General features: G+C 58.8%; 376 protein-coding genes, 6 tRNA genes, 3 rRNA genes and 10 pseudogenes (2 of these 395 only partly in view). 191 read left to right on the forward strand and 204 right to left on the reverse strand.

The features are described from left to right. From nuoH to ACA074_RS17185, 10 genes are all read left to right on the forward strand, one after another. Positions 1-754: the 3' portion of an NADH-quinone oxidoreductase subunit NuoH gene (nuoH, locus tag ACA074_RS17140; protein WP_187678480.1), read on the forward strand. Its footprint begins 254 nt before the window's first position; only the last 754 of its 1,008 coding nucleotides appear in the window; its start codon lies beyond the left edge, outside the window; its stop codon occupies positions 752-754. 11 nt (positions 755-765) lie between these two features. Continuing rightward, entirely contained in the window at positions 766-1,314 is a 549-nt protein-coding gene (nuoI, locus tag ACA074_RS17145; RefSeq protein WP_016987418.1) for an NADH-quinone oxidoreductase subunit NuoI, read from the forward strand. A gap of 9 nt (positions 1,315-1,323) precedes the next feature. Next, entirely contained in the window at positions 1,324-1,824 is a 501-nt protein-coding gene (gene nuoJ / locus ACA074_RS17150; protein WP_187678482.1) for an NADH-quinone oxidoreductase subunit J, read from the forward strand. 3 nt (positions 1,825-1,827) lie between these two features. Beyond that, positions 1,828-2,136, forward strand: coding sequence for an NADH-quinone oxidoreductase subunit NuoK (gene nuoK, locus ACA074_RS17155; RefSeq protein WP_187678483.1), 309 nt, complete (start codon positions 1,828-1,830; stop codon positions 2,134-2,136). Continuing rightward, on the forward strand, positions 2,133-3,986 hold the full coding sequence (gene nuoL / locus ACA074_RS17160; RefSeq protein WP_187678484.1) for an NADH-quinone oxidoreductase subunit L: 1,854 nt from the start codon (positions 2,133-2,135) through the stop codon (positions 3,984-3,986). The genes nuoK and nuoL overlap by 4 nt, the downstream gene beginning before the upstream one ends. A 39-nt stretch (positions 3,987-4,025) precedes the next feature. Beyond that, on the forward strand, positions 4,026-5,558 hold the full coding sequence (nuoM, locus tag ACA074_RS17165) for an NADH-quinone oxidoreductase subunit M (protein ID WP_187678485.1): 1,533 nt from the start codon (positions 4,026-4,028) through the stop codon (positions 5,556-5,558). Between the two features lie 7 nt (positions 5,559-5,565). Continuing rightward, the gene (gene nuoN, locus ACA074_RS17170; RefSeq protein ID WP_123529219.1) at positions 5,566-7,029 is read left to right on the forward strand and encodes an NADH-quinone oxidoreductase subunit NuoN; all 1,464 of its coding nucleotides are present in this window, start codon (positions 5,566-5,568) and stop codon (positions 7,027-7,029) included. Positions 7,030-7,475: 446 nt separating this feature from the next. Beyond that, positions 7,476-7,826 carry a toxin gene (locus ACA074_RS17175; protein ID WP_497677451.1) on the forward strand — a complete coding sequence of 117 codons (351 nt, stop codon included), beginning with the start codon at positions 7,476-7,478 and terminating at the stop codon, positions 7,824-7,826. Continuing rightward, a complete protein-coding gene (locus tag ACA074_RS17180) occupies positions 7,816-8,130 on the forward strand; it encodes a helix-turn-helix domain-containing protein (protein ID WP_339432013.1) in 315 nt (104 codons plus the stop codon). Before ACA074_RS17175 ends, ACA074_RS17180 begins: the two co-directional genes overlap by 11 nt. 175 nt (positions 8,131-8,305) lie before the next feature. After that, positions 8,306-9,637, forward strand: a complete 1,332-nt coding sequence (locus ACA074_RS17185; RefSeq protein WP_497677452.1) for an OprD family porin — start codon at positions 8,306-8,308, stop codon at positions 9,635-9,637. Between the two features lie 210 nt (positions 9,638-9,847). On the opposite strand, the gene ACA074_RS17190 is transcribed toward ACA074_RS17185, so the two are convergent. Next, positions 9,848-14,083, reverse strand: coding sequence for a hypothetical protein (locus tag ACA074_RS17190; protein WP_497677453.1), 4,236 nt, complete (start codon positions 14,081-14,083; stop codon positions 9,848-9,850). 289 nt (positions 14,084-14,372) lie between these two features. Between ACA074_RS17190 and ACA074_RS17195 the strand changes: the two genes are divergently transcribed. From ACA074_RS17195 to ACA074_RS17210, 4 genes are read left to right on the forward strand one after another with little or no spacing between them, the layout of a single operon-like run. Beyond that, positions 14,373-17,984, forward strand: a complete 3,612-nt coding sequence (locus ACA074_RS17195; RefSeq protein WP_497677454.1) for a Tc toxin subunit A — start codon at positions 14,373-14,375, stop codon at positions 17,982-17,984. Between the two features lie 57 nt (positions 17,985-18,041). Next, positions 18,042-22,829 carry a Tc toxin subunit A-related protein gene (locus tag ACA074_RS17200; RefSeq protein ID WP_497618262.1) on the forward strand — a complete coding sequence of 1,596 codons (4,788 nt, stop codon included), beginning with the start codon at positions 18,042-18,044 and terminating at the stop codon, positions 22,827-22,829. Then, a complete protein-coding gene (locus ACA074_RS17205) occupies positions 22,826-27,454 on the forward strand; it encodes a SpvB/TcaC N-terminal domain-containing protein (RefSeq protein WP_497677455.1) in 4,629 nt (1,542 codons plus the stop codon). The genes ACA074_RS17200 and ACA074_RS17205 overlap by 4 nt, the downstream gene beginning before the upstream one ends. Then, positions 27,451-30,174, forward strand: coding sequence for an RHS repeat domain-containing protein (locus ACA074_RS17210; RefSeq protein WP_497677456.1), 2,724 nt, complete (start codon positions 27,451-27,453; stop codon positions 30,172-30,174). The genes ACA074_RS17205 and ACA074_RS17210 overlap by 4 nt, the downstream gene beginning before the upstream one ends. A 151-nt stretch (positions 30,175-30,325) precedes the next feature. Here the strand turns inward: ACA074_RS17210 and ACA074_RS17215 are convergent, their stop codons facing one another. The 6 genes from ACA074_RS17215 to ACA074_RS17240 form a co-directional block, all read right to left on the reverse strand. After that, positions 30,326-30,706: a DUF6124 family protein gene (locus tag ACA074_RS17215; protein WP_497677457.1), complete on the reverse strand. Its 381-nt coding sequence runs from the start codon at positions 30,704-30,706 to the stop codon at positions 30,326-30,328. Between the two features lie 349 nt (positions 30,707-31,055). Continuing rightward, the gene (locus ACA074_RS17220; protein WP_497677458.1) at positions 31,056-31,388 is read right to left on the reverse strand and encodes a DUF2790 domain-containing protein; all 333 of its coding nucleotides are present in this window, start codon (positions 31,386-31,388) and stop codon (positions 31,056-31,058) included. Positions 31,389-31,455: 67 nt separating this feature from the next. After that, the gene (locus ACA074_RS17225; protein ID WP_187678490.1) at positions 31,456-31,656 is read right to left on the reverse strand and encodes a co-regulatory protein PtrA N-terminal domain-containing protein; all 201 of its coding nucleotides are present in this window, start codon (positions 31,654-31,656) and stop codon (positions 31,456-31,458) included. Positions 31,657-31,852: 196 nt separating this feature from the next. Beyond that, positions 31,853-34,999 carry a CusA/CzcA family heavy metal efflux RND transporter gene (locus ACA074_RS17230; protein WP_497677459.1) on the reverse strand — a complete coding sequence of 1,049 codons (3,147 nt, stop codon included), beginning with the start codon at positions 34,997-34,999 and terminating at the stop codon, positions 31,853-31,855. Between the two features lie 15 nt (positions 35,000-35,014). Continuing rightward, complete coding sequence (locus ACA074_RS17235) at positions 35,015-36,208, reverse strand: efflux RND transporter periplasmic adaptor subunit (protein WP_497677460.1); 1,194 nt, start codon at positions 36,206-36,208, stop codon at positions 35,015-35,017. Positions 36,209-36,257: 49 nt separating this feature from the next. Next, complete coding sequence (locus ACA074_RS17240) at positions 36,258-37,514, reverse strand: TolC family protein (RefSeq protein WP_497677461.1); 1,257 nt, start codon at positions 37,512-37,514, stop codon at positions 36,258-36,260. 455 nt (positions 37,515-37,969) lie between these two features. Between ACA074_RS17240 and ACA074_RS17245 the strand changes: the two genes are divergently transcribed. The 4 genes from ACA074_RS17245 to ACA074_RS17260 all read left to right on the forward strand — a co-directional run bounded on the left by ACA074_RS17245 (position 37,970) and on the right by ACA074_RS17260 (position 41,143). Then, the gene (locus tag ACA074_RS17245) at positions 37,970-38,644 is read left to right on the forward strand and encodes a heavy metal response regulator transcription factor (RefSeq protein ID WP_187681019.1); all 675 of its coding nucleotides are present in this window, start codon (positions 37,970-37,972) and stop codon (positions 38,642-38,644) included. Further along, positions 38,641-40,038, forward strand: coding sequence for a heavy metal sensor histidine kinase (locus tag ACA074_RS17250; RefSeq protein ID WP_497677462.1), 1,398 nt, complete (start codon positions 38,641-38,643; stop codon positions 40,036-40,038). Before ACA074_RS17245 ends, ACA074_RS17250 begins: the two co-directional genes overlap by 4 nt. Positions 40,039-40,337: 299 nt before the next feature. Then, positions 40,338-40,769, forward strand: a complete 432-nt coding sequence (locus tag ACA074_RS17255) for a type II toxin-antitoxin system Phd/YefM family antitoxin (protein WP_489880272.1) — start codon at positions 40,338-40,340, stop codon at positions 40,767-40,769. Then, the gene (locus ACA074_RS17260) at positions 40,766-41,143 is read left to right on the forward strand and encodes a type II toxin-antitoxin system VapC family toxin (RefSeq protein WP_401271835.1); all 378 of its coding nucleotides are present in this window, start codon (positions 40,766-40,768) and stop codon (positions 41,141-41,143) included. The genes ACA074_RS17255 and ACA074_RS17260 overlap by 4 nt, the downstream gene beginning before the upstream one ends. A gap of 147 nt (positions 41,144-41,290) precedes the next feature. Here ACA074_RS17260 and ACA074_RS17265 read toward each other — a convergent pair whose 3' ends face one another. The 6 genes from ACA074_RS17265 to ACA074_RS17290 all read right to left on the reverse strand — a co-directional run bounded on the left by ACA074_RS17265 (position 41,291) and on the right by ACA074_RS17290 (position 47,268). After that, complete coding sequence (locus tag ACA074_RS17265) at positions 41,291-43,033, reverse strand: ABC transporter substrate-binding protein (protein WP_187681021.1); 1,743 nt, start codon at positions 43,031-43,033, stop codon at positions 41,291-41,293. A gap of 69 nt (positions 43,034-43,102) precedes the next feature. Continuing rightward, positions 43,103-43,375, reverse strand: a complete 273-nt coding sequence (locus tag ACA074_RS17270; protein ID WP_095189651.1) for a DUF2160 domain-containing protein — start codon at positions 43,373-43,375, stop codon at positions 43,103-43,105. Between the two features lie 10 nt (positions 43,376-43,385). Continuing rightward, on the reverse strand, positions 43,386-44,186 hold the full coding sequence (locus tag ACA074_RS17275; protein ID WP_003192012.1) for a carbohydrate ABC transporter permease: 801 nt from the start codon (positions 44,184-44,186) through the stop codon (positions 43,386-43,388). A 9-nt stretch (positions 44,187-44,195) separates the two neighbouring features. Then, positions 44,196-45,062, reverse strand: coding sequence for a carbohydrate ABC transporter permease (locus tag ACA074_RS17280; protein WP_095189650.1), 867 nt, complete (start codon positions 45,060-45,062; stop codon positions 44,196-44,198). After that, positions 45,059-46,174 carry an ABC transporter ATP-binding protein gene (locus ACA074_RS17285; protein WP_103305292.1) on the reverse strand — a complete coding sequence of 372 codons (1,116 nt, stop codon included), beginning with the start codon at positions 46,172-46,174 and terminating at the stop codon, positions 45,059-45,061. The genes ACA074_RS17280 and ACA074_RS17285 overlap by 4 nt, the downstream gene beginning before the upstream one ends. Next, a complete protein-coding gene (locus ACA074_RS17290) occupies positions 46,174-47,268 on the reverse strand; it encodes an ABC transporter ATP-binding protein (RefSeq protein WP_187681023.1) in 1,095 nt (364 codons plus the stop codon). The genes ACA074_RS17285 and ACA074_RS17290 overlap by 1 nt, the downstream gene beginning before the upstream one ends. A 338-nt stretch (positions 47,269-47,606) precedes the next feature. On the opposite strand from ACA074_RS17290, the gene ACA074_RS17295 reads away from it, so the two are divergent. Then, positions 47,607-49,445: a sigma-54-dependent Fis family transcriptional regulator gene (locus ACA074_RS17295; protein WP_497677463.1), complete on the forward strand. Its 1,839-nt coding sequence runs from the start codon at positions 47,607-47,609 to the stop codon at positions 49,443-49,445. A 107-nt stretch (positions 49,446-49,552) separates the two neighbouring features. On the opposite strand, the gene ACA074_RS17300 is transcribed toward ACA074_RS17295, so the two are convergent. The 3 genes from ACA074_RS17300 to ACA074_RS17310 all read right to left on the reverse strand — a co-directional run bounded on the left by ACA074_RS17300 (position 49,553) and on the right by ACA074_RS17310 (position 54,197). Continuing rightward, positions 49,553-50,761: an MFS transporter gene (locus ACA074_RS17300; protein ID WP_497677464.1), complete on the reverse strand. Its 1,209-nt coding sequence runs from the start codon at positions 50,759-50,761 to the stop codon at positions 49,553-49,555. A 334-nt stretch (positions 50,762-51,095) separates the two neighbouring features. Next, complete coding sequence (gene cysS, locus ACA074_RS17305) at positions 51,096-52,478, reverse strand: cysteine--tRNA ligase (protein WP_497614661.1); 1,383 nt, start codon at positions 52,476-52,478, stop codon at positions 51,096-51,098. Between the two features lie 21 nt (positions 52,479-52,499). After that, the gene (locus tag ACA074_RS17310; protein WP_497677465.1) at positions 52,500-54,197 is read right to left on the reverse strand and encodes a glutamine--tRNA ligase/YqeY domain fusion protein; all 1,698 of its coding nucleotides are present in this window, start codon (positions 54,195-54,197) and stop codon (positions 52,500-52,502) included. A 251-nt stretch (positions 54,198-54,448) separates the two neighbouring features. Between ACA074_RS17310 and ACA074_RS17315 the strand changes: the two genes are divergently transcribed. Beyond that, positions 54,449-54,955, forward strand: a complete 507-nt coding sequence (locus tag ACA074_RS17315) for a peptidylprolyl isomerase (protein ID WP_187681028.1) — start codon at positions 54,449-54,451, stop codon at positions 54,953-54,955. Beyond that, a complete protein-coding gene (gene lpxH, locus ACA074_RS17320; RefSeq protein WP_401268606.1) occupies positions 54,952-55,698 on the forward strand; it encodes a UDP-2,3-diacylglucosamine diphosphatase in 747 nt (248 codons plus the stop codon). The genes ACA074_RS17315 and lpxH overlap by 4 nt, the downstream gene beginning before the upstream one ends. Positions 55,699-55,880: 182 nt before the next feature. Here lpxH and ACA074_RS17325 read toward each other — a convergent pair whose 3' ends face one another. The 7 genes from ACA074_RS17325 to ACA074_RS17355 form a co-directional block, all read right to left on the reverse strand. Further along, complete coding sequence (locus tag ACA074_RS17325; RefSeq protein ID WP_497677466.1) at positions 55,881-57,410, reverse strand: DHA2 family efflux MFS transporter permease subunit; 1,530 nt, start codon at positions 57,408-57,410, stop codon at positions 55,881-55,883. Between the two features lie 280 nt (positions 57,411-57,690). Beyond that, positions 57,691-58,893 carry an HlyD family secretion protein gene (locus ACA074_RS17330; protein WP_187681031.1) on the reverse strand — a complete coding sequence of 401 codons (1,203 nt, stop codon included), beginning with the start codon at positions 58,891-58,893 and terminating at the stop codon, positions 57,691-57,693. Positions 58,894-58,908: 15 nt separating this feature from the next. Further along, complete coding sequence (locus tag ACA074_RS17335) at positions 58,909-60,378, reverse strand: efflux transporter outer membrane subunit (protein WP_497677467.1); 1,470 nt, start codon at positions 60,376-60,378, stop codon at positions 58,909-58,911. Then, positions 60,368-60,850 (reverse strand): MarR family winged helix-turn-helix transcriptional regulator, encoded by a 483-nt coding sequence (locus tag ACA074_RS17340; protein WP_150592326.1) that lies wholly within the window; start codon positions 60,848-60,850, stop codon positions 60,368-60,370. The genes ACA074_RS17335 and ACA074_RS17340 overlap by 11 nt, the downstream gene beginning before the upstream one ends. 225 nt (positions 60,851-61,075) lie before the next feature. Further along, positions 61,076-64,750, reverse strand: a complete 3,675-nt coding sequence (locus ACA074_RS17345) for a translocation/assembly module TamB domain-containing protein (protein ID WP_497677468.1) — start codon at positions 64,748-64,750, stop codon at positions 61,076-61,078. Next, positions 64,747-66,474: an autotransporter assembly complex protein TamA gene (locus ACA074_RS17350; protein ID WP_497677469.1), complete on the reverse strand. Its 1,728-nt coding sequence runs from the start codon at positions 66,472-66,474 to the stop codon at positions 64,747-64,749. Before ACA074_RS17350 ends, ACA074_RS17345 begins: the two co-directional genes overlap by 4 nt. Positions 66,475-66,539: 65 nt before the next feature. Beyond that, a complete protein-coding gene (locus tag ACA074_RS17355; protein ID WP_187681035.1) occupies positions 66,540-67,190 on the reverse strand; it encodes a GNAT family N-acetyltransferase in 651 nt (216 codons plus the stop codon). Positions 67,191-67,492: 302 nt separating this feature from the next. Between ACA074_RS17355 and xthA the strand changes: the two genes are divergently transcribed. Next, positions 67,493-68,305, forward strand: a complete 813-nt coding sequence (xthA, locus tag ACA074_RS17360; protein WP_103305276.1) for an exodeoxyribonuclease III — start codon at positions 67,493-67,495, stop codon at positions 68,303-68,305. Between the two features lie 103 nt (positions 68,306-68,408). Further along, positions 68,409-69,743: a phosphate ABC transporter substrate-binding/OmpA family protein gene (locus tag ACA074_RS17365; protein WP_187680442.1), complete on the forward strand. Its 1,335-nt coding sequence runs from the start codon at positions 68,409-68,411 to the stop codon at positions 69,741-69,743. Between the two features lie 56 nt (positions 69,744-69,799). Here the strand turns inward: ACA074_RS17365 and ACA074_RS17370 are convergent, their stop codons facing one another. Then, positions 69,800-71,029: an acyl-CoA dehydrogenase gene (locus ACA074_RS17370; RefSeq protein WP_187680443.1), complete on the reverse strand. Its 1,230-nt coding sequence runs from the start codon at positions 71,027-71,029 to the stop codon at positions 69,800-69,802. A 171-nt stretch (positions 71,030-71,200) separates the two neighbouring features. Between ACA074_RS17370 and ACA074_RS17375 the strand changes: the two genes are divergently transcribed. From ACA074_RS17375 to ACA074_RS17385, 3 genes are all read left to right on the forward strand, one after another. Then, the gene (locus ACA074_RS17375) at positions 71,201-72,130 is read left to right on the forward strand and encodes a LysR family transcriptional regulator (RefSeq protein ID WP_187680444.1); all 930 of its coding nucleotides are present in this window, start codon (positions 71,201-71,203) and stop codon (positions 72,128-72,130) included. Between the two features lie 70 nt (positions 72,131-72,200). Continuing rightward, positions 72,201-72,602 carry a MerR family transcriptional regulator gene (locus tag ACA074_RS17380; protein ID WP_064117756.1) on the forward strand — a complete coding sequence of 134 codons (402 nt, stop codon included), beginning with the start codon at positions 72,201-72,203 and terminating at the stop codon, positions 72,600-72,602. Between the two features lie 46 nt (positions 72,603-72,648). Further along, positions 72,649-73,548 carry a hydroxymethylglutaryl-CoA lyase gene (locus ACA074_RS17385; RefSeq protein ID WP_401268588.1) on the forward strand — a complete coding sequence of 300 codons (900 nt, stop codon included), beginning with the start codon at positions 72,649-72,651 and terminating at the stop codon, positions 73,546-73,548. Between the two features lie 563 nt (positions 73,549-74,111). Here the strand turns inward: ACA074_RS17385 and ACA074_RS17390 are convergent. Continuing rightward, positions 74,112-75,806 (reverse strand): AMP-binding protein, encoded by a 1,695-nt coding sequence (locus tag ACA074_RS17390; protein WP_497677470.1) that lies wholly within the window; start codon positions 75,804-75,806, stop codon positions 74,112-74,114. A 178-nt stretch (positions 75,807-75,984) separates the two neighbouring features. On the opposite strand from ACA074_RS17390, the gene ACA074_RS17395 reads away from it, so the two are divergent. The 4 genes from ACA074_RS17395 to ACA074_RS17410 are packed head-to-tail and all read left to right on the forward strand — an operon-like array spanning position 75,985 to position 81,546. Further along, on the forward strand, positions 75,985-77,148 hold the full coding sequence (locus tag ACA074_RS17395) for an isovaleryl-CoA dehydrogenase (protein ID WP_497677471.1): 1,164 nt from the start codon (positions 75,985-75,987) through the stop codon (positions 77,146-77,148). A gap of 12 nt (positions 77,149-77,160) precedes the next feature. Then, entirely contained in the window at positions 77,161-78,768 is a 1,608-nt protein-coding gene (locus ACA074_RS17400) for a carboxyl transferase domain-containing protein (protein ID WP_187680448.1), read from the forward strand. A 13-nt stretch (positions 78,769-78,781) separates the two neighbouring features. Next, a complete protein-coding gene (locus ACA074_RS17405) occupies positions 78,782-79,597 on the forward strand; it encodes a gamma-carboxygeranoyl-CoA hydratase (RefSeq protein WP_187680449.1) in 816 nt (271 codons plus the stop codon). Continuing rightward, entirely contained in the window at positions 79,597-81,546 is a 1,950-nt protein-coding gene (locus tag ACA074_RS17410) for an acetyl/propionyl/methylcrotonyl-CoA carboxylase subunit alpha (RefSeq protein ID WP_497677472.1), read from the forward strand. Before ACA074_RS17405 ends, ACA074_RS17410 begins: the two co-directional genes overlap by 1 nt. A 39-nt stretch (positions 81,547-81,585) precedes the next feature. Here ACA074_RS17410 and ACA074_RS17415 read toward each other — a convergent pair whose 3' ends face one another. Then, positions 81,586-82,245 carry a LexA family protein gene (locus ACA074_RS17415; RefSeq protein WP_497677473.1) on the reverse strand — a complete coding sequence of 220 codons (660 nt, stop codon included), beginning with the start codon at positions 82,243-82,245 and terminating at the stop codon, positions 81,586-81,588. A gap of 130 nt (positions 82,246-82,375) precedes the next feature. Between ACA074_RS17415 and ACA074_RS17420 the strand changes: the two genes are divergently transcribed. From ACA074_RS17420 to ACA074_RS17430, 3 genes are all read left to right on the forward strand, one after another. Then, positions 82,376-82,714 (forward strand): DUF6124 family protein, encoded by a 339-nt coding sequence (locus ACA074_RS17420; protein WP_187680452.1) that lies wholly within the window; start codon positions 82,376-82,378, stop codon positions 82,712-82,714. 480 nt (positions 82,715-83,194) lie between these two features. Further along, positions 83,195-84,346 (forward strand): M14 family metallopeptidase, encoded by a 1,152-nt coding sequence (locus ACA074_RS17425; RefSeq protein ID WP_497657636.1) that lies wholly within the window; start codon positions 83,195-83,197, stop codon positions 84,344-84,346. Positions 84,347-84,496: 150 nt separating this feature from the next. Further along, a complete protein-coding gene (locus tag ACA074_RS17430) occupies positions 84,497-85,696 on the forward strand; it encodes an MFS transporter (RefSeq protein WP_401268573.1) in 1,200 nt (399 codons plus the stop codon). Here ACA074_RS17430 and ACA074_RS17435 read toward each other — a convergent pair. Next, complete coding sequence (locus ACA074_RS17435) at positions 85,693-86,238, reverse strand: cytochrome b (RefSeq protein WP_497677474.1); 546 nt, start codon at positions 86,236-86,238, stop codon at positions 85,693-85,695. The two genes, ACA074_RS17430 and ACA074_RS17435, sit on opposite strands and share 4 nt — an antisense overlap. Next, positions 86,235-87,329, reverse strand: a complete 1,095-nt coding sequence (locus tag ACA074_RS17440) for a catalase family peroxidase (protein WP_497677475.1) — start codon at positions 87,327-87,329, stop codon at positions 86,235-86,237. Before ACA074_RS17440 ends, ACA074_RS17435 begins: the two co-directional genes overlap by 4 nt. Positions 87,330-87,486: 157 nt before the next feature. Here ACA074_RS17440 and ACA074_RS17445 point away from each other — a divergent pair, with 157 nt between their 5' ends. Both ACA074_RS17445 and ACA074_RS17450 read left to right on the forward strand, forming a co-directional pair. Next, positions 87,487-87,993 carry a sigma-70 family RNA polymerase sigma factor gene (locus tag ACA074_RS17445; protein ID WP_497677476.1) on the forward strand — a complete coding sequence of 169 codons (507 nt, stop codon included), beginning with the start codon at positions 87,487-87,489 and terminating at the stop codon, positions 87,991-87,993. Continuing rightward, a complete protein-coding gene (locus tag ACA074_RS17450; protein WP_497677477.1) occupies positions 87,990-88,745 on the forward strand; it encodes an anti-sigma factor family protein in 756 nt (251 codons plus the stop codon). The genes ACA074_RS17445 and ACA074_RS17450 overlap by 4 nt, the downstream gene beginning before the upstream one ends. Positions 88,746-88,756: 11 nt before the next feature. Here ACA074_RS17450 and ACA074_RS17455 read toward each other — a convergent pair whose 3' ends face one another. The 7 genes from ACA074_RS17455 to ACA074_RS17485 form a co-directional block, all read right to left on the reverse strand. Next, positions 88,757-89,728, reverse strand: a complete 972-nt coding sequence (locus tag ACA074_RS17455) for a Csu type fimbrial protein (RefSeq protein WP_497677478.1) — start codon at positions 89,726-89,728, stop codon at positions 88,757-88,759. Beyond that, entirely contained in the window at positions 89,725-92,082 is a 2,358-nt protein-coding gene (locus tag ACA074_RS17460) for a fimbria/pilus outer membrane usher protein (RefSeq protein ID WP_497677479.1), read from the reverse strand. The genes ACA074_RS17455 and ACA074_RS17460 overlap by 4 nt, the downstream gene beginning before the upstream one ends. A gap of 77 nt (positions 92,083-92,159) precedes the next feature. Then, positions 92,160-92,948 carry a fimbrial biogenesis chaperone gene (locus tag ACA074_RS17465; RefSeq protein ID WP_497677480.1) on the reverse strand — a complete coding sequence of 263 codons (789 nt, stop codon included), beginning with the start codon at positions 92,946-92,948 and terminating at the stop codon, positions 92,160-92,162. Positions 92,949-92,978: 30 nt separating this feature from the next. Further along, positions 92,979-93,479 (reverse strand): Csu type fimbrial protein, encoded by a 501-nt coding sequence (locus ACA074_RS17470; protein WP_187680462.1) that lies wholly within the window; start codon positions 93,477-93,479, stop codon positions 92,979-92,981. A 4-nt stretch (positions 93,480-93,483) separates the two neighbouring features. Beyond that, a complete protein-coding gene (locus ACA074_RS17475; RefSeq protein WP_305438669.1) occupies positions 93,484-94,020 on the reverse strand; it encodes a Csu type fimbrial protein in 537 nt (178 codons plus the stop codon). A 20-nt stretch (positions 94,021-94,040) separates the two neighbouring features. Continuing rightward, on the reverse strand, positions 94,041-94,574 hold the full coding sequence (locus tag ACA074_RS17480; protein ID WP_489880292.1) for a Csu type fimbrial protein: 534 nt from the start codon (positions 94,572-94,574) through the stop codon (positions 94,041-94,043). A 105-nt stretch (positions 94,575-94,679) separates the two neighbouring features. Beyond that, the gene (locus tag ACA074_RS17485) at positions 94,680-95,201 is read right to left on the reverse strand and encodes a Csu type fimbrial protein (protein WP_497677481.1); all 522 of its coding nucleotides are present in this window, start codon (positions 95,199-95,201) and stop codon (positions 94,680-94,682) included. Positions 95,202-95,487: 286 nt separating this feature from the next. Here ACA074_RS17485 and zapE point away from each other — a divergent pair, with 286 nt between their 5' ends. Together zapE and ACA074_RS17495 are read left to right on the forward strand one after the other, a co-directional pair. After that, a complete protein-coding gene (gene zapE, locus ACA074_RS17490; RefSeq protein ID WP_497677482.1) occupies positions 95,488-96,612 on the forward strand; it encodes a cell division protein ZapE in 1,125 nt (374 codons plus the stop codon). A 92-nt stretch (positions 96,613-96,704) separates the two neighbouring features. Continuing rightward, positions 96,705-98,018, forward strand: a complete 1,314-nt coding sequence (locus ACA074_RS17495; RefSeq protein WP_497677483.1) for a leucine-rich repeat-containing protein kinase family protein — start codon at positions 96,705-96,707, stop codon at positions 98,016-98,018. 102 nt (positions 98,019-98,120) lie between these two features. Here the strand turns inward: ACA074_RS17495 and ACA074_RS17500 are convergent, their stop codons facing one another. Next, positions 98,121-98,825, reverse strand: coding sequence for a YebC/PmpR family DNA-binding transcriptional regulator (locus ACA074_RS17500; protein ID WP_187680468.1), 705 nt, complete (start codon positions 98,823-98,825; stop codon positions 98,121-98,123). Between the two features lie 221 nt (positions 98,826-99,046). Here ACA074_RS17500 and ACA074_RS17505 point away from each other — a divergent pair, with 221 nt between their 5' ends. Beyond that, positions 99,047-100,441 (forward strand): type VI secretion system Vgr family protein, encoded by a 1,395-nt coding sequence (locus tag ACA074_RS17505; protein ID WP_497677484.1) that lies wholly within the window; start codon positions 99,047-99,049, stop codon positions 100,439-100,441. 108 nt (positions 100,442-100,549) lie between these two features. Here the strand turns inward: ACA074_RS17505 and ACA074_RS17510 are convergent, their stop codons facing one another. Beyond that, entirely contained in the window at positions 100,550-101,941 is a 1,392-nt protein-coding gene (locus ACA074_RS17510; RefSeq protein WP_497677485.1) for an FAD-dependent oxidoreductase, read from the reverse strand. Positions 101,942-102,012: 71 nt separating this feature from the next. Then, positions 102,013-103,338 (reverse strand): MFS transporter, encoded by a 1,326-nt coding sequence (locus tag ACA074_RS17515; protein ID WP_497677486.1) that lies wholly within the window; start codon positions 103,336-103,338, stop codon positions 102,013-102,015. 269 nt (positions 103,339-103,607) lie between these two features. Between ACA074_RS17515 and ACA074_RS17520 the strand changes: the two genes are divergently transcribed. Further along, positions 103,608-104,480, forward strand: coding sequence for a LysR family transcriptional regulator (locus ACA074_RS17520; protein WP_489880298.1), 873 nt, complete (start codon positions 103,608-103,610; stop codon positions 104,478-104,480). 51 nt (positions 104,481-104,531) lie between these two features. On the opposite strand, the gene ACA074_RS17525 is transcribed toward ACA074_RS17520, so the two are convergent. After that, positions 104,532-105,392, reverse strand: coding sequence for a LysR substrate-binding domain-containing protein (locus tag ACA074_RS17525; RefSeq protein WP_187680473.1), 861 nt, complete (start codon positions 105,390-105,392; stop codon positions 104,532-104,534). 112 nt (positions 105,393-105,504) lie between these two features. Here ACA074_RS17525 and ACA074_RS17530 point away from each other — a divergent pair, with 112 nt between their 5' ends. The 3 genes from ACA074_RS17530 to ACA074_RS17540 all read left to right on the forward strand — a co-directional run bounded on the left by ACA074_RS17530 (position 105,505) and on the right by ACA074_RS17540 (position 108,236). Next, positions 105,505-106,614: a 2-aminoethylphosphonate--pyruvate transaminase gene (locus tag ACA074_RS17530; RefSeq protein ID WP_497614710.1), complete on the forward strand. Its 1,110-nt coding sequence runs from the start codon at positions 105,505-105,507 to the stop codon at positions 106,612-106,614. A 53-nt stretch (positions 106,615-106,667) separates the two neighbouring features. After that, on the forward strand, positions 106,668-107,495 hold the full coding sequence (phnX, locus tag ACA074_RS17535; RefSeq protein WP_497677487.1) for a phosphonoacetaldehyde hydrolase: 828 nt from the start codon (positions 106,668-106,670) through the stop codon (positions 107,493-107,495). A 186-nt stretch (positions 107,496-107,681) separates the two neighbouring features. Further along, complete coding sequence (locus tag ACA074_RS17540) at positions 107,682-108,236, forward strand: cytochrome b (protein WP_497614712.1); 555 nt, start codon at positions 107,682-107,684, stop codon at positions 108,234-108,236. 134 nt (positions 108,237-108,370) lie between these two features. Here the strand turns inward: ACA074_RS17540 and ACA074_RS17545 are convergent, their stop codons facing one another. Both ACA074_RS17545 and ACA074_RS17550 read right to left on the reverse strand, forming a co-directional pair. Next, positions 108,371-109,276, reverse strand: a complete 906-nt coding sequence (locus tag ACA074_RS17545; protein WP_497677488.1) for a 1-aminocyclopropane-1-carboxylate deaminase/D-cysteine desulfhydrase — start codon at positions 109,274-109,276, stop codon at positions 108,371-108,373. A 131-nt stretch (positions 109,277-109,407) separates the two neighbouring features. Then, positions 109,408-111,447 (reverse strand): 2,4-dienoyl-CoA reductase FMN-binding domain-containing protein, encoded by a 2,040-nt coding sequence (locus tag ACA074_RS17550; protein WP_497614716.1) that lies wholly within the window; start codon positions 111,445-111,447, stop codon positions 109,408-109,410. 207 nt (positions 111,448-111,654) lie between these two features. On the opposite strand from ACA074_RS17550, the gene ACA074_RS17555 reads away from it, so the two are divergent. Further along, positions 111,655-112,782: a carbon-nitrogen hydrolase family protein gene (locus ACA074_RS17555; RefSeq protein ID WP_497677489.1), complete on the forward strand. Its 1,128-nt coding sequence runs from the start codon at positions 111,655-111,657 to the stop codon at positions 112,780-112,782. Positions 112,783-112,785: 3 nt separating this feature from the next. Further along, positions 112,786-113,826: an AraC family transcriptional regulator gene (locus ACA074_RS17560; protein ID WP_187680479.1), complete on the forward strand. Its 1,041-nt coding sequence runs from the start codon at positions 112,786-112,788 to the stop codon at positions 113,824-113,826. A 338-nt stretch (positions 113,827-114,164) separates the two neighbouring features. Here the strand turns inward: ACA074_RS17560 and ACA074_RS17565 are convergent, their stop codons facing one another. Next, positions 114,165-115,007 (reverse strand): DUF2242 domain-containing protein, encoded by an 843-nt coding sequence (locus ACA074_RS17565; protein WP_187680480.1) that lies wholly within the window; start codon positions 115,005-115,007, stop codon positions 114,165-114,167. Between the two features lie 92 nt (positions 115,008-115,099). Further along, a pseudogene (locus ACA074_RS17570) lies at positions 115,100-115,462 on the reverse strand (LysR substrate-binding domain-containing protein); the annotation flags it as partial. Here ACA074_RS17570 and ACA074_RS17575 point away from each other — a divergent pair. Then, positions 115,463-115,901 (forward strand): annotated as a pseudogene (locus tag ACA074_RS17575) (MFS transporter); the annotation flags it as partial. A gap of 166 nt (positions 115,902-116,067) precedes the next feature. Here ACA074_RS17575 and ACA074_RS17580 read toward each other — a convergent pair. The 10 genes from ACA074_RS17580 to ACA074_RS17625 all read right to left on the reverse strand — a co-directional run bounded on the left by ACA074_RS17580 (position 116,068) and on the right by ACA074_RS17625 (position 125,383). Further along, positions 116,068-117,939 carry a SurA N-terminal domain-containing protein gene (locus ACA074_RS17580; RefSeq protein WP_401268517.1) on the reverse strand — a complete coding sequence of 624 codons (1,872 nt, stop codon included), beginning with the start codon at positions 117,937-117,939 and terminating at the stop codon, positions 116,068-116,070. 226 nt (positions 117,940-118,165) lie between these two features. Next, positions 118,166-118,438, reverse strand: coding sequence for an HU family DNA-binding protein (locus ACA074_RS17585; protein ID WP_003183171.1), 273 nt, complete (start codon positions 118,436-118,438; stop codon positions 118,166-118,168). A 148-nt stretch (positions 118,439-118,586) separates the two neighbouring features. After that, positions 118,587-120,983 carry an endopeptidase La gene (lon, locus tag ACA074_RS17590; RefSeq protein WP_187680484.1) on the reverse strand — a complete coding sequence of 799 codons (2,397 nt, stop codon included), beginning with the start codon at positions 120,981-120,983 and terminating at the stop codon, positions 118,587-118,589. 163 nt (positions 120,984-121,146) lie between these two features. Continuing rightward, complete coding sequence (gene clpX, locus ACA074_RS17595) at positions 121,147-122,430, reverse strand: ATP-dependent Clp protease ATP-binding subunit ClpX (RefSeq protein ID WP_016775335.1); 1,284 nt, start codon at positions 122,428-122,430, stop codon at positions 121,147-121,149. Between the two features lie 112 nt (positions 122,431-122,542). Further along, positions 122,543-123,178, reverse strand: coding sequence for an ATP-dependent Clp endopeptidase proteolytic subunit ClpP (gene clpP, locus ACA074_RS17600; RefSeq protein WP_007951559.1), 636 nt, complete (start codon positions 123,176-123,178; stop codon positions 122,543-122,545). Positions 123,179-123,270: 92 nt separating this feature from the next. Further along, on the reverse strand, positions 123,271-124,581 hold the full coding sequence (tig, locus tag ACA074_RS17605; protein WP_497677490.1) for a trigger factor: 1,311 nt from the start codon (positions 124,579-124,581) through the stop codon (positions 123,271-123,273). Positions 124,582-124,904: 323 nt separating this feature from the next. After that, positions 124,905-124,980, reverse strand: a tRNA-His gene (locus ACA074_RS17610). Positions 124,981-125,056: 76 nt separating this feature from the next. After that, a tRNA-Leu gene (locus ACA074_RS17615) sits at positions 125,057-125,141 on the reverse strand. Between the two features lie 57 nt (positions 125,142-125,198). Next, positions 125,199-125,274: transfer RNA gene (locus ACA074_RS17620), tRNA-His, on the reverse strand. A gap of 32 nt (positions 125,275-125,306) precedes the next feature. After that, positions 125,307-125,383: transfer RNA gene (locus tag ACA074_RS17625), tRNA-Arg, on the reverse strand. 275 nt (positions 125,384-125,658) lie between these two features. Between ACA074_RS17625 and folD the strand changes: the two genes are divergently transcribed. Together folD and pbpG are read left to right on the forward strand one after the other, a co-directional pair. Continuing rightward, a complete protein-coding gene (gene folD, locus ACA074_RS17630; protein WP_401272093.1) occupies positions 125,659-126,513 on the forward strand; it encodes a bifunctional methylenetetrahydrofolate dehydrogenase/methenyltetrahydrofolate cyclohydrolase FolD in 855 nt (284 codons plus the stop codon). Positions 126,514-126,743: 230 nt separating this feature from the next. Then, a complete protein-coding gene (gene pbpG, locus ACA074_RS17635) occupies positions 126,744-127,682 on the forward strand; it encodes a D-alanyl-D-alanine endopeptidase (RefSeq protein WP_187680487.1) in 939 nt (312 codons plus the stop codon). A 52-nt stretch (positions 127,683-127,734) separates the two neighbouring features. Here the strand turns inward: pbpG and ACA074_RS17640 are convergent, their stop codons facing one another. From ACA074_RS17640 to ACA074_RS17650, 3 genes are all read right to left on the reverse strand, one after another. Beyond that, entirely contained in the window at positions 127,735-127,938 is a 204-nt protein-coding gene (locus ACA074_RS17640; RefSeq protein ID WP_305438702.1) for a hypothetical protein, read from the reverse strand. Between the two features lie 12 nt (positions 127,939-127,950). Continuing rightward, complete coding sequence (locus ACA074_RS17645) at positions 127,951-128,157, reverse strand: DUF6021 family protein (RefSeq protein ID WP_489880308.1); 207 nt, start codon at positions 128,155-128,157, stop codon at positions 127,951-127,953. A gap of 88 nt (positions 128,158-128,245) precedes the next feature. Next, a complete protein-coding gene (locus ACA074_RS17650; protein WP_497677491.1) occupies positions 128,246-128,917 on the reverse strand; it encodes a C39 family peptidase in 672 nt (223 codons plus the stop codon). Between the two features lie 210 nt (positions 128,918-129,127). Here ACA074_RS17650 and ACA074_RS17655 point away from each other — a divergent pair, with 210 nt between their 5' ends. Then, positions 129,128-129,319, forward strand: a complete 192-nt coding sequence (locus ACA074_RS17655) for a hypothetical protein (RefSeq protein ID WP_489880310.1) — start codon at positions 129,128-129,130, stop codon at positions 129,317-129,319. Between the two features lie 74 nt (positions 129,320-129,393). Here the strand turns inward: ACA074_RS17655 and ACA074_RS17660 are convergent, their stop codons facing one another. Beyond that, the gene (locus tag ACA074_RS17660; RefSeq protein ID WP_187677661.1) at positions 129,394-130,143 is read right to left on the reverse strand and encodes a TerC family protein; all 750 of its coding nucleotides are present in this window, start codon (positions 130,141-130,143) and stop codon (positions 129,394-129,396) included. Positions 130,144-130,172: 29 nt separating this feature from the next. Beyond that, positions 130,173-130,415, reverse strand: coding sequence for a hypothetical protein (locus tag ACA074_RS17665; protein ID WP_187677660.1), 243 nt, complete (start codon positions 130,413-130,415; stop codon positions 130,173-130,175). 133 nt (positions 130,416-130,548) lie between these two features. Here ACA074_RS17665 and nhaR point away from each other — a divergent pair, with 133 nt between their 5' ends. After that, complete coding sequence (gene nhaR / locus ACA074_RS17670) at positions 130,549-131,448, forward strand: transcriptional activator NhaR (protein WP_401272096.1); 900 nt, start codon at positions 130,549-130,551, stop codon at positions 131,446-131,448. Here nhaR and ACA074_RS17675 read toward each other — a convergent pair. Next, positions 131,443-132,606, reverse strand: coding sequence for an MFS transporter (locus tag ACA074_RS17675; RefSeq protein ID WP_187677658.1), 1,164 nt, complete (start codon positions 132,604-132,606; stop codon positions 131,443-131,445). The genes nhaR and ACA074_RS17675 overlap by 6 nt on opposite strands. Before the next feature lie 337 nt (positions 132,607-132,943). Between ACA074_RS17675 and sstT the strand changes: the two genes are divergently transcribed. Next, complete coding sequence (sstT, locus tag ACA074_RS17680) at positions 132,944-134,176, forward strand: serine/threonine transporter SstT (RefSeq protein ID WP_497677492.1); 1,233 nt, start codon at positions 132,944-132,946, stop codon at positions 134,174-134,176. Between the two features lie 241 nt (positions 134,177-134,417). Here sstT and ACA074_RS17685 read toward each other — a convergent pair whose 3' ends face one another. Next, positions 134,418-134,927, reverse strand: a complete 510-nt coding sequence (locus ACA074_RS17685) for a DUF1993 domain-containing protein (RefSeq protein ID WP_123529389.1) — start codon at positions 134,925-134,927, stop codon at positions 134,418-134,420. A 125-nt stretch (positions 134,928-135,052) separates the two neighbouring features. Here ACA074_RS17685 and ACA074_RS17690 point away from each other — a divergent pair, with 125 nt between their 5' ends. Further along, on the forward strand, positions 135,053-135,697 hold the full coding sequence (locus tag ACA074_RS17690; RefSeq protein ID WP_187677655.1) for a YceH family protein: 645 nt from the start codon (positions 135,053-135,055) through the stop codon (positions 135,695-135,697). A gap of 72 nt (positions 135,698-135,769) precedes the next feature. Here the strand turns inward: ACA074_RS17690 and ACA074_RS17695 are convergent, their stop codons facing one another. Both ACA074_RS17695 and ACA074_RS17700 read right to left on the reverse strand, forming a co-directional pair. Further along, positions 135,770-136,288: a cupin domain-containing protein gene (locus ACA074_RS17695; protein WP_497657651.1), complete on the reverse strand. Its 519-nt coding sequence runs from the start codon at positions 136,286-136,288 to the stop codon at positions 135,770-135,772. A 111-nt stretch (positions 136,289-136,399) separates the two neighbouring features. Next, a complete protein-coding gene (locus tag ACA074_RS17700) occupies positions 136,400-137,218 on the reverse strand; it encodes a shikimate 5-dehydrogenase (protein WP_497677493.1) in 819 nt (272 codons plus the stop codon). Positions 137,219-137,463: 245 nt separating this feature from the next. Here ACA074_RS17700 and ACA074_RS17705 point away from each other — a divergent pair, with 245 nt between their 5' ends. The 3 genes from ACA074_RS17705 (at position 137,464) to ACA074_RS17715 (ending at position 138,533) form a co-directional block, all read left to right on the forward strand. Then, the gene (locus ACA074_RS17705) at positions 137,464-137,823 is read left to right on the forward strand and encodes a hypothetical protein (protein WP_187677652.1); all 360 of its coding nucleotides are present in this window, start codon (positions 137,464-137,466) and stop codon (positions 137,821-137,823) included. 230 nt (positions 137,824-138,053) lie between these two features. Further along, positions 138,054-138,248: a hypothetical protein gene (locus tag ACA074_RS17710; RefSeq protein WP_016984641.1), complete on the forward strand. Its 195-nt coding sequence runs from the start codon at positions 138,054-138,056 to the stop codon at positions 138,246-138,248. Between the two features lie 102 nt (positions 138,249-138,350). Next, positions 138,351-138,533 (forward strand): hypothetical protein, encoded by a 183-nt coding sequence (locus ACA074_RS17715; protein ID WP_095190737.1) that lies wholly within the window; start codon positions 138,351-138,353, stop codon positions 138,531-138,533. Here the strand turns inward: ACA074_RS17715 and ACA074_RS17720 are convergent. After that, positions 138,530-139,591, reverse strand: a complete 1,062-nt coding sequence (locus tag ACA074_RS17720) for an AI-2E family transporter (RefSeq protein WP_401268327.1) — start codon at positions 139,589-139,591, stop codon at positions 138,530-138,532. The genes ACA074_RS17715 and ACA074_RS17720 overlap by 4 nt on opposite strands. A 261-nt stretch (positions 139,592-139,852) precedes the next feature. On the opposite strand from ACA074_RS17720, the gene trhP reads away from it, so the two are divergent. After that, positions 139,853-141,190, forward strand: coding sequence for a prephenate-dependent tRNA uridine(34) hydroxylase TrhP (trhP, locus tag ACA074_RS17725; RefSeq protein ID WP_497677494.1), 1,338 nt, complete (start codon positions 139,853-139,855; stop codon positions 141,188-141,190). Between the two features lie 135 nt (positions 141,191-141,325). Here the strand turns inward: trhP and ACA074_RS17730 are convergent, their stop codons facing one another. After that, on the reverse strand, positions 141,326-142,039 hold the full coding sequence (locus ACA074_RS17730) for a FadR/GntR family transcriptional regulator (RefSeq protein ID WP_497677495.1): 714 nt from the start codon (positions 142,037-142,039) through the stop codon (positions 141,326-141,328). 367 nt (positions 142,040-142,406) lie between these two features. Here ACA074_RS17730 and ACA074_RS17735 point away from each other — a divergent pair, with 367 nt between their 5' ends. Together ACA074_RS17735 and gudD are read left to right on the forward strand one after the other, a co-directional pair. Continuing rightward, positions 142,407-143,753, forward strand: coding sequence for an MFS transporter (locus tag ACA074_RS17735; protein ID WP_497657750.1), 1,347 nt, complete (start codon positions 142,407-142,409; stop codon positions 143,751-143,753). Positions 143,754-143,778: 25 nt separating this feature from the next. After that, positions 143,779-145,122 carry a glucarate dehydratase gene (gene gudD, locus ACA074_RS17740; protein ID WP_497677496.1) on the forward strand — a complete coding sequence of 448 codons (1,344 nt, stop codon included), beginning with the start codon at positions 143,779-143,781 and terminating at the stop codon, positions 145,120-145,122. A gap of 128 nt (positions 145,123-145,250) precedes the next feature. Here gudD and ACA074_RS17745 read toward each other — a convergent pair whose 3' ends face one another. After that, the gene (locus tag ACA074_RS17745) at positions 145,251-146,123 is read right to left on the reverse strand and encodes a LysR family transcriptional regulator (protein WP_497677497.1); all 873 of its coding nucleotides are present in this window, start codon (positions 146,121-146,123) and stop codon (positions 145,251-145,253) included. A gap of 160 nt (positions 146,124-146,283) precedes the next feature. Here ACA074_RS17745 and ampC point away from each other — a divergent pair, with 160 nt between their 5' ends. Continuing rightward, a complete protein-coding gene (gene ampC, locus ACA074_RS17750; protein ID WP_497677498.1) occupies positions 146,284-147,450 on the forward strand; it encodes a class C beta-lactamase in 1,167 nt (388 codons plus the stop codon). A gap of 64 nt (positions 147,451-147,514) precedes the next feature. Here ampC and ACA074_RS17755 read toward each other — a convergent pair whose 3' ends face one another. The 3 genes from ACA074_RS17755 to ACA074_RS17765 form a co-directional block, all read right to left on the reverse strand. Continuing rightward, positions 147,515-147,841 carry a DUF6124 family protein gene (locus ACA074_RS17755; protein WP_497677499.1) on the reverse strand — a complete coding sequence of 109 codons (327 nt, stop codon included), beginning with the start codon at positions 147,839-147,841 and terminating at the stop codon, positions 147,515-147,517. A gap of 196 nt (positions 147,842-148,037) precedes the next feature. Then, entirely contained in the window at positions 148,038-148,265 is a 228-nt protein-coding gene (locus tag ACA074_RS17760) for a hypothetical protein (protein WP_497657753.1), read from the reverse strand. Positions 148,266-148,287: 22 nt separating this feature from the next. Beyond that, the gene (locus ACA074_RS17765) at positions 148,288-148,857 is read right to left on the reverse strand and encodes a DUF4174 domain-containing protein (protein ID WP_489880322.1); all 570 of its coding nucleotides are present in this window, start codon (positions 148,855-148,857) and stop codon (positions 148,288-148,290) included. A 207-nt stretch (positions 148,858-149,064) separates the two neighbouring features. On the opposite strand from ACA074_RS17765, the gene ACA074_RS17770 reads away from it, so the two are divergent. Next, a complete protein-coding gene (locus ACA074_RS17770) occupies positions 149,065-149,529 on the forward strand; it encodes a GNAT family N-acetyltransferase (protein WP_497677500.1) in 465 nt (154 codons plus the stop codon). Positions 149,530-149,574: 45 nt separating this feature from the next. Here the strand turns inward: ACA074_RS17770 and ACA074_RS17775 are convergent, their stop codons facing one another. The 3 genes from ACA074_RS17775 to ACA074_RS17785 form a co-directional block, all read right to left on the reverse strand. Beyond that, complete coding sequence (locus ACA074_RS17775) at positions 149,575-150,360, reverse strand: sulfite exporter TauE/SafE family protein (RefSeq protein ID WP_034154648.1); 786 nt, start codon at positions 150,358-150,360, stop codon at positions 149,575-149,577. 167 nt (positions 150,361-150,527) lie between these two features. After that, the gene (locus tag ACA074_RS17780; RefSeq protein ID WP_497677501.1) at positions 150,528-151,742 is read right to left on the reverse strand and encodes an MFS transporter; all 1,215 of its coding nucleotides are present in this window, start codon (positions 151,740-151,742) and stop codon (positions 150,528-150,530) included. A gap of 183 nt (positions 151,743-151,925) precedes the next feature. Continuing rightward, positions 151,926-152,675 (reverse strand): hypothetical protein, encoded by a 750-nt coding sequence (locus ACA074_RS17785; RefSeq protein ID WP_187677637.1) that lies wholly within the window; start codon positions 152,673-152,675, stop codon positions 151,926-151,928. 234 nt (positions 152,676-152,909) lie between these two features. Here ACA074_RS17785 and ACA074_RS17790 point away from each other — a divergent pair, with 234 nt between their 5' ends. From ACA074_RS17790 to ACA074_RS17800, 3 genes are all read left to right on the forward strand, one after another. Continuing rightward, complete coding sequence (locus tag ACA074_RS17790; RefSeq protein ID WP_401268370.1) at positions 152,910-154,058, forward strand: aldose epimerase family protein; 1,149 nt, start codon at positions 152,910-152,912, stop codon at positions 154,056-154,058. Between the two features lie 159 nt (positions 154,059-154,217). Beyond that, on the forward strand, positions 154,218-155,039 hold the full coding sequence (locus tag ACA074_RS17795; RefSeq protein ID WP_187677635.1) for an aldo/keto reductase: 822 nt from the start codon (positions 154,218-154,220) through the stop codon (positions 155,037-155,039). A gap of 29 nt (positions 155,040-155,068) precedes the next feature. Then, positions 155,069-155,539 carry a DUF1810 domain-containing protein gene (locus ACA074_RS17800; protein WP_489880327.1) on the forward strand — a complete coding sequence of 157 codons (471 nt, stop codon included), beginning with the start codon at positions 155,069-155,071 and terminating at the stop codon, positions 155,537-155,539. Here the strand turns inward: ACA074_RS17800 and ACA074_RS17805 are convergent. Beyond that, positions 155,504-157,864: a DNA polymerase II gene (locus ACA074_RS17805; protein WP_497677502.1), complete on the reverse strand. Its 2,361-nt coding sequence runs from the start codon at positions 157,862-157,864 to the stop codon at positions 155,504-155,506. The genes ACA074_RS17800 and ACA074_RS17805 overlap by 36 nt on opposite strands. 363 nt (positions 157,865-158,227) lie before the next feature. Between ACA074_RS17805 and ACA074_RS17810 the strand changes: the two genes are divergently transcribed. Continuing rightward, a complete protein-coding gene (locus ACA074_RS17810) occupies positions 158,228-158,668 on the forward strand; it encodes a CBS domain-containing protein (protein WP_187677632.1) in 441 nt (146 codons plus the stop codon). 51 nt (positions 158,669-158,719) lie between these two features. Here the strand turns inward: ACA074_RS17810 and ACA074_RS17815 are convergent, their stop codons facing one another. After that, entirely contained in the window at positions 158,720-159,343 is a 624-nt protein-coding gene (locus ACA074_RS17815; protein WP_497677503.1) for a glutathione S-transferase N-terminal domain-containing protein, read from the reverse strand. A 1,152-nt stretch (positions 159,344-160,495) separates the two neighbouring features. Here ACA074_RS17815 and ACA074_RS17820 point away from each other — a divergent pair. The 12 genes from ACA074_RS17820 to ACA074_RS17875 all read left to right on the forward strand — a co-directional run bounded on the left by ACA074_RS17820 (position 160,496) and on the right by ACA074_RS17875 (position 173,955). Then, complete coding sequence (locus ACA074_RS17820) at positions 160,496-161,320, forward strand: energy transducer TonB (RefSeq protein ID WP_497614798.1); 825 nt, start codon at positions 160,496-160,498, stop codon at positions 161,318-161,320. A gap of 50 nt (positions 161,321-161,370) precedes the next feature. Continuing rightward, positions 161,371-162,078 carry a MotA/TolQ/ExbB proton channel family protein gene (locus ACA074_RS17825; RefSeq protein ID WP_401268383.1) on the forward strand — a complete coding sequence of 236 codons (708 nt, stop codon included), beginning with the start codon at positions 161,371-161,373 and terminating at the stop codon, positions 162,076-162,078. Continuing rightward, positions 162,078-162,479 carry an ExbD/TolR family protein gene (locus tag ACA074_RS17830; RefSeq protein ID WP_007918272.1) on the forward strand — a complete coding sequence of 134 codons (402 nt, stop codon included), beginning with the start codon at positions 162,078-162,080 and terminating at the stop codon, positions 162,477-162,479. Before ACA074_RS17825 ends, ACA074_RS17830 begins: the two co-directional genes overlap by 1 nt. Before the next feature lie 207 nt (positions 162,480-162,686). Beyond that, a complete protein-coding gene (locus tag ACA074_RS17835) occupies positions 162,687-165,398 on the forward strand; it encodes a TonB-dependent receptor (RefSeq protein ID WP_497677504.1) in 2,712 nt (903 codons plus the stop codon). A gap of 227 nt (positions 165,399-165,625) precedes the next feature. After that, positions 165,626-167,491, forward strand: coding sequence for an extracellular solute-binding protein (locus ACA074_RS17840; RefSeq protein WP_497677505.1), 1,866 nt, complete (start codon positions 165,626-165,628; stop codon positions 167,489-167,491). A gap of 1 nt (position 167,492) precedes the next feature. Further along, the gene (locus tag ACA074_RS17845; protein WP_497657763.1) at positions 167,493-168,557 is read left to right on the forward strand and encodes a microcin C ABC transporter permease YejB; all 1,065 of its coding nucleotides are present in this window, start codon (positions 167,493-167,495) and stop codon (positions 168,555-168,557) included. Next, positions 168,557-169,579 carry an ABC transporter permease gene (locus ACA074_RS17850; RefSeq protein WP_187677626.1) on the forward strand — a complete coding sequence of 341 codons (1,023 nt, stop codon included), beginning with the start codon at positions 168,557-168,559 and terminating at the stop codon, positions 169,577-169,579. The genes ACA074_RS17845 and ACA074_RS17850 overlap by 1 nt, the downstream gene beginning before the upstream one ends. A 1-nt stretch (position 169,580) precedes the next feature. Then, a complete protein-coding gene (locus ACA074_RS17855) occupies positions 169,581-171,185 on the forward strand; it encodes an ABC transporter ATP-binding protein (protein WP_497677506.1) in 1,605 nt (534 codons plus the stop codon). A gap of 204 nt (positions 171,186-171,389) precedes the next feature. Beyond that, positions 171,390-171,911, forward strand: a complete 522-nt coding sequence (locus ACA074_RS17860) for a DUF3455 domain-containing protein (protein WP_489880335.1) — start codon at positions 171,390-171,392, stop codon at positions 171,909-171,911. 164 nt (positions 171,912-172,075) lie between these two features. Then, the gene (locus tag ACA074_RS17865; RefSeq protein ID WP_489880336.1) at positions 172,076-172,612 is read left to right on the forward strand and encodes a sigma-70 family RNA polymerase sigma factor; all 537 of its coding nucleotides are present in this window, start codon (positions 172,076-172,078) and stop codon (positions 172,610-172,612) included. Further along, positions 172,609-173,304 carry an anti-sigma factor gene (locus ACA074_RS17870; protein ID WP_187677622.1) on the forward strand — a complete coding sequence of 232 codons (696 nt, stop codon included), beginning with the start codon at positions 172,609-172,611 and terminating at the stop codon, positions 173,302-173,304. Before ACA074_RS17865 ends, ACA074_RS17870 begins: the two co-directional genes overlap by 4 nt. A gap of 132 nt (positions 173,305-173,436) precedes the next feature. After that, on the forward strand, positions 173,437-173,955 hold the full coding sequence (locus ACA074_RS17875) for a hypothetical protein (protein WP_150694894.1): 519 nt from the start codon (positions 173,437-173,439) through the stop codon (positions 173,953-173,955). Positions 173,956-174,026: 71 nt separating this feature from the next. On the opposite strand, the gene ACA074_RS17880 is transcribed toward ACA074_RS17875, so the two are convergent. Continuing rightward, positions 174,027-175,118 carry a DUF1615 domain-containing protein gene (locus ACA074_RS17880; protein ID WP_497677507.1) on the reverse strand — a complete coding sequence of 364 codons (1,092 nt, stop codon included), beginning with the start codon at positions 175,116-175,118 and terminating at the stop codon, positions 174,027-174,029. Positions 175,119-175,462: 344 nt separating this feature from the next. Between ACA074_RS17880 and ACA074_RS17885 the strand changes: the two genes are divergently transcribed. The 3 genes from ACA074_RS17885 (at position 175,463) to ACA074_RS17895 (ending at position 179,968) form a co-directional block, all read left to right on the forward strand. Further along, positions 175,463-177,667, forward strand: a complete 2,205-nt coding sequence (locus tag ACA074_RS17885; protein WP_497677508.1) for a TonB-dependent receptor — start codon at positions 175,463-175,465, stop codon at positions 177,665-177,667. 309 nt (positions 177,668-177,976) lie between these two features. Beyond that, a complete protein-coding gene (locus ACA074_RS17890) occupies positions 177,977-179,158 on the forward strand; it encodes a Gfo/Idh/MocA family protein (RefSeq protein ID WP_497677509.1) in 1,182 nt (393 codons plus the stop codon). A 42-nt stretch (positions 179,159-179,200) separates the two neighbouring features. Further along, positions 179,201-179,968, forward strand: coding sequence for an iron-containing alcohol dehydrogenase (locus ACA074_RS17895; protein WP_497614815.1), 768 nt, complete (start codon positions 179,201-179,203; stop codon positions 179,966-179,968). 49 nt (positions 179,969-180,017) lie between these two features. On the opposite strand, the gene ACA074_RS17900 is transcribed toward ACA074_RS17895, so the two are convergent. The 3 genes from ACA074_RS17900 to ACA074_RS17910 form a co-directional block, all read right to left on the reverse strand. Beyond that, on the reverse strand, positions 180,018-180,641 hold the full coding sequence (locus tag ACA074_RS17900; protein ID WP_497614817.1) for an NUDIX hydrolase: 624 nt from the start codon (positions 180,639-180,641) through the stop codon (positions 180,018-180,020). 163 nt (positions 180,642-180,804) lie between these two features. Then, positions 180,805-182,013 carry an MFS transporter gene (locus ACA074_RS17905; protein ID WP_497677510.1) on the reverse strand — a complete coding sequence of 403 codons (1,209 nt, stop codon included), beginning with the start codon at positions 182,011-182,013 and terminating at the stop codon, positions 180,805-180,807. 8 nt (positions 182,014-182,021) lie between these two features. Then, complete coding sequence (locus ACA074_RS17910; RefSeq protein WP_497614821.1) at positions 182,022-182,939, reverse strand: NAD-dependent epimerase/dehydratase family protein; 918 nt, start codon at positions 182,937-182,939, stop codon at positions 182,022-182,024. 198 nt (positions 182,940-183,137) lie between these two features. Here ACA074_RS17910 and ACA074_RS17915 point away from each other — a divergent pair, with 198 nt between their 5' ends. Then, a complete protein-coding gene (locus ACA074_RS17915; RefSeq protein WP_497614823.1) occupies positions 183,138-184,013 on the forward strand; it encodes a LysR family transcriptional regulator in 876 nt (291 codons plus the stop codon). Between the two features lie 86 nt (positions 184,014-184,099). Beyond that, positions 184,100-185,629: an FAD-dependent oxidoreductase gene (locus ACA074_RS17920; RefSeq protein ID WP_497677511.1), complete on the forward strand. Its 1,530-nt coding sequence runs from the start codon at positions 184,100-184,102 to the stop codon at positions 185,627-185,629. Positions 185,630-185,663: 34 nt separating this feature from the next. Here ACA074_RS17920 and hemB read toward each other — a convergent pair whose 3' ends face one another. From hemB to ACA074_RS17935, 3 genes are all read right to left on the reverse strand, one after another. After that, positions 185,664-186,638 (reverse strand): porphobilinogen synthase, encoded by a 975-nt coding sequence (hemB, locus tag ACA074_RS17925; protein ID WP_187677617.1) that lies wholly within the window; start codon positions 186,636-186,638, stop codon positions 185,664-185,666. 147 nt (positions 186,639-186,785) lie between these two features. Beyond that, positions 186,786-187,628 carry a PhzF family phenazine biosynthesis protein gene (locus tag ACA074_RS17930; protein WP_497677512.1) on the reverse strand — a complete coding sequence of 281 codons (843 nt, stop codon included), beginning with the start codon at positions 187,626-187,628 and terminating at the stop codon, positions 186,786-186,788. A gap of 10 nt (positions 187,629-187,638) precedes the next feature. Beyond that, positions 187,639-188,337, reverse strand: a complete 699-nt coding sequence (locus ACA074_RS17935; protein WP_187677615.1) for a glutathione binding-like protein — start codon at positions 188,335-188,337, stop codon at positions 187,639-187,641. 313 nt (positions 188,338-188,650) lie between these two features. Between ACA074_RS17935 and ACA074_RS17940 the strand changes: the two genes are divergently transcribed. Continuing rightward, on the forward strand, positions 188,651-189,325 hold the full coding sequence (locus ACA074_RS17940) for a histidine phosphatase family protein (RefSeq protein WP_187677614.1): 675 nt from the start codon (positions 188,651-188,653) through the stop codon (positions 189,323-189,325). A gap of 135 nt (positions 189,326-189,460) precedes the next feature. Here ACA074_RS17940 and mnmH read toward each other — a convergent pair whose 3' ends face one another. Beyond that, positions 189,461-190,564, reverse strand: coding sequence for a tRNA 2-selenouridine(34) synthase MnmH (mnmH, locus tag ACA074_RS17945; RefSeq protein ID WP_497677513.1), 1,104 nt, complete (start codon positions 190,562-190,564; stop codon positions 189,461-189,463). After that, positions 190,564-191,598 (reverse strand): selenide, water dikinase SelD, encoded by a 1,035-nt coding sequence (gene selD, locus ACA074_RS17950; protein WP_497614832.1) that lies wholly within the window; start codon positions 191,596-191,598, stop codon positions 190,564-190,566. Before selD ends, mnmH begins: the two co-directional genes overlap by 1 nt. 507 nt (positions 191,599-192,105) lie before the next feature. Here selD and ACA074_RS17955 point away from each other — a divergent pair. Further along, positions 192,106-192,345, forward strand: coding sequence for a DUF6124 family protein (locus ACA074_RS17955; protein WP_401268411.1), 240 nt, complete (start codon positions 192,106-192,108; stop codon positions 192,343-192,345). Between the two features lie 73 nt (positions 192,346-192,418). Here ACA074_RS17955 and ACA074_RS17960 read toward each other — a convergent pair whose 3' ends face one another. After that, positions 192,419-193,390 (reverse strand): IS110 family RNA-guided transposase, encoded by a 972-nt coding sequence (locus tag ACA074_RS17960; RefSeq protein WP_497657519.1) that lies wholly within the window; start codon positions 193,388-193,390, stop codon positions 192,419-192,421. Positions 193,391-193,709: 319 nt separating this feature from the next. Beyond that, on the reverse strand, positions 193,710-204,233 hold the full coding sequence (locus tag ACA074_RS17965; RefSeq protein ID WP_497677514.1) for an autotransporter-associated beta strand repeat-containing protein: 10,524 nt from the start codon (positions 204,231-204,233) through the stop codon (positions 193,710-193,712). 383 nt (positions 204,234-204,616) lie between these two features. Here ACA074_RS17965 and ACA074_RS17970 point away from each other — a divergent pair, with 383 nt between their 5' ends. Further along, on the forward strand, positions 204,617-205,576 hold the full coding sequence (locus tag ACA074_RS17970; RefSeq protein WP_497677515.1) for a nucleoside-specific channel-forming protein Tsx: 960 nt from the start codon (positions 204,617-204,619) through the stop codon (positions 205,574-205,576). Between the two features lie 15 nt (positions 205,577-205,591). After that, positions 205,592-206,614, forward strand: a complete 1,023-nt coding sequence (locus ACA074_RS17975; protein ID WP_497657770.1) for a purine-nucleoside phosphorylase — start codon at positions 205,592-205,594, stop codon at positions 206,612-206,614. An 80-nt stretch (positions 206,615-206,694) separates the two neighbouring features. Here the strand turns inward: ACA074_RS17975 and ACA074_RS17980 are convergent. Both ACA074_RS17980 and ACA074_RS17985 read right to left on the reverse strand, forming a co-directional pair. Beyond that, a pseudogene (locus ACA074_RS17980) lies at positions 206,695-206,940 on the reverse strand (quinone oxidoreductase family protein); the annotation flags it as partial. 13 nt (positions 206,941-206,953) lie between these two features. Further along, positions 206,954-207,049, reverse strand: a pseudogene (locus tag ACA074_RS17985) (AraC family transcriptional regulator); the annotation flags it as partial. 145 nt (positions 207,050-207,194) lie between these two features. Here ACA074_RS17985 and ACA074_RS17990 point away from each other — a divergent pair. Together ACA074_RS17990 and ACA074_RS17995 are read left to right on the forward strand one after the other, a co-directional pair. Continuing rightward, positions 207,195-207,422 carry a DUF6555 family protein gene (locus ACA074_RS17990; RefSeq protein WP_008081484.1) on the forward strand — a complete coding sequence of 76 codons (228 nt, stop codon included), beginning with the start codon at positions 207,195-207,197 and terminating at the stop codon, positions 207,420-207,422. 39 nt (positions 207,423-207,461) lie between these two features. Next, entirely contained in the window at positions 207,462-207,734 is a 273-nt protein-coding gene (locus ACA074_RS17995; protein ID WP_401268419.1) for a hypothetical protein, read from the forward strand. A 24-nt stretch (positions 207,735-207,758) separates the two neighbouring features. On the opposite strand, the gene ACA074_RS18000 is transcribed toward ACA074_RS17995, so the two are convergent. The 3 genes from ACA074_RS18000 to ACA074_RS18010 form a co-directional block, all read right to left on the reverse strand. Then, positions 207,759-207,926: a metallothionein gene (locus tag ACA074_RS18000; protein WP_187677605.1), complete on the reverse strand. Its 168-nt coding sequence runs from the start codon at positions 207,924-207,926 to the stop codon at positions 207,759-207,761. A gap of 930 nt (positions 207,927-208,856) precedes the next feature. After that, positions 208,857-209,315, reverse strand: coding sequence for a DMT family transporter (locus ACA074_RS18005; protein WP_095191284.1), 459 nt, complete (start codon positions 209,313-209,315; stop codon positions 208,857-208,859). Beyond that, positions 209,315-209,800, reverse strand: a complete 486-nt coding sequence (locus ACA074_RS18010; protein WP_187677604.1) for a DMT family transporter — start codon at positions 209,798-209,800, stop codon at positions 209,315-209,317. Before ACA074_RS18010 ends, ACA074_RS18005 begins: the two co-directional genes overlap by 1 nt. 112 nt (positions 209,801-209,912) lie before the next feature. Between ACA074_RS18010 and ACA074_RS18015 the strand changes: the two genes are divergently transcribed. Beyond that, positions 209,913-210,848, forward strand: a complete 936-nt coding sequence (locus ACA074_RS18015) for a LysR family transcriptional regulator (protein WP_497677516.1) — start codon at positions 209,913-209,915, stop codon at positions 210,846-210,848. A 209-nt stretch (positions 210,849-211,057) separates the two neighbouring features. Here the strand turns inward: ACA074_RS18015 and ctpM are convergent, their stop codons facing one another. Both ctpM and ACA074_RS18025 read right to left on the reverse strand, forming a co-directional pair. Further along, on the reverse strand, positions 211,058-212,740 hold the full coding sequence (ctpM, locus tag ACA074_RS18020; RefSeq protein ID WP_497677517.1) for a methyl-accepting chemotaxis protein CtpM: 1,683 nt from the start codon (positions 212,738-212,740) through the stop codon (positions 211,058-211,060). Positions 212,741-212,841: 101 nt separating this feature from the next. After that, on the reverse strand, positions 212,842-214,158 hold the full coding sequence (locus ACA074_RS18025) for a Na+/H+ antiporter family protein (RefSeq protein WP_401266340.1): 1,317 nt from the start codon (positions 214,156-214,158) through the stop codon (positions 212,842-212,844). A 754-nt stretch (positions 214,159-214,912) separates the two neighbouring features. On the opposite strand from ACA074_RS18025, the pseudogene ACA074_RS18030 reads away from it, so the two are divergent. Next, positions 214,913-215,881, forward strand: a pseudogene (locus ACA074_RS18030) (methyl-accepting chemotaxis protein); the annotation flags it as partial. Between the two features lie 264 nt (positions 215,882-216,145). Next, positions 216,146-216,739, forward strand: a pseudogene (locus ACA074_RS18035) (methyl-accepting chemotaxis protein); the annotation flags it as partial. A 132-nt stretch (positions 216,740-216,871) separates the two neighbouring features. On the opposite strand, the gene ACA074_RS18040 reads toward ACA074_RS18035, so the two are convergent. From ACA074_RS18040 to ACA074_RS18055, 4 genes are read right to left on the reverse strand one after another with little or no spacing between them, the layout of a single operon-like run. Further along, on the reverse strand, positions 216,872-218,185 hold the full coding sequence (locus tag ACA074_RS18040) for a sensor histidine kinase (protein WP_187677599.1): 1,314 nt from the start codon (positions 218,183-218,185) through the stop codon (positions 216,872-216,874). Beyond that, complete coding sequence (locus ACA074_RS18045) at positions 218,182-218,850, reverse strand: response regulator transcription factor (protein WP_187677598.1); 669 nt, start codon at positions 218,848-218,850, stop codon at positions 218,182-218,184. The genes ACA074_RS18040 and ACA074_RS18045 overlap by 4 nt, the downstream gene beginning before the upstream one ends. Before the next feature lie 3 nt (positions 218,851-218,853). Beyond that, positions 218,854-219,165 (reverse strand): PepSY domain-containing protein, encoded by a 312-nt coding sequence (locus ACA074_RS18050; RefSeq protein ID WP_187677597.1) that lies wholly within the window; start codon positions 219,163-219,165, stop codon positions 218,854-218,856. Further along, on the reverse strand, positions 219,165-219,473 hold the full coding sequence (locus tag ACA074_RS18055) for a PepSY domain-containing protein (RefSeq protein WP_187677596.1): 309 nt from the start codon (positions 219,471-219,473) through the stop codon (positions 219,165-219,167). The genes ACA074_RS18050 and ACA074_RS18055 overlap by 1 nt, the downstream gene beginning before the upstream one ends. Before the next feature lie 158 nt (positions 219,474-219,631). Between ACA074_RS18055 and ACA074_RS18060 the strand changes: the two genes are divergently transcribed. The 3 genes from ACA074_RS18060 to ACA074_RS18070 all read left to right on the forward strand — a co-directional run bounded on the left by ACA074_RS18060 (position 219,632) and on the right by ACA074_RS18070 (position 222,124). After that, positions 219,632-220,711 (forward strand): patatin-like phospholipase domain-containing protein, encoded by a 1,080-nt coding sequence (locus ACA074_RS18060; protein WP_497677518.1) that lies wholly within the window; start codon positions 219,632-219,634, stop codon positions 220,709-220,711. An 85-nt stretch (positions 220,712-220,796) separates the two neighbouring features. Further along, positions 220,797-221,153 (forward strand): 6-carboxytetrahydropterin synthase QueD, encoded by a 357-nt coding sequence (gene queD / locus ACA074_RS18065; RefSeq protein WP_003223505.1) that lies wholly within the window; start codon positions 220,797-220,799, stop codon positions 221,151-221,153. 158 nt (positions 221,154-221,311) lie between these two features. Then, positions 221,312-222,124: an alpha/beta fold hydrolase gene (locus tag ACA074_RS18070; protein ID WP_497677519.1), complete on the forward strand. Its 813-nt coding sequence runs from the start codon at positions 221,312-221,314 to the stop codon at positions 222,122-222,124. A gap of 164 nt (positions 222,125-222,288) precedes the next feature. Here ACA074_RS18070 and ACA074_RS18075 read toward each other — a convergent pair whose 3' ends face one another. The 3 genes from ACA074_RS18075 to ACA074_RS18085 are packed head-to-tail and all read right to left on the reverse strand — an operon-like array spanning position 222,289 to position 227,854. Continuing rightward, positions 222,289-223,449, reverse strand: a complete 1,161-nt coding sequence (locus ACA074_RS18075; RefSeq protein WP_497614856.1) for an AAA family ATPase — start codon at positions 223,447-223,449, stop codon at positions 222,289-222,291. 2 nt (positions 223,450-223,451) lie between these two features. After that, entirely contained in the window at positions 223,452-225,125 is a 1,674-nt protein-coding gene (locus tag ACA074_RS18080) for an ABC transporter ATP-binding protein (RefSeq protein WP_497677520.1), read from the reverse strand. Further along, positions 225,122-227,854 (reverse strand): DUF4135 domain-containing protein, encoded by a 2,733-nt coding sequence (locus ACA074_RS18085; protein ID WP_497677521.1) that lies wholly within the window; start codon positions 227,852-227,854, stop codon positions 225,122-225,124. Before ACA074_RS18085 ends, ACA074_RS18080 begins: the two co-directional genes overlap by 4 nt. 688 nt (positions 227,855-228,542) lie before the next feature. Between ACA074_RS18085 and codB the strand changes: the two genes are divergently transcribed. The 3 genes from codB to ACA074_RS18100 all read left to right on the forward strand — a co-directional run bounded on the left by codB (position 228,543) and on the right by ACA074_RS18100 (position 231,381). After that, positions 228,543-229,814, forward strand: a complete 1,272-nt coding sequence (codB, locus tag ACA074_RS18090) for a cytosine permease (protein ID WP_497677522.1) — start codon at positions 228,543-228,545, stop codon at positions 229,812-229,814. A 15-nt stretch (positions 229,815-229,829) separates the two neighbouring features. Further along, positions 229,830-231,065, forward strand: coding sequence for a cytosine deaminase (codA, locus tag ACA074_RS18095; protein WP_401266319.1), 1,236 nt, complete (start codon positions 229,830-229,832; stop codon positions 231,063-231,065). Between the two features lie 151 nt (positions 231,066-231,216). Beyond that, on the forward strand, positions 231,217-231,381 hold the full coding sequence (locus tag ACA074_RS18100) for a hypothetical protein (RefSeq protein WP_401266316.1): 165 nt from the start codon (positions 231,217-231,219) through the stop codon (positions 231,379-231,381). Positions 231,382-231,405: 24 nt separating this feature from the next. Here the strand turns inward: ACA074_RS18100 and ACA074_RS18105 are convergent, their stop codons facing one another. Next, on the reverse strand, positions 231,406-232,386 hold the full coding sequence (locus ACA074_RS18105) for a diaminopimelate epimerase (protein ID WP_497677523.1): 981 nt from the start codon (positions 232,384-232,386) through the stop codon (positions 231,406-231,408). 239 nt (positions 232,387-232,625) lie between these two features. On the opposite strand from ACA074_RS18105, the gene ACA074_RS18110 reads away from it, so the two are divergent. After that, entirely contained in the window at positions 232,626-233,777 is a 1,152-nt protein-coding gene (locus ACA074_RS18110; protein ID WP_497614866.1) for an MFS transporter, read from the forward strand. 849 nt (positions 233,778-234,626) lie between these two features. Here ACA074_RS18110 and ACA074_RS18115 read toward each other — a convergent pair. The 5 genes from ACA074_RS18115 to ACA074_RS18135 all read right to left on the reverse strand — a co-directional run bounded on the left by ACA074_RS18115 (position 234,627) and on the right by ACA074_RS18135 (position 245,163). Further along, entirely contained in the window at positions 234,627-237,053 is a 2,427-nt protein-coding gene (locus ACA074_RS18115) for a TonB-dependent siderophore receptor (protein WP_489881074.1), read from the reverse strand. A 98-nt stretch (positions 237,054-237,151) separates the two neighbouring features. Further along, entirely contained in the window at positions 237,152-238,135 is a 984-nt protein-coding gene (locus ACA074_RS18120; protein ID WP_497677524.1) for a FecR family protein, read from the reverse strand. Positions 238,136-238,175: 40 nt separating this feature from the next. Beyond that, positions 238,176-238,667 carry a sigma-70 family RNA polymerase sigma factor gene (locus ACA074_RS18125; RefSeq protein WP_497677525.1) on the reverse strand — a complete coding sequence of 164 codons (492 nt, stop codon included), beginning with the start codon at positions 238,665-238,667 and terminating at the stop codon, positions 238,176-238,178. A gap of 189 nt (positions 238,668-238,856) precedes the next feature. Continuing rightward, a complete protein-coding gene (locus tag ACA074_RS18130) occupies positions 238,857-243,323 on the reverse strand; it encodes a hemagglutinin repeat-containing protein (RefSeq protein WP_497677526.1) in 4,467 nt (1,488 codons plus the stop codon). Between the two features lie 112 nt (positions 243,324-243,435). Further along, the gene (locus tag ACA074_RS18135; RefSeq protein ID WP_497677527.1) at positions 243,436-245,163 is read right to left on the reverse strand and encodes a ShlB/FhaC/HecB family hemolysin secretion/activation protein; all 1,728 of its coding nucleotides are present in this window, start codon (positions 245,161-245,163) and stop codon (positions 243,436-243,438) included. A gap of 278 nt (positions 245,164-245,441) precedes the next feature. Here ACA074_RS18135 and ACA074_RS18140 point away from each other — a divergent pair, with 278 nt between their 5' ends. After that, a complete protein-coding gene (locus ACA074_RS18140; protein WP_497677528.1) occupies positions 245,442-246,560 on the forward strand; it encodes an HlyD family secretion protein in 1,119 nt (372 codons plus the stop codon). Continuing rightward, positions 246,557-248,149 carry a DHA2 family efflux MFS transporter permease subunit gene (locus ACA074_RS18145; protein ID WP_497677529.1) on the forward strand — a complete coding sequence of 531 codons (1,593 nt, stop codon included), beginning with the start codon at positions 246,557-246,559 and terminating at the stop codon, positions 248,147-248,149. Before ACA074_RS18140 ends, ACA074_RS18145 begins: the two co-directional genes overlap by 4 nt. 14 nt (positions 248,150-248,163) lie before the next feature. Here the strand turns inward: ACA074_RS18145 and ACA074_RS18150 are convergent, their stop codons facing one another. Continuing rightward, entirely contained in the window at positions 248,164-248,604 is a 441-nt protein-coding gene (locus ACA074_RS18150; protein ID WP_497677530.1) for a carboxymuconolactone decarboxylase family protein, read from the reverse strand. Positions 248,605-248,781: 177 nt separating this feature from the next. On the opposite strand from ACA074_RS18150, the gene ACA074_RS18155 reads away from it, so the two are divergent. Beyond that, on the forward strand, positions 248,782-249,081 hold the full coding sequence (locus ACA074_RS18155) for a hypothetical protein (protein WP_497677531.1): 300 nt from the start codon (positions 248,782-248,784) through the stop codon (positions 249,079-249,081). Positions 249,082-249,194: 113 nt separating this feature from the next. Here ACA074_RS18155 and ACA074_RS18160 read toward each other — a convergent pair whose 3' ends face one another. Together ACA074_RS18160 and ACA074_RS18165 are read right to left on the reverse strand one after the other, a co-directional pair. Continuing rightward, positions 249,195-250,763 carry a sensor domain-containing diguanylate cyclase gene (locus tag ACA074_RS18160; RefSeq protein WP_497614885.1) on the reverse strand — a complete coding sequence of 523 codons (1,569 nt, stop codon included), beginning with the start codon at positions 250,761-250,763 and terminating at the stop codon, positions 249,195-249,197. Between the two features lie 377 nt (positions 250,764-251,140). Continuing rightward, positions 251,141-251,806: a ribonuclease T2 gene (locus ACA074_RS18165; RefSeq protein WP_497677532.1), complete on the reverse strand. Its 666-nt coding sequence runs from the start codon at positions 251,804-251,806 to the stop codon at positions 251,141-251,143. A gap of 165 nt (positions 251,807-251,971) precedes the next feature. Between ACA074_RS18165 and ACA074_RS18170 the strand changes: the two genes are divergently transcribed. Both ACA074_RS18170 and ACA074_RS18175 read left to right on the forward strand, forming a co-directional pair. Continuing rightward, a complete protein-coding gene (locus ACA074_RS18170; RefSeq protein ID WP_401266273.1) occupies positions 251,972-252,454 on the forward strand; it encodes a hypothetical protein in 483 nt (160 codons plus the stop codon). Between the two features lie 76 nt (positions 252,455-252,530). Next, positions 252,531-253,316 carry a transporter substrate-binding domain-containing protein gene (locus ACA074_RS18175; protein WP_497677533.1) on the forward strand — a complete coding sequence of 262 codons (786 nt, stop codon included), beginning with the start codon at positions 252,531-252,533 and terminating at the stop codon, positions 253,314-253,316. 132 nt (positions 253,317-253,448) lie between these two features. On the opposite strand, the gene ACA074_RS18180 is transcribed toward ACA074_RS18175, so the two are convergent. Continuing rightward, positions 253,449-253,664, reverse strand: a complete 216-nt coding sequence (locus ACA074_RS18180) for a hypothetical protein (RefSeq protein ID WP_489881084.1) — start codon at positions 253,662-253,664, stop codon at positions 253,449-253,451. Positions 253,665-253,800: 136 nt separating this feature from the next. Here ACA074_RS18180 and pseH point away from each other — a divergent pair, with 136 nt between their 5' ends. Further along, entirely contained in the window at positions 253,801-254,352 is a 552-nt protein-coding gene (pseH, locus tag ACA074_RS18185) for a UDP-4-amino-4,6-dideoxy-N-acetyl-beta-L-altrosamine N-acetyltransferase (RefSeq protein WP_497677534.1), read from the forward strand. A 6-nt stretch (positions 254,353-254,358) separates the two neighbouring features. Here pseH and rimA read toward each other — a convergent pair whose 3' ends face one another. The 4 genes and pseudogenes from rimA to ACA074_RS18205 all read right to left on the reverse strand — a co-directional run bounded on the left by rimA (position 254,359) and on the right by ACA074_RS18205 (position 258,026). Then, positions 254,359-255,138: a S6 modification regulatory phosphodiesterase RimA gene (gene rimA / locus ACA074_RS18190; protein ID WP_497657788.1), complete on the reverse strand. Its 780-nt coding sequence runs from the start codon at positions 255,136-255,138 to the stop codon at positions 254,359-254,361. Positions 255,139-255,273: 135 nt separating this feature from the next. Next, positions 255,274-256,146: a methyl-accepting chemotaxis protein gene (locus ACA074_RS18195; protein ID WP_370872673.1), complete on the reverse strand. Its 873-nt coding sequence runs from the start codon at positions 256,144-256,146 to the stop codon at positions 255,274-255,276. Continuing rightward, positions 256,132-257,301 (reverse strand): annotated as a pseudogene (locus tag ACA074_RS18200) (methyl-accepting chemotaxis protein); the annotation flags it as partial. The gene ACA074_RS18195 and the pseudogene ACA074_RS18200, both read right to left, overlap by 15 nt. Before the next feature lie 362 nt (positions 257,302-257,663). Then, positions 257,664-258,026, reverse strand: coding sequence for a DUF6124 family protein (locus ACA074_RS18205; RefSeq protein ID WP_123532299.1), 363 nt, complete (start codon positions 258,024-258,026; stop codon positions 257,664-257,666). Positions 258,027-258,606: 580 nt separating this feature from the next. Here ACA074_RS18205 and ACA074_RS18210 point away from each other — a divergent pair. From ACA074_RS18210 to ACA074_RS18220, 3 genes and pseudogenes are all read left to right on the forward strand, one after another. Next, positions 258,607-258,957: a DUF7079 family protein gene (locus tag ACA074_RS18210; RefSeq protein ID WP_497679337.1), complete on the forward strand. Its 351-nt coding sequence runs from the start codon at positions 258,607-258,609 to the stop codon at positions 258,955-258,957. Positions 258,958-259,489: 532 nt separating this feature from the next. Beyond that, the gene (locus ACA074_RS18215) at positions 259,490-261,325 is read left to right on the forward strand and encodes an AAA family ATPase (protein ID WP_497677535.1); all 1,836 of its coding nucleotides are present in this window, start codon (positions 259,490-259,492) and stop codon (positions 261,323-261,325) included. Positions 261,326-261,766: 441 nt separating this feature from the next. After that, positions 261,767-262,037: pseudogene (locus ACA074_RS18220) on the forward strand (pyocin activator PrtN family protein). Between the two features lie 55 nt (positions 262,038-262,092). Here ACA074_RS18220 and ACA074_RS18225 read toward each other — a convergent pair. Together ACA074_RS18225 and ACA074_RS18230 are read right to left on the reverse strand one after the other, a co-directional pair. Continuing rightward, positions 262,093-263,376, reverse strand: coding sequence for a hypothetical protein (locus ACA074_RS18225; RefSeq protein ID WP_497677536.1), 1,284 nt, complete (start codon positions 263,374-263,376; stop codon positions 262,093-262,095). Between the two features lie 53 nt (positions 263,377-263,429). Further along, positions 263,430-263,693, reverse strand: a pseudogene (locus ACA074_RS18230) (tyrosine-type recombinase/integrase); the annotation flags it as partial. Positions 263,694-263,840: 147 nt separating this feature from the next. Here ACA074_RS18230 and dusA point away from each other — a divergent pair. Then, a complete protein-coding gene (gene dusA, locus ACA074_RS18235; protein ID WP_497677537.1) occupies positions 263,841-264,836 on the forward strand; it encodes a tRNA dihydrouridine(20/20a) synthase DusA in 996 nt (331 codons plus the stop codon). 75 nt (positions 264,837-264,911) lie between these two features. Continuing rightward, the gene (locus ACA074_RS18240) at positions 264,912-265,292 is read left to right on the forward strand and encodes a DUF2388 domain-containing protein (RefSeq protein WP_401266248.1); all 381 of its coding nucleotides are present in this window, start codon (positions 264,912-264,914) and stop codon (positions 265,290-265,292) included. Here the strand turns inward: ACA074_RS18240 and ACA074_RS18245 are convergent, their stop codons facing one another. Further along, positions 265,293-266,126, reverse strand: a complete 834-nt coding sequence (locus tag ACA074_RS18245; RefSeq protein ID WP_187677564.1) for an undecaprenyl-diphosphate phosphatase — start codon at positions 266,124-266,126, stop codon at positions 265,293-265,295. It abuts the gene before it with no gap. A gap of 506 nt (positions 266,127-266,632) precedes the next feature. Between ACA074_RS18245 and ACA074_RS18250 the strand changes: the two genes are divergently transcribed. The 3 genes from ACA074_RS18250 (at position 266,633) to ACA074_RS18260 (ending at position 270,087) form a co-directional block, all read left to right on the forward strand. Further along, positions 266,633-267,373: a winged helix-turn-helix domain-containing protein gene (locus ACA074_RS18250; protein ID WP_497677538.1), complete on the forward strand. Its 741-nt coding sequence runs from the start codon at positions 266,633-266,635 to the stop codon at positions 267,371-267,373. A 271-nt stretch (positions 267,374-267,644) separates the two neighbouring features. Beyond that, a complete protein-coding gene (locus ACA074_RS18255; RefSeq protein ID WP_187677562.1) occupies positions 267,645-268,304 on the forward strand; it encodes a winged helix-turn-helix domain-containing protein in 660 nt (219 codons plus the stop codon). 388 nt (positions 268,305-268,692) lie between these two features. Further along, the gene (locus tag ACA074_RS18260) at positions 268,693-270,087 is read left to right on the forward strand and encodes an undecaprenyl-phosphate glucose phosphotransferase (RefSeq protein WP_187677561.1); all 1,395 of its coding nucleotides are present in this window, start codon (positions 268,693-268,695) and stop codon (positions 270,085-270,087) included. A 334-nt stretch (positions 270,088-270,421) separates the two neighbouring features. Here ACA074_RS18260 and ACA074_RS18265 read toward each other — a convergent pair whose 3' ends face one another. The 6 genes from ACA074_RS18265 to galE all read right to left on the reverse strand — a co-directional run bounded on the left by ACA074_RS18265 (position 270,422) and on the right by galE (position 276,620). Further along, the gene (locus ACA074_RS18265; protein ID WP_187677560.1) at positions 270,422-272,500 is read right to left on the reverse strand and encodes a YjbH domain-containing protein; all 2,079 of its coding nucleotides are present in this window, start codon (positions 272,498-272,500) and stop codon (positions 270,422-270,424) included. After that, the gene (locus ACA074_RS18270; RefSeq protein ID WP_401266238.1) at positions 272,497-273,258 is read right to left on the reverse strand and encodes a capsule biosynthesis GfcC family protein; all 762 of its coding nucleotides are present in this window, start codon (positions 273,256-273,258) and stop codon (positions 272,497-272,499) included. Before ACA074_RS18270 ends, ACA074_RS18265 begins: the two co-directional genes overlap by 4 nt. Continuing rightward, positions 273,255-273,920, reverse strand: coding sequence for a YjbF family lipoprotein (locus ACA074_RS18275; RefSeq protein WP_497677539.1), 666 nt, complete (start codon positions 273,918-273,920; stop codon positions 273,255-273,257). Before ACA074_RS18275 ends, ACA074_RS18270 begins: the two co-directional genes overlap by 4 nt. 11 nt (positions 273,921-273,931) lie before the next feature. Next, positions 273,932-275,047 (reverse strand): polysaccharide biosynthesis/export family protein, encoded by a 1,116-nt coding sequence (locus ACA074_RS18280; RefSeq protein WP_187677557.1) that lies wholly within the window; start codon positions 275,045-275,047, stop codon positions 273,932-273,934. 88 nt (positions 275,048-275,135) lie between these two features. Next, complete coding sequence (locus tag ACA074_RS18285) at positions 275,136-275,372, reverse strand: hypothetical protein (protein WP_016775457.1); 237 nt, start codon at positions 275,370-275,372, stop codon at positions 275,136-275,138. 231 nt (positions 275,373-275,603) lie between these two features. After that, a complete protein-coding gene (gene galE, locus ACA074_RS18290; RefSeq protein WP_497677540.1) occupies positions 275,604-276,620 on the reverse strand; it encodes a UDP-glucose 4-epimerase GalE in 1,017 nt (338 codons plus the stop codon). A gap of 391 nt (positions 276,621-277,011) precedes the next feature. Here galE and galU point away from each other — a divergent pair, with 391 nt between their 5' ends. Both galU and ACA074_RS18300 read left to right on the forward strand, forming a co-directional pair. After that, a complete protein-coding gene (gene galU, locus ACA074_RS18295; RefSeq protein ID WP_187677555.1) occupies positions 277,012-277,845 on the forward strand; it encodes a UTP--glucose-1-phosphate uridylyltransferase GalU in 834 nt (277 codons plus the stop codon). A 47-nt stretch (positions 277,846-277,892) separates the two neighbouring features. Next, positions 277,893-278,297, forward strand: a complete 405-nt coding sequence (locus tag ACA074_RS18300) for a phosphohexomutase domain-containing protein (RefSeq protein ID WP_187677554.1) — start codon at positions 277,893-277,895, stop codon at positions 278,295-278,297. Between the two features lie 41 nt (positions 278,298-278,338). Here the strand turns inward: ACA074_RS18300 and ACA074_RS18305 are convergent, their stop codons facing one another. From ACA074_RS18305 to ACA074_RS18340, 8 genes are all read right to left on the reverse strand, one after another. Continuing rightward, positions 278,339-279,475: an SGNH/GDSL hydrolase family protein gene (locus tag ACA074_RS18305; RefSeq protein ID WP_497677541.1), complete on the reverse strand. Its 1,137-nt coding sequence runs from the start codon at positions 279,473-279,475 to the stop codon at positions 278,339-278,341. Positions 279,476-279,592: 117 nt separating this feature from the next. Next, on the reverse strand, positions 279,593-280,630 hold the full coding sequence (locus ACA074_RS18310; protein ID WP_497677542.1) for an acyltransferase family protein: 1,038 nt from the start codon (positions 280,628-280,630) through the stop codon (positions 279,593-279,595). A 12-nt stretch (positions 280,631-280,642) separates the two neighbouring features. Beyond that, on the reverse strand, positions 280,643-281,746 hold the full coding sequence (locus ACA074_RS18315) for a hypothetical protein (protein WP_497677543.1): 1,104 nt from the start codon (positions 281,744-281,746) through the stop codon (positions 280,643-280,645). Further along, positions 281,737-282,969, reverse strand: a complete 1,233-nt coding sequence (locus ACA074_RS18320; RefSeq protein ID WP_401266221.1) for an MATE family efflux transporter — start codon at positions 282,967-282,969, stop codon at positions 281,737-281,739. Before ACA074_RS18320 ends, ACA074_RS18315 begins: the two co-directional genes overlap by 10 nt. Beyond that, positions 282,966-284,078, reverse strand: coding sequence for a polysaccharide pyruvyl transferase family protein (locus ACA074_RS18325; RefSeq protein ID WP_497677544.1), 1,113 nt, complete (start codon positions 284,076-284,078; stop codon positions 282,966-282,968). Before ACA074_RS18325 ends, ACA074_RS18320 begins: the two co-directional genes overlap by 4 nt. Positions 284,079-284,093: 15 nt before the next feature. After that, entirely contained in the window at positions 284,094-285,176 is a 1,083-nt protein-coding gene (locus tag ACA074_RS18330) for a glycosyltransferase (RefSeq protein ID WP_489880948.1), read from the reverse strand. Positions 285,177-285,214: 38 nt separating this feature from the next. Next, positions 285,215-287,443: a polysaccharide biosynthesis tyrosine autokinase gene (locus ACA074_RS18335; protein ID WP_497677545.1), complete on the reverse strand. Its 2,229-nt coding sequence runs from the start codon at positions 287,441-287,443 to the stop codon at positions 285,215-285,217. Between the two features lie 39 nt (positions 287,444-287,482). Then, complete coding sequence (locus ACA074_RS18340; RefSeq protein WP_187677546.1) at positions 287,483-287,923, reverse strand: low molecular weight protein-tyrosine-phosphatase; 441 nt, start codon at positions 287,921-287,923, stop codon at positions 287,483-287,485. Between the two features lie 289 nt (positions 287,924-288,212). Here ACA074_RS18340 and ACA074_RS18345 point away from each other — a divergent pair, with 289 nt between their 5' ends. Further along, positions 288,213-289,175, forward strand: a complete 963-nt coding sequence (locus ACA074_RS18345; RefSeq protein WP_497677546.1) for a glycoside hydrolase family 5 protein — start codon at positions 288,213-288,215, stop codon at positions 289,173-289,175. Between the two features lie 202 nt (positions 289,176-289,377). Next, positions 289,378-290,304 carry a transaldolase gene (gene tal / locus ACA074_RS18350; RefSeq protein ID WP_201237474.1) on the forward strand — a complete coding sequence of 309 codons (927 nt, stop codon included), beginning with the start codon at positions 289,378-289,380 and terminating at the stop codon, positions 290,302-290,304. 131 nt (positions 290,305-290,435) lie between these two features. Here tal and rssC read toward each other — a convergent pair whose 3' ends face one another. Next, a complete protein-coding gene (gene rssC, locus ACA074_RS18355; protein ID WP_042560140.1) occupies positions 290,436-290,918 on the reverse strand; it encodes an anti-sigma factor antagonist RssC in 483 nt (160 codons plus the stop codon). Next, on the reverse strand, positions 290,918-292,099 hold the full coding sequence (gene rssB / locus ACA074_RS18360; protein WP_497677547.1) for a two-component system response regulator RssB: 1,182 nt from the start codon (positions 292,097-292,099) through the stop codon (positions 290,918-290,920). The genes rssC and rssB overlap by 1 nt, the downstream gene beginning before the upstream one ends. Positions 292,100-292,374: 275 nt before the next feature. Here rssB and ACA074_RS18365 point away from each other — a divergent pair, with 275 nt between their 5' ends. Further along, complete coding sequence (locus ACA074_RS18365; RefSeq protein ID WP_187677543.1) at positions 292,375-292,674, forward strand: PilZ domain-containing protein; 300 nt, start codon at positions 292,375-292,377, stop codon at positions 292,672-292,674. Positions 292,675-292,727: 53 nt separating this feature from the next. On the opposite strand, the gene ACA074_RS18370 is transcribed toward ACA074_RS18365, so the two are convergent. After that, positions 292,728-293,417, reverse strand: coding sequence for an MlaA family lipoprotein (locus tag ACA074_RS18370; protein ID WP_187677542.1), 690 nt, complete (start codon positions 293,415-293,417; stop codon positions 292,728-292,730). A gap of 198 nt (positions 293,418-293,615) precedes the next feature. Between ACA074_RS18370 and pcrP the strand changes: the two genes are divergently transcribed. Next, complete coding sequence (pcrP, locus tag ACA074_RS18375; RefSeq protein WP_401266206.1) at positions 293,616-294,236, forward strand: HAD superfamily inactivated hydrolase PcrP; 621 nt, start codon at positions 293,616-293,618, stop codon at positions 294,234-294,236. 108 nt (positions 294,237-294,344) lie between these two features. Next, positions 294,345-294,608, forward strand: a complete 264-nt coding sequence (locus ACA074_RS18380; protein WP_187677540.1) for a DUF4404 family protein — start codon at positions 294,345-294,347, stop codon at positions 294,606-294,608. A 65-nt stretch (positions 294,609-294,673) separates the two neighbouring features. On the opposite strand, the gene queF is transcribed toward ACA074_RS18380, so the two are convergent. Together queF and copI are read right to left on the reverse strand one after the other, a co-directional pair. Continuing rightward, on the reverse strand, positions 294,674-295,504 hold the full coding sequence (gene queF, locus ACA074_RS18385; RefSeq protein ID WP_497677548.1) for an NADPH-dependent 7-cyano-7-deazaguanine reductase QueF: 831 nt from the start codon (positions 295,502-295,504) through the stop codon (positions 294,674-294,676). Between the two features lie 61 nt (positions 295,505-295,565). After that, positions 295,566-296,099 carry a copper-resistant cuproprotein CopI gene (copI, locus tag ACA074_RS18390; RefSeq protein WP_489880943.1) on the reverse strand — a complete coding sequence of 178 codons (534 nt, stop codon included), beginning with the start codon at positions 296,097-296,099 and terminating at the stop codon, positions 295,566-295,568. 169 nt (positions 296,100-296,268) lie between these two features. Between copI and ACA074_RS18395 the strand changes: the two genes are divergently transcribed. Further along, a complete protein-coding gene (locus tag ACA074_RS18395) occupies positions 296,269-296,949 on the forward strand; it encodes a heavy metal response regulator transcription factor (protein ID WP_187677537.1) in 681 nt (226 codons plus the stop codon). Continuing rightward, on the forward strand, positions 296,949-298,298 hold the full coding sequence (locus tag ACA074_RS18400; RefSeq protein ID WP_497614977.1) for a heavy metal sensor histidine kinase: 1,350 nt from the start codon (positions 296,949-296,951) through the stop codon (positions 298,296-298,298). Before ACA074_RS18395 ends, ACA074_RS18400 begins: the two co-directional genes overlap by 1 nt. A 53-nt stretch (positions 298,299-298,351) precedes the next feature. Here the strand turns inward: ACA074_RS18400 and ACA074_RS18405 are convergent, their stop codons facing one another. From ACA074_RS18405 to ACA074_RS18415, 3 genes are all read right to left on the reverse strand, one after another. Continuing rightward, positions 298,352-299,596, reverse strand: a complete 1,245-nt coding sequence (locus ACA074_RS18405) for a lipoprotein-releasing ABC transporter permease subunit (protein WP_497677549.1) — start codon at positions 299,594-299,596, stop codon at positions 298,352-298,354. Positions 299,597-299,659: 63 nt separating this feature from the next. Then, complete coding sequence (gene lolD / locus ACA074_RS18410; protein ID WP_187677534.1) at positions 299,660-300,343, reverse strand: lipoprotein-releasing ABC transporter ATP-binding protein LolD; 684 nt, start codon at positions 300,341-300,343, stop codon at positions 299,660-299,662. A 7-nt stretch (positions 300,344-300,350) separates the two neighbouring features. After that, positions 300,351-301,601, reverse strand: a complete 1,251-nt coding sequence (locus ACA074_RS18415) for a lipoprotein-releasing ABC transporter permease subunit (RefSeq protein WP_497677550.1) — start codon at positions 301,599-301,601, stop codon at positions 300,351-300,353. A 94-nt stretch (positions 301,602-301,695) separates the two neighbouring features. Between ACA074_RS18415 and ACA074_RS18420 the strand changes: the two genes are divergently transcribed. Next, positions 301,696-302,277, forward strand: a complete 582-nt coding sequence (locus ACA074_RS18420) for a PilZ domain-containing protein (RefSeq protein ID WP_489880940.1) — start codon at positions 301,696-301,698, stop codon at positions 302,275-302,277. A gap of 14 nt (positions 302,278-302,291) precedes the next feature. Continuing rightward, positions 302,292-303,014: a glycerophosphodiester phosphodiesterase gene (locus ACA074_RS18425; RefSeq protein WP_305438872.1), complete on the forward strand. Its 723-nt coding sequence runs from the start codon at positions 302,292-302,294 to the stop codon at positions 303,012-303,014. Between the two features lie 42 nt (positions 303,015-303,056). Here ACA074_RS18425 and sthA read toward each other — a convergent pair whose 3' ends face one another. Further along, positions 303,057-304,451, reverse strand: coding sequence for a Si-specific NAD(P)(+) transhydrogenase (gene sthA / locus ACA074_RS18430; protein ID WP_007984277.1), 1,395 nt, complete (start codon positions 304,449-304,451; stop codon positions 303,057-303,059). Positions 304,452-304,648: 197 nt separating this feature from the next. Then, a complete protein-coding gene (locus ACA074_RS18435; protein ID WP_497677551.1) occupies positions 304,649-305,698 on the reverse strand; it encodes an FAD:protein FMN transferase in 1,050 nt (349 codons plus the stop codon). A 53-nt stretch (positions 305,699-305,751) separates the two neighbouring features. On the opposite strand from ACA074_RS18435, the gene ACA074_RS18440 reads away from it, so the two are divergent. Then, positions 305,752-307,053: an MFS transporter gene (locus ACA074_RS18440; protein WP_401272247.1), complete on the forward strand. Its 1,302-nt coding sequence runs from the start codon at positions 305,752-305,754 to the stop codon at positions 307,051-307,053. A 165-nt stretch (positions 307,054-307,218) separates the two neighbouring features. Here the strand turns inward: ACA074_RS18440 and ACA074_RS18445 are convergent, their stop codons facing one another. Continuing rightward, a complete protein-coding gene (locus ACA074_RS18445; protein WP_187677529.1) occupies positions 307,219-308,682 on the reverse strand; it encodes a glyceraldehyde-3-phosphate dehydrogenase in 1,464 nt (487 codons plus the stop codon). Between the two features lie 354 nt (positions 308,683-309,036). Between ACA074_RS18445 and mfd the strand changes: the two genes are divergently transcribed. From mfd to ACA074_RS18460, 3 genes are read left to right on the forward strand one after another with little or no spacing between them, the layout of a single operon-like run. Continuing rightward, a complete protein-coding gene (gene mfd / locus ACA074_RS18450) occupies positions 309,037-312,486 on the forward strand; it encodes a transcription-repair coupling factor (protein ID WP_187677528.1) in 3,450 nt (1,149 codons plus the stop codon). A gap of 11 nt (positions 312,487-312,497) precedes the next feature. Next, complete coding sequence (locus ACA074_RS18455; protein ID WP_187677527.1) at positions 312,498-313,064, forward strand: CsiV family protein; 567 nt, start codon at positions 312,498-312,500, stop codon at positions 313,062-313,064. Between the two features lie 11 nt (positions 313,065-313,075). Next, positions 313,076-315,766, forward strand: coding sequence for a DEAD/DEAH box helicase (locus ACA074_RS18460; RefSeq protein ID WP_497677552.1), 2,691 nt, complete (start codon positions 313,076-313,078; stop codon positions 315,764-315,766). A gap of 79 nt (positions 315,767-315,845) precedes the next feature. On the opposite strand, the pseudogene ACA074_RS18465 reads toward ACA074_RS18460, so the two are convergent. The 4 genes and pseudogenes from ACA074_RS18465 to ACA074_RS18480 all read right to left on the reverse strand — a co-directional run bounded on the left by ACA074_RS18465 (position 315,846) and on the right by ACA074_RS18480 (position 321,780). Then, positions 315,846-319,137 (reverse strand): annotated as a pseudogene (locus ACA074_RS18465) (DEAD/DEAH box helicase). Positions 319,138-319,153: 16 nt separating this feature from the next. Beyond that, positions 319,154-319,891, reverse strand: a complete 738-nt coding sequence (locus ACA074_RS18470) for an S-methyl-5'-thioinosine phosphorylase (protein ID WP_401271867.1) — start codon at positions 319,889-319,891, stop codon at positions 319,154-319,156. A gap of 12 nt (positions 319,892-319,903) precedes the next feature. Continuing rightward, on the reverse strand, positions 319,904-320,914 hold the full coding sequence (nagZ, locus tag ACA074_RS18475; protein WP_401271868.1) for a beta-N-acetylhexosaminidase: 1,011 nt from the start codon (positions 320,912-320,914) through the stop codon (positions 319,904-319,906). Between the two features lie 158 nt (positions 320,915-321,072). Then, positions 321,073-321,780 (reverse strand): TetR/AcrR family transcriptional regulator, encoded by a 708-nt coding sequence (locus ACA074_RS18480; protein WP_007910473.1) that lies wholly within the window; start codon positions 321,778-321,780, stop codon positions 321,073-321,075. A gap of 229 nt (positions 321,781-322,009) precedes the next feature. Between ACA074_RS18480 and lexA the strand changes: the two genes are divergently transcribed. Together lexA and sulA are read left to right on the forward strand one after the other, a co-directional pair. Then, on the forward strand, positions 322,010-322,618 hold the full coding sequence (gene lexA, locus ACA074_RS18485) for a transcriptional repressor LexA (RefSeq protein WP_003226590.1): 609 nt from the start codon (positions 322,010-322,012) through the stop codon (positions 322,616-322,618). Positions 322,619-322,628: 10 nt separating this feature from the next. Further along, entirely contained in the window at positions 322,629-323,102 is a 474-nt protein-coding gene (gene sulA / locus ACA074_RS18490) for an SOS-induced cell division inhibitor SulA (protein ID WP_489880936.1), read from the forward strand. Between the two features lie 97 nt (positions 323,103-323,199). Here the strand turns inward: sulA and ACA074_RS18495 are convergent, their stop codons facing one another. The 7 genes from ACA074_RS18495 to ACA074_RS18525 all read right to left on the reverse strand — a co-directional run bounded on the left by ACA074_RS18495 (position 323,200) and on the right by ACA074_RS18525 (position 331,609). Continuing rightward, positions 323,200-323,433, reverse strand: a complete 234-nt coding sequence (locus ACA074_RS18495) for a hypothetical protein (protein WP_008082203.1) — start codon at positions 323,431-323,433, stop codon at positions 323,200-323,202. Positions 323,434-323,539: 106 nt separating this feature from the next. Further along, the gene (locus ACA074_RS18500; protein ID WP_401271871.1) at positions 323,540-324,064 is read right to left on the reverse strand and encodes a DUF6586 family protein; all 525 of its coding nucleotides are present in this window, start codon (positions 324,062-324,064) and stop codon (positions 323,540-323,542) included. Positions 324,065-324,208: 144 nt separating this feature from the next. Then, the gene (gene topA / locus ACA074_RS18505; protein WP_489880934.1) at positions 324,209-326,842 is read right to left on the reverse strand and encodes a type I DNA topoisomerase; all 2,634 of its coding nucleotides are present in this window, start codon (positions 326,840-326,842) and stop codon (positions 324,209-324,211) included. Positions 326,843-326,956: 114 nt separating this feature from the next. Then, positions 326,957-327,193, reverse strand: coding sequence for a DUF1653 domain-containing protein (locus tag ACA074_RS18510; RefSeq protein WP_007910467.1), 237 nt, complete (start codon positions 327,191-327,193; stop codon positions 326,957-326,959). 98 nt (positions 327,194-327,291) lie between these two features. Then, entirely contained in the window at positions 327,292-328,467 is a 1,176-nt protein-coding gene (gene fadA, locus ACA074_RS18515) for an acetyl-CoA C-acyltransferase FadA (RefSeq protein WP_007910465.1), read from the reverse strand. A gap of 29 nt (positions 328,468-328,496) precedes the next feature. After that, positions 328,497-330,644 (reverse strand): fatty acid oxidation complex subunit alpha FadB, encoded by a 2,148-nt coding sequence (gene fadB, locus ACA074_RS18520; protein WP_305438885.1) that lies wholly within the window; start codon positions 330,642-330,644, stop codon positions 328,497-328,499. Between the two features lie 527 nt (positions 330,645-331,171). Beyond that, entirely contained in the window at positions 331,172-331,609 is a 438-nt protein-coding gene (locus ACA074_RS18525) for a hypothetical protein (RefSeq protein WP_305438886.1), read from the reverse strand. Positions 331,610-331,712: 103 nt separating this feature from the next. On the opposite strand from ACA074_RS18525, the gene ACA074_RS18530 reads away from it, so the two are divergent. Then, on the forward strand, positions 331,713-332,150 hold the full coding sequence (locus ACA074_RS18530; protein WP_497677553.1) for a universal stress protein: 438 nt from the start codon (positions 331,713-331,715) through the stop codon (positions 332,148-332,150). 71 nt (positions 332,151-332,221) lie between these two features. Here the strand turns inward: ACA074_RS18530 and ACA074_RS18535 are convergent, their stop codons facing one another. Next, on the reverse strand, positions 332,222-334,132 hold the full coding sequence (locus ACA074_RS18535) for an ATP-binding cassette domain-containing protein (protein WP_497677554.1): 1,911 nt from the start codon (positions 334,130-334,132) through the stop codon (positions 332,222-332,224). Between the two features lie 214 nt (positions 334,133-334,346). Here ACA074_RS18535 and ACA074_RS18540 point away from each other — a divergent pair, with 214 nt between their 5' ends. Continuing rightward, the gene (locus tag ACA074_RS18540) at positions 334,347-336,275 is read left to right on the forward strand and encodes a transglycosylase SLT domain-containing protein (RefSeq protein ID WP_401271928.1); all 1,929 of its coding nucleotides are present in this window, start codon (positions 334,347-334,349) and stop codon (positions 336,273-336,275) included. Between the two features lie 68 nt (positions 336,276-336,343). Here ACA074_RS18540 and ACA074_RS18545 read toward each other — a convergent pair whose 3' ends face one another. Continuing rightward, positions 336,344-338,125, reverse strand: coding sequence for an ABC transporter transmembrane domain-containing protein (locus ACA074_RS18545; RefSeq protein WP_497614992.1), 1,782 nt, complete (start codon positions 338,123-338,125; stop codon positions 336,344-336,346). 254 nt (positions 338,126-338,379) lie between these two features. Here ACA074_RS18545 and ACA074_RS18550 point away from each other — a divergent pair, with 254 nt between their 5' ends. Beyond that, on the forward strand, positions 338,380-338,559 hold the full coding sequence (locus ACA074_RS18550; protein WP_401271930.1) for a PA1571 family protein: 180 nt from the start codon (positions 338,380-338,382) through the stop codon (positions 338,557-338,559). A gap of 65 nt (positions 338,560-338,624) precedes the next feature. On the opposite strand, the gene pdxB is transcribed toward ACA074_RS18550, so the two are convergent. Then, the gene (pdxB, locus tag ACA074_RS18555) at positions 338,625-339,767 is read right to left on the reverse strand and encodes a 4-phosphoerythronate dehydrogenase PdxB (protein WP_497677555.1); all 1,143 of its coding nucleotides are present in this window, start codon (positions 339,765-339,767) and stop codon (positions 338,625-338,627) included. Positions 339,768-339,926: 159 nt separating this feature from the next. Between pdxB and ACA074_RS18560 the strand changes: the two genes are divergently transcribed. After that, positions 339,927-341,336, forward strand: coding sequence for an MATE family efflux transporter (locus tag ACA074_RS18560; RefSeq protein ID WP_489880928.1), 1,410 nt, complete (start codon positions 339,927-339,929; stop codon positions 341,334-341,336). 45 nt (positions 341,337-341,381) lie between these two features. On the opposite strand, the gene tusA is transcribed toward ACA074_RS18560, so the two are convergent. Together tusA and rlmM are read right to left on the reverse strand one after the other, a co-directional pair. After that, positions 341,382-341,633 (reverse strand): sulfurtransferase TusA, encoded by a 252-nt coding sequence (gene tusA / locus ACA074_RS18565; RefSeq protein WP_007953079.1) that lies wholly within the window; start codon positions 341,631-341,633, stop codon positions 341,382-341,384. Between the two features lie 50 nt (positions 341,634-341,683). Next, a complete protein-coding gene (gene rlmM / locus ACA074_RS18570) occupies positions 341,684-342,754 on the reverse strand; it encodes a 23S rRNA (cytidine(2498)-2'-O)-methyltransferase RlmM (RefSeq protein ID WP_187677510.1) in 1,071 nt (356 codons plus the stop codon). A gap of 222 nt (positions 342,755-342,976) precedes the next feature. Here rlmM and acnA point away from each other — a divergent pair, with 222 nt between their 5' ends. Beyond that, positions 342,977-345,718, forward strand: a complete 2,742-nt coding sequence (gene acnA, locus ACA074_RS18575) for an aconitate hydratase AcnA (RefSeq protein WP_497677556.1) — start codon at positions 342,977-342,979, stop codon at positions 345,716-345,718. A gap of 288 nt (positions 345,719-346,006) precedes the next feature. Here acnA and ACA074_RS18580 read toward each other — a convergent pair whose 3' ends face one another. Next, on the reverse strand, positions 346,007-346,516 hold the full coding sequence (locus tag ACA074_RS18580) for an SRPBCC family protein (protein ID WP_497677557.1): 510 nt from the start codon (positions 346,514-346,516) through the stop codon (positions 346,007-346,009). 132 nt (positions 346,517-346,648) lie between these two features. Between ACA074_RS18580 and ACA074_RS18585 the strand changes: the two genes are divergently transcribed. Then, positions 346,649-347,053 carry a lysozyme inhibitor LprI family protein gene (locus ACA074_RS18585; RefSeq protein ID WP_497614998.1) on the forward strand — a complete coding sequence of 135 codons (405 nt, stop codon included), beginning with the start codon at positions 346,649-346,651 and terminating at the stop codon, positions 347,051-347,053. A gap of 111 nt (positions 347,054-347,164) precedes the next feature. Then, positions 347,165-347,905: a hypothetical protein gene (locus ACA074_RS18590; RefSeq protein ID WP_497677558.1), complete on the forward strand. Its 741-nt coding sequence runs from the start codon at positions 347,165-347,167 to the stop codon at positions 347,903-347,905. 7 nt (positions 347,906-347,912) lie between these two features. On the opposite strand, the gene mrdA is transcribed toward ACA074_RS18590, so the two are convergent. The 6 genes from mrdA to ACA074_RS18620 all read right to left on the reverse strand — a co-directional run bounded on the left by mrdA (position 347,913) and on the right by ACA074_RS18620 (position 355,240). Then, entirely contained in the window at positions 347,913-349,805 is a 1,893-nt protein-coding gene (mrdA, locus tag ACA074_RS18595; protein ID WP_497615002.1) for a penicillin-binding protein 2, read from the reverse strand. Positions 349,806-350,026: 221 nt separating this feature from the next. Beyond that, a 5S ribosomal RNA gene (rrf, locus tag ACA074_RS18600) occupies positions 350,027-350,142 on the reverse strand. A 151-nt stretch (positions 350,143-350,293) separates the two neighbouring features. Continuing rightward, positions 350,294-353,187, reverse strand: a 23S ribosomal RNA gene (locus tag ACA074_RS18605). A gap of 250 nt (positions 353,188-353,437) precedes the next feature. Then, positions 353,438-353,513, reverse strand: a tRNA-Ala gene (locus tag ACA074_RS18610). A gap of 31 nt (positions 353,514-353,544) precedes the next feature. Next, positions 353,545-353,621, reverse strand: a tRNA-Ile gene (locus ACA074_RS18615). An 82-nt stretch (positions 353,622-353,703) separates the two neighbouring features. Then, positions 353,704-355,240, reverse strand: a 16S ribosomal RNA gene (locus ACA074_RS18620). Together the 16S, 23S and 5S rRNA genes with 2 tRNA genes alongside form the textbook arrangement of a ribosomal RNA operon. 668 nt (positions 355,241-355,908) lie before the next feature. Here ACA074_RS18620 and rhtA point away from each other — a divergent pair. Continuing rightward, on the forward strand, positions 355,909-356,796 hold the full coding sequence (rhtA, locus tag ACA074_RS18625) for a threonine/homoserine exporter RhtA (protein WP_187679503.1): 888 nt from the start codon (positions 355,909-355,911) through the stop codon (positions 356,794-356,796). A 168-nt stretch (positions 356,797-356,964) separates the two neighbouring features. Continuing rightward, the gene (locus tag ACA074_RS18630; RefSeq protein WP_187679504.1) at positions 356,965-357,246 is read left to right on the forward strand and encodes a hypothetical protein; all 282 of its coding nucleotides are present in this window, start codon (positions 356,965-356,967) and stop codon (positions 357,244-357,246) included. A gap of 1 nt (position 357,247) precedes the next feature. Here ACA074_RS18630 and ACA074_RS18635 read toward each other — a convergent pair whose 3' ends face one another. Further along, the gene (locus tag ACA074_RS18635; RefSeq protein ID WP_497677559.1) at positions 357,248-357,811 is read right to left on the reverse strand and encodes a TetR/AcrR family transcriptional regulator; all 564 of its coding nucleotides are present in this window, start codon (positions 357,809-357,811) and stop codon (positions 357,248-357,250) included. 91 nt (positions 357,812-357,902) lie between these two features. Here ACA074_RS18635 and ACA074_RS18640 point away from each other — a divergent pair, with 91 nt between their 5' ends. Next, positions 357,903-358,631, forward strand: a complete 729-nt coding sequence (locus ACA074_RS18640; protein WP_497677560.1) for an SDR family oxidoreductase — start codon at positions 357,903-357,905, stop codon at positions 358,629-358,631. Between the two features lie 37 nt (positions 358,632-358,668). Beyond that, complete coding sequence (locus ACA074_RS18645; protein ID WP_187679507.1) at positions 358,669-359,259, forward strand: 2-hydroxychromene-2-carboxylate isomerase; 591 nt, start codon at positions 358,669-358,671, stop codon at positions 359,257-359,259. A gap of 49 nt (positions 359,260-359,308) precedes the next feature. Here ACA074_RS18645 and ACA074_RS18650 read toward each other — a convergent pair whose 3' ends face one another. The 5 genes from ACA074_RS18650 to ACA074_RS18670 form a co-directional block, all read right to left on the reverse strand. Next, positions 359,309-361,117 carry an aminopeptidase P family protein gene (locus tag ACA074_RS18650; RefSeq protein WP_497677561.1) on the reverse strand — a complete coding sequence of 603 codons (1,809 nt, stop codon included), beginning with the start codon at positions 361,115-361,117 and terminating at the stop codon, positions 359,309-359,311. Between the two features lie 56 nt (positions 361,118-361,173). Next, positions 361,174-362,340: an aminotransferase class V-fold PLP-dependent enzyme gene (locus ACA074_RS18655; RefSeq protein WP_497677562.1), complete on the reverse strand. Its 1,167-nt coding sequence runs from the start codon at positions 362,338-362,340 to the stop codon at positions 361,174-361,176. A gap of 205 nt (positions 362,341-362,545) precedes the next feature. Beyond that, positions 362,546-363,160: a LysE family translocator gene (locus tag ACA074_RS18660; protein ID WP_187679510.1), complete on the reverse strand. Its 615-nt coding sequence runs from the start codon at positions 363,158-363,160 to the stop codon at positions 362,546-362,548. 102 nt (positions 363,161-363,262) lie between these two features. Next, positions 363,263-363,520, reverse strand: coding sequence for an outer membrane protein assembly factor BamD (locus tag ACA074_RS18665; protein WP_187679511.1), 258 nt, complete (start codon positions 363,518-363,520; stop codon positions 363,263-363,265). A gap of 174 nt (positions 363,521-363,694) precedes the next feature. Further along, positions 363,695-364,060, reverse strand: a complete 366-nt coding sequence (locus ACA074_RS18670; RefSeq protein ID WP_497677563.1) for an antibiotic biosynthesis monooxygenase — start codon at positions 364,058-364,060, stop codon at positions 363,695-363,697. A 94-nt stretch (positions 364,061-364,154) separates the two neighbouring features. Between ACA074_RS18670 and soxR the strand changes: the two genes are divergently transcribed. The 4 genes from soxR to ttdR all read left to right on the forward strand — a co-directional run bounded on the left by soxR (position 364,155) and on the right by ttdR (position 367,261). Beyond that, positions 364,155-364,607 (forward strand): redox-sensitive transcriptional activator SoxR, encoded by a 453-nt coding sequence (gene soxR / locus ACA074_RS18675; RefSeq protein ID WP_489879125.1) that lies wholly within the window; start codon positions 364,155-364,157, stop codon positions 364,605-364,607. Between the two features lie 113 nt (positions 364,608-364,720). Continuing rightward, a complete protein-coding gene (locus ACA074_RS18680) occupies positions 364,721-365,179 on the forward strand; it encodes a VOC family protein (RefSeq protein ID WP_187679514.1) in 459 nt (152 codons plus the stop codon). 231 nt (positions 365,180-365,410) lie between these two features. Continuing rightward, positions 365,411-366,286, forward strand: coding sequence for an alpha/beta fold hydrolase (locus ACA074_RS18685; RefSeq protein ID WP_497677564.1), 876 nt, complete (start codon positions 365,411-365,413; stop codon positions 366,284-366,286). Between the two features lie 24 nt (positions 366,287-366,310). After that, complete coding sequence (gene ttdR / locus ACA074_RS18690; RefSeq protein ID WP_497677565.1) at positions 366,311-367,261, forward strand: L-tartrate utilization transcriptional activator TtdR; 951 nt, start codon at positions 366,311-366,313, stop codon at positions 367,259-367,261. A 124-nt stretch (positions 367,262-367,385) separates the two neighbouring features. On the opposite strand, the gene leuD is transcribed toward ttdR, so the two are convergent. Continuing rightward, on the reverse strand, positions 367,386-368,000 hold the full coding sequence (gene leuD, locus ACA074_RS18695) for a 3-isopropylmalate dehydratase small subunit (protein ID WP_497677566.1): 615 nt from the start codon (positions 367,998-368,000) through the stop codon (positions 367,386-367,388). Then, the gene (gene leuC, locus ACA074_RS18700) at positions 367,997-369,415 is read right to left on the reverse strand and encodes a 3-isopropylmalate dehydratase large subunit (RefSeq protein ID WP_497677567.1); all 1,419 of its coding nucleotides are present in this window, start codon (positions 369,413-369,415) and stop codon (positions 367,997-367,999) included. The genes leuD and leuC overlap by 4 nt, the downstream gene beginning before the upstream one ends. Before the next feature lie 303 nt (positions 369,416-369,718). On the opposite strand from leuC, the gene ACA074_RS18705 reads away from it, so the two are divergent. The 8 genes from ACA074_RS18705 to ACA074_RS18740 are packed head-to-tail and all read left to right on the forward strand — an operon-like array spanning position 369,719 to position 375,973. Beyond that, positions 369,719-370,918 carry a PepSY-associated TM helix domain-containing protein gene (locus ACA074_RS18705; RefSeq protein WP_401267208.1) on the forward strand — a complete coding sequence of 400 codons (1,200 nt, stop codon included), beginning with the start codon at positions 369,719-369,721 and terminating at the stop codon, positions 370,916-370,918. Then, positions 370,915-371,454 (forward strand): PA2404 family protein, encoded by a 540-nt coding sequence (locus ACA074_RS18710; RefSeq protein ID WP_489879120.1) that lies wholly within the window; start codon positions 370,915-370,917, stop codon positions 371,452-371,454. Before ACA074_RS18705 ends, ACA074_RS18710 begins: the two co-directional genes overlap by 4 nt. Further along, positions 371,451-371,789 (forward strand): hypothetical protein, encoded by a 339-nt coding sequence (locus ACA074_RS18715; RefSeq protein WP_187679521.1) that lies wholly within the window; start codon positions 371,451-371,453, stop codon positions 371,787-371,789. Before ACA074_RS18710 ends, ACA074_RS18715 begins: the two co-directional genes overlap by 4 nt. After that, positions 371,786-372,361 carry a DUF6162 family protein gene (locus ACA074_RS18720; protein ID WP_497615021.1) on the forward strand — a complete coding sequence of 192 codons (576 nt, stop codon included), beginning with the start codon at positions 371,786-371,788 and terminating at the stop codon, positions 372,359-372,361. The genes ACA074_RS18715 and ACA074_RS18720 overlap by 4 nt, the downstream gene beginning before the upstream one ends. A gap of 35 nt (positions 372,362-372,396) precedes the next feature. Continuing rightward, positions 372,397-373,326, forward strand: a complete 930-nt coding sequence (locus ACA074_RS18725; protein WP_497657818.1) for a metal ABC transporter substrate-binding protein — start codon at positions 372,397-372,399, stop codon at positions 373,324-373,326. After that, positions 373,323-374,168, forward strand: coding sequence for a metal ABC transporter ATP-binding protein (locus tag ACA074_RS18730; RefSeq protein ID WP_497677568.1), 846 nt, complete (start codon positions 373,323-373,325; stop codon positions 374,166-374,168). Before ACA074_RS18725 ends, ACA074_RS18730 begins: the two co-directional genes overlap by 4 nt. Next, positions 374,168-375,067, forward strand: a complete 900-nt coding sequence (locus ACA074_RS18735) for a metal ABC transporter permease (RefSeq protein ID WP_007917717.1) — start codon at positions 374,168-374,170, stop codon at positions 375,065-375,067. The genes ACA074_RS18730 and ACA074_RS18735 overlap by 1 nt, the downstream gene beginning before the upstream one ends. Next, entirely contained in the window at positions 375,068-375,973 is a 906-nt protein-coding gene (locus ACA074_RS18740) for a metal ABC transporter substrate-binding protein (RefSeq protein WP_497677569.1), read from the forward strand. Between the two features lie 175 nt (positions 375,974-376,148). Here the strand turns inward: ACA074_RS18740 and ACA074_RS18745 are convergent, their stop codons facing one another. The 5 genes from ACA074_RS18745 to ACA074_RS18765 all read right to left on the reverse strand — a co-directional run bounded on the left by ACA074_RS18745 (position 376,149) and on the right by ACA074_RS18765 (position 380,620). After that, complete coding sequence (locus ACA074_RS18745) at positions 376,149-376,373, reverse strand: MbtH family protein (protein ID WP_187679525.1); 225 nt, start codon at positions 376,371-376,373, stop codon at positions 376,149-376,151. A gap of 82 nt (positions 376,374-376,455) precedes the next feature. Next, positions 376,456-377,868 carry an aspartate aminotransferase family protein gene (locus tag ACA074_RS18750; RefSeq protein ID WP_497615029.1) on the reverse strand — a complete coding sequence of 471 codons (1,413 nt, stop codon included), beginning with the start codon at positions 377,866-377,868 and terminating at the stop codon, positions 376,456-376,458. A 143-nt stretch (positions 377,869-378,011) separates the two neighbouring features. Next, positions 378,012-378,497, reverse strand: a complete 486-nt coding sequence (locus tag ACA074_RS18755; protein WP_489879115.1) for a GNAT family N-acetyltransferase — start codon at positions 378,495-378,497, stop codon at positions 378,012-378,014. Positions 378,498-378,617: 120 nt separating this feature from the next. Further along, the gene (locus ACA074_RS18760) at positions 378,618-379,940 is read right to left on the reverse strand and encodes an ATP-binding protein (protein ID WP_401267188.1); all 1,323 of its coding nucleotides are present in this window, start codon (positions 379,938-379,940) and stop codon (positions 378,618-378,620) included. Then, the gene (locus ACA074_RS18765; protein WP_187679529.1) at positions 379,940-380,620 is read right to left on the reverse strand and encodes a response regulator; all 681 of its coding nucleotides are present in this window, start codon (positions 380,618-380,620) and stop codon (positions 379,940-379,942) included. Before ACA074_RS18765 ends, ACA074_RS18760 begins: the two co-directional genes overlap by 1 nt. A gap of 256 nt (positions 380,621-380,876) precedes the next feature. Between ACA074_RS18765 and ACA074_RS18770 the strand changes: the two genes are divergently transcribed. From ACA074_RS18770 to ACA074_RS18790, 5 genes are all read left to right on the forward strand, one after another. Further along, complete coding sequence (locus tag ACA074_RS18770) at positions 380,877-381,569, forward strand: hypothetical protein (RefSeq protein ID WP_489879114.1); 693 nt, start codon at positions 380,877-380,879, stop codon at positions 381,567-381,569. 97 nt (positions 381,570-381,666) lie between these two features. Continuing rightward, on the forward strand, positions 381,667-383,400 hold the full coding sequence (gene dsbD, locus ACA074_RS18775) for a protein-disulfide reductase DsbD (protein WP_497677570.1): 1,734 nt from the start codon (positions 381,667-381,669) through the stop codon (positions 383,398-383,400). Beyond that, positions 383,400-384,269, forward strand: coding sequence for a TlpA disulfide reductase family protein (locus tag ACA074_RS18780; RefSeq protein ID WP_187679532.1), 870 nt, complete (start codon positions 383,400-383,402; stop codon positions 384,267-384,269). Before dsbD ends, ACA074_RS18780 begins: the two co-directional genes overlap by 1 nt. Continuing rightward, positions 384,245-385,015, forward strand: coding sequence for a thiol:disulfide interchange protein DsbG (gene dsbG / locus ACA074_RS18785; RefSeq protein ID WP_489879111.1), 771 nt, complete (start codon positions 384,245-384,247; stop codon positions 385,013-385,015). Before ACA074_RS18780 ends, dsbG begins: the two co-directional genes overlap by 25 nt. Before the next feature lie 272 nt (positions 385,016-385,287). Next, the gene (locus ACA074_RS18790; protein WP_497657519.1) at positions 385,288-386,259 is read left to right on the forward strand and encodes an IS110 family RNA-guided transposase; all 972 of its coding nucleotides are present in this window, start codon (positions 385,288-385,290) and stop codon (positions 386,257-386,259) included. Between the two features lie 67 nt (positions 386,260-386,326). Here ACA074_RS18790 and ACA074_RS18795 read toward each other — a convergent pair whose 3' ends face one another. Further along, complete coding sequence (locus ACA074_RS18795; protein WP_497677571.1) at positions 386,327-387,139, reverse strand: alpha/beta fold hydrolase; 813 nt, start codon at positions 387,137-387,139, stop codon at positions 386,327-386,329. A 140-nt stretch (positions 387,140-387,279) separates the two neighbouring features. Further along, a complete protein-coding gene (locus ACA074_RS18800) occupies positions 387,280-400,278 on the reverse strand; it encodes a non-ribosomal peptide synthetase (protein ID WP_497677572.1) in 12,999 nt (4,332 codons plus the stop codon). Positions 400,279-400,647: 369 nt separating this feature from the next. Here ACA074_RS18800 and ACA074_RS18805 point away from each other — a divergent pair, with 369 nt between their 5' ends. Beyond that, the gene (locus tag ACA074_RS18805) at positions 400,648-401,202 is read left to right on the forward strand and encodes an RNA polymerase factor sigma-70 (RefSeq protein ID WP_064120208.1); all 555 of its coding nucleotides are present in this window, start codon (positions 400,648-400,650) and stop codon (positions 401,200-401,202) included. A 100-nt stretch (positions 401,203-401,302) separates the two neighbouring features. Here ACA074_RS18805 and ACA074_RS18810 read toward each other — a convergent pair whose 3' ends face one another. The 3 genes from ACA074_RS18810 to ACA074_RS18820 form a co-directional block, all read right to left on the reverse strand. After that, a complete protein-coding gene (locus tag ACA074_RS18810; protein WP_497677573.1) occupies positions 401,303-402,316 on the reverse strand; it encodes a GNAT family N-acetyltransferase in 1,014 nt (337 codons plus the stop codon). 86 nt (positions 402,317-402,402) lie between these two features. Then, positions 402,403-403,200, reverse strand: a complete 798-nt coding sequence (locus ACA074_RS18815) for a substrate-binding periplasmic protein (RefSeq protein WP_187679537.1) — start codon at positions 403,198-403,200, stop codon at positions 402,403-402,405. 92 nt (positions 403,201-403,292) lie between these two features. Next, complete coding sequence (locus ACA074_RS18820) at positions 403,293-403,916, reverse strand: TetR/AcrR family transcriptional regulator (protein ID WP_187679538.1); 624 nt, start codon at positions 403,914-403,916, stop codon at positions 403,293-403,295. Between the two features lie 184 nt (positions 403,917-404,100). On the opposite strand from ACA074_RS18820, the gene ACA074_RS18825 reads away from it, so the two are divergent. From ACA074_RS18825 to ppnP, 8 genes are all read left to right on the forward strand, one after another. Continuing rightward, positions 404,101-405,885, forward strand: a complete 1,785-nt coding sequence (locus ACA074_RS18825) for an acyclic terpene utilization AtuA family protein (protein WP_489879107.1) — start codon at positions 404,101-404,103, stop codon at positions 405,883-405,885. Between the two features lie 12 nt (positions 405,886-405,897). Continuing rightward, positions 405,898-406,767 carry an SDR family oxidoreductase gene (locus tag ACA074_RS18830; protein ID WP_187679540.1) on the forward strand — a complete coding sequence of 290 codons (870 nt, stop codon included), beginning with the start codon at positions 405,898-405,900 and terminating at the stop codon, positions 406,765-406,767. A 3-nt stretch (positions 406,768-406,770) separates the two neighbouring features. Then, positions 406,771-408,387 carry a geranyl-CoA carboxylase subunit beta gene (atuC, locus tag ACA074_RS18835; RefSeq protein WP_497677574.1) on the forward strand — a complete coding sequence of 539 codons (1,617 nt, stop codon included), beginning with the start codon at positions 406,771-406,773 and terminating at the stop codon, positions 408,385-408,387. Between the two features lie 30 nt (positions 408,388-408,417). Then, on the forward strand, positions 408,418-409,575 hold the full coding sequence (gene atuD, locus ACA074_RS18840; protein WP_497677575.1) for a citronellyl-CoA dehydrogenase: 1,158 nt from the start codon (positions 408,418-408,420) through the stop codon (positions 409,573-409,575). After that, positions 409,572-410,369 carry an enoyl-CoA hydratase/isomerase family protein gene (locus ACA074_RS18845; RefSeq protein ID WP_497677576.1) on the forward strand — a complete coding sequence of 266 codons (798 nt, stop codon included), beginning with the start codon at positions 409,572-409,574 and terminating at the stop codon, positions 410,367-410,369. Before atuD ends, ACA074_RS18845 begins: the two co-directional genes overlap by 4 nt. Positions 410,370-410,436: 67 nt before the next feature. Next, positions 410,437-412,398 (forward strand): acetyl/propionyl/methylcrotonyl-CoA carboxylase subunit alpha, encoded by a 1,962-nt coding sequence (locus ACA074_RS18850; protein ID WP_497677577.1) that lies wholly within the window; start codon positions 410,437-410,439, stop codon positions 412,396-412,398. Between the two features lie 70 nt (positions 412,399-412,468). Next, a complete protein-coding gene (locus tag ACA074_RS18855) occupies positions 412,469-413,011 on the forward strand; it encodes a 3'-5' exonuclease (RefSeq protein WP_497677578.1) in 543 nt (180 codons plus the stop codon). Between the two features lie 71 nt (positions 413,012-413,082). Continuing rightward, on the forward strand, positions 413,083-413,367 hold the full coding sequence (gene ppnP / locus ACA074_RS18860) for a pyrimidine/purine nucleoside phosphorylase (RefSeq protein ID WP_169914502.1): 285 nt from the start codon (positions 413,083-413,085) through the stop codon (positions 413,365-413,367). A gap of 75 nt (positions 413,368-413,442) precedes the next feature. On the opposite strand, the gene ACA074_RS18865 is transcribed toward ppnP, so the two are convergent. Together ACA074_RS18865 and ACA074_RS18870 are read right to left on the reverse strand one after the other, a co-directional pair. After that, the gene (locus tag ACA074_RS18865) at positions 413,443-414,249 is read right to left on the reverse strand and encodes an MOSC domain-containing protein (protein WP_497677579.1); all 807 of its coding nucleotides are present in this window, start codon (positions 414,247-414,249) and stop codon (positions 413,443-413,445) included. A gap of 92 nt (positions 414,250-414,341) precedes the next feature. Further along, positions 414,342-415,277 (reverse strand): chemotaxis protein CheV, encoded by a 936-nt coding sequence (locus tag ACA074_RS18870; RefSeq protein WP_003226705.1) that lies wholly within the window; start codon positions 415,275-415,277, stop codon positions 414,342-414,344. A 453-nt stretch (positions 415,278-415,730) separates the two neighbouring features. Here ACA074_RS18870 and ACA074_RS18875 point away from each other — a divergent pair, with 453 nt between their 5' ends. The 3 genes from ACA074_RS18875 to ACA074_RS18885 all read left to right on the forward strand — a co-directional run bounded on the left by ACA074_RS18875 (position 415,731) and on the right by ACA074_RS18885 (position 418,239). After that, entirely contained in the window at positions 415,731-416,201 is a 471-nt protein-coding gene (locus ACA074_RS18875; RefSeq protein WP_187679547.1) for a hypothetical protein, read from the forward strand. Between the two features lie 488 nt (positions 416,202-416,689). After that, the gene (locus tag ACA074_RS18880; protein WP_401267229.1) at positions 416,690-417,583 is read left to right on the forward strand and encodes a sensor histidine kinase; all 894 of its coding nucleotides are present in this window, start codon (positions 416,690-416,692) and stop codon (positions 417,581-417,583) included. Further along, positions 417,580-418,239, forward strand: a complete 660-nt coding sequence (locus tag ACA074_RS18885) for a response regulator (RefSeq protein WP_187679548.1) — start codon at positions 417,580-417,582, stop codon at positions 418,237-418,239. The genes ACA074_RS18880 and ACA074_RS18885 overlap by 4 nt, the downstream gene beginning before the upstream one ends. Here ACA074_RS18885 and yegS read toward each other — a convergent pair. After that, positions 418,223-419,140 (reverse strand): lipid kinase YegS, encoded by a 918-nt coding sequence (gene yegS, locus ACA074_RS18890; protein ID WP_497677580.1) that lies wholly within the window; start codon positions 419,138-419,140, stop codon positions 418,223-418,225. The two genes, ACA074_RS18885 and yegS, sit on opposite strands and share 17 nt — an antisense overlap. 314 nt (positions 419,141-419,454) lie before the next feature. Here yegS and ACA074_RS18895 point away from each other — a divergent pair, with 314 nt between their 5' ends. Further along, entirely contained in the window at positions 419,455-419,763 is a 309-nt protein-coding gene (locus tag ACA074_RS18895) for a hypothetical protein (protein ID WP_187679575.1), read from the forward strand. Between the two features lie 57 nt (positions 419,764-419,820). Here the strand turns inward: ACA074_RS18895 and ACA074_RS18900 are convergent, their stop codons facing one another. Next, on the reverse strand, positions 419,821-421,047 hold the full coding sequence (locus ACA074_RS18900) for a molybdopterin molybdotransferase MoeA (protein WP_401267150.1): 1,227 nt from the start codon (positions 421,045-421,047) through the stop codon (positions 419,821-419,823). Further along, the gene (gene moaB, locus ACA074_RS18905; protein ID WP_187679551.1) at positions 421,031-421,570 is read right to left on the reverse strand and encodes a molybdenum cofactor biosynthesis protein B; all 540 of its coding nucleotides are present in this window, start codon (positions 421,568-421,570) and stop codon (positions 421,031-421,033) included. The genes ACA074_RS18900 and moaB overlap by 17 nt, the downstream gene beginning before the upstream one ends. 81 nt (positions 421,571-421,651) lie before the next feature. Here moaB and mobA point away from each other — a divergent pair, with 81 nt between their 5' ends. Both mobA and ACA074_RS18915 read left to right on the forward strand, forming a co-directional pair. Next, entirely contained in the window at positions 421,652-422,254 is a 603-nt protein-coding gene (gene mobA, locus ACA074_RS18910; protein ID WP_187679552.1) for a molybdenum cofactor guanylyltransferase MobA, read from the forward strand. 78 nt (positions 422,255-422,332) lie between these two features. After that, positions 422,333-422,554 carry a YgdI/YgdR family lipoprotein gene (locus ACA074_RS18915; protein ID WP_187679553.1) on the forward strand — a complete coding sequence of 74 codons (222 nt, stop codon included), beginning with the start codon at positions 422,333-422,335 and terminating at the stop codon, positions 422,552-422,554. A gap of 81 nt (positions 422,555-422,635) precedes the next feature. On the opposite strand, the gene ACA074_RS18920 is transcribed toward ACA074_RS18915, so the two are convergent. The 3 genes from ACA074_RS18920 to ACA074_RS18930 all read right to left on the reverse strand — a co-directional run bounded on the left by ACA074_RS18920 (position 422,636) and on the right by ACA074_RS18930 (position 424,264). After that, positions 422,636-423,526, reverse strand: coding sequence for a pseudouridine synthase (locus tag ACA074_RS18920; RefSeq protein WP_497677581.1), 891 nt, complete (start codon positions 423,524-423,526; stop codon positions 422,636-422,638). A gap of 71 nt (positions 423,527-423,597) precedes the next feature. Next, positions 423,598-423,915, reverse strand: coding sequence for a transcriptional regulator (locus tag ACA074_RS18925; protein ID WP_003226726.1), 318 nt, complete (start codon positions 423,913-423,915; stop codon positions 423,598-423,600). 112 nt (positions 423,916-424,027) lie between these two features. Beyond that, positions 424,028-424,264 (reverse strand): glutaredoxin family protein, encoded by a 237-nt coding sequence (locus ACA074_RS18930; RefSeq protein WP_187679555.1) that lies wholly within the window; start codon positions 424,262-424,264, stop codon positions 424,028-424,030. Positions 424,265-424,473: 209 nt separating this feature from the next. On the opposite strand from ACA074_RS18930, the gene ACA074_RS18935 reads away from it, so the two are divergent. Then, positions 424,474-426,186 carry a cation:proton antiporter gene (locus ACA074_RS18935; RefSeq protein WP_497677582.1) on the forward strand — a complete coding sequence of 571 codons (1,713 nt, stop codon included), beginning with the start codon at positions 424,474-424,476 and terminating at the stop codon, positions 426,184-426,186. Here ACA074_RS18935 and ACA074_RS18940 read toward each other — a convergent pair. Then, positions 426,183-427,391, reverse strand: coding sequence for an ammonium transporter (locus ACA074_RS18940; RefSeq protein ID WP_497677583.1), 1,209 nt, complete (start codon positions 427,389-427,391; stop codon positions 426,183-426,185). The two genes, ACA074_RS18935 and ACA074_RS18940, sit on opposite strands and share 4 nt — an antisense overlap. 306 nt (positions 427,392-427,697) lie before the next feature. Here ACA074_RS18940 and ACA074_RS18945 point away from each other — a divergent pair, with 306 nt between their 5' ends. The 6 genes from ACA074_RS18945 to ACA074_RS18970 all read left to right on the forward strand — a co-directional run bounded on the left by ACA074_RS18945 (position 427,698) and on the right by ACA074_RS18970 (position 433,294). Next, on the forward strand, positions 427,698-428,012 hold the full coding sequence (locus tag ACA074_RS18945; RefSeq protein WP_122591936.1) for an ElaB/YgaM/YqjD family protein: 315 nt from the start codon (positions 427,698-427,700) through the stop codon (positions 428,010-428,012). Positions 428,013-428,014: 2 nt separating this feature from the next. Continuing rightward, a complete protein-coding gene (locus ACA074_RS18950) occupies positions 428,015-428,401 on the forward strand; it encodes a phage holin family protein (RefSeq protein WP_497615058.1) in 387 nt (128 codons plus the stop codon). Beyond that, complete coding sequence (locus tag ACA074_RS18955) at positions 428,398-428,736, forward strand: hypothetical protein (protein WP_187679559.1); 339 nt, start codon at positions 428,398-428,400, stop codon at positions 428,734-428,736. Before ACA074_RS18950 ends, ACA074_RS18955 begins: the two co-directional genes overlap by 4 nt. A 125-nt stretch (positions 428,737-428,861) precedes the next feature. Then, positions 428,862-430,025, forward strand: a complete 1,164-nt coding sequence (locus ACA074_RS18960; protein WP_401267136.1) for an EAL domain-containing protein — start codon at positions 428,862-428,864, stop codon at positions 430,023-430,025. Positions 430,026-430,095: 70 nt separating this feature from the next. Continuing rightward, positions 430,096-431,424, forward strand: coding sequence for a deoxyguanosinetriphosphate triphosphohydrolase (locus tag ACA074_RS18965; protein ID WP_187679561.1), 1,329 nt, complete (start codon positions 430,096-430,098; stop codon positions 431,422-431,424). A gap of 559 nt (positions 431,425-431,983) precedes the next feature. Then, positions 431,984-433,294 (forward strand): tyrosine-type recombinase/integrase, encoded by a 1,311-nt coding sequence (locus ACA074_RS18970; RefSeq protein ID WP_497677584.1) that lies wholly within the window; start codon positions 431,984-431,986, stop codon positions 433,292-433,294. Positions 433,295-433,739: 445 nt separating this feature from the next. Here ACA074_RS18970 and ACA074_RS18975 read toward each other — a convergent pair whose 3' ends face one another. Then, positions 433,740-434,393 (reverse strand): recombinase family protein, encoded by a 654-nt coding sequence (locus ACA074_RS18975; protein WP_497677585.1) that lies wholly within the window; start codon positions 434,391-434,393, stop codon positions 433,740-433,742. Positions 434,394-435,003: 610 nt separating this feature from the next. Here ACA074_RS18975 and ACA074_RS18980 point away from each other — a divergent pair. Genes ACA074_RS18980 through ACA074_RS19015 form a run of 8 tightly spaced genes read left to right on the forward strand, consistent with a single transcriptional unit; the run spans position 435,004 to position 442,067 of the window. Beyond that, positions 435,004-435,459: a hypothetical protein gene (locus ACA074_RS18980; protein ID WP_497677586.1), complete on the forward strand. Its 456-nt coding sequence runs from the start codon at positions 435,004-435,006 to the stop codon at positions 435,457-435,459. Beyond that, entirely contained in the window at positions 435,456-435,704 is a 249-nt protein-coding gene (locus ACA074_RS18985; protein ID WP_497677587.1) for a hypothetical protein, read from the forward strand. Before ACA074_RS18980 ends, ACA074_RS18985 begins: the two co-directional genes overlap by 4 nt. 33 nt (positions 435,705-435,737) lie before the next feature. Next, a complete protein-coding gene (locus ACA074_RS18990; RefSeq protein WP_497677588.1) occupies positions 435,738-436,661 on the forward strand; it encodes a hypothetical protein in 924 nt (307 codons plus the stop codon). 1 nt (position 436,662) lies between these two features. Next, positions 436,663-440,061: a hypothetical protein gene (locus tag ACA074_RS18995; protein WP_497677589.1), complete on the forward strand. Its 3,399-nt coding sequence runs from the start codon at positions 436,663-436,665 to the stop codon at positions 440,059-440,061. Then, positions 440,048-440,305: a hypothetical protein gene (locus ACA074_RS19000; protein WP_497677590.1), complete on the forward strand. Its 258-nt coding sequence runs from the start codon at positions 440,048-440,050 to the stop codon at positions 440,303-440,305. The genes ACA074_RS18995 and ACA074_RS19000 overlap by 14 nt, the downstream gene beginning before the upstream one ends. After that, positions 440,298-440,858 (forward strand): hypothetical protein, encoded by a 561-nt coding sequence (locus ACA074_RS19005; protein ID WP_497677591.1) that lies wholly within the window; start codon positions 440,298-440,300, stop codon positions 440,856-440,858. Before ACA074_RS19000 ends, ACA074_RS19005 begins: the two co-directional genes overlap by 8 nt. Continuing rightward, positions 440,855-441,793: a hypothetical protein gene (locus ACA074_RS19010; protein ID WP_497677592.1), complete on the forward strand. Its 939-nt coding sequence runs from the start codon at positions 440,855-440,857 to the stop codon at positions 441,791-441,793. The genes ACA074_RS19005 and ACA074_RS19010 overlap by 4 nt, the downstream gene beginning before the upstream one ends. Positions 441,794-441,803: 10 nt before the next feature. Next, the gene (locus ACA074_RS19015) at positions 441,804-442,067 is read left to right on the forward strand and encodes a hypothetical protein (protein WP_497677593.1); all 264 of its coding nucleotides are present in this window, start codon (positions 441,804-441,806) and stop codon (positions 442,065-442,067) included. A gap of 57 nt (positions 442,068-442,124) precedes the next feature. Here the strand turns inward: ACA074_RS19015 and ACA074_RS19020 are convergent, their stop codons facing one another. The 8 genes from ACA074_RS19020 to ACA074_RS19055 all read right to left on the reverse strand — a co-directional run bounded on the left by ACA074_RS19020 (position 442,125) and on the right by ACA074_RS19055 (position 446,087). Further along, positions 442,125-442,391 (reverse strand): DUF6953 family protein, encoded by a 267-nt coding sequence (locus ACA074_RS19020; RefSeq protein ID WP_497677594.1) that lies wholly within the window; start codon positions 442,389-442,391, stop codon positions 442,125-442,127. 2 nt (positions 442,392-442,393) lie between these two features. Further along, on the reverse strand, positions 442,394-442,681 hold the full coding sequence (locus ACA074_RS19025) for a YodC family protein (protein ID WP_497677595.1): 288 nt from the start codon (positions 442,679-442,681) through the stop codon (positions 442,394-442,396). Then, positions 442,674-442,898: a hypothetical protein gene (locus ACA074_RS19030; protein ID WP_497677596.1), complete on the reverse strand. Its 225-nt coding sequence runs from the start codon at positions 442,896-442,898 to the stop codon at positions 442,674-442,676. The genes ACA074_RS19025 and ACA074_RS19030 overlap by 8 nt, the downstream gene beginning before the upstream one ends. A gap of 49 nt (positions 442,899-442,947) precedes the next feature. Beyond that, the gene (locus ACA074_RS19035; RefSeq protein ID WP_497677597.1) at positions 442,948-443,190 is read right to left on the reverse strand and encodes a hypothetical protein; all 243 of its coding nucleotides are present in this window, start codon (positions 443,188-443,190) and stop codon (positions 442,948-442,950) included. Beyond that, a complete protein-coding gene (locus tag ACA074_RS19040; protein WP_497677598.1) occupies positions 443,180-443,479 on the reverse strand; it encodes a hypothetical protein in 300 nt (99 codons plus the stop codon). Before ACA074_RS19040 ends, ACA074_RS19035 begins: the two co-directional genes overlap by 11 nt. After that, on the reverse strand, positions 443,472-443,996 hold the full coding sequence (locus tag ACA074_RS19045) for a hypothetical protein (RefSeq protein ID WP_497677599.1): 525 nt from the start codon (positions 443,994-443,996) through the stop codon (positions 443,472-443,474). Before ACA074_RS19045 ends, ACA074_RS19040 begins: the two co-directional genes overlap by 8 nt. Beyond that, the gene (locus tag ACA074_RS19050; protein ID WP_497677600.1) at positions 443,989-445,734 is read right to left on the reverse strand and encodes a primase-helicase family protein; all 1,746 of its coding nucleotides are present in this window, start codon (positions 445,732-445,734) and stop codon (positions 443,989-443,991) included. The genes ACA074_RS19045 and ACA074_RS19050 overlap by 8 nt, the downstream gene beginning before the upstream one ends. Positions 445,735-445,799: 65 nt before the next feature. Further along, the gene (locus ACA074_RS19055) at positions 445,800-446,087 is read right to left on the reverse strand and encodes a helix-turn-helix transcriptional regulator (protein ID WP_461975421.1); all 288 of its coding nucleotides are present in this window, start codon (positions 446,085-446,087) and stop codon (positions 445,800-445,802) included. Positions 446,088-446,191: 104 nt separating this feature from the next. Between ACA074_RS19055 and ACA074_RS19060 the strand changes: the two genes are divergently transcribed. The 3 genes from ACA074_RS19060 to ACA074_RS19070 are packed head-to-tail and all read left to right on the forward strand — an operon-like array spanning position 446,192 to position 453,464. Beyond that, entirely contained in the window at positions 446,192-446,818 is a 627-nt protein-coding gene (locus ACA074_RS19060) for a response regulator transcription factor (RefSeq protein ID WP_016985478.1), read from the forward strand. An 8-nt stretch (positions 446,819-446,826) separates the two neighbouring features. After that, on the forward strand, positions 446,827-450,471 hold the full coding sequence (locus tag ACA074_RS19065; RefSeq protein ID WP_497615059.1) for a transporter substrate-binding domain-containing protein: 3,645 nt from the start codon (positions 446,827-446,829) through the stop codon (positions 450,469-450,471). 47 nt (positions 450,472-450,518) lie between these two features. Further along, positions 450,519-453,464 carry an HD domain-containing phosphohydrolase gene (locus ACA074_RS19070; RefSeq protein ID WP_497677601.1) on the forward strand — a complete coding sequence of 982 codons (2,946 nt, stop codon included), beginning with the start codon at positions 450,519-450,521 and terminating at the stop codon, positions 453,462-453,464. Here ACA074_RS19070 and ACA074_RS19075 read toward each other — a convergent pair whose 3' ends face one another. Together ACA074_RS19075 and ACA074_RS19080 are read right to left on the reverse strand one after the other, a co-directional pair. Next, positions 453,465-453,947, reverse strand: a complete 483-nt coding sequence (locus ACA074_RS19075) for a GAF domain-containing protein (RefSeq protein ID WP_187679564.1) — start codon at positions 453,945-453,947, stop codon at positions 453,465-453,467. Further along, positions 453,944-454,834 carry an ATP-binding protein gene (locus ACA074_RS19080; RefSeq protein WP_489879092.1) on the reverse strand — a complete coding sequence of 297 codons (891 nt, stop codon included), beginning with the start codon at positions 454,832-454,834 and terminating at the stop codon, positions 453,944-453,946. Before ACA074_RS19080 ends, ACA074_RS19075 begins: the two co-directional genes overlap by 4 nt. 166 nt (positions 454,835-455,000) lie before the next feature. Here ACA074_RS19080 and ACA074_RS19085 point away from each other — a divergent pair, with 166 nt between their 5' ends. Beyond that, positions 455,001-457,322, forward strand: a complete 2,322-nt coding sequence (locus ACA074_RS19085; protein WP_497677602.1) for a hybrid sensor histidine kinase/response regulator — start codon at positions 455,001-455,003, stop codon at positions 457,320-457,322. On the opposite strand, the gene ACA074_RS19090 is transcribed toward ACA074_RS19085, so the two are convergent. The 3 genes from ACA074_RS19090 to msrB form a co-directional block, all read right to left on the reverse strand. Next, positions 457,306-457,767, reverse strand: a complete 462-nt coding sequence (locus ACA074_RS19090) for a MarR family winged helix-turn-helix transcriptional regulator (RefSeq protein WP_401267122.1) — start codon at positions 457,765-457,767, stop codon at positions 457,306-457,308. The two genes, ACA074_RS19085 and ACA074_RS19090, sit on opposite strands and share 17 nt — an antisense overlap. Next, positions 457,764-458,249 carry a glutathione peroxidase gene (locus tag ACA074_RS19095; protein ID WP_187679568.1) on the reverse strand — a complete coding sequence of 162 codons (486 nt, stop codon included), beginning with the start codon at positions 458,247-458,249 and terminating at the stop codon, positions 457,764-457,766. Before ACA074_RS19095 ends, ACA074_RS19090 begins: the two co-directional genes overlap by 4 nt. A gap of 102 nt (positions 458,250-458,351) precedes the next feature. Continuing rightward, positions 458,352-458,747 carry a peptide-methionine (R)-S-oxide reductase MsrB gene (gene msrB / locus ACA074_RS19100; RefSeq protein WP_187679569.1) on the reverse strand — a complete coding sequence of 132 codons (396 nt, stop codon included), beginning with the start codon at positions 458,745-458,747 and terminating at the stop codon, positions 458,352-458,354. A 223-nt stretch (positions 458,748-458,970) separates the two neighbouring features. Here msrB and ACA074_RS19105 point away from each other — a divergent pair, with 223 nt between their 5' ends. Both ACA074_RS19105 and htpX read left to right on the forward strand, forming a co-directional pair. Then, positions 458,971-460,182, forward strand: a complete 1,212-nt coding sequence (locus tag ACA074_RS19105) for a pyridoxal phosphate-dependent aminotransferase (RefSeq protein ID WP_187679570.1) — start codon at positions 458,971-458,973, stop codon at positions 460,180-460,182. Between the two features lie 304 nt (positions 460,183-460,486). After that, positions 460,487-461,373, forward strand: the 5' portion of a protein-coding gene (htpX, locus tag ACA074_RS19110) for a protease HtpX (protein WP_007908619.1). 1 nt of this gene lie beyond the right edge of the window; the window shows 887 of its 888 coding nt (coding positions 1-887); it begins with the start codon at positions 460,487-460,489; its stop codon straddles the right edge of the window (only 2 of its three bases are visible, at positions 461,372-461,373).

Genomic DNA, 461,373 nt, shown 5'->3' on the forward strand with positions numbered 1-461,373 from the left:
GGCACCGGTTGTGGCCATGTCCGCCTTGCTGATTGCGTTCGCAATCATCCCGATCACCCCGACCTGGGGTGTGGCGGATCTGAACATCGGCCTGCTGTTCTTCTTCGCCATGGCCGGTCTGTCGGTCTACGCGGTGCTGTTCGCCGGCTGGTCGAGTAACAACAAGTTCGCCCTGCTGGGTGCCTTGCGTGCCTCGGCGCAGACCGTGTCCTACGAAGTGTTCATGGGCCTGGCCCTGATGGGCATCGTTGTGCAGGTCGGTTCGTTCAACATGCGCGACATCGTCGAGTACCAGGCGCAGAACCTGTGGTTCATCATTCCGCAGTTCTTCGGCTTCTGTACCTTCTTCATCGCTGGCGTCGCCGTGACTCACCGTCACCCGTTCGACCAGCCGGAAGCGGAACAGGAACTGGCAGACGGTTACCACATTGAATACGCCGGTATGAAATGGGGCATGTTTTTCGTCGGTGAATACATCGGCATCATCTTGATTTCGGCGCTGCTGGTCACCCTGTTCTTCGGTGGCTGGCACGGTCCGTTCGGCATCCTGCCGCAACTGTCGTTCCTGTGGTTCGCACTGAAGACCGCGTTCTTCATCATGCTGTTCATTCTGCTGCGCGCTTCCATCCCGCGTCCGCGTTATGACCAGGTGATGGACTTCAGCTGGAAATTCTGCCTGCCACTGACCCTGATCAATTTGCTGATAACCGCTGCGGTTGTGTTGTGGAACACGCCCGCGGTTGCGGTTCAGTGAGGATTTGACCCATGTTCAAATATATTGGCGACATCGTTAAGGGTACTGGTACCCAGTTGCGCAGCCTGGTCATGGTCTTTGGCCATGGCTTCCGCAAGCGCGACACCCTGCAGTACCCGGAAGAAGCGGTCTACCTGCCACCACGCTACCGTGGTCGTATCGTCCTGACCCGCGACCCCGATGGCGAAGAGCGTTGCGTAGCCTGCAACCTGTGCGCCGTGGCTTGCCCGGTGGGTTGCATCTCGCTGCAGAAAGCTGAAACCGAAGACGGTCGCTGGTACCCGGACTTCTTCCGTATCAACTTCTCGCGCTGCATTTTCTGTGGTCTCTGCGAGGAAGCCTGTCCGACCACCGCAATCCAGCTGACCCCGGATTTCGAGATGGCCGAGTTCAAACGTCAGGACCTGGTGTACGAGAAAGAAGATCTTTTGATCTCCGGCCCCGGCAAAAACCCTGATTACAACTTCTATCGTGTTGCAGGTATGGCAATCGCTGGCAAGCCGAAAGGCGCTGCGCAGAACGAAGCCGAACCGATCAACGTGAAGAGCTTGCTGCCTTAAGGAAGAACGATGGAATTCGCTTTCTATTTCGCATCGGGTATCGCTGTTGTGTCCACGCTTCGCGTGGTCACCAACACCAACCCTGTGCACGCCCTGCTCTACCTGATCATCTCGTTGATCGCCGTGGCCATGACCTTCTTCGCACTCGGCGCACCGTTCGCCGGCGTGCTGGAAGTGATCGCCTACGCCGGCGCCATCATGGTGCTGTTCGTGTTCGTGGTGATGATGCTCAACCTGGGCCCCGCCGCCGTTCAGCAGGAACGCGTCTGGCTCAAGCCCGGTATCTGGGCGGGGCCGGTGATTCTCGCCGCCCTGCTGCTGGCCGAACTGCTGTATGTGCTGTTCGCTCACCAGAGCGGTCAGGCCATCGGCCACACCACCGTAGACGCGAAAGCCGTGGGCATCAGCCTGTTCGGCCCGTACCTGCTGGTGGTCGAACTCGCCTCGATGCTGCTGCTCGCCGCAGCCGTCACGGCGTTCCATTTGGGCCGTAACGAGGCGAAGGAGTAAGACATGCCTGCTATCCCTCTCGAGCATGGACTGGCAGTTGCCGGCATCCTGTTCTGCCTTGGTCTGGTCGGCCTGATGGTCCGCCGCAACATTTTGTTCGTGTTGATGAGTCTGGAAGTGATGATGAACGCCGCGGCACTGGCCTTCATCGTTGCAGGCGCCCGTTGGGGCCAGCCGGATGGACAGATCATGTTCATCCTGGTGATCAGCCTGGCAGCCGCCGAGGCCAGTATTGGCCTGGCGATCCTGCTGCAACTGTATCGCCGCTTCCACACGCTCGATATCGACGCTGCCAGTGAGATGCGCGGATGAACTTAATCTTTCTGACTTTCGTATTCCCTCTGATCGGTTTCCTGCTGCTGTCGTTCTCCCGTGGACGCTGGTCGGAAAACCTTTCGGCGCTGGTCGGCGTGGGTTCCATTGGCTTGTCGGCGATTGTCACCGCCTACGTCATCTGGCAATTCAACGTCGCGCCTCCCGAAGGCGGTCACTACACCCTGGTGCTTTGGCAGTGGATGGCGGTGGAAGGCTTCAAGCCTGACTTCGCCCTCTACATCGACGGCCTGTCGATCACCATGCTCGGCGTGGTGGTTGGCGTAGGTTTCCTGATCCACCTGTTCGCCTCCTGGTACATGCGCGGCGAAGCGGGTTACTCGCGCTTCTTCTCGTACACCAACCTGTTTATCGCCAGCATGCTGTTCCTGGTCCTGGGCGATAACCTGTTGTTCCTGTACTTCGGTTGGGAAGGCGTAGGCCTGTGCTCGTACCTGTTGATCGGTTTCTACTACAGCAACCGCAACAACGGTAACGCCGCACTCAAGGCCTTCATCGTGACCCGGATCGGCGACGTGTTCATGGCCATCGGCCTGTTCATCCTGTTCCAGCAAGTGGGCACGCTGAACATCCAGGAACTGCTGGTGCTGGCACCGCAGAAATTCCAGGTCGGCGATTTCTGGATCACGCTGGCGACCCTGATGCTGCTGGGCGGCGCTGTCGGTAAATCGGCGCAACTGCCGCTGCAAACCTGGCTGGCAGACGCGATGGCCGGTCCTACCCCGGTTTCGGCACTGATCCACGCTGCAACCATGGTGACCGCAGGCGTTTACCTCATCGCCCGTACTCACGGCCTGTTCACCCTGGCGCCGGACATCCTGCACCTGGTCGGCATCGTCGGTGGTGTGACCCTGGTTCTGGCTGGTTTCGCTGCTCTGGTACAGACCGACATCAAACGTATCCTCGCCTACTCGACCATGAGCCAGATCGGCTACATGTTCCTGGCGCTGGGCGTTGGTGCCTGGGATGGCGCGATTTTCCACCTGATGACCCACGCCTTCTTCAAAGCCCTGCTGTTCCTTGCTTCCGGTGCGGTGATCGTTGCCTGCCACCACGAGCAGAACATCTTCAAGATGGGTGGCCTGTGGAAGAAACTGCCACTGGCTTATGCCAGCTTCATCGTCGGCGGCGCGGCCCTGTCTGCCCTGCCACTGGTCACCGCAGGTTTCTACTCCAAGGACGAAATCCTTTGGGAAGCGTTCGCCAGCGGCAACCACGGTCTGCTCTATGCAGGTCTGGTGGGTGCGTTCATGACGTCGCTGTACACCTTCCGCCTGATCTTCATCGCGTTCCACGGTGAAGCCAAGACCGAAGCCCACGCCGGTCACGGCATCGCTCACTGGCTGCCGCTGTCGGTGCTGATCGTGCTGTCGACTTTCGTCGGCGCCATGATCGTTCCACCGCTGCACGGCGTACTGCCTGAGAGCGTTGGCCATGCCGGTGGCGAAGCCAAGCACAGTCTGGAAATCGCGTCGGGCGCCATCGCCCTGGCCGGTATCCTGCTGGCGGCCCTGCTGTTCCTCGGCAAGCGTCGCTTCGTGACGGCAATTGCCAACAGCGGCATCGGCCGTTTCCTTTCGGCCTGGTGGTTCGCTGCCTGGGGCTTCGACTGGATCTACGACAAACTGTTCGTCAAGCCGTACCTTGCGATCAGCCACATCCTGCGCAAAGACCCGCTCGACCAGACCATCGGTCTGATCCCGCGTATGGCCAAGGGTGGTCACACTGCCCTGAGCCGCACCGAGACCGGTCAACTGCGTTGGTACGCTGCTTCGATGGCTGCTGGTGCCGTGCTGGTTATTGGCGCCATCGTGCTGGTAGCGGTCTGATATGAACCTTGCGAATTTGCGAAAGGAAACGAGCCCGTCATGATTCTGCCTTGGCTAATCCTGATCCCCTTCATCGGCGGCCTGCTGTGCTGGATGGGTGAGCGCTTCGGCGCTACCCTCCCCCGCTGGATTGCGCTGATCACCATGTCCCTGTTGCTCGCGATCGGCCTCTGGCTGTGGGCGACCGGCAACTATTCATTTGCCCCGGCGCCTGGCGCCGATCCGACCTGGGCGCTTGAGTTCAAGCACATCTGGATCGAACGATTCGGCATCAGCGTGCACCTGGCCCTCGACGGCCTGTCGCTGTTGATGATTCTGCTGACCGGTCTGCTGGGTATCTTGTCGGTACTGTGCTCGTGGAAAGAGATTCAACGTCACGTTGGCTTCTTCCACCTGAACCTGATGTGGATCCTGGGCGGCGTTGTCGGCGTGTTCCTCGCCCTCGACCTGTTCATGTTCTTCTTCTTCTGGGAAATGATGCTGGTGCCGATGTACTTCCTCATCGCGCTCTGGGGTCACAGTTCTTCGGACGGCAAGAAAACCCGGATCTACGCAGCGACCAAGTTCTTCATCTTCACTCAGGCTTCCGGCCTGATCATGCTGGTGGCGATCCTCGGTCTGGTGCTGGTCAACTTCAACAACACTGGCGTGATTACCTTCAACTACGCCGACCTGTTGAAAACCAAGATGTCGATGACTACCGAGTACATTCTGATGCTCGGCTTCTTCATCGCCTTCGCGGTCAAGCTGCCCGTCGTACCGTTCCACTCCTGGTTGCCTGACGCTCACGCCCAGGCGCCGACCGCTGGCTCCGTCGACCTCGCCGGTATCTTGCTGAAAACCGCTGCCTACGGCCTGCTGCGTTTCGCCCTGCCGCTGTTCCCGAACGCTTCGGCCGAGTTCGCGCCGATCGCCATGACCCTCGGTCTGATCGGGATCTTCTACGGTGCGTTCCTGGCGTTCGCCCAAACCGATATCAAGCGTCTGATCGCCTTCTCGTCCGTTTCCCACATGGGCTTCGTACTGATCGGCATCTACTCCGGTAGCCAACTGGCGCTGCAAGGTGCCGTGATCCAGATGCTCGCGCACGGTGTGTCGGCAGCAGCACTGTTTATCCTCAGCGGTCAGTTGTACGAGCGTCTGCACACTCGTGACATGCGTGAGATGGGCGGTCTGTGGTCGCGTATCGCTTACCTGCCGGCGATCAGCCTGTTCTTCGCAGCCGCTTCGCTGGGCTTGCCAGGCACTGGTAACTTCGTCGGCGAGTTCCTGATCCTGATCGGTTCTTTCGCCAGCTGGCCTTGGATCACCGCGATTGCCACCTCCGGTCTGGTGTTCGGTTCGGTCTACTCGCTGATCATGATCCACCGTGCGTATTTCGGTCCGTCCAAATCGGATTCGATCCTGCACGGCATGGACGCTCGCGAACTGATCATGGTGCTAGGCCTTGCGGTGCTGCTGATTTACCTCGGCGTCTACCCGCAACCGTTCCTCGACACTTCTGCCGCCACGATGCATGGCGTACAGCAGTGGCTCGGCACCGCCTTCACTCAACTCGCTTCGGCCCGGTAAGAGCGCTATGGAATTCACGATTCAACACTTTATTGCGCTTGCGCCACTGTTGATCACCAGCCTCACCATTATCGTGGTGATGCTGGCAATCGCCTGGCGCCGCAACCACTCGCAGACGTTCCTGATCTCGGTGGCCGGTCTGAACCTGGCCTTGCTGTCGATCCTGCCAGCCCTGAAAGTCGCGCCTCTGGCCGTGACCCCATTGCTGCAGATCGACACCTTTGCCTGCCTGTACATGGCGCTGATCCTGGTCGCCACCCTCGCTTGCGTCACCCTCGCCCACGCCTATCTGGGCGATGGCGGTTCAGGTTACCCGGGCAACCGTGAAGAACTGTATCTGCTGATCCTGATGGCCGCTGCCGGTGGTCTGGTTCTGGTCAGCGCGCAGCACCTGGCCGGCTTGTTCATCGGTCTGGAACTGCTGTCGGTGCCGGTCTACGGTCTGGTGGCTTACGCCTTCTTCAACAAGCGTTCGCTGGAAGCCGGTATCAAGTACATGGTGCTGTCGGCCGCCGGTTCCGCGTTCCTGCTGTTCGGTATGGCGCTGCTGTACGCAGACGCCGGTTCGCTGAGCTTCGTCGGTATTGGTCAGGCACTGGCTGCCACTGGTCTGCCTAGCCCGCTGGCACAATTGGGCCTGGGCATGATGCTGATCGGTCTGGCGTTCAAGCTGTCGCTGGTACCGTTCCACCTGTGGACGCCGGACGTGTACGAAGGTGCTCCGGCACCGGTCGCAGCGTTCCTCGCGACCGCGTCGAAAGTGGCAGTGTTTGCGGTGATGGTGCGTCTGTTCCAGATCTCCCCTGCTGCAAGCAGTGGCGTACTGAGCGACGTGCTGAGCGTGATCGCCGTCGCCTCGATCCTGTTCGGTAACCTGCTGGCCCTGACCCAGAGCAACCTCAAGCGTCTGCTCGGTTACTCGTCCATCGCGCACTTCGGCTACCTGCTGATCGCACTGGTGGCGAGCAAGGGTCTGGCGGTAGAAGCCATCGGCGTCTACCTGGTCACCTACGTGATCACCAGCCTTGGCGCGTTCGGTGTGATCACTCTGATGTCCTCGCCGTACAACGGCCGTGACGCAGACGCCCTGTACGAGTACCGCGGCCTGTTCTGGCGCCGTCCGTACCTGACCGCCGTACTGACCGTGATGATGCTGTCCCTGGCCGGTATCCCGCTGACCGCAGGCTTCATCGGCAAGTTCTACATCATCGCCACCGGTGTCGAGTCGCACCAATGGTGGCTGGTCGGGTCCTTGGTACTGGGCAGCGCCATCGGCGTCTTCTACTACCTGCGCGTGATGGTCACCCTGTACCTGATCGAGCCAAACCTGCGTCGCCACGATGCGCAACTGCACTGGGAACAGAAGGCAGGCGGCGTGATGCTGCTGGCCATCGCCCTGGTTGCGTTCTTCCTCGGCGTTTACCCGCAGCCATTGCTGACTCTGGTTCAGCAGGCGGGTCTGGCGGGCTGATAGCTCGGCTGGCTACACATGAAAACGGCACCTTCGGGTGCCGTTTTTGTTTTTGTGGGATTTAGCATCTCGAGCGCTTGCGCTGGCCTCATCGCGGGCAAGCCCGGCTCCCACAGGTTTCGATGGTTTCACAAAGTCTGTAACCACTCTGGACCATTGTGGGAGCGAGCCTGCTCGCGAAGGCGTCGGCACATTCAGCCTCTTCATACCCTGCCCCCCGCCGCTATCGCGATTCGGCGTTGGACACTGCTGCGGGATTGTTCCGACACGGCAATTGCGAAGTCTCTTCATAGATCAATCGAACGTTCTCACCACACGCGGCGATTCGTCCTACAGGTGTTTTTACGACCGGCGTCTACCGTTGAAAAAGGGACGAAAAGCAAGGCCAGGAAGCCTTGACCGATTCGATTTTCGAGACAACACTATACGTAGGTAACGTACAGAACATGGATGCTCTATTTATCGAATTACCTGTGTTTCAGAAGCACCGAGACGACTATCTGGATGACGATCTGTTTCGCAGCTTTCGACTGGAGTTGCTGAAAAATCCGGAAGCAGGCGATCTCATCGAGGACACAGGCGGGCTTCGTAAAATTCGCTTTGGCGACCAACGAAGAGGGAAAGGTAAACGCAGCGGATTACGAGTGATTTATTACTGGTGGTCAGGCTTCGATCAGTTCTGGCTCTTTACCGTCTACAACAAAAACGAGCAGGACGATCTGACGCCTGCCCAGAAAAAACTTTTCAGAAAAACACTGGATAGAGAACTCAACGCGAGAAGCCACTATGAAACGTGACATTTTTTCCGAACTGATGGATGGACTCGAAGCACTGGCTGATGAACGCCAAGGCAAAATCACCTTGCGTACCCACAAGGTTCAGTTGCCAAAACTGATGCCAATCACTGCGGAGGAAGTGGTAGCCATCCGTCAGCAACTTAATCTTTCTCGGTCAGTATTCGCGATGTATCTACGCACCAACACGCGAACGCTCGAAAACTGGGAGCAAGGACGAGCAACACCCAATGCTCAGGCCACGACCCTGATCCGTCTGGTCCAGCGTTTTCCGCAGACAATCGAACAACTCGCAGCCCTGACCTGATATCCAAGGCCTTCGCTCCACCCATATGACGAAATTGTAATTCCCTCATCACCTTGGCGTTATCCGCAGCTTGCAACGATGTCACCCGGCGACCATGCCGGCGGGCGCTTGCCCGTCGAACAATAAAACCCACGCCGAAGCACGTTCCCGTTCTGCCGAACCCAAGGAGTGTTTGATGGTTAACAATACAAAAATGTCGATGGCCGCTTTAGCGGTGGTGGTCGGCTCCGGGCCGTCCATGGTGTTTGCAGAAGAAAAAGCCGAAGGCTTTATCGAAGGCAGCAGCCTGACAGTGCTCAACCGCAACTTCTACTTCAATCGTGATCACCGCAACGGCGAGTCCAGCCCGACCGGCAACGGTTATTCCGAAACCTGGTCGCATGCGGTGATCAGCAAGTTCGAATCCGGCTTTACCCAAGGCACCGTCGGGGTCGGGGTCGGTGTTGATGCGTTTGCGATGATCGGTTTGAAACTCGACACCGGTGACGGGCGCAACGGTGGCCGTAGTTCGTTTGATGTGCTGCCGGTCAACAGTGACGGCGAGGCGCGGGATGAATACACCAAGGTCGGGGGCGCCGCGAAAGTGCGGGCATTCGATACGGTGGTCAGGGTCGGCGATGTATTCCCGGCCAATCCGGTCGTGGCGGCCGGCGACTCGCGTTTGCTGCCGGAAAGCTTTCGCGGCGTGACAGCGACCAACACCAGTATTGAAGGTCTATCGGTTCAGGGCGGTCGACTGCATGCGATGAGCCAACCGGTGTCCAGCGACATGCGCGAGAACTTCGCGACCTTCTATGCCGGCCCCGTCAATTCGCCGTGGATCGCTTACGGTGGCGGCGACTATGTGCTGAACAAAAACCTCAGTTTCAGCCTGTATTCCAGCCGCCTCAAGGATGCCTGGAACCAGTACTACGCTGGCACCGCGTGGACATATCCGCTATCGGATGACGTGTCGCTGTTCGGTGGTCTGAACTATTACAAGGCTGTCGACGAAGGCAAACAACTGCTTGGGGAGTTCGACAACAACATCTGGAGCGGCCGTGCCGGCGTGAAATTCGGCGCGCATTCCTTCGCCCTCTCGCATCAGCGCAACAACGGTAACGACGACTTCGATTACCTGCGCCAGTCCGATTCGATCTTCCTCGACAACTCCATCCAGTACAGCGACTTCAACTCACCGAAAGAACGTTCATGGATGGTTCGCTACGACCTCGACATGACCACTTACGGCATGCCCGGTTTGTCGTTCATGACCCGTTACGCGCGCGGTACCGACGCTGATTATTCCAACGCCAACGCCGTGTACATGCGCCGCGATGGCGACGGCAATCCATTGACCGACCAGAAGCGTTGGGAGCGAAACATCGAAGTGAAATACGTGGTGCAGAGTGGTTCGTTGAAGGACATGTCGTTGCGCTTGCGCCAAGCCACCACTCGCGCCACGGCATTCGAGTCGGACCTGGATGAAGTGCGGGTGTTTGTCGAGTATCCGTTGGCGATTCTCTGAGTTTACGAGCAATGCACATTCACCTTTAGAAGCTCCTTGCTCCTTTGGAAAGAGGTGAATTTTTTGGCGTCCTTTGGGGCGCCTTTTTTATGTCCGCTTGAAACGCAGTCCCCTGCAAATGCCGAAGGCTGCGAACCTTTAATCATGCCTTTAGAGATCAAGATCAAAGGCTCGCAGCCTTCGGCAACGCCTGCTGAGTGGGTATCCGGGTCAGGCACTGCTTCCGTCGTAACGATTGCGAATGGTCAAACTTGCAGATTGATCATCATTGTAATTGACGTATATCCAGCCATCTGGCCCTGTATTACGTTGCGAAGGAGTCCCGGAAATAGTGACCGTCACCGGGACGCCCCCCGCAGGCTGGCCCGTGAATGTTGACGTCGCTCGCTTGCCATACCTCCAATAACTGGCCGACCCTCCCATTTCCTGAGGGCCAAACGTTTCCGTTATCTCGACCTTGTTATGCCCCAGAGACATCGGCATTTCCGGGGACGTGAACTCCCACCCCACTAAATTCAACCGCACTGCAAAGTTGCCGCTTTTACTACTGTTGACGCAATCCAGCGACCAACTCACTCCATTCTCGTTCATTCTTTGAGGGGAACTCGGACTCACGGTCACCCCAAGGTCTGCTGCTTCCTGGGTCAACTGCAGCGTTACGGGCAGGCCAAGCAAAAGACTATTGAGTTTGGGTCGCACATTTACCGTATGCGTCGCACCCAGGCAGGGATATGCCGGTTCGCCTCCGAAAACCTGTGGGAACGTATCGAGATCGACGTCCACGAATTCAGCAAAATCTCCCGTTACCACATGCCCAGGCAATTGCCAGTCAGGCATTACCGGACTGGTCAGGTTCAAACCAAAAATTCCGCTTTGACCCTCCTCCAAAGAAATGGACCAAACCAAGGCCTGTACTTTCTCTACCACCTGCGCCGTTCCCAGCTCTGGAACAAAGGTCAGGCCATGTTCCGTAGCCCCCCATAGGTCTTGCAAGGTGACGGAAGAGCCAATCAACTTACTGCCTGCTTTGACTTCGATTTGCAGCCTTGAGGGTTTGCCTTTCACCAGAACGAGGTCACTCTTAGCCAAGTCAACGTGACGACCGTCCAGATAAAGCGTGACCTCCCGCGCCCAGTCATCGTGCAACAAGGCGTTGACCTCGTAGAGTTCGGTCATGACGACGCCGGCATTATCGTTGGTGATATCCGCCACGATTTCACTTTTGCCGGCAGTTTCAGGGGTGTAGGCATAATGCGCCCAACCGTCACGGCCGGTCTCAGTCGTCGCCAGGACATCCTGCTCACCTTTGATACGCCATTCCACCTTCACCCCTTCGGCCGCCTCCCCGCTGTCACCGGACAAAACCTGAACCCGCAACATGACACTCTGCCCGGTGCCCACCACCGGATTGCCGAGCACCGGCGTGGCATCGCCAATGCCGTAGCGGGCATCAACCACCGTGAAGGAGCGGGTTTCTGTCCAATCTGAACTGTCCCCGTCTTCTGTCTGCTGTGCCTGAATGGCGTAGTCGCCGAGGGGCCACATCTCCTTGGCGGTCCAGCGCCAGGACGTTAACCCACTGATCGTGGCAATCAGGTTCTCGGGGTCATCCTCATGACGCAAAAGTATCTGTCCTCGGGTTTCGCCTTTACCTCTGATCACGGGTGTACGCGGGACAAGTGCGGCATCCAGCGGCACCTGAATGATGGGGGTTTTCGGCAGTTCTTTTACCGTAAACAGATGCGGCTCACTCCAGTCGGACGCGGGCCCATTAGCTTTCTGTTTCACTTGGAGGCGGTTCGTCCCGGGAGTCAAAGGTGTCTGGATCGTGAACTCCAAAACGCCATCGGCGTCCGCGTTGTTCTCATGCAACGTTCCCCCGTCCTCAAGCCGCACGGTATGCAGGGCACCGGCCAGGCCGCTGACCTTGATGACCGGCCGTGTCGAGGTTTTGGCACCCGCCATCGGTAGCAGAAATTGTGGAGCTTCAGGCTTTTCCCCAACCTCCACGGTGAACGTGCACCCATCACTTGGATCGGAGTCCACAGCGTTGACGGTCTGCACGACCGTGACGGTGTTATCGCCCGGGGTCCAATCTTCCGTCGGTGTGAAGGTGCGGGTGGTTCCGCTGGCGCTGAAGCTGCCAGCAACCGTAGTGCCTGCCTCGTTCAGCATTTGCAGGGTGACTGCACCGGACCAAACGTCGGTAATGTTCAGCACCTCTCTCGCCGCCGCCGGCCTGGGTGGCGGGCTGATCGTCGGCTTCGGTGGTTTTATTTTGAAGTTGATGACCGCACTGTCATCAGAGGTCTGCCCTGCTACCGTTTGCCTCGCGTGAACAACCTTCGGACCTGGCGTCCAGGGCCAGCGGTTTATCCAACTCGTGCCCGTTACCTCGGTAGCACCAAGGTCAGTTCCGCCACTCCATACCTTCACCGTAGCGCCGGGCTCACAGGTGCCCGTCACCTCTACGGCAACATGGCTTTCACCCTCTTTAGGGGTCGTGATGTGCGGCGCCAAAGGTTTAACCACGACGGACACCAGATTGCTGGGATCCGAAGCCACGGCGTTCACCGTCTGTACGACCTTGACCGTGGTGGTGCCGAATGCCCAATTCGCCGTCGGAGTGAAGGTACGGGTGGTTCCGCTGGCGCTGAAGGTGCCCGCAACCGGTGTGCCTGCCTCAGTCAGCATTTGCAGGGTGACAGCACCGGACCAAACGTCGGTAATGCTCAGCTCCTGTTTCGCGGCCGCCGGATTGGGTGTCGGACTGATCGTCGGCTTCGGTGGCTTTATTTTGAAGTTGATGACCGCACTGTCATCAGAGGTCTGCCCTGCTACCGTTTGCCTCGCGTGAACAACCTTAGGACCTGGTGTCCAGGGCCAGCGGTTTATCCAACTCGTGCCCGTTACCTCGGTAGCGCCAAGGTCAGTTCCGCCACTCCATACCTTCACCGTAGCGCCGGGCTCACAGGTGCCCGTCACCTCTACGGCAACATGGCTTTCACCCTCTTTAGGGGTCGTGATGTGCGGCGCCAAAGGTTTAACCACGACGGACACCAGATTGCTGGGATCCGAAGCCACGGCGTTCACCGTCTGTACGACCTTGACCGTGGTGGTGCCGAATGCCCAATTCGCCGTCGGTGTGAAGGTGCGGGTGGTTCCGCTGGCGCTGAAGGTGCCCGCAACCGGTGTGCCTGCCTCAGTCAGCATCTGCAGGGTGACAGCACCGGACCAAACGTCGGTAATGCTCAGCTCCTGTTTCGCGGCCGCCGGGTTGGGTGTCGGACTGATCGTCGGCTTCGGTGGCTTTATTTTGAAGTTGATGACCGTACTGTCATCAGAGGTCTGCCCTGCTACCGTTTGCCTCGCGTGAACAACCTTCGGACCTGGCGTCCAGGGCCAGCGGTTTTTCCAACTCGTGCCCGTTACCTCGGTAGCACCAAGGTCAGTACCGACACTCCATACCTTCACCGTAGCGCCGGGCTCACAGGTGCCCGTCACCTCTACGGCAACATGGCTTTCACCCTCTTTAGGGGTCGTGATGTGCGGCGCCAAGGGTTTAACCACGACGGACACCAGATTGCTGGGATCCGAAGCCACAGCGTTCACCGTCTGTACGACTTTGACCGTGGTGGTGCCGAATGCCCAATTCGCCGTCGGTGTGAAGGTGCGGGTGGTTCCGCTGGCGCTGAAGGTGCCCGCAACCGGTGTGTTCGCACCGGTCAACATTTGCAGGGTAGGAGCATCAGGCCAAACGCCGGCAATAGTCAGCACCTGTTTCGCCCCCGCCGGGGTGGGTGGCGGATTGATCGTCGGCTGAGGGGCCTTGGTGTAGAACGTTCGTATACCGGTCAGGCCGGATTCCTCTCCGTTCAACGTCTGCTTCATCCGGAACTGATGTTTGCCCGGCGCCCATGAGTAGTTGTATGCCCATTCAGTCACGTTCACATAGACATCTGCCTCCGGTGGGTTGCCGTTGATGAATATCGCCGTTACTTTCGCCCCTGCCACGCAGGTTCCGTTGAGCTGACCGGCTCCGATGTGCGAGAAGCCTTCTGCCGGAGCGCGAATCTCCGGCAGGGGCGGGGGTGCTTGAATTATTCTAAAAACACGACTGGTAGCCCACGGACTGTATATCGTAGTGAGTAAGTCCCGGTATTCAATCTTGAAGTAAAGATTCTCTCCAACGGGTAATTCATCGGGCACTACGAATTCAATAAAAGCGATACCACGTCCACCGTCGTATCTTTTCAATCGGCCACTTTGGCCGACCTTGAAGAAATCCAGATTCCACTTGGAGTGAGGCCGCGGCGATGTGATTGCATGAACATTAAATCGACGACTGACAACACTTGCGGTAGGCGCAGTAATAATGGGTGTTGGAACTAAGAATTTCCCCGACAGTTCGTCTTTATTGTCTTCAACTTCATTTTCGTCAGACATGATTTATCTCCTGGAATGCGCAGCCTCATCGCGCGATATCCTCCCGTTCTACCTCCAAAAAAGAACGGCGACACCTGTCAAACCTGACAGTCCCGACGAACGAACGCGGATTATTTGCCCTTTCGATAAAGAAATAAAAAACATAAAAAACATATTAATTTGTTCTAAAGATACGCTATTCACCTGTCAGGTCTGACAGGTTACGTCGCCCCTGTTTATCGTTAGCGTGATCCTGCCGGGCATTGCATTCGTCGATGCCTTCCCTTTTTCTGGCAGGAGAATCACCGTCATGGCCGATGACAACAATTCACTGATGACCTCACTCGTCAAGACTGAAGGTTCGTTGAAAAAGGGACGGAGGGATTTTGCATCGGCCATGCAAAAAATGGCGTTCACCTCAGTCTTCGACATCATTCGCCTGCCCAAAACCGCGTTCGCTCGCCAACTCGCCAAACACAGTGACGCCGACGCCGACCTCGCCTACGACAACGCTATGGGCTACGCCACGCTGATTGCGCGCCTGTACCGTGAATACCAAACTTCTTCCGGCACGTTCCAGCAACTCGCCCAACGCAGTGGCGTTCGCGCGCTCATTCCGTTGGGGCCGACTTTTCCCAATCTGTTCAAGGAAAACTGGGATAAGTTCTGCAAGGTCGGCGCCCTTGCCGCCATCGATTCGCCAGTGGCCTACCTGAGCACGCTACGGGCGTTCATTCAGGAGCTGGAAGGCACCAGCACCGACTCAAAACGCATCTTGCTGGATCACCGCCGCCCGGACCTGAAGGATCTGTTGATCACCCACGAAAGCACCTTTACCCCAAAACCGATGCTGGAAATTGTCAATGAGGTGCTGGGGAGTAACTTGCGCATTTACCTGGATGGCAATCCCACTGACCGCACCAAGTCCACCCATCAGGTATTGGCCGAGCGGCGCTATCCCTTCGAGCTGCCCTACAACTTCTATCACCATCAATGCCAATTGGGTTTGGCTGACAAGAAACCCCAACTGGGGGAGTTGAATTACCGAGCCAGCCTGGTGCTGCCGATTGGGCAGAAGGCAACCAACCAATTTGGCCAAGTGTTCGAGCAGCCGGTGCTGCAAGCGCAACGGTTATTGTCCGGGTTGAGTCCACAGCAACAGGCATTGCTGATCGAACCCTCGGTATTCAGCAATTTTTATCTGACGCGTAATGAGTTGATTAATGGCTGGAGGAGCGCCGGGAGCACCTACCTGGGTTCCCACACGCCAATGCGAGAGTGTTTTTCATTGCCCCCGGGGCAGGACGACGTCGGTGCCGCAGATCCCCAGGCGAATATTCCTGTCGATGTTACGGCCGGCACCAACACGGTGCCCGTGACCTTTAAAAAGGACGGCGCAACAGTAATTCCCGAGGTGAAACTGTCACTGGGTTCTGCCACACCTGCAGACGCTAACGGAGTATGGCTGCTGAACGCTATGCACCTCCCCGGCGAGCGCACCATCACTTCATTCATCCAAGCCAAGGACCCCCTTCCAGAGCCAGAGGAGAGCGGCTACACCGCCCACTTCAATCTGATCACCACCACGGGCACCGACGTCGCGCCGATAAGTCTGGCTAGCCAGCGCGTCACCCTCACCCTCGATGAGCAGTACATCCTGACGGCGCCAGAACAGGCGTTTTTCAAACAGTCCTACGGTGTCGACGTCACACACGACTCGCCACTTTGGACCTTGGCCATGCTGACCGACTTTATGGCGCACACCGGCCTGAACGCCGAACAGGTGGAAATGCTCCTGGCTCGACGCACATACGCGGTGCGCCTGTCCCCCAACTGCCCAAGCCTGAACCCGCAACATGCCGGTGTGGTGATCGGTGGCATTGTCGGCAAGGTTTTGCCCTTTCCCCACCCGAACCACTATGGCGCCTGCTACGTCAATGGCACCGGCACGGGCGCGGACCTATATGACAGTGAACAAGGCCCGACGCCCGAATCCATCATGCGCGATCAATTCGACAATGCCATGGGGCTGGAGCAAGTCGGGCTGGGCGAGTCCAGGCAGTGGCGCCTGACCAAGACCTCACTCAATCGACTGGATCGCCTGCAACGCATGGTCCGCCTGCAACGCTGGAGCCAGACCCCCTTCGCACAACTGGACACGTTGATCATCAGCGCTATGCGGGCCGAGGGCGATGCCAATCTTGCAATGGAGCTCAATGAAAACACCTTGCGCGCAATCGGCATCTACCGCCATCTGAACCAGCGTCACGGTATTGATCCCCAGGAATTCGCGGCGCTGATGCACGATCTCTCGCCCTATGCCAACAGCCAGGATGAGGTGCCGTTGTTTGACCAAGTGTTCAACATGGTAAAACTGTTCGACACCCCGCTGATCCTTGATCAAACGGAAATCGATCTTTCCACCACTCATGCGGCTACGCAGAAAACCCTGCTGCAATTGTGTGCCGGCCTCGGCCTGCAACCGACCGCAGATTCTCTGCTGCTGATTGTCAAACAGACCCAAAAACACCTGGGCGGGCTCAAACGCGATTTGCCCACCGTCTCGTCACTTTACCGTCAGGCGCGGATCGCCCGGCTCTTCGGTTACTCGGTCGCCGACCTGTTGACGCTGACGGGGTTGCTCGGTGGTCAACGCTACAAGACTGCGCTGGCCAGCGGCCACTTGAGTCCTCGGACGACACCTGCGGAGCCGGACATTCTTGATGTGCTGATGCAACTGGACTGGGCTGTTGACTGGCTCAAGGACAGCCAACAGACGGTTGCGCAATTGCAGCAGCGTTTAGGTCCGGATGTCCCCTTGGCGGCTGAAGGTCTGGATGACAACCCGCCAGCACGAGTGGCTGAACCCGCAGCCCTGCCCGACGATCTGCTCAGCCGATTGACCCGGTTGTGTGAGGACACAGACCGAAGCGTTGTGACCAAGGAGCAAGTAAATTCGCTGGGCCTGCCTCTTGTCGACGATGGCACAACCAACCCGGCACAACTCGAATGGTTCGAGTTACTGATCAGCCACAAACTGCTTGATGATGGGGGACTGTTACCAGGCCTTGAGCGTTCACTGAGCCTGGTGGACGCGCCGATCACCTGGCTTCAGGCAGGGGTTGATGACCTGCTCAAACTGCTCAAGCTGACAGAGCCGGTCAAAGAAATGTGCGCAGCGAAACTCGTCGAGCTTTTACTCGGCGCGCACGACCGGCAAACACAGTTGCTTGAAGGGCTGTTTCAGGAAACCACCAAGCTGCCGCCGGAGCGCTGCGTTGCCGTCATCCACTGGGCGCATTCCTCGGTTTACAGCATTTTGCTGGAAGCCCTTGAGCGAGAAGTCAACCCGGCACTGATCGAGCATTTCCAGCGTGTGTCGCGCCATGCCGAGATCGCCGTGCAATTGCGGTTGAGCAACAGCGCATTGCGCCTGTTCCTGATCAATCCGGCCTGGCTGAGCGCAGACCTGTACCCGGCGAGTAGCAGCGAACCCTCGCTCAGCGACCTCTATCTGTTCGAACGTTTCAGTCATTGGTTCCACGGCCAAAGCCAATCGGAAGACAGCCTGTTGAGCTATTTCAGTTGCGCCAATCCGGCCAAGGCCAAGCTGAAAAACAAAGCCCTGCGCCAGGTCGCCAGCGAAACAGCCAACGCTGCCTTGGCCCGGTTGCTGGAATGGTCGGAGGTGGAAATCGCTGCGCTGACCGGCACCCTCAGCGAAAAACGTGCCTGCTCGATGGCAGAAGTGGACTGGGTACGTCGCTGCCACGCGACCTGCCTGTCCAGCGGACTGTCCGCCACGGCGCTGCTGCAAGCCACCGGGCTGAATGATCAAAGCACGCTGGATGCCTGGAAAACCGTAGGTGACGCGGTCATGGCCGCCCGCCCTGCCTCAGCCTCATCACCTGCCAATGGTTAAGGAACGATCATGACGACTGCTTTCGATGCCCCACTGAATGAAGCAATGCGTGACGCGATGCTCGCCCTGTACTTGCACGAAGCTGTGCCTAACGATCAGTACCTGATCGAGCAGGGGCTGGTGGAGCTGATCAAGACCGCCAACGACCTTTTTCAGTTCTGGTTGCTGGATGTCCTGGTTAGCCAGAATGTACCGACCAGTCGGGTGGCCTGCGCCATTGCCAGTCTGCAACAACTGATCAACTCCATGATGCTGAACATGGAACCCGGCTACAGCAATGACAGCCTCAACCCCAGCCAGATCAAGCGCTGGCGCGACAGTCTGAACCGCTATCCGGTCTGGGCCGCTACCCAGCAACTGCATTACTTTCCAGACATCTATCTGGACCCGACCCTGCGGCTGACCAAGACCGACAGTTTCAAGCAGTTGGAGAACGACCTCAATCAAGCACAGATTCAGCCCGACACAGTGCAGTCGGCAGTATTGGCTTACCTGGGGCGTTTCGAAGAAGTGGCCAACGTCAAGGTCTGCAATGGCTACATCGACGGCGAAGATTTCGCCAACAGCACTTACTACTTCATTGGCAAATCCCCGGCCGAAAACGCCTATTACTGGCGCTCACTGGACATGCGCCAGCGTCCGTTGCGGGAGCAGGCAGAGACGCTTGGCGACACTCCCCCCAAATACGACAAGCCTATGCCCAACGCCTGGACGGATTGGCAAAAAGCCAATGTGCCGATCTCGGAGGCGGCCCTCGAGCACACGATACGGCCGTGCTGGTTCAATAATCGCTTGTTTGTGATCTGGGCCGAGGTGGAAATCCAGAACAAGAATGCCATCGAAAACGAGAGCGCAGATGACGCAAACCTCAAGGTACATCCACGGTTCCGTTTATATGCCAGCTACAAGAAATACGATGACAGTTGGAGCACGCCACGGGTCTACATTGACAGTTATTGTAAAACGCTGGGTACCGATATAACGCCGGAAGAAGTCATGCGGGAAACGCACACTATCGTGGTGTATGACCACTCGACGTCACCGGAGTCGATGTTTATCGCCCTGTACTGCCATTACACTCAAGGCGATGGTGCATCTGGCGAGAAGGATGGATACAAGTTCCTGAGAACCCTGCGAATCGACAAAAACGCCAAGGCCAGTTCGCTGTTCCCTGTGGAAGGTTTTGTCATCGGGACGCCCCCCGGCGACACGAGGAAGGTTGTGCCCGAAGCTGACGACCGTGGGCATGTGCTGTTGATCGGCTACATATTCGCCAGTTCCAACCGCAATGCCGGCCGCCTTCAGTACTGGCTTCCCAGCGGTATGCCTGAATTCGGCGGTGTCACGCACTTCACCCCGGATAAAGATCCCCTCACCTGGAACTTCGGAGGTTGGCAGCGGCGAATCAGACAGAGCCAGAAAGATATCGACCTGATTTACGATCAAAGCAAAGCCAACATTGAGCTGACCGTAAGACTGGATGAGGATTTTAACGAGGATCGAACTATTGAGGTTTCTATCTTTGGTAGAAATGATCCAACAGAAGAACTTTTCAAGTTGGTTTTAGTTGTCAATGAATCCAGCTTCTACAGCCAGCGATATACATTACTCGAGGGATCGACCATTACGGCCACGACGGACTGGCTGGACCGACAGAATGCTACACATATGTTCACCAATAACTTGGGCATGAAAAATCTGATCATAGACGGTTCGGGAGGCGACACATTCTCGTTGCCCGCTACAAAGCCGGGGCAAGCAGCGTCGCTCAGAGGCAAGCGTCTCTATAAAGCGATGCTGGAAATGATATTGGATCCGTCAGGAATGAGCTTTATTACAGAATGTAGAACTTATTCTGGAGGATGGCATAAGTTACTCCTCAATAAAACCGTGAAGAGCACACAGTCCGGGCCATACACTTACCAGTTTTTCATCGCTCATCCTTACGATGTCATTTCCAATGCACAACCCGAAACATTTGTTCAAATGCGTAAGCTTAACGCGTCGAATTTCGTCAGTCGTCTGAGCAAAGACACCAGGCTAAGTTATACGTTCTCGATCGACCAGACGACTAACCATCCCGAGGGTTGGCCCGTAACCTGGCCCGAGGCAAAAGACCTCAAAATCCCGCTGATTTATGGCGTCTTGGTTTACGAGGGGAACGCCTTTACCGGCTGGAATATCAAGGGCGGCGCCTTGAAGGCCCTGAGCGTCGGCTGGAGCGAGGTGCTCCCGGCTTCTCCGCAAACGGCTCCCAGCATCGACAATGTGACAGATTCAGCCGTGGGGGACAGTCCGTCCCTGGGCAAGGCGCAATTCATTGACTTCACGGGATCAAGCATCGCGAAAAATGACGATGAAACGATAGCGCGGGCGCCGATCCGCATGAATACCGTTTTCGCCAGACAATTGATCAATCGTGCTGAATCCGGCATGGAGTCACTGCTGAGCTGGGACACCCAGCAGATGAAGGAACCGCCGATCCCCAACGGTCTCGGCGCGCAATCGATGGACTTCTCTGGCGCCTACTACCTGTATTTCCTCGAACTGTTCCTCTACCTGCCGTGGCTGGTGGCTTACCGTTTGAACGAAGAACAGCAGTACGAAGAAGCCAAACACTGGCTGTCGTTTGTCTTCGATCCTGCACGCCAAAGCAGCGACTCGGGACACCCCGGCTACTGGCAGACAGTGCCGCTGGAAGAGCCGGTTTGGCCCGCCCCGGCGGACCCCAGCCAGGCTATTTTGTACCCGGATGACCCGCATCAGATCGCCCTCAGTTTTCCAGTGCACTTTCGCAAGGCCTTGTATGGGCTGTATATCGATATAGAAAGCAATCAGGCTGACCAGGCCTATCGGGAACTGACCCCGGACGGGTTGGCCGAAGCCAAGTTACGCTACGTACGCATTCTGGATTTGCTCGGGCCGCGTCCGGACGTTCGGCAGGCTGACGATTGGGCACCGATCAAGCTGGATGAACTGAGTTTTGCGAAGAATGAGGAGCTGCGTGAATTTGAACGGCAACTGATCGCCGCGCAACGCCAGTATCAACAACAGCCACCGTTGCGCATCGGCAAAGCCCCGGACTCGGAGGCCGCCCCGTTGCTGTGCCTGCGGCCATACCGCGACGACCCGTCGTTGCCCGGCGTCGATAATCCTTACTTGCGCCGACCCTTTAACCCTGAGCTGATCCAGCGCTGGGAACGGGCCGAGAGTCGGTTGCACAACCTGCGGCATCACCTCGACATGGCCGGTAATGCCTTGAACCTGCCGTTGTTCGCCACGCCACTGGATCCGCGCGCCCTGCTCGCCGCCTGGGGCCAGGGCTTGTCTGGCGCCGCGCTTAGCCGCTTGTTGAGTCCGCAAATTCCGCATTACCGCTTTACGTTCATGTTTGCCCTGGCCCAGAACGCGGTGGACAGCGTGATTCAGTTTGGCTCGACCTTGTTGTCACTGATCGAGCGCAAGGAGTCGGCGCAATACCTTGAGCTGCAACAGCAACAGGCCTGGAATATGGCGAAAGTGGCTGTGGATATACAACTGCAGGCCGGGAAGATCGATGAGGCTAACAAGAACGCGCTGCAAGCCAGTCAGGCATTGATCGCGGGAAGGGTCAGTTATTACGAAAAACTGGTGAACGATGGCGTCAGCGAACTCGAGATCGCCGCGGGGGCCACTCACTTTCTGGGCGGCGCGGCCCAAGTCGGGGCTTGCGTCGCTCAAGCCTTCGGCGAAAGCTCAAAGGCCCCACCTAATATCATCGGCTTTTCAATAGGTGGACATCGCCTTGAAGCGCCGGCTTACAGCGTGATGGCCACACTTCATGCAGAGTCAGCATGGCTAAACAGCGCTGGTCAACTCATGGATCGCATCGAGAGTTATCGCCGCCGCGCCCAGGAATGGACCCAGGCCCATGACCAGGCAAAACTCGAAGCCGAACAAATCAAGGCGCAACTCGCCGTCTGTGACGAACAACACAAAGCCACTCAACTGCAACTGCGCCAGGCGCAAACCGCGTTGGACCACGTCAGGGCGACCCATGATTTTCTGCTGAGCAGCAACCGCTTCAGCCGATCCCAGACCTATGACTGGCTCAACAGCAAGTTCGCCAGTTTCTACAGCACCGCTTACACCACCGCTCAATCCCTGTGTCAGGCAGCCGAGGCCTGCTGGCAATACGAAATGGGCGACTTCAGCCAGACCTTCATCCGTCCCGGTGCCTGGAACGCCACCTACCGCGGCCTCGGTGCCGGAGAAGAGCTGAAAATGAGCCTGCAACGGATGCATGCCGATTACCTGAAAAACAGTAAGCGCGACCTGGAAATCCGTAAAACCGTCTCGCTAAAAGAGCTGAAGGACAAGGATCCTGCCTCAACCGTCAACAAGACCTGGGACGCTATCAAGAACGACCTGGAGACCAACGGCACCTGTGAATTCGAACTGACGCAACCAATGTTCGACGATGACTTCAAAAATCAAAACCACTACCTGCGACGAATCAAGACCCTCAGCGTGACCCTCCCGGTCAGCATTGGCCCCTATAAAGATATCTGCGCGGTGCTGAGTCAGACCTATAGCAAAGTTGAAATGGCCGCCACCCCCGGCACCACCAAGGAAAACCTGCGAGTCAGCCAACAGATCGCCCTCTCCCACGGCACCGATGACAACGGCATGTTCCAGCTCAACTTCCAGGACGAACGCTACCTGCCGTTCGAATACACCGGGGGCATTTCCCGCTGGACCCTGACCTTCACCAACCTCGCGGATCGGGAGGCCCAGATCAAATCCCTCACCGACATCATCGTGCACGTGAGCTACACGGCCAGACGCGAGGGTGGTTCGCTATGAACGAACAACAGCCACAGCAACAGTCGACGATGCAAATCAACACCCCTTCCCTGCCAAAAATGGGCGGTGCCATTCAAAGCATCGGCAAGGGTTGGGGGGGCGTTGGCACCACCGGGGCGGCGTCGCTTGAGTTACCCCTGCCGATTTCTCCCGGACGCGGTTTTGCCCCTGCGCTGGGTTTGGGCTACAGCAGCGACGTGGGCAACAGCCCGTTCGGCATCGGCTGGCGGATGACAGTCAATGCCATCACCCTGCGCACGACTCAGGGCGCGCCGACGTACGACGGCACCGACCAAGTGGTGGGGCCTGGCGGCGATGTGTGGATGCCCGAGCGCAACGAAAGCAACGGTGAGCTGATCTCTCGTACCGAGAAAACCTACAACAACGAACCCCTGACAAGCGAATACAAGGTGGTGCGCCACTGGCCGCGGGTCGAGGGTGAGTTCGCCCTGATCGAACATTGGTCCACCGTGGCCGACACCGTGGGTTTCTGGCTCATCCACGGTGCCGATGGCAGTCTGCATGCCTATGGCACCACCGATAGCTCGCGCCGCAGCGACCCGAACAACCCGCAGCATGTCGGCGTGTGGATGATCGACGAAAGCCTCAACACCCGGGGTGAGCACATTGTTTACGAGTACAAGGCCGAAACAGATCCGCCTGCCGCACCACAGTGGCGTGACTACCGTGCCCAGCGCTATCTGACCCGCGTGTGCTACGGCAACGCCAAGGCCCATCCGCACCTGTACGCGTGGGCCACCGACAGCTGGAAACAGGAACAATGGCACTTTCATCTGGTGTTCGATTACGGCGAGCGCTGGACCGAACTTGAAAAGATGCCAACCTTCGCTGAACAACAACCATGGCCCGCGCGCGACGACCCATTCTGGAACTACAGCTATGGTTTCGAACTGGGCACCCGTCGCCTGTGCCGGCAGGTGTTGATGTTCCATCATTTCCCTGAGGAGCTGGGTCAAATACCCGTCCTGGTACAGCGCCTGCTGCTGGAGCACCGGACCAGTCCGTTGGGTTACAGCCAACTGACCGCAGCGCACATCCAGGCCTGTGACGGGCTGGGTCAGACCGAAAGTCGGCCGCCGATGGAGTTCAGCTATAACGCTTTCGCACCCGATCCGCAGCCTCAGGGCTGGACTCGATTCCCCGACATGCCCGGCCTCAACGACGGCCAGCGTTATCAATTGGTCGACTTGTACGGCGAAGGCATGCCCGGAATCCTGTGTCGTTACGACCAGGCCTGGTATTACCGCGAGCCGTTGCGCGGCGAAACAGGTGGCGACGAGGTGTGCTACAGCGACTGGAAACGCCTGGACCATATTCCGGTGGCCGACAGCCGCAAGCCGATTCACCAGTCGCTGACTGACCTGACCGGAGATGGCAAGCTCGACTGGGTACTCGCCATGCCCGGAATGTGCGGTTTTTTCACCCTTGATCCGGATCGAAACTGGTCGACTTTCGTACCTTTCGATGCCTTCCCCAGCGAATTTTTCCAGCCGATGTCGCGCCTGACCAATCTGGTCGGTGACGGTCTCAGCGACCTGGCGCTGATCGGCACCCGCAGCGTGCGCCTGTATGCCAACCGGCGCGAGCAAGGGTTCGCCGACGGCATCGACGTGCCCCATCTGGATAAAACCCCTGAGGGTGATGACGATGACCTGCCGCCGCTGAGGGATACGCCCACCGAACTGGTGGCGTTTGCTGATGTGCTCGGCAGCGGGCAGCAACATCTGGTGCGCATCCGTCACAACGAAGTCAAATGCTGGCCGAATCTTGGACGTGGGCGGTTCGGCAAAGGCTTTGTGCTGTGTGCCTTGCCGTTTGCGTACAGCGAGTTCAACGCCGCCCAAGTGTTGCTGGCCGACCTGGACGGCTCGGGGGCCGCCGATCTGATCTATCTGGAACCCGACGGCCTGCGGGTATTCATGAACCATGCCGGTAACGGCTACGAGCAAACCAGGCGCGAACTGCGCTGGCCCGATGGCGTACGCTACGACCGGCTCTGCCAGGTGAGTACCGCCGACCTGCAAGGGTTGGGTTGCTCGAGCCTCATCCTGACCGTGCCGCACATGGCGCCGCAACACTGGCGCTACGATTTCGTCAAAGCCAAACCCTATCTGGTCAACGGCACCTGCAACAACATGGGCGCCAGCACCGGCGTGACCTATCGAAGCTCGGCACAGGAATGGCTGGACGAAAAACACCAACAGCACACCGCTGGGGTCGAGAACCCTGTATCCAACCTGCCGTTTGCGATGCACCTGGTCAGCCGGCAAACGCAGCTCGATGAGATCACCGGTAACCGCCTGACACAGTGTTTCAGCTACCGTGGCGGTTATTACGACCGCCGTGAACGCGAGTTCAGGGGCTTTCGTCTGCTGCTGCAAAGCGATACCGAAGCCTCGGCGACTGAACGCGCGACTGTCGGGTTCACCGCCCCGATCCTGAACAAGACCTGGTTCCACACGGGTGATGCCATCGACCCCTCACGGGACGGTTATTACGCACTCGATCCGTTGGCGGTTGCCCTCAAACCCACGCTTTTGCACAACTACCATTTCAACGACAGGGCAACGCAACCTTTCACCGCGGCCGATGAAGACACCGTCCATGAAATCGCCCGCGCCCTGAGCGGCAAAGTGCTGCGTTCGGAAACCTACGCGGCAGACGATGAGCCGGCCACTGCCGTGCCCTACGTGGTTCAGGAAAATAGCTATCTGGTGCGGGTGCTGCGGCCCAAAGGCGAGCATCAGCCCTACGCCGTGGTGCAGCCCATGGATCTGGAGTCCATCCGTTACCAGTATGAGCCGAACATCCCGGACGACCCGTTGTGCCAGCATCACATCAACCTGGAATGGGACGAATATGGCGTCTGCCTCCATGGTTTCGACGTGCACTACGCACGCCGTAAAACCGTCGACGATACGCCGCCCTTCAGTGACGAGTATCAGCAGACCTGGTGGAAGGACGCCCATGACGATGCGCAGCAACACTGGTATCTGACGCAAACCCGGTCGCAGCCCATTCACATGCCGGCTCCACAGGCGTGGCGCCTGGGCCTGCCTTGGCGAAATCGCAGCAATGCCCTGGTTCTGGACAAACAGGCTCTGACTCCCGCCACGATCCACCATGAGCATTTTCTTGCAATGAGCAAGGACGACGGCGAGTGGGCCAGACAAGCGGTGCTGAGCGGTTTGAGCATGCAGCACTACATCAACCCCGAGAACGGTCAGACCCTTGCGCCCGGCGCAGCGACCTTCGAAGGCTTGCCTGCCCATGTCGAAATGGCCGAACTGGACGCGATTGCCCTGAGCGCCTACGACAAACTCAAGGACGAGCAAGGCAACATGCCCTTCAACCTCAAAGAAAAACTCGAATCGCCTGAGGTGGGCTACCACATCATGGATCTGTTTCTGCCCGAGCTGGCCCGGCAAACGGTTGCAGACCCCACAGACGCGAAAAACTATTTGTGGTCAGTGCACCGTGGCTTTCCCACTTACCACAAGCTGGACGGTTTTTTTAACATCCAGAAGTACCGGGAAACCCGCAGCCATGGCGAAACGCAGATTACCTACGACGACTACGGATGTTTGACCATCGCAGTCACCTTGCCGGACCTGTGTACCACACGCAGCCTTGACGTTGATTACCGGACTTTCCTGCCGGCAACCATCGAGGATGCCAACCGCAACATTCAGGAAGCCCGTTACAACGCCTTCGGCGAACCGCTGATCACCAGTTTCTGCGGTACGGAACTGGGAGAACCGGTGGGCTTCCATCGTCTGGAAACCTACGTCCCCCCAGCAGACCGTGACCCTGCCATCGCCATCGCCGACCCGAAAACAGCCATCGGCAACTTCGCCAGCGCCGGTTTTTCCGATCCATTCAGTTGGATGGGGCGTATCTCACGCACCACGCCACCCTCCCCGACATGGTTTGCGTGGGCCAGGCGTGAAGGTTCTATTCTGCCCAGCGGGCACCTTTGCGACAGGGCGCGGCAGCACGTGGCCGGTCTGGAAAATCCCGACCCGGACGAGACCATCCTCAAGCAGCAGATCGACGCGGCACAGCGTGAGCCGGTGTACGCCGTCGCCTTGTTGGCCGACCGCTACCCCGGTGATGAAGCGATGCAAGTGCGGTTAAGCATCATCTGCTGGGACGGCTTCGGCCGAGTGCTGCAAACCAGACAGGAAGTCGAACCGGGCCTGTCATGGCGGGTCGATGCAAACGACGAACTGATTCTCAAGCCCGACGGCACGCCCGAGGAGTTTGAAGTGCCGAGACGCTGTCGCGTCAGCCAACCCGTGGAGTACAACAACAAGGGCCAGATCGTGCGGACTTATCGCCCCTACTTTCTCGAACCGTTGCGTTACATCACTGCTCGGTCAATGCGTCAGCACACCTATTTCGATCAACAGTTCTACGACGCGGCAGGCCGACCGACCGAAACGGTGCTGGCGAAAAAAATGTTGCAAGGCAATCCGCCGCAACTGCAACCGTTACGCCGGGAGCAGCAATACTGCATCTGGTACACCGTGACCTTTGATGAAAACGACCTGTTTGATCCGCCTCCCGAACAACGGCGAACCAACTGGTGGAAAAACACGTGAGTATCGACTCACAGACTCCTCACCTGACAGTCATCGACGGCCGTGGCTTGCCGGTCCGACAGGTCGCGTACTGGCGCCAGGCGGTCGATACCGAGGCCCGGATCACCATTCAGCAGCATGACGCCGCTGCACGTCTGGTGGCACAGCGCGATCCACGACTGATGACCGACGCTTCGGCGCCCGCCAACCTCGCCACGATCTACTCACTGTCCGGCCAGGTTCTGAGCACGCTCAGCGTCGATGCCGGGTGGCGCGCCGCCCTCTTGGGCGAAGCGAGTCAGACGGTGTTTGGCTGGGATGATCGGGGCAGTCAGCGGCGGATTGAATACGACAAGTTGATGAGACCGCTGACGCTATTCGAGCAGGCAGTGGACGGCGCGCCATTGTGCACGGAGCGTTATGCCTACGGCGGCAGCGATCCGGCATTCGCCGCGCACAACCAGTGCGGACAACTGATTCGGCACGATGACCCGGCAGGCACCCAGTTGTTTGCCCGGTTCGGTTTGACGGGAGGGGTTTTAGAGCAGACCCGGCATTTTTTAAGCGCACTGGACTGCCCCGACTGGCCCGCACTTGAGACCGAGCGCGACACGTTGCTTGAAACCGGCACCGGAGCCACCAGCCGTTCGATTTTCAATCCGCCGGGCGAAGCCATCGAGCACACCGACGCCAAAGGCAACCGCCAGTTTTTCAGTCAGACCTGCGACGGACAACTGCGCGAGGTGCGCCTGCAACTGAAGACGGATACCACGCCTAAGACCCTGGTCAGTACCATCGAGTACAACGCCCAAGGCCAGACTGAGCGGGAAACCGCCGGCAACGGCGTCGTCACCACGCTGCAATATGCCGCCGAAGACGGCCGCCTGACCCGGCTGCAAGCCAAACGCAATAACGACGTCCTGCAAGACTTGCGCTATGCCTACGATCCGGTGGGCAACGTGCTCAGCATCGAAGACGCCGCCCTGCCGATTCGCTACTTCGCCAACCAGCGGATCGAACCGATCAACCGTTACGCGTATGACAGCCTGAATCAGTTGATCAGAGCGGCCGGATGGGAGGCCGGTGGTCCCACACTGTTTTCGGCGTTCGACGATCCCGTCGCATGCGCCAACTACACCCAGACCTACCGCTATGACCGCGGCGGCAACCTGCTGCAATTGACCCACGAAGGTCCGCAAAATCACGGCCATCGCTTGATCGCCGCCGCACAGAGCAACCGCTGTTTGCCAGTGATTGATGGCGTGGAACCTGATGAAAAGGACTTTCGCAACAGCTTCGATGCCAACGGCAATTTGCTCCACCTGCAACCGCGACAATCGCTGCACTGGGACCTGCGCAACCAGTTACGCGAAGTCCGACCGGTTGAGCGTGACACGGCGGCTGACGACAGCGAGCGCTACGTCTACGGTGCTGACGGCATGCGCCTGCGCAAAGTGCGCTCGACCCAGAGCAATGCCCGCACGCTGGTCGCTGAAGTTCGTTACCTGCCGAACCTGGAAATCCGCACGCGCAATACGGGTGAAGTGTTGCAGGTCATCAGTGTTCAGGCCGGGCGCAGCAGCGTGCAGGTTTTGCACTGGGAATCCGAACCGACCAAGGACATCGCCAACGATCAACAGCGTTACAGCCTGAGCGATCATTTGGGCTCCTGCACTCTGGAACTCGACGGCACAGGCCAGGTAATCAGCCATGAGCGTTATCACCCGTTCGGCACCACTGCGTGGTTTGCCGGTCGCGCAGACATTGAGGCGAGTTATAAAACGCTGCGATATTCGGGGAAAGAGCGCGATGTGACAGGGCTTTATTACTATGGCTTCCGGTATTACGTGGCGTGGTTGCAGCGGTGGTTGAATCCAGATCCGGCTGGCGCTAGCGATGGCCTGAATTTCTATGGATTCTGTGGCAACAACCCGATCGACAGGGTTGATCCCGACGGGCGCATGTGGCACGGCACTGATGAGAACTCGATGGACGGAATACTGGAGCAGTTTTTGGATAACGAGCCTGGTTTGAGGGTCGACTTCGGCCTGCCGGCGTTCAGCTATCCCACCGCTGAAGACAGCGATGATGACTCAATGGACGATCAACAGTCACCAGACTCAATTCAGAGCCAGGTGTCACCAGGCGAATCCGACCCAGGTAGTCCCGGTAGTCCCGGCAGCCCCGGCAGCCCCGGCAGCCCAACTCCCCCTGTAAATGATCAAAACACTATTCTGGATATCTTGAATCAGGGCGCCCCTCAGATGCGATTCGCCTGGAATGGTAGAGGTTTACTTTTAAGGGACAACTTTGGCGGGAAAGTCTACCGCGCAGACCAGCGTGAACCTGTTGAAATATTAAAGGACGGATTTAGTCCCTCGAACGAGTTCACTGGCACTGAAAAGATGATCAGCGGAGATGCCTTGATTGTCTCTGAAAACCTTGAAGGGGCGTTGTTTTATGCGGCCACAGCCAGTCGTGAATATTACTTCTATGAAATCGATGCCACTGATGTGAGAGGCGTCTCTTTGATAGAGAACCTGGTAACGAATAATTCGGCAATGTTGGCGCATCTCAACACCACCCCGGGAGGTAGCCCCTCCGACCAGACCGGAATGGCCAACAGCATGTACGAGGCGCATTTGAATCATGGAGATCTGATACATCACGCACGCCCTGTTGTTTCATTGGGGCTGTTGACGGATGAAGTGGAGCGCGTCAGACGTGCAATGCTCCTCTGATAAGGCATAACGGCGGAAATTTTGTGGCGTACGCAAGTGCCGTTAGCATCACAAAAACGGTAGGAGCGGGCTTGCCCGCGAAGGCGTCGGCACGGCCAGCCTCTTTATTGGCTGACCCGGCGCTTTCGCGAGCAGGCTCGCTCCTACAGGGTTATGCGGCAGGCTCGACGTTATCCAGTGCCTTGTTCACCGCCAGTTCACCAAGCATCACCACTTGCGCGATCCCCAGCAACGTCTTGCGATGCGTGCCTTGCAGCAGCGCGGCGAAGTCGCCGAGCATGACACTGGCCGAGCCCAGGGACTCGCTGGCGTTGGCCAGCAGGGATTCGGTGTCGGCCTTCGGATTGACCTGGAACATCTGGTTCTGAACGTAGGGCGTGGCCATGATGGCCGCCGTGGGTTTGAGGTAGAAGTCGAGGGCGCGGTCGGCGGCTTCGTGGAGTTTGCGGGTGTCTTCGCAAACGTAGGGAGACGTTGTAGTGGCGTCCGCAGGAATGGTTTTTTCGGGCGGATTGGGTGTTGGCTTCTTCATGTTGTTTCTCCTTCTGAACATTGGAGCTGACCCATTCGGTTCCACGCGAAGGGGTGGCAGCTGTACGCAGGTTGGAACCCGGGGAACGGAGAAACCCGGCAGACTCGAAGTCTCCCGCGCACAGCCGCCATAACAGCGTGCACACCATGAAGGTGCGCAAAGCATACGTCATGAAAGACGCTTTGGCGCTGACACGTTCTCCGGGGTTCCAATCCCGATCGCTGATTGGGCAGCGACGTTCACACACTAGAGAGCCGACGTCCGACGGACAACCTGAAAACATTGTGGGAAGGTTCTGCAATTTACCTACACACTTAAACATCACGAATTGAAATACCAACTGTAGCCCTCACCCACCGCGCTTACGGCAATCCCCCGCCACGGTGTATTTAATGGTGTTGAGCTGGCCTTTGGAGTCCTCATAAGTCATCGCCGCAGGCACTACCGCGCAAGCCACGGGCGAACGCACAACACTCACCACGCTCACCACATCCAGCTTCATCCCGTACGCGTACTCCTTGACCACCGGCGCTGCTTTACCCTGGTTGGCGGCGTACTTTTCCATGGCTTTGCCGTTGGCACTCAACGCCCTGTCAAACGTGCGATCACCGCCGCCTTCAGCCAACACATTCAGCGACATCGCCATCACCCCGGCAAACGCCATCCACTGGATCAACTTCATGTTTATTACCTCCATAAAAAAGCCCGGCATCGATGCGCGATGACGGGCTTGATCAAGTGCGACACGCTTACAGGTCTTGGGTTTTTTCGTCTTTCTTATCGTTGACGACGACCGGGTCGCGGGCCTGTTCCCGGGCGACGAACAGCTCTACAGAGCGGTCGTTGGCGGTCATCATTTTTTCGAAAGTGCGGTCACCGCCACCTTCGGCCATGGCCAGAGAAGACATCACCAGAGCGGCTGCAAAGGCACTGATTTTTACCAATTTCATGTTTGATTCCTCGTTTAAGTAGCTGACGGGATCAAGGTAACAATCCGAACCTATCGTGACGGTGGCGAGGGGATTACATATTCGTAATGTCAGCGCACCAGAGAAGCTGCCGGCCTGAAAAGTAATTTGTGGTGAGGGGATTTATCCCCTCACCACAGGGTTGTGTTCACACATCAGGTGGGGGTTGTAGCCACCATTAAGTGGGGACTGCGTCCTCATCCCGGCGATGGGCAATCTGGTACAGCGCCGGCAAGATCAGCAGCGTGAGGATGGTCGAGGACAGAATCCCGCCGATCACCACCGTTGCCAATGGCCGCTGCACTTCCGCGCCAGTACCAGTCGCCAGTGCCATCGGAATAAAACCGAGGGACGCCACCAGCGCCGTCATCAACACCGGCCGCAGGCGAGTCAGCGCTCCAACATTGATCGCATCAGTGAGCGAACGCCCCTCCTCCCGCAGATTGCGAATGAACGCGATCATCACCAAGCCGTTGAGCACCGCCACCCCGGACAGCGCGATAAACCCGACACCCGCCGAAATCGACAGCGGAATATCCCGCAGCCACAGCGCCATCACGCCCCCGGTCAGCGCGAACGGAATCCCGGTAAACACCAGCAAGCCGTCCTTCAGATTGTTGAACATCATGAACAACAACCCGAACACCAGCAGCAACGCCACCGGCACCACAATCTGCAAGCGCTTGGCCGCTGACTGCAGCTGCTCGAACTGCCCGCCCCAACTGGTCCAGTAACCGGCCGGCACCTGCACATCACGTTCGAGCACTTCGCCCGCCTCTTCAACGAATGAACCGATGTCACGCCCACGCACGTTGGCGCTGACGATCACCAGGCGCTTGCCGTTTTCGCGGCTGATCTGATTCGGCCCCAGCACCAGATCAAGGCTGGCGACGTCTTGCAGTGCGATGAAGCCAATTTGATTGGCCGAGCCGTTCACGGCAGGCACCGGAATCAGCAGCGCCGCCAAGCCGTCGATGTCCTTGCGCATGGCATCGGACAAACGCACGACCATGTCGAAACGCCGATCCCCTTCATACAACGTTCCGGCCTTACGCCCACCGACCGCAACGGCAATGGTGTCCTGCACATCCCCTACGTTCAGCCCGTAACGCGCCGCCTTGTCGCGATCAATGTTGATGGTCAGCACCGGCAACCCGGTGGTCTGCTCGACTTTGACCTCGGACGCGCCGTTGACCTTCTGCAAGGCCGCCGCGATTTTCGCAGCGGTGGCGTTGAGCACGTCCATGTCATCGCCAAACACCTTCACTGCCACGTCACTGCGCACGCCGGAGATCAGTTCGTTGAAGCGCAGTTGAATCGGCTGCGACAGCTCGTAGTTACTGCCCGGCAATGTCGCGGCCGCCGCCTGCAGTTCGGCCATCAGGGTGTCGCGGGATTTGCCCGGATCCGGCCATTGCTCTTTCGGCTTGAGCATCACGTAGCTGTCGGAGATGTTCGGCGGCATAGGGTCAGAGGCGATTTCCGCAGTGCCGGTGCGGGCGAACACGCGCTCGACTTCCGGCATTTTGGCCAGAATCAGCGTTTCCAGGCGCTGCTGCATGTCCACCGATTGCGTCAGGCTGGTGCCCGGTACGCGCAAGGCTTGCAGGGCGAAATCACCTTCGCTGAGGCTCGGCACAAACTCGCTGCCCATGCGGCTGGTGAGCACACCACTGAGCACGATCACGCCCAACGCAGCGCCCACGGCCACCGCGCGATGAGACATGACCCAGGCCAGCGCCGGTGCATAAAGATTACGCGCGCCGCGCATGACTGCGCCCTCTTCTTCCTTGACCTTGCCAGTCACGAACAGCGCAATCGCCGCCGGGACAAAAGTCACCGACAACAGCATGGCACCGAGCAACGCGATGACCACGGTGAACGCCATCGGGTGGAACATTTTCCCTTCAACGCCGCTCAGGGCGAAGATCGGCAAGTACACGACCATGATGATCAACTGGCCGAAAATCAGCGGTCGCCGCGCCTCTTTGGCCGCCGCAAACACTTCTCTGAAACGCTCGGCCCGGGTCAACAAGCGCCCGTGATGTTGCTGGGCGTGAGCCAGTCGACGCAGGGTGTTTTCGACGATCACCACCGCGCCGTCGACGATGATGCCGAAGTCCAGCGCGCCGAGGCTCATCAGGTTGGCGCTGACCTTGTTGCTGAACATGCCGGTGAAGGTGAACAGCATCGACAGCGGAATCACCATCGCGGTAATCAGCGCGGCGCGGATGTTGCCGAGGAACAGGAACAGAATCGCGATCACCAGAATCGCGCCTTCGATGAGGTTCTTTTTCACCGTGGCGATGGCTTTGTCGACCAAGTGCGTGCGGTCATAAACCGGCACCGCAATCACACCTTGGGGCAAGGATTTGTTGATCTGTTCAAGCTTGCTGGCGACGGCTTGCGAGACGGTGCGGCTGTTCTCGCCGATCAGCATGAACACCGTGCCGAGCACCACTTCGCGACCGTTTTCCGTGGCCGCACCGCTGCGCAGTTCACGACCGATTTCCACGGTGGCGACGTTCTTGATGCGGATCGGCGTGCCGTCGACATTGGCCATGACGATGTTGGCGATGTCCTCGGTACTCGCTACTTGCCCCGGCGCACGAATCAGCAACTGTTCGCCGCTGCGCTCGATGTAACCGGCGCCGACGTTGGCGTTGTTGCGCTCCAGCGCCGTGACCAGATCGGTGAGGGTCAGCTTGTACGCGGCCAGGCGTTTCGGGTCCGGCGCAATCTGGTATTCCTTGGCGAAGCCGCCGATGGTGTTGATCTCCGCCACGCCCGGCACGTTGCGCAATTGCGGCTTGATGATCCAGTCCTGAATCACCCGCAGATCGGTCGGTGAGTAGGCCGTGCCGTCCTCCTTCAACGCACCTTCCTGCGCCTCGACCGTCCACAGGAAAATCTCGCCGAGACCGGTGGAAATCGGCCCCATGACCGCTTCCGCGCCTTCGGGCAATTGCTCCTTGGCGATCTGCAAGCGCTCGTTGACCAATTGGCGGGCGAAGAACAGGTCGGTGCCGTCCTTGAAGATCACCGTGACCTGCGACAGCCCCGAGCGCGACAGCGAACGGGTCTGCTCCAGTGCCGGCAAACCGGCCATGGCGGTTTCAATCGGGAAGGTGATGCGCTGCTCGGTTTCCAGCGGCGAGAACCCGGCGGCGCCGGTGTTGATTTGCACCTGGACGTTGGTGATGTCGGGCACGGCGTCGATCGGCAGTTTTTGATAACTGGCGATGCCGAGGCCGGCCATGAGCAGAACGGCGAGCAGCACGATGATGCGCTGCTCGATGGCAAACTGGATCAGGCGTTCGAACATGGGGACCTTCCAGAATTAATGACTGTGCTCGGCTGAGGCTTTGCCCAGTTCCGACTTGAGGACGAAGCTGCCGGCGCTGGCGACTTGCGCGCCCGCCTCCAGCCCTTGAGTGATTTCCACCTGCCCCGCCGCGCGACTGCCCAACTCCACCGCTTGCGCCTTGAAGCCGTCGTCGGTGCGCACGAACACCGTGGGTTTGTCCTCGACGGTCTGGATCGCGGTTTCCGGCACCGCGACTTGCGCCTGACGGCTGTCGGTGGCCACCAGCGCTGTGACGAACAGCCCCGGACGCCACGAACCCTGCGGGTTTTCCAGAGTGACGCGCACGGTTGCGGTGCGAGTCTGCTCGCCCAGCAGGCTGCCGACATAAGCCACGCTGCCGGTGACTTGGGCGTTCAGTTCCGGGGCGCTGACGGTGACTGCTTTGCCCACTTGCACCTTGTTCAAATCCTTGGGTGACACGCCGAACGTCACCCACACCCGCGACAAGTCCGAGAGCGTGAAAGCCGCCGTGGTTTCATCGACCACCTCCCCCGGCGTCAGGTGTTTTTCCACCACGACACCGTCGAACGGTGCACGCAGTTCATAGCGATTGCCGCCGGTAGCGACCACGCTGCCGCTGAGTACGCTGATTTTTTGCCGGGCGTTGCTGACGGCGATCTCGGCTTCTTCCAACGCTTGGCGCGCCTGAAGAAAATCCTGCTCGGCGGAGATCTTGTCTTGCCACAGCTTTTTCTCGCGCTCGTAGGTCGTGCGCGCCAAGGCCAAACGACGTTGCGCGGCGGCTTGTTCGCTGCGCTGATCGGAGATCTGCTGGCTGGCGATCACTGCCAGCAACTGGCCCTTTTTCACCGGTTGCCCGAGGTTGACCGCTACCGACTCGACCACGCCCGGCACGCGCGGCACCACGTGGGCGGTGCGGTCTTCGTCAAAGCGCACTTCGCCCGGGAACGGCAGGCCGAGGCTGATGTTCTGCGCCTGTGCCTGGGCCAGTTGAATGCCCGCAGCGGTGATCTGCTCGGCGCTCAACTCGATATGCCCTTCTTCAGCGTGGTCGCCGTCAGCGGCTGCGCCTTCTTCAGCGTGATCGGCATGTTCCGCTGCTTCATCGGCGTGGGCGTCGATGGACGCATTGCCCGGCCACATCGAGCCGATGCCGATGCCTAATGCCAAGGTCGCCGCAGCGACCACAATCAGTTTTTTATCCATGGAAACTCCTCTGCGCCAAACCATCGCGCAGTGATCAAAAAGATGAAATTCAAGGGCTGACGGCGAGGTCGCCGAAGATCCGTTCGATGCGTACCCGGGCGTCGGTGGCTTCGCTGACGGCCTGGATGTATTGGCTGCGCGCACTGATCAGCGTGCGCTGGGCGTCGAGCACATCGAGGAAACCGAACTTGCCCATTTCAAAGCCGCGCGTGGCGCTGTCCACCGCACTTTGCGCGGCGGGCAGGATGGTCTGGTTGAACGCGGTGACTTCACCGTTGGCGGTCTGCCATTGCGCCAGTGAAGTCTGGATTTCCGTGCGCAAACGCAGCTCGGTGGCATTGCGCAGGTCGCGCGCCTGATCGCTGCGCCGTGCGGCCGCGAGCACGTTGCCCTGATTGCGGTTGAACAGAGGAATCGGCATCGACAGCCCGACCACGTTGACCCGCTCGCGCTCGGTTTCGCTGTATTGGCTGCCGATGCTCACCGTCAGGTCGGGGATGCGCTGGGACTTTTCCAGGCCCAACGAGGCTTCGCGCTGATCGATCTGTAATTTGGCCAGACGCAGCTCGGCGGTTTCGTTAAGACGATCAAGCAAACGTGTGGGTGGCGGTACGGCGGCGAGGCTTTGCGTGGCGGCTTGCACGTTGATCGAAGTGGGCAACGGTGCGCCCATGACCTGTGCCAATTGTTGATAGGCGTTGGCCTGATCGCGTTCGGCGCGGCTCAGTTCCAGGCGCACTTCGGAGAGTTGCACTTGCGCGCGCGTGCCTTCAACGGGCGATGATTTGCCGGCCTCGATCCGCCCTTGCGCCACACGCAAACCGTGCTCGGCCAGTTGCAGCGACTGACGGGACAACTGCAAGCGCTGCTGCGCAGTCTGGGCGCTGTTGAACGCTTGAATCACATCGGCGCGCAATGTGTTGCGCTTGCGTTCAAGCTCGATGCCGGCGGCGTCCTGCGCGCGGCTGGCGACGTCAATGCGCGCGCCACGTTTGCCACCCAGTTCGATCGGCTGGCTGAGCATCACCGTGGTGGTGCGGGATTCGCGGCGGGTGTCCTCGGCCTCCCATGACACTTCGGGGTTGGGGATCAGGCCAGCCTGTTTGCGGTCACCCTCGGCGATGCCGATTTCCCATTGCGCGGCCGCCAGATCCGGGTTGCCGGCGAATGCCGATTGCAGGGCTTGTTCGAGGGTCAGCGTCGAGGCTTGCGCAAGCCCCGCTGTGGTCAGCCATAAAACGCTGCTGGCCAGTACCCACCTTTTTTTCAGGCGTGATCGCGCCGTCAGTTCTATTAAACCGGGCAATGGAATGCTTCCTTTAATCAAGAATCTTCGATGGCGCCACGGTAGAGTTTTGAACTTATCGACAAGGTGACTGGAAGATTACAAATCCGTTATCCAGGGTTGCAGGAAGTTGTTTTGCACTAGCATGCGAAGTGCGACATTCAATTATGTAATACACGGAAACAAATACACCGAAGTTATCTGCCGAACAGCACTTGCCTGAAACGAGTTCTCATGAAGGATGCCTTATCGCCCTGCGACAGGCTGTCGCAGTGGCTCTATTCAGGGCTTCATCGAGAGGTTTTTCGTTGACTCTGTAGCTACTACAGCCTTTACCTTGCACACCTGCACACAGAGAAATCTCTGTAGGAATATTTTTAGTCGTTAATAAAACCCGTCCGGAAGCCCTTACAAAAACAACAACTTTCCCGGCCACCCTTAATTAAATATCCATTAAATAAAAGTGGTGATAGATCATGCGAATCCTTGTCATCGAGGACGAGCTTAAAGCTGCCGAATACTTGCATCAGGGTTTGACCGAAAGTGGTTATATCGTCGACCACGCGGCCACCGGCGCCGATGGACTGCATCTGGCACAACAGCAGGCCTACGACCTGATTATTCTCGATGTGAATCTGCCGGAACTCGACGGCTGGGGCGTGCTGGAACAACTGCGCCGTACCCACGCCACGCGGGTAATGATGCTCACCGCGCGCGGGCGCCTGGCCGACAAGATTCGCGGTCTCGATCTGGGCGCCGACGATTATCTGGTCAAGCCATTCGAGTTCCCCGAGTTGCTGGCACGGGTCCGTACACTGATGCGCCGCAGCGAAAACATCCCGGTGCCGCAGGTGTTGAAAGTCTCTGATCTGGAACTTGATCCCGGGCGCCATCGTGCGTTTCGTGGCGAGCAGCGCATTGACCTGACCACCAAGGAGTTCGCCCTGTTGCATCTGTTGATGCGCCAGTCCGGCGAGGTGCTGACGCGCACGCAGATCATCTCGCTGGTGTGGGATATGAATTTCGACTGCGACACCAATGTCGTCGAGGTTTCGATCCGGCGGTTGCGCGCGAAGATCGACGACCCGTTCGACCACAAGTTGATCCACACCCTGCGCGGTGTCGGTTATGTGCTGGAGGCGCGCGAATGAAACCGGCCAGTCTGTCGATGCGCCTGGGTTTGACGGTGAGTATTCTCGGCGCGCTGCTGGTGGTGTTTCTGGCGATCCTGGCGTATTTCGCCCTGACCCATGAGCTCAATGCGCTTTCCAGAGACAGCTTGGAAAAGAAGGTGGAGCAAGTCGAACACAGCCTGTCGCTGTACGCCGATGCCGGTGAGATTCGCTCCAAACCGCATATCTTGCTCGATCAGGTGATGGGCCATGACAACCTCACGTTGACCATTTACGACCGCGCAAATCTGCGTACGCCGCTGCTGAAATCCGGCTCGGGACTGGCCGATCCACGGGTTGAATTGAAAGCCGTTCGGGCGACCACCGAGCATTTGAGCTACAGCGATAGCACTGATGCTGAAGGCGCAAAGTTTCTGACGGTGTCAAAGCTGATCCGCCTCAAGGATGGCAGCAGCGTACCGGTGTTGCTGTCGATGGATAACGCTCACGATCAGGCCTTGCTCAGTGCCTATCTGCGCTCGACGCTGATTGCCTTGCCGTTGTTGCTGATCTTCATTGGCCTGACTGCCTGGGGCGCGGTGCAGCGCGGGCTGGCGCCGATGCGCGAGTTTCGCAAAGTGGCGGCGATGGTCTCGACTCAGGATCTGGATCATCGGCTTTCAGTGGTGAACATGCCGCAGGAACTCAGCGAACTGGCGCAAGGCATCAACTTCATGCTGCATCGGCTGGATGCCGGGGTGCAGCAGTTGTCGCAGTTCTCGGATGATCTGGCCCATGAGCTGCGCACGCCGATCAACAATCTGATGGGCAAGGCGCAAGTCACACTGTCACGCGAACGCAGCGTGGATGAGTACAAGGATGTGCTGGTCTCCTGCACTGAAGAACTGGAGCGCGTGGCGCGGATTGTCTCGGACATGCTGTTTTTGGCGCAGGTCAGTCATCCATCGGCACTGGCACCGTTTGAGTCGGTGGCGCTGGAGGTGGAAGCATTGAAGGTGGCGGAGATGTTTTCGCTGTCGGCGCAGGACAAGCAGATTCATTTGAACGTGCTTGGCAGTGCGTCGGTGATGGGCGATCGGTTGATGATTCAGCGGGCGATTTCCAATCTGCTGTCCAACGCGCTTCGGCATTGCCCGGCCGGGAAAACCGTGACGCTGCTGATCGAGCAAGGCGCGGCGCAGACGTCACTGCTGGTCAGTAATCCTGGCGCGGGGATCGAGGCGCAGCATTTGCCGCATCTGTTTGATCGCTTCTACCGGGTCGACAGCAGCCGCTCGCGCTCGCAGGGCAGTACCGGGTTGGGGCTGGCGATTGTGCGTTCGATCATGAGCCTGCATCAGGGCGTGGCCGACGTGAAAAGCCTGCCCGGTGCGATGACCGTGTTCCGATTGGGTTTTCCTGCGGAGGCGTGAATGGCCCCATCGCTGGCAAGCCAGCTCCCACAGTGATCTACGGTGACTCCGGATTTTGTGAACACCACCGAAACCTGTGGGAGCTGGCTTGCCAGCGATAGCGGTGGGTCAGTCGATAGCAATGTTGAATGCCTGAGCGGAAATCGAGCGTTTTGTGCGATTTTTTACCGAAACGCTCGCGTCCCCGCACAAACTCCGAAAGCTCTCGCTTTAACCTCCGTTTCGTCCTACAGCCAGCCTTGAGTGGATAGCTCTAAGGTGAGTGCCCAGGCAGGTCGAATATCGAAACGAGGCAAATAATGAAACGAGATGTCTTTTGTGAGTTGGTTGGGGGCGTCGATGCTTTGGCAGCCCGGCATCAAACTCATGTCACGCAACTCCCCTATCGGCGAAGCCCCAATGATCAACCCGTCATTTGCACGGAGCATGGGCGTGATTTTGCAGCTCTAAAATATTCTGGCTATATTTGTCCAGAATACAGGAGTGAACTGATGATCATCGTTCCGCTGGCTGAAGCCAAAAACAATTTATCCAAACTCGTTGATGACGCCGCTGCCGGGCAAGTCATCACCATTGCCAAGCATGGTCGGGCGATGGCTCGCCTTGTTCCGGTAGGAAAACCCAGCACGCAGCGCATCGGTGCGATGAAGGGCAAACTGGTGCTGCCCCAGGATTTCGATTCACCAATACCCGATGACATGCTGGATGCCTTTGAAGGCACTCAAGCATGAGGCTGCTGCTCGACACGCACATTCTGCTCTGGACACTCACTGATGACGCCAGACTGTCCGGCAAAGCCAGAAAGCTGATTGAAAACGCTGCCGATATCTACATCAGTGCCGCCACCTTCTGGGAGATGGCTATCAAGGTTGGACTCGGAAAACTGAACGTTGATCTGGAAGAAATCCGCCAATATTGCCTCGATAGCGGATTTATCGAACTGCCGGTGACTTCCGAACATGCCATTGCTGTTAAGGATCTTGAGCACCACCACCGAGATCCTTTTGATCGCCTCATCGTGGCAACCGCAATGACCGAACCGATGAAACTGCTTACGGCTGATCCATTGGTTGCTCAGTACACAGATTTGGCTGTCCTAGTTTAACCCAATGCTCCCACAATGATCTGCGGTGACTTCGGATTTTGTGAACGACACAACACCTGTCGGAGTGAGCCTGCTCGCGATGACGGTAAATCAGCCACAAAAGAAAACGGCACCTTGCGGTGCCGTTCTCTTTTCACAGTTCAGCCTTTACTTGCGAGCATCCGCCCACGATTTCAGCAGTTCGTTGTAGCTCACGGTCTCGCCCTTCGGCTTCTCGTTAGCCAGTTTCGGTTTCGGCGCGCCTGGCTGATCAAACCAGTATTGCGCGTCGCGTTCCGGGTTCATTTTCGGTGCGCAAGTGGCTTGGGCCTTGGAGCGTTCCAGTCGGGTCATGATCGCGTCCTGATCTTTCGCCAACCCATCCAGCGCCTGCTGCGGAGTTTTCTCGCCGCTGGCCGCTTCGGCGATGTGGCTCCACCACAATTGCGCCAGACGCGGATAGTCCGGCACGTTGGTCCCGGTCGGGGTCCATTGCACGCGGGCCGGGCTGCGATAGAACTCGACCAGACCGCCAAGTTTCGGCGCCAGGTCAGTCATCGCTTGCGAGTTGATGTCCGACTCACGAATCGGCGTCAGGCCGACGATGGTTTTCTTCAGCGATACGGTTTTGGAAGTCACGAACTGCGCGTACAGCCACGCCGCGAGTTTCTGTTTCTCAGGCGTGGATTTCATGAACGTCCACGAACCCACGTCCTGATAACCGAGCTTCATGCCCTCTTCCCAATACGGCCCACGCGGTGACGGTGCCATGCGCCATTTCGGCGTGCCGTCGGCGTTGACCACCGGCAGGCCCGGTTTGGTCATGTCGGCGGTGAACGCGGTGTACCAGAAAATCTGCTGGGCGATGTTGCCCTGCGACGGCACCGGCCCCGATTCGGAGAAGGTCATGCCCGCCGCTTCAGGTGGCGCGTAGGCCTTGAGCCAGTCGACGTATTTGGTCGTGGCAAACACTGCCGCCGGGCCGTTGGTGTCGCCGCCACGGGTCACGCTGGAGCCGACAGGGTGGCAATCCTCGACACGAATCCCCCACTCGTCCACCGGCAGACCGTTAGGCAGGCCCTTGTCGCCGCCACCGGCCATGGAGAACCAGGCATCGGTGAAACGCCAGCCCAGCGACGGGTCTTTCTTGCCGTAGTCCATGTGCCCGTAAACACGTTTGCCGTCGATTTCCTTGACGTCTTCACTGAAGAATTTGGCGATGTCTTCATAGGCTGACCAGTTCACCGGTACGCCCAATTCGTAGCCGTACTTTTCCTTGAACTTGGCTTTCAGATCCGCCCGTTCGAACCAGTCGGCGCGGAACCAGTACAGGTTGGCGAACTGCTGGTCGGGCAGTTGATAGATCTTGCCGTCCGGCGCAGTGGTGAACGAGATGCCGATGAAGTCCTTGAGGTCGAGGGTCGGCGAGGTGAAGTTCTTGCCTTCGTTGGCCATCAGATCAGTGATCGATTCGGTCTTGCCGTAGCGGAAGTGCGTACCGATCAGGTCCGAGTCGTTGACCCAGCCGTCATAGATATTCTTGTCGGACTGCATCACCGTCTGCATTTTTTCCACCACGTCGCCTTCTTGCAGCAAGTCGTGGGTGAGCTTGATCCCGGTGATTTCGCTGAAGGCCTTGGCCAGCACCTTGGACTCGTATTCGTGAGTGGTCAGGGTTTCCGAAACCACCTTGATGTTCATCCCGCGAAACGGCTCGGCGGCCTTGATGAACCACTTCAATTCTTCCAACTGCTGTTCAGCCGTCAGGGTCGACGGTTTGAATTCGCTGCCGATCCACTTTTTCGCGGCGTCTTCGTAGGCATCGGCCCAGGCAGACGCGCTCAAACCGCTGAGTGCCAGCATGGCTGCCAATGAAATGCTATGTCGCAGCTTATTGTTTTTGTCGAACATAGAGACCTCCTGTTTAAGTTGTGGAGCTGACTTTTTACACAAGCCCGCCGAGCGGACTTTGTAAAGAACCTAGCCCCAACGCATCACAGCCAACAGCCACACCAGGGACAACGCGGACGCGACCCAGATGCTCCAGTCGGTGGCGCCGATTACCAGCAGATGCAGGTAGGCGCTGCCGAGAAGACCGATAAACAAGCGATCGCCACGGGTGGTGGCAATCGGCAGAAAACCTCGCCGCAGGATGCTCGGCGAGCGCAGCTCCCACGTCGTCATCCCCGCCAGGATCAGGCCAATGACGATAAAGAATGCGGCTGTGGGTGTCGTCCAACTCATCCATTCCATCATCAGCTCCTCAGACCCGGCCGAGGGCAAAGCCCTTGGCCACGTGGTTGCGAACAAACCAGATCACCAGCATGCCCGGCAGGATGGTCAACACCCCCGCCGCTGCCAGCACGCCCCAATCGATACCCGAAGCCGAGACGGTGCGGGTCATCACGGCGGCAATCGGCTTGGCGTTTACCGAGGTCAACGTGCGCGCCAGCAGCAATTCGACCCAGGAAAACATGAAGCAGAAAAACGCCGTGACGCCGATGCCGGAGCCGATCAACGGGATGAAAATCTTCACGAAAAACTTGGGGAAACTGTAGCCATCAATGTAGGCGGTTTCGTCGATTTCCTTCGGCACACCCGACATGAAGCCTTCCAGAATCCACACCGCCAACGGCACGTTGAACAGGCAGTGCGCCAGCGCCACGGCGATGTGCGTGTCAAACAAGCCAATCGACGAATACAACTGAAAGAACGGCAACAGGAACACCGCCGGCGGCGCCATGCGGTTGGTCAGTAGCCAGAAGAACAGATGCTTGTCGCCGAGAAAACGATAGCGCGAAAACGCATACGCCGCCGGCAACGCCACACTCAGGGAAATCACCGTGTTCAGGCTCACGTAATACAGCGAGTTCAGATAACCGGTGTACCAGCTCGGATCAGTGAAGATCACCTTGTAGTTCGCCAGCGTGAAGTCCTGTGGGAAAAGCGTCAGGCCGCCGAGGATTTCAGTGTTGCTCTTGAAGGACATGTTCAGCAGCCAGTAGATCGGCACCAGCAGGAACAGGATGTAGACCAGCAACGGGATCAGCTTTCTTTTGCTCATGGCCGGGCCTCAGCGGTTGGCGTCGGAGTGCGTCATGGCGGTGTAGAACAGCCAGGACACCAACAGGATGATCAGGAAGTACACCAGCGAAAACGCCGCTGCCGGACCCAGGTCGAATTGCCCTACGGCCATTTGCGTCAACGTCTGACTCAAGAAGGTCGTGGCATTACCCGGCCCGCCGCCGGTGAGCACGAACGGCTCGGTGTAAATCATGAAACTGTCCATAAACCGCAGCATCACCGCGATCAGCAGCACGCTTTTCAACTTGGGCAACTGGATGTGGCGGAACACAGCCCAGGCCGAGGCCCGGTCGATCCGCGCGGCCTGGTAATACACGTCGGGAATCGCCCGCAACCCGGAGAAACACAACAGCGCCACCAGCGAAGTCCAGTGCCAGACGTCCATCACCAGCACCGTGACCCAGGCGTCCATGGTGTTGGCCGCATAGTTGTAGCTGATGCCCATGGCATTGAGGCTGGAACCGAGCAAGCCGATATCGGCGCGGCCAAAGATCTGCCAGATGGTGCCTACCACGTTCCATGGAATCAGCAGCGGAATCGCCAGAATGATCAGCACCAGTGACGACCAGCGGCCCTTGGTCGGCATGGTCAGGGCAACGGCAATGCCCAGCGGGATTTCGATCAACAAGACGCAGGCCGAGTAGATGAACTGGCGCAGCAGCGAGTCGTGCAAACGCGGATCGAGCAGCACTTGCTTGTACCAGTCGGCACCGACGAAGTAGCGGCTGGACTGGTCGAAGATGTCCTGCACCGAATAGTTGACCACGGTCATCATCGGGATTACCGCACTGAACGCCACCAGCAGAAACACCGGCAACACCAGCCACCAGGCCTTGTTGTTCTGCACCTTGTTCATGGCTGCACCTCGTTTTCTTCTGGGGCTTCAAGCAGAAACTCGTCGGCATAGACCATCAGCCATTGCGCCGGAAAACTGATGTACGCGGTGCCCTGCGGCACTGGTTTGTCTTCGGCCAGGCGCACTTTCAGCGGCGCACCGTCGAGGTCCAGGGTCATGATCTTGTAGGTACCGAGGTCTTCGACGTGTACGACCCTGGCCTGCATCGCGTCGTCAAACGGCTCGTCCCACACATGAATGAATTCCGGGCGAATGCCGACCTTCAGATTTTTCCACTGGCCGTGTTCGATATGGCGTTGCAAGGCGTCGGACAACGGCAGGTGGGTCGAGGCGAAACCGACGCCGCCGGGTTGCGGCTGCACCTCGATCAGGTTCATGCCGGGGCTGCCGATGAAGTAGCCGACAAAGGTGTGGCTCGGCCGTTCGAACAACTCCCGTGGCGTACCGAACTGGACGATCTGGCCGCCGTACATCACCGCGATTTTGTCGGCGAAAGTCGAGGCTTCCAGTTGATCGTGGGTCACGTAGACCATGGTGATGTTGAACTGCTCGTGGATCTGCTTGAGCTTGCGCCGCAGTTTCCACTTCAGGTGCGGGTCGATCACTGTCAGCGGTTCATCGAAGAGGATCGCCGAAACGTCGTCACGCACCAGCCCACGGCCCATGGAGACTTTCTGTTTTTCGTCGGCGGTGAGGTTGCGGGCCTTTTTGCTCAGCAGGCTTTGCAGATCGAGAACCTCGGCGATTTCCTGCACCTTGCTGTGTACTTTCGCCTCGGCCATGCCCTGATTGCGCAGGGGAAACGCGAGGTTATCGAACACGGTCATGGTGTCGTAAACCACCGGAAACTGGAAAACCTGAGCAATGTTGCGCTTCTCCGGTGTCAGGTCGTTGACTGCTTTGCCGTCGAACAACACATGACCCTGCGAGGGGCTGAGCAGGCCGGAAATGATGTTGAGCAAGGTCGACTTGCCGCAACCCGACGGCCCGAGCAACGCATAGGCACCGCCCTGCTCCCAGACGTGATCCATCTCGCGAATCGCATAATCCTCCGCGCCGCTGGGGGTTTTACTGTAGCTGTGGGCGAGGTGTTGCAAACGGATTTCGGCCATCAGGCAACCCTCGCGACACGCAGGCTAGGTGCTTGCACCAGACGGCCCTGCGCATCGAAAACGAACAGTTTGTGGGTCGGGATATAGATGCGGATCGGCGCATCGACGTCGTATTCGTGAACGCCGGGCAGGTGCAGCACCAGCAGAAAATGCTCGTTGCGCACGTGCAGGAAAGTTTCCGAACCGCTGATCTCGGCGACTTCGACGGTCACTGCCAATTCCAGATCGTCGTCGTTGCTTGGCACCAGCGAGATATGGCTGGGGCGCACGCCGAAGCGGAACTCGCCCTCGCCCACCGGGCGCAGATCGACGTTCAACGGGAAGTGTACGAAGTTGGCGAAGCTGACTTCGTTGCCGGCAATTCGCCCCGGCATCAGGTTGATCGGCGGCTCGGAGAACAACTCCGCCGCCAGCACGGTTTGCGGCTGGTGGTAAACCGAGGTCGAAGGGCCGCTCTGAATCACCCGACCTTCATGAAGAATCGTGGTAGTGCCGCCCAGCGCCAACGCTTCGTTGGGCTCGGTGGTGGCGTAGATCGCAATGGTGTGGCGCAGCTTGAACAGCTCGCGCATTTCCTGACGCAGTTCTTCGCGCAGTTTGTAGTCGAGGTTGACCAGCGGCTCATCGAACAGAATCAGCTCGGCATCCTTGACCAGCGCCCGGGCCATGGCCGTGCGTTGCTGCTGTCCGCCGGAGAGTTCCAGCGGATAGCGCTGCAGAAACTTCTCGATGCGCAGCATCTTCGCCGTTTCCTGCACCTTGCTGTGGATGATCTCTTTCGACACACCAGCCTGCCGTAGCGGCGAGGCGATGTTCTCGAACACGGTCATGGTCGGGTAGTTGATGAACTGCTGATAGACCATCGACACGTTGCGCAAACGCACCGGTCGTTGGGTGACGTCGACGCCGTTCATCAGGATGCGGCCGCTGTCGGGCTTGTCCAGCCCTGCCATCAGGCGCATCAGGCTGGTCTTGCCGGACAGGGTGCGCCCGAGCAAAACGTTGAAGGAACCGGGTTCGAATTTCAGGCACGCATCGTCGATCCAGGTCTGGCCCTCGACGGTACGGCAGACGTGCTCCAGGGTGAGTGACATGGCTCGGCCTTTTTATTATTGGAGTCAAGCGACCTGTGCACTGGAGCGACTTTCGTGCCAAAAATGGCAAGTGATTGATTTGTCGTGAAAATCGTTGAAAACGCGGCTAAACGGCGTTCAGAGCTGAACACATTTGAACAGTTGGGCGATTGACAATGAACAATAGTGAACAACACTCTATGAACGCTTTCGCGACCCGATTCCCTGTAGGAGCTGCCGAAGGCTGCGATCTCTTGATGTTGTTTTTTAACGATCAAAATCAAAAGATCGCAGCCTTCGGCAGCTCCTACAGGGGGCCTTATAACAATAATAAGAATGCCCTTCAGAGGCTGACCGCCATGGCCGCACCTGCCCCGCCGCTGTCCCACGACGCGATCATCCAGAGTTCCTGGCAACGTTGCCGTGCGTTCGGTCTCGATCACCAAAGCACCCCGGCCTTCGACCAATTGCCCGCCGCCGGCATTGCGCAATTGCTCGACAGCCAGCACTCGCTGGTGCAGACCACCCATCAGGAGGTGCTGCCCTACTACGAGAACATCCTCAGTAATTCCAATTGCCTGATCATGCTCGCCGACCATCAGGGCCAGGTGCTGACGTCGTGGGGCACGCAACGGTTTATCGAGCCGAATCTGGCGCGGGGCTTTCAACCCGGCGCGAGCTGGATGGAGCGCTGCAGCGGCACCAATGCGATCGGCACTGCACTGGCCTGCGAGCAGGCGGTACACATTGAACACGACGAGCATTTCCTCAAGGCCAACCGCTTCATGACCGGCTCCGCCGCACCGATTTTCGACGCCGAGCGCAAAGTCATCGCGGTGCTCGATGTGTCCAGTGACAGCTACCTGCCGCCCTCCCACACCTTGGGCATGGTCAAGATGATGAGCCAGACCGTGGAGAACCGACTGATCCTCAACCTGTTCCACGGCCAGCACTTTCAACTGACCTTCAACACCGGTTTGAACAACCTCGACAGCCAATGGGCCGGCTTGCTGATTTTTGATGAGAGCGGTCAGGTGCTGTCGGCCAATCGCCGGGCGGACAATCTGTTGGGCGTGCGCTTGTCGCGGGTCAGCGTTGAAAGCCTGTTCAAGGTGTCGCTGCTGGAGTTGATCAATCAGCCGGACGGTTTGCCGTTCGCCTTGCAGACCTCCGGACGTAACCGCTTTCAGTGCTTGTTGAAGCGGCCGAAACAGGCACCGATTCAGGCTCGGGTGTTTGCGACTGAACCTAAACCCGTCGCTGCAACCGCGATCAGCCTCAACACCCTGCACTTTGGCGACAGTCGGGTGGAAAAAGCCGTGCGCCAGGCTGAGCGTCTGCTGGAAAAAGACATTCCGTTGCTGATCCACGGCGAAACCGGGGTCGGCAAAGAGGTGTTCGTCAAAGCCTTGCATCAGGCCAGTTCGCGCAGCAAACAGGCATTCATTGCCGTCAACTGTGCGGCGATCCCCGCCGAACTGGTGGAGTCAGAGCTATTTGGTTACGAGAAAGGCGCGTTCACTGGCGCCAACCAGAAAGGCAGCATCGGCCTGATTCGCAAGGCCGACAAAGGCACGCTGTTCCTCGATGAAATCGGCGACATGCCGTTGCCGACCCAGGCGCGGTTGTTGCGGGTTTTGCAGGAGCGCTGTGTGCAACCGGTGGGCAGCAGCGAGTTGTTCCCGGTGGATCTGCGGATCATCTCGGCGACCAACCGCTCGCTGCGGGAACAGGTGCAATTGGGGCGGTTTCGTGAGGATTTGTATTACCGCATCGGTGGGCTGACATTGGAGCTGCCACCGTTACGCGAGCGCAGTGACAAAGAGGCGTTGTTCAAACGGCTGTGGGAACAGCATCGCGAGCCGACGCAATGGGCGGGTTTGAGCCGCGAAGTGTTGGAACTGTTCGACAAGCATCCGTGGCCGGGGAATTTGCGTCAGGTCAGCAGCGTGATGCAGGTGGCACTGGCCATGGCTGAGGAGCAACCGGTGCGGCCGGAGCATTTGCCGGATGATTTCTTTGTCGATCTGGAGATGGAGCCGGTTGAGAGCGCGCAGCCACTGGGGTTGGATTTGAATGACGTTGAAGCGCTGAACCGGGAGTTGAAGGCTGCGGGGGGGAATATTTCGCACTTGGCGCGGCGGTTGGGGGTTAGTCGCAATACGCTTTACAAGCGGTTGCGGCAGATGGGCGGATAACAGCGAAGATCAAAAGATCGCAGCCTGCGGCAGCTCCTACAGGGTCTACACCATTTCCGTGTAGGAGCTGCCGCAGGCTGCGATCTTTTGACTCTAAATCCACGCAATCACTGGCACGTCGACTCTACCTGTGTCGCTGACGCTAAACCGAGCGTGCGCAATCCAATCAACACAACCACCATCATCATCACCCCGGCACCAATCGCCACCCCGAACCCGGCTCGCGCGCCGAACGCATCAATCACCAACCCCGCCAGCATGCCTCCCAGCGCTACGCCGATGCTGATGCCAGTGGTCATCCACGTCAGCCCTTCTGTCATCCTGGACGCAGGGATGATGATCGTCCCCAGCTTCATGACCACGACCATCGTTGGCGCAAACGATATGCCAGCGATAAACAGCATCCCTGACAGGACATAAACATCTGTTGAGAAAACCGGCAGTACGCCGGTAACGGCCGTGACCAATATGCCGATGAAGAACTGTTTTTCGATCGGCAGGGAAACCCGCATTGCACCGAAGGTCAGGCCCGCCACCAGTGAGCCGAGCGCATAGGCGGCGAGGATGAACGTGGCGGACGCTGGCCAGCCTTGTGCATTGGCGAACGCCACAACGGCGACATCGATTGCTCCGCCAATGACCCCCATCGCCAACAGCGCCAGCACGATGGTGCGAACGCCGGGAATCAGCAAGGTAGAACCGGTGTGGCTCTTGTGGCCCAAGACCACTTTCGGTTCGGTCTGGCGCTGCAACAGAAACGCCGTCACCCCGATGGCCAGCAGCGCCACAGCGACAAGCGGTCCGGCTTCGGCGAAAAAGCTCACGCTCAAACCGATCGCCAGTGGCGGACCGATGATGTAAGCCAGTTCGGTCAGCACCGTATCCAGGGAGAACGCCGTATGCAGCTGAGGCTTGCCACGGAACAACTGCGTCCAGCGTGCCCTGATCATGGACGGCATGCTCGGCATCGTCCCCGCCAGTGCAGCGAGCACAAAAAACAATGCGGCGGGAGCCCTCATGTAGACGGCGAAGATCAGCGCCAGCAACATCACAACGCTGAAAGCCGTGACGATGGGCAGCACTCGACTCTGACCATGCCGATCAACGAGTTTCGAGATGCGCGGGCCGAGCAGTGCATTGGCCAGGGTAAACGTTCCGGCGACTGCGCCGGCCAGCCAGTACACACCGGTTTGCTGCACCAGCATGGTGATGATGCCGATGCCGATCATTGCCTGCGGTAATCGGGCAATAGAGCTCGCGAGCACTAACCCGGTGGCACCTGGGGTTGTCAGCAGTTCGCGATAGTGATTAGCCATGATTCCTCCCTCTATTCGTCGCTGAGCAGCATCCCGCTGCCGCGTCAGACATCAAGACCTAGGCGGACACCAAAAGCAACAGCAAAAAGATCCCCTCACCCCAGCCCTCTCCCGGAGGGAGAGGGAGCCGACCGAGGTGTCTGGCGTTGTACATCGACCTGAGAGATTGCGTGGATTATGGATTCGGAGAAAACCTTTCAGGTCGGCGTATTTCTTGAATATCCCCCATTCAGTCCCCCTCTCCCTCCGGGAGAGGGTTAGGGTGAGGGGCTCTTCTTCGCAGCCAAACAAAAACCCGCACCAGGCGGGTTTTGTTTTAAAGCAGATCAGACGATCAGTCAGCCAGACGCCAAGTCGTGCCGCCCTTGCCATCTTCCAGCACCACGCCCATGGCGGTGAGCTGGTCGCGGATGCGGTCGGACTCAGCCCAGTCCTTGCCGGCCCGTGCCGCCAGGCGCGCCGCAATCAGCGCATCGACTTCAGCCGCATCGACACGCCCTTCGGCGCCCGCCTGCAAGAAATCATCGGCTTCCAATTGCAACACGCCCAGCACACTGGCCAGTTCTTTCAGACGCGCCGCCAGACCGGCCGCTGCATTGAGATCGCTCTCACGCAGACGGTTGATCTCACGCACCATCTCGAACAGCACCGCGCAGGCTTCCGGCGTACCGAAGTCGTCGTTCATCACCGAGGTGAAACGCTCGACGAACGCTTCGCCGCCGGCCGGCGCCACAGTCGGCAGGCCTTTCAACGCGTGGTAGAAACGCTCGAGGGCGCCTTTGGCGTCCTTGAGGTTGTCTTCCGAGTAGTTGATCGCGCTGCGGTAGTGGCTCGACACCAGCAGGTAACGCACGACTTCCGGGTGGTACTTGTCGAGCACGTCGCGAATGGTGAAGAAGTTGTTCAAGGACTTGGACATCTTCTCGCCATTGATGCGAATCATGCCGCAATGCATCCACGCGTTGGCGTAGGTCTTGCCGGTGGCTGCTTCGCTCTGGGCGATTTCGTTTTCGTGGTGCGGGAATTCCAGATCGCTGCCGCCGCCATGAATGTCGAACGTCTCACCCAGGCAGCAGGTGGACATCACCGAGCACTCGATGTGCCAGCCCGGACGCCCGGCGCCCCACGGCGATTCCCAGCTCGGCTCGCCCGGCTTGACGCCTTTCCACAGCACGAAGTCCAGCGGATCTTCCTTGGCTTCGTCGACCTCGATCCGCGCACCGATGCGCAGGTCTTCGATCTTCTTGCGCGACAGCTTGCCGTAACCCATGAACTTGCCGACGCGGTAGTACACGTCGCCATTGCCCGGGGCGTAGGCGTAGCCCTTGTCGATCAGGGTCTGGATCATCGCGTGCATGCCCGGAATGTGATCCGTGGCGCGCGGCTCCATGTCCGGCTTCTTGATGTTCAGGCGCGCTTCGTCTTCGTGCATCGCCGCGATCATGCGCTCGGTCAACGCTTCGAACGATTCGCCGTTCTCGTTGGCCCGGTTGATGATCTTGTCGTCGATGTCGGTGATGTTACGCACGTAGGTCAGGTTGTAACCGCTGAACCGCAACCAGCGGGTCACCAGGTCGAACGCGACCATGCTGCGGCCGTGGCCCAGGTGGCAGTAGTCGTACACGGTCATCCCGCAGACGTACATGCGCACGTTGTTGCCATCGAGCGGCTTGAAGACTTCTTTGCTCTTGGTGAGCGTGTTGTAGATCGTCAGCACTTTAATTTCCTTGACGCTGAATCACTGGCCCCACGAATCACGCAGGGTCACGGTACGGTTGAATACCGGCTGACCTAGTTTCGAGTCCTTGATGTCCGCGACAAAGTAGCCTTCGCGCTCGAACTGGAAACGGTCTTCCGGCTGTGCATTGCCAAGCGATGGCTCAGCACGACAACCGGTCAGCACTTGCAGTGAGTCAGGGTTGATGTTGTCGAGGAAACTGGCGCTGTCTTCGGCCTTCTCAGGGTTGGCCGAACGGAACAGGCGATCGTACAGACGCACTTCGCACTCGACGCTGGCAGCGGCCGGCACCCAGTGAACCACGCCTTTGACCTTACGGCCTTCAGGGTTCTTGCCGAGGGTTTCCGGGTCGTACGAGCAACGCAGTTCGACGATGTTGCCGTCGGCGTCCTTGATCGCTTCGTCGGCACGGATCACGTAGCTGCCGCGCAGACGCACTTCGCCACCCGATTCCAGGCGCTTGTAGCCCTTCGGCGGCTCTTCCATGAAGTCTTCACGGTCGATGTAGATTTCCCGGGCGAACGGCAGAGCGCGCACGCCCATGTCTTCTTTCGGGTGGCGCGGCAGTTCGAGGTTCTCGACCTGGCCTTCCGGGTAGTTGGTGATCACGACTTTCAGCGGACGCAGCACGCACATGGCGCGCGGGGCGCTGTGGTCGAGGTCGTCACGGATGCTGAATTCGAGCATGCCGAAGTCGACCACGCCGTCGGAACGGTTGGTGCCGATCATGTCGCAGAAGTTGCGGATCGATTTCGGCGTGTAGCCACGGCGGCGGAAGCCCGACAGCGTGGACATGCGCGGATCGTCCCAGCCATTGACGTGCTTTTCATCGACCAGTTGTTTCAGCTTGCGCTTGCTGGTGATGGTGTAGTTCAGGTTCAGGCGGCTGAACTCGTACTGACGCGGGTGCGCCGGCACTGGCAAGGCGTCGAGGAACCACTCGTACAGTGGACGATGGCTTTCGAACTCCAGGGTGCAGATCGAGTGAGTGATGCCTTCGATGGCGTCCGACTGACCGTGGGTGAAGTCGTAGTTCGGGTAGATGCACCACTTGTCACCGGTCTGATGGTGATGAGCGTGGCGGATGCGGTACATGATCGGGTCGCGCAGGTTCATGTTCGGCGAGGCCATGTCGATCTTGGCACGCAGCACACGGGCGCCGTCCGGGAACTCACCGGCGCGCATGCGGGCGAACCAGTCGAGGTTCTCTTCAACCGAACGGTCGCGGAACGGGCTGTTCTTGCCCGGCTCGGTCAGGCTGCCACGGTATTCCTTGGCTTGCTCAGGGGTCAGGTCGTCAACGTAGGCCTTGCCAGCCTTGATCAACTCGACCGCCCAGTCGTGCAACTGGTCGAAATACTGCGAGGCGTAGCGCACTTCGCCGGACCATTCGAAGCCCAGCCATTTGACGTCGCTTTCGATCGCGTCGATGTATTCCTGGTCTTCCTTGGCCGGGTTGGTGTCGTCAAAACGCAGGTGCGTAACGCCGCCGAACTCCTGGGCCAGGCCGAAGTTCACGCAGATCGACTTGGCGTGGCCGATGTGCAGGTAGCCGTTGGGCTCAGGCGGGAAACGGGTGACGATCTGAGTGTGCTTGCCCGAGTCCAGGTCTGCCTGGATGATCGGCCGCAGGAAGTTGACCGGCACGGCGGGGCCGGACTTGGCATTCGAGGTAGGGTCGACAGTGGGCTTGCTCATAGGATCCTTGACTTACATGTGCGCGGCCGCAGAGAGGGGCCAGACAAAACAAAGCCGCTATCATAGCCGATGCTGTCAAGGGGCTGACAGAGCAGGCCCTATAAAGGAACGCATTTAATCGCCGGGAATTGAAAAACAGCCTCGAAATTCGCGCCTGTCACGCTAAACTGCGCACCTTGGCCAAAGCAGGCTGAACCGGTTTTGGGGCTCAATGTCCGATAACCACGAATTCCTTATGAAGAGTAATGACCATGACTCAAGTCAAACTGACCACCAACCATGGCGACATCGTCATCGAACTGAATGCTGAAAAGGCGCCGACCACCGTCGCCAACTTCATCGAGTACGTTAACGCCGGTCACTACGAAAACACTGTTTTCCACCGTGTAATCGGTAACTTCATGATCCAGGGCGGCGGTTTTGAGCCAGGCATGAAGGAAAAGAAAGACAAGCGTCCAAGCATCCAGAACGAAGCTGACAACGGTCTTTCCAACGACAAGTACACCGTTGCCATGGCGCGCACCATGGAGCCGCATTCGGCTTCCGCGCAGTTCTTCATCAACGTGGCTGACAACAGCTTCCTGAACCACAGCGCCAAGACCACCCAAGGCTGGGGTTACGCCGTGTTCGGTAAAGTGACCGCCGGTACCGACGTTGTCGACAAGATCAAAGGTGTTTCGACCACTTCCAAGGCCGGCCACCAGGACGTACCAGCAGACGACGTGATCATCGAGAAAGCCGAGATCATCGAAGCGTGATATTGCTGATTTCAGACTTGCATCTGGAAGAGGAGCGCCCGGACATAACCCGGGCGTTTCTGGATTTGCTCGCCGGACGCGCCCGCTCGGCGAGTGCGTTGTACATTCTGGGCGACTTCTTCGAGGCGTGGATTGGCGACGATGCCATGACGCCCTTCCAGCGTTCCATCTGCCAGGCCCTGCGCGAATTGAGCGACAGCGGCACGGCCATTTTTCTGATGCACGGCAATCGCGACTTCATGCTCGGCAAGGCCTTCTGCAAACAGGCCGGCTGCACGCTGTTGAAGGACCCGAGTGTCGTGCAGTTTTACGGCGAACCGGTGCTGTTGATGCACGGCGACAGCCTCTGCACCCGCGACGTCGGCTATATGAAGCTGCGTCGTTACCTGCGCAACCCGATCACCCTGTTTATCCTGCGGAACCTGCCTTTAAGCACCCGCCACAAACTGGCGCGCAAGTTGCGCAGCGAAAGCCGGGCGCAGGTGCGGATGAAGGCCAATGACATTGTCGATGTCACGCCGCAAGAGATTCCGCGGATCATGCAGGCATTTGGCGTGAAAACCCTGATTCACGGGCACACCCATCGCCCGGCGATCCATAAGCTGCAGCTCGGTGAGCAAGCGGCGAAGCGGATTGTGCTGGGGGATTGGGATCGTCAGGGTTGGGCGTTGCAGGTGGATGAGAACGGCTATGCGTTAGCGCCATTCGACTTCGCCCCGCCGCTGGCTTTGCCGCACGGCTGAAGATCGCTACCCCCTCACCCCAGCCCTCTCCCCCAGGGGGCGCGAGGGGGAAAGGGAGCCGATCTCTGTGCTTTTCAAAACCTGAGTTCGACTGAAGTCTGTCAGGTCGATGTATCCCGAACATCCACCACGGTCAGTCCCCTCTCCCTCCGGGAGAGGGTTAGGGTGAGGGGCTTTTGACCTTAATGCCCGGAAGCAGCCGGCCCTGCCTTGGCAGCAAACGGCGGCTTCGCCAGCCACACAATCAGAATCAACCCCATGAAGCCCCAACCCAGCAGCGTGAAGTAATCCACGGTGGAGAGCATGTACGCCTGGCTGGTGAGGATCTGATCCATCTCCGCATAAGCCGATTGGCTCGCGCCGCCTAGATGATTCAAGGTCTCGCGCGTCGCCGGCTCATACGTACTGATGCTTTCACTCATATACGCATGATGCTGATCAGCACGGCGAATCCAGATCCACGTGGTCAGCGACGCGGCAAAGCTGCCGCCCAGTGTCCGCAGGAAGGTCGCCAGGCCCGCACCGTCGGCAATCTGGCTCGGCGGCAAGTCCGACATCAGAATGCTCAAGGTCGGCATGAAGAACAGCGCCACACCAATGCCCATGAACAGTTGCACCAGAGCGATGTGCTGGAAGTCCACTTCATTGGTGAACCCGGCGCGCATGAAGCAGCTCAGGCCAATCGCCAGAAACGCCAGCCCGGCCAGCAAGCGCAGATCGAACTTGTTCGCGTACTTGCCGACAAACGGCGACAGCAGCACCGGCAGAATGCCGATCGGCGCCACGGCCAGACCCGCCCAGGTCGCGGTGTAACCCATCTGCGTTTGCAGCCACTGCGGCAGGATCAGGTTGATGCCGAAGAACCCGGCGTAACCCAACACCAGCACAATCGTGCCGATACGGAAGTTACGGTGCGCGAACAGCCGCAGATTCACCACCGGATGCTGGTCAGTCATTTCCCAGATGACGAACACCGCCAGGGCAATCACCGAAATCGCTGCACCGATGATGATGAAGTTCGATTCGAACCAGTCCAGGTCATTGCCTTTGTCGAGGATCACCTGCAAGGCACCGACGCCGATGATCAGCGAGATCAGCCCAACGTAATCCATCGGCTGACGACTGGTCACCACCGGCCGCTTGGCCAGTTGCGAGCGCACCACCATCACCGCAAAGATCCCGATCGGCACGTTGATGAAAAAGATCCACGGCCAGCTGTAGCTGTCGGTGATCCAGCCACCGAGAATCGGCCCGGCAATTGGTGCGACCACCGTGACCATCGCCAGCAACGCCAAAGCCATCCCCCGTTTCGCGGGGGGATAAACGGCGATCAACAGGGTTTGTGTCATCGGATAAAGCGGCCCGGCCACCAGGCCTTGCAGCACGCGGAAGCCGATCAACTCGGGCATCGACGTCGAGATACCGCAGAGAAACGAGGCCAGCACAAACAGAATGGTGGCCCAGAGAAACAGCTTCACCTCACCGAAACGCCGACTGAGCCAACCGGTCAGCGGCAGCGCAATGGCGTTGCTCACGGCAAACGAGGTGATCACCCAGGTGCCCTGCTCCGAACTCACCCCCAGGTTGCCGGAAATCGTCGGCAGCGCCACGTTGGCGATGGTGGTGTCGAGCACTTGCATGAAGGTCGCCAGCGACAGGCCAATGGTGCTGAGCAACAGGCTGGGCGGCGTGAAAGAGGCGTTATTGCTCATTGTGAATCCTTTGGAACCAAGTTGACGCTGCGTCTGTTACAGACACAGCAGCCCTTGTGGGAACACGCTTTTGTGATGAGGGAGCTTTTGTGGCGAGGGGATTTATCCCCGATGGGTCGCGAAGCGGCCCCTCTTTTGGTCCTAAAAAGACGGGCCTGCTTCGCAGTCCATCGGGGATAAATCCCCTCGCCACAGATGCATCTTTTCTCTACAGAAGAATCCCTTCTTCCCAGATGAATCTCTTCACCACAAAGACTGCTCCCACAGGGTTAGCGGTGAATCAGCGTTGCGCGGTTTTGCTGGCCGCAGCGCTGTTGTCGTGGATCAGCTGAGCGATCATCGCGTCGGCTTCGGCCAGTTGACGGTCGTAGACGTTGGTGCTGAACGAGGCTTTCTGCGGTGGTTGCTGAGCCAGTACCGGGCCGCTCTGGTCGTGCAGATTGACTTCGACGTTGGTCGACAGGCCCACCCGCAGCGGGTGCTTGGCCAGTTCTTCGGCGTTGATGTGAATCCGCACCGGCACACGCTGAACGATCTTGATCCAGTTACCGGTGGCGTTCTGCGCAGGCAACAAGGCAAACGCGCTGCCGGTGCCGGCGCCGAGGCTGTCGACGGTGCCGCTGTATTTCACGTCGCTGCCGTAGATGTCGGACTCGATGTCGACTGGCTGACCGATGCGCATGTCACGCAGTTGGGTTTCCTTGAAGTTGGCATCGATCCACAGTTGATCCAGTGGAATCACCGCCATCAGCGCGGTGCCCGGTTGTACGCGCTGACCGAGTTGCACGGTGCGTTTGGCGACGTAACCGGTGACTGGCGCGATCAAGGTGCTGCGCGCATTGGTCAGGTAGGCCTGACGCAGATCCGCAGCAGCCGACATCACGTCCGGGTGCGACGACACCACGGTGTCATCGACCAGCGCGCTGCTGGTTTTCAGTTGTTGTTTGGCGTTGGCCAGGGCGTTTTGCGCCGAGGTCAGGTCGTCGCGAGCGTGGGACAGTTCTTCCTGGGAAATCGCCCCGCCAGCGGCGAGATTCTTCCGGCGATTGAAGTTGTCCTGCGCCTTCTGCACTTCAGCCTGTTGCGCGTTGACCTGGGCTTTCATGCCATCGACGTTGCTGTACAAGCCGCGCACCTGACGCACAGTGCGCGCCAGTTTCGCCTGAGCACTTTGCAGGCCGACTTCAGCGTCGTTGGGATCGAAGTTGATCAGCACCTGACCTTCGTGGACCAGGTCGCCATCATCAGCGCCGATACTGACCACGGTGCCGGTCACCAGCGGAGTGATTTCCACGACGTTGCCGTTGACGTAGGCGTCGTCGGTGCTTTCGTTAAAGCGCCCGATGAATTCGTGATACGCCCAGACGCCGCCAACAGCGAGGAGGACGATAACCGCCAGCACCAGCAGCATCACTTTGCGTTTGCGCGGATTGCCGGTGTCTGGGGTGTTGTCTGGAGCTTGAGTGTTTTCGGCAGTGGCCATGACAAATACCTTGAATTAGTTGTGCGACGTGGCTGGGGTGGCGTTGGCTGCGGTCAGGGTCTGCCCCTGGAAGCCGCCGCCCAGCGCTTGCATCAGTTGAATCGACAGGTCGATCTGCTCGGCATTGAGGTTGGCCAATTGACGCTGGGCCTGGAGCAATTGCTGCTCGATGCTGAGCACGTCCAGGTAGTTGCCGATGCCGGAACCGTAACGCTGGACGACGGTGTTGTAAGAGTCCTGAGCAATGTCGGTGGCGTGTTGCTGCGCGCCGATCTGCCGGCCGATGTCACGCAACTGATTGATCGTGTCGCTGACATCGCCCAGTGCTTTCACCAGACTTTTGTTGTACTGCGCCACCGCCAGGTCGTAATCGGCGTCGCGCGCATCGAGGTTGGCACGCAGGCGTCCGCCATCGAAGATCGGCACCGAAATGGTCGGGGCAATATTGAAGAAGCGACTGGCCGAACCGAACATTGCGTCACCCAACAAGGACTCGGCACCGGCCGAGGCCGTCAGGTTCAGGTTCGGATAGAACTGGGTCTTCGCCGAGTCGATGTCCTTGCTAGCCGCTTCTACCCGCCAGCGGGCGGCAACCAGATCCGGGCGACGACCGAGCAGTTCGGCCGGTAACACCGACGGCACCGCCACGGCGCTGGCCTGCAACACTTTTGGCCGGGCGATTTCGTTGCCGCGATCCGGGCCTTTGCCGAGCAACACGGCCAAGGCGATTTTCGCGCTGTTCAGGCGTTTTTCCGCTTCGATCAGGCTGGCTTCGGAACTCGCTTCCAGGCTCTGGGTTTGCTGGAACTGATACTGGCTGTCGATCCCGGAACTCAGGCGACGCTGGCTCAGATCGAGCATCTGTTTGGTGCGCTTGAGGTCTTCGTTGGCCAGGTCATAGACGATGTGCGCCTGACCGAGATCGCTGTAAGCGCGGGCCACTTCGGCAGCGAGGGTCAACTGCGCAGCCTGACGGTCGACTTCGGCGGCACGGGCCTGACCGAGTGCGGCTTCCCAGGCGTCACGCTGACCGCCCCACAAATCGAAGTTGTAATTGAAGCCGGCGCTGACATTACGCACCGTGGCGTAGGCATCGCCCTGCCCTCGCGGGTCCTGATCCTTGGCCAGGCGCGAACGGCTGATGCCGGCGCTGGCGTCGAGGGTCGGATAACGCGCGGCATCGGCGGCATACGCAGCGGCGCTGGCTTGATGGGCGCGGGCTTCGGCGATCTGCATGTCCGGGCTGTCGTGCAGCGCTTCGCGGATCAAACCGTCGAGTTGCGGATCGCCGAGGCTGGTCCACCAGTCGCTTTTCGGCCACGCGGCCGGCGACAGGGTTACGCCGTTGAGGGATTGGCCGACTTTCAGGCTTTGCGCATCAAGATTTTTGCCTTGGGTGTCGAGGCCGCTGTAGTTGGCGCAACCGGCGAGGATCATCGCCGACAGCACGAGGGTCAGGCTGCTGCGCAAGGTTTTACCGCTCATTGTGTTCACCTAACCGCTGGATGGTGATCGGGTCACCGGCTGCCAGCAGAATTTTCTTGAGGATGTATTCCAGGGTCTTCAACTCGTCCGGAGTGACGGCGCCGGCCAGTTCATTCATCGCATCGGCGCCGATGTGCGGCAGGCGATCGGCCAGTTGCTGGCCTTGTTCGGTCAGTTTCAGTTGCACCTGACGGCGATCGCCTTCGCTGCGTTGGCGAACCAGGAAACCTTTCTGCTCCAGACGATCGAGCATCCGCGTCATCGAACCGCTGTCCAGCGACAGATGCCGGCACAGCTCGGCCGGAGTGTCGACGCCGAACTGGGCCATGATGATCAACACCTTGAACTGCGCGGCGGTGATGCCGTGGGGTTCCATGTGGGTGTCGATGATCCGGTCCTTGAGCAGCGCAGCACGGCCAAGCAACAGGCCGAGATGGCAATGTTTGAATTCGTCCGGGGTGAAATGCTTCATTTGCTCACCTAATAACTGCCTAGGCAGTGAATGTATGTCGAGATGTTACTGCCTAGGCAGCGAATGTCAAACAAATAGTTAGGAGGCTTTGTAATTGGCGGATAGGTGGTGGTGCTTCAGAAGCCAAAAGCAAAAGATCGCAGCCATCGGCAGCGCCTACAGGGATTGAGTAAACCCTTGTTGGAGCTGCCGATGGCTGCGATCTTTTGATCTTTCAGAGATGAATCAGAAATCGCGCTTGTAGAAGATATCCAGCGAACTCGCGACGCCACTGGCCGCTTCGAGGTAAACCTTCTTGCTCAGCTTGTACCGCAGGGCAATGGTGCTGGCCGGTTCAAACACGCCGACGCCATAACGCAAACTGAGTTTTTCGGAAATGTTGCCGCTGGCCACCACGCTGGTGGTGTTGCCACTGCCCTGGGTGTCGAGCTGGAAATCCTGAATGCCCAAGTCCTTGGCCAGACTGCTCGTCACCCCGGAGCTGCCCATCAAGCCGAGACCCAACGCCGCTTGCGCGAGCATGTTGTTGTCTTCTCCGCTGGTACTCAGCGGACGCCCCAGCACCAGATAGGACAACGCCTGCTCCTGGCTCATCGCCGGTTCCGAGAAGATCTGCGTAGTCGGCTGCTCGGCACTGCCGCTCAGGCGAATACCGGCGATCACGTCGTCAGTCTGGCGGATCGCCTCGATGTCCAGATACGGCTGATCGAGGGGGCCGGCAAACAGCAGACGCGCACGCCGCACCGTCAAGCGCTGACCGTAGGCGCGGTAACGACCGTCGTTGAGCCACAGTTCGCCACGGGTGTCCATGTTGTCGCCGATGTGCACCTGACCTTGCAGGTTGGCGGTCAGGCCGAAGCCGGCGAAGCTGAGTTTGTCTTCGCCGACGACTACATCGATGTCCATTTTCATGGCCATCGGTGGTTTGCCCTCTTCGGTCTGCGCGCCGACGATGATCGTGTCATCGGAGACTTTCACCGTCGATGGCGGCAATTCGCGCACGGTGATTTCGCCTTTGGGCACCAGCACTTTGCCGGCAATCTTCAGCTCATCACCGGCCATGGAAATCTTCAGGTCGGGCGCCACTTCAAGCTTGGCGTATGGCTCGACGGTGACCGGCAGTTGCGTACCTTTCAAAGCGAGATCAACCACCAGCGCCTGACCCCAGGCGACGTTGCCGTTCAGACTGCCCTGCCCGGTCTTGCCGCTTTTCCAGCCGCCGTCCAGACGCACCGACTCACCGGCAATCACGGCTTGCAGTTGCAGATTGTTGAGTTCCATCGGCAACTCGGCACCCGACACTTCGCCGTCGCTGAGTTGCACCGTACCGTTGACCAGCGGTGCCAGTAGCCCGCCGGAAATCGTGCCGCTACCGTTCAAGCGCCCGGTGAGTTTCTCGACCATCGGCACAAACGGCCGCGCCACCGACAGATCCAGCCCACTCAAGCGGAACGAGCCGCTCAGCGGTTTGTTCTTCGGCAACGGATTGAGCTGCGCCTGCACCATCAATTCGCCGAGTTTGCCGCCGACGAAGTTGAGGTCGGTGTCGATACGCTTCGGCGTGAGTTTGCTGGTGAGCTTGAGCGTCTGGTACGGGAAATCCAGCCACTGATCTTTCTCACGCATGCGCAGCGTGCCACCACTGGCATCAACGCTGATCACACCGTTCGGGCCGCTGGCCGGCACGTCCAGTTGCAGATCGGCGTTGAGCTTGCCCTTCCAGGCAAAATCCTTGGGCAGCCACTGCGCCAGACTCTCAATCGGGAATTGCTTGAGGTGGTAGCGCAGTTTCGGATCGGGCATCAGCCGTTGATCTTCACCGCACAGGCTGGCGCTGCCGGACATCCAGCAGTGGGCGCCAAAGTTGATCTTGCCGTCGGCCAGACGTTCGAGTTTCGCTGGGTTTTGCAGCTTCCAGTCCTGGCCACCGGCCTGAATGTCACCGCTGGCCAAGCGTCCACGCCAGTTGCCCTTGTCGAGATTGCCGTCCAGGCCCAACGCCAGTTTCAGTTTCGGCCCGAGCAGATCGAGGCTGAGTTTCTGGCTCTTGATGTCGCCTTGGGCACTGGCGGTCAGTGTACCCAGCGACGTATCGCCAGCCTGAATCCCTGAGCCTTTCAGATCAATTTTCGCCCGTTGCGCACTGTCGAGGGTGGCGTCGAGGTTGAGGCTTTGCAGGCGATTGTCCTGGAAGGCCAGTTGCGAACCTTGCAGGCCTAGCTTGCCTTGCGGCGCTTTCAGCGTACCGGCTACGTTGACCTGACCGTTGATCTGCCCGCGCAATTGCGGCCACAGCTGGGCCAGACGCGACAGTTTGATGTCGATCTGCCCGGTGAGTTTCTGTTGCAGGCTGCCCTTGCCGATGATGCTGTTGTCGCCGAGGCGGATTTGCAGGGCGTTGAGATTCCACTGCTCGCCCGCACCGTCAGCCTTGGCTTGCAGGATCGCCGGTTGGCCGCGCAGTTTGCCTTTCAGATCGAGGTCAGCTGTCAGGCTCAAGCGCTCGTTCTTCATTTCGCCTTTGCTTTTCAGTGGCCCGGCCAAAGTGCCCGGCAGCTCCGCGACCCAGTACGCCGGGTTGAGCGCTGACAGATCCAGCGCCGTGTCCCAGGCGATGCCGTCGGCGAACTGCACGTTCACATGCCCTTCGGCCTTGCCCTGGCCGGCTTCCATTTTCAGTTGCGGCAGTGCGATCTGTTTAAGGCTGCCACTGAACGGACTGCTCAGGCTGAACGCCCCCGCCGGGCCATCCAGCGCGGCGGCGAAGTTACCGATGTACTGACCGTCGGTGTAGGAGACTTCGCCGTTGAAGGTACGCAAGGCGACTTGCGGCTCGTCGATTTCGTTGTAGAGCCGATGCCACGGGAAGTCCTGCCAATTGATGTTGGCTTGAGCCGTGATGCCTTTGCTCCAGTCGACGCTGCCGGTGAGCTTGAGGCTTTGCTTGTCGTTGGCGCTCAGGTCGAGCCCGGCGATTTGCGCGCCGCTGGCGTCGACTTTGCCCTTGAGCAACAGCGCGACCGGGCCTTTATCAGCGGGCAGTGTGGCGTTGCCGTTTAGCTGATAACCGTTTTTCAGGTCGCCTTCGCCGGTCAGCACCAGTTGATTGAGTTGCAGGGTGTCCGGCAGGTCGGCGCTCGGCTTGAACGCCTCGGAAGTGATGCGCACCTTGGCCGGCAGGTTCTCCGCCAGCGGTTGCAGTTCGCCGCTCAACTGGCCATCGAGGTAGCCACGGCTGTCGGCGTGCAGGTTGAGGGTTTTCAACAGGTCGCCGTCGATCTTTAACGCCAACGTCCATGGGCCGGTGCCCGGCGACGGCAGGGTCAGATCACCGGCGATGTTCAGTGGCCAGTTACCGGAGGGTTGCAGCAGACCGGACAGATTCAGGCTGAGCTCGTCGCGCTGCAATTGCACGCTGTCGATCTGCATGCCCTTGGCGGTCCAGTGCGCCGCCAGTTTCAGGCCTTTGAGTTGTTCGCTGCCGTTAAACAACAGGCTGCCGACCTGCACGTCGCCCAGCTCGAGGGCCACCGGCAATTGCAGATCCGGCAGTTTGATCGGACCGCTTTGCGTAGTTTCTTCGCTCGGCGGGAATTGCAGAATGACCTGATCAGCCTTGAGCTGGTCGATGCACAAGGTCATGCGCGTCAGGCACAGCGGCGACCAGGCGAAGATCGGCTTCTGCAACTCGACGCGGCTGCTGTCTTGCTGCCACAACAGGTGATCGGCGCTCCATTGTCCGCCGAGGCGGCCCTGGAAATTTTCTACGCTCAAACCCGGCACCAGACCCAGCGCCCAACGGCTGCCAGCCTGCGTACCCAGCACCGCAGCGATGCTCAAGACAATCAACAACACCAGCGCCAGAAGCGTCAGTGCCGTTATTTTCAAACCACGTTTCACAGCTCAGGCCCCATGGAAAAGTGCAGCCGGATGCCGCCATCGTCGTCCAGCGCGTGGGCCAGGTCGAGGCGGATCGGCCCCACCGGCGAGACCCAGCGCACACCAATACCGACCCCGGTCTTGAGGTTCGGCAGTTCGAGTTTGTTGAAAGAGTTGCCCTGGTCGACGAAGGTCGCGACCCGCCACTTCTCGGCGACCGAGTATTGATACTCGACGCTGCCGGCAACCATGTAACGGCCACCGATACGTTTGCCGTCGGAGTTCTCCGGAGACAGGCTCTGGTAGTCGTAACCACGCACGCTCTGATCGCCACCGGCGAAGAAACGCAGCGACGGCGGCACCGACGCGTAACCGTTGGTGGCGCTGCCGCCGACCTGCACGCGGCCGAGCAAACGGTGTTTGTCGAACACCGTGGTCAGGCCTTTGACCAGCGCGGTGCCATATAGAAGGTTGTTGTCCGAGCCGAGGCCTTCCTTCGCGACTTTGCTTTCAAAGGTCAGGCGATAGCCATTGTGCGGGTCGATGCGGTTGTCGCTTTTCAAGTACGAATAACTGATGCCGGGCATCAGCAAGGTACTCAAACCCGAGTCATCACCGAGCTCGTATTCCTCGCGCTGCCATTTCAGCGAGATCACCCGTTGCCAGCCACTGGGCAACTTGCTGTGCCATTCCGGGCCGAAGGTCAGCAGCTTGCTCAGGGTGTCAGAACCCTCGATGTCTTCGAATTGATAACCACCGGCCCAACGCAATTTGTCGGTCAGCGGCGGGTCGAGCGGAATGTCGTAAAAGAGGCCGACGTTCTGCCGTGGCGCCGAGAGTTCGGCTTCCCAGCCATAACTGTCGCCCTGCGGATTGACCCAATGGCGCGTCCAGTTGGCCTTGATCCGTGGCCCGACGTCGGTCGAATAACCGAGGCCCAGGCCCATGGTGCGCGGCTTGCGCGTGTCGAGTTTGACGTCCACCGGGATCACCTCGTTTTTCGCGGTGGTCGGTGCGGCATCGACGCGCACCCCTTCGAAATAGCCGCTCGATTGCAGGTCGCGGTTGAGTTCGGCGATCAGCTCGGAGTCATACGGCTCGCCTTCCTTGAACGGCACCATGCGTTGCAGCAGGTCTTCGTCGAACGGCGTATTACCCTCGAAACTGACTTTGCCCAGCGCATAACGCGGGCCGCTTTCGTAGATCAATTCAACATCGGCGACACCGGCACGCGGGTCGACCATGAGTTTCTGACTGGTGAAATGGCCGCTGAAATAACCGAAGCGCGAGGCCTGATTCTGGATCAGCCGTTTGGCGTCTTCGTAGCGACCATGGTTGAGCACCGCGCCGGGCTTGAGCACGTCGGCTTTCGGCACGCGAAAGGATTTAAAGGAGGCAGCCGGGCCGTCGACACGGATTGTGACGTTGCGCAGACGAATCGGTTCGCCGGGATCGATGTTCAGCACCAGACGCGGTTTTTCGCCGCCCTTCACGTCGCTGTCGATCTGCGGCTGATAGTAGCCCAACGCCTGGGCCGCCTTGCGCGCCTGCTCTTCGGCACCGCGACTGAAGCGCAGCAAGGCTTCTTCGTCACGGTCACCGAGGCTGCCGATATAGCCTTCTATATTGGCCTTGAGTTCATCGTTGGACGGTTTGATCCGCACATCCAATTCACTTTGCGCCAGCGCCGCGCAGCTGGATAACAGCATGAGCACGCCACTGGTAAATCTTCCTGGAAACTTCATGGCGCGAATGCTATCACGGGCTTGGGAGCGTAATAGAAGAGGAAATTTCCCAAGAAGTTCGATTGCTATGCTGTTGCAGTTTGTAACACCTGAGGGTTGGCGTGGAAAAATACGTGTTCGCGCACCGGGCCGACGGCAACTTCGCCAATCTCCTGATAACCCTGACGTTTATAGAATTCCAGGTAACGCGGGTTGCCGGTATCGAGCACCACACCTTGCGAGGTTTCGTCCACCGCGCACCAGTTGTGCACGGCAGTCAGCAGTTGCTCACCGAAGTGTTTGCCCTGGAACTGCGGGTGAACACCCAGCAGCGGTAACATGTGCACCGAATCGCTCGGCACGCAGGCGGCCACGGCATCGTGATATTCCAGATAGCGGCGAGTACAGCGGAAACCGGTGCTGAGCACCATGCGCAGGCGCCACGCCCAGCTCTCGGTGATGCCCAAACGGCGTTGCGGCGGTGCAATCAGGGCGATGCCGATCAGGCGATCGTTGACCAGCAGGCCGATGGCCGGCAGATCCTGCAGGAAATGTTGTTTTACCAATTCGCGCACCGTAGCCCGCACCCGCTGCTCATAGCCGGGACGCTCGGCTTCGAACAGGTAGCCGAAAGTCGGCTCGTGGCGGTAGGCCTGATACAGCAGGGATCGTGCTTCGCGGGAATAGCCGCGGTCGAGCATATGAATGTCGGCGATGGCGGTCTGGGTTTCAGGCATGACGGTGATTCTCCCCGGGGCGCGGCTAAAATGACTGCGCTCTTGTTGGTACGAACCTATTGCCGTTGGCACAGTTCCCCACAGGTATAGACCAACCTTGGATCTTCATCGAACGGGCGACCGCCAATCGCGAGCAGGCTCACTCCTACAGGGGTACGCATTTCAATTGTAGGAGTGAGCCTGCTCGCGATGACGCCGGTTCAGACAACATTTATCTGGCAGGCAAAAGCGATTTCCCCTACCCCACACTGGCCCCCATCCCACATGTCAGCTAGCATCGCCCTTTTGCCAGGACTGCCGACATGAAGATTGTTTCCTTCAACATCAACGGACTGCGCGCGCGTCCGCATCAGCTGGCAGCGCTGATCGAAAAACACCAGCCGGACGTCATCGGCCTGCAGGAAACCAAAGTCCACGACGACCAGTTCCCGCTGGAAGAAGTACGTGCGCTGGGCTATCACGTGTATTTCCACGGCCAGAAAGGTCACTACGGCGTCGCCCTGCTCTCGCGTCAGGAGCCGATCGCGATTCACAAAGGTTTCGCCACTGATGAAGAAGACGCCCAGCGCCGCTTCATCTGGGGCACTTTCGCCGACGCCAACGGCGTGCCGGTGACGATCATGAACGGCTATTTCCCCCAGGGCGAAAGCCGCGACCATCCAACCAAATTTCCCGCCAAGCAGCGCTTTTACAGCGATCTGCAAGCCTTGCTGGAAAGCCAGTTCCACAATGAGCAGCCGCTGGTGGTGATGGGCGATGTGAACATTTCCCCGGAAGACTGCGACATCGGCATCGGCCCGGACAACATGAAGCGCTGGCTGAAAACCGGTAAATGCAGCTTCCTGCCGGAAGAGCGCGAGTGGATGGCCCGCCTGAAAAACTGGGGCCTGACCGACAGCTACCGCCACCTGAACCCGGACGTGACCGACATGTTCAGTTGGTTCGATTACCGCAGCCGTGGGTTTGAAGACGAGCCGAAGCGTGGCCTGCGCATCGACGTGATCCTCGCTTCCCACGGTTTGTTGCCTCGGGTGAAAGCGGCGGGTGTCGACTATGAACTGCGCGGGATGGAAAAGCCTTCGGACCATGCGCCGATCTGGCTTGAACTGGCCTGATCTTCAAATCGCCTGAAATTCTCCTGTGGGATCACTGTCATGTTTTGGTCATGCGCCTGACTTAATCTCCCCGGCAATCCCCTTGGCTTGATTCGGTGCCGGCATGACCCTGCGTGTTCTGTGCGTTTTTCTCTTGAGTGGATGGCTGACGGTCTCCGCCGCTGCACTGCCCATCCCTGAAAACGGCCCGGCATTGCGCATCCAAGGCTCGAACACCATCGGCGCCGAACTCGGCCCGGCGTTGGTCGAAGGCCTGTTACGGGAACAAGGGCTGCTGAAGATCCACCGCGAAACCCCGGACAGCGCCAACGAACTGCGGATCGTCGGCCAGTCTGCCCAAGGTAAAAGCGTCGTGGTGGAAATCGCAGCCCACGGTTCCAGCACCGGCTTCACTGCGCTCAAAGCCGCCGCTGCCGACCTCGCCGCCTCCTCCCGCCCGATCAAGGACAGCGAACTGCTCAGCCTGCAATCGCTCGGCGACTTGAAAAGCCCCGCAGCCGAGCAAGTCATTGCCATTGATGGCCTGGCAATCATCCTTCACCCCGACAACCCGTTGCAGCAACTGGACACCGAACAACTGGCGCGGATCTTTGCCGGCGAGGTGAAAACCTGGGAAGACCTCGGCGGCCATGGCGGGGCGATTCATTTATATGCACGCGATGATCAGTCCGGCACCTACGACACGTTTAAGGAATTGGTCCTCAGTCGTCGTGGGAAAAATCTGAGTAGCGTTGCGAAAAGGTTTGAATCCAGCGAGCAATTGTCCGATGCCGTCAGCGCCGATCCGCAAGGCATCGGTTTTATCGGTTTACCTTACGTGCGCCAGGCCAAAGCGGTGGCGATTGCCGATGGTGCGTCGCAGTCGATGCTGCCGCTGAGCAGCTTGATCGCCACCGAGGACTATCCCTTGTCCCGCCGGTTGTTCTTCTATATGCCGCCGAATAGCAAGAATCCTTGGGCGAAAGCATTGGCGGCGTTCGCGCAAAGTCGTCAGGGCCAGGCGATCGTGGCGGCCAACGGGTTTATCAGCCAGACCGTTCAGGCCATGACGGTCGCACCGAATGCGCTGATGCCCGAGGGTTACCAATCACTCAGCCGTCACGCCCAGCGTCTGACAGTGAACTTCCGTTTCGAGGAAGGCAGCGCGAGCCTGGATAACAAGGCGCGACAGGATCTGGCCCGGGTGCTCGACTATATAAAGCGTCAAAACAAGACTGATCGCACGGTGACGCTGATTGGGTTTGGTGATGTAAAGGACGACCCGGCGCGCGCGGACTTGCTATCGAAACTGCGAGCGATGGCGGTGCGGCGGGAGCTGGTGAAGAACGGCGTGGTGTTGCGTGAGGTTCGCGGGTTTGGAGCGCAGATGCCGGTGGCGGCGAATAGTGCGGATGAGGGGCGGATCAAGAATCGACGGGTTGAGGTTTGGGTGTATTGAATTTGATGATTGATCGTTCCCACGCTCCGCGTGGGAACGATCACCGCTGTGCTGGATCAGCGCTCGCTACGCAGCATCTCCTTCGGCACATATTTGCCGATCTCGAACTTGCCGATTGCCGCGCGGTGTACTTCGTCCGGGCCGTCGGCCAGGCGCAGGGTGCGTTGCATGGCGTACATGTAGGCCAACGGGAAATCGTTGGAAACCCCTGCCCCGCCATGGATCTGGATCGCCCGGTCGATCACCCGCAGTGCCACGTTGGGTGCAACGACCTTGATCTGCGCAATCTCACTCTTGGCCACTTTGTTGCCGACGGTGTCCATCATGTACGCCGCTTTCAGCGTCAGCAGGCGCGCCATGTCGATTTCCATCCGCGAGTCGGCGATCTTGTCGATGTTCCCGCCCAAACGTGCCAGCGGTTTGCCGAACGCGGTGCGGCTCACTGAACGTTTGCACATCAATTCCAGCGCACGCTCGGCCATGCCGATCGAACGCATGCAGTGGTGTATCCGGCCCGGGCCAAGACGACCCTGAGCGATTTCGAAGCCGCGTCCTTCACCGAGCAGAACGTTTTCGTACGGCACGCGCACATTGTCGAACAGCACTTCGGCGTGACCGTGCGGCGCATCGTCATAGCCGAACACCGGTAGCGGCCGAACGATTTTCACGCCCGGGGTGTCGACCGGTACGAGGATCATCGAGTGCTGGGCGTGACGAGGTGCATCAGGGTCGCTCAGGCCCATGAAGATCAGGATCTTGCAGCGCGGGTCGCAAGCGCCGGAGGTCCACCACTTTTTACCGTTGATCACCCACTCGTCACCATCGCGAACGGCGCGGGCGGCCATGTTAGTGGCGTCGGAGGAGGCAACGTCCGGTTCGGTCATGGCAAACGCCGAGCGGATCTCGCCGCGCAGCAGCGGTTCGAGCCAGCGTTGTTTCTGTTCTTCGTTGGCGTAACGCACCAAGACTTCCATGTTGCCGGTGTCCGGCGCCGAGCAGTTGAACGGCTCTGGGCCCAGCAAGGAACGGCCCATGATTTCCGCCAGCGGTGCGTATTCAAGGTTGGTCAGGCCGGCGCCGAGTTCCGACTCAGGCAGAAACAGGTTCCACAGGCCTTCGGCTTTGGCCTTGGCTTTGAGCTCTTCCATGATCGCCGTCGGCTGCCAGCGATCGCCTTCGGCAACCTGGCGCTCGAACACGGCTTCGGCCGGGTAAACATAAGTGTCCATGAACGCGGTCACGCGCTCACGCAGTTCTTGCACCTTGGGCGAATAAGCGAAATCCATGAGCAGCTCCCGATGGTTAAGGCAGTTCTTGAGCAGAGGTTGTTTAAGTCATGCAATCGATGCTAGAACAGCGCTGATAATTTACCTAGCCTATTCTCGGCGTGTATAAACATTCATCACCGATATATGATCCAGTGATCGTCAGCCCTTAAAAACAAGAGAAGCCGCGTTATGAATCTGAGCAAGGTCGACCTCAACCTTTTCATCGTCTTTGACGCGATCTACACCGAAGCCAACCTGACCCGCGCCGGGCAGATTGTCGGCATCACTCAGCCAGCGGTGTCCAACGCATTGGCGCGGTTGCGCGAAACCTTCAACGATCCGCTTTTTGTGCGTACCGCCCAGGGCATGGTGCCGACGCCGATGGCGCAGAACATCATTGGCCCGGTACGCAACGCACTGTCGCTGTTGCGCGTGTCGGTGCAGGAAAGTCGCATTTTCAACCCGGCGCAAGCGGTCAAGACCTACCGCATCAGCATGACCGACCTGACCGAAGCAGTGATTTTGCCGCCGCTGTTCCAACGCCTGCGCCGTCTGGCGCCAACAGTGATCATCGAAAGTTTCCTTTCCAAACGCCGGGAAACCACCAAGGAACTGGCGGCCGGGCGTCTGGATTTTGCCGTGGACGCGCCGCTCAACACCGACCCGCAGGTGCGCCACGTCAAGTTGATGGAAGACCGTTACGTGTGTGCGATGCGCAAGGGCCATCCGATGGCGGGCAAGGAAAAGCTTTCCCTCGATGACTATCTGTCGCTGACCCACATCCATATTTCCAGCCGCCGCAGCGGTCTGGGTTATGTCGATCTGGCGTTGGGAAAAATGGGCATTCAACGCAAGATCGCCCTGCGCTCGCAGCATTACCTGATGGCGTCCCAGGTGATGCAGCAGACCGACATGGTCATGACTGTGCCGGAGCGTTTCGCCCGGCGGCATGAACTGCATGCGTTTAATCTGCCGGTCAATGATGTGCCGCCGGTGGAGACTCACCTGTACTGGCATGAGAGTACCGACCAGGACCCGGCGAATCGCTGGATGCGCGAGCAGATGATCGAGTTGTGCCAACAGGTAACGGCGCATGAGAAGAAGCTGGATAAGGCGTAAGCAGTCCACGCTTGACGTAAACGTCAACCTGCCATTAGCTTAGCGCCAAGACCTTTTTTCGAGCGCTTTCATGAGCAGCCAGACTTACAGCATTTCCGACCTCGCCCGCGAGCTGGACATCACCACCCGGGCGATCCGCTTTTATGAAGAGCAAGGCCTGCTCAGCCCCGAGCGCCGAGGCCAGGAACGCATCTATTCGCCCCGCGACAAAGTCAGCCTGAAGCTGATCCTGCGGGGCAAGCGCATCGGTTTCTCACTGGCCGAGTGCCGCGAACTGATCGAACTCTACGACCCGTCCAGCGGTAACACCAAACAGCTCAACAGCATGCTGGCGAAAATCAGCGAGCGCCGCGAGCAGTTGGAGCAGCAGTTGCTCGACATCGAACAGATGAAGCTGGAACTCGACACCGCCGAAGAGCGCTGCGTGCAGGCGCTGGAGCAGACGCTCAAGAGCCAGCAAGCGGTTCAGTAAACCCACAAAAATCCCCTTGCATTCAGATAATCAGCAGGCTCAGCCCATGTCCCTCCCTTCCCAAGTACGCCTGATCGAAGTCGGCCCGCGCGATGGCCTGCAGAACGAAGCGCAACCCATCAGCGTCGCCGACAAGGTGCAATTGGTCGACGCATTGAGCGCCGCCGGTCTTGGCTATATAGAAGTCGGCAGTTTCGTCTCGCCGAAGTGGGTGCCGCAGATGGCCGGTTCCGCCGACGTGTTCGCGCAGATCCAGCGCAAACCCGGCGTGACCTACGGCGCATTGGCACCGAATCTGCGCGGGTTTGAAGACGCCATTGCCGCCGGGGTCAAGGAAGTCGCAGTGTTCGCCGCTGCCTCCGAGGCGTTCTCACAGCGCAACATCAATTGCTCGATCAGCGAGAGCCTGGCGCGGTTTGCGCCGATCATGGAAGCGGCGAAACAGCATGGCGTTACCGTGCGCGGTTACGTTTCCTGCGTGCTCGGCTGCCCGTATGAAGGCACGGTCGCGCCGGAGCAAGTCGCCATGGTCGCCCGCGAGTTGTACGCGATGGGCTGCTACGAAGTTTCGCTTGGCGACACCATCGGCACCGGCACTGCGGGCGCGACTCGCCGTCTGTTCGAGGTGGTGTCGGCACAAGTGCCGCGCGACAAACTCGCCGGGCATTTCCACGACACTTACGGCCAGGCCATGGCCAACATCTACGCCAGCCTGCTCGAAGGGATTGCGGTGTTCGACAGCTCTATCGCCGGCCTCGGCGGCTGCCCATACGCCAAAGGCGCGAGCGGTAACGTCGCCACCGAAGACGTGGTGTACCTGCTCAATGGCCTCGGCATCGAGACCGGTATCGATCTGGACGCCTTGATTGCTGCGGGTCAGCAGATCAGCGCAGTGCTCGGTCGCCCAAGCGGTTCGCGCGTGGCCAAGGCCCGTAGCGCGCAGTGAGGGAGATGGTGTTACCGCTGCGTCCGGAGTGTGGTCGCAAGCGAGTAACACGGAAACAAATTGTCTGGTTTCGGCTGAGCGAAAAACTCACCAAAAATATCAAACCATTGATTTATAAGGATTTTTAAAAGTTGGCACGCGTTCTGCTATCTCTATGGCATAACAAGAATAAAAAGCAGCAAACCAATAAAAATAAGACGTACCGACTCTGACATAACAAAAACAACACGACAGAGACGCAGCTAACAGATTTTTTTGGAGAAGGTGTGCTTTTCAGGGTGCTCTCAGGAGTGACCCGCAACCGGGCAGAGAACAATAAAACTACCTTCAGGTAGCTCCCGAATCAGTTGGATCGTTTAACGAGAAAGCAGATCAGCGCTCAAAAAAATACGTTTGCTCTTGACCCCGGATGGGGGTCGCCAAAAACAGCGGTAAAGGGCCACGGTTACCAAAAACAACAACAGACCGACCCTCAATAATAAAAAAGAGCACGCGACGACAAAATTAAAGGGGAGCCTCGGCTCCCCTTTGTGCTTTCTGTGTTTTGTGTTTTTAAAAGATCTTCAATGCAGCGCCTTCAACTCCTCAATACTGATCTCACGCATCCTGAATTTCTGGATCTTGCCCGTCACCGTCATCGGAAACTCTTCGACGAACTTGAAGTGTCGCGGCGTCTTGAAGTGTGCGATGCGCTCCTTGCACCAGGTTTGCAGCTCCAGCTCGGAAGCACTGTGGCCGGGGTGAAACTTGATCCAGGCAACAATCTCCTCACCGTAACGCGAACACGGAATGCCGATCACCTGCACGTCCGCCACCGCCGGATGGGTGAAGAAAAACTCTTCCAGCTCACGCGGATAAATGTTCTCGCCACCACGGATGATCATGTCCTTGTTACGCCCGGCGATGTTCACGTAACCCTCGTCATTCATGCTCGCCAAGTCGCCGGTGTGCATCCATCCGGCCTCGTCGATGGCCTCGGCGGTGGCCTGCGGGTTGCTCCAGTAGCCGAGCATCACGCTGTAACCGCGGGTGCAGAGTTCGCCGATAGTGCCGCGTGGAACCAGGTTGCCAGCCTCGTCGATGATCTTGCTTTCGAGTTGCGGCTGGGTGCGGCCGACGGTGGTCACGCGCAGCTCCAGTTCGTCGTTCGGCCCGGTCTGGAGCGAAACCGGACTGGTTTCGGTCATGCCATAGGCGATCTGCACTTCGCTCATGTGCATCTCGCTGATGACCCGGCGCATGACTTCGATCGGGCAGGTAGCACCGGCCATGATCCCGGTGCGCAGGCTCGACAAGTCGAATTCGGCACGCTGCGGCTGATCGAGCATGGCAATGAACATGGTCGGCACGCCGTAGAGCCCGGTGGCTTTTTCCTCGGCGACGGTTTGCAGGGTCAGCAACGGATCGAAGGCATCGTTGGGATAAATCATCGTGCTGCCGTGGGTGATGCACCCGAGGTTGCCCATGACCATGCCGAAGCAGTGATACAGCGGCACCGGAATCACCAGTCGATCAAGCGGCGTCAGGCCGATGCTTTCGCCGACCATGTAACCGTTGTTGAGAATGTTGTAATGACTGAGGGTCGCGCCCTTGGGGAAACCGGTGGTGCCGGAGGTGTATTGAATGTTCACTGGTTGATCGAAGTGCAGGCTGTCGCTGCGTTCGCGCAATTGTTGCGGGGAGATGCTGACGGCCAGATCGGCCAGTTGCGACCACGGCAGAAAACCTGGCGGCGACTGGGTGTCGAGACTTATCACCCCGCGCAGATCCGGCAGGCGTTCGCTGCGCATCTGGCCGATGGACTGCTCGGCCAGTTCCGGTACCAGCCCTTGCAACATGCCGTGATAGCTGGAGGACTTGAACGCGCCGGCGCAGACCAGCCATTGGCAACCGGATTGCTTGAGCACGTATTCCAGTTCGGAGCTGCGGTAGGCCGGGTTGATGTTGACCAGAATCACGCCGATCTTCGCGGTGGCCACTTGCGTGATACACCACTGCGCGCAATTCGGTGCCCAGATACCGAGCCGGTCACCGGCCTGTAAACCCAATGCGAGCAGGGCTCTGGCATGCAGATCCACCGCGTCGGCCAACTGTCGCCAGGAATAGCGCAACTGCTGATGCCGCACCACTAGCGCCTCGCCATCCGGGTATTGCGCAACGGTCTGGTCGAACTTCTGCCCGATGGTCATCGCCAGCAAGGTTTTGTCCTGGGAGCCACGGGTATAGCTGCGCTGCGGGTGTGCACTGGGTTGATCCATGACGACCCCTATTGTCTTTATTAGTGGGTTTAGCAATCTTGAACTGCCCCTACTCTCGCTCAAGTTGACGTTAACGTAAAGGGTGATTGACAGCCATTCCTCACAGGCTTACGTTAACGTAAAGGTGAGAGCAGCACGACCGCCCTCCCTACCCTACAAAAAAGCCAAAAGGTGACCCATGAGCTACCCATCCCTGAACTTCGCCCTCGGTGAAACCATCGACATGCTGCGCGATCAGGTTCAGTCCTTTGTCGCTAAAGAGATCGCCCCACGTGCGGCGCAGATCGACAGCGACAACCTGTTCCCGGCCGACATGTGGCGCAAGTTCGGTGACATGGGCCTGCTCGGCATCACCGTGCCGGAAGAGTACGGCGGCGCGGGTTTGGGTTATCTGGCGCACGTCGTGGCGATGGAAGAAATCAGCCGTGGCTCGGCCTCGGTGGCGTTGTCCTACGGCGCGCATTCCAACCTCTGCGTCAACCAGATCAACCGCAACGGCAACCACGAACAGAAAATCAAATACCTGCCGAAGCTGATCAGCGGCGAGCACGTCGGCGCGCTGGCCATGAGCGAGCCGAACGCCGGTTCTGACGTGGTTTCAATGAAACTGCGCGCCGACAAACGTGGCGACCGCTACGTCCTCAACGGCAGCAAAACCTGGATCACCAACGGCCCCGACGCCAACACCTATGTGATCTACGCCAAGACCGATCTGGAAAAAGGCGCCCACGGCATCACTGCATTTATTGTCGAGCGCGACTGGAAAGGCTTCAGCCGCAGCAACAAGTTCGACAAGCTCGGCATGCGCGGCTCCAACACCTGCGAGCTGTTTTTCGATGACGTCGAAGTGCCGGAAGAGAACATCCTCGGCGTGCTCAACGGAGGCGTGAAAGTGCTGATGAGCGGCCTCGACTACGAACGCGTCGTGTTGTCCGGCGGCCCGACCGGGATCATGCAGTCGTGCATGGACCTGATCGTGCCGTACATCCACGACCGCAAGCAGTTCGGCCAGAGCATCGGCGAATTCCAGCTGATCCAGGGCAAAGTCGCCGACATGTACACCCAACTCAACGCCAGCCGCGCTTACCTCTACGCAGTGGCCCAGGCTTGCGAACGTGGCGAAACCACCCGCAAAGACGCCGCCGGCGTGATCCTCTATACCGCCGAACGCGCCACGCAAATGGCCCTCGACGCAATCCAGATTCTGGGCGGTAACGGTTACATCAACGAATTCCCTGCGGGTCGCTTGCTGCGTGACGCCAAGCTGTACGAAATCGGCGCCGGCACCAGTGAGATCCGTCGCATGCTGATCGGTCGCGAACTGTTCAACGAAACCCGCTAAACGGAGCTGGCCATGGCAACCTTGCACACTCAGCTCAACCCGCGTTCAGCGGAGTTCGCCGCCAACAGCGCGGCAATGCTCAAACAGGTCGACGCCTTGCACACCCTGCTCGCCCAAGTGGCCCAGGGCGGTGGCGCGAAAGCTCAGGAACGGCACACCTCGCGGGGCAAACTGCTGCCGCGTGAGCGCATCAACCGCTTGCTCGATCCGGGCTCGCCATTTCTGGAAATCAGCCAATTGGCCGCCCACGCCGTTTATGGCGAAGACGTGCCGGCTGCCGGGGTGATTGCGGGGATTGGCCGGGTCGAAGGCGTCGAATGCATGATCGTCGCCAACGACGCGACCGTGAAAGGTGGCTCGTACTATCCGCTGACCGTGAAAAAGCACCTGCGCGCGCAGACCATCGCCCAACAAAACCGTTTGCCATGCATTTATCTGGTCGACTCGGGCGGCGCCAACCTGCCACGCCAGGACGAGGTGTTCCCGGATCGCGAGCACTTCGGGCGGATCTTCTTCAATCAGGCCAACATGAGCGCGATGGGCATTCCGCAGATTGCCGTGGTCATGGGCTCGTGCACCGCCGGCGGCGCTTATGTGCCGGCGATGGCCGACGAAGCGATCATGGTGCGCAATCAGGCAACGATTTTCCTCGCCGGCCCACCGCTGGTGAAAGCCGCGACCGGTGAAGTCGTCAGCGCCGAGGATCTGGGCGGCGCCGACGTGCACTGCAAGATTTCCGGAGTCGCTGACCATTACGCCGAGAGCGACGAACACGCCCTCGCCCTCGCCCGCCGCAGTGTCGCCAACCTCAACTGGCGCAAACTCGGTGAAGTGCAACAGCGCGCACCGATTGCTCCGCTCTACAGCAGCGATGAGTTGTACGGCGTGGTGTCGGCCGACGCCAAGCAACCGTTCGATGTGCGCGAAGTGATCGCGCGACTGGTCGACGGCTCGGTGTTCGATGAATTCAAAGCGCTGTTCGGCACCACGCTGGTCTGCGGGTTCGCTCACCTGCACGGCTACCCGATCGCGATTCTGGCAAACAACGGCATCCTCTTCGCCGAAGCCGCGCAAAAAGGCGCGCACTTCATCGAACTGGCCTGCCAGCGCGGCATCCCGCTGCTGTTCTTGCAGAACATCACCGGCTTCATGGTCGGTCAGAAATACGAGGCCGGCGGCATCGCCAAGCACGGCGCGAAACTGGTGACCGCCGTGGCTTGCGCCAAGGTGCCGAAATTCACCGTGATCATCGGCGGCAGCTTCGGCGCCGGTAACTATGGCATGTGCGGTCGCGCCTACGATCCGCGTTTTCTGTGGATGTGGCCGAACGCGCGGATTGGCGTGATGGGCGCTGAACAGGCCGCCGGCGTGCTGGTGCAGGTCAAGCGCGAGCAGGCTGAGCGTAGCGGCCAGGCGTTCAGCGCCGAGCAGGAAGCCGAGATCAAGCAACCGATCCTCGACCAGTACGAAGAGCAGGGTCACCCCTACTATTCCAGCGCACGGCTGTGGGACGACGGCGTCATCGACCCGGCGCAGACCCGCGATGTGCTGGCCCTGGCCTTGTCCGCGTCGCTGAACGCGCCTATCGAACCGAGCCGCTTCGGCGTGTTCCGGATGTGATCGGGAGAATCTCATGAGCGATTTCAACACCCTCGAATTGCAAAGCGACCCACGAGGTTTCGCCACCCTGTGGCTCAACCGCGCAGAAAAGAACAACGCCTTCAACGCCGAAATGATCCGCGAACTGATCCTCGCCCTCGACAAGGTTGCCAGCGATGCCAGCCTGCGTTTCCTGCTGGTGCGCGGGCGTGGCAAACACTTCAGCGCCGGCGCCGACCTCGCCTGGATGCAGCAATCGGCTGAACTCGATTACCACACCAACCTCGACGACGCCCGCGAGCTGGCGGAGCTGATGTACAACCTCGCCAAGCTGAAAATACCGACCTTGGCCGTGGTGCAAGGCGCGGCGTTCGGCGGCGCGCTGGGATTGATCAGTTGCTGCGACATGGCCATTGGCGCCGATGACGCGCAGTTCTGCCTGTCGGAAGTGCGTATCGGCCTGGCACCCGCAGTGATCAGCCCGTTCGTGGTGCAGGCCATTGGCGAGCGCGCGGCACGTCGTTACGCACTGACGGCCGAACGTTTTGGCGGTCAACGGGCGCGGGAAATCGGCTTGTTGTCCGAGAGCTATCCGGCAGTTGAAATTGATCAACGCGTCGAGCAATGGATCGACAATCTGCTGCTCAACAGCCCTGCCGCCATGCGCGCGAGCAAAGACTTGCTGCGTGAAGTAGGGAACGGAGCGCTGACCCCGGCGCTGCGCCGCTACACCGAAAACGCCATCGCCCGTATCCGCGTCAGCCCCGAAGGCCAGGAAGGTTTGCGCGCGTTTCTGCAAAAACGCCCGCCGAACTGGCTAGCCGCAACTACTACCAAGGAGCCGCGTTGATGAGCGCACCTGTTCTCACCACCGTGCTGGTGGCCAACCGTGGCGAAATTGCCTGCCGGGTCATGCGTACCGCCAAAGCCCTTGGCCTGACCACTGTCGCCGTACACAGCGCCACCGACCGCGAAGCGCGGCACAGCCGTGAAGCGGATATTCGGGTTGATCTCGGAGACAGCAAAGCCGCCGACAGTTATCTGCAAATCGACAAGCTGATCGCGGCGGCCAAGGCCAGCGGCGCACAGGCGATTCACCCAGGTTACGGCTTTCTTTCGGAGAACGCCGGTTTCGCCCGCGCCATCGAAGCGGCCGGCCTGATTTTCCTCGGCCCACCCGCCTCGGCCATCGACGCGATGGGCAGCAAATCCGCAGCCAAAGCGCTGATGGAAACCGCCGGCGTGCCGTTGGTGCCGGGTTACCACGGTGAAGCGCAGGATCTCGAGACCTTCCGCGCTGCCTGCGAACGCATCGGCTATCCAGTCCTGCTCAAGGCCACAGCGGGCGGTGGCGGCAAGGGCATGAAAGTCGTCGAGGACGTCAGCCAACTCGCTGAGGCACTGGCCTCCGCTCAACGTGAAGCACAGTCGTCGTTCGGCGATTCGCGGATGCTGGTGGAGAAATACCTGCTCAAGCCACGCCACGTGGAAATCCAGGTGTTCGCCGATCAGCATGGCAATTGCCTCTACCTCAACGAGCGCGATTGCTCGATCCAGCGCCGTCACCAGAAAGTCGTCGAAGAAGCACCGGCACCGGGCCTGACGGTGGAACTGCGCCGTGCGATGGGCGAGGCGGCCGTGCGTTCGGCGCAAGCAATCGGCTACGTCGGCGCTGGCACCGTGGAATTTTTGCTCGATGCGCGTGGCGAATTCTTCTTTATGGAGATGAACACGCGACTGCAGGTTGAGCACCCGGTGACCGAAGCCATTACTGGCCTGGATCTGGTGGCCTGGCAGATTCGCGTTGCCCGTGGCGAAGTATTGCCGATCACTCAGCAGCAAGTCCCGCTCAACGGCCACGCGATTGAAGTGCGGCTGTATGCCGAGGATCCTGCGAATGACTTCCTGCCCGCGACCGGGCGCCTGGCGTTGTACCGTGAATCGGCTGAAGGGCCGGGACGCCGAGTCGACAGTGGAGTGGAAGAAGGTGATGAGATTTCGCCGTTCTACGACCCGATGCTTGGCAAGCTGATTGCCTGGGGCGAGGATCGAGAACAAGCGCGATTGCGTTTGCTGAGCATGCTCGATGAGTTTGCGATTGGCGGATTGAAGACCAATATCAATTTCCTGCGGCGGATCATCGCTCATCCGGCGTTTGCCGCGGCGGAACTGGATACCGGGTTTATTCCGCGTTATCAGGAGCAACTGTTGCCGGCTCCGGGTGAGTTGAGTGATGCGTTCTGGAACGTCGCGGCGCAGGCGTTTGCACAGAGCCTGCCGAGTATTGCTCGGGCGGATGATCCGAGTTCGCCGTGGACTGCAAACAACGGTTTGCGTGCAGGTCTGCCGCAGCAGATCACCCTGCATTTAAGTTGCGAAGGCCAGGATCGGGCGCTGACACTGGATGCAGGTGGCAACGCCAAACTGAGTGGTGAAGCACTGGTTATCGAGCACGACGGTGTACGTCGTAACTTGCGCGCGATCCGCCAGGGCGATTCGCTGTATCTGCAATGGGAAGGCGAGTTGCGCCGTATCCAAACGTACGACCCGATCAGCGCCGTCGAGGCCAGCCATAGTCATCAAGGGGGGCTGACTGCGCCAATGAACGGCAGCATCGTGCGAGTTCTGGTGGAAGCAGGGCAATCGGTCGAAGCAGGTGCGCAACTGGTGGTGCTGGAGGCGATGAAGATGGAGCACAGCATCCGTGCGCCACATGCAGGAGTGATCAAGGCGCTGTATTGCCAGGAAGGTGAAATGGTCGGCGAAGGCAGTGCTTTGGTCGAACTGGAAGAGGTGTGAATGGAGGATCGATCCTACGCCGGGCGAGGATCGATCTGACTAGAATCGCGCCGTTGCCTGAACCACGACCCCGATGATTCGACACTCATCGGTGAACAGGGCCTTCGGCCAGGTCGGATTGAGCGGCACCAGGTAACGCTGGCCGCCCTCTTCGTCGAGCTTGCGAAATATCGCTTCTTCGCTGCCCTGCCACTGGGCAATCACCAGCTTGCCGGGCACAGCTTCCACCTCCGGATCCACCAGGATCAGCGTGCCTTCGGCAATACTCGGGCCACTGGGTGCGGTCATCGAATCCCCCGCCACCGCCAGCCAGAACGCAGCACCTCGGGCGTGGTAGTCCGTCAGTTCGAAGCGCTGTCTATCCGTTGTCGGCACATAGACTGCCGAACCGCTCTCACGCACCTCGCACGGTGCGCGCCAATCGCTGACCGGGTATCGGAAGTAAGGGTTGTACTTCTGCGCCAGCGGCATGTCATCGTCAGGCGCTTCCTGTGGCTCGCGGATCACCAGCACCACTTCAAGGAAGTCCATACCCAGCGCCTGCAGCACGCGGTTCATTTCAGTGATGCCCGGTTCCCGGCGTTTGTTCAGCCAATGGCCAATCCCGCCCTGGGACATACCGACGCGCTCTCCGAGCTCTGTTTGAGTGATTTTGAGTTCACTCATCTTGGCCTTGACCAACTCAATCCATTTATCCATGTGCGGCACCTTACGCGGACGCCTTCGGCCGGCAAAACACATATTGTAGTATTTAAATTCTAGTCACAACTACACATCGTATTATCCTGAAGGCACGGATTTCCAATCGAACAAGGAGTGGCTCTTCATCATGAATATCAGCAGCAAAGACTTGCCCGATCTGCAAATGGACACCACCTTCACCTCGCCACAAGGCAACGCGGCGGCGCAGCGAGCCCTGGATTATTACTTGAAACCAGCTGTGTCAGAACCTGAGGTGGATGAACGCTTTTTCAATGTCAGACGCCACCTCAGCGGCGAAGAAGCTCTGGTGCACGCTTCCGATCTGTTGCGCTGCGCGGCCGCCACTGCCTTCAAGGCAGCAGAAAACCTGCAAGGCGCGAGTCGCGATCTGGCCTTTTCGGTGGTGCACATGGTGGATATGGCGCGGGCGATGGTCGACCATTCGATCGATGGCGATGACGTCTGAGGGACAGGAATTCGGACGGACAGGAAAGAGTTTTCCAATCGCGCAGATAAAAACATTTGACTTGCAAATGATAATGATTATTATTGCAAGCAGCTGGTCGCGAGATCAGTCGATGGGCCAGAGACCTTAGGTCGGTCTTCTGGACTATCTCCTCATCAGGCTAATCACGGTTTTTGACCCGGCTTTTTGCTGGGTCTTTTTTTGCCCGTTTTTCGGGCTTATGGCTTCAGGCTAATGAAGTCTTTAGGTACTGCAAATTCGATGGCGCGGATAATATCAAAAGAATATCGGTTGGCAAGCGAAGCCCGGCCACATTGGGGCAAACTAATGACAATTAGCACTTGAGAATCAATCGCATAGCTTCTAAGCTGCGTCCGCGTCATGGAGGACGCCCCCCGCCAACATCCGTAATTCCCCTCGGTTTCACCGCTGTCTTGCGTGTAAAGTAACGGCCATAAAAATCATATTCAGGAATCGACTATGACCGTGGCCAAATCTTCGTTCGACATCAGCGCCAACTTCGATAGCGGCAATATCCAAGTCATCGACATCAGCAATCCGCTCAACCCGGTTCTGGCCATCCGCCCAGACACCCGCAGCGCGCATTTCCAGTGGTTCCATTTCAAGGCCAGCGGCCTGCACGTCGGCCAGGAACACTGGTTTCGCCTGAACAACGCCAGCCAGTCCACCTACGCCAAGGGCTGGCCCGGCTATCAAGCCGTAGCGTCCTATGACCACGTCAACTGGTTCCGCGTACCAACGATTTTCGAAGGCGACTGCCTGCGTTTCTCCCTTGAAGCCACCCAGACCCACGCCTGGTTCGCGTATTTCGAACCCTACAGCCGTGGCCGTCACGACTGGCTGATCGAACAAGCCCTGACCAAGGCCGGCACCGAGTTGCTGGCGACCGGCAAGAGCGTCGAAGGTCGCGACATTCAACTGTTGCGCAAAGGCAGCGGTGCCGAAGGCCAGCGCAAAGTCTGGATCATCGCCCAACAGCATCCTGGCGAACACATGGCCGAATGGTTCATGGAAGGCATCATCGAGCGTCTGGAAAGACACGATGACCCGGTGCTGAACAAATTACTCGCCAGCGCCGATCTTTACCTGGTGCCGAACATGAACCCGGACGGCGCCTTCCATGGCCACCTGCGCACCAACGCAATGGGCCAGGACTTGAACCGTGCCTGGCAGAATGCCAGTCAGGAGATCAGTCCTGAAGTCCTGTTCGTACAGCAGCAAATGGAAAAGTACGGTGTCGATCTGTTTCTGGACGCCCATGGTGACGAAACCATTCCCCACGTGTTCACCGCCGGTTGTGAAGGCAATCCGGGATACACACCGCGGATCGAGAAGCTCGAAGAGCATTTCCGCAGCCACCTGAAACACACCACCAAAGAGTTCCAGACCAAGTACGGCTACACCCGTGACGAACCGGGCCAAGCCAACATGACCCTGGCGTGCAACAGCGTCGGCCAGAAGTACGATTGTCTGTCACTGACCCTCGAAATGCCGTTCAAGGATCACGACGACGCACCGAATACGGAAACCGGCTGGTCGGGCAAACGCTCGAAACAGTTGGGCAAAGACGTGCTGACCACCATCGCCGACATGGTCGATACCCTGCGCTGATACCCTTCCCCGCGTTACCAAAAGATCGCAGCTTGTCTGCGATCTTTTGCTTTGTGCTGTCCATGGATTCGACATAGGTGGTTGCAAATCAAAACCAGAGTGCATACCTTGATTCTGGTTTTAATTTGAAACCCAAAAGGGAATCCGGGTATGAAATCTCAATCACTTAACAGCAGTGTCGTGCTGCTTTTCGCCGTCGCCTGCGGCCTGGCCGTGGGCAACGTGTATTACGCACAGCCGCTGCTGGATGCCATGGCCGAGGCGTTTGCCATGTCGCCGGCCTCCATCGGCATCGTCATTACGCTGACTCAAATCGGTTACGGCGTTGGGCTGGTATTGCTCGTGCCGCTCGGTGATTTGCTGAATCGACGACGGTTGATCGTCACGCAAACGCTGTTGTCAGCGGCGGCGTTATTGATTATTGCGCTGGCCCCCACGAGTCTTTGGTTATTGCTTGGCATGACGCTGACCGGTTTGCTCGCGGTGGTCACTCAAGTCTTGGTGGCTTACGCGGCGACACTGACAGATCCGGCACAACGCGGTCGCGTAGTCGGCGTCGTTACCAGTGGCATCGTTGTCGGCATCCTGCTGGCGCGCACGGTCGCCGGAGCCATGGCCGATCTGGCCGGATGGCGAGCCATCTATTGGTTGTCGGCGGGACTGACATTGGTGATGGCTTTGCTGCTGTTTCGCGTGCTGCCCAAAGCAGAAGCGCCGCAACCGGCGACACGTTACAGCGCACTGATCGCCTCGGTATTCAGCCTGTTCAAGGAAGAGCCGGTTCTGCGCCAACGCGCACTGCTCGCTCTGCTGACCTTCGCCAGCGCCATGGTGTTGTGGACGCCGATGGTGCTGCCACTGGCCGCCCCACCGCTGTCGCTTTCCCACAGCGAAATCGGATTATTCGGACTCGCCGGTGCAGCAGGCGCACTGGCCGCCGCGCGCGCCGGACACCTGGCCGACCGAGGCTTGGGCCAATGGGTCAGCGGGCTTTCGCTGCTGTTGATGCTCGGCTCGTGGCTGCCGATCGCCCTCACCCAATCCTCGCTGTGGGCGTTGCTGCTTGGAGTGATTACTTTGGATCTAGGCCTGCAAGCCGTGCACGTCACCAGCCAGAGCATGATCTACAGCGTGCGCCCTGAAGCGCAAAGCCGCCTTACCGCCGGTTACATGCTGTTTTATTCGATCGGCAGCGCGTTGGGCTCAATCGGATCAACCGCCATGTATGCGTGGGCCGGTTGGACTGGCGTGTGCCTGCTGGGTGCAGGCATCAACGCGGTCGCGCTGGGCTACTGGTGGCTGACCCTGAAAAGCGGCGCACCTGAACGATGCGCTACCCAAACGGGCTAACTGCGGTCCCGCCCACGCAACATACTTTCGAGTACCTCGTCGCGGCGCACCCAGCCATGGAACAACGCCGCCGCCAGGTGCAGCAGCACGGTCAGAAACAACAGATACGCCAGATACCCATGGGCTTTGCGCAGAAACGCAAACACCTGCGCATCGGCCGGCACAATCGACGGCAACTGCAACGAACTGCTGAGCATCACCGGCTCCCCCGAGGCGCTGATCATCGCCCAACCGAGCAGCGGCAACACCAGCATCAACGCATACAACAAGACGTGCGAAGCCTTGGCGGCCAGCACTTGCCAGTCCGGCAGATCCGCCGGCAATGGTGGCTGGCGCGTCGAGAAACGCACCAACAAACGTACGATCACCAGCGCCAGAATCGCAATACCCAACGGCTTGTGCAGATTGATCAGCCATTCATGCCGTTCTGAGACCGAGGTGACCATACCGGCACCAATAAACAGCATCGCGATGATCATCACCGCCATCAGCCAGTGCAGCAGCCGCGCCAACAGCGCGAAATGAGTCGGTTGCGTGCTCATGGGCGAGCCTCCTGTTTGGCGGCGGGCAATTGGCTGACTTCGCTGGTGCGACGCAGGTAGGAATCGGCGTAACCGGCGGAGCGAGCGGCCAGCAATGGATCGTCGGAACCTTGAATCCCGGCCGGTAAAACCAGTGGGTCGTAGTTGATGTCACGGCACTCGCCGCTCAATTGCGGCTGTGTTTTCTCCAGCACCAACGTGCCGGCGTTCAACACCTTGCGACCCTCGGGCCAGGTTTTGCTGGCGTCGTTCACCGGATCATCGGCGTTAGCCAGGGTGATATTCAACTGAAAACGCAGTGGTGCAGCAGCCATGCGCTGCACCAGGTCTTTCTCCAGAAAGTCGCCGCCCTCGGGGGCGGTGGCGCCTGCAGCGTCCTGAGCCAAAGGCTTCATGCTCCAGCGCACGGCCTGTTTTTTCCCGCTGGCATCCACCAGATAGAAGGCATTGATGCTGTTATAGGTTTCAGTGGCGTAGCTCGCCGATGGTTTGGCGGTCTTCACCCAAGTGAGAAACGGCACGGCTTCCGGGTGCGATGCGAAGAATGCCGGCACCTTGGCCGGGTCCGGTTTGCCGGTGGCCGGATCCGGCGACTGCGCCTGTTGCAGTTGATAGAACGCCTCGGGCGTACCCACCGGAAACACCGGCATGCTGTTCATCCCGGTGCGCCACTGCTGGCCGTTGGCCTGGGTGAAACGCAGCGCCAGACTGCGAATCGGTACGCTGCTGTCCGGCGCATAAGGATTGCCCGCTGGCAACGCAAAACGCCCCACCACCGGGGTGCGTGGCTCGTTGAATACCTGCGCGGTCGAGAACGCTCGCGCCTCGCCGCTGCTCTCGAAATGGCCGATGACGCAAACGCCCTTGCCGTGATTGCGGCGGAACCCGGGATGCACACCGTTGTTCTTTTCAAATACATCGACCAGCGCCTTGGGCGTCAGACGTTGTGGGTCAAAGTTGCCATGCACGTAGGCAAACGCCCCGGCCACTGCTGCGACCACCACGGCTATGCCGCCAAGACGCAAAATCAGGCTCGCGGCACTCAGTGGCGGGCGCTGCGGCCCGCCTGTGGGTGAAGTGCGATCAACCATGAATAACTCCAGGGCCATCGGCCACAAATAGGAAGAATCAGCAAGACGCACCCCGTCAGGGTTTATTCCACGGCCCGGTATTTATTTTTCCGAACGTGGAATAACCTCCAACGACGGACGTCTCCCTAGTCCACAGCGTAGTGACTAGCAGAAATTCATGAGCGAATTCGACGAACAGTTGAGAGAAATCATTCCCAGATTGCGCCGCTTTGCCGTGTCGTTGACGCGCAACAGCAGCAGCGCCGACGATCTGGTACAGGCGAGCCTGGAGCGGGCACTGTCGAGTTGGGGCGATAAACGCGCCGAGGGCGACCTGCGTGCCTGGCTGTTTGCGATCCTGTATCGACAGTTTCTCGATGCTCATCGCCGTTCTCGCCGCTATGCACGGATGCTTGAGTTTTTTACCGGTCGCGACGAGGTCGAGCCTTCGGTGGAGCGCACGGTGATTGCCCAATCAACCCTGCAAGCCTTCGACCGATTGCCCACCGAGCAACGCGCCCTGCTAATGATGGTCTCGGTTGAAGGCCTTTCCTATAAAGAGGTCGCCGAGATCCTTGGCGCCCCGATCGGCACCGTGATGTCGCGCCTGTCCCGCGCCCGCCAGGCCTTGCGCCAACTCAGCGACGGCGAAATCAGCAGCCCTTCTTTGCGGATACTCAAATGATCAGCCTGCCTCCCAGCGAGCGTGACCTGCACGCTTACGTCGACCACCAGCTCAGCGACGCCGACCGGCGTGTGCTGGAAACCTGGCTGGTCAGCCACCCGGATGAAGCCGCGCAAGTGCGCGGCTGGCAACAGGACGCCCAGCAACTGCGTGCGGCGCTAAGTGGCGCGCTACAGCAACCGGCCAATCCGGCGCTTGATCCGTCGATGATTCGTCAGCGCCGCAAACTTCAGTCGCGCCGCCATCTGGCCAGCGCTGCAGTGTTGCTGATCGCGGTCAGCGTCGGCGGTTTCAGTGGCTGGCAGGCGCGGGAAATGACCCTCGTGCGCGCCTCCATATTGCCGATGACCGATGCGTTGCAGGCCTATCGACTGATTGCCCAGCAAGGCATATTGCCGGCCGATTACAAGGTCGATGGCGACGGCGATATGCAGCGCTGGCTCGACCGCTATTTCAATCAGGCGGGGCGCTTGCCAGACCTGAAGTCGGCCGGATTTGAACCGGTCAGTGGTCGCCTGCTCAGCACCGATGAAGGTCCGGCAGCGATGGTGATGTATGAGGATCGCGGTGGGCACAAGGTGAGTTTTTATGTGCGACCGCCGGGGCCGAAAAACACCTTTTTGCCCCGTGGCAGCCGCAGTGATGGGGATTTGCAGGCCGAGTATTGGTCGGGTGGCGGGTACAACTATGCGATGGTCAGCCCGGTTGATACGCCAGCGGCGCAACAGCTCAAGCAATCGCTGCAATTCTGAAACACGCGTGCTCAGAAACCGACATCCAGCACCACATTGTCCAGATATGTCCCCGCCGGCGGTGTGGTCTGGTCGGTGTAGATCTTTGCGTTGTAATTGAAAATCTGGCTGCCGGTACCCAAGCCGTTACCCGGATTGACCTCGGCATCGGTACTCGCCCGACGTGCAGTGCCGACACTGCCCCAACGCGTCGTGCCGGCGCTTTTGAAAATGTCATAGGCCAGGTAGTTGCCGCCGGAGATCATCCGCCGTCGCCCACCCACGCTTACCGGGTTCTGACCGTCGCTCAAGCCCACGGTGTAGGCGCTGCCCTTGGTGCAAGCCAGATTGATGGTCTGCCCGGTTACCGGCGTAAAGGCACTGACCACCGGCGCACTGCCAAACGCGATGTTCGGCGCGGTAATCGTGCAATCGTTGGACACGGTCAGGTTGACGGTCAACGTGGTGGTTCCATTGTTGATATCGCGCCCGAGGCAGATGGCACCGATGCCAATCCCCGAGCAGTAATTCCAGTTCCAGAAAATACTCAGGGTCTCGGTGTACACCCCGGCAGCAACGTTGCTGCCGATGGTCGTTCTCAGATAGAGCGGCACGGTTTTCGGCGTCGTCCCGTTAAGCAGCCCCAAGGCATCAATGATGCCATTGCGGGCGAAGTCATAGGCCGTGCCCCGCGTCAGCGGGTAACTGGTGCTGTTGTTGGCGTAGATCGTGTAACCGATGACATCACCTGTCGGCCCGACCAGGCCACTTTGGGTCGAGGAGACGGTGGCCCAGAAGTTGTCGCTGCTGCTCAACAACGTCAACAGGGAACCCGTACAGCTCAAACCACCATTGAGGGTAGAACTGGGTTGCGATGTGGTGCGTACGGCAATCGAACTGAGCGTACCGAAGGCCGCCGGCGTGGTGGTGACAACTGAACACAAGGCTTGCGCCGCCCCCGGCAGCATCAGCGCCAGCCACAGACACAAACGGACGCCTATCATTGGCACACCAACGGACCAATCAGCGGCACCTGGCTCTGATTCATGTCCACGCTGAACTGCGCCTTGCAGGTTTTGCCATCGGCCAGCGTGACCTTTAAAGAGTTCTGCGCCTGAAGATTTTCCAGATAGACCAGCCCGTCCCACCCGACCACCGTGTTTGTGCCGCTCTGTTCATGCAACACGCCTGCGCCCAGCGGCAATTCACGCTGTTGTGCATCGACTAACACAATGCTCGCCGCGATCACCCGGGCCAGCGGGAATTCCAGCAAGTACCCGCTGCCACGCCGAACCGCGATACGCTGCTCGACATTCGGACTACGCACGTTGGCCGGCAGATTCAGCGGATCGATTTCGTATTTGCCACGGTAATAAGCACTGCTCCACGGTACTAACAGATGTCCGTTCTTGTCGGTCTGACCCACTTGCTGGTTTTCATAGCGCACCGGAATGTCGGCAAAACCATCGGTACTGACCACGACAAACGCATCGTCGATGCGGTTGGCGGCGAACACCTGCTGATCCATCCACACCAGCGAGCCACTGGCATCGGCCCAACGGGTTTCGGCGTCCGAGGTACCATAAACCCCGGCCTGCAACTGCACCGATTGCAGACGCCAGGTCACGTCAGCCTGACGGTAATCGGCGCCGTCCCCCTTGGCGTAACCCAGATTGAAGCCCACCCCGCCCTCGGATGGCACCGCGCGGCTGTAGTTGATCCGCTGCTGGGTCTGCCCGGTCTTGCTGCGTTCACTGCTGATCGCCAGGCTGCCACGCAAGTCAAACGGAATCACCAGTTGCGCCTGCACCGCCCAGTTGCTGTCGCCGATCTCGCGGTTGGCAGACAGGTAGAAACTGCTGTTGCGCCACAGCGGTTTGCTCCAGCTCAGATTGAGCAGGCGCGTGCGCGAATCGTCAGCCGCGCGCACATCGAAATACCCGGCACCGAGGCTGCCCCAGCGCTCGAGATTGAGGCTCAGGGTGGCCTGTTCGCTGCGGCGGCTGAGGCTGATGTAGGGGCTGTCGACCACGGTCAGGTCGGCGTATTGATCGTGCCGTTGCAGGCGTTGATAAGAAAAACTGAAGCGCTGGTTGCTGTACTGGTAACCCAGGCTCAACTGCTGGCCACCGTCGCCCTCGAAACGGCTCTGGCTGATCGCACTGTTGAGCACGCCGAAATTGCCGAGCCGCAGGTTCCCCCCGAGCCCTGCGAGGGTCAGGCTATCAGCGGCTTCGGCGTGGCTCTCGAGGGTGAAAGTGTCGCTGACGCCATAACGCAGGCTGCCAGAGGTCACGCCCGGCCCGTAACTGAAATCCTTCAGGGCGTAATCGCGACGCAACGTACCGGCGGCCACGGAAAAATCACTCAAACCCTTTTGCAGCAAACTGCTGGTGACATAGAACGGCACTGTGGTCGAAACCTGCCGACCCAGCGCATCCGTAGTCACAACCACCGCTTCGCCAGCGCCATTGATGAACGGAATGTTGGTCAGCGTATACGGCCCAGGTTGCAGGTCGGCGCTGCTGGATTTGTAGCCATTGATAAACAGATCCACCGAGGACGGCACCGCCGCTTCGCCGGCAAACTGCGGCAGTGGATAGGTGACCAGATCCGGGCGCACCGCGAAGTCCCGGGAGAACTGCACGCCGCCCAGCCGAACCGAACTGCTCCATGGCAACGCGCCGCTGATCACGTCGCCGGCTTCGTAGGTGAGCATTCGCTCATCATCGGAGTAACGCCACGTGGTGTCATAACGCAGGTAGCCGTTGTTCAGCGTACTGAGCGAATCACCGGACAAGGTGCGCCGATACTGCCCGGTATTGGACAAGGTGCCCCAACTGTCGAACAGCCGCACTTCATTCCAGGCCGCCAGATACGTGCCGGCATCGTCGGTGTCGTTGAGGTACAGGTCATAGTTGAATAGCGCGCCGAAACTGCTCAATGCCGGGGTTCGTGGATAAGCCTGGCGATTGCCGATCAATTGCTCCGGCAGCCAGTCCGGCGGTACGTCGAGAAGCAAGCGCTGACCGACGCTGTCGTAATCGCTGTGCAGCCCCGGCAGACCGTCGAGGTCGACTTCTACGCCGAGGTTATCGGGCAGTTTCATACCGGTTTCGCGCAACGCCGTGGCCGGCAGATACAGTCGCCCACCGCGCTGCTCCACCGCCACCACGCGGCCGGTATTCATCTGGTTGACCACCAGTTCCAGAAACAACTGTGCATCACTTACGGCCTCCATGCCGCTGGGCGGTGGCGGCAGCTCGCCGGCCCCGGTTGGTTGAACGAACACCAGGCAACAAGCGCCGGTCATGAGCCACAACGGACGCTGAATACGGCGAGCCCATCCTGAGCTCATACGCGCTTTACGTCCGTCAATGGACTCAATCCTCCTGATACTGCTTTAACCGACGCCAGCTATTGGGACTCGAATCCTCAGCGTGCCGGGGTGATGCTCTGCACTTGGGGCGCGCCATTGACCCGCACCTGCAACGCCGAATCACCGGCCAGCGAACCCGGTGCCGGCCAGCGCATCACCGCCCCCGGCAGCACATAACCCAGCAGGCCTTCAGCCACAGGTTTGCTCTGTCCACCCTGTTTGATAGCCACGTCGGTCAGCCGCGCATGGACCGCACCCTGATTGCGCACTTCCACATAAGGCCGGCCGTCGACCGCCACTGTGCGCCAGCTCAATTGCGGCAGGCCGATGCCTTTGGGATCACGTGGGCGCGTGCTGTCCTCTTTGCTCCACAGCCCCGCACCGTAGGCAAACAGCGGGACCGAGTAACGCATCTGGAAACGAATGGCCGCCGCCGTTTTGCCACCGTCAGCGGAGGCCGGTTGTGCAGAAGGGATTTCGTCGATGATGATGCGGTAGGCCAGTTCCTGCCCCGGGGGTACGTCTTTGGTTCGGGTCAGGCGCACCAATTGCTTTTGCCCCGGTTCGATCTTCGCCACCGGCGGACTGCCAATCACGTCGCGCTGATTCTGGTACTGCTCTGCAAAACCGTTCTGGCTCCAGGCGAAGACGCGAATCTGCAGATTCGCGGTTTCATTGCCACGGTTTTCCAGCCACAACGCGCTGGCCTGTTGGTCGGCCTCAAGCACCGGATCAATCGGCCAGATCAATACCGAACTGGCCGCCTGCGTATGGCCTGCTGCGAACATGGCCAGCGCCAACATTGCGTTCTGAATGAACAAGTGCCGAGATGTAACTGACCCCATAAAACCGCTCCCTGTCGAACAACCTTCGCCTCACCACGACAGCTGCACCTGCAGCACGTCGCTGTACGTCCCCCCAGGCTGATTGCCCGGCAATTGCACCTGACCGTAAATCGGCAGGCTGATGTTGTTCGCATCGCTGTAGGCCACCGCTACGCTCTGGCCGATGCCCAGGCTCTGGCTGTACGCGGCATCGCGAAACAGCGAATACGCCACCCGCGCACTTCCACTGTTGACCTGCATGTGCCGGCCACTGCTGTTGTACTGGCCGCCATCGACGCTCATGTTCAATGTCACCCCCGGCGTGCATTGCAATTGCACGCCACCGGTCAACGCGACCTGCACCGTGCCGGTGGCCAGGGCTGAACGCGAGCCGAAATTCAGCCCTCCATAGTTCGACACCCCACCCACCACCAGACACCCCGCCGTGACCGTGGCGCTGACCTGGAAGCTCTGACTCGTCGCCGCCGTCAGCGGCAGCGGCGCACTGCCCGCACAAAGCAGGAGCAGCGCGATGCAGCCATGCCGGCGCATGGCATCAGAACGTCAGTTCAACAGCGACAGTGTCGGTGTAGGTCCCTGCCGGTAAACCGGCCTTGCCCACTGCCTGACCATAGATGTTCACCGTTTGTGCTACGCCAGTGCTGGCGGCCAGATTGATCGTGCCGTCAATCGCCAACAGCTGCGAATGCCCGGCATCGGTGTACAAGTCGTACGGCACGTAGTTAGCGACACCGTCGTACAGCGCGCGCGTGCCGCCCGGGGACATGCCGTCATGGGAGCCGGCACGAACCTTCACCGTCGGCGTGGTGCCGCTGGAACAGAGAATCGACAGCGCCCCGCCGCCACCACCCAGCACTTGCCCGGTGGCAGTGGTGAACAGGCTGTTGGCAGTGCCGAAGTTCAAGGCACCGAAGTTCAGACCGGTGGAGCCGCCAGCGCCGTTGACCTGACAGCTGCTGATCAGGATCAGGCTGGAGGTGATCTGGCCGGTGACAGTGGTGGCGGCATGGGCACTGGAAACCAGCGTCAGGCCGAGCAGCGACAAACCTATCCTTGATGCAAACGTACGCATGGTGTCCGTCCTCTACGGGGTTACCAGTCGAGCGTCACCGTCAGGGTGTCGGTATAGACCCCTGCCGGAACCGCGCGGGTATTCGCCACCACCGAGCCAAATACCGGAATGGGTATCTGTGCACCGCTGGTGACAGCGAAATTGTGTTGTTGGCCGATGCTGTAGCTTTGGTTGCCGGAGGCATCGAGAAACAGCTGATAAGGGATGGTCTGGCGGCCGTTGCTCAGGCGCCGGGTATTGCCGTCACCATGGGCGCCACCGTCGATGGTGACGGTGAAACCGGTGACCGAAGGGTTGCACGCGACGTTGAGTTTGCCGCTGCTGTCGCTGTCGAGGCTAGCGTTGATCGGCGCGTTCCAGGTCGGGCCCTGAAGGCCGAAATCAAGCTTGCCAAAATCGCTGACCGGGCTGGAGGGATTGCTGGTGTTGGTCACTTCACAGCCGGCAATCAGGATCAGCCGCGCATGAATCTGCCCGCTCACCGCCGCTTGCGCGTCGTCAGCGAGTAATGCGAGCGTACCTGCCGCCACGACCACCCAGTGCTTGCCTGCCATTTCGCCCTTCCCTGCTCCCTGAGGATGACTCAACCACCGCGCTCATCATTGAACGCCTTCCCTGCGCAACCCGAATCCGGTGGATTGCCGACTAAAACCCTGCGATCACCAGGTGACCGTCACCTTGACCAGATCCGAGTAACGGCTGACCCGCGGCACTTGCGCCAAACGCTCGATCCGCGCGTACAAGGGCAATTCCACTGTGCCGCTGTCCGGCACTCGACCGCTGACCGGTACATCCACCACCAACGGCACGCGCCGCGCGGCGTCCTGATACAACCGGTAAGGAATCGGCTTGCTGCCCGCATCGCCAACCATGTAACGCACTTCGCCGACACCGCCGTGCAAACCGCCATCGACGCGCATCTGATACGGCGTGTCCGGATTGCACTCCAGACGCGGCAGCCGCTGATTGGTCAGCGCCGCCGCCAGTGGCCCTGCCGGATCGTCGAGACGCGCTGTGCTGCCGAAGTCGAGCACACCCAGTTGCTCGATACCGGCCTCGCGCTGCTGGCCGATCAACTGGCAGCCGCGCTGCACATCGACCCGTACTTCGACCTGAAGATCCGTCGCGTATGCGGGTGCAACAAGCGCACCCAGCAGTCCCATGACCACACGTGCATTCACTGTCCCATTCCTTGTCAGGGATCGCCCGAAGGTCGTTAATGTGTTTCAGATTAGCAACGGACGACGATTGCGCCAGTCGATTGGATCCACGGATAGTCGGGGATATGTTTCGAAAGGTTGGCAGCACGTCGGATCCTGTCGCTGAAAATAGCTGTACGAACCGCACAATATTGTTCAATGACCGCCCACTCTCGACCGGCTGCGGTGGAAGGCTGACTCCGCGTCTGGTTACACTACGCCGCCGCGCTCCCGGGAGCCGGTTTGACGAACACGGAGTGACCGCAGAGTGCCCGCCCAGCCGCCGAAACGATCGCCACTGACCCAGCGCTGGCTGGCGTTGCGCCGTTTGTTCGGCAAAGGTCTGCCTGCCAGCGCAGGCCATGACGCCAGTGCCCGGTCGATCCGCGATTACTTCCGCCACAAGGCTCACGGCCAGGGTTACACCCTCAGCCAGAGCCAGCAGCGCGTGATCGACTGCATGGCGCAGCAGGCCAGTCTGCTGTTCGGTGCATCACGGCAGACGCCGCCGAGTCTGTACCTGTACGGCGCCGTCGGGCGCGGCAAGAGTTGGTTGCTCGATGGTTTCTTCCAGGCGCTGCCGATCACGCAGAAACGCCGCCTGCATTTCCATGAGTTCTTCGCGCAACTGCACCAGGGCATGTTCCGTCATCGCCAGCAGGACGATGCCCTCACCCTCACGCTCGATGAACTGCTGCACGACTGTCGGGTGCTGTGTTTCGACGAGTTTCATGTGCATGACATTGGCGATGCGATGCTCATCACACGGCTGTTCAAGGCGTTGTTCCAACGCGGGATTTTGTTGTTGGTGACATCCAACTATCAGCCGGAAGGCTTGCTGCCCAACCCGCTCTATCACGCTCGTTTCAAACCGGTGATCGAGCTGATCAACTCACGCATGCAGGTTATGGAAGTGGGTGGGGCTCACGACTATCGAAGTCTGGCGCGCAACCATTTGCATCAGGTATTCACCCAAGGCCATTACGTGTGGCCAGCCACGCCAGCCCAGCGCCAGGCCCTCAACCTGCCGCCCGAAGATGCGCCGCCCCTGTCGTTAGCGGTTGGCACCCGACACTTTCAGGCACGCCTGTGCGAGGAGCGGCGTGTTGGCTTTACCTTCAATGACCTATGCGAACAGCCAACGGCGGTGATGGATTTTCTGGAAATGTGTCGGCGATTCGATCAATGGGTCATCGATGACTTGCCCGAACTCGCCGAATGCTCGATCGCCGCGCAACAGCGCTTCATCAACCTGATCGACGTGCTGTACGACCAGGACAAACACCTGACGCTGCTCGGTAGGCTGCCGCTGGGCGAAAGCCTGGCGGGCAACGCTATCGACCTGGCCCGCACGCGGAGTCGGTTGGGACAGTTGCAAGAAGTGCACGCCTGATAACGTTCCAAAGATCTGGAGCAGCCTGCAACTACAGCTTTGCCGCTATCATGTCGCCCATTCCCAGCGACCCCTCTATTGCGAAGACTTTCATGCACACCCTTGCTCAATTGCGCGCCGGCGAACTGTCGGGCATCACGCGGCTGGATCTGTCCTGCGGCCTGACCGAATTCCCGCCGGAGATCTTCGATCTGGCCGAAACGCTGGAGGTGCTCAACCTCAGCGGCAACGCCTTGAGCAGCCTGCCGGATGATTTGCATCGGCTGACCCGCCTGCGCGTGCTTTTCTGCTCCGACAACCAGTTCAGTGAACTGCCCGCTTGCCTCGGCCAATGCACCGCGCTGACGATGATCGGCTTCAAGGCCAACCACATTGTCGATGTGCCCGGTGCCGCCCTGCCACCGCAGCTGCGCTGGCTGATCCTGACCGACAACTGCATCGAAACCCTGCCAAATGAACTGGGCGAACGTCCTTACTTGCAGAAACTCATGCTGGCGGGCAATCAGTTGCAATCGCTGCCGCAATCCCTGGGCAACTGCCATCGACTGGAACTGATCCGCATCGCCGCCAACCGCCTGACCGAGTTACCGCAGTTTCTGCTGACGCTGCCGAGCCTGACGTGGCTGGCCTACGCCGGTAATCCGCTGGAAACCGAAGCCGACGCCGCCGCCCTTGAAGCCACGCCGCAGATCGACTGGTCGGCGTTGCGTCTGGAGCAACAACTCGGTGAAGGCGCCTCCGGGGTGATTTTCCGGGCGATCTGGCAGCGCGCCGATGGCTCGGCGCAACCGGTCGCGGTCAAGCTGTACAAAGGCGAGATGACCAGCGACGGTTCGCCGCTGCACGAAATGAACGCCTGCATCACCGCCGGATTGCACTCGAATCTGATCCGGGTGGAAGGCCGTATCACTGGCCACCCCGACGGACAGCAGGGGCTGGTGATGCAGTTGATTGACCCGAGTTTCCTCAATCTGGCGGCTTTGCCGAGCCTGGCCTCCTGCTCACGGGACGTGTATGCCGATAATTGCCGGTTCAGCGCCGATGTGGCGCTGCGCATTGCCAAGGGCATCGCTTCGGCAGCCGAGCATCTGCATCAGCAAGGCATCACCCACGGCGATCTCTACGGGCACAACATTCTGTTGAACGATCAGGGCGACTGTTTATTGGGGGACTTCGGTGCGGCGTCTTTCCATGCCACAACGGACAACTTCGAAACCCGCGCGCTGCAACGCATTGAAGTGCGGGCGTTCGGGATTTTGCTTGGAGAATTGCTGGCGCGCATCGACTCGGGGTTAAGTGATGATCGCCGTGGGGTACTGGAAGAACTGCAGCGGCGCTGCTGTCAGGCGGATGTGCTGGGGCGGCCGGGGTTCAGTGAAGTGATTGAGGTACTGGAAAAGCAGTGACCGCTACGCGGTCAATCGCCAGCAGGCTGGCTCCCACATTGGAATGCATTTCAACTGTGGGAGTGAGCCTGCTCGCGATGAGGGCATCACTGACGAAGCAAATCAGCCAGCCAGACCGACAAACATATCCTGCACGTCATCATGGTTGTCGAGGCCTTCCAGGAACGCTTCAACCTCAGCCATCTGCTCATCGCTCAAACCGCTGACCGGATTTTTCGGCTGGTAGCCAAGCTTGGCCGACAGCACGGTGAAACCTTGTTCCGGCAGGGCTTTCTGCACCGAATCCAGATCGGTCGGATCAGTCAGGAACAGGGTTGCGCCCTCTTCACCTTCTTCAAAATCCTGAGCACCGGCTTCGATCGCGGCCATTTCCGGATCGGCGTCCGGGGTGTCCGGCGAGGCTTCGATCATGCCCACATGGTTGAAGTCCCACGCCACGGAACCGGAAGCGCCCAGTTGGCCCTTGCGGAATGCCACGCGGATTTCCGCGACGGTGCGGTTGATGTTGTCGGTGACGCACTCGACGATCAGCGGCACCTGGTGCGGGGCGAAACCTTCGTAGGTCACGCGATGGTATTGCACGGTTTCGCCCAGCAGACCGGCGCCTTTCTTGATGGCGCGATCCAGGGTCTCCTTCGGCATCGAGGCTTTCTTGGCCTGTTCGACCACCAGACGCAGGTGTGCGTTGGTGGTGGTATCGGCACCGTTGCGAGCAGCAATGGTGATTTCTTTCACCAGTTTGCCGAAGATTTTGCCCTTGGCGTTGGCTGCCGCTTCTTTGTGTTTAACCTTCCACTGTGCGCCCATTACTCACTCTCTTGATCTGTGGCGCCGAGACATCTATTGGCCGACGCGTGGCGGCAAGTTTATACGGCCTAAAGTCGGCAATCGACCAAAAAAATCCAATGCGGAATCGACTTCTTCACCAGTGCTTGTAGGGCAATTCTGAAAAACGCCTTTGACATGACCATTCAGCGCTGGGGTTTCGTACCCTCTGAGGCCCGTATTGCCTGACAGAGCCTGTTCGAATGCTCAATGACAAGGAAAGTCCGTTCACCCTTACCCTGACCGCCAGCGGGTTATGCCTGCCGGTGCTGCGTTTCAAAGGCGAGGAAGCGCTTAACCAGCCCTACCGTTTCGACATTGAGCTGATCGGTCTGGCACCCGCCGTGGCGCCAGGCACGCTGTTGCAGCAACCGGCATTTCTGCGCCTGGACGATCATCACGGGGTTCACGGCATCATCCACAGCGCCAGTTGCGAACATCGCGGAACGCACCGGATCGGCTATCGCCTGATAGTGGTGCCCCACCTGCAAAGCCTGGCCCGGCGGAGTAATCGGCGCGTGTTCGTGCAACTGAGCGTGCCGCAGATTCTCCAGCAGTTGCTCACTGAAAATGCGCTGCCCGGCGATAGCTACCGGATTGAAATGACCGTGGGGCAATACCCGGTGCGGCCGTTCTGCATCCAGTTCGAGGAAAGCGATCTGGCGCTGCTGCACAGACTTTGCGAAGAGGAAGGCATCCACTATCACTTCGAACACCGGCCCGACGGTCACGTTGTGGTGTTTGCCGATGACAGCCTCAGCCTGCCGCAAGAACCGGCGCTGCTGCCGTTCAAGGCTGATGAGCAAGCGCCCTCGCCCACTATCAGTGAGCTGTTCCAGCATCACCACGCCGCGCCGATTCCGACGCTCCACGCCGTACGCAATCGAGGGCAGCAAACTCTCGGCGAAGATGCCGCCAATCAGACCCCGTCAAATCCACCCACACCGCTACCCTCGCTGGAGCAGCGCTACAGTGAACAGCGCAGTCGTCGGCATCTGGAGCGACAACGTTGCCAGCATCGCTCGATCAATGGACGCAGCGACTGTATCGGCTTGCTCAGTGGGCATTTGTTGCAGGTGACGGAGCATCCGATCAGCCACTTCAACGAGCAATGGCGAATCACCTCCATCCGCCATCATGGACAACATCCATCGATCCTTGACCCTACCCCGTCGGTGCACCGTTATTACAACGATTTCAGCGCCCAGCCCTGGTCCACCGACTTTCGCCCACCGCTCAAACAACGGCGCCCGAGTGTCGCCGGCTATCATCTGGCGGAGGTCATTGGCACGCTGGGGCAAACTGCGCGGTTCGACGAACTCGGCCGGATCGCCGTCAGACTGTGGCCCTCGGAACCATCACAAACCACCGACACCGAAGCGATCTGGCTGCCGATCGCCATGACCCGAGCCAATGGCCGAATAAGGCCTGATGAGTTGCCCGGCGCCGGCAGCGAAGTATGGGTGAGCTTCCTCGACAGCGATCCCGACCGACCGATTCTGTGCCTGGGCTACACCCGCAATCCCAAACCCCGGGCAACACAACCCGCGTCCGACAGCGGTTTGTTGCTCGACTGGTTGCTCAATCGCGCGACATAACCTGTAGGAGCTGTCGAGTGAAACGAGGCTGCGATTTTTTGGTTTTGCTTTTAACCATCAAGATCAAAAGACCGCAGCCTTCGGCAGCTCCAGAGGTAAGTGGTGTGCTCAGCCTTTGTCCGCCTTGCCCGCCGCCGCAGCAAATTTTGCCAGGCGCACGTCCAGATGCCGGGGCCGGCGCCCGTGGTCTTCGGCGCGCTCCTTGCGGCGGATGGCGTTGCGCACCATCAACGATCCGAGATAGCGGATCGGCTCCGGCGGGAAGTAACCCAGCGGCCCATTGACCAGTGGCGAGCGCGTCCAAGGGTTATCCAGCCCTTGCACCAAGGAGGCGAGAATCTGCCCGCCCATGTGACACGGCCCCACGCCGCTGCCGGAATACCCAAAACCGTAAAACACATTACCGCTGTTGCTCATCTGGCCGAAAAACGGCAGACCAGTCACCGAGCGATCGGACGGCCCGTTCCAGGTTGCATCGACTTTGACATCAGCGAACACCGGAAAGAAATCGCCAAGACTGCGCTTGAGCAATCCGGCATACGGCGATGGCTGATCGAATACCGGCAGCATCCGCCCGCCAAAGGCAAATGTATTGCCGCCCTTGCCGAGCATGATCCGGCCGTCGGGAGTGTTGTGGTAGTAGTGCACGAAAATCCGCGAATCGAGCACGGTGACGCCACTGGTCAAACCGATTTCCTGCAGCAGATCCGGGCGCGGCTCGGTGATCAGCATGTCGCTGGAAACGATCGCCACGCTGCGCTCGAACTGTGGAAACGCGCGGGCCATCCACGCGTTCATTGCCAGCACCACGCGGTCGGCGATCACGCTACCGTTCGCGGTGTGAATACGCGCTGGGCGGCCCTCCTCCAAACCGGTCATTGCGGTGTTTTCGTGGATCTTCACCCCAAGTTGCAACGCCACCCGCCGTAACCCGCGCACCAGTTTGCCCGGTTGCACACTGGCGGCAGCCGGGGAAAACCAGCCTTCCAGATGCTTGCTCGACCCGGCCATGCGTTGTACATCCGCCACCGGGCGCTGGCTGAACGAGTTGATGCCGTTGCGCTCCAGCGCCGCGATCACGGCGTCGGTCGAGCCGACCTGCGCGCGGTTGGTGGCGGTGTAAAGCGTGCCGTCGAGGCGGTAATCGGCATCGACGCCAAATTGCTCGCAGAACTCGCCGATGGCGTGGATGCTGCGCTCCGATTCCTTGACCAGCCGCACCGCTTCTTCGACGCCGAACAAGCGCTCGAGGGTGAAGTACTTGGCCGACCACGACAGCGCGCAACCGCCGTTTCGCCCACTGGCGCCAGCGCCACAGATGTCGGCTTCGATCAACAACACATCGAGTTCGGGGTTCTGTTGCTTGAGCATGATCGCCGTCCACAACCCGGTGTAACCGCCGCCGACAATGCACACGTCACTGCGCACTTCGCCTTGCAGCGGCGGGCAAGTTGCGGACGCATCGGCCTGCAAGGCCTGCTCCAGCCAAAACGGTCTCATGGGATTCTCCAGTCAGTTGGCCACGACACAGCCTGCCGCGAACGCCGCAGCAGGCCGCGAGGCAAAGGGTTTCAGGAACGCAGAGGTTTGATCGTCAACGGGCAATTGGGGATGGACGCGCGCGGCTCCATCACGCCGACCGGACGGCTGTTCCAATGCGGGATCAGCACCAGCGCCGAGAACAGCGCGCAACCGGCGAAGACGATGAACACCGTCACCGTATCGAAATAACCCGGCAGCAAACCGCCGAGCACCGCGCCGACCGAGCCGCAGCCGTTGACGAATCCGGCAGCGGTAGCGCCAGCCTTGGCTTTACCGAAGTCGATGGCGGCCGCGCCGCTGATCATCGAGTCCGGGCCATACAGGGTCAGGCCCATGACAAACAGCAGCGCCACCACCAGCAATACACTGCCGGTTTGCAAGGCGCCCATGAACAGCGCCAGGGTTACGGTCAGTGCCAGCAGACTGAGCACACAGGCCGGCATGCGCCGGGCGCCGAACAGTTTGTCCGAGGCCAAGCCGATCATGATCGGCCCGAGCAACCCGGCCAGTTCGAACGAGGTCGGAATGATCGCTGCCCCCACCTTGCCGACGCTGGGCATCTGCTCAAAGACAATCACCGGCCCCCACAGCAAAATCGCGTAACGCGCCGGTTTCAACATGAAGTAAGCCAGCCCCAGCACCAACACCGTGCGGTTGCGCAGGATCTCCTTCAGCGGCTCCCAAACGCTGAGTTTGCTGTTGGCTTCGATCTCTTCAGCACTCAGTTCAGGCTCCGGTTCCACCGCCGGCAGACCGACGTCTTCCGGTTTGTTGCGCTGGAAGATAAAGAACAACACCGCCACGACCGCAACCACCACCGCACTGGAAATAAACGCCGCGTGCCAGGTGCCCACCAGCGTGTACGCCCACCAACCGGCGAACGGCGACGCCACCAGACCGCCAAACGCATAGCAGGAACTCCACAACCCAAGCACTCGCCCACGTTGTGCGGAAGGGAAAAAACTGCCGAGGTTCTTGCACAACCCCGACCAACCGGTGGACTGCGCCAACCCCTGGATCAACATGCAGGTGGCGAAGATCGGCAACGTTGCAAAACTGCCCATCACCAGCGCCGCCGCAGCGGAAATCAGCAATCCGCCGAGCACCACGACCCTTGGGCCAAAGCTGTCGGCGAGCATGCCCCAAGTGAATTGGCCGATCGCGTAAGCCGCCAGATAGATGGCATCGAGATTGGCCATGGTCATTTTGTCGAGCATGAAGTTCGGGTCTTCACCGATGCCGAGTTTGGCCACCGAAAACGCTTTGCGGGTGAAGTAGAAAGCGGCGTACGCGAGCCAGGTAATAGCGAAAATCTGCATGCGCCAACGCGCAATGGTGCCGATGTGCTTGTTCATTGTGGTTCTGACCTCAGGGTGTGAGTGTGCCGGCAGAATCGTTAAGTAAACGCCTGTGTTTTTTATTGTTGAGCACTGCGATATCACCCCATCCCTAAAGCGATACCGGTCAGATGAGTCCTGCTGTTGCACGCACAGGCTCATCGCCAACGCTGCTGTCCGATCGGGCAGTCATCGATGGCGTGAGCGGATCAAAGCAATTACTGTTTAATAAATAAAATCGATTTATCGTATTTCACACATAAGCTCAGCTTGTTACTGGAGGCTACATGTCGGTGTCCCACGCCCAGCTCAAAGCCTTCCATGCCGTGGCCGTACATGGAAGCTTCACCAAAGCCGCCGAGCGGCTTTTCCTCACGCAACCGGCGATTTCCGACCAGGTGCGCAAACTCGAAGAACGCTTCGGCGTTTTATTGTTTCATCGCAATAAACGTTCCGTGCGTTTGACTGACCTCGGCGAACGCTTGCTGACGATTACTCAGCGCCTGTTTGTGATTGAAGCCGAAGCGCAGGAGCTGCTTCAGGAATCCCAGGCCTTGCAGACCGGCAGCCTGATTCTGGCGGTGGATGCGCCGGTGCATGTGCTGCCGCAGATTGCGCGGTTCTGCGAGCGATATCCGGGGATCAGCGTGAAGATCGAGACGGGCAACACCGATGAATCGCTGTTTCGGCTGTTCAACTATCAGGCCGATCTAGCGCTGCTGGGTCGGGATGTCAGTGATGAACGTTTGCTCAGCGTGCCGTTGCGCAACGATCCGATGGTGGCATTCGTTTCGCGCAATCATCCGTGGGCGGAGCGTGAATCGATTTGCCTGGCGGACCTCGACGACACGCCGCTGGTGTTGCGTGAACACGGTTCAGTGACGCGGCAGACACTGGAAGAGGAAATGGCCCGGGCCGGGTTTCGCATTCGCCCGGCGATTCAGGTTGAGGGGCGGGAAGCGGCGCGGGAAGCAGTGGTGGTGGGGATTGGTGTGGGGGTTGTTTCGGCGGCGGAGTTTGGCGCGGATTCGCGGGTATGCGCGTTGCCGATTACCGATTGCACCCGGCGGCTCACTGAAACACTGGTGTGTTTGCGTGAGCAGAGTTCGCGGCGGGTGGTCGCGACGTTTCTCGATATGGTTCGCGAAAGTCTTGTGTAGCCAGTGATGGCCCTATCGCTGGCAAGCCAGCGATGAGTGCGTCGCGGTGTATCAGACTGGCGCCAAGCCAAAGAACGCCTGAATCAACCGCAACTCCCGCCGCCGCTCCATGCAGCCAATCATGTGCCGGTTCACGAGCCCCTCGCCGACAATCGGAATCGCCACCACTCGCGGGTCATGGCTGACCTCCACCGACGACACCACGCCAACCCCCAACTGCGCCGCTACGGCCTCCGTCACCGCTTCGCGGCTGTCCAGTTCGAGCAGCACACGCGGATGGATCGACGCCTGCGCACACGCCTGATCAAACGTGCGCCGGGTAATCGAACTCGGCTCGCGCAGCACCATGATCACCTGATCAAGTTCCTTGAGCTTCACCTCTGCGACGCGCTCTGCCCAAGGGTGTCCGGCCGGCACCAGCGCGCAAATCCGAGATTCATTCAGTGCTTGCAGATGCAGTCCCTTGCGCGGCTCGACTTCAGTCAGCACCGCGACATCGGCGTGCTCCGATAACAGTGCGGCGAGGGTTTCCTGCGCATTGCCCAGACGCAGATTCACGGTAATCCCCGGATACCGCGCGCGCAGGCTGGCGAGCATCGGCATGACCATGTGCGGCCCATCAGCCGCCACTTCCAGGCGCCCAGTGAGCAGCTGACGGTTGGCTTCGAGCATCGTCTGCGCTTCTTCCGCCAGACCGAACATGGCCCGGGTGATCGCTGCGAGTTTGGTGCCCTCCTCGGTCAGTTCCACCCGTCGCGCGGTGCGCCGCAACAGGGTGATCTGGTAGTGCTCCTCCAGCGCCTTGATGTGCCCGGTGACCGCCGGCTGGCTGATGAACAACCGCGCGGCGGCGCGGGTGAAGCTGCCTTCACGGGCGACGGCGTCGAAGGCGCGCAGTTGGAACAAGTTCATGAATAAGCCTCACTGATGGCTGGCATAACAACAAACAATTTGATTGATGCAACGGCGAATTGCAACGTATGCCCCGTAGCTTCATCCCACAGCGCTTTCCGAGGACACACGAATGAGTATTGCCGAACCCATCCTGCTCACTCCCGGCCCGTTGACCACTTCGGCCCGCACCCGCCAGGCGATGATGGTCGACTGGGGGTCATGGGATGACCGCTTCAACCAACTGACCGCCAGCCTCTGCGAGCAATTGCTGGCGATTCTCAACGGCGCCGCCACTCACCATTGCGTGCCGTTGCAGGGCAGTGGAACCTTTGCGGTCGAAGCGGCCATCGGCACTCTCGTACCCCGCGACGGCAAGGTGCTGGTGCTGATCAACGGTGCCTACGGCAAGCGTCTGGCGAAAATCTGCGAAGTGCTCGGCCGTTCGTTCAGCACTTTCGAAACCGCTGAAGATGAACCGACTACTGCTGCCGACGTTGATCGTCTGCTGCGCGCCGACAGTGATATCACCCACGTCGCGCTGATCCACTGCGAAACCAGCACCGGCATCCTCAATCCGTTGCCGGAAATTGCCCAGGTTATCGAGCAACACGGCAAACGCCTGATCATCGATGCCATGAGTTCCTTCGGTGCCTTGCCGGTGGATGCGCAGCAAGTGCCTTTCGACGCACTGATCGCAGCGTCTGGCAAATGCCTGGAAGGTGTGCCGGGGATGGGTTTTGTCTTCGCTCGTAAAGAGTCGTTGGCCGCTGCCGCCGGTAATTCGCAGTCGCTGGCGATGGATCTGTTCGACCAGCACACCTACATGCAGAAGACCGGCCAGTGGCGCTTCACCCCGCCGACCCACGTGGTCGCGGCGCTGCACGAAGCCTTGCTGCAATACAACGAAGAAGGTGGCCTGCCGGCGCGGCATGCGCGCTACGCCGCCAACTGTCAGGCGCTGATGGAAGAGATGGCCAAACTCGGTTTGCGCAGCTTCCTACCGGCAGCGATTCAGGCGCCGATCATCGCCACGTTCCACGCGCCGACCGATCCTCGTTATCAGTTCAAGGACTTCTACGAACGGGTCAAGGCCAAGGGTTACATCCTCTACCCCGGCAAACTGACCCAGGTCGAAACTTTCCGCGTCGGCTGCATCGGCCACGTCAGCCCGGCGCAGATGCGCGAAGCGGTCGCGGCGGTAGGTGAAGTGCTGCGCGAGATGGAAGTCCTCGAAATCTGATTCACCACAAATCCCACATTTTGAATTGCATTGCCAACTCAGGAATTTTCGCCATGAACTACACCAATCCAACCAAACTGCAAGCCGCCATCCTCGACTGGGCCGGCACCGTGGTCGACTTCGGTTCTTTCGCCCCGACACAGATCTTCGTCGAAGCGTTCGCCGAGTTCGACGTCCAGGTCTCCATCGAAGAAGCCCGTGGGCCGATGGGCATGGGCAAGTGGGATCACATCCGCACCCTGTGCGATCAGCCGCAGGTCGCCGAGCGGTATCGCAAGGTGTTCGGCCGCACCCCGACCGACGATGACGTCACCGCGATCTACAACCGTTTCATGCCGTTGCAGATCGAGAAGATCGCCGAACACTCGGCGCTGATTCCCGGCGCCCTGGAAACCATCGCCAACCTGCGCCAGCAAGGGATCAAGATCGGCTCCTGCTCCGGCTACCCGAAACCGGTGATGGATAAAGTCGTGGAACTGGCCGCCACCAATGGCTACGTCGCCGACCACGTGGTCGCCACCGACGAAGTGCCAAATGGCCGCCCATGGCCAGCCCAGGCACTGGCCAACGTGATCGCGCTGGGCATCGATGATGTCGGCGCTTGCGTGAAGATCGACGACACCGTGCCGGGCATTCTTGAGGGCCGTCGCGCCGGGATGTGGACGGTTGCGCTGATCTGCTCGGGCAACGCGCTGGGTCTGGATTACGAAGGGTTCCGTGCATTGGGCAGCGATGAGCTGGCCAGCGAACGCATGCGCATCCACGCGCTGTTCGAAAGTTCGCGCCCGCACTACATGATCGACACCATCACTGATCTGCCGGAAGTGATTGCCGACATCAACAAGCGTCTGGCCAATGGTGAGATGCCGCAGTCGAGCTGATCTGCCCCGCGCCGTATGAAAAAACGCCCCTGTCTTAGCGACAGGGGCGTTTTTTTGGCTGCACCTTGATTCAGCGCATTGAAAGACCGATCAGCCTCAGGCAAATCCGTCAAAGCGGATTACAGTTAAAACATGCCGTCGCCCAAGAACGGCCCGTTTCGACCCTGATCTGTGAGGAAACACCGTATGCCGTGGACAAGTTCCGAATCTCGCTACAGCACCGTATCGGTCCTGCTGCACTGGTTGATGCTGGTGTTGTTGGTGCTGGTCTACGCCAGCATGGAATTTCGTGGTCTGTTCCCCAAGGGCAGTGGCGGACGCACGCTGATCAAAGAAGCCCACTACATGCTGGGCCTGACTGTGTTCGTGCTGGTGTGGTTTCGCCTGCTGGCCCGCAGCGTCGGCGCGGCGCCAAAAATCTTCCCGGCTTCGCCGCAATGGCAAACCCTGCTGGCGCGTTTGATGCACTGGGCGTTGTACTTGTTCATGATCGGCATGCCGATTCTCGGCTGGTTGATCACCAGCGCCGAGGGGCATCAGGTGATGTTCTATGGTTTCGATCTGCCACTGCTGGTAAGCGAGGACAAGGCGTTCGCCAAACAGGTTGAAGGCTGGCATGTGTTGATCGCCACGGCAGGTTACTGGCTGATCGGGCTGCATGCGCTGGCGGGGATTTATCACCATTACGTGGTGAGGGATAACACGTTGCTACGGATGATGCCAAAACGGGCGGATCGCTGATTGTCCGGAATGGAAACACCATCGTGGTGAGGGGATTTATCCCCGACGGGTTGCGAAGCAACCCCATCAAGCCGCGGGACTGCCAAGCAGTCCATCGGGGATAAATCCCCTCGCCACAGGGTGCTCGCTTCTACTCAGGAATTACGGTTGAAGCCTCGGCGTCCTTGGAGTCCGCCGGTATGCACGAAGATCAGTCGCGTGCCGCTGGCAAACCGGCCCGCTTCGACCTGCTGCTTGAGCGCCAGTAACGCCTTGCCGGTGTACAACGGCTCCAGCGGCACACCACTGAGCTGTTCGGTCTGTTCGATGAAGCCAAGCAATTGCGCATCGACCTTGGCGAAACCGCCTCGGCTGGCGTCGAGCAACTGGTAATCCGCTGTGGCCAAGCCTGCCTCGCGAACGATCGCCTCGACGTGTGGCGCGACCCCGTGATCGTCAGGCACGGCCAACGCGCCGTACACCGGACGCTCGCCGGCCTCGACCAGCGCCAGCCCAGCCAACGTCGTCCCCGTGCCGCAAGCCAGCCACCAACCGTGGTAATCGATCCAGCCCAGATCGCTCAACTGCGCATCGACCTGAACCTTCAGTGCTGCGCAGCCCAGTGCTCCAGGCAATCCCCCACCGCCCTCCGGCACCGCATGCAGCGTCGGATATTGCGCCTGCCACGGCAGCCAGAAACCCGGTTCATGCCGCGCCCGATAGCCGCCATAACCCAGCCAATGCAGTTGCATGCCGAATGCTTGCAGATCCTTCACCGTCGGCGTTTCCTGCGGATGGCCACGCAACAGCCCCACGGTTTTGAACCCCAGACGCTTGCCCGCTGCGGCCAAGGCATGCAGATGATTGGAATGCGCCCCGCCGAGGCTGATGATGCCGTCGGCGCCTGCGTGGTCGGCGGCTTTGAGGTGTTCGACGAGTTTGAACCACTTGTTGCCGCTGATCAGTGGGTCGATCTGATCGAGGCGCAGGATCGCGACTTCGATGCCGGCGGTGGTGAGCCAGTCGAGTTGAAGAAGGTTGAGAGGGGCTTGGGGAAACATAAGCACGGCATGATCTGAAAAAGACCACAGTCTACCAGCCAACAATAAATCCTTTAACAGTTGCCACAGGCTGCGAGCTTGATCATTCCCACGCAGAGCGTGGGAATGATCAACAGTGGAGATGTGTGGTTTTAGAGTTCGGCGGCCAGACGCGAACCCTGATTGATTGCGCGCTTGGCATCCAGCTCCGCCGCCACGTCGGCACCGCCGATCAGGTGCACGTTCTGCCCGGCGGCCACCAGCCCGTCATGCAGTTCACGCAGCGGATCCTGCCCCGCGCAGATGACGATGTTGTCCACCGCCAGCAGCTGTGGCTCGCCGCTTTCGCCGATGCGGATATGCAGGCCTTCATCGTCGATGCTCAGGTATTCGACGCTGTTGAGCATCTGCACCTGCTTGTTCTTCAGCCCCGTGCGGTGAATCCAGCCGGTGGTCTTGCCCAGACCGTCGCCCACTTTGGTTTTCTTGCGCTGCAACAGGAACACTTCACGGGCCGGCGCATGCGGCGCTGGCTTGATCCCGGCCACACCACCACGGGCCTCAAGGTGGGTATCAATGCCCCACTCTTTCCAGAACGCGGCACGATCCAGACTGGTGGCCACCCCTTCATGCACAAGGAATTCCGACACGTCGAAACCGATACCGCCGGCACCGATCACCGCCACACGCTTGCCCACCGGTTTGCGCTCGAGGATCACATCCAGGTAGCTCAACACCTTGGCATTCTCGACGCCCGGAATCGCCGGCACACGCGGCGCAATGCCAGTAGCGAGGATGATCTCGTCGTAACCACCCTCAACCAGTTTGGCCACATCGACGCGGGTGTTCAGGCACACCTCGACGTGGGTGGTCTGCAACTTGCGCTTGAAGTAACGCAGGGTCTCGAAAAACTCTTCCTTGCCCGGCACGCGCTTGGCGATGTTGAACTGGCCACCGATTTCGCTGGCCGAATCGAACAGTGTCACTTGATGCCCGCGCTCGGCGGCCACGGTGGCAGCGGACAACCCGGCAGGCCCGGCGCCGACCACGGCGATCTTCTTGATTTGCTGCACCGGCAGATAATTGAGCTCGGTTTCGTGGCAGGCACGCGGGTTGACCAGGCAACTGGTGAGCTTGCCGCCGAAGGTGTGATCGAGACATGCCTGATTGCAGCCGATGCAGGTGTTGATTTCGTCGGCACGCCCTTCGGCAGCCTTGTTGACGAAGTCCGGGTCGGCAAGGAACGGCCGCGCCATCGAGACCATGTCGGCATCGCCTTCAGCGAGAATCTGCTCGGCGATTTCCGGCGTGTTGATACGGTTGGTGGTGATCAGCGGAATGCTCACCGAGCCGCGCAGCTTGGCCGTAACCTTGCTGAATGCCGCACGCGGCACCTTGGTGGCGATGGTCGGGATCCGCGCTTCATGCCAGCCGATGCCGGTGTTGATGATGGTCGCACCGGCCTGCTCGATGGCTTTGGCCAGGATGACGATTTCTTCCCATGTGCTGCCACCCTCGACCAGATCGAGCATCGACAGACGGAAAATGATGATGAAATTCGGCCCGACCGCTTCCCGGACGCGACGCACGATTTCTACCGGCAGGCGCATACGGTTTTCGTAGCTGCCACCCCAACGGTCTGTACGGTGGTTGGTGTGCGCGGCGAGGAACTGGTTAATGAAATACCCTTCCGAGCCCATGATCTCGACGCCGTCGTACTCGGCGGTTTGTGCCAGTACCGAGCAAGTGACGAAATCGCTGATCTGCTTCTCGATGCCTTCCTCGTCCAGCTCTTTGGGCTTGAACGGGTTGATCGGCGCCTGAATCGCGCTCGGCGCTACCTGTTTCGGACTGTAGGCATAACGGCCGGCGTGAAGGATCTGCATGCAGATCTTGCCGCCCGCCTCGTGCACCGCGCGGGTGACGATGCGGTGTTTGAGCGCTTCTTCCTCGGTGGTCAGCTTGGCCGCGCCGGAATACACACCGCCCTCGTCGTTCGGGCCGATCCCGCCGGTAACCATCAGGCCGACGCCGCCTCGGGCACGTTCGGCGAAGTACGCCGCCATGCGCTCGAAACCGCCCGGTTTCTCTTCCAGGCCAGTGTGCATCGAACCCATCAGGGTACGGTTGCGCAGCGTGGTGAATCCCAGGTCCAGCGGGGCCAGCAGGTGCGGGTAATGAGCGGCGGTCATCGGTAACTCCACAACGAGCAATCACGGAAAATTGCGGGAGCTCTGTGTCCCCCGTCAGTCATGTTCGACAGACTAAGAGTCGCAACGCTGTCACTCAATGACCGTAACTGACAAGTTAATGACCAAAATGCGCAGCGCCCCTTGGCAAGCGCGGACAGGCGCCCTACCCTAGTCGCCACACCCTGTACCCGGTTGTTGTTGGTTTTCATGCGCAAACTTCTGTACCTGTTTTTCTCCATGGCCATCGTGGCCGCCCTGACCACCTACGCCATGTGGGCGGCGGATCGGCCCGCCGGGCATTATCTGTCGGACCTGCGCATCAAACTCACGGTCGATGAGGGTACGCCCGGCGACCGTGGCAATCTGCTCGGCATCCAGCCCGAACTGTTTCCCACCGACTATCAAAGCTCAGAGCGCCTGCACCGCAAACTCGCCGCGTATTTGCAGCAAGCCCAGGATCAGGGCTTGTTGAATGACAAGACCGTGGTGGTGTTGCCGGAACATGTCGGCACCTGGCTGATGATCAGCGGCGAAAAAGACGAGCTATACCAGGCCCCGACCCTCGCCGAGGCGATGAACTGGATGGCCGCCAGCAATCCATTATTGTTCGCTCGCGCCTGGCTTGGCGCCAAAGGTAGCGATCGGCTGAACGACGCCCATCTGCGCATGAAATCGCGCGCCATGGCCAAGGATTACCAGGCGCTGTTCGGCGGTCTGGCCAAGGAATTCCATGTGACGCTGGTGGCCGGCTCCATCGTGTTGCCCGAGCCGAGCATCCGCGACGGCCAGCTCAAACCCGGCAGCGGTGCGCTCTACAACAGCAGCGTGGTCTTCGGTCGCGACGGTGCGCCGCTCGGCCAGCCGCAGCGGCAAATGCACCCGATCTTCGATCAACGTGAGGTCATTCAGGCCAGTGAACAGACAATCAACGTCGTCGACACCCCGGCCGGACGCCTCGGCGTGCTGATCGGCAGTGACAGCTGGTATCCGGACAACTACCGCAAACTCGACGAGCAAGGCGCGCAATTGATCGCGGTACCGGCGCAAGTGTTCGGACATGGCGCGTGGGATAAGCCGTGGCGTGGCTACAAGGGTTCGAGTACACCGAGCTCAGTCAGCCTCAAACCCGGTGAAGTCAGCGAAGGCCAAGCCTGGCATCGCCTGACCTTGACCGCGCAACCACCCAGCAGCCGCGCAATTGCCGGTATGAGCGTGTTCCTGCGCGGCCAGTTCTGGGACAAATCCAGTTCCGGGCAGAGCTTTCTCAGCAGCAACGGCCAGCAGTTCGCCGACGGCGACGCCCGTGGCGCACGCTTGCTGAATATCTGGTTGTAAGTGATGAAGCCGCTGCCGATGCGCCTCGGGGATCTGTCGGTGGGTTTCGTCCATAGCCTCGCCGATGCCGTCCGCAGCCATGGCGCCGATCCCCAGCCGTTACTGGAGCAGTACGGTCTGGATGCCGCTCGCTTGGCCGAGGCCGGGGCCCGGTTGTCGATTCCGCGTTATATGCGTTTGGGGCACAGTGCGATTCAACTCACGGAAGATCCGGCACTGGGCCTGCGCATGGGCCAGCTCAGCCGTTTGAGCCAAGCCGGATTGGCTGGCGTCACCGCATCGCAGGCGCCCACCGTGCGTGAGGCGGCACGTTGTTTGATTCGCTTCGAGCCGCTGTACGGCTCCAACTATCGCGGCCAGTCGAGCTTTCACGAAGACGCCAATGGCGCCTGGCTGCGCTTCTATTCGATCAGCCCGTACAACGCCTATAACCGCTTTGTGGTGGATTCGATCATCGCTGGATGGCTGCAGCAATTATCCAGCGTCAACCGCGAACCGCTGCGCGCCGAACGCATCGAAATCGAGTTCGAAGAGCCGGATTATCGTGAAGCCTACAACGCATTGGGAGATGGCCCGATCCAGTTCGGTGCCGAGCGCAACCAGTTGCGCTTGAGCCTGAATAGCCTCGCCCAGCGCAATCCGGAGCATTGCCCAAGCACGTGGAAGCATTTGATCGGGTTGTGTGAGCGGGAACTGGAACAACTGACCCGTACCCGCAGCCTGCGCGAACGCATCACGCAATTGCTTGGGCCGTTGCTTAATGGCGGCCGGGAACCCGACCTGGAAGAAGTGGCGGCGCGCCTGAAGCTGCCGACGTGGACCTTGCGGCGCAAACTGGCCGAGGAAGGCACACAGTTTCGCGCGATCCTCAATGACACTCGGCGTGATCTGGCGATGACCTACATTCGCGACACCGAACTGGCGTTCGGCGAAATCGCCTACCTGCTGGGCTTTGCCTCAGCCGAAGCATTCCAGCGCGCATTCAAACGCTGGAGCGGTCAGACACCCGGCGAGTTCCGCCGTAGTCATCGCAAAACTGCTTGAGGTTTTAAAGCTCGGTGGCGTCTTCTGCCGGCTCAGGCGAGTCGAGTTCATAAGCCTGGAATTCGAGCAGTTCTTCTTGATAGTCATCCATTGTGTAATCCCCCTACTGCTCTCTTCGATAATGTCCCGAGCATAACGTGCCCGTGTGAAGGAAAAATGAAACACGGCCTTCATGAATAAAACGTAGCAGGCGGTCAGGAATTTATCGCGGGGTTTTTGTCAGGGGAATGTAACGACATTTCACCTGTAGGAGCTGCCGAAGGCTGCGATCTTTTGATTTTTTTAAGATCAAGATCAAAAGATCGCAGCCTTCGGCAGCTCCTACAGGGAGCAGCGGTTTACTGGCCGGAGGCTGGCATCGCTGGAATCGGCTCGGACGGCGGCGGGATGTCCGTCGGATTGGCCGGTGGCGTGATGGTTTCTGTGGCCGGCGCAGGCTCTGCACTCGGCGCCGGTGTGATCGGCGTGGAATCCGCTGGCGGCGCAACCGGCTCTGAACTGACCGGTGCGGTCTCAACAGGTGCAGGTGCGGTCACCGCTGGTGCGGGTGCAGGAGCGGGCTCCGCCGCTGGAACCAAAGGCGCTGGAGCCGCTTTCGGCTCAGGCACGCCGAGATCGGTCTTCGGCTTCTCTTCGATATGCGCCGCTTTCTTCGTTTCTGCCGGCAGGAACTGCTCGACCAGCGTAAAGAAGCGCTCATAGAACTTTTGTGCCGTCACCGTCTCGCTGGCGACCTTGACCATCGAATCGTCCGAGGAACCGATCGGCATCGACACCGAACCCAGCACACCGACACCCAGGCTGGCCGAGTTGTTGGTCTTCTTCAGAGCGTAACGATCCTGCAGGGCGTTGGCGAACATCGTGGCATGGTGCCCGGCAGTGCCGTCATCTGCGCAGACCACGTTGAAGCTGATCTCCATGTGGGTATCGCCGGTTTGCTGGAAGCTCTTGTGGCCGCTGACCAGTTTCGGATCGCTGCTGGTGATGATGTAACCCTGGCTCAGCAAAGCACGACGGGCCGCTTCACAGCTGACCGAGTCAGTCACTGGATAATTGCGCGAAAACGTACCGGAGTCATCGAAGTTCTCATGCTCATACATCGGCTTGTCTTTCGAACAGCCGGCAACAGCAGTCAACAACAGCGCCAACCCGACAACACGCAGGGGAGTGAAAATCAACATTGAACATCCTGAGAGAAAACAGTCCGGGGCGTATTGTGCAACAGATCGCGGCCCCGCGGCGTATGGATTAGTGTCTTAAAACGGTTACAACTCTAACGACTCTCGATTGCGGGAAAAAGTCGCGCCGATAAATGATCAATGAACACCCGCAATTTCGCAGTCGCGTGGCGGCTCGACGGCCACAGAATCCAGAACTGCCCGGTGTGTTCCAGATACCGATCCAGCACCCTTTGCAGGTGCCCTGCGGCGAATGCCTCATGGGTCATGAAGTCCGGCAGGCAAGCGATTCCCATCCCGGCCAACGCCGCGTGGTTAACGGCCTCAATGGATGTGCTGACCAGTCGCACCGGCAATATTGGCTCAGCCGCAGACACCTCTCGACGCAGGGGCCACGGCTCCATTTTGCCGGTGGCATGGAAGGTGTGGCGCAGACACGCGTGAGCCGCTAGATCCGTATCGATCAAGTACTGCTGGTATACGGCGTGGCCTCGGTGCTGAGCCTGTGGAGTCGGCAGCTTGATTGATCGCTGGCTGCGCGAACTGGTGCTGATCAGCGCACTGCTGTTCATGCTCTCGGCCATTGCACTCGGCCTGTGGCGCGAATTGCCGAGCGTGGTCTACCTCGCCACCGCCGTGTGGGGGTTGGCATTTGGTGCCATGCCATCGTTGCTGCAAACAGCCTCGGCGAAAACGGCAAAAAACGCCGCCGATACCGCGCAGTCGATGTTGGTTACTTTGTGGAATGTCGGCATTGCTGGGGGTGGGTTGGCAGGAGGTCTGATGTTGGGCAGCGTGGGCGTTGAGCACTTTCCGTGGATCGTCGCGGCGTTGCTGGTTTCGACCTTGTATGCGGCCATCAATGCGAGAGCACATGGATTTCCGCGCGCGGGATAATACCGATTGATGAGCGACGCTGTAACGACTGGCGCCTTCCCGATGTGATTCAAGTGCTTCTGATAGAGATTGGTCGGCAGACAGGCCGCCATCGCTGGCAAGTAAGCTCCCACAAAAAAGCCCCGGCTGATCGGCCGGGGCTCTGGTTTCGCAACTCAATCAAACATCAAAAACGCTTGATCTCTGCCTGAGCTTCCAACTGCTTGCGATACGCCGCAAAGTCCTGCTGACCTTCACGCGACGCGAGGAAGCGACGGTACTGCGCCTTCTCTTCATCAGTCGGCGCAGCCGCTTCGTTGACGCCGTTCAGACGCACGATCATCAGACTGCCATCGGGCAGAGTAACGCTGCTGAACGTTGGCTTGTCCTTGGCAGCCGGCTTCGGCATGCGGAACAACGCTTGCAGCACCGCAGGATCAACACCTTCCTGACCACGGGTGGCCGCTTCGGTGGTTTTCCAGTTCTGACCGTCAACCGCCTTGTCCAATGGAGCCTTGCCATCGCGCAGATCAGCGATCAGCTTATCGGCCTTGGTCTTGGCAGCAGCGCTCGCGTGCTCTTTGGTCAGTTGGGTGCGGATAGCCGCACTCACACTTTCCAGAGGCAATTGCGCAGGCTTCAAGTGTTCCTTGGCGCGCAGGACGATCACCGTTTCCGGATCCAGTTCGATGGCGGTGCTGTTGGCGCCCTCATCGATCACTTCAGTGCTGAACGCAGCAGTAACCACGGCACGGTTGGCCGCAACACCTTCGCCACCTTCACGGCCAAACGGCTTGGAAGTGTGCACTGTCAGTTTCAGATCCGCCGCTGGCTGTGCCAGGTCGGACGCCTCGAACGCAGAGTCTTCCAGTTGCTTGGTCGCCTCGACGAAACGCTGCTCGACCTGCGCGGCTTTCAGCTCGCGGGTCAGCTTGTCTTTCAGGCTGGCCAGGGTCGGTACTTCAGGTGCTTCAACACCCAGCAGTTTGATCAAGTGGTAACCGAAATCGGTGCGAACCGGCTCGGAAACCTGATCTTTAGCCAACGAGTACAGGGCTTTTTCGAAGGCCGGATCGTAGACGCCAGGACCCGCATAACCAAGGTCACCGCCAGTGTTGGCCGAACCCGGATCCTGCGAGAACTCTTTGGCCAGCGCTTCGAATTTCTCGCCCTTGGCCAGACGCGCCTGGACTTCTTCGATCTTCGCCTTGGCCTGAGCCTCGGTGGTCTTGTCGTTCACTTCGATCAGAATGTGCGCCGCGCGACGCTGTTCCGACAGGTTGGCGATCTCTTTCTGATACGCCGCTTGCAGGTCTTCGTCCTTGACGGCGACCTGATCAAAGAACGAAGCCTTCTTCAGCTCGATGTAATCGATGACCACTTGATCCGGGGTCATGAATTCCTTGGCGTGCTCGTCGTAGTAAGCCTTGACCTCATCGTCGGTCAGCTTGACCGCGGCCGGATCAGCCTTGACGTTAAGGGTCGCGAAATCGCGGGTCTGTTTTTCCAGACGGGCGAATGCCAGCACTTCGGCGTCGGTGACGAAACCGCTGCCCGCCACACCGGCACGGACTTGGCCGATCAGCATTTCCTGAGCCAGCATCTGGCGGAATTGCATACGGCTGTAACCCAGTTGACGGATCACCTGGTCGAAACGCTCGGAGCTGAACTTGCCATCAACCTGGAATTCAGGCGTCTGCAGGATCACTTGATCCAGTGCACCTTCGGAGAAAGCGAATTTCGCTTGTTCGGCACCTTGCAGCAACAACTTGCGATCGATCAGACCCTTGAGGGCAGATTCGCGGAGCATTTTTTCATCGAGCAACGAAGCGTCGAAATCCTTGCCCAGCTGTTGCATCAGCTGACGTCGTTGCATATCAACGGCCTGGCTGAGCTCGTTCTGACTGATGTCTTCACCGTTGACCGTGGCCGCATTCTGGCTGTTGGTCGTAGCCTGGAAAATGGCTTCGATACCCGTGAACGCCATCAATACAACGATGATCCCGATAATGGTCTTGGCAATCCAGCCTTGTGAATTGTCCCTGATATTCTGCAGCATGCGTCCCCCAGAAACGGTTGAACTTCAAAATTAGGCAACCGTGGAGCGTGGGTAGAATCCGGATAGAAGAAAGGCGCATCCGAGGATGCGCCTTCTCGTAACTGGCGGAGCGGACAGGGCTCGAACCCTCGATCCCGGCGTTACAGATGTCTATTCAAGCCACCTGCTCTACCGCTCCGCTGCCAAGTCAGGCATTACCCCGACCCGGATGGGTAAAAACTGAAACTTAGTTAACCGCTTCTTTCAGTGCTTTACCGGCTTTGAAACCTGGCTTTTTGGCAGCCGGGATTTCCAGAGTCTTGCCGGTCTGAGGGTTACGACCGGTACGAGCCGGACGATCAGTCACGGAGAAAGTACCGAAACCAACCAGAACAACGGAGTCGCCAGCCTTGAGAGCGCCAGTGACGGATTCGATTACAGCGTCCAGCGCACGGCCAGCAGCAGCTTTCGGGATATCAGCGGATGCAGCGATAGCATCAATCAGTTCCGACTTGTTCACTCTAAGTCCCCTTATATCTATTTTGAGATGATTCTAAGTTTTTTGGTGAAAGCAAAAACGAGTGCTGAATGGCCTACAGACACTTAAGAGCCGCTTTATAACAAGGGCTCTAAAAAGCTGTCAAGGAAGCCACCCAGTCAAAAACGTATTAATGCGTGCTAATTCTTTCCTTAGAGTCAGACTCACGTTTTTCGTCCTTGGCAACTATCTCCGGAGCCACATCCGGCAAGGGCTCCGGCGCGTATTGCAGCGCAATTTGCAGGACCTCGTCAATCCATTTAACCGGTTTAATCTGCAGATCCTGCTTGATATTGTCAGGAATCTCCTTCAGATCGCGCACGTTCTCTTCCGGAATAATCACAATCTTGATTCCGCCGCGGTGTGCCGCCAACAGTTTTTCCTTCAGACCGCCAATAGCCAGCACCTGACCACGCAGGGTGATTTCGCCAGTCATGGCGACATCGGCGCGCACCGGGATCCCGGTCAAAGCCGACACCAACGCAGTGCACATGCCTACACCGGCGCTAGGACCGTCTTTCGGGGTAGCCCCTTCCGGCATGTGGATGTGCGTGTCGCGCTTCTCGTGGAAGTCCAGAGGAATGCCCAAACTCTTCGCGCGGCTGCGCACCACGGTCAGAGCAGCAGTAATCGATTCGACCATGACGTCGCCCAGCGAACCCGTCTTGATCAACTGACCTTTACCCGGAACAACTGCCGCTTCAATGGTCAGCAATTCGCCGCCAACCTGAGTCCAGGCAAGGCCGGTGACCTGACCGATCTGATCCTGTTGCTCAGCCAGGCCGTAGCGAAACTTCCGCACGCCGAGGAAGTGCTCCAGCAATTCAGCTGTCACTTTCACCGAGAAACGTTTTTCCAGCGCGTGCTCTTTCACCGCCTTGCGGCAGACCTTGGCAATCTGACGTTCAAGGCCACGCACGCCGGCTTCACGGGTGTAGTAACGAATGATGTCGCGGATCGCTTCCGCGTCGAATTCCAGCTCGCCTTTCTTCAGACCATTGGCTGCGATCTGTTTTGGCGACAGGTATTTGACCGCGATGTTGATCTTCTCGTCTTCGGTGTAGCCCGGCAGACGGATCACTTCCATCCGGTCGAGCAGCGCCGGCGGGATATTCATCGAGTTCGAAGTGCACAGGAACATCACATCCGACAGGTCGTAATCGACTTCCAGATAGTGATCGTTGAAGTTGTGGTTCTGCTCGGGATCGAGCACTTCCAGCAATGCCGACGCCGGATCGCCACGCATATCGCTGCCCATTTTGTCGATTTCATCGAGCAGGAACAGCGGGTTGCGTACCCCCACTTTTGTCATCTTTTGAATCAATCTTCCCGGCATCGAACCGATGTAAGTCCGGCGGTGACCGCGAATTTCCGCTTCATCACGCACACCACCAAGGGCCATACGCACGAATTTGCGGTTGGTGGCGTGGGCAATCGACTCCGCCAGCGAGGTTTTACCTACACCAGGAGGACCGACCAGGCACAACACCGGGCCACGGATTTTCTTCACGCGTTTTTGCACGGCGAGGTATTCAAGGATGCGCTCCTTGACCTCTTCGAGACCGTAGTGATCGGCATCGAGAATGTCTTCTGCGCGCGCCAGATCCAGACGCACCTTGCTCTGGGCCTTCCACGGCACCTGCACCAGCCAGTCGATGTACGAGCGCACCACGGTGGCCTCGGCGGACATCGGCGACATTTGCTTGAGCTTGTTCAACTCGGCAGTGGCCTTGGCCAGCGCATCTTTCGGCAGACCGGCAGCGTCGATACGCTTTTTCAGATCTTCGATTTCATTGTGGCCTTCGTCGCTATCGCCGAGCTCTTTCTGAATGGCCTTCATCTGCTCGTTCAGGTAGTACTCGCGCTGACTGCGCTCCATCTGCTTTTTGACGCGACCACGAATACGCTTTTCGACTTGCAGCAGATCGATTTCGGCGTCGAGCAACGCCAAAACGTGCTCGACCCGGGCCGACAAATCGATAATTTCGAGGATTTCCTGCTTCTGCTCGATCTTTAGCGCCATGTGTGCGGCCATGGTATCGACCAGGCGACCCGGCTCATCGATGCTGTTGAGCGACGACAGGACTTCAGCCGGGACTTTCTTGCCCAACTGCACATATTGTTCGAATTGCGACAGCAGCGTGCGCACGAACACTTCGGATTCGCGCTCGGCAGCGTCGACTTCTTCGATCAGCGACACTTCGGCGCGGCAGTGGCCGTCGACTTCGCTGAAGCGCTCAACGGTACCGCGCTGCTCACCCTCGACCAGCACCTTGACGGTGCCGTCAGGCAGCTTGAGCAGCTGTAGAACAGTGGCGATGGTACCTACGCGATAGAGAGCGTCTTCACCGGGATCATCATCAGCCGGGTTTCTCTGGGCCAACAGCAGGATCTGCTTGTCGCCCGTCATCGCTGCCTCGAGGGCTTCGATGGATTTCTCGCGCCCCACGAACAGCGGGATAACCATGTGCGGATAAACCACGACATCACGCAATGGCAGGAGAGGCAATTCGATGGTTGTCTTCATGATTTCGCCTCTACGGCGGCCATATGGCCGTAATCAGATGGAATTAAGCTTGAAACCAAGATGGGGGCTGCCTTGAAAAAAAACAAGCGCAAAGCAGATGTAAAAAACGACATAAAAAAAAAGAGGCCCGAAGGCCCCTTCTTTATTCCGGCAGAGTGGACGCTTAAGCGTCCGGCGCTGCCTTGGCTGTCGGCTCACTGTTCTCGTAGATATACAGTGGCTTGGACTTGCCTTCGATCACGCTTTCATCGATCACGACTTTGCTCACCTCGGACTGCGAGGGGATCTCATACATCGTGTCGAGCAGTACACCTTCGAGAATCGAGCGCAGACCACGTGCACCGGTTTTACGTTCCAGGGCACGCTTGGCGACCGATTTCAGCGCGTCGGAACGGAATTCCAGATCCACGCCTTCCATCTCGAACAGCTTTGCATACTGTTTGGTCAGAGCATTTTTCGGCTCGGTGAGAATCTGCATCAGCGCAGCCTCATCCAGCTCGTCCAGCGTCGCGAGGACCGGCAGACGACCGACGAACTCCGGGATCAGACCGAACTTGACCAGATCGTCAGGCTCGACTTCACGCAGGGATTCACCGACTTTCTTGCCCTCTTCCTTGCTACGTACTTCTGCGTTGAAACCGATGCCACCCTTGGTGGAACGGTTCTGGATGACCTTCTCGAGACCCGAGAACGCACCACCGCAGATGAACAGGATGTTACGGGTGTCGACCTGCAGGAATTCCTGCTGCGGATGCTTACGGCCACCTTGCGGCGGTACGGAAGCGACCGTGCCTTCGATCAACTTGAGCAAGGCCTGCTGCACGCCTTCACCGGATACATCGCGGGTGATCGACGGGTTGTCGGACTTGCGGGAAATCTTGTCGATTTCGTCGATGTAGACAATACCCATCTGGGCTTTCTCTACGTCGTAATCGCACTTCTGCAGCAGTTTCTGAATGATGTTCTCGACATCTTCACCCACGTAACCGGCCTCGGTGAGGGTGGTTGCGTCAGCGATGGTGAACGGAACGTTCAGCAGGCGGGCCAGTGTTTCGGCCAGCAGGGTTTTACCGGAGCCTGTCGGGCCGATCAGCAGGATGTTGCTCTTGCCGAGTTCGACGTCGTCAGCCTTTTTGTCACGCTGGTTCAGGCGCTTGTAGTGGTTGTACACCGCTACGGCCAAAACCTTTTTCGCACGCTCCTGACCAATCACATATTGGTCAAGGATGCCGCTGATTTCTTTAGGCGAAGGCAATTTATGCGCGCTGCTTTCGGCCTGGGCTTCCTGCACCTCCTCGCGGATGATGTCATTGCACAGGTCGACGCACTCGTCGCAGATAAAGACCGAGGGGCCGGCAATCAATTTGCGCACTTCATGCTGGCTTTTGCCACAGAAGGAGCAATAGAGCAGCTTGCCGTTGTCCTCGCCGTTGCGGGTGTCAGTCATTCGTTCGATCCAAATCCGATAGGCTTGCAACACAAGATGAAGGCTATTGCGGGCTTTTTCAAGCCCGCCGCTGATCAGACGCGCCGACCAAGCCTATTTTGAGCTGCTTATTTTAAGCTGGGCGCTGGTTGATGACTTCGTCGATCAAGCCATATTCCTTCGCAGCTTCTGCACTCATGAAGTTATCGCGGTTGGTATCGCGCTCGATTTCTTCCAGAGTGCGACCGCTGTGCTTGGCCATCAGCGTGTTCAGGCGCTCGCGAATGAAGAGGATTTCCTTGGCATGGATTTCGATATCCGACGCCTGGCCCTGGAACCCGCCCAGTGGCTGGTGAATCATCACACGCGAGTTCGGCAGGCAGAAACGCTTGCCTGGAGCACCTGCGGTCAGCAGGAAAGCGCCCATGCTGCAGGCCTGGCCGATGCAGGTGGTCGATACGTTGGGTTTGATGAACTGCATGGTGTCGTAGATCGACATGCCCGCTGTCACCGAACCGCCCGGGGAGTTGATATAGAGATGGATGTCCTTGTCCGGGTTTTCCGCTTCAAGGAACAGCAGTTGCGCGCAGATCAGGTTGGCCATGTAGTCCTCTACCGGACCAACCAGAAAGATCACTCGCTCCTTGAGCAGGCGCGAGTAGATGTCATAGGCGCGTTCGCCACGAGCAGATTGCTCGACAACCATCGGAACCAGGCCGCCTGCGGCCTGGATATCAGAGTTCTGCTGAATATACGAATTACGGAACATGCTCTGCAGTCACTCCCAAATAGTTATGTCTTGAATACGCATAAGCCAGCTCGAGAGCTGGCTTATGTGAGCACTTCTTAACGCAAAAACAATCAGTCGGCTTGTGGAGCTTCTACCGGCTTGACCGCTTCTTCGTAAGAGACCGATTTGTCGGTCACGCTAGCTTTCTGCAGAACAGTATCCACAACTTGTTCTTCCAGCACAACCGAACGAACTTCGTTCAGTTGCTGGTCGTTCTTGTAGTACCAGGACACAACCTGCTCAGGCTCTTGGTAAGCGGAAGCCATTTCCTGAATCATTTCACGAACGCGGGCTTCGTCCGGCTTGAGGTCGAACTGCTTGACCACTTCAGCCACGATCAGACCCAGCACTACGCGGCGCTTGGCTTGCTCTTCGAACAGCTCGGCCGGCAGTTGGTCAGGCTTGATGTTGCCACCGAACTGCTGAACAGCCTGCACGCGCAGACGGTCAACTTCGTTGGACAGCAGAGCCTTAGGCACTTCGATCGGGTTGGTGGCCAGCAGACCGTCCATTACCTGATTCTTGACCTTGGATTTGATCGCCTGACGCAGTTCACGCTCCATGTTCTTGCGAACTTCGGTGCGGAAACCGTCGATGCCGCTTTCCTTGATGCCGAATTGAGCGAAGAACTCTTCGTTCAGCTCTGGCAGTTTTGGTTCGGAAACGGTGTTTACAGTCACGGTGAACTCGGCGGTTTTGCCAGCCAGGTCCAGGTTCTGATAGTCCTCAGGGAAGGTCAGGTTCAGAACGCGCTCTTCGCCAGCTTTAGCGCCAACCAGGCCTTCTTCGAAGCCTGGGATCATGCGGCCGGAACCCAGAACCAGCTGAGTACCCTTGGCGGAACCGCCAGCGAATACTTCGCCGTCAACCTTGCCAACGAAATCGATGTTCAGCTGGTCTTCGTTCTGGGCAGCGCGATCGGCCACTTCGAAACGGGTGTTCTGCTTGCGCAGGATGTCCAGCATTTTGTCCAGGTCAGCGTCAGCCACTTCAGCGTTCAGGCGCTCAACGGTGATGCCGTCGAAGCCGGCAACGGTGAACTCAGGGAACACTTCGAATACGGCAACGTATTCCAGATCCTTGCCAGCTTCCAGCGACTTGGGCTCGATCGAAGGCGAACCCGCCGGGTTCAGCTTCTGCTCAACCACAGCTTCGTAGAAGGAGGACTGGATGACATCACCAACAGCTTCCTGACGAGCATCAGCACCGAAACGGCGCTTGATTTCGCTCATTGGCACTTTGCCTGGACGGAAGCCAGCAATCTTGGCCTTTTGGGCAGTCTGCTGCAGACGCTTGTTGACCTGAGTCTCGATGCGCTCTGCCGGCACGGTGACGCTCATGCGGCGCTCGAGAGCAGTAGTATTTTCAACAGAAACTTGCATGGATATTCCTCGTTGCACAGACGTTAGCCGGCCGTTTCCGACCCCAGAATCAAGGGCATGCATTCTAGTGGGTCAAACTCAAGAAGTCACCCTACTGAAAACGGGTAAAAAAACAGCAGGCAATTTGAAGGCGGGGACAAACGGTTATAACCCGCCCTGTTCGCAAATACAGCTAATCTCGCCAAGGCTCTGCGCCGACCTCTTCTATATATAGAAGCGCCGCTGCATCACCTTTCCTGCGACCCGAGCCGGCGGTCGCCGAAAATTCGAATCCGTAAAACAAAAAAGGCGCCAGACTGTTAAATCTGGCGCCTTTCGAAATATGGGGTGGACGATGGGGATCGAACCCACGACAACGGGAGTCACAATCCCGTGCTCTACCAACTGAGCTACGCCCACCATATTGCGTAACAAAAAAGCCAAACAACTTCTTTGTTGAACCTCACCAGCCCGAAGACATGAATGAAGCTTTAATTGGTGCGGATGAAGAGACTCGAACTCTTACGCCTCGCGGCGCTGGAACCTAAATCCAGTGTGTCTACCAATTCCACCACATCCGCGGATGAAGCTTTTAAAGCAAAGGCGCCAGACCGTTAAATCTGGCGCCTTTCGAAATATGGGGTGGACGATGGGGATCGAACCCACGACAACGGGAGTCACAATCCCGTGCTCTACCAACTGAGCTACGCCCACCATATCGCGCTACTTGTGCCAAAGCTGCCTAATGGCGCACCCGGCAGGACTCGAACCTGCGACCATCCGCTTAGAAGGCGGATGCTCTATCCAGCTGAGCTACGGGCGCCTTATTAATCTGTACTCTTAAAGGACTACAAACTAAGTGCTTTCCAGCGTCGCAGAACCTTGATTCCGCTTCACCTTCTTAACCAGTGCTAGGCTGTGCCCGACAAGTGCGACGAATAGTATAGAGCGCTCCCAAGGTCGTCAAATCCTTTTTGAAAAAAATTCATTTAATTAAAGGAGTTAGGGGAATTTGCTGACCAAGCGCCTTTGCCCTCACCGCACGACATGCGAGAATGCGTTCTCATTTTTTCCCCTCTCGATGGTTAATCACGCGCAATGACTGCACAACTAATCGACGGCAAATCGATCGCCGCCAGCCTGCGCCAGCAGATCGCCCAACGAGTTGCCGAGCGTCGCCAGCAAGGCCTGCGCACTCCCGGCCTCGCGGTGATCCTGGTCGGCAGCGATCCTGCCTCTCAGGTTTATGTCTCGCACAAGCGTAAAGACTGTGAAGAGGTCGGCTTCCTCTCTCAAGCCTACGACCTGCCCTCTGAAACCACTCAGCAGGCGCTGACCGATCTGATCGATCGTCTCAATGACGATCCGGCAATCGACGGTATCCTGCTTCAACTGCCACTGCCCGAGCACCTGGACGCTTCCAAGCTGCTGGAACGCATCCGCCCGGACAAAGACGTTGACGGTTTCCATCCTTATAACGTCGGCCGTCTGGCCCAGCGGATTCCATTGCTGCGCCCCTGCACCCCAAAAGGCATCATGACCTTGCTGGAAAGCACGGGCGCTGATCTTTATGGCATGGATGCAGTGGTCGTCGGTGCTTCCAACATCGTCGGTCGCCCAATGGCGATGGAGCTGTTGCTGGCCGGCTGCACCGTGACTGTGACCCACCGCTTCACCAAGGATCTGGCTGGCCATGTCGGTCGCGCCGACCTGGTGGTCGTGGCCGCCGGCAAGCCGGGACTGGTCAAGGGCGAGTGGATCAAGGAAGGCGCGATCGTGATCGACGTCGGCATCAACCGTCAGGAAGACGGCAAACTGGTCGGTGACGTCGTGTACGAAACCGCCCTGCCCCGCGCCGGCTGGATCACTCCGGTACCGGGCGGCGTCGGCCCGATGACCCGTGCCTGCCTGCTGGAAAACACCCTTTACGCAGCAGAAACCCTGCACGTCTGATCGGTATTTACGGCAGTACAAGGACCCCGCCTTGCGCGGGGTTTTTCATGCCTGAGAAAAAACACTAACCGTTCGCCGGAAACCCCTCTTTTTACAGGCCTTTTCACGAGATTTTCAGCTCGTTCAAACAACCATCGACAGATCTTCAGCCATACTTCTAGAATGCGACGCTTTGAAGAAATAACCCGTTACAAACTAACGGAATATCCAACCTTTATGAGTTCGCCCGCGTGAAAATTCGTCTTTCGATACTGAGCCTGTTTTTTGCATTTACAGGCACATTCATCACGCCAACGATCAACGCTGCGGAAACCACCGCTGCCCCTCGTGACGCTTCGCAACTGAAGATCGCCTCCGGCAGCGCCCTGCTAATGGATATGCAGACCAATAAAGTCATCTACTCCAGTAACCCTGACGTGATCGTGCCGATCGCTTCCGTCAGCAAACTGATGACTGGCCTGGTCGTGGTTGAAGCGCGACAGAACATGGACGAATGGATCGATGTCGATATCAGTCAAACGCCGGAAATGAAGGGCGTGTTCTCCCGAGTCAAACTGAAGAGTGAACTGCCGCGTCGCGAGATGCTGCTGATCGCACTGATGTCCTCGGAGAACCGCGCGGCCGCCAGCCTCGCGCATCACTATCCGGGTGGCTACGCAGCGTTTATCGCGGCAATGAATGCCAAGGCGAAAGCGCTGGGCATGACCAGCACTCATTTTGTCGAGCCCACCGGCCTGTCACCGCGCAACGTGTCTACCGCCCGCGACTTGAGCAAGTTGCTGGTAGCCGCGCACAAACAACCGCTGCTCACCCAACTGAGCACTACCAAGGAAAAAACCGTGGCGTTTCGCAAACCCAACTACACCTTGGGTTTCCGTAACACCGACCATCTGGTGAACAAGGACAATTGGGACATCAAGATCACCAAGACCGGCTTCACCAATCAGGCCGGGCATTGCCTGGTGCTGGTAACGAGTATGGGCAACCGTCAGGTTGCCCTGGTGATTCTTGATGCATTCGGTAAATACACGCACTTTGCCGATGCCAGCCGTATCCGCAGTTGGGTCGAGACCGGCAAGAGCGCCGCCGTTCCAGCGGTGGCTCAACAGTACAAGGCCGAGAAAAACCTGAAGTCGCGCCAGAGCGGCGTAGTTGAAGCCTCAAAGTAAATAGCAGCACAAAAAAAGCCCCGAGTGATCGGGGCTTTTTGCTTTCTGCGAATCAATCATTAGGCAATGGCATTTGGTCATCGTCGGGAATGCCATCGCCCTTACTCGGATCTGGCGCAAGCCCTGGCGCCACCAACGGCCGGGCCATTGGATCGCGCAATGGACTGTCCGGATCCAGCACCGGATCCACGCCCTCTTCAGGCGTAGTCGGCACGCTGTCCGGCTTTTGGTCATCGAAGCTTGAATCGGTACTCATACGCACCTCGCATCAAGGTTTCAGATCGGCTAAAGGATCATAGGGTTTGGCCGGTTTTTGGCTGTCCTCGCCTGGCTTCACATCCTTCGGCGCCTTGGCGGGACCGATCGGGTCGACTTGCGGATCGGCGACATCCGGCGAATCCGGATCAAATCCCAGATCATCACCTGAGGAATGCTCGGAAGAATGCGGGCCTTGAGGGGATGGAGAATCTGTCATGTCGCCTCCTGATTTGCCCGCGAATTACGGGCTATAACCGTGAGAGGCCTGCCGGGTGCAGTCGTGCCCGGCAGATGACGAACGGAACTCAGTGCCCAGTCAGCGCCTTGCGCGCCTGCGCCGCTTCCGGCTCCTGACCCGCCCGGGATAGCTCATCGGCAGCCTTGAGCCAGCGCTGACGATCAACTGATGCCGGAATCTGCGAAGGCTTCTGGATCAATATGGCCCAGCCGCCGGACTTTTCGAATGCCGATTCAAAAGCACTGAAACTCATCAATTCGCGACGGTTCATGCCCGCACGCAACAGCACGTTCTGTTTATTACGATCGTAGCCGGAGAGAATCGCGTAGCGCGGTTCAGCCCAGAACGCCGAGCCCTCGCTGAAGCGCACCATCACTGGATAACCCGCCGCGACCTGAGTCAGCAACGCTGGCAAGCTCTTGTCCAACGGATACACGACCATGCCGTATTCCCGAGCCAGGTTCTGGATATTTTGCTGCAACTTGTCCTCGCCGCCGGGCAGGTGCAGCGGCTTTTCCAGCAAACCCGGGGTAATCACGATGCCCTGCTGCGACAACAGGCTGGCCAGCACTTGCGGACCGGACTGATTGGCTTCGCCGCGATAGAACGTGCCGCTCAGCTCGACCCGCTCCGGCAATCGCTTGACCTCGGGCGCAACATTGCCTGCACACCCGACCAAAAGGGCCGCGCAGCCAACCGACAACAGCGCTGCACGAATTCGAGAAAATACCTGCACCATTGTCACTCTCTGTTCAGACGCCGGTCATCGTGTTCCGGCAAGGTTCACGATCATAGGGTGGTGCAAGGCTGCGGTATAGCCTTAAACCGTAGAGACATCGATTGCATAGAGCGAACTGATTGGTCACCACCGACCTTTGGTCAATAGCCTGAAACACCTGGTTGACTAGACTGTCACTGAAACAGAACGAATTGAAAAAGCGTGTGCCCGATGCAGGGCGAAGAGGAGGCACTGATGAGCCTGACCATGACTATCGTAATGTTGATTGCCGGTTGGCTGGCTGTTGCCGCCGCCATGTTGTGGGGCGTGTTGCGGATTGCGCGGCGTCATCACCACCCTGTTCAGTCCGCACCCGCTGAAAAAGCCGTGAAGCATCGTGTACGTCACGTAACTGCGCACTGACCGCCTCTAAAAGCCACCAACAAAAAGGCCGCCTGAACTCCGGGAGTTCAGGCGGCCTTTTGGCTTGTCAGCGTTTACGCTTGCACAGCCAACTTCTTCTGCCGGGCCCGGCGCGACAACATGTTCAGCACTTCAATCCCCGCCGAGAACGCCATCGCTGCATACACATAACCTTTCGGTACGTGGGCACCGAAGCCTTCGGCGATCAGCGTCATGCCGATCATGATCAGGAAGCCCAGGGCCAGCATCACGACAGTCGGATTGTCGTTGATGAACTTGGCCAGCGGATCAGCCGCAAGCAACATCACCAGTACCGACACCACCACCGCGATGATCATGATCGGCAAGTGTTCGGTCATACCGACCGCAGTAATGATGCTGTCGATCGAGAACACCATGTCGAGCAGCAGGATCTGGCCAATGGCGGCGGCAAAGCCCAAGGTCACTGTCGAGGTGGCCGATTTCGGGTCTTCCGGCGACGGGTCCATGCTGTGGTGAATCTCGGTCGTCGCTTTCCAGACCAGGAACAGACCACCGGCGATCAGGATCATGTCCTTCCAGGAGAAGGCCTGGCCGAGGATTTCGATGACTGGCTCAGTCAACTGCACGATGAAGGCGATGGTGCTCAACAGCGCCAGGCGCAGAATCAACGCCATGCCAATACCGATGCGGCGCGCTTTCTGCCGGTGCTGCTCGGGCAGTTTGTTGGTCAGGATCGAGATAAAGATCAGGTTATCGATGCCGAGCACGATTTCCATCACCACCAGTGTGGCCAAAGCAACCCAAGCGGTGGGGCTGGCGGCGAGTTCCAACAGATATTCCATGGTTCAGTCCTGACTCTGTGTAATACGGTTTAGATGGTTTTGGAGGACGATTCGGATTGTTCCGCATCTTTTTCCGTTGATTCTTTTTTCTCGATCAACCCGCCAGTGGCATCACTGAGCGCCTGTTCGGCGGCTTTATGGGTATCGTCGATGGCTTGCTTGGCGCTTTCAGCCGCCTTGCCCATCAACTGCTGGGCGCTTTTCTCGGCCTGATCGCAACCGGCCAGAACCAGTAAAGACGTAAACATCAGGACAGGGAATGTGTATTTCATGAGGTTTCCTTCGAATGAACAGACAGGGTCGCAGACCGGCCGTCGATGGCTGGGCATTCTAGGGAGGCAAACACTTCAGGAAAATTCGTTTTTTTAGCGGCTATACTTCGGTTTTTACGAACTGAAGAACACCATGCTCAATTACCGACAGCTGCACTACTTCTGGGTTGTAGCCAAAACCGGCAGCATCGTGCGCGCCTGCGAGCAACTGAACCTGACCCCGCAGACCATCAGCGGGCAGATTTCCCTGCTCGAACAGACTTACGGCATCGAGTTGTTCAAACGGGTTGGCCGGCAACTGGAACTCACCGAAGCCGGGCGTCAGGCCCTGCCCTACGCCGAACAGATGTTTCAGCTCGGCGGCGAACTGGAACTGATGCTGCGCGCCCAGCCCAATGAACAGCAGATCCTGTTCCGCGTCGGCGTCGCCGATGTGGTGCCGAAATCCATCGTCTATCGCCTGATCGCACCGACCATGGAGTTGAACGAGCCACTGCGCATCACCTGCCGCGAAGACAAACTCGAACGATTGCTGGCAGACCTGGCCATCCAGCGGCTGGATCTGGTGATCTCCGACAGCCCGATGCCATCGCACCTCGACATCAAGGGCTACAGTCAGAAACTCGGCGAATGCGGGATCAGTTTTTTCGCCACCGCCGAACTGGCGGCGCGTTACGGGCAGGATTTTCCGCGCAGCCTGCACGGTGCACCGCTGTTGATTCCCGGGGCGGAAACCGTGGTGCGCAGTCGTTTGCAGCGCTGGTTCGCCGAGCAGCAGATCCAGCCGCAGATCGTCGGCGAGTTCGATGACAGTGCCTTGATGCAGGCATTCGGCCAATCCGGCAGCGGGATTTTTATCGGCCCGAGCGTGATTGCCGATGAGGTGAAGCGCCAGTACGGCGTTCAGTTGATTGGCCAGACGGACGCGGTGACCGAGTCGTTCTACGCCATTTCGGTGGAGCGCAAGGTCAAGCACCCCGGCATCGTTGCGATTACCGAAGGTGCCCGACGCGAGTTGTTTACTACCTTATGAGGCGTCTGTGCACATTTCGCGCGGCTTGAGCGTCATCAACACCATGGCGAGGAATACCGACAGCAGAATAAACCCTGCAGCGGCGAATCCGAGAAAGCCCAGACCCGCGCTGTCGATAACCCGACCACCGACCATGGCGCCCAGGCCAATCCCCAGATTGGCCCCGGCAATATTCAACGAGGCGGCGAAGGCCGGCGCTTCTGGCGCGGCTTTCATCAGGCGCACATGGCTGACCAGGAACAACGCCGCCTGGGTCACGCCCCAGATGCCCATCGCCACCGTCAGCCCCAGCGGCGAATGAATGTTCGGCACCAGCGACACCATGCCGGCAATCATGAACGCACAGAACAATACCGACGCCCCCAGCGGATGCCGATCCACCGCACGGCCGCCCAACGAGTTGCCGATCAGACCGACCGCGCCAAAGCCCATCAGGCACCAGCCAACCACCGTGCCGTTGAAACCCGCCAGGCGCTCAAGGATGTCCGCCAGATAGGTGTAAACGGTAAACATGCCGCTGAACACCAGGATCGACAGCACGATGTGGCCGATCATCAACGGGCTGCGCAGGATCTTGAACTGCGAGCGGAAGCTGACCTGATGCTGGTGCAGATTGGTTTTTGGCAAATAAACAAACAGCAACAGCGCCTTGGCAAACGCGATCACCGCGAGGATGCCGAACGCGCTGCGCCAGCCCAATGCATCGGAAATCAGCGTGCCGACAGGAATGCCGAACACCGTGGCGCAGACGATACCGAAGCCGATCTTGGCGATGGCACGGCCGGCGAAGTCCGGGCCGACGATGTCCACGGCCGTCTCGCTGGCCAGTGCCCAGAACACTGGAAGACCCAGCGCCGGGATCAATCGGGCAATCGCCATCACCCAGATGTTCGGCGCCAGTGCGGCAACGGTATTGGCCAGGCCGAACATGATCAAAATGCTGATGAACAGCTTGCGGCGCTCGAAGCGGGCGAAATACGCGGTCAGGAATGGGCCGAACATCGCCACAGTAAAGGCGAACAGCGTGACCAGCAGCCCGGCCTGCGGGATGGTGACCGCAAGGTCGCGGGCAATCGCCGGCAGCAGGCCGACGATGACGAATTCCGTGGTCAGTACCGTGAATCCGGCGGCAGACAACAGAAGGATGGGCAACAGCATGGGGAACTCCAGCAAAACGACGACACCAGCGATGACCGGAAGGCCCGCTGGCAGAACTTGAAAATGATGATGGAGAATCTTAACAGAGTGTTTCCAGCCTGACTTGCACAAAGCTGCCGACTTGCCGATCAATCGAGTGGCAGATCGTCACAGGCCTGAAGGACAAAGCCTACGCTGTGATAAAGTCCGCGCCCTGAAAAACGTACAGCCTGTTCAACACCAAGTTTATTGGCGTTGATACAGCGTCAGCCCTTTCGGCTCGTGACGGTGGCCTGCCCCCGATTTTGTCACCGCGCTCACGCAGCCTTGCACCCTATAAAAAATCAGAGATGCCGTTATGACCGCTTCTTCACCTTCTCTATTGCACCGCATCAAGAACTTGAGTCTGGTCGCGCAGATCCTGATCGGCCTGATTGCCGGCATCGCCCTGGCGATGTTTGCCCCGGACGCGGCGAAAGCCAGCGCATTTATCGGCAAGGTATTCGTGTCGGCGCTGAAAGCCGTGGCGCCGATCCTGGTATTTGTGCTGGTGATGGCCTCGATTGCCAACCACAAGCACGGTCAGGAAACCCATATTCGGCCGATCCTGTTCCTTTATTTGCTGGGCACGTTCGCTGCGGCGGTGGTCGCGGTGGTTGCCAGCATGACGTTTCCGTCGCACCTGGTGCTGTCCACCGACAACATTGCGGTGACCGCACCGGGCGGTATCGCCGAAGTGCTGCAAAGCTTGCTGTTGAGCGTGGTCGACAACCCGGTGAGTGCGCTGATGAACGCCAACTTCATCGGCATTCTGGCGTGGGCGATCGGCATGGGCGTCGCGATTCGCCATGCCGGTGATACGACGCGCGAAGTGCTCGGCGATCTGTCCAACGGCGTCACCGTGATCGTGCGGGTGGTGATCCGTTTTGCGCCGCTGGGTATTTTCGGTCTGGTGGCGTCGACCCTTGCCACCTCAGGTTTCGGCGCGCTGATCGGTTACGCACACCTGCTCGCTGTGCTTTTGGGCTGCATGCTCTTCGTAGCACTGGTGATGAACCCGTTGATCGTGTTCTGGAAGTTGCGTCGCAACCCGTACCCGCTGACTCTCAAGTGCCTGCGTGAAAGCGGTATCACCGCGTTCTTCACCCGCAGTTCGGCGGCGAACATTCCGGTCAATCTGGAGTTGAGCAAACGTCTGGGCCTGCATGAAGACACGTATTCGGTGTCGATCCCGCTGGGTGCGACCATCAACATGGCGGGCGCGGCGATCACCATCACCGTGCTGACCCTCGCGGCCGTACATACCTTGGGCATTGCCGTGGACATTCCCACCGCCATCCTGCTCAGCGTCGTGGCGGCGATCTGCGCCTGCGGTGCTTCGGGTGTGGCCGGTGGTTCGCTACTGCTGATTCCGCTGGCGTGCAGCCTCTTCGGCATCCCAAGCGAGATCGCCATGCAGGTGGTGGCGGTCGGTTTCATCATTGGGGTGTTGCAGGATTCGGCCGAAACTGCGCTGAACTCGTCTACTGATGTGCTGTTTACCGCAGCGGCTTGTTTGGGTGAGGAAGAGAAAGCTCAACGTACCGCGTAATCATCGCCGCAATGAAAAGCCCGCCGAGTTGTGAACCTGGGCGGGCTTTTTTGTGCCTGAGATCTTTCCCCCCTCACCCCAACCCTCTCCCCCCAAGGGGGCGAGGGGGAAAGGGAGCTGATTTGTGTGCTGTTCAAAACCTGAGTTCGACTCGATAGATCAGGTCGGCGTATCTCGAACAAACAACGCGATCAGTCCCCTCTCCCCTGGGAGAGGGTTAGGGTGAGGGGCTTCTGGCGATTTAGAACGCGCCCATGTAATCGCGCTTGCCCACTTCAACACCGTTATGGCGCAGCAGCGCATAAGTGGTGGTGACGTGGAAGAAGAACTGCGGCAAACCGTAAGTCAGCAGATAAGCCTGACCGCTGAAGCGCTTCTCTTTTGGTGTGCCCGGACGGGTGACGATTTCGATGCCTTCCTTGCCATTGATCTGCTCAGGCTTGATCTCGCCGATGTAGGCCAGAACCTTGGCGATCAGCGCTTGCAGCTCGGCGAAGGTGGTTTCAGTGTCGTCGTATTTCGGCACTTCGACTTCAGCCAGACGCGAGGAAACACCTTTGGCGAAATCGACGGCAATCTGCACCTGACGCACCAGCGGGAACATGTCCGGGTACAGGCGCGCTTGCAGGAAGGCGTTCGGGTCGATGTTTTTCTCGGTGGCGTGGGCTTCAGCCTTTTTCAGCACATCGCTCAGGGCGTTGAGCATTTGTTGAAAAACCGGGACGGATGCGGCGTACAGGGAAATAGTCATGGCAGTCTCGTGGTAGTGGCTGGGTGGAACGTGGGGCGATTATAGCCATGCTTGATGACCACACGGCTTGCCTTTTGTTTGGCAAGGATTAGGCTAGGCGCCTTCGACTGCTGAGGGAACGCGCGATGACCACTGAACAAGAATCCACCTTCGACGAGCCACGGCTCAATGCCACGGAAATCCGCATCCTGGGCTCGTTGATCGAGAAACAGGCCACCAGCCCGGAAACCTATCCGCTGACCCTCAACGCACTGGTCACGGCTTGCAATCAGAAAACCAGCCGCGAACCGGTGATGAACCTGACCCCAGGCCAGGTCGGCCAGAGCCTGCGTGCTCTGGAAGGACGCGGTTTTGCCAAGCTTGTAATGGGAAGTCGCGCCGACCGCTGGGAGCACAAGGTCGACAAGGCGCTGGAACTGGTGCCGGCACAGGTGATTCTGACCGGGCTGATGTTTCTGCGCGGTCCGCAGACCGTCAATGAATTGCTGACCCGCAGCGGACGCATGCATGAATTTGAAGATGCCGAGCAAGTGGTGCATCAGTTGGAGCGTCTCATTGCGCGCGGATTGGCTGTGTTGATTCCGCGTCAGGCCGGGCAGCGCGAAGATCGCTACACCCATGCGCTGGGCGATCCGGCGGACATCGAGGCGATTATGGCGGCGCGGCAGAATCCGGGCGAACGCGCGAGCGGCGGTGTTTCCGTCGAGCGCATCGAAGAGCTTGAGGCGCGGATTGCAGCGCTGGAAGAGCGCCTGGCCCGACTGGAATAATCACCACCGCCCCCTGTTGGAGCGAGCAAGCTCGCTCCAACAGGTTATGCGCCTGCCTGCAAACTCGCCGTTTCACTCACCATCCCAGTAATCAACCCCGTCCGCCTGCCGAGCCACCGCGACAAAGCCTGAAGCATTGCCCTGGGCATCAACCTTGAAGTTGTCCATCACCGCATATTTGTTCGAATCCGGGTATTCACAAATGTCCGGCTGCTGCTGAGTGCTGACCGCCAGATAACGCAGTTCAGTCAAGCTGGTGTTGATGATCTGATGCGCCATTTCCGGGCCGCCCGCTGGGCAGGCGATGACATCGCCGGCGCGGATCGGAAAACGCTCGGCGCCCAGACGCACCTCGCCTTCCCCGGCCACTACGTAAAACATCTCCTCATTGACCCGATGACTGTGAAACGGACTGCCGCGCATGCCCGGCGGCAGTGCATACAGTCGATAACCGAGTTTCTGCGCGCCGAGTTGCTGGCCGATCCGGGCCATGCGCTGCTGATAACGTCCGGCAGTTTCGCCTTCGGGGGCCAAGGCTTCGGGCAGGGATTCGAGTTCGACCTGATGCAGATTGAGGATGGGCGGATGCATGCTGAACCTCGGTTTTTTTTGTGGATGGACAAGTCTGTGCTTGCTGGTCGAGCAGTATAGGCAACCGGATAATCGTGCCAGCGATGAGGCCCGACCAGTCAGCGCAACAATTCAGCTCCGGGCAAACGTCACCGCCGCCTGAAACTGCTCTTCGGTCGGCCGCACGCCGGTGTACAACACAAACTGCTCCAGCGCTTGAATCGCGATCACTTCCAGCCCGGTAATCACCCGCTTGCCTTCTGCTCGTCCACGCACAATCAGTGGCGTTTCCGAAGGAATCGCCACCACATCAAACACGGTCTCAGACGCTTGTATCACCTCAGGCTCAAATGCCAGTTGCCCCGCTTCCGGGCCGCCGTCCATGCCCACCGGCGTTACGTTGATCAGCATCTGCGGGCGCACATCGCCCAGCTCAGCCTGCCAGCGATACCCCAGCGAATCCGCCAGCGCACGTCCGGCGCGCTCATTGCGCGCGACGATCAAACCGTTTTTATAACCGCCATCACGCAAGGCACTGGCCACCGCTTTGGCCATGCCGCCACTGCCGCGCAGGGCAAAGGTCGAATCCTTGGGCACCGCGTGGGTTTCCAGCAGTTGTGCGATGGCGATGTAATCGGTGTTGTAAGCCTTGAGGTGGCCCTTGGTATTCACAATGGTGTTGATCGATTGGATCGCCGCCGCCGACGCATCCAGCTCATCGACCAGCGCAATGCAGGCTTCCTTGAACGGCATCGACACGCCGCAACCACGAATGCCCAACGCCCGGATTCCGCCGACCGCGCCGGTCAGATCCTGGCTGCTGAAGGCCTTGTAATAGAAATTCAGGCCCAGTTGCTCATACAAATGGTTATGAAAACGCAGACCGAAATTCCCTGGGCGCGCCGACAGGGACATGCACAGCTGGGTGTCTTTGTTCGGGTTCATCTGCATGAAACTTCTCCTTCAAACGCACTTTCGGATGGACGGGATTAGCCAGCCCATCGGGTTCTGTTCGATGATATCGCTCGTCTGCACCGGGCCTTGGCGGGCCGGTAAAGATGGCGGTACAGACCTTACACAAAATTTACTCAGCGGCCGTGCTGTTTTTCAAAATGTTGCTGTCTTAGAAGTATCCCCGCGACAACTTTGGGCCTGGTGCAGGCCCGGACGCCGGGTCGAAGAACCGAGGAACTATCATGATTCGTAAACTCCCCATTATGGCCTTACTGATTGGCGCACTCGCTGTCACGGGCCAGGCAGAAGCCGGTGGTGGCCATGGCTGGCAAGGCCCTGCGGTGTTTGGCGCGATCGTCGGCTCGGCCATCATCGGCTCGGCGCTGATCAACCAGGACCGACCGGTGTACGTGCAGCAACAGCCGGTTTACGTTCAACCGCAACCGGTTTACGTGCAACAGCCGCCACCACCGGTTTACTACCAGCCGGCGCCGGTTTATGTGCAGCAACCGGTTTACGTGCAACCGGCCCCGGTTTACTACGGCCCTCCCCGTGGTTATTACGGTCGCCCTCATGGCTACTACGGCGGCCCACGCTGGTAACAGAAACACAGAGCCCCGCTTTTATAGCGGGGCTTTTTTATGACCGTCGGTCGGCAGGCGTCTGAAAAAATCTCGCCAAGGTCGCTGTGAGGACAGTTTCAACAGCTAAAGTCGGCATGATGGATTTGACCGTTGGGAGCCAAACATTAAACGGTCATCTTTTTGTCATGGCGGAACTGCAATCTGAATCCGTCCGCAAACAACAGGTTGATAACAACAAGGACGACTCTATGCCAACACAAAACCCGCACCGCATCGTCGGCCTGTGCACCTCAAGCAAGGTGTACAGCGCGCTGACCGAACTCAAGCACCTTGAAGGGCACCGCTGCGCCAAGTTTCTTTCGCTATTGGCGGAAAACCTTGTGCACAAGGGCCTGCTCAATGAGCGTGAAGTCATGCACATGCTTGATCAAGTGGTCGATTGAAGCAGCCCTCACTGTTATCAATGACCACTATCAAAAGCGTTGATTGTCCCTGAGAACGGCAAATCCCTAAGGTAGCCCCATCGTTTGATGGAGGTATTTGTCATGGCTCAGGTTCAAATCATGTCGGTAATCGGCAGCGCCGTTCCCGCACCACTCAGAGAGCTGGGACTGCTCGCCTGTTGGTATGTGGTGCGCGACGGCGAAGCAATCAGCGGCCCGCTCACCTCATTGCCGGCGGCGCAGGCCTTGTCGCAACAGTTCATCAGCGCTCCGTTTCACGCCTAAGGCAGTTGCACCTTGGGTTTGGTCTCGACGAACAGCGCCCAGCTGGACATGAACAGCGCAGCGATCAACGGCCCGATCACGAATCCGTTCAGGCCGAACACAGCCAGACCGCCCAAGGTCGAGATCAAAATCATGTAGTCGGGCATCCGAGTGTCCTTGCCCACAAGGATCGGCCTCAGCACGTTGTCCACCAAGCCAATCACGAACACCCCGAACAACCCCAGCACCACGCCCTGCCAGATCATCCCGCTGAGCAGGAAGTAAAGCGCCACCGGCGCCCAGACAATCCCCGCCCCCACCGCCGGCAACAGCGACAGAAACGCCATCAACACCGCCCACAGCAACGCGCTGGGGATGTCGAGAAACCAGAAAATCGCCCCGCCCAGCGCGCCCTGTGTGATTGCCACCAGCACATTACCCTTGACCGTCGCGCGCACCACCCGGTTGAATTTCAATTGCAAACGGCGCTTGTGATTTTCCTCCAGCGGTAAGGCGGTGCGCACCTTGCGCGCGAGTTCGGGGCCGTCACGCAGTAAGAAAAACAACAGATAAAGCATGATGAAAAAACTCACCACAAACTCGAACGTGCCCTGGCCAAAACTGAACGCCTGACTCGCCAGCACCTGGCTGCCCTGCATGGCTGCCTTGACGATTTTTTCGCGCAGCGCATTGAGTTCGCCCATGCCGAACCGGTCGAGCAGATGCTGAAAGTATTGCGGCAGGCTGTGTTTGAATTGCGCCAGATACGCCGCGATATCCAACTCGCCGCTCTCGATATTCTTGTAAACCGTCATCCCCTCCTGCACCAGCAACAAGCTGATGATGATCACGGGCAGAATCGCGATCACCAGACAGATGCTTAACGTAAACAAAGACGTGAGGTTGCGCTGCCAGCCGAACTTCGCCTGCAAGCGACGCTGCATCGGCGCAAACAGAATGCCGAGAATCACCGCCCAGAACACCGCGCCGTAGAACGGCAACAGAATCCAGATAAAGGCCACCGTGACCAGCACCAGCAGCACCGTCAGGGATTTGAATTGAAGACTTTTTACGTTCATGTCCGATCCATGTCAGTCGGGCGTCAAACACGCCCGGTGCTTAGTCAGCCGTAGCGTGCACGAGTGCCATCTTTATTCATGGAGCATAGTTGCGGATCGGCGCGAGCCACGCAGCGAACGGGCAATTACACGATTGCGCGGCGGTCAGGACGTCGCCTGTTTCTGCACAGACCCACATCGCACCACTCGAACGTAGACCCAGATCAATAAACCCTGCCGGCAACCGCACTACCCTGCTGCGCTTTTGCGACAGATGCCGCCATGACCCTCACCGCCACCCTCGCCGCCCCCGAACTGCTCGCCCCCGCCGGCACTTTGAAAAACATGCGTTACGCCTTTGCCTACGGTGCCGATGCGGTCTACGCCGGTCAGCCGCGCTACAGCCTGCGAGTGCGCAACAACGAGTTCGACCACGCCAACCTGGCGCTCGGCATTCGCGAGGCACAGGCGCAGGGCAAGCGCTTTTACGTGGTAGTCAACATCGCGCCGCACAATGCCAAGTTGAAGACTTTTCTCAAGGACCTGGCGCCGGTCATCGAAATGGCCCCGGACGCGCTGATCATGTCCGACCCGGGGTTGATCATGCTGGTGCGCCGGTATTTCCCGCAGATGCCGATCCACCTCTCGGTACAGGCCAACACGGTGAATTGGGCGAGCGTCGAGTTCTGGCAACAGCAGGGCCTGAGTCGGATCATCCTGTCGCGCGAACTGTCGCTGGAGGAGATCGGCGAAATCCGCGAGCACGTGCCAACCATGGAGCTGGAAGTATTCGTTCACGGGGCGCTGTGCATGGCTTACTCCGGGCGCTGCCTGCTGTCGGGCTACATGAACAAGCGCGACGCCAATCAGGGCACCTGCACCAACGCCTGCCGCTGGAAATACTCGGCGCAGCAGGCTACGGAAAATCAGAACGGCGAAATCGTCCAGACGTTCCAGCCCGAACCGACGCTGGGTATCGGCGCCCCGACCGATCAGGTGTTCCTGCTCCAGGAAGCCAACCGTCCCGACGAATTGATGCCCGCTTTCGAGGACGAGCACGGCACCTACATCATGAACGCCAAGGATCTGCGCGCGGTGCAGCATGTCGAGCGCTTGACGCGCATGGGCGTGCATTCATTGAAGATCGAGGGCCGGACCAAATCGCACTTCTACTGCGCACGCACCACTCAGGTGTATCGCCGGGCGATTGATGATGCGGTGGCGGGACGTGTCTTCGATCGCAGCCTGATGACCGATCTGGAATCGCTGGCCCAACGCGGTTACACCGAGGGTTTCCTGCGTCGCCATGTGCATGACGAGTACCAGAATTATCTGAACGGCAGCTCAGTGTCGCAGCGCCAGCAGTTTGTCGGCGAGTTGACGGGTGAGCGGCGTGATCGACTGGCCGAGGTCAAGGTGAAGAATCGTTTTGCGCTGGGTGATCATCTCGAGTTGATGACGCCCAAGGGCAATTTTCACTTTGATCTGGATGAATTGCAGACCCTCAAGGGTGAAGCGATTGAGGTGGCGCCGGGGGATGGGCATACGGTGTATGTGCCGATTCCGGATGCGGTGGATTTGCGGTTCGGGTTGTTGATGCGGGATGTGGGGAGCGCTTGAAGGCCCTTGTAGGAGCTGCCGCAGGCTGCGATCTTTTGACTTTGATTCTTGAAAACAAGATCAAAAGATCGCAGCCTGCGGCAGCTCCTACAGGGGCGGTGGGACCCGGTAAATTCTTCGCGCAACCAACGGCGATCAGCCCTGCGCACTGAACCGGTCGCGGCTGTTGGTCAAGTGCAGCCACATCGCCGCGCGCGCCGCATCCGCATCCTGACGCCTGATCGCATTCAGAATCGCCTCGTGCTCCAGATTGGCAAGTTGCCCCAACTTGCTCAAATCCGCCGCACCCCGCTCGACCGCGTTGACCCGCGTGCGGGGAATCATCGCGCTGCCTAAATGCTGCATGATTTCGCTGAAGCAGACATTACCGGTGGCCTCGGCAATCAACAGATGAAAGCGTCGATCCGCCTCGACGCAACTGTCGTTATTGGCCAGCAACCGTTGATAGTCATCCAGCGCCTGGCGCATCTGCAACAGTTGCTGCTCGGTCCGCCGTTGCGCCGCCAACGCTGCTGCCTGGGTCTCCAGGCCCATACGCAATTCGAGAATACTGCGCACCCCCAGCGCCGTATCTACGTTCAGCCGCAGCCCATGCTCCGGCGCACGCTCGATCACAAACGTGCCGATGCCGTGCCGCGTCTCTACCAGCCCCGAAGCCTGCAACTTGGAAATTGCCTCGCGCACCACCGTGCGGCTGACACCGTGTTCCTGAACGATCGAGTTCTCCGAAGGCAGCTTGTCGCCGGGCGACATCTGGCCGAGCAGGATGCTCTGGGTGAGTTTTTCCACCAGATCGTGGGCCAGGTTGTGCGCGCGTTTGCGGGCTGGGGCATCGAGGTCATCTTGCATGGGTTATTCCGTGTTCGGGACTTGCGGATCGTAGCACCGGGCAGAGGGGTGACGAGATTGATTTTAGATCCGATCGTCAACTCAACTTGTATGACAACACTCAATAATCCGTAAATATTTCACGTTTACTCAGCGCCTCCCTGTAACCGACCACCCCCTCCGCTGAAAATATCCAAGCCAAAAAAAACCTACAAGACCCAATAAAAACAGGAATAAAATCAAAAAAAACATAAAAAAATCACTCACAAGATAAATTTAATAGGCACTGCCCACTTGTAGGACAAAAAAATCAGGTTGTATGATGTCTATCAACAATGCTGCACCCAAGCCCTACCCCGCATAAAAATAATCAGTGGGAGAAAACCTAGTGAAAACCTCCGTCTCCGGGATGAACGAGGGCGTTGATCCAACGCTCGCATCGGCCATCTCGAAAGTGAAACGCCACGTTCTGCCGCTCTTCGTGATCATGTTTATCGTCAACTACATTGACCGGGTGAACATCGGTTTCGTCCGTACCCACATGGAACACGACTTGGGTATTGGTGCCGCCGCTTACGGCTTCGGCGCCGGTCTGTTCTTCATCGGCTACGCGCTATTCGAAGTCCCCTCCAACATGCTGCTGCAAAAAATCGGCGCACGAATCTGGCTGACCCGCATCATGTTCACCTGGGGGCTGGTCGCCGCCGGCATGGCGTTCATTCAGAACGAAACCCACTTCTACATCCTGCGCTTTCTGCTCGGGGTGGCCGAGGCCGGGTTCTTTCCCGGCGTGATTTACTACTTCACCCGTTGGTTGCCCGGTGTCGAACGCGGCAAGGCGATTGCGATCTTCCTCAGCGGTTCGGCCATCGCCTCGTTGATCTCCGGCCCGCTGTCCGGCCTGCTCCTGCAAATCAACGGCCTGGGCATGCACGGCTGGCAATGGATGTACTTCATTGAAGGGATGTTTTCGGTGTGCCTGTGCGTGTTCGTCTGGTTCTGGCTCGACGCCAAACCCCACGACGCGAAATGGCTGACCCGCGCCGAACAGGACGCGTTGGTCAACGCCATCGACGATGAACAGAAGGCTCGCGAAGCCGCCACACCGATCCGGCCATCGATAGGCAAACTGCTCAAGGATCGCCAGATCATCCTGTTCTGCCTGATCTACTTCTTCATCCAATTGACGATCTACGCCGCGACCTTCTGGCTGCCGAGCATCATCAAGAAAATGGGCGACATGAGCGACTTCCAGGTCGGGCTGTTCAACTCGATTCCGTGGCTGCTGTCGATTATCGGCATGTATACCTTCGCCACGCTCTCGGCCAAGTGGAAGCACCAGCAGGCGTGGGTCGCCACGGCGCTGTTGATCGCGGCCGCGGGGATGTTCATGTCCACCACCGGCGGGCCGATCTTCGCTTTTGTCGCGATCTGCTTTGCGGCGCTGGGGTTCAAGTCCGCCTCGTCGCTGTTCTGGCCGATTCCGCAGGCCTATCTGGACGCGCGGATCGCCGCTGCAGTGATCGCATTGATCAACTCGGTCGGCAACCTCGGCGGCTTCGTCGCACCGACCACCTTCGGCCTGCTCGAAGAACACACCGGCTCGATTCAGGGCGGCCTCTATGGTCTGGCTGCGACCTCGATCATCGCCGCGATCATCGTGTTCTACGCCCGCACCACAGCGAAACCCGCAACAGTTGCCGCCGTAGTCGATACCGCGCCGAAGCACGCCTGACTTTCCGTTTCCAGGGATAAAAACAATGAACGCACACGACACCGCCAAAGCCCCGATCATCACCGACATGCAAGTCATCCCGGTGGCCGGCCACGACGGCATGCTGCTCAACCTGAGCGGCGCCCACGGGCCTTTCTTCACCCGCAACATCGTCATCCTCAAGGACAACGCAGGCCACACCGGCGTCGGCGAAGTGCCCGGCGGCGAACGCATTCGCCAGACCCTGGAAGACGCGCGCAGCCTGGTCATCGGCAGCCCGATCGGCACCTGGCAGAAGATCCTCAATCAAGTACGCCAGACCTTCGCCGACCGCGATGCCGGCGGCCGTGGCCTGCAAACCTTCGACCTGCGCATCACCATTCACGCGGTCACCGGCCTGGAAGCCGCCCTGCTTGATCTGCTCGGCCAGCACCTCGACGTACCGGTCGCGGCGCTGCTTGGCGAAGGTCAGCAACGCGATGAAGTGAAGATGCTTGGCTATCTGTTCTACGTCGGCGATCAACGCGAAACCGACCTCGCTTATCGCAGCGAACCAGACGCCGAAAACGACTGGTTTCGCGTGCGTCACGAGAAGGCCATGACCGCCGAATCGGTGGTGTGTCTCGCCGAAGCGGCCCATGCAAAATACGGTTTCAAGGACTTCAAGCTCAAGGGCGGCGTGCTCAGCGGCGATGCGGAAATCGAAGCGGTAACGGCACTGGCAGAGCGCTTCCCGGATGCGCGCATCACCCTTGATCCGAACGGGGCGTGGTCACTGAAAGAAGCGATCCGCTTGTGCCGCGATCAGCATCGGGTTTTGGCTTACGCCGAAGATCCGTGCGGTGCGGAAAACGGTTATTCGGGTCGCGAAGTCATGGCCGAATTCCGCCGCGCCACCGGACTGAAAACCGCCACCAACATGATCGCCACCGATTGGCGCGAGATGGGCCACGCGATCCAGTTGCAATCAGTCGACATCCCGCTGGCCGACCCGCACTTCTGGACCATGCAGGGCTCGGTGCGCGTGGCGCAGATGTGTCATGAGTGGGGCCTGACCTGGGGTTCGCATTCCAACAACCACTTCGATATCTCGCTGGCGATGTTTACCCATGTCGCCGCTGCCGCACCGGGCGATATCACCGCCATCGACACCCACTGGATCTGGCAGGACGGCCAGCGCCTGACCAAGGCACCGTTGCAGATTGTCGGCGGCTGCGTGCAGGTGCCGAAGAAACCGGGGCTGGGTGTCGAGTTGGACATGGATCAGGTGGCCAAGGCTCACGAACTCTATAAAGGCATGGGCCTGGGCGCACGGGATGACAGCGTGGCGATGCAGTTTTTGATTCCGGGGTGGAAGTTCGATAACAAGCGGCCGTGTCTGGTGCGCTAAGGTTTTTTGGAACCACCAGCAGTCCCTGTGGGAGCGAGCCTGCTCGCGAAGGCGGTATAACAGCCAACACTTCTGTCGACAGACACATCGCTTTCGCGAGCAGGCTCGCTCCCACAGGGGGCTCTGTATTAACCAGAGACTTGTAACAACCAGTTCTTGAAAGCGAGCATCGCCGCCGTCTCCGGCCGCGACTGCAATCGCGTCAACCAATAACTCCCCGTGGTGATCTCGATTGCAAACGGCTGACAAATCGCCTCCGCCGCCAGTTGCCGCGCGAACATCAGCGGCGGTGCCAACGCTACCCCGCCGCCCTGCAACGCCGTTTCCATCATCGCCAGCGACGAGTCGAAGACGACGCTCTGCGGCGGTGCTGCCTGAGTCGCCATACCTGCCGCCTGAAACCACTCCGGCCATTCATCCGTGCGATAGGAACGCAGCAACGTCTGCTGCAACAGATCCCCCGGCGCGTGCAATTGCCGGGCGATTTCCGGGACGCACAGTACCGACAGCGGCGCTTCCAGCAGCCGGGTCGCCTCAATGCCGTGCCACGCTCCGGCGCCAAACCGGATCGCGTAATCCAGCCCTTCTGCCGCGACGTCCACGCGATTGTTGTTGGTCGACAGCCGTAAATCTATGAGCGGATGTTTCGGCCGAAAGTCCAAAAGCCTCGGTAATAACCAACCCACGGCAAAGGTGCCCACCGCGCCCACGGTCAACATCTCGCGATGCTGTCCGCCGGCGAGGCGTTCCAGAATCTGCGCGATATGATCAAACGACGTGCTCAACACCGGCAGCAAAGTTTCGCCTTCACTGGTCAGCATCAGCCCGCGGGGCAGGCGTTTGAACAGGGTGACGTTGAGCTGCGCTTCAAGGCTTTTGACCTGATGACTGACGGCAGCCTGGGTCACACACAACTCCACGGCAGCGCGGGTAAAGCTCAAATGACGCGCTGACGCCTCGAAAGCGCGCAGTGCGTTGAGCGGCAATTGTGGTCGAATCATGCCCTGCCCCAAATTTTTCTAATGGCTCATCCGAGATTTCATCGTTTGTCGACGAATGCCAGACTGCCTAAATTGTCGGCGCTGATCAGCCGCCTAACGTTGCAAATGCCCGCAGTCTAGCGGGATAACACCCTCAACACTCATGGAAAGTGGTTCATCTATGTCATTCATCAACCCGAGCAAAGTCATTTCCTGTAGTGCTTTCGGCCTGTTCTTCGGCGCCGCGACCTGCATGGCCGCACCGCAAACCGACGAACAACTGCAAGCACTGGTCAAAGGTGCCGTTACGCCTGTGATGCAGCAGCAGAACATACCCGGCCTGGCCGTTGCCCTCACCATCAACGGCAAACCGCATTACTTTAACTACGGCGTCGCCGCCAAAGACACCGGGCAAAAAGTCAGCGAAAACACTTTGTTCGAAATCGGTTCGGTGAGCAAAACCTTCACCGCGACACTGGCCGGTTACGCTCAGGCCACGGGCAAACTGGACCTGTCGACCAAGGCCAGCCAGGTTTGGCCCGAGTTGAAAGGCAGCGCTTTCGACAACATCAGCGTGTTGCAACTGGGTACTTACAGCGCCGGCGGTTTGCCGCTGCAATTCCCCGCCGAGGCGGATTCGGCGGACAAGATGCTCGGCTATTACCAACAGTGGAAACCGGTGTATCCGGCGGGCAGCCATCGGCTGTATTCCAATCCGAGCCTTGGGTTGTTCGGTTATCTGACGGCGAAAAGTCTGGGCCAGCCATTTGATCAGGCCATGAGCGAAACCCTGCTGCCGAAACTCGGCCTCAAGCACACCTTCGTCAAGGTGCCCGCGTCCGAAGCCAAGCTCTACGCTCAGGGTTACAACAAGAACGACCAACCGGTTCGGGTCAGTCCGGGCGCACTGGATTCCGAAGCCTACGGTATTAAAACCAGCGCGGCGGATCTGCTGCGTTACGTCGAGGCCAACCTGAAACCGGCCAGCCTTGAAGCGCCGCTGCAAAAAGCCATCGCCGCGACCCACACCGGTTACTACACCGTTAGCGACATGACCCAAGGCCTGGGCTGGGAAATGTATCGCTACCCGACCAGCCTCGACCGCTTGCTGGCCGGTAACTCGACGCCAATGGCCATGGAGGCGCATAAGGTTCAGTGGCTGACTCCGCCGCAACCGCAACCCGACGATGTGTTGCTCAACAAGACCGGCTCCACCGGAGGCTTTGGTACTTACGTCGCGTTCGTGCCGAGCAAAGACATTGGCATCGTGATCATGGCCAACAAAAATTATCCGATTGCGGAGCGAGTGAAGATCGCGCATACGATCCTCAGCGCTGTTGCTGACTGACCGGATTTATAGCGGGCATAAAAATGGGCGACCTGCTGAGGTCGCCCATTTTTTTATCACCATTTCAAGCCTGGAAAATGGCTTCCGGCTCGAGATTGTCCAGCGCGCGGTTGACCAGCAACTCGCCGACCACTGCCAACTGCTGAATCGACAGAGCGAGACTGCGCTGTGAATCGTCCAGTTTGCAGGCCATGTCGGTGGTCAGGACGTTGAGCGAGGCGAGGGTTTCGCAAGCGTGGGTCAGTAGCGTGGGGGTATCGATATCGGGGCGGATGGTGAAGACGTAGCTGACGGGATCGGGGTGATGCGGGTGGCGCAGGCGTGTGTTGCGGGAGTCGAAGGATCCAGAATCGGTTGAGGATTCGGGGGGATTCGGTGTGTGTTTTTTCATGTGAAAAGTTCTCTATTGAATTTTATGGAGCCACCCAACTCACTTCCACATGACAGGTGGCAGCTGTACGCAGGTGTGGAAGACCTGGGAGAGAACGAAACCCCGGCGCACTCGAAAGTGCTCCCGCGCACAGCCGCCATAAAACGCGACAATGTTGACATAAAAAATGTCTACCTGCGCTTCATGAAAGCTTGCTTCATTCTCTACCCAGCGGACTTCCACATCCGACCGCTGTTTTTTTCAGCGGCCAAAGAAGGTTATCCCCCTGCCCCACAACGCACCAGTTCACCAACGCCGCCGCGCCTTGCAGGAAAAATCCACGGTACATGCAGGTCTTTGCCTCAGACATTTCTGTAGGAATATGCTGCAACGACTTTTTGATCAGCACGCAATAAAAAATGGGCGACCTACTGAGGTCGCCCATTTCTTTGATTCACGCCATGCCATCAATCATCCGGCATTTCCGGCGGCTTAGCCGGTTTTGCAGGCTTGGTCGGTTTAGTCCCTTTTCCACCTTTGGCCGTTTCAGGCTCGGCGGCGGCCGGGGCCTGAGCGGCGGCTGCAGCGGCCGCTTCCTTCTCGGCCATCGGCATGGCGTCGATCGTCTCGAAGACTTTCTTCAGGTCGACCGACTTTGACTCATCCCCCGAACTTTCGAGCTTTTTCTCACCGTCTTTACCCACCAGAATCACTTTAGGCAAAGCCCCGGCGCCAAGTTTAAGGGAGCGGATCAGCGCCATGGTGTCTTGCTGCCCCATGTCCTTGCCGTCGAGTTGGCCGGACATGTTGAGGATGGTGTAGACCTTGATGTTGCGGTCGGCGACGCCCTTTTTGTTGGCCGGGTCCTCCAGCGACTTTTTCAGGCTCACCCACACGGGGTCGACGGTGCTTTGCGCGATCACGATCAGCGGTCGGGCGCGACCCATGTCTGCGGCAATCGGCGAATCGTTGTCAGCGGCGAACAAGGGGCCGGCAATCGCCAGCAAGAGTGTCAGGGTCAGTGACCTGATGAGCATGCGCATCTCCTTTTGATATCCACGCTCTACTGATTGCGCATCGTGGCGATTGTTCCGGGTGTGTCCGGCAAATATGTGTCGCCTTGTCAGAAGCTTAGGTCAGGACCGGTATTGCGCAACCGCCTGCGTGCAATCGTGACGCGGATTTGATTACCTTTTGTGAGCGCATTAGGGTGGCGGTTCTGCCCACGAAATGGAGTTCAATGCATGCACATCGAATACCTGTGCGATCACCCCGGATTTGTTGAAGAACTGTCCGAACTCAACTTCAAGGAGTGGGGTGAATTCCGCCCTGGCGACACCCTTGAGGCCCGCACCGAACGCATGCGCAAAGCCTGCGGCAAAGGCGCGATCCCCAGCGTGGTGGTGGCGATTAAAGACGGCAGGCTACTCGGTGGCGCGCTGCTGATCGACAGCGACATGAAGGCACGTCCCGAGCTGACGCCCTGGCTGGCCGGGGTTTATGTGAAAGCAGAGGAACGTGGACGCGGGGTTGCTTCGCAACTGGTCAATCGGATTGTCGAAGAGGCCGAAGCGTTGGGAGTGCCGCAGCTATACCTGTACACCGACGCGGCAAAATCGTTGTATGCGCGATTGGGTTGGGAGGTGGTTGAGGAACTGGTCTACGAGGATTTGCCAGTGACGATCATGAAGTTCGTCATTCAACGTTGAGCCTCGGGTGAGGGAGTTGCTCCCTCACCCGAGTGAGTGCGCCGATCAAAACGCCAATTTATAACCGATCAACACCAGCATCGTCGCCAGGCACGGGCGCAGCACTTCATCGGAGATGCGCCCGGTAAGGTGGCTGCCAAGCCAGATGCCCGGCAGCGAACCGACCAGCAAAAAGCCCAAAACGCCCCAATCCATATTGCCCATGCTCGCGTGGCCCAGACCTGCAACCAGGGTCAATGGCACGGCGTGGGCGATTTCGGTGCCGACCAGACGGCGGGTCGGCAGCAGCGGATAGAGGATGAACAGCGCGACGGTGCCGAGGGCGCCGGCGCCAATCGAAGTCAGGGCGACCATGGTGCCGAGGATAAGCCCGGTGATCACGGTCATCACATTGAGCCGCGAACCGCTCGGGTTGTAGTTGCCGCCTGCGCGTTTGTGGGCGAAATCCAACAGTCGTTTCTTGAAGAAAATCGCCAGCGCGGTAGCGAACAGGACGAAACCCAGCGCCTGTTTGATGATGGCGTTCATCGCGTCCGGCGCGGTGTGCAGGGTGCTGAGAAACCACAGGGTCATGGCCACCGCCGGCACGCTGCCGAGGGTCAGCCAACCGGTGATGGCCCAGTCGATGTTCTTGTTCTTTCTATGGACGAGCACGCCACTGGATTTGGTAATGGCCGCGTACAACAGGTCGGTGCCCACCGCCGTTGCAGGGTTGATGCCGAACCACAGCAGAATCGGCGTCATCAACGAACCGCCGCCGACACCGGTCATGCCGACAATAAAACCCACCACCAGCCCGGCAATCACCAGGCCGAAATTTGCCAATTCCATTAAGACGTCCAGAAAAACGACAGGAAAAATCTGGCCCGCAGCATAGCGATTTTTCTTATAACCACCTATATCGATACGGTCTATCGTTATGCCTTTCGATCACACCGCAGGTCCATTGTGGGAGCGAGCCTGCTCGCTCCCACAGGGATGATGTAGTGATTAGAAGATCAATGCACCCGCCGCCCCGGTTTGAAACTGTGATGGCTGTTGATCCACACCGTGGCCAATGCGATCAGCGACAGGATCAGCAGCGCCCACGGAAACGACATTGCCCCCGCCCGATCCAGCAGCAACCCGCCAAATAATCCGCCGCCGGCGATCGCCACGTTCCATGACGTGGTGAGCATCGCCTGCACCACGTCGACATGGTCGCCTGCAGAATCCGCCGCCGCTGTCAGCAGCAGCGTCGCCGAGCCACCAAACGACAACCCCCACACCGCCATGCAGCCATAAATCAGCCACGGCGACGGCGAAATCAGCGCCAATACCAACGCTGTTAAGGCAAACACCGCAAGGCTGATCAGCGTCAGCCAACGCAACCAGCGATCCACCAGCATGCCGATGATCCAGATCCCCACGAGCGAACACAGGCCGAACACCAGCAGCACCAGATCAACGCGCTCGGCCAGCCCGGCCTGCATCAGAAAAGGTGAAATGTAGGTGTAAAGAATGTTGTGTCCGAGCATCCACGTCAGCACCACGAACAGCACCGGTCGCACACCTGGCAGGCGCAGGGACTCGAGCAATGGCAGGCGTTCTTCGTTGTTCTGCCCCGGACGATCCGGCACCGCGATGACGATCCACGCCGCCAGCACCAAGGCCAGCGCCGACATGATCCCGAACGAGGCGCGCCAGCCGATCAGATTGCCCAGCCACGTCCCCGCCGGCGTGCCCAGCGACAACGCCACCGGTGTGCCGAGCATGGCAATCGCCAGCGCCCGCCCCTGTTGATGCACCGGCACGATGCCGCGCGCGTAGCCGGCCATGATCCCCCACGACAGCCCCGCCGCCATCCCGGCAAGAAAGCGCGAAGCCAGGGTCAGGCCGTAATGGCTGGAAAACGTGGTGATGGTGTTGAACAACAGAAACCCGCCCACCGTCATCAGCAGCACGCGCCGCCGAGGCCAGCCGCGTGTGGCGACGGTCAGCGGAATCGCCGCGACAATCGAACCCAGCGCATACAGCGTCACCAGTTGCCCGGCGAGCACTTCGCTGACGTTAAGCCCGGCGCCAATTTGTGGCAGCAGTCCGGCTGGCAGGGTTTCGGTGAGGATAGCGATGAAGCCGGTCATGGCAAAGGCCAGCAACGCGGCATAGGGCAGTTTGTCCGCGCGGGCGGCGCAGTCGAGTCGAGTGAAATCGGCGCTTGCGGGGTCAGTCATGACGGGTGCAGCTCCCTTTGGATCGAAATGAGCCATATATTGTATACAAAAAAAATCAATCCCGTACCGATCCCCTGTAGGAGCTGCCGAAGGCTGCGATCTTTTGATCTTGATCTTGAAAAACAAAGTCAAAAGATCGCAGCCTTCGGCAGCTCCTACAGGGGCAAGGTGGCGACGTCAGATTTATTGCACCGGCAAAAAATTCAGAAACAGCAGACTTTGCGCGTAATTCAGGCCAATGCGCCGGTAGCGCTCATCGAGCATTTGCGTAAGCAGATCAAGGCGCGCCACCACTTTGCCGAACTCCGTGGCGAAACTCAGGTTGCTGCCCTCCTCCGAAATCTCATTGGAGAACAGCAGCGGCTGGCCTTCCTTGTTCTGGCGCTGGGACAGAATCCACGTGGCTTTTTCGATGTTGCGCGCGGCGTTGTGAACGAACGTCGGGTTGATCGCGTCAGTCATGTAGAACTCGACGCGATTGCCATGGGCGGTGACCAACATGCTGCCGATGGCATAGATGAACGCGCCGACCCGATCACCGAGAAACTCCGGGCTCATCGCATAACTGAGCGCAGCCAGATCCTTGCGCCCGCCCAGCACCGGCAACGGTTGCTGCTGCTCGATGGCCAGGCGTACCTGCTTCACCGCGGCGTGGATATTGAGGAAGCCGGATTTGCGCAGCTCTTCGGGGTTGCGCAGGTACAACTTGCCCATCAACCGATAAAGACTGTTGAGGTTGTCGCGCATCGCCAGCGTGGCCATACGGTCGACGCTGGTCTGCAGGAATTCCTGCGGTTGACCGTCACGAATCTGAGCGATGAAACCATTGCCGTCCTGATGCGTGCAGCCGCTGACAAACAGCGACGACAGACAGGCCAGCAACAGGCACGGGCGATGAACAACACGGGCGATCAGGTGAAAAGCTCTCGGCATGAATTCTCGAACAGGCACATTCCTGTGCGGCGGGAGTCACCGCATCCTGGCCATGGATAGAGCCGCCAATTGCTGAAAAGTGCAGTGTTCGCGTGGTTTCCCGACCTTCGGCAACCATTTAGTCCGACTTTATTTTTGCAATAAACGTTTAATCCGCTATAAATTCTGATTCACGCCTCAATTAGCATGACTATTAACCTGTTTTGAAAACAACAACAAAAAGGAAGGTCAACCATGCTTCAATCCCGTCACTTGCTCTCCGGCCTCGGACTGTCCCTGATGATCGCCACCCTTTCCGCCAATGCGGCGGGCCTGACCGCCGAACACAAAGCCTTCGGCAAAACCAATGACGGCACGCCCGTCGAGCAATACATCCTGCGCAACAGCCACGGCATGCAAGCCACTGTCATCACCTACGGCGCGACCCTGCAATCGCTGTTGGTGCCGGACAAACAAGGCAAAGCCGCCGACGTGGTGCTCGGTTTCGACGATGTGCAGGGCTACCAGAAAGGCACCGCCTACTTCGGCGCGACCATCGGCCGTTTCGGTAATCGCCTGGCCGACGGCGCTTTCGAACTCGACGGCAAGCGCTATCAAGTGCCACAGAACGACAAGTCCAACGCCTTGCACGGCGGCACTCAGGGTTTCGATAAAAAGGTCTGGAAAGCGCAGGAAACCAAAGACAAGGACTCAGTCGGCGTGACCCTGACCTATCTGTCGGCGGACGGTGAAATGGGCTTCCCAGGCAACCTCACCACCGAAGTGACCTATCGCCTGACCGACAGCAACGAACTGCGCATCGACTACAAGGCCAGCACCGACAAACCGACCGTGCTCAACCTGACCAACCACAGCTACTTCAACCTCGCGGGTGCCGGCAATGGCGACATCCTCAAACAGGTCGCGACCCTGCACGCCAGCCATTACACCCCGGTCACCGGCAAGCTGATCCCGACCGGCGAACTGGCGCCGGTGGCAGGTACACCGATGGATTTCACCAAGCCAACGGCAATTGGCACGCACATCAAGGCTGATCACCCGCAGTTGAAATTCGCCGAGCCTAAACAGGGTGGCTTCGATTTCAACTGGGCGCTGGATACCAAGGGTGACGTGAGCAAAGTCGCCGCCGAGGTCAGTGATCCACAGTCCGGCCGGCATTTGCAGTTGTTCACCAGCGAACCGGGCGTGCAGTTCTACACCAGCAACTTCCTCGATGGCACCGTCAAGGGCAAGGGCGGCAAGGTGTATCCGCACTGGGGCGCGTTTACCTTGGAGACGCAGCACTATCCTGACTCACCGAATCAGCCGAACTTCCCGAGCACGCGGCTGGATCCGGGGCAGGATTATGCGCACAGCGTGGTGCTGAAGTTTTCTGCCAAATAAAAGCTGAAGATCAAAAGATCGCAGCCTGCGGCAGCTCCTACAGGGCGAAACCCGAGCCCAATGTAGGAGCTGCCGCAGGCTGCGATCTTTTTGCTTTTTGAACCCTTGGACTATCCTGCTGCCCACTAAGGTATCGACCGTTTCAGAAAGGAGGTTTGAATGCGTACCCTCGAATTGGCCGGCGTGCAGGTTCCGGTGATTGGCCAGGGCACCTGGCGCATGGGTGAGGATCGTTCGGCGCACAAACGTGAAGTCACCGCGCTGCGCACTGGCATCGAGCTGGGCATGACCCTGATCGACAGCGCTGAAATGTACGCCGAGGGTGGTGCCGAAACCGTGGTTGGCGAAGCCATTGCCGGCCTGCGTGATCAAGTGTTTCTAGTCAGCAAGGTCTACCCGCACAACGCCAGCCGCAAAGGTATTCCGCTAGCCTGCGAGCGCAGTCTGCGTCGGCTCGACACTGATTACATCGACCTCTATCTGTTGCATTGGCGCGGCCAGTATCCGCTGGAAGAAACCGTCGAGGCGTTCGAACGTCTGCGCGAGGACGGCAAGATCGGCCGTTGGGGCGTGTCGAACTTCGATGTTGATGATCTTGAAGAACTGGCGTCACCGGCCTGCGCGACCAATCAGGTGCTCTTCAACCTGGAAGAACGCGGCGTCGAATTCGACCTGCTGCCGTGGTGCCAGCAGCAACGTATGCCGCTGATGGCGTACTGTCCGATCGGTCAAGGCGGCGCGATGCTGGCTGATCCGGTGTTGAAACAGATTGCCGCTCGTCACAACGCGACCCCGGCACAGGTTTCGCTGGCGTGGATTCTGCGTCAGGATGGCGTAATTGCGATTCCCAAAGCTGTGCGGCCGGAACACGTGCAACTCAATGCACAAGCGGCGCAGTTGCAACTGGAGGCCGGGGATCTGGCAGCGCTGGACCAGGCGTTTCACGCGCCAAAGCGCAAGCAGCGGTTGGCCATGGTCTGAGCCACCGCCGACTGGCAGAGGGCTTCGCGATGAGAAGCACTGATCAGTACGACCCGTTCAATCTGCAACGTTTTATCCAGGCACAGGACCCGGTTTTCGAACGGGTCCAGCGCGAACTCGACGAGGGCCGCAAACGCAGCCACTGGATGTGGTTTGTCTTCCCGCAGTTCGCAGGCCTGGGCGGCAGTGAGATGTCCCGGCGCTTCGCCATCGGTTCGGCCGAGGAAGCTCAGACCTATCTGGACCATCCCTTGCTCGGCGCACGATTACGCGCCTGCACGCAGCTTGTGCTGAATGTGCGAGAGCGTTCGATTGCCGAGATTTTCGGCCATCCCGATGACCTGAAATTTCACTCCTCAATGACGCTGTTCGCCCAGTTCGCTGCTGAAGACAGCTTGTTCAACCAGGCACTTGAGCGCTACTTCCACGGCATCCTCGATGAGTGGACGTTGCAACTGCTGGACTCAAAACAGGCCCAGTTGTCCCCCGATCAGGGTTGAGAAGTCGTCGTCGACAAACGGCAGGATCGCATCCGCCACCGGTTGCAGTTGCCGGGTGATGTAGTGGTCGTAGTCGATGGTGGATCGCCGCACTTCCAGCGGTTCGGGGCCGGCCAGGGTAATCACGTAGCTGATCCAGCCACCGTTCTGGTACTGCCGCGGTCGTCCGTGCTGCGTGTTGTAATCATCGGCCAGCCGCGCCGCGCGCACGTGGGGCGGAACATTGCGCTCGTAATCGTCGAGGGTGCGGCGCAGGCGTTTGCGATAGATCAGTCGATCATCGAATTCACCCGCCAGGGTTTTGCGCACGTAGTCACGCACATAATCCTGATAGGGCTTGCGCTGGAAGATCCGCTCGTACAGTTCCTGCTGAAATTGCCGGGCCAAAAGCGACCAGTCGGTGCGCACGGTTTCCAGGCCTTTGTAGACCATTTCCTCGCTGCCGTCGGCGCGGGTAACCAGGCCGGCGTAGCGCTTCTTGCTGCCCTCCTCCGCGCCACGAATGGTCGGCATCAGAAAGCGTTTGTAGTGAATTTCGAACTGCAATTCGAGGGCGCTTTCCAGCCCGTATTCGTCACGCACATGCTCACGCCACCAGTCGTTGACGTGTTTGACCAGCGCATGGCCGATGGCCGCTGCTTCTTCCTGCCCGTGGGGACGACGCAGCCAGACGAAGGTCGAGTCGGTGTCACCGTAGATCACCGCGTGGCCCTGCTCTTCAATCAACTTGCGCGTGCGCAGCATGATCTCGTGGCCGCGCAGAGTGATCGACGACGCCAACCGTGTATCAAAGAACCGGCAACCGCTGGAGCCGAGCACGCCATAGAAGGCGTTCATGATGATCTTCAGCGCCTGGGACAGCGGCGCATTGTGTTCGCGCTTGGCGGTCTCGCGGCCCTCGGCGACTCGCGAGACGATGGACGGCAGGCAATGCCGGGTGCGTGAGAATCTGGCGCCACGAAAGCCCGGCACGGAGTCGGCATCGTCCGGATGCTGCAAGCCTTCGATCAGCCCGACCGGATCAATCAGAAAGGTGCGGATGATCGACGGATAAAGGCTCTTGTAATCGAGCACCAGCACCGATTCGTACAGCCCCGGTCGCGAGTCCATGACAAAGCCACCGGGGCTGGCCTGCGGCGGATTGGTGCCCAGATTCGGCGCCACGAAACCCTGACGGTGCATCAACGGCATATATAGATGCGTGAACGCCGCCACCGAGCCGCCACTGCGATCCGCCGGCAGGCCGGTGACGCTGGCGCGCTCCAGCAAAAACGTCAGCAGTTCGGTCTTGGCGAAAATCCGCGTGACCAGTTCGCAGTCCTTGAGGTTGTACTTGGCCAGCGCCGGTTTGTCCTCGGCGAACATGCGGTTGATCTCATCCATGCGCTGGTACGGGTTGTCGATGGACTTGCCTTCGCCAAGCAAGGTCTGCGCGACGTTTTCCAGACTGAACGAAGGGAAACTCCAGGTCGCCGAACGCAGCGACTCAATGCCGTCGATGATCAGGCGCCCCGCCGCCGAGGCGAAGTAATGGTTGCGGCTGCCGTGTTCGCGCCACTGCATCTCTTCACCGCCACGGCCGATTTTCAACGGTACGCCGAGGCGCCGCGCGTGTTCGTGGAGGATGCGCAGATCGAACTGCACGACGTTCCAGCCGATGATCGCGTCGGGATCATGGCGGGCGAACCAATCGTTGAGCTTCTTCAGGATCACCGTGCGTGAGTCGCAGTATTCAAGGTCGAAGTCGACGATGCTGGCGTCACCGTTGGGCGCGCCGAGCATGTACACCTGACGCTCGCCGCAGCCTTCAAGAGCGATGGAGTACAACTCGCCGGTTTCGGTGGTTTCGATGTCCAGCGAGACCAGTCGCAGCTTTGGCCGATACTCGGGGTCGGGTTTGAGGTGGGCGTTGAGCAATGTGCCGTCGGCATCGGCGGTGCCGCTGAACAACACCGGTGCGGTGATGAAACGCTCCATCAGATAGCGTTCCGGCGGGCGCACATCGGCCTCGAAAACATCGACGCCGTGGCGGTTGAGCGCGGTTTCCAGACGCATCAACTGGCCATGTTGCTGGCAATACAGGCCGAGCACCGGGCGATGCTCGAAATCCTGCAGGGCCAGGGGGCGCAGTTCGACGTTCTTTTCGTCATGCAGCAGGCGCTCGGCGGCTGCGCGCTGCTCGGCGGGGATAAACGCCACCGACGGCTGATGCGGCAAGCGCACACGGCGCGGCCCGGCGTCGGTCGCCAGCCAGAACTCGACTTCGGTGCCGGCCGGCGTATCGCGCCAATGCCGGGTCAGGACGAAGCCCTGCTGTAAATCCACCACTACGACCTCGGAAAATTGAATCTGGCAGGCATTCTACGCTGCCCTTCAAGGGATAACCCTATCCCCTGTGGCGAGGGGATTTATCCCCGATGGCCTGCGTAGCAGGCCCAAAACCATCCGACACGGTGTGTCAGGCAAACCCGGCAGTCTGATTCCGGGCCTGCTGCGCAGGCCATCGGGGCGGTGCGACGTTTCGCTAAATCCCCTCGCCACAGGGGTTCAGTCACCACAAGTGCGTGCTGCTGGAGAAAAAGTGCGGCAAATGACGTTTTTTGCGTGTTATCTGCCGCTTTGCCACCTTGCCCTGAACGCCAGCGTCTACGATGCTTGGATAACAACGACAACACCTGAGTAACTGCCATGAAGACCGTCGCCCAACTGCTCAAGCTCAAAGATCAGAAAAATCAGGAAGTGCACCAGATCAAGCCTGATCACATGGTGCTCGAAGCACTGATGAAGATGGCCGAGAAAAACGTCGGCGCCTTGCTGGTCGTGGAAGACGACAATGTGGTCGGCATCATCAGTGAACGCGATTACGCGCGCAAACTGGTGCTGCATGGCCGCTCTTCAGTCGGCACGCCGGTACGCGACATCATGGTTGCCAACGTGATCACGGTGGATACCCACCAGACTGTCGACACTTGCCTGGGCATCATGTCCGACAAACGCCTGCGCCACTTGCCGGTGGTGGAGAACGGCAAATTGATCGGCTTGCTGTCGATTGGTGACCTGGTCAAGGAAGCGATTGCCGAACAGGCGGAGTTGATCAAACAGTTGGAGCAGTACATTCGCGGGGAATAAACCTAACCGCGATCGTTCCCATGCAGAGCGTGGGAACGATCAGAGGAAAGCTCAGACTGGCCAATGCCGGGCGAATACCGGCGCCAGCACCGGATGCCGGTCAATGCGTTGTAGCCACGCATAGAAACCGGGCCGCGTCTGGCGCAGATGCTCGCGGCTGCCCGCCCAACGTGTCACCACCGCCGCCAGCACGTCCAGCGCCCCCGGCGTTTCGTCGTCCAGGTACAGCTCGGCGGAAAACTGGTCAGCAAACACCTCCCAACTCCAGTGCAGACGCTCACGGGCGCCGGCGATCAGGTTCTGCCGCGACGCTTCGTCGGGCATCAGCAGCCAGCGCTCGGGGTAGTCGATGACGCCAATGGCCGCGTAGCAATTGCTGACGATGTACACGAGGCCGCGAATCGCCTGGTCACGCTCGTCTGCCTCGGCCGGCAACAATCCTGACTTGGGAAACGTCAGGCCCAAATGAATCAGAATCGCCGCGCTCTCGGTGACCGCACTGCCATCGGGCAGTTGCAGGGTCGGGATCTGTTTCAGTGGATTGAGTTGCGCCAACGCTTCGGCGGCTTCGGTACTGGCTTCAATATCAATGAAGCGAAATGCGATCTGACACAGCTCCAGCGCCGCTTCAATAGCGGCGGCGCCTGAGTTGCGATGTCCGTAGAGCTGATACATAACCCCCTCCTCAATCCCGACAGGCATCTGGTGTAGCCCTATTTATAGCTGGTGTATCCGATTTGGCACGTTTTTCCCATGCACTCGCCACTTGCGAATTCAAACCTCGCAAAACAGCGCTGGCGGTGCCCATCCCGCACCAAGAGCAATCATCGAACGCTATCCGCGTTCTTGTAAGGTGCGATACCGAACCAAAAGTTCGTGTATCCGAGCTGGTAACAAGGAGTTCACCGCGTGAATCTTCAATCGCTCTGCCGCATCACTGTCCGTTTGCGTCTATCCGCCCAACGCCGAGTTCAGCAGAACAGCCCCGGCGCCCTGCGTATTTACTTTATTACCTGAATCAAGCGACCACGCACTGTGTTCGGCGCTGAGTTATGCGCCGACGGCAGCGTGTTATTTATTTTTTAAATACAACACCCAACAGGCAGTGCATTAATGAACGACAGCTGGATTGTCGAACAATAGCTAATTAACTGTTTGCCCGTGCACCAAAACCGTTCTTGCGTTTGCAACTAACCCAAACTTGAAGCATTGATTTCATTTAAACAAAAACAAGGAACATCGTCTGTGAACCGCTAAAACATTGACCCGCACCAAATCAGTCCGCCCTGCACCAGCAAGTGCCCTGGCGGGCATGAGAGCAGCCGCTCTGTCTCGCCCTTCAGCGTGATATAGCGTTAAGTCTGACTCGCCCTTGAAAAAGCCTCTGCATTCGGGCTGATGGAGATTTATGCGCAACGAAAAAATCCGCCAGCCCCTAAAACTTATATAAATGCGACATGGGTAACATCGCTGAAATAACCCAAGTACATTTCAGCAACATTTGGCACAGCGGTTGCAAAATGAAATACGGACACTTTAACCAACTGCGACCTGTAGGAGCTGCCGAAGGCTGCGATCTTTTGATCTCGATCTTAAAAGCAAAGATCGCAGCCTTCGGCAGCTCCTACATAGAACAACACCAGGGAATGGATGATGAACACTCGAAGTCGATGGCTCTAAGCCAGTAACGGCACACAAGCCTTATTCAATTGATAGTTTAACTATCGGCTTGCGCACACCTTAAAGAAAGTTGCACCCACCCACTCGAACATGACGCACATGTTCGGACGGCACCTTATTGCCCTTCATCAACCCGAGGGAGCTTTAATGAACGATGCGGTAAAGCACAAGACCCTGCCGGGGCCGTTACGGGAAGCGCCGCTCCCGCCGGTATCCGGCAGGCCGGCCTTTAAAGCCAATACCTCGCAGCCCGGCGGGTTGAACAAACAGCAAATGGTTCTGTTGATTGCCGTGTCGGCGCTGATACATGGCGGTGCGTGGTGGTTTTTTCAGCAGACCCGACCCGAGCCACTGCCCACGCCGCCGCAGATTCCGGAAATGACCGTCGAGCTGACCAGCCCGACGCCACCCGCACCGCCCACTCCGGAACCACCGCCGCCGCCACCGCCTCCACCGCCGCCCGAACCCGAGCAACCGGTGGAAGACGAGGACGCGGTCAAACCGCCACCCAAACCGGTGGAGAAGCCCAAGCCAATCGAAAAACCAAAACCGGTCGAAAAACCCAAACCGGTGAAAAAGGTCGAGCCGCCAAAAGCCCCGCCCGCTCCGGCACAACCGGCCGCTCCTGCGGCGCCAGCAAAACCGAGCGCGCCACCGGCACCTGCGGCTGCACCCGGCCCGGTGAAAGAGTCGGCAGCGATTTCCGGCCTCGCCAGCCTCGGCAACCCGCCGCCGGAATACCCGTCGCTGGCGCTGCGGCGTAACTGGGAAGGCAGCGTGGTGCTGCGCATTCAGGTGTTGGCCAACGGTCGCGCAGGTTCGGTGACGGTGACCAAGTCCAGCGGCAAGGCGCAACTGGACGAAGCTGCGGTCGCCGCCGTGAAGAACTGGAAGTTTATTCCGGCCAAGCGCGGTGACACGCCGATTGACGGCTTCGCCACCCAGACCATCGATTTCAAATTGCCGCAATAACGGCACAAACCACGAACTCACAACCGATTTAATGCAAGCGAGGTGTAGCCATGAACGATTCACTGTCTTCGATGATTGTCCCCGGTGTGCTTTGGGGCCTGGTGCTGTTTTCCGTGGTCAGTTGGGCGATCCTGCTGGTCAAGTCGGCGCAATACCTGCGCCAGAAAGCCCAGAACAAACAATTCAGCAAAGCCTTTTGGGGCGCGCCGGATCTGCTCACCGCCGCCGAACACGCCAGCCAATACCCAGGCTCACTGGCGCGCATCGCCAGCAGCGGTTTCGAAGCGCTGCTGGTGGAAGAATCGCCGCGCACCACGCAACAACTTGCGCACACCATCAACCGTTCCGATCGTCTGGAACGCAATCTGCGCCAGCAGATCCAGAAAGAACGCCGCTCGCTGGAAAACGGTCAGGCGATCCTCGCCAGTATCGGCAGCACCGCGCCGTTCATTGGCCTCTTCGGCACCGTCTGGGGAATCATGGAAGCGCTGCAAAGCATCGGCGAAACCGGCTCGGCCAGCCTTGAAGCGGTCGCCGGCCCCATCGGCCACGCGCTGATCGCCACCGGCGTGGGGATCGCCGTCGCGGTGCCGGCGGTGCTGATTTACAACTTCTTCCTGCGTCGTCTGAAACTCGCTTCGGCGGACATGGATGACTTCGCCCACGACTTCGACGCCCTCGCCTCGCGCAGTGCGTTTTCCATCAGCCGTCAGGCCATTGCCAGCAAAACCACGGCCGCCGTGCGGGAGGCCAGCTGATGTCTTTCTCCACTCAAGACAGCGATGAAGTACTCAGCGAAATGAACGTCACGCCACTGGTGGACGTGATGCTTGTGCTGCTGGTGGTGTTCATTGTCACCGCGCCGCTGATGACCAATGCAATCAAAGTGAACTTGCCGAAAACCGACGCCGTCGCCCCCGCCGAAAAGAAAGACCCGGTGGTGGTCAGCGTTGACCAGGACGGCAAGTTCTATCTGGCCAAGACCGAACTGGCACCGGAATCACTGGAGGCCAGCCTCAAGGAGGTCAAGGCCAAGGACGCAGAAGTACGCGTCCAGTTGCAGGCCGACTCCGCCGTCAATTACGGCCAGGTGGCCAAAGCCATGGCGTCTATCGAACGCTCAGGCATCACCAAGATATCGGTGATGACCACCCACTGAGTGCGGTGCCGGGCGCGCATTGAGAAACACGCCCGGCACCGCTGAAGCATCCCGTCGCAATCAGCCGACCGAAAAAACGCACGGCGTCTTCGGAGGGGATCGGCTTGCTTGAAGAAAGTGGTTTTCCGCACGCGGTATCACCGAAAGCGGAGCAATGAGGGGCTCACAAGGCCAATTCGATAACGTCTAACAAAGTCGGAAACAACCATGCTGATGAACACTCCACGCTTCACGCTCAAACCATTGGTGGCCACGATTTCTCGCCATCGTTTTGTTCCGCTGTATCTGGTGGCCATGGGGATGGGCGCCGGGACCGTGCAAGCGGCGGAGGACGATAATGCTGGCGTCCCGGCCGCCGCCGCAGTGGTTGCGCCGACCACGCAACTGCAACGGGTGGAAGTGACCGGTTCGGCGATTCGCCGGGTCGATGCGGAGACGGCGGTGCCGATCACCATTCTCAAGGCCGATGAACTGCGCAAACAGGGCGTGACCACCACCGCCGAGCTGGTGCAACGCATCACCGGCAGCCAGTCGATCAACAACAGTGCAGGCTCGGTCGGCGCGGCCACGGGTGGCGCATCGTTCGCCGACATGCGCGGTATCGGCGCGAACAAGACGCTGGTGTTGCTCAACGGTCGACGGCTGGCCAACAACGCCTTGTCGGGTACCAACTCGGCCGGCGGCGCGGTGGATCTGAACATGATCCCGTTTGCCGCCATCGAGCGTGTGGAAGTGCTGCGTGACGGCGCATCGGCGCTGTACGGCACCGACGCCATCGGCGGCGTGATCAACTTCATCACCAAGAAATCCCTGACTGACGGCCAGCTCACCCTCGGCGGCGAAACCCCGACCCACAGCGGCGGCGGTGCGACCAAGGACATGAGCGCCAGTTGGGGTTACGGCGATCTGGAAGAAGACCGCTTCAACGTGCTCGGCGTGTTCAACTACAACAAACAGCAGAACCTCGACGCCAACGACCGCTCCTTCGCCACCGACTACGCGCCCGGTCGCGGCCTCGACCAGACCTCCGGCACTGCATTCCCTGGCAACTACAGCCAGAACGGCAACGCCACCAACCCGCTGGCCAACAGCAATTGCAACGGCCCCAACCTGGTCGCCCGTGATGGCCTGTGCCGCTTCAGCACCCGCGAATACATCGACCTGGTGCCACAAACCGAGAAGACTTCGTTCTTCGGCAAGACCACCGGCAAACTGGGCGACGATCACAACGTCAACCTCGAATACTTCTGGTCACGCAACAACAACGCCACGTCCATCGGCCCTGCTCCGCTCACCGGTCTGAGCCTGGATTCCTCGTCGCCCTACTACCCCGGCAACGGCATCACCCCGGCGCCGACCGATTTCGCCCTCGACCCGACGCAACCGGTCGACGTCAACTGGCGCGAAACGGCAGCAGGCCCGCGTGAATCGAAAGACCAGAACACCAGCCAGCGCTTCCTGCTGAGTTTCGACGGCCTGGTTGGCGGCTGGGATTACAACGTCGGCGCCTCGTACAACCAGAACAAAATCGTCTCCAGCGTCACCAGCGGTTATGTCAGCGATCAGGCGATGATCGATGGTCTGGCCAGCGGCTTGCTCAATCCGTTCGGCCCGCAGTCGGCCGCTGGTCAGCAGTACATCGACGCCGCCGCCTACCACGGCGCCTACTCCACGGCTGTCGGCCGGGTCGCCGGATTTGACGGGCGCATCAGCCGCGAAATCGGCGACTGGTTCGGTGCCGGCCCTTCCGGTCTGGCACTGGGTGGCGAGTACCGCAAAGAGAAATTCCACCAGGACTTCGAGCAGTTTGCCGGTGACATCCAGAGCCTCGGTATCGACCCGGCCGGCAGCGTCGAAGGCGACCGCAGCGTGAAAGCCGCGTATGCCGAGATCAACGTGCCGGTGCTCGACAGTCTCGAATTGTCTGCCGCCGTGCGCCACGACAAATACAGCGACTTCGGCAGCACCACCAACCCGAAATACTCGTTCCGTTATCAGCCGCTCAAAGAGCTCGTGGTGCGTGGTGCGTACAGCGAAGGTTTCCGTGCGCCGTCGCTCTACGAACTGTATTCACCGCGCAGCATCACGTTCACCCAGGGTTACTACAACGACCCGGCGCTGTGTACCGGCGGTGTGGTGCAACCGGGCGGCAACGGCGGGCGTGATTGCGGTCAGCAGTTCCTGAACCAGATTGGCGGCAACGAGGATCTGGCCCCGGAGAAGGCGCGCAACGTGACACTGGGCTTTGTTTATCAGCCGATCAGCAACCTGTCGGTGGGTCTGGATTTCTGGTGGATTCACATCTCCAACCAGATCCAGCCATTCCCGGAATCCACCGTCTTTGATCAGGCCGGCAGCTACCCGGATCGCTTCGTGCGCAACGCCGATGGCACGCTCAACTACATCGTCACCGGTAACGCCAACCTCGGCATCGTCGAAACCAACGGTGTCGACGTGTCGCTCGACTATCGCTTCCCGAACACGCCGTACGGTCAGTTCGGTCTCGGGCTGCAAGGCACCTACGTGGACGAGTACGACTTCCAGAGCACCATCAAAGGCCCGTTCACCGACAAGGTCGGCGACTTTCAAGGTGACGGCGTGATCGCTCGCTGGAAGCACAACCTGACCGGCAGCTGGACCTTCGGCGCGGCGCGGGCGGCGCTGACCAACCGCTTCACCACCGGTTACAACGACTACGACCGCGATACCCATGCGCGCGCGGCGTCGTATTCGGTGTGGGACCTGTCGGCCGGTTACACCTTCAACAAGGTGCTGGATGTCGATGCCGGGATGAAGAACGTGTTCGACCGCAACCCACCGTTCTCCAACCAGGCCTACAACTTCCAGAGCGGCTATGACCCGCGCTACACCGATCCGCTGGGCCGCACGCTGTTTGCGCGGATGACTTATCACTTCTAACCCCAGGGCTGGATACACCCCTTGTGTGAGTGAGCTTTTGTGGTGAGGGGATTCATCCCCGATGGGGTGCGAGGCGCCCCCAAAACCTGCAACTGCGGATGACCAGAACAACCGCATGCAATGGCTTTGCGACTGCTTCGCAGCCGGTCGGGGATAAATCCCCTCACCACAGGTTTACCTCCACATTTTCGTGCGTGACCTTCCTAGGGATTCAGTGGAGTGACTTCATGAAATTCATGCGCAACATGGCTGCGCTGCTTTTTGGCAGTGCACTGCTGTGCAATGCCGCCCATGCGCTGGCCGTCGGCACTTACGCAATGACGGTGTACGGCGAGGCGCCGAAATACCCGGCGGATTTCCAGCATTTCGATTTCGTCGATCCCAAGGCGCCCAAGGGCGGTTCGCTCAGCCGTGCGTCGATGGAGATCGGTCAGTACAACTACATCGCGCCCTATGCCGATCAAGGCATTTCCGTGGTGCAGGTCAATGACTGGGTGTATTCGCCGCTGGCGTTCCGTTCGCTGGATGAGCCCTACACCGTCTACGGCCTGGTCGCCCAGCAGATGGAGCGCGATCCCGAAGGCCTCTGGGTGCGTTTCACCCTCAACCCCAAGGCCCGCTTCGCCGACGGCACGCCGATCACTGCCGAAGACGTGCGCTACACCTTCAACCTGCTGATGACCAAGGGCAGCCTGAGCTATCGCCAGCAATACGCCGACGTGCAGGACGCGTTGATCGAGAGTCCGCAACAGATTCGCTTCACCTTCAAGAACAACCTCAACCGCACCTTGGCGCTGGATCTGGCGACGATGCGCGTGGTGCCAGAGCACTGGTGGAAGACGCGCGACTTCGCCAACGGTGGCGGTTTCGAGCCGCCGCTGGGCAGCGGCCCGTATCGCGTAAGCAAGGTCGATGCCGGGCGCAGCATCAGTTTCCAGCGTGATCCGGACTGGTGGGGCAAAGACCTGCCGGTCAGCCGCGGCATGTACAACTTCGACAACCTGACGATCAATTTCTACGGCGACACCGACGTCGCTCGCCAGCTATTGCAGGCCGGCGCATTCGACTACAACCGCGAATTTTCTTCTTCCGGCTATGTGGTGGGTTACGACAGCCCGGCACTGCGTGACGGTCGCTTGCAGCAGTCGATCCTCGCACCGGAAAAACCCACCGCCGCTCAGGGTTTCGTGTTCAACCTGCAGAACCCGATCTTCCAGGATCGTCGCGTGCGTCAGGCGATCAGCCTGTTGTGGGATTTCGAGTGGACCAACAAGCAGATGATGCGCGGCTTCTACGTGCGGCAGAACAGCTTCTGGCCGAAGAGTGAAATGGCCGCGACCGCCCTGCCCGACGCCGAGGAGTTGAAGATCCTCGAACCGCTGCGCGGGCAGATCCCCGACGAAGTGTTCACCACGGTTTATCAGGCACCCAAAACCGATGGCAGCGGCTACATCCGCGACAAGCAACTGCAAGCGTTGAAGCTGCTGGCCGAGGCTGGGTGGACGGCGAAAAACAATCGGCTGGTCAACGCGGCCGGCGAACCGTTGGAGTTCACATTTCTCGACGGTCAGGGCGGGTTCGACCGCATGCTGCTGCCGTTCAAACGCACCCTCGCGCAGATCGGCATCACCCTCAATTTGCGCCGCATCGACTCGGCGCAATACGTCAACCGGCTCAACGCCCGGGACTACGACATGATCGTCACCAGTTTCCCACGCAGTGGCGATCCGATCGTCTCCCCCGGCCGCGAGCTGTACAGCCTTTACGCCTCGCAAAGTGCCACGCAAATCGGCAGTTCCAATTCGATGGTGTTGGCCAACCCGGCCGTGGATCAACTGATCGACGGCCTCGTCCAGGCCAATACCCGCGACGCCATGGTGCATTACGCCCGCGCCCTCGACCGGGTGCTGCAATGGGGTTACTACATGATTCCCAACTACTACTCCAAAGGCACGCCGACGGTGTACCAGAACCGTTTCGGCATGCCGGCGCAGCAGCCGCTGTACAACGAAGGTCTGGAAACCTGGTGGGAGGTTTCGGCCAAGCCGTTGACCACACAACAGATGAACGCCCAGCTCGCGGGGGGCCAGTGACATGCTGCGTTATCTGAGTCGACGCTTGCTGCTGATCATCCCGACGCTGTTGTGCATTCTGGTGGTCAATTTCCTTATCGTGCAGGCCGCGCCGGGTGGCCCGGTGGAACAAGCCATCGCCCGCCTGCAGGGCTTTGGCGGGCACAGCATGGGCGGTGGTGGCGAGGTCGCCGCGATTGGCGGCGCCGGGCGCAGCAGCCGTGGCCTCGACCCGGCGCTGATCGAGGAAATCAAACACCACTACGGTTTCGACAAACCCCTGCACGAACGCCTGTGGCTGATGCTGAAAAACTACGCGCAACTGGATCTGGGCAGCAGTTTCTTTCGTGGCGCCAAGGTCACTGACTTGATCGCGCAGAAGCTGCCGGTGTCGTTGTCGCTTGGGCTGTGGGCGACGCTGATCACTTACCTGATCTCGATTCCGCTGGGCATTCGCAAGGCCATCAAGAACGGCAGCGCCTTCGACGTCTGGAGCAGCACGGCGATCATCATCGGCTACGCGATGCCGGCGTTTCTCTTTGCAATCCTGCTGATCGTGGTGTTCGCCGGCGGCAGTTACGTCAACTGGTTTCCGGTGCAGGGCCTGGTGTCGGACAACTTCGACAGCCTCAGCACCTTGGGCAAGGTCGGCGACTACCTCTGGCATTTGGTACTGCCAGTGACGGCGCTGGTGATCGGCGGTTTCGCCACGCTGACCATCCTGACCAAAAACAGCTTTCTCAACGAGATCAGCCGTCAGTACGTGATCACCGCGCGGGCCAAAGGGTTGACTGAGCGCCGCGTGCTCTACGGCCATGTGTTTCGCAACGCCATGCTGCTGGTGGTAGCCGGTGTGCCGTCGGCGCTGATCGAGGTGTTTTTCGCCGGTTCCCTGTTGATCGAAACCATCTTCAACCTCGACGGCCTCGGCCGCATGAGCTACGAAGCGGCAGTGTCGCGCGACTACCCGGTGGTGTTCGGCGCGCTGTTTCTGTTCACCCTGTTCGGCCTGTTGATCAAGCTGATCGGCGACCTTTGCTACACCCTGCTCGACCCGCGCATCGACTTCTCGGCGAGGACTGCCTGATGTTCACACTTTCTCCTCTGGGTCAGCGCCGTGTCGCTCAGTTCAAAGCCAACCGGCGCGGGCGCTGGTCGCTGTGGCTGTTCATCGGCCTGTGCCTGATTTGCCTCGGCGGCGAGTTGATCGCCAATGACAAGCCGCTGGTGATCCGCTACCACAACGCCTTGTATTTCCCGATCCTCAGCGATTACCTGGAAACCGATTTCGGCGGCGAGTTGCCGTTCCAGCCGGATTACGCCAGCAACTATGTGCACAAACTCATCGAGGATCAGGGCGGCTGGATGCTGTTTCCGCCGATCCCGTTCAGTTACGACACGGTCAATTACGACCTCGCCGAACCGGCGCCGAGTCCACCCTCCTCCAGCAATTGGCTGGGCACCGACGATCAGGCGCGGGACGTCTTGGCGCGAGTGATATTCGGCACGCGGATTTCGATTCTGTTTGCGCTGATCCTCACCGGTATCAGTGCGCTAATCGGCATCGTTGCCGGGGCGTTGCAGGGCTATTACGGCGGTTGGGTTGATCTGCTCGGGCAACGGGTGCTGGAGATCTGGTCGGGGTTGCCGGTGCTGTATCTGCTGATCATTTTGTCCGGTTTCGTCTCGCCGAGTTTCTGGTGGTTGCTGGGGATCATGGCGTTGTTTTCGTGGCTGGCGCTGGTCGACGTGGTGCGTGCCGAGTTCTTGCGTGGGCGCAATCTGGAATACGTCAAAGCCGCGCGGGCCTTGGGCCTGACCGACAGCGAGCTGATGCGCCGGCACATCCTGCCCAACGCGATGACCTCCACCCTCACCTACCTGCCGTTCATTCTGACCGGCGCCATCGCCACCCTCACCGCGCTGGACTTTCTCGGTTTCGGCATGCCCGCCGGCACCGCGTCGCTGGGCGAGTTGATCGGCCAGGCCAAGCGCAATCTGCAAGCGCCGTGGCTGGGGCTGACGGCGTTTTTTGCCTTGGCGCTGATTCTGTCGTTGTTGGTTTTCATCGGTGAAGCCTGCCGTGATGCCTTTGATCCGAGGAGCTGACATGAAAGACCATTTGATCGAGATCCGCGACCTGCGTGTCGCTTTCGCCGGGCAGGAAGTGGTGCACGGTCTGAACCTCGATATCCGCCGCGGCGAGTGCCTGGCGCTGGTGGGTGAATCCGGTTCGGGCAAGTCGGTGACGGCGCATTCGATCTTGCGTTTGTTGCCCGGCAAAACCGTCAGCAGCAGTGGCTCGATTCGCTACAACGGGGTCGACTTGCTGCACGCCAGTGAACAGCAAATGCGTGGTTTGCGCGGCAACCGGATTGCGATGATTTTCCAGGAGCCGATGACTTCACTGAACCCGCTGCACACGGTGGAAAAACAGGTCAGCGAGGTGCTGGAGATTCACAAGGGGCTCAAGGGTCGAGCGGCCCGTGCGCGTACCTTGGAGCTGCTGGAACTGGTGGGCATTCGCCAACCCTTGCAGCGTTTGAAAGCCTATCCCCATCAACTCTCCGGCGGCCAGCGGCAACGGGTGATGATCGCCATGGCACTGGCCAACGAGCCGAAGCTGCTGATCGCCGACGAGCCGACCACGGCGCTGGACGTGACCGTGCAGCAGAAGATTCTTGAGCTGTTGATCGAGTTGCAGCAGCGGCTGGGCATGTCGTTGCTGCTGATCAGCCACGACCTCAATCTGGTGCGCCGCATCGCCCAGCGGGTGTGCGTGATGCGCCACGGCGAGATCGTCGAGCAGGCCGATTGCGAAGCATTGTTTCGCGCGCCGCAGCATCCTTATAGCCGCTTGCTGATCGAGGCAGAACCCAGCGGCGCGCCGGTGCCGAGCTTGTATGAGCACAACTTGCTGGAAGTCGATGACCTGAAGGTGTGGTTCCCGTTGCCCAAGGCTTTGTTCAGTCGGCAGCAGGAGTACATCAAAGCGGTGGATGGCGTGAGCTTCAGCCTGCAACGGGGCAAGACATTGGGCATTGTCGGGGAGTCAGGTTCGGGCAAGTCGACGCTGGGTCAGGCAATCCTGCGGCTGGTGGAATCGGAGGGCAATATCCGTTTCGGCAACAAGCAACTGAGTCTGCTTAATCAGCGTTTGATGCGGCCGTTGCGGCGGCAGATTCAAGTGGTGTTTCAGGACCCGTTCGGCAGCCTCAGCCCACGGATGTCGGTGCAGCAGATCATCGCCGAGGGTTTGCTGACCCACGGCATCGGTACCGAGACCGAGCGTGAGGCAGCGGTGATTCGGGTGCTCGAAGAAGTCGGGCTGGATCCGCAAAGTCGTCATCGATATCCCCATGAGTTCTCCGGCGGCCAGCGTCAGCGCATTTCCATCGCCCGCGCATTGGTGCTGGAACCGGCGCTGATTCTGCTCGATGAACCGACCTCGGCGCTGGATCGCACGGTGCAAAAGCAAGTGGTGGAGTTGTTGCGGCAATTGCAGATCAAGCATGGGCTGACGTATTTGTTCATCAGCCACGATCTGGCGGTGGTGCATGCCCTGGCCCACGACTTGATGGTGATCAAGGATGGCAAGGTCGTGGAACAGGGCTCGTCGCGCAAGATCTTTGCGGCGCCGCAGCATCCGTATACGCAAGAACTCCTGAAAGCTTCCGGGTTGGTGGTTTCCCGCCCAATCGCCGAACTTGTGTAGGAGCTGCCGCAGGCTGCGATCTTTTGATCTTGTTGTTTAAAGAATCAAAGTCAAAAGATCGCAGCCTGCGGCAGCTCCTACAGGGAATTTGTGGTGTTTGAAAAATATTTTTCAGGCACTGCATCCAATCGGCTCCGCCATGGGTAGTCCCTGTAACAGCCCTCCTTGGCTGCCAGCGATCTACCCTTTTCGGAGAAAACACTGATGAACGCCACACAGCTGATTTGCTTCACCGGTTTGCTCGCAGCCTCCTCGGCAACGTTCGCCCAAAGCAGTTACCCCGACACCATCAAAGTCCCGGACGGCCACAAGATCGCTCTGGAAACCACCGGGGTCGGCGAGATCACCTACGAATGCCGCGACAAGCCCAATATGGCCGGGCAGACCGAGTGGACCTTCGTCGGTCCCAAAGCGGTGCTCAATGATCGCAGCGGCAAGAAGGTCGGCAACTACTTCGGCCCACCAGCCACCTGGCAGGCCGAGGACGGTTCGAAAGTCACCGGCACGCAACTGGCGGTAGCGCCGTCGAGCCCGGGCAACCTGCCCTATCAACTGGTCAAGGCCAACCCTGCAGAAGGCAAAGGCGCGATGACCGGCGTGAGCTACATCCAGCGTGTCGCGCTCAAGGGCGGCGTGGCGCCGAGCAGTGAATGCACAGCGGCGAACAAGGGTAAGCAGGAAGTGGTGAAGTATCAGGCGGATTACATTTTCTGGGCGGCGAACTGACTTTCAGCGCCCACACAAATTCCCTGTAGGAGTGAGCCTGCTCGCGATGGCGGTGTGTCAGCCAATATCTGCTCCATTGACACACCGCCATCGCGAGCAGGCTCACTCCTACAAGGGAATCGTGTGGCCTGGATGTTTGGGGAATGTGAGCTAGATTGCACTGCATGTCCTTACCCGAAACTGAATTCGATTACGAAGCCCGTCTCGCTGCCTGTGCCCGCGGCGAGCGGTCGGCCCTGCGCGATTTGTATGTGCAGGAAGGCCCGCGCCTGCTCGGCGTGGCCAAACGGCTGGTGCGCGACACGGCACTGGCGGAGGACATTGTCCATGAGGCCTTCATCAAGATCTGGAACGGCGCGGCAGGGTTTGATCCGGCGCGAGGTTCGGCGCGTGGCTGGATGTTCACCGTGACCCGGCACCTGGCGTTGAACCTGCTGCGTAATCAGGCTCGGGAAACACCGTTCAGCGAAGATCATGAAATGCCCACGCACGACGATGACGGCTTCGATTCCCAGGCGCATTCGGCGCGCATTCACCGCTGCCTGGAACAACTCGATCCTCAACGCCGGAGCTGCATCATTCATGCGTATGTCGACGGCTACAGCCATGCGCAGATTTCCGCGCGCCTCGACACGCCGCTGGGCACCGTCAAAGCGTGGATCAAACGCAGCCTCAACGCCTTGCGGGAGTGCATGGGATGACCACTGAATCGGAACGCGATGAGCTGGCCAGCGAATATGTGCTCGGCACGCTCTCGGCTGAAGATCGCGCCGACGTTCAACGGCGCCTGCCGACTGATCCTGAGCTGCGTGCTGCGGTGGATGTCTGGGAACGACGCCTGCTGGACCTCACCGACCTCGCCGAGCCGCAACAGCCATCCCCCCTGTTGTGGCCGCGAATTGAGCGCAGTGTCGAACGACTTACGCAAAAAGTATCCAGCCCGGCGCAAACCTCCTGGTGGAATCTGCTGCCGCTGTGGCGCGGTTTGAGTGCTGCCGGGTTAGCCGCAACGTTGATATTGGGTTCAATCCTGCTGACCCAGACCACACCGAAGCCGAGTTATCTGGTGGTGCTGGTCGCGCCGCAGGACAAGGCCCCGGGCTGGGTAATTCAGGCCAGCAACTCACATGAGATTCAATTGATACCGCTAGGCGTGGTCGAGGTGCCGGCAGACAAGGCGCTGGAATTCTGGACCAAGGCCGATGGCTGGCAAGGGCCTGTGTCGCTGGGGCTGGTCAAGCCCGGGCAAGCGCTGAAGGTTGAATTGGATAAGTTGCCGCCACTGCAACCCAATCAGTTGTTCGAGCTGACGCTGGAAGGCGCCAATGGCTCGCCGATCGGCAAACCGACCGGGCCGATTCAGGCCATCGGGCGCGCTGTGAAGGTGCTGTGAGGCTCTAAGCTGCGGGCTCTGGCAATCATCAGCGGCGTCGATGTTCACAATCACAGCAATGAAGTTCTCATAAAAAATCTCCGGCGTAACATCTGCTCCATACCAACCAATAACACCCCGGAGCACACCATCATGAAACGCCAAACTCTTCTCAGCATCGCTTTCTCGGTTTTCGCAGTTAACGCTTTTGCCGCTACTCCAGCACACACGATGATCGCCGCCGATGGCTCGGACCGTCTGTACCAGAACGCCGTTGCTGCTGACGGTTCGGATCGCCTGCAAGGCAACACCGTCGCTGCCGATGGCTCGGATCGTCTGCAAGGCAACACCGTCGCGGCTGATGGTTCGGATCGTCTGCAAGGCAACACCGTCGCTGCCGATGGCTCGGATCGCCTGCAAGGCAACACCGTCGCTGCCGATGGCTCGGATCGTCTGCAAGGCAACACCGTCGCTGCCGATGGCTCGGATCGCCTTCAAGGCAACACCGTCGCTGCCGATGGCTCGGATCGTCTGCAAGGCAACACCGTCGCTGCCGATGGCTCGGATCGTCTGCAAGGCAACACCGTCGCTGCCGATGGCTCGGATCGTCTGCAAGGCAACACCGTCGCTGAAGGTGGTGCCGATCGCCTGAACGAACTGCGCAACGCTTGAATGAATGGCGTCATCGCAACAACCCAGAAAAACCCGGCTCCCCTCAGCCGGGTTTTTTATGCCTGCAACAATCAGCCACCCTTGGCCATGCAGCGTTTGTAGCGTTCATCCACGCGTTTGGCGAACCACGCGGTGGTCAGTTTTCGGGTGATTTTCGGACTCTGCAGCACGATCCCCGGCAGCACCGCACGCGGCAATGACTTGCCTTCGGCCTTCTCCGCCAACTCGAATACCCGTTGATAGAGTTTGGTCTCTTCGAATTCCAGGGTTTTGCCCTTCTCCAGTTGATCGCGAATGGTCGGATTGCGCATGCCCAACGACTTGCCGAGGGTGCGTACCGCCAGTTCCGTGCCGCCGGGCATGATCGAATCGTAGCGAATCAAGTCGCCGTCCAGCGCCAGCGGGATACCCGACGCGCGACTGACCGCGTTCTGGAACGCCGCGTTGCGGCTGGCGTACCAACCGGCGTTGAAGTCGGCGAAACGATAGAGCGGCTCGCGGTAACTCACCGGGTAACCGAGCAGATGCGCGATGCCGAAATACATCCCACCACGACGGCTGAACACCTCGCGGCGGATGGTGCCGTCGACCGGGTACGGATAATCCTTGGCGTGCTGTTCGGCAAACTCGATGCTGACCTGCATCGGTCCGCCGGTATGCACAGGATTGAAGCCGCCGAACAGTGTGCGCCCCATCGGCACCCTGCCGATGAAGTCATCAAAAATCGCACTCAACTCCTTTTCGCTGCGCGCGCTGCTCAGGCGTTCGCTGTAGCTCTTGCCGTTGGTCGAACGCACTTGCAGGGCGCCGCTGACCAACAGGCTGGGGATATGGACTTTGGCGGCGCGGCGGTCGATTTCATCGCGAGCGATTTTGCCCAGACCGGGCACGGTGGGGTCGGCCTGAAAGGTGGATTCCTGTTCGGCCACGGCCAGCACCGAACACAGATTCTGTGTGGTCGGGCTGATGCCTTGTGCAACGAACGCGGCGTAGATATCGGTGGCCCAGCCTTGGCGATCGGCAGTTTTGGCGGGCATCAGGCGCACGATCTCGGCCTTCACTTCAGCCGGTGGGCGCGGGGCGGGTTCGCCGCCGCGCTGGCTGGCGCAACCGGCCAGTACGAGCATTGCGGCGAGGGTGATCAGTAATCGAGGGGTGTGCATGTTGCTCCATCCAGTCCGTTGAGCCGGGTTCACCATACGATCAATGGTATTCCACAAGCCAGACCCACACTGACCCTGTGGCGAGGGGATTTATCCCCGATGGGGCGCGAAGCGGCCCTGCTTTTTTACTGAAAAGGGGACTGCTGCGCAGCCCATCGGGGATAAATCCCCTCACCACGGGGGGTAAAATGCCCATCGGCCTAGCGCCTTCAAGAGGTGATGACAAACTGATTGCAAAACGTTACTGAGAAAACCTATCATTTGCACCTGGAGTCGCATTTGCGCAAGGAGTTCCGCGCCGTCTTAACCTTTTCTCACCGGCCGTGCGCCTCCAGGTACGAAACATGCCCGCTTCAGCCCGACTTGCCGTCCCGTTCCGCCCGACGCTTCTCGCCCTGCTGTGCTCCCTGACTGTCACTGCCCATGCCGCTGAAGAAGACGGCAAAGAACTGCTGCTGGACAACGTCAACATCAACGCCCAGGCCCCAGCGCCAAACGCCTTGCCACCGGTTTATTCCGGTGGTCAGGTCGCTCGTGGCGGCCAGTTGGGCGTGCTGGGTAATCAGGACATGATGGACGTACCCTTCAGTGCCGCGTCCTACACCGAGCAACTGATTCAGGACCAGCAAGCCGAAAACGTCGCTGACGTGCTGCTCAATGATTCGTCGGTGCGCCAGGCGTCCGGCTTTTCCAACCAGTCGCAAGTCTTCATGATCCGTGGCCTGCCGCTGAACGGCGACGACATTTCCTATAACGGCCTGTACGGCGTACTGCCACGGCAGATCATTTCCACCGACGCCCTTGAGCGCGTGGAAGTGTTCAAAGGCCCCAACGCCTTCATCAACGGCGTGACCCCGACCGGCTCCGGCATCGGTGGCGGCGTCAACCTGCAGCCAAAGCGCGCCGGCGACGTGCCGCTGCGCCGCTACACCACCGACATCAACAGCGAAGGCCGCATCGGTCATCACTTCGACATCGGCCAGCGTTTCGGTGAAGACAACCGCTTCGGCGCACGGATCAACCTGTCACAGCGCGAAGGCGATACCGGCATTGATCATGAGAACCAGCGTTCGAAACTGTTTGCCATCGGCCTCGACTATCGCGGCGATGCGCTACGAATTTCCGGCGACTTCGCCTATCAGAAAGAGCGCGTCAACGGTGGCCGCAACTCGGTCAACCTCGGCACCGCCACGCACATTCCGGATGCGCCATCAGCCGACACCAACTACGCGCCGAAATGGGGCTACACCGACATCGAAGACACCTTCGGCATGCTCCGCGCCGAGTACGACCTGAACGACAACTGGACCGCCTACGCCGCTGGCGGCGCCAAGCACACTCGTGAAGTCGGGCGCTATAACTCGACCACGCTGGTCGGCAATAACGGTGCATCGTTCACCACCGGCTCGTTCATTCCCCACGATGAAGACAACACCAGTGTGATGGCCGGCCTTAACGGTAAATTCAACACCGGCCCGGTCAGCCACAAGCTCAATTTCGGCCTGACCGGCATCTGGGCCGAACAGCGCAGCGCCTATGATTTTGACTTGACCAAGTACGCCAACAACATCTACCACCCGGTGCAAACCCCGTCGCCGGTCGGCAACTTTTCCGGTGGCGACCTGAATGACCCGGGCATCGTCGGCAAGACTTTCAATCGCAGCCTCGCGATCTCCGACACTCTCGGTTTCTTCGATGATCGCCTGCTGATCACCGCCGGCCTGCGTCGTCAGCAATTGGTCGTGCAAGGTTACGGTTACGCCAGCTATGGCAGCGGCCCGCGCTCTTCGAGCTACGACGAGTCGATCACCACGCCGGTGTACGGCATCGTATTCAAGCCGTGGGAGCACGTTTCGTTCTACGCCAACCACATCGAAGGCCTGGCCCAGGGCCCGACTTCGCCGACCAGCTCCGGTGGCTTTCGCGTGACCAACGGCAACGAAGTCTATGCACCCGCCCGCTCCAAGCAGACCGAGGCCGGGGTGAAAGTCGACATGGGCACTTACGGCGCGAGCCTGGGTGTGTACCGCATCGAGCAGCCGAGCGACGGCTACTGTGAAATCGACAGCACCACCACGTGCACCTACGTTCGTGAAGGCGAGCAGATCAACAAAGGCGTGGAAATGAACGTGTTCGGCGAGCCGATCAACGGGCTGCGCCTGATCAGCGGCCTGACCCTCATGGACACCGAACTGAAGAACACCCTGAACGGTGCCAACGACGGCAACCGTGCCATCGGCGTGCCGACCTTCCAGTTCAACGCCGGCGTGGATTGGGATGTACCCGGCCTGCAAGGCGTCGCGCTGAATGCGCGGATGCTGCGCACCGGCGGTCAATACGCCGACGCGGCAAACAACCTCAGCCTGCCAACCTGGAACCGCTTCGACGCGGGCGCACGTTATGCCTTCAAGGTCTCGGAAAAAGACGTGACCCTGCGTCTGGGCGTGGAGAACCTGGCGAACAAGAAGTACTGGGAATCGGCTCAGGGCGGTTATCTGACTCAGGGTGAACCGCGAGTGGCGAAGTTGTCGGGCACCATCGACTTCTAAAGCTGCCCTGCAACATGAAAAGGTCCCGCCGTTTAACGACTGCGGGGCCTTTTTTTCGTGTGCGCAACATTCCAGCCGTGTGAAACCCGCCCCCCCGCCCAAGCGTCCTCAGCCGATGGGTAACGTTGCCAGTTGCTCGCATCGCATGATCAATGGTTTTTTTTGCTAAAGCCCTAAAAAACTCTTGACCTTCACACCGCTGTCAAGGGTGGTATGGCCCCGCCTGAGAACAAAGGAATGGGGTCAGCGCAGGAGCGTCCGTCCTTTTTTCAGGCATCCAGACAAGAAGTCCAATGGGAGCCAGAAACAATGCAAGCAGCAAAGCCTTTTCGTGTGGGGATGATTGGCGCCGGTTACATGGCGAAGCTGCACAGCCTGTCGATGAACAATCTGGCTGGTTACACCGAAGACCTCGCCGATCGTTTCGATCTGGCACGGATCGTCGACACCGATGCCGGCGCCGCAGAACGCGAAGCCTCGCGCTGGGGATGGCAGGAACACGGCACCGACTGGAAGAGCGTGACCCGCGATCCTTCGATCGATGTGGTGGATGTGGCCACTCCCAACGATTCTCATCATGAAATTTGTCTCGACGCGTTCGCTCACGGCAAACACGTGATTTGCGAAAAACCGCTGTCGGTCAACAGCCACTTTGCCGCTGAAATGGCACGGGCAGCACACGCCTCCGGTCGGGTGCACATGGTCAACTTCACCTACCGCGCCTGGCCAGCGATTGCGCAGGCACGCGCCCTGATCAAAAGCGGCGCACTGGGCCAGATTCGTCATTTCGAAGGGCACTTTTTCCAGGATCACAATAACGATCCGACCATTCCCCTGCACTGGCGCTTCAAAAAGGGCCCGGCCGGTGCCGGAGCACTGGGTGATGTCGGCGCGCACATCATCGACCTCGCGCGGTTTCTGGTTGGCGAAGTGGACAGCGTGGTTGCCACCACTCAGCGCTTCATCGAAAAACGCCCACTGCCCAACTACCGCAGTCAACAGGGTCAGGTTGAAGTAGATGACCTGGCGGCGGCAATGGTGCGGTTCGACAACGGCGCCACCGGCACTATCAAGGCCAGTTGGGCCCTGCCCGGCTTCAAGAATGACGTGTTCTTTGTCGTGGTCGGCGACAAGGGCGCCGTGCGGTTCAGTTGGGAGCGCAGCAACGAACTGCAATTTTTCGACGGCGCCGATGCCCAGGCCATTTCCGGTTATCGGACGATCCCGCTGGGCCGCGCTCATCCCGGTGCCGAGCTGTTCTGGTTCCCGGCGCTGGGCGGCGATCTGGGTGTCGGGGTCACGGCGCAGGGCATGGGCTACGGCGATGCATTCACTCTCAGTTTCCGCCACTTCATCAACGCGCTTAAGACCGGCGAGTCGCCGGCACCGAATTTCGTCGACGGCCTGCGCTGCTGCGAAATCATCGATGCGATTCTGGCTTCGGCCGAAGAAGAACGCTGGGTAAAGGTTCACCGCACGATTATCGACTGATCACACCCTGCCCTCATTTCGACCCTATTCGAGTAAAAAGTTATGGATAACTTGAACAACCAAGCCACGCCACAGCGTCGTCTGCACATAGCCAGTCCGCTGCCCAAATGCTCTGACCTGACCTGGCGCATGCACGCCCGGCAAGAGGTCAACTACAGCGTGTCGTTGAACACCGGCCTGCTCAAGCACACCAACGCAACCCTCGCTTATGGTTGCGGGGCCAACGGCGTGCAACCCGTACGCCGGCTGGTGGTCATCGACGTGCGGGTCAACGAGTTGTATGGCGAGGAATTTCGCGCCTACTTCGAGGCATGGAAGATTCAGGTCGTGTGGAAGGTCATGTCCGGCGATGAAGCCTTCAAGACCATGGATCACGCTATCGAGGTCGCGCAGGCCATGGCCGCGGCCAATCTGTTACGGCGCAATGAAGTGGTGATCGGCATCGGCGGTGGAGTGCTGCTGGACGTCGTGGGGTTCGCTTCAAGCCTGTATCGACGGGGCATTCCTTACATCCGCATTCCGACCACGCTGATGGGCCAGATAGACGCGGGGATCGGTATCAAGACCGGGGTCAATCACGACGATTACAAAAACCGTCTCGGTACTTACTACGCTCCGTCTTCGGCGTTCATCGATCCGTACTTCCTGCAAACCATGGATCAGCGCCACATCTCCAACGGCGTAGCAGAAATCATCAAAATGGCGCTGATCAAGGACCGTGATCTGTTTGAACTGCTGGAAGAGATGTCGTCGAATCTGACGCCAAAAGCCTTCGCCTCAAATGACCCACGGATCAAGGAAATCATGTAACGCAGCATGCGTGGGCTGACACCTGATTTTTTCGACAGCTCGTTGATCTTCATTGCGGCATCCTTGCTTGCTTTTGACTGAGAGCCGACGGGATTGCCGTGGCGGGCCCGTTGATCGCCGCCGACTGACAGACACTGAGCAGAATCGGGACGAGCGACAAGCCGTCCGTCATGCTGCCCTCGGCGATCATCTGAAAAATCTCTTCGATCGAAAACCAATGCACCTGCAGCACCTCGTTTGTGTCGAAGTGCTCGCTAACGCGCTGCACGTCCTGCGCCTCGAAGATCTCAAAGCGTTGGTCGCTGCAACCATAGGTGGGGTGAAAGGCAATCAGCGGCTGCCAATTGCGGGCGACGTATCCGGTTTCTTCAAGCAACTCGCGCTGGGCGGCCTGAAGTACGGTTTCACCGGCGTCGACACCACCTGAAGGCAAGCCCCAGACGCACTGACCGGTGAGCATTCGGTACTGCCGGATCAGCAGGATCCGCCCCTCGTGCCGGGCCAGAATGCCCACGGCCGGACGTTCATGATGAACGCCAAAGTAGTCAATGGCCTGGCCATCATGTAACTGGACGGCGTGCCTGATCACGGAAAACCAGGGGTTCTCATGCTCTACAGCCTGTCCCGTTACCCGCCACTGTGCCGACGGGTTGTGTTTCGATTCATCGTCCATTGATGAGTTTCCCTGGGTTTTGCATGCGAAAGCGTGCCACCGGGCACTGCGCAGCGGCGCTACATTAATGCCATGCGAGGACACTAGCAATATGCCGGCAATGACCGTCCTTGAGCCTTTTACCCGGACCAGGAATCGCAAGCGATTCCTGGTGATTCGAGGCTCAAACAGTGGCTGGCGAATAACTCAACAAGCGCCGGTCGCGACTCAGGAACATACCCAGCACCATCACCAGCGTGATCACGGAAATGCCCGCCGCCACCAGGGTGATCGAATTCAGCGGCATGCCCGCATCAATCACTCGGCCACCGATCCAGGCACCCATCGCGTTACCCAGGTTGAACGCGCCGACGTTCAAGGTCGACGCGTAGTTGGCCGACTCCCCCGCCACGCGGATGATCATCGCTTGCAGGAGCATGCCGACCGAGAACGACAGACAACCCCACACCGCCATATTGATCACGGCCGGATAAACGAAGTGGCTGGTCCAGAAGAAGCTCACCAGCGCTGCAATCAATGCCAGCAAGGTCAGCACCAGCGAGCGGGTCAGGCTCCAGTCCGCCAGGCGACCACCAAGCAACCCGCCGATGGTGATGCCGACACCGCAGACCAGCAGCGCGACATTGGCGAACTTGGGCTCGACATGGGTGACGTCTTGCAGGATCGGCACGATGTAGGTGAAGAACGCGAACATGCTGGCCGAAGCCATCACGCTGGTCATCAGGCCCAACCAGATGATCGGGCGCTTCATCCCTTCCAGATTGGCGCGCGTCTGTTGCTTGTTGGCACCCGCACGCGCAGGCACCAGGTACCAGACCATAAACAACGAAATCAGACCGAGCGCGACCACACCCAAAAACGTGGTACGCCAGCCGTAGACCTGACCCACCAGCGAACCCACCGGCACACCCAGCACGTTGGCCAGCGTCATGCCCGTGAACATCAGCGTCATCGCCCGGCCTTCCTTGCCCGGCGGGGCGATACGCGACGCAAGCACCGCAGCCATGCCGATGAACGATGCGTGACTGAACGCGGTAAATATCCGGGCCACAATCAACGAGGTGAAGTCCGGCGCGATCATGCAGGCGACGTTGCCGATGGTGAAGATCGCCATCAGGATCAGCAGCGCGCGTTTTTCTTCCATCTTGCCGACCAGCATCGCCAACAGCGGGCCACCGACCACCACGCCCATGGCGTAACCCGAGACCAGATAACCGGCCGAGGGAATCGAAACCCCGAGGTCCGCTGACACTTGCGGCAGCAGGCCCATGATGATGAATTCGGCGGTGCCGATGGCAAAAGCGGCGATGGCCAGAGCGAACAGCGGCCAACTCATCACGCGCTCATCTTTGTTGCGCAGGTTTGCATTCATGGCGACGCTCATTGCGCAACTCCCACTCTGTGACTGTCACGAATCCACGAAAGAACATCGGAGTGTTTTGGCTCCCAGCCAAAATCCCGGGCTTTCTGGCCGCAGACCCGAATGTTCGAGCCCAGACCGTATTCGGCTTCTTCCGGGTCGTGAGCGCAGCATTCACTCAAGATGTATTCCATCGACACCGATTGCGTGCGACCGCCGAAACCGAGCTTTTCGCTGATGACCTGCGCCAGGTCCTTCATCGATACTTCACCATTTTCAGCGAACAGGTACGCCCCGCTTTCAGCCTTGTCGAGCATCAGCAGCGACAGGCTCACCAAATCATCGATGTGTACGAACGCCGTGCGGTTTTCACCGGTGCCGACGTAGATGCCGACTCCGTGTTCGAACGCCAGACGCGTCAACAGCGGAATCTGGATCGAATCCTTGTGCAGCCCGCGCCCTTCACCGAACACCATCGTCGGGCACACCACCAGGGTGCGCAGGCCTTGCTGGCCGGCCATGCGGATCGCGTTATCAATAGCCACCCGGCCTACCTTTTCCAGGCGTGGACGCGGCTGCGATAGCTCTGTCCATTGTTGGTCGGAACCCGCCCCCTCGGCACGATCACCGATGACGCTGGTGCCGCTGTAATGAATCAGGGTCTTGCTGGTGCCGCGCAAACTCTGCAACAGCGTAGAGACCACGTAAGCGTTGTCGGAGTTGGCCGCGTTGACGATCAGATCCGCCGCGAGTGCCTGCTTCTTGATGATTTCGGTGTCATACAGCGTCCCCAATACCGGAATGATCCCCAGTCGGCCGACCTCTTTGGCCTGATGTGCCGAACGCACCAGGCCAGACACTTGATATCCACGGTCGATCAACGCCATGGCCATCGACCCACCGATGTAACCGGTAACGCCCGTCACAAATGCTTTCAAAATGGCGACTCCTGTCGTCCTGAACCAGAAAAAATCATGTTCATCCATGAACGGTGCGCGTCCCTGATGCGCTGCCTTGCTGTCGCAGACCGATCAACATTGCAGGCGCTGTGAAGGTTAATGGCATAGGCATTGCGGAAAAAGTAGGTTACCGTTCCGGTCTGTCCGGTCACTGATGTCCGCAATCAAGGAAGTGTCATGCTCGAATCCGTTACCGCGTTTTCCGTGTTTGTGCAAGTCGCCGAGTTACGCAGCTTTGTCGCCGCTGGCAGAGCGTTGGGTGTCTCGGCGTCAGCGATCGGCAAACGCATCTCGCGGTTGGAGGAAAGCCTCGGTGTGCAGCTGTTTCAGCGCAGTACCCGGAGCATCGCTCTGACGCCGGAAGGTGAAAAACTGTTGGAGCGCAGCCGGCGGATTCTTGATGAAATCGAGGAAATCCAGACCGAGCTGAGCAGCGCCGCCGACCTGCCCCGAGGTCGTCTGAAGATCAGTCTGGCGCCAATCAGTGACGTGTTTCTCGATCATCTGGCGCATTTCAACGAGCGCTACCCCGAGATCGAGCTGGAACTGGACTACGCCGAGCGCAACGTTGACATCATCCAGGAAGGATTCGACGCGGCCATCCGCGTCGGCGAGGTGGCCGACAACAACCTGCGGGCACACCCGATGGGCCACTTTCGTCGCTTGATCGTCGCCTCCCCGACTTATCTGGAGCGGCACGGCACGCCTACCCGACCGGAACAATTACCTGAACACAAACTGCTGCACTATCGCTCGCCCAACTCCGGCAAGGTCGAGCCATGGCCGCTCAACGATTGCGGCGAGCTGTACTTGCCCACTTCAATTGTCTGCAACGACATCAATACCCGCATCGATTTTGCCCTCAAAGGCCTGGGCATCGCCTGCCTGCCGGACATCTCGATCCGCAAACCGCTGGCTGACGGCCGGCTGACCCCCATGTTGCTGGCGCACTCGGCCAATGCCACGCCGATTCACGCGCTCTGGCCGCATGCGCACCAGTACACCTCGCGCCAAAAAGCCTTTATCGATTTCATCAAGACCGTCGATTTCTGAGCAACACTGCACTGGCGTCAGCAGCTGCGATGGGCTTCACTTAAACCTCATCCTTTGCACCCTGCCCTGCGCGGAAAGTGGCCATCATGAACCGCAGCGACGTCCTGATCATCGGCGCCGGCCCCACCGGACTCGTTCTGGCCCTGTGGCTGAGCAAACTGGGCGTTCAGGTGCGCATCATCGACAAGACTTCTGCCCCCGGCACCACCTCCCGGGCATTGGCGGTGCAGGCGCGAACCCTGGAGCTGTATCGGCAACTGGATCTGGCCGAGACCATCGTGCGCAACGGCCATCGCGTGGCGGCAGCAAACTTCTGGGTCAACGGCAAACCCGTCGCGCAATTGCCGCTCAACCGCATCGGCGAAGGCCTGACGCCTTACTCTTTCGTCGAAATCTTCCCGCAGGATGAGCATGAACGGCTATTGATCGAACGCCTCGAAGACTATGGCGTCCGCGTCGAACGCAATACGTTGCTGGAGAGTTTCGCGGAAACCGGTGACGGCCTCACCGCGCATTTGCGTCTGCCCGATGGCGAGCAGGAAATCTGCCAGGCCTGTTACCTGGCTGGTTGCGATGGCGCGCGATCGGTGGTGCGTAAAAACCTCGACACCGAATTCCCCGGCGGGACCTATCAGCAGATTTTCTACGTGGCAGATGTGCAGGCCAGCGGCCCGGCGCTCAATGGCGAGTTGCATCTGGATCTGGACGAAGCGGACTTTCTCGCGGTGTTCCCACTGGCGGGCGAAGGCCGTGCACGACTGATCGGCACCGTGCGCGACGAACGCGCGGATCGCGTCGAAACCCTGGAATTCTCTGACGTCAGCAGCCGCGCCATCGAGCACCTGAAAGTCCATATCGAAGACGTGAACTGGTTCTCGACCTATCGCGTGCATCACCGCGTGGCTGAGCATTTTCGCAGTGGCCGCGCTTTTTTGCTCGGCGACGCGGCGCACGTGCACAGCCCGGCGGGCGGCCAGGGCATGAACACCGGTATCGGTGACGCGATCAATCTGGCGTGGAAACTCGCCGCCGTGCTCAGCGGCGCTGCCGAGGCCAGACTGCTCGACACTTACGAAACCGAGCGCATCGCGTTTGCCCGGCGACTGGTCTCGACCACCGACAAAGTCTTCAGCTTCGTCACCGCTGAGGGGCGCATGGCCGATCTGCTGCGCATGCGGCTTGCACCGTTTCTGATCCCGAAAATGGCTTCGTTCGAGGCCAGTCGCGAATTTCTCTTTCGCACTGTCTCGCAGGTCACTCTCAACTATCGCGGCATGCCGCTCAGCCAAGGCACGGCCGGCCACGTCCACGGCGGCGATCGCTTGCCGTGGGCGCATGACGGTGAAGGGGATAATTATGAGCCGCTACGCCAACCGTGCTGGCAGGTGCATGTGTACGGCGACACCAGCGACGAGATGATCGCCTGGTGCGTTGAGCATCATTTGCCGCTGCATGTGTTCGACTGGCGCCCGGCGTTTGAAACGGCGGGATTGGGGCGCAACGGCTTTTATCTGTTGCGCCCGGATACCTATGTGGCGATTGCCGATAACAGCGCCGATCCGAAAGTCATAGAACGCTACTTCCGCGATCACGGCATCAGGCCATTCCTCCCCTGACACACCAAAAAACCCTGTAGGAGTGCAGTGCTGTTTAGATCCCGGCCAGTGCCAGATCCATCGCAAAGTAAGTGAAGATCAGATCCGCACCCGCGCGCTTGATTGCGCCTAGGCTCTCACGCACCACACGATCCTCATCAATCGCCCCGGCTTGTGCGCCGAACTTGATCATCGCGTACTCGCCGCTGACCTGATACGCCGCCAGCGGCAGGTTCGAGGCTTCGCGGATGTCGCGGATGATGTCCAGATACGCGCCGGCCGGTTTGACCATCAGCGCATCGGCGCCTTCCTGTTCGTCCAGCAGCGATTCGCGCAGGGCTTCGCGGCGGTTCATCGGGTTCATCTGGTAGCTTTTGCGGTCGCCCTTGAGCGCGCTGCCACCGGCCTCGCGGAACGGGCCGTAAAGTGCGGAGGCGAATTTGGTCGAGTAGGCCATGATCGGAATCTGGGTGAAACCGGCGGCATCGAGTGCCTGGCGAATCGCACGCACCTGACCGTCCATCGCCGCCGACGGTGCAATCACATCTGCGCCCGCCCGCGCCGCTGCCACGGCTTGTTTGCCAAGGTTGACCAAGGTCTGGTCGTTGTCGACTTCATGGTTGTGCATCACGCCGCAGTGGCCGTGATCGGTGTATTCGCAGAAGCAGGTGTCGGACATCACGATCATTTCCGGCACGGCATCCTTGGCGATGCGCGACATGCGCGAGACCAGACCGTTTTCGCGCCAGGTATCGCTGCCGTTGCTGTCCAGATGGTGGGACACGCCGAAGGTCATCACCGATTTGACGCCGGCACGGGCGTAGCGCTCGATCTCGCTGGCCAGTTTGCGCTCGGGAATGCGCATCACCCCGGGCATGCTCTTGATCGGCACGAAGTCATCGATTTCTTCCTCGACGAAAATCGGCAGCACCAGATCGTTCAGGCTGAATTCGGTTTCCTGGAACAGACTGCGCAGGCTCGCATTGCGGCGCAGACGGCGGGGACGTGCTTCGGGGAACTGACTGGACATGGGGCCTTCCTGAAACCTGCAGATGAGACGAAAGTCGTAGGGGGCGAAGCTTATGCCTTGCGGGGGTTGAGGTACAAACCTGGATCAATCAAGAGTGCATTACCGGGGGTGCAATAATCATCGGGGTTACGCTGGCGCGTCTTGCCTTCAGAGAGTCAACTGTCCGTCAATGCAGGTCACCACAGCACCGCCAACCCAGATTTCGTCGCCAAGCCGATTAACCCGAATCCGCCCCGCTCGGCCCATGCTCAAACCCTGACTGACGGTGTAGGAATCTGGTGCCAGCCCTTCGCCGAGTAACCATTGAGCCATCCCGGCATTCAGACTTCCGGTGGCCGGATCCTCGGGCATACCATCCCCGGAAATAAACGCGCGCACCTCAAACTGTGCCTCATCACCCTCGCGCTCAGGATCCCACGGAGCGATGACGCCAACCGCCAGACCAAGCATTTGCGCATGATCCGGTTGCAGGTTCAGCACCTGCTGCCGATCGCTGAGCATCACGGCCAGCCATCCCGCGCCGTTGTCCACCCACTGCGCACGAACAATGGCGTCGCTGGCAAGGCCAAAACCTCGCTGCACTCGCGCCATAATCTCGGACTCAACCGGTCCCGTCCTTATAAGTGGCGGTGCGAGAAACGCGAGCTCCTTGCCCTCGCGCCGAATCCGCACCAACCCGACGCCGCACTCCTGAATGATCTCGTCGCCTTTTGGCGTGCCCCCCGCCTCGAGCCAGGCATGGCAGCTACCGAGCGTTGGATGACCGGCAAACGGCAATTCGTTCAACGTGGTGAAAATCCGCACCCGATAATCGGCGCGAGGATCCCGCGGTTCAAGAATGAACGTGGTTTCGCTCAAATTGGTCCATGCGGCAAACGCAGCCATGCGTTCATCGCTCAGGGAGTCGGCGCCAAATACCACCGCCAGCGGATTGCCTTTGAGCGCTATCTGGCTGAAAACGTCGACTTGCTTGAAATCGAATGAACGCATACACAGGCCTTTATTGAGGAATAGTCAAACCACGCACCACCGCCGGCCGCGCCAGGAAGCGTTCCAGCACGCGGGTGACATTCGGGAAATTGCTGATGCCGACCAAGTCACCGGCCTCGTAGAAGCCAATCAAATTGCGCACCCACGGAAACGTGGCGATGTCGGCGATGGTGTAGCGCTCGCCCATGATCCAGTCGCGCCCTTCAAGGCGAGTGTCGAGCACCTTGAGCAGGCGCTTGCTTTCGTCGACGTAGCGATCACGCGGACGCTTGTCTTCGTAGTCCTTGCCGGCAAATTTGTTGAAGAAACCGAGTTGGCCGAACATCGGGCCGATACCACCCATCTGGAACATCAGCCACTGAATGGTTTCGTAGCGCAGCGCGCCTTCCTGAGCGAGCAATTGGCCGCTCTTGTCAGCCAGATAAATCAGGATCGCGCCGGATTCGAACAGCGGCAACGGTTGGTCTTCAGGGCCGTGGGGGTCGAGGATGGCCGGGATCTTGTTGTTCGGATTCAGCGACAGGAACGCCGGGGACAACTGGTCATTAGTGTCGAAACCGACGCGGTGCGGCTCGTACGGCAGGCCGATCTCTTCGAGCATGATCGAGACTTTGACGCCATTGGGGGTCGGCAAAGAGTAGAGCTGAATCCAGTCTGGGTACTGCGCGGGCCACTTTTGGGTGATCGGGAACGCGGACAGATCGGTCATGGGAAGCATCCAGTCACAAATGAAAGGCCTGAGCATAATCCAGGATCATCCGCTCTAGCTCGGGTTCTTTTCCCGGACGGCCACCTGCTTACTTAATTTCGCAACATCCTGTCGCTAACCTGCGAACAAGCCATTGAGGGTTGCCGATAGAGTGCTGCGCACTTTTGCCGATCGAACCAAACGGCCTCAGAGGACTCTGAGTTATGCCTTTCGCAAGGGAAGCGCAAACGACATGGAAAACACCCGGTGCTGGGAGCCCGCGGTGTAAAGGTTTGTCAGCCTTAACCGAACACGCTGAAGAATTCTTAATTTCATGACGAACCTTATGAGTTTCGCCAAACGCTTCAAACATCGCGCTTATGTGGCCCTGCCCTCCCTGTTGGCGGTCAGCGCGCTGTTTCTGTCGCTGGAATCCAGCGAAAGCCGTGCGCAGCCGGTCGACGGCACGCAGACTCTGGTGTTTCTGCGTCACGCTGAAAAACCTGAGGGCGGTCTCGGCCAGCTCAACTGCCAGGGCCTGAACCGTGCCATCGACCTGTCGACGCTGCTGCCGGAGAAATTCGGCAAGGCTGACTACGTGTTCGCCGCCAATCCGACGCGCAATGTCGAGGAAGGCGAGCTGGACAATTCCTACAGCTACATTCGTCCGCTGATGACCATCAGCCCGGCCGCGATCAAGCTCGGCCTGCCGGTAAACATCGAGTTCTCGGCCAACGACACCAGCGATCTGGCGCGTGAGCTGCTTGATGACAAGTATCACAACTCGACGATCTACACCGCCTGGTCACACGGCTATCTGCCGGAGCTGATCAACAAGGTGGCAGGCAACGCGGTCGGCGAAAAGCAGAGCATCACCGATGACTGGGCGGGCAACGACTTTGACTCGCTGTATGTGCTGACCCTGACCTGGCACAACGGCAAGGCCAGTCTGCAGAGCCATAGCTACAAGCAGGGGTTGGATAATGGCAAGGAATCCTGCCCGACCTGAGTTGTGCGGTGTCTGTGCCTGCCCTTTCGCGAGCAGGCTCGCTCCCACAGGGGCTGACGAAGGCACCTGATTCGTGTCCACCGAAAACCCAATGTGGGAGCGAGCCTGCTCGCGAAGGGGCCGGTAAAATCAGCCTCAATTTTTCAGACTGACCCGCTCGCGCAAATACTCGATAACCGCCCCGCGCTCACCCGCAAACTCGATGCGCCCGCCCTTCTTCTCCCGCTGAAACACATACATCGGGTCGTAATACTCGCGCAGCAACACTTCGATCCAGTCCCGGAACAGCTCGACTGACCCGCTGCGTGCCTGCTCGGACAGCGCCTCTTCCATCTGCAAAAACATTCGCTGATGGCGCTCGCCACCCAGGCGTCGCTGAATGTTGTGCAGACTGGAAATCAGCCGCTCGGCATACAGCGCAAAGCCCTGCTCGCCATGCACCGCGACGAACTCGGCGTGCAGGTCAATCACATAATCCTGGAGGATGCGCTCGACGCGGTTTTCGATGCTGTCTTCCAGCCAGACCAGCGGTGCCGCTTGCATGCCTTTGTACAGCGGCAATGGCAAGGCGCAACTGCCGACCACTCGACTTTCGTCCTCCAGGACAAATTGACTGATCCCGCCCGCACGCTTCTTCAGCACATCGACGGCCAACCGGTTTTCGAAATCGATGTTGGTCGGTTGCCCGATGGCCCGTTTGCCGAAACTCGACCCCCGGTGATTGGCATGGCCTTCCAGATCCAGACTGTTGCTCAACTGCACCAGCACTTCGGTTTTGCCGGTCCCGGTCATGCCGCCCAGTAGTACCAATTCACACTCGGCCACCGCCTGATCGACGGTCTCCAGCAGAAAAGTACGCATAGCCTTGTAACCGCCACCGACACGCGGGTAATCGATACCGCCCTCTTCCTTGATCCATTGCTGGACGATCTGCGAACGCAGGCCGCCGCGGAAGCAGTACAGGTAGCCATCGGGATTGGCCCGGGCGAACTCGACCCAGCCTTGAATGCGCTGCTCCCTGACCTCGTTGGACACCAACCGCTCACCTAAGGCAATCGCGGCTTGCTGCCCGTGTTCCTTGTAACAAGTGCCAACCAGTTCGCGCTCACGGTCATTCATCAGCGGCAAGTTGACCACGCCGGGAAACGCGCCGTGGGCGAATTCAATCGGCGCACGGGCATCCATCATCGGCCGGTCGTTGAGGAAGATGTCGCGGTAATCAGTGCAGTCGCGGAACATCAAATCACCTCGACTGCGTTCGTCTGTCGCTCAACCAGTTCACCGATTGGCGCAAGGTTCAGGCCCAGTTCGGCGGCGACGGCGAGGAACTCGTCATTGCCTTCAGGCGTGACGGCGATGAGCAGGCCGCCGCTGGTTTGCGGGTCGCACAGTACGCGTTTGTGCAACTCCTGCACGCGCCCAACCTTGCTTGCGTAACTGTCGAAATTGCGCAACGTACCGCCGGGCACACAGCCCTGATCGAGGTAATACTCGACGCTGTCCAGACGCGGCACGAGGTCATAGCGGATGCGCGCGGTCAGTTGGCTGCCATCGGCCATTTCCACCAGATGCCCGAGCAGTCCGAAACCGGTGACGTCGGTCATCGCGGTGACGCCGGCCAGTTTGCCGAAGCGGCTGCCGGGTTTGTTCAACGTGCACATCCAGTCGCGAGCCACGCCAACGTCGCTGTGGCGCAACTTGCCCTTCTTCTCGGCGGTGGTGAGGATGCCGATGCCCAGCGGTTTGGTCAGGTACAGCAAGCAACCAGCGGTGGCGGTGTCGTTACGCTTCATGTGGCGTTTTTCGACGAGACCGGTCACGGCCAGGCCGAAGATCGGCTCCGGTGCATCGATCGAGTGCCCGCCGGCCAGCGGAATACCTGCGGCGTCGCACACCGCACGCCCACCACGAATCACTTCCCGCGCCACTTCCGGGGCCAGCACATTGACCGGCCAGCCGAGGATCGCAATCGCCATCAACGGATCGCCGCCCATGGCGTAGATGTCGCTGATCGCGTTGGTCGCGGCGATACGGCCGAAGTCGAACGGGTCATCGACAATCGGCATGAAAAAATCAGTGGTCGACACAACGCCGCGCTCGGCATCGATCTCATACACCGCCGCGTCATCGCGCGAGGCATTGCCGACCCACAGCTTCGGATCAAGGTTCTGCGCGCCGCTGCCGGCCAGAATCACTTCCAGCACCTGCGGAGAAATCTTGCAGCCACAACCGGCGCCGTGGCTGTATTGGGTCAGACGAATCGGCTCACTCATCAGGAGGGTCTCTGGCAGGGAATGGGGCGGATTCTAGCAGAGAGCGGAACTTGCAATTTGTCTGGTGACTGTCAAGGCGCCTACGCGAGCAGTCAATGAACACTTCACTGCAAAAGCGCAGAAAGTGCCCTGATGAAAAATCATCTGCCACTGTTAGACGGTTCCTACACCGATTTCACTGGTTACATGTTTGGGCTACGGCGGGTTGCGTCTTTGCCTACAACAACGCCAGAATCGCCCGGCTTGTGTGCCTTGCGGGCTGTGCCTATTGTTTCTCGGTCGCTGAAATACAGCGGTCGGGCTTGGCGGCCCGGAAAGGTGTTGCAGGTTCTGTCATGAAAGTTTCAGGCGCTTATGGGTGCCGGACTCACTTTATGGCGGGTTGCACATGGATTCCTTCGGGGATGCCGATTCACCTTTCTCGGTCCGCCAACCCTGTGCAACCTGCCACCCAATCTGCTTGGCGGCAGATGGGGTCAGTCCATCGATTTGAAAGGTGATTTCACAATGGTCAAAGTTACTCCGGATCCCCCCAGCACCATGTTCATGGTCGCGCCCAACATCGACACCGAATCCCTACTCGCCAACGCCTGCGAATCATTGGCCTCTGCCAACGTGATGCTGGCCGAATTTGCCGCCGTGCTGAACGGCCAAAATCGAAACACCGTGCTGGGCATCGCCCAGATCGTCATGCTCGGTGAACTTGCAGTCAATCGGGCCTTGGACAATATCGATCCGCAACAATAAAGATCAAAAGATCGCAGCCTGCGACAGCACCTACAGGAAAACGCGAATTCCCGTGTAGATACCGTCTTGCCCCTCATCGGGCAAGGGCAATTTTCGGGTCAAATGGCTGGCCCGATTTAAGAACGGCGTAGACAAAATGTAGGAGTTTGCGCATCGCTGCACAGATGATTTGCTTGGGGGCCTTGCCGTTGGCCTTCAAGCGGTCCTTCATGGCGATGATTGCCTTGTTGTGCTTCAGTGCAACCAACCCAGGCATGTATAGACCCGCCCGAACGCGAGCCGATCCGATTCTCGAAATCACTGTTCTGCCTTTGAACTTTCCCGAGTCCTGCAGCTTTGGGTTCAACCCGGCGGCAGCGACCAGCTTGCGAGGGTCGTCATATTTACGCAGGTCGCCCAACTCGGCCAGCAGCCGCTCAAGGGTTTTCTGGCCGATACCGTCGATGGTCACGATCAAGTCGCGCATTTGGCGCATGTCTGGATCATCGTCGATGTGTTTTTTGATTGCTTTGTGAGTTTCAACGATCTCTTTCTCGATGTGACGCAGCACAGAGTTGATCGAGTCTTTGACCTTTTCGTCGGACACATCCAGGCGATTGAGCTCCATTTGCTCCATTTCCTGAAGGTCATCCAAGCGACGTACCATCGCCTTTAGCTGACGATATTTCAGCGGCTCTGGAGCCCAAAGCTGAAGCTTTTCAGCCTTTTCCCGAGCAAAGTCAGCGATCAATTTGGCGTCGCTTTTGTCGGTTTTGATCCGGCGCAGCTCGCTGTCAGCGTAAGCGTGGGTCGTAGCCGGATTGACGACGCAGACCCGGTAACCCTTGTTGTAGACGAACTCGGCAAGTTCCAGGTGATAAACGCTGGTGGCTTCCATCACGATCAGAGCTGTAGGCTCGACCTGCTTGTTCAGCCAGGCGTCAAACTCTTTGAAACCTTTTGAGTCGTTAGCCAGTTTGGCCTTGGTTTTGTGCTTGCCGTTTGGCAGGTGAGTGGCAATATCAAAGGTATTTTTAGCGACATCGACGCCGACGAAATTGGACATGACCGTTTCTCCATTAATCCGTTTTCGATCATCACTGCACTCTGTCCAACCTTGCGAATGCGGGCTCTCGCCAGAGACGGGCCCAAGATACCGTTCGAACTATACGAGTGAGTGTGGAGGGCTGGAGCACGATCTACATCACAGGCAAAAAGCCTAAGGAGCTGCACGGCTTCCAAGTCCCTCCCTCGATGATCAGTCGAGAACTATCGCTCCTGACGGAGCGATAGTCGAGATACAAGGAGCTGCCGCAGGCTGCGATCTTTTGCTTTAACCAAAAAAAACCGCCCTTTCGGGCGGCTAAAAGTGCTTCGACCCTAAATCAGAAGCCAAGGCTGAAGCTGACGGTCATCGCGTGATCGTTGTTGTCGTTCGACAGTTGTCCCGAGTAGCCGATCCCGAGTTTGCCGGTCGGGCTGATCTGGAAGTCCACACCCGCTTCGACGATGGCACTGTCCTTGGCAATCGGTACGCCCTGAGTGCTGAACGAGGCGCCGCCGTCGATGAAGGTCAGATCCGCGTCAGGCTTGGTGTCGCCGAAGGCATGCCGCCAGCCGACGGCCGCGCGCGGGGTGAATTGCCCGCCGTTGGCCAGGGTGATGACTTTGCCGGCGCGCAAGCCGAGGGTGGAGAAGGTGATGTCTTGATCGGCATCAGCCTTCAGGCGCCCTGCTCCGCCTTTTTCCTTGGCCTTGTCGGTGTCGTAGTTGACGTAAGCCAGACCGGCGAACGGCTCCAGCGCAATACCGGCGGCGTCGATGGTGTAACCGACTTCGCCGAACACTTGGGCGCTGCGTGCGTCGTAGTTGGCCTTCAAGCGGTCGTTGTAGGTGCCGACGCTGACGTCGCGTTTGGTCTCGATGTCGTGCCAGCTATAAGCCGCGCCGAGGCGCACGGCCAGTGCGTCGAACTGCGAGTTGAGGTACGCCGCCAGGTGATAGCTCTCGACCGTGGCATCCGAACGACGATCATGCGCATCGAGGTCGCTGCGGGTGTAACCGGCGGCCATGCCCACGCGCCACTGGTCATCGAGCTGCTTGTCGGTGCCGAGCATGAAGCCGCTGAGGTTGCGATCAAGCTTGGCGCTGTTGCTGTCGCCATCCGATTCACCCCAGGCGCCGAGTGCGCGCGCCCAGCCGACCATTTCGCCGTGGCAACCGTTGCTGCTCAGTTGGTTGTCGCTTGGCGCCAGGGCGCGGCGTGGATCATCCGCCGCGCTGCACGAAGGCTGGCGCATGCGATCGTTGACGGCCTCCCGCACGTAGCGCGAATCCTCAAGGATTGCGCTGGCGGTGCTGGCGTGGATTTCGCCGGACAGACTGTCGAAGGCATTGCGTGCACCGGCCACGCTGAGGTTGACGATTTCGTTCTGCAACGCAGCCCCCGCCGCACCGTTACGCGACAACGCTGACGCGGTGTTGCGCTGGTTGCCCGTGGCCGCCACGTCGGCGAACGAGTTGCCGTTGCGGCTGACCGCCAGGGTCACCGAATCGGCACCGTAGACCAGCGAGCTGTTTAGGAAAGCGTATTGCGGCAAATCGGCACTGCTGAAGGTGCCGGTGACACCGCCGCCCGCCGTGATCAGCGAATACACGGTGTTGCCGGTGAACGGTGCGAGCGAGTTCACCTGCAAGCCGCCGCCAAGCGCCGCCGTACCGCCGACTGCCAGCGGTGTAGCGGTTGGCGAACTGATGGTCAGCGCCAACACACCGGTTGGAGCATTGGTCAGGTTACCGGCGACGCTCAGGGTTCCCGCCTCGCCACCTGAAGCCACCAGACCGTTGTTGACGATTGAACCGACGCTGCCGTTACCGCTCAGGGCCGCGCCGCTGGCCACAGTGACTTGCCCGCCCAACGAGGCGCGTGCGGCACGACTACCCACCTGCAGCACGCCTTGATCGACCGAAACGGTGCCGCTGAACGGATTATCACCAGTCAACAGCAAGGTACCGGTCCCGCGTTTGAGCATCGTACCAAGTCCGCGCAGCGACCCGTTGAATTGACCGTTGAAGTTCTGCACGAACAACAGCGAAGCGTTGTTGAGAATGTTGCCTTGCAGGCTGGTGGTGTTGCCGACCAGCGTACCGCCACTGACGGTGGTGCCACCGCTGTAAGTGTTGGCACCGCTCAGTACCAAGGTGCCGGAATCCAGTTTCTCGATACCGCCCGTGCCCACCAGCGGTGTGGAGATTTCCGCGCTGCCGCCAGCATTGACCCGCACTGGCGCGAGGCTGCCGTCGGCACCGTTGACCGGAGTCAGCGTGCCGCCAGCTCCAGGCACAAGGCTGTAACCGTTGGCGAGGAATTGCAGGCCGGTGAAGTTCTGATTGCCCTGGACGGTGACCGTACCGCCCTGCCCACCAAACACCGCGAACTGACCGTTGGACGCCAACGCCTGGGTGCCGGTCGGATCGGTCCAGTTGGTGTCCGGCCCCCACACACCGCTGCCGCCCCCGATGCTGCCATCAGGATTGGTGGTGCCGCCGTTCCAGAACTGCACCTCCCCCGGTGTGCCTTGCACCAGCAGATTTACCTGATTGGCGATGGCGGTTTGCAGGGTCAAGTTGGCCGCCGAGACCGGCAGGCTGCCATAGACCAGACCGTTGTTGGTCAGGCTGCCGCCGTAACTGAACAGTTGATAGACCCCGGTACCGAAGCCGCCGGCATTGCTGATGTTCAGCGTGCCGTCGAGGGTCAGGTTGCCAGCGACGTTGACCACTGTTGTAGAGCTGGTGGCCGAACCGAGGCTGAAGTCCAGGTCGGTGCCCGAGGACAACGCCAGCGAGCCCACTGACAACGGCGTCGCCGTGCCGCCACCGGCCAGGGTTGCGCCGTCGGCCAGTTGCAGCGCCCCGCCGAGTTGCCCGCCACCGCCGATACTCGCACCGCTGGCGACGTTGACATTGGCGCTGTCGAGCACGCCGTTGATGGTCAATGCGCCGGCCTGCACCGAGGTGTTGCCGGTGAAGGTGTTGTTGCCGGTGAGGAGCAATTCGCCGCTGCCGGTTTTGTTCAGCGTACCGGTGCCGGTGAGGTTGCCGGTGTAGCTACCGTCAGCATTCTGCTCGAAGGTCAGCGCCGCGTTGTTGACGATCGCACCTTGCAGGCTGCTGGTGTCGCCGCGAGTAATGCCGCCGTTCAGCGTAGTACCACCGCTGTAGGTGTTGGCGCCGCTGAGCACGAGGTCACCTGCGCCGTTTTTCACCAGACTGCCAGTGCCGGTCACAGCGCCCAGCAGCGTGGTGTTCTGGGTGCCGGCCAGGGTCAGTTGCGCGCCGAGGTTGATGGCGTTGGCCAGTTGCAGCGCCGAGGTGCTGTCGAGGCTGCCGTTGCCGAGCACACTCAGTGCGCCGCTGCTGATCGCGCTGTTGTTGCCGAGGATCAGCGTGCCGGCGTTGAGCTGAGTGCCACCGCTGTAAGTGTTGCTGCCGTTGAGGGTCAGGCTCGAGGCGCCAGTCTTGATCAGACTGCCGCTGCCGCTGACCACACCGCCGAGGGTCAAGGCGTTGGAGCCAGCGACGTTCAAGCCACCGTTGAGCACTACATCGTTGGCGAGGCTGACGCTGGTGTTGCTGTCCAGCGCGGTGCCGTTGGCCGCCGTCAACACGCCAGTGCCGAGGGCTGCGTTGTTGCCGACCACGATCTTGCCGCCGTTGAGCGCAGTGCCGCCGGTGTAACCGTTGGCGGCGTTGAGCACCAACGTGCCGGTGTCGTATTTGCCGAGGGTGCCGGTGCCGTTGAGCGCCACGCCGATGGTCGCGGTGGCGTTCGGGTCGACCCGCACCGAAGCGTTGCCGAGTGAACCATTGACCAGATTCAGCGAACCCGCCGTGCCGTTTTGCAGGCTGTAGCCATCGGTGACGAACTGCATGCCAGTGATGGTTTGCGCACCGTTGACGGTCACAGTGCCCGCCGCGCCCTGGAACACCGCGAAGTTGTTGGTCCAGGCCTGATTGGTGGTGCCGTTGACGTCGGTCCAGTCGGTGATGCCAGTTCCCCAGGTGCCGCTGCCGCCATCGACCGAACCGTTGGCGATCAGCTGATTGCCGTCCCAGAACTGCACGGTGACGCCCGGTGCGGTAACCAGCAGATTGATCTGATTGGCCAGCGCGGTTTGCAGGGTCAGATCGCCCGGGGTGACGCTGCCCGGCACGGTGCCGATGAGCATGCCGTTGTCGGTCAGTCCGCCGGTGTAGTTGATCAGGCGATAGACGCCGCTGCCGAAACCGCCGATGTCGCTGACGTTGAGAGTGCCGTCGAGGGTCAGGTTGCCGCCGACGTTGACCAGCGCATTACCGCCACCGGACACCGGCGTACCGAGGCCGACGTCGAAGTTGGAGTTGCCGTTGAACACCAGCGAATCCACCGACAAGGTGCTGCCGGTAACGCCAGCCAGATGACCGCCATCGGCCACCGTCACTGCACCGGTCAACGCGCCGCTGCCGCCGAGGGTGCCGCCGCTGTTGACCAGCACATTACCACTGGCCAGCGAACCGTTGACCTGCAAGGTGCCGGCGTTGACGTTGGTGTCACCGGTCAGGTCGCTGATGCCGCTCAGGGTCAGAGTACCGGTGCCAAGTTTGGTCAAGCCGCCGTCACCGCTGAGAACGCCTGCAAACGTGCTGCTGACGTTGTTGCCACCGAGGCTCAGCGTGTTGCCGGTGCCGATCAGCGCGGTGCCGTTGCCAGTGAGGCTGGCGAGACTGCCGGAAGCGCCGAGGTTGAGCGCCGCGCCACCGCCGAGATTGACCGTGGCGTTATTGCCCAGCGCCGTGCCACTGAGGGTAGTCAGGCTGCCAGACAACACATCGAAGGTGCCGCTAAAGGTGTTGTTGCCAGACAGCGTCACATCGGCCAGACCGTTTTTAGTCAGCGTGCCCGCCCCGGCGATCACACCGCCAAGGGTCAGGTTGTTGTTGCCGGCCAGGCTCAAATTGGCATTGACGTTGAAGCTGTTGGCGAGCACCAGCGGTCCGGAGGTGTCGAGGGTCGATGCACCCGCCACGGTCAGTGCGCCGGCACCCAGCGAAGCGCCAGTGCCGAGGGTCACTGTGCCGGCATTCAGCGTGGTGCCACCGCTGAAGGTGTTGATGCCGTTGAGGGTCAGGTTCGACGCGCCATTCTTGATCAGCCCGCCAGCGCCGCTGACGACTCCCGCAAGGGTCAGGTTGTTGCTGCCGGTGTTGCTCAGGTTGGCGTTGAGCACCACGTTGTTGCCCAGGCTCAGCGCACTGTTGCTGTCCAGCGCCGAGGCGCCGGCCACCGTCAAGTTGCCCAGACCCAACGCCGAATTGCTGCCGGCGGTCAGGGTGCCAGCGTTCAGGTTGATGCCGCCGAGGAAGTTGTTATTGCCGCTCAGGGTCAGGTTGGCCGCGCCGTTTTTGGTCAGGCTGCCGGCGCCGTTGATAGTCCCGGCAAGGGTCAGATTCGCCGTGCCGCCGATGCCGAGATTGCCGGCCAGGTTGACCGCGTTGTTTACCGAAACTGCGGTGGCGGCATCCAGCGTGGTGCCACCCGCCGCGTTCAAGGTGCCCGAACCCAGCGCCGCGTTCGACGCCAGAATCAGTCCGCCCGCGTTCAGCGCCACTGGCCCAAGGAAGGCATTGTTGCCGCCGAGGGTCAGATTGGCCGCGCCGTTTTTGATCAGACCGCCCGTGCCGCCGATCACGCCGTTGAGGGTCAGCGCATTGCTGCCGACCACGGTCAGGTTGCCGTTGAGCGTTGCGGCGTTGCCGAGGGTCACTGCTGCGTTGCTGTCCAGTTGCGAACCGGCATTAGCGGTCAGCGTGCCGCTGCCCAACGCCGTGTTGCTGCCGACGATAATCTTGCCACCGTCCAGTTGCGTGCCGCCGCTGTAGGTGTTGGCGCCGTTGAGCACCAGGGTGCCCGTGTCGAGTTTGTTGAGAATGCCGCTGCCATCGATGTTCACGCCAATGGTGGCGGTCACGCCCGGATCGACCCGCACCGCCGTGGTCCCGCCAGTGCCATTGACGGCGGTTAACTGACCCGCCGTGCCGTTGACCAGGCTGTAACCATCGGTGAGGAACTGCATGCCAGTGACCAACTGCGTGCCGTTAACTGTCACCGTACCCGCCGTGCCCTGGAACACCGCGAAGTCGCCGGCCCAAGGCTGATTGACCAGCCCGTTGGCGTCGGTCCAGTTGGTGCCGACCGCATTCCAGATGCCGCTGCCGCCATCGACGACACCGTTGGCAATGGTCTGGCTGCCGTCCCAGTAACGAATATTGGTGTTGGGCGCCGACACTTGAATGTTGATCTGATTGGCCACCCCGGTCTGTACCACCAGATCGCCGAGCGCGTAACCGACCGGCACACCGGCAACGTCCAGACCCAGATTGGTCAGCGCACCGGTGTAGTTGAACAGGCGATACACACCGACACCAAAACCGCCGGCGTCGGTGACGTTGAGATTGCCGTCGAGGGTGAGGTTGCCACCGATGTTCATCAGCGAGGCGGTCGAGGGTGTGCCCAGCGCCACATCGACGTCGCTGCCGGCAGCGAGGGTCAGCGCACTTGCCGACAAGGTGTTGCCCGACGAAAGCGCCAGATGCCCGCCATTGTTGATGTTCACCGTGCCAAGCGCCGAGCCGGTACCGCTCAGAGTGCCGCCGGTATTGACGTTGACCTGCGCACTGGCCAGCGAACCGCTGAGATCCACGGTGCCGCCATTGATGGCGGTGTTGCCGGTAATGCCGTTGATCCCGGTGAGGTTCAACGTGCCCGTGCCGACCTTGATCAGGCCGCCGCTGCCGCTGAGGCCGCCGTCGAAGGTGCTAGTGACGTTGCCGCCGCCGACGGTCAGCGTGTTGCTGCCGGTGAGCTGCACATTGCCGCTGCCGGTCAGCGCGCCAAGGCTGGCGTCGCTGCCCAGATTCAGGCCGGCGCCAGCGCTGATATTCACGCCTGAGGTGCTGCCCAGTGCATTGGTGTTCAACGTTGTGACGCTGCCGGACACGATGTTCAGTGCGCCGGTGAAGGTGTTGTTGCCCGCCAGCGTCAGGTCAGACAGACCGTTTTTGGTCAGGCTGCCGGCGCCGTCGATGATGCCGTTGAGGCTCAGGTCATTGTTGCCCGCGACGGTCAGACCGGCGTTCAACGTGATCGCATTGCCGATGCCGAAGGAAGCGCTGTTATCCAGCGTCGCCGCGCCACCGACGATCAACGCGCCGCTGCCCAAGCCGTTGGCATTGCCAAGGGTCAGGGTGCCGCCGTTGAGGGTGGTGCCGCCGCTGAAGGTGTTGTTGCCGTTGAGGGTCAGATTGGCCGCGCCGTTCTTGATCAGCTCGCCAGTGCCGCTGGTGACGCCGCCGAGGATCAGGTTCTGCGTGCCGCCGACGGTCAGTGCGGCATTGAGGGCGACTGCGTTGTTCAGCGAAACCAGCGGCGAATTGCTGTCCAGCGTTGCGGCGCCGCCCACGGTCAAGGCACCACTGCCCAGCGCCGAACTGTTGCCGACAGTCAGGGTGCCGGCGTTCAGGGTCGTGCCGCCGAGGAAGTTGTTCGCCGCGTTGAGGATCAGATTGGCCGCGCCGTTTTTCACCAGACTGCCGGCGCCGCTGACCAGACCGGTCAGGGTCAGATCGGCCGTGCCGCCGACATTCAAGGCACCGGCCAGGGCCACTGCATTGTTCAGGCTGACGGCGGTGTTGGCGTCCAGCGTCGTGCCTGCCGCCGCGTTCAATGTGCCCGAGCCCAGCGCGGTGTTGCTGCCGACAATCAGCTTGCCGGTGTTCAGTGCGGTGTTGCCGAAATAGGTGTTAGCGCCGTTGAGGGTCAGGTCGGCGGCGCCATTCTTGACCAGTCCGCCGATACCGGCGACCACGCCGCCAAGGGTCAACGCATTGGTGCCGCCCAGGGTCAGGGTGCCGCCGAGGTTGACGTTGTTGGCCAGTGTCGCTGCGGTGTTGGCATCCAGTGTGGTGCCGTTCGACGCGTTGACGCTGCCCGTGCCCAGCGCAGTGTTGGAACCGACGATCAGTGTGCCGGCGTTCAGCGCCGTGGTGCCAGTGTAGGTATTGGCGCCGTTGAGGGTCAGGCTCGACGCGCCGGTCTTGATCAAACCGTTGCCGCCACTGATCACGCCACCGAGGGTCAGCGCGTTGGCGCCGCCGGCGGTGAGGTTGGCGTTGAGGGTGATCGCGTTGTTCAGCGTCACCGCCGAACTGCTGTTGAGGGTCCCTGCCCCGGCCACGGTCAGTGCGCCCGTGCCGAGTGCCGCGCCGTTGCCGACGGTCAGGCTACCGGCGTTCAACGTGGTGCCGCCGGTGAAGGTGTTGGCGCCGCTGAGGTTCAGGTTGGCCGCGCCATTCTTGAGCAATTGGCCGGCACCGTTGATCACACCGGCAAGGGTCAGGCCGCTGCTGCCACCGATGGTCAGGGCGCTGTTGAGGTTGACGTTGTTGTTCAGATTAACGGCGGTGTTGCTGTCCAGCGTTGCCGTATCGGTGACCGACAAGGCGCCAGTGCCCAATGCCGCATCATTACCGACGGTGAGCGTACCGGCCGTCAGCGTCGTGCCGCCGGTAAAGGTGTTGGCGCCGTTGAGAATCAGGCTCGTGAACCCGCGTTTGGTCACTCCGCCACTGCCGCTGACGACACCACCAAGGGTCAGGTTGGCACTGCCGCCTATGTCCAGATTGCCGCCGAGGCTGACAGCGTTGGTCAACGCTACTGCTGTGCTGGCGTCGAGGGTAGTGCCCGCCGCCGTGGTGAGTGCGCCAGTCCCCAGCGCGGTGTTGGAGCCGACGATCAGCGTTCCGGCATTGAGCGCGGTGCCACCGGTGAAGGTGTTGTTGCCGCTGAGCGTCAGGTTCGCCGTGCCATTCTTGATCAGGTTGCCGGCGCCACTGATGACGCCGCTCAGGCCCAGCGCCTGCGTGCCGCCGATGGTCAGATCCGCCGCCAGCGCGATGGCGTTGGCCAGGGTCACGGCAGCGGTCGCGTCCAGCGTAGTGCCGGCCGCCGCGTTCAGCGCACCGGTACCGAGCGCGGTGTTGCTGCCGACAAACAGGCTGCCGGCATTCAGCGCGGTATTGCCGCTGTTGGTGTTGTTACCGGTCAGGGTCAGGCTGGCGGTACCGGATTTGGTGATGCCGCCGGTGCCGGACAACACGCCGCCCAGGCTCAGCGCATTGCTGCCGAGCACGTTGAGGGCGCCGGTCATCGCGATGTTATTGGCCAGGGTCACGTTGGCGGTGCTGTCGAGACTGGTGCCAGCAGCGGTGGTCAAAGCGCCGCTGCCCAGCGAATCATTATTGGTCACCAGCAAGCTGCCGGCGCTCAGCGTGGTAGTGCCGGTATAACCGGTGTTGGCGCCGCTGAGGGTCAGGCTGCCGGTGCCGGTTTTGGTCAGGCCGCTACCGCCGCTGATCAAGCCACCGAGGGTCAGTGCTCCCGTGCCGCCAGCCGTCAATGTGCCGCCGAGGCTGATGGCGTTGGCCAGGCTGATGGTGCCCGGTGCACTCAGCGTCGTCGCGCCGGTCACGTTGAGGGTGCCGGTACTGAACGCCTGATTGTTGCTGACCTGCACCGTGCCGCCATTGAGCGTGGTGTTACCCAGATAGGTGTTGGCGGCGCTGAGGTTAAGTTGGCTGGAGCCGGTTTTGGTCAGGCCACCGCTGCCGGAAATCACCCCGCTCAATGTGGTGGCGTTGGTGCCTTGCACCGTCACACCCCCGGCACCGAGGGAAATCAGATTACTGATGTTCAACCCGGCGTTGCTCGCCTGCAGAATCCCGCCGTTAGAGGTCAACACACCGCTGCCGAAGGTGGCGTTGTTGTTGAATTGGGCGATACCACCGTTAAGCGTGGTCGCACCGCTGACCAACGGCCCCTGCAAGGTCCAGGTGCCGCTGTTGATGGTCAGGTTGTTGAAGTTGACATAAGTGGCGCTGGACGCAGTGCCGACACCCGTGGTGCCGCCGCCGACGCCAATCGGATTCTGCAGGATCAGGCTGTTGGTGCCGCCCGCGCCACCGTCGACCGTGCCAGTCGGGGCGAAGGTCAGGTTGATGCCGATCAGCCCACCCAACCCCACACTGACCTGTACGCCGTCACCCACGTTGACGCTGGAGCCGGTCACCGCCGTGAAGGTGTTGGTACTGCTCGCGCCCATCGAAACGCCGCCGGTAATCGTGCCGGCGTTGGTAAAGGTGTTGCCCGCCGCCGACGTCTCGAAGGCGATCCGGCCGTTGATGACGCCGGTGCTGCTGTTGGTCATGTTGACCTGCGAGCCGCCGTAGACCCCGACCACCGGGGTATCGGCCAACGTAATGCCGCCGACCGAGAGTCCGGTCGAGGTGATGGTGCCGTTGTTGGTGATGCTGGTGGTGCCGGCCGCCGCGTTGTTCACCGCAATGCCCAAGCCGTCGATGCTGGTCAGATTCAGCCCGAGCAACATGCCCGTCCCGCGGATGATCCCGCTGGCGTTGTTGAGCACGCTGACTGTACTCGTCGCGCCGGTACCGATAAACGCACCGCCGCTCAGTACGGAGACCAGGCCAAGCAACGCCGGGTCGATGGTGCCGGAGTTGTTCAGGCTGATGTTGACCCCGGTCAAGTCCATCACGTGGCCGCCGAGGGTCGCGTTCATCTGCGCCCCGCTGTTGACGTTGACCGTCAGGCCGTTGGTGGCGCTGTTGAAGTTGTTGAGAAACAGCGGCAGGCTCGGCACGCCGGTACAGGTCACGGTCGAGCCGGCCGTGGAGCACGTGGCCAGCGCCGGGGTGCTCACGCCACCAAACAACAGTCCGGCGACGCTCAGGTGCACAGCAAGGGAAAGAGGGGAAAAACGCGAGACGAGGGCGACACCAAACCTTGCTTCCACGGGCTACTCCTTGTCGTGGTCAATTCTTCCTTGAAGGCGTGCGAAGCCTGCTTATTCCACACGCGAATCAAGAGCGCGACGGTCATCAGAAAACCGTTGATTGCTCACAACGCTAGTAGACGCCCAGACATGGGGCACGGATTAAATGGTGTTAATACTTTAATACTAGCCGCTCTAGGACGAGGGTTTCGGCCAATACACACGGAGATTTGAACGCACAACATCGCCCTTGTTGGAGCTGCGGCACGCAGCTCCAACAGTGGCAACCGGGAGGAGTTGGTATGGCTTATGCAAACGTTTGCGAACCGTCAATCCCGGCATTTTCGCCACACATCCAGTAGGCCCACAGAATCCGGGCCTTGATCCGCAAAAAAGGACTTTGAATGCACGTCGCTTCCGTTTTTCGCGCCCCGTTTGTGCGCACGTTTGCTGTTTCCCTGCTACTGACCAGCGTTACCGGAGTTCTCAGCCACAGCGCGATGGCGCAACCGGCGCTCCCCGAAGAATCCGCCCAGGGCGAAACCCTCAGCCCCGAAGCCAGTCCGCCGCAAAAAGGTGCGTACCTGTCGGACTGGTACAACCAGGACCTGACCCTGATCGGCAGCAAAGACATCAGCTTCGGCCCGCAACCGGCCGATGACATCTATCTCGAATACGAGTATTTCGGGCGCAAAGGCCCTTTCGAGCTGTACGGCTACATCGACGTGCCGAAGATCTTCAACATCGGTAACAGCCACGACAAAGGCGTGTGGGACCACGGCTCGCCGGTGTTCATGGAGCACGAACCGCGCATTTCCATCGACTACCTCGCCGGCCGCAGCCTGGCCATCGGCCCGTTCAAGGAGTGGTACGTCGCGTTCGACTGGATCTACGACCATGGCAGCCGTAAGGAAAACCGCGCCAACACCCTGTACAGCGGCTTCGGCACCGACATCGACACCCATTCGCGGGTCAACCTGTCGGCCAACTTCTACGGACGCTACCAGTGGGAAAACTACGGCGCCAGCAACGAGTATTCGTGGGACGGCTACCGCGCGCAGCTCAAGTACATCGTGCCCATCGACAAATTCAGCAACGGCGCCTCGCTGACCTACATCGGCTTCACCAACTTCGATTTCGGCTCCGACATGCACAAGGACAACCCGGCGCGCACCGCCAACGCGACGGTGGCGACCAACGTCTTGCTGTACTCGTTCACCCATTTGCGCTTCACCCTGGTCGGGCGTTATTTCCACAATGGCGGTAACTGGGAAGACGGCAGTGAGCTGAATTTCGGCGACGGCAATTTCCGCGCGCGTTCCAACGGCTGGGGTTACTACGCCGGCATCGGTTATCAGTTCTGAAATCAGGAGATTTTTATGCAAGCAATGATGCGAGTTTCACTGGCCGCTGCCGCCCTGCTCTCTTCCACCGCATGGGCTAGCGATGCGCCAATCCAGCCCAAAGTCGTGCTGATCACCATGTTCGCCCCCGAGGCGCAGCACTGGATCGATCGCCTTGAGCTCAAACAGGAAGTCCGCGTGCCGGGCCTGTCCGCCGAGTACCCGAGCATCCGCTGCAACACGCAGCAGGTGTGCCTGCTGACCACCGGCATGGGCCAGACCAACGCGGCCGCCTCGACGCTGGCACTGGCCATGTCGCCGAAATTCGACCTGCGCAAAAGCTACTTCCTGATCGCCGGCATCGCCGGGATCAGCCCCAAACACGGGACCATCGGCACCGCCGCGTGGGCGCACTATCTGGTGGAGTTCGGCACGCAGTGGGAGCTGGATTCCCGTGATGCGCCCTCGACCTGGCCGACCGGCTACATCGGCATCAACACCAAAGGCCCGAACGAAAAACCGCCGCTGGATTACAAGACCGAAGTCTTCGAACTCAATCCGACATTGCAGGCCAAGGCCTTCGCCCTGAGCCACAAGGTCGAACTGAGCGAGAGCAAGGAATCCGCCGCTTGGCGTTTGAAGTACCCGTCAGCGCCCGCCAACCAACCGCCAGTCGTCACCCGTTGCGACACACTGGCGGGCAACACCTGGTTTTCCGGCACACGCCTGAGTGAACGGGCCGAGGTCTGGACCAAATTGCTGACCGACAACAAGGGCGAATACTGCACGACGCAACAGGAAGACAACTCCACCTACGAAGCCCTGCTGCGCGCCAGCCGTGAAGGACTCGTCGATGTGCAACGCCTGGCCGTAGTGCGCGCCGGCTCCGACTTCGACCGTCCTGAACCGGGCGGTAGTGAAGTGGATAATTTGCTGAAATACGCCGATCAGGGCGGCTTTGTCCCTGCCCTTGAAAACCTCTATCGCACCGGCAATCCGCTGGTGCAGGACATCCTCAAAAACTGGTCTGCCTGGGAAAACGGCGTACCTCAATCCTGAAATCCTTGCGGAGCAACTGTAGGAGCGAGCCTGCTCGCGATAGCGGTGTTTCAGTCACTCATGCATCAACTGACACTCCGCTATCGCGCAAGTCCCTCGGCCAGCGGTGCTTCGACCAGACCTTGCGGCAACGGCAGCAAGTCTTCATCGAAGAACCGGCCGAACTGTTCCAGCATGGCCGCGCACGCTTCAACGCCGTACAGCAGCGAATTGATCCCGACCACCGAACCGCCCTTGCGATACAACGCCAGTGCTGGCAACTGCACATGGCCGTCCACCGGCGCGGCAATGATCGCGATGCGACCGAACGCGGCCAGTGCCGGCACCGGCATTTTCCGCGTGCTGCTCGATATACAAACCACGCGGATACGTGCGCGCCAGCGGCTGAACGGGCACATCGGTGTCACTGAGATCGGGCGGCGCGGCGAGGGCCATGGCGAGCATTCATTGGGGTTGGCGAAGACGCCATGGTAACCAGTGCGTCAGTGTGTCGCCTTTGATAGATACCGTCGGACAATCCGAGTGAATTTTCCCGGTGCGCTGCGATCCTTCTATTACCACAGGGAGGAATACGGGCTTTATGAACAACGCAAAACTCTACGTCATCGAATACACCCTTCACGGCACGCCCAAGTCGTTCATTATCCGCTCGGACAAAATGGACAACGCCGAGGCGTGGCACTGGGCGAGTTGCGACGCGGGCGTGGGTCGAATCCCGCGTTTCGGCCGCGAAAAAGTACAGAAGACCAGCAAACCGATGGCGGAAAAATTCGGTGTGGAAAACGTTGTCTGGCGACCGACTAGCTAAGCTTTGCGCAGCGATCGGGATCATTCGGGGGAATGCACAATGAGCCACATCAGCAGTCCGGCGCATCTGGATTACGGCCTGGACACATTGTTCGGACGTATCACCAAAAGTGTCGATTGTGAGGTGGGGCTTGAAGCCGTCGAACATGATCCGTATTGCTTTGCTCTGAGAGTGCCGGCACCGTTTCCTGAAAATCTTGATCAAGCGAAAACCGTGGTGGTCAGGGTTGAGGGGCGACGATTGCAAGGAACAGTCCGGCATACGGAACGGCTGGAGGATGAAAGTCTGAAACTGGAAGTGGAGCCTGATTAGGCTCCGCTTTTTTATGGGCGGTCGTCAGCCGTGGGCGCATTTACAGGCCTTGCTTGAGCACTCCTCACCGTTTTTGTGATGGTTGGCACAGCCTTCGCAGCAGTAGTGCTTGCCGTGGCGCGCGATCGGGTGCTCGCCGAGCTTGCAGTTGCATTTAGTACAGTCACAGTTGCTTTCAGAAGTTACAGGCATGGGACAGACTCCTTCAGTGGTGGTTGTCTGAGGCTTGAAGGGCAAGCCGTAGGAATCAGTGTAGGAGCTGCCGAAGGCTCGGGGCCGCGATCGGACGATCTTTTGATTTTGTTTGGGGGGTTGGGGGGTTGGGGGGCATATCCGTTGCTGCGGTAACGGCTGCTTAGGGTTCCGCCCTTACGGCGGGTCACTTTTTCCAGACGCCGAAAAAGTAACCAAAAAGGCTGCCCCCTGACGTACGGCACTTCGCTGAGGCTCAGTGTTCCCTCGCTACGGTGTCCATCCGGGGGCATCGCCTACGGTTTGCTTCGCTGCACCTCCTCTCGATGTGTGCGGCTTCGCCGCACGGCGCTGCGCGCCTACCCCCCGGATGAACACCTTCGCTCGGCCTGCCGATGGGCTGAAGAGCAAGAGCAAGAGCAAGATCAAAAGCCAAAGCCAAAGCCAAAGCCAAAGCCAAAGCAGATCAAAAGATCGTCCGATCGCGGCCCGAGCCTTCGGCAGCTCCTACAATTGGAATGGATGCACCTGACAAAGATTGGTCGGCTGTCAGGCCGCCATCGCCAGCAGGCTGGCTCCTACAGTTTTAATTGCGTACAACCCAAGCGGCAAAGCCGCACCACTCATCACAATGAGCGTTAGCTCGAGTACCGCTCTTGATCTGAAGGCCCGTCGGCAGGCTGAGTGGAGGGATTGATCCGGGGGTGGGAGCGCAGCGACCGTTTGGCGCAGCCAAACACATCGAGAGGAGGTGCAGCGAAGCAAACCGGAGGCGATGCGCCCGGATCAATCCCGCAGCGAAGGAACCCGAGCCACAGCGAGGGCCGTACGTCAGGGCACAGACCTTTGGTTACTTTGGGGCGTTTGCCAAAGTGACCCGCCGTAAGGGCGGAACCCTAAGTCGCCCTCACAAAAATAACGGATATGTACTCAGTCAGAAGAGCGAACACTACTGCGATACATAAACACCAAAGCCAACCCCAAACAAACCATCGCCAAAATCCGACTCGAAGAAAGATCGATCGCCGGATTCCCCAACCAACCAAAATTATCAATCAACATCCCCATCCCCAACTGCCCGACAATCACCGCCACCGTCGCCACCGCCGTACCAATCCGTGGCACAGCGCCGACCATCACAATCATGTAAACCACCCCGAACAACGCACCACTGAGCTGCCATTTCGGCACATCGAGCAAACTCACCGCGTGGGCCGGTTCAAAAAACAGAATCAACAACCCCGTAACCAACGCCCCCACGGCAAACGTCAGCAAACTACTGCGCAAAACCCCAACGGTTTCACCCAGACGCCCATTGATCGCGGCCTGAACACTCAACACCGCGCCTGCCGCAACCACCACAGCCAACAAAATAATCAGATTCATCATCAACCCCGAGCAATCAAGACAAGTGCCGCCACAATCAAGCCCAACGCCAGCCACCGCTCAGCGTTGACCTTCTTGCGCGTCGCCCCGAACCAGCCGAAATGGTCAATCAACACACTCTTGCCCACCTGCCCCGACAGAATCGCGATCATCGTCATGGCGATACCGATATGCGGCGTGGCCAACGTCAGCACCACCACATACATCGGCCCCAAAAACCCGCCGATCAACTGCCAGCGCGGCAATGTGTTCAGCGCGGGCCCTTGTTGCGGGCCGCTGAACAACAGCAGCAAAAACAGAATCGCCGAACCCACGCCGAAAATGCTCAAGGTCGCCCACAGATGCCCGACCTGCACGCCCAATGGCCCAAGCAACCCAGCTTCCACCGACAAGCCCATACCCGCCAGAATCACCAGCGGCAGTAACAACAATCGCAACCCCGGTTTGGCCACCGGCGGCGCAACACTCACCTCATCCAACGTCTGCATAACTAAAACCCAAGCAAATAATCGATGGCGCGGATTATCGACTGGCGGCGCTTTGCGATAAATGGGAGCATCCGGACAACACTTTTGCGTAACTCGCATAGCAGGATGATTCATGCACGGGCTCAACGAACTCGGATTCAAGGCACTCAGGCTATTTGTGGCGGTGCTCGACCACGGCAGTTTCTCCGAAGTCGCCCGCCGCGAAGGCGTGGCACCCTCGTCGATTTCCCGGCAGATTCAGTTGATGGAGCAGGCGCTCAACCAGCAATTGCTCTACCGCCACACCCGCGCGGTCACGCCGACCGAGGCCGGGCGCATGCTCGGCCATCATGCGCGGTTGGTGCTGGTGCAACTGGAAGAAGCCGAGCAAGCGCTGCAGGAACAGCAAAGCGAACCCACGGGGCTTGTACGAATCAACGCCCCAGTGGTGTTCGGCCAGCGCCATCTGACGCCGTGGCTGGGCCAGTTGTGCGCGCGTTATCCGAAGTTGCAACTGGATATCCAGCAGACTGACCACTACGTCGACCCGTTGCAGGAAGGTGCGGACCTGCTGTTCCGCATCGGCCCGCTGCATGATTCGAGCATGCAGGCGCGGACTCTGGCGCCACATCGCTTCCAGGTCGCCGCCAGTCCCGCGTATCTGCAACGCCATGGCATCCCGCAGCATCCCGACGAACTCGCGCAGCATCAATGCCTGGCCTACAAAGGCGCGACCGGCCAGCAGCGCTGGTTTTTCCGTCGTGACGGGCAGGACTGGACGCCCTACTCGGTCAAAGGTCCGATCACCGGCAACCACGCCGATACCCTCACCCAAGCCGCCGAGCAAGGCCTGGGGCTGGTGATGTTTCCGTCGTGGCTGATTGGCGAAGCGGTGCGCGAAGGCACGCTGTTGCCGGTGCTGAGGGAATATCAGGTATCGAACAGTCTGGAGCCGCAGCAGATTGCGGTGCTGTGGCCGGGGAGTCGTCGGTTGTCGGTGAAGGTGCGGACGGTGATTGATTTCTTCATCGAATGTTTCGGTGAAGTGCCTTATTGGGACAGGCCTTGAGAGGTTGAAGATCAAGAGCCCCTCACCCTGGCCCTCTCCCGGAGGGAGAGGGGACTGACCGAGGTGTCTTGCGTCATGCATCGACCTGAAAGATTGAGTCGATTATGGATTCGGTATAGCAGGTTCAAGTCGCCGTACATCCTCAATATCCCCCGATCAGTCCCCTCTCCCTTCGGGAGAGGGTTAGGGTGAGGGGCTTTCCCTGACACTCAGATACGGAACTGCCCAACCAGTTTGCCCAGTCGCTGCCCCAGATCCGCCAGACTGCGCGAAGTTTGCGCCCCCAACTGGGTCTCATCCGCCACGCTGTCCACCGCCACCGCAATCTGATGCACGCTGCGGTTGATCTCTTCGGCCACCGCCGTTTGCTCTTCCGCCGCACTGGCAATCTGCGCGTTCATCGAGTTGATCGTCGCGATCAATTCCGCCATCGCATCCAGCGACGCCCCCGCCTGATTGGCCTGCTGCGAGGTGCCATCACCCGCCTCGCTGGAACGGCGCATCGCTTCCACCGCCGACTGCGTGCCCGCCTGCAAGCGATCAATCATCCCCTGAATTTCCTGAGTACTGATCTGCGTGCGACTGGCCAGCGCCCGCACTTCATCGGCCACCACGGCAAATCCGCGCCCGGCCTCACCGGCCCGCGCTGCTTCAATGGCGGCGTTCAAGGCCAGCAGGTTGGTCTGCTCGGCAATCGAGCGAATCACCCCCAGCACGCCGACAATCGAACTCACGTCCTGCTGCAAACTGTCCAGCGACACACCGCTGCTGCGGATGTCATCCACCAGCGCATGAATCTGTTTGATGCTGCCGGCCACCACGCGTTTGGCGCTCTGCCCTTCTTCGTCGGTCTGCTGGGCCGCGACCGCAGCGTTTTGCGCGCTCTTGGCGACTTCCTGGGCGGCGGCAGACATTTCGTTGATCGCCGTGGCCACCTGATCAGTCTCGTGGCGCTGGCGCTCCATGGCTTGATCCGAACGCTGGGCCTGATCCGACACCTGCGTCACCAGCCCGGTCAGTTGCGTGGTCATCTCGGTGATCTGCCGCACCAGGCCGTGGATCTTGTCGACGAAACGGTTGAACGAGCCGGCCAGTTCACCGAGTTCGTCCTGGCTGGTGATGTTCAAACGACGGGTCAAATCGCCCTCGCCCGCCGCAATGTCGTCGAGGTTGGCTTTCATCAGAGTCAGTGGACGCAGAATCGTGTTGGCCAGCAGCATCCCCGCCGCCGCGATCACCAACAGCACCACCACCGCCACGCCGACGATGCTGAAGATTACGCCCTGCATGCGTTCCTGTACCTGCGCTTCAACCTGCGCCACCTGCGCTTCGATGCCGTCAAGGTTGACCGAGGTGCCGACCGCCATGTCCCACTTCGCCAGGTATTCGGTGTAGCCGAGTTTCGGCACCAGCACTTGCGCGTTGCCCGGCAGCGGCGAGCTGTATTGCAGATAGTGCGTGCCGTCCTTCGCCACTTTCACCAGACCGAGGTTGACGAAAACCCCGTTCGGGTCGCGGTTGTCCTTGAAGCTTTTACCCACGCCTTCCGGATCGTTGGCCTTGAACAGGCGCACGGTCTCGGAGTCGTAGCCGAAGAAGTAGCCGTCCTTGCCGTAGCGAATGCCCGACAGCAGTTTGATCGCCTGCGCGCGCGACTCCGCATCACCGGGGGCGGCAGCGTCATATAGCGGTTTGATCGTGGTCATGGCCACGGCGACGTAACTTTGCAGAGTGGCCTTGGCGTCGCCGAGCAGGCGTTCGCGGGTCTGTTCGACCTCTTTGTGCGCCTGTTCCTGGAGGATGAACAGCGTGGTCAGGCTGATGACCAGCGCAAAGAGCAATACCGGGAGGACGGCAAGGGACAGGACTTTGGCCTTGAGACTCAAGCGCATGGGGGAAGCTCACTCTTTTGATTTTATTGGCGTGGTTAAAGGCTTTAACGGCACGCCAGATCAAAAGTTGAGTCAGCAATTCCCCCCAATCCCCTGTGGGTTCAGAGAACCATCGCGGCCACCCAGCCGAACGCCAGCAATGGCAAGTTGTAATGCAGGAAGGTCGGCACCACGGTATCCCAGATGTGGTGATGCTGGCCGTCGATGTTCAGGCCGGAGGTCGGGCCAAGGGTCGAATCCGAGGCGGGCGAACCGGCGTCGCCCAGCGCGCCGGCGGTGCCGACAATGCAGACGATGGCCAGCGGACTAAAGCCTAATTGCACGCACAACGGCACGAAAATGGCAGCCAGAATCGGTACGGTGGAGAACGACGAACCGATGCCCATGGTCACCAGCAGCCCCACCAGCAGCATCAGCAACGCGCCAACACCCTTGTTGTGATTGATCCACGACGCCGACGACTCGACCAGTGTCTGCACCTGTCCGGTGGCCTTCATCACTTCGGCAAACCCGGAGGCGGCGATCATGATAAAGCCGATCATTGCCATCATTTTCATGCCTTCGGTGAACAGATCATCGGTCTCGCGCCACTTGACGATGCCCGATACCGAGAAGATCAGGAAGCCGGCCAGCGCGCCGATAATCATCGAGTCCAGCAGCAGTTGAACGATGAACGCCGCCGCGATGGCCACACCAGCAATCATCAGACTCATCGGGTTGTACTGCACGACCACCTGCTCGACCTGCTCGATCTTCGTCAGGTCGTAAACACGCTTTTTGCGGTAGCTGATGAACGCCATCGCCAGGCCGAACACCATGCCCAGCGCCGGAATGCCCATGGCGTGAGTGACGTTGACGCCGCTGATGTCGACACCACTGCGGGCGACGTTGGCCAACAGGATTTCATTGAGGAAAATGTTGCCAAAACCCACCGGCAGGAACATGTACGGCGTGATCAGGCCGAACGTCATGACGCAAGCGATCAACCGGCGATCCAGTTGCAGCTTGGTCAGCACATATAAAAGCGGCGGCACCAGCAGCGGAATGAACGCGATGTGGATCGGCAAGATGTTCTGCGAGGCAATCGCCACCACCCACAACAGGCCGATCAGCAGCCATTTGACGCTGCCACCACCGGTCGAGTGCTGACGGTCGACCATGGCCAGTGCCTTGTCGGCCAGCGCGTGGGCCAGGCCGGACTTGGCGATCGCCACAGCGAAAGCGCCGAGCAACGCGTAGGACAACGCCACCGTCGCCCCACCGCCCAGACCGCTGTTGAACGCCTTGAGCGTGGCGTCGATGCCCAGACCACCGGTAAGGCCGCCGACCAATGCACCGACGATCAAGGCGATCACCACGTGCACGCGGGACAGGCTGAGGATCAGCATGACGCCGACCGCAGCAATCACTGCATTCATTTCACTACCTCAAAAACACTGCGGTGGACAATTCACCGCCAGACAGGATGAGTCCGCCCTTGAAGCACCGGCGGATTTGCAAAGAGGGTCTTATTAGAAGGGCGCGCACTGTGCCGCAGAGTGGCGGCGGTGTCAAAACAACTGCCCATTATCCAGGGCCAGGCACAATCTTTGTGGTGAGGGGATTTATCCCCGATGGGTGGCGAAGCCGCCCCCCTGCATTCTTACAGGCACACCGCATTTGCGGGTTTTGCGACTGCTGCGCAGCCGGTCGGGGATAAATCCCCTCACCACAGGTTTTGTGTTTACCCCAAACAGGGTTTCCAGCCTCCGCATGCGGCAATCGGCCCTATTGTGTTTCCAGCATAAAGAAAGCCGAAACGCGGCCGTTACAGTGCAAAGTCTCAGATATTTATCGAATAAGGATGTTTCCATGTCGCTCAGACAACTTTCCATCCAATGGAAAATCACCCTGCTTGCCGGGCTTTGCCTGGCGGGTATCGTGACCCTGTTGGTGGGTCTTTCGCTGTATCGCATGGAGCACAGTTCCGAACTGGTGAAAGCTTCGAGCATGGAGATGCTCACTGAATCGGCGCAGGCGCGCATCGAGTCTCAGGGCGAGGTGCAAGCGGCGGGCATTCGCCAGCAGTTCATGGACGCTTATCAGTACGGCCACGGTTTTTCGCGGCAGGTGCTGTTCCTGCGTGAACAGGCCGAGAAACGCTTCCTCGATGCCTTCGACCTGCGCGAAGACATGACCCGTCAGGTCAAGTCAGCCCTGCAAGCCAACCCTGACTTGCTCGGCCTGTCGCTGGTGTTCGAAGCCAACGCACTGGACGGCAAGGACGAATTGTTCGCCGGCCAGGCCGAACTGGGCAGCAACGACAAGGGCCGCTTCGCCCTGTACTGGTCGCAACCGACCCCGGGCAAAGTCACCTCGATGGCCCTGCCGGAAAGCGACATGGCCGACACCAGCACCGGCCCCAGCGGCCAGGCGGCCAACGCCTGGTTTACCTGCCCGCGCAACACGCTCAAACCGTGCGTGATTGAACCGTACTTTTATGTGATCGATGGCCAGAACGTGCTGATGACCAGCATCGTCTTCCCGCTGATGGTCAACGGCAAAGTCATCGCCTCGCTGTCGGTGGACATCAACCTCAACAGCCTGCAAGCGATCAGTCAGGGCGCGAGTAAAAAGCTCTACGACGGTCAGACCGCCGTGAGCATCATCAGCCCGGTCGGCCTGCTCGCCGGTTACAGCCCGGACGCCGGCAAACTCAGCCAGCGCCTGGATGCCGTGGACAAGACCAGCGGCGCCGAGCTGTTGCGTATGCTGTCGTCGAGCGCCAGCGTCAGCAGCCTGCACAGCAACGGCCAGTTGAAAGTGCTGTCGCCGTTCCAGCCGATTCCCGGCGGGCCGTCATGGGCGGTGTTGCTGGATGTGCCGGAAAAAGTGCTGGTGGAGCGCGCCGAAGCACTCAAGCAGCAACTGGATACGAGCAACACCTCGGGCACCCTGATCGAATTGAGCCTCGGTGTACTCGCCGCGTTAATCGGCTTGCTGCTGGTGTGGCTGATGGCGCGCAGCGTGACCAAACCGATCCTCGGCGTCGCGCGCATGCTCGAAGACATCGCCAGCGGCGAAGGTGATCTGACCCGACGTCTGGCCTATGACAAGAAGGATGAACTGGGTCAACTGGCCGGTTGGTTCAACAAGTTCCTCGACAAGTTGCAGCCGATCATCGCCGAGGTGAAACGCTCGGTGCAGGACGCGCGCAACACCGCCGACCAGTCTTCGGCGATCGCCACCCAGACCAGCGCCGGCATGGAACAGCAATACCGTCAGGTCGATCAGGTTGCGACCGCCTCCCACGAAATGAGCGCCACGGCACAGGACGTCGCCCGCAGCGCCGCGCAAGCAGCGGAAGCGGCCAAGGATGCTGATCGCGCCACCCGCCAGGGCCTGACCGTGATCGACCGCACCACCGCCAGCATCGACACCCTCGCCGCCGACATGAGCGCGGCGATGGTTCAGGTCGAAGGTCTGGCCGCCAACAGCGAGAAGATCGGCGCCGTGCTGGAAACCATCCGCGCCATCGCCGAGCAAACCAACCTGTTGGCGCTCAACGCGGCGATTGAAGCGGCGCGTGCCGGTGAAGCCGGACGTGGTTTTGCCGTGGTCGCCGACGAAGTCCGCAACCTCGCCCGCCGCACCCAGGAGTCGGTGGAAGAAACCCGTCAGGTGATTGAGCAACTGCAGAGCGGCACGCAGGATGTGGTCGGTTCGATGGGCAACAGCCATCGTCAGGCCCAGGGCAGCGTCGAGCAGGTTGGCCAAGCGGTGACCGCACTGCGGCAGATTGGTGATGCGGTGACGGTGATCAGCGACATGAACCTGCAGATCGCCAGTGCCGCCGAAGAGCAAAGCGCGGTGGCTGAGGAGATCAACAACAACGTGGCGACGATTCGCGATGTGACGGAGTCGTTGTCGGAGCAGGCGAATGAGTCGGCGCGGGTGAGTCAGTCGCTGAACAGCCTGGCGAATCAGCAGCAGAGTTTGATGGATCAGTTTCGGGTTTGACGGCCCATTGCAAAACCCAATGTGGGAGCGAGCCTGCTCGCGAAAGCGGTGTGTCAGTAAACGATGATGTGTCTGACCCACCGCATTCGCGAGCAGGCTCGCCCCCACAAGGGATTGGTGGTGTTTGGGTGATCAGCGTTTAGGCAACTCGATCACCACCTTCAACCCGCCCCACTCGCTCTCGCCCAACACCAACAACCCACCCCACGTATCGACGATATCGCGCACGATCCCCAATCCCAGACCATGCCCGTGAGTCTGCTCATCCAGCCGCGCGCCCCGGCTGAATACCTGAGCGCGCTGCTCCTCGGGAATCCCCGGCCCGTCATCCTCAACGCTCAGAGCAAAACCGTCAGTCCGCTCGATCACGCTCAAGCGCACTTCGGCATCCGCCCACTTGCAGGCGTTGTCCAGCAGGTTGCCGAGCAACTCGAGCAAATCCTCACGATCCCACGGCAATTGCAGCCCCGGCGGCGCCACATAGCTCAACGCCAGATGTTCGCCGTGGATCATGTTCAACGTCGCCAACAGCCCCGGCAATTCCGCGTCGCAATCAAACAGCGCACCCGGCAGCGCATCGCCGGACAGCCGTGCGCGATTGAGTTCGCGGTTAAGTCGCTGCTGCACCTGTTCCAGTTGTTCCTTGAGGATCTTGCGTAGCTCGGGATGGCCATCGAGTTTTTCGCTCGACGCCAGGCTCAACAGCACCGCCAACGGTGTCTTCAGCGCATGGCCCAGATTGCCCAAGGCATTGCGTGAACGCTTGAGGCTGTCTTCGGTGTGCGCGAGCAAATGGTTGATCTGCGCTACCAACGGCTCCAGCTCAACGGGCACCTGATCGTCCAGTTGTGAACGCTGGCCCTGCTGCAACTGAGCGATCTGCTCGCGGGCCTTTTCCAGCGGCTTCAGGGCGCGGCGCACGGTCAGCCGTTGCAAAAACAGAATCAGTAGCAACCCGGCCAATCCCAAGCCAAGGCCGATCTGGCGCATACGCTGGAAACTCTCGCGCACGGGGGTGTAATCCTGGGCGACGCTGATCGATATCGATTGCCCCAGCCGCCGATAGTCCGAACGCAGCACCAGCAACTGCTGACCGTCCGGCCCCAATTGCAGGTTGCTGTGCAGGCCAGGGCGTTCAAGCAGCGGCAGATCCTGATCCCACAACGAGCGCGAGCGCCAATGGCTCTCGGCAAAGTCGATGCGGAAATAATGCCCGGAAAACGGCCGCTGATAGGCCGGCGACAAGTGTCGCTCATCCAGTTGCAAACCCTGCGGCCCGCGCACCAGCGCCACCAGCAGGCTCTCGCTGTCGTTACGCAACCCGGCTTCGAGGTAGCGCTGCAAACCCATTTCAAACAACCACAGACTGGTTTGCGCCAGCACCAGGCCGACGACCACCATCACGCTGATCAAACCCAGGCTCAAGCGGCGCTGGATTGATCTCACGAAGCTTGCCCGCCGAACAGATAACCCTGGCCGCGACGGGTTTCGATCACGCTTTTGCCGAGTTTACGGCGCAGGTGATTGACGTGGACTTCGAGGACGTTGGAGTCGCGCTCGGTCTCACCGTCGTAGAGGTGTTCGGCGAGGTGGCTTTTGGAGAGGATCTGTTCCGGATGCAGCATGAAATAGCGCAGCAGGCGAAATTCGGCGGCGGTCAGCAGAATGTCCGCACCGTCGCGGGTCACGCATTGGCGGCCCTCGTCCAGATGAAGGCCGGCAGCCTTTAGCGTGCTTTGATTGGCCTGGCCCTTGGAGCGACGCAGCAACGACTGAACGCGCAGGTGCAGCTCTTCGGGGTGAAACGGTTTGGTCAGGTAATCGTCGGCGCCAGCCTTGAGGCCTTCGATACGTTCGGCCCAGGAATCGCGCGCCGTCAGGATCAACACCGGAATCGCCAGACCGCCCGCGCGCCATTGCGCCAGCACTTCAAGCCCCGGTACACCGGGCAGGCCGAGGTCGAGGATGATCAGGTCATAGGGCTCGCTGCTGCCCTGATACACCGCATCGCGGCCGTCCGCCAGCCAATCCACCGCATAGCCTTGGCGTTGCAGGCCCGCGATCAATTCGTCGGCCAGCGGTACGTGGTCTTCCACCAGAAGCAAACGCATCGATCAATCTTCCTTGTCTTTCACGAGTTCACCGGTATCGGCTTTCAGGTGCAGCTCACGCGCAACACCCTCGGCCGTCAGCAACTCGACTTCATAAATGTAGACGTCATGTTTCTCTTCCAGCTCGACTTCCAGCAGTTTCGCCCCGGGATAGCGATCCATGGCCTGCTGCAGCACTTGCTCCAGCGGCAGAATCACCCCGCGCTCACGCAGCTTCAGGGCTTCGTCCTGATCGAGGTCGCGAGCCATCGCAGCCGAGCAGAAAATCACAAGCGCCAACGCAGTGCGACTGGTGGCGCGAACATTCACCTTCATTACGTATCCTGATGATCCTTGAGAACCTGCCCGCTGACCGCGTCTAATTCCAGATCCCACTCCAGCCCCTGCGGATCACGCATTTCGACCTGGTAGATGTACTTGCCGTACTCTTCTTCCAGCTCGGTTTCGGTGATCGTTGAACCCGGGTGTTTGGCCAGTGCCGTGGCATTGAGCTTCTCGAAGGAGACGATAGTACCAGCGTCGCGCAGACGCAGGGCTTCATCGGGTCCCAGATCGCGAGCGTGAGCGAGGCTGGCAGTGAGGCCGAGGATCGAGGCAAGGGAAAGGGCAGTCAGGGTTTTCATGGATGTCTCCGTATTTTTTATGTGTTGCGACGGTGGGCACCTTAGCGGGAGCAACTTAACTGAAACTGAATTGCCATCATTGCTCCAAGGCAATAAAGGGTCCCCCCTGTGGGAGCAGTGGTTCTATAATCCTTCGCTTGCTAACGATCGAGACCGGTATGACAGCCATCCACATCAAGTTCCCCGCCCTCACCCTCAAGGCCGGCCCCCGAGCCATGGCGCGGATTCGAGCCCAGGGTCTGAACGCCGCCGACGTCGGCACCCTGCCCGGCGCGGCCGGTGGGCCGAAGGCGTTGGGGATTCAGGGGCTGGATCTGGCGTTGTTCGGTGAATGGCTGCCGAGCGCGCCACGCGAGCGCTCGCTGATCGGCGCCTCGGTCGGTTCCTGGCGCTTCGCCAGTGCCTGCCTGCCCGATGCCGCCGAAGGCATCCGCCGCCTCGGGCGCTTGTACGCCGAGCAGAATTTCAACAAAGGCGTGACCATGGCCGAGATCAGTCAGAGCTCGCAGCGCATGCTCAACGACCTGCTCGACGGTCGCGACGCGAGCATCCTGAACAACGCCGATTACCGCCTGAACATCATGGTGGTCAAAAGCCAGGGCCGCCTCGCTGATGATCATCGTGGCCGACTTGGCCTGGCGCTGGGCTCGGTGATCGCCGACAACCTGCGTGGTCGCGCGCGGCTCTCGCGGCACTTCGAACGGCTGATCATTCACGATCCGCGCCTGGCGCCACCGGTCAACGCACTGAACGATTTCCCGTCGCGCTTCGTCGCGCTCAACGCCGGCAATCTGCGCCAGGCACTGCTGGCCTCGGGTTCGATCCCGATGGTGATGGAGGGCGTGCGCGACTTGCCGGGCGCGGGTGAGGGGACGTTCCGCGACGGCGGTCTGCTCGACTATCACCTCGACCTGCCCTACAGCGGCGACGGCATCGTGCTCTATCCGCACTTCACCGACCGGGTGATTCCGGGCTGGTTCGACAAAACCCTGCCGTGGCGCCGCGCATCGGTGGAGCGCTTGCAGGACGTGCTGTTGCTGGCGCCGTCGAAGGAGTATCTGGCGCGCCTGCCCTACGGCAAACTGCCCGACAGGAACGACTTCAAACGCTTCATGGGCGATGCGTCGAGCAGACAGAAGTACTGGCACGCGGCAATGGACGAGAGCCGGCGCCTCGGTGACGAATTCCTCGAACTGACTGCCAACGGTCGCCTCGCCGAACGCTTGCTGACCCTTTAGTCAGCACGGCCAAACACAAGCTGATAAACTCGCGGCCTGCCCGAATCGCTGCGGCGAACGCCATCTGAACAGAGCTGAAAATACTGTGGAAATCTTCAAGGAATTTACATTCGAATCCGCCCACCGCCTGCCGCACGTCCCGGACGGCCACAAGTGCGGGCGTCTGCACGGTCACTCGTTCAAGGTGGCGATTCACCTCAGCGGCGACCTTGATCCGCACACCGGCTGGATCCGCGACTTCTCCGAGATCAAGGCGATTTTCAAGCCGCTGTACGAGCGTCTGGATCACAACTACCTGAACGACATTCCCGGTTTGGAAAACCCGACCAGTGAAGTGCTGGCCAAATTCATCTGGAATGAAATGAAGCCGCTGCTGCCGGAACTCAGCGCGATCCGTATTCATGAGACCTGCACCAGCGGTTGCATCTATCGCGGCGAATGATCCAACACCGATGCCCCGTGTAGGAGCTGCCGAACGCGGCCCGAGCCTTCGGCAGCTCCTACGGGATCGGTGTTTATCCAGGGAAATAGAGAACAGCCTCCCCGGCTGTTTTTTTATGCCTATGCTCTTTGGCTCAAACCCGCCAAGAGGACAGGCCCATGACGGACTGGCTGCTGGATCAGGTCTTTGACTTCAACGGCTACCCGGTGCGGCATGCCGTACGCGGCGACGGCCCGCCGCTTGTGTTCGTGCATGGCACGCCCTTCTCGTCCTATGTCTGGCATCGCATCGCGCCGCACTTTTTCGCCACGCACCGCGTGCATTACTTCGATTTGCTGGGCTACGGGCGCTCGGAACAACCGGACGCTGACGTGTCACTCGGCGTGCAAAACCAACTCCTCGCGCAACTGCTCGATCACTGGAACATCCAGCGCCCCGACGTAGTCGCCCACGACTTCGGCGGCGCCACGGTACTGCGCACGCATCTGCTCAACGAAAAGGATTACCGCAGCCTGACACTGATCGACCCGGTGGCGCTGACGCCGTGGGGGTCGCCGTTCGTGCAGCACGTGCGCCAGCATGAAGCGGCGTTCAGCGGCCTGCCGGACTACATCCAGTGCGCCATCGTGCCGACCTACATTCGCGGGGCGATTCACCGGGATATTCCCGATGATGAACTGGCCCCGTACGTGCAGCCGTGGCTCGGCGATCCGGGGCAAGCGGCGTTCTATCGGCAGATCGCGCAGATGGACGAACGCTATACCCGTGAAGCCGAAAATCTGTACCCGGCGATACGCTGCCCGGTGCAGATTCTCTGGGGTGAGGACGACCAATGGATTCCCATCGAACGGGGTCGGGCGTTACACCAGATGATCCCGGGATCACAATTTCACCCAATCCCCAACGCCGGCCACCTCGTCCAGGAAGACGCCCCTGAAGCGATCGTCGCTGCATTGCTGCGATTTCTTTGACGCGAGGCGTCCGCGTCCCGGAATGGCGCAAGTGCACAAAGGCCAAACCACTCATATAGAGTCGCTAAATGCCGAAGAATCAGTGTGCCAAGATGCATCATCAATGCACCAATTTCATGCCTATCCATGCGCTGTGTGAATCAAAATCCCAGCTTTCGATTGTGTCAAAAAGTATTAACTTCACCATTTAGAGCCAACCCTTCAATCCATGTATGAAGCCCCCGTTTAATGACATGCCGAGATTTAGACGTCCCTGACTCTTCAAGAATATCTTTCAATATCGGTGAATGAGTAACAACCCAAATCTGCGATCGCTTGCTGGCAGAACTAATCAAAACAGCCAACGACCTGAGCATATCGGGATGCAAACTGTTGTCAGGCTCATTCAAAACAATGAATGGAGGCAAAGAACTGGATGTCAGCGCAACAGCTAGGCAAATATATTGCAAAGTGCCGTCAGACAGTTCCCACGCATTGCTTGTGCGATTACTTTGAGGAAATCGAAGTCCAAAAGAAACGGTACGTTCCGGCCTTGAAATCTCCAAAATAGCCCCTCCGAATGTATCCGCAATCAACTCTTCAACAACATCGAGATCTTGAACTATATATTTATGCGTCGCCAGAACCGCAGCAAGATTTGCTCCAGACGAATGAAGTACCGTGTCACTAACTGCGTAGCAAGGCTTGCGAATGGGCGACTCAATATCAGTCCTGAAACCGTGATAAAAACGCCACCCCATAATTTCATGTTTGACACGTAACACCTCTGGAAAACGTTCTGCATCCGTGAGAGAGCTTAATGCCGTAGCAGAGGGGAATAGTCGAATAGCATTCGACATGTCGAGAACGGCCATTTCTCGATCCATCACCTTCAAGAAACCATTTTCTCGGAACATCAAAGTATGACTTTTCCGTCCATTATGAAAAATCAGTTTTTCAGTTTTGATTTGAGGTTCAAACTCAAAACCATCGCCCAATACAATCTTTTCTCCAAAAGCGGTTTTTTGCGGTACTAGTCCCGCTGTGATTCCGTAACTGTAATAGCCATCATCATCTGAAAAAGTCGAGAACCGCACTTCAAAAATAATTTTTGAACGATCTGCATTGCGCTTTGAATTCTCCGAAAGGATCGACTGCATGCCACCCTCCCGAACGATAAACTTCGAAAACTCTCCCGTTGCAGCAGCCTGCACGAGCTTGAGTGCATTATATAAATTAGTTTTCCCAACTCCATTTTCACCATGAAAAATATTCAAACCATCAAGATTCAGAAACACATCATCAACAGAGCGGTACCCTTTAATTGAAACAGACAATATTCTCACGATTAAAGCTCCACGCAAAATTCGCCATTAAACGAGACCACTCGATCAGCCAACTTTAATATCGACTCTCGATGAGCAACAATGATCACAATATTAGACGCATTATATTTTTTGATATTTGAGATCACTGCTCGCTCAGCAACCTCATCAAGGAATGCCGTGCTCTCGTCAAAAACGACGACCTTATGGTCTCGCAAAAAACTTCTTGCCAAGGCAAGACGTTGACGCTCGCCTCCCGACAACATTAAACCCCTGTCTCCAATTTCCGTATCCAGCCCGGATGGCAAGCCTTTTAGGAATCCACCAAGGTCAGCAAGTTTTAAAACTGCTTCTAATCTTTCATCAGGTGCATTTTGATCAGCGATTCTTAGATTAAATCTTAACGACCCGCTGAATAAACCAACCTCTTGGGATACGAAAGAAAACCTAGAATAGAAGTCTTGATCAGACAAATCTTCTATCGCAACACCACCATATTTAATTAAACCCGAAGAGGGTGTATAGAGCCGCATCAGCAACTTGACAATTGTCGACTTACCCACACCAGATGGACCGGTGATCGCAACTACTTCACCCGGAATAAATCGGATTGACAAATCGTGCAGCACCTTTTCTGTAGGTCGCTCAGGGTAAGAAAATCGAACATTAGAAAATTCCAGGTGATGACTAATATTCGGAAGCTCATTACCTTTACCAACATGCCGAACTTCACAAGCGTCGAGATGTTTCAGCAAGGGTGCAAAGCCACCGAGTGATTCAATCATGCTACCAATACTTTTTAAAAGAGCATCGTATGGCTGACACACCTGAAACATATAGGCTGCAACCATTACAAAATGACCAACACCTATCTCTCCGGAAAGTAACCTTAGTGAAGACTCATAAAGAACAACAAAAAAAACAAGCGAAAAAACACATACCCTAAAAACTTCTAGACAAGTACTTCTCCTATAAAAACCCAACCAAGACTGATAAACACCTTCTTGATCTTCACGAAAAAAACGCAACAGAAATTCATCGGCCAAATATATACGTATTGTCTCAATATTAGAAACAATGCCATGAATGGTTTTTGAACTCCCCATCTCTTTCAATATCACAACCTTGAACAACTCTGACAAGCGCCCAATCATTGAAGAGCTAATAATTGCATACGTAAAAACATACAAAAAAATCATGAACATTACGAAAAAATCTTTAAAAAACCACAACACAACTAACGATACGAATATTTGAACGATAGAGGGTAGTATACTAACCAGCATTGATCGAATTGTGTTATCCATACTCGCAGAAGCACATTGCAGCACCTGCGCCAGTTGCGCCGGGCCTTTTATCAGGCTCTCACATGCAGACAAACGAATAGATCTCTTAATGAACATCTCACCAAGATTTATATTCACCCGCTGGATAAACATCATTGTCATTACATCGGACAAATGAGAAAACACCTGAGATATAAAAATAACGCCGACTACCAGGCTCAAAAACATCAAAAACTGCTCATGATTACCTGATGCAACCGCAAGCATCCTCTGCAAAAATAACGGTACGAGACCAAAACCTATCGCGGTAAGGAAAATCAACACTACTAAAAAGGCCAAACGACTTACGTCCTTTGATTTCATGGACAACTTCAGTAGCGTATAAGTATCAACAAATCCTTTGACATTCATTTGGATACTTCCCGAAAACTCAGTTTGAACAGTTCATGAGGCAACAGAGGAAAAGATTGGTCACCCGTCATTAGAGAATTCAGGGCTAGTTGCTCTCCGGCACACCCTTTCATCAGACCACACCCTAAAGTAGACGCCCCCTGAATCGACCAATACTTACTTTCTAAATCGACGTTCAAAGCTTTCTTGAATAGTCGCTGATAAATTAACTCTACCCCCAACACTCCGTTTGAAACTGAGAAATTTTCTTTACTGGCCGAAGCTTTGAAATTCTTCTCGAACATCGCTCGAAAATTGTGCTCCTGCAAAAACCTGTCAAGCACGTCGATATTAAAATGTCTTCTCAAAAAATCGAAAACATAAATAATTCCCGCGCCTCCATGCGCCCATCCAAACTCATTTTGAAGCTCTATGCTTCGAGGCTTATGTCTTAAATCTGGCCAGTTGCCAAGTTGCCGCTCGAAGCAGTTGATTTCCGACGTAATTACGCCTTTTATCAATGGAATGACCGTTTCATCAGATATATCAAAAACCATCGCATATACAGCGATCGAATAAGCGATACCTGCTTGTCCATGCGAAAGCCCACATAATATTTTTTTAGGATGCATTGAGATATTACTAGGGAATATTATCTGCTCACCGTCTAATTCAGATCTCGCGACTAACGCCTCGAATAGTAATCTAGAAACATCTTGCCACTCCTCCTTCTTTGACAATTGAAAATAACAGCTGGCCACCACCAAAGCTCCAGCAAGACCATAGATCAAGCCCGAACCTAGATTTTTATATTCTTCAGAATAAAAAGCCGCAACAATTTTATCGGTTGCAGTTGAAATAAAGGAGGAATTTCCATCTATAAAAATTGGCGCTATAGAACTTAGCCCACCGACATATGCTCCACCTATTGGAGACGACGATAGCAACTCATCACCTAAAATCATCTCAAAATATGCAAACAAAAACTCCTTATTCTCTGATTCTGATTCGAATAATCTCCCAGTAGCAGCGAGATAACCAAGCCCACCCGAACCTGAAAACAAATCAAACCCTACGGTAGTTAACTCGAGATAGCTTTCACACCTACTAGTAAACATTAAAGGAGGAGACCGAGTATCAATCATGTGTTTAGCAGTTATATTTACTGCAGAAGGCGTTGCTTTTAGAACCAAGCAATTAGAACCTTCTTCTTCCTCAAAACCATGAACCTGATCAAACCTACAGTTCAATTCAACTATTTTTTCCGCCTCTCGGTATACACACTTTAAAAATTGAATCTCGCTACCAAACCCCTCATTCACTATGCGATATAAATTATCCCTCACACTGTCGTATCCGCTTACATAATTAATCAGCTTAATACTTTCAGCAGCATGAGTTGACCAAACAGCAAGATCTTTCGCACAAGAAGTAAATCTGGGAACATCCCCAAAAAAGCAGGATTCAACCTCCGCCCTTAAGAGAGCGGAGTCAGCCCGATGATCTTCGACTGATCCTAGGCAAGACTCGATGTATTTTTTTCTATCCTGGTTATTCTTTAGAAACCGCGGATGATAGGAAGCCTCAATCACCAAGCAATAGTTAGCCGTATCTCTCAAGATTATTCTATTTCTTAGATTAGAAGTTTGATTCAAAAACTCTACAAAACGCTGATACTCATAAATTATGACCTTGTAGCATTCAACACAACCTGCAACGATATGTTCAATATAGTCTATTGGATTCTGTACCTCACCATCAAACACCACCGCATTTGGATTTGTGTTTAATGATGCTTTTCTAACGGATTGTTTCCGAAATATATTTCCTATGCCCGCGTGCTCGGTGTCGGCAAGTCCATCTGTGTACTTAATAACATTCGGCACAAGCCCTGTTCTGGGTATTCCCAAACGCGGCGCATCAACATAGACATGATGAAATACCGCCTCCAAGTCGACCGGAACGGGGTTTCCTTGATGAGTTACGATATTTTCATAATGGAGGTCGGTAATTCCTAACGACGCAGCCGCAGCAATCAAATAACCTGCCAATCTATAGTAATTCTCTACCTCCGCCTTGCTTTTCAAAGGAACCTGATCACACCACTTCACCCACCCGAAACCCTGCCCCGATATATATTCTGGAAACTCCCAACCGCGAATACCACATTGTTCATTGAAAAAAGCTCCAAGAAACTCGCTTGTTTTCCTTTCCAACTCCAAATCACGCAACTTCAAGGCAAAAGCAGGGCATCCTTGAACATAAAAAAGTGCCACGTTTTTATTTCCATCGTGACTCTCGTCTCCCAGCAAAAACACATCACTCACTTCATGAGGACCATCCAAAAAACCACTACGCAGCAATTCTGGAAGCGACTTTGCAAAACACTCTTTAACTAGTGAGAAATTCTCTAGCTCATCCACAAAAAGTTTATCCAGCAAGTACCTCAGCGACTCGTACTTCCTCAAAAACTCGAGATACAATTCGTCCTGCTCTAAAAAATCCTCGTAGGCCATACTGACCCCAAGGTTTTCATTAACATGTGACACCTCTGCCTCGATGGATTGGCGAACATAGCTTTCAACCTTATTTGCCACGTGTATAGCAAAGGCATTAGCCAGCTTCTTATCAATCAGACAAGCAAGATCAAACTTTTTACTCTCATACAGGCTATTTAAAAATTCATTCACTAAAACCCTGTGTGAGCCAGAATAAGTCGCCATAGAATCAACCATCGAGAAATCACTCACTAACACTTCCTTATGTCAATTGAAATGCCGCCTTGAGGCGGCACATACCTAGTTAAAAACGACTACATTGGCTCTGGATACCAGTCCATAACAGGTGCCACTTTTTATTGATTTCGGAGAGTAAGAAGCATAGCAACACCGACTGAAACATTGAGTACAATTACTTGTTGCCGCCCCCGTATGTACTGGCCTAGTCAGTTCCATTCCCGGGGGAGTGTTCTCAACTTGCATAAGAAGTGGATCTACGTACTTCTCCCCAAAGACAGCGCTCATCATAACGCCGTCCGCCCGAATAACATCTTTAATAGTTTCGATATCAACGTTTCGAATATTCATCGCACATCCTTGTATCGCCATTAGAATTTCCTGAAAAATCGTGAATCACTTGCACTTATAGATATATTGGATCAAGCCTTTACGGTCAATAAATTAAAGGCAGGAATAAGACTAATATCCTGTAGGATTATTCCAACAAGACTATGGGAGCAATCCATACTTAATTCAAAATATGAAGGTTTTCACACAAACAATAAATTCGTTAGAACACGACATGCCTACTGATCCAACACTTAGATGTTAAACAATCAATAACTTAGACATCTTCAAACATTGGGACGGACGCTACTCAAACCTGGCACGACCACTGCAACCCTCCCCCGCGTCTCCCCTTTTCAGCAAGGAACGCCCCATGACGCAAAACGATCCCGGCAACGATTACCCCCTCAGTGAAGTCCCCATGCATGCACGCAAAGGCCTGGCCTCGACCGCCATGGTATTGCTGGGCTTCACCTTCTTCACCGCGACCATGTTTGCCGGCGGCAAGCTCGGTGTGGCGTTCGGTTTTGCCGAGATGATGGCGGTGATCATCGTCGGCAACCTGCTGCTCGGCCTGTACGCGGCGGGCCTGGGTTACATCGCTTTCAAGAGCGGTCTCAACTCGGTGCTGATGGGTCGTTTCTGTTTTGGCGAAGTCGGCAGCAAGCTCAGCGACCTGATCCTCGGCTTCACCCAGATTGGTTGGTACGCCTGGGGCACAGCGACCGCTGCGGTGGTGCTCGGTAAATACTTTGATCTGGGCGAAGGCGCGGTGCTGGGTTTGATGGTGCTGTTCGGCCTGGTGTTTTGCGCCACGGCGTATGTCGGCTATCGCGGCCTGGAGATTCTGTCGTACATCTCGGTGCCGGCGATGATGCTGCTGTTGATGTTGTCGATGTGGGTGGCGACGGTGAAAGTCGGCGGTTTCGAGGGCTTGCTCAGCGTGGTGCCAAGCGGCTCGCTGGACTGGTCGACCGCGATCACCCTGGTGTTCGGCACCTTCGTCAGCGGCGCGACCCAGGCGACCAACTGGACGCGCTTTTCGCGCTCGGCAAAAGTCGCGGTGCTGGCCAGCCTGATCGGATTTTTCATCGGCAACGGCTTGATGGTGCTGATCGGTGCGTACGGCGCCATCGTCTATCAACAACCGGACGTGGTGGAAGTGCTGCTCCTGCAAGGCTTCGCCATGGCCGCGATGGCCATGCTGCTACTCAATATCTGGAGCACCCAGGACAACACCATCTACAACTTCGCCGTCGCCGGCTGCAATCTGCTGCGCACCGGCCGACGCAAAACCGTAACCCTGGCTGGCGCAGTGATCGGCACCCTGCTCGCCCTGCTGGGCATGTACGACATGCTGGTGCCGTATCTGATTCTGCTCGGCACGGTGATCCCGCCGATTGGCGGGGTGATCATGGCCGACTTCTTCTTCCGCTGGCGCGGGCACTATCCGCGCCTGGCCGACGCACGGCTGCCGGCCTTCAACTGGCCGGGCCTCGGGGCCTACGGGGTCGGCACCGTCGCCGCGTTCAGCTCGCCGTGGGTTGCGCCGCTGGTAGGCATCGCCGCTGCCGCGCTAACGTATGTCATCGTCACCGGCCTGCTCGGCGCCCGCAGCGCCAGCGCGCCACTTCAAGACTTATAAAAAAGGATTCGCCTGATGCACATCATCAACGCCCGATTGCGCAACCAGGAAGGTTTGCACGAATTGCACCTTGAGGACGGGCTGATCCGCAGCATCGCCCGCCAGACCGAAGCGCCGTCCCTCGGCCCGGACGACCTCGACGCCGGCGGCAATCTGGTGGTGCCGCCCTTCGTCGAGCCGCACATTCACCTCGACGCGACCCTCACCGCTGGCGAGCCGCGCTGGAACATGAGCGGCACGCTATTCGAAGGCATTGAGTGCTGGGGCGAGCGCAAGGTCACCATCACCGAAGAAGACACCAAGACCCGCGCCAAGAAAACCATTCAGACCCTGGCCGCCCACGGCATCCAGCACGTGCGCACCCACGTCGATGTCACCGACCCGCAACTCACTGCACTCAAAGCCATGCTTGAAGTGCGCGAGGAAAGTCGTCATCTGATCGACCTGCAAATCGTCGCATTCCCGCAGGAAGGCATCGAGTCATTCCGCAACGGCCGCGAGCTGATGGAAGAAGCGATCCGCATGGGCGCGGACGTGGTCGGCGGGATTCCGCACTTTGAGTACACCCGCGATCAGGGTGTGAGTTCGGTGAAGTTCCTGATGGACCTGGCCGAGCGCACCGGTTGCCTGGTCGACGTGCATTGCGACGAAACCGACGACCCGCATTCGCGCTTTCTTGAAGTGCTCGCCGAAGAGGCACGCAGCCGCGACATGGGCGCCCTTGTCACCGCCAGCCACACCACGGCAATGGGCTCTTACGACAACGCCTACTGCGCCAAACTGTTCCGCCTGCTTGGCCACTCCGGGATCAGTTTTGTCTCCTGCCCGACCGAAAGCATTCACCTGCAAGGACGCTTCGACAACTTCCCGAAACGCCGTGGCGTGACCCGGGTGAACGAGTTGCTGGAAGCCGGGATGAACGTGTGTTTTGGCCAGGATTCAATCGTCGATCCGTGGTATCCGCTGGGCAACGGCAATATCCTGCGCGTGCTGGAAGCCGGGCTGCACATCTGCCACATGCTCGGTTACCGCAACCTGCAAAGTGCGCTGGATCTGGTGACCGACAACAGCGCCAAAGCCATGCACTTGGGCGAGCGTTATGGCCTGGAACAGGGGCGCCCGGCGAACCTGCTGATTCTGTCGGCGGACAGCGATTACGAGGTTATTCGCAGTCAGGGCTTGCCGCTGTATTCGATTCGCGGCGGCGAGGTGTTGATGAAGCGGCAGATGCCGGTGGTGGAGTTCGTCTAAGGGTGTCGTGTACGGGCATTTGCAGCTAGCCACGGCCTCGACCCGCGCCTGCGTGGAGCGGTGTCATTCGCTGCGATCGTAGCCTCGGGCATGGTTGGCCCACCGCTGAGCGTACACCTCAAAACCGGCTTGGCCTCGGGACTGGCGCCCGGTGAAACGCCAGTTGAGGCACGCCCGAAGCTTGTCGTTGCTGGCGACGTCGGCGCACTCGGTGATTATTGAGTGTTTTGAGGCGTTGCCCACTCCGCAGGCGTTGCTGCGGCTGGTTGTCGAGGGTGATCAGGTGGTGAGCGTGACGTTGTTCAAGGCTAATTGACGGTATCGCAAACCTTCGGCAGCTCTAGAGGATCGGTTGGGCCGTACCGAACAGGCTGAGGCGCAGCAATTCTCCATTTGCTTCTTCGAGCAGGATCGGCGCCGTGCCGCCGGGCATGACGACGTGTACTTCACCTGCCTCGACCCATCCGACCCGCCACGCCGATGAGGCCACTGCGCTGGCGCTGGTGCCTGAGGAGGCCGTCGGCCCTTCGCCGCGTTCGAACACCCGGGCGACGATACATCGTGCGGACTCGCGCGCGGCCCATTGCAGATTTACGCCCGCCGGACAGGGCTGCCCTGAGCCGGTGGGCATGGCATAAGCGATTCGCGTCAGGCCTTCGTTCAGTGGCGATGCGCGCATCTGTTCGTTACTGGGCAGCGCGGCAACTTCTGTCAGCAACGTCACGCAGTGCGGATTGCCGATACGCACGAACTGGCTGTGGCTCCACGAGGGGTCGAGTTGTGCCAGGGATTGAATATGGCTTGTTCCACAGCCGTTGAATTCGCGGCTTTCTACGTTCTGTGCACCGACCGCGGACGGGCCGAATTCGGGTTGGCCGAGATCCAGCCAGAATCCTCTCACGCCTTCGACTTCGGCCGGCTTCACAGAGGTCTCAACCGCGCTCCCTTTGTCATGATGCACGCGCAACAGAGCGCCCTGCTCGGGCAGTACACCTTGCTCGGTCAGGGCTTGCGAGAAGATCGTCAGGCCATTGCCACTGCGCTCGGCGAGGGTACCGTCGGTGTTGATGATCAGCACGTCAAATGGCGGCGATGCCTGGAACGGACCCACGAGCAGACCGTCGCTGCGGTGGGATTTGCTGTCTGCTGGCCGCTGACCTTCGGGCCATTCGCAGCAGAGAGCGACGGCGTGATGACTCCAGGTCTGGCGTGATGACGCACATTCGCCAGCGCTGGTCGGCAAGTCGATTCCCGCCATGCGTAGCGCCTCGGGAGAGATCACTCCGTAGATGTTGTCCCGCGCATCGTAGAACTGCGTCATCACTTTTGTGTCCCTGCTGCCAAAGTAGTCCACTGTAAACCGCAACCACCTGTAGGAGTGAGCCCGCTCGCGATAGCGGTGTGCCAGGCAAAAAAATGTCGACTGATCCACCGCTATCGCGAGCAGGCTCACTCCCACAGGTTAGGATGTCGACTGCACGTCCCCGGAACACCTGCGATCGAACCTCGACGCTCAATCACTGTCCTTCGGGGACGCGACGTTTTTTGCCAAGGATCGATATGACCAGCCTCAACCCCCAAGACACTTTCGTCCCCGGACGCCTGCAACAGATGTCCACGCGCATCGCTTTCTTCATCGCCGGGCTCGGCATTGCCGCATGGGCGCCACTGGTGCCGTACGCCAAGACTAGGGCCGGGCTTGATGAGGGCACGCTGGGATTGTTGCTGTTATGCCTGGGCGTCGGTTCGATTCTGGCGATGCCAATGGCGGGGATTCTGGCAACGCGATTCGGCTGCCGCAGAGTGGCAACTGGCGGCACGCTGTTGATCTGCGCGGCATTGCCGTTGCTGGCGACGGTGTCGTCGATTCCGGCGCTGATCGCCACGCTGTTCATGTTCGGCGCCGGCCTCGGCACGGTGGATTCGACGGTAAACCTGCAAGCGGTGATCGTCGAGCGTGCGAGCGGCAAGAACATGATGTCGGGTTTCCACGGTCTGTTCAGCCTTGGCGGCATCGTCGGGGCGGCGGGCGTCAGCGCCCTGCTCGGCCTCGGCCTTTCGCCGTTGGGCGCGATGCTGGTGGTGGTGGCGGTGTTGATCGCCGCTTTGTTCAAGTGTGTACCGCACATGTTGCCCTATGGCAGCGAAAGCTCCGGGCCTGCATTCGCCATCCCCCACGGCATCGTGCTGTTTATCGGCGGGATGTGCTTCATCGTATTCCTCACCGAAGGTGCGGCGCTGGACTGGAGTGCGGTGTTCCTGGCGCAAGAGCGCGGGATCGACACGGCGTATGCGGGGCTGGGTTACGCGGCGTTCGCTCTGACCATGACCGCCGGACGCTTGATGGGTGACCGGATTGTTCGGATTGTCGGGGCGACGCGGATTATTTTGTTTGGTGGCCTGTTGGCGGCGGCAGGCTTGTTTCTGGCAACGTTCGCACCGAGCTGGGAGGCTGCACTGGTCGGTTATGCGTTGGTCGGTGCCGGTTGCTCAAATATCGTGCCGGTGTTGTACACGGCGGTGGGCAAACAAACCGTGATGCCGGAAAGTATTGCGGTGCCGGCGATTACTACGTTGGGTTATGCGGGGATTCTGGCGGGGCCGGCGGTGATTGGTTTTGTTGCTCATGCCAGCAGTTTGAGTTTTGCTTTCGGGTTGATGGCGGTGTTGCTGGTGGCGGTGGCCATTGGTGGGAAGGTGTTGAAAGTCTGAACTTAGTGCATCTGCCAGATTGTTGTTTGGGGGTTGGGGTTGGGGTTGGGGTTGGGGTTGGGGGCATATCCGTTGCTGCGGGTGTTGCTGATTAGGGTTCCGCCCTTACGGCGGGTCACCTTTTCCAAACGCCGAAAAGGTAACCCAAAAGGCTCTACCCTGACGTACGGCACTTCGCTGAGGCTCAGTGTTCCCTCGCTACGGTGTCCATCCGGGGGCATCGCCTACGGTTTGCTTCGCTGCACCTCCTCTCGATGTGTGCGGCTTCGCCGCACGGCGCTGCGCGCCTACCCCCGGATGAACACCTTCTCTCGGCCTGCCGATGGGCTGAAGAGCAAGATCAAAAGCCAAAGCCAAAGCTAAAGCAGATCAAAAGATCGTCCGATCGCGGCCCTAGCCTTCGGCAGCTCCTACAGGGAATGAGTAGACCCGCCAGAGCCTGGTCGGCTATCAGGCCGCCATCGCTGGCAAGCCAGCTCCCACAAGAAAACGAGTACACCCCGCACGCGGCGCATGCCGCCCCACTCAACACAATGAGCGCAAGCTCGAGTACCGCTCTTGATCTCAAACGCCCGTCGGCAGGCTGAGTGGAGGGATTGATCCGGGGGTGGGAGCGCAGCGACCGTTTGGCGAAGCCAAACACATCGAGAGGAGGTGCAGCGAAGCAAACCGGAGGCGATGCCCCCGGATCAATCCCGCAGCGAAGGAACCTGAGCCACAGCGAGGGCCGTACGTCAGGGCACAGACCTTTGGTTACTTTGGGGCGTTTGCCAAAGTGACCCGCCGTAAGGGCGGAACCCTAATCAGCCATCACCCCAAAAACGGATATTCACCCAATCAACCAATCAATCAAAACCCCACACTGGCCTGCACAAAAAACGTCCGCGGCGCCCCCACATACATCCCCGAATTGTTATCACTGGAACGCGTAAAGTACTGCTTATCGAAGACGTTCTTCACCCCCGCCCCCAACTTCAGATTCGACACCTGCGGCCCAAAGTCATACCCCCCGCGCACGTTCCAGGTCACATAACCCGGAATATCGCCGTACTGCCCATCCGCCGTACCGTCAGTAATGTAATTGCCATTGAAACTGCCATCAGCATTCACCCCGGTACCCGGCGAGCGCTGCTTGGACTGAGCAAAACCATCAATGTTGTAGGTCCAGCGATTGACGTCATACCGCAACCCCACCGTCGCCACCTGACGCGAATAAAACGGCAGATCACGTCCCTTGAACCCCGGAATCTCCCCTTCATACGTCGCACGGGTATAGGTAAAACCGGCATTCGCGGTCAAGCCATCAAGGCGCGGATCGAGCGCTGCCATGTCGTAATGCACCGACGCTTCAATCCCCTGGTGCTTGGTCGCACCAAGATTGGTCCAGCCCACATCATTGCTGATGTATTGCAGTTCATCGTCGAAGTCGATGTAGAACAGCGTCACTTCCCCGCCCCACACGTCATCGTTGTAGCGCGTACCGATCTCGTAAGTCTTGGCCTTTTCCGGCTCCAGACCGTTGGCGGTGTTGTCACCGGAACCACCCTGACCGAGCTGGAAATATTGCAGGCTGCCGAACGACGTCTCGTAGTTGGCGAACAGCTTCCACGCATCCGACAAGTGATACATCACGCTCAGCGCCGGCAGCGGTTCGTTGCTCTCGATGCTGCGGTTTTTCTCCGGTACCGGTTTGCCGGCAGTGTCGAGCACGGCGCGGTCGTGCCAGTCGGTGCTGATGTGTTCGAAGCGAATACCCGGCGTAATCGTCCAATTGCCGACGTCGATTTTGTTGTCGACATACACAGAGTTGGCTTCAGTGCCGCCGGTGCGATCCTGAAACACATGGCCGTCGGAGGTCGGCGTAACCACCGGCTGATTGTTGACCAGCGCCAGACGGCTCGACTGCTCGTGCATCGCCTCTTTCAAATAGCGGTAACCGACGCTGACTTCCTGAGTCGTCGGGCCAACGTCAAACACGCGCGACACACGCGGCTCGATGCCCAAGGTGTAGTAGGAACGCGGATACGAGCTGAGGGTTTTCTGGTCGCGGGCGGCGATGGTGCTGCCACGGAAGCTGTCGGTGTAATAGGTCAGCACTTCGGCCTGGGTACGCTCATCGATCTGGCGAATCCACTTGAACGACACGTCTTTGCGCCGACCGGTGAAGTTGTCGTAGTCGCGCACCGAATCGTAGGGTTTGTCGTCGTACTGCTTCTGCGTCAGGCCACCGGGCATGTCGGCGCTGGCGTCGTAGTAGTGGAAGTTGAGGCTGAAATCGTCCTGATCAGTCGGCGCCCAGTGCGTCTTGAGCAGCACGTCGTCGATGTCGTTGCCGTTATTGCGCTCGCGATAGCCGTGGCCGTTGACGCCCGAGTAGAGCAACGCTACACCCATGCCGTTATCGGCGGTGCCGCCGAGGAACGCGGTGTCAATGTGTTTCCAGCCGCCGTACTGTGTGGTTTCCAGGGTGGTGCCGATTTCACCGGTGGTTTTTTCCGGGATCGCGCGGGTGACGAAGTTGATCACCCCGCCGACGTTCTGCGGCCCATAACGCACAGAACCGGCGCCACGGACCACGTCGATGCTGTCGAGGTTGCCCGCAGAAATCGGCGCCATCGACAGTTGCGGCTGACCATACGGCGCGAACGCTGCCGGTACGCCATCGATCAGCACGGTGGAGCGCGGTGACAGACGCGACGTCAGGCCGCGTACGCCGACGTTCAGCGCGATGTCGCTGCCGCCGGTGCCGTTGGAGTCCTGCACCTGCACGCCCGGCACACGCTTGAGGACGTCGCTGACGTTCATTGCGCCCTGCTCGACCATCGCTTCGCGGCGGATCACCGTGCGCGCACCGGGGTGGTTCTGCACCACGGCGGCGTCGGCATCACCGAGCCAGTCGCCGACCACTTTGATGTCGGTCACGCCGAGCTCCAGCGGGCCGTTGGTGGCGGCAGAAGTCGCAGCCGGGGACAGGGTTACCGAACCTTCGTTGATCTGATAATCCAGACCGCTGCCCTGCAGCAATTGGCGCAACGCCTGCTCCGGCGAGATATCACCATCGACCGCCGGAGCCTGTTTGCCGGCGACCAGCTCCGGGCTGAAAAACACTTGTAACGAGGTTTGCTGGCCCAGTTCACTCAAGGCCTGACCCAGCGGCTGGGCGCGGATATGAATGGCGTCGGCCGCGAATGCCAAAGGCATGGCAGCGTTGACCGCCAGCGCGAGGGCCAGCGGCAACCAAGGAGATTTCTTGTTGTTGGCAGGGATGGTTTTCACGTCGAACGTAGTCCTGTGGATCGCAAGAGTGTGCGGCTGTTAATGCAAACCAGTTGCAGTTGAACAGGAAGACGATGAACTCGAAAAAAACCTGAATGCTATTTTGAAATTATTTCCTGGCTGCCATCGGCGAGGGTGCGAACGGCCACCGGCAGGATGCTCGGCAAGGCTTTGAGCAAGGCGTCGGTGTTGTCGGATTTGAATACGCTGGTCAGCCGCAGACTGGCTACGGCCGGGTTGGCGACCGTCAGCGGCTTGTCGCGATAACGCGACACTTCAGCAGCAACCTCACTGAGGCTGGCGTTGTTGAACACCAGTTTGCCGCTGCGCCACGCCGTCAGTTCCGCCGGGTTGACCGCGTAGGCCGCCGCGACTTTGCCTTGCCCATCGACATAAGTGGCCAAGCCTGCGGTCAGGTTGATGAACTCGTTTTCGGGCGCATCATGCCCCTGCACTTTCACCGTGCCCTGCTCCACCGCGACACGGGTCTGCGACACATCACGGCGCACATCGAAACGAGTGCCAGTGACCGTCACCTTGCCACTACCGGCCTCGACCACGAACGGCCGGGCTCTGTCGTGCTCAACACTGAACATCGCTTCGCCTTCGCTCAACTCAATAACGCGGCGGTCCTTTTCATAGCGCACCTGCAAGCGGCTGCGACTGTTCAGATCGATCACCGAGCCGTCCGGCAAAGCCACATGTTTGCGTTCGCCGAGGGCGGTAGAAAACTCGGCGCTGTAACCCCCCGGGTGATTCAAACCGCTGAACAGCCCGAGTCCAAGCGCCACCGCCAGCACACTGGCCGCCACCGCATAACGCAGCAACGGGCGCCGTTCGCGGCGCGCAGGCGTGGTTTCAACAAGGGCTTTGAGACGTGGTGCCGGCAGCAGATCCGCCGCCGTCCACAAACCCTGCAGCAACTGAAATTCGTCACGGTGCTGCGGATGTTCGTTCAGCCAGGCGTCAAAGCGCTGCTGCTCGTCGGCACTGATGGCCGGCTCCTGCAAACGTACAAACCAGCGAGCCGCGTCATCGCGCACCGTCGTTTGCCCGCACGCGCAATCACGAGAATCCATCATGGAATGTCCTGTTGGGCTGGGGATGAAAAGCGGCGGCCGCTCATGACTGCAGCCCGTCGAGGCGATCACGCAGGTGCCGCAGGGTGCGGATCATATACTTTTCGACCATGTTCTTGGACAGGCCAAGGCGTTCGGCGATTTCCGCCTGGGTCAACCCTTCGATCTTTTGCCAGACAAAAATCTTGCGGCAATTGACCGGCAACTCGGTGAGCGCCCGTTCGATGGAGTCGGCCAACTGGATCGCATGCATGTAATGCTCCGGGTCGCCGAACGACGACACACTGTGATCGATCGCCTCTGACTCCATGGCGCCGCGCCGATCCTCACGCCGATACCCATCCACCGCGATATTGCGCGCGGTCTGATGCAGATACGCCCGGGGTTGCTGCACCGCCGCCGAATCGGACTCAAGCACCCGCACAAAGGTGTCGTGCGCCAGATCCTCGGCCTGCGCGCGATTGCGCAGGCGACGAGTCCAGGTGCCGATCAACTCTTCGTAATGCTCGAAAAAGCCGGGTCTGCGGGGACGCATGGGGGTATGGGCGGCGTGGTGAGGAAAGGGGCGTGAATAGTAATGCTTCCTATTAAGCCCGGCAAATCATTCTGATCATCTGCAAAATTTCCCTGTAGGAGCTGCCGCAGGCTGCGATCTCTTGATCTTTTTTTGGAAGATCAAAGTGAGAGATCGCAGCCTGCGGCAGCTCCTACAGGGGCGGGCAGGTTAGTCTTTGTTGTCGATCCCGGCTTGCAGCGGCTGGCCGTCCAAGTGGCCACTCAGGGTGACCGGGCCGACCTTCAGGTTGCCGTTTTCAAGAGTCACCTTAGGGGCGTTTTCTTCCTTCTTCTGCGGCAGATCCAGCCCGGCTTTTACCCCGTAATCGAAGTTGCTCAGGTCAGTGCTGCTGACCTTCGAACCACCCAGATCAACTTTCCCTTCACTCGCCGAGATCCGCGCGCCGGTCAGTTGTGTGGCGCCGTCAACATTCAAGCTCACACCTTGGCTGCCACTGATGCCGGAAGCCTGCGCGACACTGTCCTTGTGCGAGTATTCACCCTCGGCTTTCAGCGTTGGCTTGTAGTCAGTACCGGCGAGTTTTTCCTTGTCGCTTGGCGGATTCTTTTTCGCGGTCAGGGCAAGATCGACATCAACTTTGGCTTGAGTCTTTGAGTCCTGACGACTCTCGACTGTCAGATCACCCGCGACCTTGCCGCTGACGGACTTCGCATCAATCCGCGCACCCGCCAGTTCTGCATCACCCGCGCTGTTCAGCAGCACCGTGTCAGCCTTGATCTGGCTGTTCTGCTGCGAGGTGCCTTGCAGGTAATCCACGCCCACTTTGGCGCCGGCATTGAAGCCGTGATCGCTACTGGCCTTCTCTTCGGCGGCCGTTGGGGTTTTGCTGCTCAGGTTGCCGCCGGCATTCAGTGCGACGTTCCAGTTGTTACGGCTTTCAGTGGACTGCGCCGACTCCTGCACATAACCGCCCTTCTGCGCATTGATGCTGACGTTTGGCGCCGTGACCTGTGTGCCTTGCAAGTGAACCGAGTCACCGCTCAGGGCGATACCGCTCTGGCTGTTGAGTTGGCCACCGGTCAGGGTCTGCGAGCTCTCGTTGACCCGACCAATGTTGAAGTTACCGCTGAGATTGCCCCCCTGATCGCGGCTCTTCTCGCTGCTGGTTTTGCTGCCACCGCCCTTCAAACCACCGCCGAGATTGCTGCCGGTAGCGCTGTGGGTGTCGGCGGCCGCTTGCAGATCGAGCTTGCCGTCAGCCTTCAGATCGATGGCGCCCGCGCTGTCGATTTTCGTGCCTTGCTGGACCTGATCGCCGCCGCTGTTCAGTTGCACGCCGTTGCCACTGATGCTCGCCACATGGGCCTGAGTATCAGAGGTCTGCTTGCCGCTGTGATCGAGCTGGAACCCGGCGCCGAGGTCAACGTTGGTGCCGTCGGTGCCCGGCAAGGTGCCGACCGTCAGCGAACCATTACCGCGCAGGCTGGTGTCGCTGCTGCTCTGGCGGTCGGTGGCCTGATTGAGCGCCAGATCGCCGCCGGTCTTGATGCTCACGTTGCCCTGCCCGCCGTGGATACGGCTGCCTTCGAACTGGGCATCGCCTGCGGTTTTGATGTTCACACCCTGGCTGCCGGCATAACCGCCGACCACGGCGGTGGAGCTGTTCTTGCTCGATTGGCTGCTGCCGCCCGCGCCGCTGCCGGCGACATTCACGTCCTCACCGGTTTTGGTGTAGACGCGCACATCAACCTTGGCATCTACCGCGTTATCCGTACTGCTGTGGGTGTTGCTCGCGGCATCGGCGACCAGTTTGTCGGCGCTGATGTTCACTTTGCCGGTACCGGCGCTGTACTGGGTGCCTTGGTCGTGCAGCGTGCCAGCGACTTTCACGTCGACGTTGCCAGCGTCGAAGCGGCTGACTACAGCGTTGCTGCTTTGCTCGGTTTTATTGGCGCTGCCGTGACCGACCGCGACATCAATGCCGACATTCGGCTGGCCGAGATTGGCCAGCGCGTCCTTGTCCGGCACCTTGCCGTTCAGCACATCCTTGACCGCACCGGCTATTGGCCGGGCGATGTCTTTGTACTCGACGTTGGCGCCGATATCCGCCGACCAATTGCTCTCGGTGTGGGTGCTGCTTTCGGTATTGCTGGCCGCGCGGTTGTCGACTTCGTTGGCCGCGATGTTCAGACCATTACCGGCCTTCACCTGAGCACCTTCGGTGGCGAGCTTGTCGGCATTGATCGTCAAACCGCCGCTGCTCTGCACGCTGCTGGTCTGCGCAGTGGTTTTGCTCGTGGTGTCTTGCGAAGTGCTGTGGGCGAAATCGATGCCATTGCCGGCGCGGTCAAGGCCGCCGGTGTAGTAGAAACCGCCGCCGGTGCTGCTCTTGTCGGTGGAGGTTTTGTGGCTGTCTTCTTCGGCCAGCAACGACACGTTTTGGCCGCTCAGGCGGGTATCGCCCGCAGTGGATTTCACCTCGCTGCCCTTGACCGTCAGATCGCCGCCAGCCTTCACCTGCACGGCACCGCCGCTGAGGCTGGAACCTTGCTGGGTGACGTCGTTGCTGGTCACCGTTTGCTGCTTGTCTTCGTAATGAATCCCGGCGCGATACTGCTCCGGCGTTTGCTCTTTCGCATAAGCGTCGAAGCCACGGGTTTCAGTGGTGGTGCTGCTGTCGTGAGTGTTCTGCGCGGAATGCACATTCACATCCCCCGCCGCGTCCGCCGTCAGCGCGCCGCCCGCCTTCACCGTCGAACCAGCGACTTCGATGTCCTTGGCACTCTTGAGCTTGAGGTTGCTGTCAGACACCAGTTCGCTGCGTACCGTGGTGCTGTCCTTGGCGTTCTGGCGCGACTCGTTTTTGGTGATGCCGAAGAACTTGCTGTCCTTGTCGTGGTTGTTGCTATGCGAGGTGTCTTGGACGCCGTCGATAATCAGCGAACCCTTGTCACTGATCACGCTCGCGTCGGTGCCGCCACGCACCTGACTGCCGCTGATACGCACGTCGTCAGCCTTGACGATCAGCTTGCCGGCGGCGTTGATTTTGCTGCCCTGATGCTGGCTCTGGCCCTTGTCGGCATCGCCGGTCTTGCCGAAGAAGCCACCGCCGACCAGATCGCCGGAGTAGCTATTGTCGCTGCTGCGATTGCTGCGTGTGGCGGTAGCGATTTCCACTTGTTTGCCGGCCAGTTGCAGGTCGCCCGTGCTGTCCAGTTCGGCGCCTTCGGAGCGCAACAATGCAGCGGTTTGCAGGGCGATGTTGCCAGCCTTCAACTGGGTGGTGACGCTGCGTTGCTCTTCGCTACTGGTGTTCCAATTGGCTTTCCACAGGTGCTTGCGGTGGTTGCCCTGATCAGTCTGGATGTGGCTTTCGGTGGCCGCAGTCAGGCGCAGATCGCCGCCGCTTTTCACATCCAGATTCTTCGCCGCTTCGACCTTGGCCGCGTTCAGTTCGGTGTCTTTGCCGGAGGACAGTTTCACGTCACGGCTGGCAACGATTTGGCTGCCGTGCTGACGCGCTTCGCTGTCGGTCTGGGTGCGGTCGTAGGTTTCCCAGGTGATGCCGATGGTGCTGTTGTTCCAGTTTTCGCGCTTTTCCTGGAGTTTGCGGCTTTCCACGGTGCTCAGGGTCAGGTTGCGTTTGGCGTCGACAGTCACATCACGGCCGCTGACATCGGTCGCGGCCAGGGTCAGGTCTTTACCACTGTGCAGGCCGACATCGCCCTGACTGCTGCGAATACCCGCGCGGGTCACATCGAGGCTGTTGGTCACGGCCTCACCGCTGACACTGAGGTCACCGGCCGAACGAATCTGCACCCCGTCACGCCCGGCCACTTGCACCGCACCGACGCGCACACCGGCCCCTTCGGCAGTGCTGACGATGTTGATGCGCCCGGCCTGCATCGCGCCGAACAGGCTGGCGTCGATGCGTTGATCAGCGGTGCTGCCTGCCGGGTCCACGGTTTTCACCTGGCCGCTGGCGTAATCCACCTGATTGCGTCCGACCGTGAGGTTGAGTTGATCACGGGCAGTGAGCGCGCCCTGACTGTCGATACGCGGGGCGATCAGGTTGATCGAGCCCTCGGCGTTACGCAGGCCGCCGCTCTGAATCTGCAACTGACCGCTGGCGTCGCGGGTGTTGAGCGATTGCAGTTTGCCGTCGTTCAATTCAGGGCGACCAACCACCAGATTGGCGTTCGGCGTGTTGATGAAACTGCCGCCGTTGACCGAGATGCCGTTGGGGTTGGCCAGCACGTAATCGGCTGTGCGCCCGAAGATTTCCTGCGCGCCGTTGATCGCCGACGGGTTGCGACTGATCACTTCGTTGAGGATCACGCTCGCGGCTTGCCCTTGCAATTGCGGGTTGGCCGCCAGTTGCCCGGCGAGCTGCGATTGTCCGGCCTGCAAGGCGTTGTTCAGCACCAGTCCCTGACGGTCGACGTTGTAGTCGAGGAACTGGTTATGCGACAGGCCCGAACCGTTGGGCGCGACGATGTTGACGATGGGCACACCGCCCTGGGTTTGCAGTTGCGCGGTACCGCCGGGGCCCGGTGCGACGACGACACCACCGGCAAGAGCGCTGGGCAGGTGCACGGCGAAGAACAGGCTGGCGATTGCCCAGCGCAATTTGCCCCGTGGGGAAAGATGAAATGCAAAGGTGTGTGCTGGCATAAAAACGTCTCCATGTGAGTACGGCATCACGTCGCGCGATTTTTCCTGGCCGTGGCTGTCGCGCTCAGATCCGACGGCTGTTTGTTCACTGCATTCTTTGTTTATGTAGCGCTCATATCTGTAAGCCGACCCGCATCAGCCAGGTCTGCGGCTCATGCTGCAGACCCTTGGGCGTGTTGAGGGCGCGTTGGTAGTCGACGTCCACTTGCAGGTTTTTCCAGCCCAGATTCAGGCCGACACTGGCGCCGCTCAGGCGTTGGCCCTGGGCACCGTGATCGGCCTTGATCCAGCCGTGGTCGAGACCGACGCGCGGGGTGATCTGCATCGGCCATTCATTGCGCAGCGGCAGGCGCAAGGTGTTGCGCCAGATCGCGCCGCTGGCGCCGGATGCACTGCTGACGCGATAACCGCGCACCGCCGAATCGTCGGTGCCGAGCAGTTGTTCAATGGCCGGCAGCGGATCGGGGCTGTACTGCAAATTGAGCTGGCTCTGCCACTGCCAGGCTTGCGCGCCGAGCTGACCGTTGCGCCATTGGCTAAGGCCGGCGCGGTACTTGTGGAATTGCGCCTTGGGCAGGTTTTTGACTGGATGCTGCGAGTCGTCATCGGCGCCAAACCAGCGCAGGCCCTGGGCGTAATTGACATCGAGGTTCCACACCGCGCGGTCGAGCCAGAACAGATTGAGTCCGGCTTCGGCCACGGTCAGGGTCGGGCTCTGAATCCCCAGGCGCACATTTTCCAGATAGCTGTCGACGTCCTTGTGGGCCAGTTGCAGGTTGGCGCTGAGCTGGCGGCTCTGGTCGCGCCACAGCACGCGGTCGGCGCGCAGGCTCACTTGATCGGTGATGCCGGTGCTGTGAAAAGTGGTGCTGGGCAATTTAAACGGCGCGCGATATTCGGCGTGGCTGGCGAATGCGCTGTAGGTCCAATAACCGTAAGGGATCGCGTAATACAGGCTGGCGTTGCGGTTATAGCGGTCGCCCTGATTGAGCGTGTCGCTGGCACTGAGACTTAACAGGTCGTTGAGCTCCAGCGGGCTGTCGAGACTCAGGCTGAGCGTGTCGCGGTCGCGCCCGGTGCTGGCACTGCCGAGGTTGTCGATTCCCGCATTCAAGGCCCAGCGTGACTGCCCGGAGGTGCGCGAACGCAGGATGATCCGCGAGGCGCCGGGCTGGCTGCCGGGGGCGATATCGGCGGTCAGGTCAACAGAGCGCAAGCGGTTCAACTGATCCAGACCTTGCTCCAGGTCACGCAGGTTCAGCGGCCCACCGAGCATCCCCGGGAAGGCGCCGCCGAGGGAAACCGGCAGGCTCTGATCGGCCAGTTCGATGGACTCGATATAGCCTTCGTCGACCATGACATCGAGCGACTGCCCCGCCGCCGGTGCGCTGCTCAGGTACGGGCGGCTGGCGATGTAGCCCTTCTCGACATAGATCGCGGTGATGGTCGCCAGCAGATGATTGATCTGGCCGACGCCCATGCACGGTGCCAGCAGCGGTTTGATCCGGGCGTTGAGTTTGTCGCTGTCGATCAATGTCACGCCGCCGATGCGCGTGCCGCTTAACGGCCAGCAGCGCTCATCAGGGGTTACGGTCTGGGGAATTGCCGGAGTGACCGCTGCCGGACCGAACGCGCCGCGCTCCAGTTGGCGCTTTCTTTGCTCAAGCTGAAGTTGTTGCAGATCGCGCTGTTGCTGTTGCTGCTGGCGCAGCACTTCCTGGCCCGGCGCGACAGGTTCGGCCGCTTCAAGCGATGAGGCACACACACTCAACACAAAGGCCGACAACAGCGGGCAACGCGTGGCACAACGACGAAACACAGCTTGAAGCGAATACGGCACGCAACATCCTTGCAATCATCAAATGGCGTAATGCCACACTATCAATGATCGTGATAGTCGGAGCCCTCCTACACAAATGCAAGACGCTTCCTACAGCGCTTACATTTCTTAAACAATTGATTTGCCAGACATCAGGGTTTCCCCTAGCGCCCGTCTGGAACCCGCATATATCCCTTGGAGGAACAACTGACGATCGGTCGAAGATTTCAATTGCCACTAAATATTACCTGCGTCATATTACGATCGTAATAACGATCCGTTTCCGCAGGTATCCCTCCATGACCAGCATGCCCCCCCTCGAACCCGCCCGCGTCACTCCGGTCAGCGCCAGGCCTACCCTGCTCAAACGCCTGTTGATTCCCTGTGCCGGTTTGATCGCGCTGGTGTTCGCCTGTTTGTATGCCGTGCACTGGTGGGACACCGGGCGTTTTCTCGAGGAAACCGACGATGCCTATATCGGTGGCGACGTCACGGTGATCGGGCCAAAGGTCGCCGGATACATCGAAGAAGTGCTGGTCAGCGACAACCAACCGGTTAAGGCGGGTGACGTGCTGATCCGCCTCGATGCGCGCGATTACCGCGCCAACCTGGCCAAAGCCGAAGGCGCGGTGGCGGCCGAACAAGCGCTTTTGGCCAACCTCGACGCCACCGAGCAACTGCAACACGCGGTGATCGGTCAGGCCCGTGCCGGCATTGATGCGGCGGGTGCCGAAACCGCGCGCTCGCGGGATGACAACGCGCGCTACAAACGTCTGGTGACCACCAATGCCGTCTCGGTGGAAAGCGCCCAGCGCGCCGACGCCACCTTCAAAACCGCCCTGGCCCTGAGTGCCCGCGCGCAAGCCGAACTGCTCGCCGCGCAACGTCAACTGGCGGTGATCGATACGCAGAAACAGCAAGCCCGCGCCGCTCTCCAGCAGGCGCGGGCCGAACGTGATCTGGCGCAACTCAACCTCGGCTACACCGAATTACGCGCCCCGGTCGACGGCGTCATCGGCAACCGCCGCGCGCGGGTCGGCGCCTACGCACAGGCCGGTTCGCAGCAACTGTCAGTGGTCCCGGCGAGCGGCTTGTGGGTCGATGCCAATTTCAAGGAAGACCAATTGGCGCGGATGAAACCCGGCCAACGCGTGAGCATTCGTGCCGACGTGTTATCAGGTCAGCAATTCCACGGACGCCTCGACAGCCTCGCCCCCGCTACCGGTTCGCAATTCAGCGTACTGCCGCCGGAAAACGCCACCGGCAACTTCACCAAAATCGTCCAGCGCGTACCGGTGCGAATTCTGCTCGACCCGGCTGATGGCGTGCTCGGCCATTTGCGTCCGGGCCTGTCAGTGACCGCTGAAGTCGACACCCGCGCGCAACCTGAAAACAGCGCCGTGGCAGCCGCGCCATGAGCACCATCCTCGCCGCCCCGGCGGAACCGTTCAACGCGGCAAACATGGCGACCGCTACCAAAGTCTTCGCCTTCGCGACGATGTGCATCGGCATGTTCATTGCGCTGCTGGATATTCAGATCGTCTCGGCGTCGTTGCGCGATATCGGTGGCGGACTGTCCGCCGGCACCGATGAAACCGTGTGGGTGCAGACCAGTTACCTGATCGCCGAAATCATCGTGATCCCGCTGTCGGGCTGGTTATCGCGAGTGTTCTCCACGCGCTGGCTGTTCTGCGCCTCGGCGGTCGGCTTCACCTTCGCCAGCCTGCTCTGCGGCATGGCCTGGAACATCCAGAGCATGATCGCCTTTCGCGCGCTGCAAGGCTTTCTCGGCGGCTCGATGATTCCGCTGGTATTCACCACCGCGTTCTTTTTCTTCACCGGCAAACAACGGGTGATTGCCGCCGCAACCATCGGCGCGGTCGCTTCACTGGCGCCGACATTGGGGCCGGTGATCGGTGGCTGGATTACCGATATATCGTCGTGGCACTGGCTGTTCTATATCAACCTGGTACCTGGGATTTTTGTTGCGGTGGCGGTGCCGATGCTGGTGAAGATCGATCAACCGGAACTGTCACTGCTTAAAGGCGCGGACTATCTGAGCATGGTGTTTCTGGCGCTGTTTCTCGGCTGCCTGCAATACACCCTCGAGGAGGGCCCGCGCTGGAACTGGTTCAGCGATCAGACGATTCTGACCACCACGTGGATCAGCGGGTTGGCGGGATTGGCCTTCATCGGCCGCACGTTGCACGTGGCCAATCCGATCGTCGATCTGCGCGCACTCAAGGATCGCAACTTCGCGCTCGGCTGCTTTTTTTCGTTTGTCACCGGGATTGGTCTGTTCGCGACGATTTACCTGACGCCGCTGTTCCTCGGCCGGGTGCGTGGCTATAGCGCACTGGAAATCGGTCTGGCGGTTTTCTCCACCGGGGTGTTCCAGATCATGGCGATTCCGCTGTACGCCTTTCTGGCCAACCGGATGGATTTGCGCTGGATCATGATGATCGGGTTGGGTTTGTTCGCGGTGTCGATGTGGGAGTTCAGCCCGATCACCCACGACTGGGGCGCCGGAGAGTTGATGCTGCCGCAAGCCCTGCGCGGGATTGCCCAGCAACTGGCGGTGCCGCCGGCGGTGACGCTGACCCTCGGCGGGCTGGCGCCGGCGCGGCTCAAGCATGCGTCGGGCCTGTTCAACCTGATGCGTAATCTGGGTGGCGCGATTGGCATTGCTGCCTGCGCAACCATTCTCAATGACCGCACTAACCTGCACTTCACACGGCTGGCCGAGCATCTGAACAGCAGCAATGAGGCGATGAATCAATGGCTGTCCCAGGTCGGCGGCAACCTCGCCACCCTGGGCCAGAGCGGCGACATCGGCGTCACCGCCAGCCTGCGTCAGCTATGGCTGCTGACCTACCGCGAGGCGCAAACGCAAACCTACGGCGACACGTTCCTGATGATCATGGTGTGCTTCGTCATCGCCACCGCCATGGTGCCCTTGATGCGCAAGGTACAACCACCGGCCGCGCCGAGTGCCGATGCACATTGATCTGCGGTGTGACCTCAGGCTTGCGGCGTTTTACGGAAGCCCACCGCCAGACGATTCCAGCTATTGATGGTGCTGATCGCCACAGTCAGGTCGACCATTTCTTTCGGCGTGAACTGCGCGGCGACGACGTCGTAATCTTCGTCCGGGGCGTGGGTCAGGCTCAGTTGGGTCAACGATTCGGTCCACAGCAGCGCGGCGCGTTCACGGTCGCTGAAGAACGGCGCTTCACGCCATGCGGCCACGGCGAACAGACGACGTGGCGTTTCACCGCCCTTGATCGCATCAGCGGTGTGCATGTCGATGCAGAACGCGCAGCCGTTGATTTGCGAGGCGCGCAGCTTGACCAGTTCGATCAGGTTTTTTTCCAGCGGCAGTTTGGAGACGGCCGTTTCCAGGGCGATCATCGCTTTCAGAGCGTCTGGGGAAGCGGTGTAGAAATCGGTACGGGCTTTCATGGTGGATTCCGGGGCAAGTGAATGTGTGACTACGTTAGTCCCGGCGCGTGGTTCGACAAATAGCCAATATTCGCGAAGATCAGGAGGCCACTTGATTGACCGCTCGTCACTCTACCGGCACCTAGCGTTCGGCGCGTCAGACCAATATCAGGTAAATCCCCTTTTTGGAGAACTACCATGATGACGCGCAAACTCACCTCGTTATTGCTTGCCGGCCTGCTGGCCACGGCTTCGGCCGCCAGCTTCGCGGCCAACGATGGCGCTGATGCTACCGGCACCAAATCCGGCGCCACCAGCGGCTCGACCATGCCGCCAGACAACACGCCGGGCGCGCCTTCTGGCGGTAGCGGTTCCAATGGCGCCGGTTCCGGTACCGGCACCAATGGCGGCGCCAGCGGTTCGGGTTCGGGTGCCGGTGGCGGCACGGGTTCGGCCGGCGGCGGAACGGGCGGCGCAGGCGGTGGCACGGGCGGCTGAACGAACAAGAGCCACCCTTGGTGAGAACGCTCCTATGAGCGTTTTCACAATCCTCACTCAATGAAAATCCCTGTGGCAAGCCAGCTCCCACAGGTTTTTGTGCAGGTTGTGGCTTAGCGATCGGAGCGCATGAGTTCCGCTAAACCGTCCTCCGGCGACAGCACCGCCGCCCGGTTGCGCCCGGCATTTTTCGCCTGATAGAGCGCCGCATCCGCCCGTTGGATAAACACTTCCGGGCTGTCATTGCCATTGGGAATAAAGGAATAACAGCCCAGACTCACGGTGAGATATTCGGTGGGTGATCCACTGTGGGTAATGCGTTTGTCGATCACGCTGCGGCGAATCTGCCCGGCAATCGCCAATGCGCCGTTGATGTCGGTATCGGGCAACAGCACCGCGAACTCCTCGCCCCCGTAGCGCACTGCCAGATCCGACTTGCGTTGGCAGCAATTCTTCAACACCTGCGCCACTTGCGTCAGACAATGATCGCCGGCCACATGCCCATAGGCGTCGTTGTAACGCTTGAAAAAATCGATATCGAGCATGATCAGGCTGACTGGGCTGACCTGCCGCGCACCCCGGGCAAACTCGATTTCGAGTGACCGTTCAAACAGTCGCCGGTTGGCCAGTCCGGTGAGGCTGTCGTGGGTGGCGATCTGCTCCAGCGAGCGTTGTGCCTTGCGCAGGTTCTTCTCGATCCGCTCACCGTCGCGCACCTGATGGATGAACACCCAGCCAAACAGCCCAATGCCCAGGATCACCAGCGCCACGATCACGCTGGACTGGAACGCACGTTCATACCAACCCTTGAGGATTGTGTCCCGCGAGGTCGCGGCAGACACCACCAACGGATACGACGCGAGTTGTCGATAGCCGTACAAACGATTAACGCCGTCGACCACCGAATTGAACATCGCCGTACCGGCCGCGGCATTGGGCAACAGCTTTTGATAGATCTCGCCCTGGGCCAGTGAGGTACCAATCAGCGATTCGTCGAACGGACGACGAGCGAGCAAGGTGCCGTCAGTCAGACCGAGGAACATGATGCCGTTGTCGTCGAGGCTGAAGCTTTTGAAGAATTGGTCGAAGTACGCCATCTTGATTCCGGCCAGCAACACACCCTGAAAATTGCCGGCGCGGTCATTGACGCGCTTGGAGATCGGGATGATCCACTCGCCATCCTCGCGGTTGCGAATCGCCGGGCCGATGTGCGCCACGGTCGAGGCGTTCTGCTGATGGAACTTGAAGTACTCACGGTCAGCCACGTTGATGTCATGGGGCAGATCGTTGAAAGAGGTAAGCACCCACTGGCCCTGCTGGTCGAACAGGAACATGCCGTGTAACTGACTTAGTTGCTGCACCCGGCGGGCGAAAGTTCTTTGCAGGCGTGGCTTCTGCGCCGCGCCGTAACCATCATCCTGAATCCAGTCGACCAGGCTGGTCATCACCAGATCCGCCGCGAGAAACGTGTCTTCTGCCTGCTGCGCCATCGCCCGGGTCAGGTTGCTCGAGGCCATTTGCGCCACCGCCAGATCCTGACGCCGCGACTGCTCCAGTTGCAGGTACAGCAAACCAAACAGGCACAAGCTCACCGCAACGACAAACAACGCTGCCGCTTTACGCAGCGGCAGGCGTTTAAGCGCGCCGGGGGCCTGTTGCAGATCGTGAATGGGGATAGGCAAAAGCATGTCCTGGGCAGGTACGACAGGGGCGCGAGCCCGAAACCCTTATGTTTTGTGAGCGTAGTTCACACGGATGCAGGGGGCAAACACCCCGCTCTCGCCCCGTTGTATCGGCGCGCGGTGGATTTGGATGATCGCCACAGGTCGATTTATTTTTACGATCGGTTTTGCAGTAGATAAGCAGCGTGGACACGAGGCCCCTGTGGCGAGGGGATTTATCCCCGATGGGTCGCGCAGCGGCCCCAAGAAACCGGACTGCTGCGCAGTCCATCGGGGATAAATCCCCTCACCACAGGTTCAGAGCTCAGTGCTCAGTGCTCTCTGCTCTCTGTTCAATGCTCAGCGCTCAGCGCTCAGCAATTCTGATTCAAATCACCTCAGCGCGACGGCGGCACCCGGATATCCCCCGCCCGGCACTGAGTTTTCACACCTTTGCCACAAGCGCCAGGCTGCAAGTCTTTACCCATGCACACGCGCACCTCGGACAATTCCGGGCCGCTGCAAATCACCGCGATGCCATCCGCCGGAATCCCCGGGTTAGCTTTGCGGAACAAGTCGGCGATTTCTTGCGCCTCAAAGTAATAGGAGGTGCTGAACGGTTGCAGCTCTTGCGGGATTTTTACCGCGCCAACAGCCTTATCCGCCGCATCCAGATAGCCCATCGCGCCGAGACCACTGCACGTGCCATGTTTCGACCATTCGTGATCAAGCAACTTCTTGGTCGGGAACAGCGTCATGCCTTTGTTGCTTTCCGCCGCCGACAACGTGGTCAGTGGCGGGCAGGACTCCGGCCAGCCGCCCTTGGCGTATTGCGGCCACAGACCGTGCAGGACAAAGCCGTAACCTTTGCCCGAACACTGCACGTCATCCTTGTGCGTAAGGCAAAACGTCGGCGACCAGGACAGCGCCAACAGGTAGTAATCGAATACCCCCGCCACCGATTCCGCCTGCACTTTGCCGGACTGGGATTGGCGCGCCGAACTCAGACCGATGCTACCGGCCGTCAGCGCAATCACCGCCAAAATTGTAAACAGCTTTTTCATGTACCCGCTCCTTGGGACGCCTGCGTCCGTGGTTTTCGTTCCTGACCAGACGTGGTCAGGGCTGATTTGGACACGCCAGTGTTGCAAGCGCATGACGCAAGGCAAGGCCGTACCCCGTTGAAAGGTCTACGATTAATAAGCAGCCATCAAATACAGGGAACCGAAATGAGTAAAGCAGACGAACTCGCCGCGAAGCTCAAGCAAACCCGGCACAACCACGCGGCCGACATCACCTGCGCGGAACTGGAGATCGATTGCTGGCCCGCGCAGGTCTACGACCTGTACCACCGCATCGAGGCGTGGCTGCAACCGGTGACCGAAGTCGGCCTGAAGATTCGGCGCAATCCAACGCACATTTGCGAAACCTCCCCGGATGGCGAATCCCATGACTACGCCATCGATCAATTGGTGATCGAGGCGAATGACCAAACCCTGACATTTGATCCCATCGCACGCTTTACCGAAGATGGTTCTGGACGGGTACAAATCACCCTGCCGGAGCGAAACACCTATCTGTTGCGCACCGTCGATGAACACCACGAAAGCCACTGGTGGCTGCAGACCGTTGAAACCGGGCAGGAGCTGGATGCCATTGCGTTGACCGAGAACAACCTGTTGCAGGTGGTGCAGGAAGGATTGGGCTTGTAAGTGCACTTCGACGATAGGGATCAGCGCCGAGAACGTGGTTAACTTCTCGCTCCGATCCCTTTGAAGCCCGACAGACATGACAAAAACCAGAATCTTGCTCGGTACCTTGCTGGCCCTGCCCCTGACCTTGAGCGCGCAGGCAGCGGAACAACCGTCGCACCTCGACACCATCCAGCAACAAGGCCAACTGCGCGTCTGCACCACCGGCGACTACAAGCCCTACACCTTCAAACGCACCGACGGCGACTTCGAAGGCATCGACATCAGCATGGCCCGCTCGCTGGCCGACAGCCTCGGGGTCAAGGTCGAGTGGGTACCAACGACCTGGAAAACCCTGATGCCGGACATGCAGGCCGGCAAGTGCGACATCGGCATGGGCGGGATTTCGGTCACGCTGGACCGGCAGAAAAAGGCCTACTTCAGCAACACCCTCGACGTCGACGGCAAAATCCCGCTGGTGCGCTGCGCCGATCAAGCCAAATACCAGACCGTCGAACAGATCAACCAGCCCGGCGTGCGCCTGGTGGAACCCGCCGGTGGCACCAATGAAGCCTTCGTCCACGCCTTCCTGCCAAAAGCGCAATTGGCCCTGCACGACAACGTGACCATCTTCCAGCAACTGCTCGACAACAAGGCCGACGTGATGATCACCGACGCCTCCGAAGCGCTGTACCAGCAGAAACTCAAACCCGGTTTGTGCGCGGTCAATCCGCACCAGTTCATGCAATACGGGGAAAAGGCTTACCTGCTGCCGCGCGATGACATCAGCTGGAAGCTGTACGTCGATCAGTGGCTGCACTTGAGCAAAGTCACTGGCAAATACCAGAAGGTCATTGGTGAATGGCTGGCCGTGCCGCAGTAAGCAATCGAGCCTGACACTCAATCAACCAGACCTGCACTGAGCAGTCAGGCTCACATTGAACCTGTGGTGAGGGGATTTATCCCCGACGGGTCGCGAGCGGCCCCACTTTTTTTCAGGTTCAGGCACAAACACTCAATCGTCATGCAACATCCCGGAGCTGTACTGGTTCAAGCTACTACCAATACTGCTCCCGCCAAACTTCAAAGTCGTCGCATGGCTCTGCCCGTCCAGCGACTGACAATCCGCCGAAAAACAACTGCTGGTCGTCAACCCGCCCGCCCCCGAACACGCACTCAACACCGACACCGTTCCCGCAATCAACAACACTTTGAAGACATCAAGGCGCATGGCACGATTCCCCTCGGGATGAAAAGCAACGATCTTGTGCCAACATCCTAGGCCTGCCCCGTACACCGCAACATGAAATTTTCCGGATCGACAGCGCCGGTTCAGTATCGCCTGACCGCCAGACAAGGACATCACCATGCAATTCCTCCCCCTCACTAACGCCAGCCCCGCCATCCAGGCGCATGTGCGTACCCTGCGCAATCAGCAAGACGTGCGCAAGTTCATGTACACCTCCCATGAAATCAGCGAACAGCAACACGCGAACTGGTTGGCGTCCTTGCAGGGCAATTCACGGCAGCAAGTGTTTGTAGTGATCAAGGATCAGCAAGCGGTCGGGATCGTCTCGTTGAACGCGATCAACGCTGCGCAGAAAACCGCAGATTGGGCGTTTTATCTGGACGTTGGCTTGCAGGGCAAGGGCTTGGGCAGCGTGGTCGAGTTCTGGATGCTCGATTACGCGTTTGATGTGGCGGGGCTGGAAAAGCTGAATTGCGAAGTACTGGCGATGAATTCAGCGGTAGTGAAGATGCACCAGAAGTTCGGGTTTGAGATTGAAGGTGTGAGGCGGCAGAACGTGGTGAAGGATGCCGTTAGGATTGATGTGGTTTTGTTGGGGATAACCAAGGCTGAGTGGCAGAACAAGCGACCTGCGCTGGCCGCCGTTATCGAGCGGATCAGTGCGAGCTGAACGAGATCATCTCTCCAGCCACGCACCTTTGGTGATCTGCGCCAGCGATTTGAAAGCAGGCTTTGCGAACCAGAAACCCTGCATCAGATAAATGCCGCAATCGGCGAGAAAGTCTCTTTCCTGGGCATCTTCAATGCCCTCGGCGATAACTTCGACGCCCAACTCTCTGCACATGTTCACGACATTACGCACGATGGTCTGGCGCACACGATCAAGGTGAATATCCCGGACCAGCGCCATGTCCAGCTTGATCAAATCCGGCTGAAAATCCGCCAACAGGTTAAGGCCGGAATAGCCTGCGCCAAAGTCGTCGATTGCCGTCTTGAAACCAAACTCACGGTACTCACGCAGAATGTTCGTCAGATGGCTGTTCTTTTCAACGTGCTCGCCCTCAACCGCCTCGAAGATCAGGCGATCCAGCGGGAACCCGTGAGCGCGCGCTGCTTCAAGCGTGCTGCGAATGCACAATTCCGGACGGTAAACGGCATTCGGCAAAAAGTTGATCGAGAGGTACTCGGTCATACCTAACTGAGCCGCCGTGGAAATCGCCCGCACACGACACAGTTGATCAAATCGATATCGGTTTTGATCGTCCACCTGCTCCAGGACTGACAAAGCACCTTCGCCATTCACGCCGCGAACCAAGGCCTCATGGGCAAAGGTCGTTTGATCGCGCAGATCCACAATCGGCTGAAACGCGAAAGCGAAATCCAGATCCGGCGCGCCTTTGTTTTTACAGCCCTGGCAGCCTCCGGGAGAGGCGGATGATTTTGGAAATTCGGTCATGAAGCCCCCTGATAACGGGTTGTAAACGTCCATGTGATCAATAAGTAGCTGTTCGGTTATGTGCTACCCAGCCATAACTGTAGCCCAACGGCGCCTGAATATATTGAAGGCGCCGTGGGCTCATCGTTCACAAAATCAAGTGCGGAAATGCGCGGTCATTCGCTGCAAGTCCTGCCCCAGCGACGCCAACTCAATCGTCGCCGCTGCACTCTCTTCGCTGGCAACCGCCGACTGGTCGGCCACATCACGCACACTGACGATGCTGCGATTGATCTCGTCGGCCACCGCACTTTGCTGCTCGGCCGCGGCCGAGATCTGCAAGCTCATTTCCTGGATCGTGCCGATGGACTGATTGATCTCGGTAATCGCCAGCTCGGCCTTCTGCGCCAACACCACCGTATCGAGGGTGCGCTCGCGGCTGGAAGCCATCAGCGTCGAGGCCGCTTGCGTGCCCTGTTGCAGGGTGACGATCAGCGCTTCGATTTCCTTGGTCGAGTCCTGTGTCCGCTGCGCCAGCGAACGTACTTCGTCTGCCACCACGGCGAAACCACGGCCCTGCTCGCCCGCCCGCGCCGCTTCGATGGCGGCGTTCAACGCGAGCAAATTGGTCTGCTCCGCGACGGCTTTGATCACATCGATCACTTTGCCGATCTGCTCACTGTCCTGAGACAGCACGTTCATCGCACCACCCAACTCTTCAATGGCCACAGCGAGCTCGCTGATCTGCACCGTCGCCTGCTTGACCACCGTACTGCCGTGACGCGCCTGCTGATCGGCCAAGGTCGCGGCAGCCGAGGCGTCTGTCGTGTTACGGGCAACTTCCTGCACCGTCGAAGCCATTTCGTGCATCGCCGTGGCGACTTGATCCACTTCACTTTTCTGCTGACGAACACCCGCGCTGGTCTGCTCGCTCATGGCCGAGAGTTTTTCCGCTGAGGTGGAAATATGCGTGACGCCATTGCCGATACCTTGCACCAGCGTATTCAGGTTCTGCGCCATGTCCTGCATCGCGTTTTGCAGATCGCCCAACTCATCTTTGCGCGCCGATTTGGCCTGAACCGTCAGATCGCCTTTGGCAATACGACGAGCCAGATCAACCGTCAGCGCCAGCGGTAAAGTGATCTGCCGCGAGATGACCACCGAAGCAAACAGCCCGACCACCAGCGCCAACACGGTCAACACCGCCATCTGAATAAAGGCTGAGCGCTGATCTTCACGCGCCAGGCGCTGCTGGGTGTCCATCAGGCCGTTCATGATGCTGTCCATCGCCTTGCTTTCCTGGTCGACCTGCTGGCGCATGCTCTGCTTCTGCTCAAACAGCCCGGCCACTTCCACCAAGACTTCGCGATAACGACGCATCCCGGCGTGCGCTTCTTCCAGTTGACTCGACAGGGTCGCCGGCAGGCTGGTACGCGCCTTGGTGATATCACTCAGAAACGTGTCGATGGTCTGCATCAGCACGATTTTGTTCGCGTCGTTGGGTACCGCAATGTAACGACGCAACATCAGGCGAAACGTGGTCATGCCGTTGCGCAAGTCAGCCACCGTGCGCAGCTCCCGCACGCGCTCGCCATCGGCAGACGCCAGGGCATTGGTTGTGGTGCTCTCAAGCATGCCGGCAAAGGTCTGCGCGTACTTGTCCGACAGCGCACCCAGCGGTTTCAGGGCATCCGTCGTCGACTTATCGGCATCAATCAGCCGCTTTACCTTCTGATCGTAGGCAACAATCGTGGCTTGCAACGCCTTCAAGGCTTGCTGGTTTTCAGCGCGCGTCAACGTGTCCAGCGCCTTGCTCACAAGGCCCTGCAAGACATTCAACTGAGCGTGATAAGAATCGACGAAGGCCGCGTCAGCAGCGGCTTCGTACTGTTTCTCGGACAGACGCATATTTTGCGTAGCGTCATTCAACGTGCCGATCAGCCGCGTCGTACTCAAGCGATCAACCAGCACGCTGTTGCTGTTATAGCCAATGAAAGCAACCGCCAAAACAGCCAGCAACAGAATGCCGAAACCGGTTCCCAGCTTGCGGGAAACTTTGATATCACCCAGGAAATTCGATGCAACTGCCATATTCAGCCTCAAACGCCCTGACGCGAAACGCCAGGCACAAAAAATAGATCTTCGGCAACCGCAGTCACCGTCCAGACATTCGGGGGTCGTCATCCAAGGCGTGTTACGGGACGCTCCAGCTGTCCCGGAAATGCAAAATGCGATGCTGTTGATGCGTCAAGAAAACCCGACACAAGCATCGGCAGACAAAACCATCACGTCGCAAACAGGGCGTCTGCACGCAAGATTTATCGATTCAGCAAAAGGTATCTGGAAGGGATGCTATAAACTTTAGGAAAACTTGTACAACTTTTTATTTTTGTACAATGGTTGAACTTTTAGAGTCGCGTGATGACGCATTGCCATCACGAATTGTGGCACATCGCTACTGGCCCAAAAAGACGCTGAAAATACCGATTCAGAACCCCGCCCCTCTGCGGCAACGGCCTGCCGCACGCCGCAGAGGGACACGGGTTTTACGGCTTGATTTCGACGTGATCCAACGCCTGATTCACCGCCAACTCACCCAACATCACCACCTGCGCAATGCCTAGCGCGGTTTTGCGGTTCGAGGGATCAAGCAGCGCGGCGAAGTTGTTGAGCAACTCGGAGGCCGAACTCAGGGTTTCACTGGCGTTGGCCAGCAGGGATTCGGTGTCGTACTTCGGATTGGCGAAGTACATGCGTTCGGGCTCGTTGGTGCTGGCCATGATCTGGCTGGCGGGAAGGAGATAGTGATCAAGCGCACGCTCGGCGGCTTCGTGGAGCTTTTTGGAATGGGGGGATTCGTAGGGGGATGCAGGGTCAGTTTCTGGCGGGTTGGGTGTTGGTTTGAACATGGTGTAACTCCTGACGGATTAACGAAAAGGAGCCATCACTCTCGCTACCAAACGAAGGGTGGAGGCCATACGCAGGTTGGTAGACCGGTCGTCAGGAACCCCGGCGCATCCGAAGATGCCCCGCGCATGACCACCATAAAACGAAGACGAGAAACGCCCTCGAAAGACAGTAGTCTTGTGCTTCTGACGGAGACGGGCTACCAAACCCGATCACTGGTTTTCAGTGACCCAGGAACGATAGAACCCGCGAGCTAGAGGCACAAGCCGGCGGATTCTGTCTTAGGTGTAGGGGGAGGCGCAAGGTTGTGTAGGGCTAGGGTTGTGCCAGCGAGATTCATTTAAACAAGCGCGAGCATTGCTGTTTAGATTGACGAAAAACGTCGAGTGCATCGCCGCCAGTCACTGACCAAAGCAAGTCTGATACAGTCGGCAGCGGTTAATTCGATGACAGGGAGTCAAACATGGCGAAGCCAGCCGCACGTATCACATTGAAACCCCGGCCCCTCATGTACGACCAGAATTCAAAGTCGTTGCCGGCGTTTCCGCGATGAAAATGACCAACGCTAATTTGAATCGCACAATGACTGCAAAAGATCGATATGACATCTACTGGGCATTGTCCGATGCGTTTGTCGACAATGAGGTGGACTACGAATCTATCGCCCGACAGACCGAAGATTACGACCCGCTAGAGATAAAACGAATGCTCTACGAGGAAGTCGCACCTGTCTGCCACACGAATTTTGACTGCGTGATTCCAATCATCTGGTCTGCATTTAACCGAGAGCAATTAAATTCTGACATCGCGCAAATGTTGGAAGCCCGAGCTAGTAGTCGCTTTCGACGCCAGAGAGACAAACTGTTAATCCGTTGGCTTGAGTTCCGATACAAATACATCTGGAGAGAGATCTCCGCGCACTATCGAAAATGAATTGTTTTAGGCACGATCCGATGTAGACCACGATAGTCAGACGATCAGTGTCATTGCTACCAGCTAACGAGGCAGCATGGTCTCGCTACCTAAGGATCTTTCCTACGTTGTTCTCACTCCGCATTCCCCCCCTAACTGCATGCTCGAAAAAATCGTAATCCATCAGAAATGGATCGTTCTCAGGGCACTATCGTGGGTCGACATGTTGAGCGGCCGAGAACCTTCAACGATCGATAACGCCCCACCCAATCGGACCTATATTTGCCAGCTACACTCACCGAGCGAATCAGTCAAAGCGTCATCGAGTATTCATGAGGCATTCACACAGGATAAAAAAACGCTTCTTGCCATAGCGCACCTCCTGGGCGCACTGCTAGCTACGATCGCGCTTGGTGTGGTAACACTCCGCCGAAAACTGAAAGGCGAAATAAAAACAAAGCTCAACATATAGAACAGATAAAACCTATGATCTCTCAATTTAAAAAAAAAGCATATCTTTACGAACCATCAATTTCCCCTGCGAGCGCTCACTATGCTTACAAATAAAATCTGGTCGAGCGACATAAAAGGATATGTTACCGACACGGATAATGAGACGCACCTAAGACTCCGAAAGCTAAACCTTCTTATAGGCCCAAACAACAGCGGAAAAAGCAGACTTCTCCGAACGTTATTCTCAACCCAACAAAAAAATCTTAGCTTTGGGTTTACTGATGAATTCCAAGACGCATGCAATCAACTTGGTGATATTTTTAAAATCATATCTAGAGGAAGGCAAATCATTGATTTCAACAGCTCCCAATTTATGGAAGTTTACTTTGGACAATGCAAAAGCGGCGATCAAATAAAATCCATAATCGATAGCTTTACGAAATTAATCCAAGACGCCGCTAAAACCAACTTATATTATAGCGGCGGAATGGATCTGAGCGACTTCTCTGAATTACAAGACCTAGTACAAACACAATACCCTGTTACAGAAATCAATAAAATCACCAAATTAATCCACTTAACAACAGAAACCAAAAGGCATTACATCCCTATACTTCGAGGGATGAGACCATTAGGCGACAGCACAGACCTTTATCTGGAAAGAACGTACAAGGACTACTTCTCGAAGCATCAAAAAGACGCATTAAAAATCGTAACAGGTTTTGATCTGTACAATTTACTAGCGCGCTTTCTATTAGGGCAACCTGAAGAACGTGAACGTATCCGGGAATATGAAAGAATATTAGGAAACGAGTTTTTTGGAGGAAGAGAAATAACATTAATCCCTCAGTACAACAAAGACACAGTAGCAGTTAAAATCGGAACCGACGACCAATTCCCCATATATGATTTGGGTGATGGACTGCAACAAGTTATCATAATAACTTCTGCTGCATATTTAGAACAAGATCCATCTATATTTTTTATAGAGGAACCAGAGGCATGTCTACATCCTGGGCTTCTTAGAAAGGTTGCGCTCTTCTTGCTTAACCACACCTCCCATCAATATCTAGCTACAACCCACTCAAACCATTTGCTTGATCTCGCTGAAAACATAAAAGACGTATTGGTTCACAAGGTTTCTAAGATTGATGGTGAAGATGGTTCAACCTTCGAAATACGGGAGTGCACGAGAGATAGAGAACTATTAGGTGATCTTGGTGTATTGGCCTCGTCGGTTTACCTGGCAAACTCTACAATTTGGGTTGAAGGAATAACTGACAGACTGTACCTAAAAGCATTCATGAGGAAATATTTAGAGACTTTGGACGATTCAGTTTTCAAAGTTAAACTTGAAGGTTTACTAGAAAACTTTCACTATACATTTGTGGAGTACCAAGGCGGCACACTTGGCCATTGGGGCTTTGATGATGGCGACACAACCGAACGGTTAAACGCCTCAAAACTTTGCGCAGCGGCTTTCCTTATCGCAGACGGAGACATCTCAGACAAAGGCGGCCGGTTTGAAATATTGAGCAATGAGTTGGAAGATCGTTTTCACCTGTTGCCAAGCAAGGAAATAGAAAACTTGCTACCTCTGAACGTCATCGAAGAAACCGCCAAAAGAATATTCCAGCGTAAAAAAGGAAAGACCACGGCCGGACTTAATATCGATCATATAAGCAAAATATTGGGAAAACCGGTTTCAGCGTCGAAATATGGTATTGGCTACCACCTTGACAAGTGCTTTGGTTTAGAAGGCAAAGGAAAATCGAAATCTCGCGTTTTCGCCGACGAAAGTGGAACTATAAGTGACAAAGTAAAATTCTGCAGAGAATCTATTGAGGTAATGAACTCGTTAGATTGGGAGTTACCTGATTCAGTTGGAAAATTATGCGAAAAAATTTATGCTCACATTATGAAGCTAAATCATTGAGGTTTAGTTTTACCGATGATCGGCTGTTTAGGTGCAGCTGCCATCGACGCAATATGCTGATAGGATTAATTACGCGGTTGTTATTGCAAACCCATACGGAAGTCAGACCGCGTGAGACATTTTGAAAAAAAGGGACGGCAAATAGAAATTAGAAATGGGACAGATTTATTTTCCGAAACAGCGAAAAAATAAATCTGTCCCTATTTGGTTGTGAGGCAGCCATACCTGATGCAACGCTAATCGCTCAGAATTGTCGGCTCGCACAGCCTGCTGAAGCAGGTATGCGCACATGTCGGGGTATACAGCTAATGCAATGACTGACGTATTCGGTTTGACGCTTCTGCTCCCTGAAGCCGGTGACGCATTTATGCTCAATAACATTTCGATTTGGATGCAACCGGTAGCTATCGCTTCAAATGCGGTCCAACGGGAGATGCCATGATGAATACACTGTCTTTACTTATGGCCCAGTACGACGGCCAAGCCGTAATTCCCTTAAACCGCATTTGCGAAGACTACATACACTCAACCGTGGAGAAATTCGAACTTAAGTGCCTATCAGGAGAAATCGACAACACCAATTGTCCGACTCGGCGCCAACAGCCAAAAAGCAGCACTGGGAGTTCATCTAAAGGACTTTGCCGACTATATCGACAAGCAGCGAGACAAAGCAATATTGGAACTGGATAAACTTTTGAGCAGGGCTGCGTAATCACAAGGGCCGGCGGACAACTATCATCATACCCAACTCACTCATTCCGAAAAAATTAATTATGCAAAATAGTCAACAACCGTGAATACCCACCCACTACACCTCCAGCAGAATATAGCTCTTTATCAACTTTTAGTCTTCGCCCTTTAATTACCAGGTCTACATGATTTTTCTCTAAAAGTGCTAACACCTCATCTGAAACATCGGTAAACACGACTCTCAAAAGGCTACCAGCAGTCTCTAAAAATGAGCATTCAGCCTTTTCTACATCACACGAATCATTGACGTTCAACTTTAGTTTTAATATGCGAACCACGCCTTCATCGCCCTCTAGATAATAGGCCAGATTTGAAGAGCGTGAAGCTTCGCCAACCTCAACCATGCTTGAGCTCGCAAACCATTCTTCGACGCCGAACAGTGGTTTATACTGACCTACAACTAATCCAAAGCCATGCAAATACCTACGAGCTTCGTTAACAGGCCAACCATCCTGACTTGAGACTGGCAACGGATTTAACTCTCGTTTGTGACGAAACTTGAGGGAAATTATTGAAGACTTTACCTCTGCTTGCGTAGTAAGCGGGCACAAGTGAAGCTCACTAGCCCATGTGCGCATAAGGCTAGTGTTCATTCTGAAGCGAAGAATCATTTGCCATTTAGCATACCTTGCGAGCTGTCCGTCCATGGTAAGCCTCAGACGGACGAAGACGGTTTCATAAACGATGTAGATGCTGTAAACATACACGAATGGAAGAAACAGCAATGTCAAAATAACCGGACCTATGAAATCTTTGAAATTTTTCGCCGTTGCGAAAGATCCAAAATCGTCAAAAATCTTGTAAACCGAATAACTTAGTAGCACCAATCCAGAACCTACAAGCACTCCAAACAGAAATCTACTCGCGGGCTCATTCTTTTTATCCAACTGTGATACCGCACTCAGCGCACTCAAAAAAGCCAAGACAGGTACCAGCAACATCTCTATCCAGAAATCAAACGTATACAGCCCCGTAATAAAAACAACAATTGCTGTAACCTTAACAGAGTCACTTGTCACCCTACCAAAAAAAGACTTATCGTCACTAATCTTAGTCAACTCGAACAACGAAATAAAGCTAAATGCTATGCCCCACACCAAGACAGTTTTAAAGTTTTCATAGCCCCACAACCCAACTTTATATAGACATATTACACACAGCGATATCCAAAGAGCAGAAAGAACTAAAAAGACGATAATTTTACGATTAATAAACGCTTTCAACAAAGGAAGATATGAACCACGCACGCCCTTGTACTTATAACCACAAACCATAAAAAAACCTACAACCCAGATCAGCATGGCCATCTCTCTACTATTCACATCCACACTTACACCCCCTGTTTATTTTGTATTTACTTGTTTAAGTGTATCCCGATATGTAGAAAACAATTCCAGGATTTGTATTTAGCACCATGCCCCCGCAGATGAGTGTAGCGCCTCAACGAGTTCCAATCCCTGCGCCCTAACACACTCGACACTCTGGGGATATCCCAGTCCATCTCAAACAGCCGGCTCATACCTTCATGCCGCAGGTCATGAAAATGCAAATCCTCTATTCCCAGCAGCGGGCATGTCCGTGTAAAAAAGGCAGACACCGACTTAGCGTTGCAAGGAAAATGCGGACAGATTTATTTACAGCTGTACCACGCTCTTCGCTTGCATGTGTAAAAGCCCTCCCTCCACTTATAGACTTCCCCAACGCTCCCCTCCTTGATCCTGATAAACTCCCCCACCTCCCAGCCCCACCCAATCCAGAACCGCCAATGTCCCCTATCACCGCCACACCCGCCCCACTCTCCCGCCGCTTCTCCGTCGCCCCAATGATGGATTGGACTGACCGCCATTGCCGTTTCTTCCTACGCCTCCTGTCGAAGAATGCTCTGCTCTACACCGAAATGGTCACCACCGGCGCGCTGCTCAACGGCGATCACGAACGTTTCCTCCGTCACAACGAAGCCGAGCACCCTCTCGCCTTGCAGCTAGGCGGTAGCGTTCCGCTGGATCTGGCCGCCTGCGCGCGTATGGCTCAGGAGCACGGTTACGACGAGGTGAACCTTAACGTCGGCTGCCCAAGCGATCGAGTGCAGAACAACATGATCGGCGCGTGCCTGATGGGTCACCCGCAGTTGGTAGCGGATTGTGTGAAGGCGATGCGCGATGCGGTGTCGATTCCGGTGACGGTGAAGCATCGGATCGGGATTAATGGGCGGGACAGTTACGAGCAGTTGTGTGATTTCGTCGGGACGGTGCGGGATGCGGGGTGTACCAGTTTTACGGTGCATGCGCGGATTGCGATTCTGGAGGGGTTGTCGCCGAAGGAGAATCGCGACATTCCGCCGTTGCGTTATGACGTTGCTGCGCAGCTGAAGGCGGATTTTCCGGAGTTGGAGATTGTGCTGAACGGCGGGATCAAGACGATGGAGGCCTGCCATGAGCATTTGCAGACTTTTGACGGTGTGATGCTGGGGCGTGAGGCTTATCACAATCCGTATCTGCTGGCGGAGGTGGATCAGCAGTTGTTCGGCAGTTCGGCGCCGGTGATCAGTCGGGCCGAGGCGTTGGCGCAGTTGCGGCCTTATATTGCCGAGCATTTGCTGGCCGGTGGGTCGATGCATCACATCACGCGGCATGTGCTGGGCCTGGGCACCGGGTTTCCGGGGGCGCGTAAATTCCGCCAGTTGTTGTCGGTGGATATTCACAAGGCCAAGGATCCGCTGGCGTTGCTGGATCAGGCGGCGGAGTTGTTGGCGGGGCGTTGATCGATGCGTTGGATGTGCGGGCAACGAATGAGCGTTGCCCGGAGTGTTGTTGTACTGACAGGACGTCTTCAGGTTATGCCCGCGTTTAGCCGTGTTTTATTCAAGCGATTCACCCTCCTCGCTTTACTCTCGACTCTTTATGCCAACGCCTACGCATCCTGCGATTTTGCGAAGGGCTGCGGTGATGGAGAAGATGGCCCTTTTCAATCTACGCAGATGTCTGGCTTTCTGGTTTTCACCGGGACGCTGGTTTCGTTTGATGGGACGTCGAACGTTTCCGGACTGAATAAACGTGTTTATTCGGTAGAAGAAATCGAAGCAGCGCGCTATTACCTCGCCAGCGACGGCATGCTGCAAGCCGCGTATTTCACCTCGGCCTTGCAGCGCTTCCGCCAGGAATCCCCCGACAGCGAGTTAAACGACCTCGCCGTCGCCGCGTTGATCAGCAGTCAGTAATCAGCCTGCCGCCGCTGCTGTCCAGTTGACCCAGCCAAACTGCCACGTTGCCAGAATCAGCAAGCCAAACGCGATCCGATACCAGGCGAACGCGGCGTAGCTGTGGTTGGCGATGAACTTGAGCAGGCCGCGCACGGCGATCATGGCGAAGATGAACGCCGTAACGAAACCAAGTGCAAAGACTGGCAGGTCGCTTTGTTCAAACAGGTCTCGGTATTTGTAGCCTGAGTACACGGCGGCGCCGACCATGGTCGGCATGGCGAGGAAGAACGAGAACTCGGTAGCGGCTTTGCGCGAGAGGCCGAACAGCAGGCCACCGATGATGGTCGAGCCGGAGCGCGAAGTGCCCGGAATCATCGCCAGGCATTGTACGAAACCGATCTTCAACGCGTCAGACCAGCGCATGTCGTCGACATGATCGACGCTCACTACGTGGCTGCGCTGTTCCGCCCACAACATCACGATGCCACCGACGACCAGAGCGACGGCCACGGTGATCGGGTTGAACAGGTATTCATGGATCGCATCAGCGAACAGCACGCCCAAAACCACGGCCGGAAGAAAGGCGATCAACAGGTTGAGGGTGAAGCGTTGTGCGTTGCGTTCGGTGGGCAGGCCTTTGACGATTTCGAAGATTTTCGGCCGGAACTCCCAGACCACGGCAAGAATGGCGCCGAGCTGAATAATGATGTTGAACGCCATGGCGCGTTCACCGCCGAATTCCAGCAAGTCGGCGACGATAATCTGGTGGCCCGTACTTGAGATGGGCAGGAACTCGGTCAGGCCTTCTACCGCGCCTAAAATCAACACCTGGAAAAAAGTCCAGAAATCCATTAATCCTCCGTCAGAGCGCTCATCGCGAGCGGCCCGTTAAACTGCACTCAGGAATTGAGTATCTGAAATGAAACAATCGGTATATCGACACCCGTTGCCTGACTAGGCGACGCAGAATATGTCTTATCAAAAGACACACTCAAGCCATGTTAGTAATCGTCCGCCTACGAACTACTCGGGAAATATTTAGGCCTTTATATAGAAAAAAGTTGCGTGCCCAATAAAGTGTGATCAATATCACATTCTCTTGGATGGCCAGACAGTGGCCAAAGGACATAAACAAAGCTGTCGCATTGAGTTCAAAATAGTGGCACAATTCCATATTGCCACCATCTAACGACTAGTTCACACTCCCGAAAAAATCAACTAAAAGCCTGAAAAGCTTAATTATTGTTAGAAAACTCGGGAGCCACGTCTAAAAACTGGTCGAATGTTACCAATTGTCAGTCACAGATGAGAACCGGTGCTTTAACATCCCGATGTCAGCACCTAATTCGAGTCAATGCATGATGCTCTCAGGGAACTTGGCGACTAGAAGTCCGCGCCCGACAAACGACGAACCCGGTGTTCTTACTCTGGGCCGTACCCGTGGCGTGGCCGAACATTTTAGAGCGCTACTCGCCAAGCACGTCCGCACCGACATGGCGCTTGATGCCAATTCGTACACTAGCTCATATAAGCAGAATGAACTCTCTGGTTCATATCGAGCCATCTTCATTGTCATCGACAGCCCGCAAGCCCTTGAAGACAATCTTGCGCTGGTGGAGAACCTGCGCACCGATAACTTGAAGCCCATCATTTGTGCGGTCATCACTGGTCGCGGCGCCTTCAACAAGATCAAGTATTTTCTTGCCGGGGCGGACTTCTGTATCAAGCTCAATACCCTTTCCGACGAAGGTGCCGAGTTGCTTGCCGAGTTCTTCAACAGTGAAGAATGGCAAAGAGATATCAATCTGACGCTCGACCCTACTCGTATCTGTCTGATGAGCACCAGCAAGAAGCTGGATATCTCTTTCGCTGAAATGAAGATCCTGGAAGCGTTTGCGCAAACCGGCAACCACATCCTCAGCCATGATGAAATTGCCAACATCATGGGGCTCAATACCAATTTCTACGACCCAAGGGCGCTGGAGAAATCAATCAGCCGCTTGCGTGGAAAAATCAAGGACATGTATGGTACAAACGCGATTCAGAGTATCCGCGGCTATGGCTATCGCCTGATGCGCGGCCTGATATCGACTGCCTGACTCAAGGGCAGCCACCCTTTTGCATGCTTACGAAGGATCGTCTGATGCAGCCATATAGCTCTAGTTGTACTTCACGCCTACTAATAACAAAGCGATTGAATGAGCGCGCCAACATAACAATAAACTTAACAACATAGCAGCAGAACGAGTGGAACTTATCGAGGGCCATTTTCGGGCCCAGACCCTGCCTGTCGATTACTTCCGAGGAAGTCATTGCTCGCCTGCCGATTTACCTTTTAGCCAATTTTGGTACGCAGTTAAGGAGAGAGACATGGAAACTAGTACAACCCTCCCCAGAAAATATTTTGTCGTCGTGACTCACAGTACAACGTCGCAGCGTGAGCTTGAGAGCATTCTGTCCAGCGAACGATTCAATTCGTTTGGTACGTCTCAGGCGCAAATGTTTATTGAAGGTGCTACTTCGCCCTCTTCCGCCCCCGTGCTGATGGAGTTCACTTACCCAGGCAGCACCCGTAAAAATGTCGCTCGCACAATTGAACATGACACCCAGCGCATATTGGCCACGCTTGAGTCTGAATGGCTGGCCGCTCAATCGGCGAATCCATTTCACAGTACTCCGGCAATAACCGCTGAAGCCGGCAACCCGCCTCCCGCTCTCGACAGTGCTGCTCCTTACACTGAGACCTGGCACCTCGACAATGATCAAGGCGCATTGATCAAAGAAGACGTAGAGATCAGTCTCACCGGGCTCGAAACTGCACTGGTCAGAAAAATGCTGCACCACGAAGAGCGAGTTGTCAGCCGCGATGAACTGATCCTCAGTATCGGCCGAGAGCCGGAGCAATATCGTGGGCTGGAGATGTGCCTGAGTCGCCTGCAAGACAAATTCAAAAGCGCCAGTAAGGGTGAGCGACTGTTCCGCGCTGTAAGAAACCGCGGCTACTGCCTCATTCAAGAAATCGTGGCTTAAAGACAGCGATATCTGCGAACACATCAAACAGAAAACAGTGCGACTACAAAAACAACAAGAGCACTCTGTTTGGCTTCACCTCCCTTGATGAATAAAATCCCTGCCTCCACCCCTCAAACAGTAACAAATACCCCTTCGATTATTCACCCCCTTCTCTGCGACCTTTTCTAACACCCTTATATTTAATTATTAAAAAGTTGGCATTGTGCCATCTTGTTAGAACTCGTCAGACACCATTCCCGGCAATAACTTAGTCTATTGACTGACGACAGTTCGGCATATCGGCGTTGTTACCTCAGGACACTCGTTAAAACAAAAATAATAACTCTGACTAACAACTCGGCTTTCAACTGTTGAAACCTGAATGGACGTCTTTTGGGGATATCGTATGGATCTTTCTCTCAGTATCAATCGAAGCACGGGCCTCAAGGGACTGACCTTTTGGGGCCAATGGGCGCTGGCACAGGGATTTATCGTTGCTCTGTTGTTTGTACTGGCCGAGCAACACACCGGTACGGTCGCGTTCTACTACCGAATGTGCGCAACGCTGGCGGTACTGGCTTCGGTGCCGGCTTATACGTTCAGTGGTGTGTATCGCAAACGCGATAACTATCTGACTGGGTTGGGTCGCCTGTTTATGGGCTGGTCCATGACCATGGCGGCGCTGGCGTGCATCGCGTTTATCTGCAAGGCCGATGAGCTGTTTTCCCGACAGGTGATTCTCAGCTGGGCGGTGTATGGCTTCCTCGGACAGGCGCTGTTGTATGCACCGTTGCATGCGTTTTCGAAGTTCTATCAGCGTTCACGCAAAAGCGAGCACAAGACCCTGATCGTTGGTACGGGTGAGCTGGCGCTGGGTCTGGCGAAGAAGCTGAGCCAGATCGAGAACCTGCCACTGGTAGGTTTGATCAGTAACGGTACCGTGCCTGCGCTGGAGTCGGATGCCCCGCGCATCGTCGGTGCTCAGGAACAGTTGCTTGAGCTGATCAAGGCCCACGACATCCGCCGGTTGTACATCACCCTGCCGCTGTCGGAAGCGGCGAAAATCGAAGCGATGTATGTCGATTTGCTCGGTGCCAACGTCGATGTGGTGTGGGTGCCGGACTTGAACAGCCTGACGCTGCTCAATCACTCGGTTAAAGTCGTGGACGGCCTGCCGGCGATCTACCTGAATGAAAGCCCGCTGACCAGTCGCCCGACCGCTGCCCTGAGCAAAAGCCTGGTGGAGAAAGCCGTGGCACTGCTGGCGATCATTGTGTTGAGTCCGGTGTTGGCGATCATTGCCCTGGCGGTGAAGATCAACTCGCCGGGCCCGGTGTTCTTCAAGCAGGATCGCCACGGCTGGAACGGCAAGGTGATTCAGGTCTGGAAGTTCCGCTCGATGCGTGTGCACGATGACAAAGACGTCAAACAGGCCAGCCGCAACGACTCGCGCATCACCCCCGTTGGCCGCTTCATCCGCCGCACTTCGCTGGATGAGTTGCCGCAACTGTTCAACGTGCTGCAAGGGCACATGGCATTGGTTGGCCCACGTCCGCATGCTGTCGCGCACAACCATTTCTACTCGGGGAAAATCCTCGCTTACATGGCGCGTCACCGGATTAAACCGGGCATTACCGGGCTGGCTCAAATCAGTGGCTGCCGTGGTGAGACGGACACCCTCGACAAGATGCAGAAACGTGTCGAGATTGACCTGCAGTACATCAACAGCTGGTCGCTGTGGCTGGACTTGAAGATCCTGGTGAAGACACCGTTTACGTTGCTGTCGAAGGATATTTACTGAGGTTCAGCATTACGCAAGGCAACACCGCAAGGGGACGAAAGTCCCCTTTTTTGTGCCCGGGATTTGGGGCCGCCAAAGATCCCTGTGGGAGTGAGCATGCCCGCGATAGCGGTGAGTCAGTCAATGATGATTTCGAATGTGCCGACGCTATCGCGAGCAGGCTCGCTCCTACAGGGGATCGCGTGTTGGCCAGGATCCGGGGTTCGTCACATGACCCATGTAGGAGCTGCGGCACGCTGCGATCTTTTGATCTTCAAGGATCAGGATCAAAAAATCGCAGCGTGCCGCAGCGCCTACAGGGATAGCGTCGGCTTGAACGTCGATCGATCAGCCGTTACTCGGTGATTTTCTCGAAGTTGCGATAGAACATGTCGTCATCGCGGCTATCGGTCATCGAGTGCAGTTGGTAACCGCGATTGAGCCGCGCACCACCGTCACGGGTCAGTGGCGCCCACACTAGGTTGGCGCGGCGCATGGTCGACATGCTCATCATCTCGTCGAACGGGATCGACAGATAGAGACCTTTGTCGAAGCTACCTTCCCCGTACTCGGCACTGCTGGCTGTGGTGATGGTGGCCCAGGCGCCGAAGCGCACGCCGTTGGAGAACTCGCGGGAGATGTCCAGCGTGCCGCCCCAGTCACCGGCCAGATACCGGCCGACGCTAATGGCCGCGAGCGTGTCGTAAGGCAAATCCGTGTAGCCAGTGATGTGCCCGGTGACCACAGAGTAATCACGCAGACCAAAGCCCTGATCAAACTCACGCTGACGCACGTAATTCAGATCCGCGCCCACCGACCAGCGCTCACCGGTCGGACGAAACAGCACCTCGCCCCCTACCCCGGCAAACATCGACTCCAGATAACCGCCATAAACCATGCCATACCAGTCTTTATCCAGTTGCTCGGTATGGCTGAGCTGGAACATCGGCATGGTCACCTCGGATTCGGTCAGGTACTGACGCAAATCCGTACGCACGCGCGGCAAGCCGCTGGGTGCATCGTAGGTGAACTTGTCGAAGTTGTTGATCAGGTTGGCGCTGAGCAATCCGCTCCACCAGGTGTTGCGGTTGAAGCGATATTCGGCGTCCGCGTCGGCACTCAATTGATAGAGAAAGCCATCCGGGCCGCCGACGTTCTGTTTGAAGCCCAGGCCGACGCCATAACTGAAATGCTGCGGCGCTTCGGTGTAGAGGGTTTTCTCGTTGTGCGGCATCGCCGGATTGATCTCGGTGGTGCGGTGCAGCGACAGCAGCGGTTCCTCGTTGTTGATCACTTCGCGGAAGGTCTGGCGCGGCACGCTGGTTTCTTCCAGTGGCAAGTCGTAGCGCTTGTTGACCATGGTGAACCAGTTAATGTCGTCGTTGACGCTGTTATCCAGAATCCGGCTCGCACGGCCGACAGCTTTGGACGAATGGAAGTAACGCTGCTGCTCGCCATACACGATCAACTCGGAATCGCGCTGGGTGATGCGCTCGACCTTGTACCCGGCGTTCTGCTGCAAACGCTGGGAGACGTTGGCCCAGTCGACCTGCTCCATCGACGTGGTCGGCATCTTCGCCGGCAACGGTTCGGGGGTTGGGTCGTAGGTCTTGGCGGGTGCCTTGCGGGTGGCGAAATTGGTGTGGAACGTGATGCCGAACATCGCCGTATTGCCGCGCTCCCACGCTGCGCTGACATCGACGGAGTCCGCCACTTTGAACACCGCGCCGAAGTTGATCGGCGAGTCCTGGTTGATGATGTTGTCCTTCGGCTCGTGCTTGTAGTCGTTGCCTTCGTATTCGAGTTTCAGGCTGAGCCGATCCCAGGGCGTCTGGTAACTCACGCCACCGAAAAACGAAGGCTTGCCGCGAAAGTACGAACCCGAGTTGACGTCACCGGTGCCTTCGAGGGCGGGCCGGGTATCGAAGCGATCGCTGGCATAGCCCAACGGGTTGTCGATGTCGCCGCGATTGCCCAGATAACCCCAGGCAATGCCGGCGCTGAAATCAAAATTGTCGAAGCGCTTGTTGGCGACAAAGAACTCACTGGAGAACAAACCCGTACCACCGATATCTCGGAAGCCCAGGGCTACATCGGGCAGCCAGTGGCTCTCCTGCCACAGCCGGACTTTGGCGTCGACCGCCTTATCCTTATAGCTTTGACTGCCGCTGAGGGCCTCGGAGCCGTACGGCCGGTTGGTGATCGCGGTGTAACGAAAGGAACCTTCGAGCCAGTCCAGCGGCTGCAGCGATACGCTGTAGCGACTGTAAGGCTCGGTGCGGTTGGCGTTGACGCTCAGTTCGCCGGCCGGGGCCATGCGTGCGGTCGGCGTCTGCAACAGGCCGGTGCCACCGAAGTCATTTTGAGTGATGCGCGGCTCGGCATACGCCAGACCACACGGCAATAACAACACAGCTGCAAAACGTAAATTCAACGAACCACCTCGGCCAGCTGCGTGGCAATCAATTCGGCCAACTGCTGATTCAGCTCAGGGACAGGCGGATCAAGATCATCATTTTTTACCGGCACCAGAATCTTGCTGCCGGCCACGGGGAAGTGCCCGCTCTCGCGATTCCAGTGCGCGATGCCGACGCGCCGGACCACGCCATTGGGCTGGATCAGCCACAGGTAATCGGCCTCGGCATCGTCCAGCGGCGTGCAGCCTTCAAGGTATTCACGCGCTTCAAGCAGCGGCTGATAAGGCAAGTGGCAGGTCTCGGCGACAGCACCGAGCACTTCGACCTCATCGACGCGTTTGGGGTAGATCAGGCGATCGCCATCGTCGAGACGAATGTTGCGCGCGAAACCGACTTCCACCGCGACCGGATCGAGATCGGCAACCTGCCGCCCCGTCACCTGCATCTGCCGAACTTGCTCGGTCAAACGCAGTGCCAGCGCTGCACGGCTCGGTTTGTCGAAGAGCAACGCCATGCGCTGCAACACGTCCAGATCAAACAGCACGCCAGCCTTGAGCCGCGCCTGTTCTTCCAGCAATGACTGCCGCAACAAAACACCCGCCAGCCAATAACCTTCGGCATTCGGTACAGCCTCGTTGATCACGTCGAGCAGGCGCCCGCCCGCCGGTAGCTTGACCGGCCCGGGGTTGGCGACGTCACCGCTGACGGTGACTGCGGCCTGGCTGACGCTGGTGAGCAACAGCAAACACGCCGATAGCGTTCTGAAGCGCTTCACGGGACATGCCTGCGCGCGGGCGTCAGTTGCACGATCTTCACGCGCAACTGCGACGTCAGCTGTTGCTCGCTCTGCACAATGAAACCGTCGACGGGATCGACCCAATATCGATTGGTCGCACTCAGGCCAATGGCCGGTGCGTCAATCTGCTCATCGACACGCAGCACGCGGTAGTCCTTGTTGAGAATGGTCAGGGTGTCCATGGACTTGCGGGAGAAGCGACTGTTGACGATCACCCCGACTTCCTGGCCCTTGTAGAGATCGATCCAGCGCCGGGTGGTGTAACCATCGGCGACTTGATGCAGGCCTTGCTTGAACGGTGAGTTATCCGCCAGACGCGTGCCGTCCAGATCACCTTCCAGTCCCAGACCAATGCTGCGCACGGCGAGGCCATTACGCAGCAGCAACACTTGTTTGCCGGAGGCGACCCAGAACTGCAGGTCTTCACGCTCGCGCACCAGCGCCAACACCCCGGAGCCGGACGGCGTGGTCAGTTTGATTTGCGGATAGGTGACCTCGGCCACCTGGGCCGCGGTCACGTCCACCTCGTCCGGCCCGATCACCGCCGACTTGAGGTTGTTCAACGAAGCGCTCATCAGCGGGTTGCAGCCACACAACAACAGGGCCGCACTCAGGCAGACGCCAACTTTCAACGTGTTCACAGTCGGCGGCCTTATTTGCTGTTGTTACTGTATTCGCTCCAGTTCTTCGCAGCGGAAGCCCCGGTCCCGACAATCGACGCCGACGGCACCAATTGGCTGATGAAGCGGTTCCAGCGAGTCACGTTGGCAGGCCCGACGTAGACCACGTCCTGGGGACGGACTTCGAAGTGCGTGGCGAGGGCCATGGCGGTCGGCGATTCGGCGTTCAACTGGTAGATCTTCGCCGGCTCGACGTCGAGGTTTTCCACGCCACGGATGACGTACACCGCGTTGCCGTTGGAGGTGGTCTGGCTCAAGCCGCCGACCGAGCCGAGCACATCCGAGAGGTTCATGGTGGCGGTCTTGAAGCTCAATGCGCGCGGCTGGTTGACCTCGCCCATGACGTAAATGCGCTTGTTGTCGTTGTACGGCAGATACAACTGGTCGCCCCCCTTGAGGTAGACACCCTGCAACTCGGAATCCTGCTGATTGAGCGAGTCGAGATTCAGCGGATAAACCCGGCCGTTGCGCGTCAGCGTCAGGCCCGACAAGTCAGCATTGTTGGTATCGATACCGGCGGAACCGAGGGCTTCGACCACGCTCAGCGGATTGGTCGAAATCGCTTGCGGGCCGCCCTTGGCCACCGCGCCGGTGACCACGACTTTCTGACTGGCGAAACGCAGCACCGCGACATCCACCTGCGGTTCGGCGATGAACGCCGACAGCCGTTGTTCGATGTCGGCGCGCAATTGCTGGATGGTCCGGCCGGCGGCCTGGACTTCCTTGATGAACGGGTAATACAGCGTGCCGTCGGAGCGCACCAGTCGGCCGTTGGCATCGATCTGTTGTTGCGCGCCGGACGGGGCTGTCAGCTCAGGGTGATCCCAGACCGTGATGTACAAGACATCGTTGTTACCGATGCGGTACTCGGCCGGGGTCGCCAACAGCTCCGCCGGCAGCGACTCACGCTTGTGCGTGGCGCGGGTGGTGGAAATCAGCTTGGGGGTGATCGGGATCAGCTCGACCCGGCTGCTTTCACTGGCCCCTTGGCGGGTGATGTCACTGGTACTCAGGTATTGGCCCGGGGAAAACATGCAACCTTGTAAAGCGAAACTTGCCAACATCAAAAGAGAAAAACTACGAGTCATAATGGCACTACGCTATTCAAGGGCGAATCTAAAAAGAAGTCACCCGACTTGCGTCGGGCGACCCTGTACTGCACTAACAAAACTTCTGTTAGTTATGCGTGCCGGTTGTACCGGTGGTACCTGTGGTGCCGGTGGTACCGCCGTTGGCACTGCCACCGCTGTTGGACGCCGCTACTGCACTGGCAACCATTGCAGTACTGGCTGCAGGCGCTTGAGAAGCCGCCACACTGCCACCTACATTGGTCACCGCCGTCAGCGGTGCTTCAGCTGCGGCAGCCCAGTTGCTCAACATCGTCAACAGGGCAACTGCCATCACTTTTTTCATATCAACTCCTTTCTAACATTCAACCTGTTAAAAACCGATTGGTGTTAGAGGTGGTAGAGTTCAAGTCCGCGAAAAATGCGAACAAGATCCGTTGTTCTTTCACAGTCTTACCCAACTGATAAAAGTCGAACGGCAGGTTTATATCTACGGACTTGCAAAAGGCATTTCCAGCGTATTTTCCCGACGATATCTAACACCTGACCGAAACTAACATTTCGCATCAAAACGACATCAGCCGAGATAACCCTTGGGATGGTTCGATTGCCAGCGCCAAGTATCGGTGACCATGTCCTGCAAACTACGCGTGGCTTTCCAGCCCAACTCTTGCTCTGCTTTGGAAGCGTCAGCCCAACTCTCGGCGATATCCCCCGAACGACGCGGCATCATCCGATATGGCACCGGTTGCCCGCAGGCTTGCTCGAAGGCGCGCAGTACTTGCAATACGCTGTAGCCATCGCCGGTACCGAGGTTCCAGGTGTGAATGCCGGTGCGGTCAGTGATCGACTGCAAAGCCTTGAGGTGGCCGTCCGCCAGATCCACAACGTGGATGTAGTCACGCACGCCGGTGCCGTCGACGGTCGGGTAATCGTTGCCGAAGATCGACAGTTCTTGCAGGCTGCCCACCGCGACCTGGCTGATATAAGGCACCAGATTATTGGGGATGCCGTTCGGGTCTTCGCCCATCTGACCGCTGTGATGCGCGCCGATCGGGTTGAAGTACCGCAGCAAGGCGATGCTCCAGCGCGGCTCCGACTGGCTCAGGTCGCGCAGGACGTTTTCGACAATCAGTTTGGATTGGCCGTAGGGATTGGTCGGATTACCGGTCGGGAAATCCTCGCGGATCGGCATTTGCTCAGGCTCGCCATACACCGTCGCCGAGGAGCTGAACACCAGCCGGAACACCCCCGCCGCTGCCATCGCCTGACACAGCGTGATGCTGCCGCTGACGTTGGTTTCGTAGTACGCCAGCGGCTTGCGCACACTCTCGCCGACGGCTTTGAGCCCGGCGAAATGCAGCACCGCTCCAATGGCATGCTCCTGGAAAATCCGGTCGAGCAGCGTCCGGTCGCAGACATCACCGCGAATCATCAGCGCACTCTTGCCACAGATGGCTTCCACCGCATGCAATGCCGCGTCGCTGCTGTTGCAGAGATTATCCAGCACGACAACTTCATAACCTGCTTCAAGCAAAGCAAGTGTGGTGTGCGAGCCGATATAGCCGGCGCCACCGGTTACCAGAATCTTCATAGCGCGGGTCCGTAATTGGATAAGTGCCAAGTAGCGTGTCAAGCCTCTTGTTGTGGAGATGTGTCGCAATCCACACAAACAAGGCGACAACAACCGAAAACAAAACTAGTTCAATGACTGGCAATATTTATTTTTGCAGGTCACACTGTATTGCCCGGTACTTATTAGCACTGCAAGTGCACTCATCACTATCAACAGATGCCGACTAAAAATAACTAATAACGCTCTAACCGACATCGCATAACATTGTCGTGTTTTAGCGCCTCCGCTATTTGCCATTAACAACCTGACTCAGGTATTAAAGCATTCGTTCAATAACTATTGAAACTTGCACTCCTTCGTTAGTGCATGCACCCGTTGGCTGTGTTCCATGACTGTCCAGGATACTTTTATGATTCGTAAATGTTTGTTCCCCGCTGCCGGCTACGGCACGCGTTTCTTGCCGGCCACCAAAGCAATGCCGAAAGAGATGCTGCCGATCGTCAACAAACCGTTGATCGAGTACGCCGTTGAAGAAGCTCGGGACGCCGGCCTGCAACACATGGCAATCGTCACAGGCCGGGGCAAGCGTGCGCTGGAAGACCATTTCGACATCAGCTATGAACTGGAACACCAGATTCGCGGCACCGAGAAAGAGAAGTTTCTCGCCGGCACCCGTGAGCTGATCGACACCTGCACGTTCTCCTACACCCGTCAGGTAGAAATGAAAGGCTTGGGCCACGCCATTCTCAGCGGTCGCCCATTGATCGGCGACGAACCCTTCGCCGTAGTTCTGGCCGACGACCTGTGCCTGAACCTGGAAGGCGACGGCGTCCTCGCGCAGATGATCCAGCTGTACAAGAAATTCCGCTGCTCGATCGTCGCCATCCAGGAAGTCCCGGCTGATCAAACGCACAAGTACGGTGTGATCGCTGGCGAGCTGATTTCCGACGGCATCTACCGGGTCAACAACATGGTGGAAAAACCGGCGCCACAGGACGCCCCGTCGAACCTGGCGATCATCGGCCGCTACATCCTGACCCCGGACATTTTCGACCTGATCGCCGATACCCAGCCGGGCAAGGGTGGCGAGATCCAGATCACCGACGCGCTGATGAAACAGGCGCAGAACGGTTGCGTGCTGGCCTACAAGTTCAAGGGCCTGCGCTTCGACTGCGGCGATGCCGAGGGTTATCTGCAAGCGACCAACTTCTGCTACGAAAACGTGTACCTCAAGGGCCGCTGAGACGGCCCAGACACTCGACGCCCACTCTTCACTTCAGGCAGGTCACCATGAACATTGCACAACATTCCGTAGAGATTGAACGCGAGGTGGGCAACCTCGGGGTGGTGAGTTGGCTGTCACGCCACCAGCCGTTGCCCAGCGCCAACGAGTCCTGGCTGGGCACCATCCTGTTGGTGGAGCGCATTGGCATGTTTCCTTCGTCCGGCGATATTCGCCGGACGATGGCCGATCCCTATCCCCTCCTCGCCCATCTGAAAAAGCTTTACGGCGAACAGGCGCTGGAAATCGACGACCGCGATGGTCTGAAAGTGATTTTCAGCGACTGGCGCTTTCGCGTGCGCATTTGCTGTAACGACCCGGCGATCATCATCAACGTGGAAACCCGTTGTGATACGCGCCTGATGCCGCAGAAGCTCACGGAATTGCTCGATCAGGTCGAGGCCTTCGAATAGTTGACGCGGCCTGATCGTTCCCACGCTCTGCGTGGGAACGATCAACGGGTAGGTGTTTCGCTGCAATTGCCTGTGTGGCCACCCACGATCCAGCCATAGAAATAATCGGCAATCACCTTTCCACCCGTGGCCGGCACCGGATGAATCTTGTCCGGACCAATCATCGCGGCAGCATAGCGTTTGACGTCGGGGCCAAAGGCGCATTGCAGGTTGGCGTAACCCAGATGCTGCTCGTGTGCCCAGGGTTGCAGAACCTGTGCATACGCCGACATCGGATACGCACTGGAGCGCGTAGTGTCCTGCCGCATGATCAGGTTGATGCTCGCCTTCGGCTGGATCTCGCGGATCATCCCCACCAGCCCCTGAACGTTCTGCAGATACGCCTCGGGCTTCACCCCGAAACCCTGATCGTTGCCACCGAGCATGATCAGGTAAACGTCGGCGGGAATCTTCGACACGGCGGCTTTCCACTGCGTCTGCCAGTGCGGATCCTTGTGATAAAAGTCAGCAGATGCCGCGCCGGACGCCGCGAGTTTCGACACCCGCACACCGTTCTGATCATTGCTCATCCACACGCCGAACAGCGTTGGTGCGCCTTTCACCACTTCCAGTTTGAACGCCCAATCCGCCGCTGTCGGCGTGCCCGACAATGGCACTTCCTGAACGCCGGAACCGGCCAGCGTCAACGGCTTCCAGTCCTCCGATGGCGTCCAGCGATAGCGCAGTTCACTGGACTCGCCATTGCCCAGAAAGAGCAATTTCGCCTGAGTGACCGCCGTGCTGATCCTGGGTGTCGGGTTGGCATCGATCTGCAACCAGGCGCCGGGACGCCCCGTCACCGTGCGGCTGTCGGGGCTGGCCTGGCCGAGGCTGGACACATCCCAGCCACCACCAAAGTACTTTTCGCTGCTGCGGGTGTATTTGAAATGGGTGCCGCCAAGTGCCGCGCCATGGTTGAAGCCGACGTAACCGGGGCCGGCAAAACCCACCTCGCCGGCCACACGCTGCACCAGTTTGTTCAGATAGAAATCCTGCCCGGCGCTGTAGCTGTCGCCGATCACCGAGACCGCCAGCACCTTGCCGGCCTTGCCTTCTCGCCACTGGGCAAAGCGCTCGCGCGCATCGCCCACCTCAACCATCGCGGCTGCAACTGGCCGGGTGTCATCAACTACCAACATGCAAAATTTCCATTAGTCCGTAGTGGCCCCTTCGCGAGCAGGCTCGCTCCCACAGTGATCGTGAGCAGACACAGATCCAGTGTGGGAGCGAGCCTGCTCGCGAAGCTTTTAGCATTCTCATGCCTGCACCACCGGAGTGATGGTCGCCGGCGGTTTTTTACTCGCCGCACGCTCACCCAAAAACAGCACGGACGTAAAGTTGAACCGACTGAAAATCATCGACAACACCACCGGCCCGAGCAAACCGCACGCCACACCACCGAACACCAGCAGGCTCTCATCCTTCACGCCCAGGCGCCCCAGTACAAACCGCGAGGTGGCCGCGAACAAGACATGGAACAGGAAAATCGCGTAGGAATAACCGCCCAGCCAGGTCAGCCACTTCGAGCGCATGTCACTGGACAGCAGCGCGAAGCAAGACACGCAGCCCACGGTCAGACCGATCAGACTGCGGCGATCAACGATCAACTCGCGATCCACCGCCGCCACATACAACAGCGTCAGCGAGATCAACACAAACACCAACGGGCCGATCACCTTGAACGTCTGCTTCAACTTGCTGACGTTTTCCTGGCCAATCATCCCCGCCACAAAAAACGGCAGCAGGTAGATCGCACCGTTGATGCCGAACGCGTCGAACTTGAACGGCGGCAGCAGAAATACCACGGCGGCAAAGGCAAACAGCAGATACAAGCGGGTCGCCGAACGCAACAGGCCACGCCACTCCAACAGGCCGACGAACATGAAAATGATGAACACCGCCTGCAAGAACCAGAAGTGATTGATCGGCACCCAGAACGACAACAACGCGTCCATCACACCGACATCCTTGTTCACCCCCGGCCCCACCGCTTGCAACACGGAGAACGGCACGCCCACGCAAAACAGCGGCACGATCAACCGCCGCACCTTGCCGGAAAAGAACGTCGAAAAGTCATTACCGCGGATTTTGTAGATGGAATAGATGTAGCCGGAAATGAAGGTGAACAGCGGCATGCGCACGTACACCATCGAGTCGGCGAGCACCCGGAACGGCGAGCCCAGATCAATCTTCAAACCACCGCCCAACGGGCCGATGACGTGATAGAGCACCAGCAGCAGGCACGCCAGGCCACGCAGGGTTTCGATCTCCAGGGACTTTTTCTTGCTCGACATAAAGCACCTGCCTCAATTCAGAATTCTTGATTCAACCTGCATCGGTTTGTTCGCGCGCAGCATCAATCCCAGGCCGACAAACAGCACCGGCACCACCATCGAGAAGTGCCGGGCGAAAGAGCCGAAGTCCGGCTCGAACAAGCCTTGCACCAGCAAAAACGCCAGCGGAATCGCGATCAGTTCCTTGGGTTTGGTCTGGATCGGCGCGCCTTTGTAATCGGTCGAGGTGATGACTTTGAACAGCAGCAGCGCGGTCATGATCATCAACGCCACAAAGATCACCTGGCCCGGCCCCGATAGCAGAATCAGCTCCACCGGGAACGACAGCCGGAAGAAGATGATCATCGAGTCCAGCGCTTGCGAGACGAAGTCACTGCCGCTGAGCCAGGACACGATCAACGACTTCGAGCCCTCCTCCCCCGCCGTGCGCAACTCGTTGTTGCTGGCGCGAATCGACGACACCGGAAACCCGAGCGCCACCTGGATCGCCATGGCCACCGCCAGGTAAAACAGGAACAGCATCAGGAAGAAGGTGAAACGCGACACGTACTTCTTCATCACGCAGACGCCGACCCAGGACAGCGAAAACAGAATCCAGTAAGGCCGGATCAGCACGCCGTAGATCACCGCCGAGAGAAAAAAACCGCCACGATATTTGCGCGTCAACGAGCTGAGCAAAATGCTCAGCACCGCCACCGACACGATGATTTCCTTGGTCAGGTTTTCCAGGAAAAACGAGCGCACGATGCCCCACAGACACAGGGTGCCGAAAATCGCCAGCGGCATGCGCCGGAACACCACAACCGGAATCGCCGTGAGGAAAAAGTTGCAGAACATGCCATAGGCCCAGGCATTGGTCAGGTTGATCCCGGTGGGCCGCAGCAGGAATGCCGAACACTCGTAGGAGGAGCGATCCGGCGAGAACGGGTTCCAGAAATTGCAGTTGTCGGCGCGGGCGTAAGACGACCACAACGTCATGGCATCCGGGCCGGGATCACGGGGGATCAGCAGTGGCATGGCCACCGACAGAAACAAACCGGTGAAGAGGATCAGGAACGAGACGTATGAATCAAGTTTCTTGCCACGAAACTCGATGCACGGCAGCTTCAGGCCCATGACACGGCAGCCTTTTTCGTGCCGGTCACGCGGGTCAACAGAGCAATCACGCCGAGTTGCACAATGATCGCGAAGACGTTGCCCCAAGCCGCGCCATAGATCGAATAGTGCTTGATCAGCACGTAACTGACCGGCACCGAAACCAGCAAGCAGATCGCCGCACTGGCGAGTGACACCCGACTGTTTTTCGAAGCGATCAACCCGCCCCAGACGATGTCGCCAATCGCACGCAGGGCGAAGGAGAAAATCAGCACGGCAAGCAGCGCGTTATCCGGACGCGGCACGCTGGTGGCGACGTAATCGAGCACGATGTTGAAGAACAGATAAATCGCCACCGCCACGGCAGCGGAGACCACCAGCGAACGTGCAACCCACTTGTTCACGAACAGTTGCTTGACCGTGAACGCCTGTTGATCCGCCTGAAAACGCTTGGCCAGCACCGGAATGCCGACCACCGCCACCACCGCGTAAGACAACGCCTGCAAGGTGTTGGCGGCCGACCACGCGTATACGTATTTACCGAGGCTGGCGTAGGGTTCAAGGTCGATGATCAGAAAGCGCTCGGCGTACTGACTCAACGCGATCAACCCGGTGCCGAGATAGAACGGCAACCCGGCCTTCCACACGGCGCCCGTAGCCAGCGTCCCGGCTTCTCGCCCGTGATGAACTCTCACCACAATCAAGTAACCCGCAATGATCACCAGCACGTTGGCGGCGACCCACAGCCACAACACACTGGCGACGCCCGACACCCAGCCGAGCATCATCCCGCCCACGGCCAACAACGCCCACAGGCCGGTCTTGATGAAAAACAGCAACGCACCCGCCGTGGCTTTCTGTGCGGAAAACACGAACGAGTTGATTTCGAACGACAGGTGCTCGGTGAGCAACACCAGCGTCACACAAGCGATCAGCGCGATCGGCGCATCAACCTGCTGGAACAGTGAGTAAATCCCCACGGTCACCAGCGACAACACCAGCCCCACCGCCAGGTACAGCAGCAAAACCTTGTCGACAACCCGGCGCGAACTGCCGCCAACACTGATCAACCGATTGATCTCGGAACTGAAACCGACGCTGTAGAACTTCGACGCGATCAACGACGCCGCGACCACCACGCCGTAAAAACCCAGGGCCTCATAACCGAGGAAATGGGTGATGGCCAGCACCAGCAAAAACTTCGCGCCTAATGCACCGCCGCGAAGCAACAGCCGAAATATCATCGAACGATCCCTTTGATGATGTCGTCCATGGCCACGGTTTTCGCCTCGATCTCGCGGCAGGTATCGGTCAGGCGCTTGCCGAAATCAGACAGTGCATTCGGTGCGTAAACCGTGTTGATGATGGTGTCGACATCGATGTCGCCGCCGTTGATGACCCAGTCCTCGACGCCCATGTCCTGATAGGCGCCAAAGCCTTTGCGCTCGTAGCTGATGTGGTACGCCGGCACGCCGGAGAGCAGCGATTCGATGGCCCCGTGCAGGCGCACGGAGATCACCAGGTCCGGTTGATATTTAGCAATGGTGGCCTTCAACGACAGCAGGTCTTCGGTGATGCCCAATTCGCGATAGAACGCACCGTCATCGTTGCCACGCACAGCGCTTTGTACGGCGCAGACGACTTTGCTTTTGTTCTTGAGGCGCTGCAGCAGCAACTTCAGGTTGGCCACGTAGGCGACTTTCTTTTCCTTGCTCCACTCTGGCGGCTTGCGCAGTACCACACAGACCGTTGCCGGCGATGAGGCGCAGCGGGTGAACTTGGGTTGCAGAAGGATTTTGCTCGCCAATGACTGCACCGCCAGATCCGGCGCGCGGTAGACGTTTTCACAGGCATCGAAGATCGCCGAAGAGCGATTGTCGCGCACGAACACCGCATCGGCGCTGGCGTAATGCTCGACGATTTTGCTGCTCTCGCCGTGGAACGGGCCGATGCTCTGCGGCAGGTACACCGAAGGCACTTTGCTGAGGATCGCGGTTTCCAGTTGCTTGGCGTGGCCCAGTTTCAGTTTGATGTGTTCAAAAGCGCTTTTCGAGCGCATGTAGCCGCCACCGACGCCGACGATCAGATCGGTTTTCTTCAACAGATCGGCAAGCCCCGCGTAGGACTGATTGAGAAACACGGCTTGCTTGACCCGGCCCAAACCTTTGGCCGCCATCACCGGCGCGTCAAAACGCGGGTGCGGCAAATAGCTGAAGGACTCGGGATCGGAAGCCACGACGCTGATCGCGGTGTCATCACCAAAGTTGCGCTGCACCAGGGCAATGGCCAGATCGACGAGCAGGCCGTCACCGGAGTTGGACGCACTGTAGCCATGCAAAATCGTTACGTTCATAAGCTTGAGTTCTACTTAATAAGAGGGAGCGCGATACAGATCGTAGGTCTGGCGAATCATCAACGCAGCGCTGAAACGCTCGCGGACGATGCTGCGACCTTCGTTGCCGAGGTCGAGCAACCGTGGCTTCTGGATTTTCGAAAGCACGTCGGCGAGTGCCTGATGGTCACCTGAGGGAAAGACGTAACCGGACACTTCGTCAGTGACTAACTCGGGCAACGACGTGCAATTGCTGGCAATCACCGGCAGCCCCATGGCCATGCCTTCCAGCGGCACCATGGCAAAGCCTTCCCAACGGCTCGGGACGATCAGCGCATCGGCTTTTTGATACAGCGCGTGCACTTCGCTCGGCGTAACCCACGGCAAGTATTCAACCGAGTCCATGGGTGGGCACTCGACCGCATCCTCGTTGACAGCGCTACCCACCACGGTCAGTTTCAGATCGTTGCGCTGCACCTTGGCGTAGGCCTTGAGCAACACGTCGAAGCCTTTCTGGTAGTCGAGACGGCCGACAAACAGCAGGTGAATCGGCTCGGGATTGTGGGTTTTCGCTGCATCGTCGCGGTGATGAATGCCGTTGTAGATCAGCTTCATGCGCTTGCGCTCAATGCCAAACCGTGCGGCTTTATCCAGTTCGTATTGGCTGACGCAAATGATCACGTCGGTGACCTTCTGCAACACGCGCTCGATCCACGCATAGACTTTCTGCTTGGTCGGCGAGCTTTCCATCAGGAACGAAAAGGCGTGTGGGCAGTAGACGATTTTCGGCTTGCGCCACGGTCGCAACAGCACACACACGCAACGACCGATTACCCCGGAAAAGGTGCTGTGCAAATGCACCACGTCCGGTTTCTCCTTGAGCATCACCTGGGCCAGACGCCAGGCGAAACGCAGCAGCGACGGCACATTGCGCCCGGTACGGGCGAAAGTACGTATCTGCTGCGGTGCGATGCCGTGCAGTTCCTTTTCCTGATCCTGCGGGACCAGATAGACCAGCTGATAGTTGGCAGCGTCGTCTTCGGGGGACGTTGAAATCGTGCGGATCACCGTCGCGACGCCACCTTTTATCGTTTCAGCCACGTGCAGTATTTTCTTCACAATTCACCCACTTCAAAAGTAAGGACAACCGCTGAAACTCAGGACTTGTCGGACGCGTATTCGTAGTTGTAATAGCCGTAGCCGCCGTTGCCGTAATAGCTGGACGCGCGCTTCTCGACGCCGTTGAATACCGCGCCTTTGAGCTCGATGCCGTTCTGGGCAAAGCGGCGAATGGTCAACTCGATCTCTTTGGCCGGGTTCACCCCGAAGCGCGTGACGATCAGGCTGATGCCCGCATCACGGCCGACAATCGCCGCGTCGGTCACGGCCAGCAGCGGCGGTGTATCGATGATCACCACGTCGTACATGTCGCTGAGTTGCGCCAGCAGCTCGCGAAAATTGGCGTGCATCAACAGCTCGGAAGGATTGGGCGGTACCTGGCCACGACTGATGAAGTGCAGGTCGGCGCCTTCGATTTTATTGATCGCCTGTTCGACGCTGCAGCGTTTGACCAGTAGGTCCGACAGACCATTTTCGATCGGTACGTTCAGGGTCTTGTGCAGATGCCCTTTGCGCATGTCGGCATCGATCAGCACCACACGCTGGCCGCTCTGCGCCATGACGGCGGCAAGGTTGGAGGACACGAAGGTCTTGCCGACCTGCGGGCTCGGCCCGGAAATCATGATGCGGTTGTTGGTCGAGTCCAGGCCGGCGAAGTGCAGACAGGTGCGCAGGCTGCGGATCGATTCGATGGACAGATCCGTCGGGTTGCGCAATGCCAACAGGTACGCCGGTTTGTCGGCGCCGTCGCGAGCGCGACCTTTTTTCCCGTCCTCTTCCTGTTGCAGTGCGCTATAGGGAATCGACGCATAGACCGGCAGGCCGAGTTGCTCGATGGCCTCTGGCCCTTCCAGACCACGGCTCAGGGATTTGCGCAGCAGCACCAGCGCCACGCCGAGGAAGGCGCCGAGGAACGTGGCGATGAGCACGATCAAAGGTTTTTTCGGTTTGACCGGACTGGTCAGGTCGACATCCGCCGCATCCACCAAACGTACGTTGCCGACAGCGCCGGCCCGGACGATGTCCAGCTCTTGGGATTTGTTCAACAGTTGCGTGTAGATCTGCGAGGCAACTTCGACATCGCGGGTCAGGTTGAGCAATTCCTGTTGCGTGGCCGGCAAGTCCTGAACCTTGCCTTCCAGTGACTTCTGTAGTTGGGTCAATTCACCGATCTGGCTCATCAACGCGCGATAGGCCGGATGCTGCTTGGTGAACTTGCGATCCATCTCCGCCTGCTGCATTTTCAGCTCGGAAATTCGCGTTTCGAGCGCCACGGACTGACCGAGCACCGATTGGGTTTCCAGGGAGATGTTCACGGTTTTGCCGTGAGTCTGGTAGGCGTTGAGCGCATCGCTGGCCTTGGCCAGATCACGTTTGACCTGCGGTAACTGGCTTTGCAGAAAAGCCAGGCTTTGCGCCGCTTCAGCCGAGGTGCGTCGCACGTTCTGTTCCACGTAAAGCGCGGCAATCTTGTTGAGGATCTTCACCGCCTCGGGCGCATCGGAGCTGGCCAGCGCCAGACGAATAATTCCCGACTCTTTGCCCTGTTCAGTGATATCCAACGCATCCTGGTAGCTCTGGATGGTCACGATCCGTGGATTACGCACCACTTCGAAACGCGTGCCGGGGTTGGCCGATAGCTGCGCGATCAAGCCTTCAACGCCGTCTTGAGCGAAGGCTTCGCCGGTGACGCCGTCGACCAGCAAATTGTCGTTCTCATCGAGCAACTGAAAGTGATTTTGCTCACCGGCGATCAGCGTAAGCTTCTTGCCCAACAGCTCTTTCGGCAGGTTGAGCCGGGCGATGTCCACACGCTCACCGCCCCACGCGTAGCTGTTGAAGCCGAAACGCGGCGGCGCGACGCTTAACTCGGTTTCGCCGTGATAACGGCGGGCGAGAAAACCGCCAATAACCGGGAACCGGTTGGGAGTGACATCGATATCCAGACGCAGGTCATCGACGGTTTTGCCGATCACTGCGCGGGACTTGATGATGCCGATTTCGGTCACCGACGGCGATTGCCCACCGAGCATGCTGTTGAGGTCGGAAAACCCGAGCATGTCGTTCTTTTTCGGTTCGACCTGCACCAGCGCGTTCGCCAGGTACACGGGCGTGGCCAACACTGCATAGGCAACACCGGCGGCCATGAAGGCGCCGGTGAACGCGCCGATCAACCACTTCTGGTCAATCAAACTGCCGAATATGCCGAGCAGATCAATACTGTCTTGATCGTTATCACGGCTGGCGATTACTGACGGTAACTGCATAAGTCTGTTCTTACCATTCACTGATCTGAAGAATATTCATCAACGTGCGAGACGTTGTGCCCATGAGCTGACAGCATCTTCAATCAATGCATGGGCATGAATAAAAGCGGCCTTGCCTTGACGATAGGGATCTTGTATTTCGCGCTCGCTCTGCCATTTGCCGAGCAAAAACACTTTGCCTCTCGCGTGAGAGGCAATTTTCAATACTTGATTTACGTGTTGTTTTTCCATGACCAGAATCAGGTCTGATTCATTGACGATGTCGGCTGTCAGTTGCCGCGCCTGAAACCCCTGGGCACTGTGCCCGTGATCCTCCAGCACCTGCCGCGCCGAGGCTTCAACGCCTTCGCCGACACGTGCGGCGAGGCCTGCGGAGGTCACCGAGATCGTTGAAGGCGCCAGCGCGTTACGCAGCAGAAGTTCTGCTGTCGGACTTCGACATATATTGCCCACGCAGACGACAAGGATCTTTTTGAACAAGGTTTACTTTCCTGTGTAATATCAAACTGCCAACATCTAGAGCGAACTTTAATGAACCCACTAGATCTTCATGCACTCAGAAATAGATTCGCCCTGTTACTACAGCGTATTAAGTACCACAGACCCAAAAGCGCCCCAACCAGAATTACCGGACTAAAAATAACTGTGATTTTCGGATAATGACTTCCTGACAATTAATAACATTCGCGCACTAAGCGTCGTTGTTAGTTTCGTAATTCATGTAACAAGATAACTATTCGCCGTTGTCATTCCCATCGGGAGAACCGACATGAAATCAGCCCATCTCAAACGGCTCAGCGCCTCAGTGTTACTGGCGCTCAGTGCCGCGACGCAGGTTCACGCCAGTGAACTGTTCCCCAACCTCCCCGCCAGAACCATCGGTGTTCAGGTGAAGATCCAGAACTTCACCGCCGAAGATGCCGCACACATCAAAGAAGCAGGATTCAGTTTTGTGCGCTTCGGCGTGTGGAGCGACAGCCTCAGCGCCAAGGCCTATCAGAAGCAGGTCAGTGATGCCTTTGCAGCGGCCAAATCCGCTGGCCTGCCAGTTTTGCTGACCGTGCGCGCCATCAAGCCGCTGACCTCGGCGTCAGGCAATAGCGCTGAACTGGCAACGGCTGGCGAATCCTTTGCCAACGCGCTGACCGGTCTGGAGACAACCTACAGCGCGCAATTGGCGGCGATTGAAATCTGGAATGAGCCGGACCTTGAAACCTATTGGCCGACTCGTAATTTCGACACGACGTTCGTGCCGTTCATGAGCGCGGTGTGCAAGTCGCTGCAGGACAAACCGCAATCGACGCCACGGGTCGGCTACGGTTTCGCCCGGGCACCGACGGCAGGCTCTGCCTCAACCGTGGCGCTGAGCCGCATCGTCAGTGAATACCCGAAATGCCTGAACGCGATCTCCTATCACCCCTACGGCATGACCGCCACGCAGATCAGCAATGCGCAGGCCTTCATCCAGCAGAACTTCCACCTGCCCGGCGTCCTCAGTGAATGGGGCATCTCGGCGCTCACCTCCAACGGTGGCAATGACGGACAAGCCAACAAAATCAGCGCATTCATCGCCGATGTAAAAAGACTCAACATCCCGCTGACATCGATATACGAATGGAAGAACAGTGACTCGGGCAGTAACGATCGCGAGAAAAACTTCGGCCTGCTGACCTCGGGCGGGCAACCGAAACCGGCAAAAATGGCCGCCGCCACTCAATTGAACGCGCAGTAGGCCATGCGCGACTGATCTGTACGCAGGTCAGTTGCGTTGAACCTGTGAGCGGTTTTGGCATCGTATTCATCGATACCGCGCCCTCCCTTTCAAACAATCGTTTTCAGGTTGTTGCCGCATGGGCCGTCGATACACGCACCCGCCCTTGAGTGGCTGTCAGCGCTCGGGTAATGTCGTCAAACCCACAGGACAGAGCACACACATGACTTCCAAGCTGGAACAACTCAAACAAATGACCACCGTGGTTGCCGACACCGGCGACTTCGAAGCGATTGCCCGGGTCAAGCCGGTCGACGCCACCACCAACCCTTCCCTGCTGCTCAAGGCAGCGGCCATTCCTGCTTACGCCGAGCTGCTGAATGCCTGCGTCAGCGACTGCAAGGGCGATGTGGGCCTGGCCAGCGACCGTTTTGGCGTCGCGGTGGGTCAGGAAATCCTCAAAGTGATTCCAGGCCGTATCTCCACTGAAGTGGATGCGCGCCTGTCGTTCGATAAAGATGCCGTGCTGAAACGCGCGCACCGTCTGATCGAGCTGTATGACAAGGCCGGCATTGGCCGCGACCGCGTACTGATCAAGATCGCCTCGACCTGGGAAGGTATCCGCGCGGCCGAGGTGCTGGAGAAGGAAGGCATTCAGACCAACCTGACCCTGCTGTTCTCCTTCGCACAAGCTGCTGCGTGCGCCGATGCTGGCGTGTTCCTGATCTCGCCGTTCGTGGGCCGCATCTACGACTGGTACAAAAAGGCCAACGGCAACGACTACACCGGTGCCGATGATCCGGGCGTGCAGTCGGTTACGCGCATCTACAACTACTACAAGGCCAATGACTACAAGACCGTGGTGATGGGTGCGAGCTTCCGTAACCTGAACCAGATTGAACAACTGGCCGGCTGCGACCGCCTGACCATCAGCCCGGACCTGATCGACAAGCTGGCGGCAGACACCGGCAAGCTGGAGCGCAAACTGGCGCCGGGTCATGCCGGTGAAGCGCGCCTGAGCCTGAACGAAGCGCAGTTCCGCTGGTTGTCCAACGAAGACGCGATGGCCACCGAGAAACTGGCTGAAGGCATCCGTCAGTTTGCCCGTGATCAGGAAAAGCTTGAGGCATTGCTGCAAGCCAAGCTGTGATCTGAGTCGCTGGAATGCAAAAAGGGCGAACCTTCATAGGTTCGCCCTTTTTTGTGGCTGCTGGGAAATTCTTGGTGATCTTGCGGCCGCTTTCGCGAGCAGGCCGGCCCAGACAACATCACTTCAGAGGATCAGTGCCGTTCGAGGGCATTCACCAGATCATGGAAGGCTTCACGATTGGAATCGTTCAACCCCATGAGGATCTTGTGCGCTTCCAGCACCTTGATCCGCACAACCTCTTCCGACTGATCCTGATCCGGCAAGTCGTCCAGGCACTCCGGGCATGGCACTGGGTGGTTGACGATGTTGAACACCTGCTCGAAACCCATCGATTGCAGCAGACGGGTGATGTCATCGTGGGTGGTGACGACGGTCGGCAGCAGGCCGACCTTCTGCCGCGACAGGATCGACAATTTGGCCAACAGGCCCAATGTGGTGCTGTCGATGCTGCGGGTTTCGGTCAAATCGATCACGATCGCGTTGAAATTCAGCGCGGTGAAGATTTTCTCAATAGTCGCATCCAACGCCGAACACAGGGTCAGGCGAACTTCACCGACGAACTTCAGGACGAAGGTGCCGTCCTGCTCGGCGAACTGGATTCTACCGGTACTCATTAAAGATTCCTGCTCAACACCAACAGGGCGATATCATCCGGCATCTCCCCTAGCGTGGCCAATCCAAACACTTGCCGCAGACCATCCAGGCTGCCGCCCGCTGACTTCACCCGTTCGGGCAAAGCCGCTTCTTTTTCTTTGAGCGTAGGTTCTGGCAAAAGATCCAGAATGCCATCAGACATCAGCGTCAGGCTGAACGTCGGTGGCAGCTCAAGCACGTGGTCTTCGTAGGTGGCTTCATTGAAGAGGCCCACCGGCAGACCGCGTCCTTCGAGATAACGAACACTGTCAGGCGTGTACAACACAGGCAAAGGCAGATGGCCGCCAATGCTATAGGTCAACAAACCGGTCTCCTCGTCGATGACTCCACCGACCATTGTGACGTGTTTACCCAGCTTACAACTGATCAGTCCCCGGTTGATATGACCAAGGACTTCCGAAGGCTTGAATTCCGGCAATGTGCCGTTGCGCTTGGATTCGAACAACAAACGCGTGGTCATGAACTTCAGCACCACGGTGACGAAGGCTGAAGAGGCGCCATGACCCGATACGTCTGCCAGGTAAAACGCGACCCGACGCTCATCGACACGGAAATAGTCGACAAAATCACCCGACAGGTACAGCGACGGGATGATCTGGTGCGCAAACTTGAACTCGTCGATGCTCCATGGACTTTCCGGCAGCATGTTCATCTGCACCTGGCGACCGGCGTTCTGGTCTTCCTGGAGCAGGTTCAGGCTGGCTTCGAGTTCGCGGTTGGCCTTTTCCAGCTTCTCGCGATAGCGCTGGTTTTCCAGCAGCAGGCGCGCACGATCCAGGGCCCGGCGCACGGAATGCTCGAGCACGGCCAGATCTTCGAGAGGCTTGATCAGGTAATCCGCCGCGCCCAGGCGCAACGCCTCGACCGCGTCGTTCATCACGCCGGCACCCGACACCACGATCACCGGTGTTTGCGGCGACAGCTCGGTGACCTGACGGATGAGTTCGAGACCGCCCATCTGCGGCATGCGCAGATCGCAGATGACCAGGTCGGGCTTGTCTTGCTCGAATACCTGAAGACCCTGTTGGCCATTGCTGGCCTGCAGGACGCTGAAACCACTGTCTTCCAAATAGGCCGCGAGGCTCGCGCGCACTACTTCGTCATCATCGATTATCAGCAGCGTGGCACTGGTTTTTGGCATGTGGGCAAACGGCGCCAGAATTAGGTTGGCGTAGTTGGCGGGGCGACAGGCCCTGCACTGACTACTGGATTCGCTTTCTAGCCTCTCTGCTGCACCGCTTTAGAGCGTTTGCTCCGTACACGGTTGCACCAGAGGTGCCCTTCTAAGGCGCAGACGGTACTCCCATCCGCGGGGCGTTTCAAGCATGCGCCGATGGTCGCTTGACGACTTTACTTGTCAAATCACCGAGAGTTATAAGAACGGCTCAAACCGTAACCCAATGGAAGGATGAAGCCATGAGTCAAACCGGCCGGGACTACAGCGAAAAACGCGATTTCATCCGCATGCGGGTCGATGCCGATGTCGTGTTGATTCATGAAGGGGATCAGGTGTCAGCGGTGTGTATCGATCTCTCCAGCAGTGGCATGCAGGTCGAGGCGCCGCGCCAGTTCGCGGTAGGTGACCGTTTGAGCGTGCGCATCGATTCCGAGCATGCAGCGCTCAGCGGGCTTGAAGCCGATACCGAAGTAGTCTGGGTCCGGGCGCAAGATGGCGGCGGCCAAAAGCTCGGCCTGACTATTCTGCAGATGAAATAAGCGCACACACAAAAAAGGCGACCCGAGGGTCGCCTTCTTCTTACTGGTCGAGATTAAAAGTCGTCTTCGACCTGGCCATCCTTCACTTTGAACTCGCGGTTCTGCAAGTAGGCGTTGCGGATGAAGGTGTACTTGTCGCCGCTGATCAGCTTTTCGCTCGACAACAGGCTGGCACGGGTGTCGACGATATTCAGGCCGAACACCGAGTTACGCACTGGCACGTCGTTGATATAACGGTAAGGGCCGGTATAGCCGTCGACGTACTTGGACGGCGCGTCTCGCAAAGTGCTTGGCCCCATCAACGGCAGCATCACGTACGGGCCGCTACCCACACCCCAATAGCCGAGGGTCTGGCCGAAATCTTCGTCGCTGCGGTTCAGGCCCATTTTGGTGCCGACGTCGAAGAAGCCAAGCAGACCGAACGTAGTGTTGAAGATCAGGCGCGCAGTGTCGACGCCAGCCGCAGCCGGTTTGGCCTGCAGGATGTTGTTCGCCAGGTTGGTGACATCACCGACGTTGCGGAACATGTTGTGGATGCCGTCTTCGACAAATTGCGGTGTCACGAACTCATAACCCTGTGCCAACGGCTTGAGCGCGTAGGTATCAACGAAGTCGTTGAACTGGAAGATCGGACGGTTGACGCTTTCCCAAGGGTCTTCTTCCGTGGCGGCCTGAGCAGCCAACGGCGCCAGCAGCAGGCCGGCATATACACAAAGCTGAGCGAGCGGAGGGCTCCAGCGCATAGAAAAACTCCTTGGATTTGTACTGGCGCGGGCATCGAGGGCCTGGGCGTTAAGAGCGCTAGTATAAGCGTAAAAGGTCTTTTGGGCAGTCCGCGAATAAAGGCATCTGTGAGACGTCTCCTACGTCGCCTTTCACACAGTTGTCATCCAACTGTCACCGGCACGCCCTAGCCTGTTCGTTATTTCAGGGACGTTGCCATGTCACACGCCGAAACCTTGCCCCTCGCTGCCCCCGGACTGACTGCCGTGCTGTTCGGCCTCAGCGGCTGTCTGGTGGATTTCGGTGCCCGCGCGCGACAAGGCGGTGTCGCCCTGCCCGAACATGCCGATGCCACACTCGGCGCGCTGGACAGCGTGCTCGGTTTGCAGCGCCAGCAGATTCCGTGCGCCTGGCTTGATGAATTGCCCCCCGCCCTTGCACAACCGCTGTCGGCTTCGTTGCCGGCGTGGATCAAGCCGGCGCAACATTCAGCAACAGTCAATCCGTGGCCTGCTCCCAACGCCTGCTGGCAAGCGTTGATGAACTTGAACGTCGCCAGTCTCGACGGCTGCGTGCTGGTCAGCGGTGAACCACGATTGCTGCAATCGGGATTGAATGCCGGGTTATGGACAATCGGGCTCGCCTCCTGCGGTTCGCTGTGCGGGCTCGCGCCGGGCGAATGGCAGGCCCTGAGCCAGAAGGAGCGCGAACAACTGCGCGGCAAGGCGACAATGCAGTTGTTCGGACTCGGCGTGCACTCGGTGATTGATCATCTGGGCGAGCTCGAAACCTGTCTGGCGGACATCAGCCTGCGCCGCCTCAAAGGCGAAAAGCCCTGATCGGGATCATGCAGGGTGGTCGAGAGTGGATTAATCTAAAGGTCAGCCATAGACCTTTGGCGCGCGTCTGCGGTCAATGCCAGTGCCTCTCGATAAAAGGAAAACACCATGCCCGCCCAAGAATTGCAGAAACAGCTAGATACCCTGCGCGAGCAGTTGGAACAGAATCCGCCACTGACTGAAGCCGAGCGGGAAGATCTGCATACGCTGATGCAGCAGATCGAGTTGGAGCTTGAACTCGAAACCAAGACCCAGGATGCCAGCCTCGCTGATGGCGTGAACCTGGCCGTCGAACGCTTTGAAGTCGAACACCCTGCCATTGCTGGCACGCTGCGCAACATCATCAATACACTGGGCAGCATGGGGATCTGATTCCCGCCGAAACGCAAAAAGCCCTGCCATCACTGACAGGGCTTTTTCATTTCTGCCTGTAGGTCTTACTGGCGAACCAGACGGTGGTTCGGCAGTTGCAAACTCTCAGTGCTGCGATACGGGTTGATATCCAGCCCGCCACGACGCACATACCGCGCAAACACCGTCAACTTCTCCGGTTTCAGCAACTGTTGCAGATCGAGGAAGATCCGCTCGACACACTGCTCATGGAAGTCCGAGTGCTGGCGGAAACTGACGATGTACTCCAGCAGACTGGCATGATCCAGCGCCGCGCCGCGATATTCCACCACCACACTGCCCCAGTCCGGCTGACTGGTCACCGGGCAGTTGGATTTGAGCAAGTGGCTATGCACGCTCTCCTCCACAACCTTCGAATCATCACAACGCAGCAGTTCCGGACGCGGATGCTCGTAGTTGCTGACGCTGATATCCAGATCGTCGATGCACACACCCGGCAACGCCACGACACCTTCGGCTTCCACGTCTTTAAGACTGCGAACCCGCACGCCCACCGGTTTGCCGGCAGCGGCAGACAGATCCTTGACCAGCGTCGCTTCCAGGCTGGCAACATCAGCGAACGGCGTCTGGTTCAGCGAGTTCAGGTACAGCTTGAACGACTTCGACTCGATGATGTTCGGCGAATCCGCCGGAATGCTGAACTCGCCGATGGCCACCACCGGTTTGCCCGACGGCAACAGCCACGACAGTTCGAAGCAGTTCCAGAAGTCCACGCCCTTATAAGGCAGGGTGTCGGCGGTCAGGCCCAACTCGGCCCATTTCGCGGTGCGCGGGATCGGGAAAAGCAGAGACGGTGTGTACGTGGCGATGTATTCGCTGGATTTGCCCAGCGGCGAATGTTCGGCTGCGGGATGCATGGCGGAAACCTGACTGAATAATCAGCGGATTCTACCAGCCTTTGCCCGCGCCTTTGAGTGCTTACTGACTGACAGTCAGTTTGCCGACCATGCCCGCCTGATAATGACCGGGGATATTGCAGGCAAATTCCAGGCTGGTTGCTTTACTGAAGGTCCAGGTCAGCTCGGCGGTTTTGCCCGGCTCGACCAGCACACTGTTCGGGTCGTCATGCTTCATGCCATGGCCCATCGCAGCGTGATCCATGCCCGCCATATCGTGGGACATTTCTTTCATACCGGTAGGCGTGAGCATGCCACTTTGCTGCATATGCAACATTTCCTGCTGATGCTCGGCGTGCATCGCCGCGTCACCGAGGTTGAATTCGTGTAGCAATTGACCTTTATTCACCAGCACAAAGCGAACGGTCTCACCGGCCTTGATCTGAATGGTTTTCGGATCGAACGACATGTCGCCCATCACCACTTCGATGCTGCGCGTGGCGTTGGCCGCAGGCGCCGATTGGCCAAAGTCGTAGGTGTGTGCCGGCCCTGCCCAAACGGGCGAGCTCAGCGCCAGCAAACACGCGGCCAAGGCCAAAGGTTTACGCAAAAACATAGTCGTACTCCCACAAGATAAGGTTCAGCCTGTGGGAAACTCTAGCGCGCCTGCGCTGGCATCTACCTGACAGGCAGATTACAACTTTGTCAGGTTGGCATTTGTCGCCTGCTCTCACGTTATAAAGCCTGAGATCCTAAAATCGGAGTTCCTACACACCGAGTCGCCCATGAAACTGTTGATCGTCGAAGACCAAGCGAAAACCGGCCAATACCTGCGTCAGGGCCTGACCGAGGCCGGTTTCAACACCGAACTGGTGGCCGACGGCGACAGCGGCCAGCAATTGGCCCTGAGCGGTGATTACGCGCTGTTGATCCTCGACGTGATGCTGCCAGGACGCAATGGCTGGCAGATCCTGCAAGCGGTGCGCAGTGCCGGGCTCGATACGCCGGTACTTTTTCTGACGGCCAAAGACACAGTGGAGGACAGAGTGCACGGCCTCGAACTCGGTGCCGACGACTATCTGGTCAAACCTTTCGCCTTCTCCGAACTGCTGGCCCGGGTGCGCAGCCTGTTGCGCCGTGGCAGCGCCGTTGCTGTGGAAACCAGCCTGCAACTGGCCGACCTGCGCCTTGATCTGATTCGACGCCGGGTCGAACGCAGTGGCCAGCGCATCGACCTGACTGCCAAGGAGTTCGCCCTGCTGGAGATGCTTCTGCGCCGCCAGGGCGAAGTGCTGCCTAAATCGCTGATCGCCTCGCAAGTCTGGGACATGAATTTCGACAGTGACACCAATGTCATCGAAGTAGCCATCCGCCGACTGCGCCTGAAGATCGACGACGAATTCCCCAACAAACTGATCCACACCGTGCGCGGCATGGGTTACGTGCTTGAAGAGCGCTCAGCCTGATGCGCCGGTTGTCCCTGAGTTCGCGCCTGGCCTTGTTGTTTGCCGCTTGTACCGCCGTGGTTTCGCTGTTTGCCGGGGTGCTGTTCAATCGTGCCAGCGAGGCGCACTTCATCGAACTCGACCAGCAACAACTGGACAGCAAACTGATCGGCCTGCGCCGGGCCCTGCAGGATGTTCAGCCCAGTGAAAGCCAGGCACGACTGGCCGATGAGCTGAGCCGGCAGGCTGATCTTTCCCTGCGTATCACCGGGGCCCAGGGGCAGCGCTGGTTCGACAGTTCGCCCCGCATACCGCAAGACTTGCCGCGAAAAAATGGTCTGTCGACCATCAGCGATGACGGCGCCGACTACCGCGTTCTCAACGCCCCGCTCTACCCGGATAAAACCGACTCGCCACAATTGACGCTGTTACTGGACATCACCCATCACCAACACTTCCTGCAACGTATGCAGCATTTGATCTGGCTGACCGTCGGATTGTCAGCACTGGCCACCGCGCTGCTCGGCGCTTGGGCAGCACGCAGCGGTTTACGACCGTTACGGCGCATGAGCGCAGTAGCCCGTGGGATTTCGGCGCAGTCGCTCAATGCCCGACTGCCGGAAGCGCAAATGCCGCCAGAGCTTGCGGAAATGGCCCACAGCTTCAACGCCATGCTCGGACGCCTCGACGACTCGTTTCAGCGTCTTTCGGCGTTTTCGGCCGACATCGCCCATGAACTGCGCACGCCGTTGTCGAACCTGCTGACCCACACCCAAGTCACCCTCACCCGCCCACGGCCGATTGAGGATTACCGCGAAGCGCTGCACAGCAATCTCGAAGAGCTGCAATGGATGGCGCAACTGGTCAACGACATGTTGTACCTGGCCAAGGCTGATCACGGTTTGTTAATGCCCAAGCGTGAGCCATTGGAGTTGGCGGACGAAGCGGAGGCGCTGATAGAGTTTTTTGCGCCCTTGGCTGAGGACGCAGGGGTGACACTGACTCGTGAAGGGCATGCACGAATCGAAGGTGATCGCAGCATGTTGCGCCGGGCCTTGTCGAACTTGCTGGATAACGCGCTGCGGTTTACGCCGACTGAAGGTGTGGTGCGCTTATCAATCCTCGATCAAGCGAACGCAGTGCGAATATCCGTCGAGAACAGTGGTGAAGGGATTTCGGCAGACCAGTTACCGAGGTTGTTCGACCGGTTTTATCGGGCGGATCCGGCGCGGCAGGAAGGCAGCAGTGAACATGCGGGGTTGGGGCTGGCGATTACTCAATCGATTGTCCGGGCCCATGGTGGGCAGATTCATTGCGAATCGGCTGAGGGCTGGACGCGGTTTGTGATTGAGTTGCCTAAGGAAGACTGAGGCCAGCAGTACAGGCCCCATCGCGGGCTTGCCCGCGATGGCGTTTTCAGAGTTTACGAATATCTCAGCGCATGAGCAGGCTCGATCTTCGCCGCCCGCCACGCTGGATACACCGTCGCCAGGAAGCTCAGAATGAAACCGGCGGAGCAGATCAACAGCACATCACCGCCCTGCAATTCCGACGGCAGATTGCTGACGAAATACACATCCGAACTGAAAATGTGTTGCCCGGTCACCCGCTCAACCCAGCCCACCAGTTCGCTGACATTCAGCGCCGCGATCACGCCCAGCACGCCGCCAATCAACGTCCCGACAATCCCGATCACCGTGCCCTGCACCATGAAAACCGCCATGATCTGCCGGGGTGTAGCGCCGATGGTACGCAGGATCGCGATGTCCGCGCCCTTGTCGTTTACCACCATGATCAAGGTCGCGATGATGTTGAACGCCGCCACCGCGACGATCATCAGCAACAGCAGACCGATCATGGTTTTTTCCATTTTCATGGCGCTGAACAGGCTGCCCTGAGTGTGGGTCCAGTCGTCAGCCTTGAAGTCGGCACCGAGGCCGGCGGCGATGTCCGAGGAGACTTTCGGCGCGGCATACAGGTCTTTCACCGCCAGACGCACGCTCTGCACCTGATTCGGTTCCCAATGCTGCATTGTCGCAGCATCGGCCATGTGGATCAGGCCCATCGAGCCGTCCAGCTCAGCGCCGACCTTGAACACGCCGACCACGTTCAGGCGCTGCATGCGCGGCGTGATGCCGCCCGGCGCGGTGCTGACTTCCGGTACGATCAGGGTGATTTTGTCACCGACATTCAGACGGAAACGACGCGCGGTGATTTCACCGATCACCACGCCGAATTCGCCCGGCTTCAGAGCATCGAGACGCCCCTGAACGATGTGCTGGGCAACAATCGACACCTTGCCTTCCTGGGCCGGATCGATGCCGCTGATCTGGATCGGCTGCATCAGGCCTTTGTAGGAGAGCATGCCTTCCATTTCCGTGAACGGCACGGCGGCGGTGACTTCTGGGTTTTTCATGGCAGCGGCAGCCACGGGCTGCCAGTCATCAATCGGTTTGACGCCGACGATGGTCGCGTGCGGCACCATACCGAGGATGCGCGAGCTCATTTCACGCTGGAAGCCGTTCATCACCGACAACACCACGATCATCGCCAAAACGCCGAGGGCGAGGCCGATCATCGAGGTCATCGAAATGAACGAAACAAAGCGATTGCGGCGCTTGGCGCGGGTATAGCGCGTGCCGATAAAGATCGATAACGGTCTGAACATTCGCTGGGGCACCGTATAAAAATAAAAGACCCGACGCCTTTTCAGACGCCGGGTTTCAACCAATCAGATGGGCGTCAGGCAACCTTCCTGCAAGTGCAGGACGCGATCCATCTGGCGAGCCAGGTTCATGTCGTGAGTCACCACCAGGAACGCCGTGCGCATCGAGGTGCTGAGTTCCAGCATCAAATCCTGAATGCCCTGGGCGGTGTGGGAGTCGAGGTTGCCGGTCGGCTCATCGAGCATCACCAGACCCGGCTTGTTCACCAGGGCGCGGGCGATGGCCACACGCTGACGTTCACCACCGGACAGTTCCGCCGGCTTGTGCTCCAGGCGATGGCCCAGCCCTACCCGCTCCAGCAACGCCGTAGCGCGCTGACGGGCTTCCGGGATCGGCGTCGTGCCGATCAGCAGCGGCATGCAGACGTTTTCCAGCGCAGTGAATTCCGGCAGCAGGTGGTGGAATTGGTAAACGAAACCCAGTGCGCGGTTACGCAGCAGACCACGTTTCTTCTCGCTCAGGGCCGACAGCTCTTCACCGTCGAGCCAGACGCTGCCCTTTGTTGGCGTATCGAGGCCGCCCAACAGGTTGAGCAAAGTACTTTTGCCCGATCCCGAGGTGCCGACGATCGCCACACGCTCGCCCGGGTGCAACTCCAGTTGCAGACCGGCCAGCACTTGCACCGACTCCGGGCCTTCCTCGTAGGATTTGCCCAGGTTGCGGCAGCTCAAGATTGCTTTTTCACTCATGCCCGACTCACTCATAACGTAGCGCCTCCGCCGGCTGGGTGCGCGCGGCACGCCAGGCGGGATACAGGGTGGCGAGGAAACTCAAGATCAACGCAGCCGCGCAAACCATGACCACATCCTGGCTCTGCACCTGCGACGGAAGATAATCAATGAAATACACGTCAGCATTAAGGAATTTGTGCCCGATCAGCCCTTCGAGGGCTGAAATCGCCGCGCTGACGTTGAGCGCAGCGAGGATCCCGAGCACAGCGCCAATGGCTGTGCCGACTACGCCGATGACCGTGCCTTGCACCATGAACGTACGCATGATCGTCCCAGGCGTGGCGCCGAGGGTGCGCAGAATGGCGATGTCGCCCTTCTTGTCGTTCACCACCATCACCAGCGTGGAAATGATGTTGAACGCGGCCACCGCAACGATCAGCAGCAACAGTAGACCGATCATGGCTTTCTCCATGCGGATGGCCTGATACAGGTTGCCGTGGGTACGGGTCCAGTCGCGGGCGTAGTAATGGTCTTCGCCGAGCTGCTGGGCGATATTCCAGGCTACGCGTGGTGCCTGAAACAGATCATCGAATTTCAAACGGATGCCCTGCACCTGATCAGGCTTCCAGCGATGCATTTTCGCCAGATCCTGCAGGTTGGTGACGCCCAGATAACCGTCGAGCTCGCCGGCGCCGACATGGAAAATGCCGACCACGGTGAAGCGCTTCATGCGCGGGAACATCCCGGCCGGGGTCACACTGACCTCCGGTGCGACAAAGGTGATCTTGTCACCGATGCCCACGCCCAGCTTGGTCGCGGCCTTGTCGCCAATCACGATGCCGAAGCTGCCCGGCGTCAAATCGTCGAGTTTGCCCTGCTTCATGAAGTTGTCGATGATCGACACATTGCGCTCAAGCGCAGGGTCGATGGCGTTGAGCAACACCTTGGACACCTGACCGTTGTTGGTCAGCAGGCCCTGCATCTGGGTGAACGGCGCAACCGCCGTCACCTGCGGGTTCTGCTTGACCCGGGTGGCCAGGCTTTGCCAATCGTTGATCGGCTCAGTGGACTCGATGGTCGCGTGGGGCACCATGCCCAGCACACGGGTGCGCATCTCATGATCGAAGCCATTCATCACCGAAAGCACAACGATCATTACGACCACGCCAAGGGCGAGCCCGATCATCGAAGTCAGGGAAATGAATGACACAAAATGATTGCGACGCTTTGCACGGGTATAACGCGTGCCGATAAATACGAAGAGAGGTCTGAACATGTCGGGGCTTGTTCGGAGGGAAAAGGAACGTCCTTGTGGCGGGGGTCGATAACCAGCTTTACACTCAGACCACCGCCGCTACCATGGGTTCGCCATGTCGACATTAGATGAAGAAGATCGCCGCGAATACTACCGTATCGAGGACACGATCGCACTGGAAATTCGGCCCCTGTCCGCTCCCGAAGCCGCAGGCCAGGAAGTGTTGCAGGATGCTTCCCCACTCTTCAACCTGCTCAGCGAACTGCACCTGAGCGAATTCGAGTCGCAGCACCTGTTGCGCCAGATCAGCGAGCGCGACCGGGCCATCGCCGCGTTCCTGAAATCCCAGAACAAACGCATCGACCTGCTGAGCCAGGTGGTCGCGCTGACCGTGCTCGGCCATATCGGCGAACCGCAACCGGTGATCATCTCCGAAGGCGGGATCGACTTTCAGTATCCGACGCCAATCGCTACCGACGCGCATCTGTCGGTGAAACTGGTGCTGATGCCGCAAGCGTTGGGCCTGCTGTTGCGCGCACGCGTCACCCATTGCGACCGCAAGGGCGACGGCTATGACGTCGGCACCGAGTTCGAACACCTGACCGATGCCCAACGCCAACTGCTCGCTCGTTATATCTTGCAGAAGCAGGCCCAGGAACGACGTCTGGCCCGCGAACAGAACGAATCAGGCATTTAAATTAAGGAAGAACCGTGACCCTCATCTACGGCCACCGCGGCGCCAAGGGCGAAGCACCGGAAAATACCCTGAGCAGTTTTCAGGAATGTCTCAAGCACGGCGTGCGCCGCTGCGAACTTGACTTGCACCTGTCCAAGGACGGCGAGTTGATGGTCATCCACGACCCGACCCTCAAACGCACCACCGAGCGTCGCGGCAAAGTCGTCGAGCACAGCGCCGCCGAACTGGTGACGTACGACGCGCGCAAGGGCGGCCCGGGCTGGATCAAGCCGTGCCCGATTCCGACGCTGGAAGAGCTGTTCGAAAAGTGTGATTTCGAGCACTGGCAGCTTGAAGTGAAAAGCGCCTCACGCACCCGCGCCGCAACCACGGTGCTGGCAATTCGTGAAATGGCTCAGCGCCACGGCCTGCTGGACAAGGTGACAATCACCTCGAGTTCGCGCGAAGTACTGAAAGCTGCGCTGGATCTGGTGCCGGACGTGTCACGCGGACTGGTAGCCGAGTACGCCTGGCTCGACCCGTTGAAGGTCGCCCAGAGCTATGGCTGTGAGATTCTTGCGCTGAACTGGACGCTGTGTACGCCGGAACGCCTGCAGAAGGCGCAGCGTCAGGGGCTGCATGTGTCGGTGTGGACCGTCAACGAGCCTGCGCTGATGCGCAGACTCGCCGACTTCGGCGTTGACAGCCTGATTACAGACTTTCCCGGTTTGGCCACTGCCACCCTCGAGAATTGCTGAAATCGGTCTCCCCGGCCGGCTCAGGCCACCGGCCGGAGCCCGTCAAAAAAGCCGGTTGAGGCCATCGTACGCCGCTACCCGATAGGCTTCGGCCATGGTCGGGTAGTTGAACGTCGTGTTGACGAAGTATTTCAGAGTGTTCAACTCGCCCGGCTGGTTCATGATCGCCTGACCGATGTGCACGATCTCCGACGCCTGATAACCGAAGCAGTGAACGCCCAGCACTTCCAGGGTTTCACGGTGGAACAGGATCTTCAGCATGCCTTGCGGCTCGCCGGCAATCTGCGCCCGCGCCATGCTCTTGAAGAATGCCTTGCCGACTTCGTACGGCACTTTGGCCTGGGTCAGTTCCTGCTCGTTCTTGCCGATCGAGCTGATCTCCGGAATGGTGTAAATGCCGGTCGGCACGTCATTCACAAAGCGCCAGCTACCGTTATCAACGATGCTGCCAGCAGCCGAACGGCCCTGGTCGTGGGCGGCACTGGCCAGGCTCGGCCAGCCGATCACGTCGCCAGCACCGTAGATGTTCGGCACGCAGGTGCGGTAAGCCTCGTCGACTTCGATCTGGCCACGGCTGTTGACCTTGACGCCGATGTTTTCCAGACCCAACTGGTCGGTATTACCGGTACGGCCGTTGCACCAGAGCAAGGCGTCGGCCTTGATCTTCTTGCCGGACTTGAGGTGCAGGATCACCCCGTTGTCCACGCCTTCGACACGATCGTAGTCTTCGTTGTGGCGCACGGTGATGTTGTTGTTGCTGAAGTGGTAGCTCAACGCCTGGGAGATTTCCGAGTCGAGGAAGCTCAGCAACTGACCGCGGTTATCCACCAGTTCAACCAGTACACCCAGACCACTGAAGATCGAGGCGTATTCGCAACCGATCACGCCGGCGCCGTAAACGATCAATTTGCGCGGGGTGTGGCCGAGGCTGAGGATGGTGTCGCTATCGTAGATACGCGGATGGTGGAAATCGATGTCCGCCGGGCGATACGGGCGCGAACCGGTGGCGATGATGATGTGCTTGGCCACCAGCTTCTCGACCACGCCGTTGGCGCAGACCACTTCGATGGTTTGCTCATCGGCGAAGCTGCCGGTGCCGAAAAACACGTCGACGCGGTTACGGGCGTAGTAGCCGGTGCGCGAGGCGACTTGTTTGGAGATGACTTTCTCGGCGCTTTTCAACACGTCCGGGAAGGAGAACCAGCGTGGCTCGCCGATGGCCCGGAACATCGGGTTGGTGTTGAACTGCATGATCTGCCGCACCGAGTGACGCAGTGCCTTGGACGGGATGGTACCGAGGTGGGTGCAGTTGCCGCCGACCTGACGACGGCTGTCGACCATCGCGACCTTGCGCCCTGCTTTGGCGGCGTTCATTGCCGCGCCTTCTCCCGCCGGGCCGGAACCCAGCACCACCACGTCGTAGTTGTAGACAGCCATGCGTACTCCTCAGAACAGGCCGCGGTGCCAGCAGCACCTGCGGCTAAATCACGCCGAACGGCGGCGCGAAGGAACAATTGGGGGCCAGTGATGAACCCGGACACAGTCTATAGAAGCGTCAACGCCGCGCACATTAACCCTTGGTCGCGTCGTAGGCTACTTTTGCCTGCACTACAACGCCAGCTTTCGTATTGTCCTCAGTCAGTTTTTACGCCACTGAACCGCTCGAAAGCCTTGCTGGTGCGGATAACAAAACCTGTATCGGCACGAATCACAAAGAATGCACCAATGTCGTGTTTTTCGGCATAGTCCCAAGCCCTTTCAGGCCCGAGAATCAGCAACAGCGTCGATAGTCCATCGGCCATCAACGCTGAAGGATGAATCACCGTGACTGACGCAAGATCATGTAGGACAGGTGCGCCGCTACGCGCATCGAAGGTGTGGGAATAGCGCCGGCCATCTCGCAGGAAATAGTTGCGGTAATCGCCGGAGGTGGAAACGCCGTAGCCATCGACATTGATGATGCGCTCGGCGACTCGCTGATCATCGCGGGGCTCTTCCAAGGCAATGCGCCATGGTGAGCCATCGAGTTTTTTGCCCTTGGCCTTGAGCTCTCCCGTGGCTTCGGCGAGGTAATCGTGGATGCCCATGGCGTCGAGTCGTGCGGCAATCCTATCGACGGCATAACCGGCGGCAACGCTGTTGAAGTCGACTTCGACCGCGGCGTCCTTGCACAACTGATCGCCATCGATTCGCAGATGCTGATGACCGACCCGTTGCAGCACCTCGGCCAATGCAGCAGCACTTGGGACTTTTTCTTCGCGACCTTGCGGGCCGAAGCCCCAGAGATTCATCAGCGGTTCGACGGTGAGGTCGTAGGAACCTTCGCTTTGCTCTGACAGCTGTTCACCGATACGAACCAATTCGAGTACGGAAGCGGGCATCTTCTGACAACTGTTGGCGGGCAATGCGTTGAATTGCTCGATGTCCGAATCGCTGCGATAAGTGGACATATGCCGTTCGACTTCGGCGAGGATGCCCTCCACTTCGCGGCGAACTTGTGCAGGATCAGCAAGACCTGCATGACGTACGTATTTGATCGAATACGTGCTGCCCATGGTCGGACCGCCAATGCTCTCCATGGAGTCGCCATTGCCGCAGCCGGACAAGACGACCGCCAACACCACAACCCCCTGCCACCGTCCAGTTAACAATTCTTCATCTCCCCGCAAAAGCACGCCGGCCATTATGGGATACGAGCGAAACGCTTTCTTACAAGATTTAAAGTGAGTATCCAGAAATGTCTTCAACGACCGGCAAAGGCAAGGCGATTTTTCGCGTTGTCAGCGGCAATTTTCTCGAAATGTTCGACTTCATGGTCTACGGCTTCTACGCCACGGCGATCGCCAAGACTTTCTTCCCGACCGACAGCGCCTTCGCCTCCCTGATGCTTTCGCTGGCAACCTTCGGTGCCGGTTTCCTGATGCGCCCACTCGGCGCAATCTTTCTGGGCGCCTACATTGACCGCCATGGCCGTCGCAAGGGCCTGATCATCACTCTGGCGATGATGGCCGCCGGCACCGTGTTGATTGCCTGCGTCCCCGGCTACGCAACGCTCGGTGTCGCCGCACCCTTGCTGGTGTTGCTTGGCCGCTTGCTGCAAGGGTTCTCGGCGGGGGTTGAACTGGGCGGCGTCTCGGTTTATCTGGCGGAAATTTCCACGCCGGGCCGCAAAGGCTTTTTTGTCAGTTGGCAGTCCGCCAGCCAACAAGCGGCCGTGGTGTTCGCCGGCCTGCTCGGCGTCGGTCTCAACCACTGGCTGAGCCCGGAGCAAATGGGCGATTGGGGCTGGCGCGTGCCGTTTCTGATCGGCTGCATGATCGTGCCGGTGATCTTCGTGATTCGTCGCTCGCTGGAGGAAACCCCGGAATTCCAGGCGCGCAAGCATCGCCCTACTTTGCAGGAAATCGTCCGCTCGATTGGCCAGAACTTCGGCATCGTGCTCGCCGGCATGGCGCTGGTGGTGATGACCACGGTGTCGTTCTATCTGATCACTGCCTACACCCCGACTTTCGGCAAGTCTGAACTGCATTTGTCGGATCTGGATGCGTTGCTGGTGACGGTGTGCATCGGCCTGTCGAACTTCTTCTGGCTGCCGGTGATGGGTGCGGTGTCTGACAAGATCGGACGCAAACCCCTACTGCTGGCAGCGACGATTCTGGCGATTCTGACCGCTTACCCTGCCCTTTCGTGGCTGGTGGCGAATCCGAGCTTCAGCCATTTGCTGATCGTCGAGTTGTGGCTGTCTTTCCTGTACGGCTCGTACAACGGCGCGATGGTGGTGGCGCTGACCGAGATCATGCCGGTAGAAGTGCGTACAACCGGGTTCTCGCTGGCCTACAGTCTGGCTACGGCGACCTTCGGTGGTTTTACACCGGCAGCGTGTACTTATCTGATTCATGTGCTGGGCAACAAGGCTGCGCCGGGGATCTGGCTCAGCGGTGCGGCGGTATTGGGGTTGATTGCGACGCTGGTGTTGTTCCGGGGCAACAAGCATGAACTGCGCACTGCGCAAGCGGCTGTTGCTGGCGGCGCCCGATAGGACGCCATCGCGAGCAGGCTCGCTCCCACAGGGGATTTGTGAACGACAAAGATCCAGTGTGGGAGCCAGCCTGCTGGCGATGAGGCCGGAACAGGCAACAGAGATTTACCAGGCATAAAAAAACGCCCCGACCAAAGTCGGGGCGTTTTCATTTGCAGCTAAGGCTTAGCGCGGGAATGCTGGCGGGTTTACACCGGCCATGTCTTCCATCACGCGAACAACCTGGCAGCTGTAGCCGAACTCGTTGTCGTACCAGACGTACAGAACAACGCGGTTGTCCTGAACGATGGTCGCTTCAGCGTCGACCACACCGGCGTGGCGCGAGCCAACGAAGTCGGTGGATACCACTTCCTGCGAATTGACGAAGTCGATTTGCTTATGCAGATCGGAGTGCAGCGCCATGTAGCGCAGGTACTCGTTCATCTCTTCACGGGTAGCGGCTTTCTCAAGGTTCAGGTTGAGAATAGCCATCGACACGTTCGGCGTCGGAACACGGATCGCGTTACCGGTCAGCTTGCCGGCCAGCTCAGGCAGAGCCTTGGCAGCAGCGGTGGCAGCACCGGTCTCGGTGATTACCATGTTCAGCGCAGCGGAACGACCACGGCGATCGCCCTTGTGGAAGTTGTCGATCAGGTTCTGGTCGTTGGTGTACGAGTGAACGGTTTCGACGTGACCGTTGATGATGCCGAACTTGTCATTCACAGCCTTCAGCACCGGCACGATGGCGTTGGTGGTGCAGGAAGCAGCGGACACGATCTTGTCGTCAGCGGTGATTTCACCGTGGTTGATGCCGTGAACGATGTTCTTGAGTTTGCCTTTGCCAGGCGCGGTCAGAACAACGCGGTCGATACCCGGGCACGCCAGGTGCTGACCCAGGCCATCAGCGTCACGCCATACACCGGTGTTGTCCACCAGCAGCGCGTCTTTGATGCCGTACTGGGTGTAATCCACCTCGGTCGGGTTCTTCGCGTAGATCACCTGAATCAGGTTGCCGTTGGCGGTGATGGTGTTGTTTTCTTCGTCGATGGTGATGGTGCCGTTGAACGAACCATGTACCGAATCGCGACGCAGCAGGCTGGCGCGCTTGGTCAGGTCGTTGTCGGCGCCTTTGCGCACCACGATGGCCCGCAGACGCAGACCGTCGCCACCACCGGTTTTCTCGATCAGGATGCGCGCAAGCAGACGGCCGATACGACCGAAGCCGTAAAGTACAACGTCAGTGCCTTTGCGGGCCGAAGCGTTTTGCTGGCCAACCACGTCAGCCATTTCTTCGCGGACGAACTGCTCGGCAGTGCGGCCATTGGCTTCGTTGCGGAATTTGAACGCCAACTTGCCCAGATCCACCGAAGCCGCGCCGAGCTTGAGCTCGCTCATGGCTTTGAGCAGTGGGAATGTTTCGTGGACGGAGAGTTCGCTATCGTCGGAAGAACGATGGCGAGCAAAGCGGTGAGCTTTGAGAATCGCGATGACAGACTGGTTGATCAGGCTGCGGCCATAGATCGAGCTCACCACGTTGTTATTGCGGTAGAGCTGACCGATAAGCGGGATCATCGCTTCTGCGAGTGCTTCACGGTCGATCCATTCACCAAGACACTGGTCGGGCTTCTGAGTCACGGGAACCTTCCACATGTAGGGGCAGAAAAAAGGGGCTACATTATGCCGCCGCGAGCCTCTTGTAGCAATGCGCGCTTGTCGCGCAATCGGTAACAAAATTCCGTTCAAAAAAATTACGCCCCTCGCCAGCCCAGTAAAACCGGGGCCTCCAGCACAGTCAATTTTTCGACGACTGTTAGACGATGTCTGTAACCCTCCGTAACACCACCCCGTTTCGGCACTACATAACCCCAAAAAAAGTGCTCTTTTTTATGGTTACCACTACATTTTGCGCAAACAGTGAAGATAGACGCAGTCTGCAACTGACAGGCAGCATCGGACGCCGCTACAATTACCGACTTTGTCGCAACGCCTGGAGCTCAACCTTCCGTGCCTGTTCTGCGTCTACCGCTTCTCCCTGCCGAGGCAGGTAAACAGCACTGGGGCAATCTGCCCGGTGCCGCCCTGAGCCTGGCGATTGCCGAGGCTGCCAGCGCTGCCAAGCGCTTCACCCTGCTACTGACCGCCGACAGCCAGAGTGCCGAACGGCTGGAACAGGAGCTGAGTTTCTTCGCCCCGGATTTGCCCGTTCTGCATTTCCCCGACTGGGAAACCCTGCCGTACGACCTGTTTTCGCCGCACCAGGACATCATTTCCCAGCGCATCGCCAGCCTGTACAGGCTGCCGGAACTGGCGCATGGCGTACTGGTGGTGCCGATCACCACGGCCCTGCATCGTCTGGCGCCGACCAAATTCCTGCTCGGCAGCAGCCTGGTACTGGACGTCGGCCAGAAGCTCGATGTCGAGCAAATGCGTTCGCGACTTGAAGCCAGTGGCTATCGCTACGTCGACACCGTTTATGAGCACGGTGAATTCACGGTTCGCGGCGCGCTGATCGATCTCTTCCCGATGGGCAGCAAGCTGCCGTATCGCATTGACCTGTTCGATGACGAAATCGAAACCCTGCGCACCTTCGATCCGGAAAACCAGCGCTCCATCGACAAGGTCGATTCGGTCAAGCTGCTGCCGGCACGTGAGTTCCCGCTGCAAAAAGATGCGGTCACTCGCTTCAAGGCGCGTTTCCGCGAGCGTTTTGACGTCGACTTCCGGCGCTGCCCGATCTTTCAGGATTTGAGCAGCGGTATCACCCCGGCCGGTATCGAGTACTACCTGCCGCTGTTCTTCGACGAAACCTCGACCCTGTTCGATTACCTGCCCCAGGACACGCAAGTGTTCTCGCTACCGGGCATCGAACAAGCGGCAGAGAACTTCTGGAACGACGTGCGTAACCGTTATGAAGAGCGCCGCGTCGATCCATCGCGTCCTCTATTGCCTCCTGCGGAATTGTTCCTGCCGGTGGAAGACTGCTTTGCACGACTCAAGAACTGGCCACGCGTAGTTGCCAGTCAGCAGGACGTGGAAACCGGGGTCGGCCGCGAACGCTTCCCGGCGCAGGCACTGCCGAACCTGGCAATCGAAGCCAAAGCCACACAACCGTTGGCGGCACTTTCGACCTTCCTCGACGAATTCCCTGGCCGCGTATTGTTCACCGCCGAATCGGCGGGCCGTCGCGAAGTCCTGCTGGAGTTGCTCGAACGCTTGAAGCTGCGGCCGAAAACCGTCGACAGCTGGCCGGACTTCGTCGCGAGCAAGGATCGCCTGGCGATCACCATCGCCCCGCTCGACGAAGGCTTGATGCTCGACGATCCGGCGCTGGCACTGGTCGCGGAAAGTCCGTTGTTCGGTCAACGCGTGATGCAGCGTCGTCGCCGCGAGAAGCGTGCCGACGGCAACAACGATGCGGTGATCAAGAACCTCACCGAGCTGCGTGAAGGCGCACCGGTGGTGCACATTGACCACGGCGTCGGTCGTTATCTGGGCCTGACGATTCTGGAAATCGACAATCAGGCTGCCGAGTTCCTCACGCTCGAATACGCCGAAAACGCCAAACTCTACGTGCCGGTCGCCAATTTGCACTTGATCGCCCGTTACACCGGCAGTGACGATGCGCTGGCCCCGCTGCACCGCCTCGGCTCCGAGACCTGGCAGAAAGCCAAGCGCAAAGCCGCTGAACAGGTGCGTGACGTCGCCGCCGAATTGCTCGACATTTATGCCCGCCGCGCCGCTCGCGAAGGCTATGCGTTCGCCGACCCGAAGGCCGACTACGCAACGTTCAGCGCAGGCTTCCCGTTCGAAGAAACCCCGGACCAGCAGTCCACCATCGAAGCCGTGCGCGAAGACATGCTCGCGCCGAAACCGATGGATCGTCTGGTCTGCGGCGACGTTGGTTTCGGCAAGACCGAAGTGGCCATGCGTGCGGCGTTCATCGCCGTGCACGGCGGCCGCCAGGTGGCGATTCTGGTGCCGACCACCCTGCTCGCTCAGCAACACTACAACAGCTTCCGCGACCGCTTCGCCGACTGGCCGGTGACCGTGGAAGTGATGAGCCGCTTCAAATCGACCAAGGAAGTAAATGCTGCAATCGCTGATCTGGCAGAAGGCAAGATCGACATCGTCATCGGCACGCACAAGCTGCTTTCCGACGATGTGAAGATCAAAAACCTTGGCCTGGTGATCATCGACGAAGAACACCGCTTTGGTGTGCGCCAGAAAGAACAGCTCAAGGCCCTGCGCAGCGAAGTCGACATCCTCACCCTGACCGCTACGCCGATTCCGCGCACGCTGAACATGGCGGTGTCGGGCATGCGCGACCTGTCGATCATCGCTACGCCGCCGGCCCGACGCCTGTCGGTGCGCACCTTCGTTATGGAACAGAACAAGAGCACGGTCAAAGAAGCCCTGCTCCGTGAACTGTTGCGTGGCGGTCAGGTTTACTACTTGCACAACGATGTGAAGACCATCGAGAAATGCGCCGCCGATTTGGCCGAACTGGTGCCGGAAGCGCGGATCGGCATCGGTCACGGGCAGATGCGCGAGCGCGAACTCGAACAGGTGATGAGCGACTTCTATCACAAGCGCTTCAACGTGCTGATCGCCTCGACCATCATCGAGACCGGCATCGACGTGCCGAGCGCCAACACCATCATCATCGAGCGCGCCGACAAGTTCGGCCTGGCGCAACTGCACCAGTTGCGCGGTCGCGTGGGGCGTAGTCACCACCAGGCTTACGCGTACTTGCTGACGCCGCCGCGCCAGCAAATCACTTCGGACGCGGAAAAACGTCTGGAGGCGATCGCCAATACCCAGGATCTCGGCGCAGGTTTCGTGCTGGCCACCAACGATCTGGAAATCCGTGGCGCCGGCGAATTGCTTGGCGATGGCCAGAGCGGCCAGATTCAGGCTGTGGGCTTCACTTTGTATATGGAAATGCTCGAGCGCGCGGTGAAGTCAATCCGTAAGGGCGAGCAGCCGAACCTCGATCAACCGCTCGGCGGTGGCCCGGAGGTCAACCTGCGGGTTCCGGCACTGATTCCGGAAGACTATCTCCCGGACGTCCACGCCCGTCTGATCCTGTACAAGCGCATCGCCTCGGCCACCGATGAGGAAGGCCTGAAGGATCTGCAAGTGGAAATGATCGACCGCTTCGGCCTGCTGCCGGAACCGACCAAAAATCTGGTGCGCATCACGGCCTTGAAACTGCAGGCCGAACAGCTGGGCATCAAGAAGGTCGATGGCGGCCCGCAAGGTGGCCGCATCGAGTTCGCCGCACAGACGCCGGTCGACCCGATGACCCTGATCAAGCTGATCCAGAGCCAGCCCAAACGCTACAAATTCGAAGGCGCCACGATGTTCAAGTTTCAGGTGCCGATGGAGCGCCCGGAAGAGCGCTTTAATACTGTAGAGGCGCTGTTCGAGCGCCTCATTCCGAAAACTGCTTGAAAGGACGCCGCATGCGCCTGTTTCGCTCACTGACTTTGCTACTGACTTTGGTAGCACCCACGGCATTTGCCGATGACACGTATCAGGTCGAAATGATTCTGGTCCGTCAGAACGCTGTACCCGCCATTGTCAGCCGCGCCGCGCCGGAAGACTGGGCCGCCGGCGCACAACGACTTGGCGATGAAACCAAGCGCACGCCCGCACTGGGTGAAGTTGCCGCAAAACTCACTGCCAGCGGGGAGTACAGCGTGTTGATGCACAAGGCCTGGCAGCAAACCCTTGGCGAAGCACCTGCGAAAGTAGCGGTCAGCGACGGCCAGGAACAGTTCGGCCAGTTCCCGATCGAGGGCACGCTTGAGATGAAACTCGGGCGTTTCACCGACGTGGCTGCCGACTTCTGGGTCAATCAGATCGACAGCAACGGTATGGTCACCGCCAGTGAGCGCCTGAAACAGGACAGTCACACCAAAAACGGCCAACTCAATTATCTCGACAACGGCCACCTGGCCCTGCTGATCAAGATCACTTCCCTGACGGCGCCTGCGCCACGGGAAGCGCCTGAAGCCATTCCGGACTGACCGAAGTCCTTATGTCCGCGCCCCTGAGTAAACCGTTGGCACCCTCCTGGGTCAGCCGATTCAAGGAACAGAGCCTGGAGCGTGGCCGCCGCTACGCTTTGGAAAACCGGGTACGCATCGCCCAGGTCGGCGATGCGACCATTACAGCCAGTTGCGAAGGCTCTGGCGGTAACGTCTACCGTCAGACCATTCAACTGCGCGAGTCGGCAAAAAGCACTTTGCTGCTGGTCGACGCGGCATGCACTTGCCCGGTTCGCAGCAACTGCAAGCACTGCGCAGCGGTGCTGCTGAAAATCCAGGAAACCCTCGACTACCCCGCCGCCGCCAAAGACGCCGAACTACTGGAAAAACTTCAGGCCGTGTTGGAAAACCGCAGCCCGAAAGCGCCGCCGCAGGTGTTGGTCGACAACGTGCAACCAATACCGCGCCTGTGGCTGGCCAGTGTCGAGTTCAGCGCTTTCGAGCCGCGCAACGGCAAGATGCAGCGCTACATTCAACATCGCGCGGCGCTGTCGTTCAGTTATCTGGACGAATACGTCAGCGGGCAGAAAAACAGCGACATCCTGATTCGTCAGGAAACCCAGACGCTGCGGATAAAACGCCAACCGGAAGTCGAACAGTCCTACCGCGAACAGTTACGAATCCTCGGTTTCCGCATCGCCACGCGCCAAAGCAAAGCACTCCCGGAAAGCGCCGGCGAACTCTATGAGATGGTCAATGACAGCGCATGGCTGACCTTTACCCTCAACGATCTGCCGAAGCTGCGCACGCAAGGCTGGGAATTGCAGATCGATGAGGAGTTCGGCTTCGACCTGACCGCAGTCGATGACTGGTACGCCACCGTCGAACAGGCACCGGAGCGCGACTGGTTTGATCTGGAACTGGGCATCATCGTCAACGGCGAGCGCCTGAGCCTGCTGCCGATTCTGCTCAATCTGATGCGCTCGCACGCCGAGATTCTCAATCCGGAACGCCTCGCGCGCCGGCGCGACGACGAGCTGATTCTGGTCAATGTCCCCCAACGCAATATCGAACACGGGCCGTTGCAAGTTGCGCTTCCGCTGGGCCGACTGAAACCGGTGCTGGCGACCCTGGGCGAGTTCTATCTGCAAGAGCCCGGCGAAACCACCCTGCGCCTGAGCAAGGCCGACGCCACACGCCTGAATTCGCTGGAAGGCATTCCGCTGCTTTGGGAAGGCGGCGAGCAGATCCGCACGTTCGCCCAGCGCCTGCGCGACATCCGTGATTTCAGCACAGAAGCGCCGGAAGGCCTGAACGCGACGCTGCGCCCCTATCAGCTCGAGGGTTTGAGCTGGATGCAATCGCTGCGGCAACTGGAAGTCGGCGGGATTCTTGCGGATGACATGGGCCTGGGCAAAACCCTACAGACTCTGGCGCATATTCTTAGCGAGAAAAACGCTGGACGCCTGGATCGGCCGTGCATGGTGGTGATGCCTACCAGCCTGATTCCGAACTGGCTCGATGAAGCGGCGCACTTTACGCCGCAACTGAAAGTCGTGGCGCTATATGGCGCCAGCCGCAAGAAGCACTTCGAGCATTTGGCCGACTTCGACTTGATCCTCACCACCTACGCGCTGCTGCCCAAGGACGTCGAGATTCTGGCCAAACAGCCGCTGCATGTGTTGGTGCTGGATGAAGCGCAATACATCAAGAACCCGAACAGCAAAGCCGCTCAAGCGGCCCGCGATTTGAATGCGCGCCAGCGCCTGTGCCTGAGCGGTACGCCACTGGAGAATCACCTCGGCGAACTGTGGTCGCTGTTTCACTTTCTGCTGCCCGGCTGGCTCGGCGACGTCAAAAGCTTCAACGCCGATTACCGAGTGCCGATTGAAAAGCGCGGCAGTGAAGTCAGACTTCAGCACCTCAACGGTCGGATAAAGCCGTTTCTGCTGCGCCGCACTAAAGAGCAGGTGGCCACCGAACTGCCGCCGAAGACTGAAATCATCCATTGGGTCGATCTCAACGAAGCCCAACGCGACGTGTACGAAACCATGCGTTTGGCCATGGACAAGAAAGTCCGCGACGAGATCACGCGCAAAGGGGTGGCGCGCAGCCAGATCATCATTCTTGAGGCGTTGCTCAAGTTGCGTCAGGTCTGCTGTGATTTGCGCCTGGTCAACGACGCCACCCTGCCCGCCCGCGGCAGCACCTCGGGGAAGCTCGACAGCCTGATGGAAATGCTTGAGGAGTTGTTCGAAGAGGGTCGGCGGATTCTGCTGTTTTCGCAGTTCACTTCGATGCTGTCACTGATCGAGAACGAGTTGAAAAAACGCAATGTCGCTTACGCCTTATTGACCGGCCAAACCCGGGATAGGCGCACGCCGGTGAAGGAATTTCAGAGCGGCAAGCGTCAGATCTTTCTGATCAGCCTGAAAGCCGGCGGCGTAGGTCTGAACCTGACCGAAGCGGATACGGTGATTCACTACGATCCGTGGTGGAACCCGGCGACCGAGAATCAAGCGACTGACCGCGCGTACCGGATCGGCCAGGAGAAACCGGTGTTCGTCTACAAGATGATTGCCCGGGGCACGGTCGAAGAGAAGATTCAGCATTTGCAGAAGGAAAAGTCCGACTTGGCTGCGGGCGTTCTGGATGGACGCAAGGCTGGCGACTGGAAATTGCAGAATGACGATATTGAAGCGTTGTTTGCGCCGTTGCCGGATAAGCTCGACAAGCGCTGAGATGTTTGTCGCCTGTTAGATAGCTATCGCTGGCAAGCCAGCGATGGGGCCATCAAATATTGGTATCCGGCTTAGGCAATCAACCCTTGGCAACAGGCAACGGCGCAAATAATGCCTCGATGTCACTCTGCTCCAGCTTCCACCCACCCGTCGTGCCACCCTCGAGCACCGCCCCAGCCAATGCAGCCTTCTCCTGCTGCAACGCCTGTATTTTTTCCTCTACCGTGCCACGAGCTATCAGCTTGTAAACGAACACCGGATTGTTTTGCCCGATTCGATACGCACGATCGGTTGCCTGATTTTCCACCGCCGGGTTCCACCAAGGGTCGAAGTGGATAACCGTGTCCGCAGCGGTCAGATTCAAACCGGTACCCCCAGCCTTCAGACTGATCAGAAACAGCGGCACCTTGCCGCCCTGAAAATCCTTCACCGGTGTGCGCCGATCCGTGGTTTCACCGGTCAGCAACGAATAGGCAATGTCACGTTGCTGCAACTCTTGCTCGATCAAGGCCAGCATCGAGGTGAACTGGGAGAACAGCAGGATCCTGCGCCCCTCGCCCAGCAACTCTTCGAGCATTTCCATCAGGCTGACCAGCTTGCCACTCCCGGAGCGCAGCGCCTTTGCCGTCAACGGCATGTTGATCAGGCGTAAGTCGCAACAGACCTGACGCAGCTTGAGCAAGGCATCCAGAATGATGATCTGACTGCGCGCCACGCCACTGCGGGCAATTTCGTCGCGCACTTTTTTGTCCATTGCCACGCGAACCGTTTCATAGACATCGCGCTGGCCGTCGCTCAGATCAACCCAATGGACAATCTCGGTTTTCGGCGGCAACTCGGTCGCCACCTGATCCTTTTTGCGGCGCAGTAAAAAGGGTTTTATCCGCGCCGTCAGATGCTGCATGCGCTCGGCGTTGCCGTGCTTTTCAATAGGCGTGCGGTAGTCGCGATTGAAGGATTTGCTGTCGCCGAGCCAACCGGGCATCAAGAAGTGGAACTGCGACCACAGCTCACCCAAGTGGTTTTCCAGCGGCGTGCCGCTCAAGCACAAGCGCTGACGGGCCTGCAAAACGCGCGGCTTGAGCTGCCTTGCTGAGCGGATTTTTGATGTTCTGCGCCTCATCTAGAATCAGCACGCTCCACAGCCGCGGCTGCAGAACTTCAAGATCCCTGGGCAGCAAGGCGTAAGTAGTCAGCACCAAATCGTATTCAGCAAAACTGGCGAAGTCTTTTTTCCGCGCGGTGCCATGCAGCGCCAGCACCTTCAACTGCGGCGTGAAACGCAGTGCCTCGTCCAGCCAGTTGGGGATCAGACTGGTGGGCATCACGGCCAACGCCGGATGATCAAGCCGCCCGGCCTGCTTTTCAGTCAACAGGTGAGCCAGGGTTTGCAAGGTTTTACCCAGCCCCATATCGTCACCGAGAATGCCGCCAACCTCCAGCTCGCGCAGGGTTTGCATCCAGTTGAGGCCTTCGAGCTGATAAGGTCGCATCTGCGCGTTGAGTCCGGCCGGCGCGGCGACTTGCGTATGAGTTGACTCACGCAGGCGCTTGGCAAAATTGCGCAGCCGCTCGCCACCCTGCCAATCGAGCGATACACCTTCAAGCAAACTCAGGCGCGCTGCATCGGGAGCACTCAAGCGCAATTTATCGCCGAGATGATTGCCCAGATACAACTCACTGAGCGTGGCCATCAGCGGTTTGACCCGGCCAAAAGGCAGGGCGACTTTGCCACTGATGTTATTGCTGAAGCGACCGGCACCCAACTCGACCAACAGCAGCTCATCATCACCGCGCTGAGCGAGTCTGGCTGGATCGAGAAGCAGTGGATGAGTGCGCAACAGGTGCAGAAAAATCGGCAACAGGCTGTGGCGTTCGCCGTTAACGACAATCCCTAATTGCAAATCAAACCACTGCCGTCCCGACTCTTCCTCAACCTCGGCGTACCAATGCTCGACCGGCTCTACGTTGAAATGGAAGTTCTTGCTGACGTCAATCTGCCAGCCTGCCTCGCGCAATGCGGGAATGCCATTTTGAGCAAAGGTGAGCCACGTTGAATCATCGGGCAGGTCAAATCTCTCACCCGGATGATCAACGCTGCTTTTGCGCGTGGCCTTCTTGAAGCCGTGTTTCTGTAGCTGCTGACGCAGGGCTTTTTCGGCAGCAGGCTGACGCTGAATACGCAGGGTTTCAACGCCCGCAAGAACCATCACCTGCGGGTTGCGATCCTGGACGGGATGACCGTCGTAGGTGAACAGCAAAGCTGCACGGTGCTCGGGTTCGTACTGCCAGCGCATGTAGCGTTTGCCGCTGGCGAGGGTCAGATGAGCCTTGGGCAACACATCATCGACGATCCGCTCCGTGAGCTGGTGCGGCGGGGCCACTTGCGTTGCCGCACTCATCCTATGGCTGAACTGCATCGCTTGGCGGGCCGGAATCTCTGGTGCCAATGCCAAATGACAGGCGAGTTTCTCATCGAGCTCGTTAAACAGCGGGCCGATGTGGTGCCGCTCGCGATCCAGATAATACAGCGGCTCCAGCGCGAGTACGGTTTCCACCGACGCCTCATCGCTGCTCCATTGCGGGCGAAAACTGCCATTGGCTTGTTCGGCCCAGGCAAACTGCGCGCTTCTTCTGGCGCCCGCAGTCAGCGGCTGCAACACTTCAAAATCCAGATACAGGCGCGACGTTTTCAACAGCATTTCGAGCAGTTCGGCGCCACTGCTGCCCTCCAGCGGATAGCCACTGTAATAGGCATGATGGGAGTGCATGGCCACGAGCAGCCTGGCAATTCGCAGATCAAGTTCGGTCAGATAACCGGGCTGACGCATCAGCATGTCTGATAGCGAGAACAACGGTTTGACGTCGCGCAGCTCGCCGCTCTTGAGCTGGTAGACCTTGAAGATTTCTACCAGCCACTTGCCCGGCACCGGTGTTGCATTGAGTTTGTAAAAGAGCCGCGTACTGGCCGCTTGCGAGGTTTCTTCAGTGGGCTGGGTCGCCACAGGAATACTGGAGAGCCAATGTTCCAGTGATCGGCTCAGTTGAACCGGGGCATCACTTTCAGGCGCTTTATCGGCGCGAGCCTGCAAGTGAAAGAGCACCGCCGCGCTGTGCTTGCAATTGATCTCGACCGGACAGGAGCAAAAGCAACGCAGACCGAATTGCTCCTGCTGATCTTTAATCAAGTAGATGATCTGTTGATAGACGTAGTTTTCAGAACCCGCGCAGGCCGCCTCAATCATCTCGTCATCGACTAAATGGATTTCTATCCTATCCTCGATGGCGTAATCGCGAGCCTTGGCCAGAGCATTACGGCTGAATGCCTCAGTCCACGGCAGCGAGTGAAGCTGACTGATGATTGTCGTCATGGCGTTTATCACCCCTTCAGCCGGCCAACAACCGCGCCAACGCCGACTTCACCTTCCCCAGCCCGTCATGCAACGCCTGCTCGATCTCGGCCATGGTAATCACTTCGGCGGTCTTGCCCGCTGCCGGATTCACCACCAGCGCCAGACACGCATAGTCCAGATCCAGCTCACGAGCCAGAGCCGCTTCCGGCATACCGGTCATGCCAACAATGTCGCAACCATCACGCTCCAGTCGCACGATCTCCGCAACAGTCTCCAGGCGTGGGCCTTGGGTACAGGCGTAAACACCCTGATCGCTGTACTCGCAACCTTCGGCGGCCACCGCAGCAATCAATTGCTGACGCAGCGGCTCGCTATAGGGGAAGCTGAAATCGATGTGGGTGACATGTTCCAGATCATCGGCGAAGTAAGTGTGCTCGCGCCCGCTGGTGTAATCGACGATCTGATGTGGCACGCAGAAATGCCCGGTGCCCATCGCCGGATGAATCCCGCCAACGGCATTGACCGCAATGATCGCTTCGGCACCTGCCTGCTTCAGCGCCCACAGATTGGCGCGGTAGTTGACCTTGTGCGGCGGGAAACGATGCGGGTGGCCGTGACGGGCAAGGAACAGCACTTCCTTGCCGGCATATTCGCCGATTTGCACGTCGGCCGACGGCGCGCCGTAAGGGGTGTCCACCGCCAGCGATTGGCGAATGCTCAGACCTTCAAGCTGGGTCAGGCCGGTGCCACCGATGATTGCGTAAACCGTCATAGCGAAAAATCCTCAATCGATCAGTTGAGCTTCTTTCAGCGCGCCGATAGCGGTGAGCCAACGCGGATCCTGACGGTAGTCGGTGCTGGCGAACGCCTGACCACGCATCCTCGCGATGCGCGCCGATGGCTTGACCTTCATCCGTTGTGCGGCGCTCAAGGCCAACTCGGCGGCGGCGCGGTCGTTGCACACCAGGCCCATGTCGCAACCGGCACTGAGTGCCGCTTCGATACGACTGGCGGCGTCGCCGACCACGTGGGCGCCAGCCATCGACAGATCGTCGCTGAAGATCACGCCGTCAAACTGCAACTCGCCGCGCAGGATGTCCTGCAACCAGCGGCGGGAGAAACCGGCGGGCTGCGAATCGACTTGCGGGTAGATAACGTGGGCTGGCATGACCGCAGCCAGATGCTTGCTGAGTCTGGCGAAGGGTACGAGGTCGTTGGCGCGGATTTCGTCGAGGCTTCGCTCGTCATTCGGGATCGCGACATGAGAGTCCGCTTCGGCCCAGCCGTGACCAGGGAAGTGCTTGCCGGTGGCGGCCATCCCGGCGCTGTTCATGCCACGGATGAAGGCTCCGGCGAGCAGAGCGGCGCGCTCGGCATCTCCTTCGAACGAACGCGTGCCAACCACGGCGCTGCGTTGGTAGTCCAGATCGAGCACCGGGGCGAAACTCAGGTCGAGTCCGACCGCCAGCACCTCGGTGGCCATGATCCAGCCGCATTGCTCGGCCAGATATTCGGCGTTCGGATTGTCGGCGATGGCGCGCATGGCCGGCAGGCGCACAAAGCCTTGGCGCAGACGCTGCACGCGGCCGCCCTCCTGGTCCACCGCCAGCAGCAGATCCGGACGAATCGCACGGATCGCCGCGCTGAGTTCACGCACCTGGCGCGGATGCTCGATATTGCGGGCAAAAATGATCAGGCCGCCCACTTCGGGCTGGCGCAACAATTGGCGATCTTCGGCCGTCAACCAGGTACCGGCGACGTCCACCATCAACGAGCCTTGCAGGCCAGCAGTCATAGAGATTCCTTGAAAACGAAAAACCCGTTGCGCACGAGATCGCCACCGAAGGCAGTGCCCGGCAGGTCAGCGATATCGATAGAGAACGGGTTCAGAACGAGAGTCGGCATGGGCGGCTAGCTTAGCGGATACAAGCTGCCGCGCCCACCCGTGTGCGGTCAAACCTTGGCGGCTACCGGCGTTGATTTGCTGCGCGGGCGCAACTGCGCGGTGGCCATGGCAGCGTCGGTGACGCCGGTCTCTGCGCGCATGCCTGCGGCAAGGAACGGCACCATCAGGCGCATGACTTGTTCAATGGAGGTGTTAACGCCGAAATCGGTCTCTGCGATCGCACGCAAAGCCTTGATGCCGGACATGCTGAACGCCGCCGCACCGAGCATGAAGTGCACGCGCCAAAACAGTTCTATCGGAGGAATGCGCGGCGCCGCCTCGTTGACCAGCAGCATGTAACGGCGGAACACCTTGCCGTACATGTCTTCCAGATAACGACGCAGGTGCCCCTGGCTTTGGCTGAACGCCAAACCGAGCAACCGCATGAAGATCGACAGATCATTGCCACTGCGCGGCTGGACCACGAGCGCCTGCTCAACAAGGATTTCCAGCAACTCTTCGAGGGTCGGCTTGTTTTCAGGCTTGGCTTGGCGTCGCTCCAGTTCCTTATCGAGGCTGATACAGAACGGCCCGAGGAATCGCGAGAAAACGGCTTGAATCAGCGCTTTCTTGGAGCCGAAATGATAATTCACCGCTGCCAGGTTGACGCCAGCCTTGCTGGTAATCAAACGCAATGAGGTTTCAGCGAAACCTTTCTCCGCGAACAACTGCTCGGCAGCATCAAGAATGCGTTCAACGGTTTCCGACTGGGCCATGGCTACTCCGCCTGACAAACACTTGTTTGAAACATACGTTTCAGCCTGTGCCTTGTCAAGCCTGCCTGTTCGTTTTGGGAATGGTCGGTCAGCTATTTAACCACACAAGGCCATTGCATTAATAAGCACGTCTGCCGACCGTCCGGCGGCCTGCAAAAAAACGGGCATTGCCAAGAACGCTTCACTGTATATAATCCCAGTCACTGTATAAAAAGACAGAGCGATCATTATGCTAAAGCTGACGCCACGCCAAGCCGAGATTCTGGCCTTCATCAAACGTTGCCTCGAAGACAATGGCTATCCGCCGACCCGCGCGGAAATCGCTCAGGAACTGGGTTTCAAATCGCCCAATGCTGCGGAAGAACACCTCAAGGCACTGGCCCGCAAGGGCGCCATCGAAATGACCCCGGGCGCTTCTCGCGGCATTCGAATCCCTGGTTTCGAAGCCAAGGCCGACGACTCTACCCTGCCCATCATCGGCCGAGTCGCAGCCGGCGCGCCGATCCTTGCCCAGCAGCACATCGAAGAATCCTGCAACATCAATCCGGCATTCTTCCACCCACGTGCCGACTATCTGCTGCGCGTGCACGGCATGAGCATGAAGGACATTGGCATTTTCGACGGCGACCTTCTGGCAGTCCACACCACCCGTGAAGCGCGTAATGGCCAGGTTGTCGTCGCCCGCATTGGCGATGAAGTGACCGTCAAACGCTTCAAGCGTGAAGGCAGCAAAGTCTGGCTGATCGCAGAAAACCCTGAATTTGCCCCCATCGAAGTCGACCTGAAAGATCAGGAACTGGTGATCGAAGGCTTGAGTGTCGGCGTAATCCGCCGCTAAAGGAGGCTTTATGCAGTTCCCACACACACCTCAGCAAACACAACTGCCTTTATTCGATGCGTTTCTGGCGCAACCGATGGCGCCGATCCTGAAAGACGTGGTCGAACGCCCTTGGAATGCCGAACCCGAAGTATTCAGTGAGCTGTCACTGCGCGGTGCGACCGGGAGCTGCCTGAACCTGCTCGCCCCGATACTTCGCGAATTGAGCGACGATCAAGACGCACGCTGGCTGACGCTGATTGCGCCACCCGCCAGCCTGACCCAATCATGGTTGCGGGATGCAGGCCTGAACCGCGAGCGCATTCTGCTGCTGCAACCCAGAGGCACACAAAGTGCTCATCAATTGGCCTGCGAAGCGTTGCGTCTAGGTCGCAGCCATACGGTAGTCACTTGGCTCAACCCACTGAACACGAGTTCACGACAACAACTGATCAGCGCTGCACGCACAGGCGACGCTCAGAGTCTGAACATTCGATTGGGTTGATTGGCTGGTTTGGTGCGCTGTTTGAAGCGCAGGGCTTCTCCATGGATAGAGAAGCCGATCTGAAGCGGTATCGACAGGAACCAAAAGCAGTCGGGAATCAATGAAGAACCCGAGGCCCTTCTTCCTTATCAAACTCACCTTCAATCATCCGGCCTGCCATCTGCACGCCGACGCTCAACATCGCCTTGGCGATTTCCACGTGCTGGCCCTGCAGGAATGTCTTGGCATCCTCGGAGAAATCCAGAGTCACCAAAGAACCCTCGTCCTCAGCCCTGCGCAGTTCGATTCGGCCGTCGGGTAACTCGACAATTTCTAGAAAGGACGTTGGCATATAGGTCTGTTCTCCACGAAAGGCAGGCATTATATAGACATCATTCAGGCTTCGCTCGGGATCTTGACCAGCAGCATGTTTCAGATTGCCACCGTGTCAATCCTCGTCAGCACTCGTTCAAACCTTCGCGAAAACGAATGGCCAGACCTTTGAGGTTTTGCCGCCAACTCTCAAGCTCCTCTCGACTCAACTCCTGCGGCGCCTCTTCCTCATCCAGGTTAACCGCCTGAATCAATGGCTGTGTGACGTCACCCTTGGGCTTGCGTGGCGCCCGTGGCGGCTGGAACAGCGCCGAATGCGCTGCCAACAGTTTTGCCAGCCAGGTTTCCGGATTGCCCGCCAGTTCAACCATTTCAGCCAGCTCGGGAATGGCAATCGACTCCAGCACTTCGCGTGTCAGCAACATCTCGGCCCGTGGCGCATTGGCCTGCGGCAGTCGATAGAACCCGGCGATCTCGTGACACAAACCCAACAGCGCGCCGTACAAGTGGAACAACGCCGATTCGCGCCCAGCCTGAATCAGCGCCAAGGAGTTCATCGCCCGCCCCTCTTCAGCCCGAGCCAAGGCTTCCAGCGACAGGCCGGCGAAATAGATTTTCTGATTGGTACGGGTATAGAACTCGTGGGCCATGACGGCAGTCTCCACAACGAAATAATTGCTTCACACAGGCCGGACAGTGTCGTGGATCAGCCGATCTCACCGCAAGCACAAAACAAAAAGGCCGCATGAAATCCCATAGGTTCTCATGCGGCCTTTTCAGTATCAGCCTAACGCTTACTCAGCCTTGGCCTTTGCAGAGCGCTTGTCTTCAACCGTCCATTTACCACCGTCGAAGTACGCCTTCCAACCGGTAGGCTTGCCGTCGACTTCGGTCTGCACGTATTGCTCCTTGGTCTTGCGGCTGTAGCGGATCACCGCTGGCAGACCATCAGGATCCTTCTGCGGCGCTTCGCACAGGAAGTGGTACTTCGGATCGATTTCGTCCTTGTGCGGCAGAATCTCGATCACCAGCGGAGCACGGGTCTCACGGTTTTTCGGGAACTGACTGGCCGCCAGGAACAGACCAGACGCACCGTCACGCAGGATGTAGGTGTCGTTGACCTTTTCGCATTTCAGCTCAGGCATCTTCACCGGATCCATCTTCGGCGGCGCCGCATCACCGCTTTTCAGCAGTTTGCGGGTGTTCTTGCACGTCGCATTGGTACAACCGAAGAACTTGCCGAAACGGCCGGTCTTGAGCTGCATCTCGCTGCCGCACTTGTCGCACTCCAGGCTCGGACCTTCGTAGCCCTTGATGCGATAGCTGCCTTCTTCGATTTCGTAGCCCGCGCAATCCGGGTTGTTACCGCAGATGTGCAGCTTGCGCTTCTCGTCGAGCAGGTAAGCGTCCATCGCCGTGCTGCAGATCGGGCAGCGATGTTTGCCACGCAGTACCAGCGATTCCGACTCACCTTCGTCGTCCGCAGCGATCTCGTCGCCCGGCACCAGATTGACAGTGGCCTTGCAGCGTTCTTTCGGTGGCAGGCTGTAACCCGAGCAACCGAGAAACACGCCAGTCGATGCAGTACGGATCTGCATCGGGCGGCCGCAAGTCGTGCACGGAATGTCAGTCATGACCGGCTGGTTGGCACGCATGCCGCTTTCAGGGTTTTCGGCTACTTCCAGTTTCTTTTTGAAGTCGCCGTAGAACTCGTCCAGCACGTTTTTCCAGTCACGCTCGCCCTGGGCCACGTCATCGAGGTTCTCTTCCATGCCGGCGGTGAAGCCATAGTCCATGAGGTTCGAGAAGCTCTCCGACAGACGCTCGGTAACGATGTCGCCCATCTTTTCCGAATAGAAACGACGGTTATGCAGGGTCACGTAACCGCGATCCTGAATGGTCGAAATAATCGCCGCGTAGGTCGAAGGACGACCGATGCCGCGCTTTTCCATTTCCTTCACCAGACTGGCTTCGGAGTAACGCGCCGGCGGCTTGGTGAAGTGCTGCGATGGATCTAGCTTGATCAGCTTCATCACATCGCCCTGCGCCATATCGGGCAGCACGTCGTCGTCACCAGGTTTGGCAATTTGCGGCATAACGCGGGTGTAACCGTCGAATTTCAGGATACGGCCCTTGGCGCGCAGCTCGAAATCACCAGCACCGACGCTGACGGTAGTCGACAGGTACTGCGCCGGCAGCATCTGGCAAGCCAGGAATTGACGCCAGATCAGCTCGTAGAGACGCTCGGCATCACGCTCCATGCCGGCAAGCTTGCTCGGAATGGTATTGGCATCGGACGGACGAATCGCTTCGTGAGCCTCTTGTGCGCCTTCCTTGCTGCTGTAGACGTTTGGCGTTTCCGGCAGGTATTTCTTGCCGAACTCGTCTTCGATATAAGCACGCGCCATCGTCACGGCATCCGCCGAGAGGTTGGTCGAGTCGGTACGCATATAAGTGATGTAGCCGGCTTCATACAGACGCTGGGCCATCATCATGGTTTTCTTCACGCCGAAGCCCAGGCGGTTGCTCGCAGCCTGTTGCAACGTAGACGTGATGAACGGTGCCGACGGCTTGCTGCTGGTCGGTTTGTCTTCGCGCTTGACGATGCTGTAGCTGGAAGATTTGAGCTTCTCCAGCGCGGCCATGGCCTGGGCTTCGTTCAGCGGCTTGAAGGCTTCGCCTTTCTCGCGGGCGACTTCGAAACGTACTGTCGATCCCTTGGTGGTGCCGAGATCGGCATGCACTTCCCAGTACTCTTCCGGGTTGAACGCACGGATTTCACGCTCACGCTCGACCACCAGTTTCACGGCAACCGATTGCACACGACCGGCGGACAGGCCACGGGCGATTTTGGCCCACAGCAGCGGCGAGACCATGTAGCCAACGACGCGATCGAGGAAGCGACGCGCCTGCTGAGCGTTGACACGATCGATGTCCAGCTCGCCCGGCTTGGAGAAGGCCTCCTGAATGGCCTTTTTGGTGATTTCGTTGAACACCACGCGCTTGTAGCGGCTGTCGTCACCACCGATGGCTTCGCGCAGGTGCCAGGCAATGGCTTCCCCCTCGCGATCCAAGTCGGTTGCGAGATAGATGGTGTCAGCATCTTTGGCGAGCCTGCGCAGCTCTTCGATCACCTTCTCTTTGCCCGGGAGGATCTCGTACTTGGCTTTCCAGCCATGATCGGGATCGACACCCATACGCGAGACGAGCTGCTTGCGCGCCTTCTCCTTCGGCGTGAGCACCGGACCTTCGCCTGCGGCAGCCTTGCCGCGCTTGGCGGCTGGCTCTTTGCTGGCGCTAGCCGAACCGCTGGTGGGCAGGTCTCGGATATGGCCGATACTCGACTTCACCACGTATTGGTTACCCAGATACTTGTTGATGGTCTTGGCCTTAGCCGGGGATTCCACAATGACCAGCGATTTGCCCATGGATCAGAAAATTCCTGAATTCTAGAAGTGAAAGGCGGTTGGCGCCTGACGCGGCACCGCTATATATAGTTGATACAAGGTGAGGTCAAGCACAGGGTTCTGTGCGCATTCGCCTCAGGCCTTGGAAAAAAGGCTCGGTTCGGCTTGCACCAAAGCAAAGCGTGGCACCTGCTCGCCGTCAACCTCGACCGACTCCAGAAACATGCTCAAGGGACGCACCCAAAAGCCGTAATCGCCATACAGGGCTTGGTAAAAGACCACTTCTTCTTCAGTCTCGGAATGCCGCGCAACACTGAATACACGGTACTGCGGACCTTTGTAATGTTGGTAGAGCCCAGGTTGTATCGGCATGGTTTGGCCCTCACTCAAATTTTTTCAAAATAAAAACAAAATAAATCCACAAAAACAAAAACCGGGGCACTTGGCCCCGGCTTCCATCGACGAGACGCTTAAACGCGTTCGAAGACGGTAGAGATGCCTTGGCCGAGACCAATGCACATAGTGGCCACCCCGAAGGTGCCGCTATTCTGCTTCATCACGTTCAGCAGGGTGCCGGAAATACGCGCACCGGAGCAACCGAACGGGTGACCCAGGGCGATCGCGCCGCCGTGCAGGTTAACCTTCTCGTTCATCTTGTCGAGTACTTTCAGATCTTTCAGCACTGGCAGAGCCTGTGCGGCGAAAGCTTCGTTAAGCTCGAAGAAGTCGATATCGTTGATGCCAAGGCCCGCACGCTTCAGGGCTTTTTGTGTCGCCGGAACTGGACCATAGCCCATGATCGCCGGATCCACACCCGCTACTGCCATCGAACGGATCACCGCCATTGGCTGAATACCCAGGTCCTGCGCACGCTGCGCCGACATCACGATCATGCACGAAGCACCATCGGTGATCTGCGACGAAGTACCGGCAGTCACGGTGCCGCCCTTTGGATTGAAGGCAGGCTTAAGGGCCGCCAGACTTTCCAGGGTGGTTTCCGGACGAATGGTTTCGTCGTAGTCGAACAGTTTCAGGAAACCGTTCTCGTCATAGCCCTGCATCGGGATGATTTCGTCTTTGAACTTGCCTTCCACAGTAGCCTTGTGGGCCAACTGGTGGGAACGCACGCCGAAAGCATCTTGCTGCTCGCGAGTAATGCCGTGCATTTTGCCAAGCATTTCGGCGGTCAGGCCCATCATGCCCGAGGCTTTCGCCGCGTACAGCGACATGTGCGGGTTCGGATCGACACCGTGCATCATGCTCACGTGACCCATATGCTCGACGCCGCCAACCACGAAGACGTCACCGTTGCCGGTCATGATCGCTTGCGCAGCAGTGTGCAGAGCACTCATCGACGAGCCACACAGACGGCTGACGGTCTGACCGGCCGAGGTGTGCGGGATCTGGGTCATCAGCGACGCCATGCGCGCAATGTTCCAGCCCTGCTCCAGGGTCTGGTTTACACAGCCCCAGATCACATCCTCGACTTCTGCAGGATCAACCTTGGCGTTGCGTTCCAGCAGTTTGCTGATCAGGTGCGCCGACATGTCTTCGGCGCGGGTGTTGCGGTGCATGCCGCCCTTGGAGCGGCCCATCGGAGTACGACCGAAGTCGACAATCACGACGTCTCTAGGATTCAAGCTCATAAGTTCACTCTCACTCTAGTTGGGGGCGCTTAACCGAAGAAGCGTTGGCCGTTTTTGGCCATTTCGCGCAGCTTCGCGGTCGGGTGGTACAGCGCGCCCAAATCAGCGTACTGGTCAGCCAGGGCAACGAACTCGGCAACACCGATCGAATCGATGTAGCGCAGCGCACCACCACGGAATGGAGGGAAACCGATGCCGTAGACCAGACCCATGTCGGCTTCAGCGGCAGTTTCAACGATACCGTCTTCCAGGCAACGCACGGTTTCCAGGCACAGCGGGATCATCATCCAGTTGATGATGTCTTCGTCTGTGACTTCGCGCTGCTCGTAAACGATCGGCTTGAGCACTTCCAGTACCGACGGATCGGCGACTTTCTTCTGCTTGCCTTTCTTGTCGGCCTCGTAGGCGTAGAAGCCCTTGCCGTTCTTCTGACCCAGGCGCTTGGCTTCGTACAGCACGTCGATGGCCGAGCGACGGTCATCCTTCATGCGGTCCGGGAAACCTTCAGCCATCACGTCACGACCGTGGTGACCGGTGTCGATGCCGACCACGTCCATCAGGTACGCCGGGCCCATTGGCCAGCCGAATTTTTCCATGACTTTGTCAATGCGGACGAAGTCCACACCGGCGCTGACCAGCTTGGCGAAACCGCCGAAGTACGGGAACAGCACGCGGTTGACCAGGAAGCCCGGGCAGTCGTTGACGACGATCGGGTTCTTGCCCATTTTCTTGGCGTAGGCAACGGTGGTGGCAACTGCCAGCTCGCTGGACTTCTCGCCACGGATCACTTCCACCAGCGGCATCATGTGCACCGGGTTGAAGAAGTGCATGCCGACGAAGTTTTCCGGACGCTTGAGGGCCTTGGCCAACAGGCTGATGGAAATGGTCGAGGTGTTGGACGCGAGGATGGTGTCCTCTTTGACCTTGTCTTCGACTTCAGCCAGCACGGCTTGCTTGACCTTCGGGTTCTCGACCACAGCTTCGACCACCAGGTCGACGTGACCGAAATCGCCGTAGGATAGGGTCGGACGAATGCCGTTGAGCACTTCAGCCATTTTCGCTGCGGTCATGCGACCTTTATCAACGCGGCCAACCAGCAGTTTGGCGGCTTCGGCCAGACCCTGCTCGATACCGTGCTCGTTGATGTCCTTCATCAGGATCGGCGTGCCTTTGGAGGCCGACTGATAAGCGATACCGCCACCCATGATACCGGCGCCGAGTACGGCTGCCTGCTTCACGTCCTTGGCGATTTCATCGTAGGCCTTGGCCTTTTTCTTCAGCTCCTGATCGTTCAGGAACAGACCGATCAAGCTCTGCGCGGCAGAGGTCTTGGCCAGTTTGACGAAACCTGCAGCTTCAACTTCCAGCGCCTTGTCACGACCGAAGTTCGCGGCTTTCTGGATGGTTTTGATTGCTTCAACCGGCGCCGGATAGTTCGGGCCAGCCTGACCGGCCACGAAACCTTTGGCTGTTTCGAAAGCCATCATTTGTTCAATGGCGTTCAGCTTGAGCTTTTCCAGCTTCGGCTGACGCTTGGCCTTGTAGTCGAACTCGCCGGAGATGGCGCGCTTGATCAGTTCAAGGGCAGCTTCCTGCAGCTTCTCTGGAGCAACCACGGCGTCGACTGCGCTGACTTTCAGGGCGTCTTCAGGGCGGTTTTCCTTACCGGCGGCAATCCACTCGATAGCGTTGTCGACACCGATCAGACGCGGCAGACGCACAGTACCGCCGAAGCCTGGGTAGATACCCAGTTTGACTTCCGGCAGACCGATCTTGGCCTTGGTGGACATGACGCGGTAGTCAGCCGCCAGGCACATTTCCAGACCGCCACCCAGTGCGATACCGTTGATCGCGGCCACGGTCGGAACGTTGAGGTCTTCGAAATCGCTGAAGATCTTGTTGGCTTCGAGATTGCCAGCAACCAGCTCGGCATCCGGCAGCTTGAAGTTGTCGACAAATTCGGTGATGTCGGCGCCGACGATGAACACGTCCTTGCCACTGCTGACGATCACGCCCTTGATCGAAGCATCTGCCTTGATGGCGTCTACGGCCTGACGCAGTTCGTTCAGGGTAAGACGGTTGAACTTGTTGACGGACTCACCCTTGAGGTCGAATTTCAATTCGACGATGCCACTTTCAAGAGCTTTAACCGTGATGGCTTTACCTTCGTAAATCATCAACTGATCTCCACGATATGGAAGCTGAACAGTACACGTCGGACGCAGGCGAATGGCTCGGCAGGACGCTTTTTCGTCGATGCTGACGCCAATCCACCCGGCACACCCGCCAACGCGATAGTCGGGATTCTGTAGGAGCGCTCTGTAAGACAAACGCTCAATTCATACGCCCGTTTGATTTGGGTACGTCACCTTCACGGAATTTCCAACAATTGTCAATCGCCCAAAATACGGGTTGAAATGCGACTTTGCGGTCATTTCCGTACCACGAAGACCAGCAACACGCGTCTTCATGTGCAGCCATTCATAAGATCAATAGTTAGAAAAGTCGCCCTAATTCGCGGCAAGCCTTGTTTAACAGGCTACGCTGGCAGGACTACAGAAAAATTTGCTGACTTACCGACGTTACTTCAGTGAAAAAAGAGTTACCGGCCTGCCTGGCCAACCCAGCCCGATGAATGATGTCGGGCTTTTTATTGCTCGTCTGCCGGCCCCTTCGCACCGTTGCAGTGCGAAAATTCCGCGAGTCACGCCAGCGCTTTCAGTGTGGCGTCGATTTCCTTCAAAACCGTCGCCTCGCCCTTCTCGCCCCAATACAAAGCAATCATCTGCTTGTCCGCCTCCACCTTGAAGACGTTGTCCGGCAATTTTTCGAAATGATTGAGCAACGCCCGATCTTCGCAGACTTCTTGCCACTGATTGACCCACACGCCCGGCGATTTCTGCCAGTACGTCCAGCACGCCGGCTGATTGCCACGGCGCGGCCGATGGTACTGCGCACACGGGCTCGGCGGCTCTTGCGACAGCCAGTGCGGCCATTCCTGAGGTGCCAGTTGCATGGCCAGGCCGATGCGCCGGGCCTCCATGCGCAGGGCGATGCGGCCACTCTGCGCCCGCGATGGGCGCAACCACGCCAGCGGACTCAATACCACCAGCAGGATTGACACCACTATCCAGACCGTCATATCTGTACTCCCGAATCTTGATGAGCCCATTGCGTCAGTTTGGAACCAATGCGCTTGAAACCAGCCATACTTACCAATATTGAAACCTCAGGAGGAGCACCTCATGCCCTACCACCACATCCTGGTCGCCGTAGATCTGACCGAAGAGTGCGACCCTGTTATCCACCGCGCCCGAGAGCTGTCGGTGAGCAACGACGCCAAGCTGTCGCTGGTACATATTGTCGAACCGATGGCCATGGCATTCGGCGGCGACGTGCCGATGGACCTGTCACAACTGCAACAGCAGCAATTCGATCAAGCCAAGGAACGCCTTGAGCGCCTGAAGCTCAAGTACTCCGAACTCGAAGGTGCCAACTGCCACTTGGCCTACGGCCAGCCGCGCCAGGAAATCCACCATTTCGCCAAGGAAAAGACCTGCGACTTGATCGTGGTCGGCAGTCACGGCCGGCATGGTCTGGCGCTGCTGCTCGGCTCGACCGCCAACGATGTACTGCACGGCGCGCCTTGTGATGTGCTGGCGGTGCATCTGGTCAAACGCTAAACCCTTCGGCAGTTCCTGCAAAAAGCCCGGCCTCACGCGAATGAGGCCGGGCTTTTTTATTGCCGGATCAATCAGGCATCCAGCTCGGCCCAGCGCTCCACCAGAGCATCCAGTTCGGCCTGCAACTGCTCAAGCGATGCAATCACCTTGACGGTTTCGGCCGCAGGGCGCTGATAGAAACCACCTTCGGCCATTTCAGCTTCAACCGCTGCGATTTGCTGTTCCTTGGCGTCGATGTCGCCTGGCAAGGCTTCCAGCTCGCGCTGCAACTTATAGCTGAGCTTCTTCTTGGCTGCCGGAGCAGCGGCTGCCGGCGCGGGCTCGGCAGTTACCACCGCCGAATTCAGATCCGCCTTACCCGACTTGCTTTCGGTCACGCCCAACAGACGCGGCGAACCGCCCTGACGGATCCAGTCCTGATAACCACCGACGTATTCACGCACCTTGCCTTCACCTTCGAAGACCAGTGTGCTGGTGACCACGTTGTCGAGGAATGCCCGGTCGTGGCTGACCATCAGCACAGTACCGTTGAAGGTCAGCAGCACTTCTTCGAGCAGCTCGAGGGTTTCCACGTCGAGGTCGTTGGTCGGTTCGTCGAGAACCAGCAGGTTCGCCGGTTTGCTGAACAGTTTGGCCAGCAGCAAGCGCGCACGCTCACCACCCGACAGCGCCTTGACCGGCGTGCGGGCACGCTGCGGGCTGAACAGGAAGTCGCCGAGGTAGCTCAGTACGTGGCGGCTCTGACCGTCGATATCGATGAAGTCGCGACCTTCAGCGACGTTGTCGATAACGGTTTTTTCCAGATCCAGCTGATGACGCAACTGGTCGAAGTAAGCCACGTCGATGCGCGTGCCCTCTTCCACTTTACCGCTGGTCGGTTGCAGACCGTTGAGCATCAGTTTCAACAGGGTGGTCTTGCCGGTACCGTTGGCGCCAAGCAGACCGATACGGTCGCCGCGCTGCAGAACCATCGAGAAATCCTTGATCAGGAACGGGCCGCCCGGATGAGCAAAGCTCACGTTCTCGAGCACCATCACCTGCTTGCCGGATTTGTCGGCGGTATCCAGCTGAATGTTGGCCTTGCCGGTACGCTCACGACGCTCGCTGCGCTCGACGCGCAGGGCTTTCAGGGCGCGCACGCGGCCTTCGTTACGGGTACGACGGGCTTTGATGCCCTGACGGATCCACACTTCTTCCTGGGCCAGACGCTTGTCGAACAGCGCGTTGGCAGTGGCTTCGGCAGCGAGCTCGGCTTCTTTGTGCACGAGGAAGCTGGCGTAGTCGCCGTTCCAGTCGATCAGGCCGCCGCGATCCAGTTCCAGGATGCGCGTGGCGAGGTTTTGCAAGAAGGAACGGTCGTGCGTGATGAACAACACGGCGCCCTGGAAATCCTTCAATGCTTCTTCAAGCCAGGCAATCGCACCGATGTCCAGGTGGTTGGTTGGCTCGTCGAGCAGCAGCAGATCCGGCTCGGACACCAGCGCCTGCGCAAGCAGTACGCGACGACGCCAGCCGCCGGACAGTTCGGCGAGGGTCTTGTCGGCCGGCAGTTGCAGGCGGCTCAGGGTGCTGTCGACCAGAGTCTGCAAGCGCCAGCCGTCACGGGCTTCGAGGTCGTGCTGGACGTGCATCAGCTTGTCCAGATCAGCGTCGGTGACGATGTTCTGGCTCAGGTGATGGTACTCGGCGAGCAATGCGCCAACGCCGTCGAGGCCTTCAGCCACAACGTCGAACACCGTCCGCTCGTCGGCCACCGGCAATTCTTGCGGCAATTCGCCGATTTTCAGACCGGGGGCACGCCACACCGAGCCGTCATCGGGCTTCTGGTCGCCCTTGACCAGTTTCATCATGCTGGACTTGCCAGTGCCGTTGCGGCCGATGATGCACACCCGCTCACCACGGGCGATCTGCCAGGACACCTTGTCCAACAACGGCATCGCGCCGAATGCAAGGGACACATCGCTGAATTTGAGCAGGGTCATGAGCTTCTCCAAAAACCGGGCGCGCATTCTACCTGAGATAGGGCTTCAACAGGCCGGCAATTTGTCTGTTGAAGCACTCTGCACAACATTTGTTGCGAACTTGTGCTGCGAGGCCGGCAAAGCTTTCGCCGCTTGCTGGCAAAAGGCTAAGCTACAGACAATTCAGTGCTGATCCTTGTCGGCACTTGTCATGATTTCTCTGCCCGGATGTCTCATGCGCAGTCGCCTTCTCAGTGTTTTGTCCTGTTTGCTACTTACCGCCACTGCCGTTCAATCCGCCCAGGCGGTGGACCTGTCCACCCAGCGCCAGTATTACGATGAAGCCAAGCGCGCGCTGGCCAAGGGCGATACCGGCCCGTATTTCCGATACAGCCAGGCTCTGGCCGATTATCCGCTGGAACCGTATCTGGCCTACGACGAACTGACCGCGCGCCTGAAAACCGCGAGCAACGCGGAAATCGAGAAATTCCTCGCCGAACACGGCGACCTGCCCCAGGCCAACTGGATGAAGCTGCGCTGGTTGCGCTGGCTCGCCGACCGTGGGGACTGGGCGACCTTCGTCAAGTATTACGACCCGAAACTCAACTTCACTGAACTGGACTGCCTCAATGCGCAGTACCAGATTACCCACGGTAAAAAAGCCGAGGGCTACGCCAATGCCGACAAGCTCTGGCTGACTGGCAAATCGCAACCCGCCGCGTGTGATGCGCTGTTCGGCATCTGGGCCGCCGACGGCCAGTTGACCGAACAGAAACGCTGGGAGCGCACCAAACTTGCGGCTCAGGCGCGCAACTATCCGCTGGCCAACAGCCTGGTCAACGGCCTGACCACCCTCGCCCCACGCGGTCGTTTGCTGGTCGATGTGGCGCAGAAACCCGAGCTGTTGAATCAACAGTCGCGTTTCACCCCGGCCGATGAGCCGATGTCCGACGTGGTCAGCCTTGGCCTGCGCCGCCTGGCCCGTCAGGATCCGGAAAAGGCCATGGCGTTGCTCGACGGTTACGCCAGCAGCATGCATTTCTCCCGCGATGAGAAAGTCGCGATCGCCCGGGAAATCGGCCTGACCCTGGCACGGCGTTTCGACAGCCGCGCGCTGGACGTAATGACCAAATACGATCCGGAGTTGCGTGACAACACGGTATCGGAATGGCGCCTGCGCCTGTTGCTGCGCCTGGCCCGTTGGGACGACGCTTATCAACTGACCCGCCGTCTGCCGCAGGATCTGGCGACCACCAATCGCTGGCGTTACTGGCAGGCACGCAGCCTGGAACTGGCGCAACCGCAAAACCCGGAAGCACAGACGCTGTACAAAGGGCTCGCCCGAGAACGTGATTTCTACGGCTTCCTCGCCGCCGATCGCTCCCAATCCCCGTACTCGTTGAACAATAAGCCGTTGGTGCTCAGTCAGGCGCTGATCAACAAGGTACGCAATACGCCGGGCGTGCGCCGCGCGCTGGAATTCCATGCCCGCGGGCAGATCGTCGACGGTCGCCGCGAGTGGTATCACGTCAGCCGCCACTTCAACCGTGACGAAATGGTCGCCCAGGCCAAACTTGCCTATGACCTGAAGTGGTATTTCCCGGCGATCCGCACAATCAGTCAGGCTCAGTACTGGGACGATCTGGATATTCGCTTCCCGATGGCCCACCGAGAAACCCTCGTTCGGGAAGCCAAGGTTCGCGGCCTGCATTCGAGCTGGGTGTTCGCCATCACCCGTCAGGAAAGTGCCTTCATGGATGACGCCCGCTCCGGCGTCGGCGCCAGCGGCCTGATGCAATTGATGCCCGGCACCGCCAAGGAAACCGCGCGCAAGTTCAGCATTCCGCTGGCCTCGCCGCAGCAAGTGCTCGATCCGGACAAGAATATCCAGCTCGGCGCTGCTTATCTGAGCCAGGTGCACAGCCAGTTCAACGGCAACCGCGTACTCGCTTCCGCCGCCTATAACGCCGGCCCAGGCCGCGTACGTCAGTGGCTGCGCGGCGCTGATCACCTGAGTTTCGACGTGTGGGTGGAAAGCATCCCCTTTGACGAAACCCGCCAGTACGTGCAAAACGTGCTGTCTTATTCGGTGATCTACGGCCAGAAGCTCAATTCGCCGCAACCGCTGGTGGATTGGCATGAACGCTATTTTGATGATCAGTGATCGACTACGGTTCGATTAAACGAAAATGCCCGCATTGAGAAATGCGGGCATTTTTTATGGGGCGCCAACTAGTTGGTTGTCGCGTGCTGGCCATCACTGAACTGCAATGACGCCAGCCGTGCATACAACGGGTTGCTCACAATCAATTCCTGATGCGTACCGATTGCCACGAGCTTGCCCTGATCCATCACCGCAATCCGGTCGGCATTCTTCACCGTGGCCAAACGATGGGCAATGACCAGTGTGGTGCGGTTGTGCATCAGGCTCGGCAAGGCTTGCTGAATCAGGTGTTCACTTTGCGCATCAAGGGCGCTGGTAGCTTCGTCGAGTAGCAAGATCGGCGCGTCAACCAACAACGCCCGGGCGATAGCCAACCGCTGACGCTGGCCGCCGGAGAGTCCGAGACCGCCATCGCCCAAATGGGTCTGGTATCCGTCGGGCATCTGCTCAATAAAGTCGTGAGCATGAGCAATCCGCGCCGCCTCCTTGACTTGCTCCAGCGTCGCCGTCGGACAGCCATAACGGATGTTCTCTTCCACGCTGCCAAAAAACAGTGCCGGCGTTTGTGAAACCAGGGCGAAACAGCGACGCAGATCCAGCGGATCCAGACTCGTCAATGGCACGCCATCGAGCAGAATCCGGCCTTGGCCGGGATCGTAGAAGCGCAACAGCAAGTCATACACCGTGGATTTACCGGCACCGGACGGCCCCACCAATGCCAGGGTTTCGCCTGCCCTGACCGTAAGATTCAAACCGTCGACGGCGTAGCTTTCTGGCCTTGAAGGGTAGGAAAACCTTACATCCTGCAGCTCCAACTCGCCCCTCACCCGCGCAGGCAACGTTACCAATCCGGAGGTTGGCGGCTGGATAATATTTTCCGAGCGCAGTAATTCGGCAATCCGCTCGGCGGCGCCGGCCGCGCGTTGCAGCTCGCCAATCACTTCACTCAGTGTGCCGAAAGCGCTGCCGACAATCAGGCTGTAGAAGACGAACGCGGCCAGTTCACCGGCAGAAATTCGCCCGGCAATCACGTCCATCCCGCCAACCCACAGCATGACCGCCACGGCACCCAACACCAGCACGATGACCAATGTGATCAGCCATGCCCGCTGGAAGATTCGTTTGCGCGCCGTTTCGAAAGCCTGTTCGACAGTGGTGGCGAAGCGCTGCTCGTCCTGCACCTGATGGTTGTAGGCTTGCACGGTTTTGATCTGGCCGAGGGTTTCGGAAACGTAGCTGCCAATGTCGGCAATCCGGTCCTGGCTCAGCCGCGACAGGTTACGCACGCGGCGGCCGAAGATCAGGATCGGCGCGATCACCAATGGAAGGGCGATAACGACGATGCTGGTAAGTTTTGGATTGGTGATAAACAGCAACACCACGCCGCCGATGACCATCAGCAGATTGCGCAGAAACAGCGAAAGCGACGAGCCGATCACCGATTGCAGCAATGTCGTATCAGCGGTCAGGCGTGACTGGATTTCCGAGCTGCGGTTGTCCTCGTAGAACCCCGGATGCAGGTACACCAGATGGTTGAACACCTGTCGACGAATGTCCGCCACACAACGCTCGCCGATCCACGACACCAAGTAGAACCGGGCAAATGTACCCACCGCCAGACCAAGCACCAGCAGCATGAACAGGCCAATGGATTGATTGAGCAGGTGCGGCGACTGGGTCATGAATCCCTGATCGACCAGCAGTTTGATGCCCTGCCCCATCGACAGAGTGATACCAGCGGTGAGGATCAACGCGAGCAGCGCGCCGAAGGCCTGCCAACGATACGGCGCAAGAAAATGGCTGGTCAGGCGCAGGGCGCGCCGGTGCCTTGAGGAAAGCATCGAGATCATTCGGGTTCACATCTGTACGGATGAATAGGGCCAACCTACAAGCTCAATGGGGTGGAACTCTGTAAATCACAATGAGTCAGGTTAAATATGCCCCCAAAGACTAGGCCATAGTTGCTATTGGTCTAAAGTCCCGGTTGAGACGAGCGGTCATTTCTGTTTGAGTGGAGATGCCGCCGACAGACCGCAGGGAGTTGTCACAGCCCGGTCACGTGGGGGTTTTAACCTAGGCGCACAACCTGATGAGGAGACAGGCCATGTCCTTGCAACAAAGCAGCGAAGACAAGATTGAAGTGATCCGCACCAAGCCCGGCCAGACTCTGGGTTGCTCGATTATCGATGAACAGGGGCGCGAAGTACCGATCACTGAAGACATGATCCAGGACGCCTGCCGCGAACTGGATAAGCGATTGGTCAAGCCTGCCGAACAAAAGTGATGTAGCCACCGTCTTCCTGACCCGGCCCCTTTGGCCGGGTTTTTTCTGTCTGCCAGTGCGGTGGCTTAGATTGCCACCGCGCCCAGCGCCGCCACAATCTGCTGCAACACCGGCGAATCCCCGGCGATCCGCACTTTCAGCCCTTCAATCTCGCGCCGAACCGGATATTGCTTGCGCAACACATCAAACGCCGCCCGCTGCTCGCTGACATTGCCTACAAGGCTGCGACGAAAATCTGCGTCATCCCGGCGCGGGTCGTACACGCCACGGCACAACATCGCCAACGCCCAAGCCGGATCGCTGTCAGCATGCAAGGTCACTTCCGACAACCAGGGTGCTGGCAGTAAGTCAGTGAGCTGGATGCTTGCAGGCACACCGATAAAGTCGCAGTAAGCCTGATAGATCTGCGCTGTACCGCGCTGTTTGCCGTCGAGGCTGTAACCGGCAATGTGCGGCGTGGCCAGGACGCAGAGATCAGCCAGTGACACGTCGACCTCGGGCTCGGCTTCCCAGACATCCAGAACAGCTTGCAGGTCTTCGCGCTCCAGCAGCACTTTGCGCAGTGCAGCGTTATCCACCACTGGACCGCGTGCGGCATTGATCAGCCACGCGCCGGGTTTGAGTTGCTGCAAACGTTGCTGATCGAACAGATGCCACGTCGCGCCGTCACCGCTGCGGGTCAGTGGCGTGTGCAGGCTGATCACATCGCACTGCTCGATGATTTGCTCCAGGCTGACGTAATCGCCACCTTCGGCAGCCTGACGCGGCGGATCGCAGACTTTCACGTTCCAGCCCAGGCCCTTCAGGACGTTGATCAGACGACCGCCCACTTCACCTGCGCCCACCACACCGAAAGTGCGTTGAGTCAGATAAACACCTTCGATTTCGGCGAGGGTCAGCAGACTGCCGAGCACGTAATCGACCACGCCCCGGGCGTTGCAGCCGGGCGCGCTCGACCAGGCAATGCCGGCCTCAGCGAAATACTCCAGATCCAGATGATCGGTGCCGATGGTGCAAGTGCCGACAAAGCGCACCTTGCTGCCCTCTAGCAACGCCCGGCTGACATTGGTCACGGAACGCACCAGCAACACGTCAGCCTGTTCGACAGTCGCACGGTCGATGGAGCGGCCCGGTACCCGGCGGATCTCGCCGAAACCTTCAAAAAAGGCATCGAGCAGCGGAATATTTTCGTCGGCAACAATCAGCATGGCGGGCTCCTTGGGCGGATCGGCAGTTTAGGTGCAGATGCACGGTTGGGCCAGCAGGCTTTGTGATTACAAATCCGCAACAGAGGATTTTTCCTGACCAAAGCGTCAGCGGCGTAGAATGCGGCGCCCTGCGCATCAATCTCCGTGGACGCTTTGCCTGTGAATTCTGTAACTGACCAACCTGTCGCCGTCTCCCTGACCCGCCCCGCGCGGATTCGCCTGGAGTTCAAGAACCTGCTCGCCCTGGCGTTGCCGATCATCATCGCGCAACTGGCAACCACGGCCATGGGCTTCGTCGATGCAGTGATGGCCGGTCGCGTCGGACCGAAGGATCTGGCGGCCGTGGCACTGGGTAACTCGATCTGGGTGCCGGTGTTCCTGCTGATGACCGGCACCCTGCTGGCCACCACGCCAAAAGTCGCCCAGCGTTACGGCGCCGGCACCCATAGCGAGATCGGCCCGATCGTGCGTCAGGCGTTGTGGCTGGCGCTGGTGGTCGGACTGATCGCGACCACCATGCTGGTTGCCGCCGAACCGGTGCTGCACCTGATGAAAGTCGATCCAGAGCTGATCGGCCCGTGCATGCAGTATTTGCACGGTATCGCCAGTGGTCTGCCGGCGGTGGCGTTCTACCATGTGCTGCGCTGCTTCAGTGACGGCCTCGGTCGTACCCGCCCGGCGATGGTGCTGGGCCTGTGCGGGCTGGCGCTGAATATCCCGCTGAACTACGTGTTCATTTATGGTCACTTCGGCGTGCCAGCCATGGGTGGCGTTGGCTGCGGCTGGGCCACGGCAATTGTGATGTGGGTGATGGCGCTGGGCCTGGCCGGTTACGAGCGCTGGGCACCGGCTTATCGTTCGAGCGAACTGTTCAGCCGCTTCGACTGGCCGCAATGGGCAGTCATCAAGCGTCTGCTGGCGATCGGTCTGCCGATCGGCATCGCGGTGTTTGCCGAGTCGAGCATCTTCGCGGTGATCGCGCTGCTGATCGGCAGCCTTGGCGCTACCGTGGTGGCCGGGCACCAGATTGCGCTGAACGTCAGCTCACTGGTGTTCATGATTCCCTACTCGCTGGGCATGGCCGTGACCGTGCGCGTCGGTCAGGCTCTCGGTCGCGAAGAACCACGCGAGGCGCGTTTCGCCGCAGGCGTCGGCATGGGCACCGCGCTGGCTTATGCCTGTCTGTCGGCGAGCATGATGTTGCTGCTGCGTGAACCGATTGCGGCGATCTACACGGCTGATCCGACGGTGATTCACATCGCGGCGATGTTGATTGTGTACTCGGCGTTGTTCCAGTTTTCCGATGCGATCCAAGTGACCGCCGCCGGTGCCCTGCGGGGTTACCAGGACACTCGGGTGACGATGATCCTGACTCTGTTCGCCTATTGGGGCATCGGCCTGCCGGTGGGTTACGCCCTCGGCCTGACCGACTGGCTCGGCGAACCGCGTGGTCCGAGCGGCTTGTGGCAGGGTTTGATCGTGGGTCTGAGCTGCGCGGCGCTGATGCTGTCGATCAGGCTGACACGCAGCGCACGCAAGCGCATTCGTATCAGTCGTTCGTTGGGCTGATCAGCCATAAAAAAAGACCTGCATTTGCAGGTCTTTTTTTGTCTGTCAGCCGGACTTCTTGCGAATCCAGTACAGGTAAGTACCGGCCTCTTCGTGCTGCCCCACCAGTTCGTGGTCGAGAAACACACAGAACTTGGGAATGTCGCGGCGAGTAGAGGGATCAGTGGCGATCACCTTGAGCAGTCCGCCAGGCACCAGATCACGGATGTGCTGGTGCAGCATCATCACCGGCTCCGGGCAATTGAGGCCGGTGGCGTCGAGGGTGCCGTCGACCGGCGTGTCGATCATTTCACTCATGATTCACTCCTGAAACTGGCCGGCATTGTCGCGCATTGCCGGGTGCTCGGTCATCTTTTGGTCTTTTTCACATCGTGCCGGCGCAGGTGGCAGGTCACTTCCTCACGGTCGTGATACAGCTGTTTGCAGCCGATATCGACCTTGATCCCGCGCGCCTTGAAACCATCGGCGATGCGCTCAAGTAGGCGCTTCACCTCGGCGTAACGCTGCTTCATTGGCAATTTCAGGTTAACCACGGCCTCGCGGCAATGGCCCTCGCCAATCCACTCTTCGAGCATCGCCGCGTTACGCGCCGGTTTCTCGACGATGTCGCAAACCATCCAGTCCACCGGTTGCTTGGGCTTGAAGGTGAAGCCGTCGGCCATCAAGTGCTGCACCAACCCCGTGTCCATCAGGCTTTCGGCCATCGGGCCGTTGTCGATGGCAGTCACCAGCATGCCGCGATTGACCAGTTGCCAGGTCCAACCGCCCGGCGCTGCGCCGAGGTCAACGCCGGTCATGTCGCTGTGCAAACGATCTTCCCACTGATCACGCGGGATAAAGTGGTGCCAGGCCTCTTCCAGTTTCAGCGTCGAACGGCTCGGCGCCTCACGCGGGAACTTCAAACGTGGAATGCCCATCGGCCACATCGCCGAGTTACCGGCGTCGGCCATGCCGAGAAACACTTCGCGACCGCTTTTGAACGTCAGCAACAGACGCGGCTTGCTGGCGTCATCCACCAGTTTGCCGGCGCCGGTCAGGGCCTTGCGCAGCGGGCCTTCGAATTTCTTGCAGAAGTTCGACAGTTCCTTGCCGTCGTTGGTGTCGACGACTTCCAGCCAGAGGCTGCCGCACACCGGGAATTCGGCCATGTTCGCGAGGATTACGCTGATGCGGTCGGTTTCCGGCAGATCGATGAAGACGCCACGCGCCCATTGGCGCGGGAAGATCAACTCGGCGAAACGCTGACCGCGCATCAGGCGCTCGGCGCCGTCTTCTTCGGTGCAGACAAACTCGGCGCACGCGGTGGCCGCTTTGGCCTTGGCGTAGCCGGCCACGTTCAACTGCGCCGCGAGGTCGGAAATCTCCGAACAGACTTCGCCTTCGAAGCCGGGCCGGCAATGCATGAATAGGGTGTTCATTCTTACTCCTGGGCAGAGGACGATTATTCGCCCTCTGCGCGATGCTCAGGTCTTGCGTTGCAGCAAAGCCTGTCACGAAAACCGGCGCATGATAGCCGAAGTCGGAACCTTGGACTTGCCCATAGAGTCCAGTTATTAGCCAGCTACTGAAAACAGGGCTACGTTGTTAGCTCTGCCCGTCCCCTCAATCCGTAGCCGTGCGGATTCAAAGGAGTGATTGTAATGCCGTCCCTCGATAGCCTGAAAACCCTCAAGACCCTGCAGATCGACGACAAGACCTACCACTATTTCAGCCTGCCTGATGCCGCCAAGAGCCTCGGCAATATCGACACGCTGCCGATGTCGTTGAAAGTCCTGCTGGAAAACCTGCTGCGCTGGGAAGATGAAAAAACCGTCACCGGCGCCGACCTCAGGGCAATCGCCGCCTGGCTCAAGGAGCGTCGCTCCGACCGGGAAATCCAGTACCGTCCCGCCCGCGTGCTGATGCAAGACTTTACCGGTGTCCCTGCCGTGGTCGACCTCGCTGCGATGCGCGCCGCCATGGCCAAGGCTGGCGGTGATCCGCAGCGAATCAATCCGTTGTCGCCGGTGGATCTGGTGATCGACCACTCAGTGATGGTCGACAAATTCGCTACCGCCAGCGCTTTCGAACAGAACGTCGACATCGAGATGCAGCGCAACGGCGAACGTTACGCCTTCCTGCGTTGGGGCCAGAGCGCTTTCGACAACTTCAGCGTGGTGCCGCCGGGCACCGGGATCTGCCATCAGGTCAACCTCGAATACCTCGGCCGCACCGTGTGGACCAAGGACGAAGACGGCCGCACCTATGCCTTCCCCGATACCCTGGTTGGAACCGACTCCCACACCACCATGATCAATGGCCTCGGCGTACTTGGCTGGGGCGTCGGCGGGATCGAGGCAGAAGCGGCGATGCTCGGGCAACCGGTGTCGATGCTGATTCCGGAAGTGATCGGTTTCAAACTGACCGGCAAGCTCAAGGAAGGCATTACCGCCACCGACCTGGTGCTGACGGTAACGCAGATGCTGCGCAAGAAAGGCGTGGTCGGCAAATTTGTCGAGTTCTACGGTGATGGCCTCGCCGATCTGCCGCTGGCCGACCGCGCGACCGTCGCCAATATGGCGCCGGAATACGGTGCGACGTGCGGTTTCTTCCCGGTCGATGACGTGACGCTGGAGTACTTGCGCCTGTCCGGACGGCCGCCAGAAGTGGTGAAACTGGTCGAGGCTTATACCAAGGCTCAGGGCCTGTGGCGTCTGCCCGGTCAGGAGCCCGTATTTACCGACAGCCTATCGCTGGACATGGGCAGCGTTGAGGCCAGTCTTGCCGGGCCGAAACGCCCGCAGGATCGCGTTTCATTACCGAATGTCGCCCAGGCCTTCAGCGACTTCCTCGATTTGCAATTCAAGCCGACCAGCAAAGAAGAAGGACGCCTTGAAAGTGAAGGTGGCGGCGGCGTGGCCGTGGGCAATGCCGATCTGGTCGGGGAAACGGAGTACGAATATGAAGGCCACACCTATCGCCTGAAAAACGGTGCCGTGGTCATCGCTGCGATCACCTCTTGCACCAACACGTCCAACCCGAGCGTGATGATGGCGGCCGGGCTGCTGGCGAAAAAAGCCGTGGAAAAGGGCCTGACCCGTAAACCGTGGGTCAAAAGCTCGCTGGCACCCGGTTCGAAAGTGGTCACCGATTACTACAAGGCCGCCGGACTGACACAGTACCTCGACCAGCTCGGCTTCTCTCTGGTCGGCTATGGCTGCACGACCTGCATCGGTAACTCCGGGCCTTTGCCCGAGCCGATCGAAAAGGCTATTCAGAAAGCCGATCTCGCCGTCGCCTCGGTGCTCTCCGGCAACCGCAACTTCGAAGGCCGGGTGCATCCACTAGTGAAAACCAACTGGCTGGCATCACCGCCGCTGGTGGTGGCTTATGCCTTGGCCGGTACTGTGCGTACCGATATCAGCAGCGAACCGCTGGGTAACGATCAGCAGGGCAATCCGGTGTACTTGCGTGATATCTGGCCAAGCAGCAAGGAAATCGCCAACGCGGTCAGTCAAGTCAACACCGCGATGTTCCACAAGGAATACGCCGAGGTGTTTGCCGGTGACGAGCAGTGGCAAGCCATCGAAGTGCCGCAGGCGGCAACCTATGTGTGGCAGGACGACTCGACCTACATCCAGCATCCGCCGTTTTTCGACGATATTTCCGGCCCGCTCCCGGAGATCAAGGATGTCAAAGCTGCGCGGGTACTGGCGCTGCTGGGCGACTCGGTGACCACTGACCACATCTCCCCCGCCGGCAACATCAAGGCCGACAGCCCGGCCGGACGCTATCTGCGCGAAAAAGGTGTGGAGCCGCGAGACTTCAACTCCTACGGCTCACGTCGCGGCAACCATGAAGTGATGATGCGCGGTACCTTCGCCAATATTCGCATCCGCAACGAAATGCTCGGCGGCGAAGAAGGTGGCAACACCCTTTACATTCCCACCGGCGAGAAAATGCCGATCTACGATGCGGCCATGCGTTATCAGGCATCGGGAACGCCATTGGTGGTGATTGCCGGACAGGAATATGGCACGGGCTCAAGTCGGGACTGGGCAGCCAAAGGCACCAACCTGCTGGGCGTCAAAGCCGTGATCGCGGAAAGCTTCGAGCGGATCCACCGCTCCAACCTGGTGGGCATGGGTGTGCTGCCATTGCAGTTCAAGCTTGATCAGAACCGCAAGAGCCTGAACCTGACCGGCAAGGAGACCTTTGAAGTTCTGGGCCTGAGCGGCGTCGAACTGACGCCGCGGATGAACCTGCCCCTGGTGATCACCCGTGAAGACGGGCGCCAGGAGAAAATCGAAGTGCTGTGCCGGATCGACACCTTGAATGAGGTGGAGTACTTCAAGTCGGGCGGGATTCTGCATTATGTGTTGCGGCAGTTGATCGCTTCGTAAACCTGTCGAGGCACAAACACCGCGATCCGGCGGTGTTTGTGTTTAAGCGCAGCACTTTCCTACAGACGAAAAAAAACCCGCCGAAGCGGGTTTTTCCCAAGACCATTATCGACTCCCTGTCGGCAGCGATCCTTGCAGATGGTCGATCATCCCTGATCCTGAAGCACTCCCTGTGCTTCAGTTGATGTGTGTAGATTACGCGCTGGATCCAATCGGCAATAGTCGCAATAGCTACCATCGCGTGTAAGACATTCGCCATAGCAGCCCTTCCGAAAACCCTTAGACGTGTCAGTCATCGAGCGACGAAGCGTTACTGTTTTCGCGCAGGCGGGCCTTGGCGCTTTCGGCGAGAAAGCGCTCGAGCCTGCTCAATTGCTCTTCCCAGCCACGGCTGTCACTGTAATACGCCTCTTTCTGGCGGATATCGGGAATATGGGCAAACCCCGATTCGGACACCGTTAGCAACGTGCCATCCTCGTAATCCTGCAGATCGAACTTGACCAGCGTCGTCGGCTCCTGGGAATAGTCGATCTTCGGATTGACTGCATACGGATGCCAACGGAATGAAAACAACTGCTGCGGCTCGACCCGCTCGACCAGCACATTCCACAGCACATGTTCATAACCCGGATATGTGACCTGACCTTGTGTCCATTCACCGGCAATAAAACGTCTGCCCTCCAGCGCCACGCCAAACCACTGGCCGAACGCCTCGGCATCCACCAGCGCGCGCCAGACATGCGATCGTGGCGATTTGAGCGTTATCTTGCGTTCAAAGCTGTTAGGTACTGGTTTCACACGTCACCTCCTGTTCTGAACACTAGGCTTGTATGACCACATGTCCAACCTGAAGTTGTATCAAACGGCTGCCCGGCACTCTGTTTAGTCCGGCTACACTGCTTGCTCTTTAACTTTAAATGAGCATTTCTTATGTCCCCACGCCTGCTCCTGGCCCTGACGTCATTTCTCTTCCCGGCCCTCGCCCACGCCGCCGTCGACTGCGCCAATGCCAGCGACCAAGCCACCATGAACCAGTGTGCCGGCCAGGATTTCAAAGCGGCGGACAAAGAGTTGAATAAGGTATATCAGCAGATCACCGGGCGTTTGAAGGACAACCCGGATGGCAAGAAGCTGTTGGTGAATGCGCAGCGGGCGTGGATCGGGTTTCGTGATGCCGAGTGCAAGTTTTCGTCGTCCGGCGTGACAGGCGGGAGTGTTTATCCGTGGGTTTACAGCAATTGCATGACGGCTGTGACCAAGGTGCGGGTCGAGGCGCTGAAGCAGTATTTGAAGTGTGAAGAAGGTGACATGAGTTGCCCGGTTCCCGGGGCATGATTTTTGGAATGTCTCCGACACATTCAGTAATGCCCACTGTCGCCCTATAACTAAAGGCAAGTCTCTAATCGCCGATAAAGGGCTGACAACCAACGATCAGGGAATGACGAAATGGCGATCTCTTTAAACTCTGCTTTTATCCAGCCATCAGCCTTTGAGCTGAGCAAAACAGCCCAACCATTGACAACAGCGTCGCTCAGCGAAGACCTCAAAAAGGCGGCGGTCAACCTCAATCCGGCAGCCGTTTATCATCCCGGTGATGAAGCCCAGACAATCAGCCCGACCATGGAAGCGATCGATGTCTGGCTCGGCCGATCCCAGGCAGCTGACTTCCCTCAAATTGCCGAACAGCACAAAAACGCCCACGAATCACTGAAACTGGCGTTTGAAGACTTCAAATCGGCCTTGAGTTACACCTTCCCGGATATCGCCAACAAGAAATTCGGCTTTACTGTTGAAGCCGATGGCAACCTCAAAGCGCTGAACCCCGACAACGAGTTGAGCGCTTCAGACATGGATCAACTCAACTCACTGCTCAATTCCTCAGGCGCATTGAAAACGGCGGCACTCAGTTATCGGGACACGTCCATCGAGTTGGTCGCGGCGGATGCCGGGTGGGGAGGCAGCCATTTGGGCAAGTACAACCTGACCAAAGAAAACTTCGCCAACACCATTGATATGGCAGCCCTTTTTCTGCCCAAGGGCAAGACGCCCAGCGCTGAAGCCATAGACGGCCTTTTCTCGCATCAGTTATGGCGCAAAGGTGAGCTGGGCACGCCGGCCTCGGATGCAGCCATTGTGGCCGCACGCAATGCCGCAATCGATGCCAAAAGAATCGATGAGAAGGTCTGAGTCCCGACTAAACGTGCGGATCACCCGGCGCCTTGCTCGGCGCCGCGTATTGCGGCTTGAGATGGCCATCCTGATCGAGTAACCAGGCGTCCATGATCTGCCTCACCACGGGACCTGCGACACGACCACCCGCCTCACCGTTTTCGATCATCACCGAAATCGCGATCTTCGGATGCTCAGCTGGAGCGAAACCGACGAACAAGGCGTTGTCGCGGTGGCGCTCCAGCGTCTTCTCGCGGTTGTAGCGCTCGCCTTGCTTTATCGCCACCACCTGCGCCGTGCCGCTCTTGCCGGCTATACGGTATTGCGCACCCGCTGCTGCCGCCCGGGCAATGCCGCGCGCATCGTGCATCACCATCTGCATGCCATGGTTGACCTGCTCCCAGTCGCGCGGATCCTTGAGCAGGATGTTCGGCATCGGGTGCTCGTCCACAGGTGCTACGCCATCGACGGTCTTGGCCAGATGCGGACGGTTCCACACACCTTTATTGGCAATCAGTGCGGTGGCTTGAGCCAGTTGCAGCGGCGTCACCTGCATATAACCCTGACCGATGCCAAGGATGACTGTTTCGCCGGGGAACCAAGCCTGTCGCCTTGTGGCACGCTTCCAGGCTTGGGACGGCATCAGTCCGGGAGATTCTTCAAACATATCCAGCGAGACTTTCTCACCGAGACCGAACATGGCCATGTAGTCGTGCAGGCGATCAATGCCCAGTTTGTGCGCAAGGTCGTAGAAGTAGGTGTCGTTGGAACGCATGATCGCGGCGTCCATATCTACCCAGCCGTCGCCGCTGTGGTTCCAGTTACGGTACTTGTGATCGAAGTCCGGGAGTTGGTAATAGCCCGGATCGAACACGCGGCTCTGCGGCGTGACCACGCCGGCATCTAGGCCGGCGATCGCCACTTCCGGTTTGATAGTCGAACCCGGCGCGTACAAGCCACGCAGCACGCGATTGAAGAGCGGTCGGTCGATGGAGTCACGCAGCGCCGAATACTCCTTGGAGCTGATGCCGGTGACGAACAGGTTCGGGTCAAAACTCGGATTGCTGACCATGGCCAGCACTTCCCCTGTGGACGGGTCAAGCGCCACAACTGAACCACGACGATCACCCAGCGCGGCCTCGGCTGCTTCCTGCAGTTTGACGTCGAGACTCAGGACGATGTTTTTGCCTGGCACCGGGTCGGTGTGCTTGAGCACGCGCAGTACTCTGCCTTGGGCGTTGGTTTCAACTTCCTCGTAACCGACGTGACCGTGCAGTTGTGCTTCGTAGAAGCGTTCGATACCGGTTTTGCCGATGGACTGGGTGCCACGGTATTCAACCGAGTCGAGGGTCTTGGATTCTTTCTCGTTGATCCGGCCTACGTAGCCTATTGAATGGGCGAAGTGCGCACCAAGAGGGTAATCACGGACGAACTGCGCTTCGACATCAAGGCCAGGCAAACGGAATTCATTGACCGCTAACACGGCAATCTGCTCTTCGGTCAGTTCGTAAAACAGCGTCACCGGCGTGAATGGATGCCGAGACTGCTTCATAGCCTTGTCGAACACGTTGCGATCTTCTGCAGGCAGATGCAGAAGATTTATAACCTCATCCAGCTCCTGATTCACATCAGTCGCGCGTTCACGAGTGATGGTCAGGTTGTAACTGGGACGATTGTCGGCCAGCAGCACGCCATTGCGGTCGTAGATCAGCCCGCGTGTCGGCGGGATTGGCAAGACGTGCACCCGGTTGTTTTCAGAGATGGTCGAGTGATAGTCGAATTCCACAACTTGCAGAATGTACATGCGAACGACGAGGGCACAGCTGACAGCGAAGACGAACAAGGCGCAGGCGATCAATCGCGTGTTGACCAGACGCGTCTCTTTTTCGTGATCTTTGATCGGGATTGGCTCAGGCATTTCTACAGCAACTCTTTGACATAAATGAGTGCCGATCCGTGGGCATGACATCAGTCCGTGAAAAAACGAGCTGCACCATACCAAAACTACCCGGTCACTTCAGAACGATTTTCCCAGCGGTAGCTGTTGCGATGGTTTGATGTGGCTGACGCGAGCAAAAAACTTTCCTGCGGACAAAACAAAACCCCAATTGCTTTCGCAATTGGGGTTTCGGAATTTAATCTTGACGATGACCTACTCTCACATGGGGAAACCCCACACTACCATCGGCGATGCATCGTTTCACTGCTGAGTTCGGGATGGGATCAGGTGGTTCCAACGCTCTATGGTCGTCAAGAAATTCGGGTACTGAGTCGTGACCTGATGGCCTCGCTTCAGCAAATTGGGTATGTGACAGCTGTCGGTGTTTTGTGAACATCGAACTTTCGGTTCGTTTCGTCTTCACACACCGCAATCTGGCCTTTCGACGCAAATTGCTTGGGTGTTATATGGTCAAGCCTCACGGGCAATTAGTATTGGTTAGCTCAACGCCTCACAGCGCTTACACACCCAACCTATCAACGTCGTAGTCTTCGACGGCCCTTCAGGGAACTCAAGGTTCCAGTGAGATCTCATCTTGAGGCAAGTTTCCCGCTTAGATGCTTTCAGCGGTTATCTTTCCCGAACATAGCTACCCGGCAATGCCACTGGCGTGACAACCGGAACACCAGAGGTTCGTCCACTCCGGTCCTCTCGTACTAGGAGCAGCCCCTCTCAAATCTCAAACGTCCACGGCAGATAGGGACCGAACTGTCTCACGACGTTCTAAACCCAGCTCGCGTACCACTTTAAATGGCGAACAGCCATACCCTTGGGACCGGCTTCAGCCCCAGGATGTGATGAGCCGACATCGAGGTGCCAAACACCGCCGTCGATATGAACTCTTGGGCGGTATCAGCCTGTTATCCCCGGAGTACCTTTTATCCGTTGAGCGATGGCCCTTCCATACAGAACCACCGGATCACTAAGACCTACTTTCGTACCTGCTCGACGTGTCTGTCTCGCAGTCAAGCGCGCTTTTGCCTTTATACTCTACGACCGATTTCCGACCGGTCTGAGCGCACCTTCGTACTCCTCCGTTACTCTTTAGGAGGAGACCGCCCCAGTCAAACTACCCACCATACACTGTCCTCGATCCGGATAACGGACCTGAGTTAGAACCTCAAAGTTGCCAGGGTGGTATTTCAAGGTTGGCTCCACGCGAACTGGCGTCCACGCTTCAAAGCCTCCCACCTATCCTACACAAGCAAATTCAAAGTCCAGTGCAAAGCTATAGTAAAGGTTCACGGGGTCTTTCCGTCTAGCCGCGGATACACTGCATCTTCACAGCGATTTCAATTTCACTGAGTCTCGGGTGGAGACAGCGCCGCCATCGTTACGCCATTCGTGCAGGTCGGAACTTACCCGACAAGGAATTTCGCTACCTTAGGACCGTTATAGTTACGGCCGCCGTTTACCGGGGCTTCGATCAAGAGCTTCGCGTTAGCTAACCCCATCAATTAACCTTCCGGCACCGGGCAGGCGTCACACCCTATACGTCCACTTTCGTGTTTGCAGAGTGCTGTGTTTTTAATAAACAGTCGCAGCGGCCTGGTATCTTCGACCGGCATGAGCTTACGGAGCAAGTCCTTCACCCTCACCGGCGCACCTTCTCCCGAAGTTACGGTGCCATTTTGCCTAGTTCCTTCACCCGAGTTCTCTCAAGCGCCTTGGTATTCTCTACCCAACCACCTGTGTCGGTTTGGGGTACGGTTCCTGGTTACCTGAAGCTTAGAAGCTTTTCTTGGAAGCATGGCATCAACCACTTCGTCATCTAAAAGATGACTCGTCATCAGCTCTCGGCCTTAGAATCCCGGATTTACCTAAGATTCCAGCCTACCACCTTAAACTTGGACAACCAACGCCAAGCTGGCCTAGCCTTCTCCGTCCCTCCATCGCAATAACCAGAAGTACAGGAATATTAACCTGTTTTCCATCGACTACGCTTTTCAGCCTCGCCTTAGGGACCGACTAACCCTGCGTCGATTAACGTTGCGCAGGAAACCTTGGTCTTTCGGCGTGGGTGTTTTTCACACCCATTGTCGTTACTCATGTCAGCATTCGCACTTCTGATACCTCCAGCAAGCTTCTCAACTCACCTTCACAGGCTTACAGAACGCTCCTCTACCGCATCATCCTAAGATGATACCCGTAGCTTCGGTGTATGGTTTGAGCCCCGTTACATCTTCCGCGCAGGCCGACTCGACTAGTGAGCTATTACGCTTTCTTTAAAGGGTGGCTGCTTCTAAGCCAACCTCCTAGCTGTCTAAGCCTTCCCACATCGTTTCCCACTTAACCATAACTTTGGGACCTTAGCTGACGGTCTGGGTTGTTTCCCTTTTCACGACGGACGTTAGCACCCGCCGTGTGTCTCCCATGCTCGGCACTTGTAGGTATTCGGAGTTTGCATCGGTTTGGTAAGTCGGGATGACCCCCTAGCCGAAACAGTGCTCTACCCCCTACAGTGATACATGAGGCGCTACCTAAATAGCTTTCGAGGAGAACCAGCTATCTCCGAGCTTGATTAGCCTTTCACTCCGATCCACAGGTCATCCGCTAACTTTTCAACGGTAGTCGGTTCGGTCCTCCAGTTAGTGTTACCCAACCTTCAACCTGCCCATGGATAGATCGCCCGGTTTCGGGTCTATTCCCAGCGACTAGACGCCCTATTAAGACTCGCTTTCGCTACGCCTCCCCTATTCGGTTAAGCTCGCCACTGAAAATAAGTCGCTGACCCATTATACAAAAGGTACGCAGTCACCCAACAAAGTGGGCTCCCACTGCTTGTACGCATACGGTTTCAGGATCTATTTCACTCCCCTCTCCGGGGTTCTTTTCGCCTTTCCCTCACGGTACTAGTTCACTATCGGTCAGTCAGTAGTATTTAGCCTTGGAGGATGGTCCCCCCATATTCAGACAAAGTTTCTCGTGCTCCGTCCTACTCGATTTCATGACTAAGAGATTTTCGCGTACAGGGCTATCACCCACTATGGCCGCACTTTCCAGAGCGTTCCGCTAATCTCAAAGCCACTTAAGGGCTAGTCCCCGTTCGCTCGCCACTACTAAGGGAATCTCGGTTGATTTCTTTTCCTCAGGGTACTTAGATGTTTCAGTTCCCCTGGTTCGCCTCTTGCACCTATGTATTCAGTACAAGATAACCATCTTATGATGGCTGGGTTCCCCCATTCAGACATCTCCGGATCAAAGTCTGTTTGCCGACTCCCCGAAGCTTTTCGCAGGCTACCACGTCTTTCATCGCCTCTGACTGCCAAGGCATCCACCGTATGCGCTTCTTCACTTGACCATATAACCCCAAGCAATCTGGTTATACTGTGAAGACGACATTCGCCGAAAATTCGATAATACTCAATTCAGAGTAACTCACAAATTTTACCTTAGCCTGATCCGTTACCAGTGAAAGTAACGTTCAGTCTATCTTTCTATCACATACCCAAATTTTTAAAGAACGATCTAATCAAAGACTAGAAATCAACATTCATCATCACATCGATGGAATGCTCATTTCTAAGCTTTCAAAACTTCAGAAGCAGTAGTGGTGGAGCCAAGCGGGATCGAACCGCTGACCTCCTGCGTGCAAGGCAGGCGCTCTCCCAGCTGAGCTATGGCCCCGTATTCTCTACAGGCGTTTCCCACACAAAATTGGTGGGTCTGGGCAGATTCGAACTGCCGACCTCACCCTTATCAGGGGTGCGCTCTAACCAACTGAGCTACAGACCCAATTTCGGGCTGCTTCTTATCGTCTTCTTCAATGAATCAAGCAATTCGTGTGGGAACTTATGGAGCAGCTGATGTCGTCGATTAAGGAGGTGATCCAGCCGCAGGTTCCCCTACGGCTACCTTGTTACGACTTCACCCCAGTCATGAATCACACCGTGGTAACCGTCCTCCCGAAGGTTAGACTAGCTACTTCTGGTGCAACCCACTCCCATGGTGTGACGGGCGGTGTGTACAAGGCCCGGGAACGTATTCACCGCGACATTCTGATTCGCGATTACTAGCGATTCCGACTTCACGCAGTCGAGTTGCAGACTGCGATCCGGACTACGATCGGTTTTATGGGATTAGCTCCACCTCGCGGCTTGGCAACCCTTTGTACCGACCATTGTAGCACGTGTGTAGCCCAGGCCGTAAGGGCCATGATGACTTGACGTCATCCCCACCTTCCTCCGGTTTGTCACCGGCAGTCTCCTTAGAGTGCCCACCATTACGTGCTGGTAACTAAGGACAAGGGTTGCGCTCGTTACGGGACTTAACCCAACATCTCACGACACGAGCTGACGACAGCCATGCAGCACCTGTCTCAATGTTCCCGAAGGCACCAATCCATCTCTGGAAAGTTCATTGGATGTCAAGGCCTGGTAAGGTTCTTCGCGTTGCTTCGAATTAAACCACATGCTCCACCGCTTGTGCGGGCCCCCGTCAATTCATTTGAGTTTTAACCTTGCGGCCGTACTCCCCAGGCGGTCAACTTAATGCGTTAGCTGCGCCACTAAGAGCTCAAGGCTCCCAACGGCTAGTTGACATCGTTTACGGCGTGGACTACCAGGGTATCTAATCCTGTTTGCTCCCCACGCTTTCGCACCTCAGTGTCAGTATCAGTCCAGGTGGTCGCCTTCGCCACTGGTGTTCCTTCCTATATCTACGCATTTCACCGCTACACAGGAAATTCCACCACCCTCTACCATACTCTAGCTTGTCAGTTTTGAATGCAGTTCCCAGGTTGAGCCCGGGGATTTCACATCCAACTTAACAAACCACCTACGCGCGCTTTACGCCCAGTAATTCCGATTAACGCTTGCACCCTCTGTATTACCGCGGCTGCTGGCACAGAGTTAGCCGGTGCTTATTCTGTCGGTAACGTCAAAACACTAACGTATTAGGTTAATGCCCTTCCTCCCAACTTAAAGTGCTTTACAATCCGAAGACCTTCTTCACACACGCGGCATGGCTGGATCAGGCTTTCGCCCATTGTCCAATATTCCCCACTGCTGCCTCCCGTAGGAGTCTGGACCGTGTCTCAGTTCCAGTGTGACTGATCATCCTCTCAGACCAGTTACGGATCGTCGCCTTGGTGAGCCATTACCTCACCAACTAGCTAATCCGACCTAGGCTCATCTGATAGCGCAAGGCCCGAAGGTCCCCTGCTTTCTCCCGTAGGACGTATGCGGTATTAGCGTTCCTTTCGAAACGTTGTCCCCCACTACCAGGCAGATTCCTAGGCATTACTCACCCGTCCGCCGCTGAATCCAGGAGCAAGCTCCTTTCATCCGCTCGACTTGCATGTGTTAGGCCTGCCGCCAGCGTTCAATCTGAGCCATGATCAAACTCTTCAGTTCAAACATCTTTGGGTTTTTAAGAAACCCTAAACTTGGCTCAGCAATCGTTGGTTACATCTTTGATTTCTCGCGGAGTAACTTGTGATGCTGATAATCTTGTTGACTATCAGTCTGACTCCACAAGCACCCACACGAATTGCTTGATTCAGTTGTTAAAGAGCGGTTGGTTAAGATCTTTCGTCTCAACCGAGGCGCGCATTCTACAGCAGCCTCATTTGCTGTCAAGTGATTATTTTCAGAAGTTTTCGAAGAATTCTTCAACAACTTCAACCACTTGCGCTTCCGATCTCTCGTTAGCGGGAGGCGAATTCTACAGCGTTAGTCGCTGTTGTCAACACCTCTTTTTCTCCGCTTTCGACCGAGAAGATCGAGCCGTTAAAAGAGCCAAACATCACCGCTCTTTCAACTCCTTCCAGGCTTCGATGAACTGAAGCAACCCGCTGCCGAAAACCGTATAACTCATTGAATCTCAAGGAGTTTTCCGTTTCGACTGCGCCGGAAGTGGGGCGAATTATAGACTCCTAGAATCTGCCGTCAACCGTTAATTTTACTTTTCATCGAAACAGCTGAAAACCCAGCTTATATATAGACGGCATAGGCGAGATTGCGCAGTATATTGCCCAATAGCCAAAACAATACTCTGCTCTTATTTCGGACGATGCCGCGCAATGAATGACCAACCACGCTCTCTTGCCTCCATGCTGTTCCCGGTTGGCCTGCTATTAATAGCCATGGCATCGATCCAGTCCGGTGCATCCCTGGCCAAAAGCATGTTCCCCGTAGTGGGCGCTCAAGGAACTACCACTCTGCGTCTGATCTTCGCCAGCGTGATCATGTTGTTACTGCTGCGTCCGTGGCGCGCGAAGCTGACATCCAAGTCGTTGCGCACAGTGATTGTCTACGGCATGGCGCTGGGCGGCATGAACTTCCTCTTCTATATGTCATTGCGCACAGTGCCGCTGGGCATAGCAGTTGCTCTCGAATTCACTGGCCCGCTCGCTGTAGCTATATATGCATCCCGTCGCGCCATCGACTTTCTATGGATCGGCCTGGCCGCCGCCGGACTCATGCTGTTGATACCGACGGGAGCAACCACTGCCGGAATCGATTTGATTGGTGCAAGTTACGCCCTGGGTGCCGGAGTCTGCTGGGCACTTTACATTCTGTTCGGCCAGAAGGCCGGCGCTGACAACGGCGTCACGACCGCAGCGTTAGGCGTGATGATTGCGGCATTGTTTGTAGCCCCCATAGGCATCGTGCATGCTGGCGCTGCGCTACTGACGCCATCACTGATTCCAATCGCGATTGGCGTCGCGATCCTGTCCACTGCCCTCCCCTACACACTGGAAATGGTCGCGCTCACCCGCATGCCCGCGCGCACTTTCGGTACTTTGATGAGCATCGAACCCGCGTTCGGAGCATTGTCGGGCCTGCTGTTTCTGCAGGAATACCTCACGCTGTCACAATGGATGGCGATCCTGTGCATTATTCTGGCTTCCGTCGGCGCGACAATGACCATGGGCAGTGCCGCCAAGCCTGCCATCGCGGCAGATTGAAACAGGATTTAACGAAGGTCTGGCAATTGGCGTTCATATAGGCCATGTTTAGGCTCGTAACCCAATGCCAGACATGGATTTTTTCGTACAGGGATTTCAAAACGCTTTGAGCGCAGGCGAATACAGGCAGACCCGAGCGCCAGACTCGTGGCCGCTATAAGGACGGGAATGAAACGAATTTTGATATTGATCGCCGTACTCGCAATCGCGGGTTGCGCGGCGACCTCGAAAACCCAGGTAAAGCACGGCAAAAAAGGGCTGCACATCAACTGCTCGGGGCTCTCGTCCTCCTGGGACCAGTGCTATAACAGCGCAGCCAGCTCCTGCGCTCCGAAAGGCTACAAAGTTATCGCCAAATCGGGGGATTCCGTGGAGGAGCCTGGCGACTATCCATTCGGCCTCAATCCTGCGGGCTATACCAGCCGCAGCATGATAGTCATCTGTAAATAGGTCAGGGCTGCCTGGTGATCTGGCGACAAATCTCGTCATGGCTGGACTTCAGCACTGTTCTCTGAATGTCCGGGCTGGCCAACATACGCGCCACCACCAGTGCTCCCACGCACTGCGACAGAACCGACCATGCCAGACTGTCACTCTCAAGTATCCGCGCCCAACTCTCCTGGAGCAGGCAGATCCACAGCTCTGCCTGCTCGCGTACCTGAATATCCGAACGAGCGATTTCCGCGCCTAACGCAGGCAAAGCACAGCCAGATTCGGGTTGTTCAACATGAGCCATGCTCAAATAATGTCTGAGGCAGCGTTGCAGCCGCTCGCGATCCGGCTCGCTTTGCCCACCCAATCGCTCCATGCTTTGCCCCAACTCTCTCTCGACGATGGCAATAAACAGCGCATCTTTCGACGAAAAGTGGCTGTAAAACGCCGCGCCACTCAGGCCAATAGCCTTCATCAAACCATCGACACCGACCGTGGAAAACCCGGATCGCTTCGCCGACAGCGCACTGCTCTGCAATAATTTCTCTCGGGTTTCCAGCTTGTGACTGGCGGAGTAACGCATGTGTTTGCCCTCGAATTGACCGCCTTGACGTTAACCGGATCCTAGCATAACGTTCGTTCACTTAACGATCGTTTACTAAAGGGGTCTACCCATGAATAACAAGAAGGTCGTATTGGTTGTCGGTGCAGGCGATGCAACTGGCGGAGCCATTGCCAAGCGCTTTGCCAAGGAAGGATTCATCGCCTGTGTTACACGGCGCAGCGCCGACAAATTGCAGCCGCTGGTGGAGGCCATTGAGGCTGAGGGCGGCGAAGCTCATGGTTTTGCCTGCGATGCGCGCAAAGAAGAAGACGTAATCGCTCTGATTGAAGACATCGAAACCGGCCTCGGTCCAATCGAAGCCTTTGTATTCAACATCGGCGCCAACGTGCCCTGCAGCATCCTCGAAGAAACCGCGCGCAAGTATTTCAAGATCTGGGAAATGGCCTGTTTCTCCGGTTTCCTCAATGCCCGTGAAGTAGCCAAACGCATGGTCACCCGTCAGCGCGGTACGATTCTGTTCACCGGTGCCACTGCCGGACTTCGCGGTGCGTCAGGCTTCGCCGCGTTCGCCGGAGCTAAACACGGCATTCGCGCACTGGCGCAAAGCATGGCGCGGGAACTTGGCCCTATGAACATCCACGTCGCCCATGTGGTAGTCGATGGAGCCATTGATACCGACTTCATCCGCAACAGCTTCCCTGAGAAATACGCCACCAAGGATCAGGACGGTATTCTCAACCCCGAACACATCGCCGAAAACTATTGGTATTTGCACAGTCAGCCACGTGATGCGTGGACCTTTGAGCTGGATCTGCGTCCCTGGAACGAACGCTGGTGAACCCACCGCCCAAAACAATAAATAGAGAGCAGCGACAATGACGAAAACCGTGGAATTCTATTTTGACCTAGGCAGCCCTGCGACGTATCTGGCCTACACCCAGCTGCCAAAGATCTGCGCTGATACCAATAGCGAGCTGACATACATTCCGATGTTGCTCGGTGGTGTATTCAAGGCGACCGGCAATGCATCGCCGGCAATGATTCCGGCCAAGGGTCGCTATATGTTTCAGGATCTGGATCGTTACGCCAAACGCTATGGCGTGTCCCTCAAGTTCAACCCGCACTTCCCGATCAACACGCTGCTGTTGATGCGCGCCGTCACTGGCATACAGCTACGCCAGCCGGAACGCTTTGAGGCGTTTATCGATTGTCTGTTCGCTGCGTTGTGGGTGGAAGGCGCAAACCTCAACGACCCGGTAATCGTTGCTGGCGTATTGATCGAACATGGGTTCGATCCCGATGAAGTCCTGGCGTTGACCAACGATGAAACCGTGAAGGCTGCACTGAAGGTGAACACCGAAACCGCGGTTAAACGTGGCGTTTTCGGTGCCCCAACAATGTTTGTCGGCAACCAGATGTTCTTCGGGCAGGATCGCCTGGACTTCGTCGAAGAAGCCTTGACCTAGATTGATCCCGGCACTCAAGCGCGGACTTCAGCGCCTGAGTGCCAACCCATCAAATGGCCGCAGTACGCGTGTTCAGCCATTCCAGCGCAGCACCGTCGAGCAACGGACTCAAACGTTCACGCACCTGCGCGTGGTAAGCGTTGAACCACTGTTTCTCGTCCTGAGTCAGCAACGCTGGCACCAGGCAGCGCGTGTCAATAGGGCACAGGGTCAAGGTTTCAAACTTGAGAAACTCGCCGAACTCGCTACTCTCCGCCACTTGGTTCATCGCCAGGTTCTCGATACGCACGCCCCAACGGCCCGGACGATAAGTACCAGGCTCGATGGAAGTGATCATGCCCGGTTGCATCGCGGTTTGCGGCGCCGGCGCTGCCTGATAGGCAATGACCTGTGGGCCTTCGTGAACATTGAGGAAATAACCGACGCCGTGACCGGTGCCGTGACCGTAGTCGACGCTTTCAGCCCAGATCGGCGCGCGAGCGATGGCATCCAGCAACGGCGATAGAATGCCTTTCGGAAACTGTGCCCGCGACAGCGCAATCACGCCTTTCAACACGCGCGTGCAATCGCGCTTCTGCTCTTCGGTTGGCGTACCGACCGGCACCATCCGCGTGATGTCGGTTGTGCCGCCGAGATACTGACCGCCGGAATCGATCAGCAACAGGCCGTCGCCTTCGATCACCGCGTGTTCTTCTTCAGTGGCGTGATAGTGCGGCATCGCGCCATTGGCGTTGAATGCCGCGATAGTGTTGAAACTCAGGGAAACGTAATCCGGACGACGTTCACGGGCAGCGGTGAGCTTCTCGTCGATGGTCAGTTCGGTAATGCGCTCGCGGCCCCAGGCCGACTCCAGCCAGGCGAAGAATTCGCACAGCGCTGCGCCGTCCTGCTCCATCGCTTTACGGATGTGCGCGGCGTCGGCTTCACTTTTTTGCGACTTGGCCAGTGTCGTCGGGTTCAAGCCTTCGACCAATTTCACACCGCTGTCGAGGTTATCCAGCAGACCGCTGGTGACGCGCGCCGGATCCACCAACAGGCTCGTGCCACTCGGCACGGCGCGCAAGGCGTCGGACACTTCGCTGTAATCACGCAGCGTCACGCCATCGTGTTCCAGTACTGCGCGCAACTGCGCATCGATCTTGCTCAGCGCGACAAACAAGGTGGCCTGCTGCTGATTGATCAAGGCGAAGGAAACAAACACCGGGTTGAACGACACATCGCCGCCACGCAGGTTGAACAGCCACGCGATATCGTCGAGGGTGGCGATGAAGTGCCAATCGGCGCCGCGCTCCTGCAAGGTTTCCCGCAGTTTGGCGAGTTTATCGCCACGGCTGACGGTCGCTTGTGGCGGCAGATGCTGATAGATCGGTGCATTCGGCAGCGTCGGCCGGTCGCTCCAGACTTCCGTCAACAGATCGATATCGGTACGCAGACGGGCACCGCGCGCTTCAAGTTTACTGCCCAGTGTGCGCGCAGAGGCCACTGCCATCACCGCGCCATCGACCGCAACCACGCCACCTTCAGGTGTCTGCTCGGCTAGCCAGTCCAGCGGGCTTGGCTGACCGGGTTGCAGCTTGACCAGCTCGATGCCGCTGCCATTGAGTTCCTTGGTCGCCTGTTCCCAGTAACGACTGTCGGCCCAAACGCCGGCGAAATCGTGGGTGACAATCAAAGTCCCGACCGAACCATGGAAACCCGACAGCCACTGGCGGCCTTGCCAGTACCCCGGCAGATATTCCGACAGATGCGGGTCGGCGGAAGGCACCAACAGCGCATGAATGCCTTCGCGGCGCATCAGTTCACGGGTGTGCGCAAGGCGCTGGGGAACCGATCCCTCGGTCAAAGTCTGGGTACTCATCATGTCTCCTGCCAATCACTTCATCGTTATTGTTCGTCGCCATCAGGTCGGCGCGTTTAAAGCCCTGTCGCCCAGAATGCCGGAGCACTGGTGCAGGCGGTCTTGATCAGTTCAAAAGCCTTGTCGATATCTTCAGCGGTGGTGAAACGGCCGAGACTCAGGCGAATCGTACGCCCGGCCAGCCTTGTGTCATGTCCCAGTGCCAACAGCACGTGGGATGGCGCGTTACTCGCGGAATTGCAGGCCGAGGTCGCGGAGAATGCGATTGAATGGCTAAGCGCCGCACTATTGAACTCGCCTTCGCTGAAGGTCAGGCTCAAGGTATGCGGAATGCGTTGCGTGGCACTGCCGTTGAGGCGCACGCCCGGCAGGCTCAAGAGTTGTTCGAGCAAGCGTTCACGCAAAGCGACGATGGAGTTTTTCTCTTTATCGAATTCGGCAGCGGCCAAGGCGAATGCCGCACCCATCGCGGCGATCTGATGCGTCGCAAGTGTTCCGGAGCGCAACCCGCTCTCATGCCCGCCACCATGGATCTGCGCTTGGACGCGCTGTTGCGCACGCGGGCCGACGTACAGCGCACCGATGCCTTTGGGGCCGTAGAGTTTATGCGCCGAGAAAGACATCAGATCAACCGGCCATTGCGTCAGATCGATTGCCACTTTGCCCGCGCCCTGAGCCGCATCGACATGGAACAACGCCTCGCGACCGCGAACGACTTCACCGATGGCAGGGATGTCGTTGACGGTGCCGAGTTCGTTGTTAACCAGCATCAGCGACACCAGAAAGGTGTCATCACGCATCGCTTCGCTGACCGCTTGCGGGGTAATCAGGCCGTCGGCGTCCGGCACCAGATAAGTCACGGCAACGCCAGCGTCCTGCAATTGACGGGCGGTATCGAGGATGGCTTTGTGTTCGATCTGGCTGGTAATGATGTGCCCGCCGGACACGCCGCGCGCTTGGGCTACACCTTTGAGAGCAAGGTTATTGGACTCGGTAGCACCGGAAGTCCAGACGATCTGTTCGGCTTGCGCGCCGACCAGTTCGGCGACTTGTCGGCGGGCCTGCTCAACCGTTTGCCGGGCCTGCTGGCCAAAAGCATGGGAGCTGGAAGCCGGGTTGCCGAAATTACCGTGAAACCCCAGACATTCGATCATCACCTGGATGACCCGCTCGTCCACCGGAGTAGTGGCGGCGTAATCGAAATACAACGGACGTGTGTTCATAAAAGACTCGCAGAGCGTGTTCCGGGATCAGGAGGCTCGTATCTGCAAACGGCACAGCGCAGCCTTGTGAGCTGCGCGTCGGTTCGAGAGCGTCATCAATACCTGATCGGATGCCGTTAAAGAAGAACAACTTCATTTAAAAGTGCGTAGGAACGCTCCTGAAGCCGAGCTTAACAGGCATCGGGCCGGCGGTTGAAGCAATGCGTCAGCTAAAGCTTTCGAGAAGTAACGGGTACAGGGAAACCACCAGCAACGCCGCCATGCCCCAGTTGAACACGCGCAACCAGCGCGGGTCCTTCAGCACATTGCGCAGGAGCGTGCCGCACGCCGCCCAGACGCCGACGCTCGGCAGATTGATGATGGCGAACACCGCAGCGATCACCAGCACATTGGTGAAGTAACCCTGCATCGGCGTGTACGTGCTGATGGCACCGATGGCCATGATCCACGCTTTGGGATTGACCCACTGGAACGCTGCTGCGCCGAGGTAGCTGATCGGTTTGGCTTCGCCTTGAACGTTGTCACCGACCGGTCCCGAGTGAGCAATTTTCCACGCCAGATACAACAGATACGCCGCGCCGACATAACGCAGAATCGTATAAAGAATCGGATAGGTCTGAAACACCGCGCCCAGGCCAAAACCCACCGCCACCACCAGGACAAAAAAGCCACAGGTAATGCCCAGCATGTGCGGGATGGTGCGGTTAAAGCCGAAGTTCACGCCCGATGCCAACAACATGGTGTTGTTTGGCCCCGGCGTTATCGAGGTGACAAGAGCAAACAGGGCAAAGCCCAACAATAGATCAAGCGAGAGGGTCATCGTGGGCAAATCCGTCAGGGTCATTCAGGTGTAGACCCTATCCCACGCAGGCCGGTAAACCCACGGACAGTTGGGTAAAACTTCTAGCAGTACAGTTTGTTTTCAGCTTGGCCGACCGTGCAGCTGTACGGCACGCTCCGCGCTCATTTCAGCCTTCTTGTCGAACTGCGACTGGCCGAGCAACTGAGCTTTCTTAGCGTGGTATTCGTCAAAGGACAAACCGCTGCGGTTCAGCGCTTCCATCGCCAACTCCCGAGATTCTTCCTCGGTGTAGGGGCGCAGCTCTGGAGAGTTGTGAGAGGCACAACCGGCAAGTACGGAGACAGCGAGCAGCAGAGAAACAGTCAGTAAACGATTCATGGGAGCGTCCTGGCGAGCGGTGGGGGTCGATGGAGAAAGGCTACGCCCCGGTACGCTCGCGCAGAAATCAACGCTTTCAATAGTGGCTATCAGTGAATCAGCAATGACTGCGCCTATCTCTTAGATATCTATAAAGATCGATAAACGTTCTAAGCAGCTGATCCAGTTGTTCATCTAACTCACCAGATTGCAGTGCAGTGCATCGTCGTGACTGCGGGCGATGCTGCTCAATACCTGAAACGAGTTGAAAGTCACGGTTTTCGCCTGATGGGTGCGGATCAACTGCCAGAAATCCTGCTCGCCGCTTTCGAAACTGCTGAATGCGGCCTCCCCCGCCTCGCGGCTCTGCCATTGCAGAAAGCTCAATACCCGCCGGCCATCGTCGCTGGCTTGCACACTCGCGCTGACGAAACCTCCGTAGCGCTGGGCCAGACGCTCGGTCTGCACCGACAGCGCCGAGACCAGCGCCGGTTGCTGCCGTGGCTCGATCTCGAATTCGATCAATTGTGTGAAGCTGCGGTTTTTCGCTGATGCTTGCATGAAAAGTCCCCACTTGGCTGTAAGGCGAATCTTGCGACTCGACGAAGCGCAGGGTAAAACCTCTAGTTAAGTCAAGGTCAAGAGCTATCTTCAAATGATCACCAAAGAGAATGTGCACAAGCAGCTAACCGTCGGCGAGGTCGCGGCGCGCAGCGGCGTTGCGGTCACCGCGCTGCATTTTTATGAATCCAAAGGCTTGATCAAGAGCCAGCGCAATGCCGGCAATCAACGCCGTTATCCACGAACCGTGCTGCGCCGGGTGGCGTTGATCAAAGTTGCGCAGCGTCTGGGGATTCCTCTGGCAGAGATCGGTGAGGCACTGAAAAATCTTCCGGATGATCGCGCACCGACGGCAGCGGACTGGAAGATTCTGTCTGAGCAGTGGCGTCGGGAGCTGGATGAGCGGATCAATCAATTGACACTGCTGCGCGACCGGCTCACGGGCTGCATCGGTTGTGGCTGTTTGTCGATGGAGGCCTGCCCGTTGCGCAATCAGGGTGACGTGTTGGGCGAACAGGGGCCGGGGCCACACTTTATCCAGGACTGATGATGGGTGCTGCTCGTCGGGCGAAAATCCTGGCCGCGAAGACAGCCCTATAGTGGTTTTTCCGGTAATCCGGTGAAGTTACACCTCGTAGAACAACAATCAGGGAGAACGTCATGAGCGTCAAACCTATCCCGGAGGGGTATCACAGCATTACCCCGTATCTCGGCATCCAAAAGGCTGCTGAGGCCATCGATTTCTATAAGAAAGCCTTCGGTGCCACCGAAGTCATGCGTCTGGCCATGCCCGACGGCGGCATCGGCCACGCGGAACTGCGTATTGGCGACAGCGCAATCATGCTCGGCTCGCCGTGCGATCAGGGGCCATTGAGCAATCCCGACAAAGCTGTATCAGTCGGTTTGCATCTATACGTGACCGATGTCGATAAATCATTCCAACGGGCGCTGGATGCCGGTGCGACGGTGGTGTCCGAGGTCAAGGATCAGTTTTACGGTGATCGCAGCGGGACGTTGAAGGATCCGTATGGGCATCTGTGGTTTCTGGCCACGCACAAGGAAGATCTGACCGAAGAGCAAATCAAGCAGCGGGCGATGGAGATGTTTCAACAAGGTTGAGCTTTGGAGTGTTATCACTGGCCTCTTCGCGAGCAGGCTCGCTCCCACAGTGTGTCGCGGGGTGGCATAAATAGCTGTCACCCCTCAGATCTCTGTGGGAGCGGGCTTGCCCGCGATGAGGCCATCACTGACAACACACTTCATGAACCCGCCCCTCACGCTTTGCCCCTTGCCCCAACCCCCGGACAATTTCAGGATGCATCTATAAAACCCTGAACAAGGATCAGCCCGATGTTTGCCGGATTCCTCAAAAACCAGCGTCACGTCAACGGCGTCGACATTGCCTATCGTCTCGGCGGTAGCGGCCCGGGCCTGTTGCTGTTGCACGGTCACCCGCAGACCCATGTGATCTGGCACAAGATTGCCGAACAACTGGCCGAGCACTTCACCGTGGTCGCCGCCGACCTGCGCGGTTATGGCGATAGCGGGCGCCCGGCCGCCGACGAGTTGCACCACAACTACTCAAAACGCGAAATGGCCCGGGACAACATCGAACTGATGCAGGCGCTGGGCTTCGAGCAGTTCTCGGTCCTTGCCCACGACCGTGGCGCCCGGGTCGCCCATCGCCTGGCGCTCGACCACCCCGCCGCCGTGCAACGCATGATGCTGCTGGACATCGCCCCGACCCTGTCGATGTATGCACAAACCAACGAAGCCTTCGCCCGCGCCTACTGGCACTGGTTCTTCCTGATTCGCCCGGCGCCGCTGCCGGAAACCCTGATCGAGGCCGATCCCGAGTCTTACCTGCGCAGCGTGATGGGCAGTCGCAGTGCCGGACTCAAGCCGTTTACCGACGAAGCGTTCGGCGAATACCTGCGCTGCTTGCAGCAGCCGGGCAGCGCTCGCGGTATCTGCGAGGACTACCGCGCCAGCGCCGGCATCGATCTGGAACATGATCGCGCCGACATTGCTGCGCAGCGCCATCTGCACCTGCCACTGCGGGTTTTGTGGGGCGCCGAGGGCACAGTCGGGCGCTGCTTCGATCCGCTCAAGGAATGGCAGCAGGTGGCCGCCAACGTTAGCGGCCAATCCTTGCCCGCCGGCCATTACATCGCCGAAGAAATCCCCGAACTATTGCTCGCCGAAGCGCTGGATTTTCTGCGCTGAACCGAGCCTGCAAGTGCCGATGCTATGCTGGCGGCTTGTGCCGCAAGTGCTCGTTTTGCCATGACCCAGAAGAAAGACACCGTGCCCCTGCCCGAAGACCTGCGCGTGCTGCTCACCGTGATCCGCAAGAACGGCTTCGCCGCTGCGGCGGATGAGTTGGGCCTTTCCCCGGCTTACGTCAGCAAGCGCATCCAGATTCTCGAAACCACCCTCGGCACGCGCCTGTTGCACCGCACCAGTCGCCGCGTGTCTCTGACCGAGGACGGCGAAAGGGTGCAGCGCTGGGCGTTGCGCATTCTCGATGACTTCCAGCAACTGCACGACGAACTTTCCGACGCCCATGATAGCCCGCGTGGGCGTCTGCACATCTGCAGCAGTTTCGGTTTCGGCCGCAATCACGTCGCGCCTGCAGTTTCGTTGCTGGCCGAGCGTTACCCGCAACTGGAGATTCGCCTCGATTTGTTTGACCGGGGGGTGGACATCGTCAATGAGGGTTTCGATCTGGAGATCCGCGTGGGTGATGACATTCCCGGCCAGCACATCGCTCGCCAACTTGTCAGCAACCGACGGGTGTTGTGTGCCGCACCGGATTATCTGCAACGTCGCGGCACGCCCCAGACACTAGATGATTTGCAGCAGCACGATTGCCTGGTGATCAAGGAGCGCGACAACGCGTTCGGCATCTGGGATCTGCATCGTGACGGCACGCAGGAAAGCGTGCGGGTCAGCGGGCCGTTGTCGTCGAACAATGGCGAGATCGTCCTGCAATGGGCGCTGGATGGTCGTGGGATGTTGCTGCGCTCATTGTGGGACGTGAAGCCGTTGCTGGATGAGGGACGGTTGGTGCAGGTGCTGGACGATTACAGTCAGAGCGCCAACGTCTGGGCGGTGTACCCGACTCGATTGGCGCATTCGGGGAAATTGCGCGCGTGTGTGGAGTTTTTGCAGGTGCATTTCCGGGATCTGTCCCTGTAGTTAAAACCCCACAAAACCAATGTAGGAGTGAGCCTGCTCGCGATTGCAAAGTGTCAGCCAACATCATCATTGACTGAATGGCCGCTATCGCGAGCAGGCTCACGCTTACAGGGTCAGAGGTGTATCAGGATAGCCAAGGGTTGTTAGCTAGATGCTCGCGCTCGAACGCCTTGATCTGCTCATGCCGCTGCAACGTGCTGCCGATCGCATCCAGCCCCAGCAACAGCGCGGTCTTGCGCAACGTATCAATCTGAAAATCAATCACCGAGCCATCCGCCAATTCAATCTGCTGTGCCTCCAGATCAACACTGATCCGCGCGCTGTCAGGCTGGCCGACAAGCTGCCCGATCCGCTGCACCTGCGCCTCTTCCAGCGTGATCAACAACACCCCGTTGCGCTGGCAGTTGTCATAAAAGATCCCGGCAAAACTGCTGCCGATCAGCGCGCGGATGCTCATCTGCTGCAAGCCCCACACAGCATGCTCACGGCTGGAACCGCAGCCGAAATTCGGCCCGACCACAAGGAAACTCGCCCCTTGCCAGGTTGGCTTGTTCAACACGAATTCGGAATTTGGCGTGCCATCGGGCAGAAACCGCAGATCGAAAAACAAGCCGCGATCCAGCCCCTGACGATCGATACCCTTGAGAAACTGTTTAGGCATGATCACGTCAGTATCGACATTCGCCGCCAGCAATGGCGCGGCCTGGCCGCAGACCTGAGTGAAGGGTTGCAGGCTCATGAGCGTTCTCCAAAGTGGCGGATGTCAGTGAGTCGCCCTCTGATCGCAGCGGCGGCGACCATTGCCGGGCTCATCAGATGGGTGCGCGCGCCGGCGCCCTGTCGGCCCTCGAAATTGCGATTAGTGCTCGAAGCGCAGCGGTCACCGGGAGCGAGTACGTCGTCGTTCATCGCCAGGCACATCGAGCAGCCCGACTGGCGCCACTCAAAACCGGCATCGATAAAGGTCTGCGCCAAACCTTCGGCCTCGGCTTGGGCGCGGACTTCGCTAGAGCCGGGCACGATCATCGCCCGCACATGCCCAGCCACACGTTGCCCGCGCACGACGCTGGCGGCATCACGCAAATCCTCGATCCGCGCGTTGGTGCATGAGCCGATAAACGCATGGCTGATGACGATATCGCTGAGCGCCATGCCCGCTTCCAGGCCCATGTATTTGAGGGCGCGGCGCATGCCCTGACGCAGGATCGGGTCGTTGATGTCCTGTGGATCCGGCACTCGCGCACCAATGGTGGCGGCCTGATCCGGGCTGGTGCCCCAAGTGACCATCGGTTCGAGCAGGCTGGCGTCGAGATGAACTTCCCGGTCGAACACCGCGCCCGGATCGCTGTGCAATTCTCGCCACGCTGTCAGTCCGCGCTCCCACAGCTCACCTGCGGGCGCCCGGGGTTTGCCTTTGAGGTAGGCGAAGACCTTGTCGTCCGGCGCCATGAATGCGCCGCGCGCACCGGCTTCGACCGCCATGTTGCAGATGGTCATCCGCGCTTCAACGCTCAGACCGTCGATGGTCGAACCGCAAAACTCGATGGCGAAGCCGGTGGCCCCGGACGCGCCGATCCGGCCGATCAGCGCCATGATCACGTCTTTTGAGGTCAGCCCCGGGGCCAGTTCGCCATCAACGGTCACGCGCAGGGTTTTCAGGCGTTTGTAGACCAGGGTCTGCGAGGCCAGCAGATGCTCGATTTCCGAGGTACCAATGCCGAAACCGAAGGCGCCGAGTGCGCCATAGGTGGTGGTGTGGCTGTCGCCGGCAGCAATCACCATGCCCGGCAGAATGAAGCCTTGCTCGGGAGCGATGACATGTTCGATGCCCTGGCGCTTATCGAGGATATCCAGCAGTTCGATGCCGAAGTCCCGGCAGTTTTCCGCCAGATACGACACTTGCCGCGCGCCGCCCGCATCAGCCATTGCCGCCACTCGCACAGGCGCAGTCGGGTTGACGTGATCGACCACCGCCAGCGCCGTGCCCGGGCGCCAGACGTCACGTCCGGCATCGCGCAAACCGCTGAAAGCCTGCGGGCTGGTGTACTCATTGATCACCTGACGATCGATATACAGCAGCACGTGGCCCTGATCGTCGAGGCGGCACACCGTGTGTGCATCGATGTGTTTGTCGTAGAGGGTTCTGGGGGTCATCAAAGGCGCTCACTGAGGCAATCCGGGTGATTTCCATCATAGGGAGCGGGTGGCGGGCATCAATTGGCGGAGGGTGATGGCGTCATTCATGAATCGTGTTTGATCTCCCACAAGGGTTCAGTGGTGCAGATGCGAATTGCGAAACATTTGCTTTCATATCGATCATCGGGATTTACCTCGCTCATCCGTCCTATAGAGATGCAGGCCGTTCGCGTAGGCAAAAGCCACGAACGCCTTTCGGGGAATCCCGTGCTGCGAAGCCCGTAGCCGTGCTCCCTTCCACCGAAATCAAGACGCGTAATCATGTCGAAGAAATCCCGCTCCAAACTGTGGTTCCTGGTGCATAGCTGGCTCGCGTTACCCATCTGGTTTTTCGTCCTGATCGTCTGCGTGACCGGGACGTTGGCGGTGGTCAGCCAGGAGATCGTCTGGCTCGCCAATCCGCAGATGCGCGCCAGTCAGCCGTCGGACGATGCACCGCTGCTCAGCTACGATCAGGTGCTGGCGGCGATCAAGAAAGCCGAACCACAGACCGTGGTCGAAAGCATCAGCCGCCCCGACGAATCACACTTTGCCCTGGACGTAGAGGTCAGCTACCCGGACGGTCGTTCGCTGACGGTCTACGTCAACCCTTACACCGGGGTGATCCAGGGCACGGCACCGACCTTCAATTTCAAGGCGTTCACCCGTGCATTGCATGGCTGGTGGCTCGTGCCGTTCACCAACGGTTTCAGCTGGGGCTGGTATCTGGTGTCGTTCCTCGGCCTGCCTTTGCTGGTTTCGCTGATCACTGGGCTGGTGGTTTATAAACGCTTCTGGAAAGGTTTCTTTAACCCGACCCTGCGCTTTCGCCACGGCGCGCGGATTTTCTGGGGAGACTTCCACCGTCTCAGCGGTATCTGGTCGATCTGGTTCATTGCGGTGATTTCCATCACCGGCACCTGGTTCCTGATTCAGGCGTTGCTGTCGGATAACCAGATTTCCATTTCCAGCGAACCGATCATCCCGGCAATGGCCCGTGAGGCTGTACCGCTTTCGCCGGACGGCTCACCGCCCACGCGAATAAGCCTGGATCACGCCATTGAAATCGCCCAGCAGAAGATCCCCGGCCTGGAGGTCAGTTTCGTCAGCCTGCCGGGCAATGCCTACAGCCATATGAGTGTCGGTGGCCGTGGCTGGTATCCGCTGATGTTCCAGACCGCCACGATCAATCCGTACAACGGTGACATGGCGGCTTCGCGGTTGTTGTCCGATCGTTCCTCACTGGAATTCGTCACCGAATCCATGCGCCCGCTGCATACCGGGGACTTTGGCGGATTGTGGATCAAGCTGATCTGGTTTTTCTTCGGCCTGCTGCTGAGCATGATGGTGCTCAGCGGCCTGTTGATCTGGACCAAACGCACCGCCCTGGCGACCGCCAACGCACTCAAGCGGGAAAGTAAAAAGAATCGTGTCCTGCCCCAACCGGCCATGAATCGTGAAGTGTCGGAGGCCAACCTGTGAGCAAATCCACTGTTTCTGCTCAACCCTCACGCCTGAGTCTGTTCTGGCACAAATGGCGGTTTCACATCAACGTGCTGTTGCTGCTGATTCCGCTGGGCTTCATGCCCAAATACTTCGCCGATGCCGCCCTGTTCCGCGGCGACAGTGGTCTCGGTGAACGGGAAGTCGGCGAAATTCAGGTCGGCCCCTGGAGCCTGCGCCTCGCCGAGTTGCGCGATGAAGCGCCGCGCGGCGGCCCGGCCGGTTATCTGAAAGGCTTCAACGCCGCCCTGTGTGACGCTTGCGTCGACAAGGTCAAGGCGACTTATCTGCGCATCGGCAAACCCCGCAGTCTGCGCGCCGCCGGAGTGATTTTCTTCGGCACCCCTTACCGCATGGGTGCCCAACTGCCAGTCCCGGAAAAAACCAAAGCCGATGCCGAACTGTGGATCACCATGGAAGGCTGGGACGGCAGCATGCATCAGGCCTCGATTCCCCTGAGCCAGGCCTCTCCCGCCACCCTTGCCTGGCTGAACACACAAGGAGCCAAACCATGAGCTGCTCTCGCCCTTCCCGCCTGCGGCTGAGCGCCGCGCTGCTGGTGCTGTTCGCCGGTTTCAGCGCCAGCGCTCTGGCGCATAACCCGATGTGTGAATGCAAAGCCATCGACGACGAGCAGATCCAATGCACCGGCGGTTTTTCCGACGGCAGCGGCGCCCCGGGCGTGACCCTCGACGTGATTGGCTACGACGAAACCATTCTGGTGCCCGGCAAGCTCGGTAGTGACTCAACCCTGACCTTCAAGAAACCCGGCGCCGAGTTCTACGTGCTGTTCGACGCGGGCCCCGGCCATGTAGTCGAAATCGACCAAGCGGATATCGAAGCCCCATGAGTACGCCCACCACACAAATCGTGCGCCCGGCAGGTGCCGGCCACGAAACCCTCAACGTCCTGTTGTTGTGTCTGCTGATCCTCGCGCTGGCCGGCTCCGCGGTGGCCTGGCGCGGGGTTTCCCATGAACCGGAGCCCGTCGCCAGCAACCAGTTCGATGCCCGGCGTGACCTTAGCGCCGCCGAGCAAGGCATCTATGCCGACCTGCGGGTGACGCTGGACGAAATCCAGTTGCTGCGTGAAGAGCAGAAAACCCTGCCAACCCCGCAAAACCTGGCGGATGAAGGTTTCGCTCCGTTTGCCCAGGACGCCAGTTCCGTCAGTCGTGGCGGTCACGTCTGGCAAATGCAGGCCGACAGCGCCTATTTCGGTCACAGCCAGACGCCTGCCGTCGCCGGTTCGTTTCTGATGCGCGTCGATGCCGATGCCAAAGCGGCGCCAGATATATGGCTCAACCGCCAAGCCGAACTCAAGGCGCCTCAAGCGCTGACCGACGCGGCCCTGTCCGCCGCCGGCTGGAAACAGATCGTCGCGCAATACGATGCCGGGGTTACCCGCGAACATCGCCATTGATTCCTCGCACTCACCCGAGAGAAGACCGTTTGCCCATGTCTATTTCATCGCCACGCCGTCCGTTGTTGCGCCTGTTTCTAATGGGCCTGTGTGCCTGTCTGTTGAGCCCACTGGCCAGTGCCGATCAGGCAAAACGCCTGCGCATCGGCATTACCCTGCATCCTTATTACAGCTACGTGGCGAACATCGTCGGCGACAAGGCCGAGGTCGTGCCGCTGATTCCGGCCGGTTTCAACCCGCACGCTTACGAGCCACGGGCCGAGGACATCAAACGTATCAGCGGCCTGGACGTGATCGTGCTCAACGGTGTCGGCCATGACGACTTCGCTGACCGCATGATCGCCGCCAGCGAAACACCGAACATCAAGACCATCGAAGCCAACGAAAACGTGCCGCTGCTGGCCGCCACCGGAGTTGCCGCGCGCGGTGCCGGCAAAGTGGTCAACCCGCACACGTTCCTGTCGATCAGTGCTTCGATTGCCCAGGTCAACAACATCGCCCGGGAACTGGGCAAGCTCGACCCGGACAACGCCAAGACTTACACCCAGAACGCCCGTGCCTACGGCAAACGTCTGCGGCAGATGCGCGCCGACGCGCTGGCCAAGCTGACCCAGGCACCGAACGCCGAACTGCGCGTCGCCACCGTTCACGCGGCTTACGATTACCTGCTGCGCGAATTCGGTCTGGAAGTGACGGCCGTGGTCGAACCGGCCCACGGTATCGAGCCGAGCCCGAGCCAGTTGAAGAAGACCATCGACCAACTGCGCGAACTGGACGTGAAAGTGATCTTCTCGGAAATGGACTTTCCGTCCTCTTACGTCGACACCATTCAGCGAGAGTCCGGTGTGAAGCTGTACCCGCTGTCGCACATTTCCTACGGCGAATACACCACCGACAAGTACGAAAAGGAAATGACCGGCAACCTCAACACCGTGGTGCGGGCGATTCAGGAGTCAGGGGCATGACCTCCAAAGAAACCTTCTCTGACCAGTCCGAAACCCCTGTGGGAGCGAGCCTGCTCGCGAATGCGGTTGAACACTCAACGCATCCGTTGGCTGACACGACACCTTCGCGAGCAAGCTCGCTCCCACAGGTTTGCGGGCCGACTCTCGATTTTGCTGATGTCAGCCTGACCCTTGGGCGCACCACCATTCTCGACAAGGTCACCTTCCAGGTACACCCCGGCAGCGTGCATGCGCTGGTCGGCCCCAACGGTGGTGGCAAGAGTTCGCTGATCAAGACCTTGCTCGGCCAAATGCCGCATCAAGGCCAGTTGAGCCTGCAATGGCCCGGCGAGCCCGACACCATTGGCTACGTGCCGCAAGCGCTGGAATTCGACCGCGGCTTGCCAATGACGGTCGACGATTTCATGGCCGCCATGTGCCAGCGCCGCCCGGCGTTTCTCGGCTTGAGCAAACACTACGCTGGCGCCATCGGTGAGGCGCTGGAACGGGTCGGCATGCAAGACAAGCGCAAGCGACGCATGGGCGCGCTGTCCGGCGGCGAACGTCAGCGGGTCCTGCTCGCCCAAGGGCTCATCCCGGCGCCGCAACTGCTGGTGCTGGATGAACCGATGTCGGCGCTCGACGAGGCCGGGATTCAGGTGTTCGAACGCCTGCTCGGGGGCTGGCGCGCGGCGGGCATCACCGTGTTGTGGATCGAACATGATCTGGAGGCGGTCGGACGTCTGGCCGATCGCGTCACCGGTCTCAACCGTCGCGTGCTGTTCGATGCCACACCGCAACAGGCGCTGACCCCGGAGCGTCTGCTGACGCTGTTTTCGACCCATCCACGGAGCGCTGCCTGATGAGTTACGAAGCCTTTCGTTTGATGGTTCAGGGCTGGGCCTCGTCGGGTTACCTGCCCGAAGCGCTGGCCTATGGTTTTGTGGTCAATGCGCTGCTCGCGGGTCTGTTGATCGGCCCGGTGCTCGGCGGCCTCGGCACGCTGGTGGTGGTCAAGCGCTTTGCGTTTTTCTCCGAAGCAGTCGGCCACGCAGCGCTAACCGGCGTGGCCATCGGCATCCTGCTCGGCGAACCCTACACCGGGCCGTATGGCAGCCTGTTCGGTTACTGCCTGCTGTTCGGCATTCTGCTCAACTACCTGCGCAACCGCACGGGTCTGGCGCCTGACACCTTGATCGGCGTGTTCCTCTCGGTATCCCTGGCGCTGGGTGCGAGCCTGCTGCTGATTCTGGCCGGCAAGATCAACGTACACATTCTGGAAAACGTGCTGTTCGGTTCGGTGCTGACCGTCAACGGCAATGATCTGGCGGTGCTGGCCATCGTCGGTTCGCTGGTCATGGCCCTCGCACTGCCGCTGTACAACCGCATCATGCTGGCCAGCTTCAATCCACAACTGGCGGCGGTACGCGGGGTGGCGGTGAAGACCCTCGATTACTTGTTCGTGATTCTGGTGACGCTGATCACTGTGGCGGCGGTGAAAGTCATCGGTGCGATTCTGGTCGGTGCCCTGCTGGTGATTCCGGCGGCGGCGGCGCGTTTGCTCAGCCAGTCGCTCAAGGGCTTCTTCTGGTGTTCGGTACTGATTGCCACCGTCAGCACCTTGTGCGGGATTCTTGCGCCGATCGTCTTCGATCTGCCGATCCCGTCCGGCGCCGCGATCATTCTGGTCGCCGGCATTGCGTTCGCCCTCGCCGCCATCGCGCGCGGTGTCGTACCCAGTCTGAAAGGGAACCTTGGATAAATGGCTTTTTCACTGAGAAAACTGACCCTGAGCATGGCGCTGTGCGGCGTGGTCTGCAGCCCGTTGATGGCCGCCGAAAGCGCCAAGCCCTTGCGGGTGTTGGCCTCGCTACCGATCACCTACGGCTTGGGCGAAGCATTGCTCAAAGGCACCGATATCAACCTGGAACGCGCGGCGCCGGCGAACTTGCCGGGCAGCCGCCAGACCGCTTACTTCACGGGTCGCGGCGCTCCGGCGCTGGACAAACTGGCGAGTAATGCCGACGCGGTCATCGGCGTGCGCTCGCTGTGGGCCGATGACCCGCTGTACCCAATCGCCCGTCGCAGCAACATCCGTATTGTTGAGGTCGATGCCGCACGCCCGGTCGACGGTGCCCTGCCCGGTATTGCCGTGCAACCAGGGTTGAAGGTCGATGGACTGAACAGCCAGCCATGGCTGGCGAGCAACAACATGGGGCGCATGGCAGACGTGATGGCAGCGGATCTGGTGCGTCTGGCACCGACCGCCAAGCCGAAGATCGAAGCGAACCTGGCGGCGTTGAAACAGCGCCTGCTCAAACTCAGCGCCGACAGCGAGGCGCGTCTGGCCAATGCAGACAATCTGAGTGTGATGAGCTTGAGCGATCACTTCGGCTATCTGATCGGTAGCCTGAATCTGGAGCTGATCGGGCAGGATCCACGTCCTGATACAGAGTGGACGCCGGAGGATTTGAAGCAATTGACGGCGGCGCTCAAGGACAATGACGTGGCGGTGGTGCTGCATCACCGACAACCGTCAGACGCGGTGAAAGCGGCGATCGCCGAGTCCGGTAGTCATCTGGTGGTGTTGAGTACTGATGCCGAAGATCCGGTGGCGGAGCTTGAGGGGGATGTGGATCTGCTGCTCAAGGGGCTGAGTGGGGCGTAAGTTCAGTTACACCGCGTTATCGTTCATCGCGAGCGGGCTCACTCCTACAGGGTTGGGTGATCCCATGTGGGAGCCAGCCTGCTGGCGATGAGGCCAGCAAGGACAACGCATGTTCCGGACATGAAAAAACCCGCTGACTGTCTCCAGTCCAGCGGGTTTCTTTTTGGCCGGAAGCTTATTGAACCGCAGCCTGCCCTTCCATTTTCTGGCGCAGGCTCAGCGGGCGCATGTCAGTCCAGACTTCCTCGATGTAGGCCAGGCATTCCTTTTTCAGGCCGCTCTTGCCCACGGTGCGCCAGCCTTCTGGCACGGCCTTGTAATCCGGCCAGATCGAGTACTGCTCTTCGTGGTTGACCACGACCTGAAAGAGGATGTCCTCGCGGTCGAATACTGACGTCATGCTGGTTCTCCATCGTTGTAGGGGGGGCTGCACGGCAGGTGCAGCCGGGTATGTAGAAAGAACGTTCGGCGCGGCGAAAAATTTACTCGGCGGCGATGGCAGCAGCCAACGCACGACCGAAGATCTCGGCAACGCAGTCGATTTCGGCAGCGGTGATCACCAGCGGCGGGAGGAAACGCACCACCGCGCCGTGACGGCCACCCAACTCCAGAATCAAACCGCGTTTGAGACATTCGCGCTGCACGAGCGGTGCCAGCCGCGCAAACGCTGGTGGATGGCCGAGTGCGTCCGGCGCGCCGTTCGGGTCGACCAGTTCGACGCCAAGCATCAAGCCACGGCCGCGAATATCGCCCAGTTGCGGGAAGTCGCGCTGCAGGATGCGCAGGTGCTCGCTCAAGCGCGCACCCATGGCGGCGGCGTGTTCGCACACTTTGTGCTCAACCAGATAACGCATCACCGCAGAACCTGCTGCCATCGCCATCTGGTTGCCGCGGAAGGTGCCGGCGTGAGCGCCCGGCTGCCAGGTGTCGAGCCAGTCGCGATACACCACCACCGCCAGCGGCAGGCTGCCACCGATGGCTTTGGACAGCACCACCACGTCCGGGATGATGCCAGCGTGTTCGAAGGCAAACATCTTGCCGGTACGGGCGAAACCGCTCTGGATTTCATCGACAATCAGCGCCACACCAGCCTTCTCGGTGATCCGACGCAAGCCGCGCAGCCATTCGATATCCGCCGGAATCACCCCGCCCTCGCCCTGCACCGCCTCGACGATCACCGCTGCTGGCAATTGCACGCCGGCCTCGGGATCGTTGAGCAGGTTTTCCAGGTAGCTCAGGTTGGCCTTCACCCCGGCTGCGCCGCCGAGGCCGAACGGGCAACGATAGTCATACGGGAACGGCATGAACTGCACGCCGTTGCTGAGCAACGCGCCCAGCGGTTTTTTCGGCCCCAGGCTGCCCATCAGGCTCAACGCCCCTTGGCTCATGCCGTGGTAACCACCGGAGAATGACAGCACCGTGCTGCGCCCGGTCGCAGTGCGCACCAGTTTCAATGCCGCTTCCACTGCATCAGTGCCGGTCGGGCCGCAGAACTGGATCTTCGCTTGCGCCGCCAGCTCAACCGGCAGCAGACCGAAAAGATCCTGAACGAACTGATCCTTGACCGGGGTGGTCAGGTCGAGCGTATGCAGCGGCAACTCATCGGCCAATACCTGCTGGATCGCTTCGATCACCACCGGGTGGTTATGCCCCAGTGCCAGCGTGCCGGCACCGGCCAGGCAGTCAATAAAGGTGCGCCCTTCGACGTCTTCGACATACAGACCCTTGGCACGCTTGAGCGCCAGCGGAATGCGGCGCGGATAGCTACGGGCATTGGACTCCTGCTGTGCCTGACGGGTCAGCAGTGGCGATTCATTGAACTGATACAACGTTTCCGCTGGCACCGTGGTAACCCGGGCCGGCGACTCTTCGATAAGGCTGGTGGCGACTGACATCTCTCGACCCCTCAATTCGCTATGGATTGTGACCAAAACAGCACACCGGACATGTGCGCGTTCCGGTCGCGGGGCGCACTTGCAGGTTTTCCTGTTCTGGAAACGCATAAGCGAGGCGAGGATTTAGCCCCTTGATCGACTCGTCATCCGGATAATGGCAGTGGCTTGTACATGGGCAGGATCTGCAAGCCTTTGTGTATGAGGGGTGGTTCAGATTCGCGATAGCCCAGATGACGATAGAACGCTTCGCCAGTGCGTGTGCTGTTGAGGTGGGCATGGAGCACACCGTGCACCCGCAGCCAGCCTTGCAGATCGTTCATCAGCGCTCGCCCCGCGCCACGGCGAAAGGATTCCGGTTGTACATAGCAGAGCACAATGTCGCCACTGCCCTGAGCCAGGCCGACACCGACCGGTTTGTCCGCCAGCAAGGCGATATTCAGATAGAAATGCGGGTCGGCAAGCCAGGCGCTGAGCAAATCGGCAGATTGCTGCCGGATCCAGTCGTTGACGATAAGCGGGTCGTTGCGATGATCGAGCGCACAACCGAATCGGATCGAACGTTCGATGATGCGACAGATGATGCCGACGTCGGCCAGGATGGCCGGACGAATACAGATGGGTGCTTCCATGGCGCTGTTCCCTCAATCCATTGAGTCAAAGCTGTCGTGACCTTAACGTCACGACAGCCGGATAGCCATTGGAGAGAGGTTACATTTGATGTGCCGCATGCAGATCCCGCGAGAGCGGTTTCAAATGGCCTGCAATGGCATGGTCAACTCAACGCGCAGCCCATCCGGACGGCTGTCGAAATGCAGGGCACATTCGCAACGCTGGACGATGGCCTGAACAATCGCCAGGCCCAGGCCGCAGCCGGTACTCTGACCATTGCGCCAGAAGCGTTGGGTCAGATGTTGCAGATCATCCTGAGCGATGCCCGGGCCATGGTCACGCACAATAAAACGTACGCGGTTGCCGATGGTTTCCAGACTCAACTCGACCGCACAGTCTTCGGGGGTGTGGCGCAGGGCGTTGTCGAGCAGATTGCGCAGCGCGGCAATCGACAGCACCGCCGGCATTTGCAAGGGCGCTGTCGAAAGCTGTTCCGGCAGTTGCAATTTGATTCGCAGGCGCTCGCCGCCCGTGGCATCGGCAATCGCCAGCCGCGCCACTTGCTCGGCGCTGCACTGCGAGCCGTCGTCAAACGACAGGCTGCCCTCGACCCGCGCCAGCAACAGCAATTGCTCAAGCGTGCGATGCAGGCGATCAGCGCCCTCCTCGGCCTTGGCCAGCGACTGATCGCGGGCGGCACCGTCGGTCATGCGCGCCACTTGCAGGTGGGTCTTGATCGCCGTGAGCGGGCTGCGCAGCTCGTGGGCGGCGTCGCCGGTCAGCCGACGTTCGCGCTCGATGGTCTTGCCAATGCGCTGGAACAGTTGATTCTGGGTATCGAGCAACGGCTTCAATTCGCTGGGAAACGCCTGCAATTGCAAGGGTTCGAGCGAATCGGCATTGCGCCGCATCAAGGCCTCACGCAGACGGTTAAGCGGCGCCAGCCCTTGGCCAATCCCCAGCCACAGCAGGCACAGGCAGCCGAGCAACGCCACGCCCACCGGCACCGACGCCGCCAGCAGGATCGACATGTTCAGCGCTTCACGTTCGATCTGCCGATCCGCTGTGGTAATCCGCACATCGCCCCGGGCGAGAGTGAAACTGCGCCACGGCGCACCGTCGATCATCTGGTCGTGGAAGCCCATTTTCTCGGCTTCCAGCGCTTGTTCGGGATTGTTGTGGCTGCGTGCGAGAATTTCTCCGCGCAAGGAACTGACCTGGCAGGCCATGCCACCGGGAATGTTCAGTTGTTCGGCACTGAAATGGGTGCCTTCGCCCTTGCTCGGCAGGGTCGGCAGTTGCTCCAGCAAACCGGCGACCATGCGCGCCGACGCCACCAGACGCTGATCAAGGGAAAACATCATCTGATTGCGCAGGTCGCTGAGCATCCAGGCCGCCGCCAGCGCCCAGATCAGCGCAAACGCGGCGCCGAGAGTCAGGCTCAGGCGCAGTCGTAGGCTCATCACTTGCCTTGTTCTCCACCATCGGCCGGCCCCAGGCGATAACCCAGACCGCGCACGGTTTCGACGATGCCTTTGCCGAGTTTGCTGCGCAGGTGGTGAATATGCACGTTCAACGCGTTGCTCTCCAACTCATCATTGAAACCGTAGACGCTGTCTTTCAATTGCTCGGTGGACAGCACCCGACCGCGATTGTGCAGCAGAGCCTGCAACAGGGATTGTTCGCGTCGCGACAAATCCACCGGTTGCCCGGCCAGCATGGTTTCGCGGCTGCTTGGGTCGTAGGTCAACGCACCGTGTTCAATCAGGTTGACGCTGCGCCCGGCCACTCGACGCAGCAAGGTTTGCAGACGGGCGAATAGCTCACGCAGATCGAACGGTTTGAGCAAGTAATCGTCGGCACCGGCCTGCAAGCCGTCGACCCGGTCAGTGACCGAATCGCGCGCGGTCAGAATCAGCACCGGAATCTCCAGACCGTGCTGACGCAGTTGCTGCAGCAGTTTCAGGCCATCTTCGTCGGGCAGGCCGAGGTCGAGCACCATCACGTCAAACTCGGCAACCTTGAGCATCGCCCGCGCCTTGGACGCGGTGTTGACGTGCTCGACTGTCAGCCCTTGAGCCGTGAGGCCGGCAACGATGCCGCTGGCGATCAGCTCATCGTCTTCGCAAACCAGTACGTGCATGGGCGCTCCCTGAAAAAAATGCGAGTGAAGCAGGTGAGGATTAAGCGGCAATTATGGCCATCCTCGGTAGTGACGGGAAGCCGCTCGCAGAATTGAGCAGGCCGGCACCCGCCGGAACACATTCCTTAATTGCGCACTGCAGGCACTTCAATAAGTCCCGAGAAATGAAATCCCACACTTAAGCACTACTGATAATTAATCCAGCCGGATAACCTGCCTGCACATTAAAACAACCCGTTAAAAGGAATTAACAAACATGCCAAAACTTGAAAACTTCGTTGCCGTTGATTGGCGCTCCGGCCCCGATAGAATCTATTTCTTCTTCAAAAACACCGACACTTACTCTCAATTCAGCATTGGCGACAATACAGTACCCGATGGCTATCCACGCCCCATCATGGGTCGCTGGGATGCATTTGATCTGCATGCCAAGGATTTGCGCTTCGGATTTACCTCGACCTCGCTGGGGTTCAACGCCGGTAGCGACGAAGACATCGCCTGGCTGTTCTTTTACTACGGCGACATACCGGCCGTGTGCAAATACAACCAGGATGAAGATAGGGTCACCGGTATTTACAAAGTCGCCGATACGCTCTGGAAACCGATTGTTCCCTACTTTGACAAAATCATTGCCGGCACGTGGGCAGAAATAACGGGGCACCCTTTTCTTTTCAGGTTCATTCTCAATGACGGTCATTACCTGACGTTCAACTACAAAGCAAAAACACTGACCCGCAACCCGTTCGGCCAACATCGTCTGGGCGCGTTGATCCCGTTCAAAAATCGAATGATCACGGCCGCACAAAATGATCGAACTTTCGCAGACAGTTACTGGTACATCTTTCTCACCAACAACCAGTACCTGATTTACAACATTCAGACGGATCGACTGGTCTCCGGCCCGCACCCAATCAATGACAGCAATTGGCCGGGACTGCTGCGTGACTGATTGGCCGAACCCGGGGAGCCTTGTAGGATACGGTTAATTATCGGTTAATCGCCGCCGCCCATTCTGCACCTCAATTGCACAGGGACAAGGCTTCTCCATGCGTCGTATTTTTCTACTGTTTGCGCTTCTGATCTCGGGCCTGGCCCAGGCCGGGAATAATCCTTTTGAGACTAAACCGGAGTTTTTGCCGGTCGACAAAGCGTTTGTACTCACCTCCGAACGCCTGGAATCGGGTGAAACCCAGCTCTTCTGGCAGATCACCGACGGCTATTACCTGTACCAGAAACGTCTGAAGTTCGACGGCCTGACCGTCGAGCAGCAGCCAACATTGCCCGAAGGCGAATCCCACAGCGACGAATTTTTCGGCGAACAACCGGTTTATCGCCAAGGGCTGGAAGTGAAGATCCCGGCGGCGGCCACCGGGCAGATCAAAGTCAGTTATCAGGGCTGTGCCGATGCGGGCCTTTGTTATCCGCCGCAAACCCGGGTCATTGATCTGGGCGGCAAAGCGACCGCCTCGGCAGGCGCCGAAGCACCGGATCAAGCTCTGGCCAGCAGCCTGCAACAACGAGCGCTGGGCTGGAGCCTGCTGGTGTTTTTCGGCCTCGGCCTGCTATTGGCGTTCACCCCGTGTACGTTGCCGATGTTGCCGATTCTGGCCGGGATGATTGTCGGCAGTGGCGCGACGCCGCGCCGTGGTTTCGCGCTGGCCGGCAGTTATGTGATTTGCATGGCGCTGGTGTATGCCGCGATGGGCGTGATTGCTGCGCTGCTCGGTGCGAACTTGCAGGCGTGGTTACAGAATCCGTGGCTGCTCGGCGCCTTCGCGGCAGTGTTTGTGGTGCTGGCGCTACCGATGTTCGGCTTCTTTGAATTGCAATTGCCAGTGGCCTTGCGTGATCGACTGGAACACGCCTCACGCAGTCGCAGCGGCGGCAGCCTGATTGGTGCTGGCGTGCTCGGCGCGCTATCTGGCTTGCTGGTCGGTCCGTGCATGACCGCACCGCTGGCCGGTGCCCTGCTGTATATCGCGCAAAGCGGCAACGCCTTGCACGGCGGGTTGATCCTGTTCTCGCTGGGGATCGGCATTGGTGTGCCGCTGTTGCTGCTGGTGACGGTCGGCAATCGCTTCCTGCCAAAACCCGGCGATTGGATGAATCTGCTCAAGGGCATCTTCGGTTTCCTGTTCCTCGCGACGGCATTGTTGATGTTGCGCCCGGTGCTGGATCCATCGTTGTGGCTCGGTCTGTGTGGTGCCCTGCTGTTGATCGCTGCTTATTGCGCCTGGAAACAGTCCGATGGCTTTGGCCGTGTCGCCCAACTGTTTGGTGCTACTGGATTACTGCTCGGGTTATGGGGCGGTTTGCTGGTAGTAGGTGCGGCAGGCGGCAGCGATGATCCGTATCAGCCATTGCAGGTTTACAGCGCCGGTCGTGCAACCAGCGCTGCGCCGAGTGGCCATGACGCGTTCACCACGATCAAGGATCCGGCGGCACTGCAACGCGAACTCGATACCGCCAAGGCTCAGGGCCAGTGGGTGCTGCTCGATTACTACGCCGACTGGTGCGTATCGTGCAAAGTCATGGAAAAGCAGGTGTTCGGCAAGGACAAGGTGATGCAGGCGCTGAGCGATGTACGTCTGCTTCGACTGGATGTCACCGCCGACAACGCCGCCAGTCGCGAATTGCTCAGCCGTTATAAAGTGCCCGGGCCACCGAGTTTCGTGTGGATCGGCGCCGATGGCGAAGAGCGCCGCAGCCAGCGCATCACCGGCGAAGTCGATGCCGATACGTTCCTGCAACGCTGGACCACCACCCGAGACGCCAATTAATGCTGACTTTCACCCTCGGCACCTTTGCCATCGCGCTTAACCACCTGCTGCTGATCAGTGCCTTGGCACTGGCAACCTTCGTCGGTTGGCGAGTGGCCAAACGCGGTGGCGATAATCCCGAGTCGGCGCTGTTCAGTCTTTTTCTGCTCGGCATGCTGGCAGCGCGCATTGCCTTTGTGGCTTTGTATTGGTCGCACTACCGCAACGATCCGTGGCAGATCGTCGATCTGCGCGATGGCGGTTTCCTCGCTTGGCCGGGGGTGATCGTCCTGCTGCTCGCCGCGCTGTATCGCGGCTGGCGGCGTCCGGGCCTGCGTCGACCTTTGGGCTTTGGCGTCGCCAGCGGTGTAGCGTTCTGGCTGTTGGCGACGCTGTCGCTGAACATCTACGAACAAGGCACCCGACTGCCGGACATCACCCTGCGTAACGCTGCCGGGGAAACCATCAAACTCAGCGACTATAAGGGCGGCCCGCTGGTGATCAACCTGTGGGCGACCTGGTGTCCACCGTGCCGGCGCGAAATGCCGGTACTGGAAAATGCCCAACAGCAACGCCCGGACCTGACGTTCCTGTTCGTCAATCAGGCCGAAAGCATGCAAAGCGTCGCGACATTTCTCGAAACTCAAGGCCTGAGCCTCAACAACGTGTTGTTCGATCGCGGCGGCCGACTGGGCCAGGCCGTGGGTTCCATGGCATTGCCGACTACCCTGTTCTATAACCCCGATGGTCGATTGTTGGCCAGTCATCTGGGCGAGTTGTCGAACGCCAGCCTGGCTCGCGCCCTGGAAAACTTCGATACCCCAAATCCGACCGCCGCACCGTCCACCTCTTCAAGGAAACTGCCATGCCCCGCCTCCGCCACCTGCTGACGCTGACTCTGGGCACTGCCCTGCTGCAACTGCCGTCGGTTCAGGCCGCTGAAGAATTGCCTGCGGCGATCAAACAGATCGAAGCCAAAGGCGCAAAAATCGTCGGCCAGTTCGATGCCCCCGATGGCTTGCGCGGTTACGCGGCGCAGTACCAGAACCGCGGCATGGCGCTGTACCTGACCCCGGATGGCAAACACGTGCTGCTGGGCAATCTGTACGACGCAGATGGCAAAGACTTGAGCAGCGAACCGTTGCAAAAACTGGTCTACGCGCCGCTGGCCAAAGAAGTCTGGGCCAAGTTCGAGGCGAGCAACTGGATTCAGGACGGCAACAAAGATGCGCCGCGCACGGTGTACCTGTTCAGCGATCCGAATTGCCCGTATTGCAACATGTTCTGGGAACAGGCCCGACCTTGGGTCAAGGCCGGCAAGGTGCAGTTGCGCCACATCATGGTCGGCATCATCCGCGAAGACAGCCCGGGCAAGTCCGCCGCGCTGCTGGCGGCCAAGGATCCGAGTAAAGCCCTGGAAGATCACGAAAAGGCCGGCAAGGGCAGTTCGCTCAAGGCATTGAAAGACATTCCGGCGGCAGTGCAGACCAAACTGGCGGCGAACATGCAGTTGATGGAAGACCTGGAGTTGCAGGCCACTCCGGCGATTTTCTACATGGACGACAAGGGTGAACTGCAACAGCAGCAAGGCGCACCGACGTCGGACAAACTGGCGAAGATTCTCGGGCCGAAGTAAGCAAGATCAAAAGATCGCAGCGTGCCGCAGCTCCTTGTATCTCGACTATCGCTCCGTCAGGAGCGATAGTTCTCGACTGATCATCGAGGGAGGGACTTGGAAGCCGTGCAGCTCCTTAGGCTTTTTGCCTGTGATGTAGATCGTGCTCCAGCCCTCCACACTCACTCGTATAGTTCGAACGGTATCTTGGGCCCGTCTCTGGCGAGAGCCCGCATTCGCAAGGTTGGACAGAGTGCAGTGATGATCGAAAACGGATTAATGGAGAAACGGTCATGTCCAATTTCGTCGGCGTCGATGTCGCTAAAAATACCTTTGATATTGCCACTCACCTGCCAAACGGCAAGCACAAAACCAAGGCCAAACTGGCTAACGACTCAAAAGGTTTCAAAGAGTTTGACGCCTGGCTGAACAAGCAGGTCGAGCCTACAGCTCTGATCGTGATGGAAGCCACCAGCGTTTATCACCTGGAACTTGCCGAGTTCGTCTACAACAAGGGTTACCGGGTCTGCGTCGTCAATCCGGCTACGACCCACGCTTACGCTGACAGCGAGCTGCGCCGGATCAAAACCGACAAAAGCGACGCCAAATTGATCGCTGACTTTGCTCGGGAAAAGGCTGAAAAGCTTCAGCTTTGGGCTCCAGAGCCGCTGAAATATCGTCAGCTAAAGGCGATGGTACGTCGCTTGGATGACCTTCAGGAAATGGAGCAAATGGAGCTCAATCGCCTGGATGTGTCCGACGAAAAGGTCAAAGACTCGATCAACTCTGTGCTGCGTCACATCGAGAAAGAGATCGTTGAAACTCACAAAGCAATCAAAAAACACATCGACGATGATCCAGACATGCGCCAAATGCGCGACTTGATCGTGACCATCGACGGTATCGGCCAGAAAACCCTTGAGCGGCTGCTGGCCGAGTTGGGCGACCTGCGTAAATATGACGACCCTCGCAAGCTGGTCGCTGCCGCCGGGTTGAACCCAAAGCTGCAGGACTCGGGAAAGTTCAAAGGCAGAACAGTGATTTCGAGAATCGGATCGGCTCGCGTTCGGGCGGGTCTATACATGCCTGGGTTGGTTGCACTGAAGCACAACAAGGCAATCATCGCCATGAAGGACCGCTTGAAGGCCAACGGCAAGGCCCCCAAGCAAATCATCTGTGCAGCGATGCGCAAACTCCTACATTTTGTCTACGCCGTTCTTAAATCGGGCCAGCCATTTGACCCGAAAATTGCCCTTGCCCGATGAGGGGCAAGACGGTATCTACACGGGAATTCGCGTTTTCCTGTAGGTGCTGTGGCACGCTGCGATCTTTTTAATTGCGCTCAGCCAAAAACTTCAGCAATGCCTCATTCACAAACTCTGGATTCTCCAGATTGGAGATATGCCCTGCCTCCGGTACCAGCCCCCACGGGCAGCCGATCAGCTCTGCCATTTCCTTGGCTTCCGACGGCGGCCGTGGCTTGTCCTGATCGCCGCACAGTACCAGCGTGGTCGCTGCATTCAGCTCGCCCAGACGCGGCAACAGATCATCGCGACCAAAGGTGATGCGGCCCATTGGCACGATGCTTTCGCGCAGGCGATCGGCTGAATACGCCGCCAGTTTTGCGCGGAAGTCCTGGTAAAGCGCCGACTGTGGATCGATCCCCGGCCGGAAGAAAATAGGCACGACGATATCGAGCAATTGCTCCGAGATTTCGCCGGTTTCTTCGATCTGTTTGAACAACGAGAAGTAGTACTGACGGGTGGGCTCGGGTTCAACACCGACATAGGTGTCCATCAACACCAGACCATTGAGCCGCTGCGGTGCCGACAGTGCCAGACGCACGCCCCACATGCCGCCGACCGACAATCCCACCAAAGTCACCTGATCGATATCCAGATGATCAAGCAAGGCCTGCGCCTGACGGGCGATGTCGTCCAGAGATGTGGTGCCTTGCGGCAATCGCCCGGACTCGCCATGGCCCCACAGATCCAGCGCAATCACCCGATAGTGCGGCGCCAGCGCAGCGATCTGCGGCGCCCACATGGCTTGGTCCCACAGGTAACTGCCGGCCAGCAGCACAGCCGGGCCGGTGCCTTGGTCAATGTAATGAAGGGCTTGTCCGTCCACCGTGAAAAAAGGCATCGATTCACCTGCGCGGGAAAAAAGAGAACCGGCAGACTGAGCTGCCGGTTCTGGATCGTCAACCCTGGAAATGTACGCGAATGTACAGGTTGAATTTTGTTGAACTCACTAACGCCATCGCTGACAAGGGCGCTAGAGAATCATAGACCTTCGAGCTCCGCCATCAGGTCATTCAAGCGATCCACCTTCTCCTCGGTGATATCACTCGCCGCCAGCCCATCGATGTACTCGGCCAGTTCCGCCACCGTGCTGCATTCGAACATCGCCCGCAGCGGTACGTCGCGTTGCAGGGTTTTTTGCACCCGCGAAGCAATCTGCGTCGCCAGCAACGAATGGCCGCCCAGTTCGAAAAAGTTGTCGCGCACGCCGACCTTGTCGACCTTCAGCACTTCGGCCCAGATATCCGCCAGGGTCTGCTCCAGTTCGTTACGCGGGGCCAGGTAATCCTGGCTCTGCAACTGGCCGATCTCCAGCGCCGGCAAGGCTTTGCGATCGAGTTTGCCGTTGGCGTTGAGCGGCAGTTGCTCCAGCCACAACCAGTGCAGCGGCACCATGTATTCCGGTAGTTCGGCACGCAGGCGCTGTTTGATTCGCTCCAGACGTTCACTCGGATTGACCGCCGAACCCGCAGCAACCAGATACCCGACCAAGTGCTTGCCGTTTACGCCTTCCTGCACGCCAACCGCCGCATCACGGACTTCCGGCTGTTCGTGCAGACGCGCTTCGATTTCACCCAGCTCGATGCGGTAGCCGCGGATCTTCACTTGATGATCGACCCGGCCAACATATTCCAGCACGCCATCGCTACGACGTCGCGCCAGGTCACCCGTGCGATACAGACGCTCACCCGGCGCGCCGAACGGGTTCGGCACAAATACTGGTGCAGTACGCAGCGGATCGCTGACATACCCGCGACCGACGCCGGTGCCCGCCACACACAACTCACCCACCGCACCCAACGGCACCAGTTCCAGCGCGCCATCAAGCAGGTACAGCAAGTTGTTGTCGGTCGGTGTACCGATCGGCAAGTAACTGCCGCGAGTCGAGGCCAGGTCGACGCGGAAGAACGCCACGTCATCGGAACATTCCGCCGGGCCATAAGCGTTGACCAGGCCGATCTGCGGGTAACGCAACAGCCACTGATGCGCCAACTCGGGCGGCATCGCTTCACCGGTCGGCAGCATCCAGCGCAAGCCGTCGAGGCTCAGGCGATCCGAGGCGAGCATGCCTTGAATCAGCGAAGGCACGCTCTCCAGCACGGTGATGCCCTGTTCCTGCACATGCACCAGCAAACCTTGCGGATCGTGGGCGATGGTGTTCGGCACGATGTCGACCCGCGCACCAAACAGCGGCGCGGCGAGGAATTGCCAGACCGAAATGTCGAAGCTTTGCGATGCGGTCTGCGCGATGACGTCAGCGTCAGTCAGATGCAGATAGGGCACCTTGCTCAACTGGTTGTTAAGCATGCCGCGCTGCTCGACCATCACACCTTTCGGCAAGCCGGTGGAACCCGAGGTATAGATCACATAGGCCAGATTGTCCGGGCCACTGTGGATACCTGGGTTTACCAAGGATGTCGCGGCTGCTTGCACCTCTTCCCAGACCAGCAGACGTGGGCGATTGGCGCAGCTGAATTCATCCAGCAAAGTCTGCGCTTGCGCGCGGCACACCTCGCTGCACACCAGCACTGGCGTGCGGCTCAGCTCGATGATCCGTTGCAGGCGCTGACTCGGCAGGCCCGGGTCCAGCGGCAGGTAACCGGCACCCGCCTTGAAGCTGCCGATGATCATGCCCAACAGATCAAGGTTACGTTCGGCCAGCAACGCCACCGGTTGATCCATCTGCACCCCGGCCGCAACCAGTGCATGACCGAGACGGTTGGCGTTGTGGTTCAGCGCCTCGAAACTCAATTGCTGATCGAGGCAACTGGCAGCAATCCGCTGTGGATGCTGCGCGACCTGCGCTTCGAACAGCGAAACATAGCTCTGCTCCAGCGGATAGTCATGGGCGCTCTGGTTGCAACCGTGCAGCAGAAAGTCCTGTTCCTCAGCGCCGAGCAGCGGCAGATCGGCCATGTCGCCATGGAAGCCATCGACCAATGCCAGCAGCAGACGTTTGAATTCACCGAGCATCCGCTCGATCGTCGACTCGTCGAAGTAACGCTGGTCATACGACAGATGCAGGCCGAGGTCATCGCCCGGGTAGCACACCGCCGTCAACGGGAAGTTGGTGTGGGTGCGGCCCGAGTCCGAAGTCGCGTTAAGACTCTGCGCGCGATCCAGCACGGAAACTTCCACCGGGGCGTTTTCGAAGACGAACAGGCTGTCGAACAGCGGCTGGCCTTTCGGCAGTTCGCTCTGTTCCTGAATGCTCACCAGCGGCAGGTATTCGTACTCGCGCAGCTGCATGTTGCTGTCGAGCAAACCGCTCAACCACTGACGCACACTGGCGCGCTGATCGTCCGCCGGGATCTGCACCCGCAGCGCAATGCTGTTGATGAACAGGCCGACAGTGCGCTGCATCTCGGGCATTTCCACCGGACGCCCGGCCACGGTTACACCGAACAGCACGTCACGATCACCGCTCATGCGCCGCAGCACCAGTGCCCACGCCGCTTGGGCGAAGGTGTTGATGGTCAGTTGATGGGCCTGGGCGAGCTCGCGCAGACGGGCACCGTCCTCGACGTTGAGTCGGGTGTAGCGGTCGCCGACGACCATCCCGCCGCTTTCGCCGGCATGTTCACGCAGGAACGGACGGTCGCTCGGGATCGGCGTGGTGCGTTCAAAACCTCGCAGGTTCTGCTGCCACCATTGGCGCGCCTCGGCCAGGCTCTGGCGTTGCAGCCAGCCGATGTAATCGCGGTAACGCGGCGGCACGCTCAACTGGGCTTCGCGACCTTCACCAAGGGCGGTGTAGATTTCGAAGAAGTCATTCATCAGCAACGAACGGCACCAGGCATCGATGAGGATGTGGTGGTTGCTCATCATGAACCAGTAGCGCGCCGCCCCGACCTTGATCAGGCGCAGGTGGAAAGGTGCCTGATTGAGCAGATCGAACCCGGCCTCACGCTCGCTTTTCAGCAGTGCTTGCAGCTTTGGCTCTTGATCGGCATCGCTGATCGCGCTCCAGTCGAGGTACTTGATCGGCGTGCGGCCCGGGGTGTGAATCACTTGCAGCATGTCTTCGCCGACGTTCCAGCAGAACGATGCACGCAGCGCCTCATGACGGGCGATCACCGCTTGCCACGCCTGAGCGAAACGCTCGGGATCAAGTTCACTGTTGATGCGGTAGCGATCCTGCATGTAGTACAGACCGGTGCCCGGTTCGAGCAAGGTGTGCAGCAGCATGCCCTCCTGCATCGGCGTCAGCGGATAAACGTCTTCGATGTGCGTGGCCGGCACTGGCAAGGCATCGAGTTGCGCCTGGGTCAGTCTGGCCAGCGGGAAGTCCGAAGGCGTCAGGCCACCGGCCTCGTCTTGCAGGCAATGGCTGATCAGACTTTGCAGTTCGGCGAGGTAGGCGTCGGCCAGATCATTGATGGTCTGCGCGTCGTAACGCTCAGCGCTGAAGGTCCAGCGCAGCAGCAATTCACCGCCATAGACCTGACTGTCGACGCTCAACTCGTTCGGCAACGGTGCCTGCGGATCGTGGGCCGCGCCGACCGGCTCATCCAGCGGACGGAACAGCGCATCGCTGCCGAAGCTCTGGTCGAACTGGCCGAGGTAGTTGAAGGTGATCGGTGCGTTCGGCAGCGCCGACATGCTGCGCTGGCTGAAATCATCGGCCAGATAACGCAGCACGCCATAACCCAGACCTTTATGCGGCACCGCGCGCAGTTGCTCCTTGATCGCCTTGATCGAAGCGCCCTGTCCGGCGGCCTCTTCGATGTTGTGCGGGGTCAGGCGCAGCGGATACGCGCTGGTGAACCAGCCAACGGTGCGGGTCAGATCGATGTCGTCGAACAGGGTTTCGCGACCGTGACCTTCGAGTTTAATCAGCGCCGATTCTTGGCCGCTCCAGCGGCACATCACGCGGGCCAGGGCGGTCAGCAACAGATCGTTGACCTGGGTGCGATAAGCGCTTGGCGCCTGTTGCAGCAGTTGTTTGGTGTGTTCTGCATCCAGACGCACGCTGACCGTTTGAGCGTGGCGATTCTGCTGGCCGCCCTGTGGATTTTCGCATGGCAGATCAGCGTTCGGGCCCGCCAGTTGGGTTTGCCACCAGTTGAGTTCTTCACGCAGGGATTCGCTGCCGGCGTAAGCCTGCAAGCGTGCAGCCCAATCCTTGAAGGCGCTGGTTTTCGCCGGCAACTTGACTGACTGATTGGCGTCCAGCTGGCGATACACGGTTTGCAGATCGTCGAGCAAAACGCGCCACGACACACCGTCGACCACCAAGTGATGGATAGCGATGAACAGGCGCTGCTGACCCTCCGGGCCATCGACCAGCAAGGCGCGCAGAAGCGGGCCGTTTTCCAGATCGAGACTGCGCTGGGCATCGGCGAACAATGCCTCACACTTGTCCATCGAGGACACTCGCACTTGCCACAGCACTGCCGCATCCGACACCGGTTGGTGCGTCGCTTGCCACGCGCCGTTGGCCTCGGTGAAGCACAGACGCAAGGCGTCATGCTGCTCGATCACTGCCAGCAGCGCCTGCTCCAGACGGTGCGGTTCCAGCGTAACGGTCGGCTCCAGCAGCAACGCCTGGTTCCAGTGTTGACGCTGAGGAATATCAGTATCAAAGAACCAGTGCTGAATCGGCGTCAGACGTGATTCACCGGCGACCAAACCTTGTTCGGCCGTCACCTGCTCGCCCCGACTCGCCACAGCGGCGAGAGTCTGCACGGTCTGATGCTGGAACAGGTCACGCGGGCTGAAATGAATGCCCTGCTGGCGCGCTCGGCTGACCACTTGAATCGACAGAATCGAGTCGCCGCCCAGTTCGAAGAAGTTGTCGTTGAGCCCGACCTGTTCGACGTTAAGTACTTCGCACCAGATCTGCGCCAGGGTTTGTTCGAGCTCGTTGCTCGGTGCCACATAATCCTGACGATTGAGCTCCGGGTCCGGCGCCGGCAAGGCGCGGCGGTCGAGTTTGCCGTTGGCGGTCAGCGGCATGCTAGCCAGCAGGATCAGGTGCGCCGGCACCATGTAATCCGGCAATTGCGTCTTGAGGTGCGACTTGAGGGCTTCGCGCAATTCGGCCTGTTTGGGTTCGCTTTGCTCTGCGATCTCGGTGACGAGGTAGCCAACCAGTTGCTTGCCGCTCGGCGCATCCACTGCCAGCACCACCGCTTCGCGGATCGAATCGTGATCGAGCAGGCGGGTTTCGATTTCGCCCAACTCAATACGGAAACCACGGATTTTCACCTGATGGTCGATCCGGCCCAGGTACTCGACCAGACCGTCGGCGCGCTGGCGCACCAGATCGCCGGTGCGGTACATGCGACCGCCATCGACGGCAAACGGATCAGCGACAAAACGCTCGGCTGTGATGCCCGGACGATCATGGTAAGCCTGCGCCAGACCGGCGCCGCCGACGAACAGTTCGCCGGTCGCACCTTGCGGCACCAGTGCCAGATCGGCGTCGAGGATGTACGCAACACGCGCACCGATCACGCTGCCGATCGGCACACTGCCGGCGCCCTCCTCCAACAAATCCGGGGCCAGACTGGCCAGTGGCATGACCACGGTTTCGGTCGGGCCGTAGGCGTTGAAGAACAGGCTCGGTTTGAACGCTGCGCGAATCCGTTGCAGGTGTTCGCCGGTCAATGCTTCGCCGCCGGTGATGATCATCCGCACCGGGAGGACTTCGTTTTGCGTCGCCAGGAATTGCGCCAACTGGCTGCCGTAGCTCGGGGTGAAACCCAGCACGTTGATGCGATGGATGCGAATCAGCCCGCAGATCTCTTCGGCGTCCCACTGACCTTGCGCACGCAACACAACTTGCGCGCCACTCAGCAGCGGCACCAGCAGACGCTCGGTGGCGGCATCGAAGTTGATCGAATAGAAGTGCAGCTCGCAGTCGTCCGGGCGCATGCCGAAGCGTTCGATCACGGCTTGGCAGTGCATGGCGATTTCACCGTGGGAGACCACCACACCTTTCGGCTTTCCGGTCGAGCCCGAGGTGTAAATCAGGTAGGCCTGATGCTGCGGCAGGCTGATAAAGGGCAGCTCCGTGGCCGGGTAATCCGCTAGTGCCGCGCTGTCATCTTCCTGGCTCCAGCGCGCCACACTCGGCGGCAAATCGCCAAGCGCTTTGAACATCGCACGGTCGCTGAGCAGCAGACCGATGCGGCTGTCTTCGATCATGTAGTGCAGACGGTCGAGCGGGTATTCCGGGTCCAGCGGAACGTAGGCGCCGCCGGCCTTGAGTATCGCCAGCAGGCCGATGACCATTTCCAGCGAACGCTCCAGCGCCAGACCGACCCGCACTTGCGGCCCAACCCCACGCTCACGTAGCGCCCAGGCCAGACGATTGGCGCGGGCGTCGAGTTCGGCGTAGCTCAGGGTCTGGCCGGCGAAGGTCAGGGCCGGCGCGTCTTTGCGCACCAGGGCCTGCTCGGCGAACAGGTGATGGATGCACTGATCGAGACGATGCTCACCCGGCTCGATGCCAAGGCTGTCGAGCAGGTGCTGCTGCTCAGGTTTGTCGAGCAGCGGCAGTTCGCTAAGGCGCTGTTGCGGATCGGCGATCAGCGCTTCCAGCAAATTGCGCCAATGCTTGGCCATGCGCGCGATGGTCGGTTCGTCGAACAGATCGGTGCTGTACGTCAGGCAGCACCCGAGGCGATGGTCGAGGTCGGTGACTTCCAGGTTGAGGTCGAACTTGGTCGCCCGCGCATCGTTGGCCAGGTATTCGACGGTCATGCCGGCAAGCATGCGGCTCTGCTGGAACTCCCAGCGCTGCACATTGCACATCACTTGGAACAGCGGGTTGTACGCGGCGCTGCGCGGTGGCTGCAAAGCCTCGACCAGATGATCGAACGGCAGATCCTGATGGGACTGGCCTTCGATCACGGTGTGACGAACCTGCTCGAACAACTCGCCGACCGACATCTGGCCGTCGAGTTGGCAGCGCAACACCTGGGTGTTGAGGAACGCACCGATCAGCCCTTCGCTTTCCGGGCGGATGCGGTTGGCCACCGGCGCGCCGATACGCAGATCGTTCTGGCCGCTGTAGCGGTAAAGCAGCGTGGCGAGCGCGGCGGTCATGGTCATGAACAGGGTCAGACCGTTTTGCGCATTGAAGGCACGGACGCGGGCGGCGAGGTCGTCGCTCAGGTCGAAACGGAACAGTTCACCCTGATGGCTTTGCACCGGCGGACGCGGACGGTCGCCCGGCAGTTCCAGCAGCGGATGTTCGCGCCCCAGTTGCGCGGTCCAGTAGTCGAGCTGACGCTGACGTTCGCCGGACTCAAGCCAGTTACGCTGCCAGACGCTGTAGTCGAGGTACTGCACCGGCAGCGGCTCCAGCGGCGAATCACGGTCATCGACAAAGGCTTCGTACAGCGCGCTGAGTTCGCGGGCAAAGATGTCCATCGCCCAGCCTTCGGTGACGATGTGGTGCAGGGTCAGAACAAAGTAATGCTCTTGCGCGGCGGTTTTCACCAGACAGGCACGCAGCAGCGGACCGGTTTCCAGATCGAACGGCTGGTGCGCTTCCTCGTCAGCCAGTTGCTGGACGTTTTGCTCACGGACATCAGCCGCGAGTTTCGAAAAATCCTTCCAGTCCATGCGCACGCCAGTCTCGGCATGCACGCGCTGACGAGCAACACCATCGACGCTCGGGAACGTGGTGCGCAGGGTTTCGTGACGCAGGATCAGCGCTTGCAACGCTGCCTCGAAACGCTCGACATGCAATACGCCGCGCAGGCGCGCCATGCCGCCAACGTTGTACGCCGGGCTGTCCGGTTCCATCTGCCAGAGGAACCACATGCGCTGTTGCGAATAGGACAACGGTACCGGTTGGCTGCGGTCGACTTTTTCAATTGGCGGCTGTTTGTTGGTGCGGCCGCTGGCCTGGATCAGACGGATCTGTTCAGCGAAATCACCGAGTTCGCTGTGTTCAAACAGCGCTCGTAACGGCAACTCGACGTCGCAGGCCTGACGGCTACGCGAGATGATTTGCGTGGCCAGCAGCGAGTGACCGCCGAGGGCAAAGAAATCGTCGCGCAGGCCGACTTGCGCCAGACCCAGCACTTCACGCCAGATCGCGGCGATCTGTTGCTCAAGTTCAGTGACCGGCTCGACGTGTTCGCGCACTTGCCATTGCGGCTCAGGCAAGGCACGACGGTCGAGTTTGCCGCTCGGGCTGAGGGGCATTTCGTCAAGGCGCATCAGTTGCGCCGGGACCATATATTCCGGCAGTTCAGCGGCCAGAGCGGTTTTCAGGCGAGTGATCTGCGCGTCCTGATCTTCGCTGGCGTCGGTGGCGGTGAAGTAGCCGATCAGTTGTGCGCCAGCGGCGGTTTCGCGTACCAGCACCACGGCTTGGGCGACGCCGTTTTGAGCGAGCAACCGCGCTTCGATTTCTTCCGGTTCGACACGAAAGCCGCGCAGCTTGACCTGTTGATCGAGACGGCCGAGGTATTCGATGACGCCGTCGGTTGCCCAGCGTGCACGGTCGCCGGTACGGTACAGACGCGCGCCCTGTTCACCCAATGGATCGACAACGAAACGTTCGGCAGTCAGCGCCGGGCGGCCGAGGTAACCACGGGCCAGGCCGATGCCGCTGATGCACAGTTCACCGGGTACGCCGGCCGGCATGGGGTTGAGGTCGGCGTCGAGAATGCGGCACACCACGTTGCCCAGCGGTCGGCCAATCGGCGAGCGTTCGCCATCGGCCGTTGTGCAATGCCAGTGAGTGACGTTGATCGCGGTTTCGGTCGGGCCATATCGGTTGTGCAGTTGCACCGCTGGCAGTTGCGCCAGTACGCGGTTACGCAACTCCGCCGGCAAGGCTTCGCCGCCAGAGAAGACACGGCGCAGGCTGGTGCATTCAGCGCTGAGCGGCTCGTCGACGAATAACGAAAGCAGCGGCGGCACAAAATGCAGCGTGGTCACGCCGTATTGCTGAACAAGCTGAGCAATGCGATGCGGATCACGGTGTTCGCCCGGGCCGGCAATCAGCAGACGTGCACCGGTGATCAGCGGCCAGAAGCATTCCCACACCGACACGTCGAAACTGATCGGCGCTTTCTGCATCAGCACGTCGGTTTCGTTGAGGCGATAGGTGTTCTGCATCCATTGCAGACGTTCGGCCAGTGCCGCGTGCGTGTTGCCGACGCCTTTCGGCTGGCCAGTGGAGCCGGAGGTGTAAATCACATAGGCGAGGTTGTCGCCATGCAGGTGCAAAACCGGTGCCTGGCTCGGCCAGTTTTCCAGGTGCAACGCGTCCATGGCGATAACGCTGACGCCTTCGCTGGCCGGCAAGCGGTCAAGCAATTCGGTCTGGGTCAACAGCAGTTCGACGCCGCTGTCGTTGAGCATGTAGGCCAGGCGATCAGCCGGATAATCAGGGTCCAGCGGCACGTAGGCGCCGCCGGCCTTGATGATTGCCAGCAGGCCAATCAGCAGTTGCGGCGAACGCTCGGCAGCGATGGCCACGCAGACATCCGGGCCGACGCCTTTGTCGCGCAGGTAATGCGCCAGGCGGTTGGCTTGAACATGCAGTTCGGCGAAATCGAGGCTGCCACCGTCCCAGACCAGCGCAGTGCGTTCCGGGGTCAGGCGCACTTGTTCATTGAGCAGCTCCGGCAGCCATTGTTGCGCCGGGGCGCACGGGGCGATGCTCCAGTCTTTTTGCTGATCGTGTTCAGTGGCGGTCAGCAGTTGTAGATCGCCAATGGCCTGCTGTGGACGCTCGCAGACGTCGCGCAACAGATTGCTGAAGTGTTCGGCCAGACGCTCGATCGTCTGCGCATCGAACAGTTCGTTGGCGTAGTCGAAGGACAGCGTCAGGCGACCGTTACGGTCTTCCTCGCTGTGCAGTTGCAGATCGAACTTGGCCTCGCGGCTGTGCCACGGCAATTCTTCGGCGAGCAGGCCCGGCAGGCGCTTGAGCGCACTCAGGTCGCGCTGCTGGTGGTTGAACATGACTTGGAACAGACCTTGTTCGCGGGCCTGCGGGAAAGCTTCGAGCAGTTGTTCGAATGGCAGATCCTGATTCGCTTGTGCCCCGAGTGCAGCCTGACGGGTTTGCGCCAGCAACTCGATAAAGGACAGCCGCGAATCGACGTCAGCGCGCAGCACTTGGGTGTTGATGAAGAAGCCGATCAGGCCTTGGGTTTCCAGGCGCGGACGGTTGGCATTGGGCACACCGATGCGGATATCACGCTGCCCACTGTAGCGATGCAGCAGGCTCTGGAACGCCGATAGCAAGAGCATGAACGGCGTGGCATCGTTCGCTTGGGCAGTCTGTCGGATCGCTTCGCTGAGGCTGACGCCCAAGCGCACGCTGTGTCGTGCCGCGCTGTGAACCTGCAAGGCGGAACGCGGATGATCGGTGGCCAGTTCCAGCGTCGGATGCTCATTCCCCAATTGCGCTTTCCAATACGCCAGTTGCCGCTCGCCCTCGCCTTGCGCCAGCCATTGGCGCTGCCAGCTGCCGTAGTCGGCGTATTGAGTTGGCAACGGTGCGAGTTCGGCACGTTGCCCTTGGGAAGCGCAGGCGTACAGACGCGAGAACTCATCGATCAACACGTTCAGCGACCAGCCGTCAGCGATGATGTGATGCAGCGTCACCAGCAGTTGGTGATCTTCATCGTCGAGGCGGATCAGCGTCACCCACAGCAGCGGGCCTTTTTCCAGATCGAACTGGGTACGCGCTTCGTCCTCACGGATCTGCCGGGCACGGGCCTCACGCTCATGGGCTGGCAGGTCGCTGATGTCGATCAGTTGCAGATTGAATTCAGCTGTCGCGTCGACCTGTTGCAGCGCCACACCGTCGCGTTCGAAGAAGCGTGTACGGAGGGATTCGTGGCGGTCGATCAGTTGCTGGAAACTGGTGCGCAAGGCGTCTTCGTCCAGTTCGCCGCGCAAACGCAGGGCTCCGGGAATGTTGTAGGCGCTGCTCTGCGGATCGAGCTGCCAAGTGATCCACAGACGGTTCTGCGCCAGCGATTGAGGCATCGGCTCAGTGCGCGACAGGGCAGTGATTTCGCCCTGAGCGCTGCCGCCGTCCTGTTGCTGTTGCGCCACCGCAGCGGCGAACGCGGACAGGGTCGGGGCTTCGAAGAGCAGGCGCAGATTCAGTTCAAGACCCAGCTCTTCGCGGACGCGGGCGATCACTTGCGTGGCGGCGATCGAGTTGCCGCCGAGCAGGAAGAAGTGATCGTCGGCGTTGACCTGTTTGACGTTCAGCTGTTCGGCCCAGATTTTGCCGATCAGGGTTTCGAGTTCGGAGGCTGATGCCGTCGCATCCTGGGTTTCGGAAGTGGTCGACGGGAACACTGCGTAGCTGTCGAGGCTGCCGTCGGCCAGACGATTGCGGCAGGCCGAACGTTGCAGTTTGCCGCTGGAAGTCTTGGGCAGCGCGCCCGGATTGAGCAGCACCACCACACTCGGAGCTTCTTGATATGCCTCTGCCACCGCTTGGCGGATGGCTTTGATCAATGCGTCCGGCAGCAGGATTTTCTGCACGCTGCGGCTGATTTCCGCGGCGATACCGATTCCCTCCTCGCCGTCCTGAGTAACCGTAAACGCGGCGACACGGCCCTTGCGCACCACCTCCACTTCGTTTTCGACAGTCTTCTCGATGTCCTGCGGATACAGGTTGTGCCCGCGCACGATCAGCATGTCCTTTAAACGACCGGTGATGAACAACTCACCCTCGCGGATGAAGCCCAAGTCGCCCGTGCGTAGCCAGGTGCGGCCGGCGTGCTGGACGAAGGTCTTGGCACTGGCCTCGGGGTTGCGCCAGTAACCATGAGCGATGCTCGGCCCGGCAGCCCAGACTTCGCCAACGGCGTTGTCGGCCAGTTCTACCAGGCTGTTCGGTTCGACGATCAGCACCGCGTGCTCCGGCTGGCTGACGCCGCAACTCATGATCGGGCTGCCATCGCCAGGCTCGGCGCGGTTTTGCGCCAGCGCCTGATCATCCACGCGCAGCGCGGGAATACCGGTGCCACGCGGGGTGCCGGCAACGAACAGCGTCGCTTCGGCCAGACCGTAGGAGGCCATGAAACTGTCTTCGCTGAAACCGCAGGTCACGAACTTCTCGGCGAAGCGCTCAAGGGTGTCGAGACGGATCGGCTCAGAGCCGGAATAGGCCACACGCCAACGGCTCAGGTCGAGACGCTCCAGCGCCGATTCACTGACCCGCTCGCTGCACAAACGGTAGGCGAAATCCGGTCCGCCGCTGATGGTGCCGCCGTATTGGCTGATCGCCTCAAGCCAGCGCAATGGCCGTCCAAGAAAGTACGCCGGCGACATCAGGATGCACGGTACGCCGCTGAAAATCGGTTGCAGTAATCCGCCGATCAAACCCATGTCGTGGTACAGCGGCAGCCAACTGACGATGACGTCGTCCGGGTTCACATCGATGCCGAAACCGTGACGGATCAGCAACTCGTTGGCGACCAGGTTGCCATGGCTGACCTGCACGCCTTTGGGCAATGCAGTAGAGCCAGAGGTGTATTGCAGAAAGGCGATGTGGTCTGTCGGCAGATCGGGTTCGACCCAACGATCAGCCAATGCGCTGTCGAGGGTATCGACGCACAACAGCGGCGGCGCACCTTCGATCTGTTGCAGCGCTTCACGCAGGTCGGCGCTGGTCAGCAGCAGGCGCGGCTCGGCGTCGGCGATGATCGACAGCAGACGCTCCTGGTGATGACGGCGGGCGGACTCCGGCGGATAGGCCGGCACCGCGATCACGCCCGCATACAGGCAACCGAAGAATGCCGCGACGTAATCCGGACCGCTGGGAAACAACAGCACCGCGCGATCACCAAATTCGGCCTCGGCCTGCAACGCGGCAGCAATGGTGCGCGCGCGCTGATCCAGTTCGCGATAGCTGAGCACCACAGCCTGCTCTTCGTTTTCAGCGAGAAAACGCAAGGCCAGTCGATCCGGCGTCAGGGCCGCGCGGCGCTTGAGGGCTTGGACCAGGGTGCTGGGGAGTTCGAACGCGTCGGTCATGAGGTTTCCTGCCTGAATTCGGCTTGCTAGTGGAATCGGGTTGCTGCGTCACGCCCTTCGAGGGCATGCAGGACGCGGTCTACGCCGACCGCGCAAGGCATGGGAATGCTGTCTGGCCGGGACTCTTTATCCGGAACCATTCACCAATGAGAACGGATGACGTCTTGAAATAATTAGTCGGCAGGCTGGATCGTCAATGGGGCCGGGGTGCGGCGGCGTGTCGCAGTTCTCAGATCGCAATAATTCAGAGCATTACTTCTCTTTCTCATTTGACAATCATTATCATTCAACATAATTTGTCGCTCGATGTGTAGGGCGCCCCTCCTCTCCCCGGCGTCCCACGAACCAATTGGCAGCAAGGTGATTTCCATGACGGAACAAGTATCCACAAGCAGGTGCGATTCACCGCTACTCCAGGCTTTTGTCGACAACCGACTGATTCTGGTCAAAATTGCAGCGCGCATTACTGGCTGCCGCTCGCGTGCCGAGGATGTCGTGCAGGATGCGTTTTTCCGACTGCAATCAGCACCACCGATCACGTCGTCGATCAAGGCTCAACTGAGTTATCTGTTCCAGATCGTGCGCAACCTCGCCATCGATCACTACCGCAAACAGGCGCTGGAGCAGAAGTATTCCGGCCCTGAAGAGGAAGGGCTGAACGTGGTCATTCAAGGTGCTTCGCCGGAAACCTCGCACATCAACTTCTCGACCCTGGAAAACATTGCCGATGCGCTGACCGAGCTGCCCAGCCGCACTCGCTATGCATTCGAGATGTACCGCCTGCACGGCGTGCCGCAAAAGGACATCGCCAAGGAACTCGGCGTCTCGCCGACCCTGGTCAACTTCATGATTCGTGATGCTCTGGTGCACTGCCGCAAGGTGTCGGGCAGTCGTCGGGATGCGGTGGCTGTGGGTCGTCGCTGAAACCGAGTTGTCCGCACAAAAAAGATCGCAGCCTTCGGCAACTTCTACAGGGTTAACGCGATACCCGTGCAGGAGTTGCCGAAGGCTGCGATCTTTTGCTTCAAGCCAACTTGCAGCGATCAAAAAACCGCTCACGCCCCAGGATCATCAGCGCCGCGCGCTTGTGCGGGAAGTCGAACTCTTTCTCGCAATGGAAGCACTGATTCTGCATGTGGCCGATCATCTTCGCGTTGTCGGCACGCGGCTCGGCAACCACGCGCTGCGTGCGCGGGTCATCCAGAAACAGGTAGTGCACCAGCGCCGATAACCAACTCGCTACTTTGTGCGGACCGCGGTGATCCTCCTCCCCTACCAGCATGTGAATGCCACGGTCGTAGTTGTCGGCTTCGTAGAACGGTGCGATGCGATCTTCCTTGGCCCAATAGGCTTCGAAATAGGCAAACGGCTGATCATCGAAACAGCCGATCAAGGTCAGCGCATGCGGATCGGCGTCGAGTTTGCTCAGGTACTCGCGATGCTTTTCAATGCTGCCCTCTTCCTGCCAGAAACTGGCCACCCGCGGACTGTTCTGCCAGCGATTGAAACGCGGCAGATCCTCTTCGATCTCTACCGTACGCAGGGAAATCCACGCTCCCAGGCGTGCATCAAAACGCCGGTAAACCTCACCGCGCGGCTTCAATGGTCGCAACGGATGGCGCTTGCCAGCGCTGATGACCATCTGCTGCGGATAGCTGCCAGTGAGCGACGCGCCGAGCCAAGGTTGCGGCAGTTGCCAGAACAGCGTGCGCTCGCAGCGGTATTCACCGGGCACATCGGTGTTTACCAACAAACCGCTGAGCAAGGCCTCGGTCGGTGGCTGATCGAGTTGCCAGGTCAATTGCTGGCACTCCGGGTGCCGCGCAAACAGCCAGTAACAGGCAGCCCACAGCGCCTGGCCAGGCGGCAGGGCAAAACGCTCATCGATCTGGATCGGCCCTTTGGCCTCACGATCCAGTCGCAGGCGAATCAATGGTTGCCCATCCAGGCTCAGGCTCAGACGGCTTTCGGTTGCATCGGCTACCAATTGGCTGCCCGAAGGCAAGGCCAGGGCAGTCAGGTCATTCAGATTGGACATGGGTCGGGCTCACGATAATCGTCGACAGTTCAACGATGGGACGTGAGCCGAGCGGAGAAATTTAGGCTTGGGCAGCAATCAGTGCTTCAGTGATGGGGCACCGGCACCACCGCAATCCGGTACGGATCGAAGATTTTCAGCATCTCACCGTTGTCGCGCAAACCTTTCAGCAGTTTGCCGAACGCATCACCGGTTATTGGTGCGGTTGGACGAAGAATTGCGTAGTGGTGGTAGACCTGATCGATGCGCTGCGACACCAGCAACTCATCGCGCACCTTTTCGTTGCGCAGCAGGTAATCACTCAGATAGGAGCGGGTCACCAGCGCGATATCCGCGCGCCCGCGCAGCACCATCAACAGGTTGCTGTCGTGGGAATAGGTCAGTGTGGCCTTGAAGTTCTGCGCAAGGAATTTTGGATCAGCATTGAAGTTGGCGAACTCGTAGTGATAGCCACTGAACAGGGCCAGACGCTTGCCGGTGAGATCGGCAAAATAGCTCTCCTTGCGCCCCTCTTCCCGTTGTGCGACGAAAATTTCGGCGTCCTCCAGCCCCATGTCGACGTCGGTGTGGGGAATCTCCTTCCAGCCCCACTCCGGGTTTTCGAAGATCGCCATATCGATCCGGCCCTGCTTGAAATCACCGAAACGCCGGGGAATCGAAGTCGGTACCAGAACGAACTGATAGTCGCTTTGCAGGCGATTCAACGCCTCGACCAATTGTGGCAAGAGACCGGTGTCGGCACCGTTTTCCGGGCGAACGGTGTAGGGCGGAAAATGCGCCGCGCCCACCCGCACCAATTGCGCTGCCTGTGTGGGCATTACCCATATTGCAGCCAGCGCTGCGAGCAAAAACCCCGCGGCCGTCCGAATTGGCGAAGACTTCAAAACACCCCACTCCCCGAAAAAGTACCGATCAATGCATTCAAGCTAGGCGGTTTCGCCCAGTTAGCCAGTTTCCCGACCCGATAGAAAGTGCTTCAACGCTCTTCAAGAACCAGAATCAGCGCCTCATCGGCCAACTGATCCAGGCTCAAACTGCCGCCGGCACGGAACCAAGTGGTGGTCCAGGACAATGCACCAGTGAGGAAACGTCGGGTAATAAAGACGTCGCCGCGAATAAATCCGGCGTCCTTGGCCTCGCCCAGCACTTGCAGCCAGATGTCCTCATAAACATCGCGCAACGCGAGAACTTTGGCCTGGCCCTCTTCGGACAACGAGCGCCATTCGTAGACCAGCACCGCCATGGCTTCGCCGCTGCCGCCCATGATCGACTGCAATTCGCAGCGAATCAGCGCCAGCACCCGCTCGCGGACATTGCTCGCGTCGGCGAGCGCTGCGCGCATCAAGGCAGTGTTGTAACGGATGGTTTCTTCCATCACCGCGCGCAGGATTTCATCCTTGCTTTTGAAGTGATGAAAAATGCTCCCCGACTGAATGCCCACCGCGCCGGCCAGATCGCGCACGGTGGTGCGCTCATAGCCTTTGTTGCGGAACAGGTGAGCCGCCACTTGCAGCAATTTGCCACGGGCGCTGTCCGGGTCGGTCAACTGGCCGTCGTCGACCAGTTCGCGCATGACCCTCAGGGCTTTTTGCTCGTCCACCCGTTCTCTCCTACAGTCGATCAGTCTGTTGCCCCCTGAAACCGCAGGGTTGCGCGCAATTTAAGCCGCCGACGGCGACCAAGCAAGCGCTTGGGTAGAAGATAGTTTCAGTTGTTTACAAACCAAGCGCTTGCTTGGTAGCCTCCAGACACTTCTGTCGCAGGTTCCTGAGTCGGAGACAAAAATGCCCACAACCGTTCGCATCGGATGCGCCAGTGCCTTCTGGGGTGACACGTCAACCGCCGCCGCGCAGCTTGTGGCGGGAGGATGCCTGGATTACCTGGTGTTCGATTACCTGGCCGAAATCACCATGTCGATCATGGCCGGCGCACGCATGAAAGACCCGCAGGCCGGGTTCGCCGGTGACTTCGTCGACGTGCTGACGCCGCTGCTGCCACAGTTGGCCGAGCAGAAAATCCGCGTCATCAGCAATGCTGGCGGGGTCAACCCTCAGGCTTGCGCTACGGCGCTGCAAGCGGCGTGCGACAAGGCCGGCGTCGAACTGAAAATCGCCGTCCTGCTGGGCGATGACTTGCAACCGCAATTCAAACAACTCACCGGCATCAGCGAAATGTTCACCGGCGCCCCTCTGCCACCGATGTGCGTATCGACCAACGCCTACCTCGGTGCCCCTGGCATCGTCGAAGCCCTGCGACTGGGCGCCGATATCGTCATTACCGGCCGGGTAGTCGACAGCGCCGTGGTCAGCGCAGCGCTGGTGCATGAATTCGGCTGGTCGTGGCACGACTACGACAAACTCGCCCAGGCCGCGCTGGCCGGACACATCATCGAATGCGGCGCGCAATGCACCGGCGGCAACTTCACCGACTGGCGCGACGTGCCGGATTACGAGCACATCGGTTTCCCGATCGTAGAAGTCAGCGCCGACAGCCAATTCATCGTCAGCAAACCCGAAGGCTCCGGCGGACTGGTCACGCCGCTGACCGTTGGCGAGCAGATGCTTTATGAAATCGGTGATCCGCAGGCCTATCTGTTGCCCGATGTGGTCTGCGATTTCAGTCAGGTCAAACTTCAGCAACAAGGTAAAAACGCAGTGCATGTGCACGGCGCCAAAGGTCTGCCTGCCAGCGACAAATACAAAGTCAGCGCCACCTGGCCGGACGGCTTCCGCTGCACCGCCAGTTGCCTGATCGCCGGCATCGACGCGGTGGAAAAAGCACAACGCGTCAGCCAGGCGATCATCGACAAGACCGCCGAGATGTTCAGTCAACGAGGCTGGGCGCCTTATAGCGAAACCAACATTGAACTTCTGGGCAGCGAAGCCACTTACGGCCCCCACGGCCAGCGGCGCGACAGCCGCGAAGTGGTGATAAAAATTGCGGTGCGCCATCCGCACAAACAGGCGCTGATTGTGTTCTCCCGGGAAATCGCCCAGGCCGCGACCGGCATGGCCCCGGGGCTGACCGGCATCGTCGGCGGACGGCCGACGGTCTATCCGGTGATCCGGCTGTTTTCGTTCCTGATCGACAAAAGTGCCTGCGCGCTGCACGTCGAAATGGCCGGTGAAAAACACCCATGCGCCCTGCCCTCACTGACCGCACTCGACAGCCACGATCTGCCAATCGCCGATCAACCCCCCAAACCTCAAGGCCGCGCCGACGCCAGTGTTGCGCTGGTGAAACTGGCCGTGGCGCGTTCCGGTGACAAGGGCAACCACAGCAACATTGGCGTCCTGCCACGCCGGCCCGAATACCTGCCGTGGATCGCCGAAGCGTTGACCCCGGCGGTCATCGTCGACTGGATGAGCCATGTCCTCGACCCGATTCACGGTCGGGTCGAACGCTGGTATTTGCCCGGCACCCACAGCCTGAATTTTCTCCTGGAAAATGCCCTTGGCGGCGGTGGCGTGGCCAGTCTGCGCATCGATCCGCAAGGCAAAGCCTTCGCCCAGCAACTGTTGGAAATCCAGATCCCGGTGCCACAGAGCATCGCCGAGCAGTTCGACTAGAGGATTGTTTGCATGGCTTACGCGTCGATTTTCACAGCCGATCTGTTCAGCGGCCAAACCATCATCGTCACCGGTGGCGGCAGCGGCATCGGTCGCTGCACCGCCCATGAGCTCGCAGCCCTCGGCGCCAATGTGCTGCTGGTCGGGCGCAAGCCGGAAAAGCTGCAAAAGGTTGCTGCCGAGATCGCCGAGGACGGTGGTCGCGCGCACTGGAAAGCGTGCGATATCCGCGATGAAGAAGCCGTCAAACTGCTGGTCACCGAGTTGATCTCAGAACATGGGCCGATCCACGGACTGGTCAACAACGCCGGTGGCCAATACCCGTCGCCGCTGGCTTCTATCAATCAGAAAGGTTTCGAAACCGTGCTGCGCACCAATCTGGTCGGCGGTTTCCTGATGGCGCGGGAAGTGTTCAACCAGTCGATGAGCAAGCACGGCGGCAACATCGTCAACATGCTCGCCGACATGTGGGGCGGCATGCCCGGCATGGGCCATTCCGGCGCGGCACGGTCGGGCATGGACAACTTCACCAAGACCGCAGCGTTCGAGTGGGGTTATGCCGGGGTGCGAGTCAACGCGGTTGCGCCGGGCTGGATTGCGTCCAGCGGCATGGACACCTACGAAGGCGCGTTCAAAGCGGTGATCCCGACCCTGCGCGAACATGTGCCGCTCAAACGCATCGGCACCGAGTCGGAAGTCAGCGCGGCGATTGTGTTTCTGCTCAGTCCGGCAGCGGCATTCATCAGTGGCAGCACGCTGAAAATCGACGGCGCCGCCAGTCTCGGCAGTCGGGCATGGCCGTTGCACAAGGCGACTCACAGCGAGTCGTACAACGGTTTCCACCGGGCGTACCTTCCGGACGTACTCAAGGACAAGGAGTAAGCCATGGCGCAGATCCAGTCCCAACTCGATCCGCACAGCGAAGCATTCGCCCGCAACCGCGCGGTGATGCTTACGGCCATCGAGCAAGTGCAACAACTCGAACAGAACTTGCTGAACAAGGCCGCTGAAGCCAAGGCGAAATTCGACAAGCGCGGGCAATTGCTGCCGCGCGAACGCCTGAACCTGCTGCTCGACCCCGGCGCGCCGTTCCTCGAACTGGCCAGCCTCGCCGGTTACAAACTGCACGATGACAAGGACGGCAGCGCGGCCGGTGGCGGCCTGATTGCCGGCATCGGTTACGTGTCGGGCATTCGCGCGATGGTGGTAGCGAACAACAGCGCGATCAAGGGCGGGACGATCTCGCCCAGCGGCCTGAAAAAATCCCTGCGCCTGCAACAGATCGCCCAGGAAAACAAACTACCGGTGATCACCCTGGCCGAAAGCGGCGGCGCCAATCTCAATTACGCGGCGGAAATTTTCGTCGAAGGCGCGCGCAGCTTTGCCAATCAGGCGCGCATGTCGGCGATGGGCTTGCCGCAGATTACCGTGGTTCACGGTTCGGCCACGGCGGGTGGCGCTTATCAACCGGGGCTGTCGGATTACGTGGTGGTGGTGCGCGGCAAAGCCAAGCTGTTTCTCGCCGGCCCTCCGCTGCTCAAAGCGGCGACCGGTGAAGTGGCCACCGATGAAGAACTGGGCGGCGCCGAGATGCACGCGCAAATCGCCGGGACTGCCGAATACCTCGCCGAGAACGACGCCGACGGCGTGCGCCAGGTTCGCGAAATCCTGCGCATGTTGCCGTGGAACGAGCAACTGCCATGGCTTCCCGAACCGCAATACAAAGAGCCGCTCTACCCCATCGACGAACTGCTAGGGCTGATCCCGGACGATCCGAAAAAGCCCTACGACGTGCGCGAAATCATCGCGCGCATCGCCGATGAATCAGAGTTCCTCGAATTCAAGGGTGAGTTCGATCAGCAAACCATTTGCGGCCAGTTGAAAATCCAGGGCCGCGCCTGTGGCTTCATCGGCAACAACGGCCCGATCACCCCCAACGGCGCGAGCAAGGCTGCGCAGTTCATCCAGCTGTGCGACCAGAGCCAGACGCCGCTGCTGTTTTTCCACAACACTACCGGCTTCATGGTCGGTACCGAATCCGAGCAGCAAGGCGTTATCAAACACGGCTCGAAACTGATTCAAGCGGTGGCCAACGCACGGGTGCCTAAACTGACGATTGTCGTCGGCGGCTCCTACGGCGCCGGCAACTACGCGATGTGCGGACGCGGTCTCGATCCACGGTTCATCTTCGCCTGGCCCAACAGCCGTACGGCGGTGATGGGTGGCGCCCAGGCCGGCAAGGTGCTGCGCATCGTCACCGAAGCCAAACAGCTCAAGGACGGGCTGGTGCCCGATCCAAAAATGCTCGACATGCTCGAACAGGTCACCGCGCAGAAACTCGACAGCCAATCCACCGCGCTGTATGGCAGCGCCAACCTGTGGGACGACGGGCTGATCGATCCACGCGACACGCGCACCCTGCTCGGCTACCTGCTGGATATCTGTCACGAAGCGGACATTCGCGCACTGCAACCCAACAGCTTCGGCGTCAGCCGGTTCTGACCGCCACGGATCTTACGGAGAACAATAAAAATGATCTTCACCCCGGAACACGAAGCGCTGCGCCGCACCGTCCGCCAGTTCGTCGACCATGAGATCAATCCGCACGTCGAGGAATGGGAAAAGGCCGGACGCTTTCCGATCCACGGGATTTTCCGCAAGGCTGGCGAACTCGGTTTGCTAGGGATTTCCAAACCGGAAAAATTCGGCGGCATGGGCCTCGATTACAGCTATTCGATTGTCGCGGCCGAAGAGTTCGGCACCATTCACTGCGGCGGCATTCCGATGTCGATCGGCGTGCAGACCGACATGTGTACCCCGGCGCTGGCGCGCTTCGGCTCCGATGAACTGCGCGAAGAATTCCTCCGTCCGGCGATCACCGGCGAGCAGGTCGGCTGCATCGGAGTTTCCGAAGTCGGTGCCGGCTCTGACGTTGCCGGGCTCAAGACCAGCGCGCGCAAGGATGGCGACGACTACGTGATCAACGGCAGCAAAATGTGGATTACCAACTCGCCGAGCGCCGATTTCATCTGCCTGCTGGCCAACACTTCGGACGACAAGCCGCACATCAACAAGTCGCTGATCATGGTGCCGATGAACACGCCCGGGATCAGCCTCAGTTCGCATCTGGACAAGCTCGGCATGCGCAGTTCGGAAACCGCCCAAGTGTTTTTCGACGACGTGCGCGTGCCGCAGCGCAATCGCATCGGTCACGAAGGCGCAGGCTTCATGATGCAGATGCTGCAGTTTCAGGAGGAACGTCTGTTCGGTGCGGCGAACATGATCAAGGGCCTGGAATACTGCATCGACAGCACCATTGAGTATTGCAAGGAGCGCAAGACCTTCGGCAGTGCACTGATCGACAATCAGGTGATCCACTTCCGCCTCGCCGAACTGCAGACCGAAATCGAATGCCTGCGAGCGCTGGTCTATCAGGCCACCGAGCAGTACATCAAAGGCCAGGACGTCACCCGCCTCGCTTCGATGGCCAAGCTGAAGGCCGGGCGCCTTGGTCGCGAAGTCAGCGACAGTTGCCTGCAATATTGGGGCGGCATGGGTTTCATGTGGGACAACCCGGTGGCCCGCGCCTATCGCGATGTGCGACTGGTGTCGATTGGCGGCGGCGCCGACGAAATCATGCTGGGGATCATCTGCAAACTGATGGGTATTTTGCCGGGGAAAAAGAAATGAGCACCCTGCCCGCTTGCCATACGCTGCTGCTGGAGCTGCACGGCGGCGTACTGCACATCACCCTCAATCGCCCGGACAGCCGCAATGCGATGAGCCTGCAGATGGTCACCGAATTGCGCGCCGTGTTCGCGGCCGTTCACGATGACCGGACTGTTCGGGCCCTGGTGCTCAGCGGCAGCGGCGGACATTTCTGTGCCGGTGGCGACATCAAGGACATGGCCAGTGCCCGCGCCCAAGGAGCCGACGCTTACCGTGATTTGAACCGGACGTTCGGCGCGCTGCTCGAAGAAGCTCAGCACGCGCCGCAAGTGCTGATCTGCGTATTGCAAGGCGCGGTCATGGGCGGCGGATTCGGTCTTGCCTGCGTAAGCGACATCGCAATTGTCGACCACAAAGCGCAGTTCGGCTTACCGGAAACCAGCCTCGGCCTGTTGCCGGCGCAGATCGCCCCGTTTGTGGTGCAACGCATCGGCCTGACTGAAACCAGACGACTGGCCCTCACCGCTGCGCGTTTCGACGGCCATCAGGCTCGGCGGTTGGGGCTGGTGCATTTTGTCGAGCAGGATGCACAAGCGTTGGCCGAGCGGTTGGATGAGGTGCTGCAACATGTTTTGTGCTGTGCACCAGAGGCGAATGCCATGACCAAACAACTGCTGCTGGCCAGTGCCGGGCAGCCATCAAGTGAGCTGCTGGATGAGGCGGCGCAGTGGTTCAGCGAAGCGGTGACGGGTGCCGAGGGAATCGAAGGAACCATGGCGTTCATGCAAAAACGCAAACCCGGGTGGGCCACCTGACCCTGTGGGAGCGGGCTAGCCCGCGAAGAGGCCAGCACATACACCGCAACTTTCGAGGGAACAGCCCATGCCCGCCATCCACAAGATCCTGATCGCCAACCGCGGTGAAATCGCCTGCCGTATCCAGCGCACCGCCCAAGCCCTCGGCTATCGCACCGTCGCCGTCTACAGCGATGCCGACGCCGATGCACTGCACGTGCAAATGGCCGATCAAGCCGTGCACATCGGCCCGGCGCCGGTGCAGCAGTCGTATCTGAACATCCCCGCCATCCTCGACGCGGCTCGACGCAGCGGGGCCGATGCAATCCACCCCGGCTACGGTTTCCTCTCGGAAAACGCCGAATTCGCGCGAACCTGCGAACAGGCCGGGCTGATCTTCATCGGCCCGAGCGCCGCCGCCATCGAACTGATGGGCAGCAAACGCCTGTCGAAACTCGCCATGCTCGATGCCGGCGTACCGTGCATTGCCGGTTATCAAGGTGCAGAACAGGACGACGCAACGTTGCTGCGCGAAGCCGAACGCATCGGATACCCGCTGATGATCAAGGCAAGCGCCGGCGGCGGCGGGCGCGGTATGCGTCTTGTGCACAACGCTGACGAGCTGCCTGCACAACTGCGTACCGCCCGCTCTGAAGCCCTCAATGGATTTGGCAGCGACGAATTGATCCTCGAACAAGCACTGATCGAACCGCGACATGTCGAGGTGCAACTGTTTGGCGATCACCACGGCCACCTGGTCTACCTTGGCGAACGCGACTGCTCGATCCAGCGGCGCCATCAAAAAGTCATTGAAGAAGCGCCCTGCCCGGTCATGACCGCCGAGTTGCGCCAGGCCATGGGCGAAGCGGCGCTCAAGGCTGGGCGCGCGGTGAATTACGTCGGCGCTGGCACCGTGGAGTTCCTGCTCGACGCGCGCGGGCAGTTCTACTTTCTGGAGATGAACACCCGCTTGCAAGTGGAACATCCGGTGACTGAATTGATCACGGGGCTGGATCTGGTCGCCTGGCAATTATCGGTCGCCGAGGGGCAGCCGCTGCCGTTGACCCAGGAGCAAGTGCAACTCCATGGTCATGCGATGGAAGTACGGCTGTACGCCGAAGATCCGACGCAAGATTTTCTCCCGCAAACCGGCCGCATCGAAGCATGGGAACCGGCGCTTGAGCACGGCGCACGAATCGATCACGGCCTGTTCGAAGGGCAATCGGTCAGCCCGTTCTATGACCCGATGCTCGGCAAACTGATCGCTCACGGCGCTACCCGTGAAGAGGCGCGGCGCAAACTGCTGCGTGCGGTGCAGGATAGCGTCCTGCTGGGCGTGCAAAGCAATCAGCGATTACTCGACAACCTGCTGCAACATCCGCAGTTCATCAGTGGCGAATTCAGTACCGGATTCATTCCTCGGCACTTCAGCGATCACCCAAGCCTGCACCCGTACACACCGAGTGCCGAAGAACTGGCCATTGCCGCTGTGCTGTTTTACCAGGCGTCCGCTCGACAGCACCGAGCGCCCTTGAGCCATTGGCGCAACAACGCCAATGTACCGCTGCACTATCGGCTTGGCCTCGATGAGCAGAACTGGACCGTGCAACTGCTCAAGCTCGCGGGAGAGGTGATTCAGGTGCAAACCGCGGAACGGTCCCTTGAACTGAAACTGATTAATCACAGCGAAAAATCGGTCACGCTGGAAATCGACGGCCTGCACCAACGTCACGCCTATCGCCTCGATGTCGGGCAACTCTGGCTGTTCACCCATCCCGGCAGCCTGCGCCTGGAGGATCGAACTCATGCCGTGATCGGCAGTCAGACCAGCGTCAGCTCCGGCACCTTGAAGGCGCCGATGGATGGCGCCATCGTCGACGTACTGGTCAGCGAAGGCAGCGCGGTCAGCAAGGGTCAATTGCTGGTGGTGCTGGAGGCAATGAAAATGGAGCACCCGCTCAAGGCCGGCATCGACGGCGTGCTCAAACGGGTGCAGGTCAAGGTCGGCGATCAGGTAAAAAATCGTCAGGTTCTGTTGCAGGTAGAGTGAGTCGCCAGGCGCAAACGCAGGGTTTGACTACGCTCTGATCTATCAGGACGCGGAAATCAGGAACCCTGCGATGCCCCATTGGCTGGTCATTGATCTGGAAGCCACCACCGACGAGGGTGGCTGGCCGGTTACGGAAATGGAAATCATCGAAATCGGCGCCACGCTGGTCGATCGTGCGGGGCGCGAACAGGATCACTTTCAGCGTTTCGTCAAACCCACACGTCGGCCATTGCTGACGCCGTTTTGTCGTGAACTCACGCACATCACCCAGGCCAATATCGACACGGCGCAGCCTTTGACGGAGGTCTCGCCAGCGTTCGAGCGCTGGCTTGGTCAGCATCAGACACGTCTTGAAGGCTGGGCGAGTTGGGGCGATTACGACCGCAAACAGTTATTGCAGGAATGGCAGCGGCTACAACTTGACAGCGCCTTGAGCCGCGTGCCGCATATGAACCTCAAGCAACGCTTCGCCAAGGCCCGGCGCCTGGAACGGCCATTGGGGCTCAACGGCGCGCTGCAACTGGCCGGCATGCAGTTCAGCGGTCAGCAACATCGGGCGCTGGAGGATGCGCGCAATACCGCACGCTTGCTGCCGCTGGTTCTGCCGCTTTAGGGGCGTGACGGCGTTAATGGCCTTGTGCATACTGGCCGCCCCACTTTTTAGCCCTTTTCGAGGAATCGCCCATGTTTAAAGTCAACGAGTACTTCGACGGTACCGTCAAGTCGATCGCCTTTGGCACTGCTGAAGGTCCGGCGACCATCGGCGTCATGGCTCCGGGCGAATACGAATTCGGCACGGCCCAGCGTGAAATCATGCACGTTGTTTCCGGCGCACTGAGCGTCAAATTGCCCGACAGCAACGATTGGGAAACCTTCGCCGCCGGCAGCCAGTTCAACGTACCGGCCAACAGCAAGTTCCAGCTGAAAGTCGCAGTCGACACCGCTTACCTGTGCGAATACCGCGGCTGAGTCCACGGCTTTCCCCCCGGCGTAATAAAAATGCCCGTGTCCAAAGACACGGGCATTTTTCATTTCAGGGTTGGGTTATTCGAGAATTTCCACCGGCATCCCGACCTCAAGACGACCATTGCTGTCATTCACCAGATTCTGCCCGAACATCGCGCCATCGGCCTGCGCGCGGGTCTTTTGCAGCGTCGCCAGCGGTTCGCGATCAGCGCTGCGCTCGCCGGTTTGCGGGTCGATGGTGGTGAGGATGCAGCGTAAGCACGACTTGACTACGCGGAACTCGACATCGCCAATACGAATACGCTTCCAACTGTCTTCGGCATACGCGTCGCTGCCTTCAATGACCAGATTCGGCCGGAAACGCAGCATTTCCAGCGGCCGTCCGACCTGTTGCGCCAGGTGCTGCAGCGACGCTTCACCGATCAGCAACAACGGAAAACCATCGGCGAATGCGACCTGATCGTCCTCCTTGCCATAACCAGCCTGCGTCGTACGCGCACGGTCAAGTGGCACCTGCACCAGACGGGTCGGCTTACCGATGAAATCGCTGACCCACTTCGCTGCGTCATCGCCAGCGTCCGGCACCCGCAAGGTGTCACGCCAAATGGTCACGCCACGCAGTTCGGCACCGCTGTCCGGCACGGCGATTTCAATGGACGCATGCGAAGGTGCGCTGAGCGTCAGTCCGCCGTGGGCATTCCACAGTGCCGACAACTGGCTCATCTTCGCTTCTGCGCGCTGAGTCAGGAAACGCCCGCTGGCTTCGTCCACCAGCATCCAGCGTCGATCACCCTCAAGCCCCAGCTTGTCCAGGCTGATCCCTTGCAGAACCTCGCCTTTGCCGGATTTCAACGGGTAACGATAAAGCGCGCTCAGACGCAGCATGGCCAGCTCCCTGATGGGTAAAAAACGCCACCCTATACGAGCTTCATCAACGAATCAAAGGCTGACATGAAGTCAGCCTTTGAGCAGGGCGATCAGGCCGGCACTTCATCGAGCATCAGACGCTGGCGAACCACATCGACCAGTTTGTCCGGCTGGAACTTGGAGAGGAAATTGTCGCAGCCGACCTTCTTCACCATAGAGTCGTTGAAACTGCCTGACAGCGAGGTATGCAACACCACGTACAGCCCACGCAGGCGTGGATCGTTGCGGATTTCGGTGGTCAGGCGATAGCCGTCCATCTCCGGCATTTCCGCGTCGGTGAACACCATCAGCAGTTTGTCGGTCATGTTCACGCCGGTGTCGGCCCAGGCCTTGAGCATGTTCAGCGCCTTCAGGCCATCGCTGGCAATGTGCATTTTCACGCCGAGCTGGCCAAGCGTGTCACGCAATTGCGAGAGTGCCACGTTGGAGTCGTCCACCAGCAGCACTTCTCGGCCACGGGCACGTTCCAGCACCGGATCATCGAGCTTGTCGCGCGATACCTTGGCGTTGTACGGAACGATTTCGGCGAGCACTTTTTCGACGTCGATGATTTCCACCAACTGATCGTCAACTTTGCTGATCGCAGTCAGATAATGCTGGCGGCCAGCACTGGTTGGCGGCGGTAGAATGGCTTCCCAGTTCATGTTGACGATGCGATCCACACCACCGACGAGGAAGGCCTGCACCGAGCGGTTGTACTCAGTGACGATGATGGTGCTGTTCGGACCGGGTACCAGTGGACGCATGCCGATCGCTTGCGAAAGGTCGATCACCGGCAAGGTCTGCCCGCGCAGATTGACCACACCGCAGACAAACGGGTGACGCTGAGGCATGAGGGTCAACTTTGGCAGTTGCAGAACCTCCTGAACCTTGAACACGTTGATCGCGAACAATTGCCGTCCGGCCAGGCGGAACATGAGAATTTCCAGGCGATTCTCACCCACCAGTTGCGTGCGTTGGTCTACCGTGTCGAGAATGCCGGCCATCAATGACTCCTGGGGTTGTTCTGATGAATTCACTAAGAGGTGTTATCGGCTGTAAATGCCGAATCTTGATCCCCGCAGAAATCACTATCAAAATGCCACATCAGGGCATTGATGTCACATTAACATCATGCTTTACTGGCCCCGTGTTTTTCATCTGCTAAAGTCTTCGCGGCGCGACCTCGGTTTGCACGGTAGGTTCCCGCGCCTAAGGGATTCCCCTAGTAACAATCAGGCCCAACCTGATATTCGCAATATCCAATAGCCATTAATGTGACGCCATTCTCATTGCATGAACGGAGTCAGGCTATTGTGTGCGATCGCAGTTCAGCGGAAACAAACCCTCTGGAACCTCTCAGCCTGTGTACCTGCACGTCTGGGCGCGATCTCCCGACGATTCACGATCGTCGTCACACACGGCATTCCCTCATCAGACATGACGTTGTGGAGATAAGCATGCCAATCGACCGTAAAGAGTGGGCGCAACGGTTCCCCGAATTTCTTGTCGAAGCTGAAACGCTCCTGGCCAAGTCCGAAGAATGCCTCAGTCATCTGCAACTGATCAGCAACGACAAGGACGCCATCGACTGCATGCTCAGCACGCTCCTCAAGCTTGCCAGCAGAGCTGAAGCCCTGGCGCTTGAAGCGATTTCCGAGTTTTCCCTGCATATTTACGGCTTGCTCAATCTGGCTCAGGACCACGTCGACCTGCACCAACAGGCCCTGGATGCATTGAAGGATTGCTTCACACTGATGGCCTGGCAACTTGAACTGGTCGACCAGAACACCGGACAACTGAGCCTCGATAACAGTGAACAAACCTTGCTGATCGAGGCCTTCGCCTTTCAAGTTGGTCAACCCGAGTTTCAACCAGCGCTCACAGCCAAACGCTTGCCCCTCTTGTCCTTTTCGGAGCGCCAGGCCTGATAGGGTGTGATCCACCGCTGACAAGATCGCCGTTCGCATCGTCCAATGTCGCAATTGAACAGTTCATACCTGCCAGCGACAAATCGAATTAAATAATCACACCTGACAGAGGCGAATATTTCCAGCCGGGCTCAGGGTTTGCCTGTGTCTAAAGAACCCAACTTCAGGCAACACCGATATCTATCGATGACAATAAATCGATTTCCCCCAGTTATGGAACTCGCGTCCAACATGGCGTATTTGCTGGCTCATTGGACATATATAGCGAACGCGACCAACGGTATCTTAAGTGGTATTATGCCGCCCACTAGTTGCCTTCTAGTTAATGGCACAGTGACTTCAGAGAAAGACATCTACGAAGTTGGCAGTCAAAATACGTACACTGAACCACGTTGAATTCAATAACATAATTGACAGCATTTTCAGACAGGGACCCGCCAGCCACCGGCCGGTCTGCCCGCAGCGAAAATCCATTGGCTCCATCCGTTATGTACGCCAGCCTCAAGTCGATCACAACATGGCCACCCTCCCGGGAAAATGCACGCCGGTTCACGCTCATACTGTGTATCGCGGCCACACTTGGCAGCCTGCTGACCTATGGTTTTTCCACACAGATCGGCCTGGGACTGTTGCTGCTGAACATCGCCGCCACCGCCTGCGTCTGGGTGCAATATCGGCTGTCGCGCAAATCGATCAAATTCCAGCCGCAAGAACTCGCTGACCGCCTGCTGGAAGTCCAGGAAAACGAACGCCATCGCCTCAGCCGTGAGCTGCACGACGATATCGGCCAACTGCTGACGGCCGCCAAACTTCAGAGCGACTGGCTTAAACGGCGCATGCCGGAAGACTTGCAGGAGCAATGCACGGCGCTTTGCGACACCCTAGAAGAAACATTGAACAAGGTGCGCGATGTCTCGGCCATTCTCAATCCACGTCAACTGACCAGCCTCGGTCTTGAGGCCAGCCTGCGTGCGCACCTGCTCAAGACTTTGACCAACACCAGCGTGCACTGGAGTCTCGATTGCCAGCAGCGCCTGAACGGCATTCCGGAAGAAATGGCGGTCGCCGCCTTTCGCATTACCCAAGAGGCCGTGACCAATATCCTGCGACACGCGCAGGCAAGAAATCTGTTGATACGCGTGCAACGCCTGCCAAAAGGCCTGACATTGTTGATCAGCGATGACGGAAAGGGATTCGCTCCGGCCGCGAATCCGGGTCGTGAAGGACAACGCGGCATGGCCGGGATGGCCGAACGGATCGAACAATTGGGTGGCACCCTGAGCGTCATTAGCGAACCGGGCAAAGGCACTCAAATCGAAGCACTTTTCCCCTGGGCGCCCCGCGCACTCGAGCGGGCCAGTACGAATAAGGTTATGCGTTGACTTGTAACTTACTTCTGGTGGATGACCACTCGCTGATCAGGGCCGGCGTGCGCGCTCTGGTGCTGGATATTCCCGGTTACGCGGTGATTGGCGAGGCCAACGACGGCTCGCAGTTGCTCGAGATGGTCGAGCAACTGAGCCCCGATATCGTGCTGCTGGACATATCCATGAAGGAAACCGGCGGCCTGGAAGCCCTGCAGCGGCTCAAGCGGGTGCGTCCGCAGAGCAAAGTGCTGATCCTGTCGATGCACACGGACCCCGCGCTGATCATGCAGGCGCTGGAATCCGGCGCCCACGGTTATCTGCTCAAGGACACCACCGCCACCGAACTCGAGCACGCGCTGGAAGCCTTGCGCAACAACGAGCGTTACTTGAGTCCGGCCATCGCCCACACCGTGATCACCCAAGCGCTGACCCGCAATCAGAAGCAACAGCCGGAAATCGCCGACTCGCACAATCTGACCGCCCGACAGTTGGAAATCCTGCGCTTGATCGTGCGGGGCAAATCGACCCGGGAAATTGCCAACGGCCTGGGCTTGAGCATCAAGACCGTCGAGACCCACCGCTCGCAAATCATGAAGCGTCTGCAAATCTACGATGTGGCAGGCCTGGTACTGTTCGCCGTACGCGAACAGATCATCAGTCTGGACGACTGAGAGGCTGCTTGACGGTCAACAGAGGCGAGTCCTTCGGCAGGTGCACCTGCAACGCCGCAGGCCTTGCCTCGAATCGCATGCTTTCGCCTTCCAGCGGTTCACCATCAAGATTAATGTACAGCCCCTCGGCGACCTTGATTTCGACCCACGGCAAACGGGTTCGCACAAACATGTTGTCGATGCCAAAACCGTCGCTCAGCAGACTCTTCAACGTGCCGACCAGCTCCTGTGGCGCTGGCAAGATGCTGACATCCAGTAATCCGTCGTCGGCCAGTGCCTGCGGACACAGCACATGCCCGCCTCCCGCCTGACGACCATTACCGATCCCCAATGCCAGCAGCTCACCGCTCCAGTGAAAATCAGGCCCCTGCAGCTCGCCATATGCGGCATGTAACTCGCTGAATCGTGACAGACCGGTGAACAGATAGGCCGCACCGCCCAGCACTTTCTTCAGATCCTCTGAAGTATTGGCCGTGACCTGACTGCCAAAACCACCGGTGGCCATGTTGAGAAAAATCTGCCCGCCCACTTCACCCAGATCAATATCACGCGCGGGTACATCGAGAAGCTCAAGCGCCTCGGCCGGCTCCAGCGGGATTCCCGCTGCGCGGGAAAAATCGTTGGCAGTCCCCAAGGGCAAAAGTACCAGACTGGCTTTCCCCGGATGCGCCGCGAGAGCCTCGGCGATATCGCGCAAAGTGCCGTCTCCGCCACCGGCAATGATCTGCCGATAGCCATCCGCCAGCGCTTGCTCCACCCATCGTTGGGCATCGCCTGCCTCCCACGTCAGACGCACTGCCAATTCCCAGCCTTGCTTGCGTTTGTCCTCGACTGCGGCGCGAACCGCCTCGTTGAGTGCCTGCTTGCCATGCAGAATCAACAGTGCCCGGCGTTCACTCATAGCGTCACTCCCTGAATTGAATCGGTTGAAACATCTTGACCGCAGCGGCACCTAAAAAAGCCGCAAGAATGACAATTAATTCAAGCGACCGGACGAGGCGTCTTACACAGCGGTATTTTTTCTTACAAAACAAGAGGAATCGGCTTAATTGACCAAGCTCGGCCATTGGTTCACCGTGTGTCGGCGGTATCAATCATCCCAATAACACAAGGACGTGCATGTAATGAGTCGATACACCCCGAGTTTTTTTAACAGCTCGACAGATGGAAAAGGTTACTGGCTTCTATCCGAAACAGCCGCTGTTGGATTTTTCCATGCAGAGCCTTGAAGCCAGAATGCCAGTGAGTCCGGTTGGCCCTCTCGCCGAAAGTCGCGCGAACCCCAAGTCCGAGTTCAAAAGCAACGCCAAGACCACTGGAGAAGTTGATATGGAACCTCGTGTTACCGAGCTGGAAACCCACCTCAAATACATTCGACGGGACATGGACGAAGTTCGTAGTGACGTCAGAACAATCAAACACCGTCTTGCCTATTCGGCGGGTGCAACAGCAGTAGTACTGGCTCTGCTGGGTTGGGTGGCCAATAGCCGATTCGACCAGCTTGTTACGCTGATCAGCCATTGACTCAGAGAAACATTGCAGGCATCGACTGTTTCAGCCGACGCCTGCATTTACGCTCGATCAGCCCAGTAGATCACTCAGTGGAATGAAAACGACCTCATCCCCTACATTCAGAGTGCGGCCTTCCAGCACTTCAACCAATCCATCTGCCCACGCGGCACTGCGCAGCACACCGGAACTCTGGTTGCGATAGATCGTCGCTCGCCCTTGCTCGAGACGCCCACGCAGGTATTCACGGCGATTGCCGGCAACCGGCCAGGTGAAGCCTGCCGGCACCGGGAACTTCAGAGGCTCGACATCCCGCACTCCCTGCCGGCGCAACAGGTAGGGGCGAGCCAGCAGAGCAAAGGTCACCAACGTCGACGCCGGGTTACCAGGCAAGCCGATGACCGGCACATTGCGGAAATGTCCGAATGTCAGCGGTTTTCCGGGCTTGATGGCCAGTTTCCAAAGGGCCAGTTCGCCCTCTTCTCGCAGGGCAATACCCAGAAAATCCGCTTCACCTACTGATACACCACCGGTGGAAAGTATCAGATCAACATTCTGCAACTCACCGAGCCGGGCACGGGTGGTGGCAAGGTCATCAGGAAGAATGCCAGCGTCGATCACTTCACAGCCCAGACGCAGTAACCAGCTGCACAGCAACACCCGATTACTGTTGTAAATCTGCCCCGGCCCCAATGGCTGACCCGGTTCGACCAGTTCGTCGCCAGTAGAAATCACCGCAACTCGAACCTTGCGCACAACTTTCAGCCCGGCGCAGCCCAGCGACGCGGACAAGCCTTGTTCAATCGGACCAAGTCGCGTTCCGGCGGGAAGTATCAGTTCCCCGACGGTTGTTTCCTGGCCCTGGGGTCGAATGTTCTGCCCGATCTTCAGAGCTTCAACGAAACGCACGCTTCCATCGGACTGAACGTCAGCGTTTTCCTGCATTTCCACGCAATTGGCACCGGGTGGTATCGGCGCCCCCGTGAAGATTCGCGCACAGGTACCGGGTTTCAAAGCTTCCGGAGACTGCCCGGCAAACACCTTTTGACTAACCGGCAGCGGTTCGCCCGCCCAGTCCGAGAGGTTCAAGGCATATCCGTCCATGGCACTGTTGGGCCAAGGTGGCAGATCCAGGGTCGAAAACAGATCTTCGGCCAGTACCCGACCCTCGACCTGAGCCAGTGGCAAATATTCGTGCTCGACGATTGGCGAGGCCTCGGCCATTTCCAGCAGTCGCGCCAGCGCCACTTCGACGGGCATCAACGAGCCCGTCTTGCCCGGCTTACCCACGGGATTCACAAGGCGCTGCCTGTTTCAGATGAGGAACGAAATTGCACGGACGGTGACGAGCGTCCAGTTGCTCACCCAAAATCCCATCCCACCCCGTACGCACGGCATTGGTCGAACCCGGCAAGCAGCAAACCAGCGTTCCATTGGCCAGACCGGCCAGCGCTCGGGATTGCACGGTCGAGGTGCCGATATCGGCCACCGATATCTGCCGGAACAACTCCCCAAACCCATCCACTTGCTTGTCGAGCAGACACGTGACGGCTTCAGGGGTGCTGTCGCGGCCCGTGAACCCGGTGCCACCGGTGATCAGCACCACCTGTACGACATCGTCGGCAATCCAGTTGGCGACTTGCGCGCGAATTTTGTAGAGGTCATCTTTGAGCAGGACCCGCGCTGCCAGATTGTGGCCGGCGGCCGCCAGTCGGTCGACGAAGACCTGGCCTGAAGTGTCGGTTTCCAGGGTTCGGGTATCGCTGACAGTCAGAACCGCAATATTGAGCGGCACGAAAGGTACATCAGCCTTGGCTTTCATAGGCTCTTCCAGTTGTAGGGAAAACAGCCTGGTGTTATATCACAGCGCCCCCTTTTTTCGCCGCCCCTCCGGAGAGCTGCCATGACCTTTGACACGCAACTGCCGCCCTGCTCCATCTTGCTTTTGGCGGGTGGACGCGGGCAACGCATGGGCGGTCAGGACAAAGGTCTGGTGGAGTGGCTGGGCGAGCCGTTGATTGCGCATCTACAGCGCAAGACCCGTCCGCTCACCGATGACCTGATCATCTCCTGCAACCGTAATCGTGAGCGTTACGCGCCGTTCGCCGATCAGTTGGTGGTGGACGACGAGGGTGACTTTCCCGGTCCGTTGGCCGGTATTCGCGCCGGCCTGAAAGCCGCACGCCATTCGCATCTGTTGGTATTGCCCTGCGATGTCCCGCGTATTGATGGTGCGTTGCTACAAAGCATGCGCGAGACCGCGAATCTGCATCATGACAAACCATTAATGTTGCGCCATGACGAGCACTGGGAACCGTTGTTGTGCGTGATCCCGGTCGCCCTCTTACCGGCCTTCGAAGACGCATGGAATGCCGGGGAACGCAGCCCCGGGCGGGTCATGCGCGGTCTCGGCGCCACCGCGCTGCACTGTCCCGACAACGACCCACGGCTGGCCAACCTGAACACCCCCGACCTGTTAAATGCGCACAACACTGTGTCAGACTGACACTATTCAAGGAACTCTCACGCCTTGTATACGTCTCAAGCTCAGTAACCAAAAGAATTCCCATTCGGAGACACACTCATGACTCAACGGACCCTCGCCACTTTCATGCTCGCACTGGGCCTAGCTACCCTCGCCGGTTGCTCGTCGCCAACAGTGATCACCTTGAATGACGGTCGCGAAATCCAGGCCGTCGACACCCCGCAATACGATGATGATTCGGGCTTCTACGAGTTCAAACAGCTCGACGGCAAAGAAACCCGCATCAACAAGGATCAGGTTCGTACCGTTAAAGAGTTGTAAGCTCTGGGTCGACACCGGATACAGAAAAGCCCGCATAGATATGCGGGCTTTTTCATGGGCGCTCGAAAAATGGCACCGATGTCACCATTGCAGGGTGATGCGACTTTCGAATTCACGTTCCTCACCGGTCACCGGATCGATAAAGCGCAGCCCTTGTGCCAGTAATTTGAGTGGATTGGCGTAGTCATCCTCGACGTCTTTCAGTGCATCCGGGTAAAACGGATCGTTGCAGATGCTCGCCCCCAACGCGGTCATGTGCACGCGCAGTTGATGTTTCTTGCCGGTCACCGGATACAGGCCGTAGCGCCAGAGATCGCCGTTCTTTTCCCGGACTTCCACAGCCGTTTCGGTGTTGCTGACGCCCGGCCCCTCCTGCATACGGAAAAAAGGCTCGCCATCAATAAGGCGGCTTTTGTGCACCAAGGGGAAACTGAGTTCAGGCAATGCCGGGGCAATCGCTTCATAGCGCTTGTCGATCTGCCGTGTCGGGAACAGCGACTGATACGCGGAACGGGTTTGCGGATTAGCCGAGAAGATCACCAGCCCCGCCGTATGCCGGTCGATCCGGTGCAGCGGCACCAGATGAGGATTGTCCAGCCGACGAATCAGCCTGCGCAGCAAGGTTTGTTCGACATACTCGCCGGCCGGGGTCACCGGGAGAAAGTGAGGTTTGTCAGCCACCACCAGATGTTCGTCGGCATAAAGAATCGACTCGACCATCGGTATCGGTTTTTCGTCCGGCACTTCGCGAAAGTAGTGAATCCGCAGGCCTTCCTTGTAGGGCAAGTCCAACGCAATCGGCTGACCTTGGCCATCCAGCACCCGCCCCCGGGCAATCCGGTCCAGCCACTGCTCGCGCCCAATGGCACTGAAATGCTCGCACAAACAATCAAGTACGGTCAGCCAAGTACCCGGCGGCAGGTACAGTGTGCTGGCCTGATTCTGTGCAGCGGAAAATGTTGATGTGGACATACGGAAACTCGAACCATTAAAGCAGTCCGGCATTATCCAACACTGAGGGAAACGAACCTAGCGCTGAATCCTCAGGCGGGAATCGACTTGAGCGCCGCCGCCTCGGTGAATTCCTTGAGCCAGCGCAACACGTCGACCGCCTCCCAGCGTCCCGGGTCGTACAAGGCGTAGAGCAAACCCTGATAACCGACCACGTCCAACTGCTTGTGATAACCGGCGCGCTGAAACAGGGCTTCGATCTCGGCAAAACAGGTATTGAAATGCAGTTTGTTGAATGGCGTCTTGCCCTCCGTGACCAACCCGTCCAGGCGCAATTCGAGAACGGCCTCGCGCACCACATCAACCGACATCCGGTTAACGCTGTTCTTCAACTGTTCGACATTGACCACGGTTCATCCCTCTGACCCAATTACTGTATGAACATACAGTAACCGAACAAACCGGGAAGTGCCAAGGGCTTGATGCGCGTGAGCGACCAGCGGGATGCAGCACGAAAGCTGATTAACGGAGAAACGCCACGACCTCATCGGCGCTGAACGGCCAGTCCAGTTCCGCCCCGGTATCGATTCGACGCAGTACTGGAATCCGCAGGCTGTAAGCCTCAAACCAGTGCTCGTCCTCGGCGATATCAACCAGCTCAACGAGCAAGCCGTGCTCGACAAAGGGCATCAGTTCAGCTTCCGCGACTTCACACAGATGACACCCCAAGGTGCCGAACAGCTGACATTCAGGAGGCATGATGGCTTCGACCAGAAATAAGTGCGCTTATTCTATGCCGCCCCTGAAAACCCGTCGAGCCACCGCAGCCCGAAGGCTTAAGCGTATTTGTGGCGTTTCACTCGCAAAACCCTGACGCAAATCAGCCCGCTGAAAAACCAATTACGCAAAGCTCCCGGTCTTTTTGCCTCTACGCTTGAGAAGCCAGAGCCCTGACATCGGAGTGTCCAGTGTTTGCCAACCTGTTGATCATCCTCGCCTCGTCCCTCGTGGTGATTGCGCTGTTCCGTCGCCTGCGATTGCCGCCGGTGTTGGGCTACCTGTGCGTGGGCTTGCTCGTCGGGCCGAGTGCCTTCGATTGGGTCAACGAGAGTGAACACCTCCCCGACGTGGCTGAACTGGGTGTGGTGTTCCTGTTGTTTTCGTTGGGCCTGGAGTTTTCCCTGTCGAAGATGATTGCGCTGCGCCAGGTCGTATTTCGTCTGGGCAGCCAGCAAGTTCTGATCAGCACGGCGCTGTTGGGTCTGCTGCTGATGTCGCTGGGCATGCCGATGACTTCTGCACTGTTGCTTGGCGCAGGACTGTCGCTGTCGTCCACGGCGATCGTGACCAAAGAGCTGGGTAGCCTCGGCGAAGTGTTCAGCAGTCACGGCCAGAATGCCATCGGCGTTCTGCTGTTTCAGGACGTGGTCGCGGTCTTGCTGCTGACCCTGGTGCCGGTGTTCGCCGGAAGCAGTGATCAGGTCTGGTATTGGGCATTGCCGATGACCCTGGCGAAAACCGTGGTGCTGTTTGTCGGTCTGCTGCTCGCCAGTCGCTGGTTGTTGCCTCGGCTGTTCCATGAAGTGGCTGCGTCGCGCTCGGCTGAGTTGTTCGTACTGTTGGCGCTGGTGATCGTGCTGTTGACCGCATGGCTGACTCACTTGCTCGGCCTGTCCCCTGCCCTTGGCGCTTTTCTCGCCGGCATGTTGTTGGGTGAAAGCCACTACCGACATCAGATCGAAGCCGATATCCGGCCTTTCCGCGACATTCTGCTCGGGGTATTTTTTGTCAGCATCGGCATGCTGATCGACCTGCAATTGTTCGTCAGTCACAGCCTGCTGATCCTCGGCCTGACCCTCGGTTTGATGGTGATCAAGGGCATCGTGGTGGCGCTGCTGGTGAAGTGGCGCGGCAGTGACAGTGAAACCGCGTGGCGCAGTGGTTTGGCGCTGGCCCAAGGGGGAGAATTCTGCTTCGCACTGATGGCGCAGATACAACAAAACAGCCTGATGCCGGCAGAGTTGGGCGCCCTGCTGCTCGCGGCGACGTTCTGCTCAATGCTGCTGACACCGCTGTTGCTGCGTGCGGCACCACGTATCGCCGCGGTCCTGCACCGCAAACCCAATCAGGAAGCACAGATCGAGGAGATCAGCGCGCTCAACGCCAGTCTCGACAAGCATGTGGTGATTTGCGGATACGGCCGCGTCGGCCAATCGATCGGCCGTTTCATGCGCAACGCAAAGCAGCCTTACATCGCTCTGGACAACGACCCGGTGCGGGTACAGGAAGCCTCGAGCGGGGAAAGTGACGTGCATTACGGCGACTCCTCTCGCGGCGAACTGCTGACCGCCATCGGCCTGATGCGTGCACGATTGCTGGTGATTGCCGTGGATCAAAGCGATGTCGCCCTGCGCATCCTCAAGGAAGCTCGCCGACTCAATGCGCACGTGCCGATTCTGGTGCGCACCCGTGACGACAGCCAATGGGCCGAACTGAAGGCCGCCGGCGCCACCGAAGTGGTGCCGGAACTATTGGAATCGAGCCTGATGCTCGCCTCGCATGCCTTGATCATGCTCGGCCTGCCAGCGCATCAGGTACAGGAGAAAGTCGATCAGGTGCGCATTGATCGCTATCGCCTGCTGCACGGTTTTTATCCCGGGGCCGACGATGTTGAAAATTAGTCCTGACTCACCGCGCCGATCTTGTGCAACGACAGATCGGCGCCGTAATACTCTTGTTCCTGACTCAGGCGCAGGCCATGCAGCGCCTTGATCCCGCCGTAAACGACGAAGCCGCCGATCAGCGCCACCGCCACGCCGAGCGCAGTGCCGATCAACTGGCTGATCAGGCTGACGCCACCAAGACCACCGAGCGCTGTCTGGCCGAAAACCCCGCAGGCAATCCCGCCCCACACGCCACACAATCCGTGCAACGGCCATACGCCCAAGACGTCGTCGATGCGCCATTTGACCTGCGCGGCGGTAAAGCACCAGACGAACAGTGCACCAGCAATGGCGCCGGTCACCAGTGCGCCGACCGGATGCATCAGATCAGAACCTGCACAGATCGCCACCAACCCGGCCAACGGGCCGTTGTGCAGAAAGCCCGGGTCATTGCGCCCGACGATCAACGCCGCCACCGTGCCACCGACCATCGCCATCAACGAGTTGACCGCCACCAGTCCGCTGACACCCTGCAGCGTCTGTGCGCTCATTACGTTGAAGCCGAACCAGCCGACAATCAGAATCCACGAGCCCAAAGCCAGAAACGGAATGCTCGACGGAGCGAACGCGACCAGTCGACCATCGCGATAACGCCCATTGCGCGGGCCAAGCAGCAGCACCGCCGCCAGCGCCAGCCAGCCGCCCATGGCATGTACCACCACGGAGCCGGCGAAATCATGGAACGCCGCACCAAACTGCGCCGTCAGCCAGGCTTGCAGGCCATAGTTGCCATTCCAGATCATCCCTTCGAAAAACGGATAAATGAACGCCACGATCAGCGCTGTGGCACACAACTGAGGAACGAAACGCGCCCGCTCGGCAATGCCGCCGGAAATGATCGCCGGGATCGCTGCGGCAAAGGTCAGCAGAAAGAAAAACTTCACCAGCCCATAGCCATGATCGGCACTCAGCACCGCCGCCGGCTGCATGAACGTCACGCCGTAGGAGATCCAATAGCCTATAAAGAAATAGGCCAGGGTCGAGACGGCGAAATCGCTGAGGATCTTCGACAAGGCGTTGACCTGGTTTTTCTGGCGCACCGTACCGACTTCCAGAAATGCGAAACCGGCGTGCATCGCCAGCACCATCACCGCACCGATCAGAATGAACAACGTATTGGAGCTGTGAACCAACGTGTCCACAGCGCTTTGCAGATTTTCCATAAAGAGGCAGACCTGGCAGGTAAATAGAGCACCAAATCAGTTCATACGAGCATTTCATGCACCAAGTTGCGACCGCGCAGTCATGGATCAGGCTGTCCGATGAACCGCTTTGGCGCACAAGGTCGATGCCCTGATACGAACCGTGGTTATTTGAGTTAAGGTTTTCCCGCTTGTACGCTCGGCAACAGCGCACGACTGTCGGGCGACGCACCACGACATAGCAAAAGCTGTACCAGTCATTTGTACTGAACCTTCGCGCAAGGCTCATACTCGAACGCTTCAGACGCCACTTACGGAGATCCACCCATGGCCAGCATCAAGGCAAAGACTGCTCAAGAAATCCTGATGAACGACTTCCAGACATTGGTCGCCGACACCGAACGGTTGCTCGAGCACACCGCCACTCTGGCCGGCGATCAGGCTGATGAGCTGCGTGAACAGATCCACGACAGCCTGCTGCGTGCACGGGAAACCCTGAAGCTGACCGAAGACACCCTGCGCGAGCGCGGTCAGGCGGCGGTCACCGCCACTGAAGACTACGTGTCGGCCAATCCGTGGCAATCCGTCGGCATCGCTGCCGGTGTAGGTTTTCTGATCGGCCTGCTGGCTACTCGGCGCTGATTATGTCGATCGGTGAATCCGGCCCGGCTGCGGGCACCACTTCCTCCACGCGGCGTCTGGGCGCCGCTGTCCTTGGCTTGCTGCACAGTCATGTCGAATTGTTCGGCATCGAATTGCAGGAGCAGAAAGCACGTACCGTCAGCCTGTTGCTGTTCGCAGGCTTGGCTTTGGTGTTTGCCCTTCTGTTGCTGGTAGGTTTGTCGACGTTGGTGTTGATCGTGTTCTGGGACACCTATCGTCTGCCCGCGATCATCGGCCTGTGCGTGTTCTACACACTGGCGGCCGCGTTCTGCGGGTTGCGCCTGAAGGCTGCAGTCTTCGATGAATCCTCACCCTTCCACGGCACGCTCGAAGAGCTGGCCAACGACCGGGAGCGTTTGCTGCCATGAGCCTGCCTGAACTTCCACATAACAGCTCTCGTCGGGAAATGCGCAAGGCACTGATCCGCCTGCGCATGGAAATGCATCGTCAGGAAATCCGTCACGAAGCCGGGCAAGTGCTGCAACCCTTGCAGCGCATGCGCGGCATGTCGCAAAACCTGCAAGGCGGATTCGGCATCAAACACGCGCCGTTGTGGGGCGTGGCCGCTGTCACCCTGCTGGGATTCATCACCGGTAAGGGCGCGAAAAGCGGCGGCGTCGGTGGCCTGACCCGACTGGTTCGCCTCGGTACCAGCCTCGGGCCACTGATCAAACTGGTCATGCAGAGTTCGGGCAAACGCTGACCTCTCGCAACTGGCTACATTCTTGCAATACCTTCGGGATGAACCTCTTTCTAGAAGAGGTTCAATCCTGAACGCCTACCCGGTCGGCAGGTTTCAACCAGAACAAGAACGACTAAGGAGGCCCCGTGATCGACGGGCAACCGCTCGCCTGTTTTCAGCCTTTCATCGATACCGCCACTGGACGCATCGCCGGCGTCGAAGCCTTGGGCCGCCTGCGCCAGAGCGATGGACAATTGACCTCGGTCGGGCCGCTGTTCGCTGACCCGCGCACGCCGGCCATGGCCCTGCGCCGCCTCGACCGGCAGATCCGCGACAACGCCCTGAGCCGTCTGCATGAAGCCCCGGCTGACTGGTTTCTCAGTCTCAATATGTCGCCGCGCTGGATCAGTCGCCTGCGCCCCGACCAGGCCCTGCCCAGCCTCAAGCAACTGGCGCGACACAACGTTGATCCACAGCGCATTGTGTTCGAGATCACCGAACTGGGCGGCAATGGTCAACGTCTGGCCGAAGTGGTTGCGCGTTATCGCGAGGCTGGGGCGCGGATTGCCATTGATGATTTTGGCGCCGGATATTCGCAACTCGATCGGGTGCTGGCGCTGCAACCGGACATCCTCAAGCTCGACATGCGACTGTTTCAGGCCGCCGCGTTGGGCGGGCCGAGCAGTGATGTGGTCAAGGCCCTCGCGCAAATGGCCGAGAAAACCGGCTGCTGGATCATTGCCGAAGGGGTCGAAACCGAGGCGCAGCTGAATTTCGCTCTGGAATGCGGATCGCGCTACGTACAGGGTTTCCTGTTCGCTCGGGCGCAGGAGGCGTTCTTTGCCACCGACGCCTTTGTGCAGCGCTTTGCCGAGCTGCGCCAGCGTTACGTTCAGCAGAAGCTCGCCGAGCGTGGGCGATTGATGCAGATGCGCCAGCAACTCAGTGAATTGATGGCGATCCTGCAAAAATGGGCGCAAGCCCGTGCGCCACTCAGTGCATTGCCCCACCTGGAAGCATTTCCATGGCTGCTGCGGTTTTATCAGTGCGACCGCCACGGCACGCAACTGACCCCCAATCTGGAATGGCGCCACAACGGCTGGATCGCCGACAACCGCTATCTGGGACACAACTGGTCGTGGCGTCCGTACTTCTATCATCTGTTGGCCGAAGGTTGGGACGAACGGCGTCTGACCCTCTCCAATACCTACCGAGATGCCACCAGCAATCAGTATTGCCTGACGGCCGGGCAGTTCTTCGACAATGGCGAACGCCTGCTGTTGATCGATATCGATGCTGCAGGATTATAGTTCCGCTTGCAGGCATACGGCTGAACCGGGAAGCTAGGTCAATTCAGTCACCTGACGGAGAGAATCAGCCTTGGATTGGCAAACCCTGCTCAACCGCGAACGCCTCGGAAAGCCGCTGTACAGCCCGCAAGAACTTGGCCGCAGCCCTTTTCATAAAGACCATGACCGCATCATTTTCTCGGGAGCTTTCCGTCGCCTGGGCCGTAAAACCCAAGTGCACCCGGTCACCAGTAATGATCATATCCACACACGCCTGACCCACTCGCTGGAAGTCAGCTGCGTGGGCCGTTCGCTGGGCATGCGCGTTGGCGAAACCCTGCGCAGTGCCCTTCCGGACTGGTGTGATCCTGCCGACCTGGGCATGGTTGTGCAGTCGGCCTGCCTGGCTCACGACATCGGCAATCCGCCGTTCGGCCATTCCGGTGAAGACGCCATTCGCCACTGGTTTCAGCAAGCGGCCGGCCGCGGCTGGCTGGACGGCATGAGCGAAGCCGAGCGCGGTGACTTCCTTAACTTCGAAGGCAATGCCCAGGGCTTCCGCGTGCTCACGCAGCTTGAGTACCATCAGTTCGACGGTGGCACCCGCCTGACCTACGCCACCCTAGGCACTTATCTGAAGTATCCGTGGACGGCTCGTCACGCCGACTCCCTCGGTTACAAGAAGCACAAGTTCGGCTGCTATCAGAGCGAACTGCCGCTGCTTGAGCAAATTGCCCACAAGCTCGGCCTGCCGCAACTGGAAGACCAACGCTGGGCGCGCCATCCATTGGTGTACCTGATGGAGGCCGCTGACGACATCTGCTACGCGCTGATCGACCTCGAAGACGGTCTTGAGATGGAGTTGCTGGAGTACGCCGAAGTCGAATCCCTGCTGCTCGGCCTCGTGGGCGATGATTTACCGGAAACCTATCGCCAACTCGGTCCGCAGGATTCGCGGCGGCGCAAACTGGCGATCCTGCGCGGCAAAGCCATCGAGCATTTGACCAACGCCGCCGCGCGGGCCTTTGTCGAGCAACAGGACGCACTGCTCGCCGGCACGTTGCACGGCGATCTGGTCGAGCACATGCACGGCCCGGCCAAGCGGTGTGTGTTGAACGCCAAGGACATTGCGCGCAAGAAGATCTTTCAGGACAAACGCAAAACCCTGCACGAAATCGGCGCCTATACGACGCTGGAGATTCTGCTCAATTCGTTCTGCGGCGCCGCGCTGGAACAGCACAATGGGCGTACTCCGTCGTTCAAAAGCCGACGCATCCTCGATTTGCTGGGCAACAATGCGCCGGACCCACAAGGTTCATTGCACGCATCGTTTTTGCGCATGATCGATTTCATCGCTGGCATGACCGACAGCTACGCCAGCGACATGGCGCTGGAAATGACTGGGCGCTCCAGCCACTGATCCAGCGTATTCAGCCGGCCGGTACCGCCGGCAGGCTGATTACCTGTCGATCGTTTTCTACCTGCAATGTCATTTTCGACGAGTGCATTTAGCAGTTTTATGCCGGGATATAACGGCAAAACAACCAACAACAAAAAAGCGACGAATCAGCACACTTAAACAGTGATGAAATAACTATTGACATCCAGCACTTGCAAAACAAACACAGCCAACTATAAGCCGATACCATCCCTGCACTTCCTTACGTTGATCCTAGTTTGGCCGTAGTCCCTTTCCTCATTAATTGTAGGAATTATCCGATAACGCGACTGGAGCCAAGTCAGTTCATGCGAGTGTTCATTCATCTGAGCTAAGGTGCGCGCTTTATTCGTGCTTGTATGGGATTTGATTATGAAGTCCAGTCATCACCGGTGATTTCATCTTTACCGACTGAAAGCCCAATATATAATGGGTTATTCGCTTAGATACATATCAACATACCCCTTTTTTCCGTTGTTCGCTATCAGAAAACGGGGTATTTTTGGGGTATCCACACCCTTTCGCCGCGCTCGGATACCCCATGACAACTACCCCAGCCAAACGCAAAGCAGACAGTGACGAGAACATCGCACTCATAATCAAGGACGGAAAGCTTGGAAAACATTCCGAAGGAACTATCAAAGGTTTGTTTTTGCAAGTTACCAGCACCTCACAACTATGGAGATTCAAGTTCTCAATGGATGGTAAAGAGGGTCTACTTGCCCTCGGCACTTACCCAAACACCTCCATTGATGAGGCGCGCGTTCGGGCACAGGAAGCTCGGGACGATGTAGTAAAGGGCATTCACCCCCTGCAAGCCAAGATCGCCAGAGAGACGACCAGAAAGGAAGCACAGCAGGCCAAAGTGGCGAATACATTCAAAAAGGTCGCCGAACAGTGGCTGGACTTCAATTCGCACCTGGCAGCGAAGACCCTGTCCGGCCATCGCGGCGCGCTGAAGAACCATCTATACCCCGTCGTGGGCGATGTGCCGGTTACGGACATCACCTTTGGCCACGTCAAGACGGTGCTGGAACGCCTCACCTCCTCCCCCACCATGGCCCGCTACTCACTCGGCTTGATGCGCCAGATCCTCGACCACGCCATGAACCGCGAACTGATAGACAAGAACGTCGCCGCCCGGCGCTCAGGGCTGCTGAAGAAACACAAGACGGTGCACCGCGCTGCACTGGAAACACCCGACGACCTGGCCGAGTTCCTTCGCCGCTTGAACAACTTCGTCGCCTACAACGATCCCGTGATATCGGCACTGTGGCTTATGGTGCTGTTACCGGTGCGCCCCGCTGAACTCGCTGCGATGCGGTGGGAGCAAGTAAACCTCGATAAATCCGAATGGCGCTATACGGTGCCCAAGACCGGCCAACCGCACATCGTCCCCCTGCCCGACCAAGCTGTCGGCCAATTGCGTGCGCTACAAGAGCACAGCCAGGCACTGAACAGGAAAGGGGCACTCGGCGCCACGCCTTTTGGAAAGACCGCTGCCAGCGAGGCCGTGGACCTGCCAACGTGGGTATTTCCTTCCTCTGGAAAGTTCGGCGTGCCGATATCCGCCGACACCTTATTGGTACGCATACGTACGGGGCTGGGTTACGAACGCGGCATCATCACCAGTCATGGATTCCGCTCGACGTTCCGCAGTCTCGGGCATGAGATCCTAGACCTCGACCCGATCGTGCTGGAGCTTTGTCTTGGGCACCGCATGCCAGGGGCACTGGGGGCGACGTACGCCAGAGCACAGTTGCTGGGGCAGCGACGCGAGGCGATGCAGAAGTGGGCGAACTATGTCGAGGAACTATGGGCTTCGGTAGCGGATCTTCGAGGCGCGCAATAAGCGTTATTAATGACAGCTATTACTGCGTGATGTCGAGGGGCGAGCTGTCGACATTGTCGCCATGCAGGGTAGCGACAAACACCGCGACACATAGTGACAGCGGAAGGCACGCGGCGCTAAAAAATTAGCACACGACGCTTCGCTGTCGCTATGTCGCGGAGTCGTGGGGCCGTGTCGCTGTGTTTTATCAGCACATAGCGACAGGCTGGCATAGCTCTAGGCCGAGGCTTGCACAGTAGTTGTCTCTATGTCTCTATGTTTTTATATGATTTGGAGATGAAGGGGAGATAGGGGGTGAATAGTATGACTATATGTGCTGATATGGGAGTTCATAGGGCTTCTGTACTGTGTAGGTCGGCACAATGGGGAAAAAGATAGCGACAAGGCGACAACATAGCGACAAGGCCGATTCCTCGTCAATGTGCCAATCAGCAGTTTTGACTGCTCACCCCCGCATCGCCCGCTGCACTGTGCCGATCAACTCTTTAGGCATTGCCTTCGCGACGCGTTGCACTGTGCTGAGAGCGCAGTCGACCGCCTCCGCAGTCTTGCGCAGGCTCATGCCCGACGCCAGGCACTGTTCAATGCGGCCGTGTAGGGCGTGGTTGATCTGGCGCCCCTTGAATACACCCGCAGCTTTGGCCTTCTCTATGCCTTGTGCTTGGCGCTCGCGGCGCTGCTCGTAGTCCTTGCGGGCTATGGCAGCCATCATCTCTACCATCAGGCTGCTGATCGCTCCCAGCATCCGGCCGGTGAACTCATCGCCGGTATCGGCCTTCATGACTTGATGGGTGGTTGGCAGATCCAGCGCGACGATGTGCAGCCCTTTGGAGTCGATAACCCCCTTGAGTTTCTGCCAGCCCTCCGCAGGGAGGCGCGAGAGGCGGTCTATCGACTCAACCAGCAGCACGTCCCCCTTGCGCGCACCTTTGAGCAGACGCAGCAATTCAGGGCGATCTGCGGTTGCTCCGCTGGCATTCTCCAGGTACTCGCTGGCGATGTCCTTGCCGTAGTTGGCGGCGAACTGCTCGAGTGATTCGCGGGCACGGCTGGCGTCCTGATCCTCTGTGCTAGCCCGTAAGTAGGCACGAATAAACATGGGAGTACTCTCCTATACCGTTTTGGGTGTATTCAATATAAGAGTACTCGTTAGGGTATTGAAAGCGGTATTTCGGTACAGGGCAAACTACCCGACAAGCGGTACTCGCTGGTGTATACCCTAATCGGTACGGATTGAGCCCCAGGAAAACAGGGCCATGTCTACCAAATCATTGGACGCCGCCGCACACATTCAGATCATTGATCGCTCGAGCCGATGACGTCGAGTGAAGGCAGAAGGCACGACTGCTGGCTGGGGCTGCCAGGGAAAGGGCCAGGGTGTCAGAAATCGACCCCCGTGGGGGTGGGGTATCGGGTCTTTTGATCACGCGCCATATACATATAGGGTCGTATGACTTCAGCACTATTTTTTAAAATCACGATACCGCTTAGATTCCCCCCGCCGAAAAATTTCCCATATTTTTCAGATACCTAAGCTCTGCGAAATCAGTGATAGCGCTTAGCGTTTAGCACAGCCCACCAAAAACCGCCAATACCGCTCGTCTGATTTACTTCAAATACAGCAATAATTGCCATAAGTCCAATATCCAAATGGAATAATAAGCACTAGATTGTACGTAACAGAAAACCTGACTGGGGAGGTCGGGGACATGCAAACCATCATCACCACGCAGCAACTGGCCAGCCTCGCAGGGCTCGACCCCTCCTATTTCACCTTGCACCGCGCCGAACTACCGGGGGCCTTCGATGTGCCATCCGCCAGTCCACAAGGCGGCCGGCCTGCCAAGGCCTACAACCTCGAGGACATCGCCGGCTTCATCCTGAATGAAACCAGTTTCCTGACCGACGCCGAGTGCCGGCTGCGTGTGGCATTGAGCGCCAACCCACGCAAGAGGGGATCGAAGATGTCTCGTTTCTACGACGCTCACACCCTGCTCGAAGTCGATGGCGTACTCGAAGTAGTACCCCGAGATCACGGCGCCCTGACGCCCGAACTGCGTGCCAAGGTCGAAACCCTGCTGGCGTCCGAACAGGCCGAGCTGCGCACCCGCCGCAGTGCCAAACGCCAACCCCGCACCGCCACTCCAGAAGGTATGCAGCCATGACCGCCAAAATTCTTTTTCTGCCGCCGCGTACGCCAATGGCCAGCCTGATCCACAGCCCAGGCCCCGCGATGACGAATGCCGCCCAGTCGTATGGACTGTGCAGTACGCCGTTCGAGCAGCCAGTCAGCGCGCACTACAACGCCGTGTGCGACGGCACCTTCGCCAGTGTGCTGGGGCTGGACCATCAACAGCTTGTCGATGACGCCGTGGTGGAAAAAGCCACGACTTCACCGCCGTTGCATTAACGCCGGCCACTGTGCCGAGCAGGAGAAACCGAAATGGCTACCATCATGGAAATGCTGAACCAAGGCATCGGTGGGCTTAACACCCCACTTGGCCAGCTCGGCACCAGCTTGCTCGCCCAGTCGGGGCCACAACAAGGCAACCCAAGCGGCGGTGCTCGCCTCGGTCAGGCCTTGGCGGGCATGTCCGAAATGCAACGATCCCAGGCGCTGCAGCAGTACCGCGAACAGATGATTGCGCAGCAACAGCAGCAAGTGGCGTTGCAGCAAGCGCAGGCCCAGGCGAAGCAGGAAGCCGCACAGCGCCAGCAGCAAGCGTTTCAGGATCCTGCCTTGCAGGCACAACTGGGACCGATGGCGAAATACCTAGCGCAAGCTGGCATCGACCCGGAAATGATCCTGAAAGCGAACAGCGGTGATGCCTTGCAGCAGCACCGTGCTGCGCAATTGCAACAGCAAGCCAGCCAGTTCGCCCAACAACAAGCCCGCCTTGCTGCCGGTGGTGGCGGTGGCGGTCAGCCGCCCGGTCCGAAAGTACCGACGCCGCGTCAGGTTCTGGAAGAACCGCTCGAAAATGGCATGTTGCAGAAACACATTTTTGACCCTGCCACCAACACCTATAAGCCCTACGGCAAGCCTTACCGCCAGTACGCGCCAGGCAAAGCCGACCCGATGGACCAGCTTCTCGGCGAAGTGATGCCCGACGACAACGCTGGCGTTGGCCCTGCAGTGCAAGGTTTGCCAGGTGCGACGTCGGCGCAATTCACCAAGCAGCCGATGCAGGGCGCCGAACTCTTGATGCATGGCAGCGGTGCTAATCCGATGGCACGCCCACCCGCACAGACCAGCGCCAAGAGTCCGGCCGCGCCTAAAACCAAGGCCGACTATGACGCACTGCCAGCCGGCGCTGCGTACATCGATCCCGCAAGCGGCAAAGTCGCTGTAAAGCGGGGTGCGTGACATGGCCTTGTCCGCTTTCGGTGACGAACTCAGCGCCTTCGGTGACGCCCTTGAACCGGAGGCCCCAGGCCAGCCTGTACCACAAGCGCCGCCCGCAGCTAAAGCGGTGTCGGCCTTTGGTGATGACCTGGACGACGCGGGCACCGAATCACCCAACCGTACAGCGGGCCAATGGATTACTGATATTGGCGGCAACGTCGGGCGCGGTGCTTACAACCTGTTCGATGCAGGCGCGGGTATTGGCGACATACTGACCGGGGGCGCGGTCACGCCTTGGCTTGCCCAACACGGCATGGATTCAAAGGCCGCACGCCAGGTACTCGAGGATGAAATGTCGCCGCAGGCCAAAGCGCAGCGCGATGAGGTGGCGAACGCCGAGGGATTCGGTCCGACGATCGCGGCTATGTTGCAAAACCCGGCGTACACCGCTGGCCAGGTGATCGAGTCCGTACCGACCATGGTTGTCGGTGGTGTCGCTGGTAAAGGCGCGGCGATCGGTGCCAGGGCGGCAGGTTTGAATACTGGCCGCGCTGCACTTGTTGGTGCGGGTACAGGCGAAGGCCTCGCTACGGCAGGTCAGCAAGCCGCTAATACAGTCCAGCAGACGGGCGATCTCACGCTAGGCCAAACAGCCGCCGCACTCGGCGCAGGCGGACTCACTGGACTTATTGGTGCCGGGTCCGCTGGCTTGGGTGGTCGACTTGGCGCGGCTGACATCGACGCCATACTGAGTGGCGCGGCTGGTCCTGCTGCTGGCCGTAACATGCTCACCCGGATGGGCATCGGCGCCGGTATGGAGACGGGCGAAGAGATGCTGCAGTCGGGCCAGGAACAGATGATGCAGAATGCTGCGCTGGGCAATCCACTGACCCAAGGTGTCGGTAGCGCCGCAGGGCAAGGCGCGGTAATGGGTGGACTCATGGGCGCAGCCGGTGGCCTCCGTCGTCCGAACATGACCGCACCACAGCCACAGCCTGTGCCCATGCCAGCGCAGCAGCAACAAGGCATGCCGCAGTCACAGGCCGCCGCTGCGCCTATATCAACCCCGCCCCCAATGGCCAGCGCTACTCCGATCGCACCACAGGCTGCCGCTGCGCCAACGCCATTCGCTGGCAGCGCCAATGTCCGCCCCTTGTTCGAATCGATGGGCATGGACCAGACGCAGATGGACAAGAGCCTGGACCTGCTGCGCGATGTTGAACCTGATATCGAAGCGGCGCGTCGTGGCACGATCAGTTGGGAAGAAACCGGCCGGCTCGCCGCACTGACCGGCACTACCGTCGAGAAGCTGCGTAAGCATCGCGTAGGCGTTGCGTTCAACGCTGAAGAGCAGGTCGCGGCAACTCGGCTGTTGAAAGATCAGACGCTGAAAGTCCTTGATCTGGGCAACAAGATCACAGCCGGTACGGCCGGTGAAATCGACCAGGCCAACTTCCTGCAATCGCTCGCAGATCTACGCACGACACAGAAGGCCGTCATGTCCTCCCGCGCCGAGATCGGTCGGGCCATGTCTGCCATGCGCGCCGATGTCACCACGATGAAAGAAGCCGGCCGGATGCTGGAATCTGTCGGCGGTGCTCAAGGGGCCAAGGCGATCGCTGATGCGCTGACCACTGCCGCCCGTGTCGGCGGTGTCGAAGCGGCCAACAAGATGGCTCGCGCTTCAGGGTCTGACGCCTTCTGGACGTTCTACAAATCCGCGCTGCTCAGCTCGCCAGATACTCACATCGTGAACATGGTCAGCAACCTGTTTACCAGCGTGATGCAGGTTCCCACTCGCGCCTTGGCTGGAGGAATCGGAGCCGCGAAACGGGTCGTTGGCCTGAATGGCGAAACCCGCATGGGTGAAGCCGCCTACCAACTGGCCGGCATGCTCGAGGGCTCAATCAACGGTGCCAAGGGCGCAGTGAATTCGTGGCGTACGGGCGAGGACGCTTTCGGCGGTAACAAGGCCGAGATTTACCGCACGGATCACCCAGGCCAGAAAGTGTGGGGGGTACCACTGCGCCTACTGCAGTCGGAAGATGCGTTCTTCAAGAACCTCAATGATGGTATGGAGCGTTATTCAGTCGCCTACCGCATGGCTTCCCAAGAGCTGACAGGTCAAGGTCCAGCCGCAGTACACAAGCGTGTGCAAGAGCTGATCGCCAACCCGCCCCAGGATCTGACCGAGGCTGGCCAGGATGCAGCGCTGTTCCATACGTTCAACAACCAGGCTGGCAAACTCACGCAGGCGGTGAACAACCTGCGCCACTCGCTGCCGCACGGTACCGGTAACTTGATTGTGCCGTTCCTGAAGACGCCGGCCAACCTCATCACCTACGCCGTCAAACACAGCCCGGCCGCCCCGATTTTCAAGGAGGTTCGCGCCGACATTAAAGCCGGTGGCGCCAAACAGGAAGAGGCGTTCGCCCGCATGGGTATCGGCTCGCTGCTGATCTCCCTCGGCGCTGTCGGCGCGATGAATGGAACGCTGTCGGGTGGTGGTCCCGAAGATCAGAAAGAGCGCAGGGCGTGGCTCGCTGCCGGGAATCAGCCGTACTCGATGAAGGTCAACGGCAAGTGGTACGCCTACAACCGCATTGAGCCGCTGGCCTCCCTCGTTGGTGTCGCTGCCGACATCGCAACCGGTGCCGAGGATCAGGATCTGGGGTTGGCCAGTATTTTCAAAGCGATCGGCCGCAACTTCACTTCGAAGACCTGGCTGCAGGGACTCTCCGGTGTCATGCAGGCCATGTCCGACCCTGATAGGTACGGCGAAAGCTTCCTCGCCCGCAGCGGCGCCACGCTGGCACAACCGGTCACGCTGCTTTCGCACATCGGCCGATACGGCGACCCGTACCAGCGTGATACCGACCGGGGCGACTTCTTCGACCAACTCAAATATCGCCTGCCTGGCGAGACTTTCGGCCGCGAGTCCCTGCCGATCAAGACTGACCACTTCGGCCAGCCGCTCATGGAGGCGCAGCGCCAGATCGGCCGCGCCGGCCCTACCCCAATCGCCACCCCATCCGACGACCCTGTGCGTCTCGAACTTGGCCGCATCGGCTGGGTGCCGGGGAACATGCAACCCCACTTCAGTGTGCCATCGAAAGTGCAAGGCCAGCGCAGCAAGCGCTTCGATCTGAACGACGACCAACTGCGCGAACTGAACGAGATCGCCGGTTCCCGCATGCACGCGGCAGCCGGGAACCTGATGCGCACCAAGTATTGGGCGACCCTCAATGACGACGAGCGCGCCGACCAACTGGACAAGATCATGAAGGAAGCGCGGGCCTCGGCCAGGGCGGCATTTGTGCCGTACCTAGCAGCCGGAAAGCGTGGACTGGTCGACCTCTACCGCAAGCAAACCAGCGCCTGGAAGCGCACAGACGGGGGTAAGAAAAATGAATACCGCTAACAGAGAAGCAGTCGATGCCGCCGCTGCCGTGACAGCAGCGCGTGAAGCGCTGGACAAACTTCTAGAGATCGAGCGGATGCTCGAAGCCGAACTGCCGACTGCACAGGCCGCGTTGTTCAGTGCCGAGAAGCGGCTGCGCGCCTTGACCAGAACTAGTAAACCCGCCGCCCGCAAAGCCGAACTCGACTTGCTGCGCGCCAAGATCACCGCCGCCAAACACACAGAGGTAGTCGCAAATGGATAGGAATGTTGTCGGCTTCGACGCCGCCGAACTGAAAAACTTGCGCCGTGAGGCGGAGTTGAATCACGTCGACTTTTCACGGGCACGGATCACCCAGGTCAGAACCGGGGGTTACACCGTCGTGCTCGACAAGCCGCTGTTCGATCTGGGCAGTGTGCTGACTGACGTGCCGAGTGAGATCGCTGCACGCAGCGCAGCGATTGCCGAGGGGGAAATGCTGACCTGGCTGATCCGCATCCAACGAGCAGAACGCCAAAAGCTGCGCATGGGCCGTGTATTCGGCTGGTCGCCCGATCAGATCTCGAGGTGCGCGCTCAGTACAGATGAGGTCAACGAGTACCTGGCCGAAGTCACTCACAAAAAGCAGGTCGCCGAGTTGCAAAAGCAATTGGCTGCTGTGCTGGAAAGCAACGCGGTAGCTGCGACCACGACTGCCGGTGCCGATGCACTGAAAGACCGCTACGGATTATCGACTCCAGCCAAACCGACAAAAGCAGTGCCAGTACAAGGCAGCGCCAAACCCCAACGCAACCCATCGCGAGGAGCAAACGCATGAGCACCGAGAACGAAGATCTGAGCGAAAGCCTCGCGGCGGAACTCACCGGCAGCGTTGGCCTGCAGGACGATGGCAGCGGCGATATGTCCGACTCGCTCGCCGCCGATCTGCATGATCAGGAAACCATGCTGGCCGAGCGAGACGTTCCTGTCAGCAACGACGTGGACGACACCCGTCAGGGCGAAGCCGACCGTGTTGAAGAAGCGGAGCAACAGCGTGGTCGTGGCAAAAAGGTGCCCCTCCAGGCTCTCCACGAAGAGCGGCAAAAGCGCCAAGCGCTCGAGTTGCAGGTACAAGCCCAGGCCCAACAGCTGCAACAGTTCATCGCGCAACAGCAAGCCGCACAGCAACAGGCACAGCAGGCCGCTGCACAGGCCGCGATTCCCGACTTCGACGAAGACCCTCGCGGGTATATCGAGGCCAAGGAACGCCAGTTCGCCCAGGCGCTCGAGCAGTTGCAGAACGGTCCTGCCCAACAGCAGCAGGCTGCAATACAGCACCAGCAGGTGACCCTCGCTGTCGACAATTTAGAGAAGCAGTTCGCGGCATCGGTGCCGGATTACGAACAGGCGGTCGACTTGGTGCAACGCAACGCAGACGCGCAGATACGCCAGCTGTACCCGCAAGCGACAGAGGAACAATTTCAAATGATCCGTAGCACTGCGTTGAGTGAATTCGCCCGTCAGTGTTTGGAGAGTGGGGCCAACCCAGCGGAAAGAATCTACGCGAAGGCGCAGGCGCTTGGTTTCAAGACTGCCCGTCAGGCACCACGCCGTGAGCCACCTACCAGCTTGGCCAACCTCGGCGGCGCCGCGAGGGCACCTGATGAGCGCGGTGCTGTCACCGCGTCTGATATCTCTGGCATGAGCGAGGCCGAGTTCGACAAGTTCTGGTCGCAGATGAAGGGCAGCAGCTCGCAAGGGCCAGCGTTCTAGGAGGTGGATCATGCTGCGCAGAAGTGTGTTGATTCAAAGGGTGCTGCGCGACGTGCAGAGCGAGCTCGAGTCACGTCGTGCCAGTGAAGCCGTGAAGCAGCAACAGCGAGCGGTGATGAGAGGTTTTCGCGCAGGTTTTGGCTCGATGGTGGAAAGGCTATCCCTGGAAGACATCGAGCAAGTGCTGCGCGAAGAGCTGGGATTTCCTGCACAGACCGAGTGTGCCAATTCCGGCACAACAATCGAGGTAGAGAGCGGGAAGAAAGGCAAATGACCGGTGTGCAGCACAGACGACAAGGGCGCCCACGGAGAGCGCCCTTTGTTTCAGCTATCAGCCTCGGGCATTTCGCCCCGGCTCATCCTCCGCGACACGCCATCTCCAGTACCGATCTGGTCCGACCCAAACGACGGACTCAGGGGTGAGTTTTTTGAAGGCATTCAGCACTGGGGTTCCCAGTACGAGGTTGCCGTCGCTATTTTCGCGAAGCAGCTCCTCGGCCTTGGCCCTGACGATGTAATCGACCGCGTCGTCTTGGTAGACGCACCCGTCCTTCTCAACCTGCGCAAGCATCCAATCCGCAACCTTTTGGGCGTCCATGGTTATTGCTTGTCCTCAGCCGGTTTAATCGGCTCAGGAGTAAACGGCACAAGTGATGCGCCGGGAAAAATGCCCGACTCTAACTTTTTGCCAGCGAACCACTGACATTCAAAATTCCCGCTTGAGCGAACAAGCTTGACCGCCATGGATGGGCCGCCAGACTTGATGGTTACGAGATCGCCGACATCAAAAGATGATTGTTCTGACATTACACTTTCCTTATGTGATAGCAAATTGGCATGCCGATAGTATCCGTCGATTGAGTGCAGTTCAATGCGGCTGTCAGTCATCACTTCGGTGCTGTAGAACCAGCTTGGCGAGGCCCTGCCGGATGTGCCCCTCGTTCTCGCCGATCGATTGCAGAGAGCTGCGGACGTTCTCGCCGGCCTCTGCATGCCCCTGCTGCTCGACTAGCAGCGTCAGCTCCATGATCGCGGCTTCAAGCGCCAGCTGATTGTTGTAGAGGCGTTCGAGGGTGTCAGGCAGAGAGTATTCGAGTGCATGCATGGCTTCGACTCCGTTCGAGAAAACCGGAAGCGTAGCACTCCATTGAGGATCAGTAGTCGTTGTATTCAGGTTCGGCGCAGGCATCGTCTGCCACCGTCTGTGCATTGCGGATCTCTTGCCTGGTCGCACCCCGCTGTGTCTCGAGAACGTCCACGTATGACAGCGCCACGTCGCACAGTGCTTCCTGTTTCCGGCTTTCTTCGGTAGACCACTGATATAGCCCGCCGACTACCAGCACAACGAGCGCGAGCTGCATGCCGCGCCCTAGCCATTCAACCAAGTCAATCTTCATCGCCGGTCACCTTTCGTATGTAGGCCTCTCGCGCTAGCTCGTACTTCTCGACAGCCTGTTTGGCGTCACGCCTGACCTCGGGGTCTTTGGCTGACCCCGCGAGTTCTTTCAGTTTCTCCAGTGCGTCGAAGGCTTCGAGTTGCGCAACCTCCCTGCCGGCGTCGGGTCCGGCGATGCTGTGCAGCTCGGCGTCGGCGTCGGCGTCGGCGTCGGCGCGGACTTTAGAGTCCGTCCCCGGGTCACGCGCAAGCTCTATCAGTGTACGTATCCATGCCTCGAACTCATTCATCATCTTTCTCCTCGGCGCCGTCCAGATCGCTCAGAAGTTGTTCCAGGCTGTCCCCGTCGGTGCCTCCGCCGCCAATGTCGCGTTCGATCCGTGGCGCCTGTGCTGCACCGAGAACTTGGGCTGCGCTGGCTGCCGTCGAGAACGCGGCCAGGACTTCCAGCAATCCAGCAGGGTCGCCACCCTTCTTCCGGGTGGTCGCGTCTTCGTCCTCCGCTTCGCGCACCTTACCAACGCCACGGTTGAGCACCTGCTCGCGCAGCTTTGCCGCAAGGACGGGGTCGGTCTTCGGATCCAGTGCCGCGTGGATGGTCTTCTCGAGCATGATCTTGGACCACTCGAGGGCCAGCATCTCGACTTCGTGCTGTGCCTTGCGCTTGACGGCGAGCTGTCGGGCGCGTTCGTCCTTGGGGTTGGGGGCGAGTTCCTTTTCCAGACGACGTCCTCGCAAGGTGCCGCAGAGGTTCAGGGAGAACGGGACCGGCAGAGGTGCGGTCGTGGTGCCAGATAGGCTAGTCATGGGCTTCACCTTCGGTGTTCAGGTGGTCGTCAGATGGTTGGACTGCGAACAGGCGAGCGCCCGTGTTCAGGTGCTCGCCACGCTGTTTGGGGGTGGCGTTCGCCCACTGTTCTTTATTGCGGATGACGTAGTGTTTACGTGGTGTGCTCTTTCCTTGGAGCTCTATGCGCTTCTCGCAAAACTCGGCACCGATGGCCTGCAACGCCTTGCCGGCTGAAGTACGGTTGGCCCGTCTTGTGAGGCTGTTGCCAAAGAGGGTGTTCACCTGTGCGCAAAGATCGTCGACGATGATGATGTCTTTATCGCACGGCACCGTGCCGGCCTCGATGAGTTCCGCCAGCAACACTTCCAGCTCGTCCCGCGACGCTTTCTGCATGGCCCTTGCTGCTGCTGTTTGTGGCACAGGTGCGTGTGGATTCCAACCAGCCGGAAACTTCCAAGTGGCCAGGATCTGTGCCATCGCCGGTGCGCCAGGCCCGTCGATCCACGCGACCAACTCCTTGTAATACTCATCAGACTGGCGCGGCGCCAGGCAGCGCAGCACCGCGATCCGCCCGTCACCCTCCATCAGCGGCAGCGCGTCTTCGTGGTTGGTCGTGACGACAAAGTGCGCAATGTTGCGGATCTCCTTGGAAGCGCGACCCTTGCCTTCGAACTGGGTGAACTCCTCGGACACCTGACTTTTGAAGTGTTCATACCCGTCGACCTTCTCCGATCGCGCCAGCTCGTTGATGAACACCAAGCGCTTGTGCTCAATAGCATCGTCGAAGTTCTTCTGCAGTTGCTTACCTGTACAGCCGCCCACCAGCGGCTGGCCGAATACCTTCGAGATAAGCCGTTGCATGAGGTTTTTACCCACACGACCGTACTTGGAATACATGCAGATAGCGGTCGGCATCTTGATCTCTGGCGACTGGTACAGCTGCGCCAGCCAGCACAGGAAGAAGGTCACGCCCACCACGTCACCGCCTGACAGGTACATCAGGTGATTGACCAGAATCGCAATGTCATCAGCCGTGGCTTTCGGGTTGCGCTCGGCCATCGTGTGCTTGAGCTGATGCCAACGGTTGAGCACTTCGGGATTATCGTCCAGCTCCGGCTTGCTCGTCGGCTCCATCACAATGCGGCGAACCCGGCGGCGCAAGTCGTTTTTCCAACTCCACCAGACTTCGCCGGCGGAAACGCGCTTCGGATCGACCGGTTTGCCTTCCTTGTCAGGCGGCTGGAGGACCAGGACATCGTGGTAGTGCCGGTCGCTGTATTGGATAAACGCGTCCCTGCACATCTCGTCACCGGATTGAATGTGGTAGGCGACTAGGGATTTGCCCGTCAACATCACAAAGTCTTCGCTGATGTACCGCAGGACCTCGAAGGATTCGGGGTCGAACTTCAAGCCGCCAGCTGGGGGGACTGGGCTGTCGCTGCCGACCTTCTCCCGTTCCGCCTTGGCTTGGGGCTTCTTGGCCTCAACCTCGGGCTGCTCTGCGCTCTGCGCAGTCTGGATTACCAAACCTTCGGACTTCGCGGCGTCGACCAGCCAATCAGGCTGCTCGGACGTTACGGGGATGCCGTTTGCAGCGGGCGCCGTCACCAGGGCGACTGACACCGTACCTGTGATCGAATGTCGAGCAGGTACGTGCGCCGGCTGCGCCTTAATGGCTTGAAATTGCGCAGCGAGGTCGAAAATCGACGGCTTGAGCCGGTGACTCGCTGACGCGGTCGAGCTATAATTACTCATCAGGAAATACCCCTTAACCCCTTTGAGTTCGCGCTCCTTGGGGTTTTCTTTTGTCCGTAGGAAATTCAAGCGGGCTGGCTGGCACCGTCGAAGGCGGCCAACGGGCTGGCCACAGGGCGCGCAGCTGCACGCGCAAGAATGAAGGCGTCCACCTCGCTCTTCAGCCAGGCGACTTTGCCGGCACTCCCGTTACGGCGCGGCGGTCCGACTTCTACGGGCGCCTTGAGCCAGCCAGCGGCGACGTATTTGTCCAGAGTTGTGCGGCTGCCGATGCCCAGCGCGTACATCACGTCTTCCGGGGGCATCAGGACATCGACGGTTGCGACAACTTCTCGGGTGCGGGCTCTGCTCATTTCAGATACTCCTGCCGGGGGTAGCTTTCGGGGTACATCATCGAGCGGCCAGTTGTAGGTGCCTTGTTCTAGAGCGCCTGTATGCACATGTGCCGCAGTTGATTATGAACTCCGTTTTTATTGTTGACGATCACCCGGTCATCCGTCTCGCCGTTCGCATGCTGCTGGAACATGAAGGTTATAAGGTCGTCGGTGAAACCGATAACGGGGTCGATGCCATGCAGATGGTGCGCGAGTGCATGCCTGATCTGATCATTCTCGACATCAGTATCCCCAAGCTCGACGGCCTGGAAGTGCTGGCCCGCTTCAACGCCATGAGTTCACCATTGAAGACCCTGGTACTGACCGCCCAGTGCCCGACTTTATTCGGTATTCGCTGCATGCAGTCCGGCGCGTCAGGATATGTCTGTAAACAAGAAGACTTGAGCGAACTGGTCAGCGCGATAAAGGCAGTACTTTCCGGTTACAACTATTTCCCCAGCCAGGCGTTAAATCCGGTGCGCAGCGACGATATTCGTTACGCAGAACTGGAACTTTTCAAATCCGTCAATGATCGGGAGTTGATGGTATTGCAACTATTTGCTCAGGGGCGTACCAACAAGGAAATAGCCAAGGGTATGTTCCTCAGCAATAAAACCGTCAGCACCTACAAAAAACGCCTGATGCAAAAACTCAAAGCCAAATCACTTGTAGAACTTATCGAGATGGCCAAACGTAACGCACTCGTGTGAGAGCCCGCATGCCCAGTCGTTTAAAGGACTATTTAATTGCGTTGTGCGCCGGTCTGTACTTGAGCGCCAACGTGTTCGCCATGCCTGGCGCTTCGGCGGACTATGTCTTGCTCAGCCGGTCGGCAAGCGAGTCGGTCCCGGTCGCGCTCGAACAGTCCCAACGGCAGTGGCTGCATGAGCGCAGCGAACTGATACTCGGCACTTCCGCGCCCGACTACCCACCCTTTGACATGACTGTCAGCGGAAAGGATTACGAAGGTCTGACGGCTGACTACGCCGGAATCCTCAGTCAGGCCACCGGTTTGCCAATCCGGGTGCAGCGCTTCCCCTCCCGGGATGCTGCGATTCGCGCGCTGGTCGACGGCCAGGTCGACCTGCTCGGCACAGCCAACGGCTTCGAGGCGAGCAACGCCAGCCTCGCGCTTTCCACACCCTATGCCATTGATCAGCCTGTACTCGTCACCCGCGAGGACGAAACCCGCTCACTGAGCGAAGGCCTGGCGGGGCTGCGACTGAGCATGGTCTATCACTATCTGCCGTTGCCCGAGGTCAAGGCGCTGTATCCAAAAGCGCTGATTACCTGCTATCCCTCCTACCAGAATGCAATCAACGCCGTGGCATTCGATCAGGCCGATGTGTTTCTCGGCGATACCATTTCCACGCATTACATGATCAACAAGGGCTACCTCAACAACGTGCGCATGGCCAATTTCGGCAAACAGGAAGCCCAGGGGTTCAGCTTCGCCGTACGCCAAAACAATCCGCACCTGTTGGGCATCATCGACACCGTACTCAAAGCGGTGCCAAGCAGCGAACGCGACAACATCGCCAAACGCTGGAGTGCCGGCAGCGACCTGTTGCTCACCGATCAGAAAATGCAACTGACCCAGCGCGAAGAGGCGTGGCTCAAACAGCACCCTGTCGTGAGCGTGGTGGTCAATGAGGCGTTTGCGCCGCTGACCTTCTTCGACAATGATGGAAATTTCCGCGGCATCAGCGCCGATCTGCTCGAACTGATCCGATTGCGCACCGGCCTGCGTTTCGAGATCCGCCGCAGTCGCAACGACGCGGACATGATCAAGCAACTCGACAGCCATCAAGCCGATCTGATTGCAGCACTGCTGCCGACCGCCGAACGGGAAAAAGCCCTGAACTTCAGTCGCCCTTACCTGGAAAACTCCTATGTCTTGCTGACCCGCAAGAGCGCCGACGGCCCAACCAATCTGGGCCAGCTCAAAGGCAAGCCGCTGGCTATCGCCCAGGGCAACCCGATGGTCGAGTACCTGCGCCGAGAGTTTCCACTCATTCAGTTGATCGAAACGGCCGATACCTTCAGCGCCGTTTCGTTGCTTGCCGAGGGGCATGTCGACGGCGCGGTGAACTCGCTGGTGATCGCCAATTACTTCATTTCTTCGCGGATCTTTGACCATCCATTGCAGATCACCACCACCATCGGCACCGGTCAGGCCGCGTTCTCTCTGGCGACCGCCCGCGACAACAAGGAGCTGGGCTCGATCATCAACAAAGCTCTGCTAAGCATTGCCCCGGAAGAGCTGGGTGTGATCAATGGCCGGTGGCGCGGTTACTCCACCGCCTCCCAGAATATCTGGCACAACTACCAGCGTCTGTTCTATCAAATGATCACTGCCGCTTGCCTGGTTCTGCTGCTGTTGCTGGCCTGGAATGCTTATATGCGACACCAGATCAAACAACGCCAGGCGGCCGAACGTGCCCTTAACGACCAGTTCGAATTCATGCGCTCGCTGGTCAACGGTACGCCGCATCCGATCTACGTTCGCGACCGCCAGGGCCTGTTGCAAAGCTGCAATGACAGCTACCTCGAAGCCTTCAATGCCAAGCGTGAGGACGTTATCGGCAAAAGCGTCATGCAGGGCACCCTGAGCAACGCTTTCGAGGCACAGGCCTTTCAAGCCGATTATCAGCGCGTCGTCGCAGAAGGCACTCCGCTGGTGCTCGACCGGCCGCTGCACATCGGCAACCGCCGCCTGACGATCTATCACTGGATACTTCCCTATCGCGACTCCAGCGGCGATGTGAAAGGCATCATCGGTGGCTGGATCGACATCAGTGAACGCCGCCAGCTGTTCGAAGACCTTCGCGCGGCCAAGGAACAGGCGGATGAAGCCAACCGCGCCAAAAGCACGTTTCTGGCCACCATGAGCCATGAAATCCGTACCCCGATGAACGCCGTGATCGGCATGCTCGAACTGACGCTCAAACGCATGGACACACAGCATCCGGATCGTTCGTCGATCGATACGGCCTACCATTCGGCAAAGGATCTGCTGGGCCTGATCGGCGACATTCTCGACATTGCACGGATCGAGTCGGGGCGCCTGAGTCTTTGTCCTGAACGGGTCAATCTGGTCGACATGGTGGCGTCGGTTGCCAGAATCTTCGACGGCCTCGCCCGACAGAAGAATCTCGCCCTGCAAGTCATCGTCAACCCGCCGGACCTGGCGGTCGATGTCGATCTGGACCCGCTGCGCTTCAAACAAGTGCTGTCCAATCTAGTCAGCAATGCCATCAAGTTCACCGAGCACGGTCACGTCAGGATTACCCTCGATCTCATGAACACGGAGATGCCTGCACGGGCACTGATGCAACTGACCGTACAGGACAGCGGCGTGGGTATCAGTGCGGAGGATCAGCAACGCTTGTTCGAACCTTTCGCGCAAGCGGAAAACAGCCATCAGCAAGCCAGAAGCGGCGCGGGTCTGGGCCTGGTCATCAGTCGCAACCTGTGCGAAATGATGGGCGGCCAGCTGCAATTGAGCAGCCAGCCCGGAATCGGCACTCAGGTCTGCGTTTCGCTGCCGCTGGAAACTCTGCCTGTCCAGGTGAGCACGACCAGAAACGAACCCGCGCTCAAGACTTCGCTAACGCCTCTGCGGGTGCTTGTGGTCGATGACCACCCGGCCAACCGCCTGTTGATGTGTCAGCAACTGGAATTCCTCGGCCATCATTTCAGCCTCGCCGAGAACGGCCGCAGCGGACTTGAACGGTGGATGGATGGCGGCTTTGATCTGGTGATTGTCGACTGCAACATGCCAGTGATGAACGGTTATGAGCTGACCCGTGCCATTCGCCAGCAGGAGCTGCAGAACCGCTGGCCGCCCTGCACCGTGCTGGGTTTCACGGCCAATGCGCAACCCGAAGAAATACAACGCTGCAAACAGGCCGGCATGGACGACTGCCTGTTCAAACCCTTGAGCCTGAGTCTCCTCAGCCAGTGGGTCGACGGCATCACTCCAGCGTCGCAACCTGCGGCATTCAACCTGCAAAGCCTTAACCTGTTGACCGGCGGCAACCCGACACAGGCCCGACGACTGCTGGTCGAGCTGCTAAAAAGCAGCCGTCTCGACCGACAGGAACTGCTCGCGCTATCGCCGCAACAAGATCGCGGGGCGTTGGCCGTAGTCGCTCACAAAATCAAGGGCGCCGCGCGCATCGCGCAGGCGACGCAGGTGATCGAATGTTGCAATGCTCTTGAACAGGCCTGCGCGCAGGCTTTGCCAACAGATGAGATCGCCCGCCTCTGCGAGGCGAGCAACAGGGCAATGCTCGACCTGGAGCAAGCCTTGCAACAACAATTGGCGTTGTCTGACCAAAGCACAATGAGCTTGCCTTAACTATGCTTGGCGCTGAGCAGTGAGTTAACCATCATGGAGAACCCGAAATGCCCAGCCCACTGCACCCGGAGCAACGCCGGTTTCCGCTGCACGTACACATCAGTGTCATGTTCACGTTTCTCCTGTTGCTCACAGGCGTGGTGCTGGGGCTGTTCAACTATCGCCAGACGACGCAGATCATCCTGTCGAGTAGCGAGAAGCTGTTCGATCGGATCGAGCAGGAAGTGCGCCTGGACATGTCTGCCACCTATCAGCCGATCCGTCACCTGCTGAGCCTGCTGGCGGACAATCCCGCTACCCGGGCTTCGGGGCTTGAACAACGATTGCCGCTGCTCAGGCCGTTCAGCCAGTCCCTCACGGACAACCCGAACCTCGCTTCGCTGTACCTGGGTTATGCCAACGGCGATTTCTTCATGGTGCGCCCACTACGCAACGCGGCCCTGAAAACACTGCTCAGCGCCCCCGAAACGGCGGCGTATCAGGTCTGGAGCATCGAGCATGACCCGCGCGGCGAAGTGCGCTCGCAGTCACTGTTCTTCGATCAGGCATTGACGCCGATCAGCCGGCAGGACAATCCCCGGGATCCCTACGATCCGCGCGACCGCGCCTGGTACATCAATGCCCGCCAGCAAACCGAACAAATCACCACAGAGCCCTACGTCTTTTTCTCAACCCGCAACGTCGGCACTACGCTGGCCCGACGCAGTGGCGAAAACGCGGTCATTGGCGCCGATCTGACGCTGGTAGCCCTGTCTGCCACCTTGCGTAAACATGTCGTCACACCGTCCACCGAAATCGCCCTGTTCGATTCCGACGGCAACGCCGTGGCCTACCCCGACAGTAGCCGACTGATCGTCAATGACAGCACCGCACACCTGGCCAAAGTGGCTGACTTGAGTCCGAGCCTCAATAGGCTGCTGTCCGCTGAGCACACCGGCAATCGTCTGAATGCCGATGGCCGGCAATGGATTGTCGCCCGCAGCAGCATTCAGGAAGGCGGTCCGAAAGGTTTGCAGCTGGCGTTGCTGGTGCCGGAAGACGAATTGCTGGCCGATGCCTATCACATGCGCTGGCAAGGTGCGCTGATCACTCTCGCCACCTTGCTGCTATGCCTGCCACTGGGCTGGCTGATCTCACGAATTCTGGTCAAGCCCTTGCACGCGCTGGTCAAGGAAGCCGATGCGATTCGCAGTTTCGACTTCAATTTTCCGCTGGCTCGACGCTCGCCGGTGCTGGAAGTCGACCAGTTGAGCGTGTCGATGGCGCGGATGAAAGACACCTTGGCGAGCTTCTTCCGGATCACCGACAGCCTGTGCGCCGAAACCCGATTCGCACCGCTGCTGCAACGGGTGCTGTTTGAAACGGTGCAGATCGCCCAGGCTCAGGCAGGGCTGATTTATCTGCGTGAACACGACGGCAGTCGCATGGAGCCTTACGGTCTGGTAATCGATGGCGCGCCACAAGCACTGGAGGCGTTCGACATTCAGGGCCACGACCTGCAAGAGCGCGCGGGCCCGGCGTGGTTTGAACAACTGGTCAGCGCCGACAACGTGGTGAGCAACTTAGGTTTCGAAAACGCCGGGGATTTGCAGAAAGTGCTGCTGGCAATGGCAGCGCCGAGGATCCATCTCATCGGTATCCGTCTGCGCAACCGCCACAACGAAACCATTGGTCTTTTGATCCTGTTGATCAACGACAGCGGCACCGCGGCCGATCTGGAAAAACTGCGCCCCGACCGTATCGCCTTCTTGCAAGCGGTGTCCGGCGCTGCGGCGGTGAGCATCGAGAGCCAGCGCCTGCAAGCCAGACAGAAGCAATTGCTCGATGCCTTCATTCAGTTGCTCGCCGGGGCCATCGACGCCAAGAGCCCGTATACCGGCGGACATTGCCAACGCGTACCGGAACTGACGCTGATGCTCGCTCAAGCCGCGGCAGCGAGTCAGGCGCCCGCCTTCAGCACTTATCAACCCAGCGAGGACGAATGGGAAGCCTTGCACATTGCCGCGTGGCTGCACGACTGCGGCAAGGTCACGACGCCGGAATACGTGGTCGACAAAGCCACCAAACTGGAAACCATCAACGACCGCATCCACGAGATCCGAACCCGTTTCGAAGTGCTCAAGCGCGATGCCTGGATCAATTACTGGCAGGCGCTGGCCCTGGGTGGAGACGAAGCGACGCTGGCCGAAATGCGCGAGCAAACCTTGTGCGCACTGGACGCAGACTTTGCCTTTGTCGCCCGTTGCAACCTGGGCAGCGAAGCGATGGCAGAGGCAGATTTGCAACGCCTGAATGATCTGTCCCAACGCACCTGGCTGCGCACGCTGGACGACCGCCTGGGCGTGTCGTGGGAAGAAAACAAGCGTCAGGCCCAAACCCCTGCGCCAAACTTGCCGGTCAGTGAAAAGCTGCTGGCGGACAAGCCAGAACATTTGCTCGATCGCGATAAAAACGAGTTGATCCCTGAAGACAATCCGTGGGGCTTCAAGCTGGATGTGCCACGCCACAAATACAATCGCGGCGAGTTGTACAACCTGAGCATCGCCCGCGGCACACTGACCCGCGAAGAGCGCTACATCATCAATCACCACATGGTGCAGACGATCATGATGCTCAGTCACCTGCCCTTCCCCGGCCACCTCGACAGCATTGCCGAAATCGCAGGTGGGCATCATGAAAAAATGGACGGCACCGGCTACCCGAAACGCCTGAAGCGCGAAGAAATGAGCCTGCCGGCACGGATGATGGCGATCGCCGATATTTTTGAGGCGCTGACCGCTGCCGATCGCCCGTACAAGAAAGCCAAGTCATTGAGCGAGGCATTGGGAATCATGGCGACCATGTGCCGCGAGGCGCACATCGATGCGCAGTTGTTTGGATTGTTCATCAACGACGGCGTGTATATGCAGTACGCCGAGCGCTTTCTCGATCCTCGGCAGATCGATGCCGTGGACACGGCCAGCCTGTTGCACAAGGCTGGCCTTGGCGCGTGATCAGCAGTCGGTCAGACGCAGGAAAATCGCCGCCAGTTGCTCGATTCCTGCCTGGTCCTGTGCACCGAAACGGGCGAGCTTCGGGCTGTCGAGATCGAGCACGCCGATCAGGCGACCCTCTTTGACCAACGGCACCACCAGCTCACTGTTCGAGGCGCTGTCGCAGGCGATATGGCCGGGAAACGCATGCACATCTTCAACCCGCTGCGTCTGCAGGCTGGCCGCCGCCGCGCCACACACGCCGCGCCCAAACGGAATGCGTACGCAAGCGATCTGGCCCTGGAACGGGCCGAGTACCAGCTCTTCGTTGCGATTGAGGTAAAAACCGGCCCAGTTCAGGTCATCGAGCTGGTTGAACAGGAATGCAGAGAACTGCGCGGCGTTGGCGATAAAATCGCGCTCGTCCGCCAGCAGCGATTCCAGTTGTGCAGCCAACATGCCATAGCCTTCGAGGCCCTGGCCGCTTTGTTGCAAATCAATCATGGCTTGTGCTCCAACAATTTCAGTCCCACCCAGTAACGGGCGAATTGGTATGCGCAACGTCCGTTGCGATTACCGCGGCCGGTGGCCCAACGCACGGCGAGGATGTCCAGCTCTTCGTCGCGCTGCCAGCTCAGACCAGCCTTGGCGGCCAGTTGGCCGATCCAGTGTTCGACGACGTTGAGGAAGTGTTCTTGAGTAAACGGATAAAACGACAACCAAAGACCAAAACGGTCCGACAGCGCGATCTTGTCTTCCACCGCTTCGCTGGGGTGCAGTTCGCCGTCAACGCGTTTCCAGTTTTCGTTGTCGCTTTCCTTCTCCGGCACCAGGTGGCGACGGTTGGAAGTGGCGTACAGCAAGACGTTGTCCGGCGCCTGTTCCAGCGAGCCGTCGAGCACGCTTTTGAGCACGCGGTAATCGCCCTCACCGGATTCGAACGACAAGTCATCGCAAAACAACACAAAACGTTGCGGCAGTTTGCCGATCTGCTCGACCACCCGCGGCAAGTCGGCCAGATGGTCGCGCTCGATCTCGATCAAACGCAGGCCCGCCTCGGCGTGTTCAGCGAGCAACGCCCGTACCAGCGAGGACTTTCCGGTCCCACGCGAGCCCCAGAGCAGCGCATGGTTGGCCGGCATGCCATCAAGAAATTGCTGGGTATTGCGCCCCAGTTGCTCCAGTTGCCGGTCAACACCGATCAGGTCGGACAAACGCATATCAAGGCTGACTTCCAGCGGCAGCAAATATCCGCTGCGGCCGTCACGCTGCCAGCGCGCGGCCAGGCAAGTGCCCCAGTCGATCACCGGGCGGGGCGCCGGCAACAACGGTTCGATCCGCGCCAGAACCGACTCGGCACGTTCAAGAAAAGCATTCAATCGGGAATCCACATCTTCTCCTCGGGCACGTTCACAGTGATGATGGCGATCCAGCGACGACTCGCGGATCAAAATTCCCGCCCCGTGCCTTGTTACAAGGCGATTCGGGAACCTCGGTATCGATACATGATCGACTATGCTTGAGCAGCGAAGGGAAACGGAAGTGGTTCAACACCCCATGGATATCAAATTCACCCACCGGCTGTCATACAAACAAGCCAGGCTTACTGTGCTGGTCGGGTTCATTCTGGGCACGCTGCTCAGCCTGCTGCAAATCGGCATTGATTATGCCAGCGAAGACGCCTCCATCAACCGTGAAATCCTGTCTTTGCTGGAAATCAGCCACAACCCGGCATCACGTATCGCCTACAACATCGATGCCGAACTGGCTCAGGAACTCACCCTGGGCCTGTTGCGTTCACCTGCAATCATTTCGGCGCAGTTGACCGACAACAACAATACCGTGCTGGCCAGCGTCAAACGCCCTGAGCTGCAAAGCAGCTATCGAATGATCAGCGACTTCCTGTTCGGTGCCAAACGCCAGTTCGAAGATCGCCTGTATCTGGACCATCTACCCAACGAATCGCTGGGTGTCTTGAGCCTGGAAGTGGATACCTATGCCTTCGGCAGCCGCTTCCTGCGCCGGGCCGAGATCACCCTGCTCAACGGGTTCGCCCGCAGCCTGATCCTGACCGGGCTCCTGTTGGCGCTGTTCTACGTGATGCTCACCAAACCGCTGGTGCGGGTGATCCGCGAACTCAGCGGGCGCGATCCGCGCAGCGCCGAAGCGACCACGCTGGAGTGTCCGGCCGGACACGCCAACGATGAAATCGGCGTGCTTGTCAAAGTCGCCAATCAGCAATTCGAGAACATCGCCACCGAGATCCAGCAGCGGCGCAACGCGGAAAACCGTCTGACCGACTACCTCGGCCAACTGGAAACCATCGTCTCGGCGCGAACCGCCGAACTCAAGGCCATCAACACGCGACTCAGCCAGTCCAATGAGGAACTCGAAGTCGCCCGCAGCACGGCACTGGAAATGGCCGAAGCCCGCTCGGCGTTCCTCGCCAACATGAGCCATGAGATCCGCACGCCGCTCAACGGCCTGCTGGGGATGATTGCGTTGTCGCTCGACGGGCCACTGAACGCCGAGCAGCAGCAACAACTGTCGATCGCCCACGACTCGGGAAAAGTGCTGGTGGAGTTGCTCAACGATATTCTCGACCTGTCGAAGTTCGATGCCGGGCAACTGGAGCTTGAACACATTCCGTTCGATCTCGGCTCATTGATCGAAGACACCGCAAACCTGCTCTCGCAAAACGCGGCGCCGAGCGTCGAGCTGACCTGCCTGATCGATCCGCATTTTCCGGCGCTGGTACTGGGGGATCCGACCCGGGTCCGACAGATCGTCAGCAACCTGCTGTCCAACGCACTGAAATTCACTCGCTTCGGGCGGGTCGATGTGCGCTTGTCGGCCTACCAGGATGGCGTGCGTATCGAAGTCTGCGACACCGGTATCGGCATCGCACAGGAAGCCCAGGTGAGAATCTTCCAGCCGTTCACTCAGGCGGGCGCAGGTATCACCCGTCAGTACGGCGGCACAGGACTGGGGCTGGCGCTGACGTACAACCTCTGCGAAGCGATGCGGGGGCGCCTGACCATCAGTTCAGAGACCGGTTTCGGCAGTCAGTTCTGCGCCGAACTGCCACTGCCCTGCCATACGCGCGCGCTGGCTCCGGCGCCTCTGCAGGGCAAAGTCCTCGCCATCACCCCGGCCAGCAGTGGCCTGGCCGAGTTGTTAAGAAGCTTGCTGCAGGTCTGGGGGCTTGAGTATGAGCAACGCACCCTCAACGACTCACTGTTGGGCGTGACGCCGGACGTGGTGATTACCGACTGTCCGGAGTGTCTGTTCGGGCTGCGTCCTGCACTCGGCGCGCCCATTCTGCTGGTGACGGCCTATGGCAGTTTTCTGCCCAGCGAAGAGGCGGCAGCCCTCGCCCCACTGCAACAGCAGGCACGACCGCTGGCGCGTAACGCGCTCTACCAGAACCTGCGACGGACCCTGCAACCGGACGTCGCCACTATCAGCGACGCACAGGTGGATACGTCGCCATCCATACGACGCGGTCGGGTGCTGCTGGTCGAAGACAACCCGGTCAATCAACTGGTCGCCAAAGGCATGCTCGGCAAACTCGGCTGTGATGTCATCGTCGCCGCCCATGGCGCCGAAGCACTGGATCAACTGGAATATCACGCCTTCGATCTGGTGTTGATGGACTGCAACATGCCGGTCATGGACGGCTACGAGGCGAGCCGGCAGATCCGCCAGAGCGGGCGATGGCCGGACCTGCCAATCGTTGCCCTGACGGCCAATGCCATGTCTGAAGAACGCGAACGCTGCCGGGCCGCGGGCATGAGCGACTATCTGGCCAAGCCGTTTCGCCGAGAAGAACTGGCGGCGCTGCTGGATCAGTGGATCCGGACTACGACAGCGCCTTGATCTGCCCCAGTAACTGATCGAGACCGTCGCGCAATGCGTTGAGTCGGTCCAGATCGACCCCGCTGTCGCACAGCAGGCGGGCCTTGAGTGGCCCGACCTGCTCGCGCAGCAATTGCCCTTCTGGCGTCAGACTCAAATGCACTTCACGTTCATCGCGCACCGAGCGCTGACGCTGAACCAGTTGCAAATGCTCCAGACGCTTGAGCAATGGCGTCAGCGTTCCGGAATCCAGCGTCAGACGCTCACCCAAAGCCTTGACGGTCGGTTGCTCCGGCCCGCACTCCTGCCATTCCCACAACACCAGCATCGCCAGATACTGCGGATACGTCAGGCCAAGCTGATCAAGCATCGGCTTATAGCCGCGAATCACCGCCCGGGACGCGGCATACAACTTGAAGCACAACTGACTGTCGAGCTTCAGCGAATCAACGGGCAGGTTGTTCATTTGAGCAGGGCTTCGATCTCGCGACTCAGATCCTGCGGCTTGGTGGCCGGGGCGAAGCGCTTGACCAACTGGCCGTCCTTGCCGATCAGAAATTTGGTGAAGTTCCACTTGATGCCTTGCGAGCCCAGTACGCCGGGAGCGCGCTTCTTCAATTGCACAAACAGCGGATGGGCTCCGGCGCCATTGACTTCGATCTTCTTGAACAGCGGGAAGCTGACACCGAAGTTCAATTCGCAGAACTCGCTGATTGCGCCCTCGTTGCCCGGCTCCTGCTTGCCGAACTGGTTGCACGGAAAGCCCAGCACCACCAGGCCTTGATCCTTGTAGGTCTGCCACAGCGCTTCCAGACCTTTGTATTGCGGAGTGAAACCGCACTTGCTCGCGGTATTGACCACCAGCACGGCTTTGCCGGCGAAATCGGCCAGGGTCTTTTGCTCCCCCTTGATGGTGGTGCACGGGATATTCAGCAGGTTGTCGCTCATGAGACGGGCTCCTCAGATCATCGGGAAAGGCCAAACATAGCGAGCAATTAAATTGCGTGCAATTTAATTATCAGAAAGGCGACCCTAGGGCCACCCGATCACCTACTCGCGGGGCACCAGATCCAGACACACCGAGTTGATGCAGTAACGCAAACCGGTCGGTGGCGGGCCATCCGGGAACACGTGCCCCAGGTGCGCGTCACAACGGGCGCATTTGACTTCGGTGCGAATCATGCCGTGGCTGATGTCGCGAATCTCGGTCATGGCGCTTTCACCGATCGGCGCGTAAAAGCTCGGCCAGCCGCAGCCGGAATCGAATTTGGTATTGGAATCGAACAGCGCCTCGTTGCAGCACACGCAGTGGTAAACACCAGCGGTTTTGGTGGCATTGTATTTGCCGGAGAACGGTCGCTCGGTCGCACTGAGGCGACAAACCTCGTACTGCTGCGGATCGAGCATGGCTTTCCACTCTTCCAGGGTTTTTTCCAACTTTTCCATCATCACACCTCAGCGGCTGAAAAAGCCCGATCTGTACCTTTTCCACGGATCGGGCGGCACGTATGATTGCGCCTCGTCACGCGCCAGTCTGGCAGCCAGACCGGGCGCATTCAAACGGATTCTCGGAGCCACGGCTCAGACGTCCGCCTGTGTGAAGACGCAGGAATCCCAGTACGGTTGTCCATCCGCCGCCTGGATCGTTCATTTTCGGGATCACATCGCCATGCAGTTCAGCAAATCGAACAAGCTCGCCAACGTCTGCTACGACATTCGCGGCCCGGTGCTAAAGCACGCCAAACGTCTGGAGGAGGAAGGCCAGCGCATCCTCAAGCTGAACATCGGCAACCCGGCGCCGTTTGGTTTCGAAGCGCCGGACGAAATCCTTCAGGATGTGATCCGCAACCTGCCGACCGCGCAAGGCTACAGCGACTCCAAAGGTCTGTTCAGCGCGCGCAAGGCCGTGATGCAGTACTACCAGCAAAAGCAGGTGGAAGGTGTCGGTATCGAAGACATCTACCTGGGCAACGGCGTGTCCGAGCTGATCGTGATGTCCTTGCAGGCACTGCTCAACAACGGTGACGAAGTGCTGGTGCCAGCGCCGGACTACCCGCTATGGACCGCCGCCGTCAGTCTGGCCGGCGGCAACGCCGTGCATTACCTGTGCGACGAAGGCGCCGACTGGTTCCCGGACCTGGCCGACATCAAGGCCAAGATCACCCCGAACACCAAGGCCATGGTGATCATCAACCCGAACAACCCGACTGGCGCGGTGTATTCAAAAGAAGTGTTGCTGGGCATGCTCGAGCTGGCCCGTCAGCACAATCTGGTGGTGTTCTCCGACGAAATCTACGACAAGATTCTGTACGACGACGCCGTGCACATCTGCACCGCTTCGCTGGCTCCGGACCTGCTGTGCCTGACCTTCAACGGTCTTTCCAAATCCTATCGCGTGGCCGGTTTCCGCTCCGGCTGGATCGCGATTTCCGGGCCGAAGCACAATGCCCAGAGCTACATCGAAGGCATCGACATGCTGGCCAACATGCGCCTGTGCGCCAACGTGCCGAGCCAGCATGCCATTCAGACCGCACTGGGCGGCTATCAGAGCATCAACGATCTGGTGTTGCCGCAGGGTCGCCTGCTGGAGCAGCGCAACCGCACCTGGGAGCTGCTCAACGACATTCCCGGCGTGAGCTGCGTCAAGCCAATGGGTGCGCTGTACGCCTTCCCACGGATCGACCCGAAGGTCTGTCCGATCCACAACGACGAAAAATTCGTCCTCGACCTGCTGCTCTCCGAAAAGCTGCTGGTGGTGCAAGGTACAGCGTTCAACTGGCCGTGGCCGGATCACTTCCGCGTCGTCACACTGCCCCGCGTCGATGATCTGGAAATGGCGATTGGCCGTATCGGCAGCTTTCTCAAGTCATACCGCCAATAACTGGCCAGCAGTGCGCAACGACCCAAACGTTGCGCACTGTCTGATTCAGCAACACTTCTGCACTACCCACATCCACACGCCTTCTACACTTGCGTTTCGTACCGGTTACCTGCGTCTGACGCAATGGCGACGGGTCGCGACTGCCCGTCGTCCGTGTCGGTGTCTGTCGTGGGAAACAGGTCGCGCGCCGAGGAAACTGCTGTAGGACACAGTTTGAAATAGTCACCCAGTTGAATAGCCGGGTGCCGCACCTTATATACCCCGCAGTACGCTACATCTTTAGCTTGAGGAGATTTCTACAACCATGATGCGCATCCTGCTGTTTTTGGCCACTAACCTGGCGGTCGTGCTGATAGCCAGCATCACCCTGAGCCTTTTCGGCTTCAACGGGTTCATGGCGGCCAACGGGGTTGATCTCGACCTTAGTCAGCTGCTGGTTTTCTGTGCGGTCTTTGGTTTCGCCGGCTCGCTGTTCTCGCTATTCATCTCCAAGTGGATGGCGAAGATGAGCACCGGTACCCAGATCATCAGCCAGCCACGTACCCGGCATGAGCAATGGCTGCTGCAAACCGTTGAGCAATTGTCCCGCGAAGCCGGGATCAAGATGCCCGAAGTCGGTATTTTCCCGGCCTACGAAGCGAACGCGTTCGCCACGGGCTGGAACAAGAACGACGCATTGGTCGCAGTCAGCCAGGGCCTGCTCGAACGGTTTTCGCCCGATGAAGTGAAAGCCGTGCTGGCCCACGAAATCGGCCACGTCGCCAACGGTGACATGGTCACCCTGGCGCTGATCCAGGGCGTGGTGAACACCTTCGTGATGTTTTTCGCGCGGATCATCGGCAACTTCGTCGACAAGGTGATCTTCAAGAACGAAGAAGGCCAGGGCATTGCCTACTACGTGGCAACCATCTTCGCCGAGCTGGTACTGGGTATTCTGGCCAGCGCGATCGTCATGTGGTTCTCGCGCAAACGCGAATTCCGCGCAGACGAAGCCGGTGCGCGTCTGGCTGGCACCAGCGCAATGATCGGCGCCCTGCAACGCCTGCGCGCCGAGCAGGGTCTGCCGGTGCACATGCCGGACACCCTGAACGCCTTTGGCATCAACGGTGGCATCAAACAGGGCTTCGCCCGCATGTTCATGAGCCACCCGCCGCTGGAAGAGCGTATCGACGCATTGCGTCGTCGCGGTTG

Source organism: Pseudomonas sp. LBUM1655 (assembly GCF_059716085.1).

Coding starts and splice junctions, on each gene's coding strand:
- nuoI (WP_016987418.1), top strand. CDS start 766: ATGTTCAAATATATTGGCGACATCGTTAAGGGTACTGGTACCCAGTTG.
- nuoJ (WP_187678482.1), top strand. CDS start 1,324: ATGGAATTCGCTTTCTATTTCGCATCGGGTATCGCTGTTGTGTCCACG.
- nuoK (WP_187678483.1), top strand. CDS start 1,828: ATGCCTGCTATCCCTCTCGAGCATGGACTGGCAGTTGCCGGCATCCTG.
- nuoL (WP_187678484.1), top strand. CDS start 2,133: ATGAACTTAATCTTTCTGACTTTCGTATTCCCTCTGATCGGTTTCCTG.
- nuoM (WP_187678485.1), top strand. CDS start 4,026: ATGATTCTGCCTTGGCTAATCCTGATCCCCTTCATCGGCGGCCTGCTG.
- nuoN (WP_123529219.1), top strand. CDS start 5,566: ATGGAATTCACGATTCAACACTTTATTGCGCTTGCGCCACTGTTGATC.
- ACA074_RS17175 (WP_497677451.1), top strand. CDS start 7,476: ATGGATGCTCTATTTATCGAATTACCTGTGTTTCAGAAGCACCGAGAC.
- ACA074_RS17180 (WP_339432013.1), top strand. CDS start 7,816: ATGAAACGTGACATTTTTTCCGAACTGATGGATGGACTCGAAGCACTG.
- ACA074_RS17185 (WP_497677452.1), top strand. CDS start 8,306: ATGGTTAACAATACAAAAATGTCGATGGCCGCTTTAGCGGTGGTGGTC.
- ACA074_RS17190 (WP_497677453.1), bottom strand. CDS start 14,083: ATGTCTGACGAAAATGAAGTTGAAGACAATAAAGACGAACTGTCGGGG.
- ACA074_RS17195 (WP_497677454.1), top strand. CDS start 14,373: ATGGCCGATGACAACAATTCACTGATGACCTCACTCGTCAAGACTGAA.
- ACA074_RS17200 (WP_497618262.1), top strand. CDS start 18,042: ATGCTCGCCCTGTACTTGCACGAAGCTGTGCCTAACGATCAGTACCTG.
- ACA074_RS17205 (WP_497677455.1), top strand. CDS start 22,826: ATGAACGAACAACAGCCACAGCAACAGTCGACGATGCAAATCAACACC.
- ACA074_RS17215 (WP_497677457.1), bottom strand. CDS start 30,706: ATGAAGAAGCCAACACCCAATCCGCCCGAAAAAACCATTCCTGCGGAC.
- ACA074_RS17220 (WP_497677458.1), bottom strand. CDS start 31,388: ATGAAGTTGATCCAGTGGATGGCGTTTGCCGGGGTGATGGCGATGTCG.
- ACA074_RS17225 (WP_187678490.1), bottom strand. CDS start 31,656: ATGAAATTGGTAAAAATCAGTGCCTTTGCAGCCGCTCTGGTGATGTCT.
- ACA074_RS17230 (WP_497677459.1), bottom strand. CDS start 34,999: ATGTTCGAACGCCTGATCCAGTTTGCCATCGAGCAGCGCATCATCGTG.
- ACA074_RS17235 (WP_497677460.1), bottom strand. CDS start 36,208: ATGGATAAAAAACTGATTGTGGTCGCTGCGGCGACCTTGGCATTAGGC.
- ACA074_RS17245 (WP_187681019.1), top strand. CDS start 37,970: ATGCGAATCCTTGTCATCGAGGACGAGCTTAAAGCTGCCGAATACTTG.
- ACA074_RS17250 (WP_497677462.1), top strand. CDS start 38,641: ATGAAACCGGCCAGTCTGTCGATGCGCCTGGGTTTGACGGTGAGTATT.
- ACA074_RS17255 (WP_489880272.1), top strand. CDS start 40,338: ATGAAACGAGATGTCTTTTGTGAGTTGGTTGGGGGCGTCGATGCTTTG.
- ACA074_RS17260 (WP_401271835.1), top strand. CDS start 40,766: ATGAGGCTGCTGCTCGACACGCACATTCTGCTCTGGACACTCACTGAT.
- ACA074_RS17265 (WP_187681021.1), bottom strand. CDS start 43,033: ATGTTCGACAAAAACAATAAGCTGCGACATAGCATTTCATTGGCAGCC.
- ACA074_RS17270 (WP_095189651.1), bottom strand. CDS start 43,375: ATGGAATGGATGAGTTGGACGACACCCACAGCCGCATTCTTTATCGTC.
- ACA074_RS17275 (WP_003192012.1), bottom strand. CDS start 44,186: ATGAGCAAAAGAAAGCTGATCCCGTTGCTGGTCTACATCCTGTTCCTG.
- ACA074_RS17280 (WP_095189650.1), bottom strand. CDS start 45,062: ATGAACAAGGTGCAGAACAACAAGGCCTGGTGGCTGGTGTTGCCGGTG.
- ACA074_RS17285 (WP_103305292.1), bottom strand. CDS start 46,174: ATGGCCGAAATCCGTTTGCAACACCTCGCCCACAGCTACAGTAAAACC.
- ACA074_RS17290 (WP_187681023.1), bottom strand. CDS start 47,268: ATGTCACTCACCCTGGAGCACGTCTGCCGTACCGTCGAGGGCCAGACC.
- ACA074_RS17295 (WP_497677463.1), top strand. CDS start 47,607: ATGGCCGCACCTGCCCCGCCGCTGTCCCACGACGCGATCATCCAGAGT.
- ACA074_RS17300 (WP_497677464.1), bottom strand. CDS start 50,761: ATGGCTAATCACTATCGCGAACTGCTGACAACCCCAGGTGCCACCGGG.
- ACA074_RS17310 (WP_497677465.1), bottom strand. CDS start 54,197: ATGAGCAAGCCCACTGTCGACCCTACCTCGAATGCCAAGTCCGGCCCC.
- ACA074_RS17315 (WP_187681028.1), top strand. CDS start 54,449: ATGACTCAAGTCAAACTGACCACCAACCATGGCGACATCGTCATCGAA.
- ACA074_RS17325 (WP_497677466.1), bottom strand. CDS start 57,410: ATGAGCAATAACGCCTCTTTCACGCCGCCCAGCCTGTTGCTCAGCACC.
- ACA074_RS17330 (WP_187681031.1), bottom strand. CDS start 58,893: ATGGCCACTGCCGAAAACACTCAAGCTCCAGACAACACCCCAGACACC.
- ACA074_RS17335 (WP_497677467.1), bottom strand. CDS start 60,378: ATGAGCGGTAAAACCTTGCGCAGCAGCCTGACCCTCGTGCTGTCGGCG.
- ACA074_RS17340 (WP_150592326.1), bottom strand. CDS start 60,850: ATGAAGCATTTCACCCCGGACGAATTCAAACATTGCCATCTCGGCCTG.
- ACA074_RS17350 (WP_497677469.1), bottom strand. CDS start 66,474: ATGAAGTTTCCAGGAAGATTTACCAGTGGCGTGCTCATGCTGTTATCC.
- ACA074_RS17355 (WP_187681035.1), bottom strand. CDS start 67,190: ATGCCTGAAACCCAGACCGCCATCGCCGACATTCATATGCTCGACCGC.
- xthA (WP_103305276.1), top strand. CDS start 67,493: ATGAAGATTGTTTCCTTCAACATCAACGGACTGCGCGCGCGTCCGCAT.
- ACA074_RS17365 (WP_187680442.1), top strand. CDS start 68,409: ATGACCCTGCGTGTTCTGTGCGTTTTTCTCTTGAGTGGATGGCTGACG.
- ACA074_RS17370 (WP_187680443.1), bottom strand. CDS start 71,029: ATGGATTTCGCTTATTCGCCCAAGGTGCAAGAACTGCGTGAGCGCGTG.
- ACA074_RS17375 (WP_187680444.1), top strand. CDS start 71,201: ATGAATCTGAGCAAGGTCGACCTCAACCTTTTCATCGTCTTTGACGCG.
- ACA074_RS17380 (WP_064117756.1), top strand. CDS start 72,201: ATGAGCAGCCAGACTTACAGCATTTCCGACCTCGCCCGCGAGCTGGAC.
- ACA074_RS17385 (WP_401268588.1), top strand. CDS start 72,649: ATGTCCCTCCCTTCCCAAGTACGCCTGATCGAAGTCGGCCCGCGCGAT.
- ACA074_RS17390 (WP_497677470.1), bottom strand. CDS start 75,806: ATGGATCAACCCAGTGCACACCCGCAGCGCAGCTATACCCGTGGCTCC.
- ACA074_RS17395 (WP_497677471.1), top strand. CDS start 75,985: ATGAGCTACCCATCCCTGAACTTCGCCCTCGGTGAAACCATCGACATG.
- ACA074_RS17400 (WP_187680448.1), top strand. CDS start 77,161: ATGGCAACCTTGCACACTCAGCTCAACCCGCGTTCAGCGGAGTTCGCC.
- ACA074_RS17405 (WP_187680449.1), top strand. CDS start 78,782: ATGAGCGATTTCAACACCCTCGAATTGCAAAGCGACCCACGAGGTTTC.
- ACA074_RS17410 (WP_497677472.1), top strand. CDS start 79,597: ATGAGCGCACCTGTTCTCACCACCGTGCTGGTGGCCAACCGTGGCGAA.
- ACA074_RS17415 (WP_497677473.1), bottom strand. CDS start 82,245: ATGGATAAATGGATTGAGTTGGTCAAGGCCAAGATGAGTGAACTCAAA.
- ACA074_RS17420 (WP_187680452.1), top strand. CDS start 82,376: ATGAATATCAGCAGCAAAGACTTGCCCGATCTGCAAATGGACACCACC.
- ACA074_RS17425 (WP_497657636.1), top strand. CDS start 83,195: ATGACCGTGGCCAAATCTTCGTTCGACATCAGCGCCAACTTCGATAGC.
- ACA074_RS17430 (WP_401268573.1), top strand. CDS start 84,497: ATGAAATCTCAATCACTTAACAGCAGTGTCGTGCTGCTTTTCGCCGTC.
- ACA074_RS17435 (WP_497677474.1), bottom strand. CDS start 86,238: ATGAGCACGCAACCGACTCATTTCGCGCTGTTGGCGCGGCTGCTGCAC.
- ACA074_RS17440 (WP_497677475.1), bottom strand. CDS start 87,329: ATGGTTGATCGCACTTCACCCACAGGCGGGCCGCAGCGCCCGCCACTG.
- ACA074_RS17445 (WP_497677476.1), top strand. CDS start 87,487: ATGAGCGAATTCGACGAACAGTTGAGAGAAATCATTCCCAGATTGCGC.
- ACA074_RS17450 (WP_497677477.1), top strand. CDS start 87,990: ATGATCAGCCTGCCTCCCAGCGAGCGTGACCTGCACGCTTACGTCGAC.
- ACA074_RS17455 (WP_497677478.1), bottom strand. CDS start 89,728: ATGATAGGCGTCCGTTTGTGTCTGTGGCTGGCGCTGATGCTGCCGGGG.
- ACA074_RS17460 (WP_497677479.1), bottom strand. CDS start 92,082: ATGAGCTCAGGATGGGCTCGCCGTATTCAGCGTCCGTTGTGGCTCATG.
- ACA074_RS17465 (WP_497677480.1), bottom strand. CDS start 92,948: ATGGGGTCAGTTACATCTCGGCACTTGTTCATTCAGAACGCAATGTTG.
- ACA074_RS17470 (WP_187680462.1), bottom strand. CDS start 93,479: ATGCGCCGGCATGGCTGCATCGCGCTGCTCCTGCTTTGTGCGGGCAGT.
- ACA074_RS17475 (WP_305438669.1), bottom strand. CDS start 94,020: ATGCGTACGTTTGCATCAAGGATAGGTTTGTCGCTGCTCGGCCTGACG.
- ACA074_RS17480 (WP_489880292.1), bottom strand. CDS start 94,574: ATGGCAGGCAAGCACTGGGTGGTCGTGGCGGCAGGTACGCTCGCATTA.
- ACA074_RS17495 (WP_497677483.1), top strand. CDS start 96,705: ATGCACACCCTTGCTCAATTGCGCGCCGGCGAACTGTCGGGCATCACG.
- ACA074_RS17500 (WP_187680468.1), bottom strand. CDS start 98,825: ATGGGCGCACAGTGGAAGGTTAAACACAAAGAAGCGGCAGCCAACGCC.
- ACA074_RS17505 (WP_497677484.1), top strand. CDS start 99,047: ATGCTCAATGACAAGGAAAGTCCGTTCACCCTTACCCTGACCGCCAGC.
- ACA074_RS17510 (WP_497677485.1), bottom strand. CDS start 101,941: ATGAGACCGTTTTGGCTGGAGCAGGCCTTGCAGGCCGATGCGTCCGCA.
- ACA074_RS17515 (WP_497677486.1), bottom strand. CDS start 103,338: ATGAACAAGCACATCGGCACCATTGCGCGTTGGCGCATGCAGATTTTC.
- ACA074_RS17520 (WP_489880298.1), top strand. CDS start 103,608: ATGTCGGTGTCCCACGCCCAGCTCAAAGCCTTCCATGCCGTGGCCGTA.
- ACA074_RS17525 (WP_187680473.1), bottom strand. CDS start 105,392: ATGAACTTGTTCCAACTGCGCGCCTTCGACGCCGTCGCCCGTGAAGGC.
- ACA074_RS17530 (WP_497614710.1), top strand. CDS start 105,505: ATGAGTATTGCCGAACCCATCCTGCTCACTCCCGGCCCGTTGACCACT.
- phnX (WP_497677487.1), top strand. CDS start 106,668: ATGAACTACACCAATCCAACCAAACTGCAAGCCGCCATCCTCGACTGG.
- ACA074_RS17540 (WP_497614712.1), top strand. CDS start 107,682: ATGCCGTGGACAAGTTCCGAATCTCGCTACAGCACCGTATCGGTCCTG.
- ACA074_RS17545 (WP_497677488.1), bottom strand. CDS start 109,276: ATGTTTCCCCAAGCCCCTCTCAACCTTCTTCAACTCGACTGGCTCACC.
- ACA074_RS17550 (WP_497614716.1), bottom strand. CDS start 111,447: ATGACCGCCGCTCATTACCCGCACCTGCTGGCCCCGCTGGACCTGGGA.
- ACA074_RS17555 (WP_497677489.1), top strand. CDS start 111,655: ATGCGCAAACTTCTGTACCTGTTTTTCTCCATGGCCATCGTGGCCGCC.
- ACA074_RS17560 (WP_187680479.1), top strand. CDS start 112,786: ATGAAGCCGCTGCCGATGCGCCTCGGGGATCTGTCGGTGGGTTTCGTC.
- ACA074_RS17565 (WP_187680480.1), bottom strand. CDS start 115,007: ATGTTGATTTTCACTCCCCTGCGTGTTGTCGGGTTGGCGCTGTTGTTG.
- ACA074_RS17580 (WP_401268517.1), bottom strand. CDS start 117,939: ATGCTGCAGAATATCAGGGACAATTCACAAGGCTGGATTGCCAAGACC.
- lon (WP_187680484.1), bottom strand. CDS start 120,983: ATGAAGACAACCATCGAATTGCCTCTCCTGCCATTGCGTGATGTCGTG.
- clpX (WP_016775335.1), bottom strand. CDS start 122,430: ATGACTGACACCCGCAACGGCGAGGACAACGGCAAGCTGCTCTATTGC.
- clpP (WP_007951559.1), bottom strand. CDS start 123,178: ATGTTCCGTAATTCGTATATTCAGCAGAACTCTGATATCCAGGCCGCA.
- tig (WP_497677490.1), bottom strand. CDS start 124,581: ATGCAAGTTTCTGTTGAAAATACTACTGCTCTCGAGCGCCGCATGAGC.
- folD (WP_401272093.1), top strand. CDS start 125,659: ATGACTGCACAACTAATCGACGGCAAATCGATCGCCGCCAGCCTGCGC.
- ACA074_RS17640 (WP_305438702.1), bottom strand. CDS start 127,938: ATGAGTACCGATTCAAGCTTCGATGACCAAAAGCCGGACAGCGTGCCG.
- ACA074_RS17645 (WP_489880308.1), bottom strand. CDS start 128,157: ATGACAGATTCTCCATCCCCTCAAGGCCCGCATTCTTCCGAGCATTCC.
- ACA074_RS17650 (WP_497677491.1), bottom strand. CDS start 128,917: ATGGTGCAGGTATTTTCTCGAATTCGTGCAGCGCTGTTGTCGGTTGGC.
- ACA074_RS17655 (WP_489880310.1), top strand. CDS start 129,128: ATGCAGGGCGAAGAGGAGGCACTGATGAGCCTGACCATGACTATCGTA.
- ACA074_RS17660 (WP_187677661.1), bottom strand. CDS start 130,143: ATGGAATATCTGTTGGAACTCGCCGCCAGCCCCACCGCTTGGGTTGCT.
- ACA074_RS17665 (WP_187677660.1), bottom strand. CDS start 130,415: ATGAAATACACATTCCCTGTCCTGATGTTTACGTCTTTACTGGTTCTG.
- nhaR (WP_401272096.1), top strand. CDS start 130,549: ATGCTCAATTACCGACAGCTGCACTACTTCTGGGTTGTAGCCAAAACC.
- ACA074_RS17675 (WP_187677658.1), bottom strand. CDS start 132,606: ATGCTGTTGCCCATCCTTCTGTTGTCTGCCGCCGGATTCACGGTACTG.
- sstT (WP_497677492.1), top strand. CDS start 132,944: ATGACCGCTTCTTCACCTTCTCTATTGCACCGCATCAAGAACTTGAGT.
- ACA074_RS17685 (WP_123529389.1), bottom strand. CDS start 134,927: ATGACTATTTCCCTGTACGCCGCATCCGTCCCGGTTTTTCAACAAATG.
- ACA074_RS17690 (WP_187677655.1), top strand. CDS start 135,053: ATGACCACTGAACAAGAATCCACCTTCGACGAGCCACGGCTCAATGCC.
- ACA074_RS17695 (WP_497657651.1), bottom strand. CDS start 136,288: ATGCATCCGCCCATCCTCAATCTGCATCAGGTCGAACTCGAATCCCTG.
- ACA074_RS17700 (WP_497677493.1), bottom strand. CDS start 137,218: ATGCAGATGAACCCGAACAAAGACACCCAGCTGTGCATGTCCCTGTCG.
- ACA074_RS17705 (WP_187677652.1), top strand. CDS start 137,464: ATGATTCGTAAACTCCCCATTATGGCCTTACTGATTGGCGCACTCGCT.
- ACA074_RS17710 (WP_016984641.1), top strand. CDS start 138,054: ATGCCAACACAAAACCCGCACCGCATCGTCGGCCTGTGCACCTCAAGC.
- ACA074_RS17715 (WP_095190737.1), top strand. CDS start 138,351: ATGGCTCAGGTTCAAATCATGTCGGTAATCGGCAGCGCCGTTCCCGCA.
- ACA074_RS17720 (WP_401268327.1), bottom strand. CDS start 139,591: ATGAACGTAAAAAGTCTTCAATTCAAATCCCTGACGGTGCTGCTGGTG.
- trhP (WP_497677494.1), top strand. CDS start 139,853: ATGACCCTCACCGCCACCCTCGCCGCCCCCGAACTGCTCGCCCCCGCC.
- ACA074_RS17730 (WP_497677495.1), bottom strand. CDS start 142,039: ATGCAAGATGACCTCGATGCCCCAGCCCGCAAACGCGCGCACAACCTG.
- gudD (WP_497677496.1), top strand. CDS start 143,779: ATGAACGCACACGACACCGCCAAAGCCCCGATCATCACCGACATGCAA.
- ACA074_RS17745 (WP_497677497.1), bottom strand. CDS start 146,123: ATGATTCGACCACAATTGCCGCTCAACGCACTGCGCGCTTTCGAGGCG.
- ampC (WP_497677498.1), top strand. CDS start 146,284: ATGTCATTCATCAACCCGAGCAAAGTCATTTCCTGTAGTGCTTTCGGC.
- ACA074_RS17755 (WP_497677499.1), bottom strand. CDS start 147,841: ATGAAAAAACACACACCGAATCCCCCCGAATCCTCAACCGATTCTGGA.
- ACA074_RS17760 (WP_497657753.1), bottom strand. CDS start 148,265: ATGGGCGACCTCAGTAGGTCGCCCATTTTTTATTGCGTGCTGATCAAA.
- ACA074_RS17765 (WP_489880322.1), bottom strand. CDS start 148,857: ATGCTCATCAGGTCACTGACCCTGACACTCTTGCTGGCGATTGCCGGC.
- ACA074_RS17770 (WP_497677500.1), top strand. CDS start 149,065: ATGCACATCGAATACCTGTGCGATCACCCCGGATTTGTTGAAGAACTG.
- ACA074_RS17775 (WP_034154648.1), bottom strand. CDS start 150,360: ATGGAATTGGCAAATTTCGGCCTGGTGATTGCCGGGCTGGTGGTGGGT.
- ACA074_RS17780 (WP_497677501.1), bottom strand. CDS start 151,742: ATGACTGACCCCGCAAGCGCCGATTTCACTCGACTCGACTGCGCCGCC.
- ACA074_RS17785 (WP_187677637.1), bottom strand. CDS start 152,675: ATGCCGAGAGCTTTTCACCTGATCGCCCGTGTTGTTCATCGCCCGTGC.
- ACA074_RS17790 (WP_401268370.1), top strand. CDS start 152,910: ATGCTTCAATCCCGTCACTTGCTCTCCGGCCTCGGACTGTCCCTGATG.
- ACA074_RS17795 (WP_187677635.1), top strand. CDS start 154,218: ATGCGTACCCTCGAATTGGCCGGCGTGCAGGTTCCGGTGATTGGCCAG.
- ACA074_RS17800 (WP_489880327.1), top strand. CDS start 155,069: ATGAGAAGCACTGATCAGTACGACCCGTTCAATCTGCAACGTTTTATC.
- ACA074_RS17810 (WP_187677632.1), top strand. CDS start 158,228: ATGAAGACCGTCGCCCAACTGCTCAAGCTCAAAGATCAGAAAAATCAG.
- ACA074_RS17815 (WP_497677503.1), bottom strand. CDS start 159,343: ATGTATCAGCTCTACGGACATCGCAACTCAGGCGCCGCCGCTATTGAA.
- ACA074_RS17820 (WP_497614798.1), top strand. CDS start 160,496: ATGAACGATGCGGTAAAGCACAAGACCCTGCCGGGGCCGTTACGGGAA.
- ACA074_RS17825 (WP_401268383.1), top strand. CDS start 161,371: ATGAACGATTCACTGTCTTCGATGATTGTCCCCGGTGTGCTTTGGGGC.
- ACA074_RS17830 (WP_007918272.1), top strand. CDS start 162,078: ATGTCTTTCTCCACTCAAGACAGCGATGAAGTACTCAGCGAAATGAAC.
- ACA074_RS17835 (WP_497677504.1), top strand. CDS start 162,687: ATGCTGATGAACACTCCACGCTTCACGCTCAAACCATTGGTGGCCACG.
- ACA074_RS17840 (WP_497677505.1), top strand. CDS start 165,626: ATGAAATTCATGCGCAACATGGCTGCGCTGCTTTTTGGCAGTGCACTG.
- ACA074_RS17845 (WP_497657763.1), top strand. CDS start 167,493: ATGCTGCGTTATCTGAGTCGACGCTTGCTGCTGATCATCCCGACGCTG.
- ACA074_RS17850 (WP_187677626.1), top strand. CDS start 168,557: ATGTTCACACTTTCTCCTCTGGGTCAGCGCCGTGTCGCTCAGTTCAAA.
- ACA074_RS17855 (WP_497677506.1), top strand. CDS start 169,581: ATGAAAGACCATTTGATCGAGATCCGCGACCTGCGTGTCGCTTTCGCC.
- ACA074_RS17860 (WP_489880335.1), top strand. CDS start 171,390: ATGAACGCCACACAGCTGATTTGCTTCACCGGTTTGCTCGCAGCCTCC.
- ACA074_RS17865 (WP_489880336.1), top strand. CDS start 172,076: ATGTCCTTACCCGAAACTGAATTCGATTACGAAGCCCGTCTCGCTGCC.
- ACA074_RS17870 (WP_187677622.1), top strand. CDS start 172,609: ATGACCACTGAATCGGAACGCGATGAGCTGGCCAGCGAATATGTGCTC.
- ACA074_RS17875 (WP_150694894.1), top strand. CDS start 173,437: ATGAAACGCCAAACTCTTCTCAGCATCGCTTTCTCGGTTTTCGCAGTT.
- ACA074_RS17880 (WP_497677507.1), bottom strand. CDS start 175,118: ATGCACACCCCTCGATTACTGATCACCCTCGCCGCAATGCTCGTACTG.
- ACA074_RS17885 (WP_497677508.1), top strand. CDS start 175,463: ATGCCCGCTTCAGCCCGACTTGCCGTCCCGTTCCGCCCGACGCTTCTC.
- ACA074_RS17890 (WP_497677509.1), top strand. CDS start 177,977: ATGCAAGCAGCAAAGCCTTTTCGTGTGGGGATGATTGGCGCCGGTTAC.
- ACA074_RS17895 (WP_497614815.1), top strand. CDS start 179,201: ATGGATAACTTGAACAACCAAGCCACGCCACAGCGTCGTCTGCACATA.
- ACA074_RS17900 (WP_497614817.1), bottom strand. CDS start 180,641: ATGGACGATGAATCGAAACACAACCCGTCGGCACAGTGGCGGGTAACG.
- ACA074_RS17905 (WP_497677510.1), bottom strand. CDS start 182,013: ATGAATGCAAACCTGCGCAACAAAGATGAGCGCGTGATGAGTTGGCCG.
- ACA074_RS17915 (WP_497614823.1), top strand. CDS start 183,138: ATGCTCGAATCCGTTACCGCGTTTTCCGTGTTTGTGCAAGTCGCCGAG.
- ACA074_RS17920 (WP_497677511.1), top strand. CDS start 184,100: ATGAACCGCAGCGACGTCCTGATCATCGGCGCCGGCCCCACCGGACTC.
- hemB (WP_187677617.1), bottom strand. CDS start 186,638: ATGTCCAGTCAGTTCCCCGAAGCACGTCCCCGCCGTCTGCGCCGCAAT.
- ACA074_RS17930 (WP_497677512.1), bottom strand. CDS start 187,628: ATGCGTTCATTCGATTTCAAGCAAGTCGACGTTTTCAGCCAGATAGCG.
- ACA074_RS17935 (WP_187677615.1), bottom strand. CDS start 188,337: ATGACCGATCTGTCCGCGTTCCCGATCACCCAAAAGTGGCCCGCGCAG.
- ACA074_RS17940 (WP_187677614.1), top strand. CDS start 188,651: ATGACGAACCTTATGAGTTTCGCCAAACGCTTCAAACATCGCGCTTAT.
- mnmH (WP_497677513.1), bottom strand. CDS start 190,564: ATGTTCCGCGACTGCACTGATTACCGCGACATCTTCCTCAACGACCGG.
- selD (WP_497614832.1), bottom strand. CDS start 191,598: ATGAGTGAGCCGATTCGTCTGACCCAATACAGCCACGGCGCCGGTTGT.
- ACA074_RS17955 (WP_401268411.1), top strand. CDS start 192,106: ATGGTCAAAGTTACTCCGGATCCCCCCAGCACCATGTTCATGGTCGCG.
- ACA074_RS17960 (WP_497657519.1), bottom strand. CDS start 193,390: ATGTCCAATTTCGTCGGCGTCGATGTCGCTAAAAATACCTTTGATATT.
- ACA074_RS17970 (WP_497677515.1), top strand. CDS start 204,617: ATGCACGTCGCTTCCGTTTTTCGCGCCCCGTTTGTGCGCACGTTTGCT.
- ACA074_RS17975 (WP_497657770.1), top strand. CDS start 205,592: ATGCAAGCAATGATGCGAGTTTCACTGGCCGCTGCCGCCCTGCTCTCT.
- ACA074_RS17990 (WP_008081484.1), top strand. CDS start 207,195: ATGAACAACGCAAAACTCTACGTCATCGAATACACCCTTCACGGCACG.
- ACA074_RS17995 (WP_401268419.1), top strand. CDS start 207,462: ATGAGCCACATCAGCAGTCCGGCGCATCTGGATTACGGCCTGGACACA.
- ACA074_RS18000 (WP_187677605.1), bottom strand. CDS start 207,926: ATGCCTGTAACTTCTGAAAGCAACTGTGACTGTACTAAATGCAACTGC.
- ACA074_RS18005 (WP_095191284.1), bottom strand. CDS start 209,315: ATGATGAATCTGATTATTTTGTTGGCTGTGGTGGTTGCGGCAGGCGCG.
- ACA074_RS18010 (WP_187677604.1), bottom strand. CDS start 209,800: ATGCAGACGTTGGATGAGGTGAGTGTTGCGCCGCCGGTGGCCAAACCG.
- ACA074_RS18015 (WP_497677516.1), top strand. CDS start 209,913: ATGCACGGGCTCAACGAACTCGGATTCAAGGCACTCAGGCTATTTGTG.
- ctpM (WP_497677517.1), bottom strand. CDS start 212,740: ATGCGCTTGAGTCTCAAGGCCAAAGTCCTGTCCCTTGCCGTCCTCCCG.
- ACA074_RS18025 (WP_401266340.1), bottom strand. CDS start 214,158: ATGAATGCAGTGATTGCTGCGGTCGGCGTCATGCTGATCCTCAGCCTG.
- ACA074_RS18045 (WP_187677598.1), bottom strand. CDS start 218,850: ATGCGTTTGCTTCTGGTGGAAGACCACGTACCGCTGGCCGACGAATTG.
- ACA074_RS18050 (WP_187677597.1), bottom strand. CDS start 219,165: ATGAAGGTGAATGTTCGCGCCACCAGTCGCACTGCGTTGGCGCTTGTG.
- ACA074_RS18055 (WP_187677596.1), bottom strand. CDS start 219,473: ATGAAAACCCTGACTGCCCTTTCCCTTGCCTCGATCCTCGGCCTCACT.
- ACA074_RS18060 (WP_497677518.1), top strand. CDS start 219,632: ATGACAGCCATCCACATCAAGTTCCCCGCCCTCACCCTCAAGGCCGGC.
- ACA074_RS18070 (WP_497677519.1), top strand. CDS start 221,312: ATGACGGACTGGCTGCTGGATCAGGTCTTTGACTTCAACGGCTACCCG.
- ACA074_RS18080 (WP_497677520.1), bottom strand. CDS start 225,125: ATGAATGTCAAAGGATTTGTTGATACTTATACGCTACTGAAGTTGTCC.
- codB (WP_497677522.1), top strand. CDS start 228,543: ATGACGCAAAACGATCCCGGCAACGATTACCCCCTCAGTGAAGTCCCC.
- codA (WP_401266319.1), top strand. CDS start 229,830: ATGCACATCATCAACGCCCGATTGCGCAACCAGGAAGGTTTGCACGAA.
- ACA074_RS18105 (WP_497677523.1), bottom strand. CDS start 232,386: ATGACGCAGTTCTACGATGCGCGGGACAACATCTACGGAGTGATCTCT.
- ACA074_RS18110 (WP_497614866.1), top strand. CDS start 232,626: ATGACCAGCCTCAACCCCCAAGACACTTTCGTCCCCGGACGCCTGCAA.
- ACA074_RS18120 (WP_497677524.1), bottom strand. CDS start 238,135: ATGATGGATTCTCGTGATTGCGCGTGCGGGCAAACGACGGTGCGCGAT.
- ACA074_RS18125 (WP_497677525.1), bottom strand. CDS start 238,667: ATGCGTCCCCGCAGACCCGGCTTTTTCGAGCATTACGAAGAGTTGATC.
- ACA074_RS18130 (WP_497677526.1), bottom strand. CDS start 243,323: ATGCCAGCACACACCTTTGCATTTCATCTTTCCCCACGGGGCAAATTG.
- ACA074_RS18140 (WP_497677528.1), top strand. CDS start 245,442: ATGACCAGCATGCCCCCCCTCGAACCCGCCCGCGTCACTCCGGTCAGC.
- ACA074_RS18145 (WP_497677529.1), top strand. CDS start 246,557: ATGAGCACCATCCTCGCCGCCCCGGCGGAACCGTTCAACGCGGCAAAC.
- ACA074_RS18150 (WP_497677530.1), bottom strand. CDS start 248,604: ATGAAAGCCCGTACCGATTTCTACACCGCTTCCCCAGACGCTCTGAAA.
- ACA074_RS18155 (WP_497677531.1), top strand. CDS start 248,782: ATGATGACGCGCAAACTCACCTCGTTATTGCTTGCCGGCCTGCTGGCC.
- ACA074_RS18165 (WP_497677532.1), bottom strand. CDS start 251,806: ATGAAAAAGCTGTTTACAATTTTGGCGGTGATTGCGCTGACGGCCGGT.
- ACA074_RS18170 (WP_401266273.1), top strand. CDS start 251,972: ATGAGTAAAGCAGACGAACTCGCCGCGAAGCTCAAGCAAACCCGGCAC.
- ACA074_RS18175 (WP_497677533.1), top strand. CDS start 252,531: ATGACAAAAACCAGAATCTTGCTCGGTACCTTGCTGGCCCTGCCCCTG.
- ACA074_RS18180 (WP_489881084.1), bottom strand. CDS start 253,664: ATGCGCCTTGATGTCTTCAAAGTGTTGTTGATTGCGGGAACGGTGTCG.
- pseH (WP_497677534.1), top strand. CDS start 253,801: ATGCAATTCCTCCCCCTCACTAACGCCAGCCCCGCCATCCAGGCGCAT.
- rimA (WP_497657788.1), bottom strand. CDS start 255,138: ATGACCGAATTTCCAAAATCATCCGCCTCTCCCGGAGGCTGCCAGGGC.
- ACA074_RS18195 (WP_370872673.1), bottom strand. CDS start 256,146: ATGCAGGACATGGCGCAGAACCTGAATACGCTGGTGCAAGGTATCGGC.
- ACA074_RS18205 (WP_123532299.1), bottom strand. CDS start 258,026: ATGTTCAAACCAACACCCAACCCGCCAGAAACTGACCCTGCATCCCCC.
- ACA074_RS18210 (WP_497679337.1), top strand. CDS start 258,607: ATGACTGCAAAAGATCGATATGACATCTACTGGGCATTGTCCGATGCG.
- ACA074_RS18215 (WP_497677535.1), top strand. CDS start 259,490: ATGCTTACAAATAAAATCTGGTCGAGCGACATAAAAGGATATGTTACC.
- ACA074_RS18225 (WP_497677536.1), bottom strand. CDS start 263,376: ATGCTGATCTGGGTTGTAGGTTTTTTTATGGTTTGTGGTTATAAGTAC.
- dusA (WP_497677537.1), top strand. CDS start 263,841: ATGTCCCCTATCACCGCCACACCCGCCCCACTCTCCCGCCGCTTCTCC.
- ACA074_RS18240 (WP_401266248.1), top strand. CDS start 264,912: ATGCCCGCGTTTAGCCGTGTTTTATTCAAGCGATTCACCCTCCTCGCT.
- ACA074_RS18245 (WP_187677564.1), bottom strand. CDS start 266,126: ATGGATTTCTGGACTTTTTTCCAGGTGTTGATTTTAGGCGCGGTAGAA.
- ACA074_RS18250 (WP_497677538.1), top strand. CDS start 266,633: ATGATGCTCTCAGGGAACTTGGCGACTAGAAGTCCGCGCCCGACAAAC.
- ACA074_RS18255 (WP_187677562.1), top strand. CDS start 267,645: ATGGAAACTAGTACAACCCTCCCCAGAAAATATTTTGTCGTCGTGACT.
- ACA074_RS18260 (WP_187677561.1), top strand. CDS start 268,693: ATGGATCTTTCTCTCAGTATCAATCGAAGCACGGGCCTCAAGGGACTG.
- ACA074_RS18280 (WP_187677557.1), bottom strand. CDS start 275,047: ATGACTCGTAGTTTTTCTCTTTTGATGTTGGCAAGTTTCGCTTTACAA.
- ACA074_RS18285 (WP_016775457.1), bottom strand. CDS start 275,372: ATGAAAAAAGTGATGGCAGTTGCCCTGTTGACGATGTTGAGCAACTGG.
- galE (WP_497677540.1), bottom strand. CDS start 276,620: ATGAAGATTCTGGTAACCGGTGGCGCCGGCTATATCGGCTCGCACACC.
- galU (WP_187677555.1), top strand. CDS start 277,012: ATGATTCGTAAATGTTTGTTCCCCGCTGCCGGCTACGGCACGCGTTTC.
- ACA074_RS18300 (WP_187677554.1), top strand. CDS start 277,893: ATGAACATTGCACAACATTCCGTAGAGATTGAACGCGAGGTGGGCAAC.
- ACA074_RS18305 (WP_497677541.1), bottom strand. CDS start 279,475: ATGTTGGTAGTTGATGACACCCGGCCAGTTGCAGCCGCGATGGTTGAG.
- ACA074_RS18310 (WP_497677542.1), bottom strand. CDS start 280,630: ATGTCGAGCAAGAAAAAGTCCCTGGAGATCGAAACCCTGCGTGGCCTG.
- ACA074_RS18315 (WP_497677543.1), bottom strand. CDS start 281,746: ATGGGCCTGAAGCTGCCGTGCATCGAGTTTCGTGGCAAGAAACTTGAT.
- ACA074_RS18320 (WP_401266221.1), bottom strand. CDS start 282,969: ATGATATTTCGGCTGTTGCTTCGCGGCGGTGCATTAGGCGCGAAGTTT.
- ACA074_RS18325 (WP_497677544.1), bottom strand. CDS start 284,078: ATGAACGTAACGATTTTGCATGGCTACAGTGCGTCCAACTCCGGTGAC.
- ACA074_RS18335 (WP_497677545.1), bottom strand. CDS start 287,443: ATGCAGTTACCGTCAGTAATCGCCAGCCGTGATAACGATCAAGACAGT.
- ACA074_RS18345 (WP_497677546.1), top strand. CDS start 288,213: ATGAAATCAGCCCATCTCAAACGGCTCAGCGCCTCAGTGTTACTGGCG.
- tal (WP_201237474.1), top strand. CDS start 289,378: ATGACTTCCAAGCTGGAACAACTCAAACAAATGACCACCGTGGTTGCC.
- rssC (WP_042560140.1), bottom strand. CDS start 290,918: ATGAGTACCGGTAGAATCCAGTTCGCCGAGCAGGACGGCACCTTCGTC.
- rssB (WP_497677547.1), bottom strand. CDS start 292,099: ATGCCAAAAACCAGTGCCACGCTGCTGATAATCGATGATGACGAAGTA.
- ACA074_RS18365 (WP_187677543.1), top strand. CDS start 292,375: ATGAGTCAAACCGGCCGGGACTACAGCGAAAAACGCGATTTCATCCGC.
- ACA074_RS18370 (WP_187677542.1), bottom strand. CDS start 293,417: ATGCGCTGGAGCCCTCCGCTCGCTCAGCTTTGTGTATATGCCGGCCTG.
- pcrP (WP_401266206.1), top strand. CDS start 293,616: ATGTCACACGCCGAAACCTTGCCCCTCGCTGCCCCCGGACTGACTGCC.
- ACA074_RS18380 (WP_187677540.1), top strand. CDS start 294,345: ATGCCCGCCCAAGAATTGCAGAAACAGCTAGATACCCTGCGCGAGCAG.
- queF (WP_497677548.1), bottom strand. CDS start 295,504: ATGCATCCCGCAGCCGAACATTCGCCGCTGGGCAAATCCAGCGAATAC.
- copI (WP_489880943.1), bottom strand. CDS start 296,099: ATGTTTTTGCGTAAACCTTTGGCCTTGGCCGCGTGTTTGCTGGCGCTG.
- ACA074_RS18395 (WP_187677537.1), top strand. CDS start 296,269: ATGAAACTGTTGATCGTCGAAGACCAAGCGAAAACCGGCCAATACCTG.
- ACA074_RS18400 (WP_497614977.1), top strand. CDS start 296,949: ATGCGCCGGTTGTCCCTGAGTTCGCGCCTGGCCTTGTTGTTTGCCGCT.
- ACA074_RS18405 (WP_497677549.1), bottom strand. CDS start 299,596: ATGTTCAGACCGTTATCGATCTTTATCGGCACGCGCTATACCCGCGCC.
- lolD (WP_187677534.1), bottom strand. CDS start 300,343: ATGAGTGAAAAAGCAATCTTGAGCTGCCGCAACCTGGGCAAATCCTAC.
- ACA074_RS18415 (WP_497677550.1), bottom strand. CDS start 301,601: ATGTTCAGACCTCTCTTCGTATTTATCGGCACGCGTTATACCCGTGCA.
- ACA074_RS18420 (WP_489880940.1), top strand. CDS start 301,696: ATGTCGACATTAGATGAAGAAGATCGCCGCGAATACTACCGTATCGAG.
- sthA (WP_007984277.1), bottom strand. CDS start 304,451: ATGGCTGTCTACAACTACGACGTGGTGGTGCTGGGTTCCGGCCCGGCG.
- ACA074_RS18435 (WP_497677551.1), bottom strand. CDS start 305,698: ATGGCCGGCGTGCTTTTGCGGGGAGATGAAGAATTGTTAACTGGACGG.
- ACA074_RS18440 (WP_401272247.1), top strand. CDS start 305,752: ATGTCTTCAACGACCGGCAAAGGCAAGGCGATTTTTCGCGTTGTCAGC.
- ACA074_RS18445 (WP_187677529.1), bottom strand. CDS start 308,682: ATGTGGAAGGTTCCCGTGACTCAGAAGCCCGACCAGTGTCTTGGTGAA.
- ACA074_RS18455 (WP_187677527.1), top strand. CDS start 312,498: ATGCGCCTGTTTCGCTCACTGACTTTGCTACTGACTTTGGTAGCACCC.
- ACA074_RS18460 (WP_497677552.1), top strand. CDS start 313,076: ATGTCCGCGCCCCTGAGTAAACCGTTGGCACCCTCCTGGGTCAGCCGA.
- ACA074_RS18470 (WP_401271867.1), bottom strand. CDS start 319,891: ATGACGGTTTACGCAATCATCGGTGGCACCGGCCTGACCCAGCTTGAA.
- nagZ (WP_401271868.1), bottom strand. CDS start 320,914: ATGACTGCTGGCCTGCAAGGCTCGTTGATGGTGGACGTCGCCGGTACC.
- ACA074_RS18480 (WP_007910473.1), bottom strand. CDS start 321,780: ATGGCCCAGTCGGAAACCGTTGAACGCATTCTTGATGCTGCCGAGCAG.
- lexA (WP_003226590.1), top strand. CDS start 322,010: ATGCTAAAGCTGACGCCACGCCAAGCCGAGATTCTGGCCTTCATCAAA.
- sulA (WP_489880936.1), top strand. CDS start 322,629: ATGCAGTTCCCACACACACCTCAGCAAACACAACTGCCTTTATTCGAT.
- ACA074_RS18495 (WP_008082203.1), bottom strand. CDS start 323,433: ATGCCAACGTCCTTTCTAGAAATTGTCGAGTTACCCGACGGCCGAATC.
- ACA074_RS18500 (WP_401271871.1), bottom strand. CDS start 324,064: ATGGCCCACGAGTTCTATACCCGTACCAATCAGAAAATCTATTTCGCC.
- topA (WP_489880934.1), bottom strand. CDS start 326,842: ATGGGCAAATCGCTGGTCATTGTGGAATCCCCGGCTAAGGCCAAGACC.
- ACA074_RS18510 (WP_007910467.1), bottom strand. CDS start 327,193: ATGCCGATACAACCTGGGCTCTACCAACATTACAAAGGTCCGCAGTAC.
- fadA (WP_007910465.1), bottom strand. CDS start 328,467: ATGAGCTTGAATCCTAGAGACGTCGTGATTGTCGACTTCGGTCGTACT.
- fadB (WP_305438885.1), bottom strand. CDS start 330,644: ATGATTTACGAAGGTAAAGCCATCACGGTTAAAGCTCTTGAAAGTGGC.
- ACA074_RS18525 (WP_305438886.1), bottom strand. CDS start 331,609: ATGACGGTCTGGATAGTGGTGTCAATCCTGCTGGTGGTATTGAGTCCG.
- ACA074_RS18530 (WP_497677553.1), top strand. CDS start 331,713: ATGCCCTACCACCACATCCTGGTCGCCGTAGATCTGACCGAAGAGTGC.
- ACA074_RS18535 (WP_497677554.1), bottom strand. CDS start 334,132: ATGACCCTGCTCAAATTCAGCGATGTGTCCCTTGCATTCGGCGCGATG.
- ACA074_RS18540 (WP_401271928.1), top strand. CDS start 334,347: ATGCGCAGTCGCCTTCTCAGTGTTTTGTCCTGTTTGCTACTTACCGCC.
- ACA074_RS18545 (WP_497614992.1), bottom strand. CDS start 338,125: ATGATCTCGATGCTTTCCTCAAGGCACCGGCGCGCCCTGCGCCTGACC.
- ACA074_RS18550 (WP_401271930.1), top strand. CDS start 338,380: ATGTCCTTGCAACAAAGCAGCGAAGACAAGATTGAAGTGATCCGCACC.
- pdxB (WP_497677555.1), bottom strand. CDS start 339,767: ATGCTGATTGTTGCCGACGAAAATATTCCGCTGCTCGATGCCTTTTTT.
- tusA (WP_007953079.1), bottom strand. CDS start 341,633: ATGAGTGAAATGATCGACACGCCGGTCGACGGCACCCTCGACGCCACC.
- rlmM (WP_187677510.1), bottom strand. CDS start 342,754: ATGAACACCCTATTCATGCATTGCCGGCCCGGCTTCGAAGGCGAAGTC.
- acnA (WP_497677556.1), top strand. CDS start 342,977: ATGCCGTCCCTCGATAGCCTGAAAACCCTCAAGACCCTGCAGATCGAC.
- ACA074_RS18585 (WP_497614998.1), top strand. CDS start 346,649: ATGTCCCCACGCCTGCTCCTGGCCCTGACGTCATTTCTCTTCCCGGCC.
- ACA074_RS18590 (WP_497677558.1), top strand. CDS start 347,165: ATGGCGATCTCTTTAAACTCTGCTTTTATCCAGCCATCAGCCTTTGAG.
- mrdA (WP_497615002.1), bottom strand. CDS start 349,805: ATGCCTGAGCCAATCCCGATCAAAGATCACGAAAAAGAGACGCGTCTG.
- rhtA (WP_187679503.1), top strand. CDS start 355,909: ATGAATGACCAACCACGCTCTCTTGCCTCCATGCTGTTCCCGGTTGGC.
- ACA074_RS18630 (WP_187679504.1), top strand. CDS start 356,965: ATGAAACGAATTTTGATATTGATCGCCGTACTCGCAATCGCGGGTTGC.
- ACA074_RS18635 (WP_497677559.1), bottom strand. CDS start 357,811: ATGCGTTACTCCGCCAGTCACAAGCTGGAAACCCGAGAGAAATTATTG.
- ACA074_RS18640 (WP_497677560.1), top strand. CDS start 357,903: ATGAATAACAAGAAGGTCGTATTGGTTGTCGGTGCAGGCGATGCAACT.
- ACA074_RS18645 (WP_187679507.1), top strand. CDS start 358,669: ATGACGAAAACCGTGGAATTCTATTTTGACCTAGGCAGCCCTGCGACG.
- ACA074_RS18650 (WP_497677561.1), bottom strand. CDS start 361,117: ATGAGTACCCAGACTTTGACCGAGGGATCGGTTCCCCAGCGCCTTGCG.
- ACA074_RS18655 (WP_497677562.1), bottom strand. CDS start 362,340: ATGAACACACGTCCGTTGTATTTCGATTACGCCGCCACTACTCCGGTG.
- ACA074_RS18660 (WP_187679510.1), bottom strand. CDS start 363,160: ATGACCCTCTCGCTTGATCTATTGTTGGGCTTTGCCCTGTTTGCTCTT.
- ACA074_RS18665 (WP_187679511.1), bottom strand. CDS start 363,520: ATGAATCGTTTACTGACTGTTTCTCTGCTGCTCGCTGTCTCCGTACTT.
- ACA074_RS18670 (WP_497677563.1), bottom strand. CDS start 364,060: ATGCAAGCATCAGCGAAAAACCGCAGCTTCACACAATTGATCGAATTC.
- soxR (WP_489879125.1), top strand. CDS start 364,155: ATGATCACCAAAGAGAATGTGCACAAGCAGCTAACCGTCGGCGAGGTC.
- ACA074_RS18680 (WP_187679514.1), top strand. CDS start 364,721: ATGAGCGTCAAACCTATCCCGGAGGGGTATCACAGCATTACCCCGTAT.
- ACA074_RS18685 (WP_497677564.1), top strand. CDS start 365,411: ATGTTTGCCGGATTCCTCAAAAACCAGCGTCACGTCAACGGCGTCGAC.
- ttdR (WP_497677565.1), top strand. CDS start 366,311: ATGCTGGCGGCTTGTGCCGCAAGTGCTCGTTTTGCCATGACCCAGAAG.
- leuD (WP_497677566.1), bottom strand. CDS start 368,000: ATGAGCCTGCAACCCTTCACTCAGGTCTGCGGCCAGGCCGCGCCATTG.
- leuC (WP_497677567.1), bottom strand. CDS start 369,415: ATGACCCCCAGAACCCTCTACGACAAACACATCGATGCACACACGGTG.
- ACA074_RS18705 (WP_401267208.1), top strand. CDS start 369,719: ATGTCGAAGAAATCCCGCTCCAAACTGTGGTTCCTGGTGCATAGCTGG.
- ACA074_RS18715 (WP_187679521.1), top strand. CDS start 371,451: ATGAGCTGCTCTCGCCCTTCCCGCCTGCGGCTGAGCGCCGCGCTGCTG.
- ACA074_RS18720 (WP_497615021.1), top strand. CDS start 371,786: ATGAGTACGCCCACCACACAAATCGTGCGCCCGGCAGGTGCCGGCCAC.
- ACA074_RS18725 (WP_497657818.1), top strand. CDS start 372,397: ATGTCTATTTCATCGCCACGCCGTCCGTTGTTGCGCCTGTTTCTAATG.
- ACA074_RS18730 (WP_497677568.1), top strand. CDS start 373,323: ATGACCTCCAAAGAAACCTTCTCTGACCAGTCCGAAACCCCTGTGGGA.
- ACA074_RS18735 (WP_007917717.1), top strand. CDS start 374,168: ATGAGTTACGAAGCCTTTCGTTTGATGGTTCAGGGCTGGGCCTCGTCG.
- ACA074_RS18740 (WP_497677569.1), top strand. CDS start 375,068: ATGGCTTTTTCACTGAGAAAACTGACCCTGAGCATGGCGCTGTGCGGC.
- ACA074_RS18745 (WP_187679525.1), bottom strand. CDS start 376,373: ATGACGTCAGTATTCGACCGCGAGGACATCCTCTTTCAGGTCGTGGTC.
- ACA074_RS18750 (WP_497615029.1), bottom strand. CDS start 377,868: ATGTCAGTCGCCACCAGCCTTATCGAAGAGTCGCCGGCCCGGGTTACC.
- ACA074_RS18755 (WP_489879115.1), bottom strand. CDS start 378,497: ATGGAAGCACCCATCTGTATTCGTCCGGCCATCCTGGCCGACGTCGGC.
- ACA074_RS18760 (WP_401267188.1), bottom strand. CDS start 379,940: ATGAGCCTACGACTGCGCCTGAGCCTGACTCTCGGCGCCGCGTTTGCG.
- ACA074_RS18765 (WP_187679529.1), bottom strand. CDS start 380,620: ATGCACGTACTGGTTTGCGAAGACGATGAGCTGATCGCCAGCGGCATC.
- ACA074_RS18770 (WP_489879114.1), top strand. CDS start 380,877: ATGCCAAAACTTGAAAACTTCGTTGCCGTTGATTGGCGCTCCGGCCCC.
- dsbD (WP_497677570.1), top strand. CDS start 381,667: ATGCGTCGTATTTTTCTACTGTTTGCGCTTCTGATCTCGGGCCTGGCC.
- ACA074_RS18780 (WP_187679532.1), top strand. CDS start 383,400: ATGCTGACTTTCACCCTCGGCACCTTTGCCATCGCGCTTAACCACCTG.
- dsbG (WP_489879111.1), top strand. CDS start 384,245: ATGCCCCGCCTCCGCCACCTGCTGACGCTGACTCTGGGCACTGCCCTG.
- ACA074_RS18790 (WP_497657519.1), top strand. CDS start 385,288: ATGTCCAATTTCGTCGGCGTCGATGTCGCTAAAAATACCTTTGATATT.
- ACA074_RS18795 (WP_497677571.1), bottom strand. CDS start 387,139: ATGCCTTTTTTCACGGTGGACGGACAAGCCCTTCATTACATTGACCAA.
- ACA074_RS18800 (WP_497677572.1), bottom strand. CDS start 400,278: ATGACCGACGCGTTCGAACTCCCCAGCACCCTGGTCCAAGCCCTCAAG.
- ACA074_RS18805 (WP_064120208.1), top strand. CDS start 400,648: ATGACGGAACAAGTATCCACAAGCAGGTGCGATTCACCGCTACTCCAG.
- ACA074_RS18810 (WP_497677573.1), bottom strand. CDS start 402,316: ATGTCCAATCTGAATGACCTGACTGCCCTGGCCTTGCCTTCGGGCAGC.
- ACA074_RS18825 (WP_489879107.1), top strand. CDS start 404,101: ATGCCCACAACCGTTCGCATCGGATGCGCCAGTGCCTTCTGGGGTGAC.
- ACA074_RS18830 (WP_187679540.1), top strand. CDS start 405,898: ATGGCTTACGCGTCGATTTTCACAGCCGATCTGTTCAGCGGCCAAACC.
- atuC (WP_497677574.1), top strand. CDS start 406,771: ATGGCGCAGATCCAGTCCCAACTCGATCCGCACAGCGAAGCATTCGCC.
- atuD (WP_497677575.1), top strand. CDS start 408,418: ATGATCTTCACCCCGGAACACGAAGCGCTGCGCCGCACCGTCCGCCAG.
- ACA074_RS18845 (WP_497677576.1), top strand. CDS start 409,572: ATGAGCACCCTGCCCGCTTGCCATACGCTGCTGCTGGAGCTGCACGGC.
- ACA074_RS18850 (WP_497677577.1), top strand. CDS start 410,437: ATGCCCGCCATCCACAAGATCCTGATCGCCAACCGCGGTGAAATCGCC.
- ACA074_RS18855 (WP_497677578.1), top strand. CDS start 412,469: ATGCCCCATTGGCTGGTCATTGATCTGGAAGCCACCACCGACGAGGGT.
- ppnP (WP_169914502.1), top strand. CDS start 413,083: ATGTTTAAAGTCAACGAGTACTTCGACGGTACCGTCAAGTCGATCGCC.
- ACA074_RS18865 (WP_497677579.1), bottom strand. CDS start 414,249: ATGCTGCGTCTGAGCGCGCTTTATCGTTACCCGTTGAAATCCGGCAAA.
- ACA074_RS18870 (WP_003226705.1), bottom strand. CDS start 415,277: ATGGCCGGCATTCTCGACACGGTAGACCAACGCACGCAACTGGTGGGT.
- ACA074_RS18875 (WP_187679547.1), top strand. CDS start 415,731: ATGCCAATCGACCGTAAAGAGTGGGCGCAACGGTTCCCCGAATTTCTT.
- ACA074_RS18880 (WP_401267229.1), top strand. CDS start 416,690: ATGTACGCCAGCCTCAAGTCGATCACAACATGGCCACCCTCCCGGGAA.
- yegS (WP_497677580.1), bottom strand. CDS start 419,140: ATGAGTGAACGCCGGGCACTGTTGATTCTGCATGGCAAGCAGGCACTC.
- ACA074_RS18895 (WP_187679575.1), top strand. CDS start 419,455: ATGCAGAGCCTTGAAGCCAGAATGCCAGTGAGTCCGGTTGGCCCTCTC.
- moaB (WP_187679551.1), bottom strand. CDS start 421,570: ATGAAAGCCAAGGCTGATGTACCTTTCGTGCCGCTCAATATTGCGGTT.
- mobA (WP_187679552.1), top strand. CDS start 421,652: ATGACCTTTGACACGCAACTGCCGCCCTGCTCCATCTTGCTTTTGGCG.
- ACA074_RS18915 (WP_187679553.1), top strand. CDS start 422,333: ATGACTCAACGGACCCTCGCCACTTTCATGCTCGCACTGGGCCTAGCT.
- ACA074_RS18920 (WP_497677581.1), bottom strand. CDS start 423,526: ATGTCCACATCAACATTTTCCGCTGCACAGAATCAGGCCAGCACACTG.
- ACA074_RS18930 (WP_187679555.1), bottom strand. CDS start 424,264: ATGCCTCCTGAATGTCAGCTGTTCGGCACCTTGGGGTGTCATCTGTGT.
- ACA074_RS18940 (WP_497677583.1), bottom strand. CDS start 427,391: ATGGAAAATCTGCAAAGCGCTGTGGACACGTTGGTTCACAGCTCCAAT.
- ACA074_RS18945 (WP_122591936.1), top strand. CDS start 427,698: ATGGCCAGCATCAAGGCAAAGACTGCTCAAGAAATCCTGATGAACGAC.
- ACA074_RS18950 (WP_497615058.1), top strand. CDS start 428,015: ATGTCGATCGGTGAATCCGGCCCGGCTGCGGGCACCACTTCCTCCACG.
- ACA074_RS18955 (WP_187679559.1), top strand. CDS start 428,398: ATGAGCCTGCCTGAACTTCCACATAACAGCTCTCGTCGGGAAATGCGC.
- ACA074_RS18970 (WP_497677584.1), top strand. CDS start 431,984: ATGACAACTACCCCAGCCAAACGCAAAGCAGACAGTGACGAGAACATC.
- ACA074_RS18975 (WP_497677585.1), bottom strand. CDS start 434,393: ATGTTTATTCGTGCCTACTTACGGGCTAGCACAGAGGATCAGGACGCC.
- ACA074_RS18980 (WP_497677586.1), top strand. CDS start 435,004: ATGCAAACCATCATCACCACGCAGCAACTGGCCAGCCTCGCAGGGCTC.
- ACA074_RS18985 (WP_497677587.1), top strand. CDS start 435,456: ATGACCGCCAAAATTCTTTTTCTGCCGCCGCGTACGCCAATGGCCAGC.
- ACA074_RS18990 (WP_497677588.1), top strand. CDS start 435,738: ATGGCTACCATCATGGAAATGCTGAACCAAGGCATCGGTGGGCTTAAC.
- ACA074_RS18995 (WP_497677589.1), top strand. CDS start 436,663: ATGGCCTTGTCCGCTTTCGGTGACGAACTCAGCGCCTTCGGTGACGCC.
- ACA074_RS19000 (WP_497677590.1), top strand. CDS start 440,048: ATGAATACCGCTAACAGAGAAGCAGTCGATGCCGCCGCTGCCGTGACA.
- ACA074_RS19005 (WP_497677591.1), top strand. CDS start 440,298: ATGGATAGGAATGTTGTCGGCTTCGACGCCGCCGAACTGAAAAACTTG.
- ACA074_RS19010 (WP_497677592.1), top strand. CDS start 440,855: ATGAGCACCGAGAACGAAGATCTGAGCGAAAGCCTCGCGGCGGAACTC.
- ACA074_RS19015 (WP_497677593.1), top strand. CDS start 441,804: ATGCTGCGCAGAAGTGTGTTGATTCAAAGGGTGCTGCGCGACGTGCAG.
- ACA074_RS19020 (WP_497677594.1), bottom strand. CDS start 442,391: ATGGACGCCCAAAAGGTTGCGGATTGGATGCTTGCGCAGGTTGAGAAG.
- ACA074_RS19025 (WP_497677595.1), bottom strand. CDS start 442,681: ATGACTGACAGCCGCATTGAACTGCACTCAATCGACGGATACTATCGG.
- ACA074_RS19030 (WP_497677596.1), bottom strand. CDS start 442,898: ATGCATGCACTCGAATACTCTCTGCCTGACACCCTCGAACGCCTCTAC.
- ACA074_RS19035 (WP_497677597.1), bottom strand. CDS start 443,190: ATGAAGATTGACTTGGTTGAATGGCTAGGGCGCGGCATGCAGCTCGCG.
- ACA074_RS19040 (WP_497677598.1), bottom strand. CDS start 443,479: ATGAATGAGTTCGAGGCATGGATACGTACACTGATAGAGCTTGCGCGT.
- ACA074_RS19045 (WP_497677599.1), bottom strand. CDS start 443,996: ATGACTAGCCTATCTGGCACCACGACCGCACCTCTGCCGGTCCCGTTC.
- ACA074_RS19050 (WP_497677600.1), bottom strand. CDS start 445,734: ATGAGTAATTATAGCTCGACCGCGTCAGCGAGTCACCGGCTCAAGCCG.
- ACA074_RS19055 (WP_461975421.1), bottom strand. CDS start 446,087: ATGAGCAGAGCCCGCACCCGAGAAGTTGTCGCAACCGTCGATGTCCTG.
- ACA074_RS19060 (WP_016985478.1), top strand. CDS start 446,192: ATGAACTCCGTTTTTATTGTTGACGATCACCCGGTCATCCGTCTCGCC.
- ACA074_RS19065 (WP_497615059.1), top strand. CDS start 446,827: ATGCCCAGTCGTTTAAAGGACTATTTAATTGCGTTGTGCGCCGGTCTG.
- ACA074_RS19070 (WP_497677601.1), top strand. CDS start 450,519: ATGCCCAGCCCACTGCACCCGGAGCAACGCCGGTTTCCGCTGCACGTA.
- ACA074_RS19075 (WP_187679564.1), bottom strand. CDS start 453,947: ATGATTGATTTGCAACAAAGCGGCCAGGGCCTCGAAGGCTATGGCATG.
- ACA074_RS19085 (WP_497677602.1), top strand. CDS start 455,001: ATGGATATCAAATTCACCCACCGGCTGTCATACAAACAAGCCAGGCTT.
- ACA074_RS19090 (WP_401267122.1), bottom strand. CDS start 457,767: ATGAACAACCTGCCCGTTGATTCGCTGAAGCTCGACAGTCAGTTGTGC.
- ACA074_RS19095 (WP_187679568.1), bottom strand. CDS start 458,249: ATGAGCGACAACCTGCTGAATATCCCGTGCACCACCATCAAGGGGGAG.
- msrB (WP_187679569.1), bottom strand. CDS start 458,747: ATGGAAAAGTTGGAAAAAACCCTGGAAGAGTGGAAAGCCATGCTCGAT.
- ACA074_RS19105 (WP_187679570.1), top strand. CDS start 458,971: ATGCAGTTCAGCAAATCGAACAAGCTCGCCAACGTCTGCTACGACATT.